We start from the raw sequence: 461373 nt of genomic DNA on the forward strand, positions 1-461373 counted from the left end.
CTACCGATATCCAAGCTCAAGCGATTCCTTTGGCATTGGCTGGACACGATTTATTCGCGCAATCAAAAACAGGTTCTGGTAAAACCCTTGCCTTTTTATTGCCTGCAGTTCAGCGAGTGATGAAACAAAAAGCGCTTTCGAAGCGCGATCCACGCGTATTAATCGTCACCCCTACACGTGAGCTTGCGACCCAAGTGCATTCACAGCTACGATTATTAATCGCTGGTACGCCACTAAGCGCGGTCAAGATTTTAGGGGGCGAAAACTATAACGACCAAGTTAAAGCTTTACGCAAAGACCCCCATTTTGTTGTCGGCACACCAGGTCGTATTGCCGACCATTTAGAAGACCGTTCATTACACTTGAGCGGACTAGAAATGCTCATTTTCGATGAAGCAGACCGCATTCTTGACTTAGGTTTTAGTGAGCAAGTTGAGCTAATCAACAAGAGCGCCGATCACCGATTACGCCAGAGCCTGCTGTTTTCAGCAACACTTGAGCACGCTCAAGTAGGGGCACTATCGCGTAACCTGCTTAAAAACCCTAAGGGTGTTAGCATCAGTGCGGCAACGGACGAGCACAGTGACATCGCGCAGCGCTTATATTTAGCCGATCATCTAGACCACAAAGAAGCCTTGCTAGACCATTTATTAGCAAACGAAGAAAAATTAGGTCAGTGCATTATCTTTACTGCAACGCGTGAAGACACACAGCGCCTTTGTGACAAAATAATCGCACAAGGCTTTAAAGCAGTCGCGCTTGAAGGAACCATGATACAAAGTAAGCGCCTAGAAATCATGGATAGCTTCAGTCGTGGTTTATACCAAGTTCTTATCACCACAGATGTCGCTTCTCGTGGACTCGATTTGCTGAACGTTACTCACGTCATTAACTTCGATTTACCGAAAAATGCAGAGGAATATATCCACCGCATCGGACGTACCGGTCGAGCAGGATTTAAAGGCTTCGCTATCTCCCTAGTAGGCCCAAAAGACTGGCAGAGTTATTTGGCAATTAACCAGTTTATGCGCCGCCCTCTTCCATTTAGTGAAATTGACGGTTTGGTAGGAAAATTTAAGGGCTTTACTCAGCCTAAACCCAAAAAGCCGGCAGTTGACAAAGCCAAGAAGGCTGAGCCAAAGCGCGCGCGCGATAGTCAAAAAACCAAACATAAGCGTCGTGGCGCTACAAACAAGAAGCCTATTGCTGCACCGTTTGACCCGAATGTCATGGGAACGTTAAAGCGTAAGCCAAAACCAATCTCGGATGAGGAAGAATAATGAGCACTTTAGGACAATGGCAAACATTGTTTGTAGATGAAGTAGCAGGCGAAGGAGTTTATCTACGCAGTACTGACCTGGGTGAGGTATTTTTACCTGCCGAACAAGCACCCGAAGAAATTGAAGTTGGCGACAGCTTAAGCGTATTTGTGTATTTGGATAACATGGGTCATCCCACTGCAACGCGCACAAAACCACGAGCTCAAGTCGGCGACTTTGCATTACTTCAAGTTAAACAAGTTAACAAAGTAGGCGCATTCTTAGACTGGGGTTTAGAAAAAGACTTATTGGTTCCGTTTAACGAACAGAAGCCTCGCATGCAGCCAGAACGCAGCTACCTTGTGAAGCTATACTTGGATAACGCATCAAAACGCATTTGTGCATCGAGCAACTTAAACAAATTTGTTGGGCGAGCCAAACCAGAATATAAATCTGGTGATGTTGTTGAAGTTATCGTTGCCGGTAAGACCGATCTTGGCTTTAAAGTGATAGTCGATGAGCTACATTGGGGTTTGATCTTCCATAATCGAGTTCATCGCAACCTGTTTGTCGGCCAGCGATTGAGTGCTTTTGTGCAAAATTGCCGTGAAGATGGCAAAGTTGATATCGTGCTAGAAGCTCCTGGCATGGCTAAAATCGATCCCTTGAAGCAACAAATCCTCGATGAATTGAATGCGCGAGGCGGTATTGTACCCTTGGGTGATAAATCGGCACCTGATGCTATTAAACGCATGTTTGCAACCTCTAAAGCAAACTATAAAAAGGCGATTGGGGGATTATTTAAAGAAGGCATCATTGATATTGAAGCCACACAAATAAAACTAAAAACGCGACCTTAAGGTCGCGTTTTTTAATTAGTAAGACTGATATTTCAAATCTTTATAAGGCAGCGTACAGCGTAAGTAGCGCTTGGTGTAGTCTAACAAGTCTTCTCGACTATCGATGGTTAACGGCGCAAGCCTAAAAATAACCTCTTCACACTCGGCGCGTTTGACATCATGGGCTTGCATACAATCACTAACCGTTCGCCCTGAACCCAACAACATTTCTTCATTTTGCGCACAAATCGCATAAATGCGTTTAACGTTGGCATCCTTTAAATCAAACAAGTCGACGCTGCCCTGCTCAACTACTTCATCTAGCAATAGAGCAAGCGCTTGGGAGTTATCTTGTGTAGTTGTGTACCTGTGATAGTAATAACCACCACCGACAATTAAAGCGATCAGTAAGATGTATTTCACATCAAGCTCCTAAGCTTGCATTAATTTCATTAAGTACGGCAACTGGATCTGCAGCTTGTGTAATAGGACGCCCGATCACAAGGTAATCACTACCGCTCTCAACTGCTTGTTTTGGTGTCATTATACGCTTTTGATCCCCAGCGTCACTGCCCACAGGGCGAATTCCAGGCGTAACCAATTTAAAATCAGCACCAAGGGCAGATTTTAATACTTCCGCTTCTTGCGCGGAACAAACTACCCCATCAAGACCCGCTTGTTTTGTTAGGTTTGCAAGATATAACACTTGTTCTTGAGGTGTTTTATCAATACCAAGCTGACGAAGTTGCTGCTCATCCATACTTGTTAATACAGTCACGGCAATTAAAAGAGGCGCTTTGTCACCGTAAGGTGCAAGGATGGCTTTCGCCTTTTCCATCATTTCTACACCACCACTGGCATGAACATTGACCATCCATACCCCCAGATCAGCAGACGCTTTAACAGCTTTCGCTACTGTATTTGGAATATCGTGAAATTTAAGGTCTAGGAAAACATCAAAGCCAAGGCCCACTAATTCTTTTACGAATTCAGGACCGAAGTAAGTAAACATCTCTTTACCTACTTTTAAACGACACGCGTCTGGCGACAGTTGCTTTACAAAATTCAAAGCAGTTGTTTTGTCGTCGTAATCTAATGCGATAAGTACTTTTTTTGAATCAACAGCGTTCATGTTATTCCTGTTTAAAAACCATCAAGCCCACGGCTTGGTTGCATAGACTCCCAATGGCGGCAAGAGGGACATAACCAATAATGGCTGTGGCTTTGAAAACCGCAATGCTGACATTGGTATTCGGCCTTGGTGTCTATGTAAGATTGAATAAGTTTATCTATAGGGTTTAATGCTTCATCTAATTGTTCATTTTGCCCAGCAAGTAATTGTAACAAAAAACGAAAGCCACGAATATTAGGTTGCTTCTTTAGGCTCTTAGTAATGAACTCGACGGCCTCTTTGCGCTTTCCGTCTTGCACCAAATACTGACTATAGTGGATTTTAATTCCTATGCCGCCACTTTCAACCAGCTCAGACAACACGTGCTCGAACTGATGCTCTAAATGCAGATGACGATAACTGACAGACAGTTGCTCTAATACCAAAGGTGAGCAGGACGTGAATTGTAAAATTAAATCCCGCCAGTAGTGGATGGCTTGCACATAATCTTCACGCTTAAACGCAAGGTGACCCAGCTCATATAGAGGCCGGATACTTGGCTCACCAACACCGAGTGCTTGCGGCATCAGTTCAGGCTTATTTTCTGACAGTGCAGCCTCACAATAAAAATTTGCGATAGCTATCTTTTGTTGGCGATTAATGAATAAGTGCGAATACCGATGATGCAGCGCGATGCCTTTTTGCCATTCTCTAGTTTGTGAATACAGGGCAATAAGTGGCTCAAGCGCTTGTTTACGCTTTTGCTTAATAAGAATAAGTAAATGCTCTTCTGCACTATCGAGTAGACCTGCAAGAATATAATCTTGTGCGAGTTCTAAACGGGAGTCGGTAAGCTGGTCTTCATTAAGGTTGGGATGTTCTAGGAGCAGTTCATGAATTTTGATGGCTCGGTCTAATTCACCGCGCCTGCGAAACAAAGTGGCTAAAGTCAGGTAATGTTCTACTGAGTCAGCAGAAACTTCTAATAATTGAATAAGGTGTTCGAGACCTTGATCATCTTCACGATCAAGTAAAAATTTTAGCCCTTTACTGTATTCAGCAGTAATTTTTCTACTGTGTATATGTGCTTGATTTTTAGCACTGTTTTTACCCATGATCCAGCCGTATCCGGCAGCAACAGGCAAGAGTAAAAACAACAGTTCAAGCATAGCTAGTATTCTTTAGCAGGTGTTAAAGCTTTGCTTTGAGCGTGCTCTTGAGCATTACGAGACAATTGCTCATTGCGCTTTTGTAAGCGGTAATTCTGCCATTTTAACTTTGAAAAAAGGCGAACACTCACAAAACAACCAAATAAAAGACCAATAACAAAACAAATGCTCATTAGCGCGGCAAGTGGAATGTTTGCACTCGCAATGAGGTAATTTACTTGGACTATCTGTGGATTTTGCGAACCCAATATGAAGGCTATAAAAACACACAGTACAAAAAGAATGATTTTTACGACCTTCACTCAGCGGTTACTCCATCCGTGATAAATTAAATTGCGGCGTTAACGCGGTCGCGCAGTTCCTTGCCAGGCTTAAAGTGAGGTACGTATTTTCCATCTAGCTCTACAGTCTCACCAGTTTTAGGGTTACGACCTGTACGCGGAGCTCTGAAATGGAGGGAGAAACTACCGAAGCCACGAATTTCGATGCGTTCTGCTTCTGACAATGAACCGGCCATTTGTTCTAGAATTTCTTTAACGGCATTCTCAACATCACGAGCTTGAATATGAGAGTGTTTTTCAGCAAGTTGTTCTATTAATTCTGACTTGGTCATAATGTTTCCTTTAGGGCTTACAAAGGAAGGGCTTGCGCCCTTCCTAAGACTAGACTAAATCTTAGTCTTTCTGTGCATTCTTGAATGCAGCAGCCATAGCATTTTCGAACTGAGGCTCATCTGCCTTAAGTTTTTCTAATGCTTCTTTTTCTTCAGCTTCGTAAATCGCTTTAACAGATAAGCTGATAGCGCGGTTCTTACGATCTACGCCTACAAACTTAGCTTCGATTTCCTGACCTTCAGAAACAGCCGCAGTTGCATCTTCAACGCGTTCCTGAGCGATATCAGCTACACGGATGTAACCTTCAACGCCTTCAGCAAGTTCTACAGTTGCGCCTTTAGCGTCAACAGCAGTTACTGTACCTTTAACAATAGCACCTTTTTTGTTTGCGTCTAGGTAGTTATTGAAAGGATCAGCTTCGATTTGCTTAACGCCTAGAGAGATACGCTCACGCTCTGGGTCAACTTGAAGTACGATTGCAGTGATTTCGTCGCCTTTCTTGTACTCACGTACAGCTTCTTCACCTGGAGTGTTCCAAGAGATGTCAGAAAGGTGTACAAGACCGTCGATGCCACCGTCAAGACCGATGAAGATACCGAAGTCAGTGATTGACTTGATCTTACCAGTAACTTGGTCGCCTTTGTTCTGAAGACGAGCAAATTCTTGCCATGGGTTAGCTTTACACTGCTTAAGACCTAGAGAAATACGACGACGCTCTTCGTCGATTTCAAGAACCATTACTTCAACGTTGTCACCTAGTGAAACAACTTTTGATGGGTGGATGTTTTTGTTAGTCCAATCCATCTCTGAAACGTGTACTAGACCTTCAACGCCTTCTTCGATTTCAACGAAACAGCCGTAGTCAGTTAGGTTAGTTACACGACCAGATAGCTTAGCGCCTTCTGGGTAACGGTTAGCAATTTCTTGCCATGGATCTTCGCCAAGTTGCTTAAGACCTAGAGATACACGAGTCTTATCTTTGTCGAACTTAAGAACTTTAACGTTGATTTCGTCGCCAACATTTACGATTTCTGAAGGGTGCTTAACACGCTTCCACGCCATGTCAGTGATGTGTAGTAGACCGTCTACACCACCTAGGTCAACGAACGCACCGTAGTCTGTAAGGTTCTTAACGATACCTTTAACTTCTTGACCTTCAACAAGGTTCTGAAGAAGTTCTTCACGCTCTTGTGAGTTTTCAGATTCGATAACTGCACGGCGAGAAACAACAACGTTGTTACGCTTTTGGTCAAGCTTGATTACTTTGAACTCAAGCTCTTTACCTTCAAGGTGAGTAGTGTCACGTACTGGACGAACATCAACAAGTGAACCAGGTAGGAAGGCACGGATAGAATCAACTTCAACAGTGAAACCACCTTTAACCTTACCATTGATAACACCAGTAACAGTTTCGTTTTCTTCACATGCTTTCTCAAGGCGGATCCACGCTTCGTGGCGCTTCGCTTTTTCACGAGAAAGGATAGTTTCACCGAAACCGTCTTCAATTGCATCTAGTGCAACATCTACTTCGTCACCAACAGCAACTTCTAGTTCACCAGCAGTATTTTTGAACTGCTCTGCAGGGATAGCACTTTCTGACTTAAGGCCAGCGTCTACAAGAACGATGTTGTTCTCGATCGAGATTACAGTACCTTTAACGATTGAGCCCTGTTGAGCTTCAAAACCCTGTAGGCTTTCTTCAAATAACTGCGCAAAATTTTCTGACATACTTAATACGTCTCTATAAGTTAAATTCACCACATCGCGTCAATGCTCTGCGGGGTTATTAAAAAAGCACGTGCGTCCTGCTCATGCGTAAAAATAGTTTATCTAATACTCACTTTACCTAGCTTACCAGCCAGTACAGCATCTTCGAGTATTGTCTGTACTTCGACAAACACTTGTTGAGCGTCAAGCTCAGTGGTGTCGAGCTCAATGGCATCCTCTGCAGGAACCAATGGCGCAACAGCGCGATTCATATCGCGCTCATCACGAGCTTGAATGTCTTCAAGTAGACCACTTAGTGTAACATCCAGGCCCTTAGCCTTCAACTCTTTAAAACGACGTTGCGCGCGTTCTTCTGCGCTAGCCGTTAAGAAAATCTTTACGTTTGCGTCTGGGAATATCACAGTGCCCATGTCGCGACCATCTGCAATTAACCCAGCTTCGGTGCGAAATGCACGCTGACGACGAAGCAATGCTTCACGTACACGCGGCAACGCCGCCACTTTAGACGCAGCCGCTCCCACTTCTTCGTTACGAATTCCGTGAGTCACTTCTTCGCCTTCAAGAATGATTTTGCTGGATTCGCTATCCGCATCAAATAAAAACTGCACATCGAGATTCGCAGCAAGAGGAACTAGCGCCTCTTCATTGTCCAGTGCTATTTGATGATGCAACGCTGCAAGCGCTAAAACTCGGTATATCGCTCCGCTGTCGAGCACATCCCAGCCCAGCTTTTGTGCTAATAAACGACACACAGTTCCTTTTCCTGATCCACTAGGACCATCAACGGTGATCACCGGCATTGATGCCTGCATTTAAACCTCCTGCATGCACAGCAAACTTGTCAAAACGGCGCTATTATACGCGAACTTTTTCGTAAATTCCCGTTTACACGCCACATTTTTATGATTGTTTTGTAACAGAGTAATAAACACGCTTGTATGACATAGAGATCACACAAGCGTTTTGATTAGCTTTGACTTATGCTAGCCAAAGTGTCGAAATAGGTAGGAAAAGTCTTTGCGGTACAACCAGGATCGTTGATTGTGACTGGCCATCCGCCCACCGCAACCATAGAAAAACACATCGCGATTCGGTGATCATTGTAGGTGTCAATCGCCACATCTTGGAGTTCTACCACCGGAGTAATCTCGATGTAGTCATGCCCTTCAACTACTTCAGCGCCAAGTTTTTTCAACTCAGTAGCCATTGCAAATAAACGGTCTGTTTCTTTGACTCGCCAGTTGTAGATGTTCCGGATTGCAGTTTTACCTTTGGCAAACAAGGCGACTGTCGCCAACGTCATTGCAGCGTCAGGAATCGCATTTGCGTCTATATCAACACCATTGAGTTCACCTTTACGTACTATAAGCTTGTCGCTATGCCACTCAATGTCAGCACCGACCTGTTCCATCACTTTTGCAAAGCCAATGTCACCTTGGACACTTTGTGAACCCACTCCATGAATCGTTATCTCGCCGCCGTTTATTGCTGCCGCAGCAACGAAATAAGAAGCGGAGGACGCATCACCTTCAACCATGATCTCGCCCGGAGAGACATAATGCTGACCGCCTTTGACAACAAAGCTTTCATAGTTGTTATTCGTGACGCTGATGCCAAATTTTGCCATCACACCAATAGTGATATCTATGTATGGCTTAGACACTAGCTCCCCTTTGATACTAATCGTGGTATCTCCACTGAACAAAGGTGCAGCCATCAACAATGCAGTTAAAAACTGGCTAGAAATACTCCCATCAATAACGACTTCGCCACCAGCTAAGGTTTTACCTTTAATAGCAAGTGGTGGGTAATCCTTGCTTTTCAAATAACTGACATCAGCACCTAAGGATTGCAGCGCATCGACTAAATGACCAATAGGTCGTTCTTCCATTCGCGGCTCGCCAGTGAGCTCAAACTCCCCTTGAGTCGCGGCTAAGACAGCGGTTAATGGTCTAAATGCTGTGCCCGCGTTACCAAGAAACAAAGGGGCATTTGGGGTGTGCAATTTACCACCTTGACCATGCACTATCGCCTGGGTTTTGTCATTGTTTAGTTCAACCGCTACGCCCATTTCCGCTAACGCGCCAAGCATATGGCGAATATCGTCGCTGTCTAGTAAATTGGTTACTTTGGTCGTACCGTTACACAAGGCCGCGAGCAATAAGATGCGATTCGATAGGCTCTTGGAACCGGGCAATACAACCTCGCCGTTGACTTGCTTTATAGGTTCTAAACGCAAGGAGTCCATCAACTATGCTCCTTAGCGAATTGGTCCATGAATGTCACAAGTGCTTCAATACCTGCGACTGGCATGGCGTTATAAATACTCGCGCGCATACCACCTACGTAGCGATGCCCTTCAAGTGCAAGTAATCCAGCTTGTTTTGATAGCTCGATGAAGCGGTCATTAAGGCTTTCATCGTTTAACCAAAACGGTACATTCATGAGTGAACGACACTCTTTTTCAACCTTGTTGGAGTAAAAATCAGAACTATCAATGTAATCGTAAAGAATAGCCGCTTTGTTTTGATTGTGGCGCTGCATTGCCGGCACACCACCTTGTTCTTCTAACCATTTGAAAACGACATCAGCAAGGTACCAAGCAAAAGTAGGTGGAGTATTGTACATACTCTCTTGCTTTGCTTCGGTGGCATAATCAAGAATACCCGGGCGCGGCAAACCTTCGCGTTCGAGTAAGGTTTTGCGCACAATCACAATAGACAACCCTGATGGGCCGATATTCTTTTGAGCACCAGCATAGATAACATCAAATTGATCAACATCGATCTCGCGCGATAAGATCATGGAAGACATATCGGCTACGATGGGTGCAGTTGGGTGGCTTGGTACATCGAACAACTCGACACCGTCAATGGTCTCGTTCGGGCAATAGTGAATATAACTGGCGTTTTCAGGCAGTGGCCATTGAGAAACAGGTTGTACGCCAAATCTACCGTCTTTATCGTCACGTACATTCAATTCAATCACATCAGTGTACTTTTGTGCTTCTTTGGCTGCGCCATCTGACCAGATGCCAGTATTGACATAAACAGCAGGAGCATCATCGAGATGCAAGTTTAAAGGCACTGCTGCAAATTGACCGCGGCCACCACCATGCATAAACAGCACGGCGAATTCATCACTAATATTCATTAAACGTCGTAGTCGGGCTTCGCACTCTTTGGCCATTGTTAAAAACGGCTCTGCACGGTGACTTACTTCCATGACAGATACACCTAGTCCCTGCCAATCTAAAAACTCTTGTTGCGCTTTTTTCATAACTGCCGGTGGTAACATTGCCGGCCCGGCACAAAAGTTATATACGCTCATTAATACTTCCTCATTCCACTTTGCGTAGGTAAACAATACGCGCGTATGCGCATTATTTGAATTGAATTAATTTTATATAAGGGATAAAAAAAGCGGCCAAAGCCGCTTTAAAAATGATTATTCTGCATCTTGCTCGGGGTCATCTGCAACAACCTCTGGCGCTTGCTCGCCAACTGCTGCTTCATCCGATTGCTCTACAGGAAATTCATCTTCGTCGATCTCTTCGATACGTTGTAAACCAACTACCTGTTCGCCGTCAACTGTACGAATCAAAATAACACCTTGGGTGTTACGACCAACCATAGACACTTCATTTACACGTGTACGTACCAGCGTGCCACGGTTTGAAATAATCATGATTTCGTCGTTATCATCGACTTGTACTGCACCGACAACGCGGCCGTTTCGTTCACTCACTTTGATTGATACCACACCTTGAGTCGCACGACCTTTAGTTGGGTATTCAGCAAGTTCAGTACGTTTACCGTAGCCGTTTTCTGTAACCGTCAGGACTGCGCCATCAGTGTGAGGCACAATCAGTGATACAACTGACACGTCGTCCGGCATCTTAATACCACGAACACCGGTAGCCGTGCGGCCCATGGAACGAACATGTTCTTCACTGAAACGCACAACCTTACCCGCGTCGGTAAACAGCATTACTTCGTTAGAACCGTCTGTGATATCTACACCAATCAGGCTGTCACCATCTTTTAGGTTAACTGCGATGATGCCACTGGCACGCTGACGAGAGTAATCAACAAGTGGTGTCTTCTTAACAATACCGTGTGCGGTTGCCATGAATACATACTTGTCTTCTTCGTAATCACGTACAGGCAAGATAGCGGTAATACGCTCATCTGCTTCAAGTGGCAATAAATTCACAATTGGCTTACCGCGCGCAGCTCGGCTCGCTAGTGGCAATTGATAAACTTTCAACCAGTACAAACGGCCTGCTGTTGAGAAGCACAAAATCGTATCGTGGGTATTGGCAACAAGTAGACGTTCGATAAAGTCTTCATCTTTCATCTTCGTTGCGGACTTACCTTTACCACCGCGACGCTGTGCTTCGTAGTCGCTAAGCGGTTGATATTTCACATAACCTTCGTGAGAAAGCGTTACTACAACGTCTTCTTCAGTGATCAAATCTTCTAGGCTGATATCGTGTGCAGCAGCACTGATTTCTGTACGACGCTCATCACCATAAGTTTCTTTGATAGTAACTAACTCATCGCGGATAACTTCCATCAAGCGCTCTGGCGAACCCAAGATATGTAGTAGTTCAGCGATTAGTTCAAGTAGTTCTTGATACTCGTCAAGGATCTTCTCGTGCTCTAAGCCTGTTAGTTTGTGCAGGCGAAGTTCAAGGATTGCTTGAGCTTGTTGCTCTGATAAATAGTACTGACCATCACGAATACCTAGGTCATCAGCAAGCCAATCTGGACGAGCAGCATTGTCCCCTGCCTTCTCCAACATTGCTTTTACATTACCCAATTCCCATGGGCGAGCAACCAAGCCAGCCTTCGCTTCTGCTGGTGTTGGCGATTTGCGGATCAGTTCAATGATAGGGTCAATATTGGCAAGCGCGATTGCTAAGCCTTCAAGCGTATGCGCACGCTCGCGTGCCTTGCGAAGATCAAACACAGTGCGGCGTGTAACTACTTCACGACGGTGTAAGATAAACGCTTCAAGCATTTCTTTAAGGTTGAAACACTTCGGCTGATTGCCGTCTAGGGCAACCATATTGATACCAAACACTGTTTGCATCTGCGTTTGTGCATACAAGTTGTTAAGTACAACTTCACCTACTTCGCCACGTTTGATCTCGATAACGATACGCATACCGTCTTTATCGGATTCGTCACGAAGTGCGCTAATGCCTTCAATCTTTTTGTCTTTAACAAGTTCAGCAATCTTTTCAATCAGACGTGCTTTGTTAACTTGATATGGAATTTCGTGAACTATGATGGTTTCACGACTGGTTTTTTCGTCGACTTCGATTTCAGCGCGCGCACGGATGTAGATTTTTCCACGGCCTGTTTTATACGCTTGCTCGATGCCTTTTTTACCGTTGATGATTGCGGCAGTTGGGAAGTCAGGGCCTGGAATGTAATCCATTAGCTCTTCAATCGTTGTCTCAGGCTCTTGAATAAGCGCCAAACAACCATTGATAACTTCATTCAAGTTGTGCGGAGGAATGTTTGTTGCCATACCTACTGCAATACCAGACGAACCGTTTACGAGTAAGTTAGGTACTTTTGTAGGTAATACATCAGGGATTTGCTCTGTGCCATCATAGTTAGGCACATAATCAACCGTTTCTTTTTCTAAATCGGCTAGTAGCTCTTGGGAGAGCTTAGACATGCGCACTTCGGTGTAACGCATCGCAGCAGCTGAGTCACCATCTACCGAACCAAAGTTACCTTGGCCATCCACCAACATATAACGTAGTGAAAACGGCTGCGCCATACGAACAATTGTATCGTAAACTGCGCTGTCACCATGGGGGTGGTACTTACCGATTACATCACCAACAACACGTGCTGATTTTTTATATGGTTTGTTCCAGTCATTGCGGAGTTCATTCATCGCGAACAATACACGACGGTGAACAGGCTTCAAGCCGTCACGTACATCGGGTAGCGCACGTCCTACGATTACACTCATCGCATAATCAAGGTAGGAGTTCTTTAACTCATCTTCAATATTAACCGGAAGGACTTCATTGGCGAGATCAGTCATTGATATCACTTTCCTTCTTATTAGCGCCTGCGGGTTAAATCACCAAGCTTCTTGCCTAGTTAGCCCTACAGACCCATTGTCGTTATTATCTCGAACCATGCTATCACATAATTTTTGTTTTTACAGGCGCTAAATTTTTGCGATTTCATAAAATCCCCCCGTATAATGGCCTGAGAAACACGAGGAAGTTTTATATGACCGAACATCAAAATGTAGACAGTGCTGAAATCGCTAAATTTGAAGCCATAGCAGAGCGCTGGTGGGACATGGACGGAGAGTTCAAACCCTTGCACGAAATTAACCCCTTGCGATTAGACTTCATCGCCCGCTACGCACACGGCTTAGCAGATAAAGAAACGCTCGATATAGGCTGCGGTGGGGGTATCTTAGCAGAGAGCATGGCGAAGTTAGGAGCACAGGTAACTGGCATCGATATGGGACGCGAGCCATTAAATGTTGCGAAACTCCATAGTTTAGAAACTGGAGTAAAAGTAGATTATCAACAAATCACTGCGGAGCAATACGCAGAGCAAAATCCAGAACGCTTTGATGTTGTTACTTGTATGGAAATGCTTGAGCACGTGCCCGATCCTCAATCGATCATTGCAAGTGCTGCGGCACTGGCAAAACCAGGCGCGAATGTGTACTTCTCAACATTAAACAAAACGACCAAAGCCTACCTTTATGCGATTCTAGGTGCTGAAAAGCTCCTTAAACTCGTGCCAGAAGGGACTCACGACCACAGTAAATTCATTCGCCCTTCAACGTTAATTCAATGGGCTGAGCAAGCGGGGCTCAAAGTACGAAATAGTGCTGGCCTAAGCTACAACCCAATCACCAAGCAATACACGCTCGGTCAAGATCTAAGCGTTAACTACATTCTGCATTTTGAAAAGCTTGCTTAGTCACTAAGCAAAAATCAATATTTGGTGTTTGCGCAAACACCTCTTACACTATATCTGGTGTTTAGTTAAAATTTAAACACCAGATATAGTGCTTGCGAGAATTTCAGTTGTGTGAATCATGTGCTAATTGATGATAAAAAAATCATTCAATCATCACAGTAAAAAATCATTAAATTTGTATTTTTTGACGTTGATTTTCAGCAATTGACAGCATTAAAAATGCTATAAGGTTAAGGACCACTAACAGACGCTAGTTATCCACAGATTGCTCATGTGATCAGCGCTTGCAAAAGGTTTCAGACCCCACTATCTTGTGAGTCACAAAGTTTAAAACACCATATCTAGTGTTTAAATGTTAAACAGTCATATTCATTTATGACTCGAGGTACGTTGCAGTGAGAGTTTATACGCCCCCTGCTCTTGTTACCTCAAACAGAGCTGAAAGTTACACTTTGACAGCTGTGCGCTATGACAACTAATTATAATTATGGGCTACGACAATGAATCAACAGTTATCTGTTAGCAAACGTGACGGACGAAAGGAAGCGTTGGATCTGGATAAGATCCACCGTGTTATTGCTTGGGCTGCTGAAGGTCTAAACAATGTCTCAGTATCACAGGTTGAATTGAAGTCTCACATCCAGTTTTATGACGGGATCCGCACGGAAGACATTCATGAAACGATTATCAAATCTGCCGCTGATTTGATCTCAAAAGATACTCCTGACTATCAGTACTTGGCTGCACGCCTTGCTATTTTCCACTTACGTAAAAAAGCATATGGTCAATTCGAGCCACCTAAACTGTTTGATCATGTTGTTAAGCTTGTTGAAGATAAGCGTTATGACCAACACCTACTCGCTGATTACACGCAGTCTGAATTTGAACAAATGGACACGTTCATTGATCACGCTCGCGATTTAAATTTCAGCTATGCAGCGGTGAAGCAACTAGAAGGTAAATATCTAGTTCAAAACCGTGTAACAGGTGATATCTATGAAAGCGCCCAGTTTCTTTATATGTTAGTTGCTGCTAGCCTGTTTTCTGACTATCCAAAAGAGACTCGCCTTGATTACATCAAGCGTTTTTATGATGCTGTGTCTCTGTTTAAGATTTCATTGCCTACACCGATTATGTCAGGTGTACGTACACCAACACGTCAGTTCAGCTCGTGTGTATTGATTGAATGTGCCGATAGCCTAGATTCAATTAACGCTACTTCTTCAGCGATTGTAAAATACGTATCGCAACGTGCTGGTATCGGTATTAACGCAGGTCGTATCCGTGCATTAGGCAGCCCGATTCGCAATGGTGAAGCGTACCACACTGGCTGTATCCCATTTTATAAGCACTTCCAAACAGCAGTAAAAAGCTGTTCACAAGGCGGTGTACGTGGCGGTGCTGCGACCCTATTCTACCCATTGTGGCACTTGGAAGTTGAGAACCTATTAGTTCTTAAAAACAACCGAGGCGTGGAAGATAACCGTGTTCGCCACCTAGATTACGGCGTACAGTTCAACAAACTCATGTACACACGTCTTATTAAAGATGGCTTTATTACCTTATTCAGTCCATCTGACGTCCCTGGTTTATACGATGCGTTTTTTGAAGACCAAGAGAAGTTTGAAGAACTGTACGTTAAGTACGAGCAGGATGAGTCAATTCGCAAGAAGCGCATAAAAGCTATCGAGTTGTTCTCTATGTTCTTACAGGAGCGTGCGAGTACTGGCCGTATCTATCTGCAAAACGTTGACCACTGTAATACTCACAGCCCGTTCGACGCCAAAGTTGCACCGATTCGCCAATCTAACCTTTGCCTAGAAATCGCACTACCGACTAAGCCTCTTAGCCATGTTAATGACGAAGAAGGTGAAATTGCCTTGTGTACACTGTCGGCATTTAACTTAGGTGCTATCGAGTCGCTAGATGAACTAGAAGAACTTGCGGAGCTCGCCGTACGCGCACTGGATAACCTGCTTGATTACCAAGAGTACCCAGTACCTGCTGCATTCAATGCAACTATGGGTCGTCGTACACTGGGTGTAGGCGTTATCAACTTTGCCTACTATCTTGCGAAAAATGGTAAGCGTTACTCTGATGGCAGTGCAAATGGGCTGACCCACAAGACGTTCGAAGCAATTCAGTATTACCTGATGAAAGCATCAAACGAATTGGCGAAAGAAAAAGGCGCTTGTCCTAAATTTGATGAAACCACTTATGCGAAAGGTATCATGCCTATTGATACCTACAAGAAAGATCTTGATAGCGTATGTGATGAGCCTCTTCACCTTGATTGGGATGCGTTAAGAGAAAGTATCGTTGCGCACGGTATGCGTAACTCGACGTTATCTGCGTTGATGCCTTCAGAAACCTCATCGCAAATTTCGAATGCGACTAACGGTATCGAGCCACCGCGTGGGCATATCAGTGTGAAAGCATCGAAAGACGGTATCTTGAAGCAAGTAGTTCCAGAATATGAAGCACTGAAAGATCAGTACGAATTACTTTGGGATATTCCATCAAATGATGGTTACCTACAGCTTGTTGGTATCATGCAGAAATTTGTTGACCAAACTATCTCTGCGAACACCAATTATGATCCAAATAAGTTCGAAGGCGGTAAAGTACCAATGAAGCTGTTGTTAAAAGACTTACTAACAGCATACAAACTTGGTGTGAAAACGCTGTACTATCACAACACCCGTGATGGTGCTTCCGATGTCCAAGACGAACTCACACCGCAAGCAGATGACGGCTGTGAAGGCGGCGCTTGTAAAATATAATAACAACAGTGAGCGGCTTTGAAGCCGCTTCGCTCTGTATTAAGTACTTTGAATCGAGATCCCACGACTATGTCATACACCACTTTTAGCCGTAATCGTAACGACCAATTAAAAGAACCGATGTTTTTCGGGCAAACGGTGAACGTATCGCGCTATGACCAACAAAAATACCCTATTTTTGAAAAGTTAATAGAAAAGCAATTGTCTTTCTTCTGGCGCCCAGAAGAAGTAGACGTAAGTAAAGACCGTGTTGATTTTCAGTCTTTGCCTGAGCACGAACGCCATATCTTTTTAAGCAATCTAAAATACCAAACGCTTCTTGATAGTGTTCAAGGTCGCTCACCCAACGTCGCTCTACTGCCAATTGTATCGCTACCAGAGTTAGAGACGTGGATTGAAACATGGGCGTTCAGTGAAACAATTCATAGCCGTTCATACACGCACATTATCCGTAACGTTACCCAATCACCTGAAGTGATTTTTGATGACATCGTAACCAACGATCGCATTAATGAACGTGCTGATGAAGTTACTCGTTACTATGACGATTTGATTCACCTTACATCACTTTATAACCTGTACGGTGAAGGCCAACACACAGTAAATGGCGAAGTTATTGATGTTTCTTTACATGAATTGAAGAAACGTTTGTACCTAGCCATTATGTCGGTGAACATCTTAGAAGCTATCCGATTCTACGTATCTTTCGCCTGCTCATTTGCGTTTGCTGAGCGTGAGTTAATGGAAGGCAATGCGAAAATTATCAAGCTTATCGCGCGTGACGAAGCATTGCACCTATCCGGTACTCAACACATTCTCAACATCATGCAAGAAGGTAAAGACGACCCTCAAATGGCGGAAATTGCCGCTGAGTGTCGAGAACAAGCTATTCAAATGTTTGTTGATGCTGCACAGCAAGAAAAAGAGTGGGCTGCGTATTTGTTCAAAGATGGTTCGATGATCGGTCTTAACAAAGATATCTTGTGCCAATATGTTGAATACATTACTAATGTACGTATGGCGGCCGTTGGCCTACCGACTCAGTTCGAAGCTCAGAGTAACCCAATCCCATGGATCAACTCTTGGCTTGTTTCTGACAACGTTCAGGTAGCACCGCAGGAAGCTGAAATCAGCTCATATCTTGTTGGCCAGATTGATTCCCAAGTTGATGCCAATGATTTTGGCGACTTTGACCTATAAATCTGTCATGGGTCCCTTATGGGACCCCTTTCCCTTCACTTAGTAATCTCCTGTGTCTAAACACCAAACTAAAATTATCTACAACGGCAAAGAACATTGCTTTGATCAGAGCAACGGTTCACTGCTGCGCAATTTAGAATTACAAGGGGAACATCCTGCCTATCAATGCCGTGAAGGCTTTTGCGGAGCCTGTCGCGCGACGCTTAAACAAGGCGAAGTCCGTTACACTCATGAACCTTTAGCCTTCGTCAGGGACGGTGAAATACTGCTTTGTTGTAGCATGCCTCAAGGCGATATTATTCTAGAAACCGATTAAGGCCAATGGATTGTAATAGGTGAACGAATAAACGTATCGTTCGCGGTAATCGCTATTTCGTCACTGTCTACACACACATCCCAATGCATAGAACGCGATAAAACTCGCTCAAGCTCAGCAACTGCTTCGCTTTGCACAACAATGACTTCTACACTGTTATGTAATGCCAACCAACGCGCTAATTCAGCATCCAAAGGTGTGGTTGTTATGACGTAAAGCACCCTACTTTGGTTACGAATTTTTGTAAGTTCATCGATATTGTCATTAAAAACTTCAATTACCAGTTCATAATCGTCATACAAGGTGGAGGCAAAGATATCGAGTTGAGGCTTGGTCTTTGACTCGCACAACACTAGATCATGCCTGTACGCGAATAGACAAAATCCCAATAACCTTAATATGAAATGTTGCAGGGATTCAGTCTCTCTGCGCGCAGTAGTGAAGTGTTCATGTAAATGGCAATGATGCACGTTGTCGATAATGGTAAAGTGCGCTTTAAAAACTCGTCCTTTATCGCTCATGGCTACTATCTTTTATTTTTAACTTCCACTGTTGAGTATAGTCAAAATTGCTCAGGTAAGTTTTTTAAATAAGTTATAATATAACATCATTGTTTTTTGCTTTTTTACAATGTTATAGTATCACCATTGTTAGTTAACGGAAGTATCTCAATGTCAAAACCAACTCTGCTCTCTCTTTCTGTAGCCGCACTTCTGGGCTCTCCTTCTGCGTTTGCTGGCACAATTACAGGTGTTGTTGCGGATGATAACAATCAGCCTTTAGCTGGTGTCGCTGTGCATTACCACGGTAAAAAGCAAAGTATTCGTACAGATAAAAATGGTCAATTTACCATTGAGGTAGACCAAAGTGGACAACTTCATTTCAGCAAAGAGAATTATGTTGATAAGCGTATTGAAGTTGGCTCAGGCGATGAACAATTACGTATAACGTTGAATGAATCTTCTATCGAAACGGTTGTTGTCTATGCGTCTGGTTTAGACAAAAATAACTTAGATATGGTATCGCCAGTATCAGTGTTGAGCGGTGATGATTTGCGTGATCGTGCACAACCTACGCTGGGAGAAACACTCAAAGGTCTGCCAGGCATTAACGCAAGTTATTTCGGCCCGGTGTCTTCGAGCCCTATCATCCGAGGTCTTGATGGTCCTCGAGTAAAAATCACTCAAAATGGTTTGGACAGTGCAGATGCATCTCGTGTTGGCCCTGACCACGCGGTGAGCACGGAATCAATTGCTGCAGAGCAAATCGAAGTGCTTCGTGGTCCAGCAACCCTACTCTATGGCTCAGGCGCGATTGGCGGTGTCGTAAATGTAGTTGATAGCCGCATTCCTACAGATGTAATCGTCGGTTACGAAGGTACGGGCGAATATTCCCACGACACTGTGTCCAATACCAACACCTATGCGGGTAAGTTTGCCGCTGGACATGACGGTTTTAACGTGCATGTTGATGGAACTGACCGTGTAGGCAAAGATTACCAGACACCTACCTACTATTTTCAAGAACATGAGGAAGATGAAGCTGAGGCACTCGATTCAGTTGAGAATACCTTCATCAACAGTGGCGCTGTCAATATTGGTAGTAGCTACGTAGCTGATCACTGGACTTTGGGTTTGTCATTTGGACGTATTGAGAGTGATTATGGCATTCCAGCGCATGGTCATGGCCATCATGACCATGGTGATGAGCACGAGCACGAGCACGAAGAAGACCACCTAGAGCACGAAGAAGATGCCCTAGCACATGAAGAAGAGTCTGTATTTGCTCGTATGGAGCAAGACAGATGGCAAGCATTAGCTAGCTATTCATTCCATGACAGTATCCTCGAAACCCTGACTATGCGGGCTGGCTATACAGATTATCAACACGCTGAGATTGAAGATGGGGAAATCGGCACCGTATTTTCAAACACGGCGCGAGAAGTTCGTGTTAATGCGAAACATCGTCTTGGTAATTGGCATGGTACGTTAGGCTATCATTTTAGCAGCAGTGACTATCGTGCAGATGGTGAAGAAGCTTTCACACCAGCAACGGATACAAAAGTTCATGCCCTTTATTTGCTAGAAGAGCGTGAGTTCGGAGCATTTACTCTTGAAATCGGCGGTCGTGTTGAAGACTACCAACTAAGCAGTGATATAGCTGAAATGCATCATGACCATGAAGAAGAGCATGATGATCACCTAGGTGAAGAGCTGCATGATGAAACTATTCATTATGAATATGACGATACCAATATCAGTGTCTCACTCGGTGGCATTTGGGATTACAATGAGGGCCACTCTGTGGCATTAAGTGTATCTCATTCTGAGCGTTCACCACTCACAGGTGAGCTATTGTCTAACGGCGTGCATATTGCTACCGGTACTTATGAGTTAGGTTTAGGTTATCACATTGAAGAAGGTGAAGCCCATTTCGAACCAGAAGACATCAAGCAAGAAACGGCGACTAATATCGACTTTAGCTGGCGCAAATATGTCGGTGACTTTGGCTTCAACTTGAGTCTATTTTACAATGACGTAGAAAACTTTTATTACCAAGAAAACACTGGTCTAGCTTTTGAGCATGAAATGGGTTTCATTGATCAAAGCGTTGCGGATGAAGACGCCATGGCCGTGTACCACTATCAAAGTGCTGACGCAGAGCTGTATGGCTTCGAGCTAGACATGCACTATGCTCTTTCAACTAACTGGGAAATAAAAGGTTTTGCTGACTCAGTGATAGCCAAATTAAAAAATGATGGGTACTTACCTCGTATACCAGCTGCAAAACTTGGTAGCCAACTAAGCTATACTCGCAACAATTGGGATCTTGCTTTAATTGCAACTCACTACCTTGAGCAAGACAACATTTCTGCGTACGAAACAACGACAGATAGCTACACACTTGTAGATTTTAAAGTTAATTACAACTTCACGTTGGGTTCGTTTGATGGCGTAGCATATGTTCAAGCACAAAACTTAGGTGATGAATTAGGCTTTGTGCATACATCATTTATCAAAGATCAAGCGCCATTACCTGGTAGAAACTTCCGTCTCGGTATCCGTGCTTACTTCTAAGTAAAAACAATACTCGGTAGTTCTTAGCGGGTTGTTATGAGCTACCACTTTTTATAGAGCACAAAAAAGCCCTGCAATAGCAGGGCTTTTATATATCCTAACGCATGATTAACGAATAAATCTTCGTCTTAGCGCAAGTAATGGTAAAGCCAACAATGCTAGCCATCCGAATGAGCCACTTTGACGCTCGTATGTACCTGCTGCAGCGGGTGGACACTCCTCAACTTCCCCACCGGCAATACGAGTTAACATAACAGGCATGGCAACACTTTCGAATAATGTCTTACCTGAATCGTCAACTTCAACTTCACCACGTGCATTCAACTTCTGAACTGTTTTAGTTGCTACACCATAGATGGTACCGTCATCATCAACCGCTGTTGCTTCTGAGAAGTTATAAGGGTAATCGCTCTCACCGTCGGTATCGTAACAAGGTAATAGGTCGTTGATATTCGCAACGGCATCATCACCAATGCTATAGAGGAAAGCTTCACGGCGACGGCTAGAAGAACTCACAACATCAACTTCACCTTCGCCAACGACGAGTCCATTCGCATTAACATCACGCGCCACAGAACTTGAGCTCGAGAAGTAGTCTGTTGGGAACGCAGTCGTCCCTGTATTTAAATCGTGATAGAAGAATTTAGTCGTCGTGCGACCTTCAATTATTTTAGTACCGTAACCAACGATTATACCTTCATCGGTAATTGCCAACGCTTTACCAGCACGCCAATCGTCTTCTTGATTCAATAGTTCAATCACTTCACCATCTTTAAACGCCACAGGCATGGTAAGAATTGAATTCTCATTGTTGTAACGACGAACATGAGAATAGCCTACCGATACACCATCTGCGTTTACGGCAAGAGCCACCGATACGAAGGCGTTATCTTCGTCTTCTTCTCGCACTAGACCAAGACCTAGTTCTTTGGTTTCCACAACATTGAGGTTAGCGTCGAGTGTCCATTGCACTGCACGGCGGTTATACAAGCTGCTCAGTAAATTAGAAGACGCAGCGTTTTCATAACGCCAAACGCACACTTCAACAGGCTCGTCTAGACCATCGCAGTTTTCATCGTAATTATCTTGGCCATCGGTAGTGACGCCAATTGAGCTACTACCAACCACGTAATAACCGCCATCTGGGCGCATCACGACATCTGTCGCTGTTCCTTCGCCACCATATGTATCGTCAATTACAGGTAATGTTGTCACCACTCCGGTGTTAGACACAACCACACCGCGAGAACGATATTCACGGATGAAGAAGGATTCTGCTTCCTCTTCGCCCTCTGGCGTAAATTCTACTTTGCTATAAGGTGCTGACGCTGAGCCAACACGCACACCATCTTCACTAATGGCGTTATACAACGCATTGACGCTGCGAGTAAGGCCGTCGAATTCGCTTGACACAACATCGGTCAAGGTCACTTCAATCGCTGGACTTGGGGTGAAGTCTACCGCGACGATATCTGCCAGCTTCTGCCACTTCCCATCACCGTTTCGGTCAGACAAAAATGCCAGCATAAAGGTCAACGCATCTGCATTGATATTGCCTGCGGCAATGTCGTCCAGTGTAAAGGTAATGTCTTTATTGATTTGCTCGAAATATCTAGTTTCCCAGTTTTCATACGCGTTTTTGATCGTATTTTCTGTAAAATCAATGTAGCTCACGTCGATTGGGAGGTTATAAATACCACGCGCTTGACCAATTACGTCACCGTTATTGTTTACGTCTGTGATGTAATGATGTTTCGCTGTATCGAGTGTACTTAGCTCTTCTAGCTGATATACCGCAGCATTCGCTCCGGCGCTCATGCCAGCAGCAATACTTAATGCAACTAAGGATTTTTTCATCTTCTTCCCTACTACTGATTTTGTAATTCTTCGAGTTCTTCCCAGCGGGTGAACGCAGCTTCAAGCTTCGACTCAAGCTCTGCCAATTGGTTCAACTTAGCAGACGTAAATTCATTATCTTGCTTAAAAAAGTCACTACTATTTACTTCTTGCTGCAAGGTGTCAATAGCTTCTTCTAACTCTTCAACTAAACCTGGGAGTTGTTCAAGTTCACGTTTGTCTTTGTAAGATAACTTGTTGGAGGATTTTGTTTTAGCCGGCTTAGTAACTTCAACCACAGGCTTGGGTGCTGCTTCTTTTACTTTTTGTGCCAACAATTGTTGGCGATAGTCTTCATAATCGCTGTAACCGCCGATCACTTCGGTAATTTTGCCATTGCCGTCAAAGCCCCAGACGCTTGAACAGGTGTTGTCAATAAACTCACGGTCATGGCTAACGATCAACACAGTACCTTGATACTGGTTTACGATCTCTTCAAGTAATTCGAGCGTTTCAATATCCAAGTCGTTTGTTGGTTCGTCTAGTACCAACACGTTAGAGGGTTTCAAGAATATCTTCGCCAATAACAGACGGTTTTTCTCACCACCTGAGAGTGCTTTCACCGGTGTACGAGCGCGCTTAGGCGGAAATAAGAAATCTTGTAAATATCCGAGTACATGACGACTGCGGCCACCAATTTGCACTTCTTGTTTACCATCAGCAACGTTGTCTTGAACGCTTGCCTCTTCGTCGAGCTTGGCACGATATTGATCGAAATAGGCAATTTCAAGGTTTACACCCTGCTTTAGCTTACCGCTATCTGGATTTAGTTGGCCGAATAACAATTTCAACAAAGTGGTTTTACCGACACCATTAGGGCCGACTAAACCGACACGGTCGCCGCGCATTAACAAAGTCGAGAAATCATCGACGATGACCTTATCGCCAAAAGCATGACTAAGGTGTTTAGCTTCAGCAACCAACTTCCCTGAACGCGCTGCAGTTTCAATGTTAAGATCAACTTTACCAACTTGTTCAATACGCTGCTTACGCTCTTGACGTAAAGACTTAAGCGCTCTGACGCGACCTTCGTTACGAGTACGGCGCGCTTTAATGCCTTGGCGGATCCAGGTTTCTTCTTCAGCCAGCTTTTTGTCAAACTCTGCGTTTTGTTGCTCTTCAACTTTCAAATCGTGGGCTTTACGTTCCAAATAAGTCGCGTAATCACCTGGGTACGAAACAAGCTGACCTCGGTCTAAATCTAGGATGCGAGTAGCCAGTGAACGGATGAATGCACGGTCGTGCGAAATAAAAACTATGGCGCCTTTGAATTCTTTAAGGAATTGTTCTAACCACTGTACCGATGCTACATCTAAGTGGTTAGTCGGCTCATCGAGTAGCAATAAATCAGGTTCACCAACGAGAGCCTTAGCAAGCGCGACTTTACGTAACCAACCACCGGATAAAGTGCTTAATAACGAATCTGCTTCTAGTTGCAGTTGCCCTAACACAAGTTTAATTTTTGACTCAAAACGCCAGCCATCGTGTGCTTCGATGTCTGCTGATAAATTCGCGAGTCGGTTCAGCGATTTTTCATCACTGGCATTTTCAGCCAATGAAAGATTTAACGCATGGAATTCTTTTAACAAGCGCGCAAGCGTGGGCAGACCGTCGGCAACATAGTCAAATACAGTTCCTTCGCTATTACGTGGCGGGTCCTGTTCAAGGCGGGCAATTTTCAATTCATTGACTTGGTTGATGTCACCATCGTCGAGAATAACATCACCACTGAGTACTTTTAGAAACGTTGATTTACCAGCACCGTTTCTGCCAACTACACACACACGTTCGCCGTGTTCAATAACGGCGTGAGCACCGTCTAGAAGAGGATGAGTACCAAATGCGAGTTGGCCATTTGTAATTCTAATTAGATCCATACTGCTTCAAAAATTTTGTAACTGATTGATAATCAAAAGGCCAGCCTAAATCAACTGACTGTGAAGATTGTGCTAGAGCCAACACTGGAATACGTATTTGATACGCCTCTAACCAAGCAGCATCATTAATTATGTCTCTTTGCTCTATGCTATCGACAAGTTCATGAGCCGACAACAATTCATAAGCCTGTTCACACAGATGACAACCATCTGTGTGATACAACACCACCTTAGCCACGGCGGATTATCCAAGCATTATGAATTTGTTTATTGCGGGCGAAATCTGGTGACAAAGTCTGCTCAGTAATGTTTTCGCATACTAAACCGCTTAGTTCCAACGCATCAATATCCATTTTGAATCCCCGTTTATTGTTCGAGAACAATAACGTGCCCTGCTTTGATAGTAGCTTCACAGCATGCTGAATTAAGGCTACGTGGTCACGCTGTACATCAAAACTCTCACGCATGCGCTTTGAGTTCGAAAATGTCGGCGGGTCTAAAAATATGACATCATATTCGCCGCGAGTACGCTTTAACCACTCAATACAATCACCTTGCTCAAAGCGATAACGCGGGCTTTTGAGTTTGTTCAGTGCGAAGTTACGTTGTGCCCATTGTAGATAGGTTTTTGACATGTCCACCGTGGTTACCGACTTTGCACCACCTAGCGCAGCTTGAACCGATGCAGTACCTGTGTAAGCAAACAAGTTAAGAACACGCTGACCTTGGCTCATCTCGCGAACACGCTTACGCGCCAAACGATGATCAAGGAAAATACCGGTATCAAGATAGTCGAATAAGTTCACTTCAAATTGGGCGCCATATTCATGAACAACTTGGGTTTTACCTTGAGAGCCTTGGCTTTGGTACTGGCTATCCCCTTTTTGCTTACGACGCTCTTTGAGGGCAACTTTAGCCGGCGGTATCTCTAAGGTTTCACAGGTCAACATCAATACATCTTGAAGGCGCTTTTGCGCCACTGCAGGGTCGATATTCTTAGGTGCCGCATATTCATAGATGACGGCACTGTCGCCGTAGACATCTACAGCTACGTTGTACTCAGGAATGTCCGCATCATAAATGCGGTAGGCACTAATTTCGTCGCTTTTAAGCCACTTTTTCAGCGCTTGGCCATTCTTCTTAAGGCGATTGGCAAACGCGGTAGATTGCTCAAAGTGTAATGGCGTCTTTGAGTCGCTCTGACCTTGGGTCTGCTGTTCGGTAATGTCGTATAGCGCGAGCACTGTATCCAACGGACCGTTTTTGAATTTGTATTGCTTCTTCTTAACAAGCTTGAACAACTTCAACATATCTGGTTCGCTGATCAATAACGCAGCGCGCCAATGCACAAAGTGTTGTTTAAGTTGATGACCAAGTTGGCGATACAAGGAGACAATTTCCGCCATTGAACCTAGACGTTCGCCATAAGGTAAGTTTGCCAGTAAAACACCTGGGCGTTTCGCCGGCGCTTTCATGTTAGCCAGATCGCCTGCACTGAACTCGATAAGCCCATCAACACCCGCACTGCGCGCATTTTCCTGTGCCTTTTCAATAACACGTGTGTTGATGTCATGGCCAATCAACCAAGGTTTGACGTCTTCATTAACCTCATCCTTGATTGCTTGTTTTAACTCTTTGAATTTGGCGACACGGAAACTTGGTAAACGTTCGAAGGCGAAGTTATCACGGGTAAGGCCCGGTGCGCGCTTCTGGGCAATTAGCGCAGCTTCAATCAACAGGGTACCCGAACCACACGTTGGGTCGAACAGCGGCTTTGACATGTCCTCTAACCAACCACTTCGCATCACTAATGCGGCTGCTAGATGCTCTTTGAGTGGTGCTTTACCTTGTGCAGCACGATAACCACGTTGTGACAATCGCGGTCCTGAATAATCGATGTATAGGGTTAATTTGTCTCGATTGAGCTTGGCAATAATGCGCACATCAGGAGTTTCTTTACTGACGTTCGGGCGACGCTCATACAAATCATTAAAGTAGTCACACACCGCATCTTTGATGACTAGGCCACCAAATTGTGAATTTTTCAAAAGACGATTGGTGCCGTTAAATTCAACAGCAAACGATTGATCCGGGCCGAAGAAATCTTGCCAAGGTTGGAAGCGCGCGAAACGATATAACGCTTCTTTATCTTCGATTTCACTACCTTGTTGCAACACCATCATAACGCGGGTTGCTAGACGAGAGCACAAGCATATTTTTTGCGCGGTTAAACTATCGGCCGAAAACTCCACCGCGCCAACGCGTTGTTTATTTACTTCAGCGCCTAAATCAGTGAGTTCTTGTTGTAGCAGTTGTTCAATGCCAATGGATGTAAGAGCGACAAATTGCAATGTGACTTTCCTATCTCGTAAATTCTACGCGATTGTATCACAGCCCCTTAGTGTTAGGCGCGCTTTTGTTGCCCTTGAGCATAGAAAAGAGGTTCGATTCTGTCGTTTAAAACCTTAATAACTTCAAATTGCATCAGCGACAAATTGTCATCCAAAGCAAACTGAGGTTCTAAACATAAACAGACGCTAGCAGATTGGTCGCAATCAACAATGAGAAATTGTCCACTTTGCGCTTTGGACGTCAATTGCACAATTGCTTCTTGGTTTGGTGCAGTGCCTGTGTAGCTGTTGAAAAACCAACTCTTGGCGAGCATAGGTTTGAGGTAGTGTTTAACCGCTGTTGCATTGAGCGCAATCTGGCAAATCTGCGCATTTGTCCAAATGGAGAATGTGCTTAAATATTGGCAGACTTGCTGATAAAAGTCGGCGTCTTGGAGATTAAAGTTTGGATTGGAAAAGGCTTCATCCGTTAACTGGCGACGTTTAAAAGGCGTAGCGAATTGCATGTCACCCATGTCGAGTATCAACACATTATGCTGTTCGCAAAATTGCCATTGCCAATATTGTTGTGCCTGTAACATCCCTTCCTCGATTTTATTATCCGCTAAGCCAGTAAATACAACGCTTATAACTTTGGATTATAGCGGTATGTGATCCCCTGTAAAATAAATTCTAATAATATTTTACGAGGGATCATTTCCTGAAATAGCGGATCCTTATAAGGCGTTAATGATCCGTTTAACTAGCCCTGGTCCTTCGTAAATGAAACCAGTATAAACCTGCACCAAGTCCGCGCCAGCATTGAATTTTTCTTTAGCTGCTTCGCCGCTATCAATGCCACCAACACCAATAATTGGCAGTTTACCTTCTGAGATGCGTTTAATCTCTTTGATCACATCCGTCGACTTAGCGCGCACTGGACGACCCGATAAACCACCCGCTTCGTCAGCGTATTGAAGGCCTTGTACAGCTGTTCTGTCTAGGGTTGTATTAGTTGCAATAACACCATCAATCTTGTTATTTACAAGTGATTGCGTCACCTGTTCAATTTGTACCGCATCAAGATCAGGTGCAACTTTTACGAGCATAGGTACCTGTTTGTTATGTTTAGCAATCAAATCAAGCTGCTCATTTTTCAGGCTTGATAATAAGTCATCAAGCGCTTCGCCGTATTGCAAGTCACGCAGTCCAGGAGTATTTGGAGAAGAGATATTTACTGTAATATATGAAGCATGTTCGAACACTTTACGCATACAGTGGATGTAGTCATCTTTGCCCTGCTCGTTCGGCGTATCTTTGTTTTTACCGATATTGATACCAAGAATACCGTTGTAATTCGCAGCTTTCACGTTGGCAACAAGGTTATCAACACCCTTGTTGTTGAACCCCATACGGTTTATAACAGCGTGCTGTTCTGGCAAACGGAAAATGCGAGGCTTATCATTACCCGCTTGTGGACGTGGTGTTACTGTCCCTACCTCAATGAAGCCAAAGCCCATCTGCGCGAATGCTTCGATACATTCAGCGTTTTTGTCTAGGCCTGCAGCGAGTCCTACTGGGTTTTTAAATTCAAGGCCCAGAAATTCTGTCGGTTTATCTTGCACACTTTGAGACCATGCCATTGACAGTGGTGTATTTGCATAACGACGCAAATTCTTTAACGCAAAATCGTGCGCCCACTCAGCATCTTTGGTGAACATAAAACGGCGAGCTAAATCGTAAAACATGAATTCCCCTTAAAAAAATACCCCGGCAAAAAGCCGAGGTATTCTACAGAGTTTTACTGCTTATTAACAGTAACTAAGAGCAGATGTCTTAATTACGGTGGTCACAGTTATGGGCAAGTAGCATAAGTTCACGTAAGGCGACTGAGAACTTCGCAAAGTCGTGGCTTTGTGATGTTTTGAATTCACTCAACATTTGTTGCCAACGCTGAAGCAATGCTTCATTCGCATCCATCCACGCATCAATTTGCGCATCCACATCTTGCTCTTTGTCATCAAAACTACGTAATACAACATCTGTAAGCGTACGTTGCTGCCAATCGAGCTCTTCACGATAAGAAGCGCGAGCCAATGCCTGCCAGTGGTTTTGAACCGGCTGGTTAGTGATTTGCGCCAAGAACCAGTGCAGACCCATGCGTGCACCCAGCTTGAAGTAAGTACTTGATACAAGCGACGTAGGACGCTTGCTGTTTGCAGCCACTTCAGCCAAGTCCATCGCTGAGAACAAGCTTGATAGCGACACAATACGCATAGCAAGTTGAGCAGGTACACCTTTATCAGCCAACGCCTTTGCATTTTCGCGGATCTGCTCGCTCTCACCGCTCACCATGTAGTTGTGAAGATTATCGGTAAGGTCTTTAAAGCATGGAGTGAAGTGCTCAATGCTCTGCTCAATTGTCATCGCCTTGTTGCGGTGGCGCAAGAACCAACGTGTTGCACGACGAACAGTACGACGTAATTGATACAACATTTCTGTTTGTACAGCCGCATCGATTTGGTTATCTAGCGCACTAATTTCTGACCACGTGCTAGGCAGACCAAAAATTTCGCGAGCAATGCTGTAGCACAGTGCAATTTCAGCGTCTGTCGCGCCTGTTTCTTCGTGCATACGCACCATGAAGTTCAAGCCCATATCGTTAACGATATTATTCGCTAACTTGGTTGCGATGATTTCGCTGCGCAGTGGGTGGTTATCCATTGCCTTATTGAAGCGTTCACGCAGTGGTACAGGGAACGACTGTACAAGCAGCTGGCGATAATATGGGTTATTCGATACTTCTTCAGTCACGAGTGTTTCTTTAAGAACCATCTTCGCATAAGAAACAAGTACAGATAGCTCAGGACGAGTTAAATCTTTACCTGATGCTGCTCTATCCGCTAACTCTTCATCGCTTGGTAGGAATTCAATAACGCGGTCAAGCTTACCGTCTTTTTCAAGTGCATGAATAAAGCGGATTTTCTCTTTTAGCGTTGACACACCCTTAAGCTGAGTTACGGAAATAGTTTGCGTTTGACGGTAACAGTCTTTCAATACTAACTCAGACACTTCGTCAGTCATTGAGTAAAGTAATTCGTCACGTTGTTTTCTCGTTAAATCGCCTTCACTAACAAGCGAGTTAAGTAGAATCTTAATGTTAACTTCGTTATCCGAACAAGCCACACCACCAACATTATCGATAAAGTCAGTGTTAATACGACCGCCCTTCGCAGCAAACTCGATACGACCTAGTTGCGTTGCACCTAAGTTACCGCCTTCACCGAAGATTTTCGCACCCAGTTCAGAGCCATTGATACGCAATGCATCGTTAGCGCGATCCCCTACGTCTGAATCAGTCTCTGATTTAGCCTTGATGTAGGTACCGATACCACCATTCCAGAGTAGGTCTACCGGCATCATTAAGATAGCTTTGATCAGTTCAGTTGGCGTCATCGCAGCCTTCTTAGTGCCGATCATTTTCTTAATTTCAGGTGTAAGCGTGATTGACTTAGCGCTGCGATTAAAGATACCACCACCTTGAGAGATTAGGTCGGTGTTGTAATCTTCCCAACTTGAGCGAGGTAGTTCAAACATGCGCTTACGCTCTTCCCAAGACTTAGCAGCATCTGGGTTAGGGTCGATGAAAATATGCATGTGGTTGAACGCAGCTTGTAGGCGTGTGTGCTTTGATAACAACATACCGTTACCGAATACATCACCTGCCATGTCGCCGATAGCGATCGCCGTAAAATCAGTGTTTTGACAATCAATGCCAATTTCACGGAAATGACGCTTAACAGACTCCCAACCACCTTTGGCTGTGATACCCATTTTCTTGTGGTCGTAACCGATTGAACCACCAGAGGCAAATGCATCGCCTAGCCAGAAGCCATACTCTTGTGCAATACCATTAGCAATGTCAGAGAATGTTGCAGTACCTTTGTCGGCAGCAACAACTAGGTATGGGTCGTCCTCATCGTGACGGGTTACGTTTTCTGGCGCAACTATCTCACCATGAACGATGTTATCAGTGATGTCTAATAAACCGCGGATGAAGATTTTGTAGCATTCTTGGCCTTCTTTGAAGAACGCTTCACGGTCTGTAGGAAGCTGCTTACAAACGAAGCCACCTTTAGAACCCACTGGAACGATTACTGTATTCTTAACCTGCTGTGCTTTTACAAGACCAAGTACTTCGGTACGGAAGTCTTCACGACGGTCAGACCAACGCAAACCACCACGGGCAACTTTACCACCGCGAAGGTGAACACCTTCAACGCGCGGAGAATATACGAAGATTTCAAAAGCAGGTAGAGGCAGTGGTACATCTGGAATCAAGCTAGGTTTAACTTTAAAAGAGATGTACGACTTAAATAAGCCATCTTCTGCTTTTTGGTAGTAGTTAGTACGTAACGTTGCATTGATCATGTCTACGTACAAACGAATGATACGGTCATCATCTAGGTTAGCAACGTTTTCAAGCGCTTCATACACTTGTGCAACTAGCTTTTCTAACGCTTTCTCTGTACCTGGGCTCTTAACCGAGAACTTTTTGGCAAATAGTTTGACGATTTGCGAAGCGATAGCTGGGTAATTGGCCAATGTACTTTCAATATAGCTTTGCGAGAAAGTAACACCGATTTGGCGCATGTATTTAGCGTAAGCACGTAAAATAGACGCTTCGCGACCTGTTAAACCACCCATCAATACGAGGCGGTTGAAGCCATCATCTTCTAAACGGTTGTTCCATACATCAGTTAATGCTTTTTGGAAACGCGCTGAAACTTTGTCGAAATCGGCGATCTCTTTGTTGTTTAGCAACATAGAGAAATCCATGATCCAGTTTACACGACCGTCTGATGTTTTCACGGCGTACGGTGTTTCACCAATTACGCGCAGGCCAAAGTTTTCAAGCATTGGCATTACATCTGAAAGATGGATTGGCTCATCTTTATGGAACAGTGACAAACGAACGATGTTTGAATTCGCTTCTTCTTGTGGACGGTAGAACAACATTTCTAATTTGTTCTGTTCGTCCAACAATTCTAGCTTTTCGATATCAACAACCGCTGCACTCGGTAATACTTGGTCCTTATAGGCACTGGCAAATGCATTTGCATACTTGCGATTAAGTTCGTTTCCGCGTGCTTCGCCGTTATTAGCAAGAAGTGCTGACTGTAGCTTGTCTTCCCATGTACGGGCCGCTTCGATTAAATTGTTTTCGATGTCTTTCACGTCGTAATCTACGTTGTCCTCTTGCACACGCACAATGTAATGAGTACGTGCAAGATTTGATTCTGAGAAGTAAGTGGTGAAGGCTACTTTTTCATTTGAGCCGAATGCATCACCAAGTAATTGCTGTGTTTCGCGGCGAAGTGCTGTGTTATAACGCTCGCGTGGTACATACACCATGCACGAAAAGAAACGACCATAAGTATCTTTACGTACGAACAAACGACACATGTCACGCTCTTGAATGTGTAATACACCCATAGCAACGTCGAGTAGTTCACTTTCACGCGCTTGCACGAGTTCATCACGCGGATAAGTTTCTAGAATATTTAGAACTGCTTTGTACGCGTGTGTGCCAGTTGCAAAATCACTCATGTCCAATACGCGACGGATTTTCGATTTCAGTACTGGAACGTCTGCGGCGCTATTGTTGTAGAAGCTCGATGAGAACAAACCAATAAAGCGGTCTTCACCGATGACGTTGCCATCTTTATCAAAACGTTTGATGCCGATGTAGTCAGTGTGTGCCGGACGGTGAACGCGTGATACCGAGTTAGTTTTAGTCAACACCAATAGGTTGTTGCTACGCGCTTCTTTACGGGCAATCTCAGGCATATCTGACAGCAAACGCACTTGCTCTTCATCTGAGTTTTTCATCAGACCAAGACTCGTGCCCTTCACGCCTTTAAGCTGATGGTCACCTTTTACCGGGGTAAGCTCGTATTGGCGATAGCCCATGAAAGTAAAGTTGTCGCCTGCAAGCCACTCGAGGAACTCTAGCGTTTCTTGCAGTTCTACTTTATCAACCTTGCTAGGACGCTTAGGTAACTCTTTGAGTACTTCCAGTAGCTTGTCACGAATTGGCTGCCAATCTTCAACGGCGAGAGAAACATCATTAAGGACTGATTCTAATTCCGCTTTGAACGCATTAATTTCTGCTTCGTCCGTTTGGCGGTCGATCTCGATAAAGAACACGGTTTTAGTAGACGTCGATTCTTGTTCAGCTTTCAAGTTTGAAAGGTTGGTAATTGCACCTTTATCGTCACGCGTAATTTTCAGTGGCGAGTGCAACAATAAGTGAGAAGCAATATTGGCACGGTTCAGTGACATGCGCACAGAGTCCACTAAGAACGGCATGTCTTTAGCAATAATTTCTACGATGGTGTGAGAGGATTGCCAACCGTGTTTTGCTACTTCAGGGTTCATTACACGGATAACAGCTTCGTCGGTCTGGTTTGCTTCTAGTGCATTCCAAAGACTAAGTGCTGCTCCGTAGAGGTCACTATCATTTCTGTGTGCAAGGTCTTCAGCCGACATATTGCTATAAAGCGCATGGGCGAATTTATCGACCAGTGACACCTTATCTGCTTGAACTTTGCTTTTAATAAGCTTGCTGACGTTATTCAGAATAACGCTAGCGTGACCGTCATTTTGTGTCATTGTGTGTTCCTTAATCTATACCGCCTTGTGAACGGGTGACTGAATAGCGTGGAGTCAGGTAAATTCTAACGCTTTTACAGCTAATAAAAAGCCTTTTTCATCAAATCAGACCAATGATTTCAGCATGTTGGCATTCTATTCACAAAATATAGATAGAAATGGCCCGTTAGGGCCATTTCTGTACACAAGTATTCACATTATTTTTTCTGGTCAGACCAGAGGAAGGCGCTAATTGCAGGAATTAGAACGACCGCACCGATCATATTTACTAAAAACATGAAGGTTAGGAGGATACCCATATCGGCTTGGAACTTCAGTGCGGAAAAAATCCAAGTGCTTACACCTACCGCAAGGGTGATACCTGTAAACAGCACCGCACTACCTCGTTCAACGAGTGCATTTCGATACGCAGCGCTCAAAGTCAAACCTTGATTAAGCTGGATCATCTTGGAAGAGAGAATATAAATACCGTAGTCGACGCCAATCCCTACCCCCAGCGCAATAACAGGCAGTGTGGAAACCGTTAGACCGATTTCCAAACTTACCATCAGGGCTTGGGCAAGTGTTGATACCACATAAAGAGGTAACACAACCGCGATGGTTGCACGCAACGAGCGGAAACTTAGTAAACATAGAATAATCACAGCACCATATACATAAATCATCATCGGCGTTTGTGCTTCTGATACTGACTCATTGGTCGCTGCCATCACCCCAATTGGGCCAGACGCTAAGCGGAACGCTATTTTATCATTTCCAAACTCGTCGCCGAACTCTTTCACTGCCGCAACAACTTGGTCAATGCTTTGCGCTTTATGGTCTTCCATAAAGATGATGACTGGCATAACTGAACAATCACCGTTTAACAAACCTGAGCTGGTCTCTACACGTGACGTTGCTTGTACCAGTGATGATGTATTACGCGGAATCGTCTGCCATTTTAAGTTACCTTCGTTGTAACCGGCGTTGACTGCCTGGGCAACACTGGCCAGTGACACACTGCTTTGCACCCCAGGCACATTATCAATACGCCACTGGAACTGTCTGATTCGCTCCATCACATCGTGTTCAGTACACGCCGCTGGATAGGCCTCAACAATGACTTTGAGAATGTCTACCGAGATGGCATAGCGATCTGAGATTAAGAAGGTATCTTGGTTATAAACAGCGTCTTCATGAAGTGCTGGGGCACCTGCATGTAAATCGCCGATGTGCATTTTTTGTGATTGCCAGAAACCAAATGCAAAAAGCACTGCGGTAAGAACCAGAACGATAGTCGCATTCTTTCGATCAGTAAGTGACACAAGGAATTCACGGACTACGAATAATGAATCTTTCTTCTTATTATCTGCGGTCATTACATGCATGCCTTTGCCGTCGAGGTAAGAAGCAACAACTGGCAATAACACTAAGTTGGTAAAGATGATTACAGCAACACCCAAGCTCGCAGTAATAGCCAGTTCACGGATGATGCCGATATCGATTGCCAGCAGCGTCATAAAACCAACAGTGTCTGATAACAGCGCAATACCGCCTGGGATCATCAATGCTTTGAAACTCGACTCTGCGGCGGTTTTTGTATCAGAACCTAGCTGTACTTTTTTCGCGATGTCATTGATCATTTGCACGCCATGGCTCACACCAATCGCGAACACCAAAAACGGTACCAAAATTGACATAGGGTCTAGGCCAAAGCCCAATGAAGCAAGCAAACCTAATTGCCAAACAACGGCAATAAAGGAGCAAATGATAGGTAATAAGGTCAGTTTAAAGTTACGACAGAACAACCACACCATGATAAAGGTAATCGCAATGGCAATAGCGAAGAATACCACTACATCTTTTGCACCATCAGCGATATCACCGGCCATTTTGGCAAAGCCGATAATATGAATACTGACGTTATCCGTGCTCAAGTCACCACGAATTTTAGTCTCTAATTGCTCTGCAATTGACAACGTATCAAGCTTTTCACCCGTTTGTGGATCGAATTCCATTAACTGAGCGCTGACCATGGCACATGAGTAATCTGACGCAACCATGCGCCCTACTACCTTGGCCTTCTCTATATTTTCTTTTACTTTGGCCAAACCCTGGCTATTTGCAGTGAAGTTCGCAGGAATGATGGGGCCGCCACTGAAACCGTCTTCAACAACCTCTACAAATCGCGCACTTGGCGAAAAGATAGAATTCACTAATGGACGATTAACACCGGGAATAAAATAAAGCTGGTCGTGTACGGCTTTAAGCTGAGTAAAAAACTCTTCATTAAAGATATCGCCATTGGCGTCACACACAGAAATCAAAATACCGTTAGCACCACCAAATTGTGCTTCATGCTTGGTGTATACCTTCATGTATTCATGATTAAGGGGAATGTTCTTGTTAAAAGAAGCGTCTAATTTTAGCTTCGTTGCTTGAAAAGCAAGTGCAACCGTCGCTAGGACAAATGCAAGAATCACCCACATGCGATGGCGGAATAAACTGCGCTCCAATGATTCCACTATAATTTGCATGATTAATTAAACTCCTTGCTTTTAATGCCCGCCTCGGTAGCCAAGATAAGTTGGCCTTTAAACTCAACGCCATTAAGGATGGCCTTACCGTCGCTTAACTGCTCGCTTTGTAATTCAAGCGAATTAACGTCTTCTAAATGGTAGATCACAGCTGAGTTACCGAAGATATATAAACCATTATTTTTTGTTGTCATGATGCCGTTCATGGTCGCTTCTTGGTCTGTATCCAGTTGTAGCCAATCTGACTCATCACCATAGACAAATGCATTACCACGTAAACCCGCGACAAGGATACGGTCCTGAAATTCTGCTATATCAAAAAATGACCCTGGGTAAATTTCTTCATCGCGCTGCCACGTTTCGCCGTTATCTGCGCTATGAGCGATAAGCCCCATTTCGCCAGCTATATACAAGCCTTTAGAGGTCGAAACGATACGATTAAAATGAGGCAAGATGGAAGCGCTTTCAATTGCAAAACCTTCTGCATCATTCTCTTTTAGGTCTAGCAGGTACTCACGGTCTTCTTCGAATAATAGGCTATCTAAAAAACGCTTTTCCCAAGTTTTTCCGCCGTCTTTAGTTTGCAAATACATGCCATATGCGCCCACAGCTACGCCGTGCTCTGCATCAAAGAATGTGATATCGAGACAAGGTTTATCTATTTCGGGATTAAATTGTTGCACTTGCCAATTTTGGCCACCGTCTTGTGAGTTTAAGATAGTTGCGTCGTGACCACACGCCCAACCATTTTCGTTGTCGATGAAATACACCGCGGTCAAGAGGATATCGACTGGTGAATTGGCTTGTTGCCACTGCTGACCATCTAGAGAAAAAACGATAGTGCCGTGTTGACCCACAGCGATAACTTTATCGTCTGTTGCTGTGATGTCAGTAAATAGCGTCTGTGTAGCCTGTTCGGCCTGATACGCGGGTTGAGGCTCGACCTGAGCTACAGCCTGCAGCGACATAATCAACGTTGCCCAAAGCACGTACTTCATATTAATTAGCGCCCAAATGAAATGTTAATGAGAGAACAAGGCCCACAATTGTGGGCCTAGGTTAGTGCGAAGATTAACGGCGACCTTCGCGACGTAGTGCGTTAGATGTAAACTCGTTGTCTTGGAACGACTGTGAGAAGTCATACATCTGTGATTGGTTATCTAGACCAATAGCTAGATAACGACGCGAGTTAAGGTCGTGATAAACCTCAAGCGTTGTCCACTGCGTCGGTACTTCGTAGTAGTTTAGACCATAAGCCATAGCGACACGATATAGCTGATCGCGGTTATCGTATAAGTCAGCTACAGAAATCTGCCAGCTGTCTTCATCAATGTAGAACACACGCTTTTTATAGGTATGGCGTGTACCATCTTTGAGGTTCGCTTCTACAACCCATACACGGTGTTTCTCATAACGAACGTGCTCTGGGTTCACGTGACCAGGCTTGAGAATGTCATCATACTCAAGTGAGTCACTGTGTAACTTGTAGCTGTTATAAGGAATTAACAACTCTTGCTTACCTTTAAGTTCCCAGTCGTAGCGGTTTGGTGAACCGTTGAACATATCGAAGTCATCGGTAGTACGTAAGTTATCTGACGCTGTTCCCGGTGCATCATACGCAACGTTTGGAGCTCGACGAACACGGCGTTGGCCAGTATTGTACGTCCAAGCCTGACGCGGTGTTAGGATTTGGTCCATTGTCTCGTGTACAAGCAATGCTGTACCAGCAAGACGAGCAGGTTCAGTAACGCTTTGTTTGAACTTGAACAGGATGTTTGATTCTTGTAATTGCTCAGGTGTCGCATCTGGATTCGAGTACTTAAGCATGAGCTGCTCATCGAAACCGATCAGGTTGTATGAACCCGATGCCGTTGGCATCGCTTGTCCACCAAAGCGAGCTACCGACAAACCACGATAACGCAGTAGATGGTTCCAGATAGCTTCAAGACCATTCGCAGGGATTGGGAAAGGTACACCAATCGCGGTGTTCTTGATACCGTTACCGCCTTCAATTAACTCAGCTTCAGTTGCATACTTTTTCGTTGCATCATAGTAAAACTGAGGATAAGACGCACTTCGGCGCGTTGGGTATACGTTCATTTTGAAGGTATCAGGATACGCTTCAAACAAGGCAATTTGACCTGGGCTCAATACGTTTTTGTACTGTTCCAAGTTTGACTTATCGATAGTGTACAACACTTGATCCGCAGCGAACGGATCTGGGTGGTGCATACCTGGCTCATAACCTGCTGGAACTTCGGTAATACCGCCATTCCAAGCTGGAATAGAACCATCTTCATTACCCGCCTTTACAGCGCCGATTGGCGTTAAGTCTGCACCCAAACGTGCAGCCTGCTCTGGCGAGATTTTAGCGTGTACTGCAGTAGTGGCAAAAAGGCCACAGAATGCTGCTGCAATGAGGGTAGGTTTAGTTAACATACATGTACCCTTTTAAATTGAATATTTAATATTGAACGAAACAAAATCACGATCTGCGAAGGTATTCGTCGCACCGCCACCCCAGAATGAATTGTAGCCAATATCAAAAGACCAAGTATTTTGATAATTGAAATTCATATTGATACCCAATGATTTTCTGTCTTCGATAAACAAGAACATTGGATCAGGTGTAATACCGTTCACATCATGTGAGAAAACAAAACGTGGTGAGAAGTTCACACCAGAGAATAAATCGTAGTAGTCACCTTTGGCGATTAAACGATAACCCCATGCTGACGCAGTTGGGAACGGATTCGTCTCTGGACCATTTGAAAGACCCATATGCAGTGCAGAATAATCGTCTGCTAAAGGACCTTCCATTATACCGCTTCGACCTGTACCAGAAACATTCAAACGTAACTCGTCGTACGCTGGCATGTTATTGATACGAACACCACCAATTTCACCAACAACTGCCCAACTGTCTGCACCTAAAGATGGGCCAAACAGGTGTGTCGCTGTGAACTGTAGCTGAGCGGTGTTGCGAAGGATGTAACCCTGCGCCGTTTCACCAGGACCAACAACTGAAATATCATCGCCTGGGCTCATTTGTGAAATGCCTGCGAAATCAGGACGGATACCCGCAACAGCTAGTTGCTCAGGCATACCTGCATACAACAATTCAACGTCGTCGATTTGGAATGGCTCGTCTTCACGGAACGCAAATTCACCTGCAAATGCAGTTTCACCTAATGAGGTGTTAAAGCTCAAACCGTAAAGCTTAATATCTTCTGGATACGCCAACACAGCTTTTGTGAATGCACCAAGATCGTTGATATTGTCACTGTTGATTTCAGTGGTCATTATCATTTGTAAGTCTTGTGCGATACTCGCTTGCGTGAAATCAGATACCTGACCTGAGATAACCGGACGACGGCTGTGGTAGTTGATAAAGTAAGCTGCTACTTCAGTGTCGTTTAGTTCAGGCAAGAACATACCTAAACGCAGACCATACTGACCGCCATCATCTGGCTCAGTTTTGCCGCGGTCACCTTTGCCTTTAAGTGCGACCTTAGTTGGGTGCGCCAAATACATGTTCGCTAACAACTGTTGGCCAGCAGCTGAATTTGGATCAATCCCCTGCGCTGCCGCAGCAGCTTGCCAGTTAGCAGCTAGGCTATTAAGGCTGTCTGTAAGGAAAGCTAAATCAATATCAGGATTTGACGTAAAACCTAACTGTACGTTCTGGTTGAAACCATTCTCTGACGCAAAGTCATTAGTAGAGAAATAGCTACCGGTTGCTGGCAAACGCGTTTCATGCCATTCGTACTGATAAAAACCTTCGAGATAAATATTTTCGGTAATTCCTAATGAAGCCCATAACATACCAACTGGTATAAAGGCCTCTTTAAGCTCAGCGCCCGGCGCCTTTAGGCGGTCAATATCAACTGGGTTGACGTTGATACCGTGTGAAATCAGGGTACTTTCACCCCAGTTCACAACCTGTTGGCCAAGTCGCACTGATAATGGGTTCATGCCATCGTTGAAATCAAAATCAGCCCACACGAAAGCGTCTAATAGACGGAAATCCGCACACACTTGCTCTTTAGTTTCATCGTAGTCACATGGGTCTACATATTCACCTGATACTGGATTGGTGTATGCATAATCACCATCCATTAACGCGAAATCGTAGAAATACATGAAGCGGGTGAACAAACCATAAGACTCACCATTGATAGCAAGTTCATGGGTGCCTTTTAGAAGTTGCGAGAAGGTATCACCCTTGTCGAAATTCAGGTTCCCTGCATCACCGTTGTTTGAATAGGCGCCTGGCTGGCTCCAAACATCAGTCGATGAATAAATTGGGTTTAATGCTGGGTTGTAACCTGTCCAGTCAAAGCGTGGATGGTTACTTTTACCGATGTACTTGTCGAAATCACGGTTTTCAGTACGAATGCTTTGACCGTATGAAAACGTCGAGTCAAAGTTAACGTCAAAGTTACCAACCGTAAAATTAGCACTGTGTGCTGCGCTACTCATGCCTAACATCGCTGCGCCGATGCTGAGCGCAAGTCGATGCTTCGCAAATAGTGGCTGTCTTATCATTGTTGCTTCCCCCTTCGCGCGGGTAATTTTTAGATCAAGTTATTGTTTTTAGTGTAGTCTTGTACATAAGAAAGGATACGCTAAATTTACAAACAGTCTACATTAAAGCCCTGATTGTCGCGTCAAATTTCCTTTCTATGCGCTAATGGTATGACATCCTACCACTATTTTTATACATGACAATAACGTTCGCGACAAATGCAATTTACATCTTCGCTAATTACGTAAAAATTATGGCGAGTTAAATTCGTTCCAAACTCACGAATTTATTATTGTCATCGAGTGCCAATCTAAATCGCCCACGAATACCGATACTCGACATATAAGGCAATATCTTTGCGGCGGGAAAGCGGATCGTCAGACCCGTATCATCAATTACTTGAATGGCAGTAACTCGGCCTTTGTAATAGGCCAAGCACTGCTCATGGGTTAAGTACAAACTAAAATAAAAATACTGAACATTCATCAAGCTAATGCTTTGTCTACTTTTTCAAACAAGTCTTTACTTAAATTTGGTAATGACTGCAGGCGTTTTAATTGCGCCACCATCATTTTTTGCCTGTTAGTATCATAACGCTTCCAAGCTAACAACGGCGTGATAAGTCGCGACGCAGTTTGCGGGTTGATGTCGTTCAACTTAATCAACGCATCGCCTAGCACTTGATACCCTGCACCACTGTGATGATGAAATACGAGTGGGTTACTCATCGTCAAAGGACCTAATAGCGCGCGAACACGATTGGGGTTGTTCCAGCTAAAGTGAGCATGCTCATACAACTCTGTGATAGCATTAAGTGCGCCATCCCCCTGCCTCAACGCCTGCAAGTTAAACCACTTGTCCATAACAAGCACATCGTCTTGCCAACGCTTCTCAAATGCATTTAATTGCACCAGTGCTTCGCTGTGTTGTGCGCTCACCATGGCTTTAAGCGCACCTAATGCCGTTGTCATTGAGCCTGTCTGTGCTTGTGAGACCATGTAATCGCTAGCCGTATTGACTTTAGCAAGGTAGTACATAGAAGCATTCAAGAGCGCCCGAATAGCCGCACTTTGATGGTTTTGTTGCTTATCGTCCACAAAGGTCTCAATAACCTGTATTAGCGCTTTCTCTAGGGATGTTGCTATTTGTATCTCAAAGGACTGAGTAACCTTGATTAGGTCATCCATCGGAATGTGTGTAAAACTCGCGCTTAACGTATCGAAGCTTGGTAGAGTAAGAAGCTCTGCTACAAGGGCAAGGTCTTGCTCCTGCCCCTCTAAGGTGCTCTTGACTATGCTCTGTAGAGTCTCAATGACACTCGCTGGTAAAATCGGTTCACTACTTTGGTTTGTTATCGCTTCAACCACACATTGGGTCAACGCGCTTTGTTGTGCGTCCCAGCGACTAAACTCACTGCTGGCGTGCTTAACGATATGCAACTGTTCTGATAAAGGCTGATCAAACTCAACCTTAACCGGCGCCGAAAAGTCTTCAAAAACCACTGCCACAGGCTTAGTGACGATCCCTTCAAAAGTAAAAGTTTGAGTGGACTCGCTTAACTGCAATACTTTTGAGGCTGGCTGGCCATCAATAATAAGCGACAAAGGTTCGCCTTGATCGTTGAGCAATTCAATGACAACGGGAATAACTAGATTCTCTTTGTTGGTTTGGTCGCCGCTTGGCGTATGCACCTGTGTTAACGTCAAAGAGTATGTCTGCGCTTCACTGTTGTACTTTTGTGCAACTTGCACCACTGGTGTACCTGATTGACTGTACCATTTAGCAAAGTGCGTTAAATCAACTGCGTTGGCATCAGCCATCGCGCTGACAAAATCGTCACAGGTTACGGCTTGGCCATCATGACGCTCAAAATAAAGTTTCATACCCAGTTGGAAGCCTTCTTCCCCTAGTAGGGTATGCAACATACGAATGACTTCGGCCCCTTTGTCATACACAGTTACTGTGTAGAAGTTATTCATTTCTATCACTTTTTCTGGGCGTATTGGGTGCGCCATAGGTCCTGCATCTTCGGCAAATTGATGGGTACGCATCACCTTGACTGCGTCAATGCGGTTCAATGCGCGCGAACCTAGGTCACTGCTGAATTCTTGATCTCTAAAAACCGTCAGCCCTTCTTTGAGTGAGAGCTGGAACCAGTCACGACAAGTGACACGATTACCAGTCCAGTTATGGAAATATTCATGTCCGACAATTGATTCGATAAGATGAAAATCTCGGTCAGTCGAGGTTTCTGCATTAGCCAATACGCACTTGGAATTAAAGATATTCAAGCCTTTATTTTCCATCGCCCCCATGTTGAAGAAGTCAACAGCGACTATCATGTACACATCAAGGTCGTACTCTAAATTGAAGCGCTCTTCATCCCACTTCATCGCGTTAATTAACGATGCCATTGCATGTGGGGCTTTAGATAAATTGCCTTTATCTACATACAATTCTAAAGCGACTTTACGACCAGACATGGTCATGTATTGGTCGCGCAGAACATCAAAATCCCCCGCAACCAATGCGAACAAGTAACTTGGCTTTTTAAATGGATCTTCCCAAACGGCATAATGCTTACCACCGCCTAGCTCACCTTGTTCAATCTTGTTACCGTTCGACAGTAAATGAGGAAATTGCGCTTTGTCTGCAACAATCGTCACGGTATAGCTTGCCATCACATCAGGACGGTCTAGAAAATAGGTGATCTTTCTAAAGCCTTGAGCCTCGCACTGGGTGCAATAGGCTCCATCAGATAAATAAAGGCCTTCTAAAGAGGTGTTTGTCTGGGGTGAGCAGTGGGTCGTAATTTCTAATTCGAACGGCTCATTAGGTAAATCACTAATGATAAGTTGCTGAGCAACCTCTTTATAAGCGAGATGTTGTTGACCATTAATTACAACGCTCTGTAATTCTAAATTAATGCCATCTAGCACCAACTGGTCACTAGGATTTTGCTGATTGGCAACGACCTGTGAGCGAGCCACCACTTTAGTGTTTAAAGGGGCCAGTTCGATATACAGCGCCACTGAGTCGATAAAGAATGACGGTGGTAGATAGTCGCTTAAATATTGCGCTTGTGGCTGGTTGGAGTTCATAAACTTACAGTCTCCTGAGATAGCAAGGGCATCGAATGATGCCCTTAAAAATTAATCGCTTTGTTTTGCCTGAACTTCTGGCTGAAGGTGTTTAGGCTCTATGCGTAGAATTTTAATTCCCAAGTAGGCGTAAATAACGGCCAAGATTGGGTTAATTAAATTAAAGAACGCGTAAATAGCATAATCAAATGGATTGATGAGCAAAACGCTTTGCATATAAGCACCACAGGTATTCCATGGGATGAGTGGACTTGTTATGGTGCCGCCGTCTTCCAGCGTACGAGAAAGATTGACCGGCTTTAAGCCACGCTTTTTATATTCTTCTTTAAACATACGCCCAGGGACGACGATAGCAATGTATTGGTCCGCGGCAACAAGGTTAGTACCAATACAGGTGCCTATGGTTGCAGCAATTAATGAGCCTGTCGACTTCGCTACTTTCAAAATGCTGCGCACGAATACATCGAGTAAACCAGTTTTTTCCATGATCGCGCCAAACATAAGCGCCATCATGATCAACCAGGTGGTATTTAACATGCCAGACATACCACCACCAGAGAGCAAGTCATCCATTTTGGCATCACCCGTAGTGATGTTGAAACCGTCGAAGAACGTTGCCCACACTAATTTAAAGTAGCCAATTAGCTGGCCTTGTGACATATCAACTTGAGTCGCGAGTAAATCGGTTTGGAAGATTAGAGCCCAAACAGCACCTAGTACAGCACCAATCGATATTGCTGGGAACGCGGGCATTTTGCGAATAGCGAGGGTCAACAGCACGAATAGAGGCACAAGGTTGAAGATACTGATATTAAAATTTTGCTCCAATAAGGCAACCATGTTGTCGATACTAGTTGCATCACTGCTCACCTCGGCATTGAACCCCATGAAAATAAAAATGATCACGGCAATGACGAAACTCGGCACAGTTGTCCATAACATATGGTGGATATGAGCAAACAAATCTGCACCAGCGACCGCAGGCGCAAGGTTGGTGGTTTCTGACAATGGACTCAGTTTATCGCCGAAATACGCACCCGAAATAACTGCACCAGCCGTGACAACAGGGTCTAATGACAGACCGTTCGCTACCCCTAATAAAGCAACACCAATTGTGGCTGCAGTAGTCCACGAACTACCGATACTCATTGCCACAACACCACAGATGATACAGCTGGCGGCGTAGAACCAATGAGGGTTAATTATTTGTAGACCGTAGTAGATCAACGTAGGAACCGTGCCTGATAGCAACCAAGTACCAATCAAGGCGCCAACCATCAACAAAATGAGTATTGCCCCAAGGGAGATGGTGATCCCTTTGATCATGGCTTCTTCAAGGGTCTTCCATGTGAAGCCATTTTTTAGGCCAATTAAGGCTGCCGTGAAGGTAGCAAATAGTAATGCAATTTGGTTTGGACCCGATGATGAATTGTCACCATACAGATACACTGCGGCTCCCAATAGACAGATCAACACTGTGATTGGGATCATCGCATCGATAAATTTAGCTTGTTTTGTTGTTGTCAAAATGACTCTCCTGCCCTTGCTAATTACACAACGCTGCAAGGGTTATTTTTATTATCCTGCAAAGATTACCAGAGCCGAGGAGATTTAACAGCGTTTAAACGACAAAAAGGGCGCATAAAGCGCCCTTTTCTCAAGTATTTGATTACTTATTATTCTTAGCTAATCGACCATATTTAATGTAATCCTGAGTGATCAGCGCAGCTTCTTCCAAAAATGGGTCGAAGTCCTCTAACACCTCAGGTGCATCATCTACACTCTCGACAGGCTCTAACCCAAGACGTGCAAGGCGCTCGTTGGTACGTTTCAATGCTAATGCCTCAAGCTCGTCCTTTTTCGCTAATCTGTCTTTTTCGTTGAGTGAAATATATTGACGGTCTTTCTCTTCTTGATACGTTTTGATGTCTTGCATCACGTAACTAAATTCAGGTTCAGTCGCCACGCGTTTGTCGTGCACCTTGTTCAAATAACTAATAGTGTCATTTAAACTGTCCACAGTCGCGTATTTTGCGCGAGGAATGCTGTCCCAAGGTAATGCATTATCCTCTTGGCTTTCACCCCACTCTGCTGGGTCGATTGGCGTAGGGAGTTTGATATCAGGGATTACGCCTTTGTGCTGTGTACTGCCACCGTCAATACGGTAAAACTTAGCAATGGTATACTGAACACTTCCTAGCTTGTTGTCGTACAAGTCATAATTACGACCTAAGCCACGATGTTGTTGCACTGTGCCTTTGCCAAAGGTTTGTTCACCGACGATCACTGCGCGACCATAATCTTGCATCGCTGCTGCGAAAATTTCTGAGGCAGATGCACTGTATCTGTCAACGAGCACAGTTAAAGGACCATCGTAATAAGTGACTCCGTCACTGTCTTTTTGCTCTTGCACATCGCCGCTCAGGGTGTGGATTTGCACGATTGGACCTTGGTCGATAAACAAGCCCGACAGTTGATTTGCTTCATATAGCGAACCACCGCCATTTTGGCGTAAGTCAATGATAATGCCATCAACCTTTTGTGCTTTTAACTTAACTAACTCAGCTTTGACGTCTTCCGATAAATTGTTGTAAAAGCCGGGAATTTCGATGACGCCAATCTTGCTCGTTAGGTCTGAGTACTGGGCTTCAAATACGCTGGATTTAGCTGCGCGGTCTTCCAAACGCACTTTGTCACGTGTGATTTCAACGATTTTCGGGCTACCGTGGTCATCTTTACCTTTAAGATACTGCAAGCGAACGATGGTGCCTTTTGGGCCTTTGATTAAATCAACCACATCATCTAGGCGCCAACCGATCACATCAACAAAGTCATCATCACCCTGCGCCACGCCGATAATGCGGTCCTCAGGTTTGATTGTAGCGGTTTTGTCCGCAGGTCCACCTGGAACCAGCGAGCGAATCACAGTGTAGTCTTCATCGTAGGTCAATACCGCACCGATACCTTCTAATTCAAGATCCATATCCATCTTGAATTGTTCCGCTCGGCGTGGCGATAAATATGAAGTATGTGCTTCTATAGAACGCGCAAAGGCATTCATAATAATTTGGAAAGCGTCTTCGCTTTTGGTTTGTACCAAGCGCTTTAATGTGTAGGTATAACGCTTTTCGAGTACTTCTTTAATGCCGTCCCAATCTTTACCGGCTAGCTTTAATCGCAATGCGTCATATTTTACTTTCTGACGCCAAAGTTCATTTAGCTCAGCCTCGGTCGAAGCGTACGGCGCGTCTTCACGTTCAAAGAAATATTTATCATCCGTTGTAAAGTCGAATGGCTTATCAAGCAAAGACAAAGAATATTGGTAACGTTCAAAACGACGCTTCATGCTCAAATTAAATAAATCATAAGCAAAGTCGAGTTTGCCTGATTTCAGCGCGTTGTCGAACTTATCACGGTATTGCTCAAACTGAGCCACATCAGATGCAAGGAAAATACTGCGATTGTAATCAAGCGATTCGACGTAACGATCAAACATTTGATCAGAGAGTTCATCGTTAAATCGAATCGGCTTGTAATGTGCACGGGTAAAGAGGTTTGTCACTCGCTTACTTGCCGTACTGTGTTGCGACTCTTGATGCAACGTTGGCAAATCTGCAATGGTTACCTTATCTAATGATGCTAAGGCAGGCGCTGCAACTAATGCTGCAACAAGGGGAATGAGTGAAAACGTCTTACTCATGCACAACTCCTTTTTTTAAACTAGATACAAGCTGTCTGCTTTAGTTTTAACTTGCATACCAGTCACTAGCTCAACATGAATGTCTTCTTTGTTGACTTCAGTGATAGTACCGTTAACAAGCGCTTGACCTAATTTTACTTTAACTTTGGTATTAGCCTTGACCTGTTCGCTTGGTAAAGGTTCAACTTTATTACTGCGACGTGGTTGTTCTACAGGTGCTTTTTTGACTTTAGCGCCTTTTACTCCAGGTTTACCACTTCCCTGAGGACGTTTTTTGTAACCCTTTGTGTCACCGTCTTTTGGACCACGAGTTGGCTTTTTACGCTTTGCCATTTTCGCACGGCTTTGTTCAAGTGCAGTTTGCGCATGATCAATGTGCTCTTGCTCAACTTTTTCTGCTTGATTGCCGTCGAGGTCAACGCGGAATTCGTTTTTAACCACCGCTTCAAGATAGCGCCAGTTAGATGTGTATTTACGAAGAGCTTGGCGCACTTGCGTTTTGCTGACTTTTTCATTGCCTTCAATACGCTCAGCGATATCTTTAAAGATACCTACTTTAAGTGGCTTTATGCCGTCTTTTTGTTTAAAGCAATTGGGGAATTCTTCGTAAAGAAACGCCAATACTTCGTTTATGTCTTTTAGCTTGTCTGTGGTTTCCATTTCTAAACCTTAATTTACATCTGCTCGTCTTGAGCTGAGTCGATATAGTGTTCAACCCAGTCTAGTAACTCATCGAGTTCAGCATCAATCAATGCCAAATCACCCCGAAGATGTTCCCAAATACCGGTGATGATACTGTCGATTTGATCACAGCCGAGATCATCAGGAAGGCGCTCCCAAGCATGATGTATGAGTTCATTAAGTCGCTCACACACCAATTCTTCTTCCCCTTCCCAATCACCTACATCTGTAATCGAAAATAAGTAATCCTGAACGCTTAGTAGATCTTTCATGCGATGTGCTTTTCTAAACAACGAACAAGGTGCTCTAGGCCCGCTTGGTCCAGCTCGTCAAATCGGTTCAAACTCGGGCTATCAATATCTAAAACACCGATAGCCTCACCATTTCTCTTCACGACAACAACGATTTCCGAATTTGATGCAGCATCACAAGCAATATGACCTGGAAATGCATGTACATCAGAAACAAGTTGAGTTTGATCAAGAGCTAGCGCAGTTCCGCAAACGCCCTTACCAACTTCAATTCGAACACAAGCAGGCTTACCTTGGAATGGACCAAGCACTAACTGCTGTGGAGATTCCAATAAATAAAATCCAGCCCAGTTGATGTCTTCTAAGGACATGTATAACAAGGCACTGATGTTCGCTAAGTTAGCAATTAAATTGGGCTCACCGGAAATAAGCGCGTCGGCCTGTTCCGTCAAAGAGCGATAAAAATCTTCTTTGCTCATCAAATACTACTTCACATAGAATACGCAGTGTTTAAGGTACTCTTTGTGGCGCGCAAATGAAACCTTTTATCAAGAAAAAATTGATGGGATTACATTAAATTGAGCTGGTTGCTTAAAATTAATCCAGCTCTGTTAACATCTCTACGCGTGTTCGGGACTATTTCGTCTTAAACCGTACAAAAACAACCCGCTACCTAAGGCTGCCATCACGGCATTAACTACCAACAAAAAACCAGCCCCAGCACCAAAGGCGTAGCTGAATAAAGCACCACCGAGCATACCGAGGGTTAATACACCACTGTAATGGACTTTATTGTGCTTATACATGAGTAGGTATCCGGGAACCACAAACACGGCCATGGATAAGCCAACGATATGAGCGTTGGCGATGGCCGACAAAAGAACGCTGAAGAAAATTTGCGAGCCATTACTTTGCGCACCTAGTGCGTAATAAATGCCGAGCGTTAGACCGACAATAATTGGGGCAAGTAAAGAATAAAAGACTGCTTTTGCTAAACGATGTTTCATGACTTATTTATTTTTAGTTATATCCGTATCCAGCGTCGCAGAAAAAGCGGGCACTGCCAACAGATACCTTAGTCGAATAGCAAATTTATGGATAGGCGCAAGCGCTACTTTATTCGGGATGTAAAAAAGGCCGCTAATTTAGCGGCCTTTTCTATGTGGCGGAGAGATAGGGATTTGAACCCTAGATACGCTATTAACGTATGCCGGTTTTCAAGACCGGTGCTTTCAACCGCTCAGCCATCTCTCCAATGCGGTTACCCAGATGACATAATCACCTAAGTTTAATTTAGTGGCGGAGAGATAGGGATTTGAACCCTAGATACGCTATTAACGTATGCCGGTTTTCAAGACCGGTGCTTTCAACCACTCAGCCATCTCTCCGCAGCGGTGCGAATATTAGATAAATGAATTGCGTTTGTGAAGTGTTATTTTGATTTTTTTGTTTAAACGCCTAATTTTTGACTGTTTTGTTTAAATTAAGATCGATTTAGCGCAATAACAGCGTATTGAATCGTAAAGGTTTGCCCATATTTAATAGACTTGATAGTCTTGAACTTAGATGCAAAGTGCATCTGGGGATTGATTAATATTAAGGAGTTTAACAATGGCGTTTAATAACTCGTACAGCACGGCTCAGCCGGTGATGTCGACCATTGAGACAAATAAGGTTTTAAAGAACACTTACTTTTTACTCGCGATGACATTGGCATTCAGTGCAGTTACTGCGGGTATTTCTATGGCGCTTAACCCTCCGTATTTCACGGGTATCGTATGTTCACTGATCGCTTTGGCGATGTTGTTCATCATTAATAAGAAAGCTGAGAGTGCCACTGGTGTACTGTTAGTCTTTGCCTTTACTGGTGTGTTAGGTTTTGGCCTTGGTCCTATGCTTAACCACTACGCAGCAATGGAAAACGGCCCAATGCTTATTATGCAAGCGCTTGGCTCCACTGCCCTTATCTTCTTTGGTTTGTCAGCGTACGCACTAACAACCAAAAAAGACTTCTCATTTATGGGCGGCTTTTTGGTCGTTGGCCTAATCGCTGTTATCGTGATGAGTATCGTAAACATCTTTATCGGTAGCTCAGTGATGTTTATGGCTCTCAATGCCGCAGTCGTTCTTATTATGTCTGGCCTAATCCTGTTTGATACCAGCCGCATCATCAACGGCGGTGAAACAAACTATGTACGCGCGACAGTGTCACTGTACCTAAACGTGTATAACTTGTTTACTTCATTACTTCACCTTCTCGGTGCAGCAGATGACTAATTAGCAGAATTTGCTAGAATAAGCCCCAACTAATTGGGGCTTTTTTTTGGATGTAATTTGGCTAGTTTTGTACTTTCGTTGCATACTGCAGCTAGCGACACCTGCACACTGCAAGCATTACAGCGCTTCGCACACTCAGCGATAGCAAACGGACATGAACTTAAGTGCATCTTTCTTTATCAAGATGGTGTTTATCATGCCCTGTCTGGTTTTGATATAGCCAGCGACGAATTTAACCCAGCAGACATATGGCAGAGTCTATTTGAACTGAACATACCCGTACATGTTTGTGTAACCGCAGCGAGTAAACGAGGAGTGTCAGTATGCGACAACAGTCAGTTCCTTGTTTCAGGCTTAGCAGAGTTTGCGATGGAAGTCGCTCAAGCAGATAGATGGGTTCAATTCAAATGAAGCATATTCTTATCATTAGCAAGAACTCACCATACACGGGGCAAAGCTTACGTGAATCGCTTGATACCGTCCTAATTTTTGCAGCCATTGACCAAAAGGTCACCTGGTTATTAGAAGGCGACGCAGTGTTTGCCTTAGCGCCAGCACAAGACCCTAAATCGCTACAACACAAAGATTTCACCAAGGCGATTAAAATGCTAGAGATATATGATGTTGATGACGTGTACGTATGCACAAAATCAATCGCTGCAAGAGGACTTAACCAGAGCTCTTTGACGATTGATACCTTGGGCGCTGATTCTGCGCAAAAGCAGGCCTTGTTAAGTCAGGCCGATCATGTGGTAGTATTGTAATCATGAGTATTTTATTTACCCTGAGCCAAGCAGCGACATCAGCATCACAAATACAAGATAAGCTTGCCAATGAAGATGCAATTTTACTACGCGGCGATGCCTGCTATTCATGGCAGTCTTTTAAGCAGTTGCCGGTCACGGTGTATGCACTGCAACAAGATATGGCTGCGCGCGGTTTTGATGGTCCAATTGATGAGGTAACCCTTATTGATGACAACCAGTGGGTCGAGTTAACCCTTCAGTTTTCTACATGCGTGAGTGAATAATGATTGAATTTAACGGTCAACAACTAGCAACTGACAAAGAAGGCTACCTTTTGGATAGTAGCCAATGGACAAAAGAGTTAGCGCCGATTATCGCCGAGGGTGAAAATATCGCCTTGACGGATCCGCACTGGGAAGTGGTGATGTTTGTGCGCGACTTTTACGAAGAATTCGAGACTAGCCCGGCCATACGTATGCTCGTTAAAGCAATGGCAAAAAAGCTAGGCGAAGACAAAGGCAACAGCAAATACCTGTATAAGTTGTTTCCTAAAGGCCCAGCCAAACAAGCGACAAAAATTGCGGGCTTACCTAAACCGGCCCGGTGTATTTAATAACACAAAAAAAGGCGCCATTCGGCGCCTTTTTTTGTGCGTTACAGCTACTTGTTATATGCGCGAGGCATATCAGACTCAGCCATGTAACGATCACGTAGTTTGTCTTGACGAGATTCGGTAGAAACCTCCACACCGTCAATCCACACCTTTTCAAGTTTGGTGCTGTACTCAAACGGATCAGCGCTCCAAAGTACGATGTCGGCTGCTTTACCTACGCTAATAGAACCCGCATCGATATTGAATACATCAGCCACATTGCTACTAATTGCTGCTAGGGCCCCGTCTGGACTCATACCATAAGACACCGCGTTACCCGCGTCATAACGCAACTGATACAAGTTGTGTGCGCTATCACCTGCAATCGTCAGAATAACTTTCACGCCTGCTTTTTCAAGCTTGCCTGGGTTATCTAAACTTGCATGCATTGAGTCAAAACTACCTGGGAGGTTGTCCATCGCGCTGATAATTACAGGCGTATTGCTTGCCGCTAACTCATCCGCAATAAGCACTGCATCTTGAGCGCGAGCAAACACCATATTCAGGTCATATTTCGCTTTAACTTTTAACAGCTCTAGCATGTCTGCTGCACGAGAAACACTGATCAGAAGTGGAATTTCTTTAGCAAAAACGCCATCAAGTATTTCTACTTCAGGCTTTTTAACTTCTTTGTCTTTCTTCTCGCGGTTCTTGTGATCTTCAAGCTTTTGAATCAACTCTTGTAGTGACAGCGCTCGAGAACCTTTGTCTTTAGCTCCAAGGTCAACTACTAACGCCACTTTGCTTTGAGACACACTGTCGAATTCACCGCTAAGCGAAACTACCGACGCTAGACCATCAAAAATACCTTCACTACCACTGGGTACAATTAGATCACGCGTGACCCCACCTTTACGTGCGTATGGGATAAGTGAAGAGCGAGGGTTAAATGCCAAACTTGGATCGAAGGTAATTGATGCTTTTTTATCTGCACCATCACGTGAGTCAGCTACCGCACCCACTTCAACCAAACCAATTTGATTTAGTGAACCGATAAAGCCTGGAGTTAGCACCTTGCCAGACGCGTCAATGGTCACGTCTGCTTGAATTTCTTGTGGATTAATAGCAGCAATTTTGCCGTCTTTAATCACCACTGACGCATTCGTTAAGGTACCCTGCTCCGTTGCAGTGTGTACCGTCGCGTTAGTAATTGCGAGTGTTTGCGCAAATACCGATGAGCTCATCACCAATGCGCTGGCAACAGAGGTTAAAGTAAACAATTTCATCATAATTCTCCTTAACGTTGGCCTAGCATAAAGTCACTTTGAGCTTGGAATTTTTCATCGTTGCGGTCATATACTTTCGCACCGTCTACAAATACCTGCTCAGCTTTTGCATAAACGCTAAAAGGACTGGTGTTCCAAATTACGATGTCTGCTTGTTTGTTTGCTGCAAGGGAACCAGTTTTGTCATCAATACCTAGTGATTTCGCAGCATTTGATGTAATCCACTTGATTGCATGCGCTTCGTTGATATCAAAGCCATTCTCGTTGGCACGATACATTACTTTTGCAGCTTCTTGGTTCAATCGCTGAATGGTTGTATCCGAATCTGAGTGCACAATCGCACAAGAGTTCTTCACAGCATCCACGATAGCTACATTTTCTTGCACCATGTCGTAGGCTTCCATTTTAAAGCCCCACCAATCAGGCCAAAGTGCCGCACAGTTACCGTTTTCACCTAGCATATCTGCAATTTTGTATGCTTCAATACCGTGATGGAACGTGCCTGCGTGATAACCAAACTCTTTAGATAAGTCGATCATCATCGCCATTTCTTCTGCTTTGTAACAGTGGTTGTGGATTAGAATTTCACCATCTAGGACGCCTCGCAAAGTATCCAGCATTAAGTCACGCTCTGGCGCATCAACGTTTTTACCTGCCGCATAGTTTGCATCGTATTGTTCCCAAGCACGCTTGTACTCGGTTGCATCAATCCACGCATTACGATAGCCAGCCATGTTACCCATTCGTGTTGAAGGCAATACACCTTTACTGCCATATACACGCTTAGGGTTTTCGCCACACGCCATTTTTAGGCCGTATGGTGCATCAGGAAACTTCATCGCCTGCATCGTATGTGCTGGGACATTTTTTAATGTCACACCGCGACCACCAATAAGGTTTGCTGAACCAGGTAAGATTTGCAGCGTTGTAATACCGCCTTCACGGGCGCGGTTAAAACCAGGGTCTTGAGGCCATACTGAGTGCTCAACCCATACTTCTGCTGTTACTGGGCTGGTCATTTCGTTGCCGTCTTGGTGCGAGGCGACAGAAGGATTTGGGTATGCGCCCAAGTGCGAATGTACGTCGATAATACCCGGTGTGATCCACTTGCCTTGCGCGTCGATAGTTACGTCAGCGCTGACTTGTAAGTCTTGACCCACTTGCTGAATTTTACCATCAACAACATACACGTCTCCGTTGTCGATACGTTCACCGTCACCTGTTAGCACAGTGGCATTTGTAAACAGAGTGGACTGTCTCGGTAGCGGTTGGTAAGTACTTGGATAGGGATTTTTTTTAATTTTTATGTGTTCGCCTTGAGGGCCTTCTTGTTGGCACCCCGCCAGCGCAATAGCTAATGCCACTACGCTCAGGCTTGATGTTGTTTTTAGCATTGTTTGCATCACTCCTTTTTTTGCCTACTTTAGCGAATCCAAATAACAATTGCGATGAAAATAGGTTAATACACGGTAAATCAGGATTAACGGGGACAACACCCGATTACAAAGAAAAATTGGTAACATTTGGAGCCAATTTCGACGCAAATGTTATCAAAAAATTCAATATCAAGCGCCATGAGTGGGTACAAGACGAACAAAGCAAAATATTTAGCCCTAATTTTGGGTATTTATGTGAACGTATCAAGATTAATTACTGAGCAAAAATAGCAGCTTGAATAAGTATGTTCACAATTGAAATACCTTCTTACATTTAGAATTATTCCATTCATTCAATAACAACAATTAGCGTACATACTTATTCAGCACCCAACGCACCGTAAAGGAGAATACCCCATGAAACGCACAACTCTGTTAGGCTCTGCTGGCGCAGTATTACTAGGCGCTTTATCTATGAGTGCATCAGCACAGTCCAAATTTATTGCTGCGGATGATTCTATTGGCACACAACTTTGTATGGCAATCACAAAAGACAGTCCTCACACGTTAAGAAATGAAATGAAAGACAACCATGTGAGAAAAACTGTTGTGGTAAATAAATTACAATGCAACGACCTAACTGTTCGTCAGTTTGCTAGCCTCTATGGCTTTGACCGCAGTTTGAAAGGGTTAGGTATGACACCCCTAACTGAAACATCAATCCATGACCTAGCAAAAGTTCATGGTGATAAACTCAATGTAATTACCGGTTCTCACTAAATTACATTGCACACGGCAAATATCGTCCGTAAGAATTCCACGCGGCGCCTAGCCTTAGATGGCACAGGCGCCGCGTACTTATTTGTGACTCCTCACAAAATAAATATACACATTTCTCTTATCAAAAGGCCCGTCCAACAGCTACACCTAAATTAAGCATTGAGGCATACACGTTATAACCCTAACTGGCCAACGCGACGCTGTAGTCCTGAACCAGCGGTATTAAGAACGTGTATTTTTTTACTTTCCTATGTGTAACTAATTAGTCATACCTATACACATACCCACTAAGCATTGGCATCCCGCAACTAATAAGCCACGAAAGACGTAATAAATAAAAAAAACATCTTTTTATTGTAACAAGAAAAAACACGTAAACTTATTAAATAACAATGAGTTAACCACCATTATTTACGTTTGCAATAAGCCCTTACATTACGAATTACTCTGTTCATTCAATGACAGAAAAACTTTCGCATACTTACTTGGCACCCAACGCACCGACAAGGATATAAGTATGAAACGCACAACATTATTAACTTCAGCTGGCGCTCTTCTATTAAGCGGTTTATCTATGCAGGCTTCTGCACAATCAGAATTCGTCGCCGCTGATGGCACTTTAGGCACGCAACTGTGTATGGCTGTAAGCAGTAATAGTCGACATCAGTTAACGAAAATTATGAGTGAAACCGGCGCCAACTCAAAGATTTTCAAAAACAAACTCCAATGTAACAACTTGAGTGTTCGTGAGTTTGCCAGTCTTTACGGATTTGAGCGCAGTTTACAGACCTTACGTATAACGCCTCTAACGCAAACCTCGATTCACGATTTAGCGTTCGTCCACGGCACCAAATTGACAACTGTATCTGGGTCATAAAAAATACTGATTCATTGACAAGTACAAAGCCCGCAAATGCGGGCTTTTTGTTTAAAGAATGTGTGCTAAGGCACCAAATAGTCCACCAAATACACCACCCCACACAACTAGCCACCCCAAATGCTTTCTGATCATGGTTTGAATGATTTCTTTGACTAGTTGTGGGGTCAATTCAGCTAAACGCTCCTCTACTAGCAGCATCACTTGCGCTTGCAAGGAATCACTCTCACCTAAGTGTTGCGCAAGCAGAGATTGTGTTTGCTCATTGTTGATAATGTCGTTCATGGCTAAACGCATTTTGCTCGCGAATGGCTCGCGCATCGGCTCCAGAGCTGCTGAGCCGCCAAACATAGCGAGCATAGAACCAAATTGAGACTGCTCAATAACGTCGACTAGTCGGTCAAAAGCTGGTGACATATCCACTTGAGCAATGACTGGTTCAAAGTTTACATGGGCTTCAGCGTTACCCACTTTGGCAAGGTTTTCTGGAGTTAAAAATTGCGTGGCGATTAACTCTTTAATGCCTTGCTTAAAAGCTTCAAACTTTAGTTGCACCACGCCAGATCCATATAGAAAAGGCACTTTTTCAAACAACATATGAATGGCCAGCCAATTTGTTAACGCGCCCGACACAGCGAACAAGCCAATACTCAACATTAAAGGTATTTGTAATAACCAACCTGCTAACGTACACACTAATGCAACCACAGACGTAATACTGCTCATATTCACTTTGAAATACTCCAGTTTTGTAAGTAACTCTGCGATTATTTTAGCGTTATTGCCCTATCCGACAATCAATATTTTGCAGTGATAGATAACTTTGCCATACTTGTTGTACCCATGAGTTATCGATGAATTGTTGTTATGTGGAATACAGTCGCACAATCTTTGAGCAATGCCCTTAACACGCCTTTTGAGATTAAAGATAAGCAACAACTCAGTAATTCTTCTGTGGATCATTTGTTCAAAATATCTGATGGCGCTCAGAATTTCTTTGTCAAAGTCTCCCCTATAGCCGACTTAGAGAGACTAGAGTGTGAAGCGGAGGACTTAGCATTACTCACCAAAGAAAGTTTGTTTATGGTGCCTGATTGCATCTTAACAGGCACCACATTGGACTACAGTTTCAATGTTCTCGAATGGCTCGATTTTGATGACAATGTCGACAACGACTGGGCCAAGATGGGTGAATACCTTGCCCTAATGCACCTAAAGCATGAACAAGGTATGTTTGGTAATGAACGAGACAACTTTATTGGCGCCACAGCACAGCCCAATCAATGGCATAAAAAGTGGGATGTGTTTTTTAGCGAAGATAGAATTGGCTGGCAGCTGCAACTTTTGCACGAGAAAGGGTTTAACCTATGCGATATTGATGCGTGTGTTGAATTCGTAAAAGACGCCCTGCATCATCACCATATTCAACCCAGTTTACTCCACGGTGATTTGTGGCGCGGTAATGTTGGGTTTCATCAGGGGGTGCCATGCATTTACGATCCTGCCTGTTATTACGGCGACCGTGAGGTCGATATAGCCATGACCAAGCTATTCGGCGCCCTACCCAAACGATTCTACGATGCATATGAGGCACATTATCCGCTGCAATATGGTTATGAGACCCGTGAAACTATCTATAACCTTTATCATTTGTTAAATCACGCCAATATTTTCGCAGGCCATTATCTAACGCAGGCAAAAGATACTATTGACGGTCTGATGCGCGAAATGGCTTAATCAGGTCCTTGCGTAAAGTGCAAAAAACTCATCATCATTTTACCCATTTCAGGCCCGTTATAATCGCTCAATCGGCGAATCGAAACTATACTCAATGTGATGTCATTTGATTGTCACACGAGGTAGTTATGAAAGACTACAGTCTACAAAGAATTCTTTGCCCACACTGCGGCCACCACACTTTCGTTGATGTTGATACAAGCTCTGGCGATCAAGATTATTACGAAGATTGCTCGGCATGCTGCAACCCTATCCACGTCAACATGCATATAGACCGAGCGCTTAACACAGTACAATTGCGAATTGACGCAGACGACGAGCAAATTTTTTAAACGCGACCATTTTGCTGCATGTAACGTTGCACTGTTTGCACGATGGTGTAAGTCTGCTGGTCAACTTCTATGTTAAACTGAGTGCCCTGTTGTGCTAGACCAATGTTGGTAATAGCCAAGGTTTCAGGGATTAGATGCAACCAAAATCCTTGCTCAGTAAGTTCACCCACAGTGAGGCTCGCACCGTTGACGCTCACAAACCCTTTGTACAACACGTAGTCGCGCCATTTTTCAGGTAAACTCAAGTGAATACGGCAATTATCCTGCTCGTCAATTCTCTCTAGCACTTGGCTTACGCAATGAATATGCCCAGAGACAATATGCCCTCCCAGCTCGGTGCCGAACGTCACTGAACGCTCAAAATTAACTGCATGTCCAGCCTCTAGTTGACCTAAGTTAGTCAGCGCTAGAGTTTCGTCGATAACATCAAAATGAACTTGGCCGACAACGTCACTGGCTACACTTTCAACTTTTACAACCGTTAAACAACAACCGTTAATTGCGATACTGGCCCCTAAGTCCAAATGTTGTAAATAGTCTTTATTGACGGAGATAACTAATCGCTTTACGCCCTCAACCATTTTCATTGCGACTACATGCGCCTGACATTGGACGATACCTGTAAACATCGTATTTCCTTTTTATGTTGGAACCAACAAGATAGAATAAGCGTTTATCTTATCTGATGTTTTTAAGCATATGAAGTTTTGTTCATGGGAAGCTAGTCGTCTTTTGCGCCTGGCTGCACCTGTATTTTTTGCACAAGTGACGCTAGTGATGATGTCGGTCGTCGACACCATCATGGCTGGCCAAGTCAGCGCGGTCGATTTGGCGGCACTATCGATAGCCACGGGTCTTTGGAATCCTGTCGTATTCGCATTGTTGGGGATTCTAACGGCCATTACCTCTTTGGTGGCACATAGTTTTGGAGCAAAACAAGATCACGAAATTCGCGGCCACTTTCAGCAAGGCTGCTATCTCGCCATTATTTTGTTACTCGGGGGGTTAGCATTAGCACAATTTGCCGATATCGTAATTGATTACCTCGATACCACAGCTCAGGTAAAGGCGCTCGCTCTGGATTACATAGATTATGTCCAATTTGGTCTACCTGGCTTTATAATTTACACCCTGTTACGTAACGTCGCCGAAGGTAAGGCATATACCACACCCGCTTTGTACATTTCGGTTATCGGCTTATTGGTCAATATCCCAGCAAATTACATTTTCATTTACGGTAAATTCGGTATGCCGCCTTTAGGAGGCGCAGGCTGTGGTGTGGCAACCGCTTTGGTAATGACGGCTATGGGCTTATCTTTGCTCATCTACAGCTTTTTGAGCAAAAGGCTCAATGGTCAAACCCTATTCAGTGCATTTTCCCGTCCGCAGATAAAAGCAATTTGGGTGCAAACAAAACTTGGTGTACCTATCTCTTTAGCGATATTTTTTGAAGTCACCTTATTTGCCTGTATCCCTCTGTTTATTGCTACATTGGGACCTATCGCTGTTGCTGGTCACCAAGTAGCTGCGTCGGTTACAACCTTGTTGTTTATGTTGCCTTATAGTCTTTCAATGGCCGTAGCTATCCGTTTTGGTAACCTATATGGACAACAAGACTTTGTGGCGCTTAAGCGCTGTTTAGGTACGAGCTTCTTACTTGCCATTGCTATCGCCGTGTTTGTCGCCGCTATTACCTATGCATTTAGATACCAAATAAGCAGTTTATACAGCGACAATCCCGAGGTTATTGCCTTAGCCACTAGCATAATGGTGCTGGCTTGCTTCTACCAACTACCTGACGCATTACAAGTGGTGAGTAGCGGTATGTTGCGGGGTATAAAATACACCAATCCAATTTCTTACATCACTTTTATCTCGTATTGGCTAATTGGGTTTGCGTTGGGCTATGTATTAGGCCGAACGGACCTGATTGTTGAGCCAATGGGACCACAAGGATTTTGGCTTGGCATCATAGTTGGACTATCCTGTGCAGCAGTGATGTTAATTTTCACTCTACGGAGAAGACTTGCTCAAGCCCCTTTTAATTTTTAGTACCGTGATGATGTTGGTAGGTTGTGCCGAGCAACCTACTGATGTTCATGAAGAGTATCGTCATAGACTCGCCAAGTTTGTGTCCATAGCGCAAACTTCAGATGTTGCTCTTGAGTCATGGCCACAATTTGACTACAGCGAACTAGCACCATCAACGACAATTAGCCTTATTCAACTTGGTCAGCTCAACCATTGTCAATTGGCTGGACATATAGCATCGCACAACAATCAACTTGGTAAGGTCGCCACACCTAGTGAGCTATTTAAATATCACATCCGCTTTATTCAGCTCGTCGAGCCCTGCCTCAAACACCCCAAAACAATCCATTTGAATACTGATTTAAAGCAAGCACTTGCCGATGCACGCACGCAAAAGGTGCATATGGCATCGGTATATTTTAATAATATACTTGCTCGTGAGCCTGAACTGACGCGAATGACGACTCTCTCTGCATCCCAGTTAGGCTTTGAAGAACAAGCAGGAAAAGTACAAAGCCAAGAAGCTTTGGAATTACTAGCTCAGATTGCCGATAACATTGAGGCTGAAAATTTCAACGCTATAGACCCAGTTGAGCTCACTGCCGCGTTGAGTTCACTCAACAACAACGACTATGTAAGAAAACTGCTCACTTCAACGCGGGCACATATTGCGCTCAACAATGCCCTCACCCTTGCCTTAGAAGACATCAATATTAGTGAAAATATTTGCCCACCGAACCGTGCCAATAGCGACACTGTGATACTGCATAACATTTTCAATATGTTTTATATTAAACAGTTGCAACCCTATCAGGCACACCTATCCGGGGATTTGCAACGACTCACCCCATTGTTAGCGAGAATTTGGCAGTTTATGCCTGATACAGATAATCCAAAGACCCGCGTCTTTGGCTCGATACAAAGAACTTCACTTTTACAACAACTAAAACAGGCAAGCAAAAATCATGTGCTGTGGTGGCAAAACTTCTACAAACAGTGTGATATAAAACCGGTGTGAATAAAAAAAAAGCAAACAATCATGAAATTAGCTAATTAGGCTTGCTAAGGGTTTGCTCTCACTATATATTACACGGCGTTGTTAAAGAGCAATGAGCGCTTTAGTAACTCAGTACGACCGTAGCTCAGTTGGTTAGAGCACCACCTTGACATGGTGGGGGTCGGTGGTTCGAATCCACTCGGTCGTACCAATTCTTAAAAATACATCTCGTATTCTGTACGACCGTAGCTCAGTTGGTTAGAGCACCACCTTGACATGGTGGGGGTCGGTGGTTCGAATCCACTCGGTCGTACCAAAACATTCCTGTTTTGTTCCAATAATTCAACTACATAAAATCATCTAGTTAACTTTCTTGATTGCCAATCACAGTGACCAAAATGCAATTTTTCAATTTGGTATAGAGTTAAACTTCGATTGAAAACAACAGACACATTCATTAATTAAGATGTTATCGGCCCCTTATCACAAGGCCAATTTGTAATTTGTGACCATTCAGTGACCAAACCTACACCCTTTGTTACAAGAGCAAACGGTGCTAATTTTGGGAGAAAGGTCAAAAAACAAAGTCAGAAATGTGTGCCATGCACTGTATTTTCAGTTTCATATTCGCTCTTTCAATCAGGTTGGACACTGAAAAATAAGCCTCAACATATTGAAATATATAACTATATTTTTAATAGAACTATTTTAGGTAACTGTTAAGACGGCGAATATCTTTCCCCTTAGAGTAGTGAAAAACAACCTAAGGAAGTCCAATGTTAACTAGAAAAAATGCCAGTCTGGCTTTCATCACTCCATTGCTATTGTCGATATTTACGACCTCGCTTGATGCTAAAGACTATATTATTCCGCCGATGGTCACTATCCCTGCGGGAACATTTATGATGGGTGCTGAAGGCGGCGATCCAGCAATAAGCCCTATGCACTCTGTTGCAGTTGATGCTTTTCAGATGAGCAAATATACCGTTACCGTTGCAGAGTTTAGAAAGTTTGCTGAAGATACTGGCTTCACGAGAGATGCGACATGTAATGATTCTATCGATAGGGATGGATTACGTGGGCCGACCCACCAAGGCAGTGGCAGATGGGACAACCACAGGAGTAGCTACAGTGATTACCAACCCGTTGTATGCATAAGCAGAGAAGACGCTAATGCTTATGCTGCCTGGCTAAGCGATAAAACAGGCCATAGCTATCGTTTACCGACAGAAGTAGAATGGGAGTATGCAGCAAAAGCAAACACCTCGACTCGCTTTTTCTGGGGCAACGATCCAACTTTGACGCAAGCATGTAAATACGGAAATTTTGCAGATTTTACCGGTGAATATACCAATAATACCCGTTATGGTCTGAGTAATATCGGGTTTGTTGGTATGGTCAACTGCGATGATGGAGAGGCATATAACGCGATTGTTGGCCTTTATCGACCTAACCCTTTTGGTCTGTATGATATGTCCGGAAACGTTGCTGAGTACTTAAACGCCTGTTATGACCCCAATGGATACAGCATCAACACTAAATTAACTGACGAAAACTGTGAATATACTGCCCACCGAGGCGGCACATGGCACTACCCTGCTGCGCCCACATCAACCCGAGGACGATTTAAAAAGTCAGGTTGGAATGTCGACAATAATATTGGATTCAGGCTCGTCATGGACACAGATACGGTGGTCAGCTCTCCTTCAACCGCAACGTTTGAAATTCAATTAAAGCAAGCACAATTAAAAAGATTATCACAGAGAGCTCGCTTAATACCAGCTCCTGACTCAGTCCACTTGGTGAGTCAGAGTGACGGCAGTTTCATCCTCAATTGGACGCCTGTAAAGGACGAGCGTATATCGGGTTACGCTATATACCGCTCAACATCCACACTCGCACACCTATACGGTGGAGACTATCGCGAACATTACGAAAAAATCAAAACAGTACCGGCACATCAGTTTTCTGCGCAGGTAGTCTTACCTAGTGAAGGAGGAAGTTTACGTGTTGTTGCTCTTTCAAATAACGGTTCGAGTTTACCGAGCCCAAAAGCCATCGCTATTTCTGCTCAAGAGGTGGTGACTGTGCCTGGGCACTTTGATATGAGGCATGCCGCTGAACTTGATAATGTCTTTATGTATTACTTTCCAAAGACTGACACTAAACCAGAAGCCTATAACGTATTCAAAACCAATAAAAATTTTGACCAAACAGAAGTGAGTATCAGATTCAACGCTTACATTGCAAAGTCGGGTTGGTATTACCTAAATTACAGTGGGCGTAGCTTCGAACAAGGTGAGTTTTTTAAGTTATGGCAAGGTAACCGACTCGCAGGCATAGTAGAGTTTAACTCAGAGATAGATGACAAAAAATCGGAGCGCCATAAAGTTTATCTTGATGAAGGCGAACACACTCTAGAAATAACTGTATTGCGCACCAAGTTTGACCGATGGGGATTAGGCTGGCTTAAGTTTACTGAATCGCCTCTAGAGAGACCATAAATTAAGTTTAAAAGCAAAGCCGATTTTGGGCAGTCTCTCAATGACTGCCTTGACGAATCAACTCCCAATCGCGTCTATTTTGTTCTCTCCAGCGGTTACTCGCATGTTGATTAATATACATGATCAATTCATTAGATTCAGAATGGGTCAGAATATCTCCCTGCTGCAATAAAAGTAGCGCCGCATCAAGGGCGTCAACTTTATGATGGTCGAGCTTTGCAACCCTAAAGGCATTTTTCGCTTTGCTAACTCCGTGCGCAATATTTTTTTCTGCAAGGCTAATACGTGCTTGACTGAGTAATTGAAACGACTCCCTTTGCCATGGCCTGATAGTTGCACTTGCCGCTAACCAATTTTGCTCGTCGATGAAGTAATCTCGCACAGCGTTCGCTGCGACATAAAAATATTGCTCATATTGCAACGAAAAAGGTCTACTCAAAATATTCTCATAGTGTGACAAACGTTGTTCTTTTGATTGCGACATCCAGGCTGCTGTTTTGTCGATTTGTGTTTGGTGGACTCTCTCAAGTTGATGAAGCTTCATCAATTCATTAGCAAAGCCAACTTGTGCGTATGAAAGCTCAGTCAATCCAGCTTTGGAAGCCATAAATGCTTGGTTCAGGTGTGCTGTGAATTCAAGCAATGGTTCATTGGCGCTTCTTGCTCGACTAGCCGCTTGATTGAGTACCTGTATACCTTGTCGAAAAGATTGCTTTGCAAGGTGAACCCATGCCGCTTCAATAAGTGCCTGTGCTTCAAGTTGCGCTAAATTTAAGGTTTTAAAAATGGCCAGAGCCTTTGTGATACTCTCTTGTGCGGTATCATCATCTCTATTCCAAGAGCTTATCTGTGTCTTTAATAAATACAACAGCCCTTTTCTCAGCATTGAAGGGTTTTCAGTTAGCAACTGTTCTATCAATGTATTGGCTTTGTCGAAATCACTGAGTTGAAAGAGTAGTTTAATTCGCTGTGTACTGACTAATTCGTAACTCTGAACATCGTCGTTTAAAGTCATTAACTCAGCAAGTGCCGTATTGGCTTTCGATGCTTCAAAGTAACGACTTGATGATAACTGAGTTAGCAAATGCTCAAGCTTTGACATGGCCTCAATTCTGCTATTACCTAACAGATAATCTTGCCATCCACGTTCAGCGCCTTGAATGTGAAACCTCAGCGCCACTTGCTGACCGACAGCATAAAACTTTGTCCCAATCAGCAATTGGTTGCGCTCAGACGTGTGCTTTGCCCATAAGACATCGGGTGAGTCAAACAGTGCTTGGGGGCTACCTGATACCGATATTATTTTTCCACTTTTCAAGGATTGCCCTGCATTAATCAACTTAATGCCCAAAGGCGCTACAGTACTGCGTGTATTCTGATCGTGCGTTATAAGTACAAATGACATCAATGACAAGCACAAAAGCGACAATCCGAGCGCTACGATATAGATAGCCTTTTTATTACTTGTATATAGAGATAAAAGTTTTGACTTATTAATAGCAGTGCTAGGCGAGCTATTTTTTAACACACATTCTGGAGCTTCGATCGGTTCTTCAACAATAGTTGCAGACAACTGCCATTGATAACCTTTTTTAGGGAAGGTTTTAATTGCATCATCACCAAACTTAGCTCTCAAGTAGCTTATATTTTGAAAAACCACTTGCTCTGTTACAACACGGTCTGCCCAAACTATCTCAAGTAGAGAAGATTTGGTATGAATCTTATTCGGCTCTTTTAAAAACAAACGCAGCAATTGTGCAGGCTTCTCACTAAACGGAATAACCTGTTCACCCCTGGAAAGAAGCATTTGTTCGCAATCAAATTTAAAACCGTTGAAACTAAATATCATGTGGCAATCGGGGGATTATTTATTATCAGGCTGTTATCAAAATAAGGTGAAAAGCATGCCTCATATCCTAGCAAATAGCTAGCTCGATAATTCACTTTAAAGGGGGTAGACACTCATCCGAATATTGCTAGCGAGTTGGAATATCTCTTGTTGGCTAGGTGCAATAAAATTACATCCAGTTAAGTAAACTAAAGCAAATACTAATTCCGATGTTGTCGCCCGGCAAATACTAGTTAGCAATAGCTATTAGCGAGTCAACGTGAAGATAAAGAAAGAGGGATGATCTGGATAGTGCCATTTGCGCTCATGGCAACGCCCTGCTGAGGGTTGAGCAACGCTCTTGTAAGCGTTAGCGAAGCACGACCAAGATTAGCGGGAGAAAGTTTGAATGTCTGTTCTTCGCTTCAATCCGTCGTGCTAATTTCCCAAATAAAAAAAGGCCCCCTTAGAGACCTTTAATCATCAAACAATTAAAATTAATCTTCTTGTCTTCTGCGTACAAACATAACCATCGCAAGCAATAACGCTATCGCGCCTGCGATACCCGCATAGTGGATATTCGATGCAGTTTTAGGCAATGCCGGTTCTTCTTCTACTTCAACAATTGCAATTTCAACGACTTCTTCTGGTTCTTCAACACTCACAAAGGCCCAGCGATCGCTTGGAATGTACACCGAAATGTCTTGGTAAGGCGCCAATTCATTCCACGAAATTTGATCGCCACTGTTGGTTTTGACTAATAAATTGTCGCCGCCTTTAACATGGTGGATTGGACCCAAGCTATCGTCACTCATGCGCAGTTGTAGACGCACTCTGTCGAGCGTGTCTTTTTTACCGATACGAGCGACCACTTCGGTATAGTACTTACCATTTCGTTCAATAACAGCGCGACAAGCATCAGTAATTTCAGGGAAATTATCTGTCACAGCATCAGCGTAAACAACATCACTACAACCTTGCTCTGCTGCTTGTACAGCCCCTTGAGACATCAAAATCGCAGCCCCAAGCGCTGCTGCTTTAACGTATTTTCTCATTTTACTCTCCTTGAGTTTTATGTATGGTTTTTACGTGCAGTTACTACAAATCTATATGGCGCGTTACCCACAAAATAAAATGGGTAGCAGGTAATGAGTGTCAGCTGCTTATCTCTACTGTGTGCAAGCACTGAAGTATCCTCTGGCGTCACGACTTGTGTGCCAGTTACTGTGTATTGTTCAAGACCAGACGTTGTGGTGACGGATACAACATCGCCTTTGCGAATATCTTTTAAAGGCCTAAACCAAGAATCGCGATGTGCTGCGATGGCAATATTGCCATTAGGATCGGTAATTTCAGCAGTCGAAGGCAACCAACCAGCTCCGATATCTAACTGCTCTTCAGTCGTACCTGTAAAAACGGGGACTTCTAGCTGTAATCTTGGTACAGCAATGAGTGCCAGCGGGACTTGCGACTTTTCAGCATTGTTAAAATCAGCGAGCGCTTCTTGTGACCAAAGTGCTACCGATTTTGGCAACTCATGGTCGTAGTCGATTTCATCTGTAGTGGCTACTTTTTCAGTGTTAACGACTCGCTGCTCAAATGACTTGATCGCTTTGTCTGCACGTACACTGTTAGCCCACAGGGTCGATGAATAATACAGCAAGGAAGAAACAGCGAAGAACCATAATGATCCCTCAATTAACGCAAAAGCATACTTCTTCACGTTTGTCCTCGAATTGGTTAAAGTTTCTGATTTATATCCAGATTTAAATCTAGTACCAATGTAAGGAAAGTCAAACTAAAGGTGAATTGGGAACATGAAAGTTTTGAATGTCATAAAAACAAAGGCCCCTCATAGTGAGGGGCCGAAATATTATAACTTAAATTGACTCACGGTTGCGTTGAGTGATGAGGCAAGCCCGTTTAAGTCACTCGCTTCTTTGGCAAGTACATCAGCATGATTTGCTGTGCTGTTAACAAGTTCATTAATCGCATTGAGGCTGGTGTTAATATCCTCTGCAACGATACTTTGTTGCTCAGTGCTGGTCGCTATTTGGTGGCTTTGATCCAGTACATTGGTCACAGCCTCGCTGATCTGCTGCAGCGATTCCATGACAGCTTGGGTTTGCGTCACAGAGCTTTGCGCTTGAGCCTGTCCCTGCTGCATCATTTCTGAGGCTTGCTCAGCAATACGTTGCAGGTTGTCAATCATGGTACGAATATCGTCAGTGGACTCTTGAGTTCTGCTAGCCAGCGACCTCACCTCATCTGCCACTACAGCGAACCCTCGACCTTGCTCGCCCGCCCTCGCCGCTTCTATCGCCGCGTTTAGGGCCAATAAGTTGGTTTGCTCGGCAATGCCATTAATTACATCAATCACAGCGCCGATATTGTTTGTTTCCTGAGCCAAACCAGTCACCACTTGGGCAGCTTCGCCAATATGTGCCGCCAACTCACCCATTACGATTTGCGACTCGCTCGATTGCATGCGCCCTTGCTCGCTGATGGTCTGTACCGAACCGGCAGCATCGTTGGTGTGCTGCGCATTACGTGAAATTTCAGTCACCGTAGAGGCCATCTCTGTGACTGCAGTGCTGACGCTATCAACTTGCATTTTCTCTTTTTGAATTTCGCTATTCGTTTCGCTCGACACTTGTTGTAAATAACTCGCAGCTTCGCTTAATTGTTTTGCTTGCTCTGCAGTTTTCAACATTAAGGTACGCAGCTTTTCAATAAAGGTATTAACGTGTTGTGCAAGCTGACCTACTTCATCATTACTGTGGATCTCGATTCTGCGAGTTAAATCGCCCTCACCAGACGCAATATCACGCATAATGTGGGTCAATGATGTGATTGGTTTTGCCACTAGATGTGTTACCCAAAAAATCATTGCCACGATAATGGCAAGAATAAGGATCACCGCTAATGAAGCGCTCATCACAGCATCATTAACTGGTTGCTCAATCAAGCTGACTGGAATAAGGACACCAACATGCCAATCGATAACGGGCTTTTCTAATTTAAGCGCATCGAATACCACATAAAACTCTTGGCCTTTAAGGGTAACTTTTTTGATCCCTTGCGGCTGACTAGCAATCGCTTTATTCAGTTCAGTAAAGCCACTGGTATCGGTAAATTGTTGCTCTAGTGCACTGAGGTTATCTTTGCCATCGCCTTCATCAGTGATTGATAACTTGTGGCCCGTTGATTTCGAAAGGTGAACAACATTCAAATCACTATCCAGTAAGAAGCCGTAACCTTGGCCTTGGAAAGTAATATCTTCTACCATGTCTTTAATGGCATTAATTTGCAGATCTACACCACCGACGCCCACAAGTTGGCGCTGCTCATTATAAACTGGTTGCTGCACAACAGCAGAAACATCGCCAGTACTGATATCTACAGAAATCGCACCTACATATAATTGGCCTTTACTCATGGCATCTTGCCACCATGGACGCTCATAAGCGTAATAGGGCTGACCATCCGCATAGGCTGAGGTACGTTCATTTTCCTTAAAATATTCACCCGTTTTTGCTGATGCAAAAAAGGCCGATAGAATATTGCTATCTTTAGAGCTTATACGCTCAAAATCTTTATTAATAAGGCTGTAGTCAGCTCGTGCGCTCAAGTTGGAGCCACGTTGGTCGTAATCTTCAAAAAAAGCAATGAGTGACGGATTGGTGATATAGGTTTCAACAACACGCCCATACTGTGAAAAGAAGGATTGCATCGACAACCGTTCAGCTTCTAGGTAATTCTGCGCTTCTCTCTCTATACTGTTTCGAGATAGATCAGCAATATTGTTGATGAAAAATGCCGCTACTACGACCATTAAAAGACTGAGAGTACCGCCTATGAGCAGCAGTATCTTCTTACGTAAAGAGAGATTATTGAACATATTCAACTCATTGTTATTGTTTTATCTTGTATCAAAACACATCCAAAACTTGGGTGCTACCGTTATGAGATACAAAACTGAACAAGCGGTCAATATTCAACCAATGCATACCGATTTACATTCACAAAACGTTAAGTACGAAAATGTACAATGTGGCAAATTTTCTCCGCCAACCCTTAAGTTTGTAATGAAAAGGCTTGTTTTTTTAACCTTATTAGCCGGCATTGCCGCTTGTCATACCCTTCCTGAAGAACCCCAAAACCAGGTTCCCCAGGAGACAGCGGCAACGATTGGTAACACTTGTTCGTTAGCTACACTCACACAAATTGAGAGGCAAGTATCAAGCCAAGATGCATTGGGTCATGGTCCTGACATCGGTTCAGTGGAGTGGGCTTCGAGTATTGAACACAGACTCGGAATTAAAGAGCACAATAACAAGCCGCCCATGTTATCCGCCGCATGGTGTGGTTACATCGAGCAGTTACACAGCAATTCACCTAGCTTTGCCTGCGTAGAGCCACTGAGCCAAGTTGAATCGGCTATTTGTGCCTCCCCGGAATTAGCAGCACTGGACAATAAACTCGCTGACATCTTTAAGCGCGCGCTTCAAAGCGTAAATGGCACCGATGCGGCAACGCTCAAAGCAGTGCAACGTGGGTGGGCAAAAGGACGAGATGAATGTTGGAAATCTGATAATTTAGACGCGTGCACGCGTTCAAGCTATCAACAGCGAATTGATGAAATCCAGCTTGAATATTCCCTATTGAGCCCGACTTCGACTCAGGCCTTCCAATGCGGCGAAGACAGAGTCGATGTGCAGTTTTTTAGCACGACACCTGAAAAAATTCTGGTTAAAAAAGGCACTCTACGTTGGCTAATGCACCGACTTGAATCAGCAAGTGGTGCAAAATACCAAGGTAGAAATGAAATGTTTTGGCTCAAAGGTGACACGGCTATCGCGCAATGGCAGTTTGAAGGCCAAACGTTTTCGTGTACTAAAATATAGCTTGATATTAGCGGTGGGTTATTTGTCTGACCACACCGCAAATTCATTTCCACTGGGTTCGATAAAATGAAAACGTCGCCCACCCGGAAATGCAAATATCGCCTTGTTGATCACCCCACCACTTTGCTCAACCTTGGTCTGAGTCTGCTCCAAAGTTTCACTGTAAAACACCAATAGCGCTCCCCCTTGCTCAGCTACACTCGCTTTATCATTGTAATAAAAGCCACCATCAAGCCCTGCACCGCTAAAGGCTGTATATTGTGGCCCATAATCGGTGAATTGCCACGAAAATGCCTGCTCAAAAAATGCTTTTGTCGCAGCTAAGTCCTGCGCAGAGAATTCCACGTAGTTGAGTTTATTGTGATGTTCTTGCATGTCCCTGTCCCCAAAGTTGGTTGTATCGTCATAATCTAGCAGAAAAAAAAAGAGCATCACTAGGATGCTCTTTTCTATTTAGTTTAATCGAGGGTTAGTCCTGATTTTCAATCTTAGCCCAAGAATCACGTAGGCCAACAGTTTGGTTGAATACCAAATGCGCAAAGTGATCATCACGGCAGAAATAACCCGTACGCTCGAACTGATATCCTTCCAACGCCTTCGCATCAGCAAGACTCGGCTCCAACTTAGCGTTGGCTACAATTTTAAGCGAGTCAGGATTTAATGCATCGGCAATCTCATCTGCAGAGCCAGGATTCGGGATATTGAACAAACGGTCATACAAACGTACTTCCGCTTCAATACAATGACTTGCACTTACCCAATGAATAACGCCTTTTACTTTGCGCCCATCTTCTGGGTTCTTGCCTAAGGTGTCTGCGTCATACGTACAGTAAATAGTTGTGATGTTACCGTCAGCGTCTTCTTCAATGCGCTCAGCTTTGATCACGTAAGCGTTACGTAAACGTACTTCTTTACCAAGAACTAAACGCTTGAACTTCTTGTTCGCCTCTACACGGAAATCGTCACGCTCAATGAATACCTCACGTGTGAAAGGTAGCTGGCGCGAGCCCATTTCTTCCTTGTTTGGATGATTTGGTGCGTCAAGCATTTCAACCTGATCTTGCGGGTAGTTTTCAATCACAATGCGAACTGGGTCAAGCACTGCCATTGCGCGAGCGGCATTTTCGTTAAGATCATCACGGATACACGCTTCAAGCATGCCCATCTCAACTAGGTTGTCTTGCTTAGTAACACCGATGCGCTTACAGAACTCACGGACTGACGCTGGCGTATATCCACGACGACGTAAACCTGCGATGGTTGGCATACGAGGATCGTCCCAACCATCAACATGACCATCAACAACAAGTTGATTAAGCTTACGCTTACTCATCATGGTGTATTCAAGGTTCAAACGCGAGAACTCGATTTGTTGTGGATGACATTCAATACTGATGTTATCCAACACCCAATCGTATAGGCGGCGGTTGTCTTGGAATTCAAGTGTACACAACGAATGAGTAATGCCTTCTAACGCATCACTAATACAGTGTGTGAAGTCGTACATCGGGTAAATACACCACTTGTCACCTGTTTGGTGATGGTGAGCAAAACGAATACGATAGATAATAGGGTCACGAAGCACCATGAATGAGCTTGCCATATCGATTTTGGCACGCAACACACACTCACCTTCTTTAAACTCACCGTTTTTCATTTTCTCGAATAACGCTAAGTTCTCTGCTGCAGGTGTATCACGGTAAGGGCTATTTTTACCTGGCTCTTTTAATGTACCACGGTACTCACGCGCCTGATCTGGCGATAAGAAACATACATAGGCTAAGCCTTTGCTGATTAGCTCAACCGCATAGTCATATAGTTTATCGAAGTAGTTCGATGAATACTGAATATCGCCGTCCCACGAGAAACCTAACCACTGAACGTCTTCTTTAATAGAATTAACGTAGTTAATGTCTTCTTTTTCTGGGTTAGTATCGTCAAAACGCAGATTACATAAACCTTGGTAGTCTTGTGCTATACCAAAGTTCAAACAAATTGATTTTGCGTGGCCGATATGCAGAAAACCGTTTGGCTCTGGCGGGAAACGTGTGTGTGTTTGTTGGTGTTTACCCGACGCCAAATCTGCATCAATAATATTTCGAATAAAGTTCGATGGGCGATTTTCAATCTCCGCCATTGGGATACTTTCCTCTGAATTCTACGTGGCTTTAAACCAAGTCATTATGACAAAATCTGCCGTTAACATACAGCTTTTAGTAAGGTCAAACCAGCTTTAATTCAAGGGTATTGCCATCTGGGTCGAGAATGTACACAGAACGACCAAATCCAGTTGCACCGTAACGGGTTTCGAACTTAAGCGGCTGCATCACATTGCAACGTCGTAAATGGCGAAACACCGCTGGCTCGCTGGCTGCTGTGATTTGCAGACACACATGAGCAAGTGGCGACTGCTCGTAATTTGGCTCGCCGCCACTATCAAGAGAACCTTTAGTGGATAAAATATCTATTAATGCGCTACCCGCTCTTAGCTGATACAGCCCTTCCTCATCGAGTACGCGCTCCAACTGCGCCCCCAGAACACCATGATAAAATTCTACTAACCGCTCTACATTTGAAGTACGCAACACAATGTGATCAATACCTTGTAATTGCATTAATTCCTCCACGCTTGATTAAAAACAATACCTGATTAGATTTAAAAGGTTAGCGTAAAAATTAATTTAACCAACAGCGAGATGACGATATGCACTTATCCACTGCGGCAAACATAATGACCACTGATTTGGTTACCATCGCGCCAGATGCAACACTGCACCAGGCGCATGAAGTGATGCGTGAACACAATATTCGCCATATTCCAGTGGTCGGCGAAGACCAGCAATTACTCGGCATGCTCACGCAAAAAGTGATGATTGCTCAGGTTATGAAAATAATTTCTGTGTTCGGCGCGTCAGCACTGGAGCGAAAGGAAAAGCAAACTTTGGTGTCTGAAATAATGTCGACAGACTTCGACTCTGTAGCGCCACAAGAACCTCTCATTGATATTGCCAAGTTCTTCTTAACTAATCGTCACGGTTGCATGCCCGTCGTCAGCGATGACAAGCTTGTTGGTTTACTTACGTCGTCAGATTTTGTGAGATTATGTGTGTCGCTAATGGAAAAGTCATAAAAGTTTAATCTAGCGCAACATAGTTGACATTTAACCACTCTAAAATTGCCGCCATAAATATACCAAGGAACAAGGAATAATTATGGCTTCTCAAACTCAACACCGTGTCTACATTCCAACGAATGCACGCGCGAATCAATATATTCTCGCAGAATTCAAAACCGACGATGCGTTTTATGAGTGTTTTAGTGATTGTAAAAGCGCTCATGAACGTATTGCTCGCCAACTGTTTGCGCTGTGCGACGAAGCAGACCTATACAATGTCCACATGCTCATTAACGACAAATTGCCGATAGTGCGTTTCCATGAAGAGTCTTACTGTTTGGAAACCAAACGTCAGCAATTGTTCTTCTATAACCCACGTTATCATGAGGCGCACTCAGTACATGGTGATGCTGACCAAAAAGCACGTAAGGTGCGCTTTTTGTTCTTAGCCACCGGCGAGGACATTCGCGCTAATACTGCGGATTTCCACGCGCGTGTCACCAAAGTTTTAGACACCTTACAAGAACAACTACCGGTTAAAAACTTGCAATTTAAAGTACGCGACCACCAGCACCTCACTTATGATATTTTTGCTCGTGCCAAAGGCCACAAAGAAAGCTATGGCTACAAATTACGTGCGTTAGACTCACGTTACGAAGCTCGTGGCTGCAATCTTCCACAGCACAAAGACTTAACCTATGCGCGTTTTACCCTACCTTTGACGCGCCAAATCAAAACCCACTTGCTGGATAATCAATACGAAGACTACTCGAAACTGTATGCCCGTATTGAAGACAGTTTCTTAAGCGCATGTGAGGGTAAAAAGCTACCGCGCCGCGCCATGGTAGCCAATGGCCGTACACCGCTTATCCGTCATCGTGATATTGATACCAGTGCCCACAATGAAGAACTGGAAAAACTCAGCTTCCTGCCAAGCGTAGACACTACCCAAAACTACGTGATTTATGATGGTTCTAAGTTGGTTGAAAGTATCGACTTTATCATCGTTGCGGGGAACGAAGACAAGCATGATATGGGCTATGGCCGATTTATGAACCAAGTTGAAAGTGTTATTAAGTCTTTGTGTACAGCTTTACACGTCAATGCCGAGCGACAAGACATTAACACCCGTTTCTACCAACACCTAAGTTACACGCGCTAATATAAATCACGGCAAATTACCCATCCATAAAGGCCACTAACGTGGCCTTTATTTTATCTTATAATCGCGTGCACATTCAGATCAAAGATGTGTAAAACCACTTTGCTAAAAACAATTATTTTAAGCGAAATTACATAGAGTTACATGTAAACGACATTGTTTACCTTGATAACATACATTCATGTATGTATATTGCTGAGTTATTGATCTAGACGTCGTTCTTAAAAAGGTATGATATGAAAGCAAAATCGCTGATTGCATTAAGTCTTGTCGCTGCTTTTAGCTTAACTGGGTGTGACAGCGCACCCGCGCAAGCTCAAGTAAGTGCTGCCCCGCAACCTATTCCCGTTGAGGCAATTACTCTCACCCCAAAAGCTGTTGATACACATACTGAGTTAGTGGGCCGCACGGTAGATTTTCGACAGGCAGAAATTCGCCCTCAAGTCAGTGGTATTTTGCAAACACGCCTTTTTGATGAAGGTCAAATGGTCGAAAAAGGCGAGTTACTTTATCGCATCGACCCTGCCCCATTTGAAGCAGCGCTTGCCAGCGCAAAGGCATCGCTGGCAAAAGCACAAGCATCGGTAAAAAACACCGAAAGCCGCGCTGCACGGATTAAAAGCTTATTAGGCACCAACTCGGTAAGTAAACAAGACTATGACGATGCCCATGCCAATGCTTTGCAAGCACAAGCGGACTTAGCAGCAGCAAAGGCGGCGGTAATGAGCGCACAAATCAACCTAGATTACACCGCGATTCGCGCACCGATTAGCGGGCAAATTGGTCGCTCAGCGGTGACAGAAGGCGCATTGCTCACAGCCAATCAAGCGAGCGCTTTGGCGACCATTCGCCAACTCGATCCTATTTATGTTGATATGACTAAAGCGGCATCTAAGTTAGCTTCATTACGAAAAGCCATTACCACGAACAGTAAAGCCAACGCAGATGCGCCTGCAGTGCAACTGCAACTTGACGATGACATGTGGTACCAACACACAGGTAAATTGCAATTTTCCGAAGTCAGTGTTGACCCATCAACCTCTATGGTGACCATGCGCGCAGTGTTTCCAAATCCAGATGGTGAGCTGTTACCGGGGATGTTTGTACGCGCCAAGTTAGGCTTAGGTGTACAACAAAACGCCATAGCGGTGCCACAAAAGTCAGTGGTGCGTACGCCAAAAGGTGAAGCAACTGTAATGGTGGTTGATGGTAATAACCAAATCCAAGTGCGTATCGTGGAGCTTGGTCAGCAAGTTGGTTCTGAATTCTTAGTTACTGCAGGACTCAATGCAGGCGACGTAGTGGTTACCTCCGGACTGCAGCGTATTCGCCCGGGCGCACTCGTTTCGGTTGCTGCTAATTCTGAGGGAGCGTAAATATGGCAAATTTCTTTATTAATCGCCCCATATTCGCGTGGGTGATTGCAATTGTCATTATGTTAGCGGGGCTACTGTCGCTAAAACAATTACCTGTTGAACAATACCCTCAGGTTGCGCCACCGGCGGTGACAATTACTGCAAACTACCCGGGGGCGACTGCACAAACCGCTGAGAATGCGATTACTCAAGTTGTAGAACAAGCCATGAATGGTATTGATAACTTGATGTATATGTCGGCACAAAGTGATTCAAACGGTAACGTAACGCTAACTTTGACGTTTGAAACAGGCACTGACCCAGATATCGCCCAAGTACAGGTGCAAAATAAGCTACAACGTGCCATCCCATTACTACCCCAAGAAGTGCAGCAACAAGGCGTTGCTGTCGCCAAATCAAGCGGCAGCTTCTTGATGGTAGTTGGCTTCATTTCTGAAGATGGTTCAATGAGCCGTGAGGACTTAGCTGATTACGTTGTATCTAACGTGAAAGACCCAATTAGCCGCACCGCGGGAGTTGGTAACGTCACCGTGTTCGGCAGTCAATACGCGATGCGCATTTGGCTCGATGCCAACAAGCTCAATGAATATGGCCTCACGCCAACAGACGTCACTAGTGCGATTCGCGTGCAGAATAATCAAGTGACTGCCGGACAACTGGGCGGCGCCCCTGCTCTGCCAGGTCAGCAATATAATGCAGCGATAACAGCACAAAGCCGATTGAGCAGTACCGAAGAGTTTGGTCAGATTCTACTGCGCGTCAATGCCGATGGCTCTCGGGTACTTTTGCAAGATGTCGCACGTATTGAATTAGGTGGCGAAAACTACGCGGTAATGGGTCGTTATAACGGCATGCCTGCGACTGGTTTTGCCATTGAATTAGCAACCGGCGCCAATGCCTTAGATACTGCACAAGCGGTAAAAGATCGTCTTGATGAATTATCTGCTTATTTCCCAGAAGGTTTGAAAGTCACCATCCCCTACGACACCACGCCATTTGTCGAAGTGTCGATTAACTCCGTAGTACAAACCTTATTTGAAGCGGTACTACTTGTGTTTGTAGTGATGTATCTGTTTATGCAGAACTTCCGTGCAACACTAATTCCTACGCTAGCTATTCCTGTTGTACTGCTAGGCACCTTTGGGATCATGGCTGCACTGGGCTTTTCAATAAATACTCTCACCATGTTTGGTATGGTTTTGGCCATCGGCTTACTCGTTGATGATGCCATTGTTGTGGTTGAAAACGTTGAGCGCGTAATGAGCGAAGAAGGCTTAGGCCCAGTGGAAGCTACACGTAAATCGATGAGCCAGATCACCGGTGCACTGGTTGGTATTGGTCTCGTGCTTTCTGCAGTATTTGTGCCGATGGCATTCTTCGGGGGTGCGACAGGCGCAATCTATAAGCAATTCTCGATCACTATTGTCTCAGCCATGGCACTGTCTGTATTAGTGGCGATTGTTTTCACACCAGCACTGTGTGCAACAATTCTAAAGCCCGTAAGCGCAAATCATCATCAAAAAGGTGGGTTCTTCGGTTGGTTCAACCGCAGCTTTGATAAGAGCAATGAGCAATATGGTAAAGCCGTGGGTGGCCTACTCAAACGACCTGTGCGCTCAATGGCCTTATATGGCGTCATTGTCGCAGTTATGGCGTTGATGTTTGCCCGTCTGCCATCATCATTCTTGCCTGAAGAAGACCAAGGTATTTTCTTGACCATGGTGCAATTGCCAAGTGGTGCCAGCCAAGAGCGTACAGAAGACATCATGACGCAAGTTGCCGATCATTATGCTACTGAGGATGCTGTAAGCTCAGTGTTTACCGTTAGCGGTTTTAGCTTCGCAGGTCAGGGACAAAATGTTGGTTTGGCATTCACCCGATTAAAAGATTGGGATGAGCGCGATGACAACCAAAGTGTGCAAGCTGTTATAGGCCGCGCGATGGGCAAGTTCTCTACTATTAAAGAAGCGCAAATTTTCGCATTCAACCTGCCTCCGATTGTCGAACTTGGCCAAGCAACTGGTTTCAACATGTTCCTACAAGACCGCGGTGGTCTCGGCCACGAGGCTCTGTTGCAAGCTCGCAACCAATTTCTTGGTATGGCGGCTGGACGCCCAGAACTAATGGCGGTTCGTCCCAACGGTATGGAAGACGCAGCACAGTTACAAGTTGATATCGACCAACTGAAAGCCCAAGCTTTAGGGGTCTCAATCGGTGAAATCAACCAAGCATTGTCTATCGGTTGGGGCTCAACTTATGTTAATGACTTCGTCGACCGTGGGCGCGTTAAAAAAGTCTTTGTGCAAGCTGATGCTCAGTTCCGGATGACACCAGATGATTTAAGCAAATGGTATGTGCGCAATAACCAAGGGCAAATGGTGTCGTTTGACAGCTTTGCTAGCAGCCGCTGGGTGTATGGTCCACAGCGACTAGAGCGTTACAACGGTATTTCTGCGATGGAAATCCTTGGCCAACCTGCACCGGGTTATAGTTCGGGCGACGCCATGGCTGTAGTAGCTGAACTAGTCTCACAACTACCCGATGGAATCGACTTTGAGTGGACAAGCACCTCGTATCAAGAAAAGATGTCTGGCTCTCAGGCGCCGTTTCTCTATGCCCTGTCTATCTTAGTGGTATTCCTCTGCTTGGCAGCGCTTTATGAGAGTTGGTCTATTCCATTCTCGGTGATACTCGTGGTTCCCCTTGGCATCATTGGTGCGTTAAGTGCGGCATTCTTATTTGGATTGCAAAACGACGTGTACTTTCAAGTAGGGCTACTTACTACCATGGGCTTAGCATCTAAAAATGCGATTTTGATTGTCGAGTTCGCGAAGGATTTACAACAACAAGGCTTGGATGTGATCAAGGCCACACTTGAGGCAATTCGTCTGCGTTTGCGCCCAATCATTATGACCTCATTGGCCTTTTCATTGGGTGTATTGCCGTTGGCAATTAGTTCAGGAGCGGGCTCGGCAAGTCGAAATGCCATTGGTATTGGTGTTCTTGGAGGGATGGCCACTGCGACCTTCTTAGCAATATTTTTGGTACCAGTGTTCTATCTTGTCGTGCAAAAGCTGTTTGTAAGAAAGTAATTGCGTAGCCATTAAAAGCCGAGTTTATCTCGGCTTTTTTATCATTTTGCTATCCTTGCTTTGCCAGCCCAATAAATAATGTATCGAGCAAGGTATCAAGTTGCTTACTTAAAGATATAAACCCTGGGTGCTGCAAAAATTGACTCAGTAATCCACCGACAAGCGCATTAAGCGCTATCGCTGCATCTTGAGGCGTAATTGCTTCATTCAATTCACCGTTATCCGCAGCGCGGGTAAAAGCCATGGTCAGATTTTCAACCACTTCTTGATTCAGTTGATCTTGTTGCACAACAACTGGATTGAGCTCCTCTATGTATTCGCATCGGTGAAAAACAATCGTCAACACGCGATAATACTGAGGGTCTTCCTCAACAAGGACCATCGCTCGCTTCATTACATCTTTTATCTGCGCTAACGCGCTTTGCTCATTAGCTTGTTCTAGTTCACCAAGCATTTGTCGAAACGGCAGGTGGATGCGCTCAAGCATCGCGTTAAACAAGTCTGTTTTATTGGCGAAGTGCCAATAAATGGCGCCTCGTGTTACGCCCGCTCGTGATGCAATATGAGATAAGGTGGTGCAGGATACGCCATTGTCGAAAAATTGGTGTTCCGCAGCATCTAAAATAGCTGCCCTAGTCTGCTCTGCTTCTGCTTTACTGCGCCTTGCCATACGAAAACCTAAGATGGATTAGTCGCTGATTATATTAACATAATTGTTACTAAAAGCAGCGGTACAGCATGGCTAATTAGCTACTGTACCGTTCAAAGAGGAGATTATTTCGGTTGCTTAAGAATTTTATAAAGTAAGTCTATTCGCTTATCAACTCGCTGGCATTCAATGATCATTGACCCACCCGTACTTAAAGCAAGGATCAACAGTATGTAAATAATGGGCTGTTCGCTGGCCTGCGGATATTGCCAGTAGATAAAACCGAGCAATGCCATACTACTCAACAAATATGAAAGCCATCGCCATTTGCTCGGTCGCAGTCGCGCAAACTCTTTTATCAACGCGTCTTCACGTTTCATTTCTTGGTAGACAACATTTGCGTTTGCTTGATGTTCCTTCATAATCTTCCCTGTTAAATTATCGTCAGCGATACAAGAGATAACGTACCGATTAAACTACAAATAGCAAAAGTACACCTCTTTTACCAGTTTAACCTGAGCTTATCTACTCAACCACAAAATGCATATTCATCGCTGCTGCATTGATTTCAGAAATCCACAAGTACTCGCCTTTTGCCAAATTCACCGTGATATAGCCGTGCTTACCCGCAGACATGTGCTCGAGCCCACCCAAGAAAGTCACAGGCGCTGGCGCTCTTAGGCCACCGACATTGGTCCAGTCCATCCAATAATAAAGGGCCTGCAAGTCTGTATCTTTATCAACTTTTGCAAGGTTAATGTCGTAAGGCATAAATCCCGCTGGCTGAGAGTTGATATTAACCTTGAAGGTATGCGTACCCGCACTGAGTGTTTTAGGGCCTTCGATGCCTGCATCTGAGATAGTTAAGACATGATCTTGTGTCACCGCAATCATACGTGCCTTGGCACTGGCTTCGGTTTTTTCAATCACGTTAATTTGATGCAACATGCCCATGAGGGTGTGCCATTTACCATCGGGCGACTTAACGTAGCACTCCAATAAATAGGTGCCTGCTTTATCAATATTAAATGTCGCTTGCACAGAATGCCCAGGAGATAGCATTGCAGCGCCGCCGACCCAGGTCATTTGTAAGCCCCACTCAGGAACGTTATTTTCAAAAAATGGGCCTATGTCTGCCTTTGTTAATGAGCCGTCACGCAGGCCCTGCATTAAAGGGTCAAATACCGGGGCTACATATTTGAGTTGGTCATCTATGGTTTTGCCATCAACAAGGCGGTACATGGCGACGAAATGGGCTTGAGAACCAGTGTTGGCGAACTCAAATGTCGTCCATCCCGTGTACAGGGTACTTGGGGCGTTGATGCGGTATTCGTCAGTAGACACATTAACGAGCTGTGCTTGCACAGGTTCACTAACCGTTTGTTCTCCCAGCGCTAACGCTTTAAAACTCGCAAAAAACACTACAACAACGACGAAATAATGGCGTAAACAAAATGAGCGCATGCTAATTCCCCAGTTACCAAACAAGCTCTTGGGAGTAAGCCTAGTCAACAGCGCTATTTTAGCAATGACAGCGTTGACACAGGGCGCACCAGATACACTTTATCCCTTCAGCCTGCGTGACTCAGTCTCGGCGCACACATATACCCACGCCTGTTGTGTAGACACAAACTGCCCCAGTACACGTGTGTATTGGGCTACTTCATAGCTGTCAGACTGCGTTAGTTCCGCTTCGCTTAGAGTGAAAATTGTTCCCTCAACTCGATCTTTGGCGTCACCCGTATACCTTAAGATCGGATGTACCTCTTTGCCACTGGTCTTGACGACCTCAGGATCCGTAATTTTGAGTTCGCCAAGAACATACCCTAGCAATGTGTCTTGGGTGCCATGAAGTAATCGACCAAAAGTTTGTAGCTGTACTTGCGGCAATTGAAGAGTGCCGTATGAAAATAGTTGATGCATTTGGGTCCTTAACGCACTTTTCCTGCAATTTGCTCTATATCTTGTGCTAAGTCCTTGTAAAGGCCAAGCATAAATAACAATTCAACCACCACAAACAAAGGGCCAATAATTAAACCCATTAAATCATCAACAAACGCAGGCTTTTTGCCTTCAAAGTAATGACCAATAAACTGAAACACCCAGCCTATGACGAATAATCCAACACCCCATACCAACCAGGTAGGTGTGCCCATTGCCGCAATTGGCGCAGCGCACAGTAGGCCAATACTCATTAACACCGTCATGATCAAACCCAACGAGATGGATAAAAACAGGTAATACACGCAAGTTATGGAAACGACTATTAATGCCGGGGTTAAGGTCAATGCTTCAAGATTAATCGAAGGTTTTGAGAGTAATATAATCAAAGCGTACACAATCATCGGAATGCCAACAAAATGCGTGTAGATATTGCGCCTGTCACGATGATAATGCGCATAGGTACTCAGTTGTGTGAGGAGTGATTTCATAGTCAATATTCTTGTTGTAATTATTTGATTGTTTTTCAGTTTAGAATAAAAACTCCACAAAGCCTACATTGAACCAATTATCAATCTAAATGCGTATCATCATCGCAACAACATATAATTTGAGGTGTTCAAGAACAGTGAAGCTAAAACATAGCACTAGTGTTTGAGTGCTTTGAATTGAAAATAACTGTGGATAATGAGCACCAAAAGTGTTGCTCCTATTAATGCGGCCATTAGGTGATGAAGCACTAAATGAGCGGCGATGAAGGTTGCAACATCTTCAATGGAATCGATAAAAAAGAGTTTAATCACTAATGCGACATAAACACTGATGTGTAACCACAAAGCGCTCGTATAAATACGTTTGGCGCGCATGTGCACAAAGGGTTGCGGACGCGCGATATTAAGTTTGAGCAATATCAACGCCAATAAACTCACCATCACGCTGACTAACCCTAATCCCAAAAATGATGTTTTCACTAATACAAACGCAAGAATCACATACAACCACATCGCGATTACTCCACTGCTAACAGACGTTCATACAGGCCCGACGCCCTGCTGATAGGTTGCCCAATCGCATAGTTCAGGGTGCGCCAATCACAAATAATTTCAATATGCTTTTTCGCGCGCGTAATACCTGTATAAACCAGTTGCCTATTGAGATTATGACCACCGCGGCCAAGCGGCGGCAACACCATAGCTGTGTGCGCAAACTCGGAGCCCTGTGATTTGTGAATAGTCATCGCATAGACTTTGTCGAACTGGGGCAACCGCCCGGGATAGAACGCACGCACATCACCTTCACTACCGACGAACATAGCCTTTAACGCCCCCTGTTCATCGGCCATAATAATGCCAATATCGCCGTTAAATAAGCGTAGTTGGTAATCATTCTGGGCCACCATAATCGGCATGCCGACATAGAATTTGTTGGCAATATCAATCAAGCCCAATTGTGATAGCCGATATTCGATACGCTGATTTAACTGAGTCACACCAAATGGGCCATCGCGCAACGCACCCAACAACTGGTATTGCGCAAACGCCTGGTGAACTGCCAAGGCATCCTCACCTTGGTTTACCAACTCAAGGTAGTGTTTATATTGCTGCGCTGCGCGGTCAATCAACGCAGTGTAAAAGCCTTCATCCAAATTGAAATAACTGACATCGTCGAGCTGTTCATTGAGTAAAGCCTGCACTTGGGCGTTTTCACCTCGGTTAACCGCAAAGGCGATACGACCGATGCCACTGCCACCAGCAAAACGGTAACTGTGTTGCAAGAAAGCGACATTATCGCGCAACACATAACTGTTGTGCTGGCCACTGTGATAGCGATGTTCAGAGCACAGGGCATGTAAACGATGCGCCCACGCATCGCTGTAATGTGGCAAGTCACCGAGCTCACATTGGCTGCATAAGTCCGCCATGATATTTCCAGTGTCGACTGAACTTAGTTGGTCTTTATCGCCCAGTAACACTAGCCGAGTGTGTGGCGCTAGCGCATCCACAAGTTTCGCCATCAAGCTGATATCTATCATCGACGCTTCATCGACCACCACTAAGTCAGCATGCACCGGATTATTAGCGTGATGTTTGAATTTATTGGTGTATGGAATCGTGCCTAATAACCGATGTAGCGTTTGTGCTTGCTCTGGAATAAGCGCGAGGATTTCGGCTGCAGTTTGCGGCAGGCTTTGTTTGGCACTGATGATTGACTCACTGAGTCTCGCTGCCGCTTTGCCTGTTGGCGCTACCAGCTCTATGTGCAATGGCGCATTGGCATACAAAGATTGCAATATCGCGAGTAGTCGCGTAACTGTGGTCGTTTTGCCGGTTCCCGGCCCCCCAGTGATCACACTGAACTTATGCGTTGCTGCTGTAGCGCATGCCACTTTTTGCCAATTAGGCTGCTTGGCCTGCTCTGGTACCACATCAAAGTAGTGTTGCAACAAGGCTGTGAGCTTGTCATCGTCAATCTGAAGTGGGGCTCGAGTTAAAGCGGTGAATCGTGTTGCTAGATTGGCTTCATAGTCATCATATCGGGCCAGATACAAGCGATTATCGACAAGCCGCACGGGATTTTCGTTGCCAATACAAGGCAATTGGGCAAGTGTATCTGACAGACAAAATGCCGGAGAAAATACTGCAACCTCGCCCAGACGAGGGTCTAACGCAAATGGATTATGCCAATCAACAGTATCAAAATCCAAGCAGGTGTGCTGCGAGTTCATCGCCTTTAACAATAGAAGGATGAGGTAAAAGCCATCGCTGTCTGTGTCGCCAACCAATAATTTTGCCAGCTCTGTATCCACCGTACGCACTTTACCTTGTGCTAATAAAACATCAATCATGGCTGTGCGCTCCTTGGGCAAACAAACTGTCGATTGCCTCTATTTGGGCAACAGTAAATGCCCGTTGGTACACGCCTTGGTGGTCGCCCATCGCCCGTAAGAAGGTGTAAACCATTGATCCTAAATGTAGCTCTGGGTCGTAATTTGGCATACGCGATTGCAACAAGCGATGTAACGCCACCATGTAAATAGCCCCTTGCACGTGGTAGCTGTGGGAATTCATCGCATGGGTAAGTGCTTCGTGTGAATAGTCAGCTGCGGTATCTCCCAAGAAATTCGACTTGTAATCGAGTACGTAGTAACGCCCTTGATAACAAAAAATCAAATCAATAAAGCCCTTTAATACGCCTTTCACGCGCTCAAAATCGAGGCCAAAATCATAGCCAAAGAGGGTTAACATTGCATGGTTAAAGCTCGTTGCATCGAGCTCATCAACAGGAATGTGGAATTCCATTTCGACTAAACAGTCACTATCTGCCAATGAGCCTAAACTCATACCCGAGTCATCCAGTGGGCAATTAACGATGTCCTGCATCCATTTCATCAACAGTGGGCACCACTTTTCATCCAACGCGTACTTATTGAGACTCTGGGTGATAACCTCTTCCAAATGCTGTAATGCGGTTGCGTCTTGCTCTGCAACGCCGCGAAACGATATTTGCTCCAAAATATCGTGCAAACAACTACCCGGACCAGGGCCCTTGGGAAACTCATAACTGTTCAACGCTGGCTCTTGCTCTGACAAAGACACACTGAGGTATTGTTCAACTCTGTGGTCCTCATCATCAGCGCCGCTGATACTAAAACTTGCGCTGTCATGGTGTTTGTAGCTCAGAGCACTGAAACTCGTGGCCCGCCAATTACGCTCTATATGCGCCTGATTAATAGCCACCACCCGATTGGGTTGCTCCAAGCTAACTAGTTCAACATCAGAGTTTGGGCACGATTGTGCATGGACCACACGAATCGCGGGGTGACCCGCAAATTGCTGTTGTAAACGCGCATAGTACCCCGAGTTTTGCTGCTCCCCGTCAAGGCCAAAAAGCAAATACCCAAGTGCGGATTGCTGCATACTGGATTTGCCACGCTGGCCGATTGAATACAAACCAACAGAGCAATGATAAATGGGCCTCGTCAGTGCTACATAAAGCAAACGCAAATCCTCAGCAAGACGCTCGCGCTCTGCTGCAATCATGTTTTCATCACTTTGCTGTAAGTCTAGATAGAGCTTGCCGTCTTTGTGAAAATACGCCAGTGACGTTGCCCTAAAACTTAGCGCAAATGGCATAAAAACAATAGGATATTCCAATCCTTTGGACGCATGCATAGTGACGATTTGTACCAAATGAGCGTCTGTTTCCAAACGCAGCTGGGCGCTGTCGGAATCACCGCTGTCTGACGCCAATTGCTGGTGGAAATAGGTGAGTAAACGTGTGGTGCCATCAAGTTCTATTTGCTTGTGTTGAAGAATTTCACACAAGTGACGATAGTCTGTCAGCGCGCGTTCCACATCCCATCCTAGGCTGCGCCACAATTGTGGCAGGTTATTTTGCCACATCAACTGCTCTAGCATCGCCAAGGCGCCATCGCTGTACCACAGCTTGCGTAACAGAGCGAACTCGTTGAGTAGTGCTTGCCATGCCTGCTGATCGTCACCCAAGGCGAGGATTTGCCCCGCAGAATAGTTAAAAAATGGCCCTCGCAGCATGCCGCGTAACAGGCGCTCATCGTACGGGCCATGCAACACCGACAGTAGACGATACAAGTGCGCCGCGATGGGTTGTTTAAAAACACTGTCTCGCGCAAGGTACACACTGGCTACTCCAGCTTCACTGAGTGCACGTTTCATCAGCGCGGCTTCGTTTCTGTCACGCACTAACACACAAAAATCACCGGCACTTGGGCAACTCTCACCCAGCGTCAAACGCCCTTGTTGCGCCATTGCCAATAAGTAATGAATTTTTGTGGCAAATGTTTGCGCTAAGCCTTTATGACCCAACTCTTTTGACAACACCTCTTCATCATCGCCAAACCACATTAATTCCATGGCATTGAGCGACTCGCCATCAAGACATAGATGCTCGTCTTTACCCTGCGCATCAACATCTATAAATGGAATTTGATCATTAAAAATGAAGCTTTTGGGGTGTGATTGAAACAGCGTATTAACGCTCTGTACCAAGTCTTTACTTGAGCGGTAGTTTTTCCCTAAGGTGTACAGCTGCTCATTGGCCAATTGGCTTTTAGCGTCAATGTAGGTAAAAATATCCGCACCGCGAAAGCCATAAATCGCCTGTTTCGGGTCACCAATCATAGTTAACCCTGAAAACTCCCCTGGTTTATCGCCATACAAGGTATTAAAGATGCCATATTGGATTGGGTCTGTGTCTTGGAACTCATCAATCATAGCAACCGGAAATTGGCTGCGAATTTGCCCACACAACACACCTTGCTCATCGTACTCGAGAGCCTGATACAAACCTTTGAGTAGATCATCTGGACTGATAATCGCTTGGCGCTTTTTGTTGCTGTCAATATGAGCCCGGACACGGATTAATGCCAAATGCAAAATAACGTGAGCCAGTCTAGCCCCCAAAGACTCACTGAGAGTGGCCAAGTGCTCGAAACGAGCCATTAATGGATGGCTAAAAAGTACACCATTTTTCTTATAAATGCTGGGATCATTTAAACTCCCTGATGTCCAAAGTGAGAATGAATGCCCTGCACTTCCGAGTTTTAACACCGCCGCATCAGACTCACAAAAAGCCTGTAATCCAGCGACATTGGCTTTGTGTTTAGGTTTCGCGTTACCCTTGATATCACTGGCCAATAGCTCAGTGAAAAAATCCCCCTCGCGCAATTGCCGTTTGAATTCTGGCAGCGCATCAAAGTATTCTTGTTGCTGTGTCCAAAGTAAAGCTAGTTCAGCTTCGGGGTCGTTGATTGGCGGTTCGATGGCTAACTGCTCACGATTAATCAGTGGCGTTAAGGTTTTTAGCAAACTAAATGGCGAAGCATAGTGAGCCAATACCGCTTGCGCTTGAGATGGCTGTAATGGATAGACAAACTGACGCCAAAAATCGAAGACTGCTTGCTCATGCAACTGACGCTCATCAAGCGTAAATTGCAAATTGAACGCCATGTTGGACTCAAACGCATGCTGTTTAAGCATCCGCTGACAAAATCCGTGAATGGTAAAAATGGCGCTGTCATCAAGAGATTTAGCGGCAACATCAAGCAAGTGATAGGCATGCTCTGGTTCGCTAATTTGCGACAATAAATCCTTGATCAACTGATCTTTGGTAGGCTCACCCAGTAACGTATCTTTTGCCGCAGTAATTCGTGCGCGAACTCGATCCTTAATTTCACTGGTTGCGGCTTCAGTAAAGGTCACAACCAATATTTGTTCTACGCTCAGTGGTTCCCCTTGACTGCCATCTTGGTGCTGATACAAACCCAAAAGATAACGTAAATATAATCCCGTAATGGTGTATGTTTTACCTGTACCAGCACTGGCTTCGATTAGCTGTTGACCCGCTAAAGGCAGAGTTAAAGGCTCAAGAATCTGCATATTTTAGCTCCTTTGCGTGCTGGGCAATCGGCTGCAACAACTGGGTAGCCCAATCACAAAACTCCTGCTCGCAGGCAAACAGCTCGGTATAATCTGCGGTGATGTATGGGTCTATTCGCTCTGGCACTCCGATATAAGGACTGCCAACAAATTTCAAATTCGCTTTGCTCATGTCTTGTGTCTGTATCCATTCCCACGCGCTGATAGGGAAAAATGCCACACAATGTTGGTTTGCTTGTTTAAACAAACGTAACCAAGGTTCTAATAAGGTATGTGCCGAGGCTTGCTCCAAAGGCTCAAAACTCACTTGCTCGTCGAGCCCCATCACATAGGTGGTCACGTGGTAGCCCATCAGTTGTGCAAATAAGTGTTTAATAAACCCTAAAATTCTGTCTTTTGGTTTGATACTGGCACTGCGATAAAACACCTGCTGGTTGGCGTATATGTTATTAAGCCAACCTTGGATATGAACCCCTTCAATAGTGGTATCCACTTCAACCAAGGTTGGTTGTTCACTGCCTATGCGCATGGCTACTTGTTGGGCCAAAGGAGTAACGCGACTTTTTAATTGTGCCAAGGTTAAAGGCGCCATCACACCTTGAGGCAGCACACCGCGTTGATACAAGGCCTCATCGTCAATATGCTGCTCTTGAATGTGCATTTGCAATAACTCATCTAGCAATTGATAACGGGCCAGCGGCTCAACATCAAAATGTTCATTGTCATCGCTGAGCTCACCCACTTCTTCAATTTTCACAGCAAGCACATTTTGATAGAAATATTGCTGCGCTCTGACAGCACAATTTAGCACAGCATTTAATTCCACAGATTGCGGCATATCAGCTTCATATACAGGTTGTTGTGCACCTTTACTTTGTTCGGATCCATTTGCCAAGGCCCAAATTGGGTTGAAGCTTTGCCACTTGCCCCCGTCATCATAATACGCAGGGTGAAATGGTTGTAGATGATGTAAATCGCTAAAGTGTTCGCTCGGTGGTGTTTGCACCCCATCAACCGTGAAGCAGCGATCTATGTATTCACACAATTCACTCACCAATACCGAGGGCACACGCTCGCTGTTGTCACGACTCGAACGACCAATGTAACTGAGATACACACTGTCTCTGGCACTCAATAAGGCTTCTAAGAACAAATAGCGGTCGTCTAACCTGCGCGAGCGATCCCCCTTACGACGCTTGCTGTAAGGCACTAGATCAAAGCCAATGGGCTGAACATTACGCGGGTAATCTGCGTCATTCAAACCTAGAATACATACTTTTTTAAATGGCACCGCGCGCATTGGCATCAGTGTACAAAAATTAATTTGCCCCATAAGGAAGCGCTGGCCTACGCCTTTATCTTCAACTCCCTGTTGCAACAGATTGGCGAATACGCGTTGTGAAATTTCCCCTCGATAATCGCCATTGTCGTGATGTTTAACGATATTAGTAAGCAGTCTATCGATAAGAGCTAAATCATTGGTGTTCAGAGCGTTACTGGCAAATACTGTATCCACTACTGCGCGCATAACCTCAACCTTGTGAGCGAGAGTTGCATTGTTCGCAAGCTCAGTTCTGGCGTTGATTAGTGCCTGTATAAAGGTCAGTAACTTACTCAATATATCAGAGGCCATCCCCTCGACTGCATCTGCGGGATAAATACCTGCAAAGGGTTGCTCTGTCGTCGCGATACCAAGCAACAAACGTTTTAAACCCAACTCCCAGGTATTCAATTCCAGTGTCGGCAAATTAAACTGTGCTTTGTGCGTACCGTCGATTCCCCATTTAACACCCACACTTTGTAGCCACACTCGGCATTGCTCTAACTCGTTATCAGTTAATGCAAAATTTTCTCTAATAGCCTCAATGTGGAGTAAATCCATCAGTTCACTCAAGCCAAAGCGACTAAATGGCAAATGCGCCAGCGCTAACAAGGCGTTCAACAAAGGGCGCTCTTGGGCAATAGATAAGTCAGCGATAGCATAAGGAATGTAACGGGCCCCTTTGGCTCCTCCAAACACAGCTTCAATAAACGCGCTGTACTGGCCCACATCAGGCATCATCACGATAACGTCTTTAGGTGTGAGGTTGGGGTCATTGGCAAACTCACGAAGCAAATGATCATGCAAGCATTCGACTTCACGTAGCTGGGTGTGGCAATTTGTGATGCGCAGTGAGTTATCGTCTTCTAATAAGACGATTTTCCCTTCATCACTGACAAACCAGCTAGGGTCCTGTGCCAAGCTTTGTCCTTTGAAGGCTAAGTTATACACTTCTTGTTGTAAGTGTCCGAGCAAATTAGCACTGAAGTCAGCATCGAAGCTATCGAGCCATTTACCATCAAGCTCAATAAGCTGCTCAAGGTAGTCGCGTCCAAGCTTGCCCCAAGATGCCAATAACGGATTGCCTACAATATAGTAATGCTCACTGCTAAGCGCCGCATCAAGTTGCGGCTTAACACGGTATCGGCTGTTAATCTTGGCGAGGGTTTTTTCATCGACCAAATCCCCCCAGTAATGCTCACTGGGATTAAATAAGAAAATGATCACTTGGGTGTGCTCTGCGAGCGCATCAATAATTTCTAGTTGCGTTTGCGCCAACGCGGAGATACCAAACAGACATATACGTGGCGGTAACTTCACCCTCCCTTGTACTAGTGCATCTAATAACGCTTGGTGCATATTGGCGCGGTGATACGGGCTTTGTTGCAGTGCTTCTACTCGCGCCACCAACGAACGCCATAAATCGGGCTGCCAAGGAGCGTGAGAAATATCAACTTCATCGAGAACATCTTGGCCCTGCTGCCACGTGGCAAGCCACTGAGGACGATACATTAAATAATGGTCGAATACGTCGGCTATTTTCTCACATAAGGCAAAGCGCTTGGCGCCATCTTCATCATATTCCAAATAGGTACTAAGAGCCTGATAATGTTCATCATTCAACTTAGTTGGCAATAGCTCATAGAGTTTCCACGCCATGTTGGGCTTATTGAATGCCGACTCTTCTGGCACGTCTGGCAGAGACTGTTGATATAAAGACCAAATGAAACTAGAAGGCAGAGGAAAATCTATTTGCGCGCACACCCCCAGCGTTTTCGTGAGTTCTAGCTTAAGCCACTGCGACATACCTGGCGAATGCACTAGAACCAGCTCTTTTGCAAAGATGTCATCGCTGCTGGGCGTTGCTAATAAGGCGCACAATTGTGCACTGAGGAATTCCATGCGATTAGATTGAATGATATGCAGCATGCGAAATTGGCGACGTGAATAATAAAAACCCAGTGTACGCAATTTTTATTCTATACTCTAGGTTACTGTTTACTAAGGCAGAACAGACACTTGTTAAGTGCGTAAAAGCTGAACACTTGTCTACTCATTGAGTTATGTCGTTATCACTTAGCGCCAAATAATTGCTGTTTTATTCAACCGCATTTATTTGCAATACCACTATAACTGACGTAACTTTCACACTTTCATGGATGAAAAACTACAAGGTCACAAGGATGCGCGCTACCGTTTTTAGCCTTTTTGCCGCTGCGGCACTCACCACTTTAGTTCTATTCTTTAGTAATTCCGATTCCTCTCGCCCGTTGTTCCCTGATCTCTTGGTGCAGGGACAAACGTTAAGTCCAGCCATCAATGGTCGTGTTGTTGTTGGAGACATTAGTCTAGCTAATGTACAGATCACTCGCACCTTGTCTATCGGTCAGCAAAAATTTGTGTCGCAAGTAGTCACGGATGCAAATGGCCAATTTAGCTTTCAGGAAATGACGTCTAAAGAGCCTCTTTTGGGCGAGAGCACTAACAGGTTATGGCAAGACATCAGTTTGTCCTATGACGGCAACGACTATGTGCTGTGGTACACGGCTATTGACCATGAAATGGACAACTTCATCGTCAGAGACGCACTGTCTTCACTCGCATGCAACCTAGAGTCCAGCGAAAACGAATTCAATATTAGTGATAAACGCCGCCCCGGCTTACCCGTGAGTGTTTATTCAATTTGCGACATTGCATTGACGCAAAAAAAAGCCACTCAAATGAGTGGCTAAAATCAGGGTTGTCTAATCAGAAATAAAAGCAACAAATGTTCATTACTTGTGTTTAGATTAGACTCCTTGCATTGCAATTTAATGACAGTCGTCATCAAAATTACGCGCGGCAACTGTTATTTCAGATTGACTTGCCAAACACTGACTGAACCAGAAATTTCATTGCCCACGATAAGTAAAGGCTGGCCATTTGGGCTCTTGTCAGCAGCAACAAATTTCATTCCTTCTGGCGCTAAGTCGCCAGTGATTTCAGCGCCTTCAACCACGCCACGGTTATACGCATAGTTTTTGAATTTAACGTCGAATGGGTTTGTTATGTCGTACACCATAATGCCGCTCATTCGCTCTAAGCCAATAAACGCATAAGTACGCCCTTCAATTTGCCCGATAGCAAGAGCTTCAGGTTCAGCACCTTTAGCGTCAGAGCGTGTGTCCCCTTCATTCTCATCTTCATTATTGTTGAATGACTGACCGTGGATTGCTGCCGTGATTCGACCAACATCATCGCCAGAGTCGAACACTAGATCGGTGTTCGCGTCCCAAATTGAAAATGAGCGAGCACCGTATGCATAAAGCTCTTCATAGCGACCATCGTTGTTGATGTCACCGCGCTCAGTGCTGACGATTAACCGGCCAATGTCATCATCGTCATTGTTTACGTAAGAGAAGTTATCAGCTAAATCTAAATCTTCTGCACGAGACTCATCAATGTAGGCCAAACAACCATCATCTTCGTCGTATTCTAAGCCGCCCTCAGCTAAACAGCTTGCTTCATCTGAGCTATCGAAGAAATATTCGCGCCCATCACCTTCGTTCGCAGAGACAACGAAGTTTGCGCCTTGCCATTGATAGGTAGCAATCGTATCTGGTTGATACATCCCGTATAGACCCGGATACTTTTTAAAATTAATACCGCCATCTTTATCAGACGCATCAAGCATTAAATTTGACCAATCTTTAAAACCCAAAGCGCGAACTTCCACGCTTAAGTCGGTCAGATCAACCACCGCAAGAGCATTATTTTCCTGTAATGATACATAAGCCGTTTTGCTATCAGCACTAATAGCCACGTATTCAGGCTCTAGATCCATCGCCACTGTGGTGTCGATAAGCTGACCTTTAATAGTGCGGCCAGCTGGATTGGCGAACATCACCCCCTGCTCAGCGAGTTGCGCTTGCTCATCATTGAATTGACTAAAGCTTATTGAAGATGATGTCGAGGCAGGCTCAGCATCCACGATTGCTATTACCGAAATAGAACCTTCAGGGTCAACACTGTAATCCCCAGCTGGTTCGCCTTCATTGGCAACCACAACCTTGCTACCATCGGGGGTAAAGGTAACCATGTCGGGTAAGTAACCCACTTCTACATTGCGTTTAAATACGGGCTCAGCACCACTGATGTCGTAAAAGGCAATATGGCCTTTTACGCCGGTATCACCAGCCATAGCGACTGCTAGTAATTGATTGGTTTCATCGATAGCAATGCTATTTGCATCCCCTGGGGTATTAGCGGAAACATCCAAGGTCATAGTGATAGCGAGGTTGGTGGCGGAGATCACCCCTTCATTGTCAGGTGCCAGTGCTGCGGTATCAAAGTGATCTGCAGAAATAATCTCTACAGTGGCGTTATCACCAGAGCTATTGATGGCATAGATTTGTTTAGTGCGATGATGAAATGCAACTATTTCCGCCGCACCTTCAGGTGACTCAACATTGAGTACAGAGCGACCGATAAGCGTAAGTTCGACATCACCGGAGATCACTTCACCTTGCTCGCCTTGCCCACCTTGCGGCCCTTGTTCTCCTTGAGGGCCTTGCTGACCGATCGCGCCATCATCACCATCAAGTGAACAGCCACCCAGTACACCTGCTAGTGCTAGCGCTAATATTGTTTTTTTCATGACCTTTCTCATTGTTTTTTGTAATAGAAAGGCATTAGTTAAGCGCCTGTAGATGACAGGAGTATTGCTTTGAAATGAAAGGAAGATGACGTTTGTATGGCAAGAAAAAGCCCAACTCACCGGTTGGGCTAAATGAATACTAGTAAAGCTCTTGAAGCATCTCATCACTGTATGGCGTGAGCGCTTCACCTTTTTTCACTTTTGCGACCAAATCTGGATTGGCAATAAATGGGCGACCTATGGCAATAAGATCAAACGCTTCTTCTGAGATAGCTTGCGCTCCTTGCTCTGGCGTATAACTGCCCACTCCGACAAGGTTACCCTGATAATGCTTGCGCAAATACGCTGACGCTTTACCACCTAGGTAATCAAACGTCATTGAATCGTCAAAGATGCCTAAATGCACATACGCAAGCGAGCGTTTATTCAACTCAGCTAATAAATAATCAAATGTTTCAGTGTCTTGCTCATCCCCTGCATCTAAGAGGAAGTATGCCCCTGGCGATACGCGAATGGCCGTGCGACCAGCACCTATACGATCGGTGATTGCATCGAGTACTTCTAATGCAAAGCGAGCTCGGTTTTGCGCACTGCCACCGTATATATCATCACGTTGGTTAGCGCTATGGTGTAAGAATTGGTCAATCAGATAACCGTTTGCGCCGTGGATTTCGACACCGTCGAAGCCCGCTTCAAGCGCGTTTTCAGCTGCCTTTGCGTAATCCTCCACAAGCTGCGCTATCTCTTCTAGGCTCAGTGCGCGAGGTGTTTGATACGTTAATTCACGCATACGTGGCACCGTGCCTTCAATGCCAATAGCACTGGCACCAATTACTTCACCACCGAAGAAATGAGGATGAGCTACGCGACCGACATGCCATAGCTGGCAAAAGATCTTGCCACCTTTTTCATGTACCGCATCAGTTACCTTGCGCCAACCTTGAATCTGTTGAGCAGTAAAAATACCTGGCACATTTGGATACCCTTGCGCGTCCGCACGGATAATGGTCGCTTCACTGATGATTAGGCCAGCCTCTGCACGGCGGGCATAGTAATCAACCATCGCTTGAGTGGGTACCAAACCTTCCCCCGCCATACAACGAGTTAATGGTGCCATTAAAATACGATTGTTTAGTTCAATGTCCGCAGACAGAGTATAAGGCTGAAGTAGAATATCTTGCATTTTGACTCACTCTCAGTTGTGTATCGTCATTGTGTGCAGCCAAATTAAATCTTTTTGAACGCTCATTCAAGTAAAATAAATAAATTAATGATACTATCTTATGCATCTTTATTATCATCTGTACTTTTTGTCATGCGTAGTGCCGAATTCGACCGTTCTGAAGTTCTCCAAAATGCAATGCAAACCTTTATGGAACAGGGTTATGCAAAAGCCAGTATGCAAAAGCTTACTAAGGCAACGGGCCTTCATCCAGGGTCAATATATTGTGCTTTTGGCAGTAAAAAAGGACTCTTTTTAGAAGCGGTCAATCACTACCATGAACAAAAACGCATGGCTTTCTCGCAGCTATTTACCACAGACAAACCTGTGCTCGCGAGTTTGTCGCTGTTTATTGATAATACAGTGCAAGAATGCATGCAAAACACCTGTGCCAAGGTATGTTTGCTCACCCGTTCGTTAAATGAAATTGAAGGGCAAGATCCTGAGATAGCGAATGTCCTTGCTGACAACTTAAAGCAGCTCGAAAACGCACTAGCGAAGCAAATCGAAAAGGCGCAACAGCAAGGTGAAGCTATTCTCCCCGATAACGCGTTGTCACTGGCGCGGTTCTTTACAATGGGCATTTACGGCATGCGCACCTACGCCTTTACTCACCCAAACAAGGCCATCTTAGAAGAAATGGGCAAACAATTACTCAGATCGATTACCACTGATTAACTTGTATTTTTACTGATTGGCCCCCACTGTTTATAAAGTGAGGTGCTAGTTTGCGACCCAAAGCGACGAGATGACCGCCTCTTGATTTAGCGTTTATTCACCCACGCTATGTCACTCTTCATAACAACTATATCGAGAAGAGGTCTACATGGAACGATTTGAAAAATCTGCGCTCATAGCCGAAGGTGGCGGCCAAAAAGGCATTTTCACCGCTGGAGTCTTGGATGCTTTTTTAGCTCAAAAATTTACCCCTTTTGATCTCAAAGTCGGTGTCTCCGCCGGTGCACAAAATCTCGCAGCCTATTGCGCCCGAGCCCAACAATACGCACAAACTGCGATTGCTGAATTAACCACAGAGCAACAATTCTTTCGTCCCGCCAGATTTTTCACCGGTGGCAATGTCATCGACTTAGACTGGTATTTTCATCAGGTCGAACACAACGGCAAGGTGCGGTTTCCAACTGAACCTAGGCTGTTGACTCCAGATAGTAATTTCTTCGCCGTGGCGAGCCACTATGATTCGTTCGAAGCCCGCTATCTGCATACTTGGCACGAAAATATGTTTACCCATTTGAAAGCCTCTAGTGCTATTCCATTTCTCTACAAGCCCGGAGTCGATATCAATGGAGATGGCATGATGGATGGGGGTGTTGCCGACCCAATCCCCGTTAAATGGGCGCATCAACGAGGTGCAAACACTATTTGGGTAATTCGTACCGTGCAAGAAGATGACGATGGCAAGATGCCTGTACTTGAGCGATTGAAACCAATCATGAGCCGTATTAATCAGTCGCCACGGATGTTTAGCATGTACCACCATTATCAACAACGCTACGCTGACGCTGTTTCATTCATGAACGCGCCGCCAGAAGGTGTGAACATAGTTCAAATCGCGCCTGATAGGCCTTTGGAGTCAATGGTGCTTGGATCAACAGCGGAAAACTTAGCAAAAGATTATGCTCTGGGGTACCAGCTAGGGACTAAAGCGGTTGAGCAATGGCGCGACAAAAACAGGCAACTCGATACGGCCATGGCCAACTGAGTAGTCAAGCGCCCTGGGTGGGCGCTGCGATAGTTCTACAAGCCAGCTAAAATCTGGTCTTTATCTACCTCGTCCCATTGGCTGGGGTCTAAAAATTCTTGCGCATACTGTTGATAAACTCCTTCACTGATAAAAAGTTTAAACAAGTCTTTATCGAGATGTTTATCAAGCACCATAAAACGCATGATTTTTAACGACTCAGACAAAGTTTTCGCGCTTTTATAAGGCCTATCCGATGCAGTTAGCGCCTCGAACACATCGGCCAATGCCATGATCCGCGCGGGCATAGACAATTGCGATTCATCAAGTCCACGCGGGTAACCTGTGCCGTCGAGTTTCTCATGGTGCGCACCGGCATACTCAGGCACGCGAGACAATTCCGGTGGCAGTGGTAGCGTTTCTAACATCTTGATCGTTGATGAGATGTGCTCTTGGATAATGTATCTGTCTTCTTCTGTGAGTGTGCCTCTGCCAATGGATAAGTTGTAAACTTCACCTAGATTTTGCTCAACCTCAGGGGCGGTCATGGTAAAACCAAAGCCCTCAAAACGGCTGGTGCTATTTTCACGGATGCGGATATGTTCTGGCTTATCCGCTAACACATGCTCAACTCGCGGGACACTAGGCTCTGAAGCGGTAGCCATTTTACTGAGAGTTTGATTCTCCATCGGCGAGAGTCCCAACCTATCATCCAGATAGCGCATCCAAGTTTGTTCGGCAATGGATTTTAGTCGTGCTAGATGTGCATCAGACATAAATTCGCCACCGACATTACAGGCTGCCACAAATGCAAAGTCATCACGTATCTGCGCTTGCTCTTGCGCTAAAACTTGATGTAAATCCTGTTGCTTGTGAGGCGCGTCTAAGCACCCTTGCAAACAGCGTATCTCGGCATCGCGCAGCAATACTTCAAAGCGCATACGTATCTCGTGAATACGATTATATATCGCTTCTAACTTGGTGCCTTTGTCTACAATATGCTCCGGTGTCGTGATTTTGCCACAATCATGCAACCACGCAGCTATTTTAAACTCTCGCCATTGCTCTTCAGTATCAAACTTAATGCTTTTAAATACCGGATCTCTGCTTTGTTGCGCCGCTTGCGCCAGTGTAATCGCTATTTTGGGCACTCGCTCGCAATGCCCTCCTGTGTAAGGCGACTTATCATCGATCGCTTGAGCAATGAGCTTAATGAAAGAGTCCAATAAATCCTTCTGGGCTTGTTGATAATCGCAAATTGATGTCGACATACTCACCAAAGATGCGGACAAATCATTAATCTCAACAATGCGGCTTTTGATATGTTTGACCGATTGATATTGACGCTTTTGCACCCGAACATTCTGCTTTGCTAATTCGCGCATCGGATTAACGATTAGACGTCCGCTGACTAATACTACAGGCAACATAAGCAGTGCCACTAAGATACTGACGCCTACCGCAACTAAGGAACGCTCCGTGTAAGGAGCTAACACCTCCGAGCGCGAAACTGCCAAGCCAATGAATTCATTGCTGTTACTGTTGGCGGTCATCTTGAGCGGCTCAATAAAGGCGAAATAATCTTGTCCGGCGATTTTCACCTCTAATAAAGACTGGAATTTGCTGGGATCATTAGCCAAATCCATGAGTACTTGATGAGGCGCAGTGCGTTCGTGATCTTTGCCGCCGTGTTGCGCCAACAACAAACCGTTGCTATTAAAAATAATTGCGCGCGAGGTCAGTGGGTAATGATTGTTTACCAAAAGCTGGTCAAGGGAAGACAACAGCATACTCGCACCCACCACCACATTGTCATCAAGACCTAAAGTAAAGCTAAAGCCTGTAAGCTCGACCATCGACAATTGGTACGGCGCTGATGAGGTAACCGCTTGCAGCTTCGCAGATGTGAACCACGGCCGCGTATTCACTTCGAAGCCCGTGCCATTAACCTGGGAGCGAGTAACATTTAGTGCGTTGTCCAAATAATCACGTTTTTGAATACGCCCACCGTCGTGCACAGTGATGTAGTTAACCACCCAACGTTCATTTTCTTTGGCCTGCCATGCTTGGCGCACACCGGCAGTTGCATCTAAATTGGATACTTCGATATAAGCGCCGTCGCGATGACCAGCAAATAATGAGAACAGATGATCATTTGTGTTCATACGTTCGGTGAAGTGAGACACCACCACGTCGTGGGGCTGTTCATTAATCGCCTTAACTATGGTGGCGTCATATTTAAGACTCTTGACGAGACTTGTACCCATACGCTCCATATGTTCGATTTTTTCTTTACTACGATGGGCTATGTGAATGAATTGGTCATTAGCCGCTTGGCGGGCGTGTTTAACGTCAAAATAATAACCTGTGGCGATGGTTGCAAAAGCTACAAACAACACCACAAAGACAAATAAAGAAACGATCGTGAAGCGTATGCTAAAACGCTCTGGCATCAGATTAGACTGCATCCCTATAATTCCCCACTCCTACTTACCAGCGCATAACAACGCGTAAGCTAGATTACCCAAATTAATCTGTACCATTGGCGCGCAGATTAATGACTCCTTGTTACTGATCCCACCCTAAAAGTGACCGCTTGTTTCAGTACTCCACAAGTTAATTTATCAGTATTTATATTGGGACACCATCATTGGGACACCTTCTTTGTTATTGAGGCGCATCTGAATCAACTAAGCGACCTACACACCGACAACATCCGGTCGTAAATTGTAAAAGATATAAAGCACTTCAGCCTTTTCTGCATCACCAATACCATTGTTGCTCAGTGCTTGCATCACATCATCAACTGCTGCCATATATTCATTATCCGCAATATTCATGCTTTGGTGAGCGCTGCGCATATCTGGCCCTGTGTAAACCTGCGGGCCACCGCTGCCAGCAATAAAAAATGTGGCTACTGATTCTTTCAATGCACTAACGTCACTTTGCGCAAAACGAGCACTGATCACAGGGTTGACTCTGTGCAAGTCAACAACATCATTCGCTATATTACGAATGCCCTGCTCACCACCTAAACGTTCAAATAAACTGGTGTCCATAGGGATACACCTCTTTGGCCTATCGTTCACTAAGAATAGACCAAATACAGCGGTTAACCGTGTGGAGTTATCCATTGAGTGTGCAGGCTTACGAGCTGAGCCTAACCATCAGTATCTCGCTCTGTTACGTCGATAATATTTATCAACACATCAAAGCGACAATGCAAAGTCAACCGCCGCTTGCGCGTGGATATAGGTGGTATCGAATAGCTTCACATCTGTATCAGCTTGTTGCACTAATAGGCCTATCTCAGTGCAACCAAGAATGATGCCCTGCGCGCCATCAAACACCAATTCATTAATAATTCTTAGATAGGCTGCTTTGGAATCTGGGTGCACGTGCCCATGGCACAACTGCGAATAAATCACCTCGTGCACTAATTGTCGATGAGCGGGATCCGGAATAATCACGTCAATACCATGCTTATCAATCAGGCGTTGGCGATAAAAGTCTTGTTCCATCGTAAACGCCGTCCCTAACAGCCCTACTCGGTTGATATTTTGCTTTTTGAGCTCATGCGCCAACGCATCGGCAATATGAATAAGGGGGATACCGAGTTGCGATTGCACCTGAGGCGCTACCTTATGCATGGTATTGGTGGCAATGATAATGCAATCAGCCCCAGCGCGCTCTAAGCTTTGACCGGCTTGTGCTAATTGGTGCCCTAACAAATCCCATTGACCATCATGTTGTAGTTGTTCTATTGGTCCGAAATCGACACTATAAAGCAGCATTTCTGCGCTGTGCAAACCACCCAGTTTGGCATTGACTCCCTCGTTGATAGCTCGGTAATAGGTTTGTGTACTTTGCCAGCTCATACCACCAATCACGCCAATTTTTTTCATGATGTTCCCTTTTGTCCTTTCCTGTTCAGTTGTGTGTCGATACAAACACACAACTGTTGCCCTGCATTCAACAATTAATAGAGATTTAGCGCAAAACGCTCACGCTTAGGTAGATAATAATTGTCGTAATCCAACGAAAATGCCACCCGATCCGCCTTGCCGCGTAATTCAGCACGAGGTACTAATCCATAGAACCTTGAGTCCGCACTGTTTCTGCGGTTGTCACCCATCACAAGATAATAGTCATCGGGGATTGTTACAGAAGTTAGGTTGCCGTGTGTACTCGGCCTAGCTTTATCAATTCGAATAGTGTGTTGTAATTCGCCCAAGTATTCTGTGAATAGGACTTCTGAGTCTGTTTCTTTGGTTATTAGGTATTTTTGCGGCTGTCCGTTGATGTACAACACTTCATTGCGCATGGCGATTGTGTCCCCCGGTAAGCCAACGATGCGTTTAATCAAACGCTCATGTGCAGCGTTTGACTCAAAAACAACGATGTCTCCGCGACTCGGCTCTTCCATACGCGCAATGACTAAATCGCTAAATGGCACACGGAGGTCATAGGCCATCTTATTGACTGTCACCCTGTCACCGATTTCTATCGTCGGCAGCATCGAGCCTGAAGGTACGGTGTACCAGTCAGCAAACGAGCTTCGGATAGTTAAAATACACGTGATGGTGAGGAGCAAACCCCAGTTGTTTTTAATGATAGTATTCAAGTTGCGTAGTAGCTTAGATATTGATGGTGTCATAATCCCTCCTTTTGCTTCTAAGAGCGCGAAAAGGAGGAAAAGTTTATGTTTAAATGTAACGAGTTATGTGCTTAATCACGCAGACCGCGAGACACCGACCAGGTCGCTACTTGCATGCACAATGCACATACCAAACACGCCAGCAAGCCACTTTGTTGATACAGCCAGCCCGATAATACAGTGCCTATCAAACGTCCACTGGCATTAGCCATGTAATAAAAGCCAACATCCAAAGAAACACTTTCTCTATCGGCAAGTTTGACGACTAGATAGCTGTGCAAAGACGAATTAATTGCAAATACGGCCCCAAACAACAACAAACCAATTACCAGTATCCATGTTTGCATGGGTACTGAGTTGCCAAACACCCAATACACTGCAACGATAAGAGCTGTGGTAAGTGCCAACAGCGCACTTAAGCGCACTGCTTGCGCGAATACGTCACTGTTTTTTAACCCCAAACGTGGCGCTAAACTTTGTACCACACCATAGCCAATGATCCAGACCGCCATAAAGGTGCCGACTTCGCCATGCTGCCAACCTAGTTGAGAAATAAAAAACACGGGTAAGGCGACGACAAACCACACATCGCGAGAAGCAAATAACAATAATCGTGCCGCAGATAAACGATTAAGCGCCGCGCTTTTAGAGAACATATCTTTGAATTTAGGTTTGTATTTGGTTCGCCCTAAATCTTCTTGTAGCAATAAAGAGCTCAATAAAAACCCAGTGCCAACAAGCAGAACTAACGCCGTAATCGCACCTTTAAAACTCATCAGCGCAAGCAGTGCGCCACCGAGGAAATAGCCTATCCCTTTTAGGGCATTTTTCGAACCGGTAAGTATGGCAATCCACGAATACAGACGCCCTTGCTGGTGCTCGCTCACGACCATTTTAATAGCGCTTTTGGCACTCATTTTATTGAGATCTTTGGCAATACCACTAAGCGCTTGGGCGGCCATCACCCACGCAACACTGAGCATGGACTCGTCCACCAGCAGCATAGATAAAGCCCCCACTTGCAACAGCATCCCTAATTGCATAGTGCGATTGAGTCCCAACCGAGCCCCCAACCATCCACCGACAAGGTTGGTAACGACACCAAAGAACTCGTAAAACAAGAACAGCATGGCAATAGCAAGTGGTGTGTACCCTAACTGGTAGAAGTACAGCACCACTAGCATTCTCAGTGCACCATCACTGAGCGTAAATGCCCAATAATTACCTGTTATGACTGCATACTGCTGCATTGGCGATGATGCCATGGGAACTATCCTCAAAGACCGACTGCTACTTTACGTACCAGCTCCGCGCTGCGATTTGCATAGCCCCATTCGTTGTCATACCACAGATACATTTTTGCTTGTGTGCCATTAACTACCATGGTTGATAATGCATCAACCACACTTGAACGAGGATCTGTACGATAATCAATTGATACTAGTGGCTTTTCCTCATAACCCAAGATGCCTTCCAATTCGCCCTGAGCCGCTTCTTTAAACCAGTCATTGAGTTCTTTTTCTGTGGTAGCTCGATTTAGTTCAAATACACAATCTGTGATTGAGGCATTCGCCAAAGGTACACGCACAGCGTGGCCATTCAACTTGCCTTTTAATTCTGGAAAAATATGAGTAATCGCAGTGGCTGAACCCGTAGTAGTTGGGATCAGACTCATGCCACAAGCGCGTGCACGGCGTAAGTCTTTATGCGGCGCATCCAAAATAGTTTGTGTATTAGTAATGTCATGGATGGTGGTCATCGACCCGTGTTTAATGCCGATTTTGTCCTGCAATACTTTCACCACAGGTGCTAAGCAGTTGGTAGTGCATGACGCTGCGGTAACAATGTCATGCTGCTCAGAATCATACAGTGCGTCATTCACGCCCATGACAATGTTCAACACCCCCTCTTCTTTTACAGGCGCGGACACCACAACTTTTTTAACACCCTGTGCTAAGTATTGCTCCAGTAATGAACGATGCTTCATTACACCAGACGCTTCAATGACGATATCGCAAGCAGACCAGTCCGTATCATTGATCCCTTTGTTTTGCGAGCAGCTAATTGATTGACCATTAATTACCATGCTCTGTGCGTGAGTACTCGGAGCGTGATGCCAACGACCGTGAACCGAATCAAACTCCAACAAGTGTGCAAGCGTGTTGGCATCACCTGCAGGGTCATTGATGTGCACTATCTCAAACTCAGGCCAATCAAACGCAGCACGCATTATTAGGCGCCCCATACGGCCAAAGCCATTAATACCGACTTTAATAGTCATTATCTTTCTCCTTAGTTACAGCATGACGCTTGTCGGCTTGGCCGTGCGCCCATTGCATTCAATCGAGTTAAAGCCTGCTCCATCAAATCTGCGTTGTGAGTGAGCGTGGTTGAAATTATGTTGGTTTGCCATGATGGCAGTTGATCATTGAGCGAGTAAAACACCCATTGTTTGTGTTTTCGGGTGCTGAGCAAAGAGTAGTCTTTTAGCAAGGCCAAGTGACGAGATATTTTAGGCTGGCTCAATTCGAGCGCGCTCACAAGCTCGCACACACATAGCTCGCGCTCATGCATTATGAGTAAACAAATTTGCAGTCTGGTGTCATCGCCTAAAGCTTTGAAAATATCCACGCACATTACATATGGAAAAACGAATATACAAATCTTAACGACTGTTTCGTATATATGCAATAACGTATATTAACTATTCACCTTACTTGGTATAAAGCTAATATGAACGCTGAGGCCCTTCGGACGCAGGTTTTGTAGAGTAATTTGGCCTTTGAGTGTCGTTTTCACAAGGTTATAAACGATAGCGAGCCCTATCCCTGTCCCGCCTTCGTTGCGTTTGGTAGTGATAAAAGGCTCAAATGCCTTTGCTTTAATGACATCTTCAATTCCGGGGCCATTATCGTCGATATAAAGGTGAACAACGCCATTTTCAGAGGTAACTCGAATCGCCACTTCTAAGCGATTTTCTTCTTGAGACGCATGCAATAAACAGTTGCGCACGCAACAGGTAATTATCTGGGTGAATGCACTTACTGATGCGGTAATTGTCAGTTGCTCATCGGCATCAACGATAAAGGATGCCTGTGCGGCGTCCACTTCACTTTGCAAACTAGCTAATACATTCTCTATCGTTGATTTAACAGCAAACTTCACTTCAAGGTTGCTGTCATTGTGCGCAGACATAAGTTTGAATGTATCAATAAGCTGGGCACTGCGGTACAAATTGCTCTCTAACAGGGCCAACGAACGCTCAGCATTGTTTATCAAGTTAGTCAGAGTGTGCTTTTTCAATTGCCCTGTCTGAAAATCTGTCTTGAGCAGTAAAAATTGGTCTTTCAGCACTGAGTGACTTGTAATAGCAACGCCAATAGGTGTATTCAACTCGTGGGCAAATCCGCTGACCATACTGCCAAGGCTGGCCATTTTCGCTTCTTCGATTAACTTTTCTTGTGCCTCACCGAGGCGTTGCAGTAACTCTTCTATGAATGCAAATAATTGATCGATATCGCGTCCAAGCAAGGCTATTTCATCTTTACCCTGCAACCCAGTACGAAATGAAAAATCTTCTTCGTTCATTACTTTAGCTATTTGCCCGTGTAGCTTTGCCAAAGAGTTTGATACTCGAGCGCTTAATAAGTGTAAAAACACCAACAGCAACAACGCGATTACAGCAACAAGGGTCAATACACTTGCATTGGCCATCAGTGCGTCATCAATACGGTTTTGGGTATAACCCAAGGCTAATTTTTGCGAGGCGGTTTCAGTTTTCAATTCCTGCAAAGTCATCTGCAGGCGCAATCCTTCGTCTTGATGCACACCCAACAAGTTATACGCTGCTATAACATCGGCAAACAGTTGGCCGTATTGAGAGATCAGTTCAATTTGCTCCTTGTCACCTAACTGCTGCAAATGAGTGATAACATTGTCGTAGTGACGCCTATGTAGCTCCAAATACTGGTCATCAAAGCGCAATAAAAAATCCTTTTCCCGACGACGCATTTCGAGGATTTGAGTGTTCAAGTAAGTATCTTCACCCTTGTTGGCGATGGCTTGAAGCTTGTGAATTTGTTTGCGAAACTCCCCTGTCAGTCCCTGGTTTTCGCTAAGTCCTAAACGGCGCAACAAGGCCTTTAACTCATTCAGCTGATCGATATAGGTCTGTACGCTATTGGTCACCTCTTCTACCAAAAGTTTTTCTGTGTCATTCACAGTATTCTGGCTAAGCATTATTTGGTGTTGCCAATAGTAGGCAATGTGCTCTTCTAATGATTTAAGTGAGGTTACATCGTGGTTTAGCAGAAATTCGTTTTTGGCGATATGAAGATAATCGATTGCGCGTTGGTGGTCATGCAGCTGCGCCTGCATTTTTGTCAAGCTTCCCAAGCTCATATAAACATAGGAGGTAGCGGCAATAAGGCTTGTAACAATAACAACGGATGTACCGGTTATCCAATAAACAAAACGGCGTAATTTCAACGTGCTAGCATCATATTGTATTTATATACAAAGCATAGCTAGGATTAGGAACAAAGCAAAAAGTTAGCGACATAAAGTAAAAAAAGCCGCTTAAAGCGGCTTTTGATTTAACAACAATGGAATTATAAGAACTTCGCTAAGTTCTTAACTTGATCGAGCATACGATTTGAGAAGCCCCACTCGTTGTCATACCAAGCCATTACTTTAACCAACTTGCCATCTACTTTTGTTTGTGTGGAATCAAACACAGATGATGCTGGGTTGTGGTTAAAGTCGATAGAAACCAGTGGTAACTCGTTGTATGCCAATACTTCTGACATCGCGCCTTGAGCCGCGGCTTTAACTACTTCATTCACTTCCTGTGCGGTTGTGTCGCGTTTAGCGATGAAAGTTAAATCAACGAGTGACACATTGATTGTTGGTACGCGTACGGCCATACCATCAAGTTTGCCAGCAAGCTCAGGCAACACTAAACCAACCGCTTTAGCAGCACCGGTTTTTGTTGGGATCATAGACTGTGTCGCGCTGCGTGCACGGTACAAATCTGAGTGATATACGTCAGATAAGTTTTGGTCATTGGTGTAAGCATGGATTGTAGTCATACTGCCTTGCTCTATACCAATCGCATCATTAAGCGCTTTAGCAACAGGCGCTAAACAGTTGGTGGTACATGATGCGTTTGAAATGATAGTGCTTTGCGCATTAAGGACGTCGTCGTTCACACCATGAACAACCGTGGCATCCATATCTGTGCCTGGTGCTGAAACGATCACTTTTTTGGCACCCGCTTCAATGTGCTTTGCGGCTGCTTCGCGCGATGTGAATAGACCTGTACATTCAAGTACGATATCTACATTGAGCTCTGCCCAAGGTAGGTTAGCTGGATCGCGTTCTTGTACTAGCTTGATTTCATCATTGCCAATCAGCATCACATCATCTTGTAAGCTCACTTTTTGTGAGAATTGACCGTGTACTGAATCAAATTGCGTTAGATGCGCATTTACGTTAGCTGGCGCCAAGTCGTTAATGGCAACGATCTGAATATCTGTATTTTGACCTGACTCATATAATGCACGTAATGTATTGCGACCAATACGACCATAACCATTAATAGCTACTTTAATCATTTTAACTGTCCCCTATCACTATTTAAGTTGGCTGGCTTGACGTGCGAGTTGCTCAATAGCTTGCCAGTCCTGTTGTTCAATCAATGTTTTATCAAGCATCCACGTACCACCTACACATACAACGTTATCAAGCGAGAGGTATTGCGGAGCTGTTTCTAGGCTGATGCCACCTGTTGGGCAAAATTTAACCCCTGGTAATGGGCCACCAATCGACTTCAACATCGCTGGGCCACCCGCCGCTGCCGCTGGGAAAAACTTCAAAAAAGAGAAGCCACGCTCCGCGAGCCTCATTACTTCGCTTGGCGTGGCCGCTCCGGGCAAGAAAGGGGTGTCGCTTTGGCTTGCCAAAGCGAGTAGTTCGTCATTAACACCAGGGCTAACCATGAAGTCTGCGCCAGCTTCGATTGACGCATCAAACGTTGCTTTGTCGATTACCGTACCCGTGCCCACATACGCTTCTGGTACCGCTTGCTTCATGACCTTTACCGCCTCTGCTGCAATTGGTGTACGAAGGGTGATTTCTAATGCGCGTAATCCGCCGTTAAACAGCGCTTTCGCTAACGGCTCTGCATCTTCCAGTCGGTCAATAACAACGACTGGAACAACAGGTGCTGATGTTAAAATTTGTTCAATAGACATGGTGTTATCCTCATTCCCAGCGCGTTTTATTGTTCGTAGGCTGGTGCAAACGCACTAGCACCTAAATCAGCACTGCTTACTATGTTTCTGAATCCAGCAAACAACTCTCGACCAGTGCCGAACGTCGCGCCTGTGTGAACGATTTCAATTTCACGCTGCGCAAGCTCTTCATCGCTTACATGCAGCTTCAATACACCTTTTGGTGCATCTAAAGTAATTAGATCGCCATCTTTAATCTTAGCGATAATGCCGCCTTCCACTGCTTCTGGTGCCAAGTGAATAGCTGCAGGTACCTTACCTGATGCGCCAGACATGCGGCCGTCAGTGACAATCGCGACTTTGTAGCCTTGGTCCTGCAGGGTTGCCATCACAGGTGTTAATTTGTGAAGTTCAGGCATACCTTTAGCTTTAGGGCCTTGCTCTTTGATCACGGCAATAAAATCTTGGTTTAATTCGCCTCGACCAAACGCAGCTTGCAAACTTGCTTGGTCGGAAAATACTTTCGCAGGAGCGCTAACAACTTGGTGCTGCTCTTGCACCGCTGATACCTTGATTACCGCTTTTCCTAGGTTGCCACTGAGTAGTTGTAATCCACCACTGCGATTGAATGGATTATCTGCTGGACGTAGCACTTCTTCATCATGAGATGATTCTGCACACGCTACCCACTTCACTTTGCTAGGACCTGTGCTATCTGAAACAATCAGGTTTACATCATTATCTAAGCGCGGCTCGGTGGTATATGCCTCAAGGCCATCACCTAGAATGGTTTTTACATCAGTGTGCAACAACCCTTTTTCGATAAGTTGCTTCATCAAGAAACCCATACCACCCGCAGCTTGGAAATGGTTTACATCAGCTGAACCATTTGGATAAATGCGAGTAAGCAGTGGCACAACCTCAGATAAATCAGACATATCTTTCCAAGTCAGCTCCACGCCTGCTGCTTTAGCCATCGCCACGAGGTGAATCGCATGGTTAGTCGAACCACCCGTCGCAAGTAGACCAATCAAGCCATTGATAATGGTTTTTTCACTGACCACTTCGCACATTGGTACAGCATCTTTGGTGTCGATTAACTGCTTCAACATGGTTTGTACAGCGTGCGCAGTTAGACCATCACGTAATTCTGTATATGGGTTTACAAACGAACTACCTGGAAGGTGTAACCCCATGATTTCCATTAGCATTTGGTTTGAGTTTGCGGTGCCATAGAAGGTACATGTACCGGCGCTGTGGTAAGACTCACTCTCCGCCTTTAACAACTCTTCGCGACTAACCAAGCCTTGTGCAAACTTTTGACGTACACGTGCTTTCTCTTTGTTTGGGATACCAGAAGGCATAGGACCTGCTGGTAAGAAGTACACTGGTAGGTGGCCAAATGATAAAGCACCAATAACAAGTCCTGGGACGATTTTGTCACACACGCCCAAACAGAACACGCCATCGAAAACATCGTGTGACAACGCGATTGCTGTGGACATGGCGATGACATCGCGAGAAAACAATGATAAATCCATGCCATCACGACCTTGGGTCACGCCGTCACACATCGCCGGCACACCACCTGCTACTTGGGCGGTGGCATCATATTTTTTGGCAATATCTTTAATTAAATCTGGGTATTCTTTGTAAGGCACATGCGCTGAAAGCATGTCATTGTATGAATTGATGATGGCTAGGTTTGGTTTTTCGTCGCCGCTTAAGCGTGCTTTATCATCACTGCTACATGCAGCCATTACATGCGCTAGGTTGCCGCATCCGATCCCTGCGCGAACACGCTCTTGTGACTTCGCTTCTTCCATGCGGGCCAAATAAGCTTGGCGGCTCGCTTTACTGCGCTCTATAACTCGTTCGGTCACTTCTTTAATACGCGGATGCAACATAATTCTGCTCTTTTCTTGCCATTAGGGGATAAAAGGCTCAGCACTTCAGTACAGACTCCGGCGTACTGAAGTACCGAGCAGCTTTGATTTACCCGTTCAAAGGTACGCTGCCAACTTGTCTCTCACAACCAAGCTGACACCGGTGTCAAGGCTATTTACTCACACCTCTGACACCGGTGTCAAGCCTTGTCTTAAATTTAGCTTAAAAAAATTATGTTGCGAGTTATTTACCGAATAAAAACAAAAAACCAACACCGAGGTGTTGGTTTTTAATTCCGTGCAATTGGGATATTTAATTTAGATTTTGGGTGCCGCGGTCGATTCACGGCAAATAAGTTCAGCCTCAAGCGTTATCTGCAGTGGTCCTGAATCCTCTTCATTTTCTTCTGAATCAGATTTGTTGATTTGTTCAATAAGGTGACTCACCGCCAAACGCGTCATGTCTTCAACCGGTTGCGCTATGGTGGTCAAACCTGGCCAAATATGACGTGCGATAGGCGCATTATCAAAACCAGCGATGGAGATATCGTCTGGCACTTTTAGATCCATTTGCGTTGCTGCTTTTAAAACTGCTGCTGCCATGTAGTCGTTAGACGCAAATACCGCTGTCGGTCTAGGCTCTAAATGGAGGATTGTTTGTGCACTGTCCGCGCCTGAATGATAAGAGAAGTTACCCTCTTCCACCAAACGCTCTTGATAGGCAATATGATGTTGTTCTAATGCGCGACGATAACCATTAAAGCGTTGTTCGGTTGCACTGTGATCTGGGTGACCTTTGATGAAAGCAATATCTTTGTGACCCAGTTCAATGAGTAATTCAGTAATTTCATATGCACCCTGCTCGTCGTTACTACGCACCGAGATAGACTCATCGTCCAATTTCACGGACGCAACGCGGGCAAATGGCACATTCTTTCTACGCAAAAAAGCAACGAGATCAGCATGGTCCGAAAACGGTGGCGTTAACACAAGGCCGTCAAGACGAGAAGTTTGTAGTAGCTGCTCAATATTCTCAAGCAGCGCTTCGCCGCGCAGTTCACAAGGGTGAATCAATAAGTTAAAGCCGTGCTCGTGGCACGCTGCTAGCGCGCCACTTTGCAGCCGGGTGATATAGCTCTTCGAAGGATTATCATAAAGGCACGCGATGATGAAGCTACGATTACGTGCTAACCCGCGAGCAATTGGGTTCGGTGTGTAATCAAGTTCTTTAAACGCCTTAAGTACTTTTTCCCGAGTGGTATCACTTACATTCGGCTCATTGTTTAGCACGCGTGATACTGTCTTTTTCGACACACCAGCATAAGCAGCAACACTGTTTATAGTTATCTTTTTCATGTTTAGCTGGTCTTTCCTCAATTCTGCCCTTGATGAATACAAGCGGCAGCACCAATAAATGGTATGTGTTCTTGTCGCACTAAGGTGACAGGGATCTGATTGTTATACTGCGACATTACACCTTTGGCAATAAATCGTTCAGTAAATCGGCTATTTAGCAAACGTTCCTGCATTCGCGGAAGAATACCACCGCCGATGTATACCCCTCCGAGCGAACCAAAACTCAGCGCGATATCACCTGCGACACTGCCAAGCCAATCACAGAAATGATTCAAGGTTTGTTCTGCAATAATACATTGATTAGTTTGCGCAAGCTCAGCGATTTGCGCTGCGTCAATATCGTTAACAACCTTGCCCTGTACCTTGGCCATTGCTCGATATAAACGGGCAATACCTGGGCCTGCAAAAACATTTTCAACAGATACGTGTTGCAACTCGTCACGCAATACAGCGTGCAGTTGGCGGTCTAATTCAGTCACAGGCGCGAGGCTGATATGGCCGGCCTCACAGCTCATGATGGCTTGATTGCCTTGAGAGCGCACTAAACATGCCGCACCAAAGCCTGTACCAGGACCAAACACTGCGATATTGGCATTTGCTTGGGCAATACCTTGTTTCACGCAGATATTATCTTTTTCACTTAAATAAGGAGCGGCATAGGCAAACGCTGCAAAGTCGTTGATGACTTGCAGGTTTTCAAAACCAAAGCGCTGTTTTAAGGCTGTGACGTTAAATTGCCAACCAAGGTTGGTCAGCATCACTTCTTCGCCTTTTACTGGCCCGGCAACTGCAAGGCATGCTCTGAGAATTTGAGGAGAATTGATATGAGCCAAATACGCATCGACCGCATCTTCAAAAGAGCGAAAGTCGCAGCTTGGAAAGGTGTGCTGATGATCAATAACGAATGCATTGTCGCTATTTTTGTAATCGGTAATAAGCGCAAAACGCGCGTTTGTGCCGCCAATATCAGCGACTAAGATAGGTGAAAAAGCCACCTTGTTACCTGCCTGTGTACTTGATGAGCTCATTGTCTTTTCTCTTCTTGCTTACACCTAGGTCAAGATTACACAAAGCGTTTATTCGCTTTCATGTACCATTGACTTACTAGGCATAAACTTATTAAGTTTATGTTAGCAGTTATTTTTTTCGCGCTACTGAAAAAAATGCTGCCCGGGCAGCGGGCAGCTAAACCGTTTTGTGACAACAAAATGATAAAACGTCGACATTATGACACCGGTGTCAGGGTTCGATCAATAAAAATTTTCAGTTCGCTTCAATTTTATTGCTTTGGATCCGTTGAAAACTGCCCTATCCTCTCGAAAATAAAGGATAATGCGGTTATCGCTGAGCGTTGCTCGCAACTTTGAGGAAACATATGAAAGGTAAAGCGACATCTTTTGACATTGCTCATTATGCAGGTGTGTCCCAGTCTACGGTGTCACGCGCCCTGCGTGGTAGCCCACTGGTGAATGAAGAAACACGACGTCGGGTTGTCGAAGTTGCGCGTAAGCTCAATTACAAGGTAGATAAAAACGCCAGTAATCTGCGCGCACAGCAAAGCTCTACTCTCGCTGTATTGCTATTTGAAGACCCAACTTCTGATGAGTCGCAAATTAACCCATTTTTCCTATCAATGCTCGGCTCAATTACGCGTGCCTGTGCCAAGTCAGGTTATGATTTACTCGTTTCTTTTCAATCCACCAGCAACGACTGGCATGCCGACTACGCAGAAAGTCATCGTGCTGATGGCATTATTCTGCTCGGTTACGGCGACTATATAGATTACCAGTCAAAGTTTGACCGGCTCATCGACAGCGACACAAAATTTGTATGTTGGGGAGCCAACGTTGAAGGAAGACCTGAACTTACGGTTAGTTGTGACAACGCAGCAGGCGGCGCTTTAGTAGCCCAACATCTCATCGAATTAGGACGCACAGACTGTGCCTTTATAGGCGATGCATCTCATCATAGCCCTGAGTTCAGCGCGCGTTTTAATGGCTTCGAGGCACGATTACAACAACATGGTGCCCATGTGAGTGAACGTAAAATGGCAACTGCCATTTCTACAGAAGAGTCAGGTTATCAGGCAACCAAATCATTACTGGCGAACAACATTAAATTTAACGCTTTGTTTGGTGCCAGCGATTTAATCGCCATCGGTGCTATCCGAGCTTTGCAAGAGGCTGGCTTAAGAGTCCCTCACGATGTATCTGTAGTTGGCTTTGATGACCTAGCTGTAGCGCGCTTTTGTACGCCTCCACTTTCAACAGTACAACAAAACACAACGCTTGCAGGACAAATGCTGGTAGCCAACTTATTAAACCTTATCGCTAACAAAGAAGTCGATGTAGCAAACAGCGTTTTGCCACCGCAATTGATTGTGCGCCAATCAAGCAAGTAATTTTCCCGATACCATTAAAAAGCCGCTCTTCATAGGAGCGGCTTTTTTGTATTTGCGCTGTTATTTAAGCTTTTGCTCAACCAGCGGGTAATGATCCCATACTGCTTTGTCGTTGAAAGAACGCAATAATTTGACGTATTCCGCATGCGTCCAAGCCAAAGGCGTCGCTGAATTGGTACCTTGGCCCATCTCGTAGCCAAATGGGTTCACCCCCACTCCATCCCATACTTGTTCTGGCAGCATCATACCTTTATTAGCAAAACCTTCCATACCGCGGACATAATTGTATTTAATGTCTGCAAACTTCTGCTGTGCTGCTTGGCCATCGAGTAGGTTTGCTGCTGCAATCTCATAGTGGCCACGCTCACCAGTAAAGAACGGCCACACTCGACCACGCTGACCATCGGTATTTGCACCATCTTCAGCATAATTAGTGCCGCGCTTTTCATCTTCGCCGTAACCATCATTACCGTAACGACGCCAACCTGGGAATGCTTCGCCCTGCGCGTCTGTGAAGGTGTATTTCACGCGCAAGTTTTCCTCTAAAGTTTGGTCATCATATTCAGGTAAGGTTGCTGTAATAGCCTCATTATCCGCCGAACGTACACCATAACGAACAAGCTCTAGGAAACCACCGTCGAGGATCTGCTTCTTATCCATACCTGCGCGACCATTGTTGGACGCAAGTTGCGTGTCAGCGTTGGTATTGTCGTCTTGCGCGATACGCACAAAATAACGACCATCTGCACTTTGCCCCTTGAGCGTGCCCTTAGTAGTGAACATTAGCTTTTCAACATCGCTATTGTAGCTTTTTGCTATAGCCAAATAACGCTCTGCATTTTGCGTATCACCGCTCAGTGATGCAATCTCAGACGCAGATACAAGGCCGGCGATAACCGCTGCGGTGGTTGAAGGTGAATAGCCCGCTTGCTCTTCCCAACGCTCTTGTTGTGTGTAAGGCGGCGTGATTTGTGTGTCATTCCACAAAATTTTTGCAAGGCCACCATCAACAAGGAAATCTGCAGCCGGCTTGAGCATGTCTCCATACCATTTGACCAGCTCTTCTTTGCTCAGTACATCTGCTTGATAGAGTTTCCAAGCTAACATAATAGGCATAGCCGTTTGGTCTAGCTGAACACCCACCCACTCAAGCTCACCATCAACGTGCGTCTTTTGTAAGAACCAACCGATGTCACCTTGGTTTCCTGGGGTGCTTTTACGTACTTGTACTTTAGGCAAGTAGTTAAATGCGGCTTTAGCGGTGTCATTGTCTCCCATAGCGAGAAACGCCATCGCTACTTGATAGAAGTCACGCACCCACACCGCTTTGTAACCTGTGTGTCCCTGCTCAGCTTTTACAGTGTCACCCCACGGGTTAGACAATGATGCAATGAGGGCGCCAGCATAGGTCTTGTCTTCTTGTGCTTTGAGCACAAGCGCACTGGTATTTAGGAGCTTGCCGCCATCGGCTGTTGCTGCGTATAACTGCGCAACAGATAAGCTTTGCAAGTAGTCTTGCCAGCCAATATGGGCACCGTCACCATTAAAATGCGCTAAAACCTCATCATAACCGCGCGCGAGTGTCTTTTGACCTTCTGCCAGAGCAGCTTGCTCCGTTGAACCATAGCTCAACACCAGATCAAATTGTGTATCCTCTTTGATTTCGCCTAACGTGGCGCTCATGGTCACGTTACCCGTTTGCTCACCCGTCGTCGCATACGAGGTCATCGCTGTGCCACTGTTTAATTGGGTTAAGCGGTCACTTTTACCAAAGAAGCCTACTGACGGCTCTGCCAACGCTTGCGCACTTTGCAAGCTCAAAAAATGGGTACCTGCACTTGATGCTATAAGCGCATTTCCAGCAACTTTGGCGCTGTCATTCAAACCATCATTGTTGACATAGGGATTAATTTGCACATGGGCAGTTAGACCGGGTTTGCTCGCTTCAAATCGCGCACGAACCATCAGCGTTTGCGCGTCTGGATCGGTAAAAATATCTTTGATAATACGAAAACGACCTTGCGGATCTTCGCTGGTAACGCGATATGCCAGCGATAAAGGGCGGCCATTTTCATCGGTGCTTAAATACTCGACGGTATTGTTCAGACCCTGCTGTTCAGCAACAACAAAGTCTTCACCGGTGACGATAAACTGCATATCACGGATTTGTGCTTGGTGAATTAAACCAAACATGGTTTCAGTGATCATGCCTTTGGCGAGAGAAAACCACACCTTGGACACTGTGCCTGTCGCGCTGTTATCCGAATACTCACCATTGCTATACGCTTCGTAAGATGTACCAATACCAGTTTTACCGGAGTAGGCCCAAAACGGTGTGTCGCCCGGTGCACCCGGTGCTACTTGGGCTGTCGATTGCGGCTCCGCATTATTACAACCACTTAACCCTGCCGCCAACATGGCCGCTACTATTGAATTAAAAACTTTCACTGCGTTCCCCTTATTCTTTTACTAACTTAACGCGACTGACTGCAATAGCGCCTAGCACAAATGAGATGCCGCCAATCACTAACGCAAAAATAGGTTGGTTATCGAATCCATATTTCAAAATTAAACCCAGAATACTCGCTGCGAGTAGCTGTGGAATGACGATAAAGAAGTTAAAAATACCCATGTACACGCCCATTTTTTTACTTGGTAACGTGCTTGACAGCATGGCGTATGGAAGAGACAAAATAGAGGCCCATGCGAAGCCAATACCGACCATAGGCAACATTAACCAGCTTGGGTCTTTGATAAACAAGAAACTAACCAGTGCGGCAGCGCCAAGCACAAGATTGACAGCATGGGCGATGCGAATGCCAAATCGCTTAACCATTACCGGGATAATCAAAGCAGCAAGCGCTGCGAAACCGTTGTAGGCAGCGAACAGTACCCCAACCCAGTCAGCGCCATCGTTATAGGCTTTTGAAGTTACATCCAAGGTGTCATAATGGTAACTCGTGACTGCCGCGGTGGTGTAAATCCACATAGCGAATAATGAGAACCAGCTAAAGAACTGTACCCACGCCAACTGGCGCATTGCACTTGGCATAGTGAATACATCATATACCACTGCGTAGAAGCCATTTTTGGTATGCTGGTTACTCTGCTGCCACAGCGCGATGCCCTGTAACAGCGCAAAGGCGACAAGACCAGCACCTAAAAGATACAGTTCTTTTTCAAGCGACATGCCTGTGACGATAGCAATGATGGCAATCCCCACCGCACCGCTAATGGTCATAGTACGGGTAAAGTTAATGGCAGTCTTTGTTTCTTCTGTTTCGCTTTGCGCTGATTCGCCATCAAAGGCAGCAAGTTCTTCAGGGCTGTATTCTTTGGTGGTAAAGACCGTCCACATCACGCACACAAGCAAGAACACACCACCGATGTAAAATGCATATTGCACCGACTCTGGGATCACCCCCGCGGATGCGGTGTTACTAACATCAAACCAATTCGCTAGTACCCAAGGCAAACTAGAAGCAACAACCGCACCTACGCCAATAAAGAAGCTTTGCAGCGAGTAACCTAGGGCGCGTTGTTTGTTTGGCAGGTTGTCCCCCACCAAAGCGCGAAATGGCTCCATGGTGACATTGATTGATGCATCCATAATCCACAGCATACCTGCAGCAACCCATAAGGTTGGTGAATTTGGCATTACAAATAAAGCGGCTGTAGTGACAATCGCACCATAGAAGAAATAAGGACGACGACGACCCAAGCGACCCCAGGTTTTGTCACTCATATAACCAATAATGGGCTGTACGATTAGACCCGTAAGCGGCGCCGCGACCCATAGAATTGGGATATCATCAATGTTAGCACCTAAGGTTTGGAAAATACGGCTGACGTTGGCATTTTGCAACGCAAAGCCAAATTGAATGCCCATAAAACCTAGGCACATGTTCCAAATCTGCCAAAAGCTAAGATTCGGTCTTTCAATATTATTCATGGCTATTGCCTCCCAGAGCTACCACACTGACGCCCTGATAAGGCAAGTTAAGTGACATTTTTTGTTGTAAGAATTCAGGCTCCGCACCAAGTAACGTTTTGCCTGATTTAACACCTTGAATATCCAATTCCACAGCCAATGGCTGCTGGGCAAAATTGGCAACCACTGCAATTCGTTGCTCACCAAGCACACGTTCGAAGCTAATCACGCTATCGGGTTGTGAGTTAGGTAACTCGTTTAATTCGCCACCAACAATTGCCGGTAAGGCATTGAGCTTCATTAAATCAACATAGAATTGACGTAATTGACGCTGTTCATCAGTTAAACCGCCACCATCGAATTTGCCATTATTCATCCACGCTTGGTGCGCTGGCACGCCGATGTAGTCAAAGATGCTGGTGCGTGTTGGTGCGCCAAACCCCGCATGTTCAGAACCATCTTCACCCACAGTTTGGCCAAAATAAATCATGCTAGGTGAGCGCCCCACCAAGGTAGATACCGTCATCGCTGGTTTGCCCCAGTTCATATCACGAGCAAAGTCAGGGCTAGCGATACGCTGCTCATCATGGTTTTCTAGGAAGTGCAATAAATGCTGTTCTATGTCTAACACCTGCTTATGACTTTCTAAAACCGCTGTCGCTGGCTGTTTACCTTGGATAACCCATTTCAATGAGTCATAAAACCCTACTTTATCGTACAGGTAATCCATTTTTCCTTGGTAAATGTAATCGCGGTAAAGATCAGGGTTATAAACCTCAGCTAGCAGAAACGCATCGGGATTAGTCATTTTGATGGCCGAGTTTAAAAAGCTCCAAAACTCCACTGGCACCATCTCTGCCATGTCATAACGGAAACCATCAACGCCTTTACTCAGCCAATATTGGGTAATGTCACGAAATTTGTACCAGCTATCAGGTAATTCTTTGTCCTGCCAAAATGCATAATGCGCGCGGTAGTCTAGATTGGCGTATTCTTCTGGTAGTTTTGGAAAATCGTAACTGCCATCCGGTTTAACACCATAATTTACTTTAACCGTTTCATACCAATCATTGATATCGGGTTGTGCTTTACGCGCCCCATTGCCCGTCCACTTAGCTGGGCTTTCGCTGAACTGACCGTCCGCTTTAGGGTGTGGGTCCCCACCTAACACTTGATAATTTTCATCTTGTGGCACAACAAAGTCTTGGCCCACAACATAATAGAAATTGTTATCGCGCTTATATTCCACCGAGGTATCGTCGTTGGCACCAAAATCTTCAATGCCCGGCGGCTTACTCACAGAGTGGTAATCGCGTGCTACATGGTTTGGCACAATATCAATCACCACTTTCATGCCATGCGCATGAGTGCGCTCGATGAGTGCTTCGAACTCTGTTAAACGGTCCGCAGGTTTTGAGGCTAAATCAGGATTAACGTTGTAGTAGTCTTTAATTGCATAAGGAGAACCAGCGCGTCCTTTCACTACATCAGGGTCGTCACTGGGCAAATTGAAGTCGCTGTAATCTGTGACCATGGCATGGTGCAACACGCCTGTGTACCACACATGTGTTACGCCCAGCTCTTTAATACCGCGCAGCGCTGCATCATCAAAATCAGCGAATTTACCCACACCGTTTTGCTCTAACGTGCCCCAAGGCGCATTAGTGGTATTCGTATTACCAAATAAACGGGTGAAGACTTGGTACACCACAGGCTTTTGCAAGGCAACGGTACTGTGAGTTTGCTCCGGCTGTGATACAGAAGACTGGGAAGTCGGCGCTTCAGAACAACCAATTAAGGCGGCTGTGAGTGAACAGGCCAACACGGATAACTTCAACTTGTTGTTTCTCATTGTGTCACTTAATTATCTATTGTTATGACAAAAATATTACGTGCTCCGCCCCTACTTGGGTATGGCGTGAATACGTATTCAAATTATTGCAGCTGCAAAATAAGCGCTTGTTCAGCAGGTACATTAAGCGTGTTGCTTAATGACATCGACTGGTTAGTCAGCAACTCTTTTGCCACTTTCGCCCCGTTCAATACTTCCTTGTATGGTGCTAAATCGAGCGAGCGTGCTGGTCCTTTATTCAAAATAACGAGAATGCGCTCAGATTGATCAGCCCGATGGTAGATATACAGGTCTTGGTCCGGCGCAAAATGCGTTAACGTGCCAGTTCGTAATGCTGAGTGCTGCTTGCGCAGTTGCAGCAGCGTTCTCATATAGTCTTGCATTTGGAGTTGCTGCGGCTGTAAACCTGCACCTGTGAGCGCATCTTGGGTATGCCCTACAAAACCACCAGGAAACTCAATTCGAATATCTCCATGTTCATTGGAGGGCGTATTATCAAGGAGGATTTCTGTACCGTAATACACTTGAGGAATACCCCGTGTAGTCAAGATAAATGCCATCGCCAATTTCGTTTTCCACACAGTTTGGCCCAATTGACTATGAACGCGGCTCATGTCGTGGTTATCAGCAAACACCAGCAAGGAATGTGGGTTTGCGTACATAAAATCATTACCCAAACTTTGATACACCCTCACCCAACCGGTATGCCACCCCGCAGGTTCATTGAGTGCACGCACAAGCGCTCCTTGTAAGGGAAAGTCCATCATCGACTTGATACCACTTTTGAAACCATCTTGATTCAGCTTACCTTGTTGCCAGTAGGCAACAATTCCAGCATTTTCCGTCCATTCTTCGCCAACCATATTGAAATTGGGGTATTCAGCCATTACTGCATGACTCCATCGTGCCATAAAGGTCTTGTCTGAATAGGAGTTGGTGTCAATACGGATACCGCTGAGCCCCGCTTCTTCTACCCACCATATACTGTTTTGAATAAGGTAAGTGCTAAGCTCTGGTACGCGCTGATTTAAGTCCGGCATTGCAGGCACGAACCACGCATCATTGAAATGGTAACGGTCGTACTCACTAGCATGTGGGTCCATCACTGTTTGTCGGCGGTGGTTATTACTGACGAACTCGCCGCCATTGTTAATCCAATCTTTACTCGGTTTATCCTGCATCCACGGGTGATTCGCGCCAATATGATTGGGGACCATGTCCATGATAACGCCAAGCCCATGCTCTTTAGCATCATTAACGAGTTGCAGATATTGCTCATTGCCCCCCATTCTCGGGTCAATACGATACAAATCTGTCATGGCATAACCGTGGTAGGAGCCCTGCGACATGTTATTTTCACGCGCAGGCGTTAACCATAGTTGTGTAAAGCCCATGCTCTGCAAATAATCTAGACGGTCAATGATGCCTTGAATATCGCCACCTCGGCGACCGTCACGGGCATTACGGTCACTTTGTTCTTGCATTTGTGGGTGGTTATCATTGCCAGTGTCACCGTTCGCGAAACGATCTGGGTTGATAAGATACACCACGTCATTACTGTCAAAGCCACGGCGCTGAGCACTGTCTTTTTTACGAGCCTTTAACTCAAAATCAAAGGAATGGTTTGCGTTGGAGATGAAGGTTAATTTACCTGGCTGAGTGTCGGCTCCCAGCGTGAGGTTTAAAAACACGTAGTTTGGGTTATCCAAGCTGTATTGCTGTTTTAATTCTACGCCATGATAAGGCTGTAAATGCCATTTCGCTTTACCGACTTGGTGTTCATGTACCATCAACTGCAGCTCTGGGTTTTTCATGCCTACCCACCAATGCATCGGCGCAATGTCCATCGCCATGATTGAGTTGGAAATAAAAGCTAAAGCAAAAACATAAAAACGCATTAGTTCTTCACCCTTGTTAGGTAATCAGCGTGTGTTGGCATTTGCGCCACGGTGTTGTTGATGAGCGTACGCAAACTACCAAACAACTCCTCACGCTGGGACTGAGATAGTTGCTCCGCTAGAGGATGATGTTGCGCGGGCCTGCAATTTTGACCTAGCATCACCTGTTGCCACGCCACTTCCGTAAATAATTCATCTTGGTGTCTGAACACCGCCCCGGTATCGCTAAACAGCGCTATTTTGTGCGCCAAAGATTCTGGCAGTTCCATATTTCGACAATGGCGCCAAAAATCGCTGTCCGCTCTTTGGTTCAAACAGTAATGTAAAATGATGAAGTCGCGAATTTGCGTCATTTCACGGCTAAATTGCTCATTGAAAGAATGCACCGATGACGTGCATATCCCTTTATACGGAAAGTGTTTAATTAAACGGATGATGGCTGTTTGAATAAGGTGAATACTCGTCGATTCTAGTGGTTCTAAAAAACCGCTGCTCAAACCTATGGCCACCACATTATTTTGCCACTGTTTACGACGCTGACCAGTTTTGAATTTGATAATACGCGGCTCATTGAGCGGTGTGCCGGGTATGTTGTTTAGTAATTTTTCTTTGGCGTCTTCGTCACTCATAAAACGCGAGCAATAGACCAAACCATTACCCATGCGGTGTTGCAATGGTATTTGCCATTGCCAACCACTGTCGTGGGCTATCGAACGGGTGTACGGAACCGGTTCATAGTCACTTGGTAATTCACTTTGTACGGCAACCGCACTGTCACAAGGAAGCCAGTGGCTCCAGTCTTCGAACCCCACACCCAGAGTTTGCTCGATAAGCAAGGCTCTTAAACCACTGCAGTCAACAAATAAGTGACCTTCAACGCGTTCGCCGTTATCCAGCAAAAGCGCACGAACATCGCCATTTTCAGCACGTTCTACTTTGGAGACTTGGGCATCTATACGCATTACACCCATTTGCTCGGCGCGTTCGCGCAATAACTGCGCATATAAGGAAGCATCAAAATGGTAGGCATGCTCAGTGCCAGTCAGTTGGGTGTTGGGAATAGTTTTTAATGGCGCAAAACGCCCTGCTTTGGCGGCCTGATAATTCAGGGAATAATCCCATAATGAGCTGGTGTCGCCATGCTCTTTGGCCGCATGAAGAATATGGTGAAAGTCGCAAAATGGAAATGCTTTACCTATGTTGCCAAAGGCATGCATGTATTTGTCACCGATCTGGCCCCAATTTTCAAACTCAATGCCGAGTTTAATCGTCGCGCTGGTACGCTGGACCATGGTTTTTTCGTCGATACCCAAGGCATTGTTGAAAGCGATAATGGGGGGAATTGTCGCTTCACCTACGCCAACGGTGCCAATATGTGATGATTCTATAAGGGTAATTTGAATGCGTTTAGTGAGTAATTTGGCCATCAGCGAGGCACTTAGCCAACCTGCTGTTCCTCCGCCTAGTATTACTACTTTTTGTATTTCAGCCATCCTCTACTCCTGTGAAAAAGCCCTTGAAATATCAAGGGCTTTTATTACTTCATTTAAGAGTTATAGCTCATACTTGAAGCCTAGCAAATAGGTACGACCATAATCTTGGTAGTCACGTACTTGCAATGAGTTGTCACCTTGCAGTGAAACGAACGGCTCTTCAGTGATGTTCTGAACTTGGAATGTCATCTCTAGACCTTCAAGACCAGCAATTCCCGAATCGCTGAAATCGTATCCGATTTGTGCATCCCAAATTGTCTCACCTTCGATGTTTACTTGGTCAGTTGAGAAGCCAGTACCGTAGATGTCACCTTTGAAGTCACTACGCTTACGCATACTTGTACGAGCCATGAAGCCATGACGCTCGTAGTAAAGCGTGAAGCTTTGAATGCTGTCAGAAAGACCCGGTAATTCGAACTCTTCGCCGTTTGGCATTTCTACGTCTTGCTCAACCGCAGTGTGGCTTGCTAGTAAACCAAAGCCTTCTAACGAGTCAGAGAACAAGTTAAATGGTAATGCTACTGATAGCTCGTAACCCCATAGGTCACCGCCGCCACCATTAATTTTACCAGAACCTGTCGCTGTGCTGTTGGCTGGAATTTCACCCGTTGAAGGGTCAGCAATACCTGTCATGTCTACTTCGTAGTTACCGTCAAAGATCCACTCATTAAGGTCTTTGTAGAATACCGCTGCTGAGAAGTAACCTTCGTCAGCGAAGTAGTTTTCATAGCTGAAGTCAACGCCCGTCGCTTCTTTTGGCTCTAGGTTTGGGTTACCGCCAGATACTGACCAATAGTTACCGTTTTCATCTGGCTGAGTCGCATTGTATGACGCATTAATCGACGCATTCATTTCATCCAAACGAGCGCGAGAAATTGTTTTCGCCGCACCGAAACGCAGTGTTTGCTGCTCATCAAGTGCGAAGTTCAAGTTCAAGCTCGGTAGGAAATGCGAGTAGTCATGGCTAATATCTGTAGGTGAAGCAACCACTAAACCATCAACAACGTTAAATGCATTACCTTGAGAAGATTGCTCTGTACGGACATAACGGAAGCCTACATTACCCGTTACTGGGATTGAACCCACTTCGGCATTGATGTTTGCTTGCACGAATGCCGCAGTCACTTCTTCTTGCACAGTCCATGAGCGAGTTAGGTGCTTAGAATCAGTTAGGCTTTCTTGGAGAAGGTTGTAGTAACCATCAGCAACAAGTGCACGCGTATCATACGCAAGCATGTTGCCCATACCAATAAAGCTCAGGTCCGCTGTGCCTAAACGGTACTCTTCTGGCACAACCATTGTACCTGGGTTGTTAACCGAGAAGTCAGCTAGAGTTAGGAAGTAACCTTCAGAGATTTTAGTCTTTTCACGATCACGGTATGAAATACCGAAGTCGATGCTACTTACGAACGCATTGTCTAATGCTTTGCTTGCTGCTAGCTTCAGAGTTGATAGTTCATCTTCCACTTCAGGTGCGTTGATGAAGCCATCTTGTGCTGTATTTTCCCAAGGCGTGCCTGTTAGACCGTACTCACTGTTAAGTGCAGCGCTGTAACCCCAAGTCAATGGACCACCTAATTGGATTAGGTCGTAGTCGCTGTAATCAAGCTGGTGTGAGAATTGTGCACCTGTGTTACCACCGTTGAAGATGTAACCTAGGTTGTCAGCGATACCGTTTGTATCACCACGGCCTGTACCTGAGTAACTCTCGATACTCCATACTTGGCGCTCTACTTCTGAACGGCTCACATCGAATTCAACGGTCCAGTCATCACTCACCACGTACTCAACGTTGAAGCCAAATTGAGTTAGTTCAGCAGCTCGCTCTTCGTAGTCATTACGTACCACAACACGCTGACCTTCGGTCACTGCACTCGTGATGAATCCCGTCTCTGGGTCTACCGTCGCACTCTCTGGACTGATAGAGCCTTGGCCCCATGCGAAAGGTACTTCGATACCACGAAGGATTTTTTCATCAACGAAATCAACGTAAAGTGCGTCGAATGCCATGTTTAGGTCACTTGTTGGCGCATACTCAAGCACCAACATCGCTGAGTCACGCTCAAGCGTTGATGAACGAACGTACGGCTTAGCACCACCCAAAATTGAGTAAGTGTTACCATCATCAGCTGTAAATTCTGGGTAGCCCCATGAGTTCCAACGCTTTTCTTGGTTTGGAGAACTCATTGTAGTGTAAGCAAATGCAACACCAAAAGTGTCATCTGCGAACTGGTCAATGTATGAAACTGTACCACGGAAGCCTTTGTCGTCGCCGTCTGGGTTCAGTTTATCAAAGCTGGTTTGCTCGTATTGACCGTTAAATTGAATAACTTGCTCGCCTTTGCTTAGTGGGCGAACAGTTTGCATGTCGATAACGCCTGCAATACCTTCAGCTTCGATAGAAGCACTCGGTGTTTTATAAACGGTTACGCCGCTCATAATTTCTGAAGGGTAAAGGTCAAATTCAACGCCGCGGTTATCACTGATAGAAACCTGCTCACGGCCGTTGAATGTCGTCGCACTTTCGTTTTCACTAAAACCACGAACACTTACACGAGACGCGCGGCCATCAAGACGTTGGGCTGTCAAACCAGGTAGGCGTGCGATTGATTCAGCAATTGAAGAGTCAGGTAGTTTACCGATATCTTCCGCAGATACTGATTCTACAACTTCGTTAGCGAAGCGTTTTGTATTAATTGATTCTACAACACTGCGGCGAAAGCCACGCACTTCAATCACTTCTACTTTTTGCTCTTCGGCATTTTGCGTATCGTTCTCTTGTGCATATGCAGCATTGGTGCTGGCAACACCTGCGCTCACAAGCGCTAGGGTTAACAAACTTGGTTTGAACATAGACATACTGTTTTATCCCAATTAACCATAATTAGTGGCCGACGAGGTGAAAGATAGCGCTGCACCAAGTTGGCTCGTGTTGTTGTCACAAAAAATACTAACTCTCGTGATAAATTAATCACAAATTTATGCATACGTATTCAGAGTTATGCAGGCTCATTAAATTTACATTTAAGTTACATAACCAATAGCATCATATTAGGCACAGCGCCATGTTGCGCGCCCTTCAGCTATGTAGAAATTAATCTTGCATTGACAGGCAATTATCCAATGCCGTTTCTACATGGGTTGTTAACAAAATATCTTGCCTTGATGCATTTAACGAAATAACCGTCTTCTTTTAATAAATACATACAAAACCACTGTTAATTGGTCTTACCAATTGTTTGGTGATGCACATTGGTGCGACATAGCACATCAAGCGCCCTATTTTAGTGCACCTGCCCAGAAAGACTTGTGTCCATACAAAATCACTAGTTTAACAATGGTAAACAAATTACTACTGCGTGATATGACTAAATTACGTCGTGATGTACCCCTGTGGCGCATAACTTTTGCATACGTATACACAATGCATACGTATGCAGTTCTTTTACAAGCGTTTACACCATGCCTTATTCTTTTGCCTGTACAACAAATATAAGTTCATCTGGAGTGACACATGGCGAACCCACAATGGTGGAAAGGTGCGGTTATTTACCAAATTTATCCACGTAGTTTTCAGGATACGAATGGGGATGGTATTGGTGATCTGCGTGGTATTATTAACCGCTTAGATTATATCAACGACTTAGGTGTCGATGCCGTATGGATTTCGCCTTTCTTCAAATCGCCCATGAAAGACTTCGGTTATGACATCAGCGATTACCGTGATATCGATCCTATCTTCGGCAATTTGAATGATTTCGATGAACTAATCGCCGAAGCGCATAAGCGCGATATAAAAATCATTATTGACCAAGTGTTGAGTCATACATCCGATCAACACCCTTGGTTCGTTCAAAGCCGCCAAAGCCAAGATAATGAGATGTCTGACTGGTATGTCTGGGCAGATGCGAATGAAGACGGCACGCAACCGAATAACTGGCTATCGATCTTTGGTGGGCCGGCTTGGCAGTGGGAACCACGCAGAGGTCAATACTACCTGCACAACTTCCTAACGGAACAACCTGATCTAAACTTCCACAATCCAGATGTGCGTAAAGCCGTACTAGATAACGTCGAGTTTTGGCTGAAAAAAGGTGTTGATGGCTTCCGCCTAGATGCGATTAATTTCTGCTATCACGATGCGCAACTGCGCGACAACCCGGCTAAGCCAAAAGAAAAACGCCAAGGCCGTGGTTTTAGTGAAGACAATCCTTACGCTTTCCAGTATCACTACTACAACAACACACAACCCGAAAACCTTGAGTTTATGCGCGATATTCGCGCGCTATTGGATAAGTATCCGGGTACTGTTGCATTGGGTGAAATTTCTTCTGAAGACTCACTGGCAACAATGGCTGAGTACACCTCGGGTGGTGACAAGTTGCACATGGGTTATAGCTTTGAGTTACTGACCAATGATTACAGCAGCGAATACATCCGTACCACTGTTGAAACACTCGAGTCTCGCATGCTCGAAGGTTGGCCGTGTTGGGCGTTTAGCAACCATGACGTTGAGCGTGTGGCGAGTCGCTGGTCATCAGATAACCAAGTAAAGCCTTTGCAAGTAAAAATGCTCACTGCCCTTCTTGGTTCTCTACGCGGCAGTGTCTGTATGTACCAAGGTGAAGAGTTAGGACTTGGTGAAGCAAGCGTCGCATTTGAAGACTTACAAGACCCTTACGGCATTACTTTTTGGCCAAACTTTAAAGGGCGTGATGGTTGTCGTACACCAATGCCATGGAGTCAACAAGACAATGCTGGCTTCAGTGACGCGAAACCTTGGTTGCCGGTGAGTGACACACATACGCAACGCAATGTAACAAGCCAACTAGCAGACGCAAATTCTACACTTAAAGCTTACCAAGAGTTTATGCAATGGCGTAGAACACAACCAAGCTTAATTGAAGGCGACATTCGCTTTATCGATACGCCAGAGCCTGTGTTAGCGTTTGAACGTAGCCACCAAGGTGAAACCGTACTGTGTTACTTCAATCTCAGTGAGAGTGCGGCTGAGATAGCCCTACACAGCACACCTAATGTTATTTTGGACTCGCTGAGTCACGTAACAGGTTCACTAGAAGGCAACACACTCACTCTTCCTGGTTTTGGTTGTTGGTTCGCAACGATTTAATTCCCTTGTCATTAGAGACATCTCAAGCACTCTTTATAGAGTGCTTTTTTTTGCTTAGAAAAACATAACGGCCTGTTAGTCTTGCGCTTTTAAGAAATAATTTGTTCTGCTCATACGTGTAGCTCAAGTCACCTACACTGATCGAAACACTCATCTTAACGATAAAAATATCTCACTTTCATAATTATTATTCCTGAGCTAAAAATAGCAGCAGTTTCCACTCATTAGGATGAACTATGAAACGCCAACTTTTAAGTGTGTTATTTGCTATCAGCTTAACGAATGCCTATGCGAGCGATGATTTACCAGTCGCCCCCACAGAAACAGTCAAGGAGTACACGCAGATGTGCTTAGACTGGGCCAAGGAAGATGACATCGATGAGCAAAGCTTGTATCAGTACGTTTTAGACTGTGTGAATGACGAGCTGACAGCAGCGGGTTATCAAACAGTTGAGAAAGTAGATATCAAATAACCGCTTAACTAAATAAGCCTAGGGGAATAACAAAGCCGCTCATTGAGCGGCTTTTTTTGGTTATTTGGCTTTCTTTGCGGGTGCCTTTTTCTTGTCTTCGACGACCCATTTGCCGTGTTCGAACGTGGCTTTCCATCCAGTCGCCTTACCATCAACTTCAGTCATCACATACTGAGACTTGGTCTTACGGCTAAAACGAACAATGGCCGGATTACCATCTGAGTCCTGTGCAGGTGCCTCAGCTAAGTAGTGGAATTTCGGAGAAATACGATCTTTAAAGCGCTGTAATTCTTCTACTTTAGGTGCACGTGTTTCCCTTGATTTCGGGAAGGTAGACGCTGCTAGGAATATACCTGCGGCACCGTCACGTAATACGAAATAGGCTTCCGATTTTTCACATTCAAGTTCAGGTAAATGCACTGGATCTTCTTTCGGAGGCGCTGCTTCACCGTTTTTCAGTAGCTTACGAGTGTTTTTACATTCTTCGTTAGTACAACCGAAATACTTACCAAAACGACCGTTTTTAAGCTCCATGTCAGAGCCACATTTGTCACATTCGATAATCGGGCCGTCATAACCTTTGAGCTTAAATTGACCTTGCTCAATGACATAGCCACTGCAACCAGGATTGTTACCACAAACATGCAGTTTGCGCGCCTCGTCGATTAAGTATGAGTCCATTGCAGTTTCACACTTAGGGCAGCGCTTCATCTGCATTAATGTTGAGGTTTCAACGTCTTCAACTTCATCAGCATTGACCGCTTCCTCACCTGGAGTGAGGTTCATGGTGGTAGTACAACGCTCTTTGGGTGGCAAGTTGTAGCCTGTACAACCTAAGAACACACCTGTTGATGCTGTACGAATACCCATTTTACGGCCACACGTCGGGCAATCGATATCCGTTTCAACCATCTGATTTTGGCGCATACCACCTTCAGACTCTTCACCACTGGCAACCGTCAGTTGGGTGCTGAAATCTGTGTAGAAATTATCTAACACTTGGGTCCATTGACGTTCGCCTTCAGCAATATCGTCCAGACGCTCTTCCATTTTCGCTGTGAAATCGTAGTTCATTAGCTCAGTGAAGTTCTCCACTAAACGATCGGTGACAATTTCACCCATTTTTTCTGCGAAGAAACGGCGATTCTCAACACGCACATAGCCTCGGTCTTGGATGGTACTGATAATTGCCGCATAGGTTGATGGACGACCGATACCGCGTTTTTCCAATTCTTTAACCAAGCTTGCTTCACTGTAACGCGCTGGCGGCTTAGTGAAATGCTGTTGCGGGTCAAGTTCTACCAACGCAAGTTCATCGCCCACTTTAAGCGCAGGTAAGGCTTGCTCTTCTTCGTTCTTTTTACGCACTGCCGGTTGAACACGTGTCCAACCGTCAAAACGCAACACTCGGCCTTTGGCCTTTAATTCAAATTCACCTGCGGCAACACGCACTGTGGTTAAATCGTATTGCGCTGGCACCATTTGGCACGCTACAAACTGACGCCAGATAAGTTCGTATAACTTCTTCGCGTCAGCATCAACACCTTCAACATGCCCAGAAAGTACTTTTACATCAGAAGGTCGAATCGCTTCGTGCGCTTCTTGCGCATTGCCCTTGGCGCTATATACGTTCGGCTTTTCCGGTAGGTAATTTTCACCGAAATTCTGTTCGACGTAATCACGACACATGGAAATAGCGTCTTGCGACAAGTTGGTCGAGTCGGTACGCATATAGGTGATGTAACCCGCTTCATAAAGTCGCTGAGCCAACATCATGGTTTTCTTTACGCCATAACCCAAACGGGTACTCGCCGCTTGTTGCATGGTTGACGTGATAAACGGAGCACTCGGACGACTTTGGCTTGGCTTTTCTTCTACTTCGCTAACACGATACTGCGCGTTTTGCAGCACAGAGGTCGCGGCGTGTGCCTGCTCTTTATTTACAGGCTTAAATGCTTCGCCGTTTTGCTTAGTCACTAATAAACGCAATGCATCTGCTTTGGCACTTACATCGGCATGGATATCCCAAAATTCTTGCGGGATAAATGCTTTGATTTCGCGTTCACGCTCAACCAACAGGCGAACAGCAACCGACTGCACTCGACCGGCCGATAAACCTCGAGCCACTTTTTGCCACAGCAATGGAGATACCATAAAGCCCACAACACGGTCGAGAAAACGACGTGCTTGTTGAGCTTGCACCATGTCAGTGTTCAATTCACCTGGATCTGAGAAGGCTTGCTGAATAGCGTTTTTGGTAATTTCGTTAAAGACAACGCGTTTATATTTGCTTTTATCGCCACCGATGATTTCTTCGAGGTGCCATGCAATAGCTTCCCCTTCTCTATCCAAATCGGTTGCGAGATAGATTTCGTCGGCATCTTGAGCGAGCTTTTTAAGTTCCTGAACAACCTTTTCTTTGCCAGGAAGCACTTCATAATGTGGTTTCCACCCTTTTTCAGGATCAATACCCATACGTGCGACTAGGTTTTGGTAGTCTCGCTTCTTTTTATACGCAGCCTTTTCTTCAGGTGCCATTTTGCGCACCTCTGCAGGAGTTTTCCCCGCAGGAGCCTTTGCCTTACCCGAACCAGACGTCGGTAAGTCGCGTACGTGGCCTACGCTGGATTTAACAATGTAATCCTTGCCTAGGTACTTATTGATAGTTTTTGCTTTTGCAGGAGACTCTACAATGACTAGCGATTTGCCCATAATAGTCTAAGTTGACCCATCTCTTTTGTATTGTGACTGCCCTTGTCCTGGGCACGAATAATTATAGGTATATCTACAATCACCTATTGTTACAAGCTTTTACACCAAACTTTTAGTCGATCAGTGATTTTTTAACCGTTTTGTGGCTTCGTTTTGACCGCCAGTCCAAGCTATATAAACTGACTCAAATATTAACGCAGCGCAAATATATAGTAATAAAAACAAAAATGCCAACCGAGTGGTTGGCATTTTGTTGATTACTAACGTTTAGGATTAACCATCATCTTCGATTGTTACTAGTGTTTGTGCACCAGTCAAACCACTTGGAGTCGTGTAGCTAATTCTAAGACTGCCGACAGACTTTTTATTTGGTTCGGTTTCACGCGAAATTGTAATTCCCATAGATAACGGAGTTCTTTGATTCGTACTTGGTACAACAAAGCTAGTAAGGCCGCTAACGATACCGTTGTCAGAGCTAATAATTACTTCTGTACCTGCAGGTAATGGGTTGTTATGTACATCACTCATCAACACCTTTACAGAAATAATTGCGTATGGTGAATCTGCTGTGATGCTTACGTAATTTATATCACATTGATACGCAGTATCACTCGCTTCAAGTGTAATGAATTGCGATTCCTGACAATCATTTGTCATCGGCGTCACTGCACGAAAATAAGCTGTGCCACCTGACATAACCATTACTAGGCTATCACGAACGTCCACCAAATCTCTTGAGCAATTGTCGTTGGTTTCATCTTGGCATAATAAGCCGTTATAAACACCGTTTCCGAGATTGAACTCACCATCTATCGAATCATTAGACTCTTTGTCAAAGAATGTCTCATTCTCTCCACCATTTGAATCGACAGGGTTTCCTGGTGCTGTCGAACCATCAAAAACACCGTTTTCATTGTTATCCACGAATGCTTCGGACAAGTCTGCTAGCACAGGGTCGAACTCTCCTGAGTCGAAACGGCCGTTATTATTTAAATCAACAAAGCTCTCTTCACCACTAGAAATAGCAACGATCGTTGAGCGTCCACCTAGAGGGCGATCAATTGGTGCTAAGTAACCTTCATCTAAAGGTAAATCATTGCCATCGCTACCAACATAGCTTTCTAAATTGCCTTCAGCATCAAGTCGTGCTTCAAGAATACCGTATGTGCAAGGAGCAGCTTCACCGAACCAACGGTCACATTTATCTCCAACACTATTTTGATAAATACTGTGATGATATGGAATCGGATTCTGACTGCGCCACTGAGCACTACATTCACCATCAACAGTACGGCACAATAGTTGCGCTGACATACTCTGGCCATCAATAGTACCTACGGCTCCACCTTCGGTAGTGATGTACACCTCAGTATCATCGGGCACGAAATTGTTATATTTGTCGGCAGCTAGTACAGTTAGGTCAACCACAACATTCGCTCGATTCAATGCTTCAGGATTTAACTGTTCAGCAGATAATGTAAAGCTGTTTTGGTCAGCAACACCTGTCGTTACAGTTACACCATTAGAGAGAGAGGTTAGTAATTCTTCAGTATCGCCTGTCGCTTTAACATGTGAGGCTTTTACTTTCAGCACACCTGAGGTTAGGCCTGAACGAAGGGTAACATACGCTTCCCCTAAGTTATTCGTATACTGGGAAGCGCTGTCAAGTGTTGCGCCACCAGGGTTCTGAGCTAGAGCGAAATTCAACTCTTGCTGGGGAACTGGATTACCATTAACGTCTAGAAGACGGAATGAAAGCACGCTGGTTTCTTTTAATGATTGACCACCGGTACCTTTAATTGCAAGAACAGCATCAGACGCCCCCAAATACTCGATCGACCCCGTTTCAGCAGCAGCAACTGGAAGAGTAACCGATGCAGTTTCGCCCGTACTTAACGTGGCTGTAATTTGATCGTTGCCGTTACAGCCATTTGCGCGATATGTGGCTGTTGCAACACCGCCAATACTCGTAACAGTTTCATCTATTGAAGCAGTTGCCGGTGTGGCTGATGAACAAGCAGACGAAAAACTAACATCAACAGGAACTGTAAACACTTCACCAGTCGAAAGTGCAAGGCTAGCAGTAACTATCGTAGTAGAACCAGCAGCTAAAACCTCACCATCTTCTAGGCCTGTATCTAGGCTCAAAGTTACTTGAACTGCATTGATTTCGAATGAAGCAGTTTGTGACGCATCTAGAACGTTGACTGTTACCTGACCAGTACCATCGTCGTTACCCGCAGAAAGATTGAGTAACGCTATGCCGAAGTTATCAGTTCTGGATTGACCATCTTGTTCTAAAATACGCCCCTTTGTAGTAGAACCGGTAATTACAGCTCCACGAATTGGTGTAGAAGAGTTCTCACGAGTTACTTTTACGAATAGAATAGCTGGTTCAGAAGATAAGTTATCGTTAAATTCACACTCTGAAGGATCCAGTTCCACAGTCGTTCTGTCTACATTTCGCCAACCCGTCGGGCAGTTTTGTAGAATGCGGATACTAAGTTCAGCACCGTCAGTGGTACTAACTGGTTCGTCACCTGCGGTTTCAAAACCCAGCTTAGCTGATGCACCTTCATAGCTCGCGACTACAGTTCCCGCACCTTCAACGGTCCCAGCTTCAAGCATAATTGTCGCAACACCGTCAGCATTTGTTTTAGCCGTGCCCGTTGAAGGGTCAAAGCTACCTAGCGATGTTTCAAAAGATACAACCTGACTTGCAACCGGGTTACCATCGGAAGCAGTAACAGTTGCAGAAATCTCTAAAGGCTCGTCAAAGGTGACGATGCGATCTTCAAATTCAATCGAAACACTATAAGTAACAACGGTGTTACCGCCACCATCACCACCTGTTCCAGTGTCTCCACCATCACTCTCCCCCAAGCTTCCCCCACCGCCACAAGCGACAAGAAACATACTTAGCAAAGCAGCGCTGAGTAATCGAATAAAACGCATTTAACTCTCCCTAACGTTTATTTATTTTAAATTATTTACTTAATATTAACTCAAGCTTACTAAAATACGTATCCATTTCTGAAAAAAGTTATCGTTTTTCGCTGCATTAAGAGTTTTTCGCTGATAGGCTATAGCAAAATATTATAATCAAGTTGAATGTTGTTTATGTCTTCTAAAGGTTCATTAAGCCTCACCAGCCGCATTATGATTGGTATGGGACTCGGGATCGCTACCGGTTTCCTATTCAAAACCATTCTCGGTGGGGAACAAGAATTACTGCTCAATTTAGGACTGTTCGCATTGCCTATTAAGGGCTTTTTTGTTGATGGGTTGTTCCACATCGGCGGGCAAATATTCATTGCCAGTTTGAAGATGTTGGTCGTGCCGCTCGTGTTTGTCTCACTGGTGTGCGGGACATGTAGTTTAAGCGACCCAAAAACGTTAGGACGTCTGGGTGGCAAGTCTCTGCTACTGTATCTAAGTACCACAGCCATAGCGATAACAGTGGCGATTACCGTCGCATTGCTTGTCAATCCCGGTGAAGGGATCACATTACCTTCTGATGCCTCATTTGATGCCAAGCAGGCACCAACGTTGGCGCAGGTAATCATAGGTATGTTCCCAACTAACCCAATTGATGCAATGGCAAGCGGCAACATGCTGCAAGTAATTGTTTTTGCACTTCTATTTGGCGTAGCTATGGCATTGAGCGGGGAAGCCGGACAACGTTTGAGTGCGGTATTTGAAGACCTAAACAATGTTATTCTTAAGCTTGTTACTTTGCTGATGAACATCGCTCCTTACGGTGTGTTCTGTCTTATGGCGAAGCTATTTACCACGATAGAATTTGGCCTAATCTTAAGTCTAGCTAAATACTTTGGTGTTGTACTCGTTGCCTTAGCAATACACGGTTTAGTGAACTACTCAATTATCTTTAAGGTGTTCACAGGTCTAAGCCCTGTTAAATTCTTAGCGCAAATGAAAGACACGTGTTTATTTGCTTTTAGCACCTCAAGCTCAAGCGCGACGATGCCAGTAACCCTTGAAACTGCAACTAAAAAGCTTGGTGCCAGCAACTCAGTAGCTTCTTTCACCGTACCACTTGGCGCCACCATTAATATGGATGGCACAGCGATTATGCAAGGCTGTGCAACGGTGTTCATTGCCCAAGTATTCGGCGTTGATTTAACTATTTCTGACTACCTAATGGTTATTCTAACTGCCACCCTAGCCTCTGTTGGTACCGCTGGTGTGCCTGGCGTTGGCTTGATTATGTTGGCCATGGTATTGAACCAAGTTGGATTACCTGTAGAAGGTATCGCTATCATCATCGGGGTTGACCGTCTTCTAGATATGACCCGTACAGCTGTTAACGTAACTGGTGACTGTATGGTGACTCTCGTAGTCGCTAAGTCTGAAGGTCAATTAGACGAGGCCGTTTTCAACGACTTAGAGTCTGCCAAAGAGCTTGAAGAATACAAACCAAAAGCGCGAAGCTAACTGCGCTGTAAATAAGACATAAAAAAGCCCCGCTATGCGGGGCTTTTTTATTTACTTTATATCTACGGCTTTAACCGCTGTGTTTGGCTCCACAGCCTCATCCCCACAGACTCGATAGTCAGTGCTAAGTTCTTAGCCAATTTGTCTGCAAATCCTTTCTTGCGCTTATAAGCTAATTTGTATGCGTGTCGCTCTTTAGCCAAAGAAATGAGCTCATCATCACTGGTGTTGATGCGGTCGACTAAGCCTTTGTCTTTGGCGTCTAAGGCAAACCAATGCTCTCCTGTCGCCACTGTATCCAAGTCCATATTTGGACGATTCTGGGCCACAAACTGCTTGAACAAGGTATGCGTTTGTTCAATTTCTTCTTTAAACTTGGCACGACCGTCATCGGTATTTTCACCAAACAAAGTGAGTGTACGCTTGTACTGTCCTGCAGTGATTTGTTCGTAGTCAATATCGTTCTTTTTCAGGATCTTATTAAAGTTAGGGATCTGCGCGATAACACCGATTGATCCGACAATAGCAAAGGGGGCGGCAATAATTTCATCGGCAACACAAGCCATCATATAACCACCACTTGCCGCAACTTTATCGATTGCGACTGTCAATCGAATTTCAGCCGCTTTAATACGTTGTAGTTGCGAAGCCGCTAGACCATAACCGTGGACAACACCACCACCGCTTTCCAAACGCACCAATACTTGGTCTTTTTCTTTATCGGCCAACATGAGTACCGCACTGACTTCTTCACGCAAGCTTTCGACTTCATGCGCATCCATGGAGCCCTTAAAGTCAATGACATAGACCTTGCCTTTTGTTGCGCTGTCTTCGTTGTTTTTCTGCGCAGCCTTTTGCTCTTTGTGTAACGCTTTCAACTCTTTTTTATCAAGGGTGTTGGCGAGAAAGTCGTCTTTGACGTTTTGCATTTGCTCTGATAAATCAGTCACTTCCAACGAGCCACTTTTACCTTTAGGCTTAGAGCTCGCCCCCACGATAAGTGCTATGACTGCACCGATTGCCACAACGACCGTAAGCGCCTTGGCTAAAAATAGTCCGTATTCAAAAAGATATTCCACTGCTTGTCCTCTTTCATAATTATGCAGGCAATGTAACACAGCCTATAGACACAAAAAAGCCGCACCCTAGGGTACGGCTTTTTAACTCTCGATAAGAGATTACTGAGCAATAACAGTGGTATCTACGATAGGTAGAACAGTGCCTTTTGTTGCTAAGTAAGTGGCAAACTGACGTTGCATTTCTGCATTTGCAGCTGCACTACCTTGCGCATCTGCACCCGCTGATGCATCAGCGGCAGGTGTCAGCAATGAACCATGATGGCCTTTTGCATAACGCACTAAATAGCTTGAAGGCTCTGCAGTCATTTTAGTTTCAGTGGCTACTTGGGCGCCCATAAGGGTCGCAAGTGGAATAGTACCCGCGATTGGATTTGTCGCAACGCTCACTGGCACAACGGTATCCGGCTTGTTTGCAGCACCATCACCGACAACCGCAGTGGTCAATGTTGGTGTACCAAGCGCATTTACGCGCATTGCGTAGTTGGTCGGGTCGCCAGCATCGATAATTGTTTGCGCAGCAAATGAGAATTCAGTCATCGTTGCCGCGATAGCTGCAATACTTGCCGTATCACCTGCCGCTTGAAGTGACGCCATAAATGCTTGGAAACTACATGTTACATAGGCTTCTTGGTCTTGAACATACTGCGCACAGCTTGCCAGTGCACCGTCTTGTAAGAAGGCGCTAAATTCAGCTGACTCATCTAAACCAGCACCTAAAAGTACCGAGCCTTGGATAAATGGACCAAATGTATCTGAATTCAATAGGATGCTTACCGCACCACCGCCACCGCTACTCAATGCCGCTGTGTGCACTTTGAATAGTGGGTCGATTTGTGGGTTTAGTTCCGTATTAGTTGTTGCCAAGAACGAAGGCGCTACGATTGAACCCATCGACACCGCACCCATACTCACGTCCAGCGTGTTCAACTCAGGGTCACCGCTGAAGTTAAGACCTAGGCGAAGACCAAGTAAATCTGCGCTTGATTGGCGGATGTTGTCACGACCAACTAAAAGAGATTGCAGGTTCATATACGCAAGGATTGAGCTAGTTGTTGCACTGAAATCATCAGTACCATCGTTGTCTACGTCAATACCACGCTCACCGTGAGCCGGTAAATCGATAGCAACAGTAGCTAAACCTTGCAGGCTCAATGCCCCCGTAAGTGCAAGCATGTCTTCTTTAGTACGAGTAATACCATGTTGCAAGATAACCACAGGCCAGCCGCCTTGTGGCATTGCCATTGCTTCTAAACCTAATTGCGCACGAATAGCGTTCAATGTGTTTAGATCAGCCGGCTTAGTAATTTGTACTGGTACATTAGCATAGCTTTGTACTTTAGGAATTTTGTTGTACTTGGTGAGGTGACGTTTGTCATCAAGACCGAGGTCACGAAGCAAACCGCCGCTCAGCGCAGCACATAATGCATCGTTAGGCGTTTGCGGTTGCTCTGGGAATGCTTCACCCACTTGAGCTTTATACCCTAACACAGTTACTGCGCTATCACAGTTCGCTTCCCAGTAGATGTCATTTAAATCTGATAACTCTTTACCTTCTGGCGTCTTTAGGTAGTTAGGAAGAAGGACACTGCCTTTTTCGTAGCTAACAGCATTAAACACTACTGGCACATTTTGCATGCCTTGAGATGCGAATACTTGTCCAACTGTCACTAAAGGCTGATCAGGAATGGTTACTGCTGGCGTTGGTAGGCTTGGTTCTTGTAAAGACGCAGCCAAAATGCTCTTAATAGTATTAAGGACTTCACCCGCTGACTGCATCGTCATCGCTGCAGTGTAAATGATGTCATCTTTATTTAAATCTGTGCTACCGACCAGTACATTTTCATAGCTGTTAATAACCGCTTGTAATGACTTTTGTTCAGGCGTCACCAACGGCGTCTCGCCGCTCACCAAGGCATAGGTAGAAGAAGGAGTAATTGAGCGACCTTCACTGTCTTTGAGGCTCGTTGTCAACGTAGTGATGTAAGAGCGGCCTTGAGTAAATGGCTTCAATGGAATAACAGCAACAGAATCACCATTACCACGAGTTATGAAATCGACGCCAAAGGTTAATTCTTTAACAAATTCACATGCGATACCTGCTGGTACGGCTGCACACGTTGCTGAACTTTGGTCTGCACCCATCACCACTTCAAAAATACGCACACTGCCTGGAGTTGCAGCAGAAGTAGCATCTAGGCTTACACCTGCAGGGAATGCTAGGTCAATCGCGTAAGGCGTTTGTGTAGACCAACCGTCTAATGCGCCAAGCGCAAGTTGAGGGCTACTGTAATCAGTGCCTTCACCTGGAATATTTAAGGTTCCATCTGTTGTGCCACTAAACAACAAATCATTGGGTACAGAAATTTTGCCTGCACTTGGATCAAAAACAACAGTAGAGAGTGGCTTTACTGTTGGTGTATCCGTTTTTATTTCTTCTAGCGTCTTTTCGCTGCCACAACCAGCGAGAGCAGAAGCTACAGCGAGAGAGAGTAGCATTTTTTTCATTTTGTTGGCTCCAAACCTTTTCTTATTGTTCTGCGCTTAATAATGTTAATCAAAAGGATAGAAAATCGTTAATGACACATTAGACCAGTTTAACTTAACGTAAACTTGTACCTTTCGCCACTTAATTTTGTAATAAATCGATTACTTGCAAATTGATTATGATAAAATTCGTGAAAAATTTAGCGCTAGGTGCAGCTTATGCAAAATTACAACGCAAGTCCAAACGCTTTAGAGCAAAAAGTCATATTAGTTACCGGAGCTGGTGACGGCATCGGCCGCGTGGCGGCTATTACTTATGCAAAACACGGCGCGACTGTGATTTTGCTTGGAAAAACAACACAAAAGCTTGAATGTGTTTACGACGAAATCGTCAACGCTGGTTACCCACAACCTGCTATTGTGCCGATGGATCTCAAAGGTGCCACAAAGCAAAACTACCGCGACCTTGCTGCAACTATAGAGCAACAATTTGGTAAGCTAGATGGCCTGTTAAACAACGCCAGCATCATCGGCTCCTTAGGTCCACTAGAACATTTCTGTTCATCGACATTTGAGAGCATCATGAAAGTAAACGTGACCGCTCAGGCGATGATCACCAAAGCCATGTTCCCAGTGCTAAGAAAAGCAGATAACGCATCGATTATTTTTACATCGTCGGGTGTGGGTCGTGAAGGCCGTGAATTTTGGGGTGCGTATTCAATCTCAAAATTTGCGACCGAAGGCATGATGCAAACTTGGTCAAAAGAAGTGGGCAAAACCAATATTCGTATTAACTGTATCAACCCGGGTGCAACGCGCACTAATATGCGCGCCAGTGCGTTCCCAGGTGAAGATAGAGATAAGCTAGCGACACCGGAAGATTTAATGCCTACCTATTTATACCTTATGAGCGATGACTCAATCGGCGTAAATGGCCAATCATTGGACGCACAAAGCAAATAATAATTGCCCAGCGACCATTAATAAAAAACGCCGTATCAAACGGCGTTTTTTATTTGTTCTGAGTTGAACACCTATCTGCGTTTCTTGTGCTGTTGCACACGCTGATTGTGTTTCTTAACCGCCTTACGAATACGGTTAACTTGTGCGCGCTTATCTTTGCGCTTGGGCTGCATTTGCTCAACGGTTAGCTTGGTTTGTGTTTCAGGACGCAAGCCTACGCTCTTACGAAGATAATTTACACGTGCTAACTCAAGCTCTTCCCAACCACCTTGAGGCAAACGCTTATTCAAATCTAATTGACCATAACGCACACGGATCAGGCGCGACACTTCTACTCCCTGTGATTGCCACATACGGCGCACTTCGCGGTTACGTCCTTCACTGAGAGTCACGTTGAACCATTTGTTGATGCCTTCGCCACCCATAGGTTTAATGGAGTGGAAACGGGCTGGTCCATCATCCAATTCAACGCCTTTGGTGAGTGTTTTCAACGTATCGTTTGTCACCTCACCAAAAACACGAACTGAATATTCACGCTCAATTTCATAGCTTGGGTGCATTAAACGGTTAGCAAGCTCGCCATCATTGGTGAATAAAAGTAAGCCTGAGGTATTGATATCTAATCGACCGATTGCAATCCAACGGTCGCCATCCACTCGTGGTAAACGGTCGAACACAGTACGACGACCTTCAGGGTCTTTACGAGTACACAATTCACCTTCTGGTTTATGGTACATCAACACGCGACAAATACGTTCTTGCGGCTGCTCAATTTTGACCACGTGCCCATCAACACGGATGGTTTGTGTTGCTTCAACACGGTCGCCTAAACGGGCAACTTTGCCATCAACACTGACACGGTTTGCCTCGATGTATTTCTCCATCTCACGACGGGAGCCTACACCAGCACGCGCTAATACTTTTTGTAACTTTTCACTCATTCAGATGGTTCTCTCACAGAAGGATCATGTAATAACTTATCTATCTGGGTCTGTTGCTGTTTTGGCAGCGGTGGCAATTGCTCAAGCCCAGATAAAGAAAAATAGTCTAAAAATTCATTTGTTGTTGCATATAAAGATGGCCGTCCGGGTACTTCTTTATGGCCAACCACTTTTACCCAACCTCGCTCTTGCAAGGTTTTCATGATGTTACTGGCTACGGTCACACCGCGTACTTGCTCTATTTCCCCACGGGTGATGGGTTGGCGATAAGCAATCAAGGAAAGTGTTTCAAGCAGCGCTCGCGAATATTTTGGTGCTCGCTCCTGAAACAGGTTACTCAACCAGGGGCTTAAACTGCTGCAAGCTTGGAAACGATAGCCCGACCCCACTTTGACCAAACGTATGCCCCGTGTTTGATAATGACTTTCGATGGCTTCAAGTGCATCGTTCACTCTTTTTGGCGCTACGCTGATGTCACTGAGGACGGTTTCTTTTAATTGTTTTTTTGTCAGTGGCTTAGGTGATACAAAAATAGCGGCTTCAATCAGCTCGACTAGTTGTTCATCACTAATTCGTCTGCTGGTCATGCTGTAACCTCAAAGTAAGCGCGTATTATGGCAGAGCCCATGGCTAAGGCAAAGCGATTCATTCATCATTGTGCTCTTTTAGACGCACATGAATGATAGATACGCTGTTTACTTGCTGGCAAAGGATGAGCCCTTCTTTGGTCAACTCTAAAATAGCGATAAAAGTAACCACTACACCAGCACGCCCTTCCTCTATCGTGAACAACTGAGCAAACTCTACATAACCCTCAGCGTCTTGAAGCCGAGACAAGATATCGCTCATTCTCGCTCGGGTAGATAGCTGCTCGGCAGTAATGTGATGGTGCTCAAATGATTTTGCCCTTGCCATCACGTCACTCAGTGCAAACATCAAGTCCTGTAAAGAGACATCAGGAAACAAAGGTGAAGGCAACGCATCCTCTTCAATTAACGCATGAGCGCTAAATATGTCTCTCTCCATGCGCGGTATTTCGTCAAGTTGTTCAGCAGCTTTCTTAAATTGCTCATATTCTTGCAGTCGACGAACCAACTCTGCGCGCGGGTCTTCCTCTTCTTCGAGCTCTTCATGAACAGGCAGCAATAAACGCGATTTTATTTGCGCAAGCAAAGCCGCCATCACCAAATACTCGCCAGCTAATTCGAGTTGGAATTCACGCATCATCTCAACATACTTCATGTATTGTTCGGTAATGCTGAAAATAGATAATTCAAGAATGTCTAACTTGTGCTTTTTAATGAGGTAAAGCAGCAAGTCCAAGGGCCCTTCAAAGGTCTCTAGAACAACTTCGAGGGCATCCGGTGGGATATACAAATCCTCTGGCTTTTCAATAACGGCTTCGCCGCGAATAAATGCCAGTGGGAGCTTTTGTTGCTCAGTTAAGGCTTGCTCAGTCATTGAAATGGACTTGGGTCACCACAGCCTACACGCAACACTTCTATGTCACCTTCAGACATATCAATGACGGTCGTCGCTTGCTCGCTTAGATAACCGCCGTGGATAATCACATCAACGTGCTTTTCCAGCTGCATGCGGATCTCATCTGGATCAGACTCTGTAAATTCTTGCCCAGGTAGAATCAATGAACACGACATCATTGGTTCGCCCAGTTCAGCCAAAATGGCTTGGCAAATGATGTTGTCTGATACACGAATACCGATGGTTTTTTTCTTTTCATTCAACACACGGCGCGGCACTTCTTTGGTGCCTTTGAAGATAAACGTGTATGGTCCAGGTGTGTTGTTTTTAATGAGGCGGAACATCTGATTATCAACCCGAGCATAGGTCGCTAACTCAGATAAATCACGGCACATAAGGGTAAAATTATGGTGTTTTTCAATGCCACGAATACGAGTTATGCGCTCTTGCGCTTGCTTCTCACCGAGCTTGCAGCCTATTGCATAGCCGGAATCAGTTGGATAAACAACAACGCCACCTTGGCGAATAATTTCAACCGCTTGCGTTATCAAGCGGTGCTGAGGATTTTCTGGATGTATATGAAAAAACTGACTCATGACATTCCTTTATTTAGTTATTGTTATTTACTGCCAACGCTGCCATACGCCATCACAGTCTTTAGGTAAGTATAGGTTCTTTCCTAATTCTATGTAAGGTAAAGGAAAATGAAAGTCTGATCCCTGTGAACACAACAAGTTATTCTCGCGCGCTAACTGACCTAAAAACTGGCGTTCACAAGGTGCTTGCTGGGTTTGCGCCACTTCCATTGCATCGCCACCCAAGCTACTGAATTCTTGAATCAACTTACGCAACCATTTATTCGACATTTTATACCGTGCTGGATGTGCTAGTACCGCTTGGCCGCCGGCACTATGTATTGCATCGATGGCTGTTTGCATATCGCACCAGGTGCTTGGCACGTATCCAGTATTACCACGGCTAAGGTATTTTTTGAAAACGCCTTGAACACTTTTTGCAGCACCTTGCTCAACCAAGACTCGGGCAAAATGCGCGCGGGTCACTTGAGCACGCTCGGCCAATAACATGGCTTTTTCATGAGTCGATTGAAAGCCAGCCTTATCAAGACGTTCACCGATTTTAAGTGCACGTTCGCTTCTCTTTTGCTGCTGTTCACCCAACAAATCAAGTAACTGCGGAGCTTGCGTGTCGACTTGCAGCCCAACAATATGGATTTCAAAACTGTGCCATCGGGTCGAGATTTCAACACCAGGGACGAGTTCTAAGTCTAAATTTAAATCCGCGATTGCTTGCTTCGCAGGTGCAATACCAGCAACCGTGTCGTGATCGGTCAGGGCCAACACATTCACGCCTTTTTCGGCGGCACGTTGCACAAGTTCTTCAACGCTTAATTTTCCGTCCGAATGGGTACTGTGACTGTGGAGGTCATATTTAATCACGTTTTATCTCTGTCGCTGCAATAGTTTTAAGGATGTCAGTGTACCATTGATGCTGATTTTGGTGGCAATAAAGTTTTCTTACCCAAAGGGTTGACAGTCGTTCCTGTGTGGGGTCTACTAAGTGACATATTAAATCAGTGTTAAGAAAAATAAATGAACACAGCAAACCTAATTCATATCACTTGGTGGTGGCACTCGAACTAGCGGGTGGAATTAGTCGTGGCTGTTGCTACTTAAACTGATACAAACCCGCACATCCCGCGGGTTTTTTTGTACTTAATTTTTGGTAAATGATAACGATGATGACTCAGTCTAAAAACAACATGATTATTTGGTGGTGGCACTCGATATAGCGGGTGGGCCTCGTCATGGCTGAGCATTTTGCAACCCGCGGCTTAACATTAAGTCAGCGGGTTTTTTTGTAACTTTTATACTCAACATGCAGTAATTTTTGTAAGACTGTGTGCTTAAGTGATTGATTATATGGGAATGAGGACCTTTTATGATTTTTAGTCACATTTCAACAACAGCCGGTCAGGTAACCAGCATCAGTTTACGAAGGGAGTATATTCCCTCGGCGCTGAGCTTGTTTGCAAAGACGGATAACGCTAATGCCCTGTTGTTAGAATCTGCAGAAATTGACTCCAAAGAAAACCTTAAGAGTATTGTGTTAGTTGATGCCGCGCTTCGTCTTGAATGCAACGGCAAGCATGTCATCGTCAAAGCTCTTAGTAACAATGGGGCTCAGCTATTGCCTTATTTGCGCAGTCACATAAACAACGCCAGCTGTGAATTGAGCGATGATGAGCTCCATGTACAGTACGGTGAAATCGACAGCACTGTTGACGAACACGCCAAACTTAAAGCTGCGAACGCGTTTGATACTCTGCGCCAATGTATCACCCGCATTAGTAACAACACGGATAACCCATTTGCCTTGTTCCTTGGCGGTGTGATGGGTTACGACATGGTCGCGAACGCCGAAGAGTTACCCGATGTACCGACCAAAGACAACAGCTGCCCTGACTATGTGTTTTATCTAGCGGAAACCTTAGTGGTTGTTGACCACCAGCAGCAAAGTACGGAAATTATTGGCAATGTATTTAACGGCCCACAAGTGCACGCTAATTGCTTTGAAGTTGGACAAAAAGTAGAACGCCTCAACGCTTTGTGTGACGAGCTCAGCGAATACACCCCCGCCCCAGACACACAACGCGAATTAAATGCCCACGTGGATATTTCCGATGAAGAATTCAAAAGTCAGGTCGTGGCACTTAAACAACACATTGTAGATGGAGATATTTTCCAAGTTGTTCCTTCTAGAACCTTCACTCTACCTTGTGTAAATCCGCTTGATGCCTACGCCAAACTAAAAGAACAAAACCCAAGTCCCTATATGTTTTATCTTCGTGACCAATCATTTAGTTTATTTGGTGCCTCTCCAGAATCGGCATTGAAATACAGTGCGCAAACCAATCAAGTTGAAGTTTACCCGATAGCAGGCACCCGCCCACGCGGCAAGCATGCCGACGGTAGCTTGAATTTAGATCTCGATTCGCGCATCGAATTAGACCTTCGTAACGACACTAAAGAGTGTGCAGAGCACATCATGTTAGTGGATCTTGCTCGTAATGATGTGGCCCGAATCAGCAAGCCAGGCACACGCCATGTTAAAGAGTTGCTCAAGGTAGACAGGTATTCGCATGTTATGCATCTGGTTTCTCGTGTTGTTGGGCAACTAAAAGAGGATTTAGATGCCCTACATGCATATCAAGCCTGCATGAACATGGGTACTCTTGTTGGCGCACCTAAAGTCAGCGCCGCTAAATTAATTCGTGAAGTAGAGAAAAAACGCCGCGGAAGCTACGGCGGTGCGGTGGGTTACCTCACCGGAGATGGCTCAATGGACTCTTGTATTGTTATTCGCAGCGCCTTCGTGAGAGACGGTTTAGCGCATGTTCAAGCAGGGGCTGGCGTTGTCTATGACTCAGATCCTCAGGCAGAAGCCGATGAGACACGAGCTAAAGCCGGTGCGGTGTTACGTGCAATTGCCACCAGCTCAAGCCAAGAAGTTAGCAACAGCCAGGAGTCAAAAGCATGAATTATAAGATTTACTTCTTAGATAATGTCGACTCATTCAGTTATAACTTGGTCGATGAATTTGCGTTGCTTAATCAAGAACTCGTGGTTTATCGCAACACGGTAGATGCGCGCACCATTTTTGAGCGCATGTGTGCAGAAACAAAACCTGTGGTTCTGGTGCTCTCACCCGGCCCGGGTGCACCAAGCGACGCGGGCTGCTTAATGGAGCTCATTGAGTTGTGTAAAGGTAAATTCCCGATGCTTGGGATCTGTCTTGGTCAACAAGCATTGACGCAAGCTTATGGTGGTGTGGTGGGTCATGCCAACGAAACCGTGCACGGTAAATCATCGACCGTGAACCTCGAGTCGCACCCTGCCCTTGAGGGTTTTGGCGACACGCTCGTAGTTGCGCGTTACCACTCTCTTGTAGCAACCCATGTTCCTCAGTGTATTCGCGTCATTGCACACTATCAAGGTATGCCGATGGCCATTAGCCATGAACAAGACAAAGTGTTGGGGTATCAATTTCACCCTGAATCCATTTTAACGCCACATGGCGCAGTATTACTGAAACAAAGTTTGGCCTATTTGACGGCAGAGGATTGACCATGGATGCGTTAACTAAATTATATAATCAACAAAACTTAAGCTTTGAAGAGTCTCAAGCCGTCTTCAACGAAGTGATGCAAGGTCGAGTTGATGACATCACGCTGTCATCGCTGTTAACTGCTTTAAAAATAAAAGGCGAATGCAGCGAAGAAATTGCTGGAGCAGCCGCGGCCATGCGTGAAAACGCAGTCCCTTTTGTTACCTGTGCACAAGGCTTAATCGACATGTGTGGCACAGGCGGTGATGGTGCAAACACCATCAATGTAAGCACCACAGCTTCTATTGTCGCTGCAGCGTGTGGCTTAAATGTGGTTAAACACGGCAATCGCAGTGTATCGAGTAATTCAGGCTCGTCTGACTTACTGATGAGCCTAGGCATTAACATCGACATGTCAGCTGAGCAAGCGTCTTATTTACTGGAACAAACTGGCTTCACTTTTCTATTCGCACCCCTGTACCACAGTGGTGTAAAACACGCGATGGCCGTTCGTACAACGTTAAAAACCCGAACTGTGTTTAATATCCTAGGCCCACTTGCTAACCCAGCAAAACCTAAAGCTCAGCTTCTCGGTGTATATGATGCCAAGCTGTGCTTACCTATGGCGAAAACGCTGCAACGACTTGGATGTGAGCGCGCTATGGTCGTTCATGGCGCGGGGACTGACGAAATTGCGCTGCACGGCACAACGCAGGTGGCTGAGCTAAAAAATGGTGAAATTAACGAGTACACATTGTCGCCAGAAGATTTTGGACTTGCAAAGTTTTCACTTGATGAATTAGCGGGAAGCGGACCAGACTACAACGCCAAGGCAGCGCAAGATATATTATCTGGCAAAGGAACTGATGCGCACAACGCTGCTATTATCGCCAATGTTGCAGCAGCTCTGGTTATTAACAACAAAGCCGACTCTTTTAAAGACGCGGCAGCAGCAGTCAAAAATGTGTTAGCAAGCGGTGCTGCAATGAACACACTCAATGCCATTGTAGAGGTAAGTCATGGCTAATGTATTAGAAAAAATAGTTGCGGATAAACGCATTGAGGTGGCTGCGCGTAAACAAGCGCGACCATTGTCTGAATTCATCGACCAAGTGGTTCCCACCACACGCGATTTCTATAAAGCATTGAGTGACGGGCCGACTAGCTTCATCCTCGAATGCAAAAAAGCCTCACCGTCTAAAGGCTTGATCCGTGATGTGTTCAATTTAGAAGAAATCACTTCGGTTTATAAACATTACGCTAGTTGTATCAGTGTGTTAACCGATGAAAAGTATTTCCAAGGGTGTTTTGAGTACCTCCAAAAAGTGCGCGCACTTGTTGACCAACCACTTATTTGCAAAGACTTTTTTATCGACCCATATCAAGTGTATTTAGCGCGACTTTACGGCGGTGATGCTATCTTGCTGATGCTGTCTGTACTCGATGACGACACCTATCGTGAGCTAGCTACAGTGGCTACATCATTGAATATGGCTATTTTAACCGAAGTAAGCAACGAGGAAGAGGTCACCCGCGCACTGGAGCTCGATGCACAAATTGTCGGTATCAATAACCGTAACTTACGCGATTTGACCACGGATTTAGCGACAACCGAGCAGCTTCGAAAGCTTATTCCTGAAGGTAAGGTTGTTATTTCTGAGTCTGGAATCTACAGCCATCAAGATGTAAAACGTTTGAGCCCGCTGTGTGATGGCTTCTTGGTAGGCAGCTCCTTGATGGCTCAACAAGATTTAGATGCAGCGTGTAGAAGCCTGATCTTAGGTGACAACAAGGTGTGCGGTTTAACCCGAGTACAAGACGCACAAGCGGTATATCAAGCCGGTGCTGTGTATGGTGGGCTGATCTTCTACCACAAATCCCCACGTTACGTTGATTTTGATTGTGCTCGCGCCATTGTTGACAGTGCTTCACTTAAATTTGTCGGCGTATTTGTTGATGCGCCAGTTGAGCAAGTCAGTGATTATGCAGCGCAACTCAAACTAGCAGCTGTACAACTGCACGGAAGCGAAAACCAAGAGTATATCCAGACGTTGCGAAATAAGCTGCCCATCACCTGTCAAATTTGGAAAGCGCAGGCCGTAGATAAGGCTTTGCCCAGCGCTTTAAATGGCGTAGATCGCATCTTGTACGATACCTACTCGCCTCATGCCAAAGGAGGCTCGGGCGAACAGTTCGATTGGACATTGCTACAAGGTGCTAATGCCCCATTTATGCTCGCCGGGGGTCTGAACCCAGATAATGTGAGCATAGCTAGAGATGCAGGCGCCCAAGGACTCGATTTAAATTCAGGTGTGGAAAGCGCACCTGGCAAGAAATGTAAGAATAAGATTGACGCTGCCTTCGCAGCAATACGGAATTATTGAGGAAGTTATGAAAAATCCAGCCTATTTTGGCGAGTTCGGCGGTATGTTCGTACCAGAATTATTGGTACCCGCTTTAAAGCAACTCGAAAGTGAATTTAATAAATCACAAAAAGACCCAGAATTTGAAAAAGAGTTTCATGCGCTACTCAATGAGTACGCTGGACGCCCAACGCCACTGACGCTTACCCGCAATTTGGTTAAAAACCCAAAGGTAAAATTGTATTTAAAGCGTGAGGATTTACTGCACGGTGGCGCACACAAAACCAATCAGGTATTGGGCCAAGCCTTGTTAACCAAACGTATGGGCAAAGAGGAAGTCATCGCCGAGACAGGTGCCGGCCAACACGGTGTTGCAACCGCCCTAGCCTGTGCGCTACTCGGTTTAAAGTGCCGCATTTATATGGGTGCAAAAGATGTCGAGCGTCAACAGCCTAACGTATTTCGCATGCGCTTGATGGGAGCTGAAGTTATTCCTGTCACCGCAGGTTCTGGCACACTTAAAGACGCAGTAAACGAAGCATTGCGCGACTGGTCGGCCAATTATAAAACCGCGCATTATTTGCTGGGTACCGCTGCCGGTCCACACCCATTCCCAACCGTGGTACGAGAATTCCAAAAAATGATTGGTGAAGAAGCTAAACAACAGGTACTCAAAGCTGAGGGCCGATTACCCGATGCCGTTATCGCCTGTGTGGGTGGTGGCTCCAATGCCATTGGTATGTTCACCGATTTTATCGACGAGCCCAGCGTTAAGCTCATCGGCGTAGAACCTGCAGGTAAAGGACTTGATAGCGGTGAACACGGCGCGACCTTGTGCCGCGGCACAAAAGGTATTTTACATGGTGCATACACCTACATCATGCAAACACAGCAAGGACAAATTGAAGAGTCTTACTCTGTTTCAGCGGGCTTAGACTATCCTGCCGTGGGTCCACAGCATGCATATTTGCATGAAACTGGCCGCGCGCAATATGTGGGGATCACCGATGATGAGGCGCTTGATGCGTTTAAGGCATTAGCCCGTAATGAAGGTATTATTCCTGCGCTTGAATCAAGCCATGCGTTGGCTTATGCCCTGCAGTATGCTGAACAACAAACAGAAGACACAATTTTAGTGGTTAACTTAAGTGGCCGTGGGGACAAAGACCTTGCGCACGTACACACGGTTTTGCAGGCGCGAGGAGATGAGTAATGAGTCGTTATAGTGCAATGTTTGCGACCCTTCACGAAAAAGGTGAAGGCGCGTTTGTTCCTTTTGTCACCATCGGCGACCCAAGCAAAGAGCAAAGTATAGAAATCATCAAAAGTTTAATTGATGGCGGTGCCGATGCGCTGGAGCTAGGGATCCCGTTTTCTGACCCAATAGCGGATGGTCCAGTGATTCAGCAAGCGAATATTCGTGCGCTTGCGCAAAACATCACTACCGATGTGTGCTTTGACATCATCAAAGAAATCCGCAATTACAATGCGGATATCCCCATCGGTCTATTGCTTTATTCAAACCTAGTAATAGCCAAGGGCATTGAAAACTTCTACCGCAGCGCCAAGGACGCAGGCGTAGATTCAATTTTGGTTGCCGATGTGCCATTACATGAGTCGAAATTATTTCGCAGAACTGCAATGAGTTGCGGAATAGAGCCTATTTTTATCGCCACACCAAACGCAGATGATGAGACGTTACGTCAATGTGCGTCTTATGGTCGCGGTTACACCTATTTGCTTTCACGCGCGGGCGTAACCGGCACAGAAACAAAAGCCCAGATGCCACCAGGGGAAATGATAACCAAGCTCACTGAATATCATGCTGCTCCAGCGCTACTGGGCTTTGGTATAAGTACACCACAAGATGTCAAAGATGCATTAGCAAGCGGAGCAGCTGGTGCTATCAGCGGCTCTGCCGTGGTGAAAATTATTGCTGAGAATTTACAAGACAACACAAAAATGTGTGATGAACTACGCGCATTTTGTACACACATGAAAGCAGCAACGAAAGCCTAATTAATCTGCCAAGTGGTCTTTAAGTGCTTTTGCGCATTTGAAGGCCACTTTATTTTGTCCTTCAATTTCAATTTGCTCACCCGTTTGCGGATTTCTACCTAATTTGGCGGGGTGATAACTCAATGAAAAGTTGCCAAATTTTGGGATAAATACGGCATCGCCCTCATGTAATGACTGCGTAATTGCATCAAGCATCGCGCCAAGCGCAACCGTGCATTCTTTTTTGCTTAAACCACTGTGCGTATGCATCGCATCAATAAGCTGTTTTTTGTTCACTTTTATCCCTACTAAAAACCAAGAAGGCGCGCAGCCTAAAAGCGTGCGCAAAAAAAGTCAAACCAAACGCCGCTGTGCCCTCACATACATGTCGGCGCATATAGAATATTTTAACGGCGTTAGCATGATATTTAACCCGTCAGCATGACTAGCTATTTAAGTTGATGGCTATGGCCTTGAGATACAAGCAAGATACTGGTAAAACATCTGCTATATGTAGTAATGGACAGTCCTATGGCCACCCTAATTGAATATATTCCTTTAATCTTATTTTTTGCTGTTTATAAACTCGTCGATATCTATTGGGCGACGGGTATACTGGTTGTTGCCAGCGCTATTCAAATTGCTTATGCCTATTTTAAAGAAGGTAGCGTACCAAAACGTCATTATATCTTCTTTGCTATTGCTCTCGTGCTTGGCACCATGACCATCTTGTTCCGTGATGAACATTTCATTCAATGGAAAGCCACCTTCATCTATGCCATCTTGGCGCTTTCTTTGCTGGTTTCTCGCTTTATATTCAAGAAAAATTTAGTTGAGAAAGCTCTCACAGGACTGTTGAAGTCCGTATCAGAAAAACAAGGTGAGAGCGGTAATGCGGAAATTGAAGTGCCCAATAAAATTTGGGAGCAGCTCAATGCGTTTTGGGTTGTGTTGTTTGCTGTTATTGCCGCGCTAAATATCTATGTGGCATACAATTTTTCGTTAGATTTTTGGGTCAACTTTAAGGTGTTTGGTTTAATAGGCATCACCTTTGTCGCTATTATTTTTACCATTGCCCGAATCTACCCATATTTTCCTGACGAAGAGTAACAACTCTGTCTTTAACCATTGCTACACTTAATCCATATCGGTGTAGCAATGGAACCGCGCCTTGAACGACTCTCAATATCGCTGGCTTGAATTACTCGGTGTATTTATTTTACTGCCATTGGTTGGTTTCGCCGCCAGAGCGCACCTACAAAATTGGTTAATCCCCGCCTTAATCACGCTGACTGCATTTTGCTGCTTTATCCTACTGACTGATCCACACTTTAAGCGCTTTCGCTTAACATCACTCGGTCAATTTGCTGCGGTACGCAAACGAATAGCGACGTTCTTTATGGTTGGAGCGCTGCTCTCTGGCGTTTTGTACGGCATCATCAATCAAGATAATTGGTTTAGTTACCCGTTAGAGTCTCCAGCAAGTTGGCTGATGCTATTAGTGCTCTATCCGTTGCTGTCGGTGCTGCCCCAAGAGTTAATCTTTCGCACTTACTTCTTTCATCGTTACAAGCGAATTATCCCTAGCAAAACAGCACGCGTGTGGCTCAGCGCAGCGGTGTTTGCACTGGCGCACATGGTGTATGGCAACCTTATAGCTGTAGCCTTGGCGTTCGCTGGGGGCTTACTGTTCTCATACACCTACGCACAATCGCGCTCAACTGCGGTATGTGTACTGGAGCATAGTATTTGGGGGCTGTGGATGTTTACCTTGGGGATAGGTAGTTATATAGACTCGGGAGCCATATAGGCTCCCGATAGATGCTTTAGAAGTTGAAAATACTCACGGCGAAGAATTTGGTCGCTACGGTATTTACAAAAATCAAAAGTAAAATGACTGGAATAAAGGTCGACAATGAGAAATTAACGTATTTCTCCATAAAGCTGCCAGAGTAGCTATCACACCCTTGCGAAAGCTCCTCAGTAAGTTTCGCTTTCTTCCAACGATACATAACAAATAGACACACCATGAGACCGTTCAATGGCAAAATTGTGTCGTAGAAGACATCGTAAACTAGGTCGAAGAAACTCTTATCAGCACCGCCGTAATTCATAAACTGGGTGAGCCATTCAACCATTCCAAATGACATCGTACAGCCAACGGTTAAGATACCAATGGCACCCGCTAGCACTAATAACGCCTTTTGGCGGCTGTAACCTTTTTCTTCGATTAAGGTCGCTGTTGGTACTTCAACAATCGAAACCAAAGAGGTGATCGCCGCAAAAAATACCAATAAGAAGAAAACAAACGCCACGATTGACGCGCCAACGAAACCAATATCAGTTTGCAAAGCGAGTAGAATCTTAGGCAGGTAAACGAAAATCATCGACACAGACGACTCAGAAAGTTCGCTTGGGTCTGTTTCAGGATTGAAGCTGAAAATAGCCGGCAACACCATTAAACCAGCGGTAAACGCAACTAAAGAGTCAGTAATTGCGACCATTTTGGCACCGCTGACAATGTCATCTTTTTTCGAGATGTAAGAGGCGTAGGTCATTAAGATACCCATACCTAAAGACAACGAAAAGAACGCCTGAGAAAGTGCACCGTTTAAGACGCTGGCATTCATTTTTGAAAAGTCAGGAACGATGTAATAACGCACACCGGCCATGGCATTGTCTAAGGTCAACACGTAGGCAACTAAACCAATTAACAACACAAACAAGGCTGGCATTAAGAATTTCGCCGCTTTTTCGATTCCATCTTTAACCCCACCGACAAGGATAAGATTGACGATGATGGCAACCACGACCATGTAACCGAAAATGCTGTATTCGTTTATAAAGCGGCCAAAGTTACCGGGGTCAGCCAGGGCGTCAAGGTTACCGATCGCTGTCTGCGCGAGGTAACCGAATATCCACACTGTGATAACCATATAAAAAACAGCAATCATGAATGGAGTCAGGACTGCGAGAAAACCTGCGATACTCCATTTCGATGAGTTTCCAGAGAGTGCTTTATACGCGCCGAATGGGTCTTTTTGCGCCTTACGGCCCATTGCCATCTCTGCCATCATCACGGGTAGGCAGATAAACGCAACGAATAAGGCGTACACGAGTAGAAAGGCACCGCCACCATTTTTGGTTGCAGAAACAGGGAAACCCACGAGGTTACCGATACCTACTGCAGACCCTGCAGCCGCCAGAATAAAGCCCAAGCGTGAGCTAAAGTGTTCGCGTTTTTCGCTCATAGAAAAACCTTGTTATTATTTTTAGCTCGACTCTACGGTGTTAAACAGGTGTTTTCAAGCTTTATAGACACATCACGAGGGACTAAAACGTTTACATATGTTGCCAAAGATTGACAGTTAAAGAGATAGCTTAAATAAAGAACAAACTGCCATCTTATTGACCGGTTTGTAACTTCTTCACCAAACTTCATAGGCTTAGGGATATTTCTTTGAGCCGCACTTCGCAGAATAAAATTTACAAGGCCCCTCTTTGCTGGCTATCATAAACAGTAACTCATACCAAAATCTTGGTTTTAAATTATGTTGTATATGATTTACTCAACAGATGTTGAAAACTCACTAGAAAAACGCTTAGCAGCCCGCCCTGACCACTTAGCGAGATTAAAAGAATTAGATGCACAAGGCCGTCTATTTGTAGCTGGTCCACTTCCTGCAATTGACAGTGAAAACCCAGGTGAAGCCGGATTTACTGGTTCGCTCGTGATAGCCGAGTTTGAATCATTACAAGCCGCCCGAGAGTGGGCAGCAAACGACCCTTATATTGCCGCAGGCGTGTACGAGAATTCGGTGGTCAAACCTTACAAAAAAGTCCTTCCTGAATAAAGTTCAGTAAAGGTTAATTGGTTTTACGTATGCTAAATGAATGTCACTGCCCGCGGGTAAGCCAACAGACGTTTACCGAGGATTCACTGGGAGCTTCTTGAATCATGTTAAGACTAATCGCAGCTATCTCAATTACATTTGCGCTTTGTTTATCAACAGCCAGTGCAGCACCCAGTGCTGACAAAAATATTGATAAACGTGAAGCAGTAGCGATTGCAAAGAGAGCTGAAAACGGTAAAGTTTTAAAAATATCGGAACAAAAGGACAGATTTGTTGTTCGAATCTTAAAGCCTAAAGGCAGAGTAGTCGACATCATTGTCTCAAAACGCACTGGGCAAGTTGAGAAGGAAAATAATTAATGCGAATTTTAGTCATCGAAGACGATCAACATTTAGCGGATAACTTACGTAGTGCGCTTGAAAAAGAGCGTTATAGCGTAGATTTATGCCACGACGGTGAAGCGGGTCTTTTCCATATCTGTGAATATCCATTAGACATGGCGGTTGTTGACTTAGGTCTACCGAAAATTGATGGTATTGAGCTTATTAGACAAGCACGTAAAAATGGTGTCGATATTCCGATTCTTATTTTGACCGCGCGTGATCGCTGGCAAGATAAAGTGGAAGGTCTTGATGCGGGTGCAGATGATTACCTAACCAAGCCTTTCCATGTAGAAGAGCTGATTGCGCGTTGTAATGCGCTTATTCGCCGCAGTGCGGGTCAGGCAAACCCTGAAATTCAGCACGGCCCGATTCGTATTCACACCCGTTCACAACAAGTATGGGTTGATGACCGCGAATTAAACCTAACAGCTTACGAGTACAAAGTACTCGAGTACTTAATGGTTAATCCACAAAAAGTTATCTCAAAGTCAGAGCTCACAGAACACATCTACGACCAAGACTTTGACTTAGACTCGAACGTAATCGAAGTATTCGTACTGCGACTGCGTAAAAAACTTGACCCTGAGGGCACACTTAATCCTGTAGAGACCTTACGTGGTCGAGGTTACAGGTTGCGCTCGCAGTGGTAGGCGATCAAGTCTCATTAAAAATAAGACAAGGATTTATCCTTGTCTTTTTATTGATAGTAGCAATGCCAATCCTGTTTGTGTCCATTGGTAACGCCTATCGCGCCTCATTGATTGAAGCCACAGAAAAAACTCTCGAAGCGCACCTCTATTCTATTATTTCTGAAGTTGAATACACCGAACTTGGTGTACAAATGCCGCGCAGTATTCTAGCGCCAGAGTTGAACCGCTATACCTCTGACACCTATGCAATGATATACAGTGGCGACGAACAAGTGTGGCAAAGTGAATCAGCACTCAATGTTGATTTTAAACCTGACTTGTTCATTACCGAGACGGGTACGTCTGACTTTAGAATGGTAACCTTTAATGGTCGCAAATACTGGCAGCTTTCCCTCACGGGTATCTTATCGAATATGGATGAAACCATCGAAGCGCGCTTTATCGTTGTAAAAAGCAACGAAGGTATTTTGCGCTTGATGGAAGGGTTTAAAGAAACGTCCATTAACTGGATGTTGATCATGGGTGTGGTTATTACTTCTTTGATGATCATCGGGTTCTTTTGGAGTTCACGCCCCCTGCACCGCCTCGACAAAGAAATCAAAGCCATTGAGTCCGGCGACAGCATGAGCATCAAAGGGCATTACCCTATTGAACTGCAAACCATTAAAGCCGATTTAAACCTGCTATTGGAATCGCAACAAAGGCAAAAAGAACGCTACCGAGCATCATTAAGTGATTTGGCTCACGCGTTAAAAACGCCACTCGCAGTATTAAAATCAAGCCCGCTGGCACTCGATAGTGATGCGCAAGAGCAACTCGACCGCATTAATGTGATGATCGAGCACCAATTAAAACGTGCTGCTACGGGCGCCTCCGATACCTGGAAAAAACAAACGCTCATCAAACCGGTGGCCGATTCGATTTTTAACGCCATGACCAAAGTGTATCGTGATAAAGACATTGAATTTACAGTCAATGTCAGCGACAAACACTTCTTCCTCGGCGATAAAACCGACTTAATGGAACTACTTGGTAACTTAGTGGACAACGCCTGTAAGGCCTGTGATGGCAAAGTCAGCCTTAATGTCCAGCAAGTGAAGAAGCGCTTAACTTTAACGATTGAAGACAACGGCCCGGGCGTGCCAGAGCACAAACGTGAGCTATTATTACAACGTGGTACCCGCCTCGATAGCTACGAAAGCGGTCATGGTGTGGGAATGGCCATCGTCGCTGATTTGGTCAAAGGCTATAACGGTAAACTTACGATTTCTGACAGCGAACTCGGTGGTGCGAGTTTTGAGTTAGAATTCGATTATCAAGAAACGAGTTAACAACTAAATGAATTATAAAAAAACGCTTCTTTGTGTAAGTACCTTACTAGCAATATCAAGCTTTGTATCCTCTGCGGCATCCGCCGACGCTAAAGAGTGCACAATGGCAGATGATAAACCATCGACCCGCAACCAATACGTGCAGTGTTTGGATAGGCAACTTGATTTAGGCAAACGCGAACTAGAAACGTGGAAGAACAAACGCCGATTCGAGCTTGAGGGATTAGCTAAAAGCTCAGGTATAACACAGCCTTTGGATATCTATTTGCGCTCAGAAAAAAGCTTTATTAATTATTTGGAAGACAGTTGTAGATGGCGCTATTTACGTAAAATGCCCGATGCGGTTGCCGCAGCTATCGCATATAAACATTGCGAGCTGCGACTCATTGACCAACGTATCGCTACCTACAAAACACCACTTGATTAAGCTTCGTTTTCATCTTTAGGTAACTCAACATCACCCCCTAGCAGGGTTGCTAACCAGCGACCCTCTTCGCTTTCTTCGAGGGCAATTTTAACTACCATGGTCAGTGGTACAGATAACAACATGCCCACACTGCCCAATAACCATCCCCAGAATATCAACGAAAGAAACACCACGAGCGCTGACAGGCCAAGTCCACGGCCCATAAAGCGCGGCTCAACAACATTTCCCATTACTGTATTAATCAATAGGTAACCGCCGCCAACAAGCGCTGCGGTTAATGGGTTGTGCGTTATTAATGCCAGCAACACAGCAGGTACCGCAGCAATGATTGAACCAATGTTGGGGATATAATTGAGCATAAATGCCACCACACCCCAGAGAATGAAATAGTCGATGCCAACAACCCACAACATCAAGGTGACCAAGGCACCAGTGGCCAAACTAACCAAGGTTTTGATAGCCAAGTATGAATTAATGGACTCCAAGAAACGGTCTATCTGAGCGATTTTCATATCCGGGTCGTCCAAGGCAAGATGCACCTTGTTGTTAATTGACGGGCCTTCGAACAACATAAACACCACGGTCACGATAATCAAAAATAAGTTCGCCATGACCGCGCCAAAGCCTGCAAGCATATTCGTTGCGACATTTATCAGCTTTCCAGGATTGAACATCGACATGATCTGTTCTTTGTCTAAGAAGATGTTGTATTTGGCTAATAGATTCACTAACCACACAAACTCACCTTTGAGCTGCTCTTCATAGCGCGGCAGTTGCTCTGAGAAGTCATTAATGGACTGCCCCACCAACCCCGCAAGACTGAGTATCAAACTAAATACCAGCATGATCACCAACACGATAGCGACCCCTTTAGGAATACGATATCGGCCTAGTGCATTAATAAGCGGGCTACAAATAATAGCGATGAAGACAGAGAGAATGAAAGGCACTACGAGCGGACTCGCAATTTTTATCCCTGCTAATACGATGACAAGTGAAGCCGTCACGAGAAGGCTTTTACTGGCGCCTGTAGAGCTTGCCATGGTCTGTTCCTTTTTTTATGGTTATGCATGCAAGTTTAGGTGACTTAATGATTAAAATAAACCATTGATTAAGCGATTAAAATGATCTGACTTCCTACATGTTCGTAATAAATGTCCTACACTTTTTAGATAAGCCAAGTACCTTATGACGAGCATGAATATATTGATCACAGGCGCCACAGGGCTCATAGGCGCTGAGCTGTATAAACACTTATTGAATCATCACAGCGTGACTGTGCTTACGCGCACGCCATCAAAAGCTTACCTGACCTTAGGTCATAGAATCGAGGCTATAAGCAACCTTAACGACATCGACTTTAATGACGTAGATATCGTGATAAACCTCGCGGGCGAGCCAATAGTCAATAAACGCTGGAGTGAAGAACAAAAGCGCGAAATCTACGATTCTAGAGTCGCGTTAACCAAGGAGATCGCGGCAAAGATTAACGCCGCAGAAGATAAACCCAAACTACTGATCTCCGGCAGCGCCATTGGTTATTATGGCCGCCAAGATGGCGATATCATCATAGAAGAAGAGTTCGATGACTGCTTCGATGAATTTAGCCACACCCTCTGCCGCGATTGGGAGCAAGCAGCACTTGAGGCACAAACTCGCGTGTGTTTACTGCGCACCGGCATTGTGCTTGCCAATGATGGGGGCGCACTAAGCAAAATGCTGCCCGCATTTCGCTTCGGTTTAGGTGGTCCATTAGGCAAAGGCGACCAAGTGATGTCGTGGATACACATAGATGACATGGTACAACTAATTATGTACCTCATTAAATCCGACCATATTCAAGGCCCAATTAATGCGACCTCACCCAATGCGGTAACCAACGAAGAGTTCTCTAGTACCCTTGCTGAGGTATTAAGGCGCCCTGCCTTTTTCAGAATGCCTGAAAAAGTACTCAGATTAATGATGGGCGAAATGGCCGATTTACTCTTATATGGTCAGAATGTGTATCCAAAACGCTTATTAGGTGAAGGGTTTCGTTTCCGGCACCCTGATTTAAAACCCACATTAGAGCAGCTGCTTAGCAAAAAAACGGCGTAATAAAAAAGCTCCCAAGTTAGGGAGCTTTTTCTATCTACAACACCATACAACATTACATTAATTTGCGAAGTAATCCGCTGGTGTTTTTGTTCAGCGTGCGTGCAATCATGGCGTAACCCAATACAGCAACGAATGCCGCACCCGCCACAGGACCAATAAACCAAATGTCGGGGTGGAATTTACCCGGTAATTCGAATAATTGTTTTTGCACTATTAGCAAGGCCACATCACTGACTAGCGCAGCAACAATGCCTGCTATTAAGCCTAATAACAAAAACTCATACAGTGTTGCGTGACGGATCAGTTTCCCGCGCGCGCCAAGTGTGCGCAGAATAACTACTTCTTGCATGCGCTCTCCTAAACTCGCTTGAACCTGAGAAATCAGCACCAGCGCTCCACACACCACAACAATGGCTAATACAAAGCCAATGGCCAACGACACTTGCTCGATGGTCGAGCGAATTTGATCAACGAAATTATCAACGTCAATCGCGGTGATTGTTGGGTACTCGCGCAGCAGCGCGGTGAACGCCTTATTTTGTTCATCATTAATGCGTGCAGCAGCAATATACGTCGCCGGGAACGACTCGAGTAAGTCTGGGCTTAGGATCATGAAGAAGTTCGGCTTTAGGGTCGACCAGTTAACCTCACGGAAGCTGGTGACCTTGGCTTCAAATGTTTGTGAACCAATCAAGAAACCAATGGTGTCGCCTAATTTGATATCAAGACGCTCAGCCATCGACTGTTCAACCGACACTTCACCACGGGTTTGCTCGTTAAACCACTGCCCTTCACTGAGAATATTGTGACTAGGCATTTCACTCACCCAAGTGAGGTTAAGCTCACGCCCCACGCCTGAGCGTGCTTCTTCATCTTTTTTCTCATTGTCTTCCAGAGACACTTCGCGCGCTACCATCTCGCCATTAATCGCGTTTACACGACCTCGAATAGTCGGATAAAAACGTGACACCTCGATGCCATTAGCCTGGAGGTAATCAGATACTGGCTGCTTTTCTTCCTCTGTAATATTCACAAGGAAAGCATTAGGAGCATCAGCAGGTAGTTGCGATTGCCAGTCGTTGATCATGTCGTTTTTCAGTACGATAAGGAATAACAACAGCTTTATTGCAAGGGCAAAACTAATAAGTTGTACAGCATTGGCATTGGCACGTTTTTGAATAGAGGCAATCGCCAAAGACCAACTGTTTCCTGGGCTTAAACCCAGCTTGCGCCCTGTACCAAAAAGTACGCGCGACAATATAAATAGCACCAGAACAACGAACGCTGACGATGCAAATAAGATAAGCGATATCATTATCTTACCGCTAAATAGCCACATCATCGCGAACACGGTTAACGCTGATAAAGTTAAATGAATTTTGCTGATCACTAAACGGTCGCCCAGATTGCGACGCAGAACACGCAGCGGTGGAATATCGAATAAATCCAATAACGGTTTAATGGAAAACATCACCGCACAAACCACCCCGATGAAAACAGCACTAAGCCAAGGGCGAATTGACGCTGGAGGCAGCATCACATCCATATTCGCAGCCATGTAATCTGCCGCGATATATTGCAAGGTGTAGCCAACAGCCAAGCCGATAGCTAACGAAAACCCACACACCAAAGCCAAATGTAGTAGGTAAATGCTGCGAATTTGGGCTCGCGCACCACCGAGCGTTTTCATCATCGCCACAGGATCGTATTGACGTTCACAATAACGCTTAGCTGAAACCGCAATCGCTACGGCCGCTAGGATGATGCCAAGAAGCCCCGCAAGCAACAAGAAACGCTCAGAGCGTTCTAGGGAATTCGATATTGGTGATTGTCTATCTTTAACACCATACCAATATTGGTTTTCAGCTAACTCAGGCTTTAACCATTGATAAAAGGAGTCAATTTGCTGCGCCTCACCCGCATACAGTTGACGATAGAAAACCCGACTGCCCGGCTGTATAACTTGCGTTTTTTCAATGTCCGCTTCGTTTAACAACACTCGGCGGCTGCCAGAAAATATATTGAACGGAGCGTCAGGCTCTTCACTTAATATGTAGCTCACGGTGAATGTAGCAGCACCCAACTCAACGGTGTCACCCACATTCAAATCGAGCGAATACATCACCGACTCATTTAGCCATACATTGCCCGGTTTAGGGATCCCAGAAGCTACTTGCTCAGGAGCGTCAAAATCAGGCTTTAACAGCACCTCTCCTTTGAGCGGATACCCCTCAGATGCGCCCTTGATTGACGCCAGTTGCATGCGGTCATTCGCAAACAACATGGTATCAAAGAAGGTCAATCGTGCAGTAGATAAGCCCATGCTCTGTGCTTTATCTAAGTAATCTTGTGGCAAGGCATGGTTGCTAGCAAGGGCTCTATCAGCGGCGATGAAAGCGCTGGACTTCTGTAAGATGGCTTGGCCGATTCGATCTGTAACCGAAGAAAGCGTTAATACCGTCATAACCGCCAACGCGATGGCCGCACAGATTACCGTTAGCTCTCCTCGACGCAGCTCTCTGAAAAATAGTCTAAAAGCTAATTTAGCCCACATTCGCCTGCTCCTGAGCTGTTTCTTCTAGAGACTCATCATTATTGTTCTCAGGGTCGCGCAATTGCGTTAGCTCGCCACCTTCAATGTGTAAAATCCTATCGCAACGTTGCGCCAGCGACTCGTCATGTGTGACCAATACAAGCGTTGTTCCCTGCTGCTGGTTTAAATCAAAAAGTAGCTGTTCAATCAACTTACCATTTTTACTATCTAAGTTAGCCGATGGCTCATCCGCAAACAGAATTTTAGGTGTACCAACGAACGCTCGCGCAATGGCTACACGTTGCTGCTCGCCGCCTGAAAGCTGTGATGGGTAATGCTCAACGCGATGACTCAAACCAACCTGTTCGAGTAACGCCAAAGCTTGCTCTTTAGCGTCTTTTTGGTTGGCTAATTCCGCTGGTAACATCACATTTTCCAACGCACTTAAGCTTTGAACCAACATAAATGATTGAAACACAAAGCCTACTTTCTGTGCCCGTAGCGCCGCTCGGCCTTCCTCGTCGAGTTCTTCAAGGGCTTCACCATCTAGTACAATTGAGCCTGCGCTTGCCCTGTCTAGGCCGGCCAACAAGCTCAGCAAGGTTGATTTGCCTGAGCCAGATGCGCCAACGATAGCAACAGATTCACCTGGCTTGACATTAAAGCTGATGTCGCTGAGGATCGTTAAATCGCCGTCAAGCGTATTAACGGACTTAGTTAATTCTTTGACTTGAATAATGTTTAATTGAGATAACGCTGACATATGAATGCTTTAATCCTACGTTCTTTTTTAGTCCTACTGCTTGTCACTAAACCATTTCTTGCATGGGCTGACAACCAAATCCTGATTCTTGGAGATAGCTTAAGCGCTGCCTATGGTTTAAAACAACACCAAGGTTGGGTGCAATTGTTACAAGATACGTATGAAAGCGACAAAAAGCCCACAATCCTTATCAACGCCAGTATTAGTGGCGAAACAACAGGTGGAGCCCTGCGTCGCCTCGATACGCTGTTGGCAGAACACAAGCCCACGCATGTGTTAATTGAGCTTGGCGGCAACGATGGTTTGCGCGGCTTCCCGGTTACTCGGCTGCAAGATAACTTGCGTGCTCTGATCAGTAAAAGCCGCGAGGCAGGTGCCGAGGTGGCAATAATGAAAATTCGCATTCCGCCGAACTACGGACCGCGTTACACCAAAATGTTTGAAGACAGCTTTGAGCAAATAGCATCAGAAACAGATACTTACTTAATGCCTTTTTTTGTTGAGCAAGTAGCCACTCAGCCAGAGTTGATGCAAAACGATAACATTCACCCAAATGCTGACGCCCAACCCATTTTGCGAGACTTTATGCGCAAAGAGATGGCTAACTGGTTGTCACAAGCAAAAAATTGATTAGCCACTATTTATCCGCAAAAGGCGCTGTATTAGCAGCGCTTTTTTGCGTAACGACAACAAAGTAATAAGATGTGAATATTTTATAAGCAAACAGTCAATCACCTGCTTGCAATTAGGGATTATTTGCGTACTATTGCAATCGAAGTCGGCATATAGCGCAGCTTGGTAGCGCACTGTCATGGGGTGTCAGGGGTCGCAGGTTCAAATCCTGCTATGCCGACCATTCTTCTCCCCCACTTAGCGATTTGCTCTCAACAATCCTCAAACAACGCCATTTATTACTATCACTTGATCTAAATATCCTACACCAAAAAGATTAAACTTCTCTGTGAGCAGCAATAGACAACTTCCTTATCTCTCAAACATAAATGCATAAATTTTGAGTAAAAATACGCCTTGGCGTAAGCTATAAAATCAGTACCGAAAAACACACCAAAAATATTTATACATTCTAGAATTAACAAATATAGTGACTCTTGATCTACCTATTCTTGGAAAAGTTCCTCTGGATATTAAACCTGAAAGTGCACAACTATCCACGAGCGCAACGTTCAGATGAAAGTAATTGAGCAAGCCTTAACTAATTTAGAGTGGAGAGTAAACTGATGAAAGCTGTTGATGCGTATCTTTTACCAATTTTATTCTTATGCTCAGTCGTTGGACTAAGTAATCTGCATGCTCAAGAGCTCAATTTAAGAAACCTTGAAAATTCACACAGAATTGATTTGACGCCAAACAAAGTAACCAGTGTATTAGTGAACTCTACTGGGGGCACTATTAAATTTCAGTTATTTACGGACAGTGCAGTAGATGTTTCACTAAAACTGCCAAGTGGAGTAATTGTAAACTCACAAAATGCCCCAGCTTATAACGTCTCTTTCAATAATGTCATGCCATCAAATCAAGTTGAGGAGTTACACTTTGGAAAGGCAGGTTCAATTATTATCTTTCTTGAAGACGCTCATTCAGGCAAATATGAATTATCTATGTCGTCTGAAGAGCTGGTAGAGCCCTTCTTTCTTGATATTGAAGGGGCCTCAAATAATATAACGGGTCAAATAATTATTGGACATAATCAGTTTGTTATTGAACGAAACAAAACAGTTCCTATCTCCGTTGTGCTTTTCGATGACTCTGCACCATTAATTAACGCCACCGTAACTATCGACATCATCGATGAACAGGGTATTGTCACTGAATCTCTTACGCTAAGGGACAACGGAGAGGAAATTGACCAAAAATCTGATGATGGAATATATAGCGGTAGTTTTTCTGTTGATTCGGAAGGGGGTTATTTATCCATTGCGAAAATTTTCAAAAATGACGGCAGCGGAAACAATATCCAAGGTAGTCTTGTAAGCTATTTTAGTTCAAAAGTTAAAAATCTTTCTCTCACTGGAGAGTACATAGATTCATTGGTGGATATAGATAAAGATGGATATTTTGATACTTTAGACATCGCTTTCAATTATAGAGGCGTTCAACTTGAGGGCGAGTATGATTTAACTGTGATTTTATCAGCAAGTAACGGTTCGAAAACCGATGCAACCAACGCTTTTAACTTGCCAGTCGATAACTTCATTGTAAGCTTCCCACATCACAGCATTAAGCATTTGGGAGTGGACGGACCATACAAAATAGAGTCTGTAATTTTGTGGCATAATTCAGAGCCACTTGGGCGCTGGGATAATGTCGGTTGGACCCGCACTATAAACATCGAAGCCTTAGAAAGAAAGAATACATTACTATCTGACTATGTACATGATTATGCGTTAGATATAGATGGGGATGGGTTATTTGATCAGCTAAATATTTCCATTAATGCTGATGTACTAATTCCGGGTTGGTATGGTATCTCTGCACAGTTGAACACCTCTTCCGGTAAGGTTATAGATGACGCAGGCATTCCTTCTATAAATCTAATAGAAGGTGGTAATGACATTACAATCGGCTTTACTGGAGAGTTAATTGGTGCTTCAGGCGAAGATGGACCTTACATTTTAAGTAATGTATTGCTGTACCCTCTATTCAAAGCTAGAGCAACTGCAATGGCAGATACTCTCGGGGAGACTTCCCCATATTCATGTAGTCAATTCAATGGCTGCAGGATAGACGCCGAAAAATTGTTAGAACGTTTAAAGTCCCAAGTCAGTGCTTTGTCCCTTAACAAAGGTATAAAAAAGAGTCTAATAGTGAAGCTTGAAAATGCACTTATGGCGTATTCAAAGGGCACACCCCATGCTTTAGATAACGCAAAAAATATTGTTAAGTCCTTTATTAATCAAGCGCGTGCTTTGAGAGATAAAAATCTTACTAGGGCAGATGCCGATATGTTAATGGAAGGTGGTAAAAGGTTTTTAGAATTAAATTAATAACCTCCACTGGAACTTAATTGAAATTGCCAATTTATATTATGATATCTAGCTTGGTAATATGCTTTAAAGCATATTGCCAAGCCTTTGCACCAGTACCATCTAAATTTAAACATTGCTCATAAAGAGCTGATTAACGTCCACTTTCGCTTTTAGTTTTGCCGCGATTAAAAACAATCCTGCTAATTTTCGGTGCACAAACAAGGCGTCAATCGGTGGTGCATGCCAATATTGGGATGCGGTGCTCATCTCAAGTCCGAGTGTTTTAATACGTTTTGGTAAGTCGCTTTTAGCGAAGTCGTAGACACCTTGGTGGCGCAGTGGCTCACAAGCCAATAAGAATATATCAACAACGTTATCAATGTATTGCTGAGCGAGGCCTTGCCCAAAATAGCCTATTGTCTGGGCCGCAGCGGCAATCCCCGCCCTGTCACTTCTGATGGCTGCGCGCAGTAATTGCTCATAACCATCACTGATATGTTGGGGCAGCTCCCTCGTGGCACCAAAGTCCAACAACACCAAGCGCTGATTGTCGATTTGGTACTGGTAATTGGCAAAGTTCGGATCGGTTTGAATTAGCTTAAACGAAAATAACTCACGCAAAAATAACCGCAGTAACTGCTCTACCGCTTTGTTTCGCAGCCCTTGTTCGGCATCTACCAGCGCCTCTATGTTCTGCCCTTCAACAAAGTGCATTACCAATACCTGTTTTGAGCTCAGCGTATCGACCACGTGTGGAACAAGGTAATTGCTATCCTCCCCCAAACAAGCTTTATAACGTGCAAGGTAATTCGCCTCGAGTTCGTAGTCAGCTTCATTTATTAGTTGGAGCTTGGCTTGTTCAATCAGCGGTTGTAGGTCTACATCTTTTGGTAACAGACCACTGACTTTTAGTAGATAGGCAAGATTATCCACATCACTGGCAATGCCTTTAGCAATCCCTGGGTACTGCACCTTGACCGCCAACTTTTCGCCCGTTTCGCTGTAAGCGATGTGCACTTGCCCGATTGATGCCGCCGCAAACGGACGCAACTCAAAGTTCGACAAGTGTTCAAGCCAATCTTGCCCCCAGTGATTGCGCATTACGTCAACAAGTTGCTTATGCGGCATGGGGGTTGCTTCAGAGCGCAGTCTGGCAAGAATGGCCGATAACTCAGGAGAAAGTAACTCGCCGCTATCCATCGACAGCAGTTGACCCAACTTCATTGCCGCCCCACGCAAATGTGCAAGTTGCTCTGCAAGATGCTGAATATTTTTCGGTTGCAGCAGTAACTCTTGGCGAGAGGTATTTTTACCAGAAACCCAGGCTTTTGTGCCTTCGAAGATCATGTTCCCCGCAACTTTTGTCGCTAACGTGCCAAAGCGAGCTGCACGTGAGAACCTAGATGTAGGCACTGACTTTTGCTTGTTTGTCATATCGTTTCACATTGTTGATTTGTAATTGTGATTACGTAAGCAAAAGGCGTTTAGATCCGCTAACTGTTCGCCGTTGCATATTTGCACCATGGTAAACACAAAACAATCCACGGTATTTTGCGCTGCGCTTGCTAGGGTATAGAACGTTAAATCAATTTAAGGATGACCCATGCTTATATCAAAAATTCGCGGCTTAATTTTGTTACTTACGTGTCTTTTGTGCAGCCCGATAAAGGCGAATGAACTGCACCACGAAGATGAGCAAGCTATAAAACAGCTATTTTCACAGTATATGAACCACTATAACCATTACATTAGGGACGGTGAACTCGGAGATATACAGCAGCTCTATCAACCCACCATCATGCTGATGTCATCTAACAATGCGCCGCAAAGTGTAAGCGCCCAAGTATTCAGCCAACAAGTCACAGGATTTTTAGATGGCCTTAAACGCCAAGGCGTCACCAATGTAAAATGGCAAAGTATGAATGTTCGCCTGATTGACAACAATATCGCACTGGCGAGCAACCTAGCGGTACGCTATACGCAATCCGGTGACGTGTTTAATCAAGTTGGCGCAACCTACATGCTGTATAAAGAACAAAATGCTTGGCGTATTGCCAGTTTTGCTGTGCACACGCATACTGGGGTGAAGTCACTTTAGTTGCGCATTTAGGAAATTATGGAAGATTGGGACACGTACCGACTGATTCTGGCGCTGCATCGCGGTAAAACGCTGCGCCATGCTGCAAAGCTCTTAGCTGTTAATCACACCACGGTGGCGCGCAGATTAGCACAACTCAATCGAAGCCACGGCGCTATTATTGTTGATTCCACTGCCCTTGGTTATTCACTTACAAGCGCTGGGCAGTCTTTATTACACACAGCGCTACAAATGGAAGCGCTTATTAAAGAAGATAAAAGCATTCTACGCGCAGAGCAAATTGATCACTGTGGGCATATCACCGTGTCTATCCCACCAGCGATAGCGCAAGTGCTGCTAATAGAAGAATTGCAAAGCTTTGCGCTGCGCAACCCTATGGTTAAATTATCCGTTCAATGCAGTTATCAACTCGCGGATATTGATAATAGCGAGGCAGACGTTGTTGTTCGTGTCGCCAATGAGCCCAGTGAGCATCTTGTAGGACATCGAGCCGGCACGGTATATGTGAACTATTACGGCCATGAACAGTACCTGCAACAACCTAGTGAACACTTTAGTTGGCTCGTATCCTCCCATGACCCTTCTCACACCCAATGGATAGAATCCAGCCCATATCCACAAGCACCCGCCGGTATCGCCTTTGACGATTTGATGGTGCGCCACAGCGCTGCGAACCAAGGGTTAGGGCTACTTCGCGGTGCCTGTTATATCGCAAAGACCCTGCCACACTTGCGCCTTGTGTGTGAGCAACAGCCACAACCATTTTCACAAATCTGGGTTTTAACGCATCCTAAGCTCATAGACGTGCCGCGAATCAAATGCCTTACGAGTGAGCTATATCAATTATTGAGTGACCGTAAAGCGCTATTGCAAGGTCAAGGTCAAGGTTAAGAATCAAAACTCAACAAACACCCTTTAAATTTTGGTTTTAACCCAAATAACTACCACTACCGTACTATCTACTTAGATAATAATTACAGACTCTCAATCTATGTTATTGCTTATTGCGTTTGCCGTTTTATCCATTGCTGTTTCTTTTGTTTGCTCAATATTGGAGGCTGCGTTGCTGTCAGTGACCCCCAGCTTTATCGCCAAGCAAAAGCTAGAGCATCCCGCTCGCTACCGCTCATTAAAAGCGCTAAAGGATAGAATTGATCAGCCCTTGGCAGCCATTCTTACATTAAATACCGTGGCCCATACAGTGGGCGCAGCAGGCGTTGGCGCACAAGTCACTGTGGTATTCGGTAATGGATATTTAGGGATCGCCTCTGCGGTGATGACAGTGTTGATTTTGCTACTGTCTGAAATCATTCCAAAAACCATAGGCGCCCGTTTTTGGCGGAATATTGCCGTAATAATGCCACCGTTACTGCATTTTTTGATTTGGGCGCTCAAGCCATTTATCTGGATATCAGACAAAATTACCCACATGCTCGGCGGCAGCAGCAGTGAAGAAGACCTGCGCTCAGAAATTAAAGCCTTAGCATCATTAGGAAATGAATTAAGAGCCCTTGATGACAGTGAACAGCGTGCTATCAATAACATCCTAGATTTGCATACGATCAAGGTGCGTGATGTTATGACCCCGCGCATTGTGTGTGAAACCCTCAAACCTGATACACCGTTAGACGAGCTCACAACCAAAGTCGTCAAAAGTCAGTTCTCACGTTTTCCTATTCTAGATGAGGACGAGGCGCCCCATGGTATTGTCTTTAAAAGTGACCTCATAGTGCCTGGTGACAAAACACATGCCATCGAGTTTGCTCGACCAGCTAAAGTGGTCGCCAACAACACCAGTATTGAACATCTGTTAGGTAAACTACTCGATGACCACAGCCACATGTGTTTGGTGTATGACGAATACGGCTCGTGGCAAGGCATCATCACCATGGAAGATATCATCGAGACTATTATTGGCCGTTCAATTCTCGATGAAACTGACCAAATCGCTAACATGCGCCGTTTTGCCCGACGTCGATGGTTACAGCGTAACAAACACACGTAACGCGATGAATCTGTGTTGAGTTACGGTTACTGAACCCTGATAACTGGCAGCTCAACGACAAATGATTACCATGTACCGCTAAATAAAGTTAAATACCCGCCATTGACCGTGTTTAGGAGAGAATCAATGTCACGTAGTTTTAATTTCAGCGCCATTGCCTTGGCCACCGCATTTGCAACTGCAACAAGCGCTCATGTGCACGCCGCTGAATTTACATTTGATGGTGCAAAAGGCGCCGACACTTTGGTAATTATGCAAGAGCAAGGCAAGGAGCTGAGCGCTGCTAATCTAACCTCTGACACCATTGCACACTTAAAAAGAGCGTCTGAAGCGGCACAATTTGATGCTAGCCAAGGTGGTACCTTTGAACTGCTTGCACCTGTTGGCGCAGATTACCAGCGCATTGTGGTTGTTGGCCTTGGTAAGCAAGATGAGCTTGATGCTGCAAACATCGCCAAGCTAGGTGGTAACATTCATGCACAGCTTGAAGCTGCAAAAGTGCAACAAGTCGATGTTGCCTTTTCAGGTATCTCAGGCCAGCTTGCCAACGCTGAGCTCGCAGCGCAATTTGCTCACGGTGTAAATCTACGCGACCACAGCTTTGATATATACAAAAAAGACGAAGCAAAGCCTGAACTTAGCTACCATTTTTCAGTAGATGACAGCGCCAAAACCGCTGCAGCTTACACCGCTCTAAGCCACATTGAACAAGGCGTGTTCCTTGCTCGTGACTTAACCTCAGAAGTGGCCAGTGAAATGACTCCGGTCGATTTTGCCAAAGCGGCAAAAGAGCTGAAAAAATACGGTGTTAAAGTCACGATTCTTGAGCCTAAGCAAATGAAAAAGCTGGGCATGGGTGCCCTTGAAGGTGTGGGTCGTGGCAGTGAACATGGTGCACGCCTTGTTGTAGCGCATTACGAAGGATCAGATGACGCCCCTATCGCCCTTGTTGGTAAAGGTATTACTTTTGATTCAGGCGGTTACAGCATCAAAACAGGTGCATCTATCGCCCGTATGAAATCAGACATGGCAGGTGCTGCAGCAGTGCTTGGCACAGTGAAAGCGATGGCCCTGAGCAAAGCCGATGTAAATGTGGTAGCGGTAATGGGTATGGCAGCTAACATGGTTTCGCACACTGCCATTGCCCCAGGTGACGTGCTGCGCACGGCAGAAGGGCTTAGCGTTGAAGTGGTTAATACCGATGCTGAAGGCCGTTTAGTGCTAAGCGACGCTATGTGGTATGCACGTGAGCATTACAAACCTGAAATCATGATAGATATTGCCACATTAACGGGTTCAAAAGTGGGTGCTGTGGGCAACCGTTACAGCGCGATTTTCTCAGAAGACGAGCAACTTGTGACTGAGTTAACCGCCGCAGGTAAAGTGGTTAACGAAAATGTTTGGCGCTTACCGCTTGGCTACAAAGACATGTTGAAATCTGATATTGCCGACTTGAAGAACCTGGGTTCAGGTGGCCCTGGTGCAACAACTGCCGCATCCTTTTTGCAGCACTTCGCAGGTGACACGCGCTGGGTACACATAGATATTGCAGGTAATGCTCTTGCAAGTTCCGCAAAAGGTGAAGTGAATGTGGGCGGCACAGGTTACGGCGTGCGCTTACTGAGCGAATGGATTTTGAAAAACAAATAATCACCTAATTGTGAATATTAAAAAGCGACCTACATTGGGTCGCTTTTTTGTTTCTGCCATTGCATCATCGACTCGCACTTTTTTCACCTCACCGCCTACCCTTTTTGCCATCAATAAAAATGGTATAAGTAAAAATCTGCAAATTGTCGCCGTTTTGGCACGTTATGTAAGGTTTATAAATGGCTCGTTTATGCAGACTTACGCTCTAACCATCTAATTAATATCGATAAAATAAATTACATAGCGAGCCACCTGAGGCTCGAATAAGTAAGGGCTCGGTTTCTCTGGGCCTTTATTGCCTTGCTCACACCGAAAACCCCTGATAACTTATTGGTATTAATAAATAAAAAAGCTTATTAGTAGGAAAGTTTGCGGCTGTGGATAACTTCCTTTATCCGAAATTCTCGCTAATAAGCTGTTATGTGTAATGGAGAGAACAGGTGTTCAATAAGGAAATTCTACAAGAAATCCACTCAACATTTTTATTTTGGTATGAGTCAGGTGAAGAGTTTGGGATGACCCAATACAGTAAAGAGAACTGTAATAAAGGCGAGTCAATCTTTCTTAATCTACTGAATGCACTTGAGAAGCTAGGGATAAACGGCGAAGAAGAAATTAAAATACTAGCCTTTAAAACATCTGTTGAAGCAATGAATAATTTGAACAAGTTAATCCCAGGCTTTATAGAAACAGGTGAAAGAGAATCCTTATGCTATTTATATGATGAAGTGGCTAAATTAGCAGGCTTAGACCCTAGTAAATTTGGTGCAGGAGATGGTATTGCGTCAGAATGGCGTGAGTGGTAATTACACATAACAAGCCAAGTCAACGGGACAATTTTAAGCTGGCTCCCATCGCTTCGCTCCTAATTTTAGCCAGCTTAAAAGTTGCCCCTGCTTGGGGCGTTAGGCATACAAGGAAGCCATGAGTATTAAATACATATTGCAGGCATTGTTTTTATTATGCTCTTTACAAGCAGCAGGAAGTGAATGTTCAATTGATGAAGAAAAATACGAAAAATTAATTGATATTCACAATGAAGGCTTTGGTAATTTCTTGGTTTCTGCACCTATTGAATTGGAATCAAAGAAACTTGTAGCAATGCGCCTAAATGTCAAAATCAATCAACCTCTGGCGCAGAGTGTTCAGGGTGATCTAAAAATTAATGTTGTTGATGGGCGTGGATACGCGCATATCAATAAACACAGCTCTATAAATTTACAGACTTCAGTAACTATATTTCATGAGGACTCTACAGGTTGTCCAATTATCACGGTCAAAACGTTGTAAGTATACCTAACAAGTTGCTCAAGTTCGTTCGTAAACTCATCGGGACAATTAACAGTTGGCTTGGCGCTTCGCGCAGGTATAGCCAACAGTCAATTGCCCCTTAGCAAAGCGTTAACTCCTAAATTTAAACAGCCTAATTTTGTAGCAAAAAAGCGTTTAAATGAAATAAAAAGGGCAGATATCTCCTGCCCTTAGAAAGCCACTATTACAGTATATTGGTTAGAAAAAGCCTAGCGCGCTGTCTGAATAGCTCACTAATAAGTTCTTCGTTTGTTGGTAATGTTCCAACATCATTTTGTGTGTCTCGCGCCCTACCCCTGATTTTTTATAACCACCAAAAGCGGCGTGTGCGGGGTAATGGTGATAACAGTTGGTCCACACGCGCCCTGCTTCAATGGCGCGGCCCATGCGATAGGCGCGGTTCATATCGCGCGTCCATAAACCTGCACCTAAACCGAACTCGGTGTCGTTGGCGATGGCGATGGCCTCTGCTTCGTCTTTGAAAGTGGTGACACTCACCACTGGGCCAAAGATCTCCTCGCGGAATACGCGCATTTGGTTGTTGCCTTTGAGCAAGGTTGGCTGAATGTAGAAGCCCTTGTTTAAATCGTTATCAAAGCACTCGGCATCGCCGCCAATCAACACTTGTGCACCTTCATCACGACCAATACTGAAATAACTCATGATCTTATCAAACTGTTCTTGCGACGCTTGCGCACCGACCATGGTCTCGGTATCCAGTGGGTTTCCGCGTTTAATCTTCTTAGTGCGCTCAATCACTTTAGCGATGAACTCGTCATAAATGCTTTCTTGCACCAATAAACGCGATGGGCACGTACACACTTCACCTTGGTTGAAAAACGCCAGCACCGCGCCCTCAACACATTTATCGATAAACTCGTCACTTTGCTGCATTACATCTTCAAAATACACATTCGGTGATTTGCCACCAAGCTCCACAGTGGAGGGAATAATATTTTCAGCGGCGCATTTCAAAATATGCGCGCCTACTGGCGTTGAACCCGTGAATGCAATTTTGGCGATGCGCTTACTGGTTGCCAGTGCCTGCCCTGCTTCTGCCCCATAACCATTGACCACGTTTAGCACACCCGGCGGAATTAAATCGCCGATAATTTCCATCAACTTTAAGATAGACGCAGGGGTTTGCTCTGCGGGCTTGAGCACCACGCAGTTACCAGCAGCGAGTGCTGGCGCCAATTTCCACGCCGCCATCAGTAGTGGGAAGTTCCACGGAATGATTTGCCCAACCACGCCTAACGGCTCATAAAAATGATAAGCCACTGTGTGCTCGTCGATATCGCCAATACTGCCTTCTTGAGCACGAATACACCCTGCGAAATAGCGGAAATGGTCAACCACCAAGGGAATATCTGCGTTGAGGGTTTCGCGTACCGCTTTACCGTTGTCCCAGGTTTCCGCAACGGCTAATTGCTCCATGTTTTCTTCAATCCGATTAGCAATTTTAAGCAATAAATTACTGCGATCAGTGACAGACATCTTGCCCCAGCTTTCTTTAGCCTTGTGCGCCGCATCCAAAGCAAGATTGATGTCTTTATCATTGGAGCGTGGGATTTTACAAAACACTTCGCCTGTTACTGGGGTGGTGTTGTCAAAGTAGTTGCCATCGACCGGGGCGACCCATTGGCCACCAATGTAGTTTTCATACTGTGAAGAAAATGCCACTACGGCATCCGCTGAATTGGGTTTTGCATAGATCATTGTTGTTGTCCTTATTTGCTGCAATATAAAAGCGTGCCGAACAGTAAGTGCTTGTTGTCACACTGTTCAGGCGAACTTTAAAGCTAGTTCAGTTTGCAAATAAAAACTTGATTGTTATTCCAACTTGCTTGACTACACGTACACATTTTGGCCATGCTTAGGGCCTGTTGACCTTTGAGGTAACACACAGCAAAGATCAACACGCCCTACATGTTCAGCACAGGAGCGATGAGATGCAGGCAACACCACACTATGATTCCCTAGAGCGCCTCGATACACTGATTGACCACCGTTCGGTGTTTAACGCCGATGGCGTGCAATTGTGTATGTACGACACCTACCAGTTCAGCGAGCATATCCCGTTCAAAGCGGATGAAATGATGTTTTGTGCCATGATTCAGGGTAGAAAAGTCATGCATCATGAGAGTTTAAGCCAAGGTAGAGATTTCACCCCCGGCCAAAGTTTTGTGATAGCGCCATCAGAAAAGGTCGCCATTGATTTCCCTGATGCTACGCTGAGCACGCCCACTCGTTGCTTGACCATTGAAATAGACACCCAAAAATTACATCAAGTAGCGCAGCAAATGCGAATCCAACACACCAGTGAAAGCATTGAGCAAGCTCCTACCTTGCAACTCACCCATAGCGCCAGCACACAGAGTGTGTATCAGCGTCTTATATCGGCATTTACAGAAAATGAGCAAGACAGAGCGCTGCTTATTGAGCTTGCCAGTACAGAATTACTGGTACGATTATTACGTGAGCAAGACCACCAAGCGCTCCTCAAATGTGCACAGCAAGACCCACATGCAAGTGTGTGGCATGCTGTTGTAGCGCACATAGACGCTAACTTGGCGCAGCTGATTGATGTGGAGAGCTTGTGTTCATTGGCTTGTATGTCGCGCAGCAAATTCTTTAATGCCTTTCGCAGTCGCTTTGGCTTGAGCCCGCAAGCGTATATTCTGGCGCGCAGACTCAATAAGGCTCGACAGCTGTTAAGTCAGGGTAAAAACGTTACCGCGGTCTGTTTTGAAACTGGGTTTAATAGTGTGAGCCATTTTAGCCGCCGCTTTAAAAGTCACTTTGGCGCCTCTCCCCGCGCTTTTAGACAACAAGAACTCAACTAAAAAAGGCCGCTAAGCGGCCTCTTTTATTTTGGCTGTTAAAAGCCCAAACGAGCCTGATGTTTTAGTCAACTAAGTCCTCAGTGCCTACAATTAGCCACGGAGCAGAGTCTTGGTTTTGGCGCTCTAGGTGCCAAATTTCGTTGATAGGCTCTTTGGTGTTTTCAATCTTATCAAGATATTGGCCGCTGAATTGCACACTGATAGCCCATGTAGCAACAGAGGTACTCGCTCTAACGATACGTGCATCAACGAACAAAACTTCTGTTTGTACTTCGCCTTGCTCGGCGCGAATGGCTCTAAATTCTTCCACCAGCTCAGGTGATAAGTACTCGGCAATCACGTTGAAATCATTCACATTCCAAGCGCGCTGAATTGCCACATAATGGTCTTTCGCAGCATTTAAGAAGCCACGCTCATCAAAATTCGCTGGCAAGTCCATCGGAATTGCTTGTGCGCCAAATCCTGCACCAGCGTTCATCGCAGGTTGCTGATAGCTTTGTTGATTTCTAAACTGGGCACCATTGGCCGATGCCATCGCTGGTCGCGGCTGATTTTTGCGCAGCGCAGAGGTGATCAACTTAAATAGCATAAAGCCAATGCCTGCAAGAAGCAGGATTTCTAGTAACTGCACGCCTTCAAAGTCATCGCCCATCATGGCCGCGATAAGTCCACCTGCGAGCAATCCACCCAAAATACCGCCCATAATGCCTTTTTTAGTCGACGATTTTTTGGTGACCGTGCTGGTATCCGTTGTTTGTTGTTTTTGTGTTGTTTGTGTTTGCTCGGTTTTACCCGTGCTCTTAGAGCCGAATTTTTTACGCGCTTGTGCGTCAAAACTTGCAGAGAATAATACGCTCAACAGCGTAAAAATAAGTACCCAATGCTTCATGGTTTTCCTCAATAATGTTGGCTTGCGAGAGTGTATAGCAGTGGTAAGCCAAGGCAAGATATAAGCGATAACAGCACTTCTAAGTGCTTATAAATTGTGCCAATTACCTATTTGTAAAACATAAAAGCCCGCATAAAGCGGGCTTTTTAATTCACGATTAACTGTGCTTAGTTGTTTTCAAAAAATAGCGGCTTGCGCTTATCTTTACCCACTTCGTTCATCGTTTCGGCATCGAACAGTCGACCATTGATCATGGTGTACTGCACTTTGTCTGATTGGCGAATGTCACTCAGAATATCGCCATCAATCACGATAAGGTCAGCGAGCTTACCTGCTTCTAGTGAGCCTAGGTTTTTGTCTAGACCCAAGGTTTTCGCAGGGTCAATCGTTGCTGTGCGGATCACTTCCAGTGGCGTCATACCACCTTGGGCAAACATCCACATTTCCCAGTGCGCCGCTAGGCCTTCGCGCTGACCGTGCGCACCGACATTGACCATTACACCTAAATCTTGCAACTCGGCAGATACACGCGCATTGTTGAAGTGGTTGTAGTGATGCTCAGGTGCTTTGGTACGGCGCATAGAACGCGGTAACAACTGGTTCTTAGGCACAAACTTGCTTAGACGTGGGTGATTCCATACATCTGTTTTATCGTACCAATAGTTCTCACCCCAAATGCCGCCGTAAGCCACGCCCAATGTTGGCGTGTAAGCCACGTCGCTTTGCGACCACAGTTGGCGGATATCTTCATAAATATTGGCAACAGGAATAGAGTGTTCAATAGTCGTATGACCATCAACAACCATGGTTAAGTTGTGCTGCAGTAATGAACCACCTTCAGGGACGACCATCATGCCCAATTCACGGCCTGCTTCAATCACTTGCTGGCGTTGATCGCGACGAGGTTGGTTGTATGACTTCACACTAAACGCGCCCACTTTTTGTAAGCGCTCAAGGTGGAATTTCGCATCGTCCAGTGAGTCAACATGCGAGGTGTAACCCGGCATATTCGCACCATACAAAATGGTACCCGTTGAGAAGATACGTGGGCCAACAATCTCGCCAGCCTTTTGCATTTCACTGGCTGCAAAGATTTCTGTGGTGTCGTTACTTGGGTCATGAATTGTTGTTACACCCAATGACAAGCCAGCAAGGTTCTTCCAGTTTTGCTCAGGAATGATTTCATCGCTACCTTGGCCACCGTGAGCGTGTGCATCAATAATCCCCGGCATGATTGTTTTGCCAGTTACATCAATAACTTCAGCACCCTTTGGAATACTTACATCGCCTTGCGCACCCACGGCTTTGATGTGCTTGCCGTCAGTCAGTACTACACCATTTTCAATGACTTCCTCGCCGTTCATCGTGATCACCTTGGCACCGACAAGAGCAATCATACCCTCTGGCTCAGCCATGGCCTTTTTGAAGCCGATGTTGTCACCACTTTCTACTTTGAAATTAGCATTTTCATCTGCTTTGATATTGAAGATGCCATCGAGCGAAGCATGATAAAGCTCTGGGCCTAGGCTCCAGTACAAACGGTCGCTCGCTCCACTCCAACTGATGTTTTCACCTGCACGAACAGATAATTGCTCAACCGGGAATTGGCTGTCTTTCGGGCCGATATTGATGGTTTTACCGCGCTCAACAAATGGCGTTACGAAAACTTTAAAACGCTCTGCAAATGCAAGGTACTCGCCGTTTGGTGAGATACGGAATTCAGTCGCATGCTCAGACTCGTATAACTTGCGAATTTTCTTCGTTTCAAGCTCAACAACGCTGAACGTCGGTTTTGGCCACGGGCTCATTACGTAGATACGGTCGTTATCTTTACCGAATTGTGGCTGATAGCCACTTTCAGTAATAAGCTCAGGCTTGTTTTTACCGTCTGTATCAACGGCATAAATACCTGATTTAAGTGACCACTCTGGCGCAAGTAAACTGCTACCTGATGATTTGCGGAACACCAGTGTTTCGCCATCAGGGCTAAATGCTGGTTCTACGTATTTACCAGGCTCAGTGGTGAGCGTATCACCGCGACCCGAGCGCGCAGACACCACACGCACACTGCCTTGCTTTTCATCATCCCAAGTTACGTAGGCAATCTGTTTGCCATCACGTGAGAAAGTTGGGAAGAATTCAAAGTGGTCGTCTTGGCTGGTTAAACGCTTAATTTTACCCGACTCAAGGTCACGCTTATAAATGTGCCCCATCGCCTCGAAAATCGCTGTTTCGCCATCTGGTGAAACCTGCACATTGCGCAGCATTTTCACGTCAAACTCTGGTGTATCTAGCTCCTGCGTAAAACGCACTGCTTTTTGGATTGATTTAGTGGTTTCTACTTCAAACGCGATTTCAGCGCTTTCGCCGCTATCCACATCAAGCTTGTGAATTTTACCACCCGCCCAGAAGATCAGTGATTCGTTGTCTGGAGTCCAAGCCATCGTCGGATATACACCATGGATAGCCCATGTTTCTTGCATATCACGTTCTAACTTATCGTAAAGCTTGGTTTCTTTGCCTGACTCTAAATCATATAAATACAAGGTGCTTTGGAAGTCATCACGCTTGATATACGCCAAGGTTTTACCATCTGGAGACGGCGTTGGGCGAATTGCGCCACCTGGGCCACTTAAGATTGTTTCAATCTCACCGGTTTCGCGGTCATAACGCTTAATTTTGTAGATACCCTGCACTGAGTCTTTTGAGTAGTGAAAGGTCTTTCCTGGCGTTGCATCTTGCGAGAAATACACATATCGACCGTCTGGTGAAAACGCAGGCTCACCTAAATCTTTTTGGTCGTTCGGGCGCTCTGTCAATTGCACGCCGGAGCCGCCGGCTTTGTGATACATCCATACCTCACCCGCACCAAGTGAACGGCTTGCAGTGAAGTGCTTACGGGCAACGATGAAGTCGCCATCTGGACTCCATGCTGGACTGTTAAGCAAGCGGAAAGATTCTTTAGTAACTTGTGTTTGTTCTGAACCGTCTAGGTTCATAATCCAAATGTTGTCACCACCGCCTTGGTCAGAGGTAAACGCAATATGCTTGCCATCTGGGCTAAAGCGCGGCTGCATTTGCCAGCCGATGTCTGATGTAAGCTGTGTCGCTTTACCACCGCTAACAGGCATAGTGTAGATGTCACCAAGAAGGTCGAACACTAAGGTTTTACCATCGGGTGACACATCCACGTTCATCCAAGTACCTTGGGTAACGCTGATTTTTGCGTCTAAAAATTCACCCTGAGGGCTGTCAACTTGCCATTTTTTATCATCTTTTGTGGCTTCATCAGCATGAACCGTTGGCAAAGCGAGTGAGATAGCCAATGCCAAGGCGCTGTATAATGGAGTCTTCATATGATTCTCTGATTAGGTTTAGTTATTATCATTGCCTACTAAAACAAAAACCATCGCAAAGGGGAAGCAACATGGGCTTAATGGGCAAAAATCAGAGATAGAAATAAGTGAGGGGGAATACTCGGCCTACGTTTCAAATTTACGAAACACGAGTAAATTTGAAAGTAGTTAGGTTGAGCGTTTAACAAATTTACCTGCTAAACGCTGCAATCGCTATGCGAGAAGGATTAATTAAAAATCAAACTTCACTGCAAGGCTCACCACATCAACACCATCAAACTGTTCATAAGACAGTTCTGCAGCCATGTTGTTGCTGAAGTTGTAACCTATGCCGCCACCTAGACCAAATTCCCATTCGTCTTCAGACAAGGACGCTCCAAATCCAGACGCTTTAATTTCTACATTAGCGTATGAAGGAGCGGCATATAAATACACTCCATTATCTAATTCATATTGGCCACGAAGAGACAGCGCAATATATCGTTCCATTTCTAATTTAGTGTTTAGAACACTCCCAGCTAAGTAATTATCAATCGTATCGTCTCCAATACCAGTACCTAGACGTAATTCAGGCACCCAATAAAAATTGTCGCTTGATTTAAACTTATAACCCAGTGAGCCGTATACACCATCCAAACTAATGTCATACCCACTTGGACTATCAGATAAATTCACATACCCTACACCCGCCTGCCAGTTTGCCTGTGAAGCGAACGATGTACCAATCAATGCCAATGCAGCTACTGTTTTTTTAAACATAGTGTTTCCTCCTTGTAATCGCGCAACAGCGAATACATAAATTATTGTATCTTTTGGCGAGGAAAGCTCATTTATCAAGAAATGGTGATGTAGCAAATGACACCGCAAGCCTATTGGCTCATTTGTGAACAAGGCCGAGAAGCCTTGCGTAACATACATTCCTTGTACTTAGAAATCTTTCCGTGTAGTGACTAGCTAAGCTCACTCAAAGAGCAAATAATCATGCTAGCGCGCAGATTATATCAATAAACATTGCCCGCGTGCTAGGCTTGGGTACAAACTGTTAATGCAATCGTTACAGATCCTTGTACCAAGACAATTACACTCTAACTGCGCTGCCAGTCACTTGGGTCAAACTGATAATAATCTCTCAAAATATTGAAAAGCTCTGCGTCAAACTGGCGCATTTGGTGGGGTTTTTCAATGAAGGTTTCGGTTGCTACGGCAAAAAACTCCGCCTCATTGGTCGCCCCATAGCTATGCATAACATGGGGCATATTGTAAGCCACATGACTTTTGAGTTTATTAAACGCTCGGGTAAACACCTCGGCCCAGCGCGTGTAAGCCCCCTTATTTGGTAGCTCCGGTGTGCCATTAGTCTGCCCTGTGACTTGGTCTAGTTGATGGGCGAACTCGTGAAATACCAGATTATGACCATCGCCTGGCAAGCGGTTGCCCTCAAGCACATCGTGCCAACTTAACACCAGAGTACCACCGGGCCATGACTCCCCTTCTCGCACAACTTGGTGGTAGCTCACCAACCCAGCTACATCTCGTTGCGTTACGTTGGCGTAATAGGCGCTTGGGTATAACAGTACCTCTTTGACATTGGGATACAGTGGCCAGGGTTTGTTGAGCATGAGTAAACAGGCATCTGCAGCGACCACAAGCTTCATTGCGTCATTCACCTGCAAACCATCGCGCCCTAAAAAGCGCTTTTCTCCCATAAACCAACAAATATGCTTTTCGAGTTTGCTACGGTCCGCATCTGTCATTGCCTTGTATATTGGCATGACCCTGAGCAGCAGTTGCTTTTGTTCTTCACTGAGCTCAGTATTTTGATATTTCCTTTGCCAATGCTTTAGGCGCAGCGTGTCTTGTCGCCAGTAAAGTACCACAAAGACAACAAGTAGAATGAGTAGTAACGCGTTGATCATTTGTTATTTCCTTGACTTCTCTGTTACTTAATATGACCCTTGGCGCGGTATTTCAATCTCAGTGTTCCAATCTTAGATAAAAAACAATGACCACGCTGCCAATTTACGCCATAGAAAATGAGTTTTTACAGACGATACAAAGCCACAATGTCATCGTCCATGCGCCAACAGGTAGCGGAAAATCAACATGTTTACCAGTATGGGCAGCCCGCACTGGTCGCGTACTTGTTGTGCAACCACGGCGCATCGCTGCGACCTCGCTAGCGCACTACCTCGCTGAGCAAAATCAGCAAAAACTCGGGCAAGATATCGGCTATGCGATTCGCTTTGAAGCACTCTTTAGTGAACAAACGAACATTGTGTTCGCCACGCCCGGTGTGGCACTGCGCTGGTTTTTTGAGACACAACTGAGTGAGTACGACGTAGTGATGCTTGATGAGTTTCATGAGCGTCGTTGGGACACTGACTTGTTGCTCGCGCTGTTAAAGCATCACCAGCGCCACCGTTTGATTGTCACCTCTGCAACGCTTGCAAACGACATGATAGCCAGCTATATCGATGCCACTGCGCTGCGCAGCGATGGCAGCATGTTTGCCATCCGCAGTGAGTTTTTAGCGCCGGATGCACAGGCCATGCCCTCGCGTTATGATTTAGCCCATCGCGTATATGAAGCCTGCGAATATGCACTCGAACACAGCGATAAAGACATATTAGTGTTCCTGCCAGGTCGCGCTGAAATCAATGAATGTATGAGCCAGTGTCGTACTTTAGCGGCACAATGCATCAGTTTGCATGGTTCTAGTCCTGTAAACGAGCAACGTCGAGCGCTGCAACAAAGCGATGAGCGACGTATTATCTTTGCCACCAACGTGGCAGAAACCTCCCTTACCGTACCGGGTATCGAATGTGTGATTGATTCAGGGCTGGAGAGGCGCACACACCTGCGCAAAGGCAAAACTGTATTGGGCCTTGATGCCATTGCTAGAGACTCACAAACACAACGTAAAGGCCGCTGCGGGCGCACCGCGCCGGGACTGTACATTGGCCTGTTCGGTGAACACGCACCTCTGCTTGCCCAAACACCTGTTGAGGTAGAGCGCGAAGCGCTTGATGAATTAGTGCTTGCCAGTGCCTGCGCCAATATCAAAGTAAGTGAACTCTCTTTGCTGACTCCTCTGCCAGCGAGTAGCTTAAATCGCGCCATAGAACACCTGCGCGCCATTGGCGCCATTGATGCCAACCATCTTGCCACTGAACTCGGGCGTCGAATCTATCCGCTGCCGGTTGATGCGCATTGGGGCTATTTGATTGAAACCATGCCAAGCTCAACGCTACGCCAAGCCGTCATTGATTTAGCTAGTGTTGTTGCCACCCCAGCGCAACTCTACGCGTTACCGAACAAAGAAAACCTCACCTTATTAGCAAGTGCATTAGGTGAACATGTGGCTTCTAGCGATATTGGCCTTGCTATCGCTGCAGTGCGTGGGCAGTGCCAAGACTACTTAGTTGTCGATGATGTAGCATTGGAAGAAGCACGTACCTACAGCAATTATTTGCGCAGCCACTATCAGCTACCGGAATTAGCCAAAAGCGCCCGCTTTAATTACCACGAGCTGATTCATGCCATCGCTAAAGCACAACCTGAATGTATTTTCGTAAGCAGAAATAATCGCCGTGGCGGCTTAGGCAATGGTGTGCAGGAGGTGCGTCCTGCAAAAAACTCGCTGCTGCCCCAAAGCACCGATGCAGCCTTGGTACTGGACTCATTTTCTCTTGCTGGGAAAGGCAAAAAACATGCGGATACGCTAGCCACATTGTGCGCACCAATTAGCCACAAAATCGTGCTTGAATGTGCCCCCACAACCGATGAATTAGTAGGTTGCTACCTTGTTGATTGCGAGCAGTCGCAGACCAGCCAAGTGTGGGCGCAAGTTCGCAAATCATATGCTGGGCGAGAGTTGGAAATACAAGACTGTCTTGCCCCCTCAGAGTTACTGCTCAACTGTGTGGTACAACTGATTATGGACAATCAATTATTTGCTGGGGTTGGCGAAAAGCTCGCGCACGATATAGCCTATCATCAACTTTATTTGCGTTATCACGCTGTAGAACAAGACGTTCCTAATGTTGAGCAACACCTCCTTGCGCGACTTTGCGAGTTAGGTGTACAAGATCAAGACGATCTGGCTTTACTAGAAGCTGAAGATTTTAGCTACGACGGCATTGACCCTTGGCAAGCCAAAGACTTTATAGAGCGTTACCCACTGCAAGTAACGCTGCCCGGAGTAACACTTAACATTGAATATTTGTTTAAAGCCAAGCGTGTTATTGCCCACTACGCCAGTGGCGAGCGCAAAGATCCGCCTAAACGTTGGGAGCTCCCCTCATGGACCGGCTTGCAAATACGCTACAAAAAAGCCAGTAAGGTCGTTGATATCCGCTAGGTCTTCGCCGGCCACTTGCTAGACATCCGCGATATTAACGCAACAATCTCGCTCGAAACCAATAACTCGGTTACGGCCCTGCTCTTTGGCTACATACAATGCTTTGTCTACGTTAGAAAGTAGACGATCGGTGTTTGCGGCGCTGTGGTTGTCAGCAACACCAATACTGACCGATACCTGCAAGTCCTCGGCTATCTGCTGATATTGATGCGAGTTAACGCTATCGCAAATGCTATGTGCTTGTTGTAATGCTGCTCGTTCATCAGTGTGTGGCAACAAAATGGTAAATTCCTCGCCGCCCCAACGTGCAAATAAGGCATCTTCACCTAAACAAGCCTCTATGACGTTCACGACTTCCACAATCACATTGTCGCCTACCAAGTGTGAATAGCGGTCGTTAATTTGCTTGAAGTAGTCGATATCGATGATCAACAAGCTAAGGGGCTCAGTTTTTCGAGCTGCGTCGTCAAAATGCTCTGTCAGCCACGTATCAAACGCTCGACGATTAGCAATGCCGGTAAGCTGGTCGTGCGTGGCTTGATGTTCAAACGCCTGCGCTTGTTCAGCAAGCACTTGTGTTTGCTCTTTAACTCGTTGTTTTAACTGTGCTTCGCTGCGTTTTAAATGATAGAAGCGCAAACGATAAACCAATATCAGTCCCAGAATAAATGCAGTGGTTAGGGCTAATTTAAAGGGCACGGTTTGCCACATTTTCGGTGAGACCTTGAAGTTAATGAAAGTCTCAGTTTCTTGCCATTGCCCATATGGATAACGCGCTCGCACTTGGAATTGATATTTACCCGGTGCAAGGTTGGTATATTCGGTAATAGATAAATTACCACGGTCAACCCAATCTCGGTCATAACCTTGCAGCTTGGTTTGATATTCTATGCGCTCGGTCATCACAAACCCCAGTCCGGCATAACTTATGGACAAGCGGTTTACATCAGCCGGAACAACCATTTCAGCCTCAGCGATAAGTGACTGTGGTTCATTATCATACTGGATTGATTCGATACTCACGGGTAATGCAACGTTTGCCATACGCGTCAGTTTGTTAGGGTCAACCACCGCAGCTCCGCGTGCCGTTGCCACCCATATACTGTTATCGGTATGTCGTAGCGCAGGATACTGGGAGCCACCATTGGCCTGTGAGCTAAGCATGCCGTCACCTTGGTCGAACAAGGTAAATTCGAGTTGATGACGCTGGTCCTGTAAGCTTTTATTAAGCTGCTCGCGGCTCACGCGAATGACACCACGATTACTGGTGAGCCAAAAATGGTCAAACTCGTCAACAACAACTGCAAACAGCTTATCGACTGGCAGACCTTGTTCTTTGCCGACCTTTATCATGGTCGCGGTTGCAATGTCGTAGTGAAGCAGGCCTCTATCTGTCGCCATCCACACCACACCAGGCTCCATAAAAAAGCCAAATGCGTATTCAGAATCAAGATGTTGTGACATCGGAACTGTCGTGACATTTGCTTTATCAACAAACGCGACTCCTACACCCGTACCAACCCAGACTCGGCCCTGCTCGTCCTCTGCCAGCGTCATTATAAAATTACCAGGCAAACCTTCTTTATCCGTGTACAAGGTCAGTTTTCCTTGGCTGTCCTTGTGCACTAAACCCGAGGAAGTGCCAATCCATAACGAACCGTCTTCTTGCTCAAGCACAGCGCGAATTTCGTTACTAGCTAAGTCGTTATCACGACTAAACAAGGGCTGGAATTGCTGGCCGTCGAAGTAAAGTAAGCCATCTGTGTATGTGCCGACATAAATGCCACCACTTTTTGCGCTGGTGAGGCTCAGTACAGAAATGGGAGCCTGAAGGTCTTGTCCTAGCGGGATAGCCACATCACCTTCGTATCGATTCAATCCGTTGCTGGTGCCAATGTACAATGAGCCATCAGTGTGGCTAAGTATCGCCCGCACATAATCACCAGAGAGGCCACGCGCTTGGCTTAAGGTGGTAAAAGGTGCTTGGCGTAATCGAAACAAGCCTGCATTGGTGCCTATCCAGATGCTACGTTCATCATCTTCTAACAGCGATAAAATGCGGTTACTTGGTAAACCCACGTTGGCATCGAGTTTCTCTATACCGAATTCACTGACACGAAATAACCCATGGTTGATAGTACCAAGCCAAATATCACCGCGATAATCCACCAAAATGGCAGAAATTGATTCAAACTTTAGGTCATCATGTAGCAGTGTGAATTGCTCGTTGTCGTATCGCCAAACACCTTGCTCTGTGCCAACGAGCAGGCGCTCTTGGGTGTCCAATGCTAATTTAAAGATCATCCCTGAAATAGCGACAGGGACATTTTTTAGCTTAGTGACTTCACCTTTTCTGTATCGATATAAGCCTTGGCTACTGGCAATCCACACCACATCTTGGTGCTCCAGTATATGGTACGTACTAACGCCATCGAGGAATTTTTGCTCATCGTTCGCGTCGCGACGCACCACACCGCCATCTTCAAGAGCCAACCATAGAGCACCGTCACTCACACGTTTAGCGAAGTTCACCATGCTATCTGCTAAAGGCATCGCTTGCCACTGGGCGCCTTTAGCGATACTCACACCTCCTCGGGAACCTGCTACATAGAGGTCCTGATTAAGCGCATCAAGACTAAGACTGCGAATGCCTGAATCCGGCAAACCAGTTTGTTGTCCACGGGTAAATAAAGTGAACTCACGACCGTTAAAACGGGCCGCACCTTCCCAGGTTCCTACCCAAATATAACCGTCTTTGGATTGCGCAAGGGCATTAATGCTGTTGTGAGGAAGTCCATCTCGTGTGTCCCATGTTTCGGCGAAATAATGGTTCAGAGGAATATTTTGAAGTGACGTGTTTTGAGTTGCTTGCGCGCACAACGCGAATAAGAAACATATAAATGCAAGGGGATAATAGGCACACTGCACGTTGCTCACCTACAACTCAATTATTATTAACTTTATGGTATATGAACATACACTTTACACGGTCGGTGAACAATTACAATTGATTACGCGTAATCGCGACATTTTTGCCGCTAGCACACTGTATTTGTTAACTTTTTAGGTACTTCTTGGGATTTAAGAACTTCTTTTGCAATATCTGAATAAAGCGCGCGCTATGCAAGCCATCCATTAGCGCGTGGTGAACATCCAGCGCTAATGGCATGGTCCGTGATTTCTTATCGTATTGGCCGAATACCAACTTAGGAATACCATTTGACGCCCCCGAATGAGTGGCGTGCGAAAAGGCGCTAAAATTCAGCCAAGGTAACACGGAAATATGAATTAGGTCGCATTGCCCTTCTGTGCATGCAAACGCTTCGCTAAATAGAGGTTCCCTGAGTGACACAGCACTTTGTTCTTGATGATGTTGACGATATGCCGCAAAGCTTGGTGCAGACGATAAATAACTGAAACGAAACGTTTCATCTTCTGCTAGTTGCACCACACTAACTCTTGGATCAGCACAATGAACGGCCTCACCATTGTGGATACGTAATCCCATCGGTTGGTATTCAATCGCACTGATGTGCGCCAAATAAAGGTAAGCAAGGAAGAATGATACTTTGTTCGCGTGGCAATATTCATACAGAGGCCAAGCCTGCAAACTCACGCACACATTAAAATAAGGCTGATGAAAATCTTTAAAGAATTCGAAGTGTTGTTGGCGTTCCCACGCGGGCAGGTCAACGGGCGTAAATGCTGTTGTCATCGGTGAATAACACATAAAAAAGGCATGCTTGGAGCATGCCTTATTCAGATAATTGACGCAATAATTTAAGCAACCTATTAACTAAAATCGCTCTTAACGCGTCAACAAACGCAGATATTAAAGACCGTTTGCGATGATCTCTTCTGCTAGTTCATTAGCCACAACGTGCGTGCCCACTTGCTCTGCATCAGAACGTTGGAAGATCTCGATAAGTGTATCGTAGATACCTTCAACGTGCTTAGTTGATGCTTCTGCGCTGTAACCTTCAGGTTTTGTTTCGTAATAAACGTTGATGATACCACCGGCGTTGATCACGTAATCTGGTGCGTAAAGCACACCTTTTTCACGAAGGATTTCACCATGACGTGACTCAGCTAGCTGGTTATTTGCACAACCCGCGATGATGCCCGCTTTGATACGAGGGATGGTGTTGTCATTTACAGTCGCGCCTAGTGCACACGGAGCGTATACGTCTACATCTAGATCGTAGATTTCATCGATACCAACAGCAGTCGCATTGAAGTCATTCACTACTCGCGCTACAGAAGCTTCATTGATATCCGTAACGAACAACTCAGCGCCAGCATTGTGTAGGTGTTTACATAGATCGTACGCCACCGCACCTAAACCTTGAACAGACACTTTAACGCCTTCAAGATTTTGGTGACCGTGCTTGTGCTGGAAAGCCGCTTTAATACCAAGGAATGTACCTAGGGCAGTAAATGGCGATGGGTTACCGCTTTTACCTTCAAGACCCATTACGTAGTTAGTCTCTTTGTGCATAACCATTACATCACCTGTGGTGATGTTTACGTCTTCTGCTGAGTAATAGCTGCCACCTAGACGCTCTAGTTGTTTACCAAATGCACGGAAAAGTGCTTCAGATTTGATCTCTTTTGCATCACCAATGATAACTGACTTACCACCACCGAATGGTAGGCGAGCTACAGCGTTTTTGTATGTCATGCCCTTCGATAAACGTAGTACGTCAGTGATTGCGTCTTCGTCGCTTGCGTAGTTCCACATACGGCAACCACCTACCGCAGGACCTAATTTTGTGCTGTGAACTGCGATAATAGCCTTAAGGCCTGATTCTTTATCACTACAAAAAACCACTTGCTCATGGTTATCAAAATCAACTTGATTAAAAACAGCCACTTTTATTCTCCGAACTTTTATACCCTGACACCGGGTGCGCTGAAATTGCCGCAGACTCTATCACTAACTTGTCGGCCATGCCACTTAATCAGATGATAAAGTCTTGATGCAATAACAATCCAAATATTTTTTCCATTCAATCAAACATATTTAGATTTTTTATTCTCATAATAATAAATATATACAATTACGAACCACTTAATACCACCTCTTGGATAACATTGCTGCATGACCAAGTGACGTTTACGTTAACGGTAGCTTCTATGTAAATATTTTAATACGGGATAGAGAAATGTCGAATACGTGAGATGACGGGCATTAGCTGGGGTATTTGCTAACGCCCGTTTGACTGGTCTGAGTAGTAAATATTACTGTTTGGTGTGTTTCGCCATCCAAGTAAATACTTGCTCGTACCAATGTTTTAGATTGTCTGCATTGCGGATCCAGTGGTTTTCATCTGGGTAGACAACAAGGCGAGAATCAATGCCCTTGCGCTGTAGCGTCGTAAAGGCGCCCAAACTTTGCGCGTAGGGTACGCGATAGTCTTTTAGACCTTGTGTAACGAGCATCGGTGTTTGCCAGCTTTCAACAAAATCCGAAGGATTGAACTTGTTGTAATCCGCATCCTTTGCCCAAAATGGCCCGCCCATTTCGTGCTCTGCAAACCACAGCTCTTCTGTGCTTTGGTGGAAGCTTGGCATATCAAATAAACCCGCGTGATTCACCAGACACTTAAAGCCGGTTGGCCAATTGCCAGCGATCCAGTTCATCATGTAGCCACCATAGGATGCTCCCAGTGCACAACCATTTTCTGTGTCTAACCACTTATAGTTGCGCTGCACATGAGCTAGCCCTTTTTGCAGGTCTTGTAATGGCTTGCCGCCCCAATCTCGAGAAATCGAGTTAGTGAATTCCTGCCCATAACCCACTGAGCCATGGAAATCGATCATCACCACACCATAGCCTTGTGCTGCCCACAATTGTGCATTCCAACGGCTGTGGAACATGTTACCGAATGAACCTTGCGGACCACCGTGAACAAGAAATGCTAATGGGTATTTCTTTTTCGGATCAAACTGCGCAGGTTTTACGAGGTAACCATAAACTGTCTCATCGTTGGCACCTGCAAAGTTAAACTGTTCAACATCGCCAAAAGCCATAGAAGCTAAATTTTCGCTATTCACGGCGGTGAGTTGCGACAAACCCGCACCATCGCGATTAATGCGATACAAGTCTTTAGGCGAATTCAAAGCATGACGCGAGAATACAATCTGCTGCCCATTTACGTGAACATCACCAACGTAGCCATCCGAGAATAAAGAGCGTACATCACCGAATGCGGTGCTGATTTCAAACAAACTCGTTTGCCCGACATCTTTTGCCGTTGCATAGATAGCACGACCACCCGCACCGAAGGTAAAGCTGCCTACAGATCGATCCCATTGTTGCGCCAATGATTTTGTTTCACCGGTGCGTAAATCACGCAGCTGCAAGGTAAATTTATCGGATTCAAAACCCGGCTTAGACATTGCTTTGTAAGCCAAGTAACGACCATCTTCAGAGAATAGCGGGCTCGAATCCCACGCCGTATTATCAGCGGTTAGGTTGCGCGCTTCGCCACCATCGATAGAGACTTCGAATAAATCAAAGTTAGTGCTCCAAGCATTGTCTTTCGCTTTGACTTTGGCACTGAATACAACCTTTTGGCCATCAGGGCTAATGGCCACTTCTTCCATGCCTGAGAATGGTTTAGCTGGCACGTCAGTTTGCCAATTGGGTGTGATGTCTTTGGCGTCTGTCACTAGCTCATCAGTGATTGTTGCACTGAATAAATGACGGACTTTTTCGTCGTTCCAATGATCCCAATGGCGCACCATCAGGTCATCATACACCTGAGCATTGTACTTCACTGCTTGCTGCTGTTTGTCTTTTTCAACAGTACATGCAAGCGAGTCACAACTCGGGTAAACGTCAAAACTTACCACCAGCGAAGTGTTATCAGCACTTAATCGATAGCCTTCAATATCCAGAGGAAAATCGGTTACTGGCCTTGCTTCCCCACCCTCTAGCGGTAAATACCACAATTGTTGCGAGCCTGAACGTGATGATAAGAAGTAAACGCCCTTGTTATGCGCAGCAAATGTGACGTCTGATTCGGCTTTTTTGTCAAATGTTAGTCGCGTGGCCTTAGGTTGACTTTGTGCGGGTGCAAACTCAGTTGTTTGTGCACTCAATGCCTGCACATACAGATCACTGCCCTGCGGCGTTTTCAAACCATACACCAAAGTGCGGCCATCACTTGAAACGGCAACACTGTGAACTTTATTAAGGTTGTTAAGCTTTTCGACACTCAGTACCTCAGCTTGCGTTGCAAATGCAGCGCTCAAACCAGCTACTAAAGTCGCTATACGAGTTTTTATTATCATTTTTCACTCCATAAAAAAGAGCGCAAATGCGCTCTTCTTTTTAACAGATAGGCATTATTTTAACGCGCTATCCAGCTCTTCGATTTTTGCTTTCCAAATTGCAGGGCCCTGCGTATGCGCGTTCGCGCCTTCGCTATCTACTGCAACGGTTACTGGCATGTCTTCTACTTCAAATTCGTAAATAGCTTCCATACCCAAATCTTCAAACGCGACTACGCGTGCTTTCTTAATTGCTTTAGCAACCAAGTAAGCAGCACCACCAACAGCCATCAAGTAAACCGCTTTATTATCTTTGATTGACTCCACGGTTGCTGGGCCACGCTCTGCTTTACCGATCATGCCGATAAGGCCTGTTTTCTCTAACATTAGGTCAGTGAATTTATCCATACGTGTTGATGTTGTTGGACCTGCTGGACCTACGACTTCATCACCAACAGCATCTACTGGGCCTACGTAGTAGATAAATTTATTCTTGAAATCAACACCTTCAGGCATGCCTTCACCGCTTTCAATCATCCCTTGAAGACGTTTGTGTGCAGCGTCACGGCCAGTCAAAATCTTGCCGCTTAGCAGTACGGTTTCACCCATCTTCCACTCTTTGATGTCTTCTTTAGTCAAGGTATCAAGATTTACACGGCGCGTATCAGCACCCACTTCCCATGTTACTTCTGGCCAATCTTCTAGTTTTGGTGCTTTCAAATCAGCAGGACCTGAACCATCTAGGGTGAAGTGTACATGGCGTGTTGCCGCACAGTTCGGGATCATCACCACTGGCTTCGACGCAGCGTGAGTGGGTGCCGTTTTAACTTTGATATCAACAACCGTAGTTAAACCACCCAGACCTTGTGCACCAATACCTGTTTTGTTGGCACGCTCGAAGATTTCTAAACGTAGTTTTTCTTCAGTCGTTTGCGCCCCACGCTCCATTAGCTCGTGGATATCAACAGGGTCCATCAATGATTCTTTTGCCAGTACCGCTGCTTTTTCAGCCGTACCGCCGATACCTATACCTAGCATGCCAGGTGGACACCAACCTGCCCCCATAGTTGGTAGCGTTTTCTCAACCCATTCAGCTACATCGTCTGAAGGATTCAACATTACCATTTTCGTTTTATTTTCAGAGCCGCCGCCCTTCGCTGCAATCATCACTTCAACTTCATTGCCAGCAACCATATCGATATGTACAACTGATGGCGTGTTGTCTTTGGTGTTTTTACGTGAACCTGCAGGGTCAGCAACAATTGATGCGCGAAGCGGGTTATCTGGGTTTAGATAAGCGCGACGAGTACCTTCATCAACCATTTGCTGTACGGTCATGTCGGTTTTATCCCATTTAACATCCATACCAATTTTCACGAAACAGGTAACGATACCTGTGTCTTGGCACAGTGGACGCTTACCTTCAGCAGACATGCGCGAGTTAATTAGGATTTGCGCAATGGCGTCTTTCGCCGCTTTGTTTTGCTCTTTGTTGTAGGCTTTCTCTAGCGCCTGAACAAAATCCAATGGGTGATAAAACGAGATATACTGCAACGCATCGGCAATGCTGTCGATGAAGTCTTGCTGACGAATAGTGCTCATAGTTCTTCCTTCATACTTTGTCGCCATGCTTTAATTTAGTTAAAGCAATCACGACCAATCGGTGACGTGCGCACGGTGAGAGAGTGCGACTTCTGAAAAAGTGTAACTTATGATAACCTCCCAGCCCGTTTCGGGCTAGTTCTTCGAGTTGAAGATAATGACAAATTCGCAATTGCACTGCATCAAAGTGCCATTACAGGCACAACCCTGTGATGTATTTACTCATTTTCACCATTTGACCGGGGCTATATTCCTCGATTCAGCAAGCGACGAGCACGTCAACAGTCGTTTCGATATCATCGCCATAAACCCGCGTAAATGGCTATCCGTCAAAGACGCGCAGATCACCTTAGATGGCCATTCAGTAAAGGGCGATGTGTTTGCGCTGATGCAAGATGAACTAGCTGCTTTGTGCACTGACAAGGCCCCCCATGAATTGCCATTCAGCGGAGGTTGGTTGGGTTATTTTGGTTATGACCTGGGCAGAATTCTAGAACGCATGCCTGAGCTTGCGCACAATGATATTGACCTAGCACAAATGCAGGTGGGCCTCTATCACGACGCGCTTATTTTTGATAAAGCACACAACGAGTGGTTTTATGTTGCCCAACCGGACGTTGATAGTGACTCAGGTTTAAACCAGTACCTGTCGTTGATTTCCGCGCAGCCTGTGAATGAGACTTTTGCGCTAACATCCGCTTGGCAATCAAATATGAGCTATGAATTTTACGCCCAGCAGTTTGCCAAAATTCAAGAATACTTGCGCAGTGGCGATTGCTACCAAATTAATCTAGCCCAGCGTTTTTGTGCGCAATATCAAGGTTGTGAATGGCAGGCTTATCAGCGCTTACGCGCGCACAATCGTGCGCCGTTTTCAGCGTTTATTCGCCTAAGCGATGGGGCCATTTTATCTATCTCTCCTGAGCGTTTTATCGAAGTAAAGAATAATCAGGTCGAAACCAAACCAATCAAAGGTACCCTTCCGCGCAGCACAGATACACAAGAAGATGCGGCCTTGGCAGAACAACTGGCAAACTCGCCGAAAGACCGCGCCGAAAACGTTATGATTGTGGATTTACTGCGTAATGACTTAGGCAAGGTCGCAAAGCCCGGCAGTGTGCATGTTCCTTCGTTATTCGCCATTGAAAGCTTTCCAGCAGTGCATCATCTAGTCAGCACAGTGCGTTCAGAATTGGCCGCGGGAAAAACAGCCATCGACCAGCTTCGAGCGGCATTCCCTGGTGGCTCAATAACAGGTGCTCCAAAAATTCGCGCCATGGAAATAATTGAAGAGCTCGAACCGCATCGCCGCAGCGTCTACTGTGGCTCTATCGGATATTTGAGCGCCTGTGGCGACATGGATACCAGTATCACCATTCGCACCTTGGTAGCGCACAATAGTAAGCTCTATTGTTGGGCCGGTGGCGGCATTGTTGCAGACTCAAACGTTGAACTTGAATACCAAGAAACGTACCATAAAGTGAATAAAATATTGCCAACATTAGAGTGAGTTATCACGGTGGAAAAGTTAAACTGTGCGCAGATCATCAGCCGTTACCTGCTATCTTCGCCGGTTTTCAGCGACAATAAACTCCACCCCAAACGCCGCAGCGCAGTGATGATGCTTATTAGCGATTCGCCTTCTGGCGCGCAGGTACTGCTATGTAAACGCGCCAGTCATTTGAGGCATCACCCCAGCCAGCTTTGCTTTCCCGGCGGCAAGCAAGAGCGCGAAGACCCAACTTTAGAGCACACGGCCCTACGCGAATTGCATGAGGAGCTGAATATTCCTGCCAAACATGTTGAGGTCATTGGCCGTCTACCAGAAATTAGTACGCTGGGCGAAATCGTCATCACGCCGTATCTCGCTTATCTCAAACCAGGTACACTCTGGCAAATTGACCAAAACGAAGTCGACACTGCGTTTTTCATCTCGTTTGCAACGCTGTGCGATAAAACAAATTGGCATACATTACCTATTGAGCGAGCCAAGAGCACACTGCACTTCGAGGTATTGCCGACCCAGCATGGCCTCCTTTGGGGCGCAACTGAGCGCATCATTAACCAATTCATCAACCAGCTTGGTCTGAGCAGTTAAAAATCTAACCGCTGGGATTACATCTATAATTATTTAACGTTATCATGGCCGACCGTTCAAAAGGTTATGTGAGTTATATCTACTATGATCAGTGCATTTGACATGTTCAGTATTGGCATTGGTCCATCGTCTTCACACACAGTGGGTCCAATGCGTGCTTCGCGACTTTTCGTTCAAGCGCTAAAAGAACAAAATAAGCTTAATGATGTCACCGAAGTGAAAGTTGAACTGTTTGGCTCTTTGGGGCAAACAGGTGTAGGTCACGGCTCGGGCAAGGCCGTTATTTTGGGATTAGCAGGTTACGATCCGGAAACTGTCGACGCCGACGCAGTGCCAGACATCCTTGAGAAAATCGAGCAAGAACAAGTTATTTACCTTGATAAAAAACACCAGGTAAAATTCCCAAAGCAAGGTGCGATTGTTTTCCATCGTCGTAAAACCTTGCCTAAGCATTCTAACGCCATGGAACTCATCGCGTTCAATGGCAAAGACATTATTGCATCACAAGTCTACTACTCTATCGGCGGTGGATTCATCGTTACCGACCAAGACTTTGACAATGAAAAACAAGCTGCGCTTGATATTCGTGAGCAAAATCCAGCTCCCTATCCATTCGATAGCGCGCAAGAGCTACTTGAATTGTGCAAAGAGTCGGGCTTGAGTGTATCTAGCTTGATGATGGCGAATGAAAAAACCTTACGTTCAGAACAAACTATTCGCGACGAACTATTCCACATTTGGGAAGTGATGAAAGCCTGTACAGAGCGCGGTATGCGCACCGAAGGCATTCTTCCTGGCGGTTTAAAAGTGCGCCGTCGTGCACCGAGTTTGTATTTGAAGCTCAATGTTGAAAACAACAACGATCCTCTTCGCGCGATGGATTGGGTAGACTTATTCGCTCTTGCTGTTAACGAAGAAAATGCCGCAGGTGGGCGTGTTGTAACTGCACCCACCAATGGTGCAGCGGGCATCCTGCCAGCAGTATTGATGTATTACCACACCTTTATCAAAGAAGTGGATAAAGAAATCGCTACACGTTATCTGCTCACTGCCGCTGCGATTGGTATTCTATATAAAAAGAATGCATCGATTTCTGGCGCTGAAGTAGGTTGCCAAGGTGAAGTGGGCGTAGCCTGTTCAATGGCTGCGGGCGCGTTAACGGAAATCATGGGCGGTAATGTCACACATGTTGAAAACGCGGCTGAGATTGGTATGGAGCACAACTTGGGTCTTACTTGCGACCCGGTGGGTGGCCTAGTACAAGTGCCGTGTATTGAACGCAACGCTATGGGTGCGGTTAAAGCTATCAACGCATCACGCCTTGCAATGCGTGGTAGCGGTGAGCAAAAAGTGTCACTAGATAAGGTTATCAAAACCATGTGGGACACAGGTAATGATATGAAAACCAAGTACAAAGAGACTGCTCGCGGCGGTCTTGCAGTTAATATCATTGAGTGTTAATTCACTGCTCCGATACAAGCAAAAAGGCGACCTGAGGTCGCCTTTTTTAATACGCTTTCATCACCCATTACATTAGCGCACGGGCAAGTCTATGTCTGCAAACATAGCATCCACATCGTCTTGGTTACGCAATAAGCAGGCTTTCTCAACTCTGTCTTTAGTTAGGTGCGGTGCAAAACGTTCAATAAAGTCATACATATAACCGCGTAAGAAAGTGCCCTTCCTAAAGCCAATCTTTGTGGTGCTCGCTTCAAATAAGTGGCTCGCATCAATGACTACTAAATCTTTATCGCTGACCTGGTCAATCGCCATCGAGGCCACAACACCTACGCCTAACCCAAGTCGCACATAGGTTTTAATCACGTCAGCATCGGTTGCCGTAAAAACAATATGTGGTTCATGTCCGTGTGCATTAAAGGCTTTATCAAGTTCAGAGCGACCCGTAAAACCGAATACATAAGTGATTAATGGATACTGGGCAATATCACCTATGGTAAGGTTATCGGCTTTTTTCGCCAATGGATGATCTTTGGCCACCACAATACTGCGGTTCCAGTGGTAACAAGGCAACATCACTAAATCTGAGTATAAGTGCAACGCTTCGGTAGCAATTGCAAAATCAGCATCACCACGCGCTGCCGCATCCGAGATTTGTTGTGGTGTACCTTGATGCATGTGCAAAGACACCGCTGGATATTTGCTCATAAAGCCTTGAATAACACCCGGCAACGCATAACGAGCCTGTGTATGTGTGGTGGCGATATTGAGCTTGCCCTGATCAGGGAGAGTGTGTTCATTCGCGACGGCTTTGATGCCCTCGACTTTGGATAGGATCTCGCGAGCAATATTGATAATGTCATTACCAGCACTAGTAACATGCGTGAGATGTTTGCCGCTGCGCCCAAATATTTGCACTCCGAGTTCGTCTTCAAGCATTCTGACTTGCTTTGAAATCCCCGGTTGAGAGGTATACAAACTCTCAGCGGTTGCTGACACATTAAGGTTGTGGTTCAACACCTCAACGATGTACTTTAGCTGCTGTAATTTCATGGTATTAAACTTTCTTTATTATTGTACTTTATACGGCATGCTCTGAAGTATAGCCTCCAAAGCGCTGGCGAAGTCCTTTTTGTGAAAACAAATTCGCACGGCATAAGTTGGGGTGATTAGGACGAATATCTTACAAATCAACGCCTAGAATAACCCAATTTGTGCAGTGGGTTAGGCTAGCATATTTAATTAGCCCTCGGTACTGTTGATTTATGTTCAAGGTGCAAATCCTCTCCTATACTCTTATTTTATTTAATGTTATTTCATGAATTTATCGCTTATCACTACCTTCGCTGTGGTTCTTTATGTAACATGGCTGATAGCGGGTAAAATTTTTAGTAAGAGAATCAGTGCATGATAGTTTCTATCATAATCCTGTTAATTGTTGCGCTTATCGTCATAGCGGTATGGGTAAGTGCTGTGCAGCAACACAGAGAAAAACAAGAAGCTCAACGCCGCCAAGAGCTCCAAAAGCAAAAGAAAATTATTGAAGACACTGAAGAAGCATTGGTCAACAGTGTGAATATTCCGCTCTCGAATAATATCCTGACTATTCTATATCGCCGCATCTACGACGCGCTTGTCACTATGGTTGAGCTATCGCCTCAATCCAAGGAATTAAAATCGCGCTTAAATGATGCGAAGCAAAGACTGGCAAGCGGCATCGATGAAAACGTTAATGCGGGTGAAAACTTTGTGCTGCCAGAGCATGATAAGCAGCTTATTGCTCTCATCCAAGGCATTAAAAAGCTGAGAAACATTCTGCGCTCTGAACACAGTAAAGGTAAACTAGACACCCCAGTCTTCATGCAAGAAGATAAAATCTTCGAGCACTTACAACTGAAAATTAATATTGAAAGCTTAATTAAACGCGGTTCATCAGCGCGCCACGCCAACATGATTGGTTCAGCTCGCCAATATTTTGAAAAAGCCTATGCGACCATCTGTGGGCTTAGTTACAGCGATGACTATGTTGTATCTAAAAAGCAACAACTTGAGCAGCTTCTCAACGAAATCAGCGTTGAACTAAAGGCATCTAATGCGTCAACTCGCAAACAACGTGAAGAGCAAGAAAAAGACGACTTAGACGTGTTATTTGCGCCGAAGAAGAAGTGGTAACCGCGTCGAAGCAGTTATACCACTGAGCATGAAGATTTTATGTATCAACGACAATGAGTATTTATAAAAATGGCGCCCTGTGGCGCCATTTTTAATTACGACAAAAAGATAAATTTCAACACAAAAAGTATACTCAGAATCCAAACGCTAATACTGACCTCATTCGCCTTATTGCACACAACTTTCACTGCCGTGTAAGCGATAAATCCTAAAGCGATGCCGTGCGCAATAGAGAACGTTAGCGGCGTCATCAAGAGTACCACTGCGACTGGGATTGCGTCTGTCATGTCATCCCAATCAACGAGCTTCAAGTTTTGTAGCATCAAAATCGAGACATACAAAATTGCCCCTGCTGTCGCATAGGCTGGTACCATGGCTGCTAGCGGTGCGAAAAACATCATCAGTAAGAAGCAAATACCCACAACAACAGCGGTTAAACCTGTACGGCCACCCACCGATACACCCGCCACCGATTCAATGTAGGAAGTAGTGGTTGACGTACCAAGTACTGAGCCTGCGATTGTTGCAGTACTGTCAGCACTTAGCGCACGACCAAGTCGTGGCATACGCCCCTGCTCATCCGCTAGACCCGCTTTTTGGGTAACAGCAACTAAGGTGCCTGAAGTGTCGAACAAGTCTACAAATAAGAAAGCAAACACCACGCTTAGCATTGACAGCTCAAGTGCTGCGGCAAAATCAAGCTGCATAAAGGTCGGTGCTATTGATGGTGGCGCAGAGACAATCCCCTGATATTCAACCAAACCGAGTGCCAGTGCTAAACAGGTCACGAGCAGAATACTGATTAGTACGCCGCTTTTTATATCTCTGTACAACAATCCAGCAATAATAAAGAAGCTAAGGATCGCAAGCGCAGGGCCTGCGCTGGTGATGTCTCCAAGCTGTACTAATGTCGCTGGGCTGGCCACTACAATACCGGCATTTTTTAATGCGATAAGCGCCAAGAACGCACCAATACCCGTTGCTATAGCACGTTTGAGCACCAGTGGAATGGCGTTTATGATCCACTCGCGAACTTTAAAAAGGCTCAACAACAAGAAAATACTACCCGACATAAATACCGCACCAAGAGCCGATTGCCACGTGTATCCCATGCCTAACACCACGCCGTACGTGAAAAAGGCATTTAGCCCCATACCAGGAGCGAGCGCTAACGGGTAGTTAGCCCAAAATCCCATGATAAAACAGCCGATAGCCGCAGCAATACAGGTGGCAACAAAAGCCGCCCCTTGATCCATACCCGCTTCGGCGAGCATCGCTGGGTTAACAAAAACAATGTACACCATAGTGATGAAGGTCGTTAAACCGGCAATCACTTCACGCTTTACCGAGCTTCCATGCGCTTTGATTTTAAAAACACTCTCTAGCATAAGTCTTTTTTCGAGCTAACAAACAAGCGCGCAATGTTAGCACAACTGCGGACAATTGACCGCTTTTAATGGTTGTTTGCTGCAACTTTATCGCAGCTTTTTGACTACCCGTTTAATGGTCGCTGAGCTAATGATTAAAAAAGCCTCAAAAAAAGCTTGCACACAACAACTGTATAAACTACTGTATACGCATACTGTATAAAACACTGTATATCGTTCACATTACCCACAGCGAGGCAATTATGTTACATACAGCGGCTATTCGACACGTAAAAAGCTACAAGCAAGACAATCCTGCAGCGATTAATATTGTACAAACGGAAGATGAAATTTCCGCATCGTTCGAGCTACTTAAAATCGTGCATCGTTATAACAAGAGCAACGGTTGGACTTTGCTTATTGCGCCGGACCACATTCCGAGCCGTGACTTATTAGATTCATGTTCAATCGATACTAATAAGCTACTCGTTATCCGCAGAAAGCATATCGTTGACGTCGAGTACGTACTTAATTGTGCGCTACAAAATGGCCGTTATTGCGCAATCATCACGTGGACAGATATCGTGAACCAAAATCAACTTGAAAAAATGCAGCTCAACACGCATCAAGCAAAAGCACAGTTGTTTTGTTTCACATCAGACGAAGAGCAAGCTCAATTAGCCGTGCCGCATGTAATGTAAGTTTGATACACTGTTAGTTGATGTAATTTTTCAGAGACTTAATATGTGTTTTTGTGGGTCGCCACAACCATTCGAACAATGTTGTGGCGTGTACGTAAACGGTCAACAAAACGCGCCCGATCCATTAGCGTTAATGAAATCGAGATACAGCGCATTTTGCACTCAGGCAATCGACTACCTATGTGCGACTTGTTCAAGCAAAGCAATTGTAGGCAACGCAAAAGAAGACGTTGCTCAATTCGCAAAAGCCGCCAAATTTACCAAGCTAGAAGTGATTGATAGTCAATGGGAGCTAAGCCCTGCGACTGTTGAATTCAAAGCGTACTATTTGTACGACAGTACCTTATGTTGCATTCACGAACGTTCCTCGTTCGTTATAGAGCAAGGCAGTTGGCGTTATGACGAAGGTGAACTGTTCTCTACCCCTGAAATTAAATTAAGCCGCAATGATGCTTGCCCTTGTGGCAGTGGCAAAAAGTTTAAAAAGTGCTGTGCAATATAACTGCTAGTTAGCAGGGAGATGTTGCGAGTGAATGCTAGTGTAATGTATCAATGTGCATCGAGGCACTGTCACTAAGCGGACTGGAGCCAAAGCCCAGTCCACTCGGTTAATTAAAACTTATAACTTGCGCTCATCAAGGGTCCGTGAGTGATAGAGTCATAGCTGAAGTAATTGCTGCTGCCTCTGTCCCCAGTATCATAATCGACATAAGTCGCTTTATATTGAAACGACATATCCCAGTTTTCAGTTAAATCGTAAACGACACCTAGTTTAAGGCTAGATGTCATTTTCGCTGACAATCCGAAGCCGCCAATATCTGCGGCAGTATTAAAGTGCCATTTCTCGGCAAACTCTCGGTTGTAACTAAAACCTAAGATGATATCGACCCAATCTTCATCCCTGTCGACAACACGGGTTTGCGCAAACATCGCTGTATCAACATCAAATTGATAGGTGTTGTCCCAACGACGCAAGCCAACATAATTTACCCAATTACCCACAGATTTACTGTGGTGCTTATATGCTAAACTGACTTCTAACACACCTTGGCGTACACGAGCGCTAAGCACGCCATCCCTTGGTACATCCAGTGATTTTTTCAAATCCATATAGCCCCAATCGGCGATCACTCCCCAATTAGAGTCATGGAACGCTTCAAAACGAACCATAAAAGCACTGTCTAAATTATCTAAAATAGTGCCAAAGTCTACCGTAAGCGGTGCTTCTAATGTACCTATGGCAGAGTCGCCATCAATTGACGTCGCCATTAAATATGGCTCAACTTTAAAGTCCCATTGGTTCGCATGGGCATTCATACAAACCGCTGAGCTTGCTGCAATGGCGAGATAACAAAAGGCAGAGTTAAATTTCTTACATCGCATAATCATTCCTTGTTAGGTAAGAATCCTAGATTGAGTATAGCCCGACCAATCAAGAGCGCCTGATTTGATTTAGCTACTCAGCGAAATAATGAAATTAAGCAATCGCACTTAGCCCTTGAAGCTTGAGATCATTGAGTTGGTCATAAAAAGCTGCACTGTCCATCTGCGGCTCATTGAGTGACATTGACTGATCTTGGTACTTGGCTTGTACCCTAGGTTCACAATTGTCGATAATGGGCAATGGGATGTGCTTGAGATCATTGCGAATAGCCAACGGCGTAGGGTCTAAGCAATCTTGTAATCGCAAAGAATCTCGCAAACCAGTGGAAATGTACTCACATTGATTTTGCGTCAGTACAATATTGAAGTGCTCTGGTGCGCAAGGACGCGCCCGAGCAGCGCCTAATTGCATCCTCAACTGTTGCTCGTCAACCTGAGCGGCTGTGTTATCACAAACAGGCAAATGAAATTGCGCAAAATCCAACGCATCGTGAGAGATCGAAGCAAGCAACCAGGCAAAGTCGCCACGGCGTTGTTCTTGCACGCATTTATTTAGTTGAGTTCCTAATTGCAGCTCATTGCTGAGAATCGACTCAATTTGCATAAAGTTTGTTCGACCTGAATTATATCTAACCAGTTATCGGCTGTTTTTGAATTTTCTTTAGTTTTTTTCTTTACTTGAATGCTCAGTTTGCTATTATCGCCGCCGTTGCTTAGGAGGGGTTCCCGAGCGGCCAAAGGGATCAGACTGTAAATCTGACGGCATTGCCTTCGCTGGTTCGAATCCAGCCCCCTCCACCACTATTCTTTAGTTCTAAGCAACCGACCACTTTTGTGTGGAGGGGTTCCCGAGCGGCCAAAGGGATCAGACTGTAAATCTGACGGCACTGCCTTCGCTGGTTCGAATCCAGCTCCCTCCACCACTTTTCTTTCTTTATTCGAATCTTAATTCCAACTTGTGACCATTCTCTTTCAGCCAAGCTTTAGCTTGATTCGTATGCGCGTATGTTGTCTCTACAAATTGCCAAAACGCATTGCTGTGGTCCATATGGCGAATATGTGCAAGTTCATGCACAATCACATAATCAATCACCCACTTGGGTGCACCAACTAGAAAAGTGTTAAAACTCAATTCACGACGTTGATTACAACTACCCCATCTGCGCTTGTACGTTCTGACTTTTACATCGCTGGCTGTAACACCCATCTCATTTTGCCAATACGCTATGCGCTCGTTTACGTATACAGTTAAGCTTTGTGATAGATAAGCGAGTAACATGTCCTTAGCTTTACTCGTAACCTGACTTACTCTGTGTGCGATGACAAATTCGACAGCGCCCATCTCACTAATCGTCTGACTGCGTTTTCCGCGGCTCACTTTGATGTTTACCCACTCGCCAAACAACATAACCTTGTTGTCTTGCAGCGGTTTCGTTACCTGCGAGGTGAAATCGCTTTGTTTCAATAATTGCGTTTCTATCCATGTGCGTTTGCTGAGTACGAAGTCATCAATAAAACGCTTACACGCACCATGGGGTGCTCGCACTGAAACACTTTGCGCCTTCACATGAATCGCGATGGTTCTGCGTTTTTTACTAAAAATCAGGGAATAATTTATTGGTTGGCGTTCCAAAACAGCTCCATAAGAACCCATTTGAGGTACGATATGTATTTTGCTAATGTGATGATACCATCGTTTCGCATACTGCCTTCAAGGTAATATTTGGCGAGATAATGCTAATTCTTTAAAATCAATGCACTATACTTATTATCGTTTGGGCCTACGCCCAGTTGTTTATCGGGGTATTTGGCTTTCTAATGCTTTCACAATTTTTCGCAATCGATCCTGCTTCTGAGTTCCTCGTGAACGGCTCTTACAATTATGGACTGGTTGCACTTTCAGTCATCATCGCCATTTTTTCTTCATTTTTTGCTTTGCAATTACGTTCATTCGCAGATTCAAATCGCAACACTGCCTCCTATAAATATGCACTTGTCTCAAGCTCTGCCGCCTTTTCAGGTGGAGTTTGGAGTATGCATTTTATCGGCATGCTGGCATTTAGCCTATGTGTCGAGGTCGATTACAACCTCACCATGACAGCATTGTCTTTTCTACCGGTTTTTGGCGCTACAATTGTCGCATTCCACCTTATTCGCGGGTTTAAGGTTGATACTAAGACGCAATTCATCAGTGCCCTATTACTCGGGGCGGGAATTGGTCTTATGCACTACAGTGGCATGGAAGCTATGCGCTTAGGGCCAAAACTCGCTTATGATCCCCTGTGGTTCGCACTATCTATTCTCGTCGCTGTATCTCTTGCCTGGATTGCGCTTGCGATTCATATGAAGCTTCGTAAGCCAAACGCAACAACAGCACAAGGAGTTTGGGCCTGCTTTATCGGCGCCATTGTAATGGGCTTAGCAGTATCAGGAATGCATTATACGGGTATGCATGCAGCACGCTTTATTTCGCAAACCCCCTACTATACTGAGCAAGCTAACTTGGACCATGTCGTAGACTTGGCGCTCGCCATTGCTATTGTCAGCGTGTTATTAGTCTCTGTGATTGGCTTGCTACACAGCTTGTTGCGTTTTCGCATTCTGTTAAAGAAACAAAAAATTAGTCAATCTCGCCTTGAGGCGGTTTTAAACACGGCAGTGGACGGCATTGTCACTATAACCGACAAAGGTAAAGTATTAAGCTTTAATGCTGGCGCTGAACGGATCTTGGGATACAGCAGTGATGAAGTTGTCGGGAATAACGTAAAAATGTTAATGCCTGACGATATCGCCGTACAACACGACTATTTCCTCTCCCGTTATAAAGACACTAGGCAACGCAATATTATTGGCTACGGCCGCGAAGTCACGGCCCAACACAAAGACGGTCATACTTTGCCCATCCATCTCGGTGTCGGTGAAGTTGCGCTACCAGACAAAAAAGTCATGTTTGTTGGCTTTATCACTGACTTAAGCGAACACAAAAAAATGCAGCAACAACTCGCTGCCCAAGAACACCATTACCGTACGTTAATCAATAATATGCCCGGCGTCGCCTTTCGTTGTCGCTTAGACAAGTACTGGAGCATGGTATACATCAGCCCAATCGTTGAGAGCCTTACCGGTTATACGGATGAGGAGTTTGTCAGTGGAAGTATTCATTTTTCAGATTTAATTGATCCTGAGTTTGAAGAAAGCTTACGAGAGAAGATTTATAACGCCATAGCGATAAACCAAAGTGACTACTCCTTTGAATATCGAATCAAAACTAAGTCTGGTATGCAAAAGTGGATTTTGGACAAAGGCACTTTTGAGCCCGATGACGAAAATGAAATGTGTATTGCTGGCGTACTGGTTGATATCAGCGAGCGCAAGAGCATGGAACACGAGCTCGTTGCAGCCAAAGACAAAGCAGAAGCAGCTGCGGAAACAAAACAGGCTTTCCTCGCTAATATGAGCCATGAGATACGCACTCCCATGAACTCAATTATCGGCTTTTCTGAAGTCTTGTTGGACAGCCCACTCAGTAAAAACCAGCGTCATCAACTCACCAATGTGTTGCAATCCGCTCGCTCACTGCTGCATTTACTCAACGACATTTTAGACTCTGCCAAATTAGAGCAAGGCAAAGTCTCAATTGAACGTATCCCTTTTGACCTTCTCGTCCTATGTGATTCTGTCGTTTCAAGCTTCTATCACCAAGCACAGAAAAAAGGTTTGACCCTGGATATGCAATTGGACGACTCCTTGCTTACCTATTACGTTGGTGATCCACAACGGATCCGCCAAGTGCTCGTCAACCTGCTTGGTAATGCCCTAAAGTTCACAGAGCAAGGCCGTGTCACGCTTAAGGTAATTGTTGCCGGTAACGATGTGCGATTTGTTATTGAAGATACTGGCATCGGTATTGCGCCAGAACGTGTCAACGCTATTTTCATGCCCTTCGAGCAAGCTGACGATAGCACTACCCGTCGCTTCGGGGGCACTGGATTGGGCACCACAATATGTCGCCAGCTAGTCAATCTGATGGGCGGCGACATAGATGTGCAAAGCACACTAGGCGTAGGGAGTGAATTTAGTTTTAACCTGCCGTTATTACCCGCAAGTGATGAGCAAATAAGTGAGCTGCAACAAGAACATGCTTCTTCAAAAAGCTTGCCCACAATGCCGACGCTGAATATTCTCATTGCTGACGATGTTGCTCAAAACCGTGAATTACTCGAGCTACGACTAGGCAATTTAGGCCATAAAACACAAACAGCCGTAAATGGTGAAGAGGCGGTCATCAAGGCTACATCAGAGCATTTTGATGTTGTACTCATGGACATTCATATGCCAATTTGTGATGGCTTAGAGGCGACACGCCAACTGCGCCAGCACGAAAGTGCAACCAACATACAACCAACTGTCGTAATCGCACTGACAGCCAGTGTATTGCAAAGCGACAGAGAAGCTGCGCGAAAGGCTGGTATGAATAGTTTTGCGACTAAACCTGTCGTGGTTGAAGACCTAATGTGTGATATCGCTCGCCTTTTGAATATTCAAGTGGATGTCGCCAACGAAAGTGTTGTTCAACACAACACGCATACCGGTAACATCAGTGTTAATGAAGAAAAAGGCATCAACCTTTGGGGAACATTAGAGCTATACATCCACCAGCTACAGCAATTTTTTGTTTCCAAAGCCGCAGATATTAAAGCACTTGGCAAACTCAATGAATTGGATGAAGAGCAATTGATGTTGGTGCATACATTAAAAGGGCTTGCTGGAAACCTGTGTTTACCAAATCTCAGCGCCCAATTAAACGACATAGAACGACAAGGCATGGTCACCGACGAACACCGATTTGCGTTATTCAGTTGTTTAGATGAAATTGATGGGTATCTGCAGCATCATCCTTTAACTAATATCACCCCAGCTCAAACGTCTGTGGAAAACGTGAGCGTTTTAAAACAGTTACTGCCACACATACAAGAGCTGTGCGATAACTTCGAATATGACAGCAATAGTTGCGAGCAGCTGCAAGAAGCTGCAGGTCAACAATTTATGGGCGATGTGGAACAAATTATTGAGCTAATAAATGAGTTCGAATTTGATAAGGCCAAACAACACATTGCTACCCTTATGTCCCAATTAGAGAGCTTTGAAGATGATTGAAGATGCACGTCCTACACTGCTCGCAGTAGATGATGAGCCAACAAATTTAAAAGTACTCAACGAAGTGCTCGGCAAGGACTACCGTCTCATCTTCGCCAAGTCAGGTGAGCAGGCGCTGATGTTAGCCGCGCAAAAGTTGCCGGATCTGATTTTGTTAGACGTGATGATGCCTAACATGTCAGGCTTTGATGTATGCAAAAGCCTAAAGCAGAACACAGATACCGCTGCCATTCCTGTTATTTTCGTAACCGCGATGCAAGAGGAAATAGACGAGGCCAACGGCTTCGCATTGGGTGCTGTGGATTACATCACCAAGCCAATCAGCCCAGCAATCGTGCGAGCTCGTGTTAAAAATCACTTATCCTTGGTGCAAGCCGATTTATTGAAATCTGCGCAACTCGAATTAATCCAGCGACTCAGCCATGCAGCGGAATACAAAGACAATGAAACAGGTCAGCATATCATTCGTATGAGCCGCTATTGCCATATCATTGCCCTTGCCTACGGCATGAATGAGCAACAGGCCGAATCTTTGCTTTTAGCCGCACCTATGCACGATATAGGTAAAATCGGCATTCCTGACAACATCCTGCTTAAACCCGGAAAGCTCGATGATGAGGAATATCAATACATGAAAGCTCACGCAACGATAGGTGCTGATATTTTAGCTGGTTCAAGCTCTGCACTAGTGCAATTGGCACATCGTTTAGCATTGGAACATCACGAGCGTTATGACGGCAAGGGCTACCCAAACGGCCTAAAAGGGGAAGAAATATCTATTGAAGGGCGAATTTGTAGTATTGCCGATGTGTTTGATGCCCTCACGTCCCGACGCCCGTACAAAGAGCCATGGCCTGTAGAGCAAGCGATTGAGCTTATGCGCGAAGAAAAGGGGAAACACTTCGACCCAGAGTTAGTCGATGTTTTTATATCTCAACTTGATAAGATATTGGCAGTGAAAGAAAAGTACTCTAATTAAAGTTGGGCTTTAAGCGCCGAGTATTCAAAACAGGTGATCTCATGCATATTGTTGTAGGGATCACGAAAATACATTGAAAATGACACCTGATGATCTGCTAAGTGGACAGTAACTCCATGCTTTTGCAGATGAGAACGCCAGTGCACAAAGGCCGCGGCATCAGTATTAAAGGCAATACCATTACTTCGTTTACCGCCTTCAAATAACGCCAAACAGATGGACCGTGCTTGGTCTTGCAGCATCAAAGGCCCATCTTCTTGTTCGTAATACCAAAACTCCAGCTCAGGAACGACATCAAAGCCCATCACCTCTTGATAGAAGGCTTTCGCCTTTACCACGTCATCGACCTGTAGATGACAGTGATGAATGCCCCTGAGCGGTGGTGCACTAGTATTCATAGACAATACCGATTTCCTCTCCTAATTGGCTCAAAAAATCATGCATATACTGGGTGCGCTTTTGCGCTTCAAGACGCGCACTCTGGGTGTTCATACTATCAGCGATACCCAATAATTTCACAAAGAAATGGTCAAGTGTATATTTACCATCATCCGCTTCTCTGTGGTAAGCAAACGGGTCTGTGGGATGATACAAGCCGCGACAAATTGCGCCCCCGACTTTCATGCAACGACTAATACCAATCGCGCCTAGGGCATCCATTCTGTCGGCATCTTGCACAATCTTAGCTTCCAATGTCAGTGGCGTGATATTAGCGCTAAAGCTGTGAGCGACAATAGCATGGTGTATCGCCTCGAAATACTGCTCGTCGTAGTTAATACTGTGCAAAAATGACAACGCTTTATCGGCTGCCATTTGCGATGCTTTCGCTCTATCCGGGTGATTTTTTGCAACAGCGACACAATCATGCAACCACGCAGCAGGTAGCACCACAGCCATTTGAGCTTGCTCATCAACACACAGGGTTTTAGCTACTTTGACCACACGCTCAATATGGGTGATGTCATGTGCTGCATCCGCACTACCGCACTCAAGAAAAAAATCTCGGCACAGCTCCTCGACCCTCTGTAATTGAGGTGGTAATTCAACTATTTGTTTATTCACTGATTCTCACTATTAAGACCGATTATTTTTATCTAAAGCTTGGTCGAGAAATGGATGTTATCAAAAACGTCCGCGTTAATTAACTCAAATGACATTAAAACACGCTAACTAAATTGGCAAAATTAATTTGAGTATCGGCGCATCACTGCCTAGAATAGCGCCTCATTTCACAAGCGGGAACAGCAATGGCCGGTGCAATATATCTTCAAACTGGACGCGAAAAATCTTTAAAGCGTAAACATCCTTGGATTTTTTCTAAGGCGATAAAAAAAGTGAAAGGCAATTTAGCACTTGGTGATACCGTCACTGTCTATGACAGTAACGGCAAATACTTAGCAACCGCTGCATACAGCCCTGAATCTCAAATTCGTGCCCGTGTATGGTCGTTCAATGAAAAAGAAGTCATTGATGGCGAATTCTTCTATCAACGCCTAGCGCGCGCATATTCAGTTCGTGAGCACACGATTGAAATGGGTGGTCTCACTGGTTTTCGCTTATGCGCGGGTGAGTCAGATGGCTTACCAGGTGTCACGATAGACAAGTTTGGCAACTACCTTGTGTGTCAGCTGTTAAGCGCCGGTGCTGAACGTCACAAAGGCGATATCGTTAATGCCCTGCATCGCCTGTTTCCAGAGTGTGCTATCTATGAGCGCTCTGATGTGGATGTGCGCAAAAAGGAAGGCCTTGCGCCAACAACCGGAGCTCTTTTGGGTGAAGCGCCAACAGCGCCAGTGCTTATCAAAGAAAATGGTTTAACCTGCGAAGTTGATATCATTGGTGGCCACAAAACCGGCTTCTACCTTGACCAGCGTGACAGTCGCGCAGCACTTGAGCGCTATGTGAAAGATAAAGAAGTTCTGAACTGTTTCTGCTATACCGGTACCTTTGGTCTCTACGCGCTACGTGGCGGCTGTAAAGAAGTCACTAACGTCGATGTGTCGCAAAACGCCTTAGACATCGCTAAGCGCAATGTTGAGCACAACAATCTAGACATGAGCAAAGCACAATTTGTAAAACAAGACGTGTTTAAACTACTTCGTGAATACCGCGAACAAGGTCGTAAGTTCGATACTATCGTGATGGATCCACCGAAATTTGCAGAGTCTAAAGCGCGGCTAACTGGTGCATGCCGTGGCTATAAAGATATCAACATGCTGGCCATGCAGTTATTGAACCCAGGCGGCACATTATTGACCTTCTCATGCTCAGGCTTAATGGAACAAAATCTGTTTCAAAAAGTGGTGGCAGATGCAGCCTTAGATGCCCACAAAGACTTGTTGATCGTAGAGCGTTTAAATCAAGCGGCCGACCACCCTATCTCAGGGCCTTATCCAGAGGGTTTTTACCTCAAAGGTCTGGTTTGTAAAGTCTATTAAGTGCTCGCTCGTGAGTGGCAACCGCCACTCACACTCATTCTTGGGAGTTAATTTATATCCAACATCTCTACACCCACACAATACTGCCCATCCTCGTCTTGAGAACATCGCACTACACGAGTCAGAGCTTTTAAAGGTGGAATTGCACCGCCAGAGGACTCAATGTGCACAGTCGCAGTAACGCCTGGATCAATGGCTTGTTCAACGTACAAATTCATACCCGTTGCGCTTAAGTCACGACAGGTAGCAGCTAGTAGGATGGATTGATTATCGATAGATAACTCTATGGTGGCTTCTGTATCGACCGTCATGCGGCGAAAGTTGCGGCGCTCATCATTATAAAGCATGGTTATTATTCTCCTTATTATGCTTTAAATCAGCGTTTGCAAGCTCTCCAGTAGTTCGTTAAAGGCTAAGGGCTTTTCAAAGAAACCATCGCATCCAGATTCGAATGCTTTCTCCTTTGCCTCTTGTGTCTCCAACCCAGAAATAATTAAAATGGGTATACCACTGGTTTCAGGTGTGTTTTTCAAGATCCGACAGGTATCAAACCCATCGATGCCCGGCATACACACATCTAACAAAATGGCATCTGGATTAATGACAGACACTTCCTTTAAGCATTGCTCGCCTGATTTAGCGTATTCCAACTCAAATTGTTCACTCAATACATCAGTGTAGAACTTAAAATTGAAATACTCATCATCTACGACAAGAAGCTTAGCCCTTTTTTCCTTACGCAACAAAATTTGCCGTCCCTGTAATACTACTCATTGACGAATAATTATAACCCAATTCATAAAAAATTCAGGTGATTAATTTTGCGTAAGGTATTCATTTATAAGGTTAAGTACCCTTTTTGCAGACACTGGATATGGCGTACCCAAGGTTTGTGCAAAAAGTGACACGCGTAACTCTTGTTGCATCCAAAAGAGGTCTTTTAATGCATCCGGTTGCGGTTCACCTTTAGGATGTTTGGCTACGCATTTTTGATAAGCATCAGCGACTTTATCGAGCTCTAAGGTACATAAACGATCCCGATTAGGATCTACTGGCAGTTTTTCCAAACGACGGTCTATGGCCTTAAGATAACGCCCTAAATCAGCCATTTTACCGGCGCCATGATGACTCACGAAGCCTTTGAATATAAGACTCTCTAGCTGAGATTTAATATCACCATGGGCTGTTATCATGGTTAAGTCGACTTTACCGCGCATGCGCTTGTGAATAGCGTGAGCAAGGCTAAGCACCTGCTCCACTTCTAACGCGATAGCAACTACGGTATCTCCTAGCTCACCACGTATATGCTCTTTGGCCTTTTCAAATTGCTCTGGTTCGCGAATATCACCAAATTGGCTGAGTAATTTGTCTACACCCGCAGAAATACAATCATCAATCAGCAACTGCACCTTACCAAAAGGATTAAAGTACAAACCAAGCTTGGCTTTATTGGGCAAGTTTTGTTGCAAGTATTTAATCGGCGATGGAATGTTAAGTAACACCAAACGTCGCAAACCTTGTTGATGCGCTACGTTCGCTTTAGTTGGAGAATCAAATAGCTCAATGGCCGTGCTGTCTTTTTTATCCACTAGTGCAACAAAAGCTTTGACCTCATACTGGCCTTGCTTCTTAACATATGACTCAGGTAAAGAGTCAAACTCCCACTGAGTCAAGCCTTGACGCTCAATGCCCTCATCCGCCACTTGTGACAGCGTTGAGCTGACTTTGTCAGCGAGCTGTGCTTTAAGTGCGTCTAAATCATAACCTCGCGCGACCAACTTGTTCTTGTCATCACGCACTTCAAACGCCATACGTAAATGCTCAGCCAACGCATAGGTATCAAATTGTTCTGCATCGACTTTCGCTCCCGTCATACGGAATAAACGCAGTGCAAGCGCGTCCACCAACTTGCCTTGTAACGGCTCAATGGAACTCAATACCGCATCTGCATAGTTAGGTGCTGGCACGAAGTTTCTGCGTAACGCTTTAGGGAGGGATTTGATCAAGGCACAAATAAGTTCATGGCGCAGTGCTGGAATGTGCCAATCAAACCCTTCAGCTTGCACTTGATTGAGCAAGGTTAGAGGTATTTGCACTGCTACACCGTCAACGTCTTGACCAGGCTCAAAGCTGTATGTCAGCGGCAAGACTAAATTGCCTTGCATCCAAATGTCAGGGTAGCTATCAGCAGTGATTTCATCTGCACCATGTTGCATCAAATCGGCTTTGCTCATGTGCAAAAAGCGTTTGTTTTTATTCTTTTGCTCTTTGTACCACTGCAAAAAGCTAACACGGTTACACACATCCGCAGGGATATGTTTGTCATAAAACTCATACAAGGTGTGCTCATCAACCAAAATATCACGGCGACGAGCTTTGTTTTCTAGGTCTTGTACTTCTTCAATCAGCTTACGATTAACCTGTAAGAAGGATTCATTGGCGCCAAGCTCTTGCTCAACCAGTGCCGTACGAATAAAAATTTCACGGCTAACCACTGGGTCGATTTTGTCGTATTGCGCACGCTTTTTCGCAACGATAGTTAAGCCATATAGAGTTTGCTGCTCGAAGGCGATAACAGCACCGGCTTTTTTCTGCCAATGCGGCTCGCTGTAACTGCGTTTTACCAAATGCTGGGCAACAGGTGACAACCAAGTCACGTCAATTTTGGCGTTAATACGTGCATAGAGTTTAGAGGTTTCAACCAACTCAGCCGACATCACCCACTTAGGGCGCTTTTTAAACAAGTTTGAGCCCGGAAAAATATGAAACTGGCTGTTACGCGCTCCTTGGTAGAACGCATTTTTATCGTCTTTTTGACCTACATGACTCAACAAACCGCTAAGCAATGCCTGATGTATACTGTCAACGCTCGGTTCGTTGGTCGAATTTTTGAGCCCCATCTCATCACAGATAGTCGACACTTGATAAACAATATCTTGCCACTCACGCACACGCATGTAGGCAAGAAACTCTTGTTTACATAATTTGCGGAACTGATTATTAGTAAGGGCTTGTTGTTGCTCCTCAAGATAATTCCACAAATTTAAGAAGGCGATGAAGTCTGAGTCATCATCATTAAAACGACCATGCAATTCATCTGCTTTACCCTTCTTATCTTGCGGACGTTCACGAGGGTCTTGAATCGCTAACGCAGCAGTAATGATGATTACTTCACGCAAAGCGCCTATCGGCACACTTGCCAACACCATTTTTGCCAGACGCGGGTCCAGCGGAATACGGGCCAAATCCCGACCTGATTTAGTTAAGGCGATTTGATTGCGATGTTTTCCTGGCTTAACCGCTTCAAGCTCTTCTAGAAGGCGAACGCCATCACTGATATTGCGGCTATCAGGCGGCTGCACGAATGGAAACTCACTAATATCTCCGAGCCCTAAACCCAGCATCTGCAAAATAACCGATGCTAGGTTTGTACGCAGTATTTCAGGGTCCGTAAATTCTGGGCGACCTAAAAAGTCCTCTTCAGAATACAAGCGAATACAAATACCCGCTTCAACACGACCACAGCGACCTTTACGCTGGTTAGCACTGGCTTGCGACACCGCCTCTATCGGCAAACGCTGCACCTTAGTGCGATAGCTGTAACGGCTAATACGTGCAGTACCAGGGTCAATCACGTAACGAATACCCGGAACAGTTAACGAAGTCTCAGCGACGTTGGTCGCCAACACAATTCGGCGTTTGTTACCTGGGTGGAAAATACGGTTTTGCTCTGCATTTGATAACCGAGCATACAAAGGTAACACTTCGGTATGCTTGAGGTTACGCTTACTCAACGCATCGGCGGTATCACGAATTTCTCGCTCACCATTCATGAAGATGAGGATGTCTCCAGAGCCTTCAGCATACAGCTCATCTACGGCGTCAAAAATCCCTTGCAGCTGGTCGTTTTCGTCTTGCTCCTCGTCATTGCCACTTAATTCGGTTAAAGGACGATAGCGAACCTCCACAGGGTATGTACGACCAGACACTTCTATAATTGGAGCATCATTAAAATGACGTGAAAAACGCTCAGGATCGATGGTTGCCGAAGTAATAATGACTTTAAGATCTGGACGCTTTGGTAATAAATTCTTTAGATAGCCAAGAATAAAGTCAATATTGAGGCTACGCTCATGCGCTTCATCGATAATGATGGTGTCGTATTGATTGAGGTAACGATCATTTTGAATTTCAGCCAGCAAGATACCATCTGTCATGAGTTTAATGTAACTGCGCTCACTGACCTGATCGCTAAAGCGGATTTTAAAGCCTACGGTTTGGCCGATTTCGCTTTCTAATTCTTCGGCAATACGAGCAGCGACGCTACGTGCCGCAAGACGGCGTGGCTGAGTATGGCCGATTAAGCCTTCAACTCCACGGCCTAACTCCAAGCAGATTTTCGGTAATTGGGTTGTTTTACCCGAGCCTGTTTCACCCGCAACAATCACCACCTGATTATTGGCAATCGCTTCTTTGATATCTTCACGTTTTTCGCTAACGGGTAGCGCAGCGGGGAAAGTCGGTTTTGGTAGTTGCGCTAAACGGGTAGCGCGCGATTGGATGCTAGCATCGATTGCATTAGCGATTTTAGCAATAACGCTTTGTTGCTTCGCTTCATCACCGATTTTTTGCGCCCCTTGTAGGCGTTTTTTGAGTATGAATTGATCTTTTTTTAAACACTCATTGAGCTTGGCATACAAGGCTTTGCTGGCAGACACTTAGCACCCTAATTAACTGCATAAAATGGTCGGCCAGCTTAGCAAAATATCGCTCTAAAGTGTATCGTTAAACAAAGCGTTTTCCGGGCGCGTAATTGTCATGTAGATGTTTATCTAACGCCAACAGAACATGCGCTCGGGTGATAACCCCCATCAGTTTGCCGTGCTCATCACACACTGGATACATTTTTGGCTTATTCACTTGCATGGACTCCGCCAATGCCATCACGCTGTGATCCGGTGTAACGCATAAAGGCTCTTTCGACATGACGTCACCGATGACGCAATGCGCTTCATTTTGATAAGTAGAATTGAGCATTTGTTTTAAGCAGTCTTGCTCAGACACAAAACCGATAACGGTGCCCAAATCATCAACGACAGGGCCCCCTGTTTGACCACTTTGAATTAACTTTTCGACCGCACTTTCAATGGACATATTTGCTTTAAAAGTAACAGGTCTGTGGTTGTAATAATCAGCTACTTTAATTGATTGCATACGCACCCCTAATAATGTTAGCGCCAACACTGTAACTATAGTTGGCGCTTGGGATTTTGCGTACTTTGCTAGGTCAGAAAGACGCTAATTATTCGTCTTTGAAAATACCCACGTAAGTCGGTGTTGAATTACTCTTACTGGCGCGATACATGCCTGCGGTATTAAAGGGCATACTGATATTGCCTTTAGCGTCAACGATGATCACACCACCTGTGCCACCCGCTTCAAACATAGGCCCGAAAATCACTTCGTTACCTGCTTGGTCAATACTCTTTCCTTGATATTGCACACGGGCGCAAATGTCACTCGCCACTTGGTAACGGATGAAATATTCACCGTGGCCTGTTGCTGACACCGCACACGAATCATTGTCTGCAAAGGTACCGGCTCCGATAATAGGCGCATCACCGATACGGCCAAAGCGTTTAGCGGTCATCCCGCCGGTACTTGTGCCTGCAGCAATATTGCCTTGGCTATCCAATGCTACAGCACCTACTGTGCCCATCTTGTAGTTGGTTGGTAATGCTTGGTGCTGCGCTTGGTAGTCTTTGGTTGCAGCCTTGGCTTTATCCAGTTTTTCTTTGGCTTTAAGAAGAGCTTCATAGCGATGTTCGGTGTCAAATACACTGTTTTCCACCAGCTTTATGCCCTGCTGCTGAGCAAACTCTTCCGCACCTTCGCCACTGAGCATCACATGCACTGAGTTGGTCATCACCAAACGAGCAAGGTCAATGGGGTTTTCGATGTGTTTAACGCCTGCGACGGCACCTGCTTCGCGAGTACGACCATCCATAATCGACGCATCCAATTCATGCTCGCCTTCATAGGTATATACCGCCCCCTTGCCAGCATTAAAATACGGCGAGTTTTCAAGTACATTGATTGCCGAGTTGATTGCATCAAGACTCGCGCCACCTTGCTCAAGGACTGCGTAACCCGCTTCCACTGCCTCAGCTAATTTTGCGCGATAAGCTTGTTCTTGTTCAGGTGTAAAACGTGATTTTTCTATGGTGCCAGCACCACCATGGATAGCGATTGCAATTGGGCTAGGCGCAGTGTCTGCAATTGACGAAAAAGACGACACACTAAGAAGTGCTAAAGCACTCAGGAAAGACGATTTCATACATAGCTCTTATTATTAAGTGATGATAACTCACTATGCTTGGTGAAATCGTTTAGAGCAAGTCGTTGCGATAATTAACCAATGCCGAACACGCTAAGCACTCTCACTACGGTTGCGTCCTGCTTGTTTAGCACGATACAAGGCCTCGTCGGCTTTTTTCAACAATGACTCAGGCGTGTCTTCGTTGGGCAAATGCGTGGCTACGCCAATACTCACCGACAATCGTGAGCCACCCAGCTCATTGATGTGTGTTAGAGCAACCTGTTCGCGTAACCACTCAGCTTTCGCCAAGGCATCTTTCACGTCTGTGTGATCAAGCACAATAATGAATTCATCTCCACTGTAACGCACAGCAATATCGCTTTCACGGATGGTGTCATGAATTAAGTTAGCGACTTCGATTAGCACTCTATCACCGCTATCATGGCCAAAGGTGTCGTTAATGTCCTTAAAATGGTCAAGATCTATCATTAGCAAGGTTAAAGGATGGCCATATCGATTACTTGATTCGATGAGCTTTTGCAGCTGTGAAGACAAATGGCGGCGATTGAACAGACCTGTAAGATGATCCACCAGAGACTCCATTCTTGCTGTGTCTCGCTCTTGAGTGGTTTGATGGTTTAAGTCTCGTAGCTCGCGCACCTGAGTGACGATTTTTTGCGCCATAGCATTGAATGCTTTTACGACTGAGCCAATTTCATCGTCTGCCACATTAGGTACTGGTGCAAAGCGGCCTTGCGCTTCTAATTGCTTTGCCGAAATATGCAATTGCGTTAATGGTTTGGTTACTCGTCGTCTGATCAACCCAACTAACAACAGCATCAATATTAAAAATACAACAAACTCGAGCAAATAGATTATTTGCACCGTATCTAACAACCCATTTAGCTTTTGTTGGCGTTCATTAAGGGTTGTCATTTCTAAGGCCTTGAACGCTCGCAATTGGGCACGAATTTCATCCATGTAACGCTGCCCTTCGTCACTGTTTATGAGATCGAGTGAAGCTTGCACATCGCCGGTGTTGTAAAGTTGAATTGTTTTGGCAAGTTCAGACAATTTGAGCTCAATTAAGCGCGCTACCTCTTGCAAGCGTTGATGTTGAACAGCGACGTTTTTTTTATTCAGTTGCAGTAATTTTTTGAGGGTTTGTTGCGCCTGCTCAGAACCCACGGAGTATGGCACCAAATATTCTGGCTTACCGGTAAGGATAAAACCCCGCTGCCCAGTTTCCGCATCCGTTAACTTAAGTAACAACTGCGACTTTAAATCGAGAATGGTGTTCGTTTCGTTGATTCGTTCTTGCGCTGCATCCGTTTGGTTTTTGACATTCATCATCAGCGCAAAGTTGAGCACATACATTGTCATCAAAACAACAAACAAGGTGTAAATACGCGCACGCAAAGACAATTTAAACACAGCCATAGGAGATAATTTCAGCTAATTACAGTCATTAGCCTAGCTGAAGCAGGTTAAAATGCGAGGTTGAATTACGCTTCGCACAATGTATCAGAAGATGAAATTTACACTGCAATCACCGCTTTTTAGCGACTACTGTGAACAGATGCCAATGATGAGCCTCATTGTTAGCGGTTGTTCCACACACCTCGTGCTCGTCTAATCGAAGAATATTAAAACTGCTAAAACACTCCCTTATTCGTACCTCATCGAGTACTAAAACATCAGGCTAATAAGCCGCTTTGTTGTAACTCGTGGATGCCATGGTGTCGCCGTTATTCAATAATTCAGGCAAGTAACCAGAGTAAAACCACAACAACCAATGGGCAATTTGGGAAGTTTATCTAATTATTATAAGAGTGAGGTCCAGCACTATTAAGACTGCAAGAAAGGTAGCAAAAAAAGAAGTAGTTTTGTCTTTAATCGCTTTTTGTACGTAACCAAAACAGCACGCTAACAAAATGCCAGGAATAAAAAAGAATAAGAGTTTTTTGTTGGAACGATCTTCAAGCTTATTATATTTATCACTCCATAATGGTAAAGCTAGATACCTAAAGAACGCCGGAGTTTTCACTTTAAATACCTCTTTGTCTAAGTGCTCCGAAAACATCATCATAAAAACAATAAAAACGGGATAGATAAGAGCAGTGATTATAAAAATCATAACTAACAGGAAGTCTTGCATTTTTCATCCTTGAAATCATTTAATTAGAACAACCTCCCTTAGTCTATCTTATGTGGTTTATGGAATTCACTCGATATCTCACAAAAAAGCCCGAGTGGTTAGCTCGGGCTCAACGTTGGGATTGATTTAACTTTACTTGCTTAAATCAAGCATCAGCTTATTCAAGCGAGAGACGAATCCAGCTGGATCTTTCAAGCTACCACGCTCTGCAAGCAGTGCTTGGTCAAGTAGCACTTCTGACCACTGTGCGAACTTGTCTTCATCTTGCTCGTTGTTTAGGTGCTTCACTAACTGGTGCTCTGGATTCAGCTCGAACACAGGCTTGGTCTCAGGTGCCTTTTGACCGACAGATTCCATCAGCTTGATCATTTGCGAACTCATGTCGTGTTCATCAGCCACAACGCACGCAGGAGAGTCTGTTAAGCGGTGAGTAAAGCGAACCTCTTTTACTTTGTCGCCAAGCGCCGTTTTGATGCGCTCAAGCAAACCTTCTACTTCTTTTTCCGACTCTTCTTGGGCCTTTTTGCTTTCTTCGTCGTCAAGGTCACCTAAGTCCAAATCACCGCGAGTGATCGACTGGAACTGCTTCTCTTGGAATTCAGTTAAGTGGCTCATCATCCACTCATCAACACGGTCACTCAGAAGCAACACTTCGATGCCTTTTTTGCGGAAGATCTCAAGGTGTGGTGAATTCTTTGCAGCTTCAAAGCTGTCCGCAACAACATAGTAAATCTTGTCTTGGCCTTCACTCATACGCTCGATGTATTGCTCCAGCGATACATTTTGCGTCGCCTCGTCTGTGTGCGTTGAAGCAAAGCGCAGCAGCTTAGCAATGGCTTCTTTGTTTGCCATATCTTCAGCAGGGCCTTCTTTAATTACGCCACCGAATTCATTCCAGAATGTTTGATACTCTTCTGGCTTGTTCTTGCCCATGCGCTCAAGCATCTTCAAGACGCGAGATGTACAGCCTTTGCGAATTGCTTGCGTTACTTTGTTGTCTTGCAAAATTTCACGCGATACGTTCAATGGCAGATCGTTCGAGTCCAATAAACCTTTCACGAAACGCAGGTAGCTTGGCATAAACTGCTCAGCGTCATCCATGATGAATACGCGTTGTACGTATAGCTTTAAGCCGCTTTGACGTTCGCGGTTGTATAAATCAAACGGCGCGCGCTTAGGGATGTACAGCAAGCTGGTGTATTCCGTTTTACCTTCAACCTTGTTGTGCGCCCATGTTAGTGGCTCTTCCCAATCGTGACCGACATGCTTGTAGAACTCTTGGTACTCTTCATCGCTAATTTCGCTCTTGTCGCGAGTCCACAAAGCTTCTGCTTTGTTAATTGCTTCCCACTGACCCGGTTGCGCGTCAATTTTCTCGCCGTCTGGGCCTTCAGACTCAGGCACAGGCTCACGATACATTTCTACTGGAATAGAAATATGATCTGAATATTTGTTTACGATGCTGCGCAAACGGAAGTCGTCTAAGAATTCTTTTTCATCATCACGCAAGTGCAAAATAATTTCTGTACCGCGTGTTTCTTTATCAATTTCAGCCAGGGTGTAATCGCCCTCACCTTTTGATTCCCACTCAATAGCTTGGCTTTCGCCCGCTTTACGAGTGCGCACAGTTACTTTGTCAGCAACAATAAACGCCGAGTAGAAACCTACACCGAACTGACCAATTAGCTGCGAGTCTTTCGCTTGGTCACCGGTTAAGTTTTTGAAAAACTCTGCTGTGCCTGATTTCGCAATCGTACCAAGGGCACTGATCACTTCATCGCGAGTCATACCGATACCGTTATCTGAAATTGTCACGGTACCTTTATTTTTGTCGGCGCTAATGCGCACTTTCAGTTCGGCGTCACCTTCATAGAGGCTACCATTTTCAAGTGCTAAAAAGCGTAACTTGTCAGCGGCATCTGATGCGTTCGACACAAGTTCACGTAGAAAGATCTCTTTGTTTGAGTACAAAGAGTGGATCATAAGGTGTAGCAATTGCTTTACTTCAGTTTGAAAGCCGAGCGTTTCTTTTTCTGATGTTGCTGTCATTTCTCTCTCCGTTAGCAAACAGGTTCAACTGAATTGGTTGAAAAACCGATATGCTCTGTATATGGGGTGAGGCGAACGAGATTCAAGAGAGATAAAACGAAAAAAGCGCCAAGAGGCGCCTTTTTGCTGCATTTTAGAGCAGTTTAGTCGTACGTGACCTGCTTACGGCCATTGAACGCATGAGACAGCGTCATGCCATCGACTAAATCTAGCTCACCACCGACTGGCACCCCGTGGGCGATACGTGATGCACCCACCTGATATTGCTTACATAATTCAGCGATGTAATGAGCGGTGGTTTCACCTTCAACCGTTGGGTTAGTGGCCAAAATCACTTCATTGATGTTGCCTGCTGCTAACTTTTTCTCCAGCACATCCAGACCAATTTCATTCGGGCCAATGCCATCAAGTGGCGACAAGTGTCCCATCAATACGAAATAGAGCCCCTGATAGTGACCAGTTTGCTCCACCGCAAGCACATCAGTCGGTGACTCAACTACGCACAACAAGCCTGAATCTTGGCGCTTGATGCTGCCACACAGCTCGCATTGCTCCAACTCTGTAAATGTTCGGCAGCTATTACAATGACCGATGTCAGCCATCGCTTGCGTGAGTGCATCACCTAGTTGCGAGCCCCCTTCTCTGTCGCGTTCGAGAAGGTGAAACGCGATGCGTTGTGCCGACTTAGGCCCAATGCCAGGAAGGCACCTTAGAGCATCAACAAGTTGCGTAAGTTTTGGCGATAACTGCATGAAATTTCCGATAAAGCTACGGCGCTGTTAACTCAGCGCTCCACATAATTGACGATAAGGTATCAAAACTATCAGTAAAAGTATAAGGGTGTGTTGCTTTTGCCGTAAACTGATTGTTCGAGCGAATCGACCTTTACTGTCATTCATCTCAACATTGCGACACTGTAGGTGTTGAGTAACTCATTATTAAACTGGGAGTAAGCATTTTAAGTTAATAGCCTAGGCGCGAGGCCCAAATAGTTTATAACCTAGGTTGAGTGCATAACGCATAGCAGGTCTAAAGAAAGGTAAATTGCTGGCAAAAAAATAGCGCCACAAGGCGCTATTTTAAAAAAAATTCTGTATTAGAACGGCATTTTGAAGCCAGGAGGCAGGTTCATACCACCAGTAACTTCTGCCATTTTCTTCTGGCTTTCTTCAGCTACACGACGCACTGCGTCGTTACAGGCTGCTGCTAGAAGATCTTCAATCATGTCTTTGTCGTCTTCCATCAAGCTTTCATCAATCTCAACGCGACGTACATTGTGGCTACCTAGCATGGTCACTTTTACAAGACCAGCACCTGACTCGCCAGTTACTTCTAGATTAGCGATATCTTCTTGGGCCTTTTGCATGCGCTCTTGCATTTGCTGCGCTTGCTTCATCATGTTGCCCATTCCACCTTTAAACATAGTGTTCTCTCTTCATTTAAATCTATGCTGGCAAAGATAAGGCCAGCGAGGAAAAATTACAATGCTTGCACCGAGTTTTCATCAAGGGTTGCCGAAAATTGCGACATTAACCTTTGAATATTGCTGTCTTCGTTCACTGCCTGCACAGCTTGGTTCAAACGCAGCTCATCAATGCTTTGTTGAATCAAATAAGGGGTATTTTCAACCTGTTCAACAAATTGCACATGCAATGTGATTGGTTGCCCTAATTGCTGTGACAAACACTCGGCAATTCTATCTCTGAGCGCAGCACCATCAAGGTGTTGCTGCTCTTGGTGAACTTGCAAATACACATCAGCCTGTTGTTGTTCAAACATGCTGTGTAATGCAAATTGGCGAGTTCGCCCGCCTAAATTCATATCTTCTATCAGTTTTGCCCATGCATCTTGCTCATGCGCATATTTGATTGCGCTAATTGGGCTAGTAAAGCCTGCCGGAACCGGTATTTGCAATACGGGTTCTTGATTTGCTTCACTCACGCTTGGCGCTTCAAGCTGTTGCAACAGCTCAGGCGCTAGTTTGTTCGGATCAGGCTGATGACGCTCCATTAAGCGCTCAGCTGGCGTTTGGTTGCGCTTTGTTGCCACAGGACGTTGTGCTCTTTGTGGCGGCTCTAACTCTACCACGTTAGATTGACCAACATACTCATTCACGCTTGCCGGGTGTTGACCATCAGCGGAATGTTGCGTTTGCGGTGCGCTTATTTCGGCCCGCTCACCTCGGGCCTCAACCTTTTTTTCATTGCTACCACTAGCAGGGGCTGATTTAGCCGTGCCTAATTTTCGATTTTGCAAAATGCGCGCAATGGCAGACTGTGCCTGTTCTTCCAAGGCATTAAGTTGTTCAACAGGAGCAACATTTTCTGGCTCATGTTGCTCAGCAATGTCATCAGGCTGTTGCTGCACATCTTCTTGGCTCGGCTGCTGAGACACAATATCAACCGCGGCTGGGTGGTCGACATTCGTAGGTTGGGTTTGAAAGCCTAAATCCTGAGCTTGGCTCATCACGGCATCAAATTGTGCTGCTGCTTGGGCCTCCAGCTCTTCGCTGGCGTGTGGCTCATCAACTACTTGCGGTTGCATAGTACTCGAGGATTCTTCTGCGGGCATTTGCAAAGCCGGTTCAAGTGGTTTTGGCGCTTGAGGAGCACTGTCGTCCCGAGCACTATCGTCCCGAGCACTATCGTCCCGAGCACTATCGTCCCGAGCACTGTCGTCCCGAGCACTATCGTTCGGAACCAATTCCGGTCGAGCACTATCTGCCCGAGCGATTTCTGCTCGTGCTCCTTCGTCCTTAACCATCTCAGTGCTATTTTTAGCAAGCATGGCACGTAGATTTGCTGCACGCTCTTGCGGCTTTGCTCTAGCAGATGGCATGTCAGCAACCGGATTCGCCTCACTAGCACCAGTGACCGGTTCAAACGCCAATAGTCTCAACATGAGCATCTCAAAACCAACTTGGGCTGAACTCGCCCATTGTAAGTCGCGTTTGCCACTTAGCAATAGTTGATAAAGCAGGTGAATGTGTTGTGGATCGGCGCTTTGCGCAACTTCTGTAACGTATTCACTATCACGTTCACTCAACGCCGCTGCACTCGGGACAAGTTGAGTAAGCTGAATACTGTGAGTTAAGTTCAGCAAGTCATCAAGTACCGCAACATAATTAGGGTTACGCGCTGAAAGATTACGCGTTTGCTGCATCAGCTCTTCGCCGTCTTGCAACAACACAGCACTGAGTAATTGCTGAGCATAGCGCACATCCATCAGGCCGAGCATGTCTTTAACTTCAGCTTCATGAAGTTGTGCATTAGTCTGCGCGATAGCTTGGTCTGTTAGACTTAACGCGTCACGCATACTGCCGTCAGCCGCTTTAGCAAGCACTTCAAGCGCTTGCTGCTCAAAGTGGATCTGCTCTTGACCAAGAATGTGCTGTAGTTGAGTGGTGATCTGATTAACTGACAATGCGCTGAGGTTGAACTGTAAACAGCGCGACAGAATCGTTACCGGTAGTTTCTGCGGATCGGTCGTCGCAAGAAGGAACTTAACGTGCTCTGGCGGCTCTTCCAGGGTCTTCAAAAGCGCATTGAAACTGTGCTTAGACAACATGTGCACTTCATCTATCAGGTAGACTTTGAACTGGCCACGAGTCGGTGCGTATTGCACGTTATCGAGGATCTCGCGCGTGTCTTCAACCTTAGTGCGAGATGCGGCATCAATCTCAATTAAATCAATGTACTTACCCGCTTCGATATCCAAACATGTACTGCACTGCCCGCACGGCTGTGCAGAAATGCCTTGTTCACAATTCAGGCTCTTGGCGAAAATGCGCGCAATGGTTGTTTTCCCCACCCCGCGAGTTCCCGTAAATAAATAAGCGTGGTGTAAACGTTGTTCGTTCAACGCATTAACCAAAGCTTGTTTTACGTGGTCTTGACCCACAAGTTGGTGAAATGTTTGCGGTCGCCATTTTCTGGCAAGAACCTGATAGCTCATGCTTATTCGCCTTCGAATTCGACTAGGTTGTAAACGTCAATTCCTTGTTGGCGTACGCGTTGCTCACCCCCTAAGTCAGGAAGAGAGACAACGAAAGCGGCGTCAGTCGCTTCACCGCCCAGTTGTGCAACCAATTTTGCAGTTGCTTCAATGGTGCCACCTGTTGCTAACAAGTCATCTACTAACAATACCTTGTCTCCAGGTACGATAGCATCTTTGTGCAACTCAAGGATGTCTTCACCATATTCCAACTGGTAGCTTTGTGCAATGACCTCTCGCGGTAATTTGCCCGGCTTACGTACTGGAATAAACGGCACACCCAATACATATGCCAAAGGCGCACCGAAGATGAAGCCACGTGATTCAGTGCCAATAATTTTGGTAAAACCTTGGTCTTTGTATCGCTCAACCATATGGTCGATGGTCAATTTAAGTGCTTTTGGATCGGCAAGAAGTGTTGTTACGTCGCGGAACATAATGCCCGGCTTAGGGTAGTCTGCAACCGTAGCAATCGATTGCTTGATGTAATCAAGATCAGCAGCGCTCATATTTCTTTTCATTTATTAAGTGTTTTAGCGCTGCATTATAGCAACTTGTACAAAACAATGAAGCCACAACAAAAAAGCCACCATAATAGGTGGCTTTTTAAACAATGAATAATAATTACAGCGCGCTGAAAACGTCGTCTGTTTTTGCTGCACAAATAAAATCATTTTTGTGCAGACCTTTGATTGAGTGTGACCACCAAGTAACGGTGACTTTACCCCACTCTGTTAATAAACCTGGGTGGTGACCTTCTTCTTCAGCCATAGCGCCAACAAGGTTAGTAAATTCAAGTGCTTGCTTGAAGTTCTTGAACTTGAATACACGCTCTAACTGCATAATGCCATCACGTACTTCTGGTACCCAGTCAGGGATGTTTCTGATCAACACCGCCAATTCTTCATCTGACACCTTAGGCGCATCCGCACGACACGCTTCACATTTTTGTGCGCTTAATTCAGACATTATAAATTCCTTAACTTGCTAATTTTTCTTTAGGGGGAAACTTTGGCTCAAATAAACCTAATTCTTTTGCTTCGCCTACCATCGACATTAAATCCATTTGTGAGATTTCAAACAAATCATGGATAGAGTTAATGGTGTAATAAACAGGCTGCATAATATCGATTCTATAAGGTGTGCGCAGCACATCCAACACATTCATTGCATTGATTTCTGGCTCATTGGTGTAAACATACTGTGTTTCACCTGGGCTTGAGAGAATACCGCCACCGTAAATGCGTAAACCATCTTCGGTTTGCATCAGGCCGAACTCAACTGTAAACCAGTACAAGCGCGCGAGGTAAACTCGGTCTTTTTTGTCCGCTGCGTAACCTAGCTGACCATATTTATGCGTGAATTCAGCAAAATCTGGGTTGGTCAGCATGGCACAATGACCAAAGATCTCGTGGAAGATATCCGGTTCTTGCAGGTAATCAAACTCTTCGCGAGTACGAATGAACGTTGCTACAGGAAACTGCTTGTTCGCTAACAAACGGAAAAATTCATCGAAATCGATCAGCGCAGGCACAGGCGCAACTTGCCAACCCGTTTCGCGCTCAAGAACTTCGTTCAGCTCGTGTAATTGGGGGATGCGGTCTTTAGGAAGATTGATCTTCTTTAGTCCGTCTAAATATTCGTTACACGCTTTGCCTTCAATACAAGCAAGCTGACGTTCGACTAATTCCGACCAAATTTTATTTTCTTCTTCGCTCCAATGGATAATGCCATTTTCATCTGGCGTCCTTGAAACGTATTTACTTGATTTAGCCATAACTACCTTTACATCTTGAGTCCTCGGCGCCATGGATGCACCGAAAACTCCTCAATCTGTGTGTTAACCAAATACTAAGTAAAAGTACGAAAGTTTGTAATAGATGTAGCTAATAACAGTCCGCGGCAAACGACCACAAATGTACAATTATTATTACAGTGAAAAGCTAAAACATGTACACACCAGCAATATAGAGCCTTTCAAGACAGCACGGTGTGCACATAAATTTACACGGTGGTTATAGAGCTGTTAACCCAGCGTCAAGATCAGCGATTATTTCGTTAACATCTTCGAGGCCGATAGAAATTCTTACTAGACCGTCACTGATCCCCGATGCACGTCGTTGCTCTGGTTCGTAGGTAGAATGAGTCATCGAAGCCGGATGCTGAATCAAGGTTTCAGTATCCCCTAAACTCACGGCTAGCGTACATAGCTCTAAACTATTGATGAAATGTTCAGTTTGTTCCAGCGATGCTTTGAGTTCAAAGGCGATGACGCCGCCCGCATCCAACATTTGACTGCCAATTAACTTGTTGCCAGGGTCGCTCGATAAACCGGGGTAATAAACCTTCTCAACCTTTACATGATTGGCAAGGTAATTGGCAACAATATGAGCACCTTCACAGTGTGCCTTCATGCGCACAGATAAGGTTTTTAAACCACGGAGGATTAGCCATGCATCAAAGGGACTCATGGTCGCACCAATATCTTTGAGTACCGTGTACTTAATTGTGTTGATGTGTTCGCTTGAACCACACACAAGACCTGCCACGACATCACCATGGCCGTTCAGGTATTTAGTCGCGCTATGAACAATCAGATCCGCGCCATGTTTTATAGGCTTTTGCAAAATAGGTGTTAGGAAGGTGTTGTCAACGACACTAATCAAACCGTGCTCTTTAGCAAAACCACAAATTTTGTCTAGATCGTACACCTGCATATTGGGGTTTGCAGGCGTCTCCACAAATACCATTTTTGTGTTTTCTCTTCGCGCAGCCCTTATGGCTTGAATATCGGTAAAATCCACAAAGGTGACTTCAATACCAAAGCGCGTAAACAAGTGGCTAAAGAGCGCGTATGTGCAACCGTACACTGTAGTCGATGCAATCAAGTGATCCCCAGCACTCAAAAAGCTCATAGTGGCAGCAGATACCGCGCCCATTCCTGTTGCACATGCTGCAGCATCTTCTGTTTGTTCTAACGCTGCTAAACGCTGCTCAAGCTCACGTACTGTTGGATTGCCAAGGCGAGAATAAATATAACCCGCTTCTTCCCCTGCGAAGCGCGCTGCACCTTGTGCTGCATCATCAAAAATAAATGTAGAAGTCTGGTACAGAGGCGCTGCTAATGCGCGATGAGGGTCACTGCGTCCCTGCTCATTGTGAATGCACAGGGTCTTGTCTGAATATGTATGCTTTGTCATGTTGCCACCGTTTTTTCTTTTAAAATAGTGGCATTATTGGCGAAATAACAAGCACGCTAGCCGCTTGGACGGCCAGCGAATTTTCATTTGCTTTTTACAAGCGTCAACCTTTGTTGACGCCTATTCAGCATCTTTAGCTTGTTGATCCATTTTGGAAAGTCGGCTAGCCAGCTTTTTAGCTGTAGCGCCAAGTAACGAGGGCTTTTGTTCAAGTTTAGGCAGAGGGCGGCACAGCTCCATGGCTTTAAAGCCAATACGGGCTGTCAGCACCCCTGCACTCAAACCTTGTGCTGCACGAGTCGAAAGCACACTGAGTAATTTAGTGCCGAAGGCCGTGGCAGCGAGATCGGCAAGCAGCTCTGTGGAACCCACAAATAACATTTGCTTTATCAACGAGCGATATAAGCGCACTCGACTCATGTAACCTAGCGCCAAGCCGTAGTTGTTTGCTAACGCATCCACCAGCTTGAGTCCACGCCACAATACAGCGAGCATATCCACTACAGCCAAAGGACTCACAGTCACAAGCACCGCGGACTCCACTGCATACCGGTTGATAAGCTTTTTCGCTTGTTCATCTTGGCTAATCAATAGGGTGTCGCGATAAAGCACCATGACTTCTCTGTCACTTAGATGGTCACCAATCTGCTCCTTGAATGTATCAAATTCAGGGTGCGATTGAATGCGATTAACACTTTGCAGCCAAGGTAACGCCTGCCCTATTTGTTCACTTTGCAACAAACGCTCTGCCTGTTGTTGATGATGTTGATTAACCTTCAAGCGTTTTAAATTCACTAACTCACGCCACAATAATTTGCCAATCAGCAACACCGCCAAGCCAACAACCGCACTGTACAGGGCTCCAAGCCACCAAGCTGTTGCGAAGCTGGCGGTAATACCTAATACCGTTTCGACTAAAATAAGAACAAGTAATAACAAGAAGAACAAACGTTTAACTAACGAGCGTTTGGACTGTTGTAGGTTTTTACTCATTGCTTGCTCAAGTGAGCCCTCTTGAGCGAACAGTGCTTCTTCTGATTCGAGTTGTTCAGGCTGTTCACTGCGCGACACAACCAAAGGAGCCGTAAGCTCTTTGTCTTTTTGTTGTGATGTGTGCTCTTTGAATCGGCGTCCTGCCGCTAGTTTTACTTCATCACTCATCGTAACTTATCTCCGAGTAAAAACTCCAAGGCATGGTCCATACGCATATGACGCAACGTGCCATTATCATTTGGCATCGGCGCAAAATCGATAAAGTCGAAACCATGGGCGGGCCATTGTTGTGTACTAAGTACATGACGTGGCGGTTGCGGTGGAAGATAGGTGAGCCAATTATCTTCACTTAGCGGCTTACCATAAATGCAATGCATCGCTCTGCCCTTTTCCGTCACGGTTTTATTTTCAGTTGCACACACCGCCGCCATGGCCATGGTGTCAATTTCGACACCAGCAAAAGTAAGTTCATTCGCTTTGGATTTCACTAAATCGTGTAATAACAAGGCTAAATCTTGGTGGTAATTAACCCCTACTTGGTCAGCCTTATTCGCTACAAACAATAACTTATCGATATTTGGACTGAATAAACGTCGCAATAGATTGCTTTTGCCATATTCAAAGAACTGTAACAGCTCACGAATTGCTTCTGCCTGTTCGGCGAAGATATCTGGGCCTAATTTCAATGCTTGCAGTAAGTCAACTAACACAACTTGGCGATCGAAGCGGCAAAAGTAGTCTTTATAAAAAGGCTTTACCACCTGATTCTTGTATGCTTCAAACCGCGCTTCTAACTGCGCATACTGGCTCGATTCGTTGATTTGTTGTGGTGAAGCACATGGGAAGAAAGCTAGCAATGGTGCGCCCTCGAGTTCACCTGGAATAAGCATGCGTCCCGGTTGCAAGTTGGCAGCGTGGGCATGGGTCTTTATGGCGTGTAACGTCTGTGCGTATACATTGCTAAGCGCTTTTAACTGGGCCTCATTAGTGGGAGCGTTCACATCAAAAGAATGAAGCTTATCTAAGAACTCACTGGCATGCGCTTGGCGCACGCTGGCATTAAGCATTCGTAACTGCCGCTCACTCCAAGTTGCGAAATCCATGTTCAACATGGGTAAGTCCATCAACCATTCGCCCGGATAATCAATGAGATCGATTGTCAAAGTGGCTGTATCACTCAATTGCGCGCGCAGCCCTCTTTGCGGCCTGTACCGCATGGCAAGGCGCAACGTGTTAATACGCTTTGTTGATTGCGGCCATTGCGGTGGTTGCTGTTGCAAGCTTTCCATAGCCTGACGATAGGCAAACGTCGGAATATTCAGTGCTTTTTGCGGAATTTGCGTCGTGGCGATATGGCGACCTTCACGGACCACTCTGAAAAATGGAAGATTTTTATCGTTCGCTTGCTCGCTGAGTTGATGCACAAGGGCTGTGATAAACGCTGTCTTTCCGCTGCCTGACAAGCCTGTGACTGCAAGCGTGACATGACTATCCAACGTACGCTGTAGGGTATTTTTTGCTTTATCTTTGATTTTATCTAGGCGTGAATACGACAAGACGACTCCTTTTTACTGGTCACTGTATGCCTGATACGAATAGGCCATTCCTTTGCGACTAATTACCCACTTTATTTACAACAAAAAGATAAGCCAACACAGTGGCTTATCTTCTTAGGCAGGATGTACATTTATAGTTTGTTGATTTCTCTACTTACAGTAAACGTAGGCGATGTCACATGCTTTTCCATACTTTGAATACGACTATCTAAATCACCCATGAAGTCTTTTAAATCCTTTAGCGCCTTACGAGGTGGTTCACCTTTTTGCCACACCTTCGCTTTCACTTCGCCCACATGTGGGTGTTTGCTCGCTTCTTCGGTGTTCAATTCAGTCGGCTTCTTATCCAAGATAAACCACGCCGCAATATAAGCCACTATAAAGATTGGCCCACCGGCTAGTAACACACCGGTTACGAAGATGATTCGAACAAGCCATAACTCAATGTTGAAGTAATCACTGAGACCAGCACATACGCCTGCTAACTTGCCACGCTTTGGATCTCGGTACAGTTCACGTTTAGTACTCATACCTTATTCCTCCACTGCGGAGACTCCTGATCGAGCAACTTTTCTAGCGTGTGAATACGATCAGCCATCTTTTCTGCTTTGTTCGAAAGCTCAACTAGCTGACGATGCTCATGCTCGCTTAATCCTTGGCTTACTTGCTTCTTAGAGCGGTAATGAAGAATTAACCAAAGCGGCGCCACGAAAATCAAAAATATAACGATTGGCGGTATTAACACATCAAAATCAAACATTCTTCCTCTCCTGCCTGTTGTTTTGGCTTTTTAAGTGTGGGCGCAGCTCTGACAGTTGTCGAGTTGGCCCGCCCCACTTTAGTTATTATTCAGCTTTGTCGCTTTTTTTACCCATCTTCGCTTTTAGCGCAGATAGTTCATCATCGATTTTTTCGTCTTTCTCTAGCTGTGCAATTTCATCAGCCAGTGACTTTTGACCCAGCTCATAAGACTCTACTTGAGCCTCTAAGCCATCGATTTTGGTTTCATAGCGCTCGAACTTATCAAGTGCATCTTGTACCTTGTTGCCATCAAGTGTCTTTTTAACATCAAGGCGAGATTGCACTGAACGCTGGCGCAAGATAATCGCTTTTTGGCGCGCTTTGGCATCGCTCAGCTTCTCTTGCAATGTGCTGATCTCTTGCTGCAACTTGTTGATATGTTCTTCAACATGCTCAAGCTCGCGCTCTAACGAAGCGAGTGCTTCTGTTGCTTTACCTTTTTCCATCAAAGCAGCGCGAGCTAAATCTTCTCGGTCTTTCGACAAAGCAAGCTCTGCTTTATCTTGCCACTGGTCAACTTGACCGCGCAGTGTTTCAAGACGACGTGTTAAATCTTTCTTTTCAGCTAATGTTTTAGCAGAAGTAGAACGGACTTCAACAAGCGTGTCTTCCATTTCTTGGATAATAAGGCGAACCATCTTTTCAGGATCTTCAGCCTTGTCTAAAATAGCGTTGATATTCGAATTAACGATATCTGCAAAACGTGAGAAAATTCCCATAATCTAATACCTCAAGTGGTGAAGTCTTTGTTGACTACTTTACGTGGTATCAAGTTGCTTGCCAACTTTAAAATAACTTAATAACACTTTATTTTTCATTAAGTTACATTGATAAAACCAAACCCCTTTCATCTCTACCAATAATGAAATACACTAAGCTTTAGCAAAAATAACTAAGAGTTAGTGTAAATGAGCCAGTTTCGTAAAAAGGATGATCTACTCGGCCAATCAGATAGCTTTTTAACCGTGTTAGATCAGGTTTCTCAACTCGCCCCATTAGACAAACCAGTGCTGGTGATTGGCGAGCGTGGCACAGGTAAAGAACTTATTGCCGCGCGTTTGCACTACCTCTCTAGCCGTTGGGACCAAAGTTATGTCAGTCTCAACTGTGCGGCGTTGAATGAAAACCTACTGGAAAGTGAGCTGTTCGGTCACGAAAGCGGCGCTTTCACCGGAGCAAGTAAACGCCATGAAGGCCGTTTCGAGCGTGCCAATGGTGGCTCGCTATTCTTAGACGAACTTGCGAATACTCCTGCCGCGGTGCAAGAAAAACTCTTGCGAGTTATTGAATACGGCGAGTTTGAACGAGTGGGTGGACGTGCACCTATCAAGGTTGATACCCGTTTGATTTGTGCAACCAATGAAGATTTACCTGCGCTCGCTGACGCTGGGCAATTTCGTCATGATTTGTTAGACCGCTTAGCGTTTGATGTTATTACGCTGCCCCCGCTAAGAGAACGTCAAGAAGACATCTTATTACTGGCTGAGCACTTCGCTATTAATATGGCGCGTAATCTTGGTTGGGAACTATTCAGTGGCTTTACCACACGCGCCAAGGCTGCGTTATTAGACTACGATTGGCCAGGTAATGTGCGTGAACTGAAAAACGTTATTGAGCGTAGTTTGTATCGCCATGGCAATGAAAATTTGGCTGTACACAGTATTAATTTGGACCCTTTTGCTAGCCCTTATCGTCCTAAACCTGCTGCCTCACGAGCCCTAAGCACACCTGCACCTGTGAGTACACCGGTGCACGCTGAGGTAGCAACAACGCCTGAAGTGACTCCCTCAAGTGCCACAAGCAGTTTCAGCTTCCCCTGTGACTTAAAACAATTGTCTGCTGAGTACGAAACCGAGATGCTCACTCAAGCGCTTAAATTTAGTCAATTTAATCAAAAGAAAACTGCACAAATGCTCGGATTAACGTATCATCAACTTAGAGGATATTTGAAGAAATACAATTTGCTAGATTCGCAGCAAAAACAAGAGGCTTAGCCCGTGTATAAATGGTTGTTGGGCACCATGGCAGTTTTATTGGCCGGGTGCCAAAATGAAGATGCCCAGTATGCGCCGATCGAAGGCATGGTCTATTGTGCTGAGGCCAACCCAGTGTCATTTAACCCGCAAGTGACCACCTCTGGTTCTACCATAGATCTTATATCTAAGCAGCTTTACAACCGTCTATTGCGTATCGACCCTATCACTGGCGAGTTTATCCCTGAGTTGGCTTCAAGCTGGGACATAAGTGAAGACGGCACCGAAATCACCTTCCATTTGCGCGAAGATGTAAAATTTCATACCACTAAATATTTTACGCCTACACGTTTGTTCAATGCCGATGATGTAGTGTTTACCTTTAGTCGTTTGTTTGATGTTTATAATCCTTACCACTTCGTTGGTGAGGCCAATTACCCCTATTTTCAGAGTGTTGGCCTTGATCAACTGATCCGCAATATTCGCAAGGATTCTCAATACCAAGTGACCTTTGAGCTGTTTAATCCCGAAAGCAGCTTCCTTGCTAATATTGCCACTGACTTCGCCGCAATCACTTCTCGCGAGTATGCGATGAAGCTCATGGAATCTGAGCAAATGGAATTGTTTGACCAACTTCCCGTTGGCACAGGCCCATTTGTTTACCGCGAATACAAACGAGATCGCCTCATTCGCTACTACAGCCACCCAGATTATTGGGAGCACCAAGTTAACTTAGACCAATTGGTGTTCGACATTACGCCTAATGGTACAACCCGTATCGTTAAATTGCTGACCAAAGAATGTGACGTCACTCCGCACCCCAGTGCAACACAGCTGAATGTATTGCGTGAACGCAGCGACATCGATCTGCAGCAACAAGACAACCTCAATATAGGCTACTGGGCATTTAACACTGAGCGTGTGCCGTTTAATGACCCAAAAGTACGTCGAGCCCTCGCCCATGCCGTTAACGTCGACAAAATCATGCAGGCGGTTTACTACGGTCAAGGTGTCAAAGCGACGTCCATGCTGCCCCCTATCAGTTGGGCCTATGAAGAACAAAATAATTTGCCTGAGTACGATCCGGACGAAGCTAGGAAGTTACTCGCTGAAGCAGGCTATAAAGACGGTTTTGATATGAGCATATGGGCAATGCCTGTAAGTCGTATCTACAATCCAAATGCACGTAAAATGGCGGAGCTAATGCAAAGCGACTTACGTGCCGTTGGGGTAAACGTACGCATCGTTGAATATGAGTGGAACACCTTCTTACAACGCGTAGATGAGCACCGACATGATAGTGTATTGCTTGGCTGGGCAGCTGATACGCCTGATCCAGACAACTTTTTTAGTCCCCTATTAAGCTGCGCGGCAACCTACAGTGGAAAAAACCCAGCCAATTGGTGTAACCCTGAGTTTGATGCTTTACTGACACAGGCTTTAGCAACAACAGACCAAGAGCAACGTAAACAATTTTACGTTCAAGCGCAGCAAATGATTGCCAATCAGCTACCACTGCTACCTCTAGCCCATGGCAGACGTTCGCAAGCCAATGACACCCGAATTCACGGTATTACATTGAGCCCATTTGGTGGTATTTCTTTGGCACAAGCGAGTAAAACACCATGATGTTAGAGTTTGCTATTCGCCGCATTTCCTTATTGATTTTCATGTTGTTCACCCTGAGTGTATTCACGTTTTCACTGGGCTATTTATTCCCTGGTGACGTACTCACCAATTTCAGTGGCATTGATACCGCAGGATTTTCGCAAAGTGCGCAACTTCGCGATAAGTACCATTTAGATCAAGGCTATGTGCATCAGTATTTCGCATTCCTAGGACGTATCTTACAAGGCGATTGGGGCCGTTCGTTCGCCTCTGGTGGCCAAGTGTTTGACCACGTTGTTACACTCGCACCGGCAACCTTCGAACTGGCGGTCTATGCGCTGCTTGTATCGGTTGTAGTCGGTGTACCGGCGGGGATTCTCGCTGCTCTTTCACAAGGACGCTGGTTAGATAAATTTATCAGTGGCGCAACGCTGATTGGCTATTCGTTACCCATTTTTTGGTTAGCTTTGGTGCTGATCATGGTGTTTTGCTTACAACTTGGTCTTTTCCCTATGTCAGGGCGGATCAGTTTGTTGTACGAGATACCCTCAACGACCCATTTTATTCTGCTTGATATTATGATTGCAGGATTCCCATACGGTGGCCAAGCCTTTACCGATGCGCTGCACCACTTGGCACTGCCAACTCTTGTGCTCGCAACCTATCCAACTACGGTCTTAGTGCGCTTTACCCGAGATTCAATGCTTAATGTGCTTGAGCAAAATTATATTAAGACTGCACGAGCAAAGGGCTTGAGCCGAAGCCAACTGATAATTCATCACGCACTGCGAAATGCGCTATTGCCGGTGATTAAGCAAATCGGTTTACAGTTCAGTGCCTTGATCACACTTGCAATGATCACTGAAGTTATCTTTTCTTGGCCAGGCATTGGTCGCTGGTTAATCGACAGCATTTATCAACGAGACTTCCCAGCCATTCAAGGGGGACTGCTCGCTATTTCGGTGTTCATCATATTCGCGACTATTTTTACTGAGTTGCTGTACACCCTGCTAGACCCGATTTCACGGAATCAAGCGCATGGCAAACTATAAGTTATTTACCGAACAATCAAATATCTCGCCACTCTCACGATTGTGGCGAAAATTCAGAACCAACCACGTTTCCTTGGTCGGGCTCTGGCTTTTTATTGCGCTAACATTATTGGCAGCTACTGCGCCTATACTGGCTCCTTACGGCATTAACGAGCAACATGCAGATGCCCTACTAATCCCGCCGTCATGGCATGAGGACGGAGACGTCCGGTTCATTTTAGGCACCGACGATTTGGGTAGAGACGTGCTTTCACGACTAATGAATGGCGCAACCTACACATTTGGCTTATCGATTGTTGCCGCATTGGTCACCACATTAGTCGGCGTGTTGGTCGGCACCTTTGCGGGAATAAGTCGAGGTCTGCGAGCAAGCTTTCTAAATCACCTGCTTGATATCACCTTATCAATTCCGTCACTGCTTTTAGCTATCATCATTATTGCCATTCTAGGCCCCGGTCTTATGAACACAGTGTGGGCGATTATTTTTGCATTGCTGCCCCAGTTTATTCACTCCGTGCGCAACCTAGTCGTTGATGAACTGAGCAAAGACTATATCAGTGCGTTTCGACTCGATGGTGCAAACCATTGGCAAATTCTTGTACGGGGAATTTTCCCGAACATTTACGAACGAATTGTGGTTATATTCACGATGGCACTGTCGTTGGCGATCCTCGATATCGCGGCATTAGGCTTTTTGAAGTTAGGTGCGCAGCCACCTACCGCGGAATGGGGTGCAATCTTGGCGGAGAATTTAGGCTTAATTTACTTAGCGCCATGGACCGTCGCATTACCTGGGATTTTATTATTCCTCGCGGTACTGTCTACCAACCTAGTTGGCGATGGCCTTCGTAATGTACTTAAAGAGCGACGGGCTGACTGATGCAGTTATTAGATATACGCAACCTGACCATAGAGCTAAAAACATCGGAATCGGTGATCCGCGTGGTTGATGGCGTTAATTTGAGCCTCAAAGAAGGTGAAGTTCACGCGTTGATAGGGGAATCAGGCTCAGGTAAGAGCCTGATCGCAAAAGCATTAGTAGGTGCGCTGAACCAGCGATGGGAAGTGCGTGCTGATAGGATGCATTGGCGCGGAGTTGATTTAATGCGTTTATCTGATGAGAAGCGCCGAAAATTGGTCAGCCAAGACTTAGCAATGATTTATCAAGAGCCGAGCCGTTGTCTAGACCCCACAGCCAAGATCAGCGACCAACTCGAGGAGAGTATTCCGGCCGCTGACAGCACCGGAAACATATTTCAACGCCGCAGAGCAAAACAAAAACGCGTTAGAGCCTTGCTGCACAAAGTGGGCATCAAAGAACATTCTAAAGTGTTATCCAGCTATCCACATGAGCTCTCCGAAGGTGTATGCCAAAAAGTCATGATAGCGATGGCCATTGCACGATCACCGCGATTATTAATCGCCGACGAGCCAACAACTGCATTAGAGAGCATCACCCGAGCGCAAGTGTTTAGGTTGTTAAAAAGCCTTAACCAATTGAAAAACATGTCGATCCTCATGATCTCCCATGAACTCGAAGAGTTAACCGATTGGACCCATGGCATGCACGTTCTTTATTGTGGACAGATGGTTGAGGCTGGCCCCACACAAGAGGTCTTTGCTCGCCCACGTCATCCATATACTAAGGCCTTGCTTCAAAGCTTACCTGATTACGACGCAGCACTTGGGCATAAACAACCCTTGTTTGCATTAAAAGGTACCATTCCTACATTGCAACACTTACCGATCGGCTGCCGATTAGGGCCGCGCTGCCCTAATGCACAAAAAGCCTGCGTTGTGACGCCGAAGCTAGAAAAAGAGCACGGTCATAGTTTTGCGTGCCATTTCCCACTGCATAAAGAGAAAGAGGAGCAAAGCTGATGCAACCCTTATTAAAAGTTCAAGGCTTGAATAAGCAAATCGCACAGCGCTCGGGTTTTTTGCAACGCAAGATGGTGTATTTGCTTAAAGATATCTCTTTTTGTATCGGCCAAGGCGAAACGTTGGCAGTGATTGGTGAAACTGGCGCTGGTAAAAGTACATTGGCAAAAGTATTAGCAGGTGCAGATGACGCTAGTAGCGGGCAAATCCTATTGGAAAGCGAGCTACTTAAGGACGGTAGCAAACAGCTTATGGACAGCCGCAATATTCGCCTGATCTTCCAAGACCCGACAACATCGCTCAACCCCGCACTGACAATTGAGGAAATACTCGATGACTGTTTGCGCTTTAACACAGAACTCAGCGCAGAAGAGCGTTTAGAAAAGATAAAACAAACATTATCGAAAGTCGGTTTGCTCGTTGAACATAGACACTACTACCCGCACATGTTCTCCGGTGGGCAATTACAACGTGTGGCGCTCGCTAGAGCTTTAATACTTGATCCCAAGGTCTTGGTATTAGATGAAGCACTGTCTTCGTTAGACCCATCTGTACGCGCGCAGACGGTGAACCTATTACTGGATCTTCAACGAGAGACTGGCCTAAGTTATGTACTTATCACCCATCACCTCAGTTTGGTTAAACATATGAGCGATCAGGTGATGGTATTGGACCATGGAGAGATTGTTGAGTACGGCAATACTCAAGAAATTTTCTGCAATCCAAAATCAAAAACCTGTCAGCGATTGCTTACTTGTTAATTTGCTCGATTGCTGCGAGCAAATTTTCCGCATCATCTGTGCCTAAGCACAGCTTTTCACCGCTTTTGAGAGTAATTTGTACCGCCGTATCGCCATTAACACGATACAGCCAGCCATTTGCCGTATAGCGAATGCCCCAGCCGGTATACCAAGGTGTTTGAATGATTTGTGCCGAGGCTACATCATGTAAGTGTATCTTTTTACGCCAGAAACCAGGGCCAAATGACCAACAGATATGACTGTCTGAAACCGAAATATTGAGTGAATAAAAGAGCGCGCCGATAACCAAGATAATTATCAACCCCGGCCAAGTCGCCACATTCTCTTTACCATATGCAGTGCAGAAAATAATAACCAACACCAAGGTTAGTATTACAAGTATTGCAGTAGCAAACTGCTTATGTTGATAACGCATACACATCTTTTCCTGCCAGATTTAGTCCATCTAAACAATAACACTGTGCAAGCAGGACTGCGATGTGAGCATGAGATGAGGGAATTGACAGGCATAAAAAAGGCCGCATTGCGGCCTTTTTCAAGATATGTACTAGCTAGCGTTATTCAACGTTAGTGACTGTCGCTTTGCGAACCACTTCAGCCTGCGCTTCAAGTGCTTCAACAAAGGTTTCATAGTTTTTGTTAGCAAGTTGCATCGTCAAGCTTTGCTTAATTTGCTCATTAACTTCTGTTTCACTTGGCGTGTTAACAGATTTAAGTGCAACTAGTGCAACGTTGCCATTGCTTAGCTCAACCAAATCCACCACCGGCGCATCTGTTGGGTGCGCGAGCTTGAATACTTGCTGCGTTAAAGCTGGCGGCACAGTGAAGCTGCGGCGAGTCAATGCATCTTCGCTTTGCAGTTCGATACCCGCTTGCTCAGCAACAACCGCAATTGCAGTCCCTTCGCTTAGCTGTGCAAGTAATGTTTGTGCTTGTTCTTTAGCTGCTTTTGACGCTTTTTCAGCAACCAAGGTGCTACGAATTTGCTCTGAAACCAACTCCAGTTCTTTCGTAGCTGCTGGCTTGTAATCAACAACGCGTACCACAACTACGTGCTCGTTGCCTAAATCCAATACTTCTGAATTTACGCGGTCTTCAAGCAGTTCTGGCGAGAAGATAGCAGCAAGTACGTTTGCTTGGTTCAGTGGTGCAGGTAACGCATTACGTGCACTTAATTCAGTTGTTTTAACTTCTACACCAATTGCATTTGCAGCGTCTTCTAGCGTGTCTGAGATTTCAAATGCTAATTCAGCTAGCTCAGTTTGCTTTTGGTAATAGATATCTGCTTTTTCAACTTTCTCAAGCTCTGTGCGAATTTCTTGTTCAACTTCTGCAAGTGCTTTAACTTCACCAGGCTGTAAATCTGTCAGTTTAATGATGTGATAACCAAATTCAGACTGTACTACCTCTGAAAGTTGACCAACTTCACCAAGTGCAAATGCAGCTTGCTCGAAGTCTGGGTCAAGCATATCGCGCTCAATCCAATCAAGGTCACCACCTAGCTCAGCACTTACGATGTCGTCAGATTGTGTTTCAGCCAGCTCAGCAAAATCTGCGCCTTGTTGTAATTGCGCCAGTAAATCCTGTGCTTTTTGCTGTGCCGCCTCATCGTCTTCACTGTTCTCAACTAGGATGTGAGCAACGCGACGCTTCTCAGGCTCAGTGTAAAACGCTTTGTTTTGCTCATAATACTCGTTGATTTGCTCAGCTGTAACCGGCTCTGCCAGCTCCAATGACGCTGAATCCAGTTCAACATAGGCTACTTTCACTTGCTCTGGCGCTAAGAATTGAGCTTGGTTTAGGTCATAGTATTCCTGAACTTCTTCGTCAGAAACGCTAACACCCTCTTTGAACTGTTCATTGTTAACGATGAAGTAATCAATTGCACGTTGTTGTTGCTGTAAGCCAACGGCACTGTTTAATTCATTGCTTAAGGTGAAATCGGTGCCCGCAAGCGCAGAAACAAGCTGTGAACGAGTCATTTCTTCACGTAGATATTCGCGGAAACCATCTGCTTGGAAGCCCATTTGACGAATAACTTGAAGGTAACGGTCGTTACTAAACTTGCCACCAAACTGGAAAGCAGGTAATTCAAGAATTGTCTTACGAATTTCTTCGTCACTTACGCGTAATCCCATTTCTGCCGCTAATTGCGATTGTAGTTCTTGTTGGATTAGACGATTAGTAACTGACTGGCGAAGTTGCGCCATAAAAGTAGGATCATTTGCTAGTTGCGCAAAGTACTCGCCGAATTGCTGTTCTTGACGCGCGCGCTCGTTTTCAAACGCCCTTGCAAAGTCACGCTGCGTGATTTTTACCCCATTCACCTCAGCGACGGATTGCTCGGTACTTTGGCCTAAGTAGCCACCGATCCCTGCCAAAGCAAAAGATAAAATCACTAGCCCTAGAATGATTTTGGCCGCTAAACCTTGCGAACCCTCTCTGATTTTTTCTAGCATTTATCTTTATCTCTGTTTATTAGTAGCCCCTTCACTTTTGCCTAATTATTCGTTGTGCATAAAAGTGAAAGATATAAAAAAAGCGTATCTTAGCAGATACGCTTTTTCACTTGAAGCGATTGCGTGTAATACACACAATTCGCTACCAAGCGGCGCAAATTAGTTAACTGCGTCTTTAAGCGCTTTACCTGCTTTGAACGAAGGAATCGTTGCAGCAGCAATTTGAATCTCTTCGCCAGTTTGTGGGTTACGGCCAGTGCGAGCAGCACGCTCACGTACAGAAAAAGTACCGAAACCAACTAGGGCAACTGAATCGCCATCTTTAAGTGCAGTTGATACTGACTCAATGAATGAATCCAACGCACGACCTGCAGCCGCTTTAGAAATATCAGCATTCGCTGCGATTTGATCGATCAATTGAGACTTATTCACAATATCATCCCCTTACATTGTTATTATTCAGAGCGATTCACCATTTACTTGTGTTTACAATGTGGCGCGATCACTTTGTTATTAAATTTAGAAAAATGTGGACACTTTTCTAAAACCTAAATCGTCATGAAACCTAGGCCCCGCAAGGCCTAGGCTCAAATCCAGTGCTTAACTTATCACACCCGAGTGATTTGAAAAGCCCTTTACGATAAATTTTTGCTATTTTGACTCACTTTTTGAGCTATCAGCGCTAAAACGCTCTATTGGCTGGGCTAAAGCGATGTCTAGCACGTCATCAATCCACTGAACTGGGTGAATTGATAAGCCTTCACGAACGTTCTCTGGTATCTCTTTTAAATCACGCTCATTCTTCATCGGAATGATAACTGTCTTAACTCCACCACGGTGTGCTGCCAACAGTTTCTCTTTCAAGCCACCAATAGGCAGTACTTCACCACGTAAGGTGATCTCACCAGTCATCGCCACATCAGAGCGCACTGGATTGCCGGTTAAGCTTGAAACCAGCGCAGTTACCATAGCAATACCTGCACTCGGTCCATCTTTGGGCGTCGCACCTTCAGGCACGTGCACGTGGATATCACGCTTTTCATGGAAATCATCGTTAATACGCAGCTTCTCAGTGCGATCACGAACAACCGTCATCGCCGCTTGAATCGACTCTTTCATGACATCGCCCAACGAACCTGTGTAGCTTAGCTTGCCTTTACCCGGCACCGCTGAAGATTCAATGGTCAGTAGGTCGCCGCCTACTTCTGTCCACGCAAGGCCAGTAACTTGACCAATGCGGTCATCACCTTCCGCTTTACCAAAGTCGTAACGCTGCACGCCTAGGAATTCTTCTAAGTTGGCCTCATCGATGACAACATGCTTAAGGTTCTTATCAAGCAGAATATTCTTAACCGCTTTACGGCATAATTTAGAGATTTCACGCTCTAAACCACGTACACCAGCTTCACGTGTGTAGAAGCGGATGATGCCGATGATGGCACTATCATCGATAGTAATTTCATCGTCTTTTAGGCCATTACGCTTGGTTTGCTTTGGAATAAGGTGCTGTTTAGCGATATTCAGCTTTTCATCTTCGGTGTAACCAGACAGACGAATAACTTCCATACGATCTAACAATGGACCTGGGATATTAAAGCTGTTTGACGTGGCCACAAACATGACATCAGACAAGTCGTAATCAACTTCGAGATAGTGATCCGCGAATGTGCTGTTTTGTTCAGGGTCTAACACTTCCAATAAAGCCGACGCTGGGTCACCGCGCATATCTGATGACATCTTGTCGATTTCATCTAATAAGAATAACGGGTTACGCACACCTACTTTGGTCATGTTCTGAATCAGCTTACCGGGCATAGAGCCAATGTAAGTACGACGGTGACCACGAATTTCAGCTTCATCACGCACTCCACCTAGCGCCATACGGACATATTTACGACCCGTAGCGCGGGCAATGCTTTGGCCAAGTGACGTTTTACCTACACCTGGTGGACCCACTAGGCACAGAATTGGGCCTTTGAGCTTGTTGGTACGATGCTGTACGGCAAGATATTCAATGATTCGGTCTTTGACCTTCTCAAGGCCATAATGGTCCGCGTCGAGAATCTTCTGCGCACCTGCTAAATCTTTTTTAACTTTGGACTTTTTCTTCCACGGTACATTGGTCATGGTATCGATATACGAACGAACAACCGTGGCTTCTGCAGACATAGGCGACATCATCTTGAGCTTTTTAAGCTCAGCCATCGCTTTCTCTTCAGCCTCTGATGGCATCCCCGCTTCTGCGATTTTCTTTTGCAGGCCTTCGAACTCATCAGGCACATCATCAAGCTCACCAAGCTCTTTTTGAATCGCCTTCATTTGCTCATTGAGGTAATACTCGCGCTGGGATTTCTCCATTTGTTTTTTAACACGGGCGCGAATCTTTTTCTCAACCTGCAACAAATCAATCTCGCCTTCCATCATCGCCATGAGGAATTCGAGGCGCTCAGTCACATCACTGATTTCAAGTACTTTTTGCTTTTCAGGTACTTTGATTGGCATATGCGCAGCCATAGTGTCAGCAAGTCGAGCAGGTTCCTCGATACCAGACACAGAAGTAAGTACTTCCGGCGGGATCTTTTTATTTAGCTTTACGTAGCCTTCAAATTGGCTAACAGCGCTACGAATGAATATATCGTGTTCGCGCTCGTCGATATCACTTGATGGAATGTATTCCACCTCAGCAACAAAGAAGTCGTCTTCTTGCGTGTACTTTTCGATTCGAGCACGTTGAGTTCCCTCAACCAACACTTTAACAGTGCCATCAGGCAACTTGAGCAGCTGTAACACACTCGCGACTGTCCCTACGTCGTAGATTTCGTCGCTATTAGGGTCATCCACTGAAGCATCTTTTTGCGCTACGAGGAAAATTTGTTTGTCTTTATCCATCGCTGCCTCAAGACAGCGAATTGATTTCTCACGACCAACGAACAAAGGGATTACCATGTGTGGGTAAACCACTACATCCCTAAGTGCCAGTACTGGAATTTCAACGCGATCCGTTCTTTCAAGCGTCATGCTAACTCTCTTCGGACTTCTTAAAATTTAAAGATTACCCAAGTATATGGGGATTGGCAGGGCAAAGTTCAACAAATTTATAAAAAAAGGAGCGAGATGCTCCTTTTTATTTTTATTTGCTCAATTTTTATACTATTTCATTGATATGAAAAGGTATTATTCGGAAGCAGCTTTATCTTGATTGGTGTTCTCATAGATAAGAATAGGGTCTGATTCGCCTTTAATCACGGTTTCATCAATCACCACTTTGCTGACATCTTCCATTGAAGGTAGTTCGTACATAGTGTCTAACAGCACGCCTTCAACAATTGAACGTAGGCCACGTGCACCGGTTTTGCGCTCCATTGCCTTGTGAGCAATGGCCTTTAGTGCGTCATCGCGAAACTCTAGTTCCACATCTTCCATCTCAAACAATGCAGCGAACTGCTTCGTTAACGCATTCTTCGGCTCGTTCAAGATTTGGATTAATGCGTCTTCATCTAATTCAGTCAAGGTCGCAACAACAGGAAGACGACCAATGAATTCAGGAATAAGACCGTACTTCACTAAATCTTCTGGCTCTACATCTTTAAATGTTTCGCTCAAGCTGCGCTCTGATTCAGATGACTTAACGTCTGCACCAAAACCAATACCTGTGTTTTTCGTGCTGCGTTGCTCGATAACTTTATCAAGCCCAGCAAATGCACCACCGCAGATAAACAAGATTTTAGATGTATCAACTTGCAAGAACTCTTGCTGTGGATGCTTACGACCACCTTGTGGTGGTACTGATGCAACGGTACCTTCGATTAACTTCAGTAGCGCCTGCTGCACACCTTCACCAGACACATCTCGAGTGATTGATGGGTTATCAGACTTACGCGAAATTTTGTCAATCTCATCGATATAAACGATACCGCGCTGAGCCTTCTCAACATCGTAGTCGCATTTCTGTAGTAGTTTTTGGATGATGTTCTCAACATCCTCACCCACATAACCAGCTTCAGTTAGTGTGGTTGCATCGGCCATGGTGAATGGCACATCAAGCAAGCGCGCCATTGTTTCAGCAAGCAATGTTTTACCACTACCTGTTGGACCAATAAGCAAAATGTTACTTTTACCAAGTTCCACACCATCACTAGAACCTGCGTTACGTAGACGCTTATAGTGGTTATAAACAGCGACCGAAAGTACCTTTTTCGCGTGTTCTTGACCGATAACGTAATCATCTAGGTGGCTACGGATTTCCTTTGGAACAGGCAACTTGTCAGATGCGTTCGCTTTAGGAGCGATATCCTTGATTTCTTCCCTGATGATGTCGTTACATAAGTCGACACACTCATCACAAATATATACAGATGGGCCTGCGATTAGCTTACGTACTTCGTGCTGAGACTTACCACAAAACGAGCAATACAGCAGTTTGCTTGTCTTTTCGCCGTCTGTTGGTTTATCAGACATTCAGCTACCTCATTCTTTGCGCTACGAACTTTATAACATTGTAGCAAATGGACTTCTTAAACAAATATACCAAACTTCGCGACATTATGCCGCTTCGATGGGATAAAAGAGTAACGCTAAGATTACTTAGCGTTACGTCTATCAAATACTGAGTCAACTAGACCGTACTCTACGGCAGCGTGAGCATTCATGAAGTTGTCACGGTCTGTATCACGAGAGATCACATCCAATGGCTGACCTGTATGCTCTGCCATCAGTCTATTAAGTTTATCTTTAATAGACAGGATTTCTTTAGCATGAATTTCAAAATCAGACGCCTGACCTTGGAATCCACCTAGTGGTTGGTGAATCATAACGCGTGAGTTTGGTAAACAGTGACGCTTACCTTTGGCGCCGCCAGATAACAAAAAAGCACCCATACTTGCTGCCTGACCAACACACAGTGTACTTACATCAGGTTTGATGAAGTTCATTGTGTCGTAAATTGACATACCCGCAGTCACAGAACCGCCTGGTGAATTGATGTATAGGTGAATATCTTTTTCTGGGTTTTCTGATTCTAAAAACAATAATTGTGCGACGATCAAATTGGCCATTTGGTCTTCAACCTGGCCAGTTAAAAAAATGATTCGCTCTTTGAGAAGACGAGAGAAGATGTCGTAAGAACGCTCACCCTTAGCGGTTTGTTCTACTACCATCGGGACTAATGCGTTAAGCGGATCTGTCATACCATTATTCATTATTACTTGATTCCTTAGTGACCGACACAAACTAAAATGGCTCGGTGCTTTGCGAACAAAGCATACGAGCCATTTAAACGTTGCTTGTAACTTAAGTCAACGACTTATTGAGCCGCCTGCGGGTTCATGATGTCGTCAAACGCAGTTTCAACGTCAGTTACTTTCGCTTTCTCAACGATTGCGTCTACCGCTTGCTCTTCTAGAGCAACGTTGCGCATTTGCTGCATAAGCTGGTCGTTAGACTTGTAGTATTCAACTACTTCACTTGGATCTTCGTAAGCTGAAGCCATAGTTTCGATTAGTTCTTCTACTTTCGCGTCGTCAGACTTGATTTCGCCAGCCTTGATTACTTCACCTAGAAGAAGACCTGTTTTAACACGCTTAACTGCTTGCTCGTGGAAAAGCTCTGCAGGTAGCTCAGGCATGTTTTGTGCGTTGCCGCCAAAACGCTGTGCTGCTTGCTGACGTAGCGCATCGATTTCTTGGTCGATAAGTGCTTTAGGTACGTCGATTTCGTTTTGAGCAAGAAGACCGTCGATAGCTTGAGCCTTCACTTTCGCTTTAACAGCTTGAGCAAGTTCACGGCTCATGTTCTTTTTAACTTCTTCTTTAAGAGCGTCAACACCACCTTCAGTGATACCGAATAGTGTAGCGAACTCTTCGTTTAGTTCAGGAAGCTCTTGAACTTCAACTTTCTTCACAGAGATAGTGAATTGAGCAGCTTTACCTTTAAGGTTTTCAGCGTGGTACTCTTCAGGAAAAGTTACGTCTGCAACAACTTCTTCACCCGCTTTCTTACCAACGATGTTGTCTTCGAAACCTGGGATCATACGACCTTGACCAAGCTCTAGTGGGAAGTTTTCAGCTTTACCGCCTTCAAACTCTTCACCGTCGATAGTACCAACGAAGTCGATAGTTACGCGTGCGTTGTCAGCAGCAGCTTCTTCAGTTTCAGCCCAAGATGCGTGTTGCTTACGAAGTGTTTCAAGCATGTTAGCTAGATCTTCGTCTTTAACTTCAACAACTGGCTTTTCAACTTCGATGCTCTCAAGACCTTTAAGTTCGATCTCAGGATATACTTCGAAAGTCGCTTCGAATTCTAGATCTTTACCAGCTTCAAGTGACTTAGGAGCGAACGTAGGTGCGCCTGCTGGGTTGATTTTCTCAGCGATGATAGCGTCGATGTAGTTACGCTGCATAAGGTCGCCAGCAACTTCTTGAAGTACAGCTGGGCCAAAACGCTTTTGAATGATAGAAACAGGAACTTTACCCGGACGGAAACCGTCAATACGCTGTGTTTTAGACAGTTGTTGTAAGCGTTTTTTTACTTCGGTCTCAACGTTCGCTGAAGGAACAGTGATAGTCAGACGGCGCTCAAGGCCTTGAGTCGTCTCAACAGAAACTTGCATGATTTACCTCAATCTTCAAATGTGGCGGCGTTGCGCCTTCCTTACATACATGGCGATCGTTTATCTTGGCCAATCACATTCTTCGGCAAATTGCCTAGGTGATGACGGGGCGATCCCTATGCCTGCACTGCCCTATGGGCACTTATGTTTAACAATAGACGCGGCATTATAACCTAATAATTATAAGAGTCGAGAGCGCAGGCCAATAAAATAGCGGATGATGAGGATTTGTAACAACTACAGCCTAGTTTCAAGTCACACAACGCAAAACTAGCTCAAATTACATACTTTTGCGGAAACAAAAGCTTGCAAAATGCTAACGGTATTATCGATAAGACTGCTTTGGTTTTTGAAAGTTATTTGACGCTTTGAAACGGGCGTTTCGAAATTGAGTAGAGATGGTCGGCGATGCAGGATTTGAACCTGCGACCCCTTGGACCCAAACCAAGTGCGCTACCAAACTGCGCTAATCGCCGATAATCTAATTGTGTTTTCTACCAGGTAAAGAGTGGTCGGCGATGCAGGATTTGAACCTGCGACCCCTTGGACCCAAACCAAGTGCGCTACCAAACTGCGCTAATCGCCGATATATATACCGGTAGAAAAATGGGGCGACTGACGAGACTTGAACTCGCGACAACCGGAATCACAATCCAGGGCTCTACCAACTGAGCTACAGCCGCCACAATAATGGCGCACCCGGAAGGATTCGAACCTTCGACCGACGGCTTAGAAGGCCGTTGCTCTATCCGACTGAGCTACGGGCGCGGTGCAACGAATACTTCTTCGTGTGCAAACCAAGTGACACTTTCAGCAGAAAGTGGTCGGCGATGCAGGATTTGAACCTGCGACCCCTTGGACCCAAACCAAGTGCGCTACCAAACTGCGCTAATCGCCGATACTTGTTTTGTCTGAGGTTTCGAACTCGACCCCTCGTTGACAACGGGGTGCATAATAGTGATTTGACCTGATGACGTCAAACACTTTTTTCACGCAATGTGTGCGTTTGCTCATTTTTAACACGCTTTGTCTAAGTTTTGTTATTTTTGGTCGATATTTTATCAATTTAGCCTATAAAACAGTGCTTTCATTTATTACACAGCTTGGCTACTCAACGCTTTTCTGCGAAAATATCGGCCATGTTCATTTGCGGTCACCCCTTTTATACACCGCAGAGAATAATGGTAAGTATTTCGTTCTAATTATGTGTAGTGATTTAGTGCCCCCTAAATACACACAACCCCAAATTAAAGGTTACTCATGACGGCAAACATCATTGATGGCAAGGCGATTGCGAAACAAGTTCGTACGCAAGTTGCACAACGCGTTGCAGAACGCAAAGAACAAGGGCTTCGTGCTCCAGGTTTAGCAGTTGTGCTCGTGGGCCAAGACCCAGCAAGCCAAGTCTATGTTGGTTCAAAGCGTAAAGCGTGTGAAGAAGTGGGCTTTGTTTCTAAGTCGTTCGACCTTCCGGGCGACACGAGTGAAGAGCAGCTTCTTGATTTGGTGGACCAGCTCAATGCCGACCCAGAAATTGATGGTATCTTGGTGCAACTGCCTTTACCTGAAGGGTTGAACGCTGAGAAAGTACTTGAGCGTATTACCCCACATAAAGATGTAGATGGCTTCCACCCTTACAATATTGGCCGTCTTGCGCAGCGTATGCCTGCCCTTCGCCCTTGTACACCAAAAGGTATTATTACCTTATTAGACTCGACTGGTGTGCGTTACAAAGGTATGCACGCAGTTGTTGTTGGTGCTTCTAATATCGTTGGCCGTCCAATGTCGCTTGAACTACTCCTTGCCGGCTGCACAACGACTGTATGCCACAAGTTCACACAAGACCTAGAAGCGCATGTACGCCGCGCAGATTTAGTTGTTGTGGCCGTGGGTAAACCTGAATTCATCCCAGGCGAGTGGATTAAAGAAGGTGCACTGGTGATCGATGTGGGTATCAACCGTCTTGACAGTGGCAAGCTTGTGGGTGATGTCGCCTATGACGTTGCAAGCCAACGCGCAAGTTATATCACGCCTGTGCCAGGTGGTGTTGGCCCAATGACTGTAGCAAGCCTAATTGAGAATACGCTTGAAGCATGTGAAAACTTCCACAGCTAATCGTCAGTCAACTAAAACATCAAAAAAGCCAGCTTAATTGCTGGCTTTTTTACTACTGTACATAACGCTTACGCTTTGCGCCATGTGGTTTTACCGGCGCTGTCTTCAAGAATAACACCCAACGCATTTAATGCGTCTCTGGCTTCGTCCGCAGCTGCCCAATCTTTGTTTTCACGGGCAACTCGACGTTTTTCAATCAGCGCTTCAATTTCTGCTGCTTCATCATCGTCTTGCTCACCTTGTAAGAAGGAGGCTGGGTCTTGTTGCGCAATACCCAACACTGCAGCTAATTTTACAAGAATGTATGCGTGTTGACCCGCGGCTTGAGCGTCCTCGCCCTTAAGACGATTAACTTCTTTCGATAGCTCAAACAATACAGGCAATGCTTCTGGCGTATTGAAGTCATCATTCATTGCAGTTTCAAAACGCTGAACGTATTCATTGTCTTTGAGGTCAACTTCAACCAACTCAACATCGCGCAGAGAGGTATAGATTCGCTCCAACGAAGAGCGAGCTTGTTCTAGGTTTTCTTGCGAATAGTTCAACTGGCTACGGTAATGACCATTAATCAAGAAATAACGCACGGTTTCACGGTCAAAGGCCTTGAGGACTTCGCGCACGGTGAAGAAATTGCCTAAAGACTTAGACATTTTCTCTTTATTCACTTGTACCATGCCGGTGTGAATCCAGGTTTTCACATAACGGCCGTTATTGGCACAGCAAGATTGTGCAATTTCATTTTCATGGTGCGGGAACTGCAAATCAGAACCACCACCGTGAATGTCAAAATATTCGCCAAGATGTTTTGAACTCATCGCCGAACATTCAATGTGCCAACCTGGACGACCTTCTCCCCATGGAGACGACCAGCTAGGCTCACCTGCTTTGGCTTTTTTCCATAATACGAAATCAAGCGGATCATCTTTGCCCGCGGCCACTTCAACACGTGCGCCTGCTTGCAGCATTTCCAAATCTTGTTGTGACAATGCTCCGTATTCTTTGAACGTCGACACGTCGAAAAGTACGTCACCGCTTTGTGCTACGTATGCATGCTCTTTAGCAATCAAGCGCTCAATCATGGCGATGATATCGTCCATGTGTGCCGTTACAGTCGGCTCAATATCAGCATCAAGAATATTCAATGCACGGAAATCTTCATGCATTGCAGCCGTCATACGCTCAGTTAGAGCGTTAATTGGCTCATTATTCTCGTTCGCACGATTGATAATTTTGTCATCGACATCGGTGATGTTACGCACATAAGTTACATCGTATCCTAGATAACGAAGGTAACGGTTCATAACGTCGAATGACACGTAAGTACGCGCGTGACCTACGTGGCAATAATCGTAAATGGTGATCCCACACACATACATGTCCACTTTATTCGCGTTTAATGGCTTAAAGTGTTCTTTTTGACGTGAAAGTGTGTTGTATATCTGCAACATTGCCAGGGGATCCTATCTGTTTTATTAATCGCGCTATCTTACCATCGCCCTGCGCAACTCGCCACATGACGGACACCGAAAAGCGACAAAAATAAACAGCTTGTACAGCTTTGTAACGGCCTTGTGCATTGAGAGTTTTAAGGTGCTGAGATAAAATAGTATCTTCACCTAATTAGAATAGAGATTCCCCATGGTTGTATTAGAAACCAATTTCGGCACCATCAAACTAGCTATGTTTGAAGCTGAAGCTCCTAAGACTGTAGCTAACTTCCTTAACTACGCTAAATCTGGCTTTTATGATGGCACTATTTTCCACCGTGTTATCGACGGTTTTATGATCCAAGGTGGTGGTTTTACACCGGGTATGGATCAAAAGTCAGTGCAAGATTCAATAGAGAACGAAGCAAACAACGGCCTTAGCAATAAAAAAGGCACTGTAGCGATGGCTCGCACGCCAGATCCACACTCAGCTACAGCACAGTTCTTTATCAACGTTAACGACAATGACTTCTTAAACTTCACCAGTGAAACCTCACAAGGCTGGGGTTACTGTGTATTTGCTGAAGTGGTTGAAGGCATGGATGTAGTTGAAAAGATCAAAGGTGTTGCGACTGGCTCTGCTGGTTTCCACCAAGATGTACCACTTGAAGATGTGGTAATTACTAAAGTTACTGTAGAGTAATTTAATATCAGCGCGGCTTTGCCGCGCTTTTGCTTTAAAGGCCCTCATGAGACGTACACTGTTTATTTCTGACTTGCACTTAAGTGCAACCCAGCCAGATATCACCGCTGCATTTTTCGATTTTCTTGATACCCAAGTCACCGATGAGGTCGATGCTCTTTATATTCTGGGGGATTTCTTTGAGGTATGGGTGGGTGATGATGCCAACGAACCGCTTAGCGATGAAGTAGCAGCACGTTTAAAAACAATCTCAGAGCACGGCATCAAGGTCTATTTCATTCATGGCAACCGCGACTTCTTGCTCGGTCAAAAGTATGCGCAGCGGGCGGGAATGACACTACTACCTGAACAAACCGTTATCAACCTTTATGGCACACCAACGCTGCTGTTGCATGGCGATGAAATGTGTACTCAAGACGTTGAATACCAAAAGTTCCGCAAAAAGTCGCGCGGTTGGTGGTGGCCAAAACTCATGTTGTCCATGCCGCTGTGGTACCGCCGTCGTGTTGCCCGAAATGCCCGTATAAAAAGTAAAATGAGCCAACAAAACAAGCGCGCTGAGATACTCGATGTAGAACCTAGCTCTGTCAGTGAGACGTTCACCCAGCACAATGTTGCACTCATGATCCATGGACATACTCACCGCCCAGCTATTCATTCTCATGGCGAAAACACTCGAATTGTTCTTGGTGATTGGTATACCCAAGCGTCCTATCTAGTGGCAACTGAACACTGTATCTCATTGCACTATGCGAATGAAATCAAAGAATTTTGTTTAGCTAATCAATCCTAAAGCGAACGATAGGCTATACTCCATAGCAAATCTTGCCAACAATGAGGTGTAGATTTGCTCACTCGTTTATTAGGCTCCATTGTATTCATTATGTCACTTGGCTTGTGTGCGCAAGCTCATGAGCGTGTGCGCATCGTAACTGAGCCATTCCCCCCCTATTTCTCACCAGAGCTTCCACACAATGGGTGGCTTGCGCATGTAGTCCATGAGGCATTTAGCCTTCAAGATATAGATTCCAATGTGAGTTATACCCTGTGGAGTCGCGCACTTAAAAACAGTGAAAGGCACAAAAATGTTGCTCTGTTGGGCAGTTATAAAACCCCATCAAGAGTGCAGCGCTACTTTTTTAGTTGCCAAATTGCGCAAACAAGCACGGGGTTTTTTCGTAATCGCCAAAGCAGCAAAAACTTTAACGGCAATGTAGCTATGCTTAATAACAGCATAGTGGTAACAGGGCGAGGCTACGCCACTGATATCGACATGCTTAAAGGCCTTAATACACAAATTCTTGAAGTGCCAGAAATTATTAAAGCCATTGAGTTACTCGCAAACAAGCGTGTAGATTGGGTATTGGGATCTAAGGAAGTCACGGAGTTTTACATCAAGCAATCTGAGTATGCCGACCTTATTGAGTTTGATGCGCCCGAACTCGAAAAAAGCTCACTGCATTTAGTTTTCAGTCGTGACTTCAAAGAAAATAAAGACCTACTTAAACACTTCCATCAAGGTCTCAAACTACTCATTTCATCAGGAAGAATAAACGAAATTCTTTCTCTGCATGGCTTTAATGAGCTGCAACAGCAAGAATATGTGCAACAGCTCAAACAAACGCTTTATGACACTGCAAGCTGCACGGGTTTGCCAGAGTGAAACTTAAAATCTTCATCGGCCGATGAAATAAGTTCAGCTTCAACCTCACCAAAGAAAGCTATACGTTCAGAGATATCCTCACCGGCGATTTCTTCAGCCAAAGAAAGATAATCTTGATAATGACGTGCTTCTGAGCGCAACAAGGAAATATAAAATTCACCTAAACGCGCATCAACATGAGGAGCAAGCATGGCGAAGCGTTCACATGAGCGGGCTTCAATGTAGGCCCCACAGATTAATTTATCAATGAGAGCTTGTGGCTCATAAGTACGAACGTGGCGCAATAATCCTTTGGCATACCGACTCGAAGTGATTTTATCGTATTCGATACCCGACTCTTGCATGATTTCGAGTACCTGATAAAAGTGATGCAGCTCTTCTTTTATAAGTAGCACCATCTTATCAATCAAATCTTGCCCGTAGGGTGCACTCGATTTTGGGATCATCGATTTATTTAAACGGTTATGCTCAGCAAGGTCTCGCCAGTCACCCACTTGGCGATAAGTGAAATCTTCATAAGGCTTGAGCCATTGCAAAAGCGCTTCGCCACTTTGCTCATCAACTGCATAACGACGAATAAGAAACATGGCACTTTGCGCGGCTTTGAGCTCACAAATTAAATGATCGGTCAAAATAACACGTAAGTTTTCTGGCTTTTGAGCTTGTTCAACCCACTCTGCGGGCGTTACGCATTGTAAAAAATCGTTAATGGGAGCCAATAGTTGCTGATACTTCTCGAGCATAAATACGAATAAATCATTGAGTAATGCCGCTATTTTACCACATTCGTGAGGTTTCGGGACTTTCTTGACAAAACTCGTGCTCTGAACGATACATAAATAAGTGCTGGTGAAAAATAATACAGCCAAAACAACCAGTTTAATTAAGGGGCACACTATGATCCTAAATCACTTATGGGGCTTATACGCTCATCCAGTTGAAGAGTGGCAAACGATTGATAACCGTCATGAAAGCTTACTTTACAGCTTATCTCACATCCTACTTATCGCATTAATTCCCAGCGCTATGGGCTATTATTCTGCGGTACACCTAGGATGGAGTATCGGTGCTGGCGATCCAGTTTATCTGACCCATGACAGTGCGGTTATGATTGGCGTAGCTATGTACGCGGCGCTGATAGTCGGCGTGTTTGCACTTGCTTATTTAGCACATTGGATGGCAAAAACATTTGGTGCTGAACCGACGTTCACCCAAACACTTGAGCTTGCAGCATACACCTCAACACCTGTTTTTATGGCGGCTTTTGCAGCGTTTTACCCAACACTTTGGTTCATCGTTTGTGTCGGCTTAGTGGCTCTTAGCTACTCTGTGTACCTACTGTACACGGGCGTGCCTATCTTAATGCACATTCCGCACGAACGTGGTTTTATTTATGCGAGTTCAGTGGTGACCTGTGGCTTGGTATTGTTAGTGATTATTCTCGCTGCCACCGCAATTCTTTGGACCAACGGTATTGTATCTCCTGTATTCAGTTAACGTTTTCGACTGAAATTAAAAAAGGCCGCATATGCGGCCTTTTTCTTAAGCGAATGCTTAGTCGTCTTGGTTATGAATTTCCAAGTTAGCAGACATCGCCTTCTCACGACCTGATTTAGCAGAATCGTTACGTAGCTCATCAATTCGATTTAAGTACGCTTGGTTAATGTCGCCCGTCACGTAGTTACCATCAAATACAGATGTTTCGAAGCGAGTGATCTCAGGGTTTTCCAATGATACCGCATCAACTAAATCATCAAGTGATTGGTAGATAAGACCGTTTGCACCGATGCTTGCGTTGATATCTTCAACTTCACGGCCGTGGGCAATAAGCTCAGCAGCAGAAGGCATATCAATACCGTATACGTTAGGGAAACGCACTTCAGGTGCAGCAGATGCAAAGTATACATTCTTAGCACCCGCTTCACGCGCCATCTCTACGATTTGCGCTGAAGTTGTTCCACGTACAATTGAGTCATCAACCAGTAACACGTTCTTACCTTTGAACTCGCGCGCAATAGCATTAAGTTTACGGCGTACCGACTTCTTGCGAAGTTCTTGGCCTGGCATAATGAAAGTACGGCCGATGTAACGGTTTTTCACAAAACCTTGGCGGTAAGGCAAGTTAAGCACTGACGCAATTTCGAGCGCTATGTCACATGAAGTTTCTGGAATAGGGATAACAACGTCGATATCTTTGTCTGCCCATTCACGCTTGATCTTTTCACCTAACTTAGTACCCATGTTGACGCGCGTCGCGTACACAGACATGTTATCGATTGTAGAATCTGGGCGAGCGAAGTATACAAACTCGAACAAACATGGGTTGTAAACTGATTTGTCAGCACATAATTTTGAGAACAACTGACCATCTTCGGTTACGTAAATCGCTTCGCCTGGCGCCACATCACGAATTACTTCAAAACCGTCAGTATCAAGTGCAACGCTCTCAGAAGAGAACATATACTCAGTGCCCTTTTCAGTCTCACGCTTACCGAAAATAAGTGGACGGATACCGTGCGGGTCACGAAATGCAACCATACCGTGACCGATGATCATTGCAAGTGTTGCATAACCACCGATTACTTTTGAGTTTACTTCCGAGATAGCAGCAAAGATATCATCTGGGTCTAGACGCATTTTGCCAGACTTGCACAGTTCGTGCGCAACAACGTTAAGAAGGATTTCTGAATCAGAAGTCGTATTTACGTGGCGACGAGCCTCAGTAAATAACTGCTCTTTCAACTGCTCTGCATTGGTTAAGTTACCATTGTGCGCCATGGCAATACCAAATGGAGAGTTTACATAGAAAGGCTGCGCTTCTGCTGAACTTGACGTTCCTGCGGTTGGGTAGCGTACATGGCCGAGACCAATATTGCCCTGCAGACGTTTCATGTGTCTTGTATGGAATACATCCTTAACAAGACCATTAGCCTTACGCAGACTGAAGGTATTATCTTCAATAGTAATAATACCCGCCGCGTCTTGGCCGCGGTGTTGCAAAACAGTTAAGCCATCATACAACGCTTGATTGACAGGCGATGTTCCGACTATACCAACGATACCACACATTAATTTTTCCTCGCCGATTAACGGTTAGCTGAATTTAAAAAGCTTGAGTTGTTTTCAAGGTAGTCGAAGAACCACTCGATAACAAAGCCAAATTCAGGGATTAGTCGAGATGCGCTCCACCAGTTTGTATTTGGGGCTCCGGTAAAGGCATCCAGAAAGAAAAGAATAGCGCTTACGACCAACACGCCACGCAGTGCACCGAACACAATACCAAAGAGGCGGTCGGTGCCTGATAAACCAGTACGTTCTACTAGTTCACCAAGGATGTAATTTAGCAATCCGCCCAATAGCAGCGTAGAGAAAAACAGTATGGCTATCGCTGCTGCATTTCTTAAAAGGGGTTCTGAAATGTTCGTAAGGTAGGAAGCTAAATAGGGATAAAAGATACTGGATACAAAAAACGCGGCGGCCCAAACAGCAAGTGACATAGACTCTTTAATAAAGCCTCGCACCAAGCCAATAATGGTAGACAGTGCAATAATGCCGGCAATGGCGTAATCAACCCAGATCATAATAACCACTAGTCGTTAGTTTGGGGCGCATTCTATCGGAGCGAGGCACTAAATGCCAGATCATTTTGTCACTTGAAATTGAGTGATGCGGCCTTTCAAATTGGTGAGCTTTTGCAGTTTAGGTAACTGTTGCTCAAGCTTAGACTTATCTAGTTCTGGGCCAACCAACACTTTAGTTAACGTGCCGTTTGGCGTCTTTACCGCACGGGTAAACACATTAAAACCATTGTCTTTAAGCTTTTTAGTCAGCGCATCTACACTGCCCTGACGAGAAAAAGCACCTAATTGAACCACGTAGGCCATTTGCGTCAAATTACTTTGTGCAGGGCGTTCCAGCGGCTCTGGCGGAGTAAGAGTCGATACAGTTACTGTTTCTTCGTCTGCTTCATCTGCCTTAGGTTGCTCGGTGTCAGTTGCTTGTGCTTGTGCAGGGGGTTGCTCGGGTGTTGACTCAGGAGTTTGAGCCACGAGCTTTTCATCATCAGCATCAAGTTCTTGCACCGCTGCATCAGCTGGTAGTTTGGCTTCATCAGCTTTTTGCGACAAAGCCTCTTGAAGGTCAATAGACTTAAACTCAGGGCGCTCTGGTATTGCTTTAAAGCCCTCTTTGTAGCGCACTTTGTCGCCATCAAGAATATTGGGGATAAAAACAATAGCAGCGACTACAACGATGGTGGTACCAACTAAGCGATTAACAAACCCTGAGTTCACTTTTTAAGCCCTTAACTATCAAAAAATGTGATTGCTTCTGCAACAGTGTAAAACGATCCGAATATAATCAAAAGGTTTTGCTCACAAAGTTGTGGTAAAACCGATGAAATTGCATCGCCCACTGTATCATAAGTACCGTTTACAGATACAAAAGACTGTAACGTTTTAGCTAATTGCTCAGCTTCAGTACCGCGAGGGTTATCCAAGCTTGCCACATGCCAAAAATCAACAGCATCTTGCATCGCAGTGGCCACATCACCATGTTCTTTGTCAGCCAGCATGCCGACCAAAGCGTGAATAGTAAACCCCTGCTCCTTAAACGAATTTAAACGTTTGGCCAAAAAGCGAGCTGATTCTCTATTGTGAGCGACATCGGTATAAACCAAAGGATCTTCACTGAGTTTTTGGAAACGCCCCTGCACAGTTAGGCTTTTAAGCGCATCTGCAATCACCGTGGCATCGGGTAATAAGTCCAACTTGTAAAGCACACTCAATGCGGTTGCCGCGTTCTGCGCAGGAATGGCTGGCTGCGCGAAACACAAGTCGTAATCAGCCATCTTCCAACTAAAGGTGAGCGAGTCCTCACTGAAATGAAAATCACGACGTGACAAACATAAATCAGCGTTAATTTCTTCACCGTAATCAATAACGGTATGTGGGATATCTAAATCACCGACAATTGCAGGCGTACCAGTACGGAAAATACCCGCTTTGTCGTAGCCAACAAGCTCACGGGTATCACCTAAATATTCTTTGTGGTCTAAATCGACCGTGGTGATCACGCTAGCGACTGGTGTCACTATGTTTGTTGCGTCATAACGACCACCTAACCCCACTTCAAGCAGTACATAATCGACATCCATACGCTTGAAAATCGCCAGCGCGCCCAAAGTGCCATATTCAAAGTAGGTTAACGCTGTATCACCACGACTCTGGTCAAGCTCGTAAAACGCATCGACATGGAATTGATCGTCTAATTCTGCGCCATTAATACGCACTCGTTCGTTGTATCGAATAAGGTGTGGGGAAGCATAGGTGCCTACAGAAAACCCCTGAGCCAACAGAAGCTTTTCAAGGCATTGGGCTGTGGTGCCTTTGCCATTGGTTCCCGCGATAAGGATAATCTTGCTGCGAGTTTGTAGTAAACCGACCTGTTGCGCTACTTTCTGTACGCGCTCAAGGCCCATTTCAATGTTGGCAGGATGAAGTTGCTCTAAATAACAAAGCCAATCATCTAAGCTAGACGATTGGCTCGGTTTAAAATCTGACATAGGTAAGTTTCTAGATTGCCGAGAAATTTACGCTACTCTATGCTCTTGTTCCGTAGAAGGCAAGTTCATTAGCTTGGCAACTAAGCGAGCCAGTGTGTCTCGCATTTCACGACGGTCAACGATCATGTCAATTGCACCGTGCTCAAGCAAGAATTCACTGCGTTGGAAACCATCTGGTAGTGTTTCACGTACAGTTTGCTCAATAACACGTGGCCCAGCGAAACCGATTAGCGCTTTTGGTTCAGCAACATTTACGTCACCTAGCATCGCTAATGAAGCAGATACACCACCCATAGTTGGATCCGTCAGTACTGAGATGAAAGGCAAGCCTTTTTCACTCATCTTAGCCAGTGCAGCACTTGTTTTAGCCATTTGCATCAATGACATAAGTGCCTCTTGCATACGTGCACCGCCTGACGCTGAGAAACAGATAAGTGGCATGTTGTGCTCTAAACACACATTCACTGCTTCAACAAAACGAGCGCCAACAACTGAACCCATTGAACCGCCCATGTAAGCGAACTCAAATGACACAGCTGCCACTGGAATACCCTTTAGTTGGCCTTTCATAGCCACTAAGGCATCTTTCTCACCACTGCTCTTTTGTGCAGCGTTGATGCGGTCTGAATACTTCTTAGAGTCTTTAAACTTCAGCACATCTTTTGGTTCGAATTGTGCGCCTAATTCTGAGCGACCAGCATCATCTAAAAATAGCTCCAAACGCTTACGCGCGGTAATACGCATGTGGTGGTCACACTTCGGACATACATTCATTGCCTTTTCTAGCTCAGCCTTGTAAAGGATGGCATCGCATGAAGTACATTTAGCCCATACACCCTCAGGAATTTCTTTTTTGCCTGAAGACTTAGTCGTTTTTGGTAAGATCTTTTCTAACCAGCTCATTTGCAACTCTCTTAATGCTTGTTAGTAGCGGGGTAACTCAGCACCCCAAAATTAGCCGATAAATTAGCACAATTAAAACATGAATTTAGTTGCTTAGATATAAAAAACTGGTCGGCGTAGTCTAATACGGCGACCAGTCAAACTATTGTATGAACAAATTTAGGCTGATGTGTCTTAATTATTAGGTAGGAACAGCGGCCCTAATGGCGTTGAAGGAATTTGCCATTTCTCAGGATAATCAACGTCGACGAGATATAAACCGTTCGGTTTTGCTGTTGCACTGGCTTGCGTTCTGTCTTTGATCTGCAGTAAGTGTTGCATCCAATCTGGCTCTTGCTCACCGACACCGATATCAATTAAACAGCCCGTGATATTGCGTACCATGTGGTGCAAAAACGCATTGGCTTTGATATCAATGACAATGTAATCGCCCACACGCTCAACATTGAGGTGGTGAATGTTACGAAACGGCGTATTGGATTGGCAGTGTACAGCTCGAAACGAAGTAAAGTCTTGCTCACCTAACATGTAATGACACGCTGCCTGCATGCGTTTTTCATCCAAAGGATGATGGTAGTGAGTCACACCTGAGCGCAAAATACCAGGGCGATAAGGGTGATTGTAAATTACGTAACGGTAACGTCTTGCCGTTGCACTGAAACGAGCGTGAAACTCATCATCCGTCTGCATCGCATAACGTACAGCAATGTCATCTGGAAGCTGTGAGTTCATGCCGAGTGTAAATGCGCCCATGTCACGCTCAGCATGAGTATCAAAATGAACCACCTGGCCTGTCGCATGTACACCAGCATCAGTGCGCCCTGCACAGGTGATCTCCACTGGGTGGTTACAGATACGGGATAAGGCTGTTTCGATTTCTTGTTGGATACTGCTGACATGAGATTGACGCTGCCAACCACTGTAGCGAGCACCGTTGTATTCAATTCCTAAAGCGACGCGCATTGACTTACTGTATTGCTGAAAATTTCCGGCATTTTATATGCTCCACGAGGAAATAGCTAATTTCCCACCCTTTACTGCTGTTATTAACCCCAACAAACAAAGAGAAGTAAACATTTAAAAACAAAAAAAGCAGCCTAAGCTGCCTTTTTCAATGTTAACTTTGTAATCGTTCTTTAAGCGCTTGCGCTTCCTCTTGCAACGACTCGGGTCCATTATCTAAAACTTCTTGAAGTGCCTCCAAGGCAGAGTCTACATCATCAATTTCCATGTAAGCTCTTGCTAAATCGAGTTTGGCGCTAAAGCCGCCGTCTTCAGCATCAACATCTGTTTTTGGCGTATCTTCAAGCAAATCATCGAACTCCCCTAGCCCGACATCCATATTAGGATCCTTGTAAGGCTCGTCTTCGGAATCCGCTTCATCACTTTGTTCTAGCAACTCATCAATATCCACGTACGCCTGCTCATCGATTGCAGTCTGTGGCTCACTAAGTGGAGATTCACTAGTCTGGGTGTCATCTGCAAGTAGCGCACCTAAGTCTAATTCTTCCTCTTGAGCATCAGCTGAAATATCGTCAGGCTCTGCCAGCTCATTGAGTAACGCGTCAAAATCGGTTTGCGTTAAATCAGCAAGGAAGTCTTCATCCATTTGCGAGTCATCTGCTTGGACAAAGTCTTCGTCAAACGAGGCGTTTAGGTCGCTCTCTAAGTCATCATCAAGTAAATCACCTAGCTCTTGTGCACCTGCCAAAGCCATCGCTTCACTTAATTGTTGTTCAGTTTCACTACTGAAATCTTCGTCAAGCTCGAGCTCTGGGTAATCCTCTAATTGCGCACTTGGATTCTCAACGTCTCCCATTTCAACGGGCTGTTCAATGACTGTCGCTTCTTGTTCAGGGTCATCCAGTAATGGGTCATCGCCTAAATCGATTTCTAAGCCAGGCTCTTCAAAATCAGAAAAGTCGTCTTCTAACCCTTGCTCCAAAGCGTCACCATCAGCAACTAATTCATCAGTGATAGTGTCGTCTTCTAATTCCAGCTCTAAGCTTGGTTCATCAAACTCTGAGAAATCTTCATCTTTGGCCGTTGATGCCAACTCATCTAACTCAGTTTGCTCTTTTGCTGGCTCCGAGTAAGGAATATCAAAATCATCTTCGTCTGCGCTTGCGAGTTGGTCCTCAAGCGATAATTCGTCTTCATCCTGCTGCCCATCAGCAAGTTCGGGCTCATCTGAATGGCTATCCAAAACAGCTTCTGTGGTCAGTGCACTTGCTAATTCTTCATCAACACTCGTCCCTGAATCTTCACCAAGCTGCTCCTCTAACCCAAGCTCGTCTTCATCATCAAGTTCGACATCATCACCAAGATCGACATCATCCGCGGCAGTTTCGTCTAGTAACGCATCTGCGTCTAATTCATCTTGGGCAGCAAGTTCGGTACTCTCATCGGCTGCTTCATCTGTCTGTTCATCGAGCAGTGAATCAACTTCCTGCTCATCTTCTGTAACAAGCTCAGTATCATCCGCTGCGGTTTCATCCAGCAACGCATCAGCGTCTAACTCGTCTTCCGATTCAAGCTCTGCACTGTCGTCTGTTGCTTCATCCAGTACAGCATCAACATCTAATTCGTCTTCTTCGCCAAGTTCGACCTCATCCGCCGTCGTCTCATCCAGCAACGCGTCAACGTCTAACTCGTCTTCCGATTCAAGCTCTGCACTATCGTCTGTCGCTTCATCCAATAAAGCATCGACATCTAATTCGTCTTCTTCGCCAAGTTCAGCATCATCCGCCGCCGTTTCATCTAGCAACGCATCAACGTCTAACTCGTCTTCCGATTCAAGCTCTGCACTGTCGTCTGTTGCTTCATCCAGTACAGCATCAACATCTAATTCGTCCTCTTCGCCAAGTTCAGCATCATCCGTCGCTGTTTCATCCAGCAACGCGTCAACGTCTAACTCGTCTTCCGATTCAAGCTCTGCACTGTCGTCTGTTGCTTCATCCAGTAAAGCATCGACATCTAATTCGTCTTCTTCGCCAAGTTCAGCATCATCCGTCGCTGTTTCATCTAGCAACGCATCAACGTCTAACTCGTCTTCCGATTCAAGTTCTGTACTATCGTCTGTCGCTTCATCCAGTAAAGCATCGACATCTAATTCGTCTTCTTCGCCAAGCTCAGCATCATCCGTCGCCGTTTCATCTAGCAACGCATCAACGTCTAACTCGTCTTCCGATTCAAGCTCTGCACCGTCATCTGTCGTTTCATCAAGCAAAGCATCGACATCTAATTCGTCCTCTTCGCCAAGTTCAGCATCATCCGTCACTGTTTCATCTAGCAACGCATCAACGTCTAACTCGTCTTCCGATTCAAGTTCTGCACTGTCATCTGTCGTTTCATCCAGTAAAGCATCAACATCAAGTTCATCTTCTTCACCAAGCTCAACGTCTTCGCTCGCTGGTTCATCCAGTAGCGCATCGACATCTAATTCGTCTTCGTCACCGAGAGCGTCAAGGTCTTGCGGTAATTGCTCATCAGCTAGCTCTTCTGAAAAAGCAGCCATAGCCTCGTCGCTATCATCACCCGTTTCCAAAGCTGACGCTTCCTCGACTTCATCGCTTAGGTCATCATCTGTGGCAAACAAATCATCGATGTCGTCATCTGATAGGATGTCGTCCGGCTCACTCTCTGGTGGCACATCAACACTGATGTCTTCATTGGGTAAATCAAAATTTTGCTGTAAAACTGCCTCTTCTTGCGACACTACGCCGTTGTCTTCATCATCAAAAACAATGTCGTTGTCACCAAGTAGATCGTCCAGTTCATCTTGATCGAGTAAAGAGTCTGTATCTGCTGCGCTTGCATCGTCTTCGTATAAAATGTCATCGCCAGAATCAAGGAAGTCATCATCATCTAGTTGAATACCCGGCTCATCGAGTGGCTCATCCAACATGTCATCTAAAGGCCCATCAAGTGGATCATCTAGCGGTAAATCGTCTAATCCATCATCACTTGCTGACAAGTCCAAATCATCAATGCCACTTGTTGTCGCTTTCTCAGTATTGAGCGTCGGTGCTTGGGGAATAAATTCGTCGTCATTAGTTGGCTGCGTGGGTTCCTTCGCGCCGCGTTTTTTCAAGATGAAGATGATGAGGGCCAATATTGCTAAGGCTGGAATCGTCATCATCAGGACCAGCTTTAGCCAATCGGGAATGCCATCTAAAACGCTTTTATTTGCTTCTTCTTGCGCCTTCTGTTTTCTTGCCAAGGCCTCTCGCTCAGCAAGGATTTGTTGCAATTGCTGCTGTAGTTCCGCATCTTTTTCATCAAGTTGCGTTTTTACTGTGCTCAGCTGCTGGGTAATTTTCTCTAACTGTGACTTTAATTGCTGGTTTTCAGCCAAGATTGATTCAACGTCTGTCACCGAAAGCTTAAATTGTTCCTGCAATTGCGCTAGGCGCTCGCTTTGCTCTTGCTTTACCTGTTCCAGTTCGGTCTTTAGTTCAGATTTCGCTTTTTCTACGTCTGCTTGACGCGCTGAGTCAGTTTGTTTGGCAACAAGGTCGATTTCACCCGCGTTGAGTTTGCCGGACTTAATTTTCTCCCATAACGCATCATCAAGCTCAGACTTTTGGCGCGCGCGCTTGGGATCAATAGTACGAATTTCTTGCAGCGATGGAATGCGCAGATAAGCACCATCAACCATATGGTTTAGGTTCTTATCTAAAAAAGAATCAGGATTTTTCTCATACAGAGCGACCATGACTTGGTACATAGTCACCGAATTGTCTGGCCTCACCTTAGCAGCGATACGCCAAAGGGTATCGGTCGGTTTTATAGGGCCGATTGAGCGCCCCTGCTCACCATAATCAACGCCTTTGGGGCCGCGAATTTCTGTGTTCTGTGCGCTTGCACCACTGTGTGTAAGGGCTGCTATCAAAAAAACCAGTGTGACTAAAGTGCGCATGCTCTTCCTTTAATAACTTTTATACTGTGTTTGCAGGCTGTGATCGTGTGACCATTTTCTGACGAATCGTTGTTATTCTTATGCTTACCAGCAAGCATCATTCCACTTTCAAACTATAAACCAGTTATTTATGAATATCCACGGCCAAAAAGGCAAATTGCATACTTTGTAAAGTTTTTGATAAATAACAAAAAAGCGGCCTTCGGCCGCTTTTACTATAGATAGTGAGCAATAAGCTCTTCAGCAATCTGCACGCTGTTCGTTGCAGCCCCCTTACGGGTGTTATCGCTGACAACCCACATGTTCAAGCCATGGGGATGTGAAATATCTTGCCGTACTCGGCCAACATATACACTGTCATTGCCACTGGCGTCAGAAACAGGCGTTGGGTAGTCATGTTCGTCTTCAATCAACTCTACGCCCGGCGCATCTTGCAGCAACTGTTTTACATGCTCAATGTCTACTGGCATACGGGTTTCTAAGTGAATCGCTTCAGCATGGCCGAAAAAGACAGGTACGCGCACAGCTGTTGGGTTAACCATGACAGTCTCATCACCCAAGATTTTTTTCGTTTCCCATACCATTTTCATTTCTTCACGGGTGTAGCCATTGTCTTCAAAGGCATCAATCTGTGGAATAACATTAAACGCCATTTGTTTGGTGAACACTTTGTTGTCCATCGGGCGGCCGTTCATTAGATTCGCTGTTTGTTTAGCGAGTTCGTCCACCGCTTCTTTGCCAGCGCCAGAAACAGCCTGGTACGTGGATACGTTAATGCGCTCAATGCCATATGCATCGTAAATTGGCTTCAATGCCACAAGCATTTGGATGGTCGAACAATTAGGATTTGCAATAATGTTACGGTTACGGAAATCCGCGAGGCTCGCGCTGTTCACTTCAGGCACAACTAACGGGACATCGTAGTCATAGCGAAACTGTGAGGTGTTGTCGATAACAACGCAACCAGCCTCGGCAGCGATAGGTGCATACTTTTCAGATACGCTGCCACCTGCTGAAAACAAACCAATATGTGCTTGTGAGAAGTCAAATTCTTCTACGTCTAGCACTTCAATAGTTTCGCCATTAAATTCGGTGTCTTCACCCGCAGAGCGACTACTCGCCAGAGGGAACAGCTGATCGACCGGAAAGTTTCGCTCAGCGAGAGTTTCGATGATTTGGCGTCCAACCAAACCGGTAGCGCCCAGTACGGCAACATTAAATTTTTGCGACATGCTTTCTTCCTCAAGGCATTAAATACTGAACCCAAACGCTGCCAAAGCGCTCAGGTTAGGGTTATCACCAGTAAGCTTCAGTGTACTTAGCTCACGGCGAACCGGATATGTTTTACGCAAAACGTCAAAGCCATGGCTATGCAGTTGTGCGCGCAAGATGGCGTCATCGCGACGCACATCGTAAATTAGGTGAACAAGAGAGCCTAATTCGTCTAGGCTCCAAGTGCTGGCGAGCGTCAGCTCACTCAAGCTCGGTGTCGGTAAGTGATCCGTTAGCGTACTTTGGGGTTCGATACCAAGGTGTTGGCACAGAGTTTCGTACAACATAAACGTGCCGCGCCCTTTGCCTTCTAACGTATGGCCGGCGATGTGCACAGTGGCCAGTTCTACAAACGGCAATAAATCTTCTAAGATGTCAGGCTCGTTTTCCCATACATCAAGCACTAAACACAAGTCATCGAGCTGCTCTTGGCGCGCCAATAGTGCTTGGTTGTCAATCACATCACCACGACTTGCGTTGATCACAATTTTATCGGCGGCTAGCGCATTGATACGCTGCTGGTCGAGTAAATGATAGGTGCAATGCGCGCCCTCTTTGACCAAAGGAACATGGAAAGTGATGATGTCCGCTTGTGCCATGGCCGTATCTAAATCATGCCATTGTCCTGCATCACCGCGCTCTTGGCGAGGGGGATCCACCAGCAAGGTTTTCATACCGATGGCTGAGAGTTTATCCGCCAAACACTGGCCGATACTGCCCACACCAACAATGGCAACGGTTTTGTCGAACACTGAAAAATGCTGCTCTTGCGCCAATGTAAAAATAGCGCTCAATACATATTCGGCAACAGCTACAGAGTTGCAGCCAGGGGCGCTTGAGAATGGCACATTACGGCCATTGAGGTACTGCTCGTCGATATGGTCGACGCCAATCGTAGCAGTGCCCACAAACTTGAGTTTGTCGTTGCGTGCCAACAGCGCTTCGTTGACTTGCGTCACTGAGCGAGTTAATAACACATCTGCATGCTGAGCTTGCTCTGGGGTGAGAGACCTGCCATCAAAGCGTTCTATTTCACCCAATGAAGAGAAAAACGCCTCTACAAGCGGCATATTTTGGTCTGCTAATATTTTCATTATTTGTCCCAGCAACAACAGCGGAGCGGTATTTTATACCAAGTTGAGTAAATATTTAATCTCTAAGGGACGATTTAGGTCATTCGTGTCAGCCAGCGCCAAAACAAAAAAGCCACGCTATAGCGTGGCTTTTTTAACACGGTGAACTGGTTTAGCTCTTGAACTTGCTCATTACTAATGTCGCGTTCGTACCACCAAAACCAAAACTGTTAGACATAACAGTGTTCAATTCAACGTCACGACGTTCAGTCACGATGTCTAGACCTTGTGCTTGTTCGTCTAATTCGTCGATGTTGATTGAAGGCGCAACGAAGTTGTTTTCAAGCATCAACAACGAGTAAATAGCTTCGTGCACACCAGCAGCACCTAACGCGTGACCTGTCATCGCTTTAGTTGCACTGATAGCCGGAGAGTTACCACCAAATACTTCTTGAATTGCACCTAATTCCTTCACGTCACCTACTGGTGTAGATGTACCGTGTGTGTTTAGGTAATCAACTGGAGCATTTAGGCTTTGCATCGCTTGACGCATACAACGTACTGCACCTTCACCTGATGGTGCTACCATGTCGTAGCCATCTGATGTTGCGCCGTAACCTGTGATTTCAGCATAGATTTTAGCGCCACGAGCAAGTGCATGCTCTAATTCTTCAACAACAACGATACCGCCGCCGCCTGAGATTACGAAACCGTCACGGTTTGCATCATATGTACGCGATGCTTTTTCTGGTGTTTCGTTGTACTTAGTAGAAAGCGCGCCCATTGCGTCGAATTCCATCGCTAGTGTCCAGTGCAGTTCTTCACCGCCACCTGCGAAAATTACGTCTTGCTTACCCAGTTGGATTTGCTCAACCGCGTGACCGATACAGTGTGCAGAAGTAGCACATGCAGAGCTGATTGAGTAGTTAACACCTTTGATTTTGAATGGTGTCGCCAAACATGCTGACGTTGTGCTCGCCATAGTACGAGGAACCATGTATGGACCTACGCGCTTAACGCCTTTCTCACGAAGCGTATCTGCCGCTTCCACTTGGTATTTAGAAGAGCCACCACCTGAACCTACGATTAGGCCAGTGCGCTCGTTAGATACTTGCTCATCAGTTAGCTTCGCATCTTCAATCGCTTGTGCCATTGAGATATAAGCGTAGGCAGCCGCATCACCCATGAAACGAAATGCTTTGCGGTCAACGTGCTCTTTTACGTCTAAATCGATGCTGCCTGAAACTTGGCTACGTAAGTTGTAGTCTGCGAATTCTTGGTTGTAAGCAATACCGCTTTTGCCCGTTTTTAAAGACTCTAGTACTTCTTCTTTATTATTACCGATGCTTGATACAACACCGATTCCCGTAATAACGGCTCTTCTCATGAGAATTTACCCTAGCTTAATCTAAATTGCGTGTAGTGTACGCGTAAATGTCCTACGAAGTGGTCATTCCAGCGTACATCTGTACTCTGAATTTTTCAAGCGTCATGCGATGATCTTTTAGTGACAATATACGTACCGCTTCAAAGGGGCTAAAATAGCGCGCAAATTGACGAATACCGAGTCCTAATGATTACCCACGCCACCTTACATTTTAATGAAACTGGCACCCCTGTTGCCGACGATTTTGACGACGTTTATTTTTCCAATGACGATGGTCTTGCTGAATCAGACTATGTATTTTATCAGCATAATCAGATAGATGAGAGATTAAAATCGCATCCTCGCCGTCATTTCGTTATCGCCGAGACAGGCTTTGGGACGGGTTTAAACTTTCTAAATGCATGGCAGCGCTTTGATAATTGTGAAAATAGGCAAGCGCAAGCACTGCATTTTATCTCCTTTGAAAAATTTCCAATTCGCAAAGAAGACTTGGTTATCGCACTGAACAACTGGCCGCAACTAAAAGACTATGCGGACAAACTGATAGCCCAGTACCCAGATGCTTTGGCAGGCTGCCACCGCCTACATTTTGGCGATGTTACTTTGGATTTATGGATAGGCGATGTACACGACTCGCTTGCGGCCATGAATTACGGTAGCCAAGGTTTAGTTGATGCTTGGTTTTTGGATGGCTTTGCACCGAGTAAAAACCCTGACATGTGGCAACAAAGTTTATTTGATGCCATGGCTCATCTGGCCCGTGAAAATGCCACCTTCGCAACCTTTACTGCTGCAGGGTTCGTGCGCCGCGGCCTAAAAGATGCGGGGTTTGAAGTGCAAAAGGTGAAAGGCTACGGCAGAAAACGAGAAATGGTAGTTGGCAAAATTACGACGCCAACAGCCAAAGCCAACTGTTTGGCACCACTGCGACGCATGCCAAGAGCGCTTAAAAAGGTCGCAGTGATCGGCGGTGGTATCGCCAGCGCCACCTTAGTGCACCGTTTAAGTGCGCGAGGTATTGTTGCCAGTTTATTCTGTGCGGATGATTCGCTTGCACAAGGTGCCTCACAGAATAACCAAGGCGCGGTTTACCCTCACTTGCAAGCAGACAACTCCCCTTCCAGTGAGTTTTTTGCTCACAGTTTTGCGTATGCAAGGCGTTTCTACGATTCATTGTTAGCATCTGGCCATCATTTTGATCATCAGTGGTGTGGCGTACTGCTCCAAGGCGTGAAAGAAGAAATCGTAAAACGTCAAACTAATCTGGTTGAAAAAGATAATTGGCCTAATTGGCTTATTCATCAGGTTGATGCCCAACAAGCATCTGAAATTGCCGGTGTGGAAACTCCCTATGGCGGTTTGTTTATCCCAAAAGCTGGTTGGGTCAGCCCCCCACAATTAGTTAAGGCTACGCTCGATGCAGCCTGTGCACAGCTCAACCATACATTACACTTTAACGCCCCTATCACCGCCTTAGAAAAAGTGGGCAATCAATGGCTGCTCCAAAGTGGCGAGCAAGAGCATGGACCTTTTGATGATGTCTTTGTGTGTATGGGTGAGCATAGCGAGCAACTATTGCAAGGCAAGGGGATTGGCTTACAAAGCGTGCGTGGGCAAGTATCGCATTTAGCGCAAAGTGACGCGTCCGCTAAATTAAAAACCGTGCTTTGCCACAAAGGCTATTTCACTCCAAGTGCCTTGGGTGAACATTGCATGGGTGCCACTTTTACTAAAGACAGCCAAGAACGCGATATTCGCGAACAAGACAATCAAACCAACTGGCAACAATTTGCCGGATTTTATGGTGACTGTGAGTGGACAAAAGAGTTGGGGCAAATCAATGGCGCAAAGGCCGCCATTCGGGCAACCCTTGCCGATCACTTGCCGATTTTTGGTCAATACGCTCAAGAGCATGAATACATTCACGCCTTTCCAATGTTGGGCAAAGGTAAATGGCAACAAGCTCAGCAACTTAATCACGATGCGCAGGGCCTTCATTTATTTACTGGGCTTGGTGCTCGTGGGCTATGCACGGCGCCACTGTGTGCCGAGGCTCTTGTAGCTAGCTTGTGTGATGAGCCTTTACCCATTAGTTTACGAGTCGATAATGCACTTCACCCCGCCCGTTTTATCACTCGCAACTTAAAACGCGGACAAATAACATGATTTTTTGTTAAACATGAGTTAACTTTATAATATAGCCAAACTTCTTTAGTAGACATGTTTCGGTGTTTAGACAAAGAGTTAGGAACTAATTACTAAGCGAATTTCATAAATGGAGTGAAACCATGAACAACGCCCTTCGTCGAGCGGCAACTATGATAGCAGGGGGAATGCTATTTGCAGTCAGCCATCAGGCTTTTGCTGACTTGTCAGTCGTGCCCTTGCCAGAAGACTTTCAAACCCGAATGACGGTTGAGAAGAAGTACCCTATGGTATTAGATGGTTTTACTCGATTAAGCGATGCAGAAGTTCAGTCTTTTTACAGCAACAAGCTAGGCGAGCCACTTAAAACAACCAGTGATATTGGCCGCTTCACCCTGTTCTATAATGTTGCCGGTCACCCTGTAAAAATCAGTGTGTATCAACGTGGCGAATGGACTGAAGTCAGCGCCATGGTCAGCGCGTCAGCTGGCGGTGAGATGTAAACCATCTACATTGCGACTTAAACTATATAAAAAGCCAGCTTAGTGCTGGCTTTTTTGTGTCTGACATAAGTTCAGTCAGCGACTAGGGTTTGGCTATTTGAATCACCACCCTGCGGTTTTTACCACGGCCAATCACCGTTTCGTTAGGCGCAACATGGCGTTTTTCGCCGTAACCTGTTGTCACCAACTTCCCTTCGTCTACACCTAATTCTTTGATGTAATTGGCAATCGCTTCGGCACGGCGTATCGACAATTGTTCATTGATCCAACGACCGCCGTAGCTGTCGGTGTAAGTGGAGATAGTAATTTGCTCAATCTCTTTGTCGTGCTTGAGGTATTCCCCGATTTGCTGCAGGCGCTTTTTCGACGCTTTAGTCAGTTCGCTGGAGTTCTTTTTATAATTCATTACCGTGAAGGCAATATCTTCAAAACTGTACGGCAATAAACCATCTCGGCATTGTAAGAATGACCAGTACGCGTCTTTAAAATTGATTGACGACAGCGCAACAGCTATTCGGTCTTGCTTATTGCGCCAGTCTTGATAATAAAACGTGGGGTGATTACCCTTTTCGAGTTCAGATAGCATCAGCCAAGACGTTTTATTACCTAACTCACCATCAAATTGACGCAGTAGCTCCATGGACGCTAATGGCGTGGCTAGTTGACCTGGGCGCCATGAGGGTGGCACTGCCTCAAGGGCGGCAATATCGTAGTTGTCGGGCTGCACGACCATATCGAGGTTGAACAACAAATCTCGATTTTTACTGGCATTGGCGCGAAACACTGCTTCGCCATAGTATGGAACCTCATGATTTAATTGGCACTGTAGCCGAGAGTTTTCGACTAGATCCCAATTAGAGCTTTGCGCATTAGCCTCATAGGTACGCATGGCACCATAAGCACTACTGGTTAAGCAAAGCGCAATTGCTAATGCTGAAAACTTAATCATGAATACACCCTACTCCGTCGGTATTTTGTCACCTGAAATCACACAACAATAAGAAAGCAAAAATTATACCACCGAACACCTTCAGACCCGCCGCAACATCACAATTTTTTACCATTGCCCCTGTCGTGCTCGGACTGTTTTTGACATAATAGCCGACCTTTATTGGTATTTGGCAGTATTTGAATGGCAGACGCTCAACAACCTCTTTTCGCAAAACGTTTTCGTGGCTTCTTTCCTGTGGTTATCGACGTCGAAACAGCGGGCTTTAATAAAGACACCGACGCGTTACTTGAAATTGCGGTAACCACCTTAAAAATGGATGACCAAGGTGTGCTTAGCCTAGATGAAACGCAGCACTTTCACATTGAGCCATTTGAAGGCGCCAACATTGAACAATCTGCGATTGATTTCAATGGCATCGACCCATTTTCGCCGCTGCGTGGTGCCGTCGATGAGTCTGAAGCGATGAAGAGCATTTGTAAGTTTGTGCGCAAGGCGCAAAAAGACGCAGGTTGTCAGCGTTCAGTGATAGTAGCCCACAACGCCGCATTTGATCACGGCTTTCTCAATGCCGCTATCGAGCGCTGTAAAATTAAACGCACCCCGTTTCACCCGTTTGTGAGCTTTGATACCACCTCACTTGCTGGCTTAGCGCTTGGCCAAACTGTATTGGCAAAAGCCTGCCGCGCTGCAGGGATAGAGTTTGATAATTCACAAGCACACAGCGCCCTATACGATACCGAGCGCACAGCCGAGTTATACTGTTACATCGTTAATAAATGGCAAGCCCTCGGTGGTTGGCCTCTGCCTGAAGAACCCGTTGATGAAGAGGCAAACGAGGAACAAAGCGACAGCGAATAAGCGTTTTGATTATCGCGCTTAACTGCTCGGTTACAGCGCGAATCCCCCTTACTTAGCAATACTTTGTGAAACCCTAACTCTGTGCGTGTTTGTCCAACGTGCGGGCAGGTTTAAGAACACATATGGCGCTGCCGATTAAAAACACAACGGCTAAATAAATAACGATATTGTACTGCTCCCCACTCAGTACCAAAGCAGCAACCATAGGCCCTGATGCCAGCCCCATTTTCGATGCAAACCCACCCATGGCGGCAAATTGCCCTGCTATATCCAACTCGGAGCAAATACCAAACATGTACGGAAGTACGAAGGCCCAACCGATACCAATAACAATATTGGCATAGAGATACACGTTACTGTTGTCACTGTAGATTAATACCCATGAGCACACTGCCGTAACAGATATCCCCAGCATTAACGCTCCCAGGCGGCCAAATTTCTTACCTATGATGATAACCAGCGCGGCACCCACTAAGGCGACCCAGCTGGCCATTCCCAAGGATGCACTCATAAAATCCATATCCAAGTTTGCTGCCAAGCCAAGCGCAATCATGTAAGCGAACAGCCCCATATTGGCCCCTTGAAACAAAAAGATAGCCACCAGCGTCAATATCAGCAGCAGATGGTTCTTTGCAGTACCAACAGCAATAGGCTTATTCGCTTTCTCAACTTCGTAATGCGGCAAAAAGATCAACATCACAAGCGCGACGAAGCTAAAAGCGATTAACGCGCAAAATAGTGCGCCGGTGCCGTAGCTAGGCACCAAGCCAGGCAAGTACATAAGCCCTAAGCCACCGAGCCCCCATTGGATCAGCAGCAGGTAGCCAAATGTTTTGTCAGGATCTTGGGTGCGCGAGATAATACTAAAACCGATACCAACAAGCAGGCCTCCCGTTAAGCCATGCAAAGCTCTAATGACAATCATTGGCCATGGGGAGTCAATATGCATAGAAGCAAAGTCTATAGCTAGCAAAGCAATTAATAAGCAATATGCCCAGCGCTGCCAGCGAATCTTCTTAATAATAAATACCGCGACCAAAGAACCAATTGACGCACCGTATAGATTTGCTGAGCTCACAAACCCCGCTTCTTTGTTGGTAAACCCTAACGCTTCAATTAAGCCACTGACCACGGCAGGCATAATGTTGATGTAAAAAATGCCGGCGGTGGTGAGAAATGCCAACATTACCTTAGCCATTACGCTATTAGGCGCCACTTTATACGTGTGGGTCGTGGCTAAATCGCTCTGCTGTGCTGCTGGCGTTACTGAGTCTGACATGGAACCTCTCTTATTATTCTAATGATGAGCTCAGTGGTTAATCGCATGCTATCCCCGCTTTTGTTAGTTGTTGTTTTAGCGGAGATAATAGCAATTCGTAATTTCGCCATTGATCCCGAGACGTTGAGTAAAGGCCTTGTCTCACCTGCGAAGCACTGGCTGTTGTGCTAGCAGCTTGGTTAGCCTCAAAGGCAAGCATGTTTGCTGATACTTCGATATTGCAGTAGTTCGCAAGCTCAGCAACACTGCCCTCGAAGTCATCAACTAAGTCCTCATACTGCACTGTGAGCATCGACGAACCGAGAGCCTGTTGGAATTGCACCATCATGTTGTGATGGGCGATGTAATATTGCGCAAGTTCTTCTAAATGGTAAGAGAATGGGTAGCCCTGAGTGAACAACTGTTTGTAAATGGCATAGCAACTCGCCATAGGATGACGTTGTATATAAATGATTTTGGCGTTCGGTAATGCCTTGTGAATTAGCCCTGTGTACAGCGAGTTCAACGGCAGTTTATCTATGACAAAGCGTGAACTTGGGTTTTCATCACGTAAACACGACAAATACCCCTCACCCAATTCCCGAAAGTTAAGTTTCGCACTCAGTGCTACTAACTCTGATTTTGAGTGCTTCACTTTGGGGCTGGTGGTTCTAATCAATTGCGTCATGACCTTAGCGAAATGATTTAATTCACCTGCGCTGGCGATGTCGGGATGCTGAGTAAGGATCCGCTCCACTAGCGTGCTGCCAGTTCTTGGCAAACCTAAGATGAAAATGGGTGTATCGCTATCACATGATGGTGACGAAGATGCCAAAAACTCCGGAGTATACACCTGCCGCAACTGCTCGAGGGTAGCCACATCTGCAGCAACATCGTAGCGCATGTGCGCGCGTCGAGTATCGGCGCCTTGTTTTAAAAAGTGCGCACTGCGGGAATAATCCTTTAGATCTTCATATTCTTTAGCTAACGCATAACTTAACTGCGTGGAGGCCAAAGGCGATAATGATGCTTCTTTGAGAATCTTGAGCATCTCATCAATATGATTATGCTTGGCTGTTTGCTTATTTAGACTACTACGTAAAAGGTGTGCTTCTGTATCTTTTGGGTTCAGAAAGATGGCCTCATCCAAATGTTTTTCGGCTTCCTTCAACTCCCCTAAATACCGCTCTACCGATGCCAAATTGAAATACAGGCCGCTGCGATGTTGCTCTGCATCTTGGCTATTAAGTGCCCGCAGGTATTGTGATTTTGCTAACACATAGTGCCCAAGTTGATTCGCCAACATGGCCAACTCGCTATGCTTTGCATAACCTGCGTCCACAGGCAATTCGATACTGCTTAACACCTTAGATGCTAACTGCTTATTCCCTGCGAGGATTAAACAACGTACCTTGTGCATTCGCCAACGGGGCTCATTGGGCTCTATCAGCAATGCCTTATCAATGGCCTCTAGTGCACTAATAAATCGCCCCTGATGCATAGCTAAAAAGCTAGAAACAAACCAACTTTGTACTTGCCTAGGAAACCGCTGAGATAAGGTGTGGCAATGAGGCTGCGCTTGAATAAACTGGCGCTGATTTATCATTTTCCATACTTGATTTAATTGTGCTTTGTATTGCTCATCGCTCTCAATATGCATCTTTGCCTCTCACCAACCCGACTCAATCCACACTATCACTGACGTTTACAAACTAATAGCGAAAAGCAGGCTAACTTTAGTGCTATTTGCACTGTTAACCCGCTGTATTTACGTTAGAAGTTGTAACTCACCGACAAGCCGATTGTGCGTGGCAAACTAATGTAGGACTTGGACGAGTTACCTAAAAAGTTCTCACTTGGATCTGTTCCCATATGGCCTTCGGTAATTAACCCTGTCACCCCTTCTTCGTTGGTGAGGTTTTTCACGTACAAGGTCAGATCCCATTGGTCCATATTCAAACGCGTGCTGGCATTGAAAATAGTAAACCCATCAATCTCTGCTTGGCGCGTTGGGTTTTCACCTAGCCAATTCAGAGAATCCGATTGATAGTAGGCATTTGCTCGAGTGATCCAATAAATGCCACCATCCAAGGTGTGGGTGTAGTCGAGAGAGAAACTCAGCGTATGCTCGGGTGTTAACGGTAACGTATCGCCTTTGTCAGCCACTTGCGTTGTGGGTGAGTCAACCCACACCGGTGACGGCGCAAAGAAATCTTCGCTAAGCTCTGCTTTTACGTGGGCATAACCGAGCACATAACGTAAATCATCCGTAATATAACCTTGTAACTCAGCCTCTAACCCCTTTGTTTCTGCAGCTTCGCCATTGGCAACGGTAAAGAAACCCCATGCTGACGCGGTATTAAGCTGTGGGTTTTGCCAATCCATATAGAATGCAGATAATGTGTAACTGTGCGCTCTATCAGCCAAATAGCCTTTTACACCGAACTCATAGTTTGTCACGCTATCAGATTGATAACTTTGCCATTGTGGGCGCTCCGCTAAGTTCCCCTCCAATGGCACCGCATTGGCACCACCACGGCGGTAGCCTTCCGAAATAGTACCGTAGAGCATAGTGTCAGCACTGATGTCATAGGAGATATTACCTTTGAACAAAATGTCATCTTCTTCGCTGGTAAAGCTAGGATCGTCGCCCAAGTAAGGCCAAATAGGCAAAATCAGATCGGTTTCATTGACGTACTCATTGTCAAAATAACGCGCGCCAATCGTTGTCCTGAGCTTATCGGAGAAATGATAGGTCAGCTCGCCGAATATCGCGGTGTCTTTGAAGTCTACATTGCGGCGATAGTAAAAGTCTTGGTCGGTATAGACCATGCCGTAATCACCCATCACATCCCACCAATCAAATGCAGCCGCAGCCCATGCTTGGTAACCTGGCATAATACTATCTTGATAAGTGAACGACTCCTGATCCATGTAGTACAGGCCAAATACCCAATCGATATTGTTTTTGGTTTCATTGGAAACGAGACGAATTTCTTGAACTAAGGCCTCGTCTTCATAGCCACGAATCGCTTTTGCTAAAGGTCGTGGTGAGCCATAGTACAAGTCAGCAAACCAATCCTGCTGGGCATAGAAACCGGTGTTGTCACTGGTCGCTTCACCGTCATGCTCGTACATTGATGTACTTGAGGTCAAAGTAGCAAAACCTAAATCCCATTCTACTTCAAGCGCTGTCAATGACACATCACGCTCTGATGGCTCCAAGATTGCAGCACCATTTTCATACTCGCCGTATTGCTCCTCTTGGCCATTGACCCAGTGAGTTCCTTTCGTTACTTGGCGGCGCCCACCCGTTTCATCTTCTTGAAACTGATGTGAAATAAGAATGTTCAACGTATCGGTTGCTTGAAATAGCAGTGACGCGCGGCCGTAACTGATGTCCACGTAATCAGCATCTTCAACACGCTCAAAAAGTGGAGCGCCGTTAGCGATATCACCATCTTGTGCAAGTGGCGCATAGTTGTTGCTATCTAACTGATAAACATGGGCATAATCTACGATGCCGTCGTTATCCACCTTGCCAAAGTTAGCGCGAAAGGCGACGCTATCACCCAAAGGGATATTAATCATGGCATCGAGGTTGAGGTTGTTACCTTCAGAACCATCTGTTTGGCTGTAGTTAAGGCCAACTTTACCGTAAAGGTCCCCTGTGTCTGGGCGATTCATACGATATTTTACGGTGCCTGCGAGTGAGCCTGAACCATACAATGTGCCTTGTGGGCCACGTAATACCTCAACCATTTGCACATCTTTCAAGATGAAGTTGGCATAAAGAGGTGTATCGTTCACGTAGGAAGCAACAGTAGGTACAGCTGATAAAGGCACGTCACCATTGGCACCATTATCGACGTTTACACCACGAATGATCACGCCATTAACCGTACCCGAGTTACGATAGCCGCGGTCAACAACAGAGATACCAGCCACGTTTCTCATTAATTCGGATGAGTCCACAATGTTGCCATTGGTCAACTCTTCACCCGACACTGCAGAAATATTGTAGGGTACTTCTTGAATGCTTTGAGTGCGGCGGTTCGCTGTTACTTCAATACGTTCCATTTTGCCCGCTTGTTCAGCTTCTTGCTCATCTGCAAATACCTGTGTTGGCATGACACACAGCATTAATGCTGAGCTGATTGCAGTACCTAATAGAGATTTTTTAAACGTAACCTGTTGCATAGCGTTGGCTCCATCAATTTGTTGTTTTTTTCGCCTTTGATTCAGACTAATTCATGCTTATGGGATCAAATAGAACCAGTTTTTATAAATCGATTGGTCCAGTTTGCTTTCTTCCCTACTGCAATTTTTTTGTGTCTGACGCTGGAATTTTTAGTTCACCAAGACTATTTAGTTCATTGTTTTTATTAATTATTTCTGAGTACTTGCCGACAGCTACTTTGTTATCTCTGAAGCTTTTGAGCGGCTGCCCTAACATCAATAGACCACGCTCTCGGTTTCTGCGTACCACTGAAAAGTCCACTTCAATGGGGAGCACTTCAGTGTCACTTCCTGCTTGGTACAACACATCACCTTGTGGGCCCACGGCAATTGATTGACCGTTACCCAAAGAGCCGGCAGCATTAACAGCAAGCACGTAACATTGATTTTGAATAGCTGTAGCTTGGGCAAGTATTAACTCTTGCGGGCGGTCGATGGTGCCAGTCAATGTTGGGTAGATGATCATCTCAGCACCGAGGCAGGTAAGCGCTCTAGCCACTTCGGGAAACCACAAGTCATAACAAATTGCGATGCCTATTCTACCCTGCGGCACATCAAACACCACATAGTTACTGCCGCATTCCACACCTTGCTCATAGGGATAAAATGGGAATATTTTTCTATACCTATCAACCACTTCACCTTTGTTGTTGATAATAGATGTAGTGTTGTATATGTGCTCGCCATCGCGTTCAAACAACGAACCAGGTATAAGCCAGATATCGTGTTCCTTGGCGAGTTGGCAATAGAAATCTTCCGTTTTATTAGGCAGGGGCTCCGCATATTTTTTATCTATGCCGAAACTGGCCAACTCGCTGAGGACTATCATATCTAGCCATGGATAGCGCTTTTTGGTGCTGGCGATATACTTGGCAATGAGTGCTAATGAGTCTTCATTAGCGAGCTCAAGTTGCAGTCCAGCGATGGAAAAGTGGTTCATGTGTGCAATACCTGCGTGAAGTTATTCATAAATGTGTGCGTCCTTGAAACCAATCTATAAACTCATGCGGGTAATGAGTAGTACCAGATACAACAAACCAATGGAGCCAGTTAGCTTAAGTAATCAACAATATTGAGGTAGCGTACAAACGCATAGTTGGTGTCGAACCATTTGATTTGCTGGCCGTCACTGACCACGTAATAGCTCTTCTCTTCGCCATAGCCCCACAATTGCCAACGTCGATAATAACGACCATTGGCTATCCACCACACACCGACATCCGTTTCTTTATCTAATCCGCCAGTGCTACCCCGCATAGTGCCATCAGGCCATAATTCAATAAGACACGGCACGCCATACACCATTTGGCATTCGAGGCGTACACCGCTGAGCACCTGTTCAAGGCGTGCATCATCCAGCAATTGCCCTTTGGCATTGGACAGGGTTTCTTCATCATCAGAAAGAGTGTGAATAAGGTCGGCCAGCTTACTGACACCATCGCGAATACGATCGTTTGCGATACTTGTGACCCCCATGCGAAAACAGTTTTCGGGGTAATCACTGCGGGCGTAATAGCGCTTAACTGGCTCCAACAAAATTCCGATATCGGCTGCTTCTTTGAGCAGGCGCTCACCATCGAGATTTTTCGGGCCAGTGACCCAATAAGCTGTGCCACCTTGTATGGGACCTGTATTTATACAGTTAGGCAAATAGATATTCAGCGCTTCTCGTAAGGTTAACCAGCGCTCAAAGAACACCTTATGTAAGTGCATCATATAGGCATCGAAATAACCCATAGCTAAGAAGTGGGCCACCGCTCGCTGGTTATTCAGAGGCGGTGTACGAGTTGTCACTTTGCGTAACTTTTTGAGCTCATGGATCACGCCGCTATCAGCTACTACAAAGGCAATTTGTACCCCAGAGGCCATCACTTTAGACAAGCATGACACATACAGCACTCGGTTCTGCGTATCGAGAGAGCGCAGTGCTGGGTGCGGTTGGCCAAGAAAGTTACTTTCAAACTCGAAGTCATCTTCAATGATTAATAAATCGTGCTCTTGGGCTTTATTAAGCAACTCCCGACGACGTTCCATGGACATGGTCACACTGGTCGGTGTTTGGTGACTGGGCGTGGTGTATAGCATGTCGCAATCATTCAGTGCATCGCTCACCACCACTCCCTGTGAGTCAACATCTTGATAGACCAGCTGCGCACCTTGGCGCGTGAGCAAGTCACGTATTTCCGGAAAGCCGGGTTCTTCTACCGCCACTTTCACTGAATCATCAACGAATAATTGGGTGATTAAATGCAGTGCCTGTTGGGAACCCACCGTGATGAGGATTTCATCTCTGTCTGCAACTATGCCGCGACGCGGTAGAATCTTACTACGGATTTCATCGAGCAGCATTGGGTCGTCTTCCAACCCCTGTAATTTAGACCACTGGGCGATTTCTTTGGGCGCATTCGCCTTACGGTTTGCGTCGCGCCACTGGGCAACCGGATACAAAGAGGCATCAAATTTGCCATCTAGAAATGGATAAGGATAACTGTGCCAATTCAATGGACTAGAAGTTTCATTGGTACTTTGCAAAGCCCCTTTAAAGCGATGCGCATTATCTTGTGATTGATGTTTGTGGGTATGTAAATGCCGGTTAGCGACCTTGCCTTGAGCAATTAACTCATTGACGTAAATACCACTGCGTTGGCGGCTAACCAAGTAGCCCTCATCGAGCAATGCTTGATACACCAGAACGACAGTATTTCTGGATACGCCTAGTTGATCCGCCAGTTTGCGTGAGGACAACATTTTGGTACCAGGCAAAAAGGTGCCATGGACTATGCCCTCAACCAATTGCTGACGAATTTGATTTTGCAGACTCGAATCACTGGCTGAGTCGATATGAATTAAATGCTTGCTCATTTTTTCAACTTATCTGCTAGTTGCTTCTTTTGCAATAACATTAGAATGCAAATATGAGCCAATAACCTATTGATTTGTAGCCAATTAACAAACAACAAAACTGAGTATTGAAACAAGGCTCCACTTTCAAAAAACTGCCTGCATGCTATACAAGTTCTGGCGTGTACGCGGTGTTTCGGCGCAGAGCCATGGCCATAAACATGCGTCACAAAGTAAACAATTAACCGATAAATTTGGCACCATAAAAACTTATAAACTGGCACTATTATTTTGTAAGCCTGTTGATAGTTTAATTTTTAGGCAAGCAACTTCGCATACAACATTGGACGATGTATCACCCCGCTAATGCCTAAATAGGCTGCGAATAAACACTCTGTGGCTGATTCAAACTATTACTAGGACTTACGAATGAAAACAACAATATTGATACCCATCGTCCTCACACTTGCTTGCTCCGCCAGTATTGGCCATGCACAAGTGGTAGAAGATTTTGAAAACGGCAGCATAAGCGCGTGGACAACCTCTGGCATAGTGGAAATTCATTCCATCACTGCGCTCGGAAGCTACGCAATGCGACTCAAAGGGGATGCCAGCGCCGAGCGCGCGTTTGCCACCAGTGGTGATGTCACTGTATATATGAGTGCAAAAAGCCTTGAAACTGGGGACTCGTGCGATGTGTTTGTATCGCAAGACGGTGTAAACTGGGGCGCCCCTATTCTCACCTTAAACAACGGCCAAGATGATGGTCAATTTTCATCTGCTACAGCAACTACAACAGGCGGACAAACGCACATTCGCTATGTTCAAAATGGCACCTCAGCAGATTATTGTTTTGCCGACAATATCAGCATTGAAAATGCCGGACCCGCAACACCTATTTTGACCCTGAGCGGATCTGGTTCATTTGGTAACGTTACGGTAGGTAGCACGAAAACAAACGCATTTACAATTACCAACACTGGGAATGCTGATTTAACCGTGCAAAATATTACAGGCATCAGCGCGCCCTTTAACCTCTCTGGCGACACATGCAGCGCCACAACGCTCATGGCTAACGAGCAATGTGATTTTAACGTCACCTTCTCGCCTAGTGCAGTCGGGGCAGCAACAGTCATACTGAATATCAACAGCAATGTGGCAACTCAGAGTATCAATGTGCAAGGATCGGGAGTGGATGGTACGCCACCGCCGCCGCCCTCTGGTGATTTACCTGTGTTTAATGGTGATGGCAACGTAAGCCGAACTGCGTTAACGCTGAGCCAGCTCAACGGCTCAACTCTGTCTATGATGGACTTTAGCCACTACAGCCATGGCACCAGTGAATTAAATGCTGATAATTCCCATGCCAAAGAGCCAAGCAATACCTTTAATGGTCGGCTAGTACTGAATCAAGGCAACAGCACTGCACTTAACTTTGTAGAGCGCACATCTGGGCGAGGCATTGCCAGTGACTATAACGACCCTGGTCGATTACCTGCGTTTGACTTTGAGTTCGTGCAAGTGGGCTCACATATTATTCCTAAGCAGCGCGGCTTAATTGTTTCTGGCAACATTGGCGCGCCTGATTACCAAGACTGGAATTACATCCTCGAACCTGGCCGAGTATGGGATGAAAATGCCGACAACGGCTACTCTCGTGTGGCTATTCCATTTGCGCTACAAGAAAATCAAGCAAACTGCACACACAACGGCATGATCACCTTTGCCTTCAAAGACGATGGCTCGGTAACCAACGCTGCCGTGCAAGTGGGCGGTGAAACCTGCTTATATTTTCAATATGACCTCTGGGGTATGGTAGACGCAGACTATATTGCCGGCCCCGTTGCCAACAGCGCTACTATCGTCACAGCATATGAATCAGAAGTGCTCAACCGTTTGCCAGTTAAGCCTATCAGCGCATTGGCGACTGATTACCCAAGCAGCAATGTCAATGTGGCGAATATCGCCTCCGAGCAAGCATCAGCACCTACTACTCACGGCGTACTTTACAATGGTGTGCATTATGCTGCACCTTGCTCTACCCGCTATGGCGACTACCCCTATTGTGAAGTGATGAGTTTGCCCTCTTACTCCACAGCTAAAACGGCGGTTACCAACTTCGCCTATGCGCTATTGCTAGAACAAGATGCGGGTGTGCGTAACTTGATGATTTCTGCCAATGTGCCCGAATGCCAAGACAACATTAACGGCACCGAGTCTATTTGGAGTGACGTAACTATTGAGAATGCGCTGGATATGGCCACAGGTAACTATCGACTCTCTTCATACGAAGGTGATGAAGGCAGCACAGCGGTGCTTAATGAGTTCTTTTTAACCTACAGCCACGATGACAAAATTAAACACGCATGCGAGCGCTATATTCGTAAATCTGCGCCCAACACGCATTTTTCTTATCATTCATCTGACACCTATATCGCGGGCGTAGCGCTGGATAATTACACCTCTGGCGATTTGTTCGATAAATTGGTGAACGAGGTATACAAACCGCTGCACTTAAGCCCTGCAACCTACACCACCGTGCGCACTCAAGGTGCTGTTAACGATCCGTTCTGGAGCCATGGTATGACGTGGCACGCAGACGACATGGCTAAACTCGGCCAGCTTGTGAATGACCGAGGTGTTATTGCTGGTCAACAAGTACTCAACAGCGCCTTTATGGATGAAATGCTGTTACAAACCAGTGACATTGGCCTACAAACCTACGGCCCAGAATCGACGTATATCAATGGCATGTGGACATACGATATGGGCCAACGCACCAATGCCGTTTGCCCAAGCGGCTCTTGGGTGCCTTATATGTCTGGCTATGGCGGCATCGGCATAGTGCTCTTCCCTAACGGCGCTGTGTATTACTACGTAAGCGACAGCAATAGCTTTGCCTTTGGTGGTGCAGAGGCTGAGCTACATAAAATCAGTAATATTTGCCCGTAATAACCCCCCAAAGCCCAGTTAGCTCCGCTCAGAATGAGCCTGCTAACTGGGTTTCTTTGTTCTGAGCACTTGAAATAAGACTACTTCGCACCCATATCGATTAAAGAACAAGCAAACAATTGATTTCAATAGCTTAGCAAAGCGCAGAATATGCGAAATGTATTGATAAGCGAAATCGTAGGGGCTACAATGCCCGCAAATGTTGACTTTGACGCACTAGCCGATAAGTTAGTATTAACTGAATTTTTTGGATTCAGGGGCTGATTAGGATTCGACGGGATTCAAGAAGCCTGAGGTGCATGTCGAGGTGCGGTTGGCCTCGTAAAAAAGCCGCATTTAAAGTAATCGCAAACGACGATAACTACGCTCTAGCGGCATAATAGCCCGCTAGCACTTCTCCGGTGTATGTCTGTGGACCCGGTTTTGAAGTGTCACCCTACACGGACTCGCTACGGAAACCCTGGCCGGGGTTGAAGGGCTAAAACTAAGCGGCCTCGCCTTTGTTTATCGTGTTCGTCCGAGACTCAAAGGTTAACTAATAGACGATACTAAACATGTAGGACCGATGGTCGAGGTTTTCCGGACGGGGGTTCAAATCCCCCCAGCTCCACCAATAACAAACCCTGTGCTGACAAGCACGGGGTTTTTTATTGCGTGGAATTTGGGTGGTGAATGAAACCCCACGGGTTCACAAAATGTCGGGAGCATTTTGTACCGCGCAGGCGCCCGAAGGGGCAAATGCATGGATGCATTTGAGTACAATCAGCACAAACACCACCTTGGATAAAAAAGGCGCCCCACAGCGCCTTTTGAACATCTAAAACTCGACAGTCAAACTCGCTTTAGTTATCCCTTGCCCTGCTCCCTTATAAGCTGCTTGAGCTCTTGGATTTCTCGATGTAAATCTTCAATCGTTGGTGTGTTGTCTTCGGCTTCTTGTTCTTTTCTCGCCTTTGCATGCTCATCTTCCATCACGTTTACCACAATACCAATCACCATGTTTAAGAACGCAAATGCAGTGAAAAAGATAAAGGTTAAATAGAAGATCCATGACATGGGGTAGACTTCCATGGTCTCGTATTGAATATCTGTCCAGTCTTCAAAGGTCATGATGCGGAACAAGGTCAGCATCGAGATAGCGATATCTCCCCAAAGTGTTGGGTTGATATCTTTAAAGATAAAACTGCCAATCGCTGCATAAATGTAGAAGATGATAAACATCAACAAAATCACATAACCCAGCTGCGGCAAGGCTTTGAGTAATGAGTTAATGAGTACACGCAGCTCTGGTACCACAGAGACCATACGCAGAACACGAAACACCCTAACGAGTCGCGCTAACAGCGCCATTTCACTGTCGTTGATTGGAATTAAACTAACTGCGACCACCAGCGTGTCGAAGATATTCCAGCCCTTTTTGAAGAAGCTCTTTTTATCATCATCGGCGATGAAACGAATGGTGATCTCAAATAAGAAGAAAACGGTGATAAATACATCAAGCACTTGAGTAAACGACAAGGCACCATCTGGTAACGGGAACGTTTTCGCTCCAATTTCAAGTGCCGAGATAATAATTACCGTAACCACAGCAAGCTCAAACAACTTATTGTTTTTTAGGTTATTTAATGAGGTTCTAATGTTTTCGTACATGATTTGCTAAATTTTATAAACCAAAGTAGACGCACTGAGCGCGATTCTATCACTGGAACACAAAAAGCGTAGTGTTTATTTAACATCTGGGTATCCTCATCTCCCCAGAATAAGTGGGTCGATAATTCCACTGGATTATGTATGATGTTATCAAAAGCCGAATACATAACTGGCTCTTTAATAAGGACTTTATACTTTGTCAGATAATATAAGCTTCTACTCTGTTAATGCTGAATCCCTTGCTGTGCAGTACGACAAGGTACCTTTTGAGTTAGTTCATAAAGACTGGATAAATGAACTACCCAGCGACGGAGTAGCACTCGATGTTGGAGCAGGCTCTGGTCGTGATGCGCGCTATTTAGCCGCGAGAGGGCTGAGTGTTGTAGCGGTCGAGCCAGCTGAAGGTATTCGAGAATTAGCACAACGTTACGTCACCTCACATTCTATTCACTGGCTCGACGACCGTTTACCTGATTTGGCTAATGTATTTACTTTGCAGATGAAGTTTGATCTGATTTTACTCAGTGCTGTTTGGATGCATATTCCCCCCAGTCAAAGGGAGCGTAGTTTTCGGAAGTTAAGCTCATTGCTCAAGCCTAATGGCAGAATCGTCATTTCCCTGCGCCATGGCAGTTGTGAAGACGAACGAACGATGTATGACGTTTGTGAAGCTGAATTATCCAAATTGGCCCGTCAATTTGGTCTCACGTTTAAATTGCTAAGTGATACAAAACAGCAAGATGAGTTAGGCCGAGACAACGTTTCTTGGCAAACCGTTATATGTACACTGCCCGACGATGGTACGGGCGCGTTCCCCCTCATTCGCAACATAGTCGTTAACGACAGTAAAGCATCAACTTACAAAATAGCGTTATTAAGAAGCCTGTTGCGAATCGCGGAGGGTCACCCCGGCGCCGTAATTGAGCGAAATGATGAGCACGTAGTTCTACCCATGGGATTGGTGGCTCTGTATTGGTTGAAACTGTATAAGCCGTTGATAGATACACATTCAATGCAACAAAGCAGCAACAACTCAAAAGGCCTCGGTTTCATAAAGGAAAATGGCTGGGGTGCGCTCTCAACTTTCACCAGCAGTGACTTCTATGTGGGCGCAAGTTACCAAGAGCCCGTATTGATGGGTTCCTTGTACAAAGCCCTTAAAGACATTGCCTCTACAATTAAGAACATGCCAGCCAAGTACACGACGATTCCGGGTACAAAAAATACGGTTTTTGATGTTGAATTATTCAAAAGCCGCGCGCCCAAAGAGGCGCTAAATTTAGACTTCGATTTTCTTTGTTCACTCGGCAAGTTTTATGTGCCTAAACACATCTGGGACGCCTTATCTCGATTTAGCATATGGATTGAGCCTGCATTAATAAATGAATGGGCCACGCTTATGTCTGGCTACGGCCTAAACAAATCTAAGCACTTTACCAAGCTGGATTATTTGAATGCTTTAACTTGGCATGATCCACAAAGAAGCACCAATAAAGTGAGAGATCGAGTAAACGATTTGCTGCACTCAACCGATTTAGCCTGTTGTTGGTCCGGCAAGTCCTTGAGTCACAAAAATTACGCAGTCGACCATGCCTTTCCATACTCTCGATGGCCAAATAATGACCTTTGGAATCTGCTGCCCACATTGAGTCGCATAAACGCAGTGAAGTCAGACAAGCTTCCAACCACGTCCAAACTCGCTACTAGTCGCGAGTTTATAACTCACTGGTGGCAAGAAGGCTGGGACCAAAACGGCGCGGAGTTTTTTAGCCAAGCAAACCTCGCTTTACCTAACCTATCTCCCACAAACAGAAACTTCGACGATGTGTTCGAAGCGATGAAATTACAAAGGGATAGAATCAAAGATATACAGCAACTTCAAGATTGGTATTAGCCTCAAATTAACTAACCAAAAAAATAGGCTATCGTAAAATACCCATGCATATCTATGAAATGACTCTATGCAGCCAACATAGAAAAAGGGTTATTTCAAAGTAGATGAGCAAATAAGGTGAACGTTGATTTTCGACAAAGATAATAATTTACATGTCAGTGGTCATCGGGGTTCAAGTTGATGAGAATATCGGCTAATGCATTGGCAGCACCGTCAAAGTCATAGGACTCAATTGCGGCTTTTAAGGTGTTCAACGTAGAGGTAGATGAAGTCTCACTGAGTGTAGGCATCAATAGTTCCAATAGCGCGACTGCATCTGTATCAAATTCAGAAATAAGCGTCTGTAATTCTTCTAGTTTGGCTCTAAGAGCGGGTTGCTCCAACGCTACTTGTGTTTGCTCACCGTACTTGTCTAAGTCCAGCGAGCTTAAACTTGATAGCACAGCATTTAGTTCTTTCATCACTGCGGTGAAATGGCGGCTTATTTCTTGGCTTTGTTCCGTTGCAGAGCAAGCTAGTTCGAGTTGTTCAGCCTCACGGTATAAGGTCGATGCGCCAATATTACCAGCCGTTGCCTTAAGATTATGCACGCAACGGATCGCTTCTTCACGGTCATCAGCACCGCGCGCCGCCTCAAACTGCACTGCAAAATTCTGATATCCCTCGTAAAAGCGCTTGAGCAGTTTTACGTATAACTGTGGGTTATCTTGGGTTGTTTGCAAACCTCTTTGCGTATCGATGCCATGTATTCGGCTAAAATCATGAGACTCGACATTCTTCACGGTGGGTCGTGATGCAACATATTTTGCGGGCGTGATCCACTTCGCCATAATATCGAACATTTCATTGACGTCGATAGGCTTCGCAATATGGTCGTTCATGCCCACCGCCAACACTTTTTCTCTGTCTCCGGCCATGGCGTTAGCAGTCATGGCGATTATTGGCAAGTCTGCAAACCTGTTTTGCGCTCGTATCCGTTTGGTTGCGGTGTAGCCGTCCATAATCGGCATTTGGCAATCCATCAATACGCCATCAAAATGCTCTGTTGCGAGTAAATCCAGTGCTTGCTGGCCATTTTCAGCGAGTGTCGGCACCAGTCCATTGCGGCTGAGCAACTCAATGGCAAGTTCTTGGTTTATCTCATTGTCTTCAACTAGCAAAACCTCGGCCCCTTGCAACTTAGTGATTGCCGGAGAAATGTGGCTGACATGATGGGGCATACGACGCTCTATAGAACACGACTTACCTAATGCTGCATGCAAGCACTCCAAAAGGCTGGACGGTGTTACGGGTTTTGTTAGATAGCCGTTTACATCAATATGTTGTGCTGCGAGTTTTGCTTCCTCGCGGCCATATGCGGTAACAATTATGATGGCTGGAATATGCTCAAGCTGCATACTTTGTTGGATTTCTCTGCTCAGCTCTATGCCATCTTGTACTGGCATTTTCCAATCCATAAGTATCAAATCGAAAGGACAGTGCGCATCGGCGAACTCTAGTAACTCTTTGGCCCGTTCACTGCCATCAGCTTGCGACACCTCAATGTCGACCTCTTTGAGCATTTGCGACATTATGTTGCGAGCAGTGGCATTATCATCAACGATTAATACCTTGAGTTTACCAAGGTCTTTATCGAGGTGGCGCTCCCGAGTTGCTAAACCTTGTTGTTTATCAAATCGCGCGGTAAAGCTAAATGTACTGCCTTTGGTTGGCTCGGATTCAAGCCAAATTTGCCCTCCCATCATATTGACCAATCGTTTTGAGATGGTCAGGCCCAAGCCTGTACCGCCATGCTTGCGGGTTGTAGACGAGTCAGCTTGGGAAAATGATTTAAACAGGTTCTTTTGCTGCTCCTTTGACATCCCCATGCCTGTGTCTGCGATTGAAAACAATAATTCGATGGTGTCTTCTTGGGAATTTAATACCCGCACTTTCACAACCACTTCGCCGCCAGTGTCAGTGAATTTAACCGCATTATTACCAAGATTGATAAGGATCTGCCCCAACCTAAGTGGATCACCAACCAAGCCAGTCACCACGTTGGGCATAATATCGAAGTAAAATTCAATCCCCTTTTCTTGGGCTTTGAGCCCCACCAAGCTTGCGAGGTTGTCCATCACATCTTCGAGCCAAAATGGAATGTTTTCCATATTGAGTTTGCCGGCCTCAATCTTTGAGAAATCGAGAATATCATTGATAATTCCAAGCAAAGACTCCGCGCTTCGATGTACTTTCTCGATATAGTTACGCTGCTTAGCATTTAGGTTGGTTTGCAGCGCTAGATGACTCATACCGATGATGGCATTCATTGGGGTACGAATTTCATGGGACATATTCGCTAGAAAATCAGATTTTGCCTGACTCGCTTCATCGGCGGCCTGCTTTGCATCTGTAAGTGCATCTTCCCAGTATTTGCGCTCTGTGATGTCTTCAACAGCAACTGCTACACCGCCCCCCGCATATTCATCCAAAGGAGCGGCACTAACACTGACCCACACCAAATCGCCTTGCGGTCGATACACGCCCATTTCAAAGTTCTTGACCATTTCCCCTGTTCGCAGCGCGACATTAACTGGCATTTGTTCAGTGCTAAGCGGTTGCCCTTCACTATTAATTAATTGCCAATAAGACGATGCAAATTCTTGCGCCTTTTGCTCATTCGCTGACACGCCAAGGATCTCTTCCGACATACTATTAGCTTCAAGCACTTGCCCCTCGTTTGAAACCATAGAAACCCCTACGGGGAGCGCAGCAAACAAGGCTTTGAGTTGCTCTTGCTTACTGAACAGCTCATTTTGCATCGCTTTAGAGGCGTCGATATCAATATGAATACCAATAATACGTACCCCTTGCTGTTCTGGCTCTGGCGTTGCATTTCGCCCTACCGACAAAATCCATTTCCATTTTCCATCTTTAGTTTTCATCCTAAATTCAGCGCGATAGGTAGTCGTTTTCCCTGCTAAATGATCATGTAACTTTTGTGATGCCTCTTGGATATCGTCTGGATGCACAAGGTATTGCCAGCGCTCATAACACTCTCCAAACTCTCGGTCTAACTCCTCTTTGGTGTAACCCAATAAGTTGGCCCAAATCTCATTCGTGTGCAAAATTTCAGTATGGGTGTCCCAATCCCATAGACCCGCATTTGCTCCTTGCAGTGCTCGTTCTAATTGCTGCTGGCTCTCATGTAAGGCAATCTCTGTGTCCTTTAGCTCAGTAATATCAAGCGCAAAACACCCTAAGCCTACTAGCTCTTTTGCGTGATTAAATAAGGGGAATTTATGGCAGATGTACACAAACTCACCACCATCGTCCATAGTGAGTGTTTCTTCGCTGACAATTGACTGCGCCAGCTCAATGACTGTGTTGTCGTCTTCGACCAAAGCATGAGCATAGTGGTGATGGGACCAAATTTGCCTATCATCTTTACCAATTGCTTCCTCACTACTGACACCCGTATATGCACACCAACTTTTGTTCACAATCTGGTAGCAGCCGTGAATGTCTTTGTAATAAGCAATTGCAGGCAGGTTATCAAGGAAGTCTTTAGTTTGACGTTGACTATTTTCCAATTCGATCGCGGCTAACTTTGCCTCAGTTATATCAGCAATGTTGCCAATGACCCCTATAATCACGCCATCTCGATATATGGGTTCCCCAGTGGTGCGAATCCATTTTTGCTTGCCAGAGAAGGTTTTAAAGCGGGCGGTGATATCATAAGGTGTCCCCTCTTTGGCACAAAGGGCAAATGCATTCATCACCTGCTCGCGCTCTGGCCCTTGAATACAGGCAACGCCGTCTCTGACCCACTCTTTGCGGTCTGATACGGGCACTTCATGAATTTTGTAGACCTCTTCAGACCAACTAAACTCATCCAATGCAATGTTGTACTCCCAACCACCAATTTTGGCTAAAGATTGGCTGCGATTGAGTAAGGTTTGGCTCTTTTCTATTTCCCTTTGTGCCCTGCGAATATCTTCGATATCCCGAATAAAGCAAATTACAGCCCCCTCTCCTTGGTGGGTCACGGGTATGAGTGTAACCTCTGCCAACCACTGCTTTTGCCCACGCAAATGCGTCCATTCGAAGCGCATAATCTCTTTTTTGCGGATCACACTATCGATAATGTCCTGTGCAAACTGAGCGGATGGCTTCCCACTGGGTTGAGTCAAAGGTGAAATTAACGGATCATTCGGTTGTTTGTTCAGTAAATCAGCGTCTGATGTAAGGCCACATAAGGCTACAAATGCCGGATTTACCTTCTGAAAGCCAGCTTCGGTCAGTACTGCTATTCCATCGGTTAGATTATCAAATATGGCTTCTGTTTGTTGCTTTTGCCGATACAGCTCCGTCATATCAGACGCCAGACCAATCACCCCTTGAGTTTTCCCATTGAGTGCGAATGCTGTGCGGGTATAAACAATATTGTGGCTTTCTTTGTCCGCCAGTGTCACGGTAAGTTCGTTAGTGCGAACTCCACCTTGCTCAATCATTTCTTTATCTTCGTAATAAAAGGCTTCTCGCGTCTCTTTTGGGAAAAAAGTAACATCCAGTAAGTTGCGGCCGATCAGTTGTTCACGGTTGATGCCAAATGCTTGCTCAAATGCACTATTAACATCAGCAACATAGAGATTTGAGTCTTTCACTAAAATAGGGTTAGGAATGGCATCGAGTAACGCCGTTTGATACGCCAGCATGTGCTCGCGCTCTTGGCGTTTCAGGTTCGCACGATGTACTTGAGCGGCAATAAGAATACTAATAAAAAATATGAATGCGGGGATCTTCATTAAGTCATCTGGATACTGACTATAGATCTTGGGGTTGGCACCGGTGAACTTCACCTCCCATTCTTTGCCACCCACTAAAATGGTGGTGTCATACACTAACGCCGTTTTGCCCTGCACTTCCTCCAGTGGTTTTGAATCGTTAGAAGCCGCAAAATGAGTGTACAATGGCTCGCCATTACCACGGTCTGTAAACTCTATGTGAAAATAATCTTCGTTAAAATTACTTTCCAGCAAAGTGTCTATCATCACATTGATTTGCACTACCACGAGAACAAACCCCATCAACGCAGCTCTGCGCTCATCCAATGTTTCTCTGGGCAAAAACAAATCGTAAACTGGCATTAAAATTAACAAGCCACCCTGTCCGGAATTGATCAAACTGACTCTGTCTGAAGCGGCGGGCGCGTTTATGGTTAGTGCCAAATCCATTGCGTCGTGCACATGCCCAATCGAGGCGAGGTCAAATCCCATAACATCTGAATTAGCCCGCAGTGGTTCTGTGTAGAAAACGGGATAGTAGTATGACTTTTGAGTGAGTTTTGCTCGGCGGCCATCTTGCAACGTGAAAATATCATAGTCTGGAATACCACTTTGGCGAGTCTGCTCTATGTGTTCTGTTAGGTCATCTCTTGCAATCTTAGGTGCCCATTCCATTGCAATTAAACCAGAAAATCTATCGATTGAGCGCTGAACCATGCCCTTAAAATCTTCGCGGGATACGTTTTTATTGATATGGAAGCCAGTTTGTATGGTGTATAAGGTTTCAAAGTAAGGGAGAACTGCCAACTCCAATGCTTTTGCCCTTCTTTCGGACTCTACATAAAAGTCTTCTATGATCCCCTCTTTGAAATCATCATTACTCACCTGATATATCACGCTGGCAAGTAGCACCCCAATAATGACTATAATGCCTTCAAACGACCAATTTCGTGGTTTTTTGTGGTCCATCGCGACACAAGAAGCCCAATACAAAATTGATAATGTGAGGACAATACCCAGCAACAAAACTATTTCGGCTGTATAGGAAGAACGCAACAAGTAATCATTTTTCAATAAAATAGACTCTCGATGCTCTATGGCAAACCAATTAAGCAACGAAGCCCCAAAACCGCCGATGCAAATCGGCACAACATACCAGTTATGAGACGAATTCTCGGGACGAGGAAGAAAGCGTATACACAAACTGATGATGAGGACTGTACTGAGTAAAGTGAATCCGATAGCCGTGGGCAACGCCATGGGAATAAACGGGCCCCAACCATATGCGGACTTTAGTTCGAAAAGATAGCCATTGATAGCAGTTAAGCTCAACGCTGACACCAAAGCGATAACAATCGATTCAAATTTAGGGCTTTTGTTGAACACTGCGCTCCAAAATGCCAAAGCACACAGCGAAAAACATAACGCAGTGTTCGGCGCCATCCTGCCGGGATACGCGTAGTTTTGAGGTACGTCGTAGCGCATAAACAGCTCATCAATACCAAAGTTGAGCCCCGTCACATATTGCGTCAAGCTCAAAAAGCCGAGAACAAAAACAATGAACGCAGCCACAAGGCACAGCTTTTTACGATGCGTTAATAGCGCTGAAAGTGAAATACCACTGAATAACATACCCAGCGCAGTATTAAATTGCATCGGTGAAAAATTTGGGCCGAGCTTCATCAGCGGGTAGTTTTTTGTGAACCACGCGAAAATGACGACCACACCGATAGCCACTAATAATGCACAAAGTACCAGTGCTAAGACCGTTAGATTACGCCTGTTAGTCGATTGCATCGCAATCCTTAGGAGCTAAAACAGACATCATCGTCAGCATCCATATACAATTTTTGGATCTCTCTGACGCGAGGAATACAGGTCAAAAACGCCGTGACTAACTGGGGATCAAAATGCTTACCAGACTCATCCCTTAGATACTGTATCGCTTCTTCTTCTGTCCATGCCCGCTTGTATGGGCGCGCACTGGTTAGTGCATCATACACATCACAAATGGCAACAATACGCGCCGACAACGGAATTGCCTCCCCGGATAATCCTCGAGGATATCCCTGCCCATCAAATTTTTCGTGGTGGTACATGGCCACTTCCTTAGCCAATTGCATCAATGGAGAACGGTGGTCTCCAATGATATGCACGCCGTATTCGGTATGCTTTTTCATAATTTCCCACTCTTGCTCATTCAGCTTCCCTGGTTTGAGTAAAATATTATCGGGTATCCCAATTTTACCGACATCGTGCATCGGGGCGGCGTTGTAGAGGAGCTCACACCAATCATCGTCTTGGCCTATTTGCTCTGCTAAAAAGCGACAAAACCAGCTCATGCGAATGACATGCATGCCCGTTTCGTTGTCTTTAAACTCTGCCGCCCTGCCTAGTCTGCGAATTATTTCTACCCGCGTTTCATTGAGCTCAGCGGTGCGTTGCTGAACCAACTTCTCTAGATGTCGTGCTTGGTCATACAGATGCAACTGCGTTTTCACACGAGTCAGGACAATAGGTGGGCTAATGGGTTTAGTAATGTAATCCACCGCACCAAGCTCAAAACCAATGCGCTCATCCGCAACTTCCGCTTTAGCAGTTACGAAGATAATGGGGATCATACTGGTGAGCGGGTTACTCTTGAGTACTTTGCATAACTCAAAGCCATTCATTTGAGGCATGACAACATCAAGTAAAATCAAATCTGGCTTGTCGTCTGCCAGTGCAATTTTAAGCGCTGATTGGCCATTCAATGCTGCTTTAACTCGGTATTCATCGTGCAAAATACCACTAAGAACATCGATATTTTCGACTGTATCATCAACAACTAAGATCGTTGCCTTTGCAATTTTTCCCATAAAACTACCCATAATAAAGAACAGCATTAAGGTAGTACCAACGCACGATATACCCAGCTGTATAAATCACTTTCATCTAAAGCGTTAAGCGCAGGTCTTAGCAAAAATGAGCCACACGCTTGTTATGAATACCCAAGGAGCACTGCGTGCCTCCTCTATTAAAGTCACCTTTGCCTTATATCAACTGCTTCTTCACGTCAGATGTTGGATTGCTTTATAAAAACACTGGGTAAAATCTAAAAATGCCTCCTCAATTTCGCAGCTAAGCTATGCTTAACAAGTTGTACCTGTTTTCTAAAACCTACTTATAAATGTAGGCCAACAGGAACCGTCATGCATGAGATAATTTCTAATTCAATAAAAGACACATCATTTCAACAACTAACTGTTTTAGTCGTTGACTCGATAGATAACATGCGCGTCACTGTAGCTAAAATGCTCCACGCGATGTGCTTTGGCGAAGTGCTTCAAGCCAGCAATGGAGCCGATGCGCTCAACTTAATTAAAAAGCAACATATCGACCTTGTTATCACAGAACTTAAATTGCCGAAACTTGATGGTATTGAGCTATTAAAAGCAATACGCGCGGATGAAAGTAGCGCCCTTATCCCCGTTGTATTCATGTCTGCTGTAATTGAACAGCAAGAAGTCATTGCCGCAATAAAACATGGTGCTTCGGAATACGTCGTCAAACCCTTTTCCGGCAAAATACTGGCTGAGCGTTTAGTTCGTGCGTTAGAGAAACCCGTGAAAAAGTTTCGGTCTAAACAACAAAGCACAATCAAAGATAAGCCCACCGAAGAAACCGCTGAACCCATTCATATTCTGGTCGTGGATGATGTCGCAGATAACATCCAAGTTATCAGTGAAATTCTACGAAAGGACTACAAAATTAAAGCAGCGATCAGTGGTGAAAAAGCATTGGCCATTTGTAATGCTCAGGTGCAACCAGATCTAGTGTTACTGGATATCATGATGCCCACTATGGATGGTCTAGAGGTGTGTCGTCGTCTTAAAGAAAACCCTAATACTCAGCACATCGCCATTATCTTTTTATCGGCTCTGGATCAAAACAAAGACGTCATTACAGGTTTAGAACTTGGCGCGGTTGACTACATTACTAAACCCGTAAATCCTTTGGTGGTTAAAGCCCGCATAGCGGCTCACACACATACGCTGTTATCGACTCGCATGATGCGCAACCAAATCGACACGTTCATTGAGAATCAGCGCTTGCGCGATGAGTTCGAGCGCATTATGCAAAACGATCTCAAGCATCCGTTAAATGAGATGGTCAAAACACTAGAATTGTTGGAGCGTTATCATAAAGACGCTGACAAAGTGAAAAGCTCTACTGCGGCCATCAAACAGTCCACCACCAGCTTGTCGCACATGATTGATAATATGCTGACTCTTAGCCAGCTCGAAGATGGCAGCTATCACTTGTGCCCTGTACCGTTAAACTTACTGCGCTTGGTGACCGCCGTGCTTGATAACTATCGCCTGTCAGCCAACGATAAACACCTGGAAATTCAAAATGAAATTGCTCCTAGCACGCAAATAAAAGCGGAAGAGCTACTCACTATGTCGCTGCTATCTAACTTGATTCAAAATGCTATCGACGCCGCCCCCAGAGGTTCAGCAATCAATCTCAGCGCAACAAGAAACGGTATGTATATGCTTATTAATATTCATAACCATGGTGCTGTTGCCGAAGAGGTTGTGAACTGCTTTTTCGACAAATATGTCTCCTATGGCAAGCGCAATGCCGCGGGTATTGGTACCTACGCAGCTAAATTGATGACCGAAGTACAAAATGGTTCAATTAGCTTTGACACCCATATTGAGCACGGTACAACGTTAAGCGTATCTTTACCTTGCGATTAAATAGTTTATGTCGCTTTTTGATTGCGTTGATGCTGCGCTTCGACCAGCATTAGTTCCGCTTTTGCACCAAGAAACACGTACACGCCCAAACCGATGAGCAGGCCGATGACACTGATCATCATCAATAATGCAGGTGTGCTGTATTCACTTTGTCCCAATGATGCTTTAAACATGGTCAGCAGCGCTTCAATGGAGATGGCAATTAAAATAGTGGAAATAAAACGCGTGATGGTGCGTCGTGTGGAGCTGTGCCGAAAGATATCTTTGTGCATCAAAATCTCTTCTTCAAGTATAGTTTTACCCAAATCGAAGATAGATAAAGCCAAAGTAATGAAAATGATGATGCCAAAAGGTTTGAGTGGGTCATTGTTCACCCCAAGGTTGAACAGCAATTGGCTAATATCAATACATACGTTGTAAACCAGCACGATTACCAGCGTAAATAAACTAACTACAATGACCGAATAACCAGCTTTGAATACACCACTGAAGCGCCCTCGCGAGCGATCGCCCATGACGTATTCGATGAGTTTGCAAAGATTAATATCCACCACCACATACTGACTCTCAATATCGGATAGGCTCGATTTCATCATAACGGAGACACAAAGATTGCCTGTAGCTAATGAAATGTAGGGTTCAGTGATGACCACGCTTATATCGCTACCTTCTAACGCTGTAAAATAAGGACGGTTGGCACGAGACACGCCTTCACCTTTGAGGTACTCGCCTTTGCTTGTTATGTTGGCGCTGACTTGCAAACCCTCTTTATTCAATACATACGCCAGCTCAGCAAATGAATAGCAGCGACACAAAGCGACAAACGCTGTATTTGGTTGCCGCTGCCAATCTTCATGTTCCACCAGCGCGTGAATGAGTGACTCCAGCAAAGGATAAATTTCGATGTAATGTTCGCGATATCGTTCAATAACACTTAGATAGCTCATGGCCATAGCTCAAGTCTCCCTTGAAGGCTTGAAACATAACACGCAGAATTGATGCCAAAATAAAATAGTCTTATTTTTTAATTGCTTATAAAAAATCTGATACAGCATGTGCGCAATATCAGTGCAATCTATTCTCGCTATTCGCCCTGCTTCGGTGCGTCTTAGAATCGATTCATTCCCTATTTAAGTTATTGTTCTATAATGAACCCATTAGTTAAACAAAAAAGGGAAAATGTTATGAAACAACTATTTGCAGTGATCACATTAGTGGCATCAGCATTGATACTGACCGCGTGTGAAGACGCGAAAGAAACATCAGCTCAAGCAAAAGAAAAAGCGGCAGAAGCGAAAGAGGAAATTGCAGCGGCGTGGAACGATGCTGTGGACGAAGTCAAAGAAGCATCTGAAAATTTCGACAAAGAGTCCTTCTCTGAGCAAGTTGATGAGCTGTTAGCTGAGTCCAAGGCGTTGGCAGCGACTGCGAGTGAAGAAGGCAAAGTGCAATTCAATAGCCTAGTGGCTGATTCAAAAGAACTAGCCGCTAAAGCGTGGGAAGAATCAAAAGAAGGCGCAGGTGAGCTTTCTGAAGAAACCAAAGCAAAAATTGAAGAACTGAAAGAAAAAATTCGCCAAACGCGTGAAGAGCTCGAAGCGAATCAATAAGTTTACTGTCTATGTGATGCACCAAACCCAGCACTATGCTGGGTTTTTTCATAGTTATTCCACAAGTTGAAAGCCAATACTTAACTTACTTACTCATAAAAAGAATTGGCCAAACAAAAAGCGCTTAACAACCACCTTTAGGCTGGTACAATGCCAAAAAAAATGGAGAACCCAAATGATCAGGATCATCTATCTCACTCTATGTTTTAGCCTTTTCGCTATCAGCGCCAATGCAAATGAATATTACGTGGGTATCGACCATACGCAAATTCGCTCCGACTTTGCTGGTGTGGATGCCAAGCCTACTGCAGTGACTTTTAAATTAGCTGCCGAACTTTATAATCGCACTTTCTTAGAGCTGCAAACCGATTTAAGTCAATCTGACGATGAATTATTAGGCGTCAGTATTGATGCTAGCAAGACTCAAGCAGCACTCATTCGATTTCGAACACCTAACTTTGATAGTTTTAGCTATGACCTAGCACTAGGCTATGCAAAAACTGAATTGAACTTCACTGGCAACGCGCAAGTTTATGATGGAATAGAAGAATTTTCTGGGTTTGCATGGGGTGGCCGAATTAGTTATGACTTGCCCTACAACATGCGACTAAGTGCCGATTATCTATCACGCTACAACCAAGACAATTTAAAACTCGATTCTTGGAGCGTTGGCTTCAGTTACCATTTCTAAGGGATTAAATACAATGAGAGCAACTATTTACACATTAAGTATCACAATGATGCTTACTATAACTGGGTGCAGTGAAAATGAAAACGCCAACGCTATTAACGATGCCTTCAATAAAGGCGAGCAAGAACAAACCGGTGACCTTATCGAATCTATCGTGGTAAAAGGGGGGAATATTCGTATTGAACCCGGAGACACTCTACAGTTAACTGCTATCGGCACAGATTTAAATGGCGTGACGAGGGATATAACCTCGGAGGTGACGTGGACATCATCACATCCAGAGTCTGCTTCCATAGATGAAGATGGCCTCGTTAGTGCAATAGCTAAAAGCGACACTCAATACTCACTAGTCACATTTACAGCAACAGCACTTGGTGACGCTAGTGAGACAGCGCAAGTTTCTGTCAAAGATATTGCTATCGATACAATTATACTTTCTACTGCAAACGCCATCGTCCGCGCTTGTCAGCCCAACACCATCAATAGCAACATCATTTTTACCGATGGCTATCAAGGTAAGATAAAAAGTAGCGAACTAATCTGGCACGCCCACAACAACGAGCAAACACTCTTTAGTGAGGAGGGTTTGCTTTATACTAGTGCTGCTCCTGGCACGAACCTTAATATCACAGCGTCTTATGGCGACACACAGAGTAACCGCTATCAATTAGATGTAGCTGCAACCGAAGTTACAAGCATCAGCTTTATCAATTCAAATGATGAAACAGTGGAGTCTATTGATATCGACTTAGGAAGCAGAGACCAATTACAGATAATTGGCAACCTTGATGAACTAAGCTACGACATTACACCTATCATCCAGTGGCAACAACAAAATGAAGGGCTAGTCCATATCGCAACCGAGAAACCGAACAACGGGGCAATCCTTGCGACCAATGTTGGTACCGGGCTAATATACGCTGAGTGCACAGATAACCTAATAGAATCTCTCTCGGTAGAAGTGCAAAGCTCAGGGACTGGAACACTTCAGGACATCTCTTTAAACGATGGTCTAGAGAAGCTATCAATTGTGTCCGGAGAAACACAAACTCTGACACTACTTGCCAACTACGACGGCCTTACCAATGCAGTGAATGTAACCGATGCCAGTGATGTGTCTGTTAGCAACGATTTGCTCACTGTATCTATTAAAGACGCCGGCAGTAGCAATGCAGTTCTGGAGGTAAAGGCTTCAGAAAATGTCTCTGGCGCCTCAACGCTCACATTTAAATTTTTAGAGGCTCGCCTTGTGGTAGATGTGGCTGTTACTGAGCCACAATAAAATACCTTAGAGCGCTGCGAAAAGCGCTCTACCCTTTCATGTGCACATACTCATGTGCTGTCATTTTGTGGTACGACACGTCAGGGTGCAAAACATGCGTAGGTTCTGGGTCTACCACTTCAATGGGTATAGCCATGCTGCGGGCAATATCCAGAGCCATTTGGGTAATATTGACGCTAAAAGAGGTGCCCATAAACACCATTTTATCAGCCTCTAGCATACGTTGTTGCGCCGCCGTGATGCCGTATAAGTCGGTGTAATACTCATCAAATAGCAACACAAATGGCTTGTAGGAGCGATACATGGCTGGTGCTCCGTTGTCGATAGCAAAAATCTCAAACAAAGACTCTGTTAAATGGCTTTCATCAACGTCATTCCAAGGTGTTGTTATTTTTTCAACTAAGTCACCTTGCTCATGAAATTGAGTCATTTGGTCCAAACGTCCGTGAATAGCGATGTAATCTTGATTGCCTGCTTTGCCGTCTAAGCCATCAATGTTTTGGGTGATAAGGTTTTTATCAGCTAACCAGTGATGCACCTCATTTGGGCCGTGGTCGCGATAAGTAGCAAAACGATGATAGTACCAAGCTAAAAATTGCTCAGGGCAGTTTTGGTACATGTGCCGAGTAGCCATTTCCATGGGCGTGTAGTTTTTACTACCGATACGCCAATACCCATCCTCACCGCGAAAAGTAGGAATGCCACCGGCGGCACTGACGCCCGCTCCGGTGATGTATAGGGTATTGCTCATTATGATGTCCAGGCTACAAAAACGTTTGAAATATGATTATACGTGAACAATTGGCAAGTTCACACGCACCACTAAGCCACCACCCTCTTGATTGTGCAAGCTAATATCACCATGGTGCGCCTCACATATTTCTCGGCACAAGGCCAAACCTAAACCACTGCCCGACGCTTTAGTGGAATAAAACGGCACTAAAGCGCTTGCCATCACGGTTTCAGTCATCCCTTTGCCTTTATCACCGACACAAATGACCTGCTGCTCGTCACAACTGATACTTAACCACACATCCTCAGGCGCACTGCCCGATTCATGGGCGTTTTTAAGGAGGTTGATAAGTAATTGTTGGATTTGCGTCTCGTCGCCATAACCTTGCTCACTTACTTCCCCACGAATTTCAAAAGGCCACTGTTCCCGGAGGCTAGTAACCAAGGTTTGCCAGTTAAAATAACTCAGTTGCGGTTGCGGCAATTTAGCAAACTTGCCATAACCTTGAACGAACTCGCTCAAGCGCGCGATACGCTCATCAATGGTATTAAACACGCGTTCAAGGCGCTCATCTTGATTGCGCTGAGAAAGCAATTTGCCTGAGTGCAACATTGAAGAAATAGGTGCCAAGGAATTGTTCAACTCATGGCTAATGATACGAATAACCTTCTTCCATACCTGCACTTCCTGACGCGATATTTCTCGCGTCATGGGTTTGAGAATATAAAGCAAATGAGCCTGATTATTGAGTAAAAACTGCCCCGTTGCCATGTGCCATGTTTGTCTTTGCTGGTTTTCTTGCTCAACGCTAAACAAACCATCACCACCGCGGCCAATGGCAAGCGCAATCGACTCTGGCATACCATCAAAGAGGTTATCAAGTGATTCACCTTCGACTTTGTTGCCGCCAAACAATAGACTACGCGCACTGTGATTAGTGTATACCACTTGTTCTTTGGAATTGACCAACAACAAAGCTTGCGGCGAATTGTGCAGCACTTTATCTAACATGAGTTCACGCTGATAAATCCACTGGCGTTCTTGATGAAGCTTATTGGCGGTTTCATTGTATAACTGGCACAAATCGCCCAATTCATCGCTCTTTCGATAAGCCAAAGAAGTGGAAAAGTCGCCATCTTTAAAGTTAAGCAAGCCTGACTCAATGGCTTGCAACCCCCTTACTCTGGGTGTGATAACGAGACTTACAAAAATAGCCTGAAATGCGCCTAACAGCAGCCCGAGTAACAATCCCTGAATCAGCGTAAATGTACCAACCACAACACCTGCGCCAACGGGTAAACAGATAAAAAGACTGAGCCAAATGCTCAATTGCCAAGTCAGTCGGCTGGCGCCTGTAGGAAGTAACTTCATTAGTAATCAATACCAAACTTTTGCATGCGACGATAAAGTGCTTGTCGCGATAAACCAAACTCGCGCGCTACCTTGGCAATCACCCCTTGGTGCGCTCGCATCGCATCTTCAATTTCCTGTTTGTTGGGCTCTGCTTTGTTTTGCACGCCTGGCTCAGCCTGTTGCAAAGCAAAGTCTTCAGCTTCTAACACACCGTCCGGTTTAAGCACGGCAATGCGTTTACAAGCGTTTTCAAGCTCGCGCACATTACCAGGCCAGGAATGTTGGCGTAGAAGCGTTTCCGCGTGGGGGCTCAACTCTCGCTCAGGTAAGAAGTGACCGATAAGCGCAGGAATATCATCCTTTCGATGCGCCAAAGGTGGAATGCTTAATTCAATGACGTTCAGGCGATAGTATAAGTCTTCGCGAAAGCGCCCTTGTTTGATATCTGCAAGTAAGTCGGCGTTGGTGGCGGAGATCACTCGCACGTTCACCTTACGTGTTTGTGTTGAGCCCACGCGTTCAAATTCGCCGGTTTGTAACACGCGCAATAACTTAACTTGTCCTTCCAATGGCAAGTTACCGATTTCATCTAAAAACAAGGTACCGCCATCTGCAGCCTCAAAACGACCAATACGCGTTTGCTTTGCGCCGGTGTAAGCGCCGGCTTCGGCACCAAAGAGTTCAGCTTCGATAAGGTCCGCTGGCAGTGCTCCCGCATTGACCTTGATAAAGGGTTTGTCTCGCAAGTGCGAGTTACGATGTACTATCTCAGCAATTCCTTCTTTACCACTGCCGTTTGCGCCAGTGATTAAGGTGGGTACGTCTGATTTAGCAACCTGCAAGGCCATATCTACAACTCGTTGCATAGCAGGACTGGCAAAGACGAGCCCAGCCAAATCGGCACCTTGGTGCGCTTGGTCACGCTCTTGCGCTTGGCGTTTAAACACCGCATTTTCACTGGCAGCTTCGCCAAGCGCCACCAAGTTCTCGATTGTTGTAAGCAGTTTTTGGTCGTCCCACGGCTTGCTGAGATAATCCGCCGCGCCGGCTTTGACCAGTTCAACAGCGGTACTTAGCTCGGTCCACGCAGTAATAAGTACTATCGGCAGATGAGGATTAATCTCACGCAAATCATAAAACAGTTTTTTGCCCTCTTCACCTGAGGTGGTGTCGGCACTGAAGTTCATATCTTGAAGGACCAAGGCGATGCGCTGATAACGCACTATGTGCAGAGCTTGAGCGGGTGTTTCGCACGTTATTGCATGGTAGTCATGCAGCTCTAGAAGTAACGCTAAGGCATCTAAAACGGCTGGGTTGTCATCAACAATCAGTATTTTTTTCATATTATCCATAATGTCGCGCGCCCGTAGGCGCGCTTTTCTTATTGTTATTATATCGAGCGTGTTGCCACACTAGGCGGTACATTTGCAGCCCTAAGCGCTGGCCCCCAAGCGGCAACTAGACTCATTATGAGCATAAATAGCGCGCTCGCCAAGACGAATGTAAAAGATAGACTAGGCAATGAGAACACTTTCATCAATTGTTGCCCTAAAACCATCGCCAACATCGAGCCAATAACTAACCCCATACCCGCCACTAGGGTATTCTCAATCAAGAAGTAGCGCACAATGGCTGACTTACGCGCACCTAGCGCACGACGAGTACCAATTTGCTTGGTGCGTTTAGAAATGTTGAACAAGGTTAGACCGAAGATACCCAGTGCTGTTACTAACACTAGCACCACGATTAATACGACCAACATACGCATTACTAGTTTATCACGAGCCATGTAGCTTGCTTTGCTCTCATCCAGACCTTGAATGCCATAAATTACCCGGCGAGATTCGCCTTTTAATAGCACTTGCTCAACTTGTGCCATCACTTCAGCGCGCTGCTGCGGTGTTGTACGCACCACAAACTCGCTGCGAGGTTGTGAGAAGTTAAATGGGAATATCACAACATTTGCTGGACGACTGTCATTCAACCAAGGACCTTTAATGGTATCGATAATGCCGATGATCTCAACAGCATCATTACCTTGATAAAGGAACTGACCGAGTGCCGGCGTATCTGGGAAAAGTTCTTTGGCAAAATCCTTAGTGACAATCGCTTTAGTCGGAAGCGTGTCGTAATTATCGCTATGAACCACTTCTTCTGGGTAAAAATTGCGCCCTTCAATTAAGGTTGCGTCTAATGTGTTGAGTAGGTGCTCATTAGTTGTAAAGTATGACGCACGTACACCCGAACCAATTTCTGGGTCAGGTACGGTATGCATACTACTGGATGAGCCACTACCTGAAAGTGGCACCCAATTTACCATCGCGGCATCGATGACACCTTCAATAGCACGTAAATCACGCTCGTCCTGGGCATATTGCTGAATAAGGTCGATGCTCGGGTCAAATGTGCTGACGCTAACACTGAATATTGCTTGCTCATCGTAGCCTGTTTCTTGGTTCAAATAGGTCAAACGATCGCTGATCATAAAGGCCGCATTACTAACAATGGCAAGAGTAATGGCTACTTGAATCAGCAGCAGTGCAGCGCCAATTTTTGAACGCATAAGCGCACTTATCATAGGTTTTAGTTCTAACATTGGGCTCTCCTACTGAGTCTTTAAGTAATACGCAGGGTTAGTGCGACACACTTGCCACGCAGGGAATAGACCCGCGATGATACAAGCCGTGATGGCAATTAGCGGTGCACTGAGCAGCATCAATAAATCCATGGTCGCAAGATTTGAGTAATAGCTGTAACTCTCTCTCACTCCCCACAAGCTCAGTTGCGCCAGCAAAATACCTAACACACCACCAAATACGCCCAGTAAAGCCACTTCGACAAGGTGCTGCATGAACACTTGAGTTTTACTTGCACCTAATGCGCGGCGAACGCCCACTTCTGGGGCACGGCGCATAAATTTGGCCAGTAGCAGCCCTAGGATATTGGCCAGACACACAGCCAAAAACATGAAGCTTAAAAGTACCAATATCTTGTTATCTTCACTGACAACTTCGTTGTACTGCATCCATTCGTTTACGTCACGAACCACGGCCTTGGGCTCTTTGCGTGCAAAACGACCGATTTTTTGTTGCTCTTTGATATAGTTTTGTAGGTATTGCTGGTAGTCAGATTTGGCCTGCTCAGTGTCCAATTGTACCCAATATTGAATCCACACAATTTCTGACTCTAGGCGCTCTGCGTAGGTTTTCACTAGCTCACGTTTCCAACCATTGCTGTTACCCCAAGTCGGGATCTCCAGCTCTTTTACCAAAGAGAATGGATAGAACACACGTTCAGGTCGCTTGAATGCACCATTGTTTAAGTCGTAATATTTAATGTTGTCGGTAACAGGCTCTACGACACCCACCACTTCAAAAAGGAACTTGTCTAAATACACGGTTTGCCCTACGGGGTTGCTATCACCGAATAAGTCTTCACTTAGTGAGCGTTCAATAACCACTTTTTGCACTGCGTTATCTTCGTCAGATTGCTGCCAAGGACCACCGTATACGAACTGGGCGTTGAACATGCTGAAGAAATCGCGTCCTGTAGCACGTGCATCCATCAATTTTGGAGATTGACTCTCGTTCCCTAAGTGCACTGCAAATCCTGTACGCACCATCGCTGCTTGCTTGTTGCCTTGTGCGTCTGTCATCAATTTTTGAGCGTCTTGGTAGGTTAGTTGGTAAGGAATATCATCTTTTGTAAACCACCCCTCACCTTCATCCATTGTTTGCAATTGCACGGCGAACAGCTTATCGCTTTTGCTTGGGATAGGGTCTGCGCTCATCATGTGATAAACGGACAGTGTGGTCATAGTAATACCAATACCGATAGCAATGGCAATTACCATGAGCGCACTAACCAAGGGAGTGCGTTTAAACGAACGCCAGCTTAAGTCTAAATAGTACCAAAACATATTAGGCCTCCACTGCACGTGCGGCGATTTCGCCAGCCGTTTGTTCTTTGCCCGGCGCGCCTTGATACAAGCTGAAGTCAGCGAGCTGGCCATCAACAACTTGAATATTACGCGGTGCACGACGGGCGAGTTCAGGATCGTGGGTTACCATCACAATGGTGGCGCCTTCACGGTTAATGTCTTCAAGAATTTCCATCACTTGGCGCGCCATTAGGCTATCTAGGTTACCCGTTGGTTCGTCCGCAAGTAGGAAACGTGGTTCACCAGCCAAAGCACGAGCAATCGCTACGCGTTGCTGCTGACCACCTGAAAGCTGCTGCGGTAAGTGCTTTGCTCGCGCACCCAGCCCAACTAATTCAAGGCAACGCTCAATACGCTTTTTACGTTCATTGGATTTGATGCCACGATATCGCAATGGCACTTCAACGTTTTCATAAAGGTTCAAATCGGGGATCAGGTTAAAGCCCTGAAAGATAAAGCCGATCTTTTGATTTCGAAGGTCCGCACGTTGATTGTCGTTAAGCTTACCGACATCGATGCCATCAAGTTCATAGGTACCATCAGTAAAAGGTTCCAACATACCCGCAATGTTTAAAAAGGTGGTTTTGCCGCTTCCACTCGGCCCCGTTACTGCAATAAATTCACCCTGTTTAACTTCAAGATTGAAATCGCGAAGTGCATGAGTTTGCACCATTTCCGTTTGGTATACTTTGTTGATGTTATTCATCTTAATCATTATTTTGTTCCTTATTGCGAGTTCGAGTTAACGCAGTAGTACGCGCTCTGAGCGCTTAAATGAGTCGTAGTTTGAAATCACGATTTGGTCGCCTTCTTGGGCACCATTGGTAATTTCAACATTTGCGATGCTAGTTGCACCGGTTTGAATTTGAATTCTCTCTGCCACATCACCATTGACGCGATAGGCTACCAAGCCACCTTCATTCAAAAAGGCACCACGGCGAACCATGAGTACGTTCTCACGATTTTCCAAAAGAATACGAGCTGATAAACGCTGGTTTTGACGGATTTTATCCACTTGATTTTGGTCAAAGCGTACACGGGCGCTCACTTGGCGATCTTTGACTTCGGGGGAGATAGACGCCAACGTACCGCGTACCGTGTCACCGCCAATTTTAAGCTCTACTTCTAGGCCCAAGCCCAACTCGTTAGCATAACTTTCTGGTACTTGAAGTTCAGCTTCAAAGGCGCTCAAATCCACTAATGTCATTAACGCTTGGCTCGGTGAAACTGCCGCTTGTTGTTGCACCAGCAAGTTACCGACAACGCCTGTCACAGGCGCCGCGATGTCTAATTCATTGACGCGACGTTTGAGTTCATCCACAACAAGTTGCTGGCGCGCTACATCGGCTTGGGCTGACTTCAGCTCAAACGCTAAGGTGTCTTTGCCAATTTCGATTTCCTGCTGCGCGTGTTTAAACGCCAGCTTCGCGCGAGCTAAATCATCCTGTGCTTGTTCCATATCAATTTGGCTGATGAGGTTGTCTTTAATCGACAATAGCGCACGACGGTGTTCGCGGTTCGCGGCATTCAAGGTGACCTCGGCCATGTCTAATGTTCTTGCTAGTGCTAGCTTGTCTCGGCGAACTTGCAGCTCTTTGCGAGAAAGCTCGTCGGTCAGACGCTGTAACTCAGACTCATGCTGCTTGAGTTCATTGGTAAGCTCTGGGCTATACACTGAGGCAATGATTTGTCCTTGTTCTACTTCATCACCAGGGTCGACCATCAGCTGCACATAACCTTGTGATGAGCTGTAAATTTGTGGTGCATTGGCAGCCACGATGAAACCTGTTGTGGCGATATCACGAGTAAGGTCACCACGTGTGACTTGGGCAATTTTCACTGTGTCTCTATTCAACGACATAGTGGTATTGGCGCTGCTGCTCGAAAAATAAAAGGCACCTAAGGCCAAAAGCGAGCCAGCTATAACGGCAGCGAACAAATATTTACCGCGCTTGCTCTTCACAACAATTTGCGTGTCCTGCGCCTGAGTATCACGGATCATAGTGATACCTCAGAGTGAGATGCATTGTTGTTTTTATCTGCAAAAGTGTTTACCAACGCCACGATGAGCATCAACAGCGGTGAGGTAAAAAACACGAAAGTCGTTAAAAGCATGGCTAGTGTCCATTTTATTTGTGTACTGGTTATCTACTTACGAAAACCATGCCAAAACGAAAATAAAAACTAAGGCTATGTTTTATATAAACAATTTAATTTTAAGTGAATTTTACAAACTGTCCGCGGACGATAAAAGTGTCCGCCACGGACACTTTCCCTATGTATTTAACTTAATGAAATAACGAGAAATCTTGTTATATACGCGATTGATTCTAAGCTTTTATAGAGTCCATTAGGTCATAATAGGAATATCAACATGAAAAAGACGTTATTAGCTTTATCGGTAATGACGGGGTTATATAGCGCCACGGCCAGCGCAGAGATCCGTATCAACGGATTTGCATCAATCTCTGCAGGTATGACGTTAGATGATGACGATACCCTGTATGGTTATGACAGTGATGTCAGCTTTAAACCCGAAAGCTTATTTGCTTTGCAGGTTTCGGCTGATTTGCACGATAAATTGAGTGCTACTGCACAAATCATCGCTCGTGGAGAGGATGATTTTGACGCTGAGTTTGAGTGGGCCTATATCACTTATGAAATATCAGATAATAGTCAACTCAGCGCGGGGAAAATGCGCATTCCTTTTTATCGTTATTCCGACTTCCTCGATGTTGGTTATGCCTATCGGTGGATCAGACCACCACAGTCGGTGTACAACTTAAGTTTCTCAACGTATGAGGGGCTGAGCTATTTGCACAATGGCACCATAGGCAATTGGGACAGTAGCTTACAACTCGTCTTTGGCAGTGTTGATGATGATATAGCCGCAGTTTCGGCATCAGATGCTGCTGAGCTCAACAATACTCTGGGCTTTAACTGGACCATCAGCAAGGATTGGTTTAGCGCGCGGGCAGCCTACTTCATTAGTGAAGCGACTATAGACCTCAGTAACAGCGCAGATCTTACTGGGTTGCTTGCTGGTTTGAACAATTATGGTTTAACGGCACAAGCCGAGGATATCGCCATTAATGAAGATGACGCTTATTTTGCCGCGATTGGCTTTAGTATTGACCACGAGAATCTCCTGTTTGATGCTGAATACACGGAGTTCGATGTTGACGATAGTATTTTAGCCAAACAGCAGCAATACTACATTTCTCTCGGATACCGCATAGATGAATGGACTCTCAATTTAACCTATGAAGACAATGAAGATGACAATAATAGTGATGAGTTTAATACGGTGCCATTAACGGTTGATTCTCAATTGGGGAACATCCCAGTTACAACCAATCCCATGGACCCCAACGCCCCCTACCTTCGAGATCTGACCAACTTAGCACTAGCGTCACAATCAGTATCATCGAATTCCTATTCAGTGGGTGCACGCTATAACTTCCATCCGTCAGCAGCATTTAAAATAGACCTCACGCAAGTCGATTACGATATTACCGACACTAAAGTGGAAGTCCTATCGCTTGGCGTAGACATTGTCTTTTAAGGAGGCTTACCATGTATAGATTAATCACAACGCTGGCATTAGTATTGAGTACGAGCGCCTTCGCCGATATTTCAGTGATTACACACCCAAGCAATAGTGGTGCTGATGCTGATACTGTCAAAAAGATATACCTAGGCAAAGCTAAGTCTTTTGCTGACGGGAGTTCTGCAAAACCGGTAAATCAAGATGGCAATGCCGTGTTTGACGAGTTCAATGACAAGGTGCTGGGCAAATCAAGTGCACAATTAAATGCACACTGGTCTAAATTAGTCTTTACTGGCAAGGGTACTCCTCCTGATAAACTTGCCAATGACCAAGCTGTTATTGAATTTGTAGCAAATAACCCGGGAGCAGTTGGTTATGTGAGCAGTAGCAATGTTACGGGTGACGTAAAGGTTATCGCAACTTTTTAAGCAGCGAAATACGCTTCTAAAAGCTCAACATAAAGTTGAGCTTTTTTTGGCGATTACACTTTGAATTTAGCGGTGGCACCGAGTAAATTATCTGACAGTGTATGCAGGTTTTGTGCTACATCGCGCACCTCACTCAGCGCCTGCATAGTGTCCTCGAAGGAACGATGCATTGAGGTAACATTATCAACCACCATGGTCGCCACGGACGTTTGCTCTTCGGTCGCCGCTGCGATTTGCCCGTTCATACTGTTTATCGAGAGTATTTGCTCGGCTATTTGCTCAATAGACAACCCTGTTTGCTCAGCCGCTGACGCATTATTTGTAGCCATGTCTCTGGCGGAAGTCATAGCGCTAACGGCATCATTAGCAGCCACGGTGAGGACGTTTATCAAATCGCGGATTTCGTTCGTCGATTTAGCCGTTCGTGATGCGAGTTCTCTTACTTCGTCAGCCACCACAGCAAAACCACGTCCTTGCTCACCGGCGCGGGCAGCCTCGATAGCCGCATTAAGCGCCAACAAGTTCGTTTGTTCTGCGATTGAGGTGATAACGTTTAAAATCTGCTCGACATTCTGGGTATCGTCCGCAAGCTTATTGATAGTTTCTGCGGCGCGATTAATCTCTTCACTCAAAGCTTTTGATTCGTTCACCGAGGTGCTTATCTGGGTCTTACTTTGAGCTACTTCACGCTCAGCAACTTGCGCTGCATCCGACGCCTGTGAAGCAGAATGGGAAATATCACCAACACTTTGACGCATTTCCTCCATGGACTGGCGTACAACCTCAGCATCGTTAGTTTGCTGATGAGTCGCAGATTCGGCTTTTTCCATGCCTTGTACTAATCGAGTAGAGTTTTCCATCAGTGGTTCAACAACATTCATCACTTCTAAAACCGTCGATTTTAGTAGCGCAATAAAAGCGTTAAAGTTTATAGATACCTGCCCTATCTCATCATGAGAGCGCACGTTTAGAGAAGAAGACAACGACCCCTCTCCACGCGCCAATAGATCTAGGTTTGAAGCTGCATCCTTGGCTGCATTTCCTATCCCCTTAGCAATCCATACAGCTAGTAAAATCACGATAATCAGTGACACTGACGCAACTGCCAACATAGTCGTCATGGCGTTACCTGAACGGGTTTTAGTATCATCAATTAATTCAATAAAGCGGCTATTCGCTTTGCTTTTTGCTGCGTCGAAGTCACTTACCAAAGAGTCAAAAATGGCCGTCTTATTCTGGGCGTCTTGCTGTATTTTACTGAAATCAGCCGTGCCATCGATCATCCCTCTTGCAATTTGAGCTGCAATAGCCTCATAGTTGTCTAGTCTGGTTGTTGTGTTGTCGGGCAGGAGATTGGGCTGCATTTTCTTTAATTGTGCCAAGTTTGCTTTGATATCTTTATACGTTTGGGCAGCATTATCTAATAATTCACTATCTCCAAAGGTGACAGCTTGAGTATAAAGTTCATCTATTTTCTTTAAGTGAGTGACATTACTGGTAGTGATGGTTAGCAGCGTATAAGTAGATGTTTGTAGTTCATCGAGCGCATCTTGGTTGGAGTTCATTGCAGTGAAGTTGACCAATACAATCGCCAAAAAGGCAATGACAGCCACTAAGGTAATGGCGTGTATTTTCTTGGTAATACTCAAATCTGCAAATGAAAAACTTTGATTCATACCTAACACCTCAAAACTATAACTTATTGGTTATCGGCCGCTACCCACTAATTGTTGACCAATTTTGGGAAAAATCTAACTTTTTCTTGAATTTATATACTTTTAGCGAATCACAATGGGTAGCAAGCAAAGGCGAATTGGCAATCGAAATTCAACCTCGCAACTGTTGATGAGTGCTGTTCAATAGCTACGTAATAACTGAGTATTAGACCCTAACGAGCTTAAATTAAGTTTATTAAAGACATAAAAAATGGCGCTTAAGCGCCACTTTTTATTGATTTGCAAATTTAATCATCTTCGATGTTATCCATTCCTTTGGTGCCCTCTTTGGCCTGCAATTCGTGGTGAATCGCTGACTTGATAAGCATGTAACCTGTTATTGGCGCGGTAATAAGCAAGAAGATTGAAATCAAGATTTCCTTGATATTCACTTCACCACTGTTAACGCTAAAAAACACGTTGGCAGCAATCAGCAAAGACGCCATGCCTAGCGTGGTCGCTTTGGTTGGGCCATGCAAACGCATGAAAAAGTCAGGCATTTTCACCAGACCAATGGAGCCAATCAAGATAAACATACCACCGGCCAACAATAAGAAAGAAATAATCCATTCAGTCATAACAGTGCCTATTCAATAATATCGCCACGTAGTAGGTATTTGCATACAGCTACTGTGCTCACAAAGCCCAACATGGCAATCAACAATGCCGCTTCAAAATAAATCTGCGTTTTCATCCCAATACCATAAAGCACAATCAGCGCGATGGTGTTGATGTACATGGTATCGAGCGCCAAGATTCTATCTGGGACCGAAGGACCTACGATTAAGCGCCATAAGTTCAACACTAAGGAAATCCCAATCATTGCAAAAACAACCAGTAATACATGCTCTAGCATTGGAAAATCTCCTTAAGTGGCGCCTCATAGCGGCTCTTAATGGTGTTAATCAACTCTTGCTCATCGTCTAAATCTAACACGTGGATGAGCAAAAAACGCTGCTCTGGCACCTGCCCTTTGGGCAGTGACTCGGGAATTGGATAGACTTCCGCGCTCACCGTACCTGGAGTTAACGACACGGTACTTGCCAGCATCGTGATAGGTAGGTCTTGGTCCAAGTCCAACGGCACTTTAATAAAACCTGGGCGCAGCCGTTTCGTTGGACCCAAAATTTTAAATGCGACTTCAATGTTGGCAGTCAGTATGTCCCACAGCACTATCATCAACTGCTTAAGTGCTAACCCTGGACGCATAATTAACGGCTGAGGTTTACGAAACGGTGCGATGACTAACGGGATAACAATGGCTAACACAGCACCGAGAATAAGGTGACCCGCAGACACGCTATCGTTTAACAGCAACCACACTAAAAACAGCAGAATGCTTCGAAACGGGGTGGGTAGCCATTTATAACGAGCTTCTAATTGCATGTTATTGCTCCTTTGCCAACGCGAACACAGTATCTATAGCCACTTGCGTGTTATGTAATGACGCCGCAGCTTGTGAGCTAATATCACTAATGTGTGATGCAAACACGCTCATTAATACTGGTACAGACAAAATGATAACCAAGGCCATAGCACGACGCTTGCCGGCATAGACATTGTCTTCAAACTGCTCTTCGTGATTTGGGTGGTCATGCCAAAACAGGCTTGTTCCTGCGCGCGATAAAGCTACTAACGTTGCAAGGCTGCCGAGTAAATAGATAGGCCAGAACACCCAAGCAACACCCACAGAGTAGGATGCTTCGAGTAACCACAGTTTAGCGATAAAACCAGAAAGCGGTGGTAATCCAGCAAGTGCAATGGCCGCGGTGACAAAACAAAAGCCAAGCAGTTTAGGCTCTGCCACACTGCGACTGTTTACAAAGCGGTCTTGCACTTTACCGCGCTGCAACGCCACCATATCAGCCACTAAAAACATGGCTGCACAGGCAATCGTTGAATGAATCATGTAGAAAATCGCAACCGCAGTCGCTTTCTCGTCGTTCAACGCAACCATAGCAATCAAGGTACCCACAGAAACGATGACAAGGTTAGCACTTAAGCGACGTAAATCTTCTGCAGCAAGTACCCCTACAGCACCAACGACCAAGGTCACAAGCGCCAGTGGCCATAACCATGTTGATGCTAAGCCACTGAGCTCTCCCGCTTGCTCACCAAAAATCATGGTGAATACACGCATCATGGCGTACACACCCACTTTGGTCATGATTGCGAACTGCGCTGCAACCACAGGCATTGCTCGGCCATAGGTAGCGGGTAGCCATAAATGAAGCGGCAATAGAGCAGCTTTGAGTGCAAAGACAATAAGCAGCATTAAGCCACCTATTTTTGCGAGGAAAATATCATCTCCTTGTAATGCAGCAACTTTTACCGCCATATCGGCGATATTCAGAGTCCCCAACACACCGTATAAAATCCCCAATGCAATTAGGAAGATGCTTGAGCCTACAAGGTTTAGAATCACATAATGCAGTGCAGCTTTGGTGGTGTGCTTATCCTTTTTGTGCATCATCAGGGCATAGGATGCAATCAGTAACACCTCAAAGAACACAAATAGGTTAAATAAATCGCCCGTTAAGAACGCACCATTGACACCCATGAGCAAGAAATGCGTCAGAGGGTGATAAAAACTGCCTGCTTTATCGTCGGCCCGGCTAGCGTATATAACCGTCACGAGTGTGAGGAAGCTAGTCAAAATAGTAAGAATGACCGCCAATGGATCGGCAAATAATACGATACCGAAAGGTGGTTGCCATTCACCAATGGCATAAACGATTGAACCGTGGTTGATGACCTCATTGAGTAACATCATTGACGTAATACAAGTAAAGAGCGCCATAAAGGTGGCAACCCAACGTCTCATTACTAAACTCTTACCGCACGGCGGCAGTAAGAGGATGATCCCCGCAATCAGCGGCAATAAAATAGGAAGCGTGATCAAATGCTGCATTTATTTTGACCCCTTTTTCGAACGCGGTTGTCCATCTACGTGATCATTACCTAAATCCGCACGACCACGAATCGACAAAATCACCACGAACGCCGTCATTGCAAAACCAATTACAATCGCAGTAAGCACAAGAGCTTGTGGCAAAGGATCCGCGTAACTCGCTGATTGTCCCAGTACTGGTGCTTGGTTGATTTTCAATCGCCCTGATGAGAACAAAAACAAATTCACCGCATATGACAACATGGTTAATCCCAGTACCACAGGGAAAGTCCTAGCGCGTAAAATCAGATAAACACCGCAGGCCACTAATAGACCTACACAACATGCATATAAGAGTTCCATTAGAGATTAACCTTTTCTTTTGGTGTTTCCGCCGTCAATTTACCCAGACTTGCGAGAATCATTAGTGTTGCACCTACTACCGTGAGGTATACCCCGAGGTCAAATATCATCGCACTTGCCAACTCTGTTTTGCCCACCAGTGGAATATCGAAATAGTCAAACCAGCTGGTAAGGAAATTGCGACCAAATGCCCAACTACCCAAGCCGCTGAGCGTTGCAATTGCTAAACCAGACGCGATAACTTTGCGATAGTTGATATCCATGCGCGCCATAATCCAATTTGAACCATTGGCCATGTACTGCAATATGAAAGCGATAGACGTAACCAGACCTGCGATAAAGCCGCCGCCTGGCATATTGTGACCGCGCAAGAAGATATACACAGAAACCATAATCGCGAGCGGTAACAAGCTTTGTGAAATACTTGCAAGCAACAGTGGGTGGCGTTCACGCGCCCATGGGCGACCTTCACTGTCTGATGCAGGCATAAACAATGGCAAGTTAAGCAACAGTTTATATATACCCAACGCCGCTATGCCCAGTACAGTTATTTCACCTAAGGTATCGAAGCCGCGGAAATCGACGAGGATCACGTTAACTACGTTGGTACCACCACCGCCTGTTTTGGCGTTGCCGATAAAAAACTGCGAGATACTCTCTTGTGGGCGCGTCAAGATTGCGTAACAAATACTGCCTATCACAATCCCGATGGCACTGCTGATCCCCAAGTCGCGTAAGATACGCAAAGAGCTCGATTCTTTCGGCGTACGCTGAGGTAAGAAGAACAGCGCTAGCATCAGTAGCATTACGGTTACTACTTCTACCGTTAACTGCGTTAGCGCTAAATCAGGCGCAGAAAAGCGTGTAAATGCCACTGAGGTCATCAAACCAACAACCGACACCAAGATCAAGGCAACCATACGCGAACGGTGCCAAATCAAAGTGGCTAAAGAGCCGACCATTAATAAGCCTGCACCAATTGCATTGTGGGCATCAATGTCAGTTAGACCTGTTGCTCCCGCTAAAGTGTGCATTTCAAACAAGGGTAAACCAGCAACAATCAAGGTCGATAAAATCAGTATGAATACGTAACGTTGCAATGAGCCATTTTCGATACGTAGAATTTGCTCGCGAGACCAATCGATTACGCGTTGAATACTCGAGTCAAATGCCTTCTTAGCACTGACGTTCGGCAACGATGCTTGGAACTGGAATAAATATTTGCGTTGCGAGTAAATAAACAAACCACCGGCAACCGCCACGGCACTCATGAACAGCGGCAAGTTAAATCCGTGCCAAATAGCAATGTGGTAATCCGGAGCTTCACCGCCGAGTACAACGTTTGACGCCACCATCAAGATTGGGTCAACTACAAAGCCTGGGAACAAACCCACAAGAATACACAGCAGCACTAAAATCTCGATTGGAACGCGCATATAGCGCGGCGCTTCATGCGGCTGTTTAGGCAAGTCTTTGGGCTCGCCATTGAAGAATACATCGTGAATAAATCGTGCAGAGTAAGCCACTGACAAGGCCCCTGCTACGGTCGCCAATACTGGAATTAACCACGACATTGAGCCTAGCATTTGCTGGTGCAGAGTCTCCGCAAAGAACATCTCTTTCGATAAGAAACCATTTAGTAACGGCACACCTGCCATAGAGGATGCCGCCACCATAGCTAAGGTTGCGGTGTAAGGCATATACCGCCACATACCGTTGATTTTACGCATGTCACGCGTACCGGTTTCATGGTCGATAATGCCGGTTGCCATAAACAGTGACGCTTTAAAGATAGCGTGGTTGATAATATGGAAGATGGCCGCTACAGCGGCAAGCTGAGTGTCCAGACCCAATAGCAGCGTAATCAAGCCTAAGTGGCTGATGGTTGAGTAAGCCAATAAGCCTTTGAGGTCATGTTTGAATAAGGCAATATACGCCCCCATCAGCAAGGTTGTTAAACCCGTAACGCCAACGATGATAAACCACAATTCAGTGCCCGCTAACGCTGGGTAGAAACGTGCGAGCAAGAAGATACCAGCCTTTACCATAGTGGCCGAGTGTAAGTAGGCACTCACAGGTGTTGGCGCTGCCATTGCATGCGGTAACCAAAAGTGGAATGGGAACTGCGCTGACTTGGTGAAGGCGCCAAGCAATACCAAGACAAGAATAAGCGGATACCACTTAGAGCTCTTGATTAATTCACCATGTTGTAAAATCACATCGAGTTCGTAGCTGCCTACTAGCTGGCCAATTAACACCAAACCAGCAAGTAACGCCAGACCACCGGCACCGGTAATAGCCAACGCCATACGCGCACCCTTGCGCGCTTCTGGGTTAAACCACCAGTAACTAATCAGCAAGAATGAGCTAACACTGGTTAACTCCCAGAAAAACCACATTTGAATGATATTGTTGGCTGTAACAATGCCGAGCATCGCAGTCATGAACAACATCAAATAGGCATACAGTTTTGGCATAGAATCTTTCGCGCTCAAATAGTAGCGCGCATACAAGATGACCAATAAGCCAATGCCGAGAATAAGAATACAAAATAGCAATGCTAGACCGTCTAGACGGAAGGATAAATTCACGCCTAGTTCAGGGATCCAAGGTAGGCTGGCGTAAAGAATCTCGCCGGCAAGCACTTGCGGTGCCATGCTGATCACTAACGCCAAACATATAATGGGCATTACTGCAGTGACGGCCGCGCTTTGATTGCGCGTCAATTTGCCGGTAAAACTCGCAAGTAGACTGCCAATAAGGGATAACAGGGGTATCCACAGCAATGTCATAGTGTATGAACCTTTTTGTTGTTGCCGATAATACTGGCAATCATTTTGTTATCACCCATTATGAAGCGGGTGCTTTTTGTACAGATGTTGTCACTAATAAGATTAGTATAGTGCCAATTAAATATTAATAATTAACCAGTTATACTGGGCTGCCCAGCCTTTGTCTAGACTACACCGGCCTATTCGGCTAAAACTTAGGCGGACGTTAACACCCTACTAACCTACCTAACATTATTTCTTGCAAGCTCAAGCAATCCAAGTGCTTATGCGTTATTTTTATTCTCCAGTGCAAGGCGGTACTGGCGCCATTTTTCGTTACCACTGATAGCAAAAAACCAATCTGCAAAACGCAGCTGCTTTTGCGAGTTTTCTAATTGCTCAACCCACAATTCTCGGTATGGCTGTGAAAGGCCAACTTCTGAGTGCTCCATGATGGATACTGCACTCGTTGGTTTGTATCCACGGCCATTCGTACAATAGTCACTCTGCGCCCAACCTTTAGGAGCCGAATCACCCACATATAAGTTAGCAAACAAGTGCCCCTGCTGCTCACAATATCGCTGTTGTTTCATCGGCGCAGGGTATTCATCTGTAAAGCCAGAGAAGTGCAGTAATTCGTGCAAAAACGTGTGGTACTTACTTTGTACACTCATGTGCATGATACCTGCGCGCACGTTAGCAAGGCCGGATTGCGTCATCATGATAATAAAGTCAAAACCCTGGGGGAAATCTACAGGCTTTGCTGCAATGCGCCGCCAATCACACAGACTAAATTGCGCATCATTGAGTGCACACTCTATATGACCGCCAATATAATTCGGTTGCGATAAGCAAATAAGGCCAGATTGTGGTTCCGGTTGCGCTTCGTACTGGGATTTAATCCGTTGCAGTTGCTCCATGGCCGCGAGGCTATCACCGAGTAACAATACGTTATAAGGACATGTACCAGCTTGCGCGTGCGCCAGCGCTGTACCAAAGCCTAATTCAATTGAGGTGTTATCTCGCACTGAATCGACCGGCAAGCCTTCATTGATGCGCCACATTAGCTCAGCATCCTCAGGCAGTTTTACGCTCTGGCGAATGACAGCTAAAGCTTGCCACTGTTGATGCTCTTTGAGTAGCCCACAGAGTGTATGCCAAAATGGCAACATGCTAGCCACGTCATAGTCGAGTGCTTTTTGCCAATAAACCTGCGCTCCACGGTAGTCTTTAGCACTTACTAAACGCTGAGCAAGCTGTAATAAGGCCAATGGTGCGTTGTTTGATGCAAGGGCGCGAAGGCTTGATTCATCGAGTAAAGAATAAGGAATGTGTTGCTCGGAGCGATTATAAAACGCCAATGCCGCTTGAGGATTCTCAATGGCATGAAAAAGGGCAGCGTCGCGATGTTGACTCACACTCGCACACAACCCTAAAGTAAATAATGCAAGCAGGCTAGAGCGCACCCTCGCCTGCCATGATATCTAATTCAAGTCGCGCATATTTATACTCGACAAATTCATACACATTGGTCGACAACGCAAGCTTGAAGTAATCACTCGCTAAAGTGTTATGACCTTGAGCTTGATGACTCTTAGCGAGATAGAAATAGGCCTCACAAAGACGCTCAGCGAATTCATGGTGTGATTCCACTCCATCAGCCAAGCTAGATAATAAATCTTGCTCGGAAATATCACCTTTAAAATAAGCAACCAACTTATATGCCCAGTTTTGTGGGTCAAGTGCTTGCGCCATGTTGTTTAAGCTTGTTTGCGCGCGTTGTGAATCTTGGGCCTTTTGAGCAAGGTAGACCCAAAGCACGCGGTAAGGATCATCAGGTGCGAAATTCAAAAAGGCTTGTAGGTCATCCTCGGCCAATTCTGGTCGCTCACCATAGTACAGGGCGATGCCGCGATTAAGATAAGCATATTCATGCTCAGCATTGAGCTCCAATACAGAGTCAAACATCTCATAAGCTTTGCTGTACTGCTGCATCAAGGTGTGGTGAATACCCAAGAAGTTATACACTTCTGCAAAGTCTGGCTTGAGGTTAATTGCACGGCTGAAATCGATGCGTGCCAAGGTGGTTAAGCCTAAGCTTTCAAATAGTTTACCGCGGTCATAGTACAAGACAGCTTGTTGGTCATTCGCCAGCTCTGCCTGTTCAATTAATTCGGTGTAACGAGCTACCGCTACTTCACTGCGGTAATCGCTGGGCAAAGGTGCCGCAAACGGGACTGTAACGACATATTGAGGACTTTCGGGTGTGGTTTGACAGCCTGTTAGCATGATTGCCGCGACACTGGAAACACAAAGCGCTAGAAGTTTTCTCAAAGTCCTGAACCTATTTATCCATACATGGACTTTCATTAAAACATAAAAAAGGGGCCTAAACAGCCCCTTTTACTATGCTTTTATCGCTTATTCAGCGTCTTTTGACTCATCAGCAGCTGGCGCAGAAGACCCTTGCGCTTCTTTGATGCTCAAACGTACGCGACCTTGGCGATCTACTTCTAGTACTTTAACTTTTACTTCCTGACCAACACTTAGGTGATCTGCAACGTTGTTCACACGCTCATCACTGATTTGTGAAATGTGAACTAGGCCATCTTTACCAGGAAGAACGTTTACGAACGCACCAAAGTCTACGATACGTACAACTTTACCTTCGTAGATAGTACCTACTTCAAGTTCAGCTGTTAGCTGTTCAACGCGTGCGATAGCTGCACGAGCGCTGTCGCCGTTTGTTGCTGCAATCTTAACAGTACCGTCATCTTCGATTTCAATCGTTGTGCCCGTTTCTTCAGTAAGTGCACGGATTGTTGCGCCACCTTTACCGATAACATCAGCAATTTTCTTAGGTGGAATGTTCACAACGTAGATACGTGGTGCATAGTCTGAAAGCTCAGCAGCTGGTGCAGAAATCGCTTCGTCCATTACGTTTAGGATGTGTAGACGTGCAGCTTTTGCTTGGTTAAGCGCAATTTGCATGATTTCTTGAGTGATACCTTCAATCTTGATATCCATTTGTAGTGCAGTTACACCTTCAGCTGTACCCGCTACTTTAAAGTCCATGTCACCAAGGTGATCTTCGTCACCTAGGATGTCAGAAAGAACTACGAAATCTTCACCTTCTTTCACAAGACCCATCGCGATACCCGCTACAGATGCTTTAGTTGGTACACCTGCGTTCATAAGCGCAAGTGAAGTACCACATACTGAAGCCATTGAAGATGAACCGTTAGATTCAGTGATTTCAGATACTACACGGATTGAGTATGGGAATTCTTCAAGAGTCGGAAGAACCGCCGCAATACCGCGTTTAGCTAGGTTACCGTGGCCGATTTCACGACGCTTAGGTGAACCAACGAAACCAGTTTCGCCCACACAGAATGGAGGGAAGTTGTAGTGCAACATGAAACGGCTTGTAGATGTACCGAATAGGTCATCGATCATCTGTGAATCACGCTCTGTACCAAGTGTTGCTGTTACAAGTGCTTGAGTTTCACCACGTGTGAAGATTGCGCTACCGTGTGTACGTGCAAGTACGCCAGTTTTAACGTCAAGTGCACGAATCATGTCTGGAGAACGACCATCGATACGCTTTTCACCAGCAATGATACGACCACGAACGATTTTCTTCTCTAGTGAACCGAAAACGCCTGATACTTCTTGCTCGTCTAGGCTTTCATCTTCGCCAAGCTCTGCGCTTAGTTTTTCGATTACTTCAGCTTTCGCTGCGCTTAGTGCATCTTTACGCGCTACTTTATCAGTGATGCGGTACGCTTCGCCGATTTTCTCTTCAGCGATTGCTGCTACTTTTTCGCCAAGCGTTTCGTCTTTTGCAGGTGCAGTCCAATCCCATGCAGGCTTGCCAGCTTCAGCTGCAAATTCGTTGATTGCATTGATGATTGCTTGTGATTGCTCATGACCGTAAACAACAGCACCCAACATTACGTCTTCTGCTAGCGTTTCAGCTTCTGACTCAACCATAAGTACAGCGTTGTCTGTACCAGCAACAACTAGGTCAAGCTTACTTTCTTTAAGCTCTGTCATTGACGGGTTAAGAACGTATTGACCGTCGATGTAACCTACACGTGATGCACCGATTGGACCATTAAATGGAATACCAGAAAGCGCAAGCGCCGCTGATGTACCAATTAAGGCAACGATATCAGGTTGGATTTCAGGGTTTACTGAAACAACTGTCGCGATTACCTGTACTTCGTTTACGAAACCTTTAGGGAAAAGTGGACGAATTGGACGGTCAATAAGACGTGCAATTAGCGTCTCACCATCGTTAGGACGACCTTCACGCTTTAGGAAACCACCTGGGATACGGCCAGCCGCATACATTTTTTCTTGGTAGTTTACTGTTAGAGGGAAGAAATCTTGACCTGGGTTTGCGTCGCGCTTACCTACTACTGTTACAAGAACAGAAGTGTCGCCGATGCTAGCAAGTACTGCGCCGTCTGCTTGACGTGCAATCGCGCCTGTTTCAAGTGTTACTGTGTGTTGTCCGTATTGGAATTCTTTAATAATTGCTTGCACTTAAATGTTTCCTTAAGTTGCAGTTAGCCTGTTCACAAACAGTGAACTGACTAAGGATTTTCTTAAGCACCTCACCAATTACAGTAAATAACCACACTCGAACGAATGCCTTTATTTACTACAATTGGCAATATGGTGCCATCTAGTCTGCCTAATCGCGAAACTTAGACAGCGCTAAGTATACTCGTCAAAGGCGCACAAAAAAAGGGGCGATTAGGCCCCTTTTTCAAACTGGTATCAAAGAATTAGCGACGTAGGCCAAGTTCTTGGATTAGCGCAGTGTAACGCTCGATGCTTTTACCTTTAAGGTAGTTAAGAAGGTTACGGCGCTGGCTTACTTTGCGAAGAAGACCACGACGTGAGTGGTTGTCTTGCTTGTGGTTAGCAAAGTGGCCTTGAAGCTTGTTGATATCGAAAGTTAAAAGTGCAACTTGTACTTCAGGTGAACCAGTGTCGCCTTCAGCGCGTGCAAATTTAGCAATGATTTCTGCTTTTTCTTGGTTGCTTAGTGACATAATTTACTCCAAAAATTGAGTGTTTATATACGGTAAGAGCCGATCACTAATCCAGCCCCACCAATTGAGCGCGCTATTTTACCAAGCTTGTATAGAACTACAAGTTATTTGTGATAGCTACAGCACGCTTCGCTTTAAGGTGTCCGTGTTGGTTTCGCTCGCCAACACCGAGGAAACGCTCACCACAACGCACAGCGCAAACGTCTTCTGGCACTTCGCCGATAACCACCGTTTGTCCGTGAGCAAAAGCAATCGCTTGCTCTTCGTCTACTTCAACGCTCGGTAAATCTTGTACCGCAGTGTCCATAGGTAATAACAAAGCGTCCAACACCTCACTGGGTGATAGGTCTTTGCTTTTGGCGTCATCGAGGAGTGCTTGTAATTTGTCTAAGGTGACCATTTTCTCGCTAGGATAATGCCCTACCTTGGAGCGATGCAGCATAATTACATGTGCGCCACATCCGAGTAACTCACCTAAGTCATCAACGATAGTGCGAATATAGGTGCCCTTTGAGACATGCGCAGTCATCTGAATCTCGTTTGCTTGCTCGTCAAACTCGTCCAGAGTTAAGCTATACACGTTGATACGACGACACTTGCGCGGTACTTCAATGCCTTCGCGCGCGTATTTGTATAAAGGCTGGCCTTGATACTTTAGCGCTGAGTACATAGAAGGATATTGATCAGACTCACCCAAGAATCCAGCAACATGTTGCTCAACTTGCTCTTTAGTGACGTTCACATCGCGCGTTTCAACCACTTCACCGTCAGCATCAGAGGTGGTTGTACGCTCACCTAACTTAGCCCGTACGACATAGGTTTTATCTGTATCGAGTAGGAACTGACTGAACTTGGTTGCCTCACCAAAACAAATGGGGAGCATGCCTGTGGCCAACGGATCGAGTGCCCCGGTGTGGCCAGCTTTTTGCGCGTAATAAATGCCTTTGGCTTGCTGCAAAGCACGATTACTGGAAATACCTTGCGGCTTATGTAACAAGAGTACGCCATCAACTGGACGGCCTTTGGTACGTCTAGCCATAGTGCTTATTCTTCCTCGTCTGACTGAGTGCCACGCTTTTGCTCGTCTTCACGCATAACAGAGTCAACAAGGTTGGAAATACGCATACCTTCCATCAACGAGGTATCAACCACGAAACGAAGTTCTGGAACGATGCGTGCACGGATACGCTTACCTAACAGCGAGCGAATATAGCCGCTAGCATCGTTAAGAATGCGCATACTTTGTTTAGTTTTGCTTTCATCTTCTTGGTTGAATACCGTCACGAAGATTTTGGCGTAAGATAAGTCACGCGATACTTCTACCGCAGACACAGTCACCATGCCTAAACGCGGGTCTTTGACTTCACGTTGGATGATCACGGCGATTTCTTTTTGAATCTGTTGCGCTACGCGCTCTGTGCGAGAAAACTCTCTCATTATCACCACTTATATAAAAAATACCTGACACATTTTCAAACGTGTATCAGGTAATACACAATGCACAAATGGGGGCACGAAGGCCCCCATCAATTCGTTAGGTCAACGAGGATTAAAGTGAACGTTGAACTTCAACCGTCTCGAATACTTCGATTTGGTCGCCAACTTTAACGTCGTTGTAGTTCTTAACGCCGATACCACATTCCATACCGTTACGAACTTCTTGCACGTCGTCTTTAAAGCGACGAAGTGATTCAAGTTCACCTTCATAGATAACAACGTTATCACGAAGTACACGGATAGGTGCGCTGCGTTTAACAATACCTTCAGTAACCATACAGCCTGCAATTGCACCAATCTTCGGTGACTTAAACACGTCACGTACTTCAGCAAGACCGATGATCTCTTGCTTAAATTCTGGTGCAAGCATACCTGACATCGCCTGTTTCACTTCTTCAATCAGGCTGTAGATAACGCTGTAGTAACGTAGGTCTAGGTTCTCAGCTTCAATCACTTTACGTGCAGATGCGTCAGCACGTACGTTAAAGCCAACAACGATTGCATTTGAAGCCGCTGCTAAAGTAGCGTCAGTTTCAGTAATACCACCTACACCTGAACCTACAATCTTCACTTTTACTTCATCAGTAGAAAGCTTAGTTAATGAATCAGAAATTGCTTCAATTGAACCTTGTACGTCAGCTTTAAGTACCACGTTAACTTCTGATACATCGCCCTCAGTCATGTTAGCAAACATGTTTTCAAGCTTCGCTTTCTGTTGACGTGCAAGCTTCACTTCGCGGAATTTACCTTGACGATACAATGCTACTTCACGTGCTTTACGCTCGTCACGAACAACCGTTGCTTCATCACCTGCTGCTGGGATACCAGATAGACCTAGAATCTCAACTGGGATAGATGGACCTGCCGACTTGATGTCTTTACCGTTCTCATCTTTCATCGCACGAACGCGGCCGTATTCTAGACCACACAGTACAATATCACCTTGGTTAAGCGTACCTGATTGAACAAGGATAGATGCAACTGGACCACGACCTTTATCTAGGCGCGATTCAATAACAACACCTGCCGCCATACCTTCAGTCGGGGCAGTAAGCTCAAGGATTTCAGCCTGCATTAGTACTGCTTCAAGAAGATCATCAATGCCTAGACCTGTTTTCGCAGAGATGTGTACGAATTGCGTGTCACCACCCCACTCTTCAGGGATAACGTCAAGCTGTGCTAATTCGTTCTTAACGCGATCTGGGTCGATACCTTCTTTATCCATCTTGTTTACTGCGATGATTAAAGGAACACCTGCAGCACGGGCGTGCTGAACCGCTTCTTTAGTCTGTGGCATTACACCATCATCTGCTGCCACAACAAGGATTACGATATCCGTTGCTTTCGCACCACGAGCACGCATTGAGGTAAACGCTGCGTGTCCAGGAGTATCAAGGAAAGTGATCATGTGACCGTTTGTTTCAACGTGGTATGCACCGATGTGCTGGGTAATACCACCGGCCTCGCCAGAGGCAACCTTCGCTGAACGAATGTAGTCAAGCGTTGATGTTTTACCGTGGTCAACGTGACCCATAACTGTAACAACTGGCGCACGAGGAACGGCTTTACCTTCTTCGTTACGATCGCTTAGTACTTTCTCTTCTAGTTCGTTTTCACGAACAACAACCACTTTGTGACCCATTTCTTCAGCAACTAATTGCGCTGTTTCTTGGTCAATTACTTGGTTGATGGTAACCATGTCGCCCATTTTCATCATGGTCTTAACGACTTCAGCACCTTTAACAGCCATACGAGAAGCAAGTTCAGCAACTGTGATAGTCTCACCGATGCGCACTTCTGCTTTCTTATCCGCTACTGGCTTTTGGAAACCGTGTTGTAATGATGTAGGCGCTTTTAGCTTACCTTTTTTACCTTTACCAAATTTTAAAGGTACTTCAACTTCTTTGCCTTTCGGCTTTTTCTTTTTACGACGCGCGCTTTTCTCTTCGCGTGCATCTGACTCGTCTTCTGCTTCACGAGCATAAGTAGAAGTAGTTAGGTGGTGATCAGCCGTTTCTTCACGGCGTTTACGCTCCTCTTCTTCTTGCTTCCAGCGTGCTTCGTTTTCTTCAGCTAGGCGACGAGCTTCTTCTGCTTGACGTTGTGCTTCTTCTTCAGCTTTCTTCAATGCTGCCTCTTCTGCTTCTTTCTGTAAGCGCTCAGCTTCTTCACGTTCTTTCTGAGTTTGCGCCTCATCCTTTGCAGAACCTTTACTTTCTTTGCGCTGTGCTTCGGCTTTACGCTTCGCTTCTTCTTTGGCTTTACGATCAGCTTCTTCTTTAGCCTTACGATCTGCCTCTTCTTTCGCCTTACGTTCAGCGTCTTCTTTCGCCTTACGCTCAGCTTCTAACTTAGCCGCTTCAAGACGCGCTTGCTCTTCAGCTTCTAAACGCGCTTGTTCTTGCTGTTCCTCTAGGGCACTTTTCTTCACGTAGGTGCGCTTTTTGCGCACTTCTACTTGAACCGCTTTCGCTTTGCCCGTAGAGCCTGTCACGCTTAGCGTACTTTTCTTTTTACGCTGCAGCGTCATGCGCTCTGGACCTGAAACACCAGAACCGCCATGTTGCTTTGACAAATGATCAAGCAATTGAGCTTTTTCTGACTCGTTTACCTGGTCATCAGCTTGCTTTTTAATGCCAGCACTGTCCAATTGCTGGAGCAATTTATCAACAGTTGTACCAATGTCCTCGGCTAGTTTTGCTACACTTACTTCTGCCATGTTGTTTGTTACCTCCGTTAATAAATTACTCTTCACCGAACCAGCAGATATTACGTGCAGCCATGATTAGGTCGCCCGCTTCCTGTTCAGAAAGCTCAGTAATTTCTACTAGTTCGTCAATTCCTTGCTCAGCTAGATCTTCAAGTGTGATTACACCTTTGCTTGCCATGACATAGGCAAGGTGACGATCTAAACCTTCAAGGCTTAATAGGTCTTCTGCTGGTTCAGCACCTTCAAGACTTTCCTCGTCTTTCAACGCTTTCGTTGTTAAAGCGTCTTTGGCACGGTTACGCAGCTCTTCGACGGTGTCTTCATCAAGACCATCGATTTCTAAGAATTCGCTTGTTGGTACATACGCAACTTCTTCAAGTGTTGAGAAGCCTTCACCAATTAATAGCGCTGCGAAGTCATCATCAATATCCAAGCCCTCAGTAAATAGAGAGATTAGCTTGTCTGATTCAGCCTGGTTTTTAGACTGCATGTCTTCAACCGTCATTACGTTTAGCTCCCAGCCTGTTAATTGGCTAGCTAGACGTACGTTTTGGCCGTTACGGCCAATCGCTTGCGCAAGGTTGTCAGATTCAACTGCGATATCCATAGAACGTGAATCTTCGTCCATTACGATAGATGCAACCTCGGCTGGGGCCATTGCGTTGATAACGAATTGCGCTGGGTTATCATCGTAAAGCACGATATCAACACGCTCACCGCCCAACTCTGAAGATACGGCCTGCACACGTGCACCACGCATACCTACGCACGCACCCACTGGGTCGATACGTTTGTCGTTCGACTTAACAGCGATTTTTGCACGAGAACCAGGATCGCGAGCTGCCGAACGAAGTTCAATCATCTCTTCACCGATTTCTGGCACTTCGATGCGGAATAGTTCCATTAGCATCTCAGGCTTAGAACGAGTCACGAATAATTGTGCGCCACGAGCTTCTGGACGAACTGCGTATAACAAGCCACGTACACGGTCGCCTGGACGGAAGTTTTCACGCGGTAACATATCGTCACGGTAAATAACTGCTTCTGCGTTGTTGCCTAAATCCAGGATGATTGCATCACGGCTTGCCTTCTTAACAACGCCCGTTACCAATTCACCTTCTTGATCTTTATAAGCTTCAACAACAAGCGCGCGCTCAGCTTCACGTACTTTTTGTACGATAACTTGCTTGGCCATTTGCGTTGTAATACGGTCAAACTTGATTGACTCGATCTGTTCTTCAACGAAGTCACCTAGTTGCTTTTCTGGTTCTTCAACCTGCGCAGCTTCAAGGGTGATTTCGCGATACGGGTTTTCTAAGCTGCCATCTTCTTGCGCTTCTACGATCTGCCAGCGACGGAACGTGTCGTACTCACCTGTTTTACGGTCGATAGATACGCGTACATCAATGTCACCATCGTGTTTTTTCTTTGTTGCGGTCGCTAGTGCGAACTCTAATGCTTCAAAAATTTTCTCTTTGGGGACCGCTTTTTCATTGGAAACGGCTTCCGCCACCAATAGGATTTCTTTTGCCATAGGTATTGCCTCGCTTGCCCTATTCCTTCGCACTGAAATTAAAGTTTGGCGATGATGTTCGCACGCTCAACGTTGCTGATCATGAGCATAAACTCTTCATTATCAACATTGATTGTGATCATATCACCGTTAACTGCTACTAGGTCGCCTTTAAAATTACGACGACCATCTTGTGGAAGCTTGGTTCTCAATCTGACTTCTTCACCCACTGCATTTTGATAATGTTCTGGTTTGAACAGTGGACGATCTACGCCAGGTGATGACACTTCCAAATCGTATTCATTAGTAATTGGATCTTCTACATCGAGGATCGCACCAACTTGTCGAGAGACATCAGCACAGTTATCCACCGTGATCCCGTCTGGATGGTCGATATACACACGCAGTGTAGAATGGCGACCCGCTTGAATGAACTCAAGCCCCAGAAGCTCAAAGCCTATCGCTTCGACCGCCGGTGTTAACATCTCAGTTAATGTTTGTTCGAGCTTTGTCACGAAACTTCTCCATAGAAACAAAAAAAGGGCTAAAGCCCCATTTTCAATACAGATACAATAACGCCCCGAACCAAGCGGGGCGTCACACTGGAAATATCTACTGGAAAGTAAACACTTCCTGATTTTCTGTGCGGCCTAGGGCCAAGCTTGGCTGCGGGCTGTATCTGTACGATAAACCGCTGCGACGACTTAGCAAAATCTCTTCTGCTAAACGCAAAACGCGCATTTCAGAGAATGCGCGAACTTCAATCAGCAACCAAAGGAGAACCTTTAGCTGTTTAAAAATCTGCTGCATGAAGCGCTAGCTGACGCTGTGCTTCATTAATGGCACCTATTATAGTGCCGTGGTTATCAATAAGCAACCATCGATAACGCCTAAAGCCTGATTTAACAAGGCCTTTACATAAAAAAACCAAGCTAAATGCTTGGTCTCTTTATTTGGTGCCGTGAGCGGGACTTGAACCCGCACGAGCTATGCTCACCACCCCCTCAAGATGGCGTGTCTACCAATTCCACCACCACGGCTTAATTTTTTTAGTTAGGAACGTCAGTGTTAGTGTTCTTTGGTTCCTCAACTGGGATATCGCTTGCTGCGTCGTTCACGGTTTCAACCGCTGGAGCTGCTTCTAGATTTTCCCATTGATCTGTCTTCTTGATTTGGCCTGCAGTTAGGTTACCTAACACGATGCTCAAAATGAAGAATACAGTTGCTAACACTGTGGTCGTTTTAGTCATAAAGTTACCAGCGCCTGACGAACCGAAAACGGTTGCAGATGCACCAGCACCGAATGACGAACCCATGTCAGCGCCTTTACCTTGTTGAATTAACACAAAACCAATCAGTGCAATTGCAACAATCAAATAAACTACTAAAAGAATCTCGTACATTTAATTCTATCCTTTTGCACTTTCACAGATACTAATGAAGGCATCCGTCTTAAGACTTGCTCCGCCAATTAGGCCACCGTCAATGTCTTGCTGTGCAAATAATTCACTACTGTTTTTTTCGTTTACGCTGCCACCGTATAGGATAAGCAAGCGCTGTGCTATCTCGCTGTCTAACGACGCAATTTTTGCACGAATAAATTGGTGTACTTGTTGAGCTTGTTCTGGCGATGCAGTTTTACCTGTGCCTATGGCCCAAACCGGCTCGTATGCTATCACAGATTGCTTAAGACCAGCCACACCTAATTTTCTAACCACTGCGTCAATTTGCGCACTGATTACAGATTCTGTTTCGTTTTGCTCTCGTTGTTGCTCAGTTTCACCAACACACAACACAGGAACTAATCCCTGCTGCTGTGCCATTACGAACTTATCGGCAACAACCTCATCGCTCTCACCAAAAATATGGCGACGCTCCGAGTGACCAACCAGTGCATACTCTGCACCTAAGTCTTTTGCTAAACTTGCTTGTATCTCACCTGTGTATGCACCCGCCTCAAATTCTGACACTGTTTGCACACCGGTTTTAACGCCTAATTTGGCGCATTCACCTACAAGTAAAGCTGGAACAAAAAGCGCTACATCAACATCTTCACCAGAAACCGCATTTATTTCATTTGCCATTTCATTTAGTAGTTCAAGTGAACCGTTTAACTTCCAGTTACCTGCCACAAAAGGCTTACGTGATGCCATGTTTTACTCCATGTTCGAAAGCGGGCGAGATACTATCGTGACTCGCCCAAAGTTACAAGATAATATTTTTGCAAAAGCGTTTAACTGCTCACACTTTCAACAACTTGGGCGATTTTCTGACTAAAATCGAGGACTTGTTTCTCTTGCTCTGCTTCAACCATGACACGCACAACAGGTTCAGTACCGGATTTGCGTAACAGCACACGACCTTTGCCTGCAAGTAATTGCTCAACTTCTGCAACGACTGCCTTCACTTGGGGCGCGACCGTTGGATCTGTACCTGCCTTGTAGCACACGTTAATCATGTTCATTGGATACTTAACAAAACCCTGGCCTAAATCGCGCAGTGTTTTATTGGTTGTTACCATCGCAGCCAACACTTGTAGACTTGAGATAATGCCGTCACCTGTGCTGATCAAATCCAAGTTAAGTACGTGTCCAGAACTTTCACCACCAATTTTCCAGCCTTTTTCTTTCAGCAGCGCCATTACATAGCGGTCACCTACTTTAGAACGAGCAAATTCAATACCTTTCGCTTGAAGGGCATTTTCTAGGCCCATGTTTGACATCACAGTACCAACAACACCACCACCCAACTGGCCTTGTTCATGCAGTAAGTTTGCGATGATATATACAATATCGTCACCATCGAATATATGGCCTTTGTGATCCACCATCATCACGCGGTCACCGTCACCGTCGTAGGCAATGCCCACATCTGCATTCTCTTCGAGCACTTTACGCTTCAATGCTGCGACATCTGTGGCACCACATTTCGCATTGATGTTTAGACCATTTGGTTCACAGGCAAAGGTAATAACTTGTGCACCCAGTTCCTGCATTACTGCGGGTGCGATGTGATAAGTTGCGCCATTGGCACAATCAAGTACTATTTTAAGCCCCTCTAGTGATTTACCTTGCGGGAACTGGCTCTTACAGAATTCGATATAACGCCCATCAGCGCTAACAAGGCGGCGCGCCTTACCAAGTTTTTCAGATGGCACGCATTCCATGTCTCGGTCCATCATGGCTTCAATTTCAAGTTCCACTTCATCAGGTAACTTAAGACCTTCACTTGAGAAGAATTTGATACCGTTATCGTGATAAGGGTTGTGCGATGCACTAATAACAATACCCGCTTCTGCACGGAAAGTTTGCGTTAGGTAAGCAACGGCAGGCGTTGGCATTGGACCAAGTAAAACGACATCAATGCCCGCAGCAATAAGACCAGACTCGAGTGATGTTTCCAGTAAATAACCTGAAATACGAGTATCTTTACCGATGATGACCTTGCGCGTGCCTATTTTTGAAAAGACTTTTCCCGCAGCCCAGCCAAGCTTAAGTGCGAATTCTGGCGTGATTGGATATTCACCAACTAGGCCTCTTACGCCGTCGGTACCAAAATATTTTCTGTTGCTCATACGTTTCTTTCCTAAGCGTTATACTGCTGATTGCGCTTGCAACGGGTTCGTTGTTGCTTCATGCACCCGAACCACGTCCATTGTTTCTTTTACATCATGTACTCGGACAATAACGGCACCTTTTTGCATACAAATTAGAGCACCTGCTAGGCTTGCACTTAGACGCTCATCCGCACTGCGGTTGAGCAATTGTCCGAACATGGATTTCCTTGATAGCCCCGTCAGTATTGGGTAGCCCAAGCTTTTCAGCTGCTCTAACTCATTGAGCAATTTATAGTTATGCTGGAGCGACTTACCAAAACCAAAACCCGGGTCAATAATAATGTTTTTAGCTGAGATACCCGCGTCAACGCAGCACTGCGCGCGCTGTGCTAAATAATCGGCCACTTCTTGTGTGACATTGGTATAGTCAGGCGCAGTTTGCATTGAACGTGGTTGCCCCTTCATATGCATTATGCATACTGGCACATTAGCCTTAGCCGCAACTTCAAGAGCTCCGGGCTCTTCAAGTGCACGCACATCATTGATGATATCTGCACCGGCCTGAACTGCCGCTTGCATAACAGCAGCTTTACTTGTGTCTATCGATATCACGCAATCACTACGTTCACGAATCGCTTGGATAACCGGAATTACACGTTCTAATTCTTCTTGTTCAAGCACATCTGCTGCACCTGGGCGCGTAGACTCGCCACCTACATCGATTATATTGGCGCCTTCGCCAAGCATTTTCATCGCTCGATTGACAGCGCTGTCGATATCATTGTGCTGGCCGCCATCAGAAAAAGAATCTGGAGTTACGTTGAGGATCCCCATTACCTGTGGGGTTGTGAGGTCGAGTTGACGGCCTCGAGGTAAAAGTAGCATTGTTATTATTGTCTCTGTAAAGAGGCCATCCCAGACTCTACCTTGGAGCGGCAGCTCAAGAGTGAGTCGGTAAAGTCTAAGATGGAAAAGCCCCAAAGGTATATGGGACTATTGGTTTACTTGTCGTCTTGTGTACTTGGCTTATCGTCAGTACTTGGTGCAGGCTCTTTATCCTTCACCGCATCTGCCTTTGCCTTAGATTTATCTTGATGCTTTAGGTCATGAGCGTCGCTTGGTGGGCGCACTTCACGACGAGCCATCAAGTCATCTATTTGCTTCGCATCAATGGTTTCGTACTTCATTAGCGCGTCTTTCATGGTGTGTAGAATATCCATGTTGTCACGCAAAATTTGTTCAGCGCGTTGATAGTTACGATCAGACAGTTCGCGTACTTCAACGTCGATAGCTTTTGCAGTCTCATCGGACATACTCATGCTACGAGACGAACCTCGACCCATGAATACTTCGCCTTCTTCTTCAGCATAAAGAAGCGGTCCCATTTTCGCGCTTAAGCCCCATTGGGTAACCATTTTACGGGCGATTTGTGTCGCTCGCTCAATGTCATTACTCGCACCCGTTGTTACCTTATCGTCGCCGTATATCAAGGCTTCAGCGATACGACCACCGTATAAGCTTGAAATCATCGACTCTAAGTGCTCTTTTGAGTGACTTACACGGTCTTGTTCTGGCAAGTACATGGTCACACCCAACGCACGGCCGCGTGGAATAATAGATACTTTATAAACAGGATCATGCTCTGGCACCATACGTCCCACAATAGCGTGGCCCGCTTCGTGATATGCAGTCATCTCTTTTTCTTGCTCAGACATCACCATTGACTTGCGCTCAGCACCCATCATGATCTTATCTTTCGCAGCATCGAATTCGGCCATGCTAACAACACGTTTATTACCACGTGCGGCAAACAATGCAGCTTCATTCACGAGGTTTGCCAAGTCAGCACCTGAGAAACCTGGTGTACCGCGCGCAATAACTGACGCTTCCACGTCATCCGCTAGAGGCACTTTGCGCATGTGTACTTTCAAAATCTGCTCACGACCACGGATGTCTGGCAGACCAACGACAACTTGACGGTCAAAACGACCAGGACGAAGTAATGCTGGGTCTAAAACATCAGGTCGGTTGGTTGCAGCGATAACGATGATACCTTCGTTACCCTCAAAACCATCCATTTCTACAAGCATTTGGTTAAGTGTTTGCTCACGCTCATCGTGACCACCACCCATGCCGGCACCACGTTGACGGCCTACAGCATCGATTTCATCGATGAAGATGATACAAGGTGCAGCCTTTTTCGCTTGCTCGAACATATCGCGCACACGTGATGCACCGACACCCACAAACATCTCTACGAAATCAGAACCAGAGATTGTGAAAAATGGTACTTTCGCCTCCCCTGCAACGGCCTTAGCTAAAAGCGTTTTACCGGTACCTGGAGGGCCGACCATCAACACACCTTTAGGAATGCTGCCACCAAGCTTTTGGAACTTCGAAGGATCGCGTAGGAAATCTACAAGCTCCGTGACGTCTTCTTTTGCTTCGTCACAACCTGCAACGTCTGCAAATGTCGTCTTCACTTGATCTTCGCTCATCAGGCGCGCTTTACTCTTACCGAAAGACATTGCGCCCTTACCGCCACCGCCTTGCATTTGACGCATGAAGAATATCCACACACCAATAAGCAATAACATTGGGAACCAAGAAACAAAGATAGTCGCTAAGAACGACTGCTCTTCTGGAAGAACACCTTTAACGTTGACGTCGTTTTTCAACAAGTCGTTGATCAAGTCTTCGTCGTACATTGGCATGACTGTTTGGAAACGATCGCCATTGGTTTTAACCCCGGTGATCATGCCTGTGCCGCGGTCCATTACTACTTCACGTAACTGTTGATTACGCACGTCCTTTACAAATTGTGTATAACTGGTTTGTCTATCGAGATTGTCTGAGCCATTAAAGCCCTGAAAAACCGACATTAAAACCACGGCAATAACGAGCCAGAGTATTAAATTCTTTGCCATATCACTCAAGGTGTTAACCTCTTGTATCTAAATTAATTAAATTCAACTTTTCCCGACAACTGTACTACAGTTTGTAGCCTGTCGCTACTACATATACCTCGCGAGAACGCGGTCTCGACGCATCGGGCTTGCGGATTTTTACTGTTTTGAAACAGTCACGAACATCTTTCACAAACTGGTCAAACCCTTCACCTTGGAACACTTTTACCGCAAAAGCACCGTTCTTTTTGAGAACTTGGTGACACATATCCAGTGCTAATTCCACCAAATACATACTTCCAGCTTGGTCGGTACTCATGTTTCCGCTCATGTTAGGCGCCATATCTGAGAACACAACATCGACATTCTTACCGTTAATACGTTGCAACAACGCATTTAGCACAGCTTCTTCACGAAAATCACCTTGCAAGAAATCCACACCAGCGAGCGAGTCCATTGGCAGTATGTCACATGCAACCACCTGACCATTGTCACCTACTTGCTGAGCGAGGTATTGCGACCAACTGCCAGGTGCTGCACCTAAGTCGACAACCGTCATACCTTGGCGCAGTAATTTGTCTTTTTGCTGTATTTCTTCAAGCTTGAACACAGCTCGAGAACGCCACCCTTGCTTTTGCGCTTCGTGCACATAGTGGTCGTCGAAATGCTCTTTGAGCCAACGCTTCGAGCTCGCAGAGTGTTTTTTATTCGTCATAAATTACACGTAACTTAATAGTATTATCTGCTAGATGGCGTTAGAATACCGATAATTCAAGCTCGAATCAGCAAAATTTAGAAAATCTATGAAACTATCGAATAAACAAAAGCAGTATCTCAAAAGCCTTGCACATCCGCTTAAGCCAGTGGTGTTGCTGGGTGCGAACGGCTTAACTGAAGGCGTTATTGCGGAAATAGACAGTGCTTTGAATATTCACGAGTTGATCAAAGTACGTGTGCCAACTAACGATCGCGAGACCAAAGCGCTTATTTTTGAAGCGATCATCCGTGAAACTGGTGCGCATAAAGTACAAGCAATTGGTCACATCATTGCTCTGTATCGACAAAGTGAAGACCGCAAGATTCAATTACCTCGCAGTTAAAAAGCTTCCACAAAAAAGGTTAGCATCGCTGACCTTTTTTATTTAAAGTCCTTTCTAAGCACTAAGCTTTGCGCTCCATTACCAACAATTGGTCAATAAACTGTGTGGTCAATTCATTAATCAGCCCAGTCTCTGCATTGAGCAACAGACTAAAGCCGACATTAAGCCGCGGTATTACCACGATGTCAGTACGGTATCCCTGTACCCAGCCGCTGTGATAGTAAATGGTTTCATTATCATATTGATAGATCCGCCAACCCAGACCGTAATGCGCTTGCTTTACATGCTTTTTCCAAATGCGCCGACGCTTCTCTTTCGTGGTAAGTGTGTAAGGTTGCACTTGTGTTTGCAGTGCTTCTAAAGACAAAACGCTTGGGTACATACCCAGTTGCGCCTTGAGCCATTGCACCATGTCCGCGGCACTGGCATTCACGCCTGCGGCAGGAAGCACCTTGTAATAGTTCTTCTTAAGGCGCGCTGTGTGCCAGCTTTTTCTTCCTCTTACATGAGGGTAGGCGTAATTATCATCAGCAATCATGCCCTCATAACCGACACTGGCATGGCGCATACGTAACGGTCTGAAAATAAATTCCTGCATCCACGTTTCGTAATCCATGCCGCTGGCACGCTCAATAACATCGCCAACGAGTGAAAACATCACATTTTGATAACCATAACATTGCCCTGGCTGACAAATCGGTTCAACTTGAAGCAGACGCTCCACAATATCTGGGTAGGACATGCGTGATTCGATAAGGTTGTCATAAGCATTGGGCACCAAGCCACTGCCATGACTCAATAGATGAGAAACCTTAAGCGAATTTTGATACTGCGTATTTTTCAGTTCAGGAATGTACTTATCAACAGGTGCATCAAGGTCTATCACGCCTTGAGCATCGAGTTTTGCAGCCAAAGAACCCGCAAACGTTTTTGATACGGAGGCAAGACGAAAACGCGTGTTGACGTCAACTTGACGCCCTTTTTTTAATTTTGTTTTCCCAAAACCCAACGCAATCGAGGGGTAATCACCATGAACAATCGACAGTGCCGCACCGGGTATCTTTTTTTGTTCAAGTTGACGCTCAAGATCGGAAACATAGGAATCAACAAAGTCATGCCAATGATTGGCATCCGCGGCTGGTTTACTTGCTTGAGAAGATGTAGGAGCCAAAAACATCAAGGCAAATAAACACAGTAAGGAAGTTAAACTCTTCTTTCTCATTATTTTTGTTTTTGTTCAGTAAGACGCTTATTGAAGCAAATAATATCATGAAGTTTAGGTTAAACTCACGTACAATACAGCGTTTGAATCTGCAGGCCGATACTTGGGATTGAAAAACGCTTTATGCGCAAGGTGCTATCTTAACAATGCGCCTTTGGGTATGGGCTTTTTAATAACAACAATGGCTGAGTATAACTTATTTCGAGCCCGAGTTTGTAACTAAGAGTTTTTAAAACGATGACTAAAAATATATTAAAAAGTGGATTAGTTTTTACAACGCTTGTGCTTGTGGGCTGTAGTAGTTTCAACGTGCCGATGCCAGTGCTAGAGTCACAAACGGAACGTGTAGTCATGCCGGCGAAGCCTACACTAAGTGAGCGCACTTATGTACTTGAGTATCAAATTGAGCATCAGAGCCCGCGTTTAAAATCAGTGCAATTACCTGCTCATCCAGTCAATCGTGGTCAGACTGTAGTCATCGACAGTCAGCAGGTTGCCTTGACCGATCGTTTGCGTAATAGACTGATAGCCATTTTCAATGAAAAAGAATTGATTGTTATCAACGATCCTAAACAAGCGGATTATATGTTGAGTATCAACCAGCTAGACATCAGTGAAACTGACGATGCTGAGTACACTCTTAGCAACGGACATATTCTGAGTAAAGAAGATCTCCAGGAGCAGTTGGCAAAGCAAAAATGCAGCAACATATCTGGTTCAGTTAGCATGAAATTAACTCATCAATCTTCAAAGGATGTGGTGTGGTTTGCGAAGTCATCCTTAGACACGGCAAGCTTCCAACGCAATCCTTTGCGTTGGAAGCTAACTCTGACAGACAGTATTGAGAACCAAGAGCAGGTTCAGCAATTTGTAGAAACGCATAATTCACCGGACGCGCTCGCCGAGCGTGGTGATAAACCCGCTCCTGTTGCCCCAAGCTACCAGATTGTAACTAAGTCTTCAGAGCTCGAGAAAATTGCTGGAGCTTGCACCACGACAGAAGTGAGTGCCTTGGTTCCTGATCTACACTATTACCTCAGCGGCATCATACTTGAGAAAATAAGTATCAATTAAATTGGGCGACTCACCTAGAGTCGCTTACTTCCTACAATTTCTTACAGTTTGTAGTAGTAACTGTCATTACAATAAAAATAAAAAAGCGTGACACTATGCCAATGCGTTGTTTATTTATATGCGTTTTACTTCTACTCTCGAGCACCAGTTTCGCGAGTAACCGTTACTACTCTGACAATCAACTCGAGCCGCAACAAGGCTTCAACTGGGATTGGAGTATTGGTGCTGGTTATTACATTGAAGACTCCTATTTAGTTGGCTTAGATTCCTATGACGATGGCCTAGAGCCAGATTTAAACCTAGTTATCACCTACGATAAATTTTACTTAGACGTTGATCACAGTCAGCTCAGTGGTGGCATGGTGATTGGCTATTCGCTGATTGATAAATATGAGTGGGGGCTTGATATCGTCGGCACGAACGTGCAATCAGGCTTTGACGAAACTGGGCTAAAAGTCTATGACCGTGACGTGGTTGAAGAGCTCAAAGGCATCGACAGACGACACTATGATTTTGACGTAGGTTTGAGAATGTCGCGCCGTTTTGAAGATAGCCAAATCTCGTTTGAAATGTTGCATGATGTCACTGGTACGCATAATGGCTGGATATTCACGGGCTTCTTAACCAGTATTGAACAATACCGCAATTGGGAGTTCCGTGCGGGCATGGGGATCAACTATTATTCCAGCGATTTCACCGATTATTATTTTGGTATCGCACCGCATGAAGCCACCACAGAGCGACCAATTTACAACGCCACATCCTCACATTCATATGTTTTAGAATTTCATGCTGAATACCCTTTAACACAAAACTGGGTGTTTTTAGCGGGTTGGCTTTCCACTTGGTTTTCAGAAGGAATTGCTGATAGCCCAATTATTTCTCAGTCATATCAGCATAAGGCCAAGGTAGGCGTGCGCTATGTCTTTTAAACACTCACTTTTCACCCTTGTTTTAGGGGTGCAACCTCTTATTTACGCGTCTGCTGCAGATAACCCAAGCGAAGACAATGCGTTATTGTCGACACCCAATACCTGCGTCGCATTACGCCAAGGCCGGACATGTTATTCAGACATTACCTTTAACTGGCAGGTAAACAGTGAGGATCGGTATTGTATACGCCGAGCAGATAACAGTAAGCCGCTGCATTGTTGGGAGCGCACTTTGCGCGGTGAGATCAGCATTGATTTTGCCAGTGCAACAGCACAAAGCTATGAACTCTTTCATGTTACCACTCAGCAAGTGCTCGCGCGCAGCGAAGTAAAAGTACAATGGGTTTACACCAGTAAACAGAGAAAGCGCAGGTGGAGATTATTTTAAATGAGCCAAGAGCCACATATTTTAGTTGTTGAAGACGATGTGTCACTGAGTGAGTGGATGGCTGACTTTTTGACTCAGAATGGATACAAAGTAGGTATTTGTGACAATGGCCTACAGGTTGAAGATTATGTTCGTGCACAGCAGCCTGATTTGATCTTGTTAGATATCATGTTGCCCGGTTTGGACGGCATTAGCGTTTGCACGCGCTTGCGCCAATTTTATCAACAACCCATTATTATGCTTACTGCCCGAGATGATGAACTCGATGAGGTGATTGGTCTTGAAGTTGGTGCCAGTGATTACATCGCCAAACCTGCACGCCCACGAGTATTGCTGGCACGCATCAAAGCGAATTTACGAGACGCCAGTGAGGAGCAACCTAGCACCAGTGTACAAACACACCTTAATGTTGGGCAATTACATATCGATATGCAGTCACACAGGGTATCCTTTGGCAAAGAAAACATAGAGTTATCTCATGCGGAATTCTCTTTGCTTGCTTACCTTGCACAACACGCCGGTGAAGTCGTTGACCGCGATTCGGTGTTCAAAGCGGTAAAAGGTCGAGAGTATGACGGTTTGGATCGCAGTGTGGACGTCGTTATATCGGCTCTGCGCAAACGATTCAACGACAGTGGCAATCAACCCCAGCGTATCAAAACGATATGGGGTAAAGGCTACTTACTGGTTAAAGATGCGTGGTAATAGCTAGGTTCAAGGAAGGCACATGAAAAAGCTCTACGTTTCTTTGCTGTGTACCGCGCTACTTTCCGTGGTGCTGTTAAGCTGGCTCATTGATAGCTTTGCCACTGACAGCTACGAACAGGATGATTTTAGCCAGCAAAGGGATGTACTCGGGGGCATGGTTTCTTATTTGGAAAATGTCAGTATCGAGGAGCAACAAAAGACACTGTCTGAACTCAACAAGCACTTCAACCTGGATATGAAGTTCGCCGCAAACAGTACGCTGGCACTGCCCTCACCTTTACGCCAACAGTTATTTCAACCCAGTGGACTGGTGCTCGCGGATGAAGAAGGACTTTATCTTGTGCGCTCCTCCGAACGGCTCAACGACCACCATTTGGCGATGCGATTGCCAAAGCCCGAGCAGCCAAAACAAGACCTATTACTAACCGTACTATTTTATACGGGTGTGAGCCTCTGTATGTGGCTGCCATTGGTACCGTTAACACAGCGGATATCCGTGCTTGCGAGCGCAGCAGCTAAATTTGCCAGTGGTAAACTCAGCACCCGAGTCGCCCCAAGCCGTTTTAGTTACACCAAGCAGTTGGAACAAAGCTTTAATAGTATGGCGGAGCAAATTAACGCCCTGCTCGAAGAAAATAAACTCATGGCATCAAGCCTTTCACACGATATACGTACACCGATTGCGTGTTTGCGGTTTGGCTTGGATGCAGCATTAGATTCAGACGACCCAAGTGCACAACAACGCTATCTCTCGCGCATGGAAAAAGACTTGGACACCATGGAGTCTATGCTAAGCAGCTACCTCAACTTTGCGGCATTGCAGCAGCAAAGTGCTGAGTTAAATTTCAGTAGCGTTGAGCTTAAAAGTTACTTAGAGGAAATTGTCGAGCAGCTCAGCTCTCAGTTTAACTCACTGTCGGTAACAGTTGATTGTCCACCTGAGCAAATTATCAATGCTGATTTGCACTGGCTAGCCAGAGCTATTCAGAACATTATCGGTAATGCCCTGCGTTACGCTCAATCTCGTATCGCAATTGAAGTGCAAGTGGGCAATCAATTCCTCGATATTAATATCGCCGATGATGGTCCTGGCATTGCTCAACAAGAACAACATGCGGTGTTGAAACCTTTCTATCAAAGTGCAAAACATCGCAACCAACAAGGGTATGGATTAGGTCTTGCTATTTGTAATAAAGTGTTGATGTGGCACAAAGGCGAATTATTGGTCAGTAACAGTGCTGAACTGAATGGCGCAAAATTCACCTTACGTTTGCCACTGTAACATTGGATTTACAACCAAAACTTACTTTCACAATTCGATACAGAACGATGTATTGTGCGTGCTCCAGCGGTTCTATACGAAAGGCAAAACCAAGGTCGTATTGCGCACTTTACCCTCGTTTGACGCCACTAATTACCGTATTGCGCTTTTTATTTCATGCAAATTACAGTAGATTTAGGGCGCAATTGAGCAATAGAGAAATTATAATAATATGAGTGCGTCGCGTGGGGAGTTTAGCTCCCGTTTTGGTTTTATTATGGCCGCTGCTGGCTCTGCAGTTGGTCTCGGAAATATTTGGGGATTTCCAACCCAAACGGCTACCAATGGTGGAGCCGCTTTCGTTTTAGCTTACCTCGTTCTTGCGTTTTGTTTGGCATATCCAGCTTTAATGGCCGAACTTGTTGTTGGTCGCTATGGCCAAGCAAATGCCGTGAGTTCGTTAAAGAAGATATCCAATCATAAATGGCAACATCCTTTGGCTTTTTTGGTCGGCTTTGGTGGTATTATTTGCGCTGGTTTAATTCTAAGCTTTTACGCCATCGTTGCTGGCTGGATGATCAGCTACACCGCTGAACCCGTTGCCGAACTTGTAGGGGCGCAAGAAGCTGCAACTTGGATGACAAGCCAATCATTAGTTCGCAACCTGTTATTCGCAGGTGGCTTTATCCTTCTAACTGTAATGATCATCAGTAAGGGCGTAGAAAACGGCATTGAAAAGTGGTCAAAGCGACTCATGCCTGCACTACTGGGAATTCTTTTCGCGTTGATAGCTTACGTTATGAGCCAAGATGGCGCATCTGAAGGTCTTCGCAACTACCTGCTACCTGATTTTACTGCTATTTTTGAGCCAGCATTACTTGTAAGTGCACTAGGCCAAGCGTTTTTCTCATTGTCACTGGGCACCAGTGTGATGATCATTTACGGTTCTTACGTTTCTAAGAATGAGAATCTTGTGACCTTAGGCGCTTCGGTAACACTTATAGATGTATTTATCGCATTTGTGGCTGGCCTTTTAATCATTCCTGCGATGTATGTTGCCCAAGCGCAAGGTGTACAAATTTTTGATGAAGCCGGTAAATTGCTCTCAGAAGACACGTTAGTATTCCAAGTGTTACCCGCGTTATTTGATTCTATGGGCAGCGCCGGGTTATTTGTAGGCTTTGCTTTCTTCGCCTTGATGAGTATTGCTGCACTTACCTCGTCAATCTCTATGTTAGAAGCGCCGGTATCTTACACAGTTGAGAAATTTGGCTTAGATAGAAAGCCGGCGACGTGGACAATAGGTGCAATCATTGGTGGCATTAGTACACTCATTTTGCTGAACTTCGAACAATTGTTTGGCTTCGTAATTGCGCTGACAACACGCTTTGGTCAACCATTACTTGGGTTGATGTGCTGTGTGTTTGTAGGTTGGATTTGGCACCGAGCTTCGCTTCTTAAGGAAATCCAATCGGGCAACCCGGATGCAGCATCTGGTTGGTTCTGGAAGATTTGGCCGTGGTACATAAAATTTGTATGTCCAGTGTGCATTTCTTTGGTGTTTATCAACTCCCTACGATAAACACGACGCTGAATCAAAAAAAGGAAGCCAAGGCTTCCTTTTTTTAGCTTTGCACAAACCTGCTAGTTCATAGGTAGCATCATATCTTGATGTTCAATGCCATCCTCAAGATAAGGCTCACCTTGGGTCACAAACCCAAACTGCTGATAGAAATCCAGCAAGTAAGTTTGCGCACTCAATACCACTTGGCGATTGGGAAATGACTCTTGGCACACATGGAGCGCCTGATTCATTAGGGTGTGGGCGAACCCTTTGCCACGTTGCGAGGCCACAACTAACACTCTACCAATGGCCACCATGTTACCCTTGATTAAACAACGCGCATAGACGGCCAGTTCATTATCGACATAACCAAGAATATGCTGGGTATGCTCGTTTATATCGGCATCGTCTAGTTCGGGGTATGGACAATTTTGTTCTACCACGAACACATCCACCCGCGCACGCATCAAAGAGAATAATTCCACCGTATCCAACTGTGAAAATGACTTACAAGTCCAATCAATAGTCATGAACGACCTCATTAATAAAAAAGCCCAGAAAACTGGGCTCTTTTCTATCATTAATATGTTTGTGATTTAGTGAATTAAACGCTCAAGTTGATCACAAATTTGCGATAAATTCACATGATCGTGCTCAATCGTTAAGTCGATGTATCCGTCCGAGCGAAACGCTCTGTCTAATTCTATCAGTACGTGTGTTTGATGCGTTTCTGGCACAAACGACAGCTCTACCTCTTGAATACCGAACATACCGCCACGATTAGGGCGATACTCTAGCTCCTGATAGCAACCGGAAGTTGACTGAAAACTAGGAGCACGCAAATAGCCTTGCTCAACATCGGCTTTCATTAAGCCAAATCCTAGTTTTTCCATAGCTTGCATGCAGGTTTTCACCGCTTCATTCGGATAAATGTGTAATACGTCGCGGTCACTTGCATCAATTGCTAAGTCTATATTTAAGCCGGTTTGGATCCACACTTGCGTTTGGTTGTATCCAGCATGAAGCTCAGTAATTGGCGTTTCAGAGTGCAGACGCGCCTCGAATGGGATCCGTTGCTCTTCGCCTGGTTGAATCGTCAACTGCTCGCTAATACGCCATTTTTGAATAACGTGATTGCTAAAATAGTCTCCGTCATCTGATTCAACTTTTACCCTGGTCATTAAGGCTAATTCAAGGCCCGAGATATCCTGTTCAACATCACCACCATTTATGATGATTTCCGCATGAAATTTCTGTCCTGGATGCAAATGCTCAGTTTGCAACACTGTATCTACTTTCGCCGCCCCAATACCCACTGAGGCCAGGATTTTTTTAAACATAACTACTCCTGTTTGAAATATCCTTTTGAGCATCTTAACCACATTTTTATGGCCTTGTCAGTGAAAAGTTTGTTTTGACGCCAAAATGGATACACTTTAGGTAGCGACCCCCTTTGGGACGTGAAGATTAGTCATGTGTATTTTCAATATGCGAGGCATTCGTTACACTGTAAACACCAAGCATATAAAAAGAATTTTATGGAACTCATCTTTTTTGCAGTCGCATTTGTATGTGGCTTTATCGCTTTCCAAGTCAAACTTCCTCCCATGGTGGGCTTTTTGCTCGCTGGTTTTGTGCTGCATTGGGCTGGATACAAAACGACAGACTTGCTCAATAACATTGCCGATTTGGGGATCACCCTATTATTGTTTAGCATCGGCCTAAAACTGAAAGTGTCGAGCTTAATGAAAGTCCAAGTGTGGGCACCAGCAAGCGCCCACATAATAATAAGTACCGCCTTGTTCGGTGGGTTACTACTGTTGCTTGGCGCATTAACACTGCCATTGTTCGTGGAGCTGAATTGGCAAACGGCGCTATTACTAGGCTTCGCATTTAGCTTCTCTAGCACTGTATTTGCGGTGAAGGTCCTCGAAGATCGCGGGGAGATGGCGAGCTTACACGGTAAAATCTCTATCGGTATCTTGGTTATGCAAGACATCTTTGCCGTGCTCTTTTTAGTGGCTAGTACAGGAAAGTTACCTAACTATTGGGCATTGGCCCTCCTCGCTCTTCTACCACTTATGCGTCCTGTGATGTTTTGGATTCTAAATCGCTCAAAACACGGTGAGTTATTGCCTTTATTCGGTTTCTTCTTCGCGCTGGTCGCGGGCTATCACGCTTTCGAATTCGCAGGTATAAAAGGTGACTTGGGCGCCCTCATATTAGGCATGTTATTTGCCAGCCATAAAAAGGCAAGTGAGCTGGCTAAATCCTTGTTGAGCTTCAAGGACATCTTACTTGTAGGCTTTTTCCTTACCATAGGACTAAACGCAGACTTAACCTTCAATGCTGTCATTGCCGCATTGCTTATCGTCTCTGTGTTGGGCATCAAGGTGGCCTTGTACTACGTACTTACCAACGCCGCTAAGTTGCGTGCCCGTACATCCTTATTAAGCGCCTTTACCCTCGCCAATTACAGTGAGTTCGGACTTATCGTGTGCGCCGTCGCGGCAAGCTCTGGTTGGGTCTCACCGCAATGGCTTGCTGTTGTTGCTGCGGCTGTGGCTATTACTTTTATCATCGCATCGCCTCTCAATGCGCGCTCAAATGAATTATATGTAAAGATGGAAAACTGGTTATTACGCTTTGAAAGTGATACTCGATTGGCAGAGGAATTACCCGTGAACCTTCATAACACGCGTATCGTTATTTTTGGGATGGGCAGAATTGGTACGGGTGCCTATGAAACCATTGCTGGTAGTTTTCCTGATGCAGTTGCGGGTATTGATATCAAACCTGAGGTGGTAGAGAAGCATGTGAAAAGAGGCCGTCGCGTGTTAACCGCCGATGCAACCGACCCTGATTTCTGGCAACGTCTGAATCACTCAGACGTAGAGATGGTTATGTTGGCTATGCCCAAACACAACCAAAATATCTTTGCATTACAACAGTTAAAAGCCTCCGGTTACGCAGGCCAAGTAACCGCTATTGCTAATTACCCAGACCAACAAAAAGAACTTAAAGAACTTGGCGTTAACTCCACATACAACTTCTATTTAGAAGCCGGTAGTGGTTTTGCTGAGCACGTGAAAGAAAAGATATCCCCTGCTCAGTCCTAACTCCTTTTGAAGAAGTGATAACACATTCTTTGGTGTTATCACTTACTTTCTGAATTCGCACCAATCTACACATCTGTACCCAAATTTATATCACCTTATTTACAAAGCTTTACACGGTTGTTGGTAACAACCCAGAAAAAAGGAGTACACTTATTTCGTAGTCTGATGTAAGTCTCTATTTTTAACACAGAATTTGTGAGGGAATTGCTGAGTTACATTAGTTAAATTTTGAGCAGTAAATAGGTAGGAGTAAGTATGTCGCTAACGAAGAAAACGCCGACAATGCATGACCTAGATCCGCAGCAAATGCATGACGTTCAGCAGCAGCTAGAAAGCATCCAAGATGCGGGGGTGACTCCACAGTATTTACGCTATGTACTCTTTCAGAAGATGCTGGATGTGTATCAAGTTCCGAAGGACCATATGATCCGCTCTAATAGCGCACCTGAAAGATTGGACGACCCGAGTCTTATCAATAAATTACATAAGATGGGCTTTTCAAAGCAGAAGACCTATCACTAGAACCAGTTTTTGAGGGCCTACTCCCTCATTTAAATAGGCTGGCACTGCCCGTCGTCAGCCTATTTTCCCTTCTTAATTTGCACTGACGTGCTGCCAACGTCTACCTTACCAAAAAGAGATTTAAACGAGTCTACAACTGGCTTGGTATAAATATCTCGAATAGTATTGTGCCCTGCGTCATATTGTCCAACGCCTATCGATATCTTACCCACTTCATCAGCGCGAATTAACGTTCCGAACATCCGATCCCATACCGCTAATGCCGAGCCTAAGTTGGTATCAAAGTGGCGAGGGTTATCGCTGTGATGTATTTGGTGTTGGGCTGGGCTTATAAACCATTTTTCAACGTGTTTACCCCAACTCAGCCACACATGCGAGTGGCGTAAATTAGAGCCCATAGCATTAAACATAAACACAAACACATTGGCGCCGAGAATATCGTACATAGACAACTGGGTGCCAAACCAATAGAAGCATATGCCAACCACAAAGCCCTGAGACAATGCCATGCGACACGCGTACAAGTAGCTTTCTACGGGGTGAGAGCGATAAATGGTAAACGGTGTGAGCACTTTCGCTGAATGGTGAACTTTATGATAGTGCCATAAAAATGGAATTTTATGCAGCGCGTAATGAAGAATGAAGCGCGTAAAATCATCGGCAATAAATAAAAGAATCGTGAATATCGCGACGACTGAAAATTCACTTAACACATAGGGAGAGTGCGGACCAAATATCGTCTCCAGTGCCTCAGTTGTACCCAAGGCTATCGGCACCATGGTGACTACAATGGGCGCGAAAAGCAGTGCTTTTAAGAGACGGTTGTATATCCAAAGCTGATAATCTTGGCGGGCACTGGGCGCCCACCAGATTTTTTTGGCAAACACATAACGAAAAAATCCACGCATAGAACGCTTGGACTTTCGCTTCGCGTACACTACCAGTGCAAGAACTAAAGCCGTGACAATGTAGCCAACAAAGATACGTTTATTAGCATCAACAAGATAATCAGGCGTCTGTAAAATACTCTGCCAAATCGTCTCTATCACGGCCTATACCTCAACTAAAACTGGTATTTGTAACCAATAGACATTGTACGCGGTTTACCTGGCCTCGCACCATAAGGGCGGCGACTGACGATATTATCCTGATCGAACAAGTTGTCTATCTTCGCGTAAATGCGACCATATTGGCCTAGCTCATAATGAGCTGCAAGGTCCACCACTGTGGTAGCAGGCACTTCTTTGCCAGCCAATGGCATGTCAAAGTTTTCGTATCCTACCCCTGCCGTTTCTGGCATTTCGCTTACGTATTTAACCAACAAATCAACCGCCCAATCTTGGTGTGCAAGACCCACGCTAAACGTCGCTTGATGGGTTGGTAAGTAGGGTAAACGGTCTCCTGGACGAATATGCCCCCATTGTACAAACTCAGAGTATAACTCTTCTTGGAATTCACTCTGTGTGTAAGTGTACGTCATGCTCATCGGCACATCGAGATGGATATTCAGCGGGTAAGTTTGAGCGAATTGCGACTCGACACCCCATACATCTACTTCACCACCGCTAAACTCGGTATCTAGCTGTACTTGGGTACCACAGTTTGATTGGCCACAGCTTTCAATTAGGTTTGAATAATCATTGTAGAAACCAACGATTTCAAACTGGGTAACGCCGTCATTAAAGCGTCCACCAAATTCGTAGTTTACACTCTTTTCAAACTCATCATCATCGCCACGCGCTGGTGATGAAGGGCTTGATGGCACAAAGCCTTGATGTACACCGAACAATAGACCGCTGTTGTCATTGAGTTGGTAGAAGCCGCTTACACCGGGTAGCCAAATACGGGTTGTCTTGGTCTGATAGTCATCCGCTGAATCTGGTTTATCGTTTTGATATTCCATATCCATCAACTCACCTCGAACACCCACGCCCAGCGTCAATTTATCAAGCGTAACTTGGTCTTCAATATAAACCGACCATGCATCCGTTGACTCAGTGTCTTCAGTGGTAAAGGTTTTAGTACCCTCAACGCGGGTGCTGACGCCATCAATCATCGAATAGGTATCTTCGAAGTGATTGCGTTCAATTTCATCCTGATGGAAACGTACACCAAAGGACACATTGTGCGTTAGTCCAAACACAGGAACTCGCCAGTCGCCATCAACCTGAATACCTTGAGAGTAGTATTCGCGATCATTGGTGCCCATAGTCAAAAAGTGAGTGGTTTCACCCGCAACAACGGAGTTGCGTTCGCCGCGGATCACATCATATTGCGCTTCAAACAACTCTGGGCTGGCGAGAATGTCAGATAGACTTGCGCTTGAATTGCTTAAACCGTTCAATTTCAACCATGCACGCTCGTAATCATTACGATAAACGCGAGTGGTTAAATCAACACTTTGGCTGGTTAATTGATGGGTAAACATCACTTGTGTGTGTTTTGTATCCATTTGCGCAGGCTGAGACGCTGCATAACGGCGATAAGGGTTTCCGGCAAAATCACTGTCAGTCAAACCAAGGTAAGTCTCGTCAGAAAGCTCATCGGCATATGACAATTTAACTTCAAAGCGTTGGTCAAATTGCTGTCCGTCCAACTTGTAGTCTGCCTTGATAAGGAAATCATCTTTCTTAAAACCGGTGTCGCCACCGCCATCAAGCTCTTTGAAGCCATCACTTTCAAGGTGAACACCTTCAACTAAAAAGCCGATGTTGTCCTGACGATTGCCATAATAACCATGCGCTTTGGCGTAACCATCACTGCCTGTCGCCAAGTCTAAGCCACCAATTGCGTAATCTGGTACTTGGCGCGTTACCAAGTTCAAGGTCCCAGCAACAGTTTGTGGGCCGTATTTAATGGCCGCCGGACCTTTAAATACTTCCACTGCTGTCATGCGAGTGGTAACAGGGAAATAGTAAGCAGCAGGCGCTGAATAAGGCGCAGGTCCAATCAATACACCATCTTCAAGTATGGTTATCTTTTTACTACGCTCAGGGGTTACACCGCGAAAGCCAATATTTGGACGCAAACCAAAACCATCTTCTTCACGAATATTTACGCCAGGAACCTGCGATAAAATACGGTGAATATCGTCAAATTCAAACTCTTCAAGTTGCTCTTCACTGATCAGCGTTGCAGAGCCTGCTTCAGTGCGCAATTTGTCGTGATGACTGATAATTTGAATGTGCTCAAGATTTTTATCTTCCGCCAGTGCGTTAAAACCAAGGGCTGCAACACCTACGGCCAAGGCTAATTTACTGAATTTCATGGTCATCCTTAATCGTTGTCGCCGGCAGACGTGGTTGGTAATTCAAGAGCAAGCTCATTGATAAAGTCGTTCTTCAGCTCATCAGTGATTGACTTCACCTTAGTGTGAACATCTCGAACTTGCTCTTCGTTTTCGATAAGTGCTGTACCTAGGTCTGATTCAATAGCCGCAATTGCAGCTTTAGTCTCTGCGATAGCAGCAAGCATACGTTCTTTCGTTGCGCTCGCTTGCTCTTCATCCAGGTAATCATCAAAACCCAGCATGGCTTCTGCGCCATAAGTATTACCAACAAGTAACGCTTCAAACGCTAGCAAGTTGGCTTGGATGTTCGCCAATGAACTTTTAGCATCCACACTTTCAACATCCTCTGGACATGCTGAAGTACCGCAGGTGTTTGGCAAAATACCAATTGGCTCGGCGAGTTTTTTATCTTTTACCATTTCAGTTAAGTAGAACATGGCATCGGTAATGTGATTCAACGCCACGTGTGCATTTTCAAACTGTGAACCTGCTTCACCTGCCGTTTTTAACTGTACGGCAAATCCAGTTTCACCCTGCCACTTATCGAGCAACTCTTGAGCCGACACAATAACGTCGTCTGCAGCGGTTACTGCATATTCACAGCGCGCTACTTTTCTGTCTAACACAGTACGGCCGTTCCAATCTGCTAGCGCTTCATTAGCGACACTACAATGATGATCGTATTGCTCATTGAACAACACATGCTGAAGAGCAAATAGACCACGGCGTGTTGCCGTGCGCGCGGTAATATCATATGGGCGAGTTTCGTCTTTGTTGATCACTCCATCTTGGTGATACACCACGTCTTGATCCACTCCACAGCGGCTGATTGCCGGCCATGAATAAATACGATTACGAAGCTCTGCATTGTTGTCTAACAGTGGCCCCATCTGCATTACTTCAATATGTTGCCAAGCGCTCATGGCATCTAACCATGCAGTCTGTGCATCATCCATTGCTGCCAGCGCTGCTTCTGAGCTTGACTCAATACTTTGTTGCTCCAGTGCGCAATAAGCATCAATTGCTGCGCGTTGCGCAACGGCTTGGCTGTAGAAAAGGTTGTAAGCTGGGGTAATAACATTATCGACGAGGTTTGCAACCAGTTGCGCTTCATCAAATGTGGTTGGATCGATCACCACTCCTTGGTCGCCGCCATTGTTAAAGCCATCACCTTGAGAGCTCGACGTGCTCTCGCCACACCCTGTTAAGGCAAGTACCAGAGCCAAACTAACAGCTCCTAAGCGAAAATTCGCAGTTTTCATACTCAATCCTATGTTTGCTCAGACTCCAATTTTGAAGTCAGATAAAACGACAAAAAGGTCAGCTCTGAATTCAATCAAAGCTAACCTTTTACTTATACTATTTTGGCGCAATGCCGGCGTTCATAACTTACCAGTTTGCAACATTCTGAGCGTTGAAGCCGTATACGTCTTGCAGTAAGTCACGCGCTTCCAACAACTGCGCTTGGTAAGCACTCACGGCGCTTGCGTCTGCCACTACTGGTGCATCACCTAATAGCGTGTGTAAAGTTTCGAACTTTCCTGCATTTGCAGCATCATTAAAAGGCGAGAACGGGCTGAACTGGAAGTTCATTGCAAAGCCTTTCATTTCTGAGAAGTGCTTAGCAAGATTTGCGAAATCATCCGCTGTGAAATCACCAGAGCTGATAGTCGCAAGGTCAGCGTGAGTATCATTAATGTAGTGAACTACCGTTGCAGCAATGGCCATTTCCCAGTTCGCGACAGCAATATCACGCTGCGCTTTTAGGGCATCCATTTGTTCCGTTGTCAGTACTGACCCAACGTTATCATTAATGATTTTACGACCCGCAATAAATGCGTTCATCGCGGCTGCTGAGAAATCAGTAGTTACCGCTGCGCCACGGTCACGTTTGGCGGCATTGGTTGAGTTACCCCAGTTGTACTCAGCAGCAAGGTCAATCAGGCCATCGCCAGTATAGTCATTGTAGCTACCCGAGAATGCTTCACGGCCGCCTTTTGCTGCAATCTCATCATCGCTGTACTCAAGGTAGTTACGCGCAGCACCGAAGTAACCAAAGCCTTCGTCGAATTGGTGTTCAAGTTCTGTGTAAACATCACCACCGACGTTATCGGCTTCTAAGCCCTGCTCTAGGTAATCATCTGTACCTTGAGAAAACATTAATGCACCTAACGTATGCTTTTGAATCAGCTGGTTAAGGTCTAAGCCGGTTTCAGTAAGATATAGTTTAGTGATTGGGTTACCCGCAGGGTCCATCATCACTTCACCATCGTTGTGCTTGTCGATGTTTGCAGCAAGCATGTCAAAGTAATGGTAAATCAAGCCTTCAGGCGTTGCTGACTGGGCACCGAATTCAGTCCAACCTTTGAATACACCCGCAACTTCCCACGTTTTGTACATTTTTGAAGTATCGTTACCCGCAATTTTAGCGTGCAAGTCTTTACCCGATGCAGAAATTTGTGCAAATGAGCTTTGCTTAGTCGTGATATCACCCGCGAAGCTAAAGCTTGAGTCTTTAACCACTTCGTAGTCATTCCAAAACGCCATAAGCTGCGCTTTGACAGCGTCACCTGTTAGGCTGTTTGTTGTTACGTAGTCACTCGTTAGCTTACCGATGTAGCTTTTGATTTCAGCTGATAATGCATGACGTGCGATTTGGCCTGTGTAAGAAACAGATGAACCTGCACCTAGTTTTGAAGCAAACTCATAGACGTTTACACCGTCTTGAGCTTCAACGTCAGATACCGAAACTGTTAATTCTTTTTCGAAGCTAAGGCCACCAGCATCTGTTACTTTCACGGTCACTGTTGCTTGTGTTTGCTGCTCAAAGTTAAGCGCGATGCCCTCTTTTAATTTAAGCGTCGTGCCATCAACGATTTCAAACAACATTTCATCTTCCGCCAGAGTAAAGCTCAGACCAGAAGTGCTGTCGTCACTTGCGCTTAGCGTGCCTACTACTGAACCAACAACATCATCATTCACAGATGTTGCTGAAAGTGAAATGTCAGTTGGTGCTGTGTTCGCAGGAGGTGGTGTTGGAGTGCCACCGTTGTTATCAGAACCTGATCCGCCGCCACATGCAGTAAGACCCATAGTTGCCGCTAATACAGCTGATGTAATAAGAGATTTGCGCAAGTTCATTGTGTTATCCCAAGTTAGATAATAATCATTCTTGTTTGTAATTGCGGCCCATTATAGCGACATGTAAATAACAATCAATATCATTTATTAGATTATTTAAATTTTGTTGTAAGTTTTATTAAACACTTATTCGAACAAGAATTACATCTGCTGTTTTGGCTTAGTAAAAGGGAGGGCCACAATGAATTTGGCACCACCCAACTCACTGTCTTCAACAGTGATTTTACCATGGTGCCACTGCACAATTTTTGCGGTAATAGCTAGGCCAAGACCATAACCACCGGTGCTTTTATCACGGCTTTGGTCAAGGCGAATAAAGGGTTTGAAAATATCCGCTCGTTTATGCGGAGCTATTCCGGCGCCATCATCTTCAACAATGATAAGGCACACATCTTCATCAGCCACCAATGTGACTTGGATATGCTGATGCGCATGTTTGAGGGCGTTACCTAGCAGATTTTGTATTGCTCGGGCTAGAAAATGTGGGTCACAACGTAATAAGTTAGGTTGCTCGTGAATGATATCTATCGCTACATTGCTGTCGAAGTGAAGCTTTTCAACGAGGTTGTCTACAAGCTCGTTGAGATCAACAAGTTCAAGTACCAAGGTTGGACTTTGTGCATCCAAACGGGCGTAGTGGAGCATTTCACTGACTAAATTTTCCAACTCAGTCACATCTGAGGTCATTGAACGCAGGTATTTCTTATGTCGCTCATCCCCTCCCTCTTCCATCATCGCTAACGCAAACTTCAAACGCGCCAGTGGGGTTCTAAACTCGTGAGAAACTGACGACGTCAACTCGCGTTGGGCACTGAGCAGGCTGTTAATACGCCTTTGCATCACTTGCAGGGCATCGGTTATTGGCAATAGAAAAGAACGCCCCATGTTGCTCATGTTAATATCCATGCGCCCATCAACTTGAGCGCAGGTTTCACTGAGCTTATTAAAGTCTCGCCATAACATTAAACTCCATAGACCTACTGGCGCACCAACAACTAGGAGCAACAGTAAATATGGGCCAACGAAGCTTTCTTTTTGCTGTTTAGGGAGTTCAACGGGGCCGACTTGCAACAGCTTGCCGTCATCGGTGGGCACATACCAAATGAGTCGGTCACGTGCATCGTAAACATGCACTGACTCATTTTGTTCAAGACGTTGCTGCAGGCTTTGTGGCAGTACAATGGCTTCCTTATCTATGTACTGCGTAATGTATTGGCTTTGAATATACATGCGCCCAAGCTTACTTTGGGCGAGAGCTTTAAAATTATTACCTAACTCTAAAGCAAGAGGTGTGGATTGTTCAGCTGCAGGCCAGATCCTTTCTATTGCACCGGTTACAATCACCAAAGAAACAATAATGTATAAATACAGGCTTACAAACAGCTTTCCCAACTTAGTTAATCACTCCACGCATCACTAACGAATAAGTAACCTTGGCCCCACACAGTTTTTATCTTGTATGGTTTATCGCTGTTATCTCCGAGCTTTTTACGCAATCGAGAAATACGCACATCCACTGTTCTATCGAGACCATCGTATTGGCGACCAATCATTTGCTCGTGCACATATTCACGGCTCAAAACGTCACCAGCGTTACTTGCAAGCAACCATAATAACTCAAATTCATGTGACGTGAGGGTAATTTCCTCATTTTTTAATGTCACGATACGGCTATTTTTGTCAATTTTTAGCTCGCCAAATGCCACACTCTGTACATTTTTCTCTTGTTCTTGAGAGCGGCGCAACAAAGCGGTAATTCGGGCTAGCAGTACACGCGGCTCTGCAGGTTTAATCACATAGTCATCAGCACCGAGCTCTAAACCAATTACCTGGTCGAAATCTTCACCTTTGGCTGTGAGCATCAAAATTGGTAGCGAGTATTTATCTCGGACTTCACGACATACACTAAAGCCATCTTTACCGGGTAACATAACATCTAAGATCATCAAATCTACTTGATGCTTACTTAGATATTCCATTACCTCATCACCACGAGATAAAACGGCAACTGACAAGTTGTTCTGTTCTAAATAATCTCGTGTTAACTCTTGAAGCGCTATATCGTCTTCCACTAAGAGTATATTTGCCATGTGCCAACTCCTGAATTAAAAAAAGCTCCAAACTGAACGTAATCGTCGACGTGAACTGCGAGACGTTTGAAGTTCAAGTTGGGTATCTACCACTAATTCGCCTGTATGCGCGTGAGTGATGGAGTATATGGTTGGTAACTGAACCTTTGCTTTATACTGCCAAGCCCCAGTTTTACTCGCATCCCAGCAGGAAAGTAGTCGCTGATTTTCCCGTAAACACACAGGTGTTGCGTCGGGCAATATCCACGACACTGTGATTTGCGTATCACAGGGAGTGTCTTTGCGCTCAACGACACAATATTGAGGTGTGAGTTTTATTTGCGCTTTATCAACAGACGGTGTCACTGCTTGTACAGCGTGAGCACTGATTATCAACAACGCCGCCATGCTCATCATAATTAGAATATGTATTTCACACCAATAAACGCAGTGACTGAATAGGACTCATCAAATAGCGGACTGTCTGAAGACACGGCACTGAAGTCTATATAGTTAATGTGCATCCGTAGGGCACTGCGCTCAGTTAAAATGTAGGACGCATCGATTCTAACATAAGGGTGAACACTGCTGCCAAGGGATACAGCGTTGAAATCCCCCACTTCGTCGTCACTGAGGCCATAGAAGTAAGTATTCAATTCGTTGTTGCTGTATTGCACGCCGATACTGGGTTCAATTATCCATTGCTTGAATGCATAGCCTTGCGACCACGCGATCTCACCTCTAACGCCTCGGTACACATCGGTGACATCAGCAAGCAATTTCATTGACCATTTGCCGAAACGACTGAAGTAATGATATTCAAAACCACTGTCTAGCGCCCATCGGCGCTCTTTAATTTCGTCGATGTAAATCGCTTTAGGTCCTTCAGCTTCCGAGGGTGCAAACATGCTTGATTGCAGTGCGAATAAATTAGCCGGATGCCAGTTAACGAAAAAGCGAGTATGTGGGTTAAACTCAACAATCGCACTCAGGACATGTTCAGACTTATTGATAAAGGTGTAACCGAGTTGAGTATTATCGAGATACCAAGTGTCTGTGTAATAGGCTATATCAGGAACCACGTAAAGATTCAGGTCATCTCCGCCGTTAAGCGGGTTGCTCATCACCCCATAGCCTAGATTGACCCCTATCAGCCACTCACCGGTAGAGATTTCACCACTGCGCACGTCAGACGCAACCGCGTCTGTACTTAGCAGACTAATAATAATGGCAACAGTTAACCCAAGCCTAAACACACTGGCTTTCCTTATAGATTACATCAACGCTATCCTAGCAACAGTTGTTGCTCAATACAGCATCGAATAACAACTGTTAACAAATTGCTTCCTTTTAATCACTCTTGGCTTTGTTAGATTTGCGCCGCCACTTGCCATACCGCTTCTAGCACGGGTTCTGACAAACGTCGCTGCAATGCCACTAAACCAATTTCAAAGGGCGGCGGAGCATCATCAACTTGTACAATTTGCACCTTGTCATTGAATGGACTATTTTCTAGCACCACCTGCGGTATGAGTGCCACACCCAAACCTAAGCTCACCATAGACACCAGCGCTTCATGTCCGCTTACCTGCGCATAGATAGGCGGCTGTATATGCCTAGCACGCCACCAGTTGGTAAGCCGAGTTCGATTCTCTCCCTGCTCAGGCACTATAAATGGCAGCTGCTGCCAAGGGATTTGTGCTGACGACACTAAACTATTCACTTCACAGGTGATTGTAGGGGCAATAAAAACCAGTTCAGACCAGCCCAATCGTCTAAAGGCCAACTGTTGTGGTAATTTGGCTGGCTTGGCTGCAATAGCAACATCTTCATGGTGGTCCAGCACACGCTCCAATGCATAGGCTGGGTCGCCAGTGTGCAACTTCATTTCAATTTGTGCGTAACGAGCGCGCAAAGAACTCAGCAACGGGTTAAGGAAACTGTACGCTGCGCTCACAGAGCAATAGATACTCAGCTCCCCTCGCACTTCCTGAGCATCGTTAAGGCTGGCTTTAAATTGGTGCCAGTTTAATATCGTTGATTTCGCATAATTGCAAAATGCCTCGCCCGCTGCAGTCAGTTGCACATGTCGGTTATCACGAATAAAAAGCTCACATCCAACCTGTTCTTCAAGCTGCTTAATATTGCGACTCAAAGTCGGCGCGCTGATATAACATCGGCTGCTGGCGCGACCAAAATGCAGTGTTTCGGCTAACGCAAGAAAGTATTCAAGTTGTTTATGTTGCACAGCTCACCTATATTTCAAAATATGAAACATAAAGATTTAAATATATCATTTTACGAAACACTAAAGATTACCTAGAGTCATTGCAATACCTTTTTGCAGTAAACATTTTTAAGGAACAGCAATGGCAAACTATTTCAACTCGCTTTCTCTTCGCGAACAATTGGCGCAATTAGGCCAATGTGATTTTATGGACCGCAGTGAATTTAGCGACGGTGTAAATGTACTTTTGGGCAAGAAACTTGTCATTGTTGGCTGTGGCGCGCAAGGCCTTAACCAAGGTCTAAACCTACGTGACTCTGGGTTAAACGTAAGCTATGCATTGCGTGAGTCAGCCATTGCAGAAAAGCGTCAATCATATCTAAATGCTTCTGAGAATGGCTTTATAGTAGGCACCTACGATGAACTCATCCCCGATGCAGATTTGGTATTGAACCTAACACCGGATAAACAACACAGTGCTGTGGTTGATGCAGTGATGCCACTGATGAAACAAGGAGCAACGCTTGCCTACTCACATGGCTTCAATATTGTAGAAGAAGGTAAAAAAATTCGTGATGACATCACAGTGATCATGGTGGCACCTAAGTGTCCAGGCTCTGAAGTGCGCGAAGAATATAAGCGCGGTTTTGGTGTACCCACACTGATTGCCGTACACCCTGAAAATGATCCAGAGGGTAAAGGTCTTGCACAAGCGAAGGCGTATGCCGCGGGCACTGGTGGAGACCGTGCAGGCGTACTGTTGTCGTCGTTCGTTGCGGAAGTGAAATCAGACTTAATGGGTGAACAAACAATTCTGTGCGGCATGCTGCAAACAGGTTCGTTACTGTGCTTCGATAAAATGGTTGAAAAAGGTATCGACGCAGGCTATGCATCAAAGCTGATTCAATATGGTTGGGAAGTGATCACCGAAGCGCTCAAGCACGGTGGTGTAACGAACATGCTAGACCGTCTGAGCAACCCTGCAAAATTGAAAGCGTTCGCGCTAAGTGAAGAGCTAAAAACCATCATGCGCCCGTTGTACAACAAACACATGGACGACATTATCAGTGGCGATTTCTCATCGGGTATGATGGCTGACTGGGCAGAAGACGACGCAAAATTGCTTGGTTGGCGCGCGCAAACAGCTGAAACAGCGTTTGAACAGCAAGAAAATAGCGATGTGAACATCAGTGAACAAGAATTCTTTGATAATGGCATTTTGATGGTGGCTATGGTTAAAGCGGGTGTAGAACTTGCGTTTGAAACCATGACTGCCGCGGGTATTAAAGAAGAGTCAGCATACTACGAGTCACTGCACGAAACGCCACTTATCGCCAACACCATTGCGCGTAAAAAGCTATACGAAATGAATCGCACTATTTCAGACACCGCAGAGTATGGTTGCTATTTGTATAATCACGCCTGTTTACCTCTGCTACAGCCGTTCATGCAAGGCATTGAAACTGATGTGATTGGTCGTGGTCTTGAACAGACAGACAATGGCGTTGATAACCAAGCACTGATCCAAGTTAACGAAGCACTACGTAGCCACCCAGTTGAAAAAATCGGTACCAAACTACGTAGCTACATGTCTGCGATGAAAAAGATTGTTTAAGAAGTACCCTTTCGCTTGTTAGAACCCAAGCCCAGCCGCTTTGCGATGGGCTTTTTTCTTTTTAATTCATCGGTCATACACGCTTTGTAACAATTCCAAGAGCACCCAGTTTCCCGCCTTTGGCTATACTTAACTGAGAGTCCGTTCAATAAGCAGACATTTAACGTGCAAATTTGTGCCTGAGTTGTGGAGGCTAGTATGCGAGCTTTAACTGTATTAATTTGTTCACTTGTGTTGTTATCTGGTTGTCAGAGTACAGAAACACAGGTGTCTCCTCCCCCTGTTAACCTAGCTAACGTTCAGCAATTCGAAATTCACACCGTAGAAACTATCGACGAAATATTTGCACTTGATGAGCGGATGAAAACCCAACTCGACAAAGCTTTTGCTTCTCGCTTCGGCGATTTAAGTTCAACACGACGTCTTATGATGTTTCTTCTAAACAATGGAGATAAAAGCGTCCGCTACCAATCGGGTGCAACACTCACAGCATCACAAACTTACAATCAACTCAACGCCAACTGCTTATCCCTGTCGATTTTAGCATTCAGTATGGCTGAACATCTTGGCTTGCGGGGCCAATTTCAACGAGTACACATCCCAGAGTATTGGGCACTCAACAGAGGCTATAATCTACTGACCGGACATATCAACCTGCGTCTGGACATGCCTCGCCAACAACGCGGCGATTTTGTCGAAATATACAATGACCGCCGACAAGTATTGGTGGATTTTGCCCCTGATATTTCAGGAAGTGAATTTAAAACAACAGACATCACCAAGGAACGCGTTGCCGCTATGTTCTACAACAACAAGGGCGCCGCTGCCTTGGTTGAAAATGACTTCAATCTTGCTTATAGCTACTTCATCGCAGCGACTAACATCGATCCATACTATTCAGGTGGCTGGGGTAATTTAGGAGTCTTGTTCCGTACAGTCAACGATTTTGAGCGAGCAGAAATTGCCTATGAATATGCGATTGAAGTTGACCAAAGAAACAACACTGCGCTTGGCAATCTCGCTATTTTATATCGCCTTACCGACCGAGACGACTTAGCCCAAAACATCGAAACTCGGTTGGCCGAAATACGCAAAGAAAATCCTTATTACCAAATCGCTTTAGGTAACGAACGTCTGCTTCAGCAAGAATTCGGGCAAGCGTTAAAGCATTTTAGACAAGCGAAGGAATTAGATGAAAGAATTCACGAAAGCTATTTCGGGATGGCACACACATACTATTTGATGGGCGATATCAAGGCGGCAAAAAAATTTATGAAGATGGCGCAACAAAGAGCACAATTTGATTATGACAAGTTACGATATCAAGGTAAGCTGGCAACATTAAACCTCTTTGCTCAGAACTAATGCGCCACCAACTGACCTTTTGTGTTTTTGCTGCGATTTGTAGCCTTGTGTGCTGCAAAGCAATTGCAAGACAAATCAATGCTGAGCCAGCTTGGTATATCGATATCGCAACTTTAACCAGTGACACTATGGCTGGTCGCCAAGCTGGCACCCCATCAGCCACCATGGCAACTCAATATATCCAAAGCCGATTACAAGAACTGGGTTATAGCACTGAGCTACAAGAGTTTGAATTTAAAAAAGGGTTCTTTTCAAAAGCCATAGGATATAACGTTGTTAGCACTGACTGTCAGCGAAATTGCTTAGTGATCAGCGCCCACTATGATCACCTCGGTACCAAGGGCAATAAAATATACGCAGGCGCCAATGATAATGCCTCTGGTGTAGCGGCCATGCTGTATCTTGCGCAGCGACTTGAGCCTTTTAAAGACAGAATTACATTTGTTGCCTTTGACGCAGAAGAGCCTGGGCTCTACGGGGCTTATCATTTCGTTGCGCGAGTACCGCATGAGCAGTTAGCTATGAACATCAACTTAGATATGTTGAAGTTGCCTAAAGCCAACAGTCGTTTGTTTTTCTTTACCAGAGATAATCTGTGCACGCGAGCTATTGAACAGCTGGACAACACCACCATTAAAACTCAGATTGCTAAGTCAAACCAAGCAATTAATAGGCGTGTAAAAGACGATAGAGTCGATTGGCTGCGCGCCAGCGACCACTGGGCGTTTGCGAAGCAAAAAATTCCATTTGTTTTTATAACGGGGGCGGAAGACCCGCATTACCACAGCCCAACAGACACGCTCAGCAACTTTGATACTGACCGTTATCAACAAACACTGTATCTCCTTCAGGGCTTTACAGAGCAGCTCCTTTCAGCACATTGCAGTGATTCTTTTGTTCTTGGATAAACTGCTCTTTTGCTTTACGCGTGAGCTTTTTTACTTGCGCTTCTAATTTACATGCATCACTGCGAGAACCCACTGGCATTGCAAAAACCAGGGTCAATGGCCCTTTTCCTTTGAGGTTTTTGGCACCTTTTCCTTGTTGGTGTGCGTCAAAACGCTTCACCACATCATTGCTGACTCCTGTATACCAATGGCCAAACCGCGTTTGTACAATATATAACCACCAAGAGTCGGAATTTTGTAAACTCATTAAACTAATTACCTCAGATACGGTCTGATTTACGATTTCGCGCTTTACCTTCAGTGTCGAATGGGTATCATGCTAACAACAACAAATAAGGACTGATAATCGAACATGCAGTGGTTTAAACAGTTTTCGCTGGTAGCAGCCATCGTTATTGTATGCAGTAGTTTAAGTGCATGCTCTAGTTGGGTCTACCGCATCAACATTCCTCAGGGTAACTTTTTAGAACAATCGGACGTAGACAAACTTCGTGTTGAAATGACGACAGAACAAGTATTGTACGTGTTGGGTAAGCCTGTAGCACAGGACCCGTTTGATAAAGACACGTGGTACTACCTATATGTGTTTAACCTAGGTCGTGATTTTGAACAGCGTAAACAATTAAAGCTTGAGTTTGAGAACGACAGATTAGCAAGTATTGTCTCTGAAGATTATGAGCGTCCCGAAGAATTCGATACGCCTTTGGAACAATAAGAAAATTAAAAAACGCGGTCTGTACCGCGTTTTTTATTACTCAAGATTGCTGATATTTTCTCACATTCGCATGTTCTCGCTTCATCACCGCTCGTTCATGGGCAAGTAAGTGGGCGTATTCATCCACTGTTACAGGTACTTTAGCTCCATGATAAACCCTTTGGACATCATCAAATAACGCATCAAAAATAAATGCCACACGAGCAAGGTGAAAACCTGAGGTAACAATGTGCAAGGTCTGCACTGTGTCAACGTCTATTTCATCAAGCGCCAAAGTGGCATCTTCAAAAGTGAAACGACTGGAAATACCAGCCAAAAAGTCCGCTTGGTCAACGCCCAGTGTTCTCAGATGGTTCTGCTGCCATTGCCAATGTGGTAAAGAAGAGCGATTAAAATGCTCGCCCATACCACCGGTGCACAGCACTTTACAGTGCTTGGATGATTTTAATTGCTGATATATATGAGCTGCGAGATTGCCGCGCTCTGCGGCGATTGGGCTTAGGGTGCCGTCATCTTCGTTGGGCGCACCCAGCACGATGATGACAGCGAGATTAGTCATGGTCGTCGCTTTTCACTTTTGCGCCGGTTATTTTATTCGCACGTCCCTCTTCTTTTGCTTTGTCAGCGCGACGTCGACGTGCTTCTTTGGGGTCAGCTACCAGTGGGCGGTAAATTTCTACTCTGTCACCCTCTTTGAGTACAGTATCGAGTTTACAGGTACGATTCCACACGCCTAGGGTTAAGCTTTTCATATCAATCTCAGGGCACTTTTCTACAATGCCGGATTTCAAAACCGCTTCCTCAGCCGTGCTTCCTTTTGGCACTTCCACTCGCATCACTGTTGCTTTATCTGGTAGCGCAAAAACCACTTCAACATTAATCATTAACGTTCTCCGTACACTACTTTCGCGCGTTGTGTAAACGCTTGCACCATGTTCTTGGCTACTTCGTTAAATACTTTGCCAAAAGCCATTTCCACCAGTTTGCTGGCAAACTCGAACTCAAGTTTCAAGCTCACCTTGCATGCATGTTCATCAAGGGCCATAAATTGCCAACGACCATGTAAATGCTTAAAAGGACCATCGACCAACTCTAGTGCGATGCTGTGATTACTTTGATCGAGTTTATTATGGGTTGTGAACCACTTTTTTAAGCCAGCTTTAGAAATTTCCAAACCTGCGCGCATTTCATCAACCTGTGAAGAAAACACCTTAGCATCGCTGCAATGTGGCAAAAATTCTGGGTACGAATCAACATCGTTCACTAGGTCGAACATTTCTTGGCTGCTGTACATTACCAGCGCTGATTTTTCTATTTGTGGCATAACCTCTCCTCACAACCACGCAATTCTAGCAAGCTTTGTGCAATGGCCCAAGAGACATTAGACACTCTTAGCTGATTGGCTAGCATAACGAGTGAAGAACATAGATTCACGACAATAAAAAACTGGTGTAAATCCTCAGACAATCAGTATAATGGCGCCACTATGGCAAAGAAAAAATCAGCAAAATCGACCTCTAATACCATCGCGCTCAACAAAAAGGCGCGACATGAGTACTTTTTACACGATAAATTCGAAGCTGGCCTTGAACTTCAGGGCTGGGAAGTAAAGAGTATCCGTGAAGGCAAGGTCAATATTTCAGAAACGTACATTCACTTAAAAAATGGCGAGGCCTTTTTATTAGGCAGTCAAATACAGCCATTAAACAGTGCATCAACGCACGTTATTTGCGACCCACTTCGTTACCGTAAACTGCTGCTCAACAAACGCGAAATCGATCGCCTAGTTGGTGCAACAGAGCGCGACGGTTTCTCGCTTATCGCCACCGCTATGTATTGGAAAAAATGCTGGGTAAAACTAGAGTTCCATTTAGCTAAAGGTAAAAAGATGCACGATAAGCGTGCTGATACCAAAGAAAAAGATTGGGCTCGTGAAAAAGAGCGAACGATGAAACATACCGTACGATAAAGCGAGCCCTGGCTCGCTTTTTTTATGCCCAAAAACACGTAACAAGATGTGTTGTCTATACCACCAGTTTTTGCCGTTAAACCCCGCTATTACGCGCATGTTCCTAAATAAAAGCAACTGATACCTATAAACTTTTTTACAGAACCCTCCAAAAAGCGCATTGCCAGACATGTGTTAATAATGTTAATCCTATGTAGCTGTAAATGTCGGCCAAATTTTTTGGTCATATTTTACATTATGACAACACATCCCTTTGGGGAGACAAGAACAAGGATTTCAGGATGACAAAGTTTACTCCATGCACTTTGCGTGCAGCACTTGCCATTGCTTTGGGCTCAAGCGCTCTATCCGTATCTACAGTTGCACTTGCAGATGAAGAAGGCGCAGATAAAGTAGAACGAATTGAAGTAACTGGCTCTCGCATTAAGCGAACAGATATGGAAGGCCCTTCTCCAGTGCAAAGTATTGGTAAAGAAGACATTGCCAATATGGGTTATGACAACTTACAACAACTGCTAGAGCGTATGCCTGTCGCAGGTAACGGTACCTTTTCAACACGCGGCAACAACCAAGACTCAACCGCAAACGGGGGGGCTGCGGTCAGTTTACGTGGTTTAGGTCCAGATGCGACTTTGGTGCTGATCAACGGCCGACGTGTTGCAATCAGTGCGTTTGCTGAAAGCATTACTAATTCATTCGTTGATATTAACTCTATTCCTGTTTCGGCCATTGAACGTATCGACATCCTTAAAGATGGCGCTTCTGCAATTTATGGCTCAGATGCGGTTGCGGGTGTAGTTAACGTTATTCTTAAAAAAGACATTGATGGTATTGAAGTTAACCTAGGTTATGGCGCCACTACAGGCCCTAGTCATGAAGAAACAACAGCCAGCCTAGTTTGGGGTACCACGAGCGACAAAAGCAGCGCGTCTTTGATCTTAGATTACTTTAAAAATACAGGTTTAGAGTCAGACGAAATGGGCCGCCTTGGTACTGCCAACCAAGAACCTTATGGTGGTATGGATTTCCGCTCATCTCGCGGTTTCCCAGGTTACTTCTATGTTGATGGCGTAAAAACTATTGACCCTAGTTGTCCACCTGAAAATGCCACAGCCAGTGGTAGCTGTTTATTTGACTACGGCCCATATGGATTCATCGCGCCACCTGCAGAGCGTGTGGGTGCTATTGCCCAGTTCGATTATAAATTCAACAGCGATGTAAGTGCATTCCTAGAAATCGCAGCGCAGCACAACACGTCTGAAGCTGGCGGTGCGCCTACGCCACTTGATGAAGATGCGGGCCTTACCGTACCTGCAAATCATCCGTTCAACCCATTTGGTCAAGATATCGATATTGGCCGTTACCGTACCGTTGATGCAGGCCCACGTCGTTGGGATATCGAATCTGACACGCTTCGTTTAGTTGCTGGCTTACGCGGTGAAATTAATGATTGGGGTTGGGAAGTTGCAGCGCAAAAAGGCCGCAGTAAATCAGAGCAGACAGGTGATCGCTCTATGGGCTGGGTTCGTGTTGACTACCTTCAGCAAGAAATTGACGCGGGTAATTACAACCCATTCGGTGGTGTACAAAACTCACCTGAGGTTATCGACCGTATTACTACCAGCCTAGTGCGCCGCGGTGAATCACACATGACCTCGTTTGATGCCAGCATCACAGGTGATGTATTTGAGTTCAATAACAACACAGTGATGATGGCTGCGGGTCTTGAGTACCGTGAAGAAGACGTTAGTGATGTGCCAGATGACCAGTTCCAACGCGGTCTTATTTTTGGTACTGAGTCTGTTTCAGCAGCGGCAGAGCGTGACCAATGGGCAGCGTATGTGGAATTCTCAATTCCATTGAACGACGAGTTTGAATTACAACTTGCTGGTCGTCACGATGACTACAGCGACTTTGGTTCAACAACCAACCCCAAAGTGGCGTTCAAATGGGCACCGAACCGTGAATTTTCACTCCGTGGTTCATGGGCACAAGGTTTCCGAGCACCATCACTTGCACAGATTGGCTTAGGCCCATCTGAAGAAAGCCAGTTCTTCATCGATACCTACCGTTGCCAAGCGACGGGCCAAGACTGTGACCTACTCGACTACAACATCGAGTTCGCAGGTAACCCTGATTTGGACGCTGAAGAGTCAGAATCTTGGAACTTGGGCGCCATCTGGGCTCCAGTGACAGAATTTGGTATCTCAGTTGATGTATGGAGCATCGAACAAGACAACAAGATTGACGAGCAAGATTTTGGCTTTGTTTACAACACCCATTGCAACGACCAAAACAGCACAGTATGTGTTCGCTTACCAGCGGTTAACGGCGAAGCACTTGGCGTGATTCAAACAGTCAACAGCACCTTTGAAAACGTGAGCTCGCAAGAAGCATCAGGTATCGACTTGTCAACCAACTACAATCTAGACCTCAATGACATGGGTCTATTGAAGTTCAATCTTGAATGGTCGTACATGCATGAATTTACTCGCGATGACCGTGAGTACATCGGTGAATACGAGTACCCGCGCCATCGTGGTTTATTCGCCACCAACTGGGAATTTGACAAGTTCAACGTCAATATGAACATCAGTTACATCGGCTCATTTGAGGATACACCTGATATCGACTTCGACGGTGCGCTTGATTTCGACACTGAGAAATCTCGAGATGTTGATGCCCAAACTCTGGTTGATATCCAAGGTGCTTACAACGTGAGTGATGCAATTCGCATCTCTGTAGGTATGAACAACGTATTTGATGAAGAGCCACCGTTTGCAATCGGTGATGGTGATTCAGACTTATACGGCTATGCTGGCTCTGTGCACAACCCGCGTGGACGTTATATCTACACAAACTTCACTTGGCGCTTTAACTAAGCCCAGTGCTAGTTACAAAAAAGGCCGCATTAGCGGCCTTTTTTTGTACGTGTAAACGTTTATCCGTAAGTGTAAGAAGCTTGAATACCCAAAGGAATACCTAAGCCCCAATACGCCAGTAAGAATAAGCTCCAACCAATCAAGAAAGCGATAGAGTATGGCAACATCATCGCGATAAGCGTGCCAATGCCAGTGTTCTTCACATACTTTTGGCAATAAACGACTACCAGAGGGAAGTAAGGCATCAAAGGTGTAATGATGTTTGAGCTTGAATCACCCACACGATACGCCGCTTGGGTTAAATCTGGAGAGATATTGAGCTGCATCAACATAGGCACAAAAATGGGTCCTAACAGCGCCCATTTCGCTGAGCTTGAACCAACGAACAAGTTTACAAAGGCAGTTAAGAAGATAATGCCAACAATGGTAACGCCACTAGGTAATGACATTGCCTTGAGCACTGCAGCCCCTTCAATTGCCAATAAAGCACCTAAATTTGACTGCGCAAACGCCGAGATAAACAAGGCACAGAAGAATGCCATAACAATGTAGTACGCCATTCCTTCCATGGCTTTAGTCATCGCCATGATCATGTCTTTCGAGCTAGTGAATGTGCCCGCTACAAAGCCGTAAACCGCACCAGGAACCCAGAACAATAAGAAAATAAGCGGCACAATAGATTGCATAATAGGCGCGCTAAAATCCGCTAATTTGCCATTTTCAGCACGCAGCGGCGAATCTTCTATGCCAGCAACATAAGCAAGTAAGCCCAAACCGGCAATCATCACTAAAGTTGCTATCGCAAATGCTTTCTTTTCTTTACTCGTTGCCTGCTCAAACGCTGGTAGTTCGTCTGTGTTGCCGTCAACTTCAGAGTTTTTAAGGCGCGGTTCAATAATTTTATCGGTGATGTACCAACCTACAAGGATGATAAAGACACTTGAGATAGACGTGAAGTAGTAGTTGTTAAGTGGGTTCACTTCCATCGTTGGATTGATTATCTGTGCCGCACTTTGAGTAAAGCTTTGCAGTAATGGGTCTATACCTGAGGGAATAAAGTTAGCACTGAAACCACCACTGACCCCAGCAAATGCTGCGGCGATACCTGCAAGTGGATGACGGCCCATGGCATAGAAAATAACACCGGCAAGCGGAATGACCAGCACGTAGCCAGCATCTGTAGCTGTGTGTGAAACAATCCCCACTAAAATAACCATAGGGGTAAGTAACATCTGCGGCGTGCGCTTAAGCATTAATTTAATGCCTGTGTTAATAAAGCCTGAGTGCTCGGCAACGCCTACACCTAACATAGCCACAAGTACAACACCCAATGGTGCGAAGCCTGTGAATGTTTTCACCATCGAGGCTAAAAAGCCAGCGAGAGAATCACCTGTCAGCAGGTTATTTACGACGATAGGCGCATTAGTACGGGGGTCGATGACATCAAAGGTCACCCCGGAAAAGGCCCAGGATAATGCCCAAATAAGCAGCATAGCGAATAAGAATATCATGGCCGGATCTGGCAACTTATTCCCTACGTGTTCAATAGTATTTAAAAAGCGCGCGATGGCGCCACTTGGTGCAGCTCCTTGCTGGTCACCGTTATTATTATTCATTGTGACTCCTTAGATAATTCATTTACATGTCTGCTGAACGAGAAGTGGTAGTGTTTACCGCACATCATACCGTCAGGGATGTAATTTTTTTCACAAGCAGCCTACTCGAAAATTAACATAAAGGCCACAAATGCAAGATGACGAGGAGCGTCAAGGTGTAAAGTCACAAAGAGGGAGTGTAAAGGGTAAGCGAGAATAGGCTTACCCCACAAAGATAGTGCTAGTTTGCAAGCGCCTTAACTTGCTCCCAAATCACCACAACATGGTCGCGGTCTTCGTCAGTCAATTCACCATTGTGGTAGGCTTTAACTAAGCTTTTCTCTATGTTGTCATTCAACTCATCAGCACTGAGGGCCAAATTTTCAACCTGCGCATAGCCCACAGCTAAATCGAAATGCCCACGTAAGTAGCCCCCAGCAAACAGTTGGTCGTCGTCGGCGTGATCAACTAAATCATCAAAAAACTGTTGTGCTGCATCTACGTATTCTAAAAAAGCCATTACTGCTCCTCACTGTGACCAACGGCATACAATACGTGGTCATTAAAACCTGTGGTCACTTGAATGTAACCTGATAATTCATCGTCTAATTCGCTGTCACCCGTGTCACAAATGAGTGGACGGCCGTTAAGCGCCTGTAGTTTGCTCTTGGTTGCAACAACTATGATGTTCTCTTTACCAATAAGGCGGATAAGCTCTGGGCTTAGCTGCTGGTTACCACGCCCGAAAATGTGGCCTTGACCACCAATTAAGGTGATCACCAACTTGGTTGCTTTACCCTTACACGCTGCTAATAAATCAGCCGCCATCATGTCTTGGCCAATCAGAGCTTGGTCTTGCACCAAATCAACACCGAGCAAGGTATTTTCAAGACCCATTTCCTCCATCACCGCCGCAACGGTTGAACCTGAGCCCATAATGTACTGCCAGTCTTCATCCATTTCGCTGACAACATACGCAGCGATGTCAGCAAGCACTAACTCATCAACTTCCTTGCCACCGCCATTTTTCACGGCCTGCACATAACGCAACTCGCTAGGCACACGCATCTCGCCGTAACGTTTAGCGCGCACAGTGCCTGCTCGAAATGCATCTTCATCGATGTCCATTACGTCGCTTTCGGCCAATGTCACCAGTTCGCCATTAACGAGCATTTCAACAACTCGCCCAGCGGCTTTTGGCGTTATCGCATAAACACCAGAATGAATTTTACAGCCGGCTGGGATACCAAGCACAGGGACTTCATCACCAATAGCGTGACAGACATTACGTGCCGTGCCATCACCACCAGCAAAGAGGATTAAATCAACCCCGTGTTTGGCCAAAGCTTGCGCCGCAAGCTCTGTATCATCTGGGGTAGTTGGCTCGTTGCTTCGGTATACCACCTCAACATTAAAGCCCAACTCTTTGGCAATGTTTTCACCCATAGCGCCATTAACGGTAAAGACAGTTAAGTCTGCTTGATACGGCAACAACTGTTCAAGCGCTGCTTTGGCGCGAAGGTGGGACTTAGGCTGCGCGCCCAAGGCCATCGCTTTTGCTGCGGTATCCTCACCATCGCTGCCTTTGAGGGCAACACTCCCACCGAGTCCCGCTACAGGGTTGATAATAAAACCCAATTTAAACTGCATAATCCAATTCCTCTGGCGGCCGCCAAGTTACGTGATGTGCCTCTAGTGGATAAGGTTGCTGGTAATGCTCAGCTAACGCCCGCATTAACAGCTGTGTTCTCTCGTTGAACCCCGTCGCTATCAAACTCTGTAATTTGTCGTGCACTCTTTGCTGGAAACTAAAGCGACAGGTTTGTTCACCACCGAGGTTATCTGCTGAGACATTGAAATCAAACCCAGCACTAAGACACAGTGCCCACTCAATCGCTTGTGGATGAACTTCAACACTCTCAAACTCATGTTGCTGCTCTTTGCTGCGGCCATCGGGGCAATACCAATAGCCATAATCTTCGAGTAATCTACGCTGCTCACCGGCTACCAACCAATGTGCAATTTCATGTAATGCGCTGGCGTAGAAGCCATGAGCAAAAACGATACGGTGATAACTACACTCGTCGTTCGCAGGCAAGTAGATTGGCTCGTCAGTGCCGAGCACTAATCGAGTGCGATAGCGCTTAAAAAATGTTCGCTCAAAAATAGCGATGAGTTCGTCGACTTGATGCATAACTACACGGGGATTTAAAACTAGGCGGGATTGTACGTACTTTAGCGCTGTTTGTAAAAATTCGCGGATGAAAAAACGCACCGTTTGGTGCGCTTTGTATTACTGTCTCTTCCCTGGAATTGGACCGTGAGGCAATTGCACATTGGGGTTTTGCCCTCGTTGACGCAATAAGTGGTCCATCAAGGTGATTGCCATCATGGCTTCAGCAATTGGGATTGCACGAATACCCACACAAGGGTCGTGACGACCTTTGGTGATCATCTCAACCGACTCATTGCTGGTATTAATGCTTTGTCCCGGTACTGTGATACTGGAAGTCGGCTTTAACGCGATACTGGCGATAATGTCCTGCCCAGTAGAAATACCGGCCAATACACCACCTGCATGATTTGAGGTAAAACCCTCTGGCGTCAATTCGTCGCGATGCGCTGAGCCTTTTTGCTCTACCACATCAAAACCATCGCCAATTTCAACCCCTTTTACCGCATTAATGCTCATCAAGGAGTGAGCAATTTCCGCATCTAAACGGTCGAATACCGGCTCACCCAATCCCACAGGCACATTCGATGCAACAACTTTGACCTTAGCACCGATGGAATCACCTTCTTTTTTAAGATCCCGCATGTACTGATCAAGTGCTTCGAGCTTGCTTACGTCCGGAAAGAAAAAGGGATTTTGCTCCACTTCGTTCCAGTCGTATTGCTCGGCCTTAATAGGACCAAGTTGTGATAAACACGCTTTTATTTCAATGCCATGGAATTGCTTTAAGTATTTTTTAGCAATAGCACCAGCCGCTACACGGATGGCTGTCTCACGAGCAGATGAACGACCACCACCGCGATAGTCACGAATGCCGTATTTGTGCCAATAGGTATAATCACCGTGACCCGGACGGAAAACATCTTTAATTTTACCGTAGTCTTTGGAGCGCTGATCGGTGTTTTCAATCAACAGGCCAATACTGGTGCCCGTTGTTTTCCCTTCAAATACCCCAGAGAGAATCTTAACTTGGTCTTCTTCTCGGCGTGCTGTGGTGTAACGGCTCTGTCCAGGCTTGCGACGATCTAAATCAATTTGTAAGTCTGCTTCTTCAAGCTCTAGGCCCGCGGGGCAACCGTCAACGACACCGCCTAAGGCGAGTCCGTGGCTCTCTCCGAATGTGGACACTTTAAACATCTGTCCAATACTATTACCTGCCATACTTCATCCTCATTCCAAATGGCGCGAAATTCAGCTAAGTGTGATGATTATTCACCAAAATAAGCATCAAGCTCAGCTTTAGAAATCATAAATACTCCAAGACCACCGCGTTCAAATTCAAGCCACGTAAATGGTGCATCTGGGTATAGAGCATCCATATGTACCATAGAGTTACCTACTTCAACAAATAACAAACCGTTATCTGTTAGATGTGACGACGCTTTAGCAAGCAGTTCACGGGTCACGTCCAAGCCATCTTCACCTGAGGCTAAACCAAGCTCAGGCTCATGGTGGAATTCATCAGGTAAATCGGCCATGTCTTCAGCATCCACATATGGTGGATTAGCGACGATTAAATCGTATTTTTCGTCACCCACACCTGAGAACACATCAGAAAGGATTGGCATCACTCGGTCTTCAAGGTTGTAACTATGAATATTAAAATCAGCAACGACCAAGGCATCCGGTGAAATATCCACGGCATCTACCATGGCGTTTTCAAATGTTTGTGCCAAGGCAATCGCGATACAGCCTGAACCTGTGCACATATCCAACACGCGTGTAATTTGCACTGGGTCATCTACCCAAGGCGCAAACTGTTTGTTGATAAGCTCACCAAATGGCGAGCGCGGAACCAATACTCGCTCATCCACATAAAACGGCATTCCAGCAAAAAATGCTTGGTTAGTAAGATAAGCCACAGGCGTACGCTGATTAATACGGCGTTCAATTAATTCACAAACATGCATTTTTTCGCTGGTAGTTAGGCGCGCAGCAAGCAGTTCTTGTGGTGCATCCATGGGTAAATGCAACGCAGGCAATATGAGCGATACCGCCTCATCCCATGCATTGTCAGTACCATGGCCAAAGAAAATACCATGGGCACTAAATTGACTTGTTGCCCACCGTAACCAATCACTAATGCTATGCATTTCCTGCTGCGCTTCGTGTAGCTCAGCTTCGCTAATAAGATTTTCGTTCATACTTTTCGCAATATCTGCTCACTAATAATGGCCTCATTGTAGCGTGTTTAGCGCTAGGTTTTTACGCTTTTTTTGGCTAAACTCTCGGCCATGAAAAAAGAACACACTTTGCACATTGACGACAGCGATTTATCGCAAGATGACATAGACTTGTTTCGTCAATCTATCGGTAGCACAAAACGCGTTACCAATGACACTGTGCGCCTAAGCGCTCAAAAGAAAAAGCACATTGGCGAGCGCCAACAAGTGCAGCGCCAAAGTAAGACCGAATTCTACTTTTCGGACGAATACATCCCGGACATCGACACTAGCGGTACAATCAGTTACGTCAAAGACGGTGAAGACAGATATCTCGCCAAACAACTGCGCCGTGGTGATTATTCACCAGAACTTATTCTTGACTGCCACGGCATGAGCAAAGAAACGGTGAAATTAGAGCTGGCGGCACTGATCAGTGCCTGTAAAAAGCAGCATGTGCAATGTGCTTGCGTGGTTCATGGTATCGGTGAGCGCATTTTGAAACACAAAGTGCCTCAGTATCTTGTGCAGCACCCTGATGTTATTGCCATGCACCAAGCTCCGCTGGAATATGGTGGCCGTGGAGCTGTGGTGATTTTGATTGACTTGCCAGTGGATGTGAGCCCTCTTTTATAAGCATTACCTGAGCAGGTGCAAAGGTAATGCTTATACGTTGATAGTGCTCTACTTTCCTACCATCGCTAATCCGGCAAAGTATTCAGGAAGCTCCAATACATCGGCTTCGGTTAATGGCTTACTGAAATAGTAACCTTGAACGACGAAGCAGTTATTGGCTTTTAAGAATTCCATTTGCTCTTTGGTTTCTACACCTTCAGCAACGACATTTAAATTCAATTTTTGCGCCATCGCGATAATCGCCGCAGTGATCTCCATGTCATTTGGATCATCCGGAATATCTTGGACGAATGAGCGGTCAACCTTTAACACATCCACAGGGAAGCGTTTTAGATAACTCAATGAAGAATAGCCGGTGCCAAAATCATCGATAGAAATTGATACGCCTAAACGTTTTATCTCGTGCAATTGGCCTATCGCCGTATCCACGTCCCCCATCAGCATGCTTTCTGTTAATTCAAGATGCAAATTGCGAGGTGCCACATTGGTTTCTTTCAAAATGCTCGCAAGGGTCGGAATAAGCGTCGCATCTTGGAATTGGCGCACAGATAAATTAACGGATATGTTCGCTTCTAGGCCTGCTTTGGCGCGTCGTGAAGAGAAATAGCACGCTTCACGCAATACCCATTCGCCCAGCTCAACAATTAATCCGGTGGCCTCAGCAATCGGGATAAACTTAACGGGTGAAATAACACCTCGAGTTGGGTGAGTCCAACGGATCAAGGCTTCAAACCCAAGTATCTTGCCGGTGCGGCTATCAACCTGAGGCTGATAGTTCAGATGGAATTGACTGTCTCGTATCCCATGACGCAATTCGTTTTCAATATATAATCGCTCATTCGCAGCAGCATTTAGCTCACGCGAATAGAAGTGATGGGTATTCCTACCTTTAGCTTTGGCTTCATACATCGCCAAGTCGGCATGTTTAAGCAGTTGGTCTTCTTCGCTGCTGTCATCCGGCGCCATGGTGATACCTATACTGGCACTAACAATGATTTCATTGTTCCCCAGTTGAATAGGCTCGTTTAACGTACGTTGAATGGTGTTCGCTACTTCTGCCGCTCGTTCCTGATTCTCGATACCACTCAACAGCACTGCAAACTCATCCCCGCCTAAACGAGCAATCGTATCTTCAGTGCGCAAACGGTTTTTAAGCCTGTTTGCAACTTCTACAAGTAGTTGGTCACCAATGTCATGGCCAAGCGTGTCGTTGATACGTTTGAATTCATCTAAGTCAAAATAGAACAGCGCAAACGCATAATGTCCGCGCTCTGCCAGTGCCATAGACTTACGTAGCTGCATTCTGAAGAAGGTGCGGTTTGCCAGCCCTGTTAGGGTATCGAAGTAAGCTAGCTGCTCCATTTTGCGCTGACTTTCTTTTACGAAAGAAATATCCTGCGCAGACACCACATAGCTGTTTACCACTCCATCTTCATCGCGGATGGGTGACACACTCAACGAAACCCAAAGCGCTTGACCATCAGCGCGCTCAAGCATGGTGTCACCACGCCAATAATTGCGCGTGCGTAGGTCGTACTCGATATCGTCGTTGAATATGGCCATCTCTTTGGCTATAACACTCAATAACTTAGCATCACTGAAATGGTCTTCATCAAAGCCCGTCATTTCCAGCATTTTCGGGTTAACGTACTCAATGTTTAATTGGTAATTAGTGATCAATACACCCGTACCAGAGTGCGCCACGGCTTTGGATAAACGATTCGCCGCTTGCTCAGCAATTTCTTTTTCTTTAATGCGCTGATTTAAACCTGAAATAGTGTTACTGAGCTCCACACTCATGTCTTTGAACGAGCCATTGAGCACACCTATCTCATCAGTGCTTTCCGGTGGAAACTCAGTGTCCATTTTACCTTTACCAAAGCTGGAAACCGCGTCAACCAGCAGATAAATACGGCGTAACACGAGCTGGTACAAAGCTTGGTGTAATAACAAAGCAACTAAAATAGCATATAAAATAAACAACCCCAGAAACTTCAACTGTAAGGTTTCAAGCGCTTCTAACGCGTTAGATTGTTTACGATAAATACCCACGTACCAATCCAACCCTTCAACTTTGCGAATGGTGGTGAGGTAAGTTTCTCCCTCGTAATCAAAGTCCTCTGTCACTGTCGGTAAACGAGTGCGCATTGCATCAGTTACCAACTCCACTAAATTGGAATTGACAAAATCTGACATTCGTAAGCGTTTGCCCGCGCGTCCATACTCTTTATATGTTTCTTGATCTATATTCGGATGCGCCAATAGCTGGCCTTTTGAGTCCACTACAAACAATTGTTGTTTGGTGTCTTCAATTGGTAAGAAACTCAATAAACTAGACAATTCGATGTCTGCGCCCGTCAGAGCCACATGCTGATTTTCTTTATAAATCGGAGTAACTATGCTTACGACCCATTTTCCAAGCACATCATCATAGTATACCGGTGTCCAAATCGCGGCTCTTTCGGAGTTATTATCTGGACCCGCGCGGTCAAATTTAATGGCATTATGGGCGCGATAATCGGCTGGCACATCTAAAGCCCAATTCGCTGGGGCAACACGCACAAAATCATCTTCTGTGAGCACGAAAAAATTAAAGAACTCTTGCGTCAATGTAGGTGAAATAACCTGCCAAAGAGCCTCTGAGCGCGCAAATAAACTTTCGTAGTATCCGTTGAAGTTTGCTTTAGGCAGGACCGCTCCAGATAAGCCATCTCGCGATACAGATCGCAATGTAAGTTCGTCTGTTGCTAAAAATTGGGGGAGAGTGACACTAAATTGAACATCGTCTGTAAACAACGCACGGCTTACAACTGCATTTGCTTGTTCCGCAATATTAGTCTTGGTATCAATGAGCTGGTCAAATTGACCGATGAATCGCGCACTGTATTGCTCCAGCTCCTCGCGCTCTTCGAACATAAGCTGCTTTTGCTCAGACTTGAGCATAAAAACAGCGGCAAAAATACCCGCTATCAAACAAATGGCAGAGATCAATGCCGATAGCTTGATGCTCAACGAGTGGATGCCAAATCGTGATGGTGGACGCCTATAAACCACAGCCGATCCTTTTTAAGTATCTGGTTTTTTATTATTTTAGCCAGCTAGCAAATATAACAGCCACAGCGCGCATGTATATACTTTTTGACGCAAAAAATCCGTCTATTTTGTTACCAGCTAATACAAAAGCACTAACTCAACCCTAAATATACCCACAACGGGAACAAAAACACAATAAGTTCGTAGTCTTATCACGTATTTTTGTAACCAAATTAAAAACAATTTACTAATTTCAATTTAGGCCACCTGTGGCTATTGACTTTTAGGCGGCCAAGCCAGTAGATTGGAGGTATGAACATTATGTCTTACGTATTTTTTCGCTTTTTTATTTTCCACCCTTGCTAGGGAGGCGCAAGCGAGTACGTGAGATTCACACATATTCTAAAGCCTCCCAAATGGGAGGCTTTTTTCGTTATGGGAATGAGGAAACCTAACAATGACCAATGATACGCTGCATGCATTGCGCCGAGATATCAATGAAATAGACTCTGAGTTATTGATATTACTGGCTAAACGACGCCGAATTAGCCACTCGGTTGTGGAATATAAAATAGCTAATAACAAACCAATTCGAGATGAAGCTAGAGAGCAAGAGCTACTCGAAAAGCTAATCAGCTATGGTAAGTCTCTGGGCTTAGACGCCTACTACATCAACAGTGTGTTCCAGCGTGTATTGGAAGATTCAGTACTACACCAGCAAGCCATGCTACAACAAAACCTCAACCCTGAAGCGCTCGGTGAAACTAATCGCGTGGCCTATTTAGGTGGCCAAGGTTCCTATTCACAGTTGGCGGTGCATAAGTATTTCAGTCGCCGCCCAGGTAAGTTAGTGGAAATGGGGTGCTCTCAGTTTGATGAAATCACTGGTGCAGTTGAAAAAGGGCAAGCAGATTTCGGTGTTTTGCCTATCGAAAACACCAGCTCAGGCAGTATCAATGAAGTGTTCGATTTATTACAGCACGCGCAAGTATCCATTGTTGGCGAAGTGACTCACAGCGTAGAACACTGCTTACTGGTAAAGCCAGGAACTGAACTCTCTGATATCACAAAGTTATTTGGTCACCCGCAGCCATTTGCCCAGTGCAGCCGCTTCATTCAAGGTTTAGATGATGTGCAACTTGAGAACTGCGACTCAACCACCAGCGCCATGAAGGCCGCACTCAACTGTGACAACAGCGCTGCTATTGGTTCTGCTGAGGCAGGCAAACATTTAGGTTTAGAAGTTCTTAAAACGGGGATTGCTAACCAAAGCGAAAACCACAGCCGTTTCATCGTTGTGGCACGCAAAGCCATGCAGGTTTCGACACAAATACCGACGAAAACCACATTAATTATGGCTACTGAGCAGCATGTAGGCTCATTGGCCGATGCGCTAATGGTATTTAAGGAACACGGCATCAATATGGTTAAGTTGGAATCGCGCCCTGTACCAGGCAACCCCTGGGAAGAAGTGTTTTATGTTGACCTTATTGCGAACTTAGCCGAACCAAAAGTACAAGGTGCCCTCGAAGCATTGAAAGATCACACCCAATTTGTGCGTATTTTAGGTTGTTATCAAAGTGAATCGCTGCAAGCAGTAGAAGTGAAGTAACAAAAAAAGAGCCAGAAGAAGTAGGCTTCTGGCTCTGCTGTGTTGATGATTCAAACAACACAGTTTGGGCAGACTAGTTGGCTAAGCCAATTAACTCGATTTCCGCGATTTGCACTAAGCCATCGTTATTGGCATTCTTACTGATACTCACGCGGTAGCTGCTATACGCAAAACCGTTATTGAAACTAAAGCTTCTGCGTTGCAATCGTTCATCCCAGCTCTCGCCAACCCAAGATGCTACTTCTGTCCACGTTGCCCCGCCATCATTTGAACCTAACAGGGTAAAGTTTTCAGGATCACGCTCTGGAGCATCATTGGCACTGGTGATGGCAATTTCACTTACAATTTGCGCATCGCTGAAGTCCGCTTGAATCCAAGAAGGGTCTTCAATTGTCGGCGCCCCCTGCCAATCATTATGATCAAGCCATTTTGTGGCAACATCATTGTCGAACGCCTTGTCTTGATTCTCTGCGTCACCAATGCTGTTACGTGCACTGAACACAGTACCAGTCAATTCGGTTAAATCTTGCAATTGATACTGCGGTCCAATGAACCCCACTTCGGCAATTTGTACCAAGCCATCGTTGTTGGCATTGGCACTAATGGATAGGCGATAGTTGGTATATGCCAAGCCATTGCTCAATGTGAAATTGCGTTGCTGGAAGCGCTCGGTGAACTCTTCACCCACCCAACTGGCAAGTTCTAGCCATGTTTCACCATCATTAGACCCCAATAACTGGAAAGTCGCAGGGTCACGTTCAGGTGCATCATTGGCACTGGTGATCATCAGCTCGTTCACCGCCTGAGCTTCAGCCAATTGCACATGAATCCACGCTGGGTTTTCCTCAGTTGGTGCTCCTTGCCATTCATTGTGATCCAGCCATTTAGTCGCGACGTCACGGTCGAACGCCTGTGCAGCTCCCTCAGAATCACTGATGCTGAAACGCGCACTGTAGCTTGCGCCGCTGCTCAAAGAGTGATCGGCACCCGCTAGCTCAGGGCCAATTAGCTCTACTTCGGCCAGCTGTAATAAACCGTCGTTATTTTTGTTCTTGGTGATTTCTAAGCGATAGCTCGAATAGGCAAGTTGATTCGCCACGGCAAAGCTACGACGCTCGGCACGCTCATCAAATGACTCCCCTACCCAGCTTGCCAAATTCACCCAGGTTTCACCCCCGTCGTTTGACCCGAGTAAACTAAAATTCTCAGGGTCGCGTTCAGGCGCATCGTTCGCACTGGTAATAGCTAACTCATTCACAGCTTTCGCAGCGCTTAAATCTAGCTGGATCCATGATGGGTCTTCCTCAGTCGGCGCACCTTGCCAATCATTGTGGTCGAGCCATTTGGTTGTTGGATCGTTATCAAAGGCTTTGTCTTGGTTTTCAGCATCACCGATACTATTGCGGGCACTAGCAATTGCTTGCGCATCATCGCTGTGATCAATGCTAGCAAAGACAGGGCCGACGAATTCAATTTCACCGAGCTGCATCAAACCATCATTGCCTTGGTTTTTGGTGATACTGACACGATACGAGCTATATCTTTGTGCATTAGCAAAGGCAAACTCTTGACGTTCAAAACGCTCGTCGAATGCAGCACCTACTACGCTTCCTAATGATATCCACGTCTCGCCGCCATCGTTTGAGGCTAATAACTCGAAGTTTTCTGGGTCGCGCGCAGGGGCGTCATTGGCACTGGTGATAAATACACTGCTGATTGCTTGTGGCTGCGCAAAATCTACTTGAACCCATGAAGGGTCTTCAACACTTGGCGCACCCAGCCAATCATTATGGTCCAACCATTTGGTGGTAGGGTCCTTATCAAATGCTTTATCGGCACTTTCAGCATCGCTGATGGCGTTACGCGCAGTAATAGTCGCATCCGCCAGAATTACTGCTGTGCTTATTTCTTGGCGAGGACCAGAGCTAGATAATTCGTCATAGAGCGACAGGCCTACATCAACAATTGTTGCTGCACTAAGCCCGAGTTCAGCAGTGAGAGGATGGGCATCTATGGCATCATAAACTCCTTGGCGCAGTCGCGCTAACGCATCGGCATCGTCCGCTAATGCCGCAGCTAAATCGGCTTTTGCTGCACTCATGTTAGCAGCCAGAGTCTCACCACTGCCCAAGTGTGCAAAGGCTGCATTGAGCAGCGACAACTTAAGTGTTGCTTCATCAAGAAGTGGCGTTTGGCATTGCTGCTCACCCGCATCGTTTGTCTCACATTGTTGCTCATCCATGAAGTTATCTATCACGTGGGCACTAACAACAGGCATACTAAACACATTGGTGTTATTGGTGCGCCAACCCAACGCTCGCAGTAACAGCGATGACATATCAGCTTGCGCCAACGCCATTAATTCAGGGCTGGAAACATTGCGACCGTTAGCGATTTCTTGTTCGACTAAGAAGGTTGCTAAAGTTGTTAATGCATTTACTTGCATATTGGCATCTGCAACACCATCGGTGCTGTTGGCAAATGGCACACTGACATGAGCAAGGGTACTTAACTGCGCGCCAACTATGGCTTCGCCTGTTAATTCTTGGCCAAATTGCGCATCACCACACATGAGCGCATCACATACCATGGCTGATTGCTCATCAGTCGAGGCCGTTACTTTCACCGTGGTATTGATACCAAAGCCAGGCGCGCCAGTGAGCGTAACAAACACGCCAGCATCGACGTCGCTGACAGCGTTTGCGTTGACGCTCAGCACAGTACCATTGATGCTTTGCACGCTGATCTGCGCGCCGCTTAGATTGCCTTTTATAACCGAGCCAGCAAGCTCAGCCGAAGTACTCGCCGGTGTTACTGGGATATCCTGAGGGTCTGGATCATCACTGCCGCCACCACAGGCACTTAGCAAACCACATAGCACCAAAGATATGGGCGTAGCCTTGTTGAAATTAGACTTATTCATAGTGTTACCTTGTCCTTTTAAGTCGCACACCGAATCTGATAACTGGTTGTTTTTAATGATTTATTCCAGCTACAGTGTTCCCGCGCATGACTCTACTAATATGTTGATTAAAAACGGTACGTTAGGCCTGCATAATAACGTTGGCCTGTATAACTGCTGCTTCGCAGTCGCGCCTTCGAGTCCTGACCATAGAAAGTGCGAGGCTCCTCTTTGGTCAAATTGATGACCGACGCGGTGAATGACAGGTTGTCCATCAAGCTATAAGACGCATTCAAATCAACTTGCTGATACGGTTCTTGATACACAGTTAAACCATCAGCCAAACCTAACGCGGTTTCGCCGCGGCGGTTGTAAGACGCGCGCACGCTGTAAGTGTCGTTCTCGAAATACACAGAGAAGTTGAACTGGTTATCCGCACTACCTACGAGAGCTGATTCACCCACCTTTTCGCCGTCAACACTGACATCTGCTTGGTTAGTATCATTGAGGGTGTAGTTGGCATTGATACCAAAACCATTGTCGAACGCATGCTGGGCGAATAATTCGATACCTCGTGAGGTTGCGTTAGTCCCGTTGGCGGTGGTGGTAAATGGTGTAACCGTGATATCACCTGCAGGAACAATCACTTCACCAGTATTGGGGTTGGTGAACCCTTCGAATGGACGCACAGAAGTGATAATCAAAGGCACGATAAAGTTATCGACATCTTTGTTAAACAAAGCAATACCAACCGCTGAACCATCGCCGTAATAGTATTCCGCGCTAAGATCGGTTTGCACTGATTCATATGGTTTGAGGTCTTTGTTACCGCCAGAGCCTTGCCAACCTTGGTCGACTGGGTTTCCACGGAACTCTAAGCGGTCATCGGCCCATTCTTGTGAGATAAAGGTCAATTGTTCAGGCGCGCCCAAATCGTTGTATGGTGCGCGCGACATAGTCTTCGCCGCGGCCGCACGAATAACGAGTTTGTCTGTTGCGTCCCACACCAAGTTTAAGCTCGGTAAAAATTGGTGATCCGTTGATGTACGACCGTTTGTTGTCTCAACATCAATCAAGCGGCGATCGCCTAGGATATCTTCTTGTGTCACGTCGTCGATATCATCAAGGAAGTAATTGATTTTATCTGACGACATAATGCTGGTTTGTGTCTTCACATAACGCACACCCACATTACCGCGCAGGCTTTCGTAAGAGAAATCAGCTTGCACATAAGCGGCTGTGATTTTCTCCTCGATGTCGAACACGAAATCAGGCTCTTTGCGGGTCAGTTTTACGTATTCACTGGTTACCACATCGCGGTACTTATCCCAATCTATCGTCGGCATCACGTTAACACTAAAGCCGCCAGGGATATTGCCTTCTGATTGCTGGTTGAGCACATCTTCAAGACGTGGCATTCCGCCGATCCATTGATAAGAAACCTCGTCAATTGCACCTTGACTAAATGGGTCTAACTCACCACTTTCAACTTGTTGTGCGCCCTCTGGGGTAATGAAGAAAGTATTATTGGTTTCGCGGTGCAACGTAGTTTTTCTATGTTTTACACCGAAACGCAGCGTTTCTACCCAACCAGAAGCGATATGGTAGTTGAAGTCCAATTGTCCGTAGTCTTCTTCAAGATCGCTGACAATATAACTAGAGCCTGTTGAGCCCGGATCTGGATCGCCTGCAACACCGGCCAGTAAATTGTCCATCAGAGCTGGATCTGCGTACAGAGAAACACGCTCCCCCAAGCGCCAACCCGCGTAGGCTGCCGCGTTTTCCACAGCACCAGAGTCGCTACGCCCAGCGGGTTGGCCACTTTTGTATGCTGCACGCCAAGACTCAGAGGGACCACCACTGGCTTCTGTATGACCCAACTTGCCCGATAATTCAAAAACATCGCCAGCGTAGTCAAAACCGAAGTTATAAGTATCTGACGTATCCTCTTCTAGGGTGTAACTACCGATGATCCAAGGGAACTCCATGTTACCCTCAGTGCCACCAGCGCCCGTGGTAAAATCCATACCCGTTACAATCGTGCCACTGTCGTCTAATTCGACACCAACCAAATGATTGGGATTGTATTTCCACTCAGGGATCCACATTTGCGATGTAGTTCTGTCTTGACCAAGTTGGAAGTGGAAGTAGTTCGCTGTGAGCTCAAGGTTTTCCGTAGCAAGCCATTGCAACGTGGTTTGAATACCTTGGCGCTCACGCTTTTCTTCGGTAACGCCAACACCAGCAACTTGCGGCGCCCACACACCGTCATAGACATTGCCGTAAGCATCTTCAAGTGCAGCAAATCTGCGTGTACTGTCGGTGATTTCATTGCCTTGGGTGTCCACAGCTGGCAAATCAGAACTTGTTGCCCAGCGCCAACCACCACCGCCACTCATATCCCCGCCTAATGAGCGATTGGTACGGTCTTGACGAGAATAGCCAACCAGCATACCGAAGTTTTCATTGTCGTTTTTCCATGAATATACGCCGCTGAAATTAGGTTCATATTTTTCACTGACATCAGCGTAAGTGTATTCGACATTGAATGCACCGGAATTCGCCTCCATATCAAGTGGCTTACGGCTGTTGATAATAACCGTACCACCTACACCACCCTCATCGAGGCGAGCTTCTGATGATTTAAATACCTCAACAGATTGCACCATAGTCGATGGCAATAATGAATAGCTGAACGAACGCGAGGGGGAACCCGGAGATGAGGCGATAAAGTTACCGTTTAGCTGCGTGAAGGTAAGGTCAGAAGACAAACCTCGGATACTGACATTTTCACCTTCACCACCGCTGCGAGAAATAACCACACCGGGAACACGCTGCAATGAATCAGCCACGTTTTTGTCAGGAAATTTACCAATGTCTTCAGCGGTAATTGCATCAACAATAGCGTTCGAAAGGCGTTTAATCGCCATGTTTTCCGCCATTGACGCACGAATACCACGCACTTCAATGGTTTCCATTTCCTTTTCTTCTTGCTCTTGAGCTTCTTCAGCAGCAACGTAACTGGCGTTACACGCTGCCACCAATGCTAAAAATAATGCAGACTTTTTAAACCCCAAGGTGTGAAACGCACCTCGTCGGTTTTTATTATTGTTGGCCATATTAGTCTCCAGGTTCTCTCATGTGTGTCACTCGCTGCCATATACGCTATGTGCATGCGAGAAATTTCGCTTACTTGCTATTCCTGAACCACATATCAAGGTTAATAGGTTGTAAAACTTAAAATCAGCATAGGGTCATGCCCTTCAAGGGGGATAATATAAATTCGGTGAGCACTAAGACAAAATCGGCGTTTAGATTAAAAAAAGATCCATTTACCTTTGACCTAGTTTATAGTTCAGCGCATCAAAAAGCGCTTACACGCAGATAGAACAAAAAACCTAACAATCTGATTATATTAAAATAAATTAAAATTTAGATATCGGTAAGTTAGAAGTTCGCTTCATTGTCTAGCCGCACTTAAAAAAGAAATAAAAATGGGCAATAGTAAAATTCTTGAAGTTTGTATCAACGCAGACAACCTTGTTGCATTGCATCAAAATATATCTACAGCATGTGAATACGGTGCAAAACGCATTGAACTTTGTGCCAACATGCATTTGGGTGGTACGACCCCAAATGAACAAACAATCAAGACGGTGCGTGAATTAATGCCTAACAACACAGAGTTGTTGGTCATGATTCGCCCTCATGCGAACTCGTTCGTTATGAGCGGTGAAGACATTACCATTATGGCAAAGCAAATTGAGTCCGCCGCTTCTGTTGGCGCGACAGGCGTGGTTCTTGGCACTCTCACCTCAGCACAAATAATTGATACCTGCGCACTGTCACACTTGCTAGCAATCGCACGCACTCACAACCAAAAAGTGACCTTTCATCGTGCTTTTGATGCCTGCTGCAATCAACTTACTGCACTGAATACCTTGATTGAGCTAGGCGTTGAACGCGTTCTGACCAGCGGTACTCCTTGGCAAAGTGATTTAGATGCGTGTTTGGGTGTAGAAAATATAAAAGCCTGGATGAGGTGTGCCCAAGGGAACATTGAATTTGTTATCGGTGGAGGGGTATCACCGAGCAATGCAGCACAATTATGGCAACTCAAAACAGAGACTCAATTGCCATTGTCATTACACAGCTACAGCGGGGTATTAGATTACACCGGACGGATATCACACTCAGCAATAGAGGCTATCTTAAATGCATAAAAATCAACTCTATGGTCGCAGTGAGGCGCTGTATCTTGGCATCGACGGGGGCGGCAGTAAATGCAAAGTACGTCTGGAAGATAGCAGCGGTTTGGTACTCGCAGAAGCAATTTCGGGGCCGGCCAATATAGCTACGTCCGTTGAACAAGCACAGCAATCTATCTACGATGCCGCGGTGTGCGCCCTCATGTATGCAGATATACCCATCAATAAACTAAATACCATCCATGCCTATGCCGGTTTAGCCGGTGCCAATGTGCCATCTGCCCTTTGCAAAATGCGCCAGTGGCAGCACCCGTTCGCAACGCTCGAAGTAACAACGGATATGCATATAGCCTGCGCAGGAGCCCACCAAGACCGCTCAGGTGCCGTTATCATCATTGGTACTGGATTTTGTGCAGGTGTCATCAAGGATAACAAGGTCATTGAATACGGTGGACACGGCTTGTTACTAAGCGATGGCGCCAGTGGTGCTTGGCTTGGACTTAACTTAGTCAGGCATACGTTAGAAGTACTCGATGGCTTAGCCAAGCCCTGCGCACTGAGCAATGCCCTGCTGCACTACACCCAATGCCATTGTAGCGCAGAGTTAACCGCCAAATGTATTGATGCAAAACCGAGATACTTTGCCCAATTTGCGCCTTTGATCTTTAGCCATGCCAGCTCGCCGACTGGTATAAGCCTATTGGCCAGTGCCGCCCAATACGTAGCACGGTACATCAATTACTTACAAAAACTAGGTTATGCCGATATTTGTTTAATGGGCGGCATCGCAGACGCGTTGGCGCCTTGGCTCGATGAACAAGCTCGAAAAAGTTTGGTGGATATCAAAGACACACCTGAAGCAGGCGCCATATATCTTCTGCACCAGCTCGACGAGCGAGACTAGTTGTCGATAGTTTCGCGTAACTTTGATGGGATATCACCAAATAATCGTTTGAATTGCTTACTAAAATAGCTTGGTTCAGAGAAACCACACTGATATGCAATTTGCGACACGGGTAACTGAGTTTCCACCAGCAACTTACGCGCATTTTCCAACCGCACTTCGTTGATGTACTGATTAGGGGTTTTTGCTAAGTGCTTTTTAAAACGCCTTTCTAAGGCACTGACGGACAGATGCGCCAGCTCTGCGAGTTCTTCGATGCCGATATGCCGATGATAATGACTACGAATATATTCCACTGGCGCTTCGATTGCTTTTACGTGTGAAAGCGCTTTAGACGTCTTTTGTAAGTGTCGTGTGACCCCATAGGTGCCAATAATTTCACCCTGCTCATCTTTGAGCACATGTTTAGACGTTGAAAACCATCCTAACTCACCGTTGTCGGTGTAGTTTAATTCTAATCGGTCAGTCACCACGAAGCCTTGAAGCACTCGCTTATCGTCATTCACATATTGAAAGGCCAAATGCTTAGGTGAGAAATCAAAGTCAGTTTTAAATAGGATTTGGTCCAACGATTTAAATCCCTGATGCTCAATAAAGTGTTGATTACCATGTAAGATTCTACTGTTGGTGTCTTTCACCCAAAAGAGAATGTCCGGAATTAAATCAAATGCCGCAATCAATTGATTTACGCCAACTTTATTCAAAAATTCACACCGTTCCATAGGTTTGTCTACAGTCTAACAAAAGGCTTGGTATTTATATTGTAAACGCCGATTTTGTTGCATTGTCAACCGAATTTTTATTACCGCAACAGGCACTCTGTTCCCTATTATCGATAACAATATGTTAACTAAACTCAGAACAACCGTGTTTTTAACCGTGTTCCACACCAGTGTTTTATAACTGTATTTAAAGGAGTGTTGGATGAGTAATAAACGAGTTCGCATGGCGATGGTAGGTGGTGGTGAAGGAGCATTCATTGGCGCTGTACACCGAATCGCTGCGCGTCTAGATGGTCACATCGACCTCGTTGCTGGTGCCTTTAGCTCAGACCCAGCACGTTGCTTAACTACAGGCGCACAACTGGGCCTGTCCCCCGAACGCTGTTACCCTGATTATCAAAGCCTATTGCAAAAAGAGGCACAACTTCCTGCGGATATCCGCGCTGACTTCATTGCCATTGTCACCCCAAATCACTTGCATTTTCCTGTTGCAAAAATGGCCATTGAGCAGGGTTTTCACGTGCTATCAGACAAGCCGGCAACATTGTCATTGAGAGAGGCAAAAGAGCTTGAAGCTGTGCTAAGTCAGCACTCGAGCCTGTATGGTCTAACCCATACTTACACTGGCTACCCCATGATCAAAGAAGCGAAACATCGCGTGGCAACGGGGCAATTAGGTGAAATTCGAAAAGTTGTGGTTGAGTATTCTCAAGGCTGGCTATCTCAAGCGACTGACGAACAAGGCAAGCAAGCCAAGTGGCGATTAGACTCCAGTAAGTCGGGGATCAGCTGCTGTATGGGCGACATTGGTGTTCATGCAGCTAATTTGGCTGAGTACGTTAGCGGCTTAGCTATCACTGAGCTCTGCGCTGATTTAAATCATGTGCTGCCAGGGCGTGCACTTGATGACGACGGCACTGTGCTGCTGCGCTTCAATAATGCCGCCAAAGGCGTTTTGATGGCAAGCCAGATTGCTGTAGGGGAAGAAAATAACCTGCGTTTGCGAATCTATGGCGATAAAGCGAGCCTAGATTGGTCACAAATGGAACCAAACAGTCTCTGGCTGCGCCCACATAACACTGCTGCGACTTTACTTCGCGCTGGCGTGGGTGAACTTTGCGATGCCACTATGAAAGCACTGCGCACACCTGCTGGGCATCCTGAAGGATACCTTGAAGCCTTTGCCAATATTTATAGCAACTTCGCTGCACAAATTACTGCCTTCAAAGCGGGAGACACTGCGACTAACGAAGCGTTTGATGTACCGGGCATTCATGATGCTTTGCGTGGTATGGCATTTATTACCAATGCCGTTGAGGCGTCAACACACGACACCAAATGGCACCCTTTTAAAATGGATCTATAACCAATGAAACAAATTAAAGGACCCGCTATTTTTCTTGCGCAATTTGTGAGTGATGAAGCGCCATTTAATAATTTACCAAATATTTGTGAGTGGGCAGCAAGCTTAGGTTACAAAGGCATACAGATACCAAGCGGTGACAAACGCTTATTTGACTTAGAGCAGGCAGCAAATTCACAGGAATACTGCGATTCAATACTCGCAACTGTGAATGATGCAGGACTTTCAATCACAGAGCTATCCACCCACTTGCAAGGTCAGTTAGTGGCCGTGCACCCAGCCTACGATGAAATGTTTGATAACTTTGCGCCGGACGAAGTTAAAGGTCAGCCACAAGCTAGGCAAAAGTGGGCAACTGAACAATTGAAAATGGCAGCTAAAGCGAGTCAGCGTTTAGGTCTTAAAAGTCATGCGACCTTCTCTGGCTCCCTACTTTGGCACACTATGTATCCTTGGCCACAGCGTCCTCAAGGATTGGTTGAGCAAGGGTTTGAAGAATTAGCTAAACGCTGGCTCCCCATTCTTGATGCGTTTGATGAAGCGGGTGTGGATGTCTGTTACGAGCTCCACCCAGGTGAAGATTTGCACGACGGTGTCACCTTTGAGCGCTTCCTCGCTGCGACCAATAATCACCCGCGTGCGCACATCCTCTACGATCCCAGTCACTTCGTCTTACAACAGTTGGACTATCTGCAATTTATTGATATTTATCATCAACGCATCAGAGCCTTCCATGTGAAGGATGCTGAGTTCAACGCCAATGGCCGCAGTGGTGTATATGGCGGCTATCAAGATTGGTTATCTCGTCCAGGGCGTTTCCGCTCACTGGGTGACGGCCAAGTCGATTTCAAAGCCATTTTCAGCAAATTGACCCAATACGACTTTGACGGTTGGGCGGTGCTGGAATGGGAATGCTGCTTGAAACACCCTGAATCAGGTGCTCAAGAAGGTGCCACGTTTATCGCTGAGCATCTAATCAGGCCCACAAATAAAGCCTTTGATGATTTTGCTGGCGCAAGCGCCGATAGCGAACGTAATAAACGTATTTTGGGCCTTAACTAACGCAGGAAACACACTATGGAAAATAATCATAATAATCGCCTTGTGTTCCGACTTTGCTGTATTGCATTGGTCGTGACCTCTATGACCTTCGCGATTCGCGCTGGCATTCTTGGCCAGCTCGGTGAACAGTTTGCCCTAAGCGATACAGAGCTTGGCTGGGTCAATGCCATGGCGTTTTTAGGCTTCCCAATTGCGACTATGGTTGGCGGCGCCATTTATAACGCCATTGGTGCGAAGAAATTAGTTGCTCTTGCCTTTGTTTGCCACTTCGCCGGTTTGGTGATGACTATTTACGCCGATGGTTTCTGGGCGCTGCTGCTGTCTACGTTCTTAATTGGTTTTGCCAACGGTTCGGTGGAGGCTGGGTGTAATCCGCTTATTGCTGAAATGTACCCGAAGAATAAAACCACCATGCTTAACCGATTCCATGTTTGGTTCCCTGGTGGCATTGTAATTGGTGCATTGGCGTCAAGTGCTATGACATCGAGCGGGTTTAACTGGCAGTGGCAAGTGGGCCTAATCATCATCCCTACCATCATTTATGGTTTAATGATGTTCAAAGCACAATTCCCGCAATTCGATACCCGCACACACTCAACGTTGAGTAATTTGAAGAACTTATTCTCACCTGTATACCTTTTCTTAGTGGTGTGTATGACTTTAACAGCAACCACAGAGTTAGGCACTCAGCAATGGATTGAGCGAATTCTAGGTGCCTCTGGCGCATCACCGATGATGATCCTCGCGTTAATCACAGGTTTGATGGCTATCGGTCGCTTTTTTGCCGGTCCGATTGTGCATAAATTTAACCCAACAGGCGTGCTATTAGGCTCTGCTCTATGTGCAACGGCCGGTATTTTCGTGATGAGCCAAGCAACAGGCAGTATGGTGTATGTAGCAGCTGTACTATTTGCCATCGGTGTGACTTACTTCTGGCCAACCATGTTAGGGTGCGTGGCTGAATACACGCCAAAAACCGGTGCGCTAGGCATGTCGCTAATCGGCGGTGCTGGCATGTTCGCAGTGAGTTTGTGGAATCCTGTTATTGGAAGCTGGATTGACGCTGCTCGCACGCAGGCACAAGCCGCAAATCTTGACGCACAACAAGCAGATCTATTAGCGGGTCAAGCAGTACTTGGCAACATTCTGTTGTTCCCCACCATTCTGATTTTCGCCTTCTTAGGCTTCTATTTTTATATCAAAAACAATAAGGGCGCTCCAACACACGCCCAAGTAGCAACAAGTAAAGAGTAATAGGGGTTTCACACTATGAAAAATTCTATCAAAGCCCTACCGTTAATGTTAGCTCTAAGCTCCACGGCCTGTGCGTGGGCGCAGGAAAACCAATTGACGCAACAAGAGCAACAAGCCGGTTGGCAACTGTTATTTGACGGCAAAGATATGTCGCAGTGGCGTAACTTCAAAGGCGAAGGCCTAAATGAGCAGTGGCAAATTGAGGGCAACACTATGACTCTCACCGCAGGGGGCGGCGGTGATATTCTGACCAAGAAAAGTTACCAGAACTTTGAACTGCAGTTACAGTGGAAAATCGCCAAAAAAGGTAACAGTGGCATTTTTGTGCTAGCGGATGAAAAAGGCAGTGCCATCTACTCACATGCACCAGAAATTCAAATCCTTGATAACAAAGAGCACCCAGATAACAAAATTGACTCGCACTTATCGGGCTCCATTTACGATTTATTCGCAGCACCTAGCTCAGCCCACAAACCAGCAGAGCAATGGAATGATGTGCGTATTCGTTTAAATAACAATCACTTGGAAGTTTGGCAAAACGGTGTCAGCACTACCAGTATCGTGATAGGCAGCACCACATGGGATGCGCTGGTGAAAAACAGCAAGTTCGCCACATGGCAGGGTTTTGCACAGGGGCAACAGGGCCACATCGGCTTGCAAGATCATGGTGATCGCGTGTGGTTCAAAAACATTAAAATCAAGGAGCTGTAGTGATGGCTAAATTTGATCATAAAGTGCTGGTAGTCGGTTCAGGTGCCGGTGGTGCCATGGCAGCTTACACACTGGCAAAACTGGGCCATAAAGTACTCATGCTTGAAGCAGGACGTAATTACGATCCAAAAACTGAAAGCCCTATGTTCAAGCGCAACAGTGAAGCGCCGTTAATGGGTGCTGGCAATAAAGATAAGAACTTTGGCTTTTATGACGCTACAGTTGACGGTGGCTGGCAAGTGCCCGACGAGCCCTATACCGAAGCCCAGGGTACAGACTTCTATTGGTGGCGAGCACGCATGCTAGGCGGGCGCACCAATCACTGGGGACGTTACTCATTACGTTTCTCCGAGCATGATTTTAAGGCAAAAAGCCGCGACGGTCATGGCGCTGATTGGCCGTTCGAATACGAAGACATAGCACCTTGGTACGATAAAACCGAAGCTATCGTTGGTGTGTGCGGCACCAATACGGGCCTAGATGATATGCCACCTTCTTCTGAAGGCATTTTGCAGCCACCACCAAAACCTCGTGTACCAGAGTTGCTTGTAGCCGCCGCAGCGAAGAAGTTAGGTATTCCTGCAGCGCCGATGCATCGTGCTGTGCTCACCCGCCCTATCGATGATCGTATGGCATGTTTTTATGCAACCCCCTGTGGCAGTGGTTGTTCTATAGGTGCTGCGTTTCAAACCACTACTTCTTTGATTCCTATGGCTAAAGCAACAGGGAATTTGCAGGTGATCACCGACGCTATGGTGAAGTCTGTGAACGTCAACGACGATGGTAAAGTGACGGGGGTTACCTATGTGGACAAAAATACCATCAGTGAACATGCTATTAGTGCAGATGTTGTTATTTTGGCTGCGAGTGCCTGTGAATCGGCACGTATCATGTTGAACTCTAAATCAGCGTCACACCCTAACGGTGTTGCTAACTCCAGCGGCCAAATTGGCAAAAACCTCATGGATTCAACCGGTGCTTGGCTCGGAGCGCAAATTCCAGCGCTAAAAGGGCGTCCTCGTTACAACGAAGATGGACACACCGCTAATCATCTATTCATCCCATGGTGGGGCCACAAAGCGCAAGCAAAAGGTGAGCTGGACTTCCCTCGAGGTTATCACTTCGAAATCAGTAGCGGTTTTGGTCAACCTGGATCTGGTGTATCTGGCGATAAGCAAGGATATGGCCCTGAACTTAAGCAACAAATTCGCGATGCTTATGGTTCATATGTTGGTTTTGCATTACGCGGGGAGATGCTGCCAAACAAAGATACCTACATGGAAATTGATCCTGAAGTAAAAGATAAGTGGGGTATCCCTGTGTCTAAGTTTCATTTCAAATGGTCAGACAGAGAACTCAAGCAAATCGAACATGGCCTAAAAACAGCCAAACAAATCCTTGAAACAATGGGTGCAAAAGTGGGCGAATTACCACCTGCCGAAAAAGCAATTTCAAAAGGTGGTGAAATTATTCACGAAGTGGGCACGACTCGTATGGGGAGCTCTCCAGCAGAGTCGGTAACAAACCAATGGGGCCAAACATGGGATTGTGACAATCTCTTTGTAATGGACGCTGGCGTGTTTGCATCTAACCCGCACAAGAACTGCACGCTTACAATAATGACATTAGCGATGCGCAACTCCACTTGGCTCAGCGAACAAATCGGCAAAGGAGCGTTATAATGCATCATCACGACAGAGACAACGCCTATCAATATCGTTCTGGAATGACTCGCCGAGAGTCACTAAAATGGCTTGGCTTATTAGCTGCGGGTTCTGCTGTAACTGTAACGGCTGGCTGCTCCAAAGCACTGGATGTGACTGAAACAAGCAACGCAGGCCACTGGCCTGACTTAGACCTAAAACCAATAACGGCGCCAGGTTATGGGACTGATCCCAATTTAGTCATTCCACCGCAGTCACCTTGGCCACTCACTTTAAGTGCCGCTGAGCTCACTTTGGTCGCGGTGTTAGCGGATTGGATTGTGCCGCGTGAGGGTGAAATACCATCAGCCTCAGAGCTACAAGTTCCTGCTGTGATTGATGAATGGGTCAGTGCACCTTATGAAGGACAACAACGCGACCGAATAAAAATTTTGAATGCGCTCGCTTGGATTGACGATGAAGCCAATTTACGCTTTAAAGCGAAATTTGTGGCACTGAACAAAACACAACAGCAAGCTATTATTGATGACATAGCTTACTACTCAGACAAAACCCCTGAGCAATTTAAGCGTATTGGCAAAGCATTTTTACGCTTTAAAGAGTTAGTCTTGGGTGCATTCTTTTGCTCTCCAGAAGGATGCAAAGACATTGGCTACCTTGGAAATGTGCCTATTGCTGGCGACTATCCAGGGCCAAACGACGAGGCCAAAGCGCATTTGGCTTTAGTGCTCGACGAGCTTGGGCTCAGTGAATACGCCTATCAAGACTAACTACTCGTTTTGTGAGCCCATTAAGGGCTCACTTTATTGGACACGCTATGAGACAACATCTATTTGCGCTGGTAATTACCTGCATATTGGCATTGCCTTCATTTACCCAAGCACACACAAGCGACTCCTCTGCTCCACTTGTAAGTGTGCAACTTTGGTCAGTTAAAGAAGCATTAAAAGAGGATTTCCACGGTACCTTAGGTGCCCTCGCTGATATGGGGTTTGATGGCATTGAGTTTGCGGGTGATTACGGCCCGTATGCAAACAATCCGAGTGAGTTAAAAAAGGTGCTTGATCGTTTGGGGCTTAAAGCCAGTAGCGCACACGTTGGCTTTGACGCGCTTAATGACAAGAATATCGCTAACACGCTTCTATACTTTAAGACATTAGAAGTAAAAACCCTTTACATTCCCTGGGATGAACGAGCGTGGGATAGCAAAAAAGTAGCGCAATTCACCCAGCAGCTCACTGCTGCACATCACCAAGCACGGCGCTTTAATATGGAGATCGGTTTTCACAACCATGAGCGCGAGTTTGAGCCATATAGAAATAAAACTTTTTGGCAGTACATCGCTGCGAATACGCCGGATTCTCTGCCACTGCAACTCGATATTGGTTGGGTACACTATGCCAAACAAGACGCCATCGAATTGATCAAAGCCTACCCGCAGCGAATTCGCTCTGCGCATTTAAAAGTGGTGGCCAAGGACAACGCTTTGAGCCCCATTTTGGGCAACAACGGTTTTGCATGGGAGAAAATCATTACTTCCTTGATCAAGGATGGTCACACACAATGGCTGGTGGTGGAGCAAGAGCAATATCCACAAGGTTTGACACCGATGGAGAGTGTCGCAGCCTCCAAGGAAAGCTTAGAACCAATTATCAAAACGTTAGCCAAGTAACTAACGTATAGAATCAGGTGCGTTTTTCAGCGGGTGTTCCTACCGGTATTCACATAAACTCCTGTTGAGAAGCCACCTTTTATTTCTTAGTACGCAACAATCTTCCAACCCACTATACTGATATTAGTGATTGGAGTTGCGAAATGAGTCAGAAAAAAGCCTTTTACCGCGTACACGATAACGTGATTTACATGTCATTTAAGCCCGCGTGTTTGACTTGCCCATCAAACGAAACACTTTCAGTCCGACTTCACAATATGCCAGCAAAAGTCATCTCACTGAGCTCCATTCGAGTGCAAGGAAAGCCCACAAGAAAATAATAACAGAATAGGTGATTACGCCTCTCTGAAACCACATTACACATTTATTGCAAAATACCGAACTATACTTTAAGTAGGTTTACCGTCGCTTTGTCCTCGACGTAAACAAAATCGTGAACCTCTTAGTCCACGCCAAAATAGGGCAAAGGAGGTCTAAATCATGAATAAGGTCACCTCTTGTGTAGTTGGAATTCTGTGTTATCTGGTGGGGTTAGGCGGTTTAAGTGCGTTTATGCTGTTTATGGGTGGCTGGAGTTTCCTTCCGATTCACATAAACTCTCGCCCTATTGCGGATAATACAATCACCGCAGTCACGCTTAACTTTGTGATTCTGATGTTATTTGCTCTACACCACTCGTTTGCTGCGCGAAGCGGCTTCAAAGATAAACTCACTGAATATATCTCCCCGGCTCTCGAGCGCAGCATATACGTTCTCGTATCTGGATTATTTATGTTCGCGTTTTGCTTGCTCTGGCAGCCACTATCTGGTGTGGTGTGGAGCACACACAATGAAGTGGCAACTATACTCTTGCGTGCATTGCATGTGTTTGGTTGGCTCTTTTTAGTCGCAGCGACATTCGAAATCAACCACTTTCATTTAATGGGACTAAAGCAAAGTATCTCGATGAACCCTAATGAAGGGAACCAATTTAAAGAAGTGTTCTTATACAAAATCGTTCGCCACCCTATTCAAACTGGAATTCTATTGGGAATATGGGCGACTCCCTACATGAGCATGACGCAGTTTATGTTGTCTTTGGGATTCACAATCTACATTTTTATCGGCTTATATTTCGAAGAAAAATCTCTCATACAGCGCTTTGGAGATGTCTACATGGATTACAAAAAACGAGTCCCTGCGGTGATCCCATTTTTGAAAATGCCCTAACCTATTGTGTTGGTGTGCATCATTTGAGTACGTCGCTTTGCTCAAATAGTGCATACCGTCGATGGGTAGCACGACTTAAATAATAGTTCAGCGGTATGATAAAAATAACGAGCCATTGAACGTGGGCATAACCCCAATCAAACACTGAAAATATCGCTAACGACAATTCGAAAGCTTCAAGTTGTGGTATCACAAATATACTCAGCACGATCACTGGCAATAGTACGATTGCTAAGAGAAGCTGTATCAGTGTTGAAAAGCCAAGCACTGACGCATAAAACAAATAGATGTTATCTACTCTCTTTATCTTGGCGTAAATAAAAGGGATGGATAGAGCGAATAGTGGAGCGATTAAAATTAAAAAATCCATCATTGGTGATATAGCTCCTTAAATATCTTTTTTAACAAAAGCACTGCCCAACAAGATAAAGAAAAGAGGCACCCACCAACCAAACCAAGAACAAAAACACCCGATGCAGGTACTAATATGCATATAGCAAACACTGCATAAACAGTGACCCCGTACACGAAAAAACGAGCATAAATCATGACAACTCCTTTTGTATAAATACGCCACTCTCATATAAAATTTTTGGCAGTAAAACACTGCCATGTGTCATCAACTAGACACTGAAATAGTTCACTCTAAATGAGCCTCATTGCCACTCATAAAAGCGAGCAACTTCTCCCCACGACTCTGCAGAACAGTCACTTCACTAAGTGGTGCTTCAGTGCAATGGCCACTTAGAGTTTAAACTACCTTAGTTACACATGAGGTAACTAAGTATGGAATTGTTGAAATAATCAATGTTCTTTACTAGTTTTATTTAAATTCAAAGTGATTGCTCTAACTAAATGGATAAAATTTATAATCTTAATGACACTGGGACGTGTTCACTGCTCCAAGCTGCATATTTCACAATGAGCGTAATTGTAGGTGGATACCTATTGTCTTTGGCTTATCAAAATGAAGGCAATGTATCTTTATTGACATTAAAGCAAGTGTTAAGTGGCAATAGCAATATTTCAGCTATCTTCTCAACTGACAACAGAGCTAACCCTGGGTACGAGATTAGGCGCAGAACAACTCACTTATACAAAGTATCCAACTATACAGAATTTGCGTTAGATGATGAAACTCGTTACTTCTCACCCGAACAATCTATAGGCTTACCCGGTTTGTTACTTCATTTTATGTTTACTATCAATAATGGTGATCCCAACAAAGTAATTAATCATTTAAATAGAACTTCACCTCATAGGTACTCGTTATTACAAGAGTTGGTGCCTTTCAATTCTAGTTGGGATGATTTTTCTTATTTTTGGGTGGCTAAAGGTGATGTATCGGTTGTGATAGAAAAGCCACTTTTAAAGCTAGTGAAAGATGGGAAACAAGTCTTAAACCCTGCATCTATACTGGAAACATTTATCCAACTATACAGCTATGAGGAAGTAAAGCTGATTATGGCTACGCGTGGCTGGCTTCATAAATTCGATAACAAAAGATTGCAGCATTACAATATTATTTTGGAATACGACGATACAGGAAAATTCCAAAAAATGAGTTACAGATAAAGATAGAAGCTCCTATCTAAGCATCTATTTTTACCCAAACACCTTTTAAGCTGGCGAAAAAAGAGCACTTCGTAGTGCTCTTCGAAGGCGTCTAATCCAACACTTTAGCATCATTGGCTTTATTCAGCAGTGCCCTACTTTGACGCAAAAACTGGTCGCTGGCATCGCTAAAGAAGTGTTTGGCCTGATTGAAAGCCTCAATCAAGGCTTCTTTGTCTTTATCTCTGAGCATGCAAAGCGTCTGCTCATAGGTGTTCTGATACGCCTCTAGCAAAGGCTCTACTCGGTCAAATTGAGCGAGCATAATATCGCTGTATAACTCAGGGCTTTGGGCGAATAAGCGCCCTACCATCATAAGTTCGAGCTGATAAATAGGTGATGAGCAGTCGCGGATTTCTTGTAAACTGTGTTCTTGTCGAGCTAGGAACTGGCCGTAAACAAAGGTGGTTAAGTGGCGCATCACCTGAATGATCTGCATTGCCTCATCGTGTTTACGCGCGCTCATTTGCACTAGCTGACACCCCCACACTTTTAACTGCGCAGTCAAAGCATGCGCAGCTTTGCTTGGTCGGCCAGGGCACACCACCACCGTTTGTTTAACCCAATGACTGATATCTGGGCCAAACATCGGGTGTAAGCCCAACACTGGCCCTGTATGTTTGCGCTTAAGCGCGGCTAGCGGCTTTTCTTTTACAGAGGTAATGTCTACTAGCAATGCGTCGTCATCAAGCTTAGGGAGCGATTCAACAACTTTATCGACGGCATTAATAGGCACACTGACTATTACACACTTTGCCCCGTTAATTAGTTGCTCCGCGAGCCCCTGCTGTTGCTCTTCTTTATCAAGAATACGAACTTCAACACCGCTTCGCTGTAATTGCTTGGCAAATAGTTGCCCCATTGCACCACGACCACCAACAATCACAACTGGGCTGAGCTCAGGACAAACACAAGCTAACTCGCTTTGTTGATTTTGATAGGCCTCTCTCATCATGCGACGCAAGATATCTTCAACTAAATCGGGGTTAACGCCTTGTTCTTCTGCTTGTTCGCGCCTAGCTGCTATTAATTTGGCTTCTCTATCTGGCGCATGGAGTGGCTCGCCATAGCGTTGCTTCACTTTACCAACTTGCTCGGTAATGCGATTTCGTTGTGCTAAAAGACGGACTAATTCACTGTCGCAGGCATCTATCTCACTGCGTAATTGGGCTAACTGCTGCTCGGCTGACATAGTGTAAACTTAGAATTACATAAGGTAAATTATTAATTACACCGATACTAACATATTAAAAAGGGAAAAAAAGGGGGAAACTGGTTGGCTCTGTTGATTGACCGAGGTGGCAGCGCTAAAACTTGATGCTTTGTATCAAGCTACCATATATTCTCGCTTTTAGAGATTTTCAAAACCAAAACGGGCCAGCTATTACTAGCTGGCCCGTTTTTTCACGTTTTAGTAAAACGCGCGTATTAATTAAGTTTTTCTTTAATACGTGCAGATTTACCAGAACGCTCACGCAAGTAGTAAAGCTTAGCGCGACGAACCGCACCACGGCGTTTAACTGCAATGCTGCTAACAAGAGGGCTGTGCGTTTGGAATACACGCTCAACGCCTTCACCGCTCGAGATTTTACGAACTGTGAATGCAGAGTGTAGGCCACGGTTACGCTTAGCGATTACAACACCTTCAAAGGCCTGTAGACGCTCTTTTTCACCTTCTTTTACACGTACCTGTACAACAACTGTGTCACCAGCGCCGAACGCAGGTACGTCTTGCTTAAGCTGTTCAGCTTCAAGCTCTTTAATAATATTTTGGTTTACTTTTGCCATTTTATTTCTCACTTTCCTAGGTGTAACTGTCTTCTAGCCACAAGCTATTCTGTTTCTTGCTGATATTCAGCAAGTAAACTTGCTTGCTCCTCAGTCAGAGCTAGGTTTTGCAACAAGTCTGGACGTCTTGTCCAAGTCCTTCCGAGTGACTGCTTAAGCCGCCATTTCGCAATTTCTTGGTGGTTACCACTTAGTAAAACTGGTGGAACCGATTTACCATCCAATATTTCTGGCCGAGTATAGTGTGGACAATCAAGCAAGCCATCCGAAAATGAGTCTTGCTCAGCCGACTGGTTATGACCTAACACCCCTGGCACTAATCGCGCTACTGCGTCAATTAATGTCATGGCCGGTAGTTCACCACCGCTGAGGATAAAATCCCCAATCGACCATTCTTCATCGATATAGGACTCGATGATCCGTTCATCTATACCTTCGTAACGACCAGCTACTAAAATCAGTTTGTCGCTAAGAGCAAGCTCTTGAGCGCCTTGCTGATCTAGCTTTCGCCCTTGAGGCGACATATAAATTACTTTGGCTCCCTCGCCCGCAGCGGCTTTGGCATCGAGTATGGCTTGCTTTAATGGTTCAACCATCATCAACATGCCTGGACCACCGCCATAAGGGCGATCATCCACTGTCCGATGCTTATCCGTTGCGTAATCGCGTGGATTCCAACAGTGAAAGTCGATTAAACCGCGTTTCACTGCTCGGCCTGTAACGCCTTGTTCAGTAATAGCTGAAAACATCTCGGGGAATAGAGTAATAACCCCAACCCATAAAGGTGCTTGCGCCATTAAAAACCTGGGTCCCAGTCCACAGTAATTTGGCGAGCTTCATGGTCCACACTCTGAATAACCGAATCGGTTAAAAATGGGATTAAACGCTCACCTTTGCCAAACGCATCTTTGCTATTTGCTTTCACAACTAGCACGTCGTTTGAGCCTGTCTCCATCAAGTCATCAACTTGGCCTAAGTCATAACCTTTATCGGTTACAACAGCCATGCCGATGAGATCTCGCCAATAGAACTCACCATCAGGCAGTTCTGGAAGCTGCGCCGCATTTACAGAAATTTCCACATTGGTAAAAGCCATTGCTTGGTCTCTGTCGTTTACTTGCGCGAACTTGGCGATAAAGCCTTTGTTGTGGCGACGCCAGTCACTCACTTCAAAGGTTTGCCATTTACCTTGTTGCCCTATCAACCATGGGCTGAAATCGAAGATCCCTTCGGGATCATCAGTAAATGAATGCACCTTAAGCCAACCCTTAATCCCATACGGGGCTCCGAGTTTACCAACGACAATTGTAGAGGCTTGCTCTTGTTGACTCATGGTTACACTTACGCCTATTAAGCCGCTTTACGAGCGTCTTTAACTAACTTAGCTACGCGATCTGTAAGAGATGCACCTTGACCTACCCAGTGATCAACACGAGATAAATCTAAACGTACTTTTTCTTCCTGACCTGCAGCGATTGGGTTAAAGAAACCAACTTTCTCGATGAAGCGACCGTCACGCGAGAAACGGCTATCCGCAACCACAATTTGATAGAAAGGACGCTTCTTAGCGCCACCACGTTGCAAACGAATAGTTACCATACCGTCCTCTAAATAGATTGACTGTTTTCATTAATAAGTTTACTTCCCCATAGAGGGAAGCTGGGGAATTGTACGAATTTTTTGCCACAATGCAAGTAAGAACTGCATTTAATCCTTTGTTTGTGTCGGTTAAATACTGATCTTTTGGGAGGATTTCCTGAGGATAGTGTGATTATTCATCCGCTTGTCTGTTTAAAATTAACGCAAAGAGGTGTGCATCGAAAAATTGCTGATTTTTACAAATTGCGTTCTTTAGTTGTCCTTCTTTGACGAATCCACATTTTTGCAGCACGTTAACTGAAGCATGATTGCCTTCAAAAACCATAGCAAATAAACGCACCCATTGGCTCGTTTCTACGACTTCTTCAATAAGCAAAGTCAGTGCTTTTTGGGCAAAACCTTGTCCCCAGTGTTCTTTGCCAAACCAATAACCTACTTCTGCACTATGTTGGTATTCATGCACGCCCGCGAGCGCACCAATGCAACCGACCAACTTGCCGTCGACTTGTACAGCGCGCGTAAGGCCTGCACATGAGCCTTCTTCCACCCACCAAGTGGCATCTTCATAGGTATAAGGAAAAGGTATCTTCGGTGACAAAAAGCGCTGCACATTCTCATCATTGAGCATGGCAACAAGTGAGTCGATATCTGCGTGGATAAAAGGACGAAGCGTCATTACACTATCTTTATTTGGCATAGCCGCTGCCTATGGCTGAAAAAGGCATCTCCAATTCTAGCTCTGGTACTTGCAGTCCTATCCACGCAGGAAAGGTATTACTATTTGGTCCGGGAAATAACGTATATTCATCGGCCCAAGGATAACGTTCCGCTGCTTCAGCTATTTTTGGGATAAGCTTTTGCGCTCGCTCTCCAGTAATAGAAAGAAACTTTTCTGGCTTAGCGCCATACCAATATCTATCAGGTGTGTCGGTTTTATAAATACGCAGAGCCTTGCGGCCTTTATCAACACCCCAACCTACTACCTCATACACAGTGTACTGTTGAGCGCCTTCTTCTTTGAGCGCAAACCAAGTGTGTACAGCGAACCAACCACGCCAACTGAATGCATCTGCTGCATAAAATTCGATAGCGGCTTGTGTTTGAGAAAGAGGGATAGCGATGCCTGCAGGTTCACGACTAGCAGTTCGCCAATCAGATTTGGCGCATCCAAACATAAAGAGTGCAAAAAAGGTAATTAAAATAACGCGACGCATAACGAACAATAAATGATGATGTCTGTATCACTATTCCACGAGCTGACAAGGTTTGCAAATCCATAAAAAAAGCGCGGTATAAACCGCGCTTCCATCGCTAAATTGCTTGTTAGAATTTCGGGCCGCCTGGTCCACCCATCATACCCGGTGGTAACATCCCTTTCATGCCGCGCATCATTTTCATCATGCCGCCTTTGCCTTTCATCTTCTTCATCATTTTCTGCATTTGCGTGAATTGCTTCAACAGCTTGTTGATTTCTTGCACTTGCGTACCTGAACCCGCAGCGATACGTTTTTTGCGAGAGCCTTTGATGATTTCTGGACGAGCACGCTCTTTTGCAGTCATGGAGTTAATAATAGCTTCCATTTGCACAAAGGTTTTATCACTCATTTGGCCTTTTACCGCATCAGGAAGGTTGTTCATGCCAGGCAATTTATCAAGCATGGACATCATACCGCCCATATTTTTCATCTGGCGTAATTGCTCAGCAAAGTCCTCTAAGGTAAAGCCATCGCCTTTAAATACTTTATCAGCAACTTTAGCGGCCTTCTCCTTGTCGACCTTCATCTCCACTTCTTCGATAAGTGACAACACGTCACCCATACCGAGAATACGTGATGCTACACGATCTGGGTGGAAAGGCTCTAAGGCATCTGTACGCTCACCTACACCGATAAACTTAATTGGCTTACCGGTGATGTGACGAATCGATAATGCAGCACCACCGCGTGCGTCACCATCTGTTTTAGTCAGAATGACACCTGACAAAGGCAGTGCTTCGTCAAAAGCTTTGGCTGTGTTCGCTGCATCTTGACCCGTCATGGAGTCAACAACAAAGAGTGTTTCAATCGGCTTAATAGCAGCGTGTAGCTCTTTAATTTCGTCCATCATGTCACTGTCGACATGCAAACGACCCGCTGTATCTACTAGCACCACATCAATGAATTTCTTCTTGGCATGGCTAATTGCACCCGTCGCGATATCTACTGGCTTTTGGCTGATATCACTTGGGAAAAATTCCACATCAACTTCAGCGGCAAGTGTTTCTAGCTGCTTAATCGCCGCTGGGCGATAGACATCAGCACTCACAACGAGTACAGATTTCTTTTTACGCTCTTTAAGGAATTTGGCGAGTTTACCAACACTGGTTGTCTTACCGGCACCTTGAAGACCCGCCATCATGACAACTGCTGGCGGCTGCGCATTGAGGTTCAGCTCTTCATTTGCTTCACCCATTGCCTTTTCAAGCTCTTCACGGACGATTTTAATGAAAACTTGACCTGGGCTTAGGCTCTTAGTTACTTCTGTACCTACTGCACGTTCTTTTACTTGTTTTACAAATTCACGTACAACAGGGAGCGCGACGTCGGCTTCAAGTAACGCCATACGCACTTCGCGCAGCGTTTCTTTAATATTGTCTTCGGTAAGACGGCCGCGGCCACTGATATTTTTTAGGGTCTTTCCTAATCGTTCCTGAAGGTTTTCAAACATCGCTATCGAGTCCGTTGCTACTTACATTTTTGCCGATTATAACTGAAAGCATGGGGCAAATCCCAGTAGCATCTGCAATGGATTCACATAATTAGATCTAGGCAAGCGTGTGCGCTTTACATACAATGTCCTTTTAAAGCATTCATTTAATCCCTTATAAAGGTCATTATGCTGATTACAGTTTTGACAATACTGAGTTGTGTTTTTTACGGTGCGGCGACTGCACACGTTTTGTCTCGCTTATTTCACGCCCAAGGACCTTCGCAAAAGGTTACCGTTATTCTCAGCACATTGGCTATTTTGACGCACATGGTGTTGCTGGTGAATTCGGTGTTCACCAGTGCAGGGCAAGATGTTAGTTTCGTTAATGTTTCCTTATTAACCTGTTGGGTTATCGTGCTCAGCGTAACGGCAGTTTCTTTGAAATTCCCTGCAACCTTGCTGTTGCCCGTAGTGTACGGCTTTGCGGCAATATTGTTGTTCGCAAGTTTATTTATGCCTCATCACATGATTGTGCAAAACATCCAGCTTGAAGTTGAGCTAGTGGCGCATATCTCGTTATCTCTGTTGGCGTATTGCGTGTTGATCATTGCGACACTCTACGCAGTCCAATTTTATTTCATCGACAAACGTTTAAAACGTAAAGATTTAGCGATTGTCTATAGCCACTTACCTCCTTTAATGGTGGTAGAGCGCCAGCTGTATCAACTTGTTACCGTGGGTACGGCTTTGCTCACAATCGCTATTGCGTCTGGGTTTATTTTTGTGGATTCAATGGTCAGTAAAGAATTTGCCCACAAGACGGTGCTGTCTGTTATCGCTTGGGCAGTATTTTTAGCCGTTGTGATTGGTCGTAAAACCCGCGGGTGGCGTGGCAAGTCTTCAGTTATCACTATCATGGTAGGCGCAGCTTTATTAACGCTCGCATACTTCGGAAGTCGCTTTGTACAAGAAGTGATTTTGCATCGTTTTTAATCATTTAATAATAACGACCAGCGACTAAACTTGACTCTGCGCGTTGAGTACCGCTTAATATACCCTGGTTTTTAACAAAAGGATCCCTCTTTGGACGACATATCGACGAGTACGTTATTTATAATTTTAATAGTGTTAATCGTACTCTCCGCTTATTTCTCGAGCTCAGAAACGGGTATGCTTTCGATCAACAAATATCGACTGCGCCACCTAGAAAAACACAATCACTCTGGTGCTAAACGTGTAAGTTCATTACTCAAACGTCCAGACCGTTTGATTGGCCTTATTCTGATTGGTAACAACCTTGTAAACATTGCAGCTTCATCGATCGCAACCATTGTTGGCATCCGATTGTTTGGCGATGTTGTAGGCCTTGCCGTGGCAACTTTTGGTTTAACCTTTATCTTGCTGGTTTTTGCAGAGGTAACACCAAAAACGATCGCAGCTTTGTACCCTGAGAAAATTGCCTTCCCAAGTTCGTTTATCCTGAAATATTTACTCAAGCTTACTCTACCGTTTGTTATGGCCTTGAACTGGATCACTAACGGCTTGTTGCGTTTGCTGGGCTTCAGCCCAGAGCAGGTTGAAGAGCACAGTTTAAGTAAGGAAGAATTAAAAACGGTAGTTAGCGAAGCAGGTGCAATGCTTCCTGCTGAACACAAAAGCATGTTGACCTCGATTCTAGATTTAGAGCAGGTCACTGTTGAAGACATCATGATCCCGCGTAATGAAATTAACGCCATTGATATCAATGATGATTGGAAAGTGATCAGCAAACAGCTCACGCAAATCCAACATACTCGTGTACTGCTGTATCGCGACCAGATTGATGACGCCGTGGGTTTTATTCATTCTCGTGACGCACTACGCCTACTTTCAAAAGAACAGTTCAACAAAGCATCTTTACTGCGTGCTGTACGTGAAATTTACTTCATTCCTGAAGGCACATCGCTAAATACTCAGCTGCATAAATTCCAACAAGTTAAAGAGCGAATCGGCCTTGTAGTAGACGAATATGGCGATATTCAAGGCTTAGTGACGCTTGAGGATATCCTTGAAGAAGTCGTAGGAGATTTCACCACAACGACAGCGCGTGCGCCAAGTGAAGAAGTGGATGTCCAAGCCGATGGTTCAGTGCTCGTGGAGGGCGGTGCCAACATTCGTGATCTGAATAAAGAGATGGGCTGGAAGCTTCCTATCGACGGCCCTAAGACCCTCAGCGGCTTGATTGTGGAATACCTCGAAGACATTCCAGACGCTAATTTGGGAATGAAAATCGCGGGTTATCCAATCGAAGTATTGGAAGTCAAAGAAAACATGATCAAACTTGTACGTGTTATTCCGCCTAAAAAGCGAAAAAAATCTTAGATTTAAACTCATCTCACCTGTTATCTGTGCTTTAATACTCTTTAGTCTCTAAAAAAGGAAAGCACAGATGACAGATATATCCCTCGAAAGTATCTATAACAAAGCCATCGAAATGCTGATGCAGTATGGCCCCAAGTTTATTTTGGCCTTAGTTGTTCTCGTTGTTGGTTGGTGGTTTATCGGCCGCGTCGCTAACATGACTGAAAAGTCCATGAATAAGATGAAGGTGGAGCCTGGTCTCACCCACTTCTTAGTCTCCTTTATAAGCGCTATCCTCAAGATTCTTTTGCTTATATCTGTCGCTTCGATGATTGGCGTAGAAACGACGTCGTTTATTGCTATGCTCGGTGCCGCAGGTTTAGCCGTAGGTATGGCGCTTCAAGGCAGCTTATCGAACTTTGCAGGGGGCGTGCTCATCCTATTCTTTAAACCGTTTAAAGTTGGTGACGTCATTGAAGCTCAAGGTCACATGGGTAAGGTGGTTGAGATTCAAATTTTTGTGACTGTGCTGCTTACTTACGACAACCAAAAAATCATTATTCCTAATGGTGCCCTTTCAAATGGAACGGTTAAGAACTTATTTGCTGAGGAAAACCGTCGTGTAGATATTGAGTTTGGTATCAGTTATGGCGATGACGTACATAAAGCCCGTGACGTCTTGATGTCAGTGCTGAAAGACTATGACATGGTACTAGAGGACCCTGAACCTGTTGTTCACGTGAGTCAGCATGGCGATAGCCACATTGGTATGCTGGTTTGGGCTTGGGTGAAATCTGAAAACTACTGGCCCGTTTATTTTGGTCTATATGAGCGCGTTAAAATCGCCTTTGACGAAGCAGATATCACCATCCCGTTCCCACAACGCGATGTGTATATTCACACTTTCCCGAATCAACCACAGTAACAACTTATTACGAGAAACGGCGCTTAAGCGCCGTTTTTTATCAATGTTAAGAAAATAATCGTTGGAACCAGCTTTTGTCTAAATCAGCTTCGCAACGTTTCAATTGCACGCCGTAGCGCCCCGCTCGACTTTTTACTTTATTAGCAACGGACATCAACCACTTTTTATTTTTATAGGTACCGCGCTTATAGCCGCCCCATCCTTCGTGATAATTCAGATATTGTGCATAGGCATCCCATTTAGACACACCATTGACTTGATGAGTTTTCCAAACAAACCACGCCATAAAGTCGATAGCATCGTCAAAATCATCACGATCTGCACCGCCATTACCCGTTTCGCGGATGTAATCGTCCCATGTCATGGTCTTCGCTTGCGAGTAGCCATACGCATCACTGGCACGCCCTACCGGGATAAAACCAAGGAAATACTCCATCGGAGGTGCTGCATCGTGCTTAAATGAACTTTCTTGGTACATCATGGCCATCAGCACATGCTTGGGGGAACCCCACTTTTCTTGGGCATCTTTTGCGTCAAAGTACCAATCTTCTTTTTCTTCAAAAATCTTACAAATATCATCAGGTTGCTTAGGGGGGGCCGTAGCACAACCGGTCATTATTGTAGTAACTAAGACAATTAAAGAAATTTTTTTCATTTTTTTTGAACTTACTCAATTTGCCTAGGTCTGAATATACGAATGCAGCAGTTTAGCATTGTTTCATCCCTGTAGAATAATTTGCGCGGCCACCTTAGCCGCGCTTTTTTTATGCCTGAAAATAGCTATCTAAAAACGCCTCAAAACTCACGCTATCAGCTTCTTCCAACTCTTTTTGAGCTTGTAAAGATTGTTGCGCTTTTGCTGTTAAATGCGCGTCATCAAAACTGTGGTATTGCCACTGTTGATGATTACTTAAATATTCTTTCGCTAGCGATAACGCAAAGGTGCCATTGTCAGAATTTGTTTCGAGCAACTTGGCCATGTAGCGTCCAGACGTAGTCTTCTCTGGTGATGAAACCCAGGTTGCCATATCACCAATGGTGTCACTGTAGTAACTTACGCCGTAGGCTTCGTCCATGTACTTGGCGACCAATTCAAGCTCAACAAAGATATCATTCGCCCATTGACGCAAGCTGACTTCTTGCTCACCACGCAGCAAGGTCAATTCAGGGTTGCGTCCTTCGTTAACGACACGGTCTAAATTTAACTGTGTTTGTTTTTGTTCATCCCAACTCATAGGCGCTGAGGCTTTCAACAGGCAGTATGTTAAAAACACATCCAAGAAGTGTATCTGCTCAATATCAATACCTGTATCTGCAAATGGGTTTACATCCAACGCGCGAATTTCAATGTACTCAATACCACCGCGTAACAAAGCTTCTGTAGGTTTTTCACCTGATTGTGCGTTACGCTTTGGTCTGATTGGCGAATAGAACTCATTTTCTATTTGCAGAATGTTCTTGTTGAGTTGTTGCGGTTGAGCCGCATGATAATCATCAAGATTTTGGTATAAATCTGATGGCAAGCTAATCGCTTTTTTAAGGCCATCAACATACTCGTCGAGAGAGTTATACATCACTCGCAAACTCGACTGCGCGCTGTTGGTATAACCCAAATCACCTAAACGTAACGCCGTACCATACTCAAGGTATAACGACCCCTTACCCAGCGACTTAAAGGGTAAGTCTGTTTCACGTCCTTCCAAGAAAGAGCGACACAAAGCAGGCGAAGCGCCAAATAGATAGCTTATAAGCCATAGCTCTCGCTTGAAATTGCGAATTAACCCCAGATAGCCTGCAGAAATAAAAGATTGTAAGTCTCCCTTGTCACCAGCTTGGCGTTGTAAGCTTTGCCATAAACTCTCAGGGAACGAGATATTAAAATGCACACCAGCTATCGCTTGCATCATACTGCCGTAGCGATTCTTTAACCCTTCTCGATACAAGGTTTTCATTCTACCGATATTTGAACTGCCAAATTGTGCCAGTGGAATTTCATCTTGGCTTTGGATGTAGCACGGCATACTGACTGGCCACAGCAATTCATTATCTAAGTTCGCGAGGGTGAACTTTTGCAAATCACGAAGCTGTGCCAAGGTTTCATTAGCGTCGGTACTAACCGGCGTGATGAACTCCAACAAAGCCTCAGAAAAGTCTGTCGTAATCATTGAATTAGTTAGTGCACTACCCACACTTTCTGGGTGGGGACGTGCCGATAAACCGCCGCTGTGATTTGTGCGCAACGCTTCACGCTCAACACCGCGTTGAATGCCAACGATAGCCCCTAGCTCTTCAGCTGTGCTAAGAGTGCTAAGTCGTTGCTTTAATTGTGTACAAGTCAAAAATTCTACCTCTAGCCAATAGGCCCAATTGTGTTGTTATGGGGTGCACAAATAAATACTCAAGACCAAGGCAATAAAATAACCTTTTCTTTGCTGTTATTTTGTTCGATTTGCTGATGTGCAAACCCTGCGGCACTCAACGGCATTGTTTTATGAGCTAAAACCAATTTGCCCTGTTGATACCACGAATAAATTCTCTGCAATTGCGCTTTATTTTTAACAACAAGCACACCTTTACCATTGACGCCCTGCAATTTAGCAGCCGCAATGATCTGTGCTTGTGACAAAGTTGGGATAGTAACAATACTGCTTTGCACTGAAAGCCCTTGCAAACAGCGCATTCCCACTTCCAAACCAACAACATCGATTAAGTAACGCTTGCTTGGATTACTGACAAATTCATCATAATCCATTTGCACAAATTTCCCGGCTAAGCCTGCAGGCAGTTCACTTCGCGTCACTGCAATTACTTGGTATCCCATATTTGCTGCAATTTGAATTGCTAACGAGCCAACCGTGCCATTTGCACCATTTACATACAAAGGCTGATTTTTTGGACAATCAAGTGAAGAAATAGCTTGGAATGCCGTCAATCCTGCCAAACAAAGACCGGATAACTGCGGTTCTATATTCGTATTATCTACTTTAATAAGCTCGTTTGATCGGGCTTTGGCATATTGTGCGTAGGTACCAGGCTGGGTGGCAAAACCTATCATACCAATGACGAAGTCTCCCTGCTTAAAACCCGTAACGTCAGAACCGCACTGCTCGACCTCGCCGAATAAGTCGTATCCGAGTACCAGTGGCAAGTTCCCTTTGTTTTGCTCTGCTGCAAAACCTATTCCGGCTCGTGTCTTAACATCAATGGGGTTAATTGCTGTACTGCGTACTTTAATAAGCATTTCATCTTTTTGAGGCTGCAGCATGGGGAGAGATATTGGTTTAAGCACACCCGGCTCACCAAAGGCATGAATTGCCATGGCTTGGTAGTCACTTTGCATAACTAGCACTTTAAGTTCGGTTCCTTTGCCTTATATTGACATTACCACAGCGCACAGACAATAAAAAAGGCGGCAAAAATGCCGCCTTTTAGTTATTTCTTATCAACTTATTTACTATTAAAAGTGAAGCCCTCGTCATCTGCATCGATACAAATGATATTTCCGGCCGTTAACTCCCCAGCCAAGAGCTTATGAGCAAGTGGGTTTTCAATAGCCTGCTGGATTGCGCGTTTGAGTGGGCGCGCTCCATAAACGGGATCAAAACCACTTTGTGCCAACTTCGCTAAGGCCGCATCTGTAACCTCAAGAATGTACCCTTTCTCAGTGAGACGCTCATAAAGCTTCGCTAATTGAATATCAGCGATTTGCTTGATGTGCTCGCTTGCTAAAGGATGGAACACCACGGTTTCATCAATGCGGTTAATAAACTCTGGACGGAACTGCTGCGCCAATACCGCCATTACTTTTTCTTTCAACAGAGCATAATCATTTTTGCTAGCTTGCTCCTGAATGACATCAGAACCCAAGTTGGAAGTCATGATAATCACAGTGTTCTTAAAGTCGACCGTGCGCCCTTGCCCGTCGGTTAAACGACCATCGTCCAGCACTTGCAGTAAAATGTTAAACACATCTGGATGCGCTTTTTCCACTTCATCGAGCAATACCACTGAATAGGGGCGACGACGAACTGCTTCGGTAAGGTATCCACCTTCTTCATAACCGACATAACCAGGAGGTGCTCCCACTAAACGCGCGACTGAGTGTTTTTCCATAAACTCGGACATATCAATGCGCACCATCGCATCTTCGGTATCAAACATAAGATGCGCTAAGGCTTTGGTCAGTTCTGTTTTACCCACACCTGTTGGCCCAAGGAATAGAAACGAGCCAATCGGGCGATTTGGATCAGCTAGCCCCGCGCGAGAGCGACGAATGGCATTTGCAACCGCGGTAACCGCTTCATCTTGACCAATCACGCGCTGATGAAGCTCATCTTCCATTTGTAGTAGTTTCTCACGCTCACCTTGGAGCATTTTTGCCACAGGAATACCCGTCCAGCGCGATAAGATTTCGGCAATTTCATCTTCTCCTACTTTATTACGCAGCAAACTCATATCCTGCATTTCTACTTGAGATGCTAAGTCTAACTTGCGCTCCAACTCAGGGATCCGGCCATACTGCAATTCAGACATACGCTGTAAGTCACCCGCTCGGCGCGCGACTTCTAAGTCTAATCTTGCTTGCTCTAGTTCAGCTTTAATGACTTGTGTACCTTGCAATGAGGCTTTCTCTGCATTCCACACCTCATCAAGCTCTGCATATTCAGACTCAAGTTCTTTAATAAGCTCTTGCATCTCTTCACGGCGCTTTTGTGAGGCTTCATCTTTTTCTTTGGCTAAGGCATTGTCTTCGAGCTTGAGCTGAATAATGCGACGTTCGAGGCGGTCCAATTGCTCCGGTTTAGAGTCAATCTGTAAACGAATTGACGAACCCGCTTCATCTATGAGGTCAATGGCTTTATCCGGTAATTGACGGTCACTGATGTATCGGTGCGACAAATTCGCCGCCGCAACAATGGCAGGATCTGTTATTTCAACCGAATGGTGTAATTCGTATCGTTCTTTCAGACCACGTAAAATAGCAATTGTGTCTTCTACACTTGGCTCTTGCACCAACACCTTCTGGAAGCGGCGCTCCAACGCTGCATCTTTTTCGATGTACTGGCGATACTCATCAAGGGTGGTGGCGCCAACGCAGTGCAATTCACCACGGGCTAAGGCAGGCTTGAGCATATTGCCCGCATCCATCGCACCGTCTGTTTTACCCGCACCCACCATAGTGTGGATTTCATCGATGAAGAGGATCACTTGTCCTTCTTCCTTTGCAAGCTCATTAAGCACGGACTTTAAACGCTCTTCAAATTCGCCACGATACTTCGCACCGGCCACCAAAGCGCCTAGGTCTAACGACAATACACGTTTATTCTTCAGACCCTCTGGCACTTCACCATTCACAATACGCTGTGCGAGCCCCTCGACTATGGCGGTTTTGCCGACGCCAGGCTCACCGATAAGCACGGGGTTGTTCTTGGTGCGACGCTGCAATACTTGAACCGTTCTACGGATTTCTTCATCACGACCTATTACAGGGTCTAATTTTCCCTGCTCTGCGCGTTCAGTTAAATCAATAGTGAATTTTTCGAGAGCTTGACGCGTTTCTTCCGCATTAGGGTCATCTACTTTTTGACCTCCACGGATTGCATCAATCGCTTTTTCAACCTTACTGGTCGTGATATTTAGCGCTTTGAATATATTGCCTAACGGCCCCTTGTCTTCACACGCAGCAAGGACGAATAATTCACTGGAGATGAATTTGTCTTTGCGTTTTTGCGCATACTTATCACAGAGGTTAAGCAACGAAACCATATTGTTTGAGAGTTGGACGTCACCACCAACGCCTTCCACTTTGAAAAGCTTCTCTATTTCTTGCGATAACTTGGTGTTTAGTTCATCGGCACTGACACCTGCTTGCACTAACAAAGCACGAATACTCGATCCGCTTTGCTGTAAAAGCGCATACATAAGGTGTACAGGCTCTATAAATTGATGATCGCGCCCGAGCGCCAAAGATTGAGCATCGGAAAGCGCTTGTTGAAATTTACTGGTAAATCTATCTAAACGCATGTGTCTGTTTCCACTAAAAAGTTCTATTACTTATTTAATGGGTGCTGGCACAGAATTGTTCAAGTTTAGATTAAAAAAAACAGTTTAAAATTTGCGCCAGATCACGGATGCCATTCTCCCAGTTTCACCATCGCGGCGATAGGAGAAGTACTTATCGTTGAGGGTATAGGTGCATTCACTTTGATTACTGACTGCTTTTACTCCTAGTCGATTGAGCTTTTGAGTTGCGATAAGCGCTAAGTCAGCGAGGTATTTGTCGCGATGTTTTTTAAAAGCCAATTCATGTTCAGCTGAGGATGCCAAAAATTGTGCCCTGACTTCAACGCCTACTTCAAAGGCCATCGGACCAATCGCAGGTCCTAGCCAAGCGGCTATCAAAGATGGTTTACTTTGAAATAAAGGTAATGCCTTCTCAATAATTCCACCGGCGAGAGAGCGCCAACCGCAATGCAGTGCAGCAACCTCAGTACCATCCTTACTTGCTAACAACACGGGCAAACAATCTGCTGTCATTATTGCTAGAGGCTGACCGACTAGATTGGTAAAAAGACCATCTGCTATGACGGTATCGGTTGAAGATTCATCGTTGACGATATGAATATCAGTACCGTGCACTTGTTGCACATAACGTGCTGGGTTGGGCAATAGCGAGTCTAAATGAGCGCGATTTTTTAAAACCTTGAGGGGATCGTCGCCGACATGTAGCCCAAGGTTAAAACTGCTATAAGGAGCAAGACTTGCTCCTTCACAGCGAGTACTTTGGCAAGCACCCACATTTGCGGGAGATTGCCAATTTGGTACGAACATAGATGAATGACTAGAACTCTTCATGACCGTTTTGCGCTGTATCAGCACGCAAAGCTTCTGTTAAGTCAATCATGTCTTGCGGTACTGGCGCTTGCCAACGCATTTGCTCACCTGTGATCGGGTGCGCAAGTTGCAATTTGATCGCATGCAACGCTTGGCGTTTAAAGCCACGAAGTGTAGTTAAAAACTCTTCTGATGCATTTTTAGGTGGGCGCGGACGACCACCATAAAACTGATCACCCACAAGCGGATGGCTAATATGCGCCATGTGCACACGGATTTGGTGTGTACGACCTGACTCGAGGCGAAGACGAAGACGCGTGTGCGCTCGGAACTTTTCAGCAACACGGAAATGCGTTACCGCTGGCTTACCAAATTGGGTAACAGCCATGTGAGTACGCTTAGTTGCGTGACGTCCGATAGGCGCATCAACCATGCCGCCGGCAGTCATCGTTCCGTAACAAATAGCTTCATATTCACGAGTAAAGTTTTCACGCTTTTGCAGCGCTGCTACCAAGTGAGTTTGCGCTGGAATCGTTTTGGCTACAACCATCAAACCTGTAGTGTCTTTATCAAGACGATGGACAATACCCGCGCGCGGTACATTCTCAATTTCAGGACAATGATGAAGTAAAGCATTGAGTACCGTACCATCTGGATTGCCGGCACCTGGGTGCACAACGAGACCAGCTGGTTTGTTGATTACTAAAATGTCGTCATCTTCGTAGACGATATTAAGTTCAATATCTTGTGCTTCGTATTCACGTGGAGCTTCAACCTGTGCCTCGATGCTTACCTGCTCACCACCTAACAATTTTTCTCTAGGGGTGTTTACGACAGTGCCATTTACATGCACCATGTCGTCTAAAATCCAAGTTTTTATGCGCGAGCGCGAATAATCTGGGAACAATTGCGCCAGAATTTGGTCTAGACGTTTACCGCCCAGCTCTACGGGAACCTCTGCACTGAGGAAAATTTGTTCTGCCATAAGCAAGTTTTACCTAATTTACCAGTGCAAGGTCTGCTTGACTGGGTTAGAATCGCATAATTCGCATAGTTTACTCGGTTTTACCTACTTGGCCTAGCCAAAGACAACTAAGGTACCTAATTAATGATAAATAAAATAAGTAAACGGGCACTAGCAGTCGTATTTACGGCCTCCTTACTTAGCGCATGTTCATCAGCACCAGAGCAAGAAGAAATAGAAAAAGTGCCTAACAAGTCAGCGCAAGCTCTGTACGAAGAAGCCCGTGAGACGCTGGATTCAGCTTTATATGCTCGTGCTATCGAGCTTCTTTCGGCCATTGACGCACGTTACCCATTTGGTCCATTTTCAAAACAAGTGCAAATGGATTTAGTGTATGCCTACTTCCAAACAGGTAATACAGAACAAGCTCTTGCAACGATCGATCGTTTTATTCGTCTGAATCCAAACCACAAAGACTTAGACTACATGTACTACATGCGTGGTCTGGTGAATATCAAAGCAGATAAAAATGCGTTCCAAGAATATTTTGGTGTAGACCGTGCTGACCGTGACGCTCAGCGTACCCGTGTAGCCTTTAAAGATTTGTCCACTTTAGTTAATAACTACCCAGACAGTAAATATGCGCCTGAAGCAAAGCGCAGACTGGTTTGGTTGCTGAACAAGATGGCCCGTAATGAGCTAAAAGTAGCTGAATATTATTATGAGCGCGAGGCATATTTGGCCGCAGCTAACCGCGGTAAATATGTGTTAGAGCACTTCTCACAAAGCAGTTACTTAGAACCTGCGCTGGAAATGATGGTAAAAAGTTATGAAAAGCTTGGGTTAACAGATATGGCTGAGCATGCTCGCCAAACTCTGGCGGTTAACAAAACCAATCGCTAAGTAGCAACAAAGAAAAACCCGATGTACAACATCGGGTTTTTTTGTGGGAAAAATTAGTGGCGATTAAATCGCATCCTCATCTTCTTCTTGTGTACGTATACGTACCACACGTTCTACTTCGGTCACGAAAATCTTACCGTCACCGATTTTACCTGTCTGTGCCGTTTTAATGATTACTTCAATTGCGCGGTCAACATCTTCATCTGCAAGTACAATATCTAATTTTACCTTAGGTAAGAAATCAACCATGTACTCTGCACCGCGGTATAGTTCTGTGTGACCTTTTTGACGCCCGAACCCTTTTACTTCACATACAGTCATACCTGTAATGCCCACTTCTGACAGGGCTTCACGTACGTCGTCTAATTTAAATGGTTTGATGATGGCTTCTATCTTTTTCATTGTCTTTATTTTGCTCTGGCAGGTGCGCCGATTTTAGTCAATTGTTCGCCATGAAGCAAACTTCAAAAAGGGTGACTAATGCGTTAATGGTGTTAAAATTAATATAATGACACCAACAGGACGATGTTATGAAAACCTGTCAACAATCAAATAATAAGGGATTTACCCTTCTTGAGTTGATGCTCACCTTAGCTATTGCATCAATTCTTATAGGGATAGCGCTGTTCAATACTACAGAGCTTACCACGCGTGAAAAAGCAAATAACTTCGCTGCAGAGTTCAAACGACACACTAAGTTTGCTCGCTCAAAAGCAATTACCACGGGGGATCCTGTGATCATGTGTGCGATGTCTAATCCTGGCGCTACTGGCGCATGCCAGAACAGTTGGCAAACAGGAACGATCGTGATTTTCTCGGACGTCAACAACAATCAGAGCTTTGACTCAAGCGAAGATATTCTATTGCGCAGCGTTTCAAACCTAGTTACTGGCAGTAAATTAGTGCATAACGGTGGAGCAACTAATATTCGGTTCAACCAGCAAGGTCTTGTCACCGCTGGTCAAGATGGGTTATTTATCTTTTGTCCCAAGGGGGATAATAGCTTCAACGTAGCAGTAGAAATTCTCGACTCTGGTACTGTTCGTTCACGTGGGAAAACTAATTTAGCTTGCGGATAATGCATTTTAGCCTAAGCTTAAAGGACCCAAAAAAGGACCGGAACTTCATGGATGAAGATATGTCACCCTCGCTTACATTACGGTAGCTATGGCTTTACAATCGTTGAGTTAGTTACAGCGGTAACTATTATGGGTATTTTAACCTTAGTTGGTTTGTACTACCTCCAAGATTTAGGGCCGCAAAATCGTCGCTCTAACTATATAACAAGACTAAATACCAATCTGTTTTCTGCAAGAGCCTACGCTATATATAACAACCACAATATCACGATTTGCCCTTCTATTAACGAGCAGTGTGTAACTAATTGGCAAAACGACATCATGGTGTTTATTGACATGGATAATAATCAAAACAGAGGCACTGACGAGCAAATTTTAAGAATATTAGAGATGCCGAGTGCTGGTGATACGATTTCATACCCCAGAAACGCTCTTACATTTCGACCAACAGGAGCATTAGCAGGCTTTCAAAGTGGAAGTTTTATTTATTGTTCAGTGGATACAAAGCTTAACAAGCCTGCCAAACGAATTGTAGTAAGCCAGGCAGGCCGATTAAGAGTGAAACTCGATAGCAATAAATGCTAACGCAGTTTCGTTTTGTCTAATTTCTGTGCTTCGATGTTAATGAACTGTTCAGTCCGAGGAACACATTCCTTCACCTCCAGTACACTCTTTTTCTTTTGCTGTGGATACTTGTGACCTTCAAGAATAGCCGCCTCACGAGCGGCTTCTATACTGTCAGGCTTAACTTCAACATCAATCACAGCGTGCTTGTTATCTTCCAATAATGCATAACACTTAAAAGCGTTTAGCTTGCCAGCATTTACTGTACAGCTCATGCCAGCGAGAATAATAACTGCTAACCCGTTAATATATAAATGTTTCATATTCTACCTCTTCCAGCATGTATCTGCATCAGCGCTACCGGTAGAGCCTTTAACACCGGCTTCATTAATGGTAAATGACGTGCATTTACCATCTTGAAGAGCTATACCACCTGCAGCTGTGGCAGTGATTACAAAGCTCTGCCCATTCACTGCAGCTGCTAACGTATACAAACCTGATTCTGTTGTTGTGTTCACGCCGATATCAGCTAAAGAAGTTGTGTACTGACGATTGTCAGCAAAATACTGTTCTTCTTTATTTGCAGCGTTAAGGACCGCTGTCATCGCCTCAGAACGAGCACTACTAATTACAAACTCGGTATAACTTGGGTAGGCAATCGCAGCAAGAACGCCGACGATTGCGACTACTACCATCAACTCAATCAGTGTAAAGCCCTTATTATTATCCATTAATTAATTGCCTCTAATCTGTATATATAAGTCCTGTGAGTCTTGAAGCCAAAAGGATCTGGATCGCAATCTGCCATACCACATTCACCAGGTCGACCGTTCTCGTTGATGGATTTAGCTTTGATGGTACCCGTGCCATCTTCACCACCACCAACACCGATTAACAAGAACTGACTCTCATCTTCCTCTTCTGTTGTAGTTGGATCGTCAACCTTATCAAAAAATAACTGTGGTGTATCCGGCACACGATTACCAACATTAAATGTCAGGCTATTGTATATCTTTGCGCCATAGTGCAAGTGAAATGCATATAACAGACCCGCTCCACCGGTTAGCTTACAGTTTTCTAAGTCGTTGTCTGCCCCAGGGGTAAAGGTTGAAAAATATGCTACACCACCAACAACAGTTGCTGATGACAGAGCCTTCTCAGTAGGTCCAAGTGTATAACGCCACCCTTTAAAGTTTGAAAAATCTTTTTCAAGTTCTAAAAATGCATCGGCATTATCAAGCGCAGCACTGAAAGGATCTGCAGATATGTCCTTCAAATCACCAATGTTGATCACGTCCGGAGTATTTTCAACAGTAAATGATTGTGTAATGGTGTTTTCATCTCGGATCATGAAAAGATAATCCTGCTCGGTATCATCAAGAGGGTGAGCTCGGTTACCGCTACCTACGACTACAGCTTCGTAAGGGCGATTTTCTCTTACTACCTGAGATGAAGACTGGCCATCAATATCTGTAGTAATTTCAGTCACCTGACTAAAGAAGGTTCTTGCAACTGCAGGTTCATAAAAGAATTTCCTGTCACGATTTAAACCACCTAGATCAGCAAGTTCAAATACAGTCCATGGCTCAGAACCAGTTGGGTCTGAACTAGGCATGTCGAAGCGCCAAATATGACCACCTGTATCTGCCGCATACATACGATCTGTAAAACCGTCGTAATTCGAATCCAATAACTCAATTGATCCAGGAATACTGTCTTGACCAGGGAAAGGTGTATTAGAGCCACCACCAGCTGACTCAGTAAATGCCCAAACTAAATCACCGGTTTCCGCATCAAGGATATACACTCCTCGACCTACACCGTCAGCTGATGCACTGCTGTCTTTGTTGGTATCGTACCCTGCACCGACCACTAACACAGGTTTGTTGCCATGTTTTCTAATGAATGTCACTTTTGGCTGAGACCACGTCTGCCCTAATTCGCCCAATCCAGGACTTTGGCTATTTTTATGCCATAGTAAACGTGGTGTAGAGGGAGTACTTAAATCAAATGCATAGTAAGAATCACCACCACGGCGCATACCGATGAACACCCACACACGGTCTGTTGAATCAACTACACCGTTTTGGTTCTTATCATCAAAATACATGCTCGCCGAACCATCGATTCCATATACTTTTGAACCAGGAGTATTGTCTCTTAATGTCGATAAATTTCCATAGAGTTCGTATGGAATGAAGCTCCACTCTTCCGTCAACGTGTCATTGTAGTCTTTAAACACATGGAAAAATCCTCCATTTGTTCCAAACATCACACGTACAGACCCATCAGCATAGGTAACAGCTAACGGACGTGAATGAAGAGGGTCACCAAGAATGTCTTTACGGTTCTCAGAGGTATTGCCGTCATTATCATCATCGTCGACATCAATACCACGAGCCCATTTAATCATCTCATCAACTTCATCTTCGCTGACACCCAGCTTTCCTGCGAGTGCGCCTTTACTTCCTGCACGGCTAACAGCATTACCAACACTGAAGTTAGCGAGACCACCATTAGAGCCAACGTCTGAATAGACAGTCCTGCTCGATTGGCCAGACAGAACATAACCTGCGCCACCACTCAATACATCATTACCATCTTGCAAACCGGCTGGGCTCCAGAACGTAGTTGCAGTGTCTTTGATGTTTCCGTTTCCTTCCTCACTACTATCGATTGCAAGAGCACCCGTTGCATCGACTATTTCACTTCCTACAACCTTAAGTTTCTTCAAGTTACCGCCCCAACGAGCTCCTTCTGTTGGCAAAAACATTGCGTAATAAACAGAATTAAGCGTTTGGGTTCTATCGAAGTTGTTACTTGCAACCGAAGGTGCTGTAAACGAGCTTGAAGTCTCCAAGATAGAGACAAGAGATTCTCTGATAGCATCAGCTAGAGATATACCATCTCCAGCAAACTGGAAGGAACCACCACCTACTTCTGCCGCAGTTTCAAGTAGTTCTACAGGTGCGCCTTCGCCAAAACCAATCGTATAAAGTTCTACGTGTTGATCGCCATCGACACTTGTGTTGACGTCGTTGTTGTACATCCACTGAGATAAAACGGGCAAGTAACTACCGTCTTTAACCAGAGATACATCCGCATTCGGCAAGGACGCTATCTTTTCATCAGCGCTAGTATCAACCGTTGGCACACCATCAGTAATATAGATCACGCTCGAGTTAGCGGCGCAATCACTCGCTTTGAATGGCGTTTTATACGTGTTTCCTTGCCCATCAATCGTTGTATTGGCTTCGTCAAATGGTGGGGTATTACCCTGGTAATAAAATTCGAATCCACACGAATCTTCTCCTAGCAATGTACAGTCAACATCATCATCACCAAACATCACTGAGTTGCCGGCGTAAAAATTGTAAGCTTCAAATAACGTTTCACACAAAGGCGTATTCGTTTCACCTTCAATTGCATCTACAATACTTACAATGTTCTCGTCACTCTGACCGAAGCCTGCTACGATTCGGCCTCCATCACGCTTTCCTTCTTCAGGAAAGTTGAGATTGAAGAGCATTAAGGCAAAATCAACCCCCTCTGTTGCGCCTAATGTTTGACGAATAGCTTCTTTAGCAACCTCAATTTTCTTCTCTTCTACAAGGTTTGAGCTTTTATCGATATACCAACGAATATAGTTTGGTGAAAATAACGTTACGACTGTTGCATCAGAGAACTTCGCAATAAGGGAATTATATTCATCGGATGTTAGATCTCCTTTAGACTTATTTGAGTAACCAAAATAAGGGCGAGTATTGTTGTCATTTGAAAGCGACGGCATACCTTTGAGTTGAGAATCGCTTGCAGATGTATAGGTACGACCATTGGTCGCGACTTGCAAGTAACTGACGGTTCCATCCTTCGCAGTAAATTGATTGTTGGCATCATCGTTTAAGATATCATCTAAACAATCAACAGCGCTGTTCATGTTCGCACCGTTATCATTTTTTATCTTGGTCCATTCACCACTTTTACCCTTACCAGTGAACTCAAGCATTTTACCAGTATAAAAACCAAACTCTTCTATTGCAGCTTTGGCTGCATCGCAGCCATTTAGAAAGTCATTGAAGCGCTTAGCGTCACTTCTGTTTTCCAAATCGCTTAGTAGAATTTGATCAATTGGTTGGCCTACAGTATAAAAAATAAAGCCGTCGCCAAAACCATTACCAGCTCCAACGCCCTCATAATACTCATCTGGTTTATACCCTTCGGGGGTCTCAATACTCTCGTTCATACTCCCTGAGTTATCGAGAATAATCAGCACTTGTGGCTTTTTGGGCCCACTGACAAAGTTTTTACCAACGTAAAGCTCGATGTCTTCACCGTATGAATTGGTCGTTGCAAATACCAGTGCTGCAACAGCCAAGCTTTTAAAAAATTTCATAATTTCACCTATATTTGCCTAGCCGCTCTACTGCCCAGTCATACTAGCCATTTCTTGCGCAATACCAGAAACGACAGTCACGTTATGTCTATCAGACCTTCCATAATCAACACTACTTTGAATGTTCAACATGTTGCATTTAATTCCAGGCGTAGGGTTAGCTCTTGGTGGGCAATCTAAATCCTGAGGTCCATCATTTTCGTGAGACATAGTCAAAGTTGCTTCAGCTCCCGGAACGACCAATGCGATAACCCCCCCGCCACCAGCGTTAAATTGTCCTTTGCTAAAATACAAAGCACTATTCGTTGCAGCTTTTTGCTTCTCAGAAAAAACCGCTCTGTCTGAATCTGCAGATGCTCGTTCGCTCGCTTCATCATAATCTTGAGCCGCATTGACTACTTTCATATCAACACTACTTGCGCTCATCAGCGTTACGGCTATTCCTGAAACAACTAACACCATGACTATCGCAGCTACCAAGACCACGCCTTGCTGCCTGTGTCGAAGAGCTACCATGTCTCCACCTCCGAATTTTTCACCTTAATGGTTGAAACGAATAATAATCGCCTAAAATTATCAGCAAAAGTTAACGACCTACTAGTTCCGCCGTCTCCCCCCAGCGTGAACGTCTTGTTTGTACGATTTAAATCAGCATCTTCTTCAATAGCTCTCACTAAAACAAACAATTGTGCAGTAACAATTTTAGATGTAACTTGCTCCCATTCATTAACTGTCATTTGCCCTGCCGTTAGGTAAGTATCAACATTGCGATCACCATCGTTATCGATTCCGTAAAGTAACCTTATATTCTCGACTCCTTCCAATACAGATTCCGTCGTCATTCCTCCAGCAGGAGTGAGTCTTTTGCGCATCAAAACTGGCACCGAAACTGTTCGGTTTCCCATTTGATATTGCTGCTCATTGACATAATAAACATGGTGCATATAACGCCACACTGTGCCATTGGCATTTGCAGCATTCACCATGTTACCATCACCAGCAAAGATTCGACCTTCTGCAATATCAGCTTCCAAATAATAACTATTCGCGCTCGTAGCTTGACCATTTATATTTTGACCGCTAACTCTTTTAATTTGAATAATATCACTCTGACCTACTGCATCTGTAATACACCCCATATTTGCGCCTTCAGTTGCCTCTAAGCCAAAAATGTACTTAAAGCTACTCGGGCTATTTTGAGGAAAACTACCATTATTCAAGCCCACACTACAATCGTTGCCAGGGTTAGCTACAGCAGTCACATCAATAGTTGTTGATTCTAGGGAGAGTCCATTAAAGGACCCCCAAAAGCCTGCCATTTCTAAGTCTTTGCCAATAATATCCAGTGCCATTCGACCAGTTTCTTGCAGCTCTCCCATTTCAATCGTATCACTGGTAGTAGTTTTCATACTCAAATAGGTGAACATAACGCCACCTAACAGAAATACGCCAACAACCGTCGCTACGACGAGCTCAATGAGAGTAAAGCCCGATTGAGAGCCTTTAATACTATTAACGCACATACGCGTATGACTCCATTGCTAACATTCTTCTGGTGTTGGTATTGCCTCCACACCCTTGCTTGCTTATACCTGCATCAGCACTACTACCCAACTCCTGCCTTGATGCCCACGTAATAGTCACATCAATATTGAGTTGTTCTGCTGCCAATGCAGCCTCGATACAAACAGTTGCATCCGCGAGTGCACCTGTATTTTCCTGACCGCGTATTGCTCTACGCCATTGTTCAGCATCATATGCTGCCAATCCACCAGGATCGCAATCCACATTAATGCAAGAGGCAAATCCAGAGCCAACACCATCATTGCTACTGATGGTTAAGTTGTATGCCCCGGCCTGTGCCCCCAAAGGGTTAGCTTTGATTCTTTCAACAATATCCTGAGCTACCCCCAAAGCAGCGGCGCGTTGCATAGAATCGTATGTCGCTTGTTTGGCACGGGCTTGAAGTGCAACAGCACCCAATAAACCAAACACTAAAACGATAAACGCAATGAGTGTTTCTAAAAGTGTGAAACCCTGTTGTTTACGCATAAAAAACCATAGTTCAATAGTAATAGTTAACAGTCTAGTTACTTCTATTTAAAGCTCAATGGGGAAAGGATTAAACGGCAGTATTTAAGGATTAAACGGTAATGGTGGTAATACTTTGGTAAAAAAGTCTTATTTTACTTGAAGATAAAGAATCAATACCAAATTACTCGCCATCATAACAACGACTTAACCAACTTCAACGCGCGCCTCGAAACAGGCAAAACGGCATTGGAACTTTTTAAGCGTACAAAGTGACCATGAACGGTTTGTTCCAACGCAGAGATTTCGTCGCAATTCACTAAGCTGTGTCTATGAATACGGATGAAGGCATTACCTAAACGCGACTCTAAATCTTTTAGTGACTCGTCCACAAGCCCTTCACTACCGTGCATAGTAACGAGCGCCGTGTACTTTCCATCGGCGTGAAAATAGCACACTTCATTAGAATTTATGCGCACCAATTTATTGCCAAGTTGATAGCTAATGTCTGCGCTTTTTGATGCACGGTGACTGGCTTGAATACGATTAACTTTAGCGAGCTTACCTAAAATATCAGCCAAAGCATGCGTTTCTATAGGCTTAAGTAAGTATCCTACGGCTTGAAGGTTCACTGCGGTGATTGCATATTCACTGTATGCTGTTGTAAAAATGATCGCTGGCGGCACGTCCATTTTCGCAAGAGACTTGGCGACATCAATGCCCGAAACATCTCGCATTTCTATATCAAGAAACACAACATCAAAGTTACCATTGGCTATCTTGGTCAATGCCTCGGAGCCATCGTCTGCTTCTGCGGCGACTGAAATGAAGTCTGAATGACTTTCAAGTAGACGCTTTAGACGCGCTCTAGCTAACGCCTCATCATCAACAACAAGCGCTTGAATCATAGCACTCGCCCCCGAGGTATCACGAGCTTTACCCTGAATTCGTTGCCAAGTTTGCGCGTGTGTAATTGCGCTGCATCACCAAACTTAAGTTGTAAGCGCTGAGCTATATTTCCCAAGGCAATTCCGTTGCCTTGCTTGCTCTCTATAGACGTTTCGTTGATGTGGTTTTGCACAACGACAGTCACCGTCTTTTGTGTTTCAACAAGCTCTACCTTAATGGTTGAATCGCCTTTCTCTCCTTGCATACTGTAATACACTGCGTTTTCCAGCAAAGGTTGTAATGTTAGACAGGGCATTGCCGTGTTCGGAATACTTTCTGGCAGTTTCCAATCTAGGTGCAAACGCTCCCCAAAGCGCCATTGTTCCAATAAGATATAACGTTTCGCCAACGCTATTTCTTGCTCGAGGGTGCTGTCCTCACCTGCATGCAGGGCTGCTCGTGATAAAGACGCTAATGCCAACGCCGCATCCTCTGCTGCATCGGCATCTTGATGCGCAAGTTCAGCAACCGTGTTTAGGGTATTAAACAAAAAGTGCGGCTTTATTCGCGCTTGAAGTGCATCAAGTTGGGCTTTTGCAAAAGCCGAGTGGGTATTCGCATGCTCGTTATAAATGGCCATAAACTGTGCAAACAGTGCGGCCACCACCAAACTAATCGCACAACTTTTAAGCACAAACCACGTGCCATAGCTAGCGCCAAAGTCACCTAAATAAGCGGTGTAGGAGGCCGTGATAAAAGTAATACATACGAGTACACAAACAACACAAATTAGTTGCGTGAGATTCGAAAGGGTGAGTTTTGTTCGGCTCAGTAAATAGAGCATAGCAATACTCAAAGAGGTGATAAATTGCGCGAGTAAACTAACTTGCCCAAGAGTCAGCCAAAAAGCACTTGAATCATCAATACTAAAACTAATAATCAGTGAAAGTGATTGCGCAACGATGAAGGCACTTAGAATGCCTCGCCCTTGACACAAGGTAGTAAGTAAAGAATAGGAGTGCGAATGAGTAGGCATCTGTACGCGCATTCAACACTCCTTTGGATTATCTTAGTTCTGCAGGGACCGCGAAGACAATATCTTCTTCACGACCAGGGTTTTCCACCGCGTCTTCACCACCTAATGACTTTAGATGACTTACAACTTGTTGAACAAGTACCTCTGGTGCTGATGCACCAGCAGTAACCCCTACTGATTGGATACCTTGCAGCCAAGCTTCGTCAATTGATTGCGCATCATCAATAAGGTAAGCCGTAGTGCCCATTTTATTGGCAAGCTCACGCAGTCGATTCGAGTTAGAGCTGTTCTTAGCGCCTACAACAAGCAGCACATCGACTTTGTCTGCCAAATCACGCACCGCATCTTGGCGATTTTGCGTTGCATAGCAAATGTCATCTTTGCGCGGGCCATCAATTTCAGGGAAGCGCGCACGCAGCGCATCAATTACATCAGCTGTGTCATCTACAGATAAGGTTGTCTGGCTGCAATAGAAAAGGTTAGATGCATCTTTAACTTCAAGCTTAGCAACATCTTCCGGAGTTTCAACAAGATAGATGCCACCCTCGTCGTTGTCATATTGGCCCATGGTGCCCTCCACTTCGGGATGACCTTGGTGACCAATCAACACACACTCGGTACCACGACGTGAAGCGCGTGTTACTTCCATATGTACTTTGGTAACCAGTGGGCAGGTAGCATCAAAGACCTTCAACTCTCGACGCTTCGCTTCACTACGTACCGCTTGCGACACACCGTGGGCACTGAAGATCACAATGCTGTCATCGGGCACTTGATCCAGCTCTTCAACAAACACTGCGCCACGGTCTTTTAAGCCGTTAACTACGTATTTGTTATGTACTACTTCATGACGCACATAAATCGGTGCTTCGAAAATATCGAGAGCACGCTCCACAATGCTAATCGCACGGTCAACGCCTGCACAGAAGCCACGAGGGTTTGCTAGCATGATTTTCATCAGTTAATCACCTCTAAAATCTCAACTTCAAATGTAAGCTTTTGACCTGCCAGTGGGTGATTAAAATCAATGGTCACCGACTGCCCTTGAACTTCACGAACAACACCTGGTAGTTCCGTTCCGTCTGGCTGAGTAAAAGCTATAATAGCTCCTACCTGCGCGGGTGCATCGGCAGTGAATTTACTGCGGTCGACATGATAGATGTTATCTGGGTTTGGCTGACCAAACGCATCTTCTGGCTCTAACTCAAAGCTTTTCTCGTCACCGGCTGAAAGACCAAGTAAACACTTCTCAAAGTTAGCGGTTAAGCTGCCATCACCCATGACTAATTTTGCAGGCTTGTTGTGTACCTTAGTAGAGTCAGCGGCCGAACCATCAGACAACTTGATAGAAAAGTGAAATACAACCTCAGAGTTTGCACCTATTACTACTTCACTCATTCACTGACTCCTTTTTACTGCTCGATTTAAAGGCATCGATTAATAACAGCGCTGCGCCAATACAAATAGCGCAATCAGCAATATTAAATTTTGGATAGTGCCAATCTTGATAATACACATGAATAAAATCAATAACATGGCCGTACACAACACGATCATACAAGTTACCCAACGCGCCGGCTAACACCAGCGAGTAGGCACTGCCCAGTAACTTATTTGACGCTGGCAAACGTTTAAGCCACCAGACTAACAACACCGAAATAACCACAGCGATAGCGCTTAAAAACCATCGCTGCCAGCCACCTGCTTCACTTAAAAAGCTAAATGCTGCGCCTGGGTTATGTACATAAGTAATGTTAAAAACTGGCAGAATATCAATGCTCTGACCGATCGTCATTGAATTAACAACATAAGTTTTGGTGGCCCAGTCGACCACCAAAATCACAGCTGTTAGCACCAACCAGATTAATCCATTTCGTTTTGCTAACACGACAACTCCTAAATGCACAAATTAAGCAAATTGACGTGTTTCACCATCGCCATCAACGTTAGTCACACAGCGACCACACAACTCTGGGTGGGCTTCAACACTACCCACGTCATCACAGTAGTGCCAACAACGCTCACATTTGTGCGCACTTGTTGCTGCAACAGCCACAGCTAAACCTTCTAATTCAGAAGCGACTACATCCGCAGGCTTGTCTGCGCTAGCAAGCACAGTGACTTTCGAAGTAAGAAGTACAAAGCGTAGTTCGTCACAAAGTGCATCTAATGTCGCTTTGAGTTCGTCATTTGCGTACAAGGTCACTTCTGCTTGTAATGTTGCACCAATCACGTCTTCTTTACGTGCGCTCTCTAGTACACGGTTTACCGCATCACGCACATTTAGGACTGTCTGCCACTGCTGGTCAGAGAATTTACCTGCAACAGATGATAAGCCTTCATACCAAGTGTCAGTGAACACAAATTCAGTGCGCTCGCCCGGTAGCACTTGCCAAATTTCCTGCGCTGTGAAGCTCAGAATTGGCGCCATCCAGCGCGTCATTGCTTCAGCAATATGATAAAGCGCGCTTTGACATGAACGACGAGCGTGAGAATCCGCTTTCGCTGTGTACTGACGATCTTTGATAACGTCTAGGTAGAATGAACCAAGCTCTCCAGTGCAGAAGTTCATCAGCTTTTGCGTCACTACAAGAAGTGAGTACTCATCGTACGCGTTGATGATTTCTTCTTGTAACTGCGCAGCACGCGAAACAATCCAGCGGTCTAACTCAACCATATCAGCAATATCAACCAAGTCAGTTGCTGGGTTGAAACCACTTAGGTTAGCCAACAAGTAACGGCTAGTGTTACGGATACGACGGTAACGGTCCGCTGCACGCTTGAAGATTTCATCTGACACTGTCATTTCTGCAGTAAAGTCTGTAGATGCAACCCATAGACGAAGGATGTCGGCACCCATTTTGTTCATAACGTCTTGCGGAGAAATAACGTTACCCAAAGATTTCGACATCTTGCGGCCGTTTTCATCAACGGTGAAGCCGTGAGTCATTACTTGACGGTATGGTGCGCGACCATGGATGGCGACGCTTGTCATCAATGACGACATAAACCAACCACGGTGTTGGTCAGAACCTTCAAGGTATAAATCTGCCGGAGAAGATAAATCATCACGGGCATCCAAAACACACGCGTGAGTTACACCTGAGTCGAACCACACGTCTAATGTATCTTGTACTTTTACATAACGTTCAGCATCTGCACCAAGCAGTGTTTCAGGGTCAAGGTCGTACCACGCTTGAATCCCGCCCTTTTCTACCAGCTGTGCTGCTTTTTCAATTAGCTCATTTGTATTTGGGTGTAGATCGCCTGTGTCCTTATCAACGAACAACGCGATTGGCACGCCCCAAGTACGTTGGCGCGAGATACACCAATCAGGACGACCTTCTACCATGTTTTCAATACGGCTTTCGCCCCAACTTGGTAGCCACTGAGTTTTCTTGATTTCGGCGATTGAATCTTGGCGCAAACCTGCTTTGTCCATCGAAATGAACCATTGCGGTGTCGCACGGAAAATAATGGGTGTCTTATGGCGCCAGCAGTGCGGATAGCTGTGCTGCAGCGCATGGTGGTGCATTAACGCACCTTTTTCTTGCAGTAATTCGATTACAGCTGGATTCGCTTTGAATACATGTTGCCCTGCAAAAATTGGCGTATCTAGTAAATACACACCATTTGCACCTACTGGGTTTGCAACTTCTAAACCATACGCAAGACCAGCCGAGTAGTCTTCTTGACCGTGACCTGGGGCCGTGTGCACGATACCTGTACCTGAGTCAGTCGTAACATGTTCACCTAAAATGACAGGCACGTTGAACTCTAAGAATGGGTGAGCAGCTTGCAAGTTTTCCAGTGCTGCACCTTTTACATAGCCAAGCGTATGGAAATGCTTAAAGCCGAAGCGATCCATACAATCTTTAACTAGCTCAGAACCCAGTACTAAACGCTGTTGATGACCTTCGTCCTCAACTTGAACCAACGCATACTCAAGGTTGGCGTGTACTGCTACTGCACGGTTTGCAGGTAATGTCCAAGGCGTTGTTGTCCAAATCACAGTGCCAATGCTGCCTGCGCCTTTGTGGTCAGCGTTGAGGGCGAAAGCTGCTTCAACGGCTTGTTCATCTGTGAATACAAATTTCACATCGATAGCAGGTGATTGCTTGTCTTGGTATTCCACTTCCGCTTCAGCAAGAGCTGAACCACAATCTGTACACCAATGTACTGGCTTAGCACCTTTGTGTAAGTGACCTTTGTCAATGATGCGACCAAGGGTACGAATTGCATTAGCTTCAAAGTCGAAGTTCATTGTTAGGTATGGGTTTTCCCAATCACCGAATACGCCTAAGCGTTTAAAATCAGCTTTTTGGCCATCAACTTGCTTAGCGGCATATTCACGACATTTTTGTCTAAATTCTGCGGCCGTCACCTTGTTGCCTGGTTTGCCTACTTTCTTTTCAACCATCAGCTCGATAGGAAGACCGTGACAGTCCCAACCGGGAACATAAGGCGCGTCAAAATCAGAAAGTGTTTTCGACTTAATAATAACGTCTTTAAGGATTTTGTTTACTGAGTGACCAAGGTGAATATTACCGTTTGCATAAGGAGGTCCATCATGCAAGATGAAAGACTTCTTACCTTTTTTCGCAGCGCGAATTTGCCCGTACAAGTCTTGCTCGTACCATTGCTTCAACATTTGCGGTTCGCGCTGGGCAAGGTTGCCACGCATTGGAAACTCAGTTTCCGGTAAGTTTAAGGTATGTTTATAGTCGCTCATTAATCCTACTTTCCGTATCGGCTACAGACTTTCGCTACGTTCAGCGTTTGTCGATAAAGTAAAAAACTGCTTTGCCGCAATGGCGTCGCGCTGAATTTGCTGCACGAGTTCATCGAGGCCATTAAATTTTTGTTCGTCGCGAAGCTTATGCATCAGCTTCACTTCAATAAATTGTCCGTATATCGACTCTTCAAAGTCGAATAAGTGTACTTCTAACAGCGCGCGAGTACCATTAAATGTGGGCTTATTACCTACATTGGCAACGCCGTTAACGAGTCGCCCTGCAATGTTCACCTGAACGGCAAACACACCACTCAACGGGCACACTTGTAGTTTTAGTGCCACATTGGCGGTTGGGAAACCAAGCTCCCTGCCCTTTTTCCAACCATGGATAACGCGCCCACTAATGGTGTAATTGTGGCCCAACATTTCTTTTGCAAGAGGCAAATCCCCCTCTTTTAGGGCATTGCGAATTGCAGTGCTGCTAACTCGAGCATTGGCCTTTTTAAAGCTTTCAGTGCTTTTCACCGCCATTGCGGTTTGTGAGCCAATCGCTTGCAGCAAAGAAAAGTCCCCTTCTCGGCCACGACCAAAGCGGAAATCATCCCCTACAGTCAACGCTTTTACACCTAGTTTATTAACCAAAACTTGGCGTACAAATTCTTCTGCACCGTAATTGGCAAACTTGGCATTAAAGCTCACGCAGATTACCCGCTCAACACCTAATTGCGCTAGCAGCGCAAGTTTATCGCGTAAGCGAGTAAGGCGCGCAGGCGCTTGCTCTTTACGAAAGAACTCTTGAGGTTGCGGTTCGAAAATCATCACGGTACTTGGAAGCTGCAAAGCTTTTGCGTCACGCAACAAGCCTTTGATCACCTCTCGGTGACCAAGATGCACACCATCGAAATTACCAATAGTGAGTACACACCCATGATGTTTGTCGCGTATGTTGTGGATTCCGCGTATAAGCTCCATCGCTCAAATGCCTTTTATTTACGCACTACTGCTGACGAAAGTGCTCGATTATAATCTTTTTTTTACTGTGATTCAGTAGTTGCCACACTTTTTATCGTACTTAGGCGCACACCGGTTAAAAATAGCACAGCAAAGTAGCTGACTGCTGCACTGACAATGAGTACGCTAAGCAAAGTAATTTGCTCTAACAACGCCCACTCTTGCCACACAAACTGTGCTTGAATTGCGTAAACCAGTACCCCCATCACAGCGCTTGCCGCAATGCATTTTATCGTGAATGCGACACTAAAGGCTGAGAAATGATACACCCCTTCTTTGGCTAATCCGCGATACAGTAAGTATGCGTTGCATGTTGCGGACATGGCCGTTGCTAATGCTAGCCCGAGGTAACCAATGAAAGGCGCGAGCATGAGGTTAAACACCATGTTCAATGCCATTGCAATAATACCAATGCGTACAGGCGTACGGGTATCTTGACGCGCATAAAAACCCGGCGCCAGTACCTTGATGAGCATAAAACTCACCAAGCCTACGGCGTACGCCGCAACCCCCATAGCAACAGCATGGACATGATCGTGTTCTGAGCTAGAAAATGCACCGTGGTCAAACAGCACGGTAATAATGAGTGGGCTAATGAGCATCAAACCAATCATGGCTGGCAGGCCAAGAAAAATTACGAATCGCACCCCCCAATCCAATGTGACCTGGAAATCCGAACCTTTATCGCCCGCATGCAGTTTGGATAAAGTCGGCAAAATAACGGTGGCGATACCAATGCCAAACAGCCCGAGCGGAAATTCAATTAAGCGATCTGAATAATACAGCCAAGCGATAGATCCCGTGACTAGGAAAGAAGCGATCACCGTGTCTAAAAATAAGTTAATTTGCGACACAGACACCCCAAATAAAGCGGGGATCATCAAGGTTCTTACTTTCTTCACCCCTTCGTCTTGCCATCCCCACCTTGGGCGAACCAACATTTTTGCGCGGTATAAAAAAGGAATTTGGAAGGCCAATTGCACCACACCGCCAACAAACACACCAATGGCAAGTGCGTAGGCACCCACATCGAACTGCTGATGCAGATAAATAGCGCAACCAATGATAGAGATATTAAGAAGAACGGGTGTAAACGCTGCTACCGCGAAGCGGTTGTAAACATTAAGGATGGCTCCACTGAGCGCCACTAATGATACGAAGAATAGATAAGGGAAGGTCCATTTAAGCAAACTCGAAGCGAGTACAAACTTATCACCATCGCCCGTGCCGTGATACCAGTCAACAAACCAACCGGCACCAAAAAGTGCCGCGATGACGGGTGAGCCAATCACCCCTAACAAGGTAACGATAATAAGTATGGTGCCCAAAGTTCCAGCCGCACGCGCAACAAATAAGCGTACAGCATCGTCCCCCTGTTGCTCTTTTATTTCACTTAAAACGGGAACAAATGCTTGAGCAAATGCGCCTTCAGCAAATAATCTGCGTAAAAAGTTAGGAATGCGATTAGCAAAAAGAAATACGTCAGCACTGGCATTCGCACCCAATAAATTTGCTACTACGGCGTCTCGAACTAGCCCCAAAACACGGGAAATCATCGTCATTGCACTGACTATCATTCCGGAGCGAAATAAACTGTTAGCCACACATCCTCTCTTGGGCTGACATTAATTGCAGCATTATGCCAATAAAATACAAGTGAATACAGCGCTGGTCTGCGACAAATTGCTTTGCTATAATCCGCCGCGGTCACAGGCCTGAAACTGCAATAACAGATCAACTTTTATTGGGTATACGGCGCATTAACCCAACATGCGCGCTGTATATATGTGTCTCCCGGTACTCATTGGCGACTCGTTACACCTGCAGTTGGCTTTGCCACGATACTAAATTTGATTGACAAATTTAAAAAAAACGGGCATAGTCCACGGCCTTTAAATATAAGCTTTATTTAAGATTGTTAGGAGCAAACCTTGGCTAACATCAAGTCTGCAAAGAAACGCGCTGTAACGAGCGAAAAACGCCGTCAGCACAACGCAAGCCGTCGTTCAATGATGCGCACGTACACTAAAAAAGTAATCGCTGCCATCCAAGCTGGCGACAAAGAAGCTGCACAAGCTGCTTTCGCTGTAGCGACACCAATCCTAGACCGTTACGCAACTAAGGGTCTAATCCACAAGAACAAGGCAGCTCGTCATAAGAGCCGTCTTGCTGCTAAGATCAAAGCTCTTTAATTAGCGCTTAATCTTAGAAAAAAACCGGCCTAGGCCGGTTTTTTTATATCTTAATTTTGTCACTAAGCAAATTCGATAGAGGGATAAAACTTTTTCAACATTGCCGCTATCTTTTTCGGAGAGAAAGGCTTCACTACAAACCCTTTAGCGCCCTTATCGATTGCATCTTTCACATTATCGATAGTCGAATGTGCGCTCACCATCACCACATTGGCTTGCGGCAGCACATTATTGATATCAGCAATCATTGCCTTACCGTCGCCGTCAGGTAATTCGATATCAAGAAAAATAATGTTGTAATCTTTTTTTGCACACGCCGACATACATTGCGCGGCATTGGCAGCCTCATCAACGTTATCTATCCCTAAGTGCATCAAAGTTTGGTTTAAAAAGCTTCTAACAGTGCCAACATCGTCCACTATTAGAATTGCTATATCGTCGTCCATTGAAACGTTCCTAAAAAATCCCAGATGCAGTGGTATTTAACTAACCTATGTTAGTCGACCACGCTATACTAAAAACGATTATATTATAGAGCCCAGTAAAGATAAGGCCAAGCACATCATCAGTTTGCATTATGGTTAAGAAAAACAGTTCAACCACTCTTTTAACTAAAACCCCTGTACGTAAGCGCTCTGCGCAGACGCGCCCATCTGCGAGCTCGCAGCAAAATAAAAACAATATGGCCTCAGACCATGCCGCGGACACAGCAGAGAATACTACAGCGCAAAACACCAAATCAGCATCAAGCAAACTTATCTTTTACGCCATAATTATCGCAATAATTGCATTTATATTTACGCCCAAACCGCAACTGCTTACCTATCAAAAATTAGGCATGGTTACATCGAGCGTCTATTTACCTCCTATTCTAGGAGGCCCGTCACTTGTGGACTCGAGCTTAGTTGTTCAATCAGAGCCTGAAGATAACAGCCTGTATTTGTGCCATGATCTAGGCCAAACAAACACCTGTCAAAAGTATCAAATAGTCAAAAGAGAGGGTGTTTTTGCAGTAATCGTGCATCTTTTTTCAGATTAAAAAAACTTATCCGATTCAGATATATTTTCTCGCTTGTTCAAGCTCCATTTGCCTCTCATAATAGCGCTCCTTTTTTAACCTATTATTACTTTGGAGTGAAGTAAATTGGACATAAACCTCGGAATTCAACTAATGCTTGGAGCTCTTGCTATTGGTGCATTCTTTATTAGTCACGGCACTTTATTGCGCATCGCAGCAAGTCTTGCCATCGGATTGTTGTTTTTTGTCCATGCACAACAGCTTGTTACTCCTAATGGGTTAACTAACATTACTCTGGTTTTAATAAATACATTTTATTTGTTTAAAGTGTATACCAGTCGTGTAGGCCGCCCCATACTGTAGGTTTACTGCGGTATAAAAAGCGAGCACTTGATACCACAGCAACACAATGCTGTGGTACACATCTAAAAAAATAAGCTAACATGAAGCCTAGCTGTATTATTCTTTGGCGAGGCGATTATGAGCTCTTCATCTGAAGCACACGACAGCAATCTATTTGCTGAATTTATGGGTGACGTCACACCATTAGCTAAACCCGATACCGTTAGCCACTTCGGGCGTTCTACTCAACCAACCTTAGCCCAACAAGAAAAACGTAAAGCTGCTGAGCAAGCTATTATTCTCGATGACAATCTTCTTGCAAGTGAACACGTAGAATTGCTCGATCCCCATGACTTTTTGTCCTTCAAAAAATCAGGGGTGCAAGAAGGCGTATTTAAAAACCTGAGACTCGGAAAATACGATGTCGATGCAACCTTAGATCTGCATGGTCAAACCTTAGTGCAAGCTAGAAAAGCGCTCTACGAAAGCATCAGAGACAGTCATGAGCGTAATATTCGCGTGGTGCTTATTCGCCATGGAATTGGGGAAAAAAGCCAACCCCACAAAGGCATTTTAAAAAGTTATGTATACCACTGGTTGCAGCAACTCGATTGTGTCCTGGCATTTCACAGTGCCTTGAAGTGCCATGGAGGACTGGGTTCAACCTATGTACTATTGAAGAAAAGTGCACTTAAGAAACTCGAAAACAGAGAGTTACACGCAAAAAGATAAGCAAAAAAATGCCGAGCTATGCTCGGCACTTTTATGCTTTGGAATGTTAGTACTTGAACTAAGTCCGAAAAAGGAACTTACAGAGGCATTGCATTGGCTTGGTTAAACCACGCTGCTAGCCCTAAAAGAGCGACCCAGACGAGGACATAACTAAGTTTTGCACCACCTTGATTGTGTTTCATTGCGCTTCCCATTTGGTTTTAGCTTAAAACAGCTTGTTTATTATTTTTGTTATACATCAAGTATGTAACACTATTACTATAAGCAAGCACACATCATTTAACAAGCTGTTTACTTAAACAGTAGTTTAAAGGTACGAATTGGATGCGACATGAACAATCTAGTACCTTAATACTGCTTTTCTCTATCTATCCTATGTAACAAAGTCTTGCCCGCACATAGACGCTGGTAGTTCTCAACAACCTGTGCAACAACGGCATCTATTTGACTTAACGCACTGCAATGTGGCGTCACTATCACGTTTGGTGTCGACCAAAAAGGATGTGACTGCCGTAATGGCTCTTCGATGAAAACATCTAAGGATGCGCCCGCCAGTTCCCCGCTATTGAGCGCTTCGACAAGCGCGTCCTCGTCAACATGTTGTCCACGACCAACATTGATCAAAACACAATGGTTTGGCAAATGCTTGAGCAATTCTTCATCGATAATCTTATGTGTTTGCTCAGTCAATGGCAGCACATTGACCAGATAATCGCACTGCTTCAACATGGCTTCTAAGGCGTCTTCACCGTAATAGTGAACTATGCCGTCAGTATTATTTTTGGCACTGTTTGACCACGCACACACGGCAAAATCATTGGCTACTAAACGCTGGGCAATCGCCTGACCGAGCTGACCGAACCCAAGCATGCCAACTTGGTTGTATGGTTTCACCCGCTTTGGACGCCATTGTTGGTGCTGTTGCTGGCTCACATACCTTGGCATATTCAATTTATGAAATAACACATGACCGAGCACATACTCAGCCATATCAGTCGCAAGGCCATTATCAACAATTCGAGCAACGGGTAAATGCGCAGGAATAGCGTTTAAATTAAGACCGTCAACGCCTGCCCCAAATGATGAGACCGCTTGCACGTTTGGCAATTGTTGCCAAAGTTCAGCAGGCACCTGCCAGCCAAGCACCATGGTAACGTCGTCAGGCCGGCTAATATCCGGCCATATCTGAACATGCTCCGCGCCGAGCTGTTCGTGTAGTTTCGCCACCAATTTGTCAATGTTTCGATTGGGTATCGCCACCAATAAACTCATGGTCTTATTCCTAGCGTAAAAATCTAAGTATCCCATAGCTGAGATAACGCGTCATCTGAGCATTTCACTGGCTATCAAGTCTTAAAACTGTCACTTATATTACACCTTAGTGTCATGGACAATTTTTAATCTAGCGATAATTTCGTTGCGAAAAGGGTTTACCATGATCAGCATTGATAAGGTTGTGGAAGATAATCTTCCAAGCTTGGCCAATTCCCCAAAAGTAAAAGGCCTAGTTAAAAAAGGCCTCGGCTACTTACTACATGAACAAGAATTTGTAGCATTTGGCGATAATTACCCTCACCTGCAAGGCTTGGAGTTTATAGAACAAGTCTTAGAAGAATTAGATTTCAGCGCGCGATTCAATAGTGCTCAACTGGACAATATTCCGAGCGACGGCCGCTTAGTCATCGTCGCCAACCACCCGATTGGCTCACTGGATGCACTCGCACTTATCAGCGTACTAGCAAAAGTACGCCCGGATATCAAAGTGGTCGCTAACCGACTTCTTATGAGTGTGACACCGCTGCACTCCTTGTTACTTCCTGTTGATAACATGTCAGGCAACAGCCGCAAGAAAGAGCTCAGTGCCATTAACCAACATCTAAAAGATGAAGGCGCACTGCTCATTTTCCCAGCTGGAGAAGTTTCTCGCTTACGACCGACAGGAGTGAAAGACTGCACATGGAATCATGGCTTTTTGCGCATTGCGAAAAAGGCCAATGCGCCGATAATTCCAATTCTCGTTAAGGCCAAAAACAGCCCACTGTTTTACGGCACCTCAATGATCTACAAACCACTGGCGAGTTTGCTGTTGGTTAAAGAAATGTTTAAGCAACGACAAAAGTCGCTGGAATTTGAGATTGGAGCGTCTATCGTTCCGAAATCTTATTTACTGGATAACTTAAACGACAAAGAAATTAGTCGCTTAATCAGAAAGCAATTATATCGCTTGGGAACAAAAAAGCCTGAGTTACTGAAAACCCAAACCCCTATTGCCCACGCCGAGTGCCGCAAAGCACTCGTCAGCGCCTTAAATGAGTGTGAACGCCTTGGTGAAACTCAAGATGGTATGCACATTTACTTGTATCAGTATCAAGGCAGTTCAGCACTATTTAGGGAGCTAGGCCGTCTTCGGGAAATTGCTTTTCGAGCGGTCGGTGAAGGCAGCGGAAAGCGCCGCGATATTGATAAATACGATATGGATTATCATCACCTATTATTGTGGGACCCGAAACAATTAGAGTTAGTGGGTGCTTACAGACTCGCTTGTGCCAATGAAATAATCGAAAAGCAAGGTCAAAATGGCTTATATACCGACAGCCTATTTAACTATGAAGCAAAGATGCAACCTTACTTTGACCAAGGGATCGAACTGGGCCGCAGTTTTGTGCAACCAAAATACTGGGGCAAAAAGAGTTTGGATTACTTGTGGTTTGGTATAGGTGCCTTTATCAGCCGTTACCCACAATACCGGTATCTATTTGGCGCGGTGAGTCTCTCAAACGCCATTGCCGAAAATGCCAAGGAGCTACTGGTTTATCACTATCAACATTACTACGCACAGAGTGAGGTACTTGCTACACCCAAACATGAATTTAAGATTCAAGAAGCAGTGCTGCAACAAGCTAAAAATGTATTTTGTGATACTGACGCCAAAGCCGATTTCACCGAGCTCAAGCACATATTGGCAAACATGGGCGCACAAGTGCCAACGCTCTTCAAGCAATATACAGAACTTTGCCAACCAGGCGGGGTCTCCTTCTTGAGCTTCAGCGTCGATCCTGACTTCAATAACTGTATCGACGGTTTAGTACTTGTAGATATGACGAAACTCAAAGAAAAGAAAGCTAAGCGCTATCTCACTAACGAAACGCTGCTCAAAAACATCCAACAATAACGAAGACGAAAAACCTAATCCCAACCATTAAAAAGCCGGCTTAAACCGGCTTTTTTATCGCTATGCAAAGACCTTTCTGAGGGTGGCCGTGTATATATCCGTGATCTTTAGCAAATCTTTCACTGGTACACGCTCATTATCTTGGTGAATCGTGTGATTTCGCACACCGCATTCAATCACTTGAGTATGCGCATTGGCAAAAAACCGGCCATCTGAAGTGCCGCCGCTGGTACTCAATTTGGGATAGCTGTGAGTGCACTGGAAAATCGCGCCTTCAACCAGTGTGATAAAATCAAAGTCTTTATTTCCGGCTGTATAATAAGGTTCACACGGACGCTCCCACGATATATTGATGTGTTCATGCCAACGCGATAAAGCTTCACCGATCTGCAACTGAATATCGCGACTCATGTAGCCATGACTGTATCTTACATTGAAGTTAATTTGGCACTGTGCTGGCACTAGGTTATCCAAACTATTGGGCACGTGAAGTCCTGTCACTTGTAAGCTGGTCTTGGAACCTTCAATGTCTTTATGCCAAACAATTTCTTGTAACGCCATGGCAATTTGAGCACCTAAATGAGCTGCATTTATCGTATGTTCCGGATAGGCCACATGCCCAGCTTTACCCGAAACTTGTAACTTAGCTGATAGCGCACCGCGACGACCATTCTTGATAGTGTCTCCCACTTTTTGCTCAGAGGTTGGCTCACCGACTATACATGCATCTAGCACCACACCATGCTGCTCAAGGTAGTCGGCTATCAGGGCGCTACCATACTCAGCCTCCCCTTCTTCATCTGATGTAATGAGCCAATAAAAGGTGCCTTTTGACGGCGCATCAGCCAACAACCTGTCCGTTGCTTCAAGCATGGCTGCGACGCCACCTTTCATATCCGCTGCACCACGACCAATTATCTCACCGGCAATAATATCGCCAGCGAATGGGTCACACTGCCATCGACTCGCAACCGCGGGGACGACATCGATGTGGCCACAAAATGCAACGCTTGGGCCTGAACCAAATTCTATTTTCGCGATAAGGTTAGTGACGCCTGCTATGGTGAATCTGTGACAACAAAACCCTCTTTGTTCAAGTTGCTCGCTTAACCAGCCAATGGCTCCCGCTTCGTCTGGAGTAACGGATCGGAAGCGTATCAGCTGTTGCAAGTAACGGACTTCATTTGCAAGTGTGGAGGCATTATCTGTAATCGGCGCAGCAGGTAACATAAGCAGCTCCTAAATAAATAGTCCTGCCCATTACAACGACTGTTTATTACACGTTGATGTCAAAATCATCGCCATAAAACATGGCAAAGTTTAATCTAAATCAAAGTTCCCATCAGATAGGAGTGAAACTACCGCCAAAGCTTGATCTAGAACAGTTTTTGTTTTTTCACTGCACAGATAATAGCGCCAACAGCACAACGAATTAGATATTTCTACTAGGAAGATGACGATGAAAAAATTAGTTAGCGCAGCTTTGGTTGGTCTTTTACTGGGTACCTCTTCTCTTGCTCATGCAAACTTGAGCATCAACGTAGGTGCTATCAACGTAAACCCTGACAATAGCACGTCAAAAATCAACGAAGCACCATCGCTGGGTCTTAATGCCGAAGACGATACGCAACTTGGTTTAACTTTTGACTATGCGTTAAATGACAATTGGGTAATTGAACTTGTGGCAGCAACACCTTTTAGCCACGATGTAAGTGGCCAAGCAGGTCTTGCAGGTGCATCAATTGGTAAAATTAAGCACCTACCACCAACATTACTTGGCCAATATCACTTCGGTCAGGCAGGTGACAAATTCCGCCCATTTATCGGCGCAGGTGTGAACTACACAATTTTCTTTGAAGAAGAAGCAAGCCAAGACCTAAAAACAACCTTAGGTACTCAGAATGTAGAACTTGAGTTAGATGACTCATTCGGCCTCGCAGCGCAAGCTGGTTTTAATTACGCGTTTGACAAACATTGGGGTCTACACGCAATGGTGAGTTACATCGATATTGATAGTGATGCAACTGTTTACGCAGATGGCGTAAAAGCACTGACAGTTGACGTAAAAGTTGACCCTGTTGTTGCTATGGTAGGTGTTCGCTACAGCTTCTAATATCAGCGCTGGCGCGCTGATAGCGACTCTAAAATGACATAAAAGTCATGCCCACTTGCTAATGTAAGCGACTAACGTTTGTTAGTCGCTTTTTTTTGTTCCAACATTTCTTTCCAATGCATGATTTCCGCAGGAAGTATTGGCATTTCACCTTCGTAACCACTCAAAGCTACGATTTCCGTCACATCCACCACGCCTTGACGACTACGAAATACACCGCGTACATAAGCAATAGCATGAAGACCCCGGTGGGAACTAAACTTCTGTTCAATATAGAAATATTTGTGATCCCAACCAACGAGACGGGTCGAAACCGTAAATTTTTGCCAAGGCTTAATATCACGAATATAGGTGATCGCTGTGGCATTGACGATGGGAAACCAACGACGCTTCATTACTGCACCCAATAACCCCAGTCGTTCAGTCATCCAGGTACGTGCTACATCCATAAGCGCAAGATAGCGTGAATTAGTCAAATGCATATTAATGTCGCAATCAAGTGGCCAAGCACGGAACTCAATATCCACTGTCTCTAACAAACTTTGATGCGCTTTGTTGCGCTTAATTTTAAAAAATAACCACAGTAGTCGAAAATACAAATTCACCGCGAGCTCCTTGCTTATGCTCATTTGACAACAGGTAAGACCAGAATAATAACATCGCTTCTTACAAACCTCACGTTATTCCAATAAGTTGCAACCCTGCGCCGACTACTCTATGTTAGTAACCATAAACAGTTGGTGGGTAACCTTATGAATAAGTATGTATTGCTTGCATGTGCATCGATGATGAGCACGCCGTGTTTCGCCGATTTTGATTTTGTTGGCAAAGGCACAACACAAAGTGCAACTGGTGAGCAAAAAGCGTTTTCTTTTGGCTTTGGTTGGCAAGCGGATAAAGGCAAACTGCGCATTGGCAAAAAGACCTATGACATGGACTCATTGCCGGAGTCATACTCGTTAGCGCTGGTACTCAGTAAAGACGAAAAGCAAGTGTGGTTGCAAGAGTTCCACAACGGTTGGTTTGAGAGCTTCTATTGGGAGTTGGGCGACCATGTTATTCGCCTAGATAAGCGTGAGTTTGATCCGCCAGTAAAAGGCAATTACGAGTTAAAGATAGATGACCGAAGCTTCTTTTTGATGAATAACAATGTGGCGATAACCCTCAATTTCAGTGAGGATGGTATCGAAAGCATCACGGCCACTGGAGTTAACAAAAACATGGGCACTAAAGATTAGTGCCCATGACGATTAAACCTTTACAGTTTTTCTATTGATGCCATATTCGCGCAGCTTGTTGGCTACCGCGGTATGGCTCAAGCCTAAGCGTTTGGCGAGCTGGCGCGAGCTAGGATAAGCAGGATAAAGCTTTCTCAATAACGTTGCTTCAAAACGCTTCACCGCTTGATCTAAACTACCTTCGAAATCTGATTCCAAGTAACCCAAATCATTGGTGAATGTTGGCAATTGCAAATGCTCTGTGGTCAATTCAGCATCATCAAGGAGTGACACCGCACGGTAAATGGCATTTTCTAGCTGACGCACATTGCCTGGCCATGGATAGGCTTGCAAATACTCAATTGTTTCTTCACTTAAGGTTGGGATCGGCGCACCATTTTGCTGAGCGTACTTTTGCACAAAATGCTCTGCTAATGGGCCAATATCAGCCTTTCTGTCGCGAAGTGGCGCGATTTCCAGCGTTAACACATTAATGCGGTAGTATAAGTCTTCACGGAACTTACCTTCTTGCACCATCGCAGGTAAATCCTTTTGCGTAGCTGCAATAATACGCACATTGACCTTCACTTCGTTCTCGTCGCCGACTTTACGGAATGTACCGTCCTGCAAGAAACGCAGCAGCTTGGTTTGTAGTTGAGACGACATCTCCCCGACTTCATCAAGGAATACGGTGCCACCATCTGCTTGCTCTAACACACCGCGCTTAGGTGCAGCATTGTCTTCGTAGCCGGCATAGCCAAATAGCTCAGACTCAGCCACATCATCAGGAAGCGAAGCACATGACAGGGCAATAAAAGGTTTAATCGAACGGTTCGAGGCATAGTGACACGCACGCGCCAACAACTCTTTACCCGTTCCGGTTTCACCGGTAATAAGAATAGGGGCTTCGAGCTGCGCCATTTTGCGCGCTTCACGCACCGTGCGGCGCATGGCCGTCGAATAGTTGTGAATAGTAGCGAAGCTTTCTTGGCCGTAGCGGCGAAACGCACTGACCTGCTGACCTAAGCGACTTTGCGACTTGATATTAATCACGGCACCGGCAAGTGCATTTTGGTCATCACCTTGAGGAACTGAAATCGGCAAAATGTCAGCAATAAAATCTTCACCCGCCACTTCAACACGAGTTGTTTGACCCAGCACTTCTTTACCTTCCAACCAACGCGTGAAGTTAAATCCTTTAAGCAGGTTGTTGATGTTCGCACCAACAGCTTCTTGCTCAGTCATTTGTAAATCACGACACGCAGCCGAATTACACAAACGCACCCAACCTTTGTTGTCGATAGAGATGACACCATCGGGCAATGCACTTAATAAGGTATTAAGCTCGTTATGTTCACGTTCTGATGGTAAAAACGCCGTAGTGCGGACGTCTTCAACGCCATCAATCAAACGGATAGACGGCATAATCTTTTGGAATTGCTCGAACTCGATGGGCGGGAAACTAACATACATACGGCAGTTCTTGGCATCGACCTCAATACCTTTTAGATCCACCTGATAGTTAACCAGAATATTTAGTACCTCTTGGGCGATACCAATTCGGTCCTGACAGTATATTTCAAGACGCATGTGTTCCTCAGTCGCACTTTACCTGTATATAGCTGGCGCAATCATACGCTAATTTACCCGCCATTGGGTAGCAAATTGTAAAGATTATTGCACGAATCAAACAAATGAGCCTAACACCCCATGGTGTACCTAAAAATATACACACTCACCATTGCTGTACCTATGGTTCACTTATGGTTAAGCCTAAATACTTCCCCTAATGGTAGCTGATATGTATACTGTCGCGCGTTTGTCGCTAGGATAAAGCAGCGCCCGCTGCACCTATCCAGGTAGTTAGCCGCTCTTTTATCCTGCCGATAACGGGCCATTTTTGACGTAAGTCATCACTTAATAAAAGCAATAATTTCAGGCCGAAAATTAACAGTGATGGAAAACATCACGATAAAACAACTATTTAAGTTAGGAAGTATTTTTAATGAGTTCATTACCTAAAGCGGGTGACTTTTTAGGGCATCCTAAGGGGCTATTCCTATTGTTCGGCACAGAAATGTGGGAACGTTTCGGTTATTACGGCATGCGCGCTATTCTAGTTTTGTATTTGGTTGCGCTTGTTCAAGAAGGTGGTTTTGGCTGGTCAAATGCCGATGCACTAAGTCTTTACGGTACATTCACAATGGCCGTATACATTACTCCTCTATTCGGTGGTTGGTTAGCCGATAATGTCCTAGGACAACGCAAAGCTATCATTCTTGGTGGTCTATTGATGGCTGCGGGCCATTTCACTATGGGTGTTCCGCACAGCTACCTAGCTGGACAGGAAGAAAATGTCTTCTATGTAGGTCTAGCACTTTTGTGTTTGGGTAATGGTTTATTCAAGCCAAATATCTCAACCATGGTGGGTGATCTATATCAAGAGGGTGACCAGCGTCGAGATGGTGCGTTCACTATTTTCTACATGGGTATCAACTTAGGCGGTGCTTTAGGTCCACTTGTTGCTGGTTACGCTGCGGCAACAATGGGATGGCAGTCAGGTTTCATCGTGGCCGGTATCGGCATGGTGATTTCTGTTGTGATGCAAATGGCGCTAAGCAACAAATACTTAGGTGATATTGGTGTAATTCCATCCGCTAAGCTATCTCAGGCTCAGTCGGAATCAAACACCAAAGAGCCACTTACTAAAGTAGAAATGGACCGTATTAAAGTCATCTTCACCATGAGTGTGTTCAGCATCATCTTCTGGATGGGCTTCGAGCAAGCAGGTGGACTTATGAACCTATTTGCAAACAATTATACTGACCGTATGTTGTTTGATTTTGAAGTGCCAGCTTCATGGTTCCAGTCTTTAAACTCAATTTTCATCATTGTTTTCGCTCCGTTAGTTGCCATTATTTGGTTGAAGCTGGATAAACGTGAGCCAAACTCGCCAGTTAAGTTTGCAATCGCGCTTATTTTCCTAGCGTTGGGCTTTATCACTATGATCTTAGCTCTTATGACTCAAGGCCAAGGTGACAACCTACAAATCAGTATGATGTGGTTAGTGTTGTTCTATCTTTTCCATACGCTGGGTGAATTATGTCTATCACCAATTGGTTTATCTATGGTGAGTAAACTTGCGCCACTGCGTTTAGCGTCAATGCTAATGGGTATCTGGTTCCTATGTACTGCGGTAGCCAATAAGATTGCTGGCTTCGTGGGTTCATTCCTAGGTGAAGGTGAAGCCGCTGTTGAGAATGCGATGGGTATCTTCATCGGCTTAGGTGCTACAGCGATTATCTCTGCTGTAATTATGTACTTACTAAGCGATAAGCTAGTTATGTGGATGCACGGCGCCGAAGGGCAGCATGAGCCGCATACAACAGAGCACATCTTAGCTGAAGAGCTAGAAATAACTGCAGAGAAACAATAACTCTCAGATAATGCAGAAAAGGCGCCTTTTGGCGCCTTTTTTAATGCAAAAAAAGTGAAGTGAATTTAACGAAAACCTTACACTTGCGCTTTTTTGTCCACAATAATTTACAGTCTAGGCATTCCCTAATTCCCTCCCAAAGCTTCCGCTTTCGAACATTTTCTCCGATCATGCGCTCAAACAATTATGGCTTGGTGCCAATGCGGCGCTTTATTCGAATGTTCAACATTTACCGCGAGTACCGAGCAAATAACAGCAAGTGGAGCACAATCATGAGTGAAGTAAATAATCCATTGGGCCTTATGGGCATCGAGTTTACCGAGTACGCAACACCAGATGCGGACTACATGGACAAGATCTTTACTGACTTTGGTTTTTCAAAGTTAAAGACCTTCAAAGATAAAGACATCGTTTACTACAACCAAAACGACATTCACTTCCTGTTGAACAACGAGCGTGGTGGCTTCTCTGCGGAATTCGCGAAAAGTCACGGTCCAGCGATTTGTTCTATGGGTTGGCGTGTAGAAGATGCGCAAAAAGCATTTGATACTGCGGTTGCTCGTGGTGCAAAACCAGCAACTGATTCAACACATAAAGACCTACCATACCCTGCTATTTACGGTATCGGTGACAGCCTTATCTATTTCATTGAACAGTTTGGTGACAAAGGCAGCATCTACGACACAGATTTCGTTGACCTAGAAGAGCCAAACGTAGTGCAAAGCAAAGGCTTCTTGCGCATCGACCACCTAACAAACAATGTTTATAAAGGTACCATGGAAACATGGGCTAACTTCTATAAAGACGTATTCGGCTTTACTGAAGTTCGTTACTTCGACATCAAAGGTCAAAAAACAGCGCTATTGTCTTACGCACTTAAATCTCCGTGCGGCACTTTCTCGATTCCAATCAACGAAGGCAAAGACAACAACAACAACCAGATCGATGAGTACTTAAACGAGTACAATGGTCCAGGTGTACAGCACCTTGCATTTTTGACTGATGACCTCGTTGCGTCTCTTGACCAACTTGACCAGAGCAACATCGCAACGTTAGACATCGTTGATCACTATTACGACACTATCTTCGACCGTGTTCCTTGGGTAAAAGAAGATAAAGAAAAGATCAAACAGCACCAAATCCTTGTAGATAGCCAAAGCGAAGATTGCTACTTACTACAGATCTTCACTAAGAACCTGTTCGGTCCTATCTTCATCGAAATGATTCAACGTGTTGATGACGGTGGCTTTGGTGAAGGTAACTTCCAAGCGTTATTCGAGTCTATCGAGCGTGACCAAGAGCGCCGCGGTGTAATCTAAACGCACTTTTATCTAGCGTGAAAGGCAGAGCCCACTTAATGTGGGCGCTGCTTTTTTAAGTTCCGAGCCCTTGTTTTTTTCTCTTATGGCTCAATAACACATAAAAGCTTTAGCAAAAGGAATATCTCATGCAACTCAATGAAACGCACGACAGCAATCTGACCAGCTGGGTTAGCTCTGCGAACGATGGCAACACAGATTTCCCAATCCAAAATTTACCGTTTGCCACATTTCGTCGCGCTGGTAGCAACGAAGCATTTCGTGGTGGCGTTGCTATTGGTGATCACGTACTTGATTTAGCAGCTGTAGCCAAACTTGCGATCTTTGACGGTTTAGCTCAAGAAGCGGTTGAAGCAACAGCACAGCCAACTCTGAACACCTTTATGGGTATGGGCCAGGCTCATTGGTCTGCACTGCGCCTAGCGTTATCTAAAGCGTTACGAGCTGGCAGCGAGCACGAGCAAGTGCTTAGCGACGCACTGATTGCACAAGCGGAAGTAGAATTTGATCTTCCGTGTCATATCGGCGACTACACAGACTTTTACACTTCAATCTACCACGCAACTGCAGTAGGTAGCTTGTTCCGCCCAGATAACCCTCTTCTACCTAACTACAAGTGGGTGCCAATTGGTTATCACGGTCGTGCATCAAGCATCGGCGTAAGCGGTCAAACCTTCCCTCGCCCTAAAGGCCAAACTAAAGCGCCAGACGCTGAAGCGCCGTCTTTTGGTCCTTGTAAGCGTTTAGACTACGAATTAGAGCTAGGTATCTATCTAGGCAAAGGTAACGAATTAGGTGATTCGATTGCCCTTGACGATACCGATGAGCATGTTTTTGGTTTCTGCTTGTTCAATGACTGGTCTGCACGTGATTTACAAGCATGGGAATACCAGCCTCTTGGTCCATTCCTAGCGAAGAACTTTGCCTCAACTGTGTCTCCTTGGATTGTTACAAACGAAGCGCTTGCACCTTTCCGTATGGCATGGACTCGTGACGAAAATGATCCACAGCCGCTTGAGTACTTAGAGTCAGCGAAAAACCGCGAACAAGGCGCTCTAGATATCCAAATGGATGTGTCTGTAGAAACAGAAAAAATGCGCGCTGAAGGCACCCCTGCGGCGAAGCTTTCGCAATCAAGCTTTAAACACTCTTACTGGACAGTGGCGCAAATGGTTGCCCACCACACAGTGAATGGTTGTAACTTCAATGCCGGTGACATGCTAGGTTCTGGTACGCAGTCTGGTCCACAACATGAAGAAGCGGGTTCATTACTAGAGTTGTCTCGTGGCGGTAAAGAGTCACTGGACCTAGGCAATGGTGAAAGCCGTACATTCTTGGAAGATGGCGATTGTGTAATCATGCGCGGATGGTGTGAAAAGCAAGGTTTTGCCCGCATCGGCTTTGGCGAATGTCGCTCTACGGTATTACCAGCTAAGTAATACCAAATAATGATCTAATTAATGCAGTTTATTGCGGTTGTTCCTGCGATAAACTGCATTTTTTTTGAGTTCAGTTACAATTTTTTGCTGGCTTTTTAATCTCACCTTGATATCTTACTTTGGTTTTGGTCAGAAGTTTGTATTTATGAAACGAGTAAAGTCATACTTTATAACTAAGTTATTTCCAGCTAGACAGTTGCTAATTCGCCAATCAGGTGAAGTAAAAGTGGTTGAACTAACCACTCAAAAGCAATGCACTGTAGCGGCCGGCGCTTTGTTATGCGTTGCCTCTCTCGCGACCTTCGGTGCGTATAACTTCTGGCAACAAAGCCAGCTGCAAGTAAGCAGTGGTGATGTTGTTGCTGAAAATGAAGCATTGCGTCTGCAATTGGTTCAAGCGCAGCAAAAACAAGAACAATTTATAGCGCAGCTCGCTAAGCTCGAGCAGCGTCAGCAACTCACTCAAAACGTGCTTGCTTCACTTCCACCCTCATTGATGCCATCACAGGGTGTGCCTTTTGAAGCAAGTGATACGCAATCAGATTCTATTCTGGATGAGCGCTTAGCTAATCTGGAACAACGCCAACAAGATACCTTCTTCTTACTTGATCAAGCGATTGTAAAACGTGAGCAAATGCTCGCAGAAGCGATTTCGCGTGCAGGATTACCTGAAACCGTAATGGCTGAATTAGTCGCTAAAAGTGAAGAACAAGTCGCCCAAGGTGGGCCGCTTGAGCCTCTCGATGCAGATGAGTTAGATACCGATTCAATGTCAGTGGTCGATAAACTGCTCACTCTGAACCAGCTTGAAAATATGCTCGCGCAAGTACCGCATATGCTTCCTGCTGCTGATTATTACATTTCCAGCAGCTTTGGTATTCGTAAGGATCCAATCAATGGTAGCCGAGCTATGCATAAAGGGGTTGATTTAGCGGCATGGCGTAATACTGAAATTTTCGCACCAGCGGATGGTACCGTTGTTCGTGCGGGGCGTAATGGTGGTTATGGTCGCTTTATCGAAATAGAGCACGCCAACGGGTTTACCACGCGCTTTGGTCATTTAAATAAAATTAACGTAAAGCGTGGCGATGTCGTTTCCAAAGGGGAGGTCATTGCGTTAATGGGAAGTACTGGGCGTAGTACCGCGACTCACCTACACTACGAGGTGTTGCACAATAATAAGCATATTAATCCGGTAAAAATCACCAAGGCATTAACCGATGTTTTCAAAGAGCAAAGATACACAGAAGAGTAGCCCAGTGTTGAATAATAATAAAAGCAATCAAGCCCCCTCCCTTATTTCAGCGGACGTTCGCCTGACAGGCTCGCTAGTCAGTCAAGGTGAAGTCCAGTTAGATGGCCGCATTGACGGAGACATCAAAGCAGATGTGTTACTGATTGGCAATCAAGGCCAGGTCGATGGCAGTGTGCAGGCTAATGAAGTCACGATTCACGGTCGCGTGAGTGGCTCAATCAGTGCCAACAAAGTGGCCATTGAAAGCTCTGCTCAAGTGCACGGTGACGTGTATCATAATACTCTGAGCATCGCAGCTGGTGCGCAGATGGAAGGACAAATCAAGCAGCTTGCACAACAAGAGTCTCTATCTGTTGTGCACACTGAGGAAGAGGAAGATCTCGCTCTCGAGTCTTAAGCTTTCTTTCGCGCAGTAATGTACATAGTCACTGCTGCGCGAAACACCAACTCTCCTTTCTCATTCGTTATTTCTACCGGCACAATTAAGTCTTCCTTGTCCTCAAACTCATGGGGCATCGGTATTTGCGCCGTGGCCTGCATATCCGTTTCCACCTTGTTAAGATATTCCACCGTCATCCCTTTTGGGATCCAACGATGTGTTTTTGGCGGTACGGTCGCGTCTGTCATCACACCAGCAACTAGCTCAGCCAAGTTACACTGGGCAATAGCATGAATAGTACCGATATGGTTGTGGATCGCGCGGCGGTTTTTGACCTTGGCGACGCACTTCCCAGGTTCCAATGAAATAATCTGAGGTTTGATAGAACCAAAATACGGTGCCTTAAGACACACAGCTTTGGAAAATAGCCAATGACCAGCAGGCCATTTGGTCAGCTTTTGGTAAGTTTTTAATAATCCTGGAGTCGACATTATCATTCTCTTTCTTTAACTCGTCGTACCAGTAGATATCAGTTCGTTGATAAATGCAACTTCCAGCGATAACCTGAATCACATAAAAACGTTTCACAATTAACAGCAGGTTCGTTTTGCTGCTTCGTAACTAGGAAACATCATGTAATGATTAGTGCGCTAGGTTACTTAGCGTTACTATGCGTACAGCAAGTCGTTGCGTGAGAAGTGACGTTCTGAAACACAGTTAACCGTGAGCACCATGGCACAATAAGCAAAAATTGAATTTACAAGGAATGTCCACTTGCCCATTCATATCTCAGATACACTTTATTTGACCCCACTGACTAAGACTGACGCTGAGTGTATTTTTGACTTGGTTAACAGTAATCGTGCTCAACTGCGCGAATTCCTTTATTGGGTTGATGATGTCATCAGTGTTGAATCAGCGCGCGCATACATAGCGCAAAGAGTGGACAGTAGCTTGCCCAATGCACATTGGTTCAAAGTGCATTTCAACAACAAGACATGCGGAATTTTCGCTATTAAATCCGTGTGTAAGGAAACATACACCGCCGAGTTGGGGTACTGGTTATGTAGCTCGGTGCATGGCAATGGACTGATCAATAAAATCATAGAGCACCTAGTCTTGTTAGTGCCTAGCTTGCAGGTAGAAGTGATTGAATTTCGTTGCCTTGAACTGAATCACGCTAGCATTAAAGTCGCTTTAAAATCGGGAGCACGGTTTGTTCAGAGTATCCCCAACTACATGGTGGCAAATAATGTCACACAAAGCCTCAATATATACCAGTTAGAGTTGTAAGCCCCCGAGTCAGTGACGCTGCTCTGCCAACACAGCCATTAACCCTTTGGGCGTTACGGTTTACTCAGGTAATTCATTAAAGCAAGGAATGGCACAAATATTATTGGCCCATGTTGGAGAACTACTTACAAAAATTTTCGCCGTTGGTTCTATTGGAACTGGACTATCCAAGCTTCCGGCTGGAATAACCACGCAATTGAATTCTTTCATCCATATCGGCAAAGGCGAGCCGCAATTCAAACAAAAGCTTCTCCTATGCAAAGAATTGGCGTGGGTGTAGGTTGACACATAGTCTTCACCCTGCAACCACCTAAGCGCACTGTTTTGTGCAAACAGATTAGCCCCATGCAAAGAGCCGGTGCCTTTTTGACAGCGAGTGCAATGACACAAATAAAAAGACTGTAAATCACCTGTGAGCTCATACTTTATATGACCGCATAAGCAGGAACCTGAATGTCGGTTGCTCACGAAACCTCCTTATTTACTTTTTGCAACACACATCCATTTTAGCCAATTGCATCGCGATAATACACTGGCGGTTTCTCCCCCGCTCTTTTGGCCTGCTCAACCAAGCCTACAGAGCATTAGCAGGTAACAAGGTTAAACATTATCCATGTTATGAATGAAACGCTAAGCCTGTAGCGCCTTCATTATTCACACACCACACCATCATTGTTACCATCACGCATAAAGTCGTACGCTGCGTGCTCACGTCTTACGGGGGCTATACCGTGTGCACGCGCCTCGGCGCAGGAAATGCGACCGTTGCGATTATCGTCATACTTATCAAGCGCGGTTATCAATATAGGCTCTGATATGGCGCTCTCCTGTGAGTTCCCACGCGTGTAATACACAAGCTCTGTGCTGTCACAGTTTGCCAGCACGGTTTCCAACACTCGGGCTTCAGCGGCATCAACGCTTAATTTATATTTTGTCTTGACTTGAACTACGCGATTGGCAAACCAACATTGATTCTTCGGAGGTAACCACTCATGTGCATCGAGCCCACACTTGCCTTGTGTGCCACAACGGTTAATTTCAGGAGCAGCCAAAGTGAGGTTGAGCAAATCTGTCGCGAATTGTTGTTTTGTTTGTGCAGATGCAGCGCATAAGCCACTGTCATGACCCTCGGATGCAGCCACTATGTGTTCGATGTCTGTTTGTGTGTCAGAATCGAAGTAACGCCCGGTATATGGACCGTAAACCTTTCCTCCCATTGCAGCCACCACGCGGTCTTCCACACTTTGAGGATAGGGATATTGAGATGATTTATCGTAAGGTGAACATCGATTTTCAGACTCAACCACAAGTCCACGCCAAGTTTCTTGAGCGCACACGGTGAAATTAGACAGCAGGCCCAAACAACATAAAACTGCAAAACGCAAAACAACAACCTCTATACTTTTTAGTGCGTTAAATTCATTTAACCATACTTTAAAGCTATTCATCTTAATAAAATGACATAAACAATAAAAACTAAGCTTTTTTAAGGTTAAACGACCTAAATTTACGGTTACACTATGATAAATCCAGAACATAACTCACTGATAAAAATATCTTATCAGCTTAAGTGAGCTTATTTTCGATGATAACGAAGCCGTTTCTCACCAATAAATACTTTATAGAAGGTGCGAGATGCACTGCGAGAGTTGCACTGTCCAAGGCAAAGGGTAAAGCTTCGCGCTTGCGTTACTCAAAATAGAGGTCTCTTCTCACTGGCTACACAAAGGGGAAAACAATATAATGCGTCCTTGAATAATCACCGCGTTGAACATAGTGACCCAAGCTCTTCAAAGTTCTAAAAACCAAAGTAAATCGCTCTTAGCAGTGCTCATGCTGCTCGTTGTTTTCTGCCCGCTTGCCATTGATATTTATCTCCCCGCGTTTGTGGTGATGGCACAACAATTTGCGGTGACGCAGCAACACCTGCAACAAACGGTCGCAATTTTTATGCTGACGGTTGGGCTCGGCCAACTTATAGCTGGTCCACTAGCCGATAAAATAGGCCGCAAGCCTGTGGCACTAATCGGCATAGCTCTTTACGCACTAGCGGCAACAGCAGGAGCGATGGCTAGTAGCTTTGAATGGCTACTCGTTGCTCGCGCTGTACAAGGATTAGGAGCCTGCGCTACTTTCGTTGCAGCATTTGCAATTGTGCGCGATGTATTCGGCCCAACACGAAGCGGGCAAATATTAACTTACCTCAACGGTGTCGTATGCTTCATTCCAGCGTTAGCGCCCATTCTAGGAGCATGGCTAACCGTTTCTATCTCATGGCAGAGTAACTTTATTTTTATGGTGCTCTGGGCCGTAATCGGTGCCTGCGCAACGTACTTTTTCTATAAAGAAACGCGTCCACAGGACAGTCAATATCAAGGGCACTTGTTCGATGTTAGGCGCTTTGCACCTATCCTTCGTAACCCTGTTTTTATGTTCAATGCCTCGATATCCATGCTCACCATGGGCTCGATTCTGATGTTCGTAACCACCGCTCCAGGCTGGATAATTGAACATCTGGACCAAGGTATAGAATCGTTTACCATGTGGTTTACCATTAATGGTGCAATCAGTGTTGTAGCGTGTTTTATTGCCCCCCAATTCATTAAACGTTCGAGCCGCATGGCGTTGATCCTCGGCCTTACCCTTATGATGATTTGTGCTGCCGCTCTTGTGCTCGGCAGCGAGATTGCATCAGCTGCGGCACTCATGTTACCTATGTTCGTTGGTGCTTTGGGCTATTCTTTGATTCTTGGCAGCGCCGCAGGGGCTGCTCTTGCACCGTTTGCTAAACAAGCGGGCACTGCATCAGCGTTAATTGGGGTGATGCAAATGAGTGGTGCTGGGGTATTGGTGCTTCTTACGCAGAGCTTACCACTTTCATCTCCAGAACTGATTGCCCTACACATCGCAATGCTTATTCCTTTTTGGTTGTTGCTGCTGACGCCCAAAGGGCAGCTCTTGCATAACTAAACCCTGAAAATATAAAAAATGCGCAATGTGCGCATTTTTTATTCAACACCATTTTAAATTCTAACTACCTCATACGACCCCATTGAATTAATACCCATTTTGACCACAAAAGAAGCGGGTTTTTTAAATAAAAAACCCAAAATAGGTATTGCTCTTTGTCACAAAAATGGTAAGAATGTTAATGAATGTTAAACATGAGTTAACAAATATCCACTGTTACATCCTGAGGTTTCTATGAAAAAAACAATAATTCGCAGCGCAGTTGCATTAGCTCTTTTAGGTGGCGCAACGCAGTCTTTCGCTGCAGATGACCGTTATATCATCCAAGTAGACAACGATAAGAAAGGCGTCGTGAAAGCGCTCGCTAAAAAGCTTGGTGGTGATGTAAACATGGACGGAAATGGCTTCTTTGCTGCTACCTTCACTGGCAAAGACCTAGCAACAGTTAAAGGATTACTAAACAACCCACATGTTAAACTTGTGGAAGCTGACCAACGTCGTTACGCAATGAGCGTATACAATGATGACCTAGGTAACCCAGCACTAGAACAATTAACACCATATGCTGTGTACCAGTCTCAAGCTAATCAAGTTACTTTCAACCCAAATGCAGGCATGAAAGTATGTGTAATCGACTCAGGTCTTGACCAATCTAACCCTGATTTCAACTGGGGTGCGATCACAGGTGATAACGACTCAGGCACAGGTAACTGGTACGAAAATGGCGGCCCTCACGGCACACACGTTGCCGGTACTATCGGTGCGGCTGACAACAACGTAGGTGTTGTTGGTATGGCTCCTGGCGTAGATATGCATATCATTAAAGTATTCAACGCCGCAGGCTGGGGTTACTCTTCAGATTTAGCTCATGCTGCAAATCTATGTTCACAAGCTGGCGCAAACATCATCAACATGAGTTTGGGTGGCGGCGGCTCTAACAGCACAGAATCAAATGCCTTTGCAAACTTCTCAGCAGCAGGTGGCCTTGTAGTCGCAGCTGCGGGTAACGACGGTAACAGCGTTCGCTCATACCCTGCTGGTTACCCTTCAGTGATGATGATCGGTGCAAATGATGCGGATAACAATATCGCAGATTTCTCTCAGTTCCCTAGCTGTACATCTGGTCGCGGTAAAAACGTAACTGAAGACGAAACAATCTGTGTTGAAGTAACAGCAGGCGGTGTAGATACATTGTCTACTTACCCAGCTGGCATGGCAGCATTTGCTTCTGCTTCTATTGACGGTGCGGGCATTGAAGTATCAGCAATGGAAAATACAGGCTCTGCAACAGCCGACCTTTATTTCATGGGCACAGCCGAAGCAACAGACAACGGCGCATCAGGCAAAGTATGTTTGATTGACCGTGGTAATATTTCATTCCACGACAAAGTAGCAAACTGTGAAGCGTCTGGTGGTGTGGGTGCAATCGTTGTAAACAACGAAGCTGGTATGCTGTACGGCACACTAGGTGACACTAACACAACCTCTATCCCAGCAGTGGGCACAGCGCTTGAAGATCGTGCTGCGTTAATGGCCGCAACATCAGCAACAATCGCTATCGATGCGGGTGACTACGGTTACATGAGCGGTACATCTATGGCTACTCCTGCTGTAGCAGGTCTAGCAGCACTAGTATGGTCAAATCACCCTGAGTGTTCAGGTCAAGACATTCGTGCAGCATTTAAAGCGACTGCAGCAGATGCTGGTGCAACAGGTAAAGATGTTTACTTCGGCTATGGTATCGTTAAAGCAGCTGACGCAGATGCTTACCTAACAGCAAACGGCTGTGGTGGCGACAGTGGTAACGGTGGCAACACAGGCGGCGACGCAGTATCACTAGAAGTCAGTGGCTACAAATCGCGTGGTAACGCGTACGCAGACCTATCATGGTCAGGTGCGGCAACTGCAAACGTTGATATTTACCGCAACGGCGCGAAAATCGCGACTGTGGCAAACAACAACGCGTATTCAGATAGCTTAGGTAAAACTTCTGGCAGCTTCGGATACGAAGTGTGTGAAGCAAACAGCACTGTTTGTTCAGCAACTGTGACTGTTAGCTTCTAAGCGATACGGTTATTAGGCAAAAGCGGGCTCTATGCCCGCTTTTTCATTGCTAATGCCTACCTTTATTGTTCAATCACAAGGTGCTACTCTGTGCGCCAAATTTGATAGCCAACCCAAGTCTCCATGCTCAATCCTGAATTACTCCTTTCATTCCTCGGCGCTAGCTTTTTAATCGCCGTGGGGCCAGGCCCATCGAATGCCTTTTTAATGGCACAAACCTTTGCCAATGGGCGCAGAGCGGGCTTGCATTGTGCGATTGGCTTTGCTCTGGGTGGAGTTGTTCATACCGTTTTTGCGGTAGTGGGATTATCAGCGCTGCTGAAAACCTCTCCTACCGCCTATGCTATTGTGCAATACCTAGGTGCTATCTATCTTGCTTACTTGGGCGTCATGACCTTATGGCAAACGTGGCAACAAGCCAATGCCCAGGAATGTGATGACAAACCTCATGTTTCGCTTAAAAAGCAAAGCCCCTTGTTTCAAGCCATGATGACCGAAGTACTTAATCCCAAAGTGGCATTGTTCTTTATCGCCTTTATACCCCAGTTTGTGGACCCAACTTTAGACACGTCAACGACCTTACAACTGGCTATTTTTGGTTTGTTATATCCTATTTTGGCTTTTCCGATTGACTGTACTTACATCTATTTTGGCGACAAAATTGCCGGCTACTTCAAACGTCATCCAAGTGCACAATTGTGGATTGACCGTCTCACGGGCGCTATTTTTATTGCTTTGGCCATCAACCTATTGTTATAAGTAATACAAAAGAGATAACAGAAACAGGATTATGGAACACAAAGACCAACCTTTGCCAGCGCATAAAACTATCGCCTTGGTAGCACATGACGGCAAGAAGCAAGCACTGATCGATTGGTGTAACAGACACAAAGCCTGTTTGGCAGAGCACACGCTCTACGGCACTGGTACAACGGGTCTTCGCATCGAAAGAGACACAGGTCTAGAAGTTATAAAACTCCTAAGCGGGCCGATGGGTGGCGATCAGCAACTTGGGGCAAAAATTGCTGAGCACCAAATACACATGTTGGTTTTTTTCTGGGATCCGCTATCGTCTCAACCCCACGACCCAGATGTTAAAGCCCTGCTTCGCCTTGCTGCCGTATGGAACATTCCGGTGGCTTGTAATGAAGCAACCGCAGACATGTTACTTGCTTCGAGCTATATGGAAGCAGAGCTGCCGAGAAATTTACCCGATTACGACAAGTATCTTGCCGAGCGCAGCATTAATCTTTAGGGTCTAGGGTTTCCACACCCCGAACGTGCATAAATGAGGCAAATCGGGGTAAGCCCTTGCGGGTAAGTCCATGGTAGGAATAAGTAATAGTACTGCCAATCGCAGGGGGATTTCCCCGCTCGGCATCACTAAAACCTGTGCCGATTTTAAACCGCAACCCCTGCTCATTCACTACTATAAGTGCGCCCATTTTCCCTAAATACTTACCTTTGCCTGGTTGATAACCCACTACCACCGCCTCTGCGTCCATAAACGGTTTTAATTTAATTAGGTTGTTATCACTGCCGCCAGTAAAACTGGCATCAGCAAGATGCAGCATCAGACCTTCGCCACCGAGTGCAACAACGTCATCTAACCAGGAGGTCAAGTCGTCTTGCGTGTGCAGTTGGCGCTGTTCAATCGCGAATAAATACGGTGAGTCGCAATCAGCGATGATGTCTTTATAGTGCCTGTAACGCTCACGAAATGGTTGCGCTGAAGGCGCATCAAATACCATGAAGCGTATTTTGCGCCACATAGATTCATCAGGTTCGTTATCAAGCACTGTAGAGGTGACTATATTGAATTGTCCGCGTCCAGCAAATAGCTCTCCGTCTAGTCGCTCTTGCGGCCAATGCAAAGTAAACCACGTTGGTGGCTTAATCACCTTGCCCCCACGAGTGATAAGACGACCTTGCAACCAAGTGGCGCGAACGCCATCTAGCTTTTCAGATACGAGATAGAGACTGAGATTTACATCTCCTTCAAGCGCCGTGGCCCGCTCAATATCCGGCACGTTGGCAAAGGTAAAGGTACTCAAAAATAGCAGGTAGATAACTGTTAGTAAGCGCATCGACACATCCTTATGTTTAAGCTCTTATTTACAGTTTAGTTCCTAATTTAGGTTTTTGTGAGCTGTGTGTACATTTGCAGCAAATCATCATATTTTTCATCTACATGCGCAAAGTCTTGCTCCTGAGTATATTTGTTAGGGATAGCATATACACAAAGCCGCGCATCTTTGGCAGAGCGAGATCCGGTGCTGGTATCTTCTAATGCAACGCCATGACGCGCATCCACACCCAAGCGACTGAGTGCCAATAGATAAGGTTCAGGGTGCGGCTTGGGGTTGGTCACATCATCTTTGCACACCACAGTCTCAAACAAGTCGGTAAAGCCATACCCCTCAAGAATAGGGGTTACCTCATCCCTTGTGCTTCCAGTGACTAACGCCAGTGTAAATCCAGCTGCTTTTGCTGCATACAGTACATCTTTGGCATGCGGCATCAGAGGTGGTAATTCATTTTTTACCACCTTAGCGAACAAGGCATTTTTTTGCTGCGCCAATGTCTCTGGGTTGGCATCCA

General features: G+C 45.2%; 382 protein-coding genes, 13 tRNA genes, 1 other RNA gene and 1 pseudogene (2 of these 397 running past the window's edge). 142 read left to right on the top strand and 255 right to left on the bottom strand.

Going from position 1 to position 461373, the window contains the following annotated elements; translation table 11 throughout:
- Positions 1 to 1280 carry the 3' portion of a DEAD/DEAH box helicase gene (locus V1358_RS01525; protein ID WP_347392365.1) on the top strand. Its footprint begins 70 nt before the window's first position, so the window shows 1280 of its 1350 coding nt (coding positions 71–1350); the start codon falls outside the window, past its left edge; it ends in the stop codon at positions 1278 to 1280.
- Entirely contained in the window at positions 1280 to 2119 is an 840-nt protein-coding gene (locus V1358_RS01530) for a CvfB family protein (protein WP_347389303.1), read from the top strand. The genes V1358_RS01525 and V1358_RS01530 overlap by 1 nt, the downstream gene beginning before the upstream one ends.
- Before the next feature lie 15 nt (positions 2120 to 2134).
- Here the strand turns inward: V1358_RS01530 and V1358_RS01535 are convergent, their stop codons facing one another.
- From V1358_RS01535 to gyrA, 10 genes are all read right to left on the bottom strand, one after another.
- On the bottom strand, positions 2135 to 2521 hold the full coding sequence (locus tag V1358_RS01535) for a hypothetical protein (RefSeq protein ID WP_347392366.1): 387 nt from the start codon (positions 2519 to 2521) through the stop codon (positions 2135 to 2137).
- Position 2522: 1 nt separating this feature from the next.
- A complete protein-coding gene (pyrF, locus tag V1358_RS01540; protein WP_347392367.1) occupies positions 2523 to 3230 on the bottom strand; it encodes an orotidine-5'-phosphate decarboxylase in 708 nt (235 codons plus the stop codon).
- A gap of 11 nt (positions 3231 to 3241) precedes the next feature.
- Positions 3242 to 4378 carry a lipopolysaccharide assembly protein LapB gene (gene lapB / locus V1358_RS01545; RefSeq protein WP_347392368.1) on the bottom strand — a complete coding sequence of 379 codons (1137 nt, stop codon included), beginning with the start codon at positions 4376 to 4378 and terminating at the stop codon, positions 3242 to 3244.
- A gap of 2 nt (positions 4379 to 4380) precedes the next feature.
- On the bottom strand, positions 4381 to 4680 hold the full coding sequence (locus tag V1358_RS01550; protein WP_347389299.1) for a lipopolysaccharide assembly protein LapA domain-containing protein: 300 nt from the start codon (positions 4678 to 4680) through the stop codon (positions 4381 to 4383).
- A gap of 26 nt (positions 4681 to 4706) precedes the next feature.
- The gene (gene ihfB, locus V1358_RS01555) at positions 4707 to 4991 is read right to left on the bottom strand and encodes an integration host factor subunit beta (protein ID WP_347389298.1); all 285 of its coding nucleotides are present in this window, start codon (positions 4989 to 4991) and stop codon (positions 4707 to 4709) included.
- A gap of 61 nt (positions 4992 to 5052) precedes the next feature.
- Positions 5053 to 6720 (bottom strand): 30S ribosomal protein S1, encoded by a 1668-nt coding sequence (gene rpsA / locus V1358_RS01560; RefSeq protein WP_347389297.1) that lies wholly within the window; start codon positions 6718 to 6720, stop codon positions 5053 to 5055.
- Positions 6721 to 6818: 98 nt separating this feature from the next.
- Positions 6819 to 7532 (bottom strand): (d)CMP kinase, encoded by a 714-nt coding sequence (gene cmk, locus V1358_RS01565; RefSeq protein WP_347389296.1) that lies wholly within the window; start codon positions 7530 to 7532, stop codon positions 6819 to 6821.
- Between the two features lie 155 nt (positions 7533 to 7687).
- A complete protein-coding gene (gene aroA, locus V1358_RS01570; RefSeq protein ID WP_347392369.1) occupies positions 7688 to 8968 on the bottom strand; it encodes a 3-phosphoshikimate 1-carboxyvinyltransferase in 1281 nt (426 codons plus the stop codon).
- Positions 8968 to 10050, bottom strand: a complete 1083-nt coding sequence (serC, locus tag V1358_RS01575) for a 3-phosphoserine/phosphohydroxythreonine transaminase (protein WP_347392370.1) — start codon at positions 10048 to 10050, stop codon at positions 8968 to 8970. Before serC ends, aroA begins: the two co-directional genes overlap by 1 nt.
- A gap of 117 nt (positions 10051 to 10167) precedes the next feature.
- Positions 10168 to 12792: a DNA topoisomerase (ATP-hydrolyzing) subunit A gene (gyrA, locus tag V1358_RS01580; RefSeq protein WP_347392371.1), complete on the bottom strand. Its 2625-nt coding sequence runs from the start codon at positions 12790 to 12792 to the stop codon at positions 10168 to 10170.
- Positions 12793 to 12986: 194 nt separating this feature from the next.
- Here gyrA and ubiG point away from each other — a divergent pair, with 194 nt between their 5' ends.
- From ubiG to yfaE, 4 genes are all read left to right on the top strand, one after another.
- On the top strand, positions 12987 to 13697 hold the full coding sequence (ubiG, locus tag V1358_RS01585) for a bifunctional 2-polyprenyl-6-hydroxyphenol methylase/3-demethylubiquinol 3-O-methyltransferase UbiG (RefSeq protein WP_347389292.1): 711 nt from the start codon (positions 12987 to 12989) through the stop codon (positions 13695 to 13697).
- A 500-nt stretch (positions 13698 to 14197) separates the two neighbouring features.
- Positions 14198 to 16480: a class 1a ribonucleoside-diphosphate reductase subunit alpha gene (nrdA, locus tag V1358_RS01590; protein ID WP_347392372.1), complete on the top strand. Its 2283-nt coding sequence runs from the start codon at positions 14198 to 14200 to the stop codon at positions 16478 to 16480.
- 69 nt (positions 16481 to 16549) lie between these two features.
- Positions 16550 to 17680, top strand: coding sequence for a class Ia ribonucleoside-diphosphate reductase subunit beta (gene nrdB, locus V1358_RS01595; RefSeq protein WP_347392689.1), 1131 nt, complete (start codon positions 16550 to 16552; stop codon positions 17678 to 17680).
- A gap of 52 nt (positions 17681 to 17732) precedes the next feature.
- Positions 17733 to 17996, top strand: coding sequence for a class I ribonucleotide reductase maintenance protein YfaE (gene yfaE / locus V1358_RS01600; protein WP_347389290.1), 264 nt, complete (start codon positions 17733 to 17735; stop codon positions 17994 to 17996).
- On the opposite strand, the gene V1358_RS01605 is transcribed toward yfaE, so the two are convergent.
- On the bottom strand, positions 17993 to 18517 hold the full coding sequence (locus V1358_RS01605) for a YaeQ family protein (RefSeq protein WP_347392373.1): 525 nt from the start codon (positions 18515 to 18517) through the stop codon (positions 17993 to 17995). The two genes, yfaE and V1358_RS01605, sit on opposite strands and share 4 nt — an antisense overlap.
- 150 nt (positions 18518 to 18667) lie before the next feature.
- Between V1358_RS01605 and V1358_RS01610 the strand changes: the two genes are divergently transcribed.
- Positions 18668 to 21073 (top strand): TonB-dependent receptor, encoded by a 2406-nt coding sequence (locus V1358_RS01610; protein WP_347392374.1) that lies wholly within the window; start codon positions 18668 to 18670, stop codon positions 21071 to 21073.
- A 108-nt stretch (positions 21074 to 21181) separates the two neighbouring features.
- Here the strand turns inward: V1358_RS01610 and V1358_RS01615 are convergent, their stop codons facing one another.
- The 21 genes from V1358_RS01615 to V1358_RS01715 all read right to left on the bottom strand — a co-directional run bounded on the left by V1358_RS01615 (position 21182) and on the right by V1358_RS01715 (position 50016).
- On the bottom strand, positions 21182 to 22930 hold the full coding sequence (locus tag V1358_RS01615; RefSeq protein ID WP_347392375.1) for a DUF3466 family protein: 1749 nt from the start codon (positions 22928 to 22930) through the stop codon (positions 21182 to 21184).
- 11 nt (positions 22931 to 22941) lie between these two features.
- Positions 22942 to 24846 (bottom strand): ATP-binding cassette ATPase Uup, encoded by a 1905-nt coding sequence (uup, locus tag V1358_RS01620; protein WP_347392376.1) that lies wholly within the window; start codon positions 24844 to 24846, stop codon positions 22942 to 22944.
- On the bottom strand, positions 24833 to 25084 hold the full coding sequence (locus V1358_RS01625; protein ID WP_347392377.1) for a glutaredoxin family protein: 252 nt from the start codon (positions 25082 to 25084) through the stop codon (positions 24833 to 24835). The genes uup and V1358_RS01625 overlap by 14 nt, the downstream gene beginning before the upstream one ends.
- On the bottom strand, positions 25077 to 27197 hold the full coding sequence (gene rlmKL, locus V1358_RS01630) for a bifunctional 23S rRNA (guanine(2069)-N(7))-methyltransferase RlmK/23S rRNA (guanine(2445)-N(2))-methyltransferase RlmL (protein WP_347392378.1): 2121 nt from the start codon (positions 27195 to 27197) through the stop codon (positions 25077 to 25079). The genes V1358_RS01625 and rlmKL overlap by 8 nt, the downstream gene beginning before the upstream one ends.
- Positions 27198 to 27250: 53 nt before the next feature.
- On the bottom strand, positions 27251 to 27778 hold the full coding sequence (locus tag V1358_RS01635; RefSeq protein WP_347392379.1) for a cell division protein ZapC domain-containing protein: 528 nt from the start codon (positions 27776 to 27778) through the stop codon (positions 27251 to 27253).
- Between the two features lie 135 nt (positions 27779 to 27913).
- Positions 27914 to 28924, bottom strand: coding sequence for a quinone-dependent dihydroorotate dehydrogenase (gene pyrD, locus V1358_RS01640; RefSeq protein ID WP_347392380.1), 1011 nt, complete (start codon positions 28922 to 28924; stop codon positions 27914 to 27916).
- Between the two features lie 88 nt (positions 28925 to 29012).
- Positions 29013 to 33851: an NAD-glutamate dehydrogenase gene (locus V1358_RS01645; protein WP_347389281.1), complete on the bottom strand. Its 4839-nt coding sequence runs from the start codon at positions 33849 to 33851 to the stop codon at positions 29013 to 29015.
- Positions 33852 to 34048: 197 nt separating this feature from the next.
- On the bottom strand, positions 34049 to 36367 hold the full coding sequence (locus tag V1358_RS01650; protein ID WP_347392381.1) for an efflux RND transporter permease subunit: 2319 nt from the start codon (positions 36365 to 36367) through the stop codon (positions 34049 to 34051).
- Between the two features lie 2 nt (positions 36368 to 36369).
- A complete protein-coding gene (locus tag V1358_RS01655) occupies positions 36370 to 37365 on the bottom strand; it encodes a WD40/YVTN/BNR-like repeat-containing protein (RefSeq protein ID WP_347392382.1) in 996 nt (331 codons plus the stop codon).
- A gap of 73 nt (positions 37366 to 37438) precedes the next feature.
- Entirely contained in the window at positions 37439 to 38806 is a 1368-nt protein-coding gene (locus V1358_RS01660) for a DUF1329 domain-containing protein (protein ID WP_347389278.1), read from the bottom strand.
- 12 nt (positions 38807 to 38818) lie between these two features.
- Entirely contained in the window at positions 38819 to 40915 is a 2097-nt protein-coding gene (locus V1358_RS01665; protein ID WP_347389277.1) for a DUF1302 domain-containing protein, read from the bottom strand.
- Positions 40916 to 41156: 241 nt separating this feature from the next.
- On the bottom strand, positions 41157 to 41381 hold the full coding sequence (locus V1358_RS01670; RefSeq protein ID WP_347389276.1) for a DUF2835 domain-containing protein: 225 nt from the start codon (positions 41379 to 41381) through the stop codon (positions 41157 to 41159).
- On the bottom strand, positions 41381 to 43996 hold the full coding sequence (gene pepN / locus V1358_RS01675; protein ID WP_347392383.1) for an aminopeptidase N: 2616 nt from the start codon (positions 43994 to 43996) through the stop codon (positions 41381 to 41383). The genes V1358_RS01670 and pepN overlap by 1 nt, the downstream gene beginning before the upstream one ends.
- 51 nt (positions 43997 to 44047) lie before the next feature.
- The gene (nhaC, locus tag V1358_RS01680; RefSeq protein ID WP_347392384.1) at positions 44048 to 45523 is read right to left on the bottom strand and encodes a Na+/H+ antiporter NhaC; all 1476 of its coding nucleotides are present in this window, start codon (positions 45521 to 45523) and stop codon (positions 44048 to 44050) included.
- Between the two features lie 142 nt (positions 45524 to 45665).
- Positions 45666 to 47696 carry a carboxy terminal-processing peptidase gene (gene prc, locus V1358_RS01685; protein ID WP_347392385.1) on the bottom strand — a complete coding sequence of 677 codons (2031 nt, stop codon included), beginning with the start codon at positions 47694 to 47696 and terminating at the stop codon, positions 45666 to 45668.
- A gap of 15 nt (positions 47697 to 47711) precedes the next feature.
- Entirely contained in the window at positions 47712 to 48356 is a 645-nt protein-coding gene (gene proQ, locus V1358_RS01690) for an RNA chaperone ProQ (protein WP_347389272.1), read from the bottom strand.
- 14 nt (positions 48357 to 48370) lie between these two features.
- A complete protein-coding gene (locus V1358_RS01695; protein ID WP_347389271.1) occupies positions 48371 to 48649 on the bottom strand; it encodes a hypothetical protein in 279 nt (92 codons plus the stop codon).
- On the bottom strand, positions 48646 to 49107 hold the full coding sequence (gene msrC, locus V1358_RS01700) for a free L-methionine (R)-S-oxide reductase MsrC (RefSeq protein WP_347392386.1): 462 nt from the start codon (positions 49105 to 49107) through the stop codon (positions 48646 to 48648). The genes V1358_RS01695 and msrC overlap by 4 nt, the downstream gene beginning before the upstream one ends.
- A gap of 141 nt (positions 49108 to 49248) precedes the next feature.
- Entirely contained in the window at positions 49249 to 49635 is a 387-nt protein-coding gene (locus V1358_RS01705) for a hypothetical protein (RefSeq protein ID WP_347389269.1), read from the bottom strand.
- Positions 49636 to 49791: 156 nt separating this feature from the next.
- Positions 49792 to 49882: transfer RNA gene (locus V1358_RS01710), tRNA-Ser, on the bottom strand.
- Positions 49883 to 49925: 43 nt separating this feature from the next.
- Positions 49926 to 50016: transfer RNA gene (locus V1358_RS01715), tRNA-Ser, on the bottom strand.
- A 223-nt stretch (positions 50017 to 50239) separates the two neighbouring features.
- On the opposite strand from V1358_RS01715, the gene V1358_RS01720 reads away from it, so the two are divergent.
- Genes V1358_RS01720 through V1358_RS01740 form a run of 5 tightly spaced genes read left to right on the top strand, consistent with a single transcriptional unit; the run spans position 50240 to position 52264 of the window.
- The gene (locus tag V1358_RS01720) at positions 50240 to 50905 is read left to right on the top strand and encodes a Bax inhibitor-1/YccA family protein (protein WP_347389268.1); all 666 of its coding nucleotides are present in this window, start codon (positions 50240 to 50242) and stop codon (positions 50903 to 50905) included.
- 57 nt (positions 50906 to 50962) lie between these two features.
- Positions 50963 to 51316, top strand: coding sequence for a sulfurtransferase complex subunit TusD (gene tusD / locus V1358_RS01725; protein WP_347389267.1), 354 nt, complete (start codon positions 50963 to 50965; stop codon positions 51314 to 51316).
- Positions 51313 to 51669, top strand: coding sequence for a sulfurtransferase complex subunit TusC (gene tusC, locus V1358_RS01730; RefSeq protein WP_347392387.1), 357 nt, complete (start codon positions 51313 to 51315; stop codon positions 51667 to 51669). The genes tusD and tusC overlap by 4 nt, the downstream gene beginning before the upstream one ends.
- Positions 51670 to 51671: 2 nt before the next feature.
- Positions 51672 to 51935, top strand: a complete 264-nt coding sequence (locus V1358_RS01735; RefSeq protein WP_347392388.1) for a DsrH/TusB family sulfur relay protein — start codon at positions 51672 to 51674, stop codon at positions 51933 to 51935.
- A complete protein-coding gene (locus tag V1358_RS01740; RefSeq protein WP_347389264.1) occupies positions 51935 to 52264 on the top strand; it encodes a TusE/DsrC/DsvC family sulfur relay protein in 330 nt (109 codons plus the stop codon). The genes V1358_RS01735 and V1358_RS01740 overlap by 1 nt, the downstream gene beginning before the upstream one ends.
- Before the next feature lie 47 nt (positions 52265 to 52311).
- Here the strand turns inward: V1358_RS01740 and V1358_RS01745 are convergent, their stop codons facing one another.
- Both V1358_RS01745 and V1358_RS01750 read right to left on the bottom strand, forming a co-directional pair.
- Complete coding sequence (locus V1358_RS01745; RefSeq protein ID WP_440589860.1) at positions 52312 to 53529, bottom strand: amidohydrolase family protein; 1218 nt, start codon at positions 53527 to 53529, stop codon at positions 52312 to 52314.
- Positions 53530 to 53540: 11 nt separating this feature from the next.
- On the bottom strand, positions 53541 to 54923 hold the full coding sequence (locus V1358_RS01750) for an amidohydrolase (RefSeq protein WP_347389262.1): 1383 nt from the start codon (positions 54921 to 54923) through the stop codon (positions 53541 to 53543).
- A 399-nt stretch (positions 54924 to 55322) separates the two neighbouring features.
- Between V1358_RS01750 and V1358_RS01755 the strand changes: the two genes are divergently transcribed.
- Together V1358_RS01755 and V1358_RS01760 are read left to right on the top strand one after the other, a co-directional pair.
- Positions 55323 to 55685 (top strand): DUF3718 domain-containing protein, encoded by a 363-nt coding sequence (locus V1358_RS01755; protein WP_347392390.1) that lies wholly within the window; start codon positions 55323 to 55325, stop codon positions 55683 to 55685.
- Positions 55686 to 56202: 517 nt separating this feature from the next.
- Positions 56203 to 56562: a DUF3718 domain-containing protein gene (locus V1358_RS01760; protein WP_347389260.1), complete on the top strand. Its 360-nt coding sequence runs from the start codon at positions 56203 to 56205 to the stop codon at positions 56560 to 56562.
- A gap of 51 nt (positions 56563 to 56613) precedes the next feature.
- Here V1358_RS01760 and V1358_RS01765 read toward each other — a convergent pair whose 3' ends face one another.
- Positions 56614 to 57294, bottom strand: coding sequence for a DUF445 domain-containing protein (locus V1358_RS01765; protein WP_347392391.1), 681 nt, complete (start codon positions 57292 to 57294; stop codon positions 56614 to 56616).
- Positions 57295 to 57429: 135 nt separating this feature from the next.
- Between V1358_RS01765 and V1358_RS01770 the strand changes: the two genes are divergently transcribed.
- The gene (locus V1358_RS01770) at positions 57430 to 58299 is read left to right on the top strand and encodes a fructosamine kinase family protein (RefSeq protein WP_347389258.1); all 870 of its coding nucleotides are present in this window, start codon (positions 57430 to 57432) and stop codon (positions 58297 to 58299) included.
- A gap of 128 nt (positions 58300 to 58427) precedes the next feature.
- On the top strand, positions 58428 to 58631 hold the full coding sequence (locus V1358_RS01775) for a CPXCG motif-containing cysteine-rich protein (RefSeq protein WP_347389257.1): 204 nt from the start codon (positions 58428 to 58430) through the stop codon (positions 58629 to 58631).
- On the opposite strand, the gene V1358_RS01780 is transcribed toward V1358_RS01775, so the two are convergent.
- Positions 58628 to 59260: a riboflavin synthase subunit alpha gene (locus V1358_RS01780; RefSeq protein WP_347389256.1), complete on the bottom strand. Its 633-nt coding sequence runs from the start codon at positions 59258 to 59260 to the stop codon at positions 58628 to 58630. The genes V1358_RS01775 and V1358_RS01780 overlap by 4 nt on opposite strands.
- Positions 59261 to 59330: 70 nt before the next feature.
- On the opposite strand from V1358_RS01780, the gene V1358_RS01785 reads away from it, so the two are divergent.
- The 5 genes from V1358_RS01785 to V1358_RS01805 all read left to right on the top strand — a co-directional run bounded on the left by V1358_RS01785 (position 59331) and on the right by V1358_RS01805 (position 64163).
- Positions 59331 to 60683, top strand: a complete 1353-nt coding sequence (locus V1358_RS01785; RefSeq protein WP_347392392.1) for an MATE family efflux transporter — start codon at positions 59331 to 59333, stop codon at positions 60681 to 60683.
- The gene (locus V1358_RS01790) at positions 60658 to 61680 is read left to right on the top strand and encodes a DUF3080 family protein (protein WP_347392393.1); all 1023 of its coding nucleotides are present in this window, start codon (positions 60658 to 60660) and stop codon (positions 61678 to 61680) included. Before V1358_RS01785 ends, V1358_RS01790 begins: the two co-directional genes overlap by 26 nt.
- Before the next feature lie 113 nt (positions 61681 to 61793).
- Positions 61794 to 61870, top strand: a tRNA-Val gene (locus V1358_RS01795).
- 28 nt (positions 61871 to 61898) lie between these two features.
- Positions 61899 to 61975, top strand: a tRNA-Val gene (locus tag V1358_RS01800).
- Positions 61976 to 62435: 460 nt separating this feature from the next.
- On the top strand, positions 62436 to 64163 hold the full coding sequence (locus tag V1358_RS01805) for an SUMF1/EgtB/PvdO family nonheme iron enzyme (protein ID WP_347392394.1): 1728 nt from the start codon (positions 62436 to 62438) through the stop codon (positions 64161 to 64163).
- A gap of 37 nt (positions 64164 to 64200) precedes the next feature.
- Here V1358_RS01805 and V1358_RS01810 read toward each other — a convergent pair whose 3' ends face one another.
- The 4 genes from V1358_RS01810 to V1358_RS01825 form a co-directional block, all read right to left on the bottom strand.
- Positions 64201 to 65970, bottom strand: coding sequence for a winged helix-turn-helix domain-containing protein (locus tag V1358_RS01810; RefSeq protein WP_347392395.1), 1770 nt, complete (start codon positions 65968 to 65970; stop codon positions 64201 to 64203).
- A gap of 518 nt (positions 65971 to 66488) precedes the next feature.
- On the bottom strand, positions 66489 to 67046 hold the full coding sequence (locus V1358_RS01815; protein ID WP_347392396.1) for an LPXTG cell wall anchor domain-containing protein: 558 nt from the start codon (positions 67044 to 67046) through the stop codon (positions 66489 to 66491).
- A gap of 17 nt (positions 67047 to 67063) precedes the next feature.
- Positions 67064 to 67714, bottom strand: coding sequence for a class D sortase (locus V1358_RS01820; RefSeq protein ID WP_347392397.1), 651 nt, complete (start codon positions 67712 to 67714; stop codon positions 67064 to 67066).
- A 150-nt stretch (positions 67715 to 67864) separates the two neighbouring features.
- Complete coding sequence (locus V1358_RS01825; RefSeq protein ID WP_347389251.1) at positions 67865 to 69892, bottom strand: methyl-accepting chemotaxis protein; 2028 nt, start codon at positions 69890 to 69892, stop codon at positions 67865 to 67867.
- A 64-nt stretch (positions 69893 to 69956) separates the two neighbouring features.
- Between V1358_RS01825 and V1358_RS01830 the strand changes: the two genes are divergently transcribed.
- A complete protein-coding gene (locus tag V1358_RS01830) occupies positions 69957 to 70898 on the top strand; it encodes an MliC family protein (protein ID WP_347392398.1) in 942 nt (313 codons plus the stop codon).
- An 18-nt stretch (positions 70899 to 70916) separates the two neighbouring features.
- On the opposite strand, the gene V1358_RS01835 is transcribed toward V1358_RS01830, so the two are convergent.
- The 3 genes from V1358_RS01835 to V1358_RS01845 all read right to left on the bottom strand — a co-directional run bounded on the left by V1358_RS01835 (position 70917) and on the right by V1358_RS01845 (position 73513).
- Positions 70917 to 71273 (bottom strand): VOC family protein, encoded by a 357-nt coding sequence (locus V1358_RS01835; RefSeq protein ID WP_347389249.1) that lies wholly within the window; start codon positions 71271 to 71273, stop codon positions 70917 to 70919.
- A gap of 94 nt (positions 71274 to 71367) precedes the next feature.
- Complete coding sequence (glnS, locus tag V1358_RS01840) at positions 71368 to 73035, bottom strand: glutamine--tRNA ligase (RefSeq protein WP_347392399.1); 1668 nt, start codon at positions 73033 to 73035, stop codon at positions 71368 to 71370.
- 85 nt (positions 73036 to 73120) lie between these two features.
- A complete protein-coding gene (locus V1358_RS01845; protein ID WP_347392400.1) occupies positions 73121 to 73513 on the bottom strand; it encodes a VOC family protein in 393 nt (130 codons plus the stop codon).
- A gap of 89 nt (positions 73514 to 73602) precedes the next feature.
- On the opposite strand from V1358_RS01845, the gene V1358_RS01850 reads away from it, so the two are divergent.
- The 4 genes from V1358_RS01850 (at position 73603) to V1358_RS01865 (ending at position 79643) form a co-directional block, all read left to right on the top strand.
- A complete protein-coding gene (locus V1358_RS01850) occupies positions 73603 to 74028 on the top strand; it encodes a CBS domain-containing protein (RefSeq protein ID WP_347392401.1) in 426 nt (141 codons plus the stop codon).
- An 82-nt stretch (positions 74029 to 74110) separates the two neighbouring features.
- Positions 74111 to 75175 (top strand): DUF3083 family protein, encoded by a 1065-nt coding sequence (locus V1358_RS01855; RefSeq protein ID WP_347392402.1) that lies wholly within the window; start codon positions 74111 to 74113, stop codon positions 75173 to 75175.
- Between the two features lie 236 nt (positions 75176 to 75411).
- A complete protein-coding gene (locus V1358_RS01860; protein ID WP_347392403.1) occupies positions 75412 to 76551 on the top strand; it encodes an efflux RND transporter periplasmic adaptor subunit in 1140 nt (379 codons plus the stop codon).
- 2 nt (positions 76552 to 76553) lie between these two features.
- Complete coding sequence (locus tag V1358_RS01865; RefSeq protein WP_347392404.1) at positions 76554 to 79643, top strand: efflux RND transporter permease subunit; 3090 nt, start codon at positions 76554 to 76556, stop codon at positions 79641 to 79643.
- Between the two features lie 49 nt (positions 79644 to 79692).
- Here the strand turns inward: V1358_RS01865 and V1358_RS01870 are convergent, their stop codons facing one another.
- The 9 genes from V1358_RS01870 to recC all read right to left on the bottom strand — a co-directional run bounded on the left by V1358_RS01870 (position 79693) and on the right by recC (position 91899).
- Entirely contained in the window at positions 79693 to 80313 is a 621-nt protein-coding gene (locus tag V1358_RS01870; RefSeq protein ID WP_347392405.1) for a TetR family transcriptional regulator, read from the bottom strand.
- A gap of 104 nt (positions 80314 to 80417) precedes the next feature.
- A complete protein-coding gene (locus V1358_RS01875; protein ID WP_347389241.1) occupies positions 80418 to 80714 on the bottom strand; it encodes a hypothetical protein in 297 nt (98 codons plus the stop codon).
- Between the two features lie 103 nt (positions 80715 to 80817).
- Positions 80818 to 81756 (bottom strand): hypothetical protein, encoded by a 939-nt coding sequence (locus tag V1358_RS01880; protein ID WP_347392406.1) that lies wholly within the window; start codon positions 81754 to 81756, stop codon positions 80818 to 80820.
- Positions 81757 to 81855: 99 nt separating this feature from the next.
- Positions 81856 to 82215 (bottom strand): gamma-glutamylcyclotransferase family protein, encoded by a 360-nt coding sequence (locus tag V1358_RS01885; protein ID WP_347389239.1) that lies wholly within the window; start codon positions 82213 to 82215, stop codon positions 81856 to 81858.
- An 8-nt stretch (positions 82216 to 82223) separates the two neighbouring features.
- Positions 82224 to 82724, bottom strand: coding sequence for an Mpo1 family 2-hydroxy fatty acid dioxygenase (locus tag V1358_RS01890; RefSeq protein ID WP_347392407.1), 501 nt, complete (start codon positions 82722 to 82724; stop codon positions 82224 to 82226).
- A gap of 156 nt (positions 82725 to 82880) precedes the next feature.
- Complete coding sequence (locus tag V1358_RS01895; protein WP_347392408.1) at positions 82881 to 83237, bottom strand: hypothetical protein; 357 nt, start codon at positions 83235 to 83237, stop codon at positions 82881 to 82883.
- A 5-nt stretch (positions 83238 to 83242) separates the two neighbouring features.
- The gene (gene recD / locus V1358_RS01900) at positions 83243 to 85078 is read right to left on the bottom strand and encodes an exodeoxyribonuclease V subunit alpha (protein ID WP_347392409.1); all 1836 of its coding nucleotides are present in this window, start codon (positions 85076 to 85078) and stop codon (positions 83243 to 83245) included.
- Positions 85071 to 88649 carry an exodeoxyribonuclease V subunit beta gene (gene recB / locus V1358_RS01905; RefSeq protein WP_347392410.1) on the bottom strand — a complete coding sequence of 1193 codons (3579 nt, stop codon included), beginning with the start codon at positions 88647 to 88649 and terminating at the stop codon, positions 85071 to 85073. Before recB ends, recD begins: the two co-directional genes overlap by 8 nt.
- Complete coding sequence (gene recC, locus V1358_RS01910; RefSeq protein ID WP_347392690.1) at positions 88636 to 91899, bottom strand: exodeoxyribonuclease V subunit gamma; 3264 nt, start codon at positions 91897 to 91899, stop codon at positions 88636 to 88638. Before recC ends, recB begins: the two co-directional genes overlap by 14 nt.
- Before the next feature lie 254 nt (positions 91900 to 92153).
- Between recC and V1358_RS01915 the strand changes: the two genes are divergently transcribed.
- Positions 92154 to 92702, top strand: coding sequence for a DUF6795 domain-containing protein (locus V1358_RS01915; RefSeq protein ID WP_347392411.1), 549 nt, complete (start codon positions 92154 to 92156; stop codon positions 92700 to 92702).
- A gap of 116 nt (positions 92703 to 92818) precedes the next feature.
- On the opposite strand, the gene V1358_RS01920 is transcribed toward V1358_RS01915, so the two are convergent.
- The gene (locus tag V1358_RS01920; protein ID WP_347392412.1) at positions 92819 to 94606 is read right to left on the bottom strand and encodes a choice-of-anchor I family protein; all 1788 of its coding nucleotides are present in this window, start codon (positions 94604 to 94606) and stop codon (positions 92819 to 92821) included.
- Positions 94607 to 94745: 139 nt separating this feature from the next.
- Positions 94746 to 95789, bottom strand: a complete 1044-nt coding sequence (locus V1358_RS01925; protein ID WP_347392413.1) for an alkene reductase — start codon at positions 95787 to 95789, stop codon at positions 94746 to 94748.
- 132 nt (positions 95790 to 95921) lie between these two features.
- Here V1358_RS01925 and V1358_RS01930 point away from each other — a divergent pair, with 132 nt between their 5' ends.
- Both V1358_RS01930 and V1358_RS01935 read left to right on the top strand, forming a co-directional pair.
- The gene (locus V1358_RS01930) at positions 95922 to 96506 is read left to right on the top strand and encodes a TetR/AcrR family transcriptional regulator (RefSeq protein ID WP_347389231.1); all 585 of its coding nucleotides are present in this window, start codon (positions 95922 to 95924) and stop codon (positions 96504 to 96506) included.
- Between the two features lie 148 nt (positions 96507 to 96654).
- On the top strand, positions 96655 to 97548 hold the full coding sequence (locus V1358_RS01935) for a patatin-like phospholipase family protein (protein ID WP_347392414.1): 894 nt from the start codon (positions 96655 to 96657) through the stop codon (positions 97546 to 97548).
- Between the two features lie 35 nt (positions 97549 to 97583).
- On the opposite strand, the gene V1358_RS01940 is transcribed toward V1358_RS01935, so the two are convergent.
- The 13 genes from V1358_RS01940 to glk all read right to left on the bottom strand — a co-directional run bounded on the left by V1358_RS01940 (position 97584) and on the right by glk (position 112687).
- Positions 97584 to 99995, bottom strand: a complete 2412-nt coding sequence (locus V1358_RS01940) for an HD domain-containing phosphohydrolase (protein ID WP_347392415.1) — start codon at positions 99993 to 99995, stop codon at positions 97584 to 97586.
- Between the two features lie 231 nt (positions 99996 to 100226).
- Complete coding sequence (locus V1358_RS01945; protein ID WP_347392416.1) at positions 100227 to 100586, bottom strand: group I truncated hemoglobin; 360 nt, start codon at positions 100584 to 100586, stop codon at positions 100227 to 100229.
- Positions 100587 to 100736: 150 nt separating this feature from the next.
- The gene (locus V1358_RS01950) at positions 100737 to 101432 is read right to left on the bottom strand and encodes an aspartate/glutamate racemase family protein (protein ID WP_347392417.1); all 696 of its coding nucleotides are present in this window, start codon (positions 101430 to 101432) and stop codon (positions 100737 to 100739) included.
- Between the two features lie 74 nt (positions 101433 to 101506).
- Positions 101507 to 102184, bottom strand: coding sequence for a signal peptidase I (gene lepB / locus V1358_RS01955; protein WP_347392418.1), 678 nt, complete (start codon positions 102182 to 102184; stop codon positions 101507 to 101509).
- A 71-nt stretch (positions 102185 to 102255) separates the two neighbouring features.
- Positions 102256 to 103449, bottom strand: a complete 1194-nt coding sequence (arsJ, locus tag V1358_RS01960) for an organoarsenical effux MFS transporter ArsJ (protein ID WP_347392419.1) — start codon at positions 103447 to 103449, stop codon at positions 102256 to 102258.
- 11 nt (positions 103450 to 103460) lie between these two features.
- Positions 103461 to 104465, bottom strand: a complete 1005-nt coding sequence (locus V1358_RS01965; RefSeq protein ID WP_347392420.1) for an ArsJ-associated glyceraldehyde-3-phosphate dehydrogenase — start codon at positions 104463 to 104465, stop codon at positions 103461 to 103463.
- Between the two features lie 11 nt (positions 104466 to 104476).
- Positions 104477 to 104815 carry an ArsR/SmtB family transcription factor gene (locus V1358_RS01970; RefSeq protein ID WP_347389223.1) on the bottom strand — a complete coding sequence of 113 codons (339 nt, stop codon included), beginning with the start codon at positions 104813 to 104815 and terminating at the stop codon, positions 104477 to 104479.
- Positions 104816 to 104884: 69 nt separating this feature from the next.
- Positions 104885 to 106561 (bottom strand): sensor histidine kinase, encoded by a 1677-nt coding sequence (locus tag V1358_RS01975; protein ID WP_347392422.1) that lies wholly within the window; start codon positions 106559 to 106561, stop codon positions 104885 to 104887.
- A gap of 233 nt (positions 106562 to 106794) precedes the next feature.
- Positions 106795 to 107799, bottom strand: coding sequence for a type I glyceraldehyde-3-phosphate dehydrogenase (gap, locus tag V1358_RS01980; protein ID WP_347392423.1), 1005 nt, complete (start codon positions 107797 to 107799; stop codon positions 106795 to 106797).
- 18 nt (positions 107800 to 107817) lie between these two features.
- A complete protein-coding gene (eda, locus tag V1358_RS01985) occupies positions 107818 to 108438 on the bottom strand; it encodes a bifunctional 4-hydroxy-2-oxoglutarate aldolase/2-dehydro-3-deoxy-phosphogluconate aldolase (protein ID WP_347392424.1) in 621 nt (206 codons plus the stop codon).
- 26 nt (positions 108439 to 108464) lie between these two features.
- Positions 108465 to 110324 carry a phosphogluconate dehydratase gene (edd, locus tag V1358_RS01990; protein WP_347389219.1) on the bottom strand — a complete coding sequence of 620 codons (1860 nt, stop codon included), beginning with the start codon at positions 110322 to 110324 and terminating at the stop codon, positions 108465 to 108467.
- 297 nt (positions 110325 to 110621) lie between these two features.
- On the bottom strand, positions 110622 to 111659 hold the full coding sequence (locus V1358_RS01995; protein WP_347389218.1) for a LacI family DNA-binding transcriptional regulator: 1038 nt from the start codon (positions 111657 to 111659) through the stop codon (positions 110622 to 110624).
- Positions 111660 to 111676: 17 nt separating this feature from the next.
- Complete coding sequence (glk, locus tag V1358_RS02000) at positions 111677 to 112687, bottom strand: glucokinase (protein ID WP_347392425.1); 1011 nt, start codon at positions 112685 to 112687, stop codon at positions 111677 to 111679.
- A 347-nt stretch (positions 112688 to 113034) separates the two neighbouring features.
- Between glk and V1358_RS02005 the strand changes: the two genes are divergently transcribed.
- The gene (locus tag V1358_RS02005; RefSeq protein WP_347389216.1) at positions 113035 to 114060 is read left to right on the top strand and encodes a LacI family DNA-binding transcriptional regulator; all 1026 of its coding nucleotides are present in this window, start codon (positions 113035 to 113037) and stop codon (positions 114058 to 114060) included.
- A gap of 60 nt (positions 114061 to 114120) precedes the next feature.
- Here the strand turns inward: V1358_RS02005 and V1358_RS02010 are convergent, their stop codons facing one another.
- From V1358_RS02010 to V1358_RS02035, 6 genes are all read right to left on the bottom strand, one after another.
- Positions 114121 to 116508, bottom strand: a complete 2388-nt coding sequence (locus V1358_RS02010; RefSeq protein WP_347392426.1) for a glycoside hydrolase family 15 protein — start codon at positions 116506 to 116508, stop codon at positions 114121 to 114123.
- Positions 116509 to 116518: 10 nt separating this feature from the next.
- The gene (locus V1358_RS02015) at positions 116519 to 118012 is read right to left on the bottom strand and encodes an MFS transporter (RefSeq protein ID WP_347392427.1); all 1494 of its coding nucleotides are present in this window, start codon (positions 118010 to 118012) and stop codon (positions 116519 to 116521) included.
- A complete protein-coding gene (locus tag V1358_RS02020; RefSeq protein ID WP_347392428.1) occupies positions 118005 to 119843 on the bottom strand; it encodes an alpha-amylase family glycosyl hydrolase in 1839 nt (612 codons plus the stop codon). Before V1358_RS02020 ends, V1358_RS02015 begins: the two co-directional genes overlap by 8 nt.
- Positions 119844 to 119926: 83 nt before the next feature.
- On the bottom strand, positions 119927 to 121741 hold the full coding sequence (locus tag V1358_RS02025) for a glycoside hydrolase family 13 protein (RefSeq protein WP_347392429.1): 1815 nt from the start codon (positions 121739 to 121741) through the stop codon (positions 119927 to 119929).
- On the bottom strand, positions 121741 to 123234 hold the full coding sequence (locus tag V1358_RS02030; protein WP_347392430.1) for a tryptophan halogenase family protein: 1494 nt from the start codon (positions 123232 to 123234) through the stop codon (positions 121741 to 121743). Before V1358_RS02030 ends, V1358_RS02025 begins: the two co-directional genes overlap by 1 nt.
- Before the next feature lie 60 nt (positions 123235 to 123294).
- Complete coding sequence (locus V1358_RS02035) at positions 123295 to 126093, bottom strand: TonB-dependent receptor (RefSeq protein WP_347392431.1); 2799 nt, start codon at positions 126091 to 126093, stop codon at positions 123295 to 123297.
- Positions 126094 to 126748: 655 nt separating this feature from the next.
- On the opposite strand from V1358_RS02035, the gene V1358_RS02040 reads away from it, so the two are divergent.
- Positions 126749 to 128365 carry an alpha-glucosidase family protein gene (locus V1358_RS02040; protein ID WP_347392432.1) on the top strand — a complete coding sequence of 539 codons (1617 nt, stop codon included), beginning with the start codon at positions 126749 to 126751 and terminating at the stop codon, positions 128363 to 128365.
- Positions 128366 to 128601: 236 nt separating this feature from the next.
- Entirely contained in the window at positions 128602 to 128838 is a 237-nt protein-coding gene (locus V1358_RS02045) for a hypothetical protein (RefSeq protein ID WP_347389208.1), read from the top strand.
- A gap of 60 nt (positions 128839 to 128898) precedes the next feature.
- On the opposite strand, the gene topA is transcribed toward V1358_RS02045, so the two are convergent.
- Positions 128899 to 131550 (bottom strand): type I DNA topoisomerase, encoded by a 2652-nt coding sequence (topA, locus tag V1358_RS02050; protein WP_347389207.1) that lies wholly within the window; start codon positions 131548 to 131550, stop codon positions 128899 to 128901.
- A gap of 273 nt (positions 131551 to 131823) precedes the next feature.
- The gene (locus V1358_RS02055; RefSeq protein WP_347392433.1) at positions 131824 to 134505 is read right to left on the bottom strand and encodes an Ig-like domain-containing protein; all 2682 of its coding nucleotides are present in this window, start codon (positions 134503 to 134505) and stop codon (positions 131824 to 131826) included.
- Positions 134506 to 134670: 165 nt separating this feature from the next.
- Here V1358_RS02055 and V1358_RS02060 point away from each other — a divergent pair, with 165 nt between their 5' ends.
- Positions 134671 to 136005 carry a dicarboxylate/amino acid:cation symporter gene (locus V1358_RS02060; RefSeq protein ID WP_347392434.1) on the top strand — a complete coding sequence of 445 codons (1335 nt, stop codon included), beginning with the start codon at positions 134671 to 134673 and terminating at the stop codon, positions 136003 to 136005.
- A 62-nt stretch (positions 136006 to 136067) separates the two neighbouring features.
- Here the strand turns inward: V1358_RS02060 and sohB are convergent, their stop codons facing one another.
- Together sohB and V1358_RS02070 are read right to left on the bottom strand one after the other, a co-directional pair.
- Positions 136068 to 137084 carry a protease SohB gene (gene sohB / locus V1358_RS02065; RefSeq protein WP_347392435.1) on the bottom strand — a complete coding sequence of 339 codons (1017 nt, stop codon included), beginning with the start codon at positions 137082 to 137084 and terminating at the stop codon, positions 136068 to 136070.
- Positions 137085 to 137183: 99 nt separating this feature from the next.
- Positions 137184 to 139589 (bottom strand): VolA/Pla-1 family phospholipase, encoded by a 2406-nt coding sequence (locus tag V1358_RS02070; RefSeq protein ID WP_347389203.1) that lies wholly within the window; start codon positions 139587 to 139589, stop codon positions 137184 to 137186.
- 198 nt (positions 139590 to 139787) lie between these two features.
- Here V1358_RS02070 and V1358_RS02075 point away from each other — a divergent pair, with 198 nt between their 5' ends.
- Positions 139788 to 140531 (top strand): YciK family oxidoreductase, encoded by a 744-nt coding sequence (locus tag V1358_RS02075; RefSeq protein ID WP_347389202.1) that lies wholly within the window; start codon positions 139788 to 139790, stop codon positions 140529 to 140531.
- A gap of 71 nt (positions 140532 to 140602) precedes the next feature.
- Here the strand turns inward: V1358_RS02075 and rluB are convergent, their stop codons facing one another.
- Genes rluB through rnm form a run of 5 tightly spaced genes read right to left on the bottom strand, consistent with a single transcriptional unit; the run spans position 140603 to position 144411 of the window.
- Positions 140603 to 141472: a 23S rRNA pseudouridine(2605) synthase RluB gene (gene rluB, locus V1358_RS02080; protein WP_347389201.1), complete on the bottom strand. Its 870-nt coding sequence runs from the start codon at positions 141470 to 141472 to the stop codon at positions 140603 to 140605.
- A complete protein-coding gene (gene scpB, locus V1358_RS02085) occupies positions 141469 to 142059 on the bottom strand; it encodes an SMC-Scp complex subunit ScpB (protein ID WP_347389200.1) in 591 nt (196 codons plus the stop codon). The genes rluB and scpB overlap by 4 nt, the downstream gene beginning before the upstream one ends.
- 58 nt (positions 142060 to 142117) lie before the next feature.
- On the bottom strand, positions 142118 to 142933 hold the full coding sequence (locus V1358_RS02090; RefSeq protein ID WP_347392436.1) for a segregation and condensation protein A: 816 nt from the start codon (positions 142931 to 142933) through the stop codon (positions 142118 to 142120).
- Positions 142930 to 143550 carry an L-threonylcarbamoyladenylate synthase gene (locus V1358_RS02095; protein WP_347389198.1) on the bottom strand — a complete coding sequence of 207 codons (621 nt, stop codon included), beginning with the start codon at positions 143548 to 143550 and terminating at the stop codon, positions 142930 to 142932. Before V1358_RS02095 ends, V1358_RS02090 begins: the two co-directional genes overlap by 4 nt.
- Positions 143551 to 143577: 27 nt before the next feature.
- Positions 143578 to 144411 (bottom strand): RNase RNM, encoded by an 834-nt coding sequence (gene rnm, locus V1358_RS02100; protein ID WP_347392437.1) that lies wholly within the window; start codon positions 144409 to 144411, stop codon positions 143578 to 143580.
- A 502-nt stretch (positions 144412 to 144913) separates the two neighbouring features.
- Between rnm and V1358_RS02105 the strand changes: the two genes are divergently transcribed.
- From V1358_RS02105 to trpA, 6 genes are read left to right on the top strand one after another with little or no spacing between them, the layout of a single operon-like run.
- Entirely contained in the window at positions 144914 to 146512 is a 1599-nt protein-coding gene (locus tag V1358_RS02105) for an anthranilate synthase component 1 (protein ID WP_347392438.1), read from the top strand.
- Positions 146509 to 147099 carry an aminodeoxychorismate/anthranilate synthase component II gene (locus V1358_RS02110; RefSeq protein ID WP_347389195.1) on the top strand — a complete coding sequence of 197 codons (591 nt, stop codon included), beginning with the start codon at positions 146509 to 146511 and terminating at the stop codon, positions 147097 to 147099. Before V1358_RS02105 ends, V1358_RS02110 begins: the two co-directional genes overlap by 4 nt.
- A gap of 2 nt (positions 147100 to 147101) precedes the next feature.
- Positions 147102 to 148106 carry an anthranilate phosphoribosyltransferase gene (trpD, locus tag V1358_RS02115; protein ID WP_347392439.1) on the top strand — a complete coding sequence of 335 codons (1005 nt, stop codon included), beginning with the start codon at positions 147102 to 147104 and terminating at the stop codon, positions 148104 to 148106.
- A complete protein-coding gene (gene trpCF / locus V1358_RS02120) occupies positions 148099 to 149463 on the top strand; it encodes a bifunctional indole-3-glycerol-phosphate synthase TrpC/phosphoribosylanthranilate isomerase TrpF (RefSeq protein ID WP_347392440.1) in 1365 nt (454 codons plus the stop codon). The genes trpD and trpCF overlap by 8 nt, the downstream gene beginning before the upstream one ends.
- 7 nt (positions 149464 to 149470) lie before the next feature.
- Positions 149471 to 150655, top strand: a complete 1185-nt coding sequence (gene trpB / locus V1358_RS02125) for a tryptophan synthase subunit beta (RefSeq protein ID WP_347389192.1) — start codon at positions 149471 to 149473, stop codon at positions 150653 to 150655.
- Positions 150655 to 151461: a tryptophan synthase subunit alpha gene (gene trpA, locus V1358_RS02130; RefSeq protein WP_347392441.1), complete on the top strand. Its 807-nt coding sequence runs from the start codon at positions 150655 to 150657 to the stop codon at positions 151459 to 151461. Before trpB ends, trpA begins: the two co-directional genes overlap by 1 nt.
- Here the strand turns inward: trpA and V1358_RS02135 are convergent, their stop codons facing one another.
- Positions 151462 to 151737, bottom strand: a complete 276-nt coding sequence (locus V1358_RS02135) for an HU family DNA-binding protein (RefSeq protein ID WP_347389190.1) — start codon at positions 151735 to 151737, stop codon at positions 151462 to 151464.
- Between the two features lie 234 nt (positions 151738 to 151971).
- Between V1358_RS02135 and V1358_RS02140 the strand changes: the two genes are divergently transcribed.
- Both V1358_RS02140 and V1358_RS02145 read left to right on the top strand, forming a co-directional pair.
- Complete coding sequence (locus tag V1358_RS02140; RefSeq protein ID WP_347392442.1) at positions 151972 to 152550, top strand: inner membrane-spanning protein YciB; 579 nt, start codon at positions 151972 to 151974, stop codon at positions 152548 to 152550.
- A 61-nt stretch (positions 152551 to 152611) separates the two neighbouring features.
- Complete coding sequence (locus V1358_RS02145) at positions 152612 to 153250, top strand: CPBP family intramembrane glutamic endopeptidase (RefSeq protein WP_347392443.1); 639 nt, start codon at positions 152612 to 152614, stop codon at positions 153248 to 153250.
- Positions 153251 to 153266: 16 nt separating this feature from the next.
- Here the strand turns inward: V1358_RS02145 and V1358_RS02150 are convergent, their stop codons facing one another.
- On the bottom strand, positions 153267 to 154691 hold the full coding sequence (locus V1358_RS02150) for a sodium-dependent transporter (protein WP_347392444.1): 1425 nt from the start codon (positions 154689 to 154691) through the stop codon (positions 153267 to 153269).
- Between the two features lie 300 nt (positions 154692 to 154991).
- Here V1358_RS02150 and V1358_RS02155 point away from each other — a divergent pair, with 300 nt between their 5' ends.
- The 5 genes from V1358_RS02155 (at position 154992) to V1358_RS02175 (ending at position 158085) form a co-directional block, all read left to right on the top strand.
- Positions 154992 to 155294 (top strand): YciI family protein, encoded by a 303-nt coding sequence (locus V1358_RS02155; protein ID WP_347389186.1) that lies wholly within the window; start codon positions 154992 to 154994, stop codon positions 155292 to 155294.
- Positions 155295 to 155398: 104 nt separating this feature from the next.
- Positions 155399 to 155653, top strand: a complete 255-nt coding sequence (locus tag V1358_RS02160) for a PepSY domain-containing protein (RefSeq protein ID WP_347389185.1) — start codon at positions 155399 to 155401, stop codon at positions 155651 to 155653.
- Positions 155653 to 156327 (top strand): response regulator transcription factor, encoded by a 675-nt coding sequence (locus V1358_RS02165; protein WP_347389184.1) that lies wholly within the window; start codon positions 155653 to 155655, stop codon positions 156325 to 156327. The genes V1358_RS02160 and V1358_RS02165 overlap by 1 nt, the downstream gene beginning before the upstream one ends.
- Positions 156321 to 157658: an ATP-binding protein gene (locus V1358_RS02170; RefSeq protein ID WP_347389183.1), complete on the top strand. Its 1338-nt coding sequence runs from the start codon at positions 156321 to 156323 to the stop codon at positions 157656 to 157658. The genes V1358_RS02165 and V1358_RS02170 overlap by 7 nt, the downstream gene beginning before the upstream one ends.
- Before the next feature lie 103 nt (positions 157659 to 157761).
- On the top strand, positions 157762 to 158085 hold the full coding sequence (locus V1358_RS02175; RefSeq protein ID WP_347392445.1) for a hypothetical protein: 324 nt from the start codon (positions 157762 to 157764) through the stop codon (positions 158083 to 158085).
- Here V1358_RS02175 and V1358_RS02180 read toward each other — a convergent pair.
- A complete protein-coding gene (locus V1358_RS02180; protein ID WP_347389181.1) occupies positions 158082 to 159128 on the bottom strand; it encodes an AI-2E family transporter in 1047 nt (348 codons plus the stop codon). The genes V1358_RS02175 and V1358_RS02180 overlap by 4 nt on opposite strands.
- A gap of 154 nt (positions 159129 to 159282) precedes the next feature.
- Between V1358_RS02180 and V1358_RS02185 the strand changes: the two genes are divergently transcribed.
- Positions 159283 to 160182: a TIGR01777 family oxidoreductase gene (locus V1358_RS02185; RefSeq protein WP_347389180.1), complete on the top strand. Its 900-nt coding sequence runs from the start codon at positions 159283 to 159285 to the stop codon at positions 160180 to 160182.
- 52 nt (positions 160183 to 160234) lie between these two features.
- Here the strand turns inward: V1358_RS02185 and V1358_RS02190 are convergent, their stop codons facing one another.
- A complete protein-coding gene (locus tag V1358_RS02190; RefSeq protein ID WP_347392446.1) occupies positions 160235 to 162736 on the bottom strand; it encodes an ABC transporter permease in 2502 nt (833 codons plus the stop codon).
- Positions 162726 to 163478 carry an ABC transporter ATP-binding protein gene (locus V1358_RS02195; RefSeq protein WP_347389178.1) on the bottom strand — a complete coding sequence of 251 codons (753 nt, stop codon included), beginning with the start codon at positions 163476 to 163478 and terminating at the stop codon, positions 162726 to 162728. The genes V1358_RS02190 and V1358_RS02195 overlap by 11 nt, the downstream gene beginning before the upstream one ends.
- Here V1358_RS02195 and V1358_RS02200 point away from each other — a divergent pair, their 5' ends adjacent.
- The 3 genes from V1358_RS02200 (at position 163479) to V1358_RS02210 (ending at position 166483) form a co-directional block, all read left to right on the top strand.
- Positions 163479 to 164108 (top strand): arylesterase, encoded by a 630-nt coding sequence (locus tag V1358_RS02200; RefSeq protein WP_347392447.1) that lies wholly within the window; start codon positions 163479 to 163481, stop codon positions 164106 to 164108.
- Positions 164109 to 164257: 149 nt separating this feature from the next.
- Positions 164258 to 164334 (top strand) — tRNA-Pro (locus V1358_RS02205).
- Between the two features lie 382 nt (positions 164335 to 164716).
- Positions 164717 to 166483 (top strand): choice-of-anchor X domain-containing protein, encoded by a 1767-nt coding sequence (locus V1358_RS02210; RefSeq protein WP_347392448.1) that lies wholly within the window; start codon positions 164717 to 164719, stop codon positions 166481 to 166483.
- A 108-nt stretch (positions 166484 to 166591) separates the two neighbouring features.
- On the opposite strand, the gene V1358_RS02215 is transcribed toward V1358_RS02210, so the two are convergent.
- On the bottom strand, positions 166592 to 167899 hold the full coding sequence (locus V1358_RS02215; RefSeq protein ID WP_347392449.1) for an ABC1 kinase family protein: 1308 nt from the start codon (positions 167897 to 167899) through the stop codon (positions 166592 to 166594).
- Between the two features lie 169 nt (positions 167900 to 168068).
- On the opposite strand from V1358_RS02215, the gene V1358_RS02220 reads away from it, so the two are divergent.
- The 6 genes from V1358_RS02220 (at position 168069) to V1358_RS02245 (ending at position 173508) form a co-directional block, all read left to right on the top strand.
- Complete coding sequence (locus V1358_RS02220; RefSeq protein ID WP_347392450.1) at positions 168069 to 168563, top strand: DUF6841 family protein; 495 nt, start codon at positions 168069 to 168071, stop codon at positions 168561 to 168563.
- A gap of 18 nt (positions 168564 to 168581) precedes the next feature.
- Positions 168582 to 169454: a LysR family transcriptional regulator gene (locus V1358_RS02225; RefSeq protein ID WP_347392451.1), complete on the top strand. Its 873-nt coding sequence runs from the start codon at positions 168582 to 168584 to the stop codon at positions 169452 to 169454.
- A 100-nt stretch (positions 169455 to 169554) separates the two neighbouring features.
- Positions 169555 to 170568 (top strand): CNNM domain-containing protein, encoded by a 1014-nt coding sequence (locus V1358_RS02230; RefSeq protein WP_347392452.1) that lies wholly within the window; start codon positions 169555 to 169557, stop codon positions 170566 to 170568.
- Between the two features lie 126 nt (positions 170569 to 170694).
- Positions 170695 to 172218 carry a leucyl aminopeptidase gene (locus V1358_RS02235; protein WP_347389171.1) on the top strand — a complete coding sequence of 508 codons (1524 nt, stop codon included), beginning with the start codon at positions 170695 to 170697 and terminating at the stop codon, positions 172216 to 172218.
- Positions 172219 to 172658: 440 nt separating this feature from the next.
- A complete protein-coding gene (locus tag V1358_RS02240) occupies positions 172659 to 173024 on the top strand; it encodes a hypothetical protein (protein ID WP_212548500.1) in 366 nt (121 codons plus the stop codon).
- A 118-nt stretch (positions 173025 to 173142) separates the two neighbouring features.
- On the top strand, positions 173143 to 173508 hold the full coding sequence (locus tag V1358_RS02245; RefSeq protein WP_347392453.1) for a hypothetical protein: 366 nt from the start codon (positions 173143 to 173145) through the stop codon (positions 173506 to 173508).
- 219 nt (positions 173509 to 173727) lie between these two features.
- Here the strand turns inward: V1358_RS02245 and exaC are convergent, their stop codons facing one another.
- Positions 173728 to 175248, bottom strand: a complete 1521-nt coding sequence (gene exaC, locus V1358_RS02250) for an acetaldehyde dehydrogenase ExaC (RefSeq protein ID WP_347392454.1) — start codon at positions 175246 to 175248, stop codon at positions 173728 to 173730.
- 233 nt (positions 175249 to 175481) lie between these two features.
- Between exaC and V1358_RS02255 the strand changes: the two genes are divergently transcribed.
- Entirely contained in the window at positions 175482 to 176375 is an 894-nt protein-coding gene (locus tag V1358_RS02255) for a helix-turn-helix transcriptional regulator (protein WP_347392455.1), read from the top strand.
- A gap of 61 nt (positions 176376 to 176436) precedes the next feature.
- Here the strand turns inward: V1358_RS02255 and V1358_RS02260 are convergent, their stop codons facing one another.
- The 4 genes from V1358_RS02260 to V1358_RS02275 all read right to left on the bottom strand — a co-directional run bounded on the left by V1358_RS02260 (position 176437) and on the right by V1358_RS02275 (position 182536).
- The gene (locus V1358_RS02260; RefSeq protein WP_347392456.1) at positions 176437 to 177264 is read right to left on the bottom strand and encodes a Tim44 domain-containing protein; all 828 of its coding nucleotides are present in this window, start codon (positions 177262 to 177264) and stop codon (positions 176437 to 176439) included.
- Positions 177265 to 177431: 167 nt separating this feature from the next.
- Positions 177432 to 180620 carry an amidohydrolase family protein gene (locus tag V1358_RS02265; protein ID WP_347392457.1) on the bottom strand — a complete coding sequence of 1063 codons (3189 nt, stop codon included), beginning with the start codon at positions 180618 to 180620 and terminating at the stop codon, positions 177432 to 177434.
- Positions 180621 to 180851: 231 nt separating this feature from the next.
- Positions 180852 to 181379 carry an outer membrane beta-barrel protein gene (locus V1358_RS02270; RefSeq protein WP_347392458.1) on the bottom strand — a complete coding sequence of 176 codons (528 nt, stop codon included), beginning with the start codon at positions 181377 to 181379 and terminating at the stop codon, positions 180852 to 180854.
- Positions 181380 to 181705: 326 nt separating this feature from the next.
- A complete protein-coding gene (locus V1358_RS02275; RefSeq protein WP_347392459.1) occupies positions 181706 to 182536 on the bottom strand; it encodes a M90 family metallopeptidase in 831 nt (276 codons plus the stop codon).
- Between the two features lie 86 nt (positions 182537 to 182622).
- Between V1358_RS02275 and V1358_RS02280 the strand changes: the two genes are divergently transcribed.
- Positions 182623 to 184980, top strand: a complete 2358-nt coding sequence (locus V1358_RS02280; RefSeq protein WP_347392460.1) for a DEAD/DEAH box helicase — start codon at positions 182623 to 182625, stop codon at positions 184978 to 184980.
- An 18-nt stretch (positions 184981 to 184998) separates the two neighbouring features.
- On the opposite strand, the gene V1358_RS02285 is transcribed toward V1358_RS02280, so the two are convergent.
- From V1358_RS02285 to V1358_RS02305, 5 genes are all read right to left on the bottom strand, one after another.
- Positions 184999 to 187908, bottom strand: a complete 2910-nt coding sequence (locus V1358_RS02285; RefSeq protein WP_347392461.1) for a ligand-binding sensor domain-containing protein — start codon at positions 187906 to 187908, stop codon at positions 184999 to 185001.
- Positions 187909 to 188035: 127 nt separating this feature from the next.
- Complete coding sequence (locus tag V1358_RS02290; RefSeq protein WP_347392462.1) at positions 188036 to 188695, bottom strand: CatA-like O-acetyltransferase; 660 nt, start codon at positions 188693 to 188695, stop codon at positions 188036 to 188038.
- A 117-nt stretch (positions 188696 to 188812) separates the two neighbouring features.
- Entirely contained in the window at positions 188813 to 189853 is a 1041-nt protein-coding gene (locus tag V1358_RS02295; RefSeq protein ID WP_347389159.1) for a Leu/Phe/Val dehydrogenase, read from the bottom strand.
- 368 nt (positions 189854 to 190221) lie between these two features.
- On the bottom strand, positions 190222 to 192279 hold the full coding sequence (locus tag V1358_RS02300) for a S9 family peptidase (RefSeq protein WP_347392463.1): 2058 nt from the start codon (positions 192277 to 192279) through the stop codon (positions 190222 to 190224).
- Between the two features lie 54 nt (positions 192280 to 192333).
- The gene (locus tag V1358_RS02305; RefSeq protein WP_347392464.1) at positions 192334 to 193860 is read right to left on the bottom strand and encodes a fumarate hydratase; all 1527 of its coding nucleotides are present in this window, start codon (positions 193858 to 193860) and stop codon (positions 192334 to 192336) included.
- A gap of 157 nt (positions 193861 to 194017) precedes the next feature.
- On the opposite strand from V1358_RS02305, the gene pabB reads away from it, so the two are divergent.
- The 3 genes from pabB to V1358_RS02320 all read left to right on the top strand — a co-directional run bounded on the left by pabB (position 194018) and on the right by V1358_RS02320 (position 197419).
- Positions 194018 to 195370 carry an aminodeoxychorismate synthase component I gene (pabB, locus tag V1358_RS02310; RefSeq protein ID WP_347392465.1) on the top strand — a complete coding sequence of 451 codons (1353 nt, stop codon included), beginning with the start codon at positions 194018 to 194020 and terminating at the stop codon, positions 195368 to 195370.
- Between the two features lie 9 nt (positions 195371 to 195379).
- Positions 195380 to 195958: an NUDIX hydrolase gene (locus V1358_RS02315; RefSeq protein WP_347392466.1), complete on the top strand. Its 579-nt coding sequence runs from the start codon at positions 195380 to 195382 to the stop codon at positions 195956 to 195958.
- Between the two features lie 84 nt (positions 195959 to 196042).
- Positions 196043 to 197419, top strand: coding sequence for an L-serine ammonia-lyase (locus V1358_RS02320; protein ID WP_347392467.1), 1377 nt, complete (start codon positions 196043 to 196045; stop codon positions 197417 to 197419).
- Between the two features lie 72 nt (positions 197420 to 197491).
- On the opposite strand, the gene cysB is transcribed toward V1358_RS02320, so the two are convergent.
- Complete coding sequence (gene cysB / locus V1358_RS02325; protein ID WP_347389153.1) at positions 197492 to 198469, bottom strand: HTH-type transcriptional regulator CysB; 978 nt, start codon at positions 198467 to 198469, stop codon at positions 197492 to 197494.
- Between the two features lie 354 nt (positions 198470 to 198823).
- Between cysB and V1358_RS02330 the strand changes: the two genes are divergently transcribed.
- The gene (locus V1358_RS02330; RefSeq protein ID WP_347389152.1) at positions 198824 to 199588 is read left to right on the top strand and encodes a hypothetical protein; all 765 of its coding nucleotides are present in this window, start codon (positions 198824 to 198826) and stop codon (positions 199586 to 199588) included.
- 95 nt (positions 199589 to 199683) lie between these two features.
- Here the strand turns inward: V1358_RS02330 and V1358_RS02335 are convergent, their stop codons facing one another.
- Positions 199684 to 200976 carry an NCS2 family permease gene (locus V1358_RS02335; protein ID WP_347389151.1) on the bottom strand — a complete coding sequence of 431 codons (1293 nt, stop codon included), beginning with the start codon at positions 200974 to 200976 and terminating at the stop codon, positions 199684 to 199686.
- A gap of 242 nt (positions 200977 to 201218) precedes the next feature.
- Here V1358_RS02335 and V1358_RS02340 point away from each other — a divergent pair, with 242 nt between their 5' ends.
- Both V1358_RS02340 and V1358_RS02345 read left to right on the top strand, forming a co-directional pair.
- Entirely contained in the window at positions 201219 to 201656 is a 438-nt protein-coding gene (locus V1358_RS02340; protein ID WP_347392468.1) for a SulA-like leucine-rich domain-containing protein, read from the top strand.
- 43 nt (positions 201657 to 201699) lie between these two features.
- The gene (locus tag V1358_RS02345) at positions 201700 to 202158 is read left to right on the top strand and encodes a YchJ family protein (RefSeq protein WP_347389149.1); all 459 of its coding nucleotides are present in this window, start codon (positions 201700 to 201702) and stop codon (positions 202156 to 202158) included.
- Positions 202159 to 202268: 110 nt separating this feature from the next.
- On the opposite strand, the gene V1358_RS02350 is transcribed toward V1358_RS02345, so the two are convergent.
- The gene (locus tag V1358_RS02350) at positions 202269 to 203039 is read right to left on the bottom strand and encodes a hypothetical protein (RefSeq protein ID WP_347392469.1); all 771 of its coding nucleotides are present in this window, start codon (positions 203037 to 203039) and stop codon (positions 202269 to 202271) included.
- Positions 203040 to 203133: 94 nt separating this feature from the next.
- Complete coding sequence (locus V1358_RS02355) at positions 203134 to 203643, bottom strand: VC2046/SO_2500 family protein (RefSeq protein ID WP_347392470.1); 510 nt, start codon at positions 203641 to 203643, stop codon at positions 203134 to 203136.
- 112 nt (positions 203644 to 203755) lie between these two features.
- Here V1358_RS02355 and V1358_RS02360 point away from each other — a divergent pair.
- Positions 203756 to 203840, top strand: a tRNA-Tyr gene (locus tag V1358_RS02360).
- A 37-nt stretch (positions 203841 to 203877) separates the two neighbouring features.
- A tRNA-Tyr gene (locus tag V1358_RS02365) sits at positions 203878 to 203962 on the top strand.
- Positions 203963 to 203973: 11 nt separating this feature from the next.
- Here V1358_RS02365 and V1358_RS02370 read toward each other — a convergent pair.
- On the bottom strand, positions 203974 to 204672 hold the full coding sequence (locus V1358_RS02370; protein ID WP_347392471.1) for a M48 family metallopeptidase: 699 nt from the start codon (positions 204670 to 204672) through the stop codon (positions 203974 to 203976).
- A 185-nt stretch (positions 204673 to 204857) separates the two neighbouring features.
- On the opposite strand from V1358_RS02370, the gene V1358_RS02375 reads away from it, so the two are divergent.
- Together V1358_RS02375 and V1358_RS02380 are read left to right on the top strand one after the other, a co-directional pair.
- On the top strand, positions 204858 to 208196 hold the full coding sequence (locus tag V1358_RS02375) for a PAS domain S-box protein (RefSeq protein WP_347392472.1): 3339 nt from the start codon (positions 204858 to 204860) through the stop codon (positions 208194 to 208196).
- Positions 208189 to 209175: an HD domain-containing phosphohydrolase gene (locus V1358_RS02380; RefSeq protein ID WP_342675989.1), complete on the top strand. Its 987-nt coding sequence runs from the start codon at positions 208189 to 208191 to the stop codon at positions 209173 to 209175. Before V1358_RS02375 ends, V1358_RS02380 begins: the two co-directional genes overlap by 8 nt.
- Here V1358_RS02380 and V1358_RS02385 read toward each other — a convergent pair.
- Together V1358_RS02385 and V1358_RS02390 are read right to left on the bottom strand one after the other, a co-directional pair.
- Positions 209172 to 209573: a VOC family protein gene (locus V1358_RS02385; protein WP_342675987.1), complete on the bottom strand. Its 402-nt coding sequence runs from the start codon at positions 209571 to 209573 to the stop codon at positions 209172 to 209174. The genes V1358_RS02380 and V1358_RS02385 overlap by 4 nt on opposite strands.
- Positions 209563 to 210186 carry an HD domain-containing protein gene (locus V1358_RS02390; RefSeq protein WP_342676370.1) on the bottom strand — a complete coding sequence of 208 codons (624 nt, stop codon included), beginning with the start codon at positions 210184 to 210186 and terminating at the stop codon, positions 209563 to 209565. Before V1358_RS02390 ends, V1358_RS02385 begins: the two co-directional genes overlap by 11 nt.
- A gap of 236 nt (positions 210187 to 210422) precedes the next feature.
- Here V1358_RS02390 and V1358_RS02395 point away from each other — a divergent pair, with 236 nt between their 5' ends.
- On the top strand, positions 210423 to 211613 hold the full coding sequence (locus V1358_RS02395; RefSeq protein WP_347392473.1) for a class I SAM-dependent methyltransferase: 1191 nt from the start codon (positions 210423 to 210425) through the stop codon (positions 211611 to 211613).
- 47 nt (positions 211614 to 211660) lie between these two features.
- Here the strand turns inward: V1358_RS02395 and V1358_RS02400 are convergent, their stop codons facing one another.
- From V1358_RS02400 to pspA, 20 genes are all read right to left on the bottom strand, one after another.
- Positions 211661 to 211960 (bottom strand): PilZ domain-containing protein, encoded by a 300-nt coding sequence (locus V1358_RS02400; RefSeq protein WP_342675983.1) that lies wholly within the window; start codon positions 211958 to 211960, stop codon positions 211661 to 211663.
- Positions 211961 to 211984: 24 nt separating this feature from the next.
- Positions 211985 to 212359, bottom strand: a complete 375-nt coding sequence (locus tag V1358_RS02405) for a response regulator (RefSeq protein ID WP_342675981.1) — start codon at positions 212357 to 212359, stop codon at positions 211985 to 211987.
- 69 nt (positions 212360 to 212428) lie between these two features.
- On the bottom strand, positions 212429 to 216331 hold the full coding sequence (hrpA, locus tag V1358_RS02410) for an ATP-dependent RNA helicase HrpA (RefSeq protein WP_347392474.1): 3903 nt from the start codon (positions 216329 to 216331) through the stop codon (positions 212429 to 212431).
- Between the two features lie 67 nt (positions 216332 to 216398).
- Positions 216399 to 216827 carry a CBS domain-containing protein gene (locus V1358_RS02415; protein WP_347392475.1) on the bottom strand — a complete coding sequence of 143 codons (429 nt, stop codon included), beginning with the start codon at positions 216825 to 216827 and terminating at the stop codon, positions 216399 to 216401.
- A gap of 88 nt (positions 216828 to 216915) precedes the next feature.
- Positions 216916 to 217950: an isoaspartyl peptidase/L-asparaginase family protein gene (locus tag V1358_RS02420; RefSeq protein WP_347392476.1), complete on the bottom strand. Its 1035-nt coding sequence runs from the start codon at positions 217948 to 217950 to the stop codon at positions 216916 to 216918.
- A 93-nt stretch (positions 217951 to 218043) separates the two neighbouring features.
- Positions 218044 to 219372 carry a diguanylate cyclase gene (locus tag V1358_RS02425; RefSeq protein WP_347392477.1) on the bottom strand — a complete coding sequence of 443 codons (1329 nt, stop codon included), beginning with the start codon at positions 219370 to 219372 and terminating at the stop codon, positions 218044 to 218046.
- A gap of 373 nt (positions 219373 to 219745) precedes the next feature.
- The gene (locus tag V1358_RS02430) at positions 219746 to 220090 is read right to left on the bottom strand and encodes a hypothetical protein (protein WP_347392478.1); all 345 of its coding nucleotides are present in this window, start codon (positions 220088 to 220090) and stop codon (positions 219746 to 219748) included.
- Positions 220091 to 220222: 132 nt separating this feature from the next.
- Positions 220223 to 222139, bottom strand: a complete 1917-nt coding sequence (gene htpG / locus V1358_RS02435; protein ID WP_347389138.1) for a molecular chaperone HtpG — start codon at positions 222137 to 222139, stop codon at positions 220223 to 220225.
- Between the two features lie 143 nt (positions 222140 to 222282).
- A complete protein-coding gene (gene recR / locus V1358_RS02440; RefSeq protein ID WP_347392479.1) occupies positions 222283 to 222891 on the bottom strand; it encodes a recombination mediator RecR in 609 nt (202 codons plus the stop codon).
- Positions 222892 to 223235: 344 nt separating this feature from the next.
- Complete coding sequence (locus V1358_RS02445; protein WP_347389128.1) at positions 223236 to 223562, bottom strand: YbaB/EbfC family nucleoid-associated protein; 327 nt, start codon at positions 223560 to 223562, stop codon at positions 223236 to 223238.
- Positions 223563 to 223618: 56 nt separating this feature from the next.
- A complete protein-coding gene (gene dnaX / locus V1358_RS02450; RefSeq protein WP_347392480.1) occupies positions 223619 to 226093 on the bottom strand; it encodes a DNA polymerase III subunit gamma/tau in 2475 nt (824 codons plus the stop codon).
- A 2-nt stretch (positions 226094 to 226095) separates the two neighbouring features.
- Positions 226096 to 226641 carry an adenine phosphoribosyltransferase gene (apt, locus tag V1358_RS02455; RefSeq protein WP_347389126.1) on the bottom strand — a complete coding sequence of 182 codons (546 nt, stop codon included), beginning with the start codon at positions 226639 to 226641 and terminating at the stop codon, positions 226096 to 226098.
- Between the two features lie 115 nt (positions 226642 to 226756).
- On the bottom strand, positions 226757 to 227101 hold the full coding sequence (locus tag V1358_RS02460) for a 4a-hydroxytetrahydrobiopterin dehydratase (RefSeq protein WP_347389125.1): 345 nt from the start codon (positions 227099 to 227101) through the stop codon (positions 226757 to 226759).
- Between the two features lie 10 nt (positions 227102 to 227111).
- Positions 227112 to 227909 carry a phenylalanine 4-monooxygenase gene (gene phhA, locus V1358_RS02465; protein WP_347392691.1) on the bottom strand — a complete coding sequence of 266 codons (798 nt, stop codon included), beginning with the start codon at positions 227907 to 227909 and terminating at the stop codon, positions 227112 to 227114.
- A gap of 238 nt (positions 227910 to 228147) precedes the next feature.
- Entirely contained in the window at positions 228148 to 229332 is a 1185-nt protein-coding gene (locus tag V1358_RS02470; protein ID WP_347392481.1) for a trans-sulfuration enzyme family protein, read from the bottom strand.
- 120 nt (positions 229333 to 229452) lie between these two features.
- Positions 229453 to 230493 (bottom strand): TIGR01620 family protein, encoded by a 1041-nt coding sequence (locus V1358_RS02475; protein ID WP_347389123.1) that lies wholly within the window; start codon positions 230491 to 230493, stop codon positions 229453 to 229455.
- Positions 230490 to 231881: a YcjX family GTP-binding protein gene (locus tag V1358_RS02480; RefSeq protein WP_347392482.1), complete on the bottom strand. Its 1392-nt coding sequence runs from the start codon at positions 231879 to 231881 to the stop codon at positions 230490 to 230492. Before V1358_RS02480 ends, V1358_RS02475 begins: the two co-directional genes overlap by 4 nt.
- Positions 231882 to 232012: 131 nt before the next feature.
- Complete coding sequence (gene pspC / locus V1358_RS02485) at positions 232013 to 232411, bottom strand: envelope stress response membrane protein PspC (RefSeq protein WP_347389121.1); 399 nt, start codon at positions 232409 to 232411, stop codon at positions 232013 to 232015.
- The gene (pspB, locus tag V1358_RS02490; RefSeq protein WP_347389120.1) at positions 232408 to 232641 is read right to left on the bottom strand and encodes an envelope stress response membrane protein PspB; all 234 of its coding nucleotides are present in this window, start codon (positions 232639 to 232641) and stop codon (positions 232408 to 232410) included. Before pspB ends, pspC begins: the two co-directional genes overlap by 4 nt.
- An 85-nt stretch (positions 232642 to 232726) precedes the next feature.
- Entirely contained in the window at positions 232727 to 233401 is a 675-nt protein-coding gene (gene pspA, locus V1358_RS02495; protein ID WP_347389119.1) for a phage shock protein PspA, read from the bottom strand.
- 189 nt (positions 233402 to 233590) lie between these two features.
- Here pspA and pspF point away from each other — a divergent pair, with 189 nt between their 5' ends.
- The 6 genes from pspF to V1358_RS02525 are packed head-to-tail and all read left to right on the top strand — an operon-like array spanning position 233591 to position 239957.
- Positions 233591 to 234676 carry a phage shock protein operon transcriptional activator gene (gene pspF, locus V1358_RS02500; protein WP_347389118.1) on the top strand — a complete coding sequence of 362 codons (1086 nt, stop codon included), beginning with the start codon at positions 233591 to 233593 and terminating at the stop codon, positions 234674 to 234676.
- A 3-nt stretch (positions 234677 to 234679) separates the two neighbouring features.
- Complete coding sequence (locus V1358_RS02505; RefSeq protein ID WP_347392483.1) at positions 234680 to 236284, top strand: ABC transporter substrate-binding protein; 1605 nt, start codon at positions 234680 to 234682, stop codon at positions 236282 to 236284.
- Positions 236281 to 237315 (top strand): ABC transporter permease, encoded by a 1035-nt coding sequence (locus V1358_RS02510; RefSeq protein ID WP_347392484.1) that lies wholly within the window; start codon positions 236281 to 236283, stop codon positions 237313 to 237315. Before V1358_RS02505 ends, V1358_RS02510 begins: the two co-directional genes overlap by 4 nt.
- Entirely contained in the window at positions 237302 to 238195 is an 894-nt protein-coding gene (locus tag V1358_RS02515; RefSeq protein WP_347389115.1) for an ABC transporter permease subunit, read from the top strand. The genes V1358_RS02510 and V1358_RS02515 overlap by 14 nt, the downstream gene beginning before the upstream one ends.
- Complete coding sequence (locus tag V1358_RS02520) at positions 238195 to 239196, top strand: peptide ABC transporter ATP-binding protein (RefSeq protein ID WP_347389114.1); 1002 nt, start codon at positions 238195 to 238197, stop codon at positions 239194 to 239196. The genes V1358_RS02515 and V1358_RS02520 overlap by 1 nt, the downstream gene beginning before the upstream one ends.
- Positions 239196 to 239957 carry an ATP-binding cassette domain-containing protein gene (locus tag V1358_RS02525; protein WP_347389113.1) on the top strand — a complete coding sequence of 254 codons (762 nt, stop codon included), beginning with the start codon at positions 239196 to 239198 and terminating at the stop codon, positions 239955 to 239957. The genes V1358_RS02520 and V1358_RS02525 overlap by 1 nt, the downstream gene beginning before the upstream one ends.
- Here the strand turns inward: V1358_RS02525 and V1358_RS02530 are convergent.
- The 12 genes from V1358_RS02530 to V1358_RS02585 form a co-directional block, all read right to left on the bottom strand.
- The gene (locus tag V1358_RS02530) at positions 239947 to 240372 is read right to left on the bottom strand and encodes a hypothetical protein (protein ID WP_347392485.1); all 426 of its coding nucleotides are present in this window, start codon (positions 240370 to 240372) and stop codon (positions 239947 to 239949) included. The two genes, V1358_RS02525 and V1358_RS02530, sit on opposite strands and share 11 nt — an antisense overlap.
- Positions 240373 to 240514: 142 nt before the next feature.
- Positions 240515 to 242416 carry a SurA N-terminal domain-containing protein gene (locus V1358_RS02535; protein ID WP_347392486.1) on the bottom strand — a complete coding sequence of 634 codons (1902 nt, stop codon included), beginning with the start codon at positions 242414 to 242416 and terminating at the stop codon, positions 240515 to 240517.
- Between the two features lie 159 nt (positions 242417 to 242575).
- Positions 242576 to 242848: a nucleoid-associated protein HU-beta gene (gene hupB / locus V1358_RS02540; RefSeq protein WP_347389110.1), complete on the bottom strand. Its 273-nt coding sequence runs from the start codon at positions 242846 to 242848 to the stop codon at positions 242576 to 242578.
- A gap of 219 nt (positions 242849 to 243067) precedes the next feature.
- Complete coding sequence (gene lon, locus V1358_RS02545) at positions 243068 to 245434, bottom strand: endopeptidase La (RefSeq protein WP_347389109.1); 2367 nt, start codon at positions 245432 to 245434, stop codon at positions 243068 to 243070.
- 156 nt (positions 245435 to 245590) lie between these two features.
- On the bottom strand, positions 245591 to 246874 hold the full coding sequence (gene clpX / locus V1358_RS02550; protein ID WP_347389108.1) for an ATP-dependent protease ATP-binding subunit ClpX: 1284 nt from the start codon (positions 246872 to 246874) through the stop codon (positions 245591 to 245593).
- 122 nt (positions 246875 to 246996) lie between these two features.
- Entirely contained in the window at positions 246997 to 247614 is a 618-nt protein-coding gene (gene clpP / locus V1358_RS02555; RefSeq protein ID WP_347389107.1) for an ATP-dependent Clp endopeptidase proteolytic subunit ClpP, read from the bottom strand.
- 104 nt (positions 247615 to 247718) lie between these two features.
- Positions 247719 to 249023, bottom strand: a complete 1305-nt coding sequence (gene tig / locus V1358_RS02560; protein WP_347392487.1) for a trigger factor — start codon at positions 249021 to 249023, stop codon at positions 247719 to 247721.
- 399 nt (positions 249024 to 249422) lie between these two features.
- Positions 249423 to 249499: transfer RNA gene (locus V1358_RS02565), tRNA-Pro, on the bottom strand.
- 33 nt (positions 249500 to 249532) lie between these two features.
- A tRNA-Pro gene (locus tag V1358_RS02570) sits at positions 249533 to 249609 on the bottom strand.
- A 21-nt stretch (positions 249610 to 249630) separates the two neighbouring features.
- Positions 249631 to 249706 (bottom strand) — tRNA-His (locus tag V1358_RS02575).
- A gap of 8 nt (positions 249707 to 249714) precedes the next feature.
- Positions 249715 to 249791 (bottom strand) — tRNA-Arg (locus V1358_RS02580).
- 53 nt (positions 249792 to 249844) lie between these two features.
- Positions 249845 to 249921, bottom strand: a tRNA-Pro gene (locus V1358_RS02585).
- Between the two features lie 362 nt (positions 249922 to 250283).
- Between V1358_RS02585 and folD the strand changes: the two genes are divergently transcribed.
- A complete protein-coding gene (folD, locus tag V1358_RS02590; RefSeq protein WP_347389105.1) occupies positions 250284 to 251138 on the top strand; it encodes a bifunctional methylenetetrahydrofolate dehydrogenase/methenyltetrahydrofolate cyclohydrolase FolD in 855 nt (284 codons plus the stop codon).
- Positions 251139 to 251206: 68 nt separating this feature from the next.
- Here the strand turns inward: folD and cysS are convergent, their stop codons facing one another.
- Positions 251207 to 252586 carry a cysteine--tRNA ligase gene (gene cysS, locus V1358_RS02595; RefSeq protein WP_347389104.1) on the bottom strand — a complete coding sequence of 460 codons (1380 nt, stop codon included), beginning with the start codon at positions 252584 to 252586 and terminating at the stop codon, positions 251207 to 251209.
- Between the two features lie 190 nt (positions 252587 to 252776).
- Here cysS and V1358_RS02600 point away from each other — a divergent pair, with 190 nt between their 5' ends.
- Genes V1358_RS02600 through V1358_RS02610 form a run of 3 tightly spaced genes read left to right on the top strand, consistent with a single transcriptional unit; the run spans position 252777 to position 254931 of the window.
- A complete protein-coding gene (locus tag V1358_RS02600; protein WP_347389103.1) occupies positions 252777 to 253268 on the top strand; it encodes a peptidylprolyl isomerase in 492 nt (163 codons plus the stop codon).
- 46 nt (positions 253269 to 253314) lie between these two features.
- Positions 253315 to 254061 carry a UDP-2,3-diacylglucosamine diphosphatase gene (locus tag V1358_RS02605; RefSeq protein ID WP_347392488.1) on the top strand — a complete coding sequence of 249 codons (747 nt, stop codon included), beginning with the start codon at positions 253315 to 253317 and terminating at the stop codon, positions 254059 to 254061.
- A 54-nt stretch (positions 254062 to 254115) separates the two neighbouring features.
- Entirely contained in the window at positions 254116 to 254931 is an 816-nt protein-coding gene (locus V1358_RS02610; RefSeq protein ID WP_347392489.1) for a substrate-binding periplasmic protein, read from the top strand.
- Here the strand turns inward: V1358_RS02610 and miaE are convergent.
- The gene (miaE, locus tag V1358_RS02615) at positions 254895 to 255674 is read right to left on the bottom strand and encodes a tRNA isopentenyl-2-thiomethyl-A-37 hydroxylase MiaE (RefSeq protein WP_347392692.1); all 780 of its coding nucleotides are present in this window, start codon (positions 255672 to 255674) and stop codon (positions 254895 to 254897) included. The two genes, V1358_RS02610 and miaE, sit on opposite strands and share 37 nt — an antisense overlap.
- A 154-nt stretch (positions 255675 to 255828) precedes the next feature.
- Between miaE and V1358_RS02620 the strand changes: the two genes are divergently transcribed.
- Entirely contained in the window at positions 255829 to 256428 is a 600-nt protein-coding gene (locus tag V1358_RS02620) for a Yip1 family protein (protein ID WP_347389100.1), read from the top strand.
- Between the two features lie 57 nt (positions 256429 to 256485).
- Here the strand turns inward: V1358_RS02620 and purF are convergent, their stop codons facing one another.
- The 10 genes from purF to fabB form a co-directional block, all read right to left on the bottom strand.
- Positions 256486 to 258000 carry an amidophosphoribosyltransferase gene (gene purF, locus V1358_RS02625; protein WP_347389099.1) on the bottom strand — a complete coding sequence of 505 codons (1515 nt, stop codon included), beginning with the start codon at positions 257998 to 258000 and terminating at the stop codon, positions 256486 to 256488.
- A gap of 17 nt (positions 258001 to 258017) precedes the next feature.
- Positions 258018 to 258512 carry a CvpA family protein gene (locus tag V1358_RS02630; protein WP_347392490.1) on the bottom strand — a complete coding sequence of 165 codons (495 nt, stop codon included), beginning with the start codon at positions 258510 to 258512 and terminating at the stop codon, positions 258018 to 258020.
- A gap of 60 nt (positions 258513 to 258572) precedes the next feature.
- Positions 258573 to 259223 (bottom strand): SPOR domain-containing protein, encoded by a 651-nt coding sequence (locus V1358_RS02635; protein ID WP_347389097.1) that lies wholly within the window; start codon positions 259221 to 259223, stop codon positions 258573 to 258575.
- Positions 259224 to 259234: 11 nt separating this feature from the next.
- Positions 259235 to 260494 carry a bifunctional tetrahydrofolate synthase/dihydrofolate synthase gene (gene folC, locus V1358_RS02640; protein ID WP_347392491.1) on the bottom strand — a complete coding sequence of 420 codons (1260 nt, stop codon included), beginning with the start codon at positions 260492 to 260494 and terminating at the stop codon, positions 259235 to 259237.
- Between the two features lie 27 nt (positions 260495 to 260521).
- On the bottom strand, positions 260522 to 261397 hold the full coding sequence (gene accD / locus V1358_RS02645; RefSeq protein ID WP_347389095.1) for an acetyl-CoA carboxylase, carboxyltransferase subunit beta: 876 nt from the start codon (positions 261395 to 261397) through the stop codon (positions 260522 to 260524).
- A 174-nt stretch (positions 261398 to 261571) separates the two neighbouring features.
- Positions 261572 to 262360 (bottom strand): tRNA pseudouridine(38-40) synthase TruA, encoded by a 789-nt coding sequence (gene truA / locus V1358_RS02650; RefSeq protein ID WP_347389094.1) that lies wholly within the window; start codon positions 262358 to 262360, stop codon positions 261572 to 261574.
- Between the two features lie 154 nt (positions 262361 to 262514).
- The gene (locus V1358_RS02655) at positions 262515 to 266318 is read right to left on the bottom strand and encodes a FimV/HubP family polar landmark protein (protein WP_347392492.1); all 3804 of its coding nucleotides are present in this window, start codon (positions 266316 to 266318) and stop codon (positions 262515 to 262517) included.
- 215 nt (positions 266319 to 266533) lie between these two features.
- A complete protein-coding gene (locus V1358_RS02660) occupies positions 266534 to 267550 on the bottom strand; it encodes an aspartate-semialdehyde dehydrogenase (RefSeq protein WP_347392493.1) in 1017 nt (338 codons plus the stop codon).
- A gap of 18 nt (positions 267551 to 267568) precedes the next feature.
- Complete coding sequence (locus tag V1358_RS02665; protein ID WP_347392494.1) at positions 267569 to 268684, bottom strand: 4-phosphoerythronate dehydrogenase; 1116 nt, start codon at positions 268682 to 268684, stop codon at positions 267569 to 267571.
- A gap of 151 nt (positions 268685 to 268835) precedes the next feature.
- The gene (gene fabB, locus V1358_RS02670) at positions 268836 to 270050 is read right to left on the bottom strand and encodes a beta-ketoacyl-ACP synthase I (RefSeq protein WP_347392495.1); all 1215 of its coding nucleotides are present in this window, start codon (positions 270048 to 270050) and stop codon (positions 268836 to 268838) included.
- 186 nt (positions 270051 to 270236) lie between these two features.
- Between fabB and mnmC the strand changes: the two genes are divergently transcribed.
- Together mnmC and V1358_RS02680 are read left to right on the top strand one after the other, a co-directional pair.
- Positions 270237 to 272216 (top strand): bifunctional tRNA (5-methylaminomethyl-2-thiouridine)(34)-methyltransferase MnmC2/FAD-dependent 5-carboxymethylaminomethyl-2-thiouridine(34) oxidoreductase MnmC1, encoded by a 1980-nt coding sequence (gene mnmC, locus V1358_RS02675; protein WP_347392496.1) that lies wholly within the window; start codon positions 270237 to 270239, stop codon positions 272214 to 272216.
- Between the two features lie 122 nt (positions 272217 to 272338).
- Positions 272339 to 272698 (top strand): hypothetical protein, encoded by a 360-nt coding sequence (locus V1358_RS02680; protein WP_347392497.1) that lies wholly within the window; start codon positions 272339 to 272341, stop codon positions 272696 to 272698.
- Positions 272699 to 272780: 82 nt separating this feature from the next.
- Here the strand turns inward: V1358_RS02680 and V1358_RS02685 are convergent, their stop codons facing one another.
- Positions 272781 to 273647, bottom strand: a complete 867-nt coding sequence (locus tag V1358_RS02685; RefSeq protein WP_347389087.1) for a flagellar protein MotY — start codon at positions 273645 to 273647, stop codon at positions 272781 to 272783.
- A gap of 183 nt (positions 273648 to 273830) precedes the next feature.
- On the opposite strand from V1358_RS02685, the gene rnt reads away from it, so the two are divergent.
- Positions 273831 to 274508, top strand: coding sequence for a ribonuclease T (rnt, locus tag V1358_RS02690; protein WP_347389086.1), 678 nt, complete (start codon positions 273831 to 273833; stop codon positions 274506 to 274508).
- A 73-nt stretch (positions 274509 to 274581) separates the two neighbouring features.
- On the opposite strand, the gene V1358_RS02695 is transcribed toward rnt, so the two are convergent.
- The 5 genes from V1358_RS02695 to pdxR all read right to left on the bottom strand — a co-directional run bounded on the left by V1358_RS02695 (position 274582) and on the right by pdxR (position 282867).
- Complete coding sequence (locus V1358_RS02695) at positions 274582 to 275787, bottom strand: MFS transporter (protein ID WP_347392498.1); 1206 nt, start codon at positions 275785 to 275787, stop codon at positions 274582 to 274584.
- Positions 275788 to 275824: 37 nt separating this feature from the next.
- A complete protein-coding gene (locus V1358_RS02700; RefSeq protein WP_347392499.1) occupies positions 275825 to 277426 on the bottom strand; it encodes a tetratricopeptide repeat-containing sulfotransferase family protein in 1602 nt (533 codons plus the stop codon).
- Between the two features lie 113 nt (positions 277427 to 277539).
- A complete protein-coding gene (locus V1358_RS02705) occupies positions 277540 to 279966 on the bottom strand; it encodes a TonB-dependent receptor (protein ID WP_347392500.1) in 2427 nt (808 codons plus the stop codon).
- A 115-nt stretch (positions 279967 to 280081) separates the two neighbouring features.
- Positions 280082 to 280945: a carbon-nitrogen hydrolase family protein gene (locus V1358_RS02710; RefSeq protein WP_347392501.1), complete on the bottom strand. Its 864-nt coding sequence runs from the start codon at positions 280943 to 280945 to the stop codon at positions 280082 to 280084.
- A gap of 110 nt (positions 280946 to 281055) precedes the next feature.
- Positions 281056 to 282867, bottom strand: coding sequence for a MocR-like pyridoxine biosynthesis transcription factor PdxR (pdxR, locus tag V1358_RS02715; RefSeq protein ID WP_347392502.1), 1812 nt, complete (start codon positions 282865 to 282867; stop codon positions 281056 to 281058).
- Positions 282868 to 283275: 408 nt separating this feature from the next.
- Here pdxR and V1358_RS02720 point away from each other — a divergent pair, with 408 nt between their 5' ends.
- Both V1358_RS02720 and ssrA read left to right on the top strand, forming a co-directional pair.
- On the top strand, positions 283276 to 285798 hold the full coding sequence (locus V1358_RS02720) for a choice-of-anchor D domain-containing protein (RefSeq protein WP_347392503.1): 2523 nt from the start codon (positions 283276 to 283278) through the stop codon (positions 285796 to 285798).
- Positions 285799 to 286054: 256 nt separating this feature from the next.
- Positions 286055 to 286411: a transfer-messenger RNA gene (ssrA, locus tag V1358_RS02725) on the top strand.
- 233 nt (positions 286412 to 286644) lie between these two features.
- On the opposite strand, the gene V1358_RS02730 is transcribed toward ssrA, so the two are convergent.
- Entirely contained in the window at positions 286645 to 287448 is an 804-nt protein-coding gene (locus V1358_RS02730) for an ion transporter (RefSeq protein WP_347392504.1), read from the bottom strand.
- Positions 287449 to 287644: 196 nt separating this feature from the next.
- Here V1358_RS02730 and V1358_RS02735 point away from each other — a divergent pair, with 196 nt between their 5' ends.
- Complete coding sequence (locus V1358_RS02735) at positions 287645 to 289342, top strand: class I SAM-dependent methyltransferase (RefSeq protein WP_347392505.1); 1698 nt, start codon at positions 287645 to 287647, stop codon at positions 289340 to 289342.
- Positions 289343 to 289497: 155 nt separating this feature from the next.
- Here the strand turns inward: V1358_RS02735 and V1358_RS02740 are convergent, their stop codons facing one another.
- Positions 289498 to 295905, bottom strand: a complete 6408-nt coding sequence (locus tag V1358_RS02740; RefSeq protein ID WP_347392506.1) for a PAS domain S-box protein — start codon at positions 295903 to 295905, stop codon at positions 289498 to 289500.
- 8 nt (positions 295906 to 295913) lie between these two features.
- On the bottom strand, positions 295914 to 296957 hold the full coding sequence (locus V1358_RS02745; protein WP_347392693.1) for an HD domain-containing phosphohydrolase: 1044 nt from the start codon (positions 296955 to 296957) through the stop codon (positions 295914 to 295916).
- A gap of 342 nt (positions 296958 to 297299) precedes the next feature.
- Here V1358_RS02745 and V1358_RS02750 point away from each other — a divergent pair, with 342 nt between their 5' ends.
- Positions 297300 to 298853: an ATP-binding response regulator gene (locus V1358_RS02750; RefSeq protein WP_347392507.1), complete on the top strand. Its 1554-nt coding sequence runs from the start codon at positions 297300 to 297302 to the stop codon at positions 298851 to 298853.
- Between the two features lie 5 nt (positions 298854 to 298858).
- Here V1358_RS02750 and V1358_RS02755 read toward each other — a convergent pair whose 3' ends face one another.
- Entirely contained in the window at positions 298859 to 299800 is a 942-nt protein-coding gene (locus V1358_RS02755) for a PDC sensor domain-containing protein (RefSeq protein ID WP_440589861.1), read from the bottom strand.
- A 237-nt stretch (positions 299801 to 300037) separates the two neighbouring features.
- Here V1358_RS02755 and V1358_RS02760 point away from each other — a divergent pair, with 237 nt between their 5' ends.
- The 3 genes from V1358_RS02760 (at position 300038) to V1358_RS02770 (ending at position 302436) form a co-directional block, all read left to right on the top strand.
- On the top strand, positions 300038 to 300463 hold the full coding sequence (locus V1358_RS02760; RefSeq protein ID WP_347389074.1) for a hypothetical protein: 426 nt from the start codon (positions 300038 to 300040) through the stop codon (positions 300461 to 300463).
- A gap of 175 nt (positions 300464 to 300638) precedes the next feature.
- The gene (locus V1358_RS02765; protein WP_347392509.1) at positions 300639 to 301154 is read left to right on the top strand and encodes an outer membrane beta-barrel protein; all 516 of its coding nucleotides are present in this window, start codon (positions 300639 to 300641) and stop codon (positions 301152 to 301154) included.
- 46 nt (positions 301155 to 301200) lie between these two features.
- Positions 301201 to 302436, top strand: a complete 1236-nt coding sequence (locus tag V1358_RS02770; protein ID WP_347392510.1) for an Ig-like domain-containing protein — start codon at positions 301201 to 301203, stop codon at positions 302434 to 302436.
- A gap of 28 nt (positions 302437 to 302464) precedes the next feature.
- Here V1358_RS02770 and V1358_RS02775 read toward each other — a convergent pair whose 3' ends face one another.
- From V1358_RS02775 to V1358_RS02805, 7 genes are read right to left on the bottom strand one after another with little or no spacing between them, the layout of a single operon-like run.
- The gene (locus V1358_RS02775; RefSeq protein ID WP_347392511.1) at positions 302465 to 303187 is read right to left on the bottom strand and encodes an SIR2 family NAD-dependent protein deacylase; all 723 of its coding nucleotides are present in this window, start codon (positions 303185 to 303187) and stop codon (positions 302465 to 302467) included.
- Positions 303188 to 303223: 36 nt separating this feature from the next.
- On the bottom strand, positions 303224 to 304540 hold the full coding sequence (locus V1358_RS02780) for a sensor histidine kinase (protein WP_347392512.1): 1317 nt from the start codon (positions 304538 to 304540) through the stop codon (positions 303224 to 303226).
- The gene (locus V1358_RS02785; RefSeq protein WP_347392694.1) at positions 304540 to 305865 is read right to left on the bottom strand and encodes a sigma-54-dependent transcriptional regulator; all 1326 of its coding nucleotides are present in this window, start codon (positions 305863 to 305865) and stop codon (positions 304540 to 304542) included. The genes V1358_RS02780 and V1358_RS02785 overlap by 1 nt, the downstream gene beginning before the upstream one ends.
- 47 nt (positions 305866 to 305912) lie before the next feature.
- On the bottom strand, positions 305913 to 307118 hold the full coding sequence (locus V1358_RS02790; protein ID WP_347392513.1) for an ABC transporter permease: 1206 nt from the start codon (positions 307116 to 307118) through the stop codon (positions 305913 to 305915).
- 9 nt (positions 307119 to 307127) lie between these two features.
- Positions 307128 to 308441, bottom strand: a complete 1314-nt coding sequence (locus V1358_RS02795; RefSeq protein WP_347392514.1) for an ABC transporter permease — start codon at positions 308439 to 308441, stop codon at positions 307128 to 307130.
- Position 308442: 1 nt separating this feature from the next.
- Positions 308443 to 309177: an ABC transporter ATP-binding protein gene (locus tag V1358_RS02800; protein WP_347389069.1), complete on the bottom strand. Its 735-nt coding sequence runs from the start codon at positions 309175 to 309177 to the stop codon at positions 308443 to 308445.
- A 27-nt stretch (positions 309178 to 309204) separates the two neighbouring features.
- The gene (locus V1358_RS02805) at positions 309205 to 310464 is read right to left on the bottom strand and encodes an efflux RND transporter periplasmic adaptor subunit (protein ID WP_347392515.1); all 1260 of its coding nucleotides are present in this window, start codon (positions 310462 to 310464) and stop codon (positions 309205 to 309207) included.
- 372 nt (positions 310465 to 310836) lie between these two features.
- Here V1358_RS02805 and V1358_RS02810 point away from each other — a divergent pair, with 372 nt between their 5' ends.
- Together V1358_RS02810 and V1358_RS02815 are read left to right on the top strand one after the other, a co-directional pair.
- Entirely contained in the window at positions 310837 to 312027 is a 1191-nt protein-coding gene (locus V1358_RS02810) for a porin (protein ID WP_347392516.1), read from the top strand.
- 11 nt (positions 312028 to 312038) lie between these two features.
- Positions 312039 to 312440 (top strand): type 2 periplasmic-binding domain-containing protein, encoded by a 402-nt coding sequence (locus tag V1358_RS02815; protein WP_347392517.1) that lies wholly within the window; start codon positions 312039 to 312041, stop codon positions 312438 to 312440.
- Positions 312441 to 312493: 53 nt separating this feature from the next.
- On the opposite strand, the gene V1358_RS02820 is transcribed toward V1358_RS02815, so the two are convergent.
- The 24 genes from V1358_RS02820 to rlmE all read right to left on the bottom strand — a co-directional run bounded on the left by V1358_RS02820 (position 312494) and on the right by rlmE (position 338142).
- Positions 312494 to 314116 (bottom strand): methyl-accepting chemotaxis protein, encoded by a 1623-nt coding sequence (locus V1358_RS02820; RefSeq protein WP_347392518.1) that lies wholly within the window; start codon positions 314114 to 314116, stop codon positions 312494 to 312496.
- Positions 314117 to 314403: 287 nt separating this feature from the next.
- Entirely contained in the window at positions 314404 to 314733 is a 330-nt protein-coding gene (locus V1358_RS02825; RefSeq protein WP_347389067.1) for a Na+/H+ antiporter subunit G, read from the bottom strand.
- A gap of 8 nt (positions 314734 to 314741) precedes the next feature.
- The gene (locus V1358_RS02830) at positions 314742 to 315011 is read right to left on the bottom strand and encodes a K+/H+ antiporter subunit F (RefSeq protein ID WP_347389066.1); all 270 of its coding nucleotides are present in this window, start codon (positions 315009 to 315011) and stop codon (positions 314742 to 314744) included.
- Entirely contained in the window at positions 315005 to 315541 is a 537-nt protein-coding gene (locus V1358_RS02835) for a Na+/H+ antiporter subunit E (RefSeq protein ID WP_347389065.1), read from the bottom strand. The genes V1358_RS02830 and V1358_RS02835 overlap by 7 nt, the downstream gene beginning before the upstream one ends.
- A gap of 1 nt (position 315542) precedes the next feature.
- Positions 315543 to 317066, bottom strand: coding sequence for a monovalent cation/H+ antiporter subunit D (locus V1358_RS02840; protein WP_347389064.1), 1524 nt, complete (start codon positions 317064 to 317066; stop codon positions 315543 to 315545).
- Entirely contained in the window at positions 317067 to 317408 is a 342-nt protein-coding gene (locus tag V1358_RS02845; RefSeq protein ID WP_347389063.1) for a Na+/H+ antiporter subunit C, read from the bottom strand.
- Entirely contained in the window at positions 317408 to 320200 is a 2793-nt protein-coding gene (locus tag V1358_RS02850; RefSeq protein ID WP_347389062.1) for a monovalent cation/H+ antiporter subunit A, read from the bottom strand. The genes V1358_RS02845 and V1358_RS02850 overlap by 1 nt, the downstream gene beginning before the upstream one ends.
- 263 nt (positions 320201 to 320463) lie before the next feature.
- Positions 320464 to 321597: a hypothetical protein gene (locus V1358_RS02855; protein ID WP_347392519.1), complete on the bottom strand. Its 1134-nt coding sequence runs from the start codon at positions 321595 to 321597 to the stop codon at positions 320464 to 320466.
- A 37-nt stretch (positions 321598 to 321634) separates the two neighbouring features.
- Complete coding sequence (nlpI, locus tag V1358_RS02860; protein WP_440589853.1) at positions 321635 to 322549, bottom strand: lipoprotein NlpI; 915 nt, start codon at positions 322547 to 322549, stop codon at positions 321635 to 321637.
- A 51-nt stretch (positions 322550 to 322600) separates the two neighbouring features.
- Positions 322601 to 324730, bottom strand: coding sequence for a polyribonucleotide nucleotidyltransferase (gene pnp / locus V1358_RS02865; protein WP_347389059.1), 2130 nt, complete (start codon positions 324728 to 324730; stop codon positions 322601 to 322603).
- A gap of 245 nt (positions 324731 to 324975) precedes the next feature.
- Complete coding sequence (gene rpsO, locus V1358_RS02870) at positions 324976 to 325245, bottom strand: 30S ribosomal protein S15 (protein ID WP_347389058.1); 270 nt, start codon at positions 325243 to 325245, stop codon at positions 324976 to 324978.
- A 97-nt stretch (positions 325246 to 325342) separates the two neighbouring features.
- Complete coding sequence (gene truB, locus V1358_RS02875; protein ID WP_347392521.1) at positions 325343 to 326284, bottom strand: tRNA pseudouridine(55) synthase TruB; 942 nt, start codon at positions 326282 to 326284, stop codon at positions 325343 to 325345.
- Between the two features lie 5 nt (positions 326285 to 326289).
- Positions 326290 to 326682, bottom strand: coding sequence for a 30S ribosome-binding factor RbfA (gene rbfA / locus V1358_RS02880; protein WP_347389056.1), 393 nt, complete (start codon positions 326680 to 326682; stop codon positions 326290 to 326292).
- A gap of 112 nt (positions 326683 to 326794) precedes the next feature.
- Positions 326795 to 329461, bottom strand: coding sequence for a translation initiation factor IF-2 (gene infB, locus V1358_RS02885; RefSeq protein ID WP_347392522.1), 2667 nt, complete (start codon positions 329459 to 329461; stop codon positions 326795 to 326797).
- 25 nt (positions 329462 to 329486) lie between these two features.
- Complete coding sequence (gene nusA / locus V1358_RS02890) at positions 329487 to 330986, bottom strand: transcription termination factor NusA (RefSeq protein ID WP_347389054.1); 1500 nt, start codon at positions 330984 to 330986, stop codon at positions 329487 to 329489.
- Between the two features lie 38 nt (positions 330987 to 331024).
- The gene (gene rimP / locus V1358_RS02895) at positions 331025 to 331480 is read right to left on the bottom strand and encodes a ribosome maturation factor RimP (RefSeq protein ID WP_347389053.1); all 456 of its coding nucleotides are present in this window, start codon (positions 331478 to 331480) and stop codon (positions 331025 to 331027) included.
- Between the two features lie 97 nt (positions 331481 to 331577).
- Positions 331578 to 331775 (bottom strand): hypothetical protein, encoded by a 198-nt coding sequence (locus tag V1358_RS02900; RefSeq protein ID WP_347389052.1) that lies wholly within the window; start codon positions 331773 to 331775, stop codon positions 331578 to 331580.
- Positions 331776 to 331919: 144 nt separating this feature from the next.
- Positions 331920 to 332005: transfer RNA gene (locus V1358_RS02905), tRNA-Leu, on the bottom strand.
- Positions 332006 to 332014: 9 nt separating this feature from the next.
- Entirely contained in the window at positions 332015 to 332368 is a 354-nt protein-coding gene (secG, locus tag V1358_RS02910) for a preprotein translocase subunit SecG (RefSeq protein ID WP_347389051.1), read from the bottom strand.
- A 6-nt stretch (positions 332369 to 332374) separates the two neighbouring features.
- Complete coding sequence (tpiA, locus tag V1358_RS02915; protein ID WP_347392523.1) at positions 332375 to 333118, bottom strand: triose-phosphate isomerase; 744 nt, start codon at positions 333116 to 333118, stop codon at positions 332375 to 332377.
- Between the two features lie 80 nt (positions 333119 to 333198).
- Positions 333199 to 334539 carry a phosphoglucosamine mutase gene (glmM, locus tag V1358_RS02920; protein WP_347392524.1) on the bottom strand — a complete coding sequence of 447 codons (1341 nt, stop codon included), beginning with the start codon at positions 334537 to 334539 and terminating at the stop codon, positions 333199 to 333201.
- Positions 334540 to 334557: 18 nt separating this feature from the next.
- Positions 334558 to 335406 carry a dihydropteroate synthase gene (gene folP, locus V1358_RS02925; protein ID WP_347392525.1) on the bottom strand — a complete coding sequence of 283 codons (849 nt, stop codon included), beginning with the start codon at positions 335404 to 335406 and terminating at the stop codon, positions 334558 to 334560.
- Between the two features lie 116 nt (positions 335407 to 335522).
- Positions 335523 to 337448 carry an ATP-dependent zinc metalloprotease FtsH gene (ftsH, locus tag V1358_RS02930; protein ID WP_347392526.1) on the bottom strand — a complete coding sequence of 642 codons (1926 nt, stop codon included), beginning with the start codon at positions 337446 to 337448 and terminating at the stop codon, positions 335523 to 335525.
- Between the two features lie 64 nt (positions 337449 to 337512).
- Positions 337513 to 338142 carry a 23S rRNA (uridine(2552)-2'-O)-methyltransferase RlmE gene (gene rlmE / locus V1358_RS02935; RefSeq protein ID WP_347389046.1) on the bottom strand — a complete coding sequence of 210 codons (630 nt, stop codon included), beginning with the start codon at positions 338140 to 338142 and terminating at the stop codon, positions 337513 to 337515.
- Positions 338143 to 338230: 88 nt separating this feature from the next.
- On the opposite strand from rlmE, the gene yhbY reads away from it, so the two are divergent.
- Positions 338231 to 338527, top strand: coding sequence for a ribosome assembly RNA-binding protein YhbY (yhbY, locus tag V1358_RS02940; protein WP_347392527.1), 297 nt, complete (start codon positions 338231 to 338233; stop codon positions 338525 to 338527).
- Positions 338528 to 338588: 61 nt separating this feature from the next.
- Here yhbY and V1358_RS02945 read toward each other — a convergent pair whose 3' ends face one another.
- Entirely contained in the window at positions 338589 to 339749 is a 1161-nt protein-coding gene (locus V1358_RS02945; protein WP_347389044.1) for a serine hydrolase domain-containing protein, read from the bottom strand.
- 237 nt (positions 339750 to 339986) lie between these two features.
- Between V1358_RS02945 and V1358_RS02950 the strand changes: the two genes are divergently transcribed.
- The 6 genes from V1358_RS02950 to V1358_RS02975 all read left to right on the top strand — a co-directional run bounded on the left by V1358_RS02950 (position 339987) and on the right by V1358_RS02975 (position 345694).
- Positions 339987 to 340823 carry a hypothetical protein gene (locus tag V1358_RS02950; protein ID WP_347392528.1) on the top strand — a complete coding sequence of 279 codons (837 nt, stop codon included), beginning with the start codon at positions 339987 to 339989 and terminating at the stop codon, positions 340821 to 340823.
- Between the two features lie 95 nt (positions 340824 to 340918).
- The gene (locus tag V1358_RS02955; RefSeq protein WP_347392529.1) at positions 340919 to 341755 is read left to right on the top strand and encodes a MipA/OmpV family protein; all 837 of its coding nucleotides are present in this window, start codon (positions 340919 to 340921) and stop codon (positions 341753 to 341755) included.
- Entirely contained in the window at positions 341745 to 342143 is a 399-nt protein-coding gene (locus V1358_RS02960; protein ID WP_347392530.1) for a DUF3019 domain-containing protein, read from the top strand. The genes V1358_RS02955 and V1358_RS02960 overlap by 11 nt, the downstream gene beginning before the upstream one ends.
- Positions 342144 to 342848, top strand: a complete 705-nt coding sequence (locus tag V1358_RS02965; protein ID WP_347389040.1) for a response regulator — start codon at positions 342144 to 342146, stop codon at positions 342846 to 342848.
- 22 nt (positions 342849 to 342870) lie between these two features.
- A complete protein-coding gene (locus tag V1358_RS02970; RefSeq protein ID WP_347392531.1) occupies positions 342871 to 344133 on the top strand; it encodes an ATP-binding protein in 1263 nt (420 codons plus the stop codon).
- A gap of 211 nt (positions 344134 to 344344) precedes the next feature.
- Positions 344345 to 345694 (top strand): sodium-dependent transporter, encoded by a 1350-nt coding sequence (locus V1358_RS02975; protein WP_347392532.1) that lies wholly within the window; start codon positions 344345 to 344347, stop codon positions 345692 to 345694.
- A gap of 62 nt (positions 345695 to 345756) precedes the next feature.
- Here V1358_RS02975 and V1358_RS02980 read toward each other — a convergent pair whose 3' ends face one another.
- Both V1358_RS02980 and V1358_RS02985 read right to left on the bottom strand, forming a co-directional pair.
- Positions 345757 to 346206 (bottom strand): GNAT family N-acetyltransferase, encoded by a 450-nt coding sequence (locus tag V1358_RS02980; protein ID WP_440589854.1) that lies wholly within the window; start codon positions 346204 to 346206, stop codon positions 345757 to 345759.
- A 66-nt stretch (positions 346207 to 346272) separates the two neighbouring features.
- The gene (locus tag V1358_RS02985; RefSeq protein WP_347392533.1) at positions 346273 to 347016 is read right to left on the bottom strand and encodes a sporulation protein; all 744 of its coding nucleotides are present in this window, start codon (positions 347014 to 347016) and stop codon (positions 346273 to 346275) included.
- A gap of 198 nt (positions 347017 to 347214) precedes the next feature.
- Here V1358_RS02985 and V1358_RS02990 point away from each other — a divergent pair, with 198 nt between their 5' ends.
- Both V1358_RS02990 and V1358_RS02995 read left to right on the top strand, forming a co-directional pair.
- Positions 347215 to 348795, top strand: coding sequence for a cation:proton antiporter domain-containing protein (locus V1358_RS02990; protein ID WP_347389036.1), 1581 nt, complete (start codon positions 347215 to 347217; stop codon positions 348793 to 348795).
- 255 nt (positions 348796 to 349050) lie between these two features.
- Entirely contained in the window at positions 349051 to 349317 is a 267-nt protein-coding gene (locus V1358_RS02995) for a hypothetical protein (RefSeq protein ID WP_347389035.1), read from the top strand.
- A gap of 59 nt (positions 349318 to 349376) precedes the next feature.
- Here V1358_RS02995 and V1358_RS03000 read toward each other — a convergent pair whose 3' ends face one another.
- The 9 genes from V1358_RS03000 to ilvY form a co-directional block, all read right to left on the bottom strand.
- A complete protein-coding gene (locus tag V1358_RS03000) occupies positions 349377 to 350366 on the bottom strand; it encodes a sterol desaturase family protein (protein ID WP_347392534.1) in 990 nt (329 codons plus the stop codon).
- Positions 350367 to 350380: 14 nt separating this feature from the next.
- Positions 350381 to 352585, bottom strand: a complete 2205-nt coding sequence (locus V1358_RS03005; protein WP_347392535.1) for a TonB-dependent receptor family protein — start codon at positions 352583 to 352585, stop codon at positions 350381 to 350383.
- 8 nt (positions 352586 to 352593) lie between these two features.
- Entirely contained in the window at positions 352594 to 353868 is a 1275-nt protein-coding gene (locus tag V1358_RS03010; RefSeq protein WP_347389032.1) for an imelysin family protein, read from the bottom strand.
- A gap of 127 nt (positions 353869 to 353995) precedes the next feature.
- On the bottom strand, positions 353996 to 355747 hold the full coding sequence (locus V1358_RS03015) for a DUF4856 domain-containing protein (protein WP_347392536.1): 1752 nt from the start codon (positions 355745 to 355747) through the stop codon (positions 353996 to 353998).
- Positions 355748 to 355888: 141 nt separating this feature from the next.
- Complete coding sequence (locus V1358_RS03020; RefSeq protein WP_347392537.1) at positions 355889 to 357139, bottom strand: ATP-binding protein; 1251 nt, start codon at positions 357137 to 357139, stop codon at positions 355889 to 355891.
- 5 nt (positions 357140 to 357144) lie between these two features.
- Complete coding sequence (locus V1358_RS03025) at positions 357145 to 357837, bottom strand: response regulator (protein WP_347392538.1); 693 nt, start codon at positions 357835 to 357837, stop codon at positions 357145 to 357147.
- A 15-nt stretch (positions 357838 to 357852) separates the two neighbouring features.
- Complete coding sequence (locus V1358_RS03030; RefSeq protein ID WP_347392539.1) at positions 357853 to 358224, bottom strand: DUF3019 domain-containing protein; 372 nt, start codon at positions 358222 to 358224, stop codon at positions 357853 to 357855.
- Between the two features lie 11 nt (positions 358225 to 358235).
- Positions 358236 to 359072: a MipA/OmpV family protein gene (locus tag V1358_RS03035; RefSeq protein WP_347392540.1), complete on the bottom strand. Its 837-nt coding sequence runs from the start codon at positions 359070 to 359072 to the stop codon at positions 358236 to 358238.
- 113 nt (positions 359073 to 359185) lie between these two features.
- A complete protein-coding gene (ilvY, locus tag V1358_RS03040; protein ID WP_347392541.1) occupies positions 359186 to 360064 on the bottom strand; it encodes an HTH-type transcriptional activator IlvY in 879 nt (292 codons plus the stop codon).
- 121 nt (positions 360065 to 360185) lie between these two features.
- Between ilvY and ilvC the strand changes: the two genes are divergently transcribed.
- The 3 genes from ilvC (at position 360186) to V1358_RS03055 (ending at position 363931) form a co-directional block, all read left to right on the top strand.
- Positions 360186 to 361658, top strand: coding sequence for a ketol-acid reductoisomerase (gene ilvC, locus V1358_RS03045; protein WP_347392542.1), 1473 nt, complete (start codon positions 360186 to 360188; stop codon positions 361656 to 361658).
- A 198-nt stretch (positions 361659 to 361856) separates the two neighbouring features.
- Positions 361857 to 363023: a tetratricopeptide repeat protein gene (locus tag V1358_RS03050; protein WP_347392543.1), complete on the top strand. Its 1167-nt coding sequence runs from the start codon at positions 361857 to 361859 to the stop codon at positions 363021 to 363023.
- Positions 363023 to 363931: a M28 family peptidase gene (locus V1358_RS03055; RefSeq protein WP_347392544.1), complete on the top strand. Its 909-nt coding sequence runs from the start codon at positions 363023 to 363025 to the stop codon at positions 363929 to 363931. Before V1358_RS03050 ends, V1358_RS03055 begins: the two co-directional genes overlap by 1 nt.
- On the opposite strand, the gene V1358_RS03060 is transcribed toward V1358_RS03055, so the two are convergent.
- Positions 363879 to 364178, bottom strand: a complete 300-nt coding sequence (locus V1358_RS03060; protein WP_347392545.1) for a GIY-YIG nuclease family protein — start codon at positions 364176 to 364178, stop codon at positions 363879 to 363881. The two genes, V1358_RS03055 and V1358_RS03060, sit on opposite strands and share 53 nt — an antisense overlap.
- Before the next feature lie 105 nt (positions 364179 to 364283).
- On the opposite strand from V1358_RS03060, the gene V1358_RS03065 reads away from it, so the two are divergent.
- The gene (locus V1358_RS03065) at positions 364284 to 364646 is read left to right on the top strand and encodes an outer membrane protein assembly factor BamE (RefSeq protein WP_347389021.1); all 363 of its coding nucleotides are present in this window, start codon (positions 364284 to 364286) and stop codon (positions 364644 to 364646) included.
- 40 nt (positions 364647 to 364686) lie between these two features.
- Here the strand turns inward: V1358_RS03065 and V1358_RS03070 are convergent, their stop codons facing one another.
- Genes V1358_RS03070 through V1358_RS03080 form a run of 3 tightly spaced genes read right to left on the bottom strand, consistent with a single transcriptional unit; the run spans position 364687 to position 365970 of the window.
- On the bottom strand, positions 364687 to 365205 hold the full coding sequence (locus tag V1358_RS03070; RefSeq protein WP_347392546.1) for a YdcF family protein: 519 nt from the start codon (positions 365203 to 365205) through the stop codon (positions 364687 to 364689).
- The gene (locus V1358_RS03075) at positions 365198 to 365530 is read right to left on the bottom strand and encodes an RnfH family protein (protein WP_347389019.1); all 333 of its coding nucleotides are present in this window, start codon (positions 365528 to 365530) and stop codon (positions 365198 to 365200) included. Before V1358_RS03075 ends, V1358_RS03070 begins: the two co-directional genes overlap by 8 nt.
- Complete coding sequence (locus tag V1358_RS03080) at positions 365530 to 365970, bottom strand: type II toxin-antitoxin system RatA family toxin (RefSeq protein WP_347389018.1); 441 nt, start codon at positions 365968 to 365970, stop codon at positions 365530 to 365532. The genes V1358_RS03075 and V1358_RS03080 overlap by 1 nt, the downstream gene beginning before the upstream one ends.
- A 162-nt stretch (positions 365971 to 366132) precedes the next feature.
- Between V1358_RS03080 and smpB the strand changes: the two genes are divergently transcribed.
- Positions 366133 to 366615: an SsrA-binding protein SmpB gene (smpB, locus tag V1358_RS03085; RefSeq protein ID WP_347389017.1), complete on the top strand. Its 483-nt coding sequence runs from the start codon at positions 366133 to 366135 to the stop codon at positions 366613 to 366615.
- 281 nt (positions 366616 to 366896) lie between these two features.
- Complete coding sequence (locus tag V1358_RS03090) at positions 366897 to 369497, top strand: TonB-dependent receptor (protein WP_347392547.1); 2601 nt, start codon at positions 366897 to 366899, stop codon at positions 369495 to 369497.
- Between the two features lie 59 nt (positions 369498 to 369556).
- Here the strand turns inward: V1358_RS03090 and V1358_RS03095 are convergent, their stop codons facing one another.
- The 6 genes from V1358_RS03095 to prmB form a co-directional block, all read right to left on the bottom strand.
- Entirely contained in the window at positions 369557 to 371113 is a 1557-nt protein-coding gene (locus tag V1358_RS03095; protein WP_347392548.1) for an AbgT family transporter, read from the bottom strand.
- A 220-nt stretch (positions 371114 to 371333) separates the two neighbouring features.
- Positions 371334 to 371612, bottom strand: coding sequence for a YfcL family protein (locus tag V1358_RS03100; RefSeq protein WP_347389014.1), 279 nt, complete (start codon positions 371610 to 371612; stop codon positions 371334 to 371336).
- A complete protein-coding gene (locus V1358_RS03105) occupies positions 371612 to 372742 on the bottom strand; it encodes an ATP-NAD kinase family protein (RefSeq protein ID WP_347392549.1) in 1131 nt (376 codons plus the stop codon). Before V1358_RS03105 ends, V1358_RS03100 begins: the two co-directional genes overlap by 1 nt.
- Positions 372732 to 373286 (bottom strand): elongation factor P hydroxylase, encoded by a 555-nt coding sequence (locus V1358_RS03110; RefSeq protein WP_347392550.1) that lies wholly within the window; start codon positions 373284 to 373286, stop codon positions 372732 to 372734. Before V1358_RS03110 ends, V1358_RS03105 begins: the two co-directional genes overlap by 11 nt.
- Before the next feature lie 99 nt (positions 373287 to 373385).
- Positions 373386 to 374486 carry a chorismate synthase gene (gene aroC / locus V1358_RS03115; protein WP_347392551.1) on the bottom strand — a complete coding sequence of 367 codons (1101 nt, stop codon included), beginning with the start codon at positions 374484 to 374486 and terminating at the stop codon, positions 373386 to 373388.
- A gap of 47 nt (positions 374487 to 374533) precedes the next feature.
- Entirely contained in the window at positions 374534 to 375469 is a 936-nt protein-coding gene (prmB, locus tag V1358_RS03120) for a 50S ribosomal protein L3 N(5)-glutamine methyltransferase (RefSeq protein WP_347392552.1), read from the bottom strand.
- 90 nt (positions 375470 to 375559) lie between these two features.
- On the opposite strand from prmB, the gene smrB reads away from it, so the two are divergent.
- On the top strand, positions 375560 to 376123 hold the full coding sequence (gene smrB / locus V1358_RS03125; RefSeq protein ID WP_347389009.1) for an endonuclease SmrB: 564 nt from the start codon (positions 375560 to 375562) through the stop codon (positions 376121 to 376123).
- A gap of 48 nt (positions 376124 to 376171) precedes the next feature.
- Here smrB and V1358_RS03130 read toward each other — a convergent pair whose 3' ends face one another.
- Entirely contained in the window at positions 376172 to 379177 is a 3006-nt protein-coding gene (locus tag V1358_RS03130; RefSeq protein ID WP_347392553.1) for a bifunctional diguanylate cyclase/phosphodiesterase, read from the bottom strand.
- Positions 379178 to 379613: 436 nt separating this feature from the next.
- On the opposite strand from V1358_RS03130, the gene V1358_RS03135 reads away from it, so the two are divergent.
- Positions 379614 to 380768, top strand: a complete 1155-nt coding sequence (locus V1358_RS03135) for a chorismate mutase (protein WP_347392554.1) — start codon at positions 379614 to 379616, stop codon at positions 380766 to 380768.
- 73 nt (positions 380769 to 380841) lie between these two features.
- Here the strand turns inward: V1358_RS03135 and V1358_RS03140 are convergent, their stop codons facing one another.
- Together V1358_RS03140 and V1358_RS03145 are read right to left on the bottom strand one after the other, a co-directional pair.
- Positions 380842 to 383691, bottom strand: a complete 2850-nt coding sequence (locus tag V1358_RS03140) for a discoidin domain-containing protein (protein ID WP_347392555.1) — start codon at positions 383689 to 383691, stop codon at positions 380842 to 380844.
- 107 nt (positions 383692 to 383798) lie between these two features.
- Complete coding sequence (locus V1358_RS03145; RefSeq protein ID WP_347392556.1) at positions 383799 to 386789, bottom strand: TonB-dependent receptor; 2991 nt, start codon at positions 386787 to 386789, stop codon at positions 383799 to 383801.
- A gap of 375 nt (positions 386790 to 387164) precedes the next feature.
- On the opposite strand from V1358_RS03145, the gene V1358_RS03150 reads away from it, so the two are divergent.
- The gene (locus tag V1358_RS03150; protein WP_347392557.1) at positions 387165 to 387893 is read left to right on the top strand and encodes a copper homeostasis protein CutC; all 729 of its coding nucleotides are present in this window, start codon (positions 387165 to 387167) and stop codon (positions 387891 to 387893) included.
- Positions 387886 to 388782, top strand: a complete 897-nt coding sequence (locus V1358_RS03155) for a glucosamine kinase nucleotide-binding domain-containing protein (protein WP_347392558.1) — start codon at positions 387886 to 387888, stop codon at positions 388780 to 388782. Before V1358_RS03150 ends, V1358_RS03155 begins: the two co-directional genes overlap by 8 nt.
- On the opposite strand, the gene V1358_RS03160 is transcribed toward V1358_RS03155, so the two are convergent.
- The gene (locus tag V1358_RS03160; protein WP_347392559.1) at positions 388779 to 389504 is read right to left on the bottom strand and encodes a helix-turn-helix transcriptional regulator; all 726 of its coding nucleotides are present in this window, start codon (positions 389502 to 389504) and stop codon (positions 388779 to 388781) included. The two genes, V1358_RS03155 and V1358_RS03160, sit on opposite strands and share 4 nt — an antisense overlap.
- Positions 389505 to 389706: 202 nt before the next feature.
- Here V1358_RS03160 and V1358_RS03165 point away from each other — a divergent pair, with 202 nt between their 5' ends.
- The 9 genes from V1358_RS03165 to V1358_RS03205 all read left to right on the top strand — a co-directional run bounded on the left by V1358_RS03165 (position 389707) and on the right by V1358_RS03205 (position 400014).
- The gene (locus tag V1358_RS03165; protein WP_347392560.1) at positions 389707 to 390870 is read left to right on the top strand and encodes a Gfo/Idh/MocA family protein; all 1164 of its coding nucleotides are present in this window, start codon (positions 389707 to 389709) and stop codon (positions 390868 to 390870) included.
- A gap of 3 nt (positions 390871 to 390873) precedes the next feature.
- The gene (locus tag V1358_RS03170; protein ID WP_347392561.1) at positions 390874 to 391929 is read left to right on the top strand and encodes a sugar phosphate isomerase/epimerase family protein; all 1056 of its coding nucleotides are present in this window, start codon (positions 390874 to 390876) and stop codon (positions 391927 to 391929) included.
- 15 nt (positions 391930 to 391944) lie between these two features.
- A complete protein-coding gene (locus tag V1358_RS03175; protein ID WP_347392562.1) occupies positions 391945 to 393183 on the top strand; it encodes an MFS transporter in 1239 nt (412 codons plus the stop codon).
- Between the two features lie 15 nt (positions 393184 to 393198).
- The gene (locus V1358_RS03180) at positions 393199 to 393894 is read left to right on the top strand and encodes a 3-keto-disaccharide hydrolase (RefSeq protein ID WP_347392563.1); all 696 of its coding nucleotides are present in this window, start codon (positions 393199 to 393201) and stop codon (positions 393892 to 393894) included.
- 2 nt (positions 393895 to 393896) lie between these two features.
- Entirely contained in the window at positions 393897 to 395576 is a 1680-nt protein-coding gene (locus tag V1358_RS03185; protein ID WP_347392564.1) for a GMC family oxidoreductase, read from the top strand.
- On the top strand, positions 395576 to 396328 hold the full coding sequence (locus V1358_RS03190; protein ID WP_347392565.1) for a gluconate 2-dehydrogenase subunit 3 family protein: 753 nt from the start codon (positions 395576 to 395578) through the stop codon (positions 396326 to 396328). The genes V1358_RS03185 and V1358_RS03190 overlap by 1 nt, the downstream gene beginning before the upstream one ends.
- 47 nt (positions 396329 to 396375) lie before the next feature.
- Positions 396376 to 397230: a sugar phosphate isomerase/epimerase family protein gene (locus tag V1358_RS03195; RefSeq protein WP_347392566.1), complete on the top strand. Its 855-nt coding sequence runs from the start codon at positions 396376 to 396378 to the stop codon at positions 397228 to 397230.
- Between the two features lie 480 nt (positions 397231 to 397710).
- Positions 397711 to 398439: a methyltransferase family protein gene (locus V1358_RS03200; protein WP_347392567.1), complete on the top strand. Its 729-nt coding sequence runs from the start codon at positions 397711 to 397713 to the stop codon at positions 398437 to 398439.
- A gap of 855 nt (positions 398440 to 399294) precedes the next feature.
- Positions 399295 to 400014 carry a hypothetical protein gene (locus V1358_RS03205; protein ID WP_347392568.1) on the top strand — a complete coding sequence of 240 codons (720 nt, stop codon included), beginning with the start codon at positions 399295 to 399297 and terminating at the stop codon, positions 400012 to 400014.
- Positions 400015 to 400105: 91 nt separating this feature from the next.
- On the opposite strand, the gene tyrA is transcribed toward V1358_RS03205, so the two are convergent.
- The 8 genes and pseudogenes from tyrA to ffh form a co-directional block, all read right to left on the bottom strand.
- Positions 400106 to 401245 (bottom strand): bifunctional chorismate mutase/prephenate dehydrogenase, encoded by a 1140-nt coding sequence (gene tyrA, locus V1358_RS03210; protein ID WP_347392569.1) that lies wholly within the window; start codon positions 401243 to 401245, stop codon positions 400106 to 400108.
- A 236-nt stretch (positions 401246 to 401481) separates the two neighbouring features.
- Positions 401482 to 401841: a 50S ribosomal protein L19 gene (rplS, locus tag V1358_RS03215; RefSeq protein ID WP_105190117.1), complete on the bottom strand. Its 360-nt coding sequence runs from the start codon at positions 401839 to 401841 to the stop codon at positions 401482 to 401484.
- A 33-nt stretch (positions 401842 to 401874) separates the two neighbouring features.
- Positions 401875 to 402638: pseudogene (gene trmD, locus V1358_RS03220) on the bottom strand (tRNA (guanosine(37)-N1)-methyltransferase TrmD).
- A complete protein-coding gene (rimM, locus tag V1358_RS03225) occupies positions 402638 to 403174 on the bottom strand; it encodes a ribosome maturation factor RimM (protein ID WP_347389001.1) in 537 nt (178 codons plus the stop codon). The pseudogene trmD and the gene rimM overlap by 1 nt, the downstream one beginning before the upstream one ends.
- A gap of 17 nt (positions 403175 to 403191) precedes the next feature.
- Positions 403192 to 403440 carry a 30S ribosomal protein S16 gene (gene rpsP, locus V1358_RS03230; protein ID WP_063700145.1) on the bottom strand — a complete coding sequence of 83 codons (249 nt, stop codon included), beginning with the start codon at positions 403438 to 403440 and terminating at the stop codon, positions 403192 to 403194.
- Between the two features lie 172 nt (positions 403441 to 403612).
- Complete coding sequence (locus tag V1358_RS03235) at positions 403613 to 404137, bottom strand: GNAT family N-acetyltransferase (protein WP_347392571.1); 525 nt, start codon at positions 404135 to 404137, stop codon at positions 403613 to 403615.
- The gene (locus V1358_RS03240) at positions 404127 to 404654 is read right to left on the bottom strand and encodes a DUF3750 domain-containing protein (RefSeq protein ID WP_347388999.1); all 528 of its coding nucleotides are present in this window, start codon (positions 404652 to 404654) and stop codon (positions 404127 to 404129) included. The genes V1358_RS03235 and V1358_RS03240 overlap by 11 nt, the downstream gene beginning before the upstream one ends.
- 109 nt (positions 404655 to 404763) lie before the next feature.
- The gene (ffh, locus tag V1358_RS03245; protein ID WP_347388998.1) at positions 404764 to 406146 is read right to left on the bottom strand and encodes a signal recognition particle protein; all 1383 of its coding nucleotides are present in this window, start codon (positions 406144 to 406146) and stop codon (positions 404764 to 404766) included.
- A gap of 168 nt (positions 406147 to 406314) precedes the next feature.
- Here ffh and V1358_RS03250 point away from each other — a divergent pair, with 168 nt between their 5' ends.
- The 3 genes from V1358_RS03250 to V1358_RS03260 all read left to right on the top strand — a co-directional run bounded on the left by V1358_RS03250 (position 406315) and on the right by V1358_RS03260 (position 409393).
- On the top strand, positions 406315 to 407121 hold the full coding sequence (locus V1358_RS03250; protein ID WP_347392572.1) for a cytochrome C assembly family protein: 807 nt from the start codon (positions 406315 to 406317) through the stop codon (positions 407119 to 407121).
- Between the two features lie 90 nt (positions 407122 to 407211).
- The gene (locus V1358_RS03255; RefSeq protein ID WP_347392573.1) at positions 407212 to 408489 is read left to right on the top strand and encodes an HlyC/CorC family transporter; all 1278 of its coding nucleotides are present in this window, start codon (positions 407212 to 407214) and stop codon (positions 408487 to 408489) included.
- A 67-nt stretch (positions 408490 to 408556) separates the two neighbouring features.
- Positions 408557 to 409393, top strand: coding sequence for a mechanosensitive ion channel family protein (locus V1358_RS03260; protein ID WP_347388995.1), 837 nt, complete (start codon positions 408557 to 408559; stop codon positions 409391 to 409393).
- A 46-nt stretch (positions 409394 to 409439) separates the two neighbouring features.
- Here V1358_RS03260 and V1358_RS03265 read toward each other — a convergent pair whose 3' ends face one another.
- The 6 genes from V1358_RS03265 to rluD form a co-directional block, all read right to left on the bottom strand.
- Positions 409440 to 410048: a transglycosylase SLT domain-containing protein gene (locus V1358_RS03265; protein WP_347388994.1), complete on the bottom strand. Its 609-nt coding sequence runs from the start codon at positions 410046 to 410048 to the stop codon at positions 409440 to 409442.
- Positions 410049 to 410157: 109 nt separating this feature from the next.
- Complete coding sequence (gene gshA / locus V1358_RS03270; protein ID WP_347392574.1) at positions 410158 to 411732, bottom strand: glutamate--cysteine ligase; 1575 nt, start codon at positions 411730 to 411732, stop codon at positions 410158 to 410160.
- Positions 411733 to 411791: 59 nt separating this feature from the next.
- Complete coding sequence (locus V1358_RS03275) at positions 411792 to 412733, bottom strand: NADP-dependent oxidoreductase (RefSeq protein WP_347392575.1); 942 nt, start codon at positions 412731 to 412733, stop codon at positions 411792 to 411794.
- Positions 412734 to 412840: 107 nt separating this feature from the next.
- Positions 412841 to 415417, bottom strand: coding sequence for an ATP-dependent chaperone ClpB (gene clpB, locus V1358_RS03280; protein WP_347392576.1), 2577 nt, complete (start codon positions 415415 to 415417; stop codon positions 412841 to 412843).
- 84 nt (positions 415418 to 415501) lie between these two features.
- The gene (gene pgeF / locus V1358_RS03285) at positions 415502 to 416248 is read right to left on the bottom strand and encodes a peptidoglycan editing factor PgeF (RefSeq protein WP_347392577.1); all 747 of its coding nucleotides are present in this window, start codon (positions 416246 to 416248) and stop codon (positions 415502 to 415504) included.
- Entirely contained in the window at positions 416235 to 417212 is a 978-nt protein-coding gene (rluD, locus tag V1358_RS03290; protein WP_347392578.1) for a 23S rRNA pseudouridine(1911/1915/1917) synthase RluD, read from the bottom strand. Before rluD ends, pgeF begins: the two co-directional genes overlap by 14 nt.
- Before the next feature lie 123 nt (positions 417213 to 417335).
- Between rluD and V1358_RS03295 the strand changes: the two genes are divergently transcribed.
- Positions 417336 to 418094 (top strand): outer membrane protein assembly factor BamD, encoded by a 759-nt coding sequence (locus V1358_RS03295; protein ID WP_347388988.1) that lies wholly within the window; start codon positions 417336 to 417338, stop codon positions 418092 to 418094.
- A gap of 63 nt (positions 418095 to 418157) precedes the next feature.
- Here V1358_RS03295 and glnB read toward each other — a convergent pair whose 3' ends face one another.
- A complete protein-coding gene (gene glnB / locus V1358_RS03300) occupies positions 418158 to 418496 on the bottom strand; it encodes a nitrogen regulatory protein P-II (protein WP_347388987.1) in 339 nt (112 codons plus the stop codon).
- A 128-nt stretch (positions 418497 to 418624) separates the two neighbouring features.
- On the opposite strand from glnB, the gene V1358_RS03305 reads away from it, so the two are divergent.
- A complete protein-coding gene (locus V1358_RS03305; RefSeq protein WP_347392579.1) occupies positions 418625 to 419173 on the top strand; it encodes a GspH/FimT family pseudopilin in 549 nt (182 codons plus the stop codon).
- A gap of 129 nt (positions 419174 to 419302) precedes the next feature.
- The gene (locus V1358_RS03310; RefSeq protein ID WP_347392580.1) at positions 419303 to 419758 is read left to right on the top strand and encodes a GspH/FimT family pseudopilin; all 456 of its coding nucleotides are present in this window, start codon (positions 419303 to 419305) and stop codon (positions 419756 to 419758) included.
- Here V1358_RS03310 and V1358_RS03315 read toward each other — a convergent pair.
- The 14 genes from V1358_RS03315 to murJ form a co-directional block, all read right to left on the bottom strand.
- Positions 419755 to 420060, bottom strand: a complete 306-nt coding sequence (locus V1358_RS03315; RefSeq protein WP_347392581.1) for a hypothetical protein — start codon at positions 420058 to 420060, stop codon at positions 419755 to 419757. The two genes, V1358_RS03310 and V1358_RS03315, sit on opposite strands and share 4 nt — an antisense overlap.
- Before the next feature lie 3 nt (positions 420061 to 420063).
- Complete coding sequence (locus tag V1358_RS03320) at positions 420064 to 420468, bottom strand: type IV pilin protein (protein ID WP_347392582.1); 405 nt, start codon at positions 420466 to 420468, stop codon at positions 420064 to 420066.
- Positions 420468 to 424130: a pilus assembly protein gene (locus tag V1358_RS03325; RefSeq protein ID WP_347392583.1), complete on the bottom strand. Its 3663-nt coding sequence runs from the start codon at positions 424128 to 424130 to the stop codon at positions 420468 to 420470. Before V1358_RS03325 ends, V1358_RS03320 begins: the two co-directional genes overlap by 1 nt.
- Positions 424131 to 424157: 27 nt before the next feature.
- Positions 424158 to 424646, bottom strand: a complete 489-nt coding sequence (locus tag V1358_RS03330) for a pilus assembly PilX family protein (RefSeq protein WP_347392584.1) — start codon at positions 424644 to 424646, stop codon at positions 424158 to 424160.
- Positions 424640 to 425653: a PilW family protein gene (locus V1358_RS03335; protein WP_440589855.1), complete on the bottom strand. Its 1014-nt coding sequence runs from the start codon at positions 425651 to 425653 to the stop codon at positions 424640 to 424642. Before V1358_RS03335 ends, V1358_RS03330 begins: the two co-directional genes overlap by 7 nt.
- Complete coding sequence (gene pilV / locus V1358_RS03340) at positions 425643 to 426182, bottom strand: type IV pilus modification protein PilV (RefSeq protein WP_347392586.1); 540 nt, start codon at positions 426180 to 426182, stop codon at positions 425643 to 425645. The genes V1358_RS03335 and pilV overlap by 11 nt, the downstream gene beginning before the upstream one ends.
- 173 nt (positions 426183 to 426355) lie before the next feature.
- The gene (locus tag V1358_RS03345) at positions 426356 to 427069 is read right to left on the bottom strand and encodes a LytR/AlgR family response regulator transcription factor (protein WP_347392587.1); all 714 of its coding nucleotides are present in this window, start codon (positions 427067 to 427069) and stop codon (positions 426356 to 426358) included.
- A complete protein-coding gene (locus V1358_RS03350; protein WP_347392588.1) occupies positions 427066 to 428097 on the bottom strand; it encodes a sensor histidine kinase in 1032 nt (343 codons plus the stop codon). The genes V1358_RS03345 and V1358_RS03350 overlap by 4 nt, the downstream gene beginning before the upstream one ends.
- A 16-nt stretch (positions 428098 to 428113) precedes the next feature.
- Positions 428114 to 429043, bottom strand: a complete 930-nt coding sequence (gene ispH, locus V1358_RS03355) for a 4-hydroxy-3-methylbut-2-enyl diphosphate reductase (RefSeq protein WP_347388976.1) — start codon at positions 429041 to 429043, stop codon at positions 428114 to 428116.
- Entirely contained in the window at positions 429043 to 429483 is a 441-nt protein-coding gene (fkpB, locus tag V1358_RS03360) for an FKBP-type peptidyl-prolyl cis-trans isomerase (protein WP_347392589.1), read from the bottom strand. The genes ispH and fkpB overlap by 1 nt, the downstream gene beginning before the upstream one ends.
- On the bottom strand, positions 429476 to 429973 hold the full coding sequence (gene lspA / locus V1358_RS03365; RefSeq protein ID WP_347392590.1) for a signal peptidase II: 498 nt from the start codon (positions 429971 to 429973) through the stop codon (positions 429476 to 429478). The genes fkpB and lspA overlap by 8 nt, the downstream gene beginning before the upstream one ends.
- A 21-nt stretch (positions 429974 to 429994) precedes the next feature.
- Positions 429995 to 432817: an isoleucine--tRNA ligase gene (gene ileS / locus V1358_RS03370; RefSeq protein WP_347392591.1), complete on the bottom strand. Its 2823-nt coding sequence runs from the start codon at positions 432815 to 432817 to the stop codon at positions 429995 to 429997.
- A gap of 21 nt (positions 432818 to 432838) precedes the next feature.
- A complete protein-coding gene (ribF, locus tag V1358_RS03375) occupies positions 432839 to 433792 on the bottom strand; it encodes a bifunctional riboflavin kinase/FAD synthetase (RefSeq protein WP_347392592.1) in 954 nt (317 codons plus the stop codon).
- Between the two features lie 62 nt (positions 433793 to 433854).
- Positions 433855 to 435435 carry a murein biosynthesis integral membrane protein MurJ gene (gene murJ, locus V1358_RS03380; RefSeq protein ID WP_347388971.1) on the bottom strand — a complete coding sequence of 527 codons (1581 nt, stop codon included), beginning with the start codon at positions 435433 to 435435 and terminating at the stop codon, positions 433855 to 433857.
- Positions 435436 to 435762: 327 nt separating this feature from the next.
- Here murJ and rpsT point away from each other — a divergent pair, with 327 nt between their 5' ends.
- A complete protein-coding gene (gene rpsT / locus V1358_RS03385; protein WP_105190149.1) occupies positions 435763 to 436023 on the top strand; it encodes a 30S ribosomal protein S20 in 261 nt (86 codons plus the stop codon).
- Between the two features lie 62 nt (positions 436024 to 436085).
- On the opposite strand, the gene V1358_RS03390 is transcribed toward rpsT, so the two are convergent.
- Entirely contained in the window at positions 436086 to 436469 is a 384-nt protein-coding gene (locus tag V1358_RS03390; RefSeq protein ID WP_347388970.1) for a response regulator, read from the bottom strand.
- Positions 436470 to 437521: 1052 nt separating this feature from the next.
- On the opposite strand from V1358_RS03390, the gene smrA reads away from it, so the two are divergent.
- Entirely contained in the window at positions 437522 to 438115 is a 594-nt protein-coding gene (smrA, locus tag V1358_RS03395) for a DNA endonuclease SmrA (protein ID WP_347388969.1), read from the top strand.
- Positions 438116 to 438463: 348 nt separating this feature from the next.
- Here smrA and V1358_RS03400 read toward each other — a convergent pair whose 3' ends face one another.
- Positions 438464 to 439387 carry a 2-hydroxyacid dehydrogenase gene (locus V1358_RS03400; protein ID WP_347392593.1) on the bottom strand — a complete coding sequence of 308 codons (924 nt, stop codon included), beginning with the start codon at positions 439385 to 439387 and terminating at the stop codon, positions 438464 to 438466.
- Positions 439388 to 439550: 163 nt separating this feature from the next.
- On the opposite strand from V1358_RS03400, the gene olsF reads away from it, so the two are divergent.
- On the top strand, positions 439551 to 441287 hold the full coding sequence (gene olsF, locus V1358_RS03405; RefSeq protein WP_347392594.1) for a bifunctional ornithine lipid synthase OlsF: 1737 nt from the start codon (positions 439551 to 439553) through the stop codon (positions 441285 to 441287).
- Positions 441288 to 441347: 60 nt separating this feature from the next.
- On the opposite strand, the gene dapE is transcribed toward olsF, so the two are convergent.
- Positions 441348 to 442517, bottom strand: coding sequence for a succinyl-diaminopimelate desuccinylase (dapE, locus tag V1358_RS03410; protein WP_347392595.1), 1170 nt, complete (start codon positions 442515 to 442517; stop codon positions 441348 to 441350).
- Between the two features lie 229 nt (positions 442518 to 442746).
- Here dapE and V1358_RS03415 point away from each other — a divergent pair, with 229 nt between their 5' ends.
- Positions 442747 to 443400: an OmpW/AlkL family protein gene (locus V1358_RS03415; protein ID WP_347388965.1), complete on the top strand. Its 654-nt coding sequence runs from the start codon at positions 442747 to 442749 to the stop codon at positions 443398 to 443400.
- 71 nt (positions 443401 to 443471) lie between these two features.
- On the opposite strand, the gene V1358_RS03420 is transcribed toward V1358_RS03415, so the two are convergent.
- Positions 443472 to 444005, bottom strand: a complete 534-nt coding sequence (locus V1358_RS03420) for a thioesterase family protein (protein WP_347388964.1) — start codon at positions 444003 to 444005, stop codon at positions 443472 to 443474.
- 147 nt (positions 444006 to 444152) lie between these two features.
- Between V1358_RS03420 and V1358_RS03425 the strand changes: the two genes are divergently transcribed.
- On the top strand, positions 444153 to 444638 hold the full coding sequence (locus V1358_RS03425; RefSeq protein WP_347388963.1) for a hypothetical protein: 486 nt from the start codon (positions 444153 to 444155) through the stop codon (positions 444636 to 444638).
- A gap of 12 nt (positions 444639 to 444650) precedes the next feature.
- Here V1358_RS03425 and tyrR read toward each other — a convergent pair whose 3' ends face one another.
- The gene (tyrR, locus tag V1358_RS03430; RefSeq protein WP_347388962.1) at positions 444651 to 446207 is read right to left on the bottom strand and encodes a transcriptional regulator TyrR; all 1557 of its coding nucleotides are present in this window, start codon (positions 446205 to 446207) and stop codon (positions 444651 to 444653) included.
- Between the two features lie 415 nt (positions 446208 to 446622).
- Here tyrR and V1358_RS03435 point away from each other — a divergent pair, with 415 nt between their 5' ends.
- From V1358_RS03435 to V1358_RS03455, 5 genes are all read left to right on the top strand, one after another.
- Positions 446623 to 448053, top strand: a complete 1431-nt coding sequence (locus V1358_RS03435) for a peptide MFS transporter (RefSeq protein WP_347388961.1) — start codon at positions 446623 to 446625, stop codon at positions 448051 to 448053.
- 272 nt (positions 448054 to 448325) lie between these two features.
- Positions 448326 to 449372 carry a 4-hydroxyphenylpyruvate dioxygenase gene (hppD, locus tag V1358_RS03440; protein WP_347388960.1) on the top strand — a complete coding sequence of 349 codons (1047 nt, stop codon included), beginning with the start codon at positions 448326 to 448328 and terminating at the stop codon, positions 449370 to 449372.
- Between the two features lie 128 nt (positions 449373 to 449500).
- Entirely contained in the window at positions 449501 to 450811 is a 1311-nt protein-coding gene (gene fahA, locus V1358_RS03445; RefSeq protein ID WP_347392596.1) for a fumarylacetoacetase, read from the top strand.
- Between the two features lie 145 nt (positions 450812 to 450956).
- Positions 450957 to 452066, top strand: coding sequence for a M23 family metallopeptidase (locus V1358_RS03450; RefSeq protein ID WP_347388958.1), 1110 nt, complete (start codon positions 450957 to 450959; stop codon positions 452064 to 452066).
- Between the two features lie 4 nt (positions 452067 to 452070).
- Complete coding sequence (locus tag V1358_RS03455; RefSeq protein ID WP_347388957.1) at positions 452071 to 452463, top strand: bactofilin family protein; 393 nt, start codon at positions 452071 to 452073, stop codon at positions 452461 to 452463.
- On the opposite strand, the gene V1358_RS03460 is transcribed toward V1358_RS03455, so the two are convergent.
- Positions 452460 to 452936 carry a hotdog fold domain-containing protein gene (locus V1358_RS03460; RefSeq protein ID WP_347388956.1) on the bottom strand — a complete coding sequence of 159 codons (477 nt, stop codon included), beginning with the start codon at positions 452934 to 452936 and terminating at the stop codon, positions 452460 to 452462. The genes V1358_RS03455 and V1358_RS03460 overlap by 4 nt on opposite strands.
- Positions 452937 to 453219: 283 nt before the next feature.
- On the opposite strand from V1358_RS03460, the gene V1358_RS03465 reads away from it, so the two are divergent.
- A complete protein-coding gene (locus V1358_RS03465; protein WP_347392597.1) occupies positions 453220 to 453738 on the top strand; it encodes a GNAT family N-acetyltransferase in 519 nt (172 codons plus the stop codon).
- Between the two features lie 60 nt (positions 453739 to 453798).
- Here V1358_RS03465 and V1358_RS03470 read toward each other — a convergent pair whose 3' ends face one another.
- On the bottom strand, positions 453799 to 454206 hold the full coding sequence (locus tag V1358_RS03470; RefSeq protein WP_347392598.1) for a GFA family protein: 408 nt from the start codon (positions 454204 to 454206) through the stop codon (positions 453799 to 453801).
- A 182-nt stretch (positions 454207 to 454388) separates the two neighbouring features.
- Positions 454389 to 455123, bottom strand: coding sequence for an excalibur calcium-binding domain-containing protein (locus V1358_RS03475; RefSeq protein ID WP_347392599.1), 735 nt, complete (start codon positions 455121 to 455123; stop codon positions 454389 to 454391).
- A 391-nt stretch (positions 455124 to 455514) separates the two neighbouring features.
- Here V1358_RS03475 and V1358_RS03480 point away from each other — a divergent pair, with 391 nt between their 5' ends.
- From V1358_RS03480 to V1358_RS03495, 4 genes are all read left to right on the top strand, one after another.
- Positions 455515 to 456708 carry a multidrug effflux MFS transporter gene (locus V1358_RS03480; protein ID WP_347392600.1) on the top strand — a complete coding sequence of 398 codons (1194 nt, stop codon included), beginning with the start codon at positions 455515 to 455517 and terminating at the stop codon, positions 456706 to 456708.
- 234 nt (positions 456709 to 456942) lie between these two features.
- Positions 456943 to 458772, top strand: a complete 1830-nt coding sequence (locus V1358_RS03485) for a S8 family serine peptidase (protein ID WP_347388951.1) — start codon at positions 456943 to 456945, stop codon at positions 458770 to 458772.
- Positions 458773 to 458895: 123 nt separating this feature from the next.
- The gene (locus tag V1358_RS03490; RefSeq protein WP_347388950.1) at positions 458896 to 459531 is read left to right on the top strand and encodes a LysE family translocator; all 636 of its coding nucleotides are present in this window, start codon (positions 458896 to 458898) and stop codon (positions 459529 to 459531) included.
- A 31-nt stretch (positions 459532 to 459562) separates the two neighbouring features.
- Entirely contained in the window at positions 459563 to 460027 is a 465-nt protein-coding gene (locus tag V1358_RS03495) for a methylglyoxal synthase (protein ID WP_347388949.1), read from the top strand.
- Here the strand turns inward: V1358_RS03495 and V1358_RS03500 are convergent.
- A complete protein-coding gene (locus tag V1358_RS03500; RefSeq protein ID WP_347392601.1) occupies positions 460017 to 460859 on the bottom strand; it encodes a DNA ligase in 843 nt (280 codons plus the stop codon). The genes V1358_RS03495 and V1358_RS03500 overlap by 11 nt on opposite strands.
- Before the next feature lie 47 nt (positions 460860 to 460906).
- Positions 460907 to 461373 carry the 3' portion of an HAD family hydrolase gene (locus V1358_RS03505; RefSeq protein ID WP_347388947.1) on the bottom strand. It continues 184 nt past the right edge of the window, so the window shows 467 of its 651 coding nt (coding positions 185–651); the start codon falls outside the window, past its right edge; its stop codon occupies positions 460907 to 460909.

Source organism: Pseudoalteromonas pernae (assembly GCF_039831865.1).
Classification (GTDB): Bacteria; Pseudomonadota; Gammaproteobacteria; order Enterobacterales; family Alteromonadaceae; genus Pseudoalteromonas; species Pseudoalteromonas pernae.

Bases quoted from the DNA above. Each gene is read 5' to 3' on its own strand.
- V1358_RS01750 (WP_347389262.1), bottom strand. From the start codon at position 54,923: ATGCTAAAAACAACATCAAGCCTGAGCGTAGTGGCATTAGCTATTGCG.
- V1358_RS02275 (WP_347392459.1), bottom strand. From the start codon at position 182,536: ATGATCAACGCGTTACTACTCATTCTACTTGTTGTCTTTGTGGTACTT.
- V1358_RS01615 (WP_347392375.1), bottom strand. From the start codon at position 22,930: ATGAAAAAATCCTTAGTTGCATTAAGTATTGCTGCTGGCATGAGCGCC.
- rnt (WP_347389086.1), top strand. From the start codon at position 273,831: ATGGCAGACGCTCAACAACCTCTTTTCGCAAAACGTTTTCGTGGCTTC.
- V1358_RS02140 (WP_347392442.1), top strand. From the start codon at position 151,972: ATGGCCACCCTAATTGAATATATTCCTTTAATCTTATTTTTTGCTGTT.
- V1358_RS02845 (WP_347389063.1), bottom strand. From the start codon at position 317,408: ATGGAACTCTTATATGCATGTTGTGTAGGTCTATTAGTGGCCTGCGGT.
- V1358_RS01975 (WP_347392422.1), bottom strand. From the start codon at position 106,561: ATGCAGGCGCAGCTGCATGACCACCAACGCGCAATCGATTATCTTCAT.
- V1358_RS02185 (WP_347389180.1), top strand. From the start codon at position 159,283: ATGAATATATTGATCACAGGCGCCACAGGGCTCATAGGCGCTGAGCTG.
- V1358_RS01870 (WP_347392405.1), bottom strand. From the start codon at position 80,313: ATGGCAAGGCGCAGTAAAGCAGAAGCAGAGCAGACTAGGGCAGCTATT.
- V1358_RS03050 (WP_347392543.1), top strand. From the start codon at position 361,857: ATGCGAGCTTTAACTGTATTAATTTGTTCACTTGTGTTGTTATCTGGT.
- V1358_RS03350 (WP_347392588.1), bottom strand. From the start codon at position 428,097: ATGCGCGTACAGATGCCTACTCATTCGCACTCCTATTCTTTACTTACT.
- V1358_RS03195 (WP_347392566.1), top strand. From the start codon at position 396,376: ATGAGACAACATCTATTTGCGCTGGTAATTACCTGCATATTGGCATTG.
- V1358_RS02155 (WP_347389186.1), top strand. From the start codon at position 154,992: ATGTTGTATATGATTTACTCAACAGATGTTGAAAACTCACTAGAAAAA.
- V1358_RS03500 (WP_347392601.1), bottom strand. From the start codon at position 460,859: ATGCGCTTACTAACAGTTATCTACCTGCTATTTTTGAGTACCTTTACC.
- V1358_RS02755 (WP_440589861.1), bottom strand. From the start codon at position 299,800: ATGAGCTATCTAAGTGTTATTGAACGATATCGCGAACATTACATCGAA.
- rpsO (WP_347389058.1), bottom strand. From the start codon at position 325,245: ATGTCACTAAGCAACCAAGAAAAAGCAGAAATCATTGCTAAATTTGCA.
- fahA (WP_347392596.1), top strand. From the start codon at position 449,501: ATGCAACTCAATGAAACGCACGACAGCAATCTGACCAGCTGGGTTAGC.
- V1358_RS02220 (WP_347392450.1), top strand. From the start codon at position 168,069: ATGCTTATATCAAAAATTCGCGGCTTAATTTTGTTACTTACGTGTCTT.
- V1358_RS02245 (WP_347392453.1), top strand. From the start codon at position 173,143: ATGAGTATTAAATACATATTGCAGGCATTGTTTTTATTATGCTCTTTA.
- trpB (WP_347389192.1), top strand. From the start codon at position 149,471: ATGAAAAATCCAGCCTATTTTGGCGAGTTCGGCGGTATGTTCGTACCA.
- pspF (WP_347389118.1), top strand. From the start codon at position 233,591: ATGAGCCAGTTTCGTAAAAAGGATGATCTACTCGGCCAATCAGATAGC.
- V1358_RS02475 (WP_347389123.1), bottom strand. From the start codon at position 230,493: ATGAGTGATGAAGTAAAACTAGCGGCAGGACGCCGATTCAAAGAGCAC.
- arsJ (WP_347392419.1), bottom strand. From the start codon at position 103,449: ATGGCATCATCGCCAATGCAGCAGTATGCAGTCATAACAGGTAATTAT.
- V1358_RS02160 (WP_347389185.1), top strand. From the start codon at position 155,399: ATGTTAAGACTAATCGCAGCTATCTCAATTACATTTGCGCTTTGTTTA.
- dnaX (WP_347392480.1), bottom strand. From the start codon at position 226,093: ATGAGCTATCAGGTTCTTGCCAGAAAATGGCGACCGCAAACATTTCAC.
- pepN (WP_347392383.1), bottom strand. From the start codon at position 43,996: ATGAACTCCAACCAGCCACAAGCGCAATATTTAAGCGACTATCTACCA.
- V1358_RS02605 (WP_347392488.1), top strand. From the start codon at position 253,315: ATGAGACGTACACTGTTTATTTCTGACTTGCACTTAAGTGCAACCCAG.
- miaE (WP_347392692.1), bottom strand. From the start codon at position 255,674: ATGCTCGAGAAGTATCAGCAACTATTGGCTCCCATTAACGATTTTTTA.
- V1358_RS02990 (WP_347389036.1), top strand. From the start codon at position 347,215: ATGGAACTCATCTTTTTTGCAGTCGCATTTGTATGTGGCTTTATCGCT.
- V1358_RS02190 (WP_347392446.1), bottom strand. From the start codon at position 162,736: ATGTGGGCTAAATTAGCTTTTAGACTATTTTTCAGAGAGCTGCGTCGA.
- V1358_RS03180 (WP_347392563.1), top strand. From the start codon at position 393,199: ATGAAAAATTCTATCAAAGCCCTACCGTTAATGTTAGCTCTAAGCTCC.
- V1358_RS02165 (WP_347389184.1), top strand. From the start codon at position 155,653: ATGCGAATTTTAGTCATCGAAGACGATCAACATTTAGCGGATAACTTA.
- V1358_RS02005 (WP_347389216.1), top strand. From the start codon at position 113,035: ATGAAAGGTAAAGCGACATCTTTTGACATTGCTCATTATGCAGGTGTG.
- V1358_RS03330 (WP_347392584.1), bottom strand. From the start codon at position 424,646: ATGGTAGCTCTTCGACACAGGCAGCAAGGCGTGGTCTTGGTAGCTGCG.
- V1358_RS03260 (WP_347388995.1), top strand. From the start codon at position 408,557: ATGACAGATATATCCCTCGAAAGTATCTATAACAAAGCCATCGAAATG.
- truB (WP_347392521.1), bottom strand. From the start codon at position 326,284: ATGGCTAGACGTACCAAAGGCCGTCCAGTTGATGGCGTACTCTTGTTA.
- V1358_RS02070 (WP_347389203.1), bottom strand. From the start codon at position 139,589: ATGAAAAAAATGCTACTCTCTCTCGCTGTAGCTTCTGCTCTCGCTGGT.
- V1358_RS01830 (WP_347392398.1), top strand. From the start codon at position 69,957: ATGAGATACAAAACTGAACAAGCGGTCAATATTCAACCAATGCATACC.
- V1358_RS02900 (WP_347389052.1), bottom strand. From the start codon at position 331,775: ATGCAGCAGATTTTTAAACAGCTAAAGGTTCTCCTTTGGTTGCTGATT.
- V1358_RS03100 (WP_347389014.1), bottom strand. From the start codon at position 371,612: ATGGCTTTTTTAGAATACGTAGATGCAGCACAACAGTTTTTTGATGAT.
- nusA (WP_347389054.1), bottom strand. From the start codon at position 330,986: ATGGCAAAAGAAATCCTATTGGTGGCGGAAGCCGTTTCCAATGAAAAA.
- tyrA (WP_347392569.1), bottom strand. From the start codon at position 401,245: ATGTCAGCCGAGCAGCAGTTAGCCCAATTACGCAGTGAGATAGATGCC.
- V1358_RS03155 (WP_347392558.1), top strand. From the start codon at position 387,886: ATGCATAAAAATCAACTCTATGGTCGCAGTGAGGCGCTGTATCTTGGC.
- V1358_RS02300 (WP_347392463.1), bottom strand. From the start codon at position 192,279: ATGATAATAAAAACTCGTATAGCGACTTTAGTAGCTGGTTTGAGCGCT.
- V1358_RS02150 (WP_347392444.1), bottom strand. From the start codon at position 154,691: ATGAGCGAAAAACGCGAACACTTTAGCTCACGCTTGGGCTTTATTCTG.
- V1358_RS02230 (WP_347392452.1), top strand. From the start codon at position 169,555: ATGTTATTGCTTATTGCGTTTGCCGTTTTATCCATTGCTGTTTCTTTT.
- rluD (WP_347392578.1), bottom strand. From the start codon at position 417,212: ATGGCAGAACAAATTTTCCTCAGTGCAGAGGTTCCCGTAGAGCTGGGC.
- V1358_RS03325 (WP_347392583.1), bottom strand. From the start codon at position 424,130: ATGAAATTTTTTAAAAGCTTGGCTGTTGCAGCACTGGTATTTGCAACG.
- tusC (WP_347392387.1), top strand. From the start codon at position 51,313: ATGAAGCATATTCTTATCATTAGCAAGAACTCACCATACACGGGGCAA.
- V1358_RS03090 (WP_347392547.1), top strand. From the start codon at position 366,897: ATGACAAAGTTTACTCCATGCACTTTGCGTGCAGCACTTGCCATTGCT.
- V1358_RS02020 (WP_347392428.1), bottom strand. From the start codon at position 119,843: ATGAGAAACAACAAGTTGAAGTTATCCGTGTTGGCCTGTTCACTCACA.
- V1358_RS02420 (WP_347392476.1), bottom strand. From the start codon at position 217,950: ATGAAATCGTCTTTCCTGAGTGCTTTAGCACTTCTTAGTGTGTCGTCT.
- pdxR (WP_347392502.1), bottom strand. From the start codon at position 282,867: ATGAGCAAGCATTTAATTCATATCGACTCAGCCAGTGATTCGAGTCTG.
- V1358_RS02460 (WP_347389125.1), bottom strand. From the start codon at position 227,101: ATGTCTGAATTAAGCGCACAAAAATGTGAAGCGTGTCGTGCGGATGCG.
- V1358_RS02775 (WP_347392511.1), bottom strand. From the start codon at position 303,187: ATGAGCAATACCCTATACATCACCGGAGCGGGCGTCAGTGCCGCCGGT.
- V1358_RS03235 (WP_347392571.1), bottom strand. From the start codon at position 404,137: ATGCCAAATAAAGATAGTGTAATGACGCTTCGTCCTTTTATCCACGCA.
- V1358_RS02375 (WP_347392472.1), top strand. From the start codon at position 204,858: ATGCTTTCACAATTTTTCGCAATCGATCCTGCTTCTGAGTTCCTCGTG.
- V1358_RS02055 (WP_347392433.1), bottom strand. From the start codon at position 134,505: ATGCGTTTTATTCGATTACTCAGCGCTGCTTTGCTAAGTATGTTTCTT.
- secG (WP_347389051.1), bottom strand. From the start codon at position 332,368: ATGTACGAGATTCTTTTAGTAGTTTATTTGATTGTTGCAATTGCACTG.
- V1358_RS01925 (WP_347392413.1), bottom strand. From the start codon at position 95,789: ATGCAAGATATTCTACTTCAGCCTTATACTCTGTCTGCGGACATTGAA.
- V1358_RS01880 (WP_347392406.1), bottom strand. From the start codon at position 81,756: ATGCGCTCATTTTGTTTACGCCATTATTTCGTCGTTGTTGTAGTGTTT.
- V1358_RS02400 (WP_342675983.1), bottom strand. From the start codon at position 211,960: ATGCTTTATAATGATGAGCGCCGCAACTTTCGCCGCATGACGGTCGAT.
- V1358_RS02530 (WP_347392485.1), bottom strand. From the start codon at position 240,372: ATGCGTTATCAACATAAGCAGTTTGCTACTGCAATACTTGTAATACTA.
- V1358_RS02805 (WP_347392515.1), bottom strand. From the start codon at position 310,464: ATGATCCGTGATACTCAGGCGCAGGACACGCAAATTGTTGTGAAGAGC.
- V1358_RS03310 (WP_347392580.1), top strand. From the start codon at position 419,303: ATGGGTATTTTAACCTTAGTTGGTTTGTACTACCTCCAAGATTTAGGG.
- V1358_RS02730 (WP_347392504.1), bottom strand. From the start codon at position 287,448: ATGTACGAAAACATTAGAACCTCATTAAATAACCTAAAAAACAATAAG.
- V1358_RS01805 (WP_347392394.1), top strand. From the start codon at position 62,436: ATGTTAACTAGAAAAAATGCCAGTCTGGCTTTCATCACTCCATTGCTA.
- V1358_RS03305 (WP_347392579.1), top strand. From the start codon at position 418,625: ATGAAAACCTGTCAACAATCAAATAATAAGGGATTTACCCTTCTTGAG.
- fkpB (WP_347392589.1), bottom strand. From the start codon at position 429,483: ATGAGTGAAGTAGTAATAGGTGCAAACTCTGAGGTTGTATTTCACTTT.
- pspB (WP_347389120.1), bottom strand. From the start codon at position 232,641: ATGTTTGATTTTGATGTGTTAATACCGCCAATCGTTATATTTTTGATT.
- V1358_RS03140 (WP_347392555.1), bottom strand. From the start codon at position 383,691: ATGAATAAGTCTAATTTCAACAAGGCTACGCCCATATCTTTGGTGCTA.
- V1358_RS02975 (WP_347392532.1), top strand. From the start codon at position 344,345: ATGAGTGCGTCGCGTGGGGAGTTTAGCTCCCGTTTTGGTTTTATTATG.
- V1358_RS01890 (WP_347392407.1), bottom strand. From the start codon at position 82,724: ATGAAATCACTCCTCACACAACTGAGTACCTATGCGCATTATCATCGT.
- V1358_RS01745 (WP_440589860.1), bottom strand. From the start codon at position 53,529: ATGAAATTGTTTACTTTAACCTCTGTTGCCAGCGCATTGGTGATGAGC.
- V1358_RS02215 (WP_347392449.1), bottom strand. From the start codon at position 167,899: ATGACAAACAAGCAAAAGTCAGTGCCTACATCTAGGTTCTCACGTGCA.
- V1358_RS02470 (WP_347392481.1), bottom strand. From the start codon at position 229,332: ATGACAAAGCATACATATTCAGACAAGACCCTGTGCATTCACAATGAG.
- V1358_RS01670 (WP_347389276.1), bottom strand. From the start codon at position 41,381: ATGAATGTTCAGTATTTTTATTTTAGTTTGTACTTAACCCATGAGCAG.
- V1358_RS03070 (WP_347392546.1), bottom strand. From the start codon at position 365,205: ATGACTAATCTCGCTGTCATCATCGTGCTGGGTGCGCCCAACGAAGAT.
- V1358_RS03485 (WP_347388951.1), top strand. From the start codon at position 456,943: ATGAAAAAAACAATAATTCGCAGCGCAGTTGCATTAGCTCTTTTAGGT.
- cysS (WP_347389104.1), bottom strand. From the start codon at position 252,586: ATGTTGCAGATATACAACACACTTTCACGTCAAAAAGAACACTTTAAG.
- V1358_RS03345 (WP_347392587.1), bottom strand. From the start codon at position 427,069: ATGATTCAAGCGCTTGTTGTTGATGATGAGGCGTTAGCTAGAGCGCGT.
- V1358_RS03320 (WP_347392582.1), bottom strand. From the start codon at position 420,468: ATGGATAATAATAAGGGCTTTACACTGATTGAGTTGATGGTAGTAGTC.
- V1358_RS02760 (WP_347389074.1), top strand. From the start codon at position 300,038: ATGAAACAACTATTTGCAGTGATCACATTAGTGGCATCAGCATTGATA.
- nrdB (WP_347392689.1), top strand. From the start codon at position 16,550: ATGTCATACACCACTTTTAGCCGTAATCGTAACGACCAATTAAAAGAA.
- rluB (WP_347389201.1), bottom strand. From the start codon at position 141,472: ATGAGTGAAAAGTTACAAAAAGTATTAGCGCGTGCTGGTGTAGGCTCC.
- folP (WP_347392525.1), bottom strand. From the start codon at position 335,406: ATGCTACTTTTACCTCGAGGCCGTCAACTCGACCTCACAACCCCACAG.
- pspC (WP_347389121.1), bottom strand. From the start codon at position 232,411: ATGAGTACTAAACGTGAACTGTACCGAGATCCAAAGCGTGGCAAGTTA.
- V1358_RS02520 (WP_347389114.1), top strand. From the start codon at position 238,195: ATGCAGTTATTAGATATACGCAACCTGACCATAGAGCTAAAAACATCG.
- V1358_RS02290 (WP_347392462.1), bottom strand. From the start codon at position 188,695: ATGACAACAGCATTTACGCCCGTTGACCTGCCCGCGTGGGAACGCCAA.
- pspA (WP_347389119.1), bottom strand. From the start codon at position 233,401: ATGGGAATTTTCTCACGTTTTGCAGATATCGTTAATTCGAATATCAAC.
- rpsP (WP_063700145.1), bottom strand. From the start codon at position 403,440: ATGGTAACTATTCGTTTGCAACGTGGTGGCGCTAAGAAGCGTCCTTTC.
- V1358_RS02810 (WP_347392516.1), top strand. From the start codon at position 310,837: ATGAAAAAGACGTTATTAGCTTTATCGGTAATGACGGGGTTATATAGC.
- V1358_RS03080 (WP_347389018.1), bottom strand. From the start codon at position 365,970: ATGCCACAAATAGAAAAATCAGCGCTGGTAATGTACAGCAGCCAAGAA.
- V1358_RS02395 (WP_347392473.1), top strand. From the start codon at position 210,423: ATGGCCGGTGCAATATATCTTCAAACTGGACGCGAAAAATCTTTAAAG.
- V1358_RS03175 (WP_347392562.1), top strand. From the start codon at position 391,945: ATGGAAAATAATCATAATAATCGCCTTGTGTTCCGACTTTGCTGTATT.
- V1358_RS02795 (WP_347392514.1), bottom strand. From the start codon at position 308,441: ATGTTTTGGTACTATTTAGACTTAAGCTGGCGTTCGTTTAAACGCACT.
- clpP (WP_347389107.1), bottom strand. From the start codon at position 247,614: ATGAATAATGGTATGACAGATCCGCTTAACGCATTAGTCCCGATGGTA.
- lepB (WP_347392418.1), bottom strand. From the start codon at position 102,184: ATGACACCATCAATATCTAAGCTACTACGCAACTTGAATACTATCATT.
- rbfA (WP_347389056.1), bottom strand. From the start codon at position 326,682: ATGAGAGAGTTTTCTCGCACAGAGCGCGTAGCGCAACAGATTCAAAAA.
- V1358_RS03390 (WP_347388970.1), bottom strand. From the start codon at position 436,469: ATGGACGACGATATAGCAATTCTAATAGTGGACGATGTTGGCACTGTT.
- V1358_RS02025 (WP_347392429.1), bottom strand. From the start codon at position 121,741: ATGCGTTTTTATGTTTTTGCTTTAGCTTTTATTTCCAACTCAATCATG.
- glk (WP_347392425.1), bottom strand. From the start codon at position 112,687: ATGAGCTCATCAAGTACACAGGCAGGTAACAAGGTGGCTTTTTCACCT.
- V1358_RS02960 (WP_347392530.1), top strand. From the start codon at position 341,745: ATGTCTTTTAAACACTCACTTTTCACCCTTGTTTTAGGGGTGCAACCT.
- lapB (WP_347392368.1), bottom strand. From the start codon at position 4,378: ATGCTTGAACTGTTGTTTTTACTCTTGCCTGTTGCTGCCGGATACGGC.
- yhbY (WP_347392527.1), top strand. From the start codon at position 338,231: ATGAAACTATCGAATAAACAAAAGCAGTATCTCAAAAGCCTTGCACAT.
- V1358_RS03240 (WP_347388999.1), bottom strand. From the start codon at position 404,654: ATGCGTCGCGTTATTTTAATTACCTTTTTTGCACTCTTTATGTTTGGA.
- V1358_RS02015 (WP_347392427.1), bottom strand. From the start codon at position 118,012: ATGAATAATATTGAAAGACCGAATCTTAGCTTTTGGCAGATTTGGAAC.
- V1358_RS01815 (WP_347392396.1), bottom strand. From the start codon at position 67,046: ATGAGAAAATACGTTAAAGCAGCAGCGCTTGGGGCTGCGATTTTGATG.
- recR (WP_347392479.1), bottom strand. From the start codon at position 222,891: ATGCAGTTATCGCCAAAACTTACGCAACTTGTTGATGCTCTAAGGTGC.
- clpB (WP_347392576.1), bottom strand. From the start codon at position 415,417: ATGCGTTTAGATAGATTTACCAGTAAATTTCAACAAGCGCTTTCCGAT.
- V1358_RS02995 (WP_347389035.1), top strand. From the start codon at position 349,051: ATGTCGCTAACGAAGAAAACGCCGACAATGCATGACCTAGATCCGCAG.
- rlmE (WP_347389046.1), bottom strand. From the start codon at position 338,142: ATGACGAATAAAAAACACTCTGCGAGCTCGAAGCGTTGGCTCAAAGAG.
- V1358_RS02280 (WP_347392460.1), top strand. From the start codon at position 182,623: ATGACCACGCTGCCAATTTACGCCATAGAAAATGAGTTTTTACAGACG.
- V1358_RS02750 (WP_347392507.1), top strand. From the start codon at position 297,300: ATGCATGAGATAATTTCTAATTCAATAAAAGACACATCATTTCAACAA.
- V1358_RS03145 (WP_347392556.1), bottom strand. From the start codon at position 386,789: ATGGCCAACAATAATAAAAACCGACGAGGTGCGTTTCACACCTTGGGG.
- fabB (WP_347392495.1), bottom strand. From the start codon at position 270,050: ATGAGAAGAGCCGTTATTACGGGAATCGGTGTTGTATCAAGCATCGGT.
- rimM (WP_347389001.1), bottom strand. From the start codon at position 403,174: ATGAGTCAACAAGAGCAAGCCTCTACAATTGTCGTTGGTAAACTCGGA.
- V1358_RS03150 (WP_347392557.1), top strand. From the start codon at position 387,165: ATGGGCAATAGTAAAATTCTTGAAGTTTGTATCAACGCAGACAACCTT.
- V1358_RS03030 (WP_347392539.1), bottom strand. From the start codon at position 358,224: ATGGCGGCGTTGTTGATAATCAGTGCTCACGCTGTACAAGCAGTGACA.
- recD (WP_347392409.1), bottom strand. From the start codon at position 85,078: ATGATTGATGTTTTATTAGCACAAGGTAAAGTGCGTACGGTGGATACA.
- V1358_RS02720 (WP_347392503.1), top strand. From the start codon at position 283,276: ATGAAAACAACAATATTGATACCCATCGTCCTCACACTTGCTTGCTCC.
- serC (WP_347392370.1), bottom strand. From the start codon at position 10,050: ATGAGCGTATATAACTTTTGTGCCGGGCCGGCAATGTTACCACCGGCA.
- V1358_RS02305 (WP_347392464.1), bottom strand. From the start codon at position 193,860: ATGAGCACTATTCGTCAGCAAGACTTCATCGACAGCATTGCCGATGCG.
- purF (WP_347389099.1), bottom strand. From the start codon at position 258,000: ATGTGTGGTATCGTTGGTATAGTCGGAACATCGCCTGTCAATCAAGCG.
- V1358_RS02380 (WP_342675989.1), top strand. From the start codon at position 208,189: ATGATTGAAGATGCACGTCCTACACTGCTCGCAGTAGATGATGAGCCA.
- gap (WP_347392423.1), bottom strand. From the start codon at position 107,799: ATGATTAAAGTAGCTATTAATGGTTATGGTCGTATTGGTCGCAATACA.
- V1358_RS01755 (WP_347392390.1), top strand. From the start codon at position 55,323: ATGAAACGCACAACTCTGTTAGGCTCTGCTGGCGCAGTATTACTAGGC.
- V1358_RS03335 (WP_440589855.1), bottom strand. From the start codon at position 425,653: ATGTGCGTTAATAGTATTAAAGGCTCTCAATCGGGCTTTACTCTCATT.
- V1358_RS02255 (WP_347392455.1), top strand. From the start codon at position 175,482: ATGCAGGCAACACCACACTATGATTCCCTAGAGCGCCTCGATACACTG.
- V1358_RS01635 (WP_347392379.1), bottom strand. From the start codon at position 27,778: ATGTTACAGGCACAACAATATTGGCAATGGCAATTTTGCGAACAGCAT.
- V1358_RS03425 (WP_347388963.1), top strand. From the start codon at position 444,153: ATGAATAAGTATGTATTGCTTGCATGTGCATCGATGATGAGCACGCCG.
- V1358_RS02535 (WP_347392486.1), bottom strand. From the start codon at position 242,416: ATGCTAGAAAAAATCAGAGAGGGTTCGCAAGGTTTAGCGGCCAAAATC.
- V1358_RS02800 (WP_347389069.1), bottom strand. From the start codon at position 309,177: ATGATTAAGATGAATAACATCAACAAAGTATACCAAACGGAAATGGTG.
- V1358_RS02510 (WP_347392484.1), top strand. From the start codon at position 236,281: ATGATGTTAGAGTTTGCTATTCGCCGCATTTCCTTATTGATTTTCATG.
- V1358_RS02780 (WP_347392512.1), bottom strand. From the start codon at position 304,540: ATGAAGTTACTTCCTACAGGCGCCAGCCGACTGACTTGGCAATTGAGC.
- V1358_RS02265 (WP_347392457.1), bottom strand. From the start codon at position 180,620: ATGAAGACTCCATTATACAGCGCCTTGGCATTGGCTATCTCACTCGCT.
- V1358_RS01855 (WP_347392402.1), top strand. From the start codon at position 74,111: ATGGCTTCTCAAACTCAACACCGTGTCTACATTCCAACGAATGCACGC.
- prmB (WP_347392552.1), bottom strand. From the start codon at position 375,469: ATGAACGAAAATCTTATTAGCGAAGCTGAGCTACACGAAGCGCAGCAG.
- V1358_RS02790 (WP_347392513.1), bottom strand. From the start codon at position 307,118: ATGTTAGAACTAAAACCTATGATAAGTGCGCTTATGCGTTCAAAAATT.
- smrA (WP_347388969.1), top strand. From the start codon at position 437,522: ATGAGCTCTTCATCTGAAGCACACGACAGCAATCTATTTGCTGAATTT.
- trpCF (WP_347392440.1), top strand. From the start codon at position 148,099: ATGGCTAATGTATTAGAAAAAATAGTTGCGGATAAACGCATTGAGGTG.
- uup (WP_347392376.1), bottom strand. From the start codon at position 24,846: ATGGATCTAATTAGAATTACAAATGGCCAACTCGCATTTGGTACTCAT.
- V1358_RS02680 (WP_347392497.1), top strand. From the start codon at position 272,339: ATGAACAACGCCCTTCGTCGAGCGGCAACTATGATAGCAGGGGGAATG.
- V1358_RS03450 (WP_347388958.1), top strand. From the start codon at position 450,957: ATGAAACGAGTAAAGTCATACTTTATAACTAAGTTATTTCCAGCTAGA.
- V1358_RS02385 (WP_342675987.1), bottom strand. From the start codon at position 209,573: ATGAATACTAGTGCACCACCGCTCAGGGGCATTCATCACTGTCATCTA.
- V1358_RS01645 (WP_347389281.1), bottom strand. From the start codon at position 33,851: ATGACACAAAATGACGGTCACGCTAGCGTTATTCTGAATAACGTCAGC.
- glnB (WP_347388987.1), bottom strand. From the start codon at position 418,496: ATGAAAAAGATAGAAGCCATCATCAAACCATTTAAATTAGACGACGTA.
- rpsA (WP_347389297.1), bottom strand. From the start codon at position 6,720: ATGTCAGAAAATTTTGCGCAGTTATTTGAAGAAAGCCTACAGGGTTTT.
- V1358_RS01950 (WP_347392417.1), bottom strand. From the start codon at position 101,432: ATGAAAAAAATTGGCGTGATTGGTGGTATGAGCTGGCAAAGTACACAA.
- V1358_RS03295 (WP_347388988.1), top strand. From the start codon at position 417,336: ATGATAAATAAAATAAGTAAACGGGCACTAGCAGTCGTATTTACGGCC.
- ftsH (WP_347392526.1), bottom strand. From the start codon at position 337,448: ATGGCAAAGAATTTAATACTCTGGCTCGTTATTGCCGTGGTTTTAATG.
- V1358_RS03015 (WP_347392536.1), bottom strand. From the start codon at position 355,747: ATGAACTTGCGCAAATCTCTTATTACATCAGCTGTATTAGCGGCAACT.
- cmk (WP_347389296.1), bottom strand. From the start codon at position 7,532: ATGCAGGCATCAATGCCGGTGATCACCGTTGATGGTCCTAGTGGATCA.
- edd (WP_347389219.1), bottom strand. From the start codon at position 110,324: ATGTTGCATCCGCGTATTAAAGAAGTGACCGAACGAGTTATAGAGCGC.
- V1358_RS02655 (WP_347392492.1), bottom strand. From the start codon at position 266,318: ATGCGCACTTTAGTCACACTGGTTTTTTTGATAGCAGCCCTTACACAC.
- V1358_RS02835 (WP_347389065.1), bottom strand. From the start codon at position 315,541: ATGCAATTAGAAGCTCGTTATAAATGGCTACCCACCCCGTTTCGAAGC.
- V1358_RS03060 (WP_347392545.1), bottom strand. From the start codon at position 364,178: ATGAGTTTACAAAATTCCGACTCTTGGTGGTTATATATTGTACAAACG.
- V1358_RS02045 (WP_347389208.1), top strand. From the start codon at position 128,602: ATGAAACGCCAACTTTTAAGTGTGTTATTTGCTATCAGCTTAACGAAT.
- exaC (WP_347392454.1), bottom strand. From the start codon at position 175,248: ATGATCTATGCAAAACCCAATTCAGCGGATGCCGTAGTGGCATTTTCT.
- V1358_RS02955 (WP_347392529.1), top strand. From the start codon at position 340,919: ATGCCAATGCGTTGTTTATTTATATGCGTTTTACTTCTACTCTCGAGC.
- scpB (WP_347389200.1), bottom strand. From the start codon at position 142,059: ATGACCAGCAGACGAATTAGTGATGAACAACTAGTCGAGCTGATTGAA.
- V1358_RS02600 (WP_347389103.1), top strand. From the start codon at position 252,777: ATGGTTGTATTAGAAACCAATTTCGGCACCATCAAACTAGCTATGTTT.
- V1358_RS02195 (WP_347389178.1), bottom strand. From the start codon at position 163,478: ATGTCAGCGTTATCTCAATTAAACATTATTCAAGTCAAAGAATTAACT.
- dapE (WP_347392595.1), bottom strand. From the start codon at position 442,517: ATGTTACCTGCTGCGCCGATTACAGATAATGCCTCCACACTTGCAAAT.
- V1358_RS03110 (WP_347392550.1), bottom strand. From the start codon at position 373,286: ATGCATCAAGTCGACGAACTCATCGCTATTTTTGAGCGAACATTTTTT.
- V1358_RS01865 (WP_347392404.1), top strand. From the start codon at position 76,554: ATGGCAAATTTCTTTATTAATCGCCCCATATTCGCGTGGGTGATTGCA.
- aroA (WP_347392369.1), bottom strand. From the start codon at position 8,968: ATGGACTCCTTGCGTTTAGAACCTATAAAGCAAGTCAACGGCGAGGTT.
- V1358_RS03435 (WP_347388961.1), top strand. From the start codon at position 446,623: ATGAGTTCATTACCTAAAGCGGGTGACTTTTTAGGGCATCCTAAGGGG.
- V1358_RS02030 (WP_347392430.1), bottom strand. From the start codon at position 123,234: ATGGCTGAAATACAAAAAGTAGTAATACTAGGCGGAGGAACAGCAGGT.
- glmM (WP_347392524.1), bottom strand. From the start codon at position 334,539: ATGAGCAACAGAAAATATTTTGGTACCGACGGCGTAAGAGGCCTAGTT.
- V1358_RS01895 (WP_347392408.1), bottom strand. From the start codon at position 83,237: ATGTGGTTGTATGTGATTCTTGCGTTTGTATTAGTGAAAACATCATTT.
- V1358_RS01940 (WP_347392415.1), bottom strand. From the start codon at position 99,995: ATGCAGTCTAATCTGATGCCAGAGCGTTTTAGCATACGCTTCACGATC.
- V1358_RS02200 (WP_347392447.1), top strand. From the start codon at position 163,479: ATGAATGCTTTAATCCTACGTTCTTTTTTAGTCCTACTGCTTGTCACT.
- V1358_RS02820 (WP_347392518.1), bottom strand. From the start codon at position 314,116: ATGAATCAAAGTTTTTCATTTGCAGATTTGAGTATTACCAAGAAAATA.
- V1358_RS02235 (WP_347389171.1), top strand. From the start codon at position 170,695: ATGTCACGTAGTTTTAATTTCAGCGCCATTGCCTTGGCCACCGCATTT.
- V1358_RS01720 (WP_347389268.1), top strand. From the start codon at position 50,240: ATGGCGTTTAATAACTCGTACAGCACGGCTCAGCCGGTGATGTCGACC.
- V1358_RS01705 (WP_347389269.1), bottom strand. From the start codon at position 49,635: ATGAAACATCGTTTAGCAAAAGCAGTCTTTTATTCTTTACTTGCCCCA.
- V1358_RS03025 (WP_347392538.1), bottom strand. From the start codon at position 357,837: ATGGCAAATATACTCTTAGTGGAAGACGATATAGCGCTTCAAGAGTTA.
- V1358_RS01995 (WP_347389218.1), bottom strand. From the start codon at position 111,659: ATGAAAAAGATAACTATAAACAGTGTTGCTGCTTATGCTGGTGTGTCG.
- V1358_RS02620 (WP_347389100.1), top strand. From the start codon at position 255,829: ATGATCCTAAATCACTTATGGGGCTTATACGCTCATCCAGTTGAAGAG.
- V1358_RS01760 (WP_347389260.1), top strand. From the start codon at position 56,203: ATGAAACGCACAACATTATTAACTTCAGCTGGCGCTCTTCTATTAAGC.
- V1358_RS01530 (WP_347389303.1), top strand. From the start codon at position 1,280: ATGAGCACTTTAGGACAATGGCAAACATTGTTTGTAGATGAAGTAGCA.
- ispH (WP_347388976.1), bottom strand. From the start codon at position 429,043: ATGAAAATCATGCTAGCAAACCCTCGTGGCTTCTGTGCAGGCGTTGAC.
- V1358_RS03170 (WP_347392561.1), top strand. From the start codon at position 390,874: ATGAAACAAATTAAAGGACCCGCTATTTTTCTTGCGCAATTTGTGAGT.
- V1358_RS03075 (WP_347389019.1), bottom strand. From the start codon at position 365,530: ATGATTAATGTTGAAGTGGTTTTTGCGCTACCAGATAAAGCAACAGTG.
- V1358_RS02345 (WP_347389149.1), top strand. From the start codon at position 201,700: ATGTGTTTTTGTGGGTCGCCACAACCATTCGAACAATGTTGTGGCGTG.
- V1358_RS03095 (WP_347392548.1), bottom strand. From the start codon at position 371,113: ATGAATAATAATAACGGTGACCAGCAAGGAGCTGCACCAAGTGGCGCC.
- V1358_RS02180 (WP_347389181.1), bottom strand. From the start codon at position 159,128: ATGGCAAGCTCTACAGGCGCCAGTAAAAGCCTTCTCGTGACGGCTTCA.
- V1358_RS02225 (WP_347392451.1), top strand. From the start codon at position 168,582: ATGGAAGATTGGGACACGTACCGACTGATTCTGGCGCTGCATCGCGGT.
- accD (WP_347389095.1), bottom strand. From the start codon at position 261,397: ATGAGCTGGTTAGAAAAGATCTTACCAAAAACGACTAAGTCTTCAGGC.
- V1358_RS02355 (WP_347392470.1), bottom strand. From the start codon at position 203,643: ATGCAAATTGAGTCGATTCTCAGCAATGAGCTGCAATTAGGAACTCAA.
- tpiA (WP_347392523.1), bottom strand. From the start codon at position 333,118: ATGGCATCACGTAAGCCTTTTGTGGCAGGTAACTGGAAGTTAAACGGT.
- pabB (WP_347392465.1), top strand. From the start codon at position 194,018: ATGACAAATTCGCAATTGCACTGCATCAAAGTGCCATTACAGGCACAA.
- V1358_RS01965 (WP_347392420.1), bottom strand. From the start codon at position 104,465: ATGACTATTAAAGTCGGTATTAATGGCTTTGGCCGTATGGGGCGCCTA.
- V1358_RS03415 (WP_347388965.1), top strand. From the start codon at position 442,747: ATGAAAAAATTAGTTAGCGCAGCTTTGGTTGGTCTTTTACTGGGTACC.
- V1358_RS03495 (WP_347388949.1), top strand. From the start codon at position 459,563: ATGGAACACAAAGACCAACCTTTGCCAGCGCATAAAACTATCGCCTTG.
- smpB (WP_347389017.1), top strand. From the start codon at position 366,133: ATGGCAAAGAAAAAATCAGCAAAATCGACCTCTAATACCATCGCGCTC.
- V1358_RS01655 (WP_347392382.1), bottom strand. From the start codon at position 37,365: ATGAAGTACGTGCTTTGGGCAACGTTGATTATGTCGCTGCAGGCTGTA.
- cysB (WP_347389153.1), bottom strand. From the start codon at position 198,469: ATGAAATTACAGCAGCTAAAGTACATCGTTGAGGTGTTGAACCACAAC.
- V1358_RS02330 (WP_347389152.1), top strand. From the start codon at position 198,824: ATGATAGTTTCTATCATAATCCTGTTAATTGTTGCGCTTATCGTCATA.
- V1358_RS02105 (WP_347392438.1), top strand. From the start codon at position 144,914: ATGATTTTTAGTCACATTTCAACAACAGCCGGTCAGGTAACCAGCATC.
- V1358_RS01735 (WP_347392388.1), top strand. From the start codon at position 51,672: ATGAGTATTTTATTTACCCTGAGCCAAGCAGCGACATCAGCATCACAA.
- V1358_RS01610 (WP_347392374.1), top strand. From the start codon at position 18,668: ATGTCAAAACCAACTCTGCTCTCTCTTTCTGTAGCCGCACTTCTGGGC.
- ilvC (WP_347392542.1), top strand. From the start codon at position 360,186: ATGGCAAACTATTTCAACTCGCTTTCTCTTCGCGAACAATTGGCGCAA.
- V1358_RS03200 (WP_347392567.1), top strand. From the start codon at position 397,711: ATGAATAAGGTCACCTCTTGTGTAGTTGGAATTCTGTGTTATCTGGTG.
- recC (WP_347392690.1), bottom strand. From the start codon at position 91,899: ATGCTGCATATCATTCAATCTAATCGCATGGAATTCCTCAGTGCACAA.
- ihfB (WP_347389298.1), bottom strand. From the start codon at position 4,991: ATGACCAAGTCAGAATTAATAGAACAACTTGCTGAAAAACACTCTCAT.
- V1358_RS01650 (WP_347392381.1), bottom strand. From the start codon at position 36,367: ATGCAAATTATAGTGGAATCATTGGAGCGCAGTTTATTCCGCCATCGC.
- proQ (WP_347389272.1), bottom strand. From the start codon at position 48,356: ATGGAAACCACAGACAAGCTAAAAGACATAAACGAAGTATTGGCGTTT.
- V1358_RS02350 (WP_347392469.1), bottom strand. From the start codon at position 203,039: ATGCGATGTAAGAAATTTAACTCTGCCTTTTGTTATCTCGCCATTGCA.
- folC (WP_347392491.1), bottom strand. From the start codon at position 260,494: ATGTCAGATTTTAAACCGAGCCAATCGTCTAGCTTAGATGATTGGCTT.
- V1358_RS01770 (WP_347389258.1), top strand. From the start codon at position 57,430: ATGTGGAATACAGTCGCACAATCTTTGAGCAATGCCCTTAACACGCCT.
- smrB (WP_347389009.1), top strand. From the start codon at position 375,560: ATGAAAAAAGAACACACTTTGCACATTGACGACAGCGATTTATCGCAA.
- V1358_RS03190 (WP_347392565.1), top strand. From the start codon at position 395,576: ATGCATCATCACGACAGAGACAACGCCTATCAATATCGTTCTGGAATG.
- V1358_RS02980 (WP_440589854.1), bottom strand. From the start codon at position 346,206: ATGACTATTGATTGGACTTGTAAGTCATTTTCACAGTTGGATACGGTG.
- ubiG (WP_347389292.1), top strand. From the start codon at position 12,987: ATGACCGAACATCAAAATGTAGACAGTGCTGAAATCGCTAAATTTGAA.
- V1358_RS02705 (WP_347392500.1), bottom strand. From the start codon at position 279,966: ATGCAACAGGTTACGTTTAAAAAATCTCTATTAGGTACTGCAATCAGC.
- V1358_RS02340 (WP_347392468.1), top strand. From the start codon at position 201,219: ATGTTACATACAGCGGCTATTCGACACGTAAAAAGCTACAAGCAAGAC.
- V1358_RS01665 (WP_347389277.1), bottom strand. From the start codon at position 40,915: ATGATAAGACAGCCACTATTTGCGAAGCATCGACTTGCGCTCAGCATC.
- glnS (WP_347392399.1), bottom strand. From the start codon at position 73,035: ATGGCGGAGATTGAAAATCGCCCATCGAACTTTATTCGAAATATTATT.
- V1358_RS01945 (WP_347392416.1), bottom strand. From the start codon at position 100,586: ATGGACACCAGTTTATTTGAACGTTTAGGTGGTGAGCAGGGCATTCGT.
- V1358_RS02415 (WP_347392475.1), bottom strand. From the start codon at position 216,827: ATGCAATCAATTAAAGTAGCTGATTATTACAACCACAGACCTGTTACT.
- V1358_RS02665 (WP_347392494.1), bottom strand. From the start codon at position 268,684: ATGAAAATATTAGCAGACCAAAATATGCCGCTTGTAGAGGCGTTTTTC.
- recB (WP_347392410.1), bottom strand. From the start codon at position 88,649: ATGCAGATTCTTGAGCCTTTAACTCTGCCTTTAGCGGGTCAACAGCTA.
- V1358_RS02035 (WP_347392431.1), bottom strand. From the start codon at position 126,093: ATGTCTATGTTCAAACCAAGTTTGTTAACCCTAGCGCTTGTGAGCGCA.
- V1358_RS03105 (WP_347392549.1), bottom strand. From the start codon at position 372,742: ATGCAGTTTAAATTGGGTTTTATTATCAACCCTGTAGCGGGACTCGGT.
- V1358_RS03265 (WP_347388994.1), bottom strand. From the start codon at position 410,048: ATGAAAAAAATTTCTTTAATTGTCTTAGTTACTACAATAATGACCGGT.
- truA (WP_347389094.1), bottom strand. From the start codon at position 262,360: ATGCGCGTCGCTTTAGGAATTGAATACAACGGTGCTCGCTACAGTGGT.
- V1358_RS03055 (WP_347392544.1), top strand. From the start codon at position 363,023: ATGCGCCACCAACTGACCTTTTGTGTTTTTGCTGCGATTTGTAGCCTT.
- hppD (WP_347388960.1), top strand. From the start codon at position 448,326: ATGAGTGAAGTAAATAATCCATTGGGCCTTATGGGCATCGAGTTTACC.
- V1358_RS03490 (WP_347388950.1), top strand. From the start codon at position 458,896: ATGCTCAATCCTGAATTACTCCTTTCATTCCTCGGCGCTAGCTTTTTA.
- V1358_RS02040 (WP_347392432.1), top strand. From the start codon at position 126,749: ATGGCGAACCCACAATGGTGGAAAGGTGCGGTTATTTACCAAATTTAT.
- V1358_RS02985 (WP_347392533.1), bottom strand. From the start codon at position 347,016: ATGTTTAAAAAAATCCTGGCCTCAGTGGGTATTGGGGCGGCGAAAGTA.
- V1358_RS02270 (WP_347392458.1), bottom strand. From the start codon at position 181,379: ATGTTTAAAAAAACAGTAGCTGCATTGGCATTGATTGGTACATCGTTC.
- V1358_RS03400 (WP_347392593.1), bottom strand. From the start codon at position 439,387: ATGAGTTTATTGGTGGCGATACCCAATCGAAACATTGACAAATTGGTG.
- V1358_RS02660 (WP_347392493.1), bottom strand. From the start codon at position 267,550: ATGTCGCAAAAATTTAATGTTGCCGTACTGGGCGCTACCGGTTTGGTT.
- V1358_RS03165 (WP_347392560.1), top strand. From the start codon at position 389,707: ATGAGTAATAAACGAGTTCGCATGGCGATGGTAGGTGGTGGTGAAGGA.
- V1358_RS02765 (WP_347392509.1), top strand. From the start codon at position 300,639: ATGATCAGGATCATCTATCTCACTCTATGTTTTAGCCTTTTCGCTATC.
- V1358_RS02785 (WP_347392694.1), bottom strand. From the start codon at position 305,865: ATGAAAAAAATACTGATTGTTGATGACAACCCAGCCGTTTTAGATGCC.
- V1358_RS02770 (WP_347392510.1), top strand. From the start codon at position 301,201: ATGATGCTTACTATAACTGGGTGCAGTGAAAATGAAAACGCCAACGCT.
- V1358_RS03065 (WP_347389021.1), top strand. From the start codon at position 364,284: ATGCAGTGGTTTAAACAGTTTTCGCTGGTAGCAGCCATCGTTATTGTA.
- V1358_RS01740 (WP_347389264.1), top strand. From the start codon at position 51,935: ATGATTGAATTTAACGGTCAACAACTAGCAACTGACAAAGAAGGCTAC.
- V1358_RS02095 (WP_347389198.1), bottom strand. From the start codon at position 143,550: ATGAGTCAGTTTTTTCATATACATCCAGAAAATCCTCAGCACCGCTTG.
- aroC (WP_347392551.1), bottom strand. From the start codon at position 374,486: ATGGCAGGTAATAGTATTGGACAGATGTTTAAAGTGTCCACATTCGGA.
- V1358_RS02840 (WP_347389064.1), bottom strand. From the start codon at position 317,066: ATGCAGCATTTGATCACGCTTCCTATTTTATTGCCGCTGATTGCGGGG.
- V1358_RS02515 (WP_347389115.1), top strand. From the start codon at position 237,302: ATGGCAAACTATAAGTTATTTACCGAACAATCAAATATCTCGCCACTC.
- pilV (WP_347392586.1), bottom strand. From the start codon at position 426,182: ATGCGTAAACAACAGGGTTTCACACTTTTAGAAACACTCATTGCGTTT.
- V1358_RS01785 (WP_347392392.1), top strand. From the start codon at position 59,331: ATGAAGTTTTGTTCATGGGAAGCTAGTCGTCTTTTGCGCCTGGCTGCA.
- tig (WP_347392487.1), bottom strand. From the start codon at position 249,023: ATGCAAGTTTCTGTTGAGACGACTCAAGGCCTTGAGCGCCGTCTGACT.
- rplS (WP_105190117.1), bottom strand. From the start codon at position 401,841: ATGGCAAAAGTAAACCAAAATATTATTAAAGAGCTTGAAGCTGAACAG.
- V1358_RS02700 (WP_347392499.1), bottom strand. From the start codon at position 277,426: ATGCATATTGAGAGCGATGAGCAATACAAAGCACAATTAAATCAAGTA.
- V1358_RS01780 (WP_347389256.1), bottom strand. From the start codon at position 59,260: ATGTTTACAGGTATCGTCCAATGTCAGGCGCATGTAGTCGCAATGAAA.
- pgeF (WP_347392577.1), bottom strand. From the start codon at position 416,248: ATGAAGAGTTCTAGTCATTCATCTATGTTCGTACCAAATTGGCAATCT.
- olsF (WP_347392594.1), top strand. From the start codon at position 439,551: ATGATCAGCATTGATAAGGTTGTGGAAGATAATCTTCCAAGCTTGGCC.
- V1358_RS02825 (WP_347389067.1), bottom strand. From the start codon at position 314,733: ATGACTGAATGGATTATTTCTTTCTTATTGTTGGCCGGTGGTATGTTT.
- V1358_RS01920 (WP_347392412.1), bottom strand. From the start codon at position 94,606: ATGAAAAAAACAATATTAGCGCTAGCACTAGCAGGTGTACTGGGTGGC.
- V1358_RS03005 (WP_347392535.1), bottom strand. From the start codon at position 352,585: ATGAAATTCAGTAAATTAGCCTTGGCCGTAGGTGTTGCAGCCCTTGGT.
- V1358_RS02090 (WP_347392436.1), bottom strand. From the start codon at position 142,933: ATGACTGAGCAAGCCTTAACTGAGCAACAAAAGCTCCCACTGGCATTT.
- V1358_RS03275 (WP_347392575.1), bottom strand. From the start codon at position 412,733: ATGCAAAGTGACTACCAAGCCATGGCAATTCATGCCTTTGGTGAGCCG.
- eda (WP_347392424.1), bottom strand. From the start codon at position 108,438: ATGTCTATTGAACAAATTTTAACATCAGCACCTGTTGTTCCAGTCGTT.
- V1358_RS01825 (WP_347389251.1), bottom strand. From the start codon at position 69,892: ATGTTCAATAATCTCTCTTTACGTAAGAAGATACTGCTGCTCATAGGC.
- V1358_RS02630 (WP_347392490.1), bottom strand. From the start codon at position 258,512: ATGATCTGGGTTGATTACGCCATTGCCGGCATTATTGCACTGTCTACC.
- V1358_RS02320 (WP_347392467.1), top strand. From the start codon at position 196,043: ATGATCAGTGCATTTGACATGTTCAGTATTGGCATTGGTCCATCGTCT.
- apt (WP_347389126.1), bottom strand. From the start codon at position 226,641: ATGAGCGCTGCTGATCTTGATTACATCAAGCAATCGATTGCTACGGTT.
- V1358_RS02850 (WP_347389062.1), bottom strand. From the start codon at position 320,200: ATGACATTGCTGTGGATACCCCTGTTATCCCTTATTGGCAGTCTACTT.
- V1358_RS01885 (WP_347389239.1), bottom strand. From the start codon at position 82,215: ATGCATCAACTATTTTCATACGGCACTCTTCAATTGCCGCAAGTACAG.
- V1358_RS01850 (WP_347392401.1), top strand. From the start codon at position 73,603: ATGCACTTATCCACTGCGGCAAACATAATGACCACTGATTTGGTTACC.
- V1358_RS02445 (WP_347389128.1), bottom strand. From the start codon at position 223,562: ATGTTTAAAGGTGGAATGGGCAACATGATGAAGCAAGCGCAGCAAATG.
- V1358_RS02430 (WP_347392478.1), bottom strand. From the start codon at position 220,090: ATGCAAGACTTCCTGTTAGTTATGATTTTTATAATCACTGCTCTTATC.
- V1358_RS02260 (WP_347392456.1), bottom strand. From the start codon at position 177,264: ATGAAGCATTGGGTACTTATTTTTACGCTGTTGAGCGTATTATTCTCT.
- V1358_RS02525 (WP_347389113.1), top strand. From the start codon at position 239,196: ATGCAACCCTTATTAAAAGTTCAAGGCTTGAATAAGCAAATCGCACAG.
- V1358_RS02335 (WP_347389151.1), bottom strand. From the start codon at position 200,976: ATGCTAGAGAGTGTTTTTAAAATCAAAGCGCATGGAAGCTCGGTAAAG.
- trpA (WP_347392441.1), top strand. From the start codon at position 150,655: ATGAGTCGTTATAGTGCAATGTTTGCGACCCTTCACGAAAAAGGTGAA.
- V1358_RS03315 (WP_347392581.1), bottom strand. From the start codon at position 420,060: ATGAAACATTTATATATTAACGGGTTAGCAGTTATTATTCTCGCTGGC.
- nlpI (WP_440589853.1), bottom strand. From the start codon at position 322,549: ATGAAAGTCCATGTATGGATAAATAGGTTCAGGACTTTGAGAAAACTT.
- V1358_RS03160 (WP_347392559.1), bottom strand. From the start codon at position 389,504: ATGGAACGGTGTGAATTTTTGAATAAAGTTGGCGTAAATCAATTGATT.
- V1358_RS02970 (WP_347392531.1), top strand. From the start codon at position 342,871: ATGAAAAAGCTCTACGTTTCTTTGCTGTGTACCGCGCTACTTTCCGTG.
- ribF (WP_347392592.1), bottom strand. From the start codon at position 433,792: ATGGAGCTTATACGCGGAATCCACAACATACGCGACAAACATCATGGG.
- V1358_RS02830 (WP_347389066.1), bottom strand. From the start codon at position 315,011: ATGCTAGAGCATGTATTACTGGTTGTTTTTGCAATGATTGGGATTTCC.
- V1358_RS03185 (WP_347392564.1), top strand. From the start codon at position 393,897: ATGGCTAAATTTGATCATAAAGTGCTGGTAGTCGGTTCAGGTGCCGGT.
- V1358_RS03010 (WP_347389032.1), bottom strand. From the start codon at position 353,868: ATGAAAACTGCGAATTTTCGCTTAGGAGCTGTTAGTTTGGCTCTGGTA.
- phhA (WP_347392691.1), bottom strand. From the start codon at position 227,909: ATGGCTAAATCAAGTAAATACGTTTCAAGGACGCCAGATGAAAATGGC.
- infB (WP_347392522.1), bottom strand. From the start codon at position 329,461: ATGGCAGAAGTAAGTGTAGCAAAACTAGCCGAGGACATTGGTACAACT.
- V1358_RS01605 (WP_347392373.1), bottom strand. From the start codon at position 18,517: ATGAGCGATAAAGGACGAGTTTTTAAAGCGCACTTTACCATTATCGAC.
- V1358_RS01660 (WP_347389278.1), bottom strand. From the start codon at position 38,806: ATGTTAACTAAACCTACCCTCATTGCAGCAGCATTCTGTGGCCTTTTT.
- msrC (WP_347392386.1), bottom strand. From the start codon at position 49,107: ATGAGCAAAGAAGATTTTTATCGCTCTTTGACGGAACAGGCCGACGCG.
- V1358_RS03205 (WP_347392568.1), top strand. From the start codon at position 399,295: ATGGATAAAATTTATAATCTTAATGACACTGGGACGTGTTCACTGCTC.
- V1358_RS02175 (WP_347392445.1), top strand. From the start codon at position 157,762: ATGGCAGATGATAAACCATCGACCCGCAACCAATACGTGCAGTGTTTG.
- htpG (WP_347389138.1), bottom strand. From the start codon at position 222,139: ATGACAGCAACATCAGAAAAAGAAACGCTCGGCTTTCAAACTGAAGTA.
- clpX (WP_347389108.1), bottom strand. From the start codon at position 246,874: ATGTCTGATAAACCAACAGACGGCGAAAAGACAAGCAAACTGCTGTAT.
- V1358_RS02945 (WP_347389044.1), bottom strand. From the start codon at position 339,749: ATGAGAAAGAAGAGTTTAACTTCCTTACTGTGTTTATTTGCCTTGATG.
- folD (WP_347389105.1), top strand. From the start codon at position 250,284: ATGACGGCAAACATCATTGATGGCAAGGCGATTGCGAAACAAGTTCGT.
- V1358_RS01775 (WP_347389257.1), top strand. From the start codon at position 58,428: ATGAAAGACTACAGTCTACAAAGAATTCTTTGCCCACACTGCGGCCAC.
- V1358_RS01835 (WP_347389249.1), bottom strand. From the start codon at position 71,273: ATGCAAGAACATCACAATAAACTCAACTACGTGGAATTCTCTGCGCAG.
- nrdA (WP_347392372.1), top strand. From the start codon at position 14,198: ATGAATCAACAGTTATCTGTTAGCAAACGTGACGGACGAAAGGAAGCG.
- V1358_RS02950 (WP_347392528.1), top strand. From the start codon at position 339,987: ATGACTAAAAATATATTAAAAAGTGGATTAGTTTTTACAACGCTTGTG.
- pyrD (WP_347392380.1), bottom strand. From the start codon at position 28,924: ATGTTTTACGATTTAGCTCGCCGTTTTATGTTCACCAAAGATGCTGAG.
- V1358_RS02695 (WP_347392498.1), bottom strand. From the start codon at position 275,787: ATGTCAGACTCAGTAACGCCAGCAGCACAGCAGAGCGATTTAGCCACG.
- pyrF (WP_347392367.1), bottom strand. From the start codon at position 3,230: ATGAACGCTGTTGATTCAAAAAAAGTACTTATCGCATTAGATTACGAC.
- V1358_RS02075 (WP_347389202.1), top strand. From the start codon at position 139,788: ATGCAAAATTACAACGCAAGTCCAAACGCTTTAGAGCAAAAAGTCATA.
- topA (WP_347389207.1), bottom strand. From the start codon at position 131,550: ATGGGCAAATCGCTAGTCATTGTAGAGTCTCCTGCAAAAGCAAAAACT.
- V1358_RS01930 (WP_347389231.1), top strand. From the start codon at position 95,922: ATGCGTAGTGCCGAATTCGACCGTTCTGAAGTTCTCCAAAATGCAATG.
- V1358_RS03135 (WP_347392554.1), top strand. From the start codon at position 379,614: ATGACCAATGATACGCTGCATGCATTGCGCCGAGATATCAATGAAATA.
- gyrA (WP_347392371.1), bottom strand. From the start codon at position 12,792: ATGACTGATCTCGCCAATGAAGTCCTTCCGGTTAATATTGAAGATGAG.
- V1358_RS01845 (WP_347392400.1), bottom strand. From the start codon at position 73,513: ATGCAATTACAAGGTATTGATCACATTGTGTTGCGTACTTCAAATGTA.
- tyrR (WP_347388962.1), bottom strand. From the start codon at position 446,207: ATGCGTCTTGAAATATACTGTCAGGACCGAATTGGTATCGCCCAAGAG.
- V1358_RS02210 (WP_347392448.1), top strand. From the start codon at position 164,717: ATGAAAGCTGTTGATGCGTATCTTTTACCAATTTTATTCTTATGCTCA.
- V1358_RS01875 (WP_347389241.1), bottom strand. From the start codon at position 80,714: ATGAAGGAACATCAAGCAAACGCAAATGTTGTCTACCAAGAAATGAAA.
- V1358_RS02685 (WP_347389087.1), bottom strand. From the start codon at position 273,647: ATGATTAAGTTTTCAGCATTAGCAATTGCGCTTTGCTTAACCAGTAGT.
- prc (WP_347392385.1), bottom strand. From the start codon at position 47,696: ATGAGTAAGACGTTTTCACTCATTCCCCTTGTTGCAGCATTAGTTGCA.
- ileS (WP_347392591.1), bottom strand. From the start codon at position 432,817: ATGAGCGACTATAAACATACCTTAAACTTACCGGAAACTGAGTTTCCA.
- V1358_RS02710 (WP_347392501.1), bottom strand. From the start codon at position 280,945: ATGAACCACTTTTCCATCGCTGGACTGCAACTTGAGCTCGCTAATGAA.
- ffh (WP_347388998.1), bottom strand. From the start codon at position 406,146: ATGTTTGAAAACCTTCAGGAACGATTAGGAAAGACCCTAAAAAATATC.
- V1358_RS02815 (WP_347392517.1), top strand. From the start codon at position 312,039: ATGTATAGATTAATCACAACGCTGGCATTAGTATTGAGTACGAGCGCC.
- lon (WP_347389109.1), bottom strand. From the start codon at position 245,434: ATGACGCTTGAAAGAACGGATCGCGTTGAAATTCCAGTACTGGCACTT.
- V1358_RS01915 (WP_347392411.1), top strand. From the start codon at position 92,154: ATGCGCGCTACCGTTTTTAGCCTTTTTGCCGCTGCGGCACTCACCACT.
- trpD (WP_347392439.1), top strand. From the start codon at position 147,102: ATGGATGCGTTAACTAAATTATATAATCAACAAAACTTAAGCTTTGAA.
- V1358_RS01935 (WP_347392414.1), top strand. From the start codon at position 96,655: ATGGAACGATTTGAAAAATCTGCGCTCATAGCCGAAGGTGGCGGCCAA.
- V1358_RS03250 (WP_347392572.1), top strand. From the start codon at position 406,315: ATGCTGATTACAGTTTTGACAATACTGAGTTGTGTTTTTTACGGTGCG.
- mnmC (WP_347392496.1), top strand. From the start codon at position 270,237: ATGATTACCCACGCCACCTTACATTTTAATGAAACTGGCACCCCTGTT.
- V1358_RS02110 (WP_347389195.1), top strand. From the start codon at position 146,509: ATGAATTATAAGATTTACTTCTTAGATAATGTCGACTCATTCAGTTAT.
- V1358_RS03460 (WP_347388956.1), bottom strand. From the start codon at position 452,936: ATGTCGACTCCAGGATTATTAAAAACTTACCAAAAGCTGACCAAATGG.
- V1358_RS02965 (WP_347389040.1), top strand. From the start codon at position 342,144: ATGAGCCAAGAGCCACATATTTTAGTTGTTGAAGACGATGTGTCACTG.
- V1358_RS01695 (WP_347389271.1), bottom strand. From the start codon at position 48,649: ATGAAAGATCTACTAAGCGTTCAGGATTACTTATTTTCGATTACAGAT.
- V1358_RS02060 (WP_347392434.1), top strand. From the start codon at position 134,671: ATGTCTTCTAAAGGTTCATTAAGCCTCACCAGCCGCATTATGATTGGT.
- V1358_RS01860 (WP_347392403.1), top strand. From the start codon at position 75,412: ATGAAAGCAAAATCGCTGATTGCATTAAGTCTTGTCGCTGCTTTTAGC.
- V1358_RS02740 (WP_347392506.1), bottom strand. From the start codon at position 295,905: ATGCAATCGACTAACAGGCGTAATCTAACGGTCTTAGCACTGGTACTT.
- V1358_RS02425 (WP_347392477.1), bottom strand. From the start codon at position 219,372: ATGGCTGTGTTTAAATTGTCTTTGCGTGCGCGTATTTACACCTTGTTT.
- V1358_RS01810 (WP_347392395.1), bottom strand. From the start codon at position 65,970: ATGCTTCTTTCCAGGGGTGAACAGGTTATTCCGTTTAGTGAGAAGCCT.